The sequence below is a fragment of the Shewanella bicestrii genome (assembly GCF_002216875.1).
GTDB classification, from domain to species: Bacteria; Pseudomonadota; Gammaproteobacteria; order Enterobacterales; family Shewanellaceae; genus Shewanella; species Shewanella seohaensis.
Genome location: NZ_CP022358.1, coordinates 2,881,399 through 3,342,771 on the forward strand (window position 1 = coordinate 2,881,399; position 461,373 = coordinate 3,342,771).

The following is a 461,373-nucleotide window of genomic DNA, read 5'->3' on the forward strand; positions in this document are numbered from 1 at the left end:
AACAACTTATCGACGCCATGGTCAAAACGCCAAAATTGATTGAACGCCCAATCGTACTGGCTAATCAACAGGCAGCCGTTGGTCGTCCACCGGAAAATGTACTGAACATTCTCTAATCTTCGGCCATTTCACCATCATTCGATGCGATTAAGATAGGAACATCATGACCTCAAGCACTCTGCTGACACTGAGCCGTTTAGGCTACCTTGCCCTCGTTCTCCTGCTGGGCGGTTGGTTTATTGGTCAGGGCCTCAATGGGGAATACACCTTATTATTCAGCCTATTATGGATAGTGCCTTTATTGCTTCCCATCAAAGGCATTTTAAAAGGTAATCCTTACACCTACGCATGGGCGAGCTTTATTTTATGCTTATATATGCTGCACGCCCTCACCTTGTTGTATGTCACGACCGATGCATTGGCCTTTGCCATTATTGAGGTCCTGCTCATTGGCGCATTGTTAGTCGCGTTCCCGTTTTATGCTCGTATCCGTGGACGTGAACTCGGCCTAGGTCTGAAGAAAAAATCCGATAAGCAAGACTAATATTCCGAATATAATAAAGCGCGGTTGATTTACACCGCGCTTTTTATTGCCCGACACCCACTCTGCGTCAGTCCATCCGTTTTTAGTCAAAATGATCAACGCCCCGCCTATCTCCAATAATCACTACAAACAACCTATAACATTTAAGCTACCTTTGATCGCTTTTTGTAACTAAAAGAGCGTGCTATAGTCATTTTTTGTGCCAATAAATGACGGTGAATCGTGCCTGTCAAACAACAAAAACAAACAATAACAGCGAATTAATTGGAGTGAGTCATGATGGAAATATGGGGCCCAATTCGTCGATTCAGTATCATAGCCGCAGCAGCAACATTGAGTGCCTGTGGCGGCGGAGGTGATAGCAACAGCGATGGCGGCACCGTTACGCCTCCCACAACCAATGTGCCACGTTGTACCTCAGTCACACCATTAGTGACCACAGATACTGGTGCAATTCGGTTTAAGACGGAATCTCAATACGGTGTTGGACAATCCAGTGCCATTATTGCCAGTCTAGGTAATCGCGATTCGCAGGATCTCACCTTCCGTTGGCAACAACTCGAAGGCCCCAACATTGAACTCGTTAGTCAAAATAGTCCTGTGTTAGCGATGGAGCTCCCGGCCGCGGGCAGCTACCGCTTTCGCTTACAAATCACCGGCGCCAATACCAATGTGACGGGTGACATCAGCATTAATGCCGATAACAACACGGGCGGATTACTGAATATTCGTCAAGATCATCAAGCCGTTGAGGGTAACGATGTGAGCTTGCGCATTGGTCAGCAAGCCGGCCTCAGTGCCGCCAATATCAATTGGTGTATCGCCGAAGGCCCCGATGTCAGCCTTGACATAAGCGATCCCTTTAGACCCCTCTTTACCGCACCCGCTGTTGCTCAAGATACCTTAACCCGTCTTAGGGCATCAGCCACGATTAACGGTAATGTAGTGACAGATGAAGCCTTTGTATTAACCACGGCAGCGCCCACGATAAGCTCCAGTTACTTTGATACGCCACTTGCGCGTACTCATGCTTATCATCCAACCTCACCTTATGCCAGTGCGTTAACGAGCTGTGTGTACTCGAATCAGTTAAAAGAGGCTTGTACAATCAATCAATTGCCACTCATAGGCCAAGTTTCGGATAACCTTGATGTCGATACGATTCTTGATAGGGTATTAGTGTCCCACGATTGGATGGGGGACAATTTTGCCGCATTTTTACGGCAGATGGATCCTAATAGTGACTTTGCCCGCCTGCTACAATCGGTCACCGCAGTGGTGATTAGTTATGATGTGCGCCCATCTTTCTATTGGGTTGTTACAGGGGCGATTTATCTCGACCCCAACGACCTTTGGCTGACACCTATGCAGCGCGATACCATCAACGAAGCGCCAGATTATCGCAGTAGCTTTGGCAATGAGCTGAATTTCATCATGCCATGGCGTTACGTTAAAAATAATCAATATGCTTCACAGGGCTTCCCAATCACTACGCGCGCCACGCGCACGCTCAGCCAGATTAATCCTGATCTCGCCTCACTCTTGTACCATGAGCTCGCCCACGCCAATGACTTCTTCCCAAGAAGCATACACGCCACCCTCACAGGCCCCAGATTGTTGGACGACTATCGCCGTAGAAATGCCAATAAGAGTTTGATCTCTGATCAAGTGAGTCGCAACTATCCCCTCACCAGCACCGAAATGACAGGCCTTGCGTCGGTAAGCTTCTTAGGCGCCAAAGCCACTGCAACCCAAAAAGCCTATCAGCCTTCGGATGTGAGTACGTTTTTCTCCGGTGATATCGCCAATGACTTTTACAACTATTCCAGTACCCGTGAAGACGCGGCGATGTTATTCGAAGAAGCCATGATGAGCTATCGCTATCAAATTCAGCGCGATGTGGCCGTCACTAACCTGCCCGCCGTACTCACAGCAGATACTGTGATTGTTGACTGGGGACAAAGGGGCCGAATTGGCGACGATAGCCTAGCGAACCGCGCAGCCTTAGTGATCGATGGCATGCTACCAGAGCTTGATGGTATCGGCTTGCTCACGAGCCTGCCCGAGCCAATAGCGATGACGCAAGGCCAAAGCTGGCGTCAAACCTTGGGGATTTCGCCCAATACCACGGTGAAAGGACTACAAGGAGTTGCGGCAAGTAGCGAAACGCTTACCGAGCCAGAGCTACGCTTCAGTGGCGATCGTCACCGCCATCCACAACAGTGATTTGAACAGTGATTTGGATTGCTAAATCGGCAGATACGCTAAGCTCGAGCCTCTTAGCAGACCTAAGCTAACGATAGATGTGAGATCAATAGAGATAAAAAAGCCCGTCGTGATACGAGGGGCTTTTTGTTAACATTGAATGTTTATTAACACAGGCTTTAGATTAACAGTCAGAACGATTACAGATGCAGCATTTCTTTGGCAAAAGGAATCGTGAGCTTGCGCTGATGTACGAGGGATGCCTTATCCAGTTTATCTAACACATCAAATAAGGTACGTAGATCCCTTGCCATACGATTAAGCAAAAAACGGCCAACGTCTTCTGGCAACTGTAATCCGCGCATTGCCGCGCGGCGCTGCAGTGCCGCTAGCTTTTCATCATCGGCCATAGGTTGCAGCTGATAATTGAGTCCCCACTGCATCCGAGAGACTAAGTCAGGTAACAAGAAGCCTGCATCCGCGGGCGCCGAGCGGCCGCTAACCACCAGCGCACAACGCTTGTTCTCAGCGACACGATTGTACAAATCGAATATGGCCTCTTCCCAAATCGGGTGACCCGCAATGTCATCCACATCGTCGATGCAGATCAAATCGAGCTGCTCCAAGCCCTCCAACAGCGCTGTCGAGATACTAGCATGAATACCAAGGGGAAGGTAAAAACTGCGGCGGTCGAGTTCATTGGCATGGGCACAGGCGGCGTGCATTAAGTGAGTCCGCCCCGATTTCACCGGTCCCCACACATAAATTGCGGCTTCACCTTGGCCTTCTGCATTGGCGCGCAGCTTTTGGATAAGTTCGTCATTACCCGCTGCCGGATAATAACTGTTAAAGGTTTCATCATCCGGTAAGTAAACCGGTAACGACAATTGTAGCGGTGAGTTTAATGGCACTCGTACGTCTCAATATCAATAAATTATCGACTCCCCCACATGACTGAGCAGAGCATGCTCAGTCACAACGAGGGAAGTTTAAGGTAACCGCCATTGATAGACAGTTTTACCCGCAGGGCTGGCACCGGCAGAAAACTCCCCTGGCGCCACCACCGAAATTCGCGGCTCTAGACTCAGTAAACGCTCAAAGTCGGTCTGAGAACCAAACAAATCCAAGGAAAAGGTTGCGGTATTACCTTGGATGCGCGACAGCGTCGCATTCTTCACGGCGCTGAGTTGCTTTAAGTATTTTTCAACTTCAACTAGCTGCGCCATTTTATCAATGTTCACGAAGGTCACACTGGCACCAACTTGTTCGCCGGAATCGGCAATGGCGTACTTAGTAAAATAATAATCCCCGAGGGCGGCCATCATAGCGGTGATCGCCTGCGCGCTATTTTCTGCCGAGCCATTAAAACTAAACAGTGGCGGCGTTAACGAGTCGATCGTGGCCTTGGTGTACAAATTCAAGCGGTAACGCACTTGGTTTCCAGCTGGTTCAATAGCGACCAGGGCTAAGAAGTCGGCTTGATAACGTCCAGAGACGCTAGACACTATATCGGCAAACATGCCTTTAACATCATTCGGATTGATGCCCATTAACTCATCGAGGTCGAGGATAGGCAGCAAGACGGGAATGCCGCGCTCATCGGAGAAGGTATTGAATGCCTGACGCTCGGCTAAGGTCGATGAATCACTCAGTAAAATCGTGTCGCCTTCACTTGGCATGGCAACCCAAAAGAGTGTCAGTGGACGTTGAATGCCCCACACGGGTAATTGGGCCTGACGTAACAGGGTAATAATGCGGCGATGCTCAAAGTTGGCTTTTAACAGCAGTTGGCCATTTTGCTCCACATAACCATATTGGCTCAGCAGTGCATCGGGATTGGCCAGTTGTGATTGGATAACGCCGTTATCCAAAGAACGTGCTGTCCCGGTATTTTTAATGATCACTTTTTCCAGCGCGGCTTTAAGGGCTTTATTCCGCTCAGGCACGGCGCGGGAAGCCACGGGCACATCGGCTTCATCTAATTTACTCACTTCAACAGCTTGCAGGCTATTAACGGTAAACAGGCAGTATAAAAACGCGAGTAAGCTTGGCTTTAATAGGAATTTCAGCATCTTTGAGTAGTTGAAGTAACGTCAGATAGTGCAAATTGTACCATAGTTAGCGCCTTTAGCGAGTCTTGGGGAGATTTCGACCACGGATTAAGTGCTGTCACTCGCTTTAGCAATAAAACAGTGATCCTTACCTACAATCGGGGCATTTTATAAGGAACATATAGCAACAAACTGTTATCATCTCGCGGTTTACCCTAAATTTACGAGAACAATAAATGAAACGACTCGCTATACCACTTCAGGGCGCGCAAATGCTGTTTGTTGCATTTGGCGCCCTAGTGCTAATGCCACTACTCACAGGGCTTGATACCAGTGTCGCCCTGTTTACTGCGGGTATTGGTACCCTGCTGTTTCAGTTAATCACGAAACGCCAAGTGCCAATCTTCCTAGCCTCCTCCTTTGCGTTTATTGCCCCCATTCTCTACGGGGTGCAAACCTGGGGGATCCCATCAACCATGGGCGGCATCATTGCCGCGGGTTTTGTGTATATCCTCCTCGGCGCGTTAGTGAAAGTGCGCGGCACCGACTTTATCCATCGACTGCTTCCACCTGTGGTGGTTGGCCCAGTGATTATTATCATTGGTCTAGGTTTAGCGCCTGTGGCGGTGAATATGGCGCTGGGTAAAAGTGGAGACGGCAGCTTAACACTCGTTCCCACAAATACCGCTTTGATTATTTCCCTCGCCTCACTCTGTACCACCATAGCGGTGGCTATTTTTGCCAAAGGCTTACTTAAGGTTATGCCTATTCTGGCGGGGATTGTGGTGGGTTATGGTCTAAGCCTTGCCTTTGGGATCGTGGATTTTGCGGTGGTTACAGCGGCAAGCTGGATTGCTATTCCGAAATTTGTTGCGCCCGAATTTAACTGGCATGCCATCGCCTTTATGATCCCTGTCGCGATTGCGCCTGCGGTTGAACATATTGGTGATATCCTCGCGATTTCCAATGTCACGGGTAAAGACTTTATGAAAAAACCCGGCCTGCATCGCACCTTGACCGGCGACGGCGTTGCGACAATTGCTGCAGCGGCCTTCGGTGGCCCCCCAAATACCACCTATTCGGAAGTGACTGGCGCGGTGACCTTAACCCGTAACTTCGACCCAAGGATCATGACTTGGACGGCGATCACCGCCATTACCTTAGCCTTCGTCGGTAAGTTAGGTGCCCTGATGCAAACGATTCCAGTCCCAGTGATGGGTGGCATTATGTGTTTGCTATTCGGTTCTATCGCCGCAGTGGGCTTAAATACCCTCATCCGTAATCACGTGGATTTATCCGAGCCCCGTAACTTAAGTATTGTCGGCGTGACACTGGTTTTCGGTATTGGTGGTATGGCCTTTGGCATTGGCTCCTTCAGCCTCACGGGCATCAGCCTCTGTGGTATTGTGGCCATCACCATGAATCTGCTGTTACCTGCAAGCAAACACCATGAGCGTGATGCTGCATCACACTAAACGCGGTGAATAAGCGCTACAGATCATCACTCATCGCCGAATCCTTGTGTTAGGATTCGGCAACAAAAAAGCCGCTAAGTTATTCACTTAGCGGCTTTTTATTATTCTTTCATCACATTTACGCGTGATTACTCTGCAGTTTTGTATTTATCCGCAGTCGCTTTGATTAAAGGCTGTAATTCGCCTTTTTGGTACATATCAACCACGATATCACAACCACCAATCAGCTCGCCTTCAATCCACAATTGTGGGAAAGTTGGCCAGTTTGCATACTTAGGTAATTCAGCACGAATATCTGGGTGCTGGAGAATATCCACAAATGCAAACTGCTCACCGCAGTTAATCATGATTTGTGCTACCTGAGATGAAAAACCACAGCTTGGTAATTTAGGAGAACCCTTCATGTATACGATGATTGGGTTTTCAGCGATCTGCTGTTTAATTTTCTCTACTGTTTCCATTTTAATTCCTAAGTACGATGACATTGACTCAATGCCGCTATTGTACGACAGCTAGGCACAGAACAAAATCCCACAGTTTGTAAGGTTATGCCCTACAATTAGTTTTTCGATGACGCCTATCTAATCAATTAGCCAAACAATGATTCACATCACAAATATTATCGGTACAATAGAGCGCAGTGAGCACGTTTAAAAAACGATAACCTAAGACCATGGAGAGATACTAATGGCTTTCGAATTACCCGCATTACCATATGCAAAGAACGCACTAGAACCACACATTTCTCAAGAAACCATTGAATACCACTACGGCAAGCATCACAACACCTACGTTGTTAAGCTAAACGGTTTGATCGAAGGAACCGATTTCGCAGGTAAATCTTTAGAAGAAATCATCAAGACTTCTACTGGTGGCGTATTTAACAACGCAGCTCAAGTTTGGAACCACACTTTCTACTGGAACTGCTTAGCGCCTAACGCTGGCGGTGAGCCAACAGGTCCTGTGGCTGATGCAATCAATGCTGCATTCGGTTCATTCGACGCATTCAAAGCACAATTTACCGATTCTGCGGTAAACAACTTTGGTAGCGCTTGGACTTGGTTAGTGAAAAAAGCCGATGGCACTGTTGCTATTGTTAACACTAGCAATGCTGCAACCCCTCTGACTGACAGCACTGTAACACCAATCCTGACTGTTGACGTGTGGGAACACGCTTACTACATCGATTACCGCAACGTACGTCCTGACTACTTAGCCCACTTCTGGCAATTAGTTAACTGGGACTTCGTGAACCAAAACTTCGCTGGTTAATCGCTGCTAAATCATTTCGAAAAAGAGCCCAAGTGGCTCTTTTTTTATGACCTCACAAATCACTCACCTCGCACCTTTTGCCTAACACCGCCCAATCGCTACAAGTGCAATAATTGCAATTGCAATCATTTGTTATTGTTTTTATTTGATATTTTTTTGACACAGCTGGCAAGTTTGTGTCTAAGATTAGTGTAGGAAGCTGAAAAATCAGTTCTCCATCCATGACATCACTGGCGTTTCAGGGGGTTTATATGGGCATTTTCGAGCATTACCAAAAGCGCTACGAACAAAAACTCGATGAAGAATACACTTTGCAAGAATACCTCGATATCTGCAAAGAAGATCGCAGTGCTTATATGTCAGCGTCCGAGCGATTACTGCTTGCCATCGGCGAAGCCGAAATTATTGATACCGCGAAAAATCCAACCCTAAGCCGTATCTTTTCGAATCGTCTCATCTCACGCTATCCCGCCTTTAAAGACTTTTACGGTATGGAAGATGCGATTGAACAAATCGTTGCCTACCTAAAACACTCGGCCCAAGGCTTAGAGGAATCGAAGCAAATTTTGTACTTACTCGGCCCTGTGGGTGGTGGTAAGTCATCATTGGCGGAAAAACTCAAAGCTTTGATGCAAAAAGTGCCAATTTACATTCTAAGTGCTAATGGCGTGAGAAGCCCGGTGAATGATCACCCCTTCTGTCTCTTCGATGTCGAAGAAGACGGCCAGCTACTGCGGGATGAGTTTAATATTCCCACTCGTTATTTAAAAACCATTATGTCGCCTTGGGCGGTGAAACGCCTGCACGAGTTTGGCGGCGATATTTCAAAATTCCGTGTGGTCAAGGTCTACCCCTCTATCCTCGATCAATTGGCGATTGCCAAAACCGAGCCTGGAGATGAGAACAACCAAGATATTTCTTCCTTGGTGGGTAAGGTCGATATTCGTCAGCTAGAACATTTCTCGCAAGACGATGCCGATGCCTATGCCTATTCGGGTGCACTCTGCCGGGCAAACCAAGGGATGATGGAGTTCGTGGAAATGTTCAAGGCGCCCATTAAGGTGCTACACCCACTGCTCACCGCTACCCAAGAAGGTAACTATAACGGCACCGAAGGCTTATCCGCCCTGCCCTATAGCGGTATCATTTTAGCGCACTCTAACGAGTCAGAATGGTCAACCTTCAAAAACAACAAGAACAACGAAGCATTTCTCGACAGGGTTTATATCGTCAAAGTGCCCTATTGCCTGCGGGTATCGGAAGAATTGCAGATTTACAAAAAATTACTGCAAAACTCCGAGCTGTCCCAAGCACCTTGCGCACCTGGCACCTTAGAAACCCTAGCGCAATTTAGTGTGCTCTCGAGGATCAAAACACCTGAAAACTCCTCCATCTACTCTAAGATGCGGGTCTACGATGGTGAAAGCCTTAAAGATACCGATCCAAAGGCCAAATCCTACCAAGAGTACCGCGACTACGCCGGTGTTGATGAAGGCATGAACGGTCTTTCTACCCGTTTCGCGTTCAAGATCCTGTCGCGGGTATTTAACTTTGACCACTCAGAGATTGCCGCTAACCCTGTACATTTGTTCTATGTACTCGAGCGCCAAATCGAGCAGGAACAATTCCCCGGCGATACCGCCGAACGTTATCTGGAGTTCTTAAAAGGCTATTTAATCCCCAAATACGTCGAATTTATCGGTAAGGAAATCCAAACCGCGTACTTAGAGTCCTACTCTGAATACGGCCAAAATATCTTCGACCGTTATGTCACCTATGCCGATTTTTGGATCCAAGATCAGGAATACCGTGACCCCGAAACAGGCCAATTGTTTGACCGCTCTGCACTTAATGCCGAACTGGAGAAAATCGAAAAACCTGCGGGGATCAGCAATCCTAAAGATTTCCGTAATGAGATCGTTAACTTTGTCCTGCGCGCCCGCGCAAGCCATGAGGGCAACAATCCACTCTGGACCAGCTACGAAAAACTACGCACTGTGATTGAGAAGAAAATGTTCTCGAATACAGAGGATCTACTCCCGGTGATTTCCTTTAACGCCAAAACCTCGACTGACGATCAACGTAAACACGATGATTTTGTCAATCGAATGATGGAGAAAGGCTATACCAAAAAACAAGTCAGACTCCTGTCTGAGTGGTATTTACGGGTTCGTAAATCCTCTTAACTTGCGCTCACTAAAAACGAGGCTTTGGTGTTGCCAAAGCCTTCGCTGGGGTTTGGGAGGTGCGTATGGCGAACTTTATCGATAGACGGTTGAATGCGAAAGGAAAAAGCACAGTCAACCGCCAACGCTTTATCAACCGATATAAGCAACAAATCAAAAAAGCCGTCAGCGATGCCGTCACGCGTCGCAGTGTAACGGATGTAGATAAAGGCGAAAAAATCAGTATTCCCACACGGGATATCAGTGAACCTATGTTCCATCAAGGCAAAGGAGGCGTAAGAGACAGAGTCCACCCTGGTAATGATCAATTCACCCGCGGCGATAAAATCGACAGACCCCAAGGTGGCGCTGGCGGCGGTGCGGGTAAAGGCGATGCCTCGGATTCGGGCGAAGGGAATGACGACTTTGTGTTTGAAATCTCAAAGGATGAATACCTAGAGCTGCTCTTTGAGGATTTAGAACTGCCGAATCTGCAGAAGAATCGCTTAAACAAGCTCGTCGAGTATCAAATCTACCGTGCAGGTTTCACCAATGATGGTGTACCAGCCAATATCAATATTGTGCGCTCACTGCGTTCCTCCTTGGCGCGCCGCATTGCCATGTCGGCAAGTAAAAAGAAATTACTCAAAGAGTTAGAGCAAGAGCTGGCGGAGCTTGAAAATATTCCTGGCACTAAAGCCGAGCTGATTTTGGATTTAAAAGCCCAAATTGAGGCGCTCAAGCAGAAGATTGCTAAAGTCCCTTTTATCGATACCTTTGACTTACGTTTCAACAACTTTGCAAGGCGCGAGGTGCCCTCAAGCCAAGCGGTCATGTTCTGCTTAATGGACGTGTCAGGCTCGATGGATCAAGCGACAAAAGATATGGCGAAACGTTTCTATATCTTGCTGTACTTGTTCCTCACTCGTACCTACAAAAACCTCGAGGTGGTCTACATCCGCCACCATACCCAAGCGAAGGAAGTGGACGAACATGAGTTCTTCTACTCCCAAGAAACCGGCGGCACGATTGTCTCAAGCGCATTGAAATTAATGCACGAAATTCAGCAGGCTCGCTACCCTGCCGATGAGTGGAATATTTATGCCGCACAAGCCTCTGACGGTGATAACTGGGCCGATGACTCTCCCACCTGTCGACAATTATTGGAGCAAAAAATCCTGCCGCTAGTGCGCTATTTTAGCTATATCGAAATCACCAATCGTGCGCACCAAACCCTGTGGCGCGAATACGAATCCCTACAACAACACTACGACAACATAGCGGTGCAACATATTCGTCAAGCCGAAGATATCTACCCTGTATTTAGAGAATTATTTAAAAAGCAGGCGGTTTAAGGGGGCTCTATGGGGATAAAAGAAGCAAAAACACGTACAGCCTTGAGCGACGGTCCCGACTGGAGCTTTGAGCTGTTACAAAGTTATCTAAAAGAGATTGAGCGGGTGGCGGCCATTTACAAACTGAACGCCTATCCCAATCAAATCGAAATCATCACCGCCGAACAGATGATGGATGCCTATGCTGGCATTGGCATGCCCATTGGCTATACCCATTGGTCCTTCGGCAAACGTTTTATCGAAACCGAACAGGGCTACAAGCGTGGGCAAATGGGGCTCGCCTACGAAATTGTGATTAACTCCAACCCTTGTATCGCTTATTTAATGGAAGAAAACACCATCACCATGCAGGCATTGGTGATGGCCCATGCCTGTTTTGGCCATAATAGTTTCTTTAAAAATAATTACTTATTTAAGACATGGACGGATGCAAGTTCGATTATCGATTACTTAGTGTTTGCCAAAAACTACATCAGTGATTGCGAGCAAAAATACGGTGTCGAGCAAGTTGAAAGCATCATCGACTCTTGCCACGCTCTGATGAATTATGGTGTCGACCGCTATAAACGCCCATCGGAAATCTCCTTTAGGGAAGAACAGGCGAGGCAAAAAGATCGCGAGGCCTACCTGCAAAGCCAAGTGAACGATTTGTGGCGCACTATTCCCACCCATCAACAGCAGCAACCGTCGACCACTAAGCGCCGTTTCCCCGCCGAGCCGCAGGAAAATATTCTGTATTTTATTGAAAAAAATGCGCCATTGCTGGAGTCATGGCAGCGGGAAATTATCCGTATCGTGCGTAAGATGGCGCAGTATTTTTATCCGCAAAAACAAACACAAGTGATGAATGAAGGCTGGGCAACCTTCTGGCATTACACCATTTTGAATCATCTATATGATGATGGCGTGGTCACTGACCGCTTTATGATGGAGTTTTTGCAGAGCCATACTGGCGTTGTCGCCCAACCCGAATATAACAGCCGTTACTACAGCGGTATCAACCCTTATGCCCTCGGGTTTGCGATGTTTACCGATATTCGGCGCATGTGTGAGAATCCAACTGAGGAAGACAAAGTCTGGTTTCCGGACATAGCGGGCAGTAATTGGCTCGATACCTTACATTTTGCGATGCAAAACTTTAAGGATGAAAGTTTTATCAGCCAATATCTGTCGCCGAGGGTGATCCGTCAGTTCAAACTGTTTGGCATCCACGATGATGAGAAACGTAATTATCTGTCCGTGTCGGCCATTCACGATGAGCAGGGTTATCAAGACATTCGCAATCTACTCTCGCAGCAGTACAATTTGTCAAATATTGAGCCTAATATTCAAGTACATAACGTTGAGATAAACGGCGACCGCTCCTTAACTTTAAGGTATGTCCCCAGTAATGATATCCCGCTCGCCAGCACCTATAAGGAAGTGTTAAAGCATCTGCATCGACTCTGGGGCTTTACCGTCAGCCTTGAGCAGTTAAATGCCGATACCAGCGTGACCTTGTTAGCGTCCTGCCCTGAGCAACCCAAGGCCGACTAAATATCAGTTTGATCAAAAAACAAAAAAGCCGTTTCTCAATGAAACGGCTTTTTATTTAACCCGTGACCCGTCCTAAATAGCGTTGACACTTTTCAAACTCATTTTGGAGAGTGTAATGACTTCAACAATTAAACGAACTCAACGTGATTATTCCCTCGCTTTTAAATTGGCGGTTGTCGACCAAGTGGAAAAAGGCGAACTGACCTATAAACAGGCGCAAGACAAGTACGGTATTCAAGGTTGCTCCACCGTGTTAGTGTGGTTACGCAAGCACGGCAAACTGGATTGGTCCCAAGGGACACCGTCTACATCAATGCGAGGACAGTTGATGACTGAACCCACCGAGCTCACCCCCGAGCAAAAGATAAAAGCCCTCGAAACCGAACTGGAAGATACCCGCATGAAAGCGGCGTTCTTCGAAGCCATTGTCGAAAAACTCAGAACTGACTACGGGATATCCGTCGTAAAAAAGCCACACGCGAAACGCTCCAGGAAAAAACGGCCATAGGTTATCGCGTCACCCAATGCTGTCGCTATCTTGGCATCAGTCGTCAGGCGTATTATCAGCAATGTCAGCGGCAAACAGAATGGGAGCAAAGGGAACGACAGGTGGTGCAAACGGTGCAGTATGAGCGGTTATTTCAACCGCGAGTCGGTACGCGTAAAATGCAGTATTTATTGAACAAAATGCATCAAATAGTGATAGGACGAGACCGGTTATTTCGCTGTCTTAGGGCGCATCGTTTGTTGGTTACGCCGAAACGGGCGTACCATAAAACGACCAACAGCCATCATCGATTTAGGTGTCATCCCAACTTGCTTAAGCCCAGCGAGCAGCAAGTGGACATCAGCCGCTCAGAGCAAGTCTGGGTGGCTGATATTACCTATCTGCCACTGCAAGATAATGAAGCCTATTTAAGCTTGGTGACCGATGCCTGGTCACGAAAAATTGTGGGTTATCATGTTGATGATAATCTAAAAACAGACGGGGTGCTAACGGCCTACAAACGGGCGCTGAAGCAGCGACAAGATAAAAGTAAACCGCTGATACACCACTCAGACCGAGGGATACAGTGCTGCTCAAACGCGTATCAAGCGGTTCACGCACATCATGGCGTGACATGCTCAATGACCGATGGATATGACTGCTATCAAAATGCCTTAGCAGAGCGAGTGAATGGCATCTTGAAGCAGGAGTTTTTAACACATAAGCCCGCAACGCTGGAGGAGGCGCGACAAATGGTGACAGAAGCGGTTGCCATCTATAATCAACGGCGGCCACATTTGGCCTTAAAATACAAAACGCCCGATGAGGTTCATCGAGCGTTTTAGGTGGAAATAAGTGTCAACTTATTTCAGGACGAGACACCGACTTAAAACAGACCACTTGCCACATGTAAGCTTCGAATCAAAGCTTAAGCATTGCCGTCCTGCTGGGCAATCGAGGTTGGCATATCGTCACGCAACTGCAACCACATTTTGCCGCTGTTAATACCGTAGGTACGCATTAATGCGGGCACATCGATATAGTTTTTAGCTTTGGCTAATATTTCGAGTTCTTTATAGAAGTTTAGCGCTAACTGGCGCGCTTCAGGGCTACTGAAATAGTAACGACCGACTCGACTATACAAACCTTTAAAGCCATTTAAGATCAACACGTACAGCGGATTGCCTGAAGAAAAGGCTAAGGTGTGGTGCAACAGGTAGTCATACTCGGCGAAGGATTCGGCCGTATCTTCTAATTGGTGAATTTGTCCGAGGACTTCCACCGCTGTATCTGGGCTGTTACGCAGTGCACCGCGAAAATAAATCGCGCTCACATTGGTGCGAGCCGACAGCAATTGGTCCACCAGCACAGGGAAGCCTTCTGGGTTGAGATCCGCTATGGTCTCAAGAATGTTAAGGCCCGAGGTTTCCCAAAAATTGTTCACCCGAGTCGGTTTGCCATGTTGAATTTTTAACCAACCATCACGGGCTAAGCGTTGCAGCACTTCACGCAGGGTGGTGCGTGTTACGCCAATTAATTCAGAAAGCTCACGTTCAGCCGGTAAAATGGACCCTGGGGGAAACTTATTTTCCCAAATCGATCTTACAATATACTTCTCTGCAAAACTTGCAGGTCCTTTGGCATTGATAATCATCAGCCCACTTTTCCAGTTGTTGTGCTTTATAATGGTCACTGATCATACCAGAGCGGTAAAAAATGGAAACCATTGACTGAGGCTCACCTTAAAATCACCGTACAATTGTCACAGAAATGTTCAAAAAAACGACATTAATCAACAGCAATTGTGCCAATTTTGCCGATTAGCTCCGCTTTTTGAAATCTGGGTTTCAGTATCTCGTTACATTAGCATTCTCTTTAGGCTAGACTGATTTTCTAAAACAAATGCCAGAAACAATAACCTGTGCAATTTTAAAAGATAATTAGAAGAGAGGATGCCATGCCGATGACAATGAGTCAGGCGTTTATTGGGAACTTCTTAGGGAATTCTCCTAAGTGGTACAAGATCGCAATACTGTCGTTTTTAATAATCAATCCAATACTCTTTTTCTATGTCAGCCCCTTTGTGGCTGGTTGGGTATTAGTGCTTGAGTTTATTTTTACCTTGGCAATGGCGCTGAAATGCTACCCATTACAACCCGGTGGTTTATTAGCGATTGAAGCTGTCGCCATCGGGATGACCTCTGCCAGCCAAGTGTTGCACGAAATTGAAGCGAACCTTGAAGTATTACTACTGCTGGTGTTTATGGTGGCCGGTATTTACTTCATGAAACAGCTACTGCTGTTCGTGTTCACTAAGATGATCACTAAAGTGCGCTCGAAAATTTTAGTGTCTTTACTATTCTGTTTGGCTTCTGCCTTCTTATCCGCCTTCTTAGATGCTTTAACCGTTATCGCCGTGATTATTACCGTGGCAGTCGGTTTTTACTCTATCTATCACAAAGTTGCTTCAGGTAAAGATTTCTCGGCCGATCATGACCATACCTCCGAAGGCAAAAATGACGATGGTGAAAACCAACTCAATGAAGATGAACTGGAGTCTTTCCGTGGTTTCCTGCGTAACCTATTGATGCACGCAGGTGTCGGTACCGCATTAGGTGGCGTATGTACTATGGTGGGTGAGCCGCAAAACTTAATCATTGCAGCCCAAGCAAACTGGCAATTTGGCGAATTTGCGATCCGCATGTCACCTGTGACTGTGCCCGTATTGTTCGCGGGTATCCTCACCTGCTTTGTGGTCGAAAAATTCCGTTGGTTTGGTTATGGTGCCCAGCTACCGGATGCGGTACATAAAATTCTGTGTGATTACGCCGCCTATGAAGATGCCCGTCGTACCAATAAAGACAAGATGAAGCTCGTTATCCAAGCCTTTGTCGGTGTTTGGTTGATTGCGGGTCTGGCGCTGCACTTAGCGTCTGTGGGCTTGATTGGTCTGTCTGTGATCATCTTAACCACAGCCTTTAACGGTATTACCGATGAGCATGCGCTGGGTAAAGCCTTCGAAGAAGCCCTGCCCTTTACGGCGTTGTTAGCGGTGTTCTTTGCAGTTGTGGCCGTGATTATCGACCAACAACTTTTTGGCCCAGTGATCCAATGGGCACTGAACCATGAAGGTAACACCCAATTAGTGATCTTCTATATCGCTAACGGGTTGCTCTCTATGGTCAGTGATAACGTGTTTGTGGGCACGGTTTACATTAACGAAGTCAAAGCCGCATTGATTAACGGTCAAATTACCCGCGATCAATTCGACCTGTTAGCGGTTGCGATTAACACTGGTACTAACTTACCTTCGGTGGCGACACCAAACGGTCAAGCCGCGTTCCTGTTCTTATTGACCTCAGCCCTTGCCCCGTTGATCCGTTTATCCTACGGCAGAATGGTGTGGATGGCATTGCCTTACACTATCGTGTTATCGATTGTGGGTGTGATGGCAATCGAATCGGGCTTCTTAGAGCAGATGACCCAGTACTTCTACGACTCCCATGCGATACTGCATCACAGTGTTAAAGAAGCGTTAGCGCCTGCGACAGGTCACTAACATAAATATCGGAGTTGACTGAACTTTATGAGTTAAGTACAGTCAAAAAAACGCCCTACTTTCGAGGGCGTTTTTTTGTTGATATGGAGTTCACTTTTGACAGCACTCACTCGCTTTGCCCATTCCCGCGCATCTTGGTTCATTCTCACCGGCTCTGCGATTGCCCTCGAAGCGGCCGCCTTGTATTTCCAATACGTGATGAAGTTAGATCCCTGCGTCATGTGTATTTACCAGCGACTGGCCGTATTTGGCATTTTGGCGGCAGGACTGATAGGTATGACAGCGCCTAAGTACCGCATCGTTCGCATTTTAGGCGCCCTTGGCTGGGCCGTCAGCGCAACCTGGGGACTAAAACTGGCGTTAGCCTTAGTCGATATGCAGAATAACCCTTCGCCCTTCTCGACTTGCTCATTTTTACCCGAATTTCCAGCTTGGATGCCACTCCATGAATGGTTCCCATCCGTGATGTTGCCAACGGGAATGTGTACCGATGTGCCATGGCAGTTTATGGGCGTCACCATGGCCGAGTGGATGGTGGTAGCCTTTAGTGGTTATCTGGTCGCACTGTTACTGTTTATTGTGCCCATCTTGAGCGGCTCGAATAAACCATCGCTCTACAAATAATCTTCCTAAGGCAGACTAAGGTCTGCCTTATTTTTAGCTATAGCTGTCAATCTTTCTCGCCGAAAACACTCAGTGAACTTTGATTTAAGCCAATGGCAAATAGACCAAAAAACGCTAAACTGGCTCCATGATAACGGCATTTGGAACGCGTAGAACATGGATAAACGGCCTCTCATTGAGCCTCAAGCACCGTTAACCCACTGGCAAAAGAGCCTGCCGTTTAAACTCAGCCTGATCCAACTGCTGATCGCCAGCATACTGATCTTCAGTACGGCGTGGGTCATTCTGAACATTCAGACCCAACAGATCAGCGAGCAGCAAACCCTGCTCAATCAAAACCATGGCCAAATCATCATTGCTAAATTGCAGGAAATGACCTCCCAAGTGGAGAATCAGGTCAATGCCATCAGTCAAATCGCCATGCTATACCGTTACGAACCCGAGCAGCTCAGTAAGAGCATTCCGGTATTACTCTCGATTGAAAATCAAAAGGCGATTATTTCTGGTGGCGGGATTTGGCCCGAGCCAGGGGCATTTGACCGGCAAAAGTTTCGTGACAGCTTATTTTGGTCGCACAATATTCACGGCGAATTAGCCGCCATCAATAGCTATAACGATGATAGTTTTCCAAGCTACCACACCGAAGAATGGTATCGGCCGACCCGCTATTTTCCCGTAGGGAAAATATTTTGGTCTAAATCCTATGTCGACCCTACCACCCATGAGCCTATGGTGACCGCATCGGGTGCCATGTGGATGGATCATCAGTTTATTGGAGCCGCCACTACCGACATCAGCCTTGAAAAACTCAATCAGCTCCTACGCAATACCATGCTCGATGTCAGTGGCTACGTGATAGCCCTAGACCATCAAAACCAAATCTTGGCCTCGCCGAATAGTGACAATCTGCCACAATCTTCACACAATTCCCCCCATGCCCTACAAGACTTCGATGAGTTGGCAAAAACCGAGACGGCCTTTAGCCCCATTGCCTCGGCACTGCACTTAGCCGACCGCAGTTTTATCGAACAAGCCGTGGCTGAGCGCGTATTTACCCAAGAGCAAATGGATAACCTCACCCGTCTAAGCAACGATGGGGAACGGCAGATGCTCTCCGCCATCGTCAATGACAATGCCAAAAACCAGTTCTTAACACCTAGGCGAATCGCCTCGGTCTCCTTGACTATGGACCCTATCCTCAAGGGGCCCTCACTGGTGTCGGTGTTTTTAATGCCCCACACCTACTGGAAAATTCTGGTCGTCACGCCCATCGCCCCATTACAGGACACGGCCAAAAAACTGATCGAAAAAGTCGGCCTCTCCCTAGTGTTAATTCAGATGCTCGACCTTATCCTGCTGTTTTTATTGCAACATAGATTAATTATTGCCCCCATTATGGAGATGGTGCAGGCACTCAAACGCAATGATTCAGCCTCTATCGAATTAAAAGCCAAGGAGCGGCACGATGAGGTCGGCCTACTGGCGAAAAGCTTTTTATCCCGCACCCAACAACTTGAAGTCGCCATGGCCAGTCTAGATGCCAGTAATCTCGCCCTTGAGCAGCAATTATTGACTCAACAGCATTTTCAGCAGGAGTTAAATCAGCGCAAGGAACAATTAAGATCCTTACTCGATTTCTCATCCATCATCATTTACATCAAAGACTTAAATGGCAGATATACCTTAGTGAACAACAAATACTGCGAGGTTTTAGGGATTGAGCGGCGCAAGATCATCGGCGCCACCGACTTTGATCTGTTCCAAAACTCACTCGCCCAACAGTATCAACAGAACGACCAAAGGGTCACCCATAGCCACGATGCCCTGCATTTCGAAGAAGCCATTCCCTCCCTTCGCGGCGAGGTTATTTATCAAATGAGTAAATTCGATATTCGCGACGATGAGGATAATTCCATGGGCGTCGGCGCCATTGGCTTTAATGTGGACTTGAAAAAACGCCAAGAAAAAGAACAAGAAAAGTTGCTGCAATCACAATTAGCCCAGCTAAAAGATGAGCAGCGCAAGACCCAACTCACACAGCAAGAAAATAGCCAGCTCAGGGAACAACTCGCGGCGATTCAAGCTGAGATCAATCAGCAAATCCAACTCAACCTGAGCAAACAACAAAGTCAGAAACTGATGCAGAATTTCCTGGCCGACGTCATGAGCCAAATGATGCAAGAGCAGGACAAACTCCTCGCACAGATCTGCCAAGTGCGCACCAAGGAGGATGACAGCCACCAAGCCCAAGTTGTGCAATTGATGAGCCAACAAGCGGCCAGACTCAGGCACATATCGCAGCTGTTTACCGATCAGCATAGTGAGATACGCCCGCTGCATTTAGCTCAGTTTATCAATCAATTATTGAGCTTATTGCAGCCACAACTGTTGAAAACTCAGGTTAAAGTCAAGCTAGAGTGCGACGAGCAATTAGTAGTCGATGGCAATGCTTGGCAATATTTGCAATTTTTCTATCGACTGATTAACAACACCTTGCACCATGCCTTTAAAGAGCATAATCAAAACAGAACCTTAGCATTAACGCTTGAAAAGAAAGACGGCGAATTACAGATGCAGCTTCAGGACAATGGTGTCGGGATATCAGTCGCGCACCTTGAGCAACTAAAACAAGAAATGCAACAAAACCAATGCATTGGCACACTGACTTGCATTAACCTTTGGATAAAAGAAGAGTTACATGGCGAGCTTAAGGTAGAGAGTGAGCTCAATCGTGGCACTCTGATTGAGTGCCACTGGCCATTAGCTGCGGTATAGCCAAGGCTAAGTCAAGCCCATTGGGACAAACTAGTCGCTCGACTTATCAAGTGTCACATCCACCAGATAATGGCCCTGTAGCCAGTTACGGCCAATTAAGAGTTTATTGGACATTTGACTACGATCCTTAAGATTCACTTTGACCGGATACTCATGTACCGGTTCACCTAAGGTCAATTCGACCATATAACGCACTTCACTCCCCTGCGCGTTACGGATAAGCGAAGTATCGACAATCCGTGCCCTTAACCGCTTTTCCTCACCACGCTCATTTTCGGTAGTGAAATTAAGCCACTTGCCGATGTTGTTATCCATATTGGTAGGATCTTCATCGTCAATCTTGAGATCAACCGCATGCAGGGAATTTTCAACCGCCCCCGTATCGATGCGCGTTTTAAAGGTCAACTCGGCTTCTTTCACTTTGATTAACGCTGTCGGACCAATCAGACGTTTCTCGGCCACATCAACAACATAACGGCCCGCTAACCAATTACGGCCGATCAGTAACTTGTAATCCATATGGCTTCGGTCACGTAGGTTAACGGCAACCAGACGGTGTTGCCCCTCAAAACCAATGTCTAACTCGACCAAATAGCGGACTTCACTGCCTTGAGCGTTATTCACTGTGGTGGTCTTTAGGATTTTCGCCGCTAAGCGCCGCTGCTCGCCCGCCTCGTTTTCGGTGGTAAAATGCAATGTCTTACCAATGTTATCCTGCATCTTGTCGGACGCACCGCCTTCAACTTGCAGATCGATGGCATGTAATGAGGTGTTCGCCGCGCCCGTATCAATTCTTGCCTGAAAATCCAGTTGTGCGGCCAATAGGCGCATCTTCTCTGATTGACCAATAATCGCCTTAGTGTCAGTAGATACAGCGCTCTGCGCAGGCGTTTGCACCTCTTCACTGACTTTACCGCAACCTGCAAGGCTCAAACTTGCGATAATGGCGCCTAGCAATAATGTGGTGCAGCGACCGACACTCTGATGTTGTAACATCCTCACTCCTTATCTGAACGATGACGGACAAGCCACTTTGACCCATCACCTAGGTCGATGTAGGGGCTAGTGATAGCACAAAAGCGAAGGAAAAGAGCCGAAAAACACTAAGCAGAGGTCAAATACAGCAATTAAGCCAATGAAAAAATAAGGAATAGTCACAAGTTAACACACAATGGTTACAGCCGTTACACCTCTGCCACTTTCGCTTCGTCCAACCAAGCTTTCGCCAGCGCGCGCTCATGTTCACTAAAAACCTTCACCGGGCAGGGCAACATAAAAGCCAGTGTATTGACCATAGCCCCTAGGCTTTGCATGTCCGCAATCATCACCACCCGCGAGAAATCACTAAAATGAAACACACTGAGTAAAGCATCATCCCAGAGTGCGCCCACGGTAATGCCAATAAAGTCGGGGCTGAACTCGTACCACAAGCGAAGACTCGCATGATCCTGCAACTTGGCCTCAATCGCGGGAAGCAGTAAGGCTTCGATATCCCCATGGGTGACTTGACCCGACACCACAATGGTCAGCATATCTTCGGCATAGCTTGGACGTATGGTTAGCATTATGCATCTCCCTTGATATCGCACGAGAAAATACGGCTATAGAGTAAAGATATACCCTGTAAATGAAGATGCTTGAAAAGTGGGAATTATTTTACTCAAACTTGCGGGAAACTGATGCGATGGCGGGTGATGACGAGATGAGATTGTAAGGTTCGCAAGACTTGCGTAAGCATTGCGCGATAAGACAAGCCCCATTTACTTCACACCTTCAAAACCTACACGAAAAGCATCGACTGGTGCCCAAACAACCCACAGGGCTGGAGTTACACATTAAAAGTGAAGTAATGATGAGGGATAACGAACAAAGTAGTAACTAGCTAACAAACTAACGGATAGGACTAACCCAAGAGATGAGGTTAATCCTAAGGTTAAGCTTAAGCGAAGGTATTACACATGAACTTGGATTTTCGAGATTTCTTGATCGAATAAATTCTTAATAAGGCCAGAAAACTCGGTGATAAACAGCGTTTGCTCTGGCGTGGCTCTATGATTCGCCACTGAGGCTAAGATTTCCTCAAGATCGTACACAATCGCATCGACCTCACGGATAATAGTGTTTCGTTCGGCAAAAGAGAGGGAAGGATTTTGGCCGCAGACCATAATAATCTGTGCGGATAATTGCTCTTCGAACAACTCCATCACAGTATCGTCGGACACATTTTGGGTATCGGGCGTTTCGAACAAGCCAAGATGCTCAGTCAAATACTGGATCAAATGCATGTAACCGTCTTTATCTGTGACCATTTTTTACCCTTCACACACCAAAATCTATCGCCAAAGGCGACACTGAAAAAACAAAACCCACATCTAAAGTGGTCGATATAAAGATTTACACGTCAGCCACTCGCTAACCATATCGCGAACAGGAGAGCTGACGTATTGATCTAAACCAATCTTATCGCTGTTACTTTGTTAAGGTTAGTACAAACGACACAGGAACGGCTTGGCTAATACTAGATAAACCTGCAATATCACGCAATTTATCCACACCCGAGACCAAATCGAACTCGTTAGCATTGACTATTATCGGCTGAAAACTGCTAACCATCAGTTTATTATCAGATACTTTGGTTAAAATTACCGAAAAAGTTTTCGTTTGTTGCTTTCCATGGAGGGAAATTTTCCCATCGATGTCGGCAACTTTAGTCTCACCAACGGCTAGATCTTTCAACATCTTGGTATCCACCTGCGAGCTTAACTTCAACTCGGGATACAAGGACACTTCAAACAACAGGTTTTGCATACGCTCATCGCGCACATCGATACCGGTCGCCACACTCATCAGGGGAATGGTTAATTCAAATTGACCATTATCCTTAAGGACACCATTGAGTTGCTTAAAGTGATGAACCTCAGCGATATCACCCTTTTTTACCGACACGAAGCTGACTCGAGAGTCCTGCTCCATTACTTGCCACTGGGCCGCACAGCTAAAACTAACCAGCGTCGATAATGCTGCAATTCCTATCCATTTTTTCATCGTATCCATCCTCAATCAGTGAGAGTTAAGGCAAGGCGGTCCCCCTGTGACACAGAAGTCCCCGCCGTATCCTTAGAAAATCTGTGATAAAGATCACCTAAGTCTCGCTAAAGATACTCTTTTTCTTGTTTAGCGACTAGTTAACTATCGTTAAACTCGCACCAGCCACTTATCTAAACTATTAGCAAAAGCCTGTTTATCCGCCGCCGATAAGGCATCAGGGCCACCGGTATGCACGCCCGATGAACGTAAGTCTTCCATAAAATCGCGCATCGTCAGTTTTTGGCGAATATTGTCCGTAGTGTAGAGTTCGCCGCGGGGATTAAGCGCCAGCGCGCCCTTTTCAATCACTTGCGCCGCCAACGGGATATCGGCGGTGATCACTAAATGCGTAGCCTCAACATGGTCGACAATGTATTGATCTGCCACATCAAAACCTGAGCCGACACGCACTTGGCTGATATAAGGCGATGGTGGCACCCGCAGCATTTGGTTCGCCACCAGCACTAGCGGCAGCGACTTTCGCTCAGCCGCGCGAAATAAAATCTCTTTAATCGGGTTTGGGCAGGCATCGGCATCGACCCAAATCTTATACTGTCCCACGCTTACGCTCCTAAAGACCATTAAGGTGCTAAACGGTCAATGACCCATTCATCCGCTTGGCGAGTGTAGAGAAAACGATCGTGCAGCCTGTGCTCACCGCCCTGCCAAAACTCGATGCTCGAGGGTTTGACTAAGTAGCCGCCCCAAAAACTCGGTAAGGGCACATCACCCTTGGCAAATTTGGCTTTCATTTCAAAGAACTTACCTTCGAGCACTTGTCGCGCGCTCAGTTTGCTCGACTGCTGTGACACCCAAGCCGCAATCTGGCTATCCTTAGGACGGGTCATAAAGTATTTCAGCACTTCGGCGGTAGAGAGTGGCTGCGCCTCACCAAGAATCGATACTTGGCGTTCAATCGGATGCCAGGGAAAATGCAGACTCACCTTGTTATTGGCTGCGATCTGCTGCGCTTTTCGGCTACCTAGGTTAGTGAAGAACACAAATCCCGAGTCATCGAAGCGCTTTAATAGCACAATTCGCTGATAGGGCTGACCATGCTCATCGACGGTGGCAACACACATCGCCGTGGGATCGCTCAGCTCGGCATCGCGAGCTTGCGTCATCCATAACTCGAATAGCTGCATGGGATTTTGGGGTAAATCGGCGCGTCTTAGACCGCCTTTGGTGTATTCGCGGCGAATATCACTGAGATCTGTCATAGGTTTTCCTTTTACAAGCGCACAATGATTGCCATCGGTGCAATCCGCTGATAATGCAAGTTTACCATGCCTTACTCGCAATTCGCTGCTCTGTTATTAAGCCGTCAATAAAAAAGCCAAGACCGTTAACCTTAGCTTTTTATTGATTATCCAGCGCTTAAGCATGGTACAAGATAGTACTGAAATGGACTCAAGCAGCAATGGCGAGCTCACCAGTGTTTGCCACTACATAAACTCGGGCTGTAATACTTGGGTTTCGAGTTGTTGATAATGACTAAAAGTTATCTCCCCCCCTGATGCTGTGGTGACCATGGCTTGGCCTAGACACAGATGAGCGGGGAATCCTTCGGTAAGAATGTGCTGATCAAAACCAATCAAGTCCCAACTCGTTGGGGAGAATCCATTAACTAATCGCGCCACAACGGGATGGGGGTAAGTCGCTAAATCGAGATTAGTCTCGAAGCTCACATAGGAATGTTCCCCTTGCCCCATAGATGGGGTGATATGCAAGGTAACATAGTCAGTCCCGCGTATCGCATTCAACGAAAAACCAGCAGGCTGAAAACAATGCATATCAAACTGAAAATCGGGAAAGAGTTGCTGAAATTCAAGCCGTTGATAAATCCCCTGCTCAGTTTGTGTTGGCAGCTTGAGATAATCGGCAAGCTCGCCACGGATGTGGTACATCATCAGTTCAAGGCAAGTCTCGGTTGAGGGCATAACTTGGCTGTCTGTACAAAACAGATCGCCAGTACAAAACTGATTGTCACTACAAAACAGATAGTGATGATGTGAGTCTAAATGACCCACTCGAAAGGCTTTGCCGGGGATCAAAGTCCGCAACTTAGCAATATCGTCCGCAAAGCTCGTGCTTTGTAGCTGAGCTTGGTATTCATTCTTGCGCTGATAACAGAGCGCGGCGATGTGCTCCACGCCTACGGCGTTGATAAAATGGCAGGCGGCATCCACTAGGGTGCTATTACCACAGGTGAGCAGCAGAATCTTATCATCCCAAACGAACAGACTGGATTCACTCAGCAGATAGGCATCGCAGGCATGATTACTGATTGTGGACAGGATTTCCGCATTGGCGCAGGCCACTAAGGTTGACCAAAAGCCATACTCTCGTTGGCGTAATGACGCCAACTTGGGAGTGAGTCTGATCTCAAGCTTTTTTTCCGCGCCTTCAAAAAACATCAAACCGTTCGCCTCATCTTATCCCTGTGTGTGGGCATCTATTGGTATATCAGTCATTAATGGTTCGCTGGCAACGCTGACTTAAGTGAACGCACGCATGTTAAGACTGGTAACCCATCAATTTCGCGCGGCTATTTTTACACGACTAACGCCGCAATAAAACCACCGAGCTTGCTTTTACAAGGTGACAGCCTTGCAATCCACTAGCAAAAAAGCAACCGGCTATAAAAAACAAAAGTCAGCCTAAGTGTCCCTAGGCTGACTTTTTTAACACACTCAATATTAAGAAAAATCTTCTAAATAAGTGTAACCTTTTAGGCCCACTTGCAGTTCTTCTAAAATCTGGGCGCGTTCTTCTTCAGCAATGTGCTGATTCACTAACTCTTCGTAAGTACGCATAAAGTCAACGGCATCTAAGTTAACATAGCGCAGTACGTCAGCAACTGTATCACCGGCAAGGACCGACTCAATGTTGGTCATACCGTTCTCTTCGATGCTCACCACCGCAGAGTTGGTATCACCAAACAGGTTGTGCATATCACCTAAAATCTCTTGATAGGCACCAACCATAAAGAAGCCCATCAGATAAGGGCTTTCAGCGCTCCAAGCCGGAACGGGCAGCGTGGTTTCAATTCCTTGGCCATCTACGTATTGGTCAACAATACCGTCAGAGTCACAGGTGATGTCCAGCATCACTGCGCGGCGCTCTGGCGCTTTGTCTAAACCAGACAGTGGCAGCACAGGGAACACCTGATCGATACCCCAAGCATCCGGTAACGATTGGAATAAAGAGAAGTTAACGAAGAACTTATCGGCTAACTTTTCGTTTAACTCATCGATAATCGGTCTGTGGTAACGGTTTTTAGTGCTTAACAAACCTTGAACTTCGTGACATACACGCAGGTTCGCCTGCTCAGCCCACGCACGTTCCGCCAAGCTTAATTGACCTAAAGCAAATAGCGATTGCGCTTCTTGCAGGTCACTTTGGCTATCGTGATAAATCTCAATCAGTGCACGTTGATCAGCGCGGCCGCTGATCTCGGTCCAAGATTGCCACATGTTGTGCAGCAGCTGTGGCGACTCTTCCGCTGGCGGCTGGATTTCTTCTACCTGATAGGCTTCAGTACCAATAACATCGGTGATCAACACGGCATGGTGCGCCGTTAAGTGACGGCCAGATTCTGAAATAATACGTGGCATAGGTTGCTCGTATTCATTACAGATATCGGTAAGCACGTTCACGATGTTGTTCGCGTATTCGCTTAAGCCATAGTTCATTGAGTTGTTACTTTGGCTACGAGTGCCGTCGTAATCCACCGCTAAACCACCGCCAACGTCGAAGCAGTTAATGCTGGCGCCTAACTCACGTAATTCACAGTAGAAACGCGCCGCTTCGCTCACACCTTGACGAATATCGCGGATGTTGGCGATTTGCGAACCTAAGTGGAAATGCAATAACTGCAGCGAATCCAACATGTCGTTTTCTTTTAACTGATCTACCACAGTTAAAATCTGCGCCGCAGATAAACCGAACTTAGACTTTTCGCCACCGCTGGCTTGCCACTTGCCTTTACCTTGGAATGCCAGGCGCGCACGTAGACCTAAGCGAGGTTTTACCCCTAAACGCTTAGACTCGGCCAACACCATCTTCAGCTCAGACAGTTTTTCTAAAACGATGTAGACCTTATGGCCTAACTTTTCACCAATTAAGGCTAAACGAATGTATTCGTTATCTTTGTAACCGTTACACACGATCACTGAACTGGCTTTTTGCGCCATGGCTAATACAGCCATTAATTCTGGCTTACTGCCGGCTTCTAGGCCTAATTGTGGAACTTCTTTTGATGCTTGGCTCGCAAGGATCTCTTCTACCACAGTTTTTTGTTGGTTTACTTTAATGGGGTAAACCAGCAAATAGTCCGCCTGATACTCATATTTTTGTATCGCTTGGTCGAATGCTTGGCACAAACTGTTCACTCTGTGGTGCAGAATTTGCGGGAAACGAACTAATACAGGTAAAGCGACCCCTGCTTTAACCATGTCTTTTGCTAGCTCATTTAAGCCAATCTTGTGATCAGGATTCTTAGGATCCGGCGACACAGTCACCTCACCTTGGTCGCTGATCCCATAAAACCCTTGGCTCCAGTGGGTAACGTTGTACCCAGCACGAGCAGCATCAATAGACCAATCATTCATTTTTATTTAGCCCGTCTATAAAAAAATGGGTTAAACGGCCACGGCATTCTTGCGCGACCGCCCGTTCGACAAACCCAGGTAAAACATATGTTTACCTGACATACAATTAGGATGAATTCACCCTGTTTAATGCAGCAAAATCAACCCAGCAGAGGTGACATTGATGCGTTTTTCCTTAACGCAGCCGGGGTAAACCCCATATTCTTATTACACTGGCGATGGTAGGAGATTGCGTTCATTTCACCTTTTATCGCCAAGGTTTCTCACCAATGGTATTAACCTTAGCGCGCTTTGAGGTTAAAAAACACCCAAAACCCTAACGTTAGGCGTTGCATCACAGCCGAAGACCCCAAATTCATTAAAAAGAGGGCCAAGCATGTCTACAACAACAGGTAACACTAAAGGAACAACATTACATATTAAGCGGCCAGGCAAGACCGAGCGCACCTAATAACAGGCAAGATTATTGTAACAGGGGACTGTTGGCTTCTTCGCGGCCAGAATTGATACGGATTAACGTGAGATGTTTAAGGCTGGTATCGTCATAGGGCACAACGATTGAGCGCTGACATTGTGATGCTTTTAGGCAAAGAGCAAAAAATGGATGCTTGTGCATTAGCTAAACAATTCCTCTTAACCCCATGTAACCATTATAAATTGTACGTTACACGGTTAATGACCTGTGAACCATAAAACCATTACAACTCACGTAATATTTGTCATGTCTGTAACGAGCGAAGTCGTTAAACGGCGCAATTAAACCGCGCAATGTCACAGAATGCAAGCAAGAATCTCATTTAATATTTTTCATTAAAATATAACAAACACCCCATTAACAGGGATGGCATCCCCATGCAGGGTTAATTTCGATAAATTAATAACTTAGTGAATAATCCTACTTTTAATACGTTCAATATTTTTTAATAGCCTTGCAGAATAAATGGCTAACAATCGCAGCGTCGGCATGATTTTTAACGCTCACTAAGCCATTAATCCTAAAGTGCGAACCTAAAAGCCGAACTGGAAGCTGCCGTTTACGGATAAAGCGGTTATAATCACCGCCGAATGACATCTATAGATAGAGAGCTACATGGTACAGATAGGAAAAACCTGCAAACTTGAGGTGGTAAAACAAGTCAGCTTCGGTGTGTATTTAAATGCCCACGAATTTGGCCAAGTGTTACTGCCCAACAAAGCCACCCCAAAAGATTGCCAAGTCGGTGACTGGCTAGAGGTCTTTTTATATCTGGACTCTGAAGATATCGTCATTGCCACTACGCGCAGACCACTTGCGCAAGTCGGTGAGTTTGCCTATCTAAAAGCCGTGGCAACGGGTCCTTACGGGGCATTTTTAGACTGGGGATTAGATAAAGATCTGCTACTGCCCTTTGGTGAGCAGCATAAACCCATCGAAGAGGGTCGCTCTTACCTCGTTTACGTGCATGTTAACCGCGCGGATGAACGTATTGTCGCCTCATCAAAAATTGATAAGTTCCTCGATAAAACTCCAGCTCAGTACGAAGTGGGTCAACAGGTTGACTTATATATCGGTGGCACTACAGATTTAGGCTACAAAGCCATTATTAACCATGCCCACTGGGGCGTGATTTACCAAAATGAAGTGTTCCAAAAGCTGCGTTTTGGCCAAAGAGTGAAAGGTTTTATCAAACAAGTGCGCCGCGATGGCAAAATCGATTTGGTCTTGCAGCAAGGCAGTAAGCAAGAGCTCGATAAGCACGCACACATTATCTTAGTGAAACTTAAGCAAGCGGGTGGATTCTTACCGCTGACCGATAAAACCGATGCCGAAGTGATTTACGAGCAACTCGGCATGAGCAAAAAAGCCTTCAAGAAGAGCATCGGCGGCCTGTTTAAAGCGGGCAAGTTAAGCATCGATGATGATGGCTTACGTCTGACTGAAGCAGACTGATTGGGCAGAATAGTCAACCGAATACGGGACTTAGCACTCTCTTGCCCCCATGTTCGTGCTTTATTTGTACAAATAGTTTGCCTTAAACCTCAGTTTACCGACAAGCGCTAGGATATTAAGCATGGCTCTGTTATAACAAAGCCATGCTTTTTTCTTTGGAGCTTATATGGAACTCACGTTACACGAAGCCAGAGTTATCGGTTGTCTACTTGAAAAAGAAGTCACCACCCCAGAGCAATACCCTCTTTCGCTCAATGCCCTGACCCTCGCCTGTAATCAAAAAACCAGCCGCGATCCCGTATTGGACTTAAGCGAAGCGCAGGTTCAAGACGCCCTCGATTCATTGAATAAAAAGCGACTTATCAGCGAGCAATCCGGCTTTGGTAGCCGAGTCGTCAAATACAAGCACAGATTCTGCAACACCGAATTTAGCGAGTTACAACTTTCCAGCGCGGCGCTAGCTATTGTGTGCTTGCTGCTGCTTCGCGGCCCACAAACGCCGGGCGAGTTGCGAACCCGCAGCAACAGGCTGCATGACTTTAAAGATGTGCTCGAAGTGGAAGCCTGCATTAAGCAATTGATGGAGCGAGATAAACCCGTGCTAGCCCAACTGCCACGGGAACCAGGTAAGCGTGAATGCCGTTACACTGAGTTATTCTCCCAAGGTGCTGAGCAGGTCAGCGCCGCGTCATTCACCAGTGCCACAAATGCAGATGCCCAGCCGCTAAATGAGCAGGATAGACAACAACTGGAAGCGAGAGTTACGCAGCTTGAAGAGCAAGTAGCTGAACTTAAAGATAAGTTAGACTCGCTTATCGCTTCTTTATCCTAACCGCACTGCGGACGACTTTCGCGCATGGTCGCTCTTAATGATGACTAACGTGAAAGTTTGTCCGCCCACTCACTGACGAGACAGCGAATGACACCAAACGCTCCCAGTACATTCAACAACATGCTTTTGATCGCTGGCTTTGAATGTCGCAAATTTCTATTTAACCTTCGCGGGATTATCGCCCTGATCGCCTTTGCATTAGTGTGGGGCATGCTGTTGCTCTACCCCATCCAAGGCGCTTCGACCCTATTAATGCAGCCCAATATCAAAGATCTGATCGACGGTCTCTTAGGCAGCCAAGCACTCAATGTGCTGTTTGACTGGCCCGTGGCGGAAATGGCTATCTTCTGGTGCTTTGCGCTGTATCTGTTTCCCATGTTCAGTATTTTGATTGCCGCCGATCAGTTCTCCTCAGACAAATCCCGCGGCACATTGCGCTTTTATACCCTAAGAACCAGCAAAGACAGCCTACTCTTCGGCCGCTTTTTGGGGCAAATCTTGATCCAAGGTCTACTGATCTTATTGACCATCCTCGCCACCATAGCACTGGCACTCACTCGCGACATCGGCTTGTTATTACCCGCATTAACGTCGGGTGCCTTGGTCGGCGTCAACTTGGTTATCGTAATTTTACCCTTTACCGCGGTCATGACCCTATTGTCCCTCTATGCCAACACGGCAAGACAGGCTATGGTGCTCGCCACCATCTTGTGGACTGTCGTCTCGATTGCACTGTTGATTTTGGGTAATCAATCCAGCTTATTTGAAGGCTTACAATGGATATTGCCGGGCGCTCAACTGTCGAACATGGTCAACACCAATGGACTCCAGAGTTTTGCCTACGCACCGATCCCCCTATTACAAACCGCATTCGCCCTATTCCTTGGCCGCGTTTATATCCAAAGGAGTCAACTATGATCCTCATTCAATGCCAAGGACTGTCCAAACACTATGGCAGTAAAAAAGCGCTCAATAACGTTAACTTAACCCTCGAATCGGGAGCGCCCATCGCCTTGGTTGGCCCTAACGGTGCAGGAAAGACCACGCTATTTAGCCTACTTTGTGGTTACCTCACCCCAAGCGCGGGTACTGTGCGTATTCTGGGAGAAGCACCAAATAGTCCAGCATTATTAGGGCAAATTGCCGCCCTGCCACAGGATGCGACGCTCGATCCTAATTTGACCATTATCAGCCAGTTAAGCTTCTTTGCGCGTCTTCAAGGGATGGATAGCAAGCAGGCAAATCAAGAAGCCCTGCGAGTGCTGAATTTAGTGGACTTAGCCGAGGTGGCGCAGCAAAAGCCACCGAGCCTGAGCCATGGAATGAGTAAACGTGTGGCGATTGCCCAAGCCTTAATCGGCTCGCCTAAACTGGTATTACTCGATGAGCCAACCGCAGGACTCGATCCTGCCAATGCGAAGAAAATCCGTGAACTCGTCAGAACGCTCTCGCCCACAACCACCTTTGTGATCAGCTCACACAACTTAGACGAGCTCGAGAAGCTCTGTGACCAAGTGCTGTATCTAGATAAAGGTGAGCTGGGCCAATCGATTTCGATGCGCTCATCCAATAGCGGCAGTGATTATCTCACCCTCACTATGGAAAGCTGCGACAGTGAAGCGCTCATCCAAGCCGTCGGTCAAATAGCCGGTGTATTGAATATCACCTCAAAACAAACTCATGTATTTGTGATCCAATTGGATGACACAGCAAATCGCCATTATGAGTTTGAAACTGCCCTACTCGCCCTGTTTAAGCAACAGCATTGGCAATATAAGATGCTGCTGAAAGGACGCACATTGGAAGAAACGTTATTTTCTTAACTCCGCGATAAGTCCCTTATTATTCCTACGTTTAACCCCAACTCTGACAGCGCCCGCAAGGGCGCTTAATGGCTAATGTGTTGTTTATAAATGCGAAAGCAATGCCATCATGTCAAACATCGAACAACCGTAAATATCAGAGTTAAAAGGCTTTATCCTTTAAAGTCCACTTTAGTTCTAAACGCTACAGACCAACTTAGCCCCTAACGCTGCTTATCTGAGGCGTATTTACGTTTCAAAATAAAAGGTGAGTTGCCACCGCTAACCAATAAAGCAGCAGTTAAGCCGCTTTGGTAAACCGAGGCTTTCAATCTGATCCCGAGCTTGTTATAACTCCCCTTTCCTGCTCTTTCGCTGAATTCAGAGGTTTCAATGAACAAAGCACAACTTATCCAACGTATCGCCACTTCGCTTGAACAGTCCCAGGCCAGCACTAAACCTGTTGTCGAACAGATCCTACAACAGATCCATATCGCCTTAAGCGAAGGTGAGAAAGTCTTCCTGCCACAATTTAGCACCTTCGAATTACGTTATCATTTACCTAAATCGGGTCGAAACCCGCAAACTGGCGAGACGATTGAGATTGCAGGCTTTAACCAGCCAAGCTTTAAGGCGGCGACAGCGCTAAAACAAGCGATAAATGAGTAGTATTGCGGATGTGTAAAATTGCCTCGTGAAAACCACGGGGCTTTTTTATGGGGCAAGGTAACGACATCACTTTGGCAATAAGCCTTAGCGCTCAAACGCAGCCTACACGAGCTCAGTTTGATACTATCAAGCTCAATGTGGAGAAATAAAGTGGAGAAATAAGTAGGTTATAAGGCAGGACTAATACCTGTAACAAAAGTGGCAAGCGCGAAACTGTGCCTCAAGAGAAGAAGATAGAAACGGCCCTTTAAACCAAATCCAAAAATCAGAGCCGTAGATGCAATAAAGCCCCGACTAATGTCGAGGCTTATTTACTATTCATGTCCCGTCCTGAAATACGTTGACATAAAGAGGATTTCTTTATGACAACATTAATTAACTCAAGCCGTAAGCGCACACAACGAGATTACACCTTAGCCTTTAAATTAGGCGTTGTAGAGCGTGTTGAAAAAGGCGAAATGACGTACAAACAAGCCCAAGCCCATTTTGGTATTCAAGGCCGTTCAACGGTACTCGTCTGGCTTAGAAAACATGGTAGACTTGATTGGTCGAAACCTTTTCAGCATCCCCTTATGACTAAGTCAAAAGAAACACCTGCCGAAACGATCAAGCGCCTTGAACGTGAGTTAGCAGAAGAGAAACTGCGTAACCAAATCCTCAATGGCATGGTTGATATCATGGACAATGAATATGGAGCAGGCCTCAGAAAAAAGTACTTATCCGGTACGTCTGGCAAGCAAAAGGCAACGGAGAAATAAACCTCGCTGCCGCATGTCGTGCTGCGGGTATGTCGAGGCAAGGTATTTATCAGGCAGTTGCTCGAATGGAAAGTCGTAGAGCTGAGCTATCGGTTATCAAAGACTGGGTCCAGTACTGGCGTAAATATATGCCAAGGTTAGGGGCCCGTAAGCTCTACACGTTGATAAAATCCAAGCTGGTTGAGCACGATATTAAACTCGGGCGAGATGGGTTCTTTACCTATTTGAGAAGTGAAGGTTTACTGGTTAAACCGAAGAAAAGCTACACAAAAACCACGTTCAGCAAACACTGGATGAAGAAGCATCCTAATCTGCTGAAAGAGGAGGGACTGCACGATGCAGGGCATGTACTGGTCAGCGATATCACCTATCTTGAGTCAGACCAAGGTGTGCACTACCTGTCACTGATCACCGATGCCAGTTCTCGTAAAATAGTCGGTCATCACGTGAGTAAAGACATGAAAGCCGAGAGTGTGGTGAAAGCGTTAAAAATGGCCATCAAAGATAAGCGCTATATCGGCAACGCGGTGCATCACTCAGACAGAGGCTTACAGTACTGCTCAGCCGTTTATCAGAATGCGCTTCAGGCGAGCCAAATCCAGCCGTCAATGACGGATGGTTATGATTGCTACCAAAATGCATTAGCAGAAAGAGTAAATGGCATACTGAAGCAGGAGTTTTTACTGCACCGATGTAGGACATTTGCGGAGCTGAAGATACTTGTTAGAGAATCGATAGCAATATACAACAATATGAGACCGCATCTGAGTTTGAATATGGACTCCCCTAATCAGGTGCACAATAGAAAAGACCAGCTACTGGAGCTGGCCTAAAAACTGTCAACCTATCTTAGGACGAGACATCACTAAGAATAATGGTACCCGAGGCCAGACTTGAACTGGCACGCTGTTACCAGCGAGGGATTTTAAATCCCTTGTGTCTACCGATTCCACCACTCGGGCAAACTCTGAATATCGCAAGCACTGCTATTGATATTGTTAACTCTTTGCTTCGCTCTTCTACTTATATTTCAATTTATAGATAACGAAGTTTACCGCTTCAGCTCGCTTTGAGCTGTCACCATTACAATAATGGTACCCGAGGCCAGACTTGAACTGGCACGCTGTTACCAGCGAGGGATTTTAAATCCCTTGTGTCTACCGATTCCACCACTCGGGCAAACTCTTAATATTAACAACGGGAATCGTGTCATTAATATCTTAATTATGGAGGCGCGACCCGGAGTCGAACCGAGATCGACGGATTTGCAATCCGCAGCATAGCCATTCTGCCATCGCGCCATCTTTCCAATCCTTTTAGATTGGAGCGACATATCGGGTTCGAACCGATGACCTATACCTTGGCAAGGTATCGCTCTACCAACTGAGCTAATGTCGCATCATGTAGAGTTAAGATTTTGTTTTCACTTCGTCTCTCGTCTACGGGGAGGCATTCTACCTATTTACCATGCAGTGTCAACCGCTGTTTTATCGATAACTTACTGCTTGCACACTAAATAATCTCTTTGATCTTTTATTGCGCTATTCGGCTGTTAAATCTTTCCAGGCGGCTAAAATGTAGCTCATCATTGACCAGAAGGTTAACACGGCAGCGATATATAGCAGCACAAATGCCGCGGTGATCATTAATGGGTTGTATTGCCAGATCAGGCCAATAATCGCCACCATCTGCGCCGCCGTTTTATATTTGCCGATCCAAGAAACCGCAACCGTCCCGCGCTTACCTAATTCAGCCATCCATTCACGCAGAGCAGAAATCACAATTTCGCGACCAATCATAAACAGTGCCGGCAGCGTTAACCAAATATCGGCATATTGCTCCACCAGTAACACCAGCGCGGTGATCACCATCAGTTTATCGGCAACGGGATCGAGAAAAGCCCCAAAACGCGTGAGTTGCTTGAGTTTACGGGCGGCATAGCCATCCAAGGCATCGGTAATGGCGGCAAGCCAAAACACAAAAGCAGCAACGAAGGGAGTCCAACTGTAAGGCAGATAAAAGAGCACCACAAAGATGGGCAGTAAAAAAAGCCTAAAAAGGGTTAATGCTATAGGTAAGTTAAACGGCATGATCGAACCAGTTAGTCAAAAGCAGCGCCAATCTTGCCTTAAATTTATCACCCTCGCAATGCATCATGAATGGTTTGTGCCATTTCTATGCTAATACCAGGCACTTTCGCTAACTCGGCCACACTCGCGCCCTTCACTTCCTGTAAACCACCAAGATGTTGCAATAACGCCTTACGCCGCTTAGGACCAATGCCCGGAATGGATTCGAGCGTCGAGGTATTACGGGTTTTCTGGCGACGATTGCGATGGCCTGTAATCGCAAAGCGGTGAGACTCATCGCGAATATGTTGAATAAGGTGCAATGCGGGCGAGTCATCTTCAAGTGAAAAGCTCGTTTCAGTGTCGCCAAAGATTAAGGTTTCAAGCCCAGGTTTACGGCTCTCTCCCTTTGCCACCCCAATCAGTTGCGGCGCTTTATCTAAATTAACGAATTTCTCATCCACTATTTGCTGCGCGATACGCAGCTGACCCAAACCACCGTCGATAAATAGGATATCAGGAATTTTGCCGCTGGCATCGATTTTATCAAATCGACGACTAATGGCTTGTTTCATCGCGGCATAATCATCGCCGGGCGTAATGCCTTCGATATTGTAACGGCGGTATTCGGCCTTATGTGGCCCCTCGCGGTTAAACACCACGCAGGAGGCTACCGTGCTCTCCCCCATGGTATGGCTGATATCGAAACACTCCATCCGCTGGATTGGCGCATTGAGTTCGAGAATTTCTTCCAACAAGACAAAACGCTGTTCAACGGTATTTTTATGGGACAGACGCGTCATCACCGCATTAGTGGCATTAGTCAGCGCGAGGCGCAAAAAATTTGCCCTGTCGGCGCGCACATTGGTTTTGATGCTGAACTTTTTGTTTAACGCCTCAGAGACGGCCGACTCTAGCTCATGCAGTTCTTCAAAGTGATGACTTATCACCACTTCCTTAGGAATGGTACGTTGAATATCGGCATTTAAATAAAACTGTAGCAGGAAGGAACGTAAGACCTCTTCGATATCCGTTTGCGCAGGCACCGTTGGATAATAGCTGCGGCTACCAAAAATTTTACCTTCGCGGATAAATAGCAAGTGAAAACAGGCGATACCCGAAGCGTAGTGTACGCCGATAACATCCATATCCCCGGTATTGCCCGAGACTTCTTGCTGCTCGGCCACGCGGCGCAGCGCCATAATTTGATCGCGAAAGCGCGCGGCTTGCTCATAGGCTTGCTGCTCGGCGGCTTCTTCCATCTTAGCCACGAGCTCACTGATAACTTGCTTATCTTTTCCCTTAAGGAACAAACTGGCGAGTTTAACCTGCTCATCATACTCCGCATTACTGACCTTACCGACGCAAGGCGCGCTGCAACGGGATAACTGGTACTGCAGGCAGGGACGAGTGCGGGATTTATAATAGAGATCATCACACTGGCGGATAGGAAACAGCTTTTGCATCAAGTGCAAACTTTCGCGCACCGCGCCGCCATTCGGATAAGGCCCAAAGTAATAGCCCTTCTCCCGCTGCGGCCCGCGATGGTATGCAAGGCGTGGATGTTCGTGTTGGCTCAAGAAAATATAGGGGTATGACTTATCGTCCCGCAGTAACACATTGTATTTGGGCATGTACTGCTTGATATAGTCATTCTCAAGCAGCAGTGCATCGGTCTCGCTGTGGGTCAGCGTCACATCGATATGATGGATATGGGACACCAGCGCCTGGGTTTTCACATTCCCAAGGTTTTTACGGAAATAGGAAGATAAGCGCTTCTTGAGATCTTTGGCTTTACCCACATAGATGACGTCACCTTTGACGTCATACATGCGATAAACCCCAGCAGAGGATGAAACCGTGCGTAAAAAACTCTGGGCGTTAAAACCTGTCGACATCGTTATACACCCACTCTTTTACTCACCGTCTTCAACACAATTTGATAAATCGTCTTCACACTCACAGCTAACACTTAATTAATGCTAGAACCATTAACACAAACGGCCATTAGAAATGGCCAGCATCTAACATTTTATAGCGGATCGCTAAACGGGTCAGCTCCACATCGCCACTGATCCCAAGCTTGGCAAACAAGCGATAACGGTAACTGTTAACGGTTTTTGGGCTTAAGTTGAGCTGCTCCGAAATATCATTGACCTTTTCACCATTGGTGATCATCAACATAATTTGCAGCTCGCGCTCGGACAAGGCTTTAAACGGATTCTCATCGGCAGGGTTGAATTGGCTCAATGCCATTTGTTGGGCAATTTCTGGGGATAGATAGCGCTGCCCACGGGAAACCTGACGTATCGCTTGCAATACCTCCGGTGGCGTTGCCCCTTTGGTTAAATAACCAGACGCGCCCGCCTGCATCACTTTACTGGGGAAAGGATCTTCAGTGTGCACAGTTAATACAATAATCTTGGCATGGGGCTGATAACGTAAAATCTTACGAGTGGCTTCGAGCCCGCCCATACCAGGCATATTCATGTCCATTAAGATGACATCGGCTTCATTTTGTCTCGCCCACTGTACCGCGGTTTCGCCATCTGGCGCTTCTCCCACGACTTTGATCCCACGCTCATCTTCTAAGATGCGGCGGATCCCAGTTCTTACAAGCTCATGGTCGTCAACTAAATATATCGATATCAACTTTTATCCACCTTTAACCAATGTCGACTAACACAGTGTAGTCAAATCAGAATACCGCAACCGGAATATAGGTTATCAGGGTAATTTAGCCCAACAATGACATTTCGCAAAGCATAAAATGAATATTGTTAACTAGATGATATTTAAAGGAACAACGGACTCATTAACCCAGTTTAAATTCTGCGCTTAGGGCGCTGCTGGTTTCGGCATTCACGGCAAATAACCAAGAGTGTGCTCAATGCCGCAAGTTTTAAACACCATAGAATAGAAGCCTGAGAATCCAAAAGAACGCAAATTGCTTAACGATCTTTAGACTTAATCTGGCGGAGAAGCAGCACTTAGTATGAGGAACCCTAGGGTTCAACTTACCAAATTGCAAAAACAAAAAAGCCATCATTGCTGATGGCTTTTCCGTAGAATATGGCGGAGGAGCAGGGATTTGAACCCTGGGTGGGCTATAAACCCACGCCGGTTTTCAAGACCGGTGCATTAAACCACTCTGCCACCCCTCCGAACGAGCGAGATAATAGCTATCTCCCCTCAGGTTGTAAACCTAAATTTATTATTAATTGAATTGATTGGCGATTTGATATGCAGTCATCGATAAAATCATCGAATAACGTCTAATCTTCACCCAAAAGTCCCTGCATTCACACTTAAGGTGGCACTTATGGCCACTTAGGCGCAAACACGCTGCGTTCAATACACACGCCCCTTTAACTCGCCCCCCATTAAAGTAGCACTTTATATAGCCGAAATAGGCATTTAATAAAAAGTCGCACGAATCAAAACGCACTAAAGGCGTGTGAAGGCAAATTGCGATGTGGATGCATGCACTTATAAGTAGTTAAGAAGGTGGGAAGAAACCCTCAAGGTAAATACGAGTTTGCTTAAGTAAATGGGCGTTAACCTTAGCAAATAGGTATTCGTATAGCCCAAGCGACTCCATGTGCTCCCATCTGCCAAACAACACTGAGTTGGTAGGGCTGGCGCTGCTCAAATGACTCTCAAATGCAGTAAAAGAAGCTGACAAGCTTCGTATGCAGAACCTAGGTTCGAATTCTATAAACAAAAACACCATCACCGCTGATGGCATTAAGTGGAAGATGGTGGAGGAGCTGCGCTAAGAATGAGGAACCCAAGGGTTCAACTTCCTAAATTACAGAAACAAAAAAACCATCATCGCCGATGGCATTTCGTGAAATATGGCCGAGGAGCGGCGCTTAGAATGAGGAACCCTAGGGTTCAACTTCCTAAATTGCAGAAACAAAAAAGCCATCATTGCTGATGGCTTTTCCGTAAAATATGGCGGAGGAGCAGGGATTTGAACCCTGGGTGGGCTATAAACCCACGCCGGTTTTCAAGACCGGTGCATTAAACCACTCTGCCACCCCTCCGAATGGCGCAAATAATATAAGCATCATCGGTGCTTGTAAACAGCAATCTTTCAATATTGTGTCAAATGCTCATCTTATGTTCACCAAGATGTTTTTTCAGGCAAATAGCCAACAAATTTTCAGCAATATCTGAGTAAACCAACGCAAAAACACCTATACAGTAAGAGACTTGCCGTCTTGGTATGGTAAAATCGCGGTAACTTTTCATGGTAAATGCTTATATGAATTCACTCTTGATACCATCATCCTCACTCGCGCCTGAATTTAACCTTCCTACCCTGCCGCAATCGGCCACAGGGTTAAAAGCCCTGCTTTTAGGGCAAGAACGTGTATTGGATGCCTTTAAGTTACATAACGCCATTGCCGATCAACAGCTGTACCTCGCCGATTTCCCCGGCATCGACCGACAATTAATCATGCAAGCCCTCATGGAAACCATCGAGCCGTTATCCAGCGCATATTTAGTGGCGGCTCGTCCCGTAGAAAAAGCGATTCAATTCCAATGGCAGTATGAAGCGCCGCTCGACAACCAAGGCGCAATTGCCGAGAAAAATGTCAGTTACCGTTACCTGAGTGGCAATATCCGCCGTGCCGATCTTCTCGGCCGTATGGTGCAATCAGTAAATGGCAGCAAATATCAACCCGGTGCATTCGCCCAGTGCCACTATGTGTTTATCTGCGCCGAATCACTGTGGAAACGCGAAAGCCTATGGGATCTGGTGATGCAAATTCTGACGCAAAAAACCTATCAGATAAGCAGCCACCTGAGCCCTATTCCGCTAAATTGTAAAATCATTCTGATTGGCGCAGGCTTAATCTACAGCCAAGTCCGCTCAGAGGACTGGCAATTTCAGCGCCACTTTAGTTTGCTGGCAGAGCTAGCGAGTGAACTCGATCTGACTCGCTTTAAAGAAGTGCAATATGCCAGTTGGTTACAAGCCGTGGCTCAGAGTGTTGAGGTTGGTTTAGAGCAATCAAGCCTTGCGCCACTGTTTAGACACAGTGCTAGGTTGACAGAACATCAACGCCGTTTAAGCCTGTCGATGCTCGATTTTGCCCAATTAATGGCTCAGGCTAAGGTCTATCGCGGCAAAGCCACTATCAATGCCGCCAGTATTGAACACGCGCTCGAGCAAGCCAACTATCGCCATAACAGCTCTGAAGAGTTTTCTGGGCAAAGTTTTGATGACAATTTCATAAATCTGCCAACTGAAGGCGCTATGGTAGGACAGATTAATGGCCTGACGGTTATCGATGCGATTGACCATAGTTACGGCGAACCCGCACGGATAACCGCAACCGTGCACTATGGTGATGGCGAAGTAGCAGACATTGAAAGAAAGTCCGAGCTGGGTGGCAATATCCACGCCAAGGGCATGATGATCCTTTCTGCCTGTTTGTATCGCATCTTTGGTCGTGACGCCCCGCTACACCTTAATGCCAACATCGTATTCGAACAGTCCTATCAAGAGATCGATGGTGATAGTGCCTCGCTCGCCGAGTATTGTTGTTTGATGTCAGCCATTGCCGAGCAGCCGATTATCCAGTCGCTCGCGATTACCGGTGCCTTAGACCAATTCGGCAATGTGCAAGCCATCGGCGGTATTAATGAGAAGATTGAAGGCTTCTTCAATCTGTGTGAACGACGCGGTCTCACGGGTGAACAGGGCGTGATTATGCCTAAGTCGAACGTACTTCAGCTTAACCTCGCCCCTAAAGTGATAACAGCTGTAGGCAAAGGCCAATTCCATATCTATGCAATTGAGCATATGGACGAAGCGGTGGAGCTACTGATGCAGATGCCTGCTGGGGTTGCCAATGAAGATAATGACTTCCCGGCAGATTCCTTATACGGCCTAGTGCAAGAACGGCTCGATAAGCTGGCGGGAAACGGCGAAGAAGAGATTAGCTTAATGACGAGATTACTCGCAAAACTGGGATTATTTCGCCATTAATTAGCTGATCGGAGTTGTTTAGCTTACACGTGTTCGCTAATCTTGGCGGCTCTTATTGCTGGAGTAGTAAAACAATGAATAAAGCAAACAGTTTCAATAAAGAAGAACTCATCGCCTGTGGCCATGGGAATTTATTTGGTCCAAACTCGCCTCGTTTACCCGTTGATAATATGCTGATGATCGACCGGATCATTACCATTAACGATAACGGCGGTGAATTTGGCAAAGGTGAAATTGTTGCTGAACTCGATATTAATCCAGATCTCTGGTTCTTTGGCTGCCACTTCATCAGCGACCCAGTAATGCCAGGTTGTTTAGGCTTAGACGCTATGTGGCAATTAGTAGGTTTTTACCTTGGTTGGGAAGGCGCCGAGGGTAAAGGCCGCGCACTGGGCGTAGGTGAAGTGAAATTTACCGGACAAGTGTTACCTGGCGCGAAAAAAGTGACTTACAAACTAAACATCAAACGTACCATTCATCGTAAGTTGGTCATGGGTATTGCCGATGCCATTCTTGAAGTCGATGGTCGTCAAATTTATAGTGCGACTGATTTAAAAGTTGGCGTATTTAGCGATACGTCAACCTTCTAATCGCTGCAGTACCCTACGCGACTCGATACAAAAATGCCCTCATCTGAGGGCAATTATGCTGCATTACTCTGTCTGTTCTGGGCTATTTAATCCACGAGAAACACTCGTTATTTATTAAATAGCCCATTAACTCGGCCATCCACACCTTCACGCCAACCACCTAACCACTGTGATCGCGAATCAAGATTTGCATAAGGACAAAGCTCTTTAGATCGACCCCCAATACCCGCTTGGAATCCTTTGGAAAAAGCTCTGTCTAAACGATCTCGTTTTTGTCTTTTCATGCAAGCGTCCTCTGTTCTACGTGAAATAGAAGCAACAGCTTCATCCATAGAAATAGTGCTTTTCAGCGCCGAGATCAATCAAAAAATCGTCCATTTTATCGACTATTTATTAAACTATTGAGATCATGGTTAAAAAAAATCGAGGCAATTTGCCTCGATTTTTTGAGTCTGAATTCAAGCTGAAAAATTAGCGAACTCGACGACGTAACCAGACTAAAGGTAAGGCAAGTAACCAAGCGAGAGATGCTGCGCCCTTACGTTCATAATTACCCGTGTCAGTGCTTTCATCCACAGTACAAGCTTCACCATTAGTAGATGGCTTGAGCACCACCATACGCGGAATATAGGCTGTTACAGGGTCACCGTTACCGCTAAGTTCAAACAGGGGAAGACCATTCTCACCTACGATAACATTGCCATCCGAGTCAAACTGGTAAGAAGGTTTACGGATAAAGGCGGTACCTACTATAGTCCCATCTTCATTAATGCTTGCGGCTTCAACAACGAGAATATCGCTGTTGTAGCTTAGCACCTTGCCAGTACCGTCCTGCACTTCGATCTGATGGCGAGTCCAATTGCCATCAGAGCCTTTTTCAAAGCCTTTGGATTCGCAGGTCAGCAAGTTATTGAGGTTACTGAACTCACCAGTAGATTTCTCGTAGAGGAAGCCCGCCTTAGGACGTGGTTTTTCCTTATCGTAGGTAGTTTCAATATAACCAACAACTTGGCCTTTATTATTGATATCTTTGGGTTTGCTCGAAAGATCCGTGGTCGTTGATGCAAAATCATTCGGCGTGACATAACCAACTTCAGGCGTATTGGTATCAAAGTAGAAAAACTTATCACGTAAATAACCTTGGATATAACTGCGATAGCTACCAACAAGAATACCGTTGTCATTCACATCATAGGCGATTGAGCTTGAAATGGACTCGCCCATTGGGATCCAATGATATTGATAGTTACCCTCTGCATCTTTACTCCAGTAAGCTGCATCCTGGCGCAATCTATCGGTATTACCATTACGGTACACGTGCGAGCGTCCGGCGACCACCCCTTCATTATTTACACCCAAAGCTTGGGCCGTAAAGGTCAGGGTATTATTACTTGCTGGAGTTAATCCTAAAGGTAAAGCAGTGCCAGTTGCTACGCCATTATCCAGTTGCCACACATAGGCACGGGTTTGGTACTGAATATTGCGCGTACCTTGACTATTAGGGTATTGCTCGCGCTGAATACATACATCTAACGGTAACGTGTTATCTGTGCTTAAACAGTAAGCTACGCGATCGCCACCATATTTACTGATATCAGTACTAACATAACCAACAACTAAATTGTTATTGTTGATCGCAGTTGCCGCAGACCAACCGCCTAACTCAACGGTTTTGTCATCTTTAACATATTGAGTATAAGGAGGGGGCAATGGGATTTCGCTATCGCCTACTTTGGCAACTCCGCGATATTCATAATCACGGTAATACCAGTAATCCGCAGTATCATCCGTAGTCGCGGTATTTTCCGTTTTCTTTTCAGGTGCAGTCATACTGCCCACTTTCACGCCAGCATCGTTGATGCCATAGTAAAAGGTATCGACTGAGTTAACGACCGAAGTATCACTCGGTGGCGTAGTGCCATTGATACTGTCAAAGGTCGGTAACCATGCACCAGCGGCACCATTTTGTGCAGCGATAAAAGCAAAGTTATTGGCAATAATGGCAGACGTAATCGAATAAGTAATGGTTTCCTCAGGGGCAATACCATCTTCGACGTCAATAACCCCGCCTTCCACATCTGAAGTGCTGAGTTTTTTCTTACCTTTGGCGATACCGACCAACTCATCGTTAGCATTCACGCCTAAGGCATAACCGTTGCGAGTGCCTTCGAGCGTGCCTTGCAGATCATAATTATCAAGGTTAACAATTTCATAGACGGGTGCAGCATGGGCACTGTGTAATACACCAAGGACACCTAAGGCAACCAAGGAGAGGGCTTTATCCAACTTTGACTTCATTAATTCTATTCCCATTTTTATTATTGGTTTACTTCAGTGACTCAAGCTCTTCCCATCGCTCGAAGCAAACTTCCAATTGTTTTTCTTTATCTGCCAACAGGTTCAATATCGGATTGATTTTATCCTGTGCCTGACTATAAAAATCTGGGCGCGCCACTGTGGTTTGCAATTCGAGGATTTCAGCCTCTAATTTCTCCATTAACTCAGGCATGGCCTCTAATTCACGCTGTAACTTATAGGACAGTTTTTTCGCGGCTTTGGCGGGCTCTGCCACTTTCACCTCAGAGGTTTTTGCTGTCGCAGGAGCTTCGACCGTGTTTGGCTGACTAGGTTCCTCAGAATAAAACTTTGCCCCTTGGTCAATCGCGTCTTGATAACCACCAACATACTCGCTCCAATGCCCATTACCCGCATACCACCAGCTGCTGGTGACAGTGTTATCGATAAAGGCCCTATCATGGCTCACAAGTAACAGTGTGCCTTGATATTCAGTCAGCAGCGACTCTAGCAATTCTAGGGTCTCAATATCAAGATCGTTTGTCGGTTCGTCGAGGATAATCAGGTTAGCAGGGCGAATAAGTAACTTAGCCAGCAGTAATCGGTTTTTCTCACCGCCCGATAATGCCTTCACCGGCGTGCGGGCGCGCATCGGTGAAAACAGGAAATCCTGCAGATAACTTAAGATATGGCGATCTTGACCATTAATAGTGATGGTCTTTTTACCCTCACCCACGTTGTCTTCAACGGTTTGCTCAGGATCCAGCGCCTCACGGTATTGGTCGAAATAAGCAATCTCCAACTTAGTACCGACTTTCACCTCACCCGATTGAGGTTGTAACTTCTCAATCAACAGCTTAATAAGGGTCGATTTACCACAGCCGTTCGGGCCGATAAGCGCAATACGATCCCCTCTAAGTACTGTGGTATTAAAGTTTTTAACCAGATTTTTATCGGGCAAATTGTAGTTTAAGTCCTTCACATCGAAGACCAACTTACCCGAACGCTCGGTGTCGGCCACCGCCATCTTGGCATTGCCCTGACGATTCAAGCGCTCGCTACGTTCTTGACGCAGTGCTTTCAATGCACGCACGCGGCCTTCGTTACGGGTACGACGGGCCTTAACGCCTTGGCGGATCCAGACTTCTTCTTCGGCTAATCGCTTATCGAATAGGGCGTTTTTCTCAGCTTCAACCCTTAACCATTCCTGCTTGCCATCAAGGTATGCTTGATAATTGCCAGGCCATGAGGTCACTACGCCACGGTCTAAATCAACGATACGTGTGGCCATGCGTGCAATAAAGCCCCTGTCGTGGCTGATAAACACAATGGCGCCTTGGAAATCCAAAAGGAATTTTTCTAGCCATTCGATGGTATCGATATCTAAGTGGTTAGTAGGTTCATCGAGCAGCAATAAATCCGGCTCACTCACAAGGGCGCGGGCAAGTGCTACTTTACGCTGCCAACCACCGGATAATTCACTTAAGGATTTATCGGGATCGAGGCCTAACAACTCACAATTTTGTTTGATGCGCGAGTCAAGCTGCCAACCGTTGTGATGATCTAACGTCTCTTGCAGCTTTTGCATTTGATTGAGCATACGCTCCATCAGCTCAGGCTCGGCAAAGGCCACATCGTGGGACAGTTGATGGTACTGCTCTAAGGCTTCACCGACTTCCTTTAAGCCCGCAGCGATATAAGAATAGACCGAGCCCTGCTCTGCCTTTGGCGGATCTTGCTGCAAACGGCTGACTGTGACGCTGTTGTCGATATTGAATTCCCCTTCATCGAGCAACACATCGCCGGATAAAATCTTCAATAGACTCGACTTGCCCGCGCCGTTGCGGCCGACAATACACACTCGCTCGCCACGCTCGATGGTGAAATCGGCATTTTGCAGCAGCGGAGTGTAACCATAGGCTAACGAGCCATTATTGATACGAACCAGACTCAAACTAAGCTCCTAAAAATTCTTGTAATTGGGTAGCGTCAAAGGGCCAAAAGAGGCAACGCTCATCCGCGGCCTTCACCACGGGAATACACACGCCATAACGTTCAACTAAGGCTTCATCATCACAAATATCGATGGCCGTAAAGGGCACCTCGGCGGCATTAAGCAATGCCGCAGCCAGTTCACATAAATGACACCCTTCGGTGTGGTATAGAATGTAACCCGCTTGCAGTACATTATGCATGGGTGATAAGCCAAGTGTTATGGATATGGGGATTGCGCTTGTAATCCATCGGCAAGGTCAGATCATCGATGTTTTCCACTTTGATTTTCATCTTGGCCAAGGTTTCGGTGTCCATCTTAAACTTACGTTTGTTGTTGGAGAACACAATTTCTCCATTTGGACTTAACAGCTTGATGAGCATGCCCAGTAAATTCACATGGTCACGCTGCACATCGAAGGAATCTTCCATCCGCTTGGAGTTAGAGAAGGTCGGCGGATCGATAAAAATCAAATCATATTGCGCAGATTTATCGAGCGCACTATCGCGGATCCATTGCAAACAATCGGCCTGCACAAACTCATACTGCTTGCCACTGAGATCGTTTAAGGCAAAGTTTTCCTTTGCCCACGCCAGATAGGTGTTTGACATATCAACCGTTGTGACCGACTTAGCGCCACCTAATGCGGCATGCACAGAGGCAGAACCTGTGTAAGAGAACAGGTTCAATACCCGGCGTCCTTTCGATTTTTGTCCCACTAAACGGCGGGTTAATCTGTGGTCAAGGAACAAGCCAGTATCCAAGTAGCCCGTCAGGTTCAGCTTAAACTTAGCGCCATATTCAGTGGTGATAAGTTCAAGCTTTCGCTCATCCAGCTTTTGATATTGATTGGTGCCCTTTTGACGCTCACGGGTCTTCATAGTGATCTTGTGCGGATCGACACCAATTGCAGTAGGCAGAGCCAGTAGCACATCGCTTAAACGGCGTTTTGTCACAGCCTCTGGAATACTGGCTGGCGCCATATATTCCTGCACCACGATATGGTCTAAATAGCGGTCGACCGCGACGTTATATTCGGGAATGTCGGCATCATATAAACGGTAACTGTCGATACCTTCTTTTTTCGCCCACTTTTCTAATTGCTTAGCGTTTTTCTTAATACGGTTCGCAAACGCTGGTGCGATATCGGCAATGTCCACGCCTTCTGGCAATACGGGCGTATCACGGCGAGTGCTTTGCGCGTGCAAGGTATAAAGGTTAAAGGCACACTCTAGCGCACCGTTAAACATCTTCATCTGCTTATCGGCTTTGAGTTTCAGCGCCGAAATTAGCTCGATATCGCTACAGAGCATGGCCACTTTCCAGCCGCCAAACTCCTTTTTAAACTTGTCGCCTAATTGGTAATACAGCTGCAATAGCTCAGAGACACTGCCTAAACGCTCACCGTAGGGAGGGTTAGTAATGAGGTAACCTTCGCCAGCAGGCGGCTCGACATTGAGCGCATTAGCCACTTTAAAGTCAATCAGTTCAAGTACACCGGCGTTTTGCGCATTGCGTTTTGCCAGTGCCACTAAGCGCGAATCGATATCCGAGCCGTAGAACTTCACGTCACAACGTTTTACACCTAAGGATGCGCGCGCTTTGGCTTCTTCTAAAATCTCATGCCAGGTGGATTTATCGTGGCGGCGCCAATGCTCAAAACCAAAACGGCTGCGCTGCAACCCTGGAGCAATATCGGCAGCCATTAATGCGGCCTCAATCAGCACAGTACCACTGCCGCAGAAAGGATCGAGTAAGGTGGTTGGCGCGGCTTTCCAGCCACTGCGTACCAACATGTTGGCGGCGAGGTTTTCTTTTAACGGAGCTTCACCGGTCGTAGAGCGATAACCACGTTGATGCAAAGAAGGTCCCGAGAAGTTCATCGCAATGGTAATCACCCCATTACGGAAATGGGCGTCGATTTTAATGTCGGCATCGATACGAGCGACGTTTGGACGGGCATCACCGTCATCACGGAAACGGTCAACAATCGCATCTTTAATCTTTAACGCACCAAACTGGGTGTTGTTGATAAAGCCGCCAGTGCCGTGAAAATCGATACTAAAAGTGTTGCGATTGGAGAAATGAGCTGACCAATCAATACAATAAGCTGCGTTATATAATTGCTCCGCCGACTCACAGGGGCCCTTATAGATCACCAGCACGATACGGCTGGCCAAACGCGTCCACAGGGTAATACGGTAGGCTAAGGCAAGCGGCGCGGTAAAATAGACACCGGCAACACTCTCTTTAATCTCAGTCGCACCAAATTCTGTCAGTTCTTGGGCTAAGCTATATTCAAAGCCCTTAGGGGCGGCAGCAAAAAAATTAAGCATGGGATAATCAATACGCAGTCAAAATCAAAGCGACATTATACCTGTGAAGCGACATAAAAGATAAACAGTTATTAGCCGAAACTCGATTTAGTCAGACAGTTAGCACTCTTTTTACTGCAGATAAACGGGGCATATCGCCCAGATTGTCCGAAATTCCCCCATTACGATTCATATTTAAGCACTCGTCCACTTTTTTGAAATTCCTCCTTGCAATGCCACAGCGCTGCCGTTATAGTTCGCCCCGCTTTAAAGACGGACGCGGGATGGAGCAGCTTGGTAGCTCGTCGGGCTCATAACCCGAAGGTCGTTGGTTCAAATCCAGCTCCCGCAACCAATTTAAAGCCAAGGTAATGATATTCAAAAAGATATCGAATCTTGTAAATCCTCAATATCGGACGCGGGATGGAGCAGCTTGGTAGCTCGTCGGGCTCATAACCCGAAGGTCGTTGGTTCAAATCCAGCTCCCGCAACCAATTGACGGATAAAAATAAAGTAATAATCGGACGCGGGATGGAGCAGCTTGGTAGCTCGTCGGGCTCATAACCCGAAGGTCGTTGGTTCAAATCCAGCTCCCGCAACCAATTATCTACTTATTATCACTAGGCCAGCATTAAGCTGTTTTTTTTTGTCTAAAATTCACGTCTTGTGCCCCATAGTTGTTTCAATCAGTTGTAACTAGACGCACGTCGGGCTCAGCCCCTTTATAAACAACGGGCGAAGGTCGTTGGTGTAAATCACACTGAAGTTACAAACCTAAACTCACAAGGGTTACTTTTATCTTTTCCCCGCCCCTGTTTGACTTTATATACCTCATTTCCCAAAGCGTCGGCGATTTTCATCAAGCCTAATTAATGCCAGGATTTCAGTCATAAATGCCAACAGAGTCGTTTGCCGCCCAATACGCATTTCTGCTATGATCCATCGCTGACTAATCATAATTCCACAAATTGACAGATAATCAGCACTTAGCCTTTTATCTTGCGATACCAACCCATCGCCTGCAGGTACAAATATGATTAACCACTTTAGTGTGCTCGGTATCAAACCTAGCGCCAAAGAAGACGACATTAAAAAAGCCTATCGCCGGCTCTCAAACAAATACCATCCCGATAAGTTGTTAGGTGCCTCTGATGAAGAAAAAGAGCAAGCATCACAGCAACTTGAGCGCGTTAAAAAAGCTTATGAAGTGCTCTCAGATCCCAAGCTTAGAAATGCGTTTATCCGAGACTTCAACAATGTGATCGTGACCGATCCCAATGGCGCGATGCGCGAATTATGGGATCAGTTTTACCCTTAAGCGGGTTATTTCCAGTGCAACGCTGGGAGTGCCAAATTAATGAGCTTAGTTTGCCAAGCCCCTTAATTTGGACCTTTTATTGCAACACGGTTTATTTTGAGAAGCTGTTTGTTTGATAGCTTTTTATTTCGAGACATGCCCATGGCCAAAAAACTGAATATCTCACGCATTAATGAGCTTAAGACCAATGCCTACGACAATATCGAGTCCTATGATGACCCGGATACGCCCAAAGCATTGGAGCAATTTACCAGTCAAATCAAAAAAGTATTACAGGCCGATCCAAAAATGCTCGAGTCGGTACCCGAGTATCTGCCTGTAGCACTCTATGGCCGAGTAAAATTTCCAAGTGACGCCAAGCTCAAGTGGGCTCACTGGATTAACACCGCAACGCAACCCGAGTGGGACGAGTTCAAGGTCACTATCGGCTTTAACAATGCCGATGTTCCATTAGTGCAAGCGGTGCGCGCCTATTCAGAAGATTTATTGATTGAAAGCTGCGCCGTACTCTATTTACTGGAAAACCAAGGCAAAAGTGCACCTGCGCCTAAACGCAGCGCTGACGATGATTTTGAAGACGAAGACAGTGATTACGCCGATTATTCCGATGACGACGATGATGACGGCGAAGAGGAAGATGGCTACTACGATCACTACGATGATGAGGACCGCTAATGAACACTAGTCTCATTGAAATAACTGTTGCCGAGATTAAAGAGCTCGCCGATGTCGAGCCAAAACAGGCCAGTAAACGTTTCGAACTCATCGCCACCACAATGAACGATGAGCAATTAGTCGAAGTCATTGAAAAAATGGATATTGTGACCCTGACGCAAATCAACAGTCACCACGATATCTCCTGCCCGTCAATTATGTCGGAGCTGATGACCCCTGAGCAAATTCGCGACATCGTCTGTCAGCAACCTTTGTATTGGGAAGAAAAAATCAAGAACAACGCCGAAGAACTCATTCAGCATACCTTTGATTTTTTGACTTATTTAATTCGCATCCAAGATAGCGAAGAAAAACAAACCGCTATTTTAGAATGTATTGCCGAAGATCCCGCCGGCCTCTTCTATCTGTCTATCCCCTTTATCGAGATGATGTTGGGTGAGCGCCACGACGATGAAGACCACTTCAACGATTATTACGACGATGAAGAAGATACCGAAACCGTCGGCTATGACAGCCGTGTCGACAGTGAAGAAGCCCATAGCTTAAGCCTAGATGACCCACGTAGTCTGATGGCGTTAATCCATGAGCTGGCACCCGATGTAGAAAAAGCCATTAAAAACCTGCTGCGTAACGAAAGCTCTGGCTGGGAGATGATCATTAATAAGTTCGTCAATGAACTGGTTATCCAAGCCAAAGAGAAAAACCAAGTCACGGACGAATACGCAGAAGTGGATGATATGTTTAGCTTTTTAGATTAAGGATCCCTAGATGCAACTGGTACTGCGTGATTTAGACCAAGGCCCATACCTGAGCAAGGTGTTGGCCAAAGGCCAAGCAGACGACACCCTTAGCGGTGAGCAGCTCGCACAAATCAAATCTAAAGCCATTTTGATGAGCCTCAAATTGGCGGATAAGTTCTACAACAAGTACAAGATGCACTTACTGGAACAGGCGGCGCACGATGTCATTGGCGTCGTCAGTCTCGGATTAATGGAACTGTCTGATCAGGATCAACAGCAAGCGATACGTTTATTGCTCACCAGCGACGGCGTAGTCAAATGCTTCCAAAAGGGTTGGAGCATGCTCAGCGTCGTCAGCAAACATAAGCTGGCGAATGGTAAGTCGCTCTATGGTGATGTGGACAAATTCCTGCTGGAACAAGTCTCTACGCCGCCTGATGCCGAAGAGTGGCTGGGCTATGAGGCCTACCAGGATGCCTTGGCCGAGCACCAACGTCAGCAATCGATTGCGGCGCTAATGGCACAGTTTTATGCCCAAACCAGCTACGATCCTTTAGATTTCTTAAATCTGGAGAGCGTATTGGCCGAAGCCGTGCTGTATCGGATGTTGTTTGATAATGCCAAAGTCAGACAAGATCTGAAAAAGCGCATTGCCAAAATCAGCTTACAGGACGAATGGTTTAGCCTTGAGTATATCGAGGAGCAAACCCAAAAAGCCTTGGCGGAACTCCCCGCGGAGCTGGCCGAGACTATCGGTAAAGATTTGGGTAAAAACTTTGCGCCAGCATTGATGCGTACATTGAATTTCGCGAAAAGCTACCGCGAACTGCTGCTTAGTGATGCCTCACCTGAGCGTTTAGAAAGATTCGAGCATAAAGAAGGACTCGTCGGTCTACTCGGCTGGCCGCTTTATATCGTGCTTTAATCCTTATCGGGGCGCTAATCAATTAGCGCCCCGCTTTTTATCTGCCGTCTGAACTTGCTTACGCTTCCTTTATCGTCTCGCCACCAGGTGCAATACAAAATACCGGCATAGCCGCATCGGGGCGAAGATAGCCCCAAATCCTGATCCCTTGTGCTTCTTTACTGTAGGGGAGTCGATACTTGTACAGTTGCGCCTCGATATAGGCAGTAAAATCCGTGGTCTTTTCCGGCAGTAATCTGCCGCGGTGTTCTCTTTTGAGCGAGTCAATCTCAAGCCATTCAATCCGCTCGCAAATCGCGAGTAACTCGTTCCACCAGACTGGCGTAAAACCTGGATTTGGCCCTTCATCTTCCAGCAGCTTATAACGCACATGAGGCATAAAGTCCGGCTTTTCATGGAGTGCCAGCTCAAGTTGACGCCATTTAGTGAGGCTCATCACCGAGGTTAATTGATGCTGATTGAGGTACGCCAAGGTGTCTGCATTCATTGTGATGCGCCTGCTCCCTGTGAGTAAAAATCCTTAAGTGGCGTTATCTTAGCGCAAGCGGATAGATACTTAAATCGACTTAGCTTGAATTTCAAGCACGCTATGGTCAATTAAGTAAGTGATGAATTAAAGTAAGTGAATAAACGTAAAAAAGCCTGCAATAGCAGGCTTTTGATATTTAAAGAAAGGGGCTAACGCTTAACGGAAGGTCAGTGACGTGGTATCCGTTAATTTATCATTGTCTTTCACGGTTAACTCGACCGTATGGAGTCCGCGGCGAGCTTGACGAAACACCACAGGACCACTTGCACGGCTACCGTTATCAAACTTCCACTTATGCTGCTTGATCACACCGTCTGTGTCATAGCTGGTCGAAATAAACATATCGACTAGCCATAAATTGATGTGCTGAATTTGCGCAACGGGTGGCTTTTTCACGTTCTCAACTACGACAGACACCATTTGTGAGCTGCTATGGCTTAAGCCGTCATTATCGGTCACGGTTAACGTCACTAGATAATCACCAGTTTGCGCATAGGTGTGAGATACGGCCTCTCCCATGGCTTGAGTGTTGTCACCAAAGTCCCACTCAGTAGAGACGATTTGGCCGTCGCTATCAATGGAGGTTGACGTCAATTGCACACTCGCACCATTCACTACCTGAGTGAAACTGGCCTCAGGAGCCACTTTTTCCGCTTCGAGCAGGAGTGAAATCACCACAGGATCATGATCCGATGAGCGATAAGCATCACTGGCGTACAGATCTTGCACCTGCGCAGCCGTCTTGAACTCTTCGTTGTAATCTAACACGCGCGGCTCGTCGGTATTGATATGCCACTCGGTCACATCTAGGACTTTATCCACTAACGCGGCATTGGCCAGCGCATGGTCTAACTGCCCAGATTCACCCGAGAATACATAGGAATAAGGATTGGCTTTTTCGAGTTTTGCAAACAACTCGCTAAAGCCAGCGTTAGCCAATGCGCTTAGCGGATCTTCCTTAGCGTAGGAGTTTAAGTCGCCAATCAGCAGTACGCCTTGCTCTGGATACTGCGCGGCAATCCACTGCCCTGCTGCCGATGCTGCGCGGGTACGGGTAATATTGCAGTTACCTTGGCCATCGTTCATATCTGGATCGCCAGCACACTCACTGCCCTTAGATTTCAAGTGATTAACCGCAACGACTACACTTTCATCACTGCCGTTTAGCGCGAAGGCTTGAGTCAACATAGGGCGATTTTTGCTGTCGTCAAACAGCGGCTGCCCGGCATCATCTAAGGGAGAGTTAGCGCTCGATAAAATACGCGCATCACCCTGAGGGCTCACCTTGTCACTGCGATAAATTAAACCGACGGTAATCGCATCCGTACCAATAGCGCTTAAGTTGCTGCCATTGACCTTTGGAATAACATAGGCATAGCGATTTTCACCCACGGCGGCATTGAGGCCCGCCACGAGATCGGCAATCGCCGAGTTGGCGCCAAAGCCATCGTTCTCGATTTCCATCAGACCAAACACATCGGCACTGATCCCCACCATAGCGCTGACAATCTTCGCTTTTTGACGTTCAAACTCACTCAGGGTATTGGCACCGCGCGAAGTAGGGAAACCACCGCCCTGCCCATCGCCATTAAAGTAGTTCAGTACGTTAAAGCTAGCGACTTTCAGGTTGCCACCTTCGGCAAGCACTGGCGATTGTGGACGAGGATTTTCCGCCACAAAATTAACTGGCTCAGTCGGCATAATGCGATAGAGATTAAAGCCATAGTGCATAACGCCCGTCAGGCTCGTGGCTTTGTCACCCACACGCACAGTGTTCGACGCGCTTAAACCTGGCGCAGGGAAAATCACAGGATCAGGGTTCTGAGCCGTTAAGCCATCGTCGAGTAAAATACTGTCTTTAAGATTGGCCGCAGTGACGGCCAAGGCATCGGCACCTGGCGCAGCGACTTGTGTCCCAATAAAGTGACGGCTGCTACCGAGTGATATTTCACCATAGCGGCCCAAGTTGTAGACTTCGTTCACCACCAGATCTTGGCTAAAGCGGACGCGCATGCCTTCAAATGGTTCAAAGTCATCGCTCGAATTCACAGGTAATGTCACCACGGCGGCTGCGGGTAGGGGTTGTCCTGCGGCGCACAGTTTATGATCGGCAACGGTAGTCAGTTCCGTTAAGCCTTGATATTCAGTGACTTTAGCCTTTAAGCGTACACGGTCGCCCGCCACGTAACCCGTAGGCGCATTACCGGTATAAACAAACACCCCTTCCGAGGTTTGAGGATCGTTATCGGCTTCGTTGTCGGCCATTTGCACGAAGATGCCCTTTAGGCCAGCTTCTTGGTTACTCACCACTATGGCTTCTACCACTAAGGTTTGTCCGTTTAACGGACTGACATTGGTCGAACCTTGTAGGGCATGGATAGGCGTTGAGGCTTCACCACAAGCTAGTGAACTCGGTGGCGGCTCAACAGGATCGGTGGGGGTGCCTGCGCTGAACTTACCCAGATCCGAGATATCGTCTTTGGCAAAACCTAACCATGTATTAAAGCTAACAGCATCATCAATAATGGTATCGGCGATTAGCTGTTCGGGATTGCGGCGCAGGGTATTGTCCTGCGTCGATAAATCACCACTGCCCCACTCAGTGCCGGGATCGACACCTACTTGTCCTAAGCTATCAATCACTTGGTCTTGATAGGTCAGCACAATGGCATCGTCACCATTGAAAAAACTCGCGCTGCTTTGTTGATTCGTCACCGCCAGAATATCCGCCGATGCGTCGTTATCAGCAACCACATAAGTCGCACCTGCGGCTAAGGTACCGTTTAGGGCGATAGTCGTGCCCACATTGGTGCTGCCATTAAAATAAAAGCGCAATTGATACTGGCTTAAATCGAGAGTATTGGCAGTTGGGTTGTACAGCTCAATGGCTTTGTTATTGCTGCTGCCTTCAACATATTCAGAAATAATCAGATTATCGGCAGCATGGGCAAAACCACACACGCTACTGATGGCTAACGCCAACAGTGTTTTGTTATTAAACATAATGACCCCTAATAAGTATCTTTTTTATATTTGTATTGAAGTTAAAGACTTACGATTTTTCGAAGCGCTTAGCCTCGAAAACTGACGATACTATAGGGAATCAAGGTTACAAATTAGTTGCACGCAAGTTGCAACTTAAGATGGATATTTAGGCGACGATTTAGCGGATTGGACTAGGAAAAATAGCGAAGATGGCGAGCATGGCTCACCATCTTGTTAACGATCATCAGGGTTGCACGCTATAACGGCTGCAACTGCTCATCCAGCAGATTCACCAACAACAACTCTCCCCGTTTGCTGACTCTGAATTCTCCATACTTGGCTTGGCTGAAGTGGTCTGCTTGGCCCTCTTCGAAGAAGAAACTATTTGAGGCGAGCTTTACTCTATGATTACGCAGACGAAAATCTACCGTGAGTTGCTCAGCCGTTTTTGGTTGGTCACGGTAAATACCGACAAAGTGCGCCACCTTTTGCGAGTCGAGCGTCAACAGCAGTTGCCCCTGCGTCATCCCTTCAGGCAGTGCGGCGCGCACCTCCTGCGCAATGGCATACTCCAAGGCCATGTAATCCCCCTGCATAATCGAGCGAGGATCCACTGGCGCTAAGGCAAAACGTACCACTTGGCCATCTTGTAATAACTGCTCAAACTGGGCTATTCGCCAGTTGATGCTTATCAGCAGTACCGCGGCGGTAAACACTACTAAGACTAAGGCGCGCTTATGGAAACGGCTTAATGCTAAGGTCGCTTTATCCATTATGCTTGCTCCTTATGCTCAACCTGCACTTGTGTGATGGGAAAAAAGCGCCACATCAGTAACCTTGCGATAATCAGCACCCCGCCTAATCCCATTAAATACAGAGACTTAAGCATCAAGGTCGTCTCAAGGGAATAATAATAGCCCGCCGCAAACACTAGCCCGGAGGCGATTCCCATCCCCTTAAGCCACGCCTCATGCCCGTAGTGCCCCAACAATATCAGCAGCACTGCCGTCGATAATCCCTGCATGGGGAAAGACAGTGCAGTAATGAGCACTAATCCTAAAAGCGCAAATAATATGGCGGGATGGGTCAATGGAGTCTGCCATTGTTTACACAGACTCAGGAGTAAAAAGCTGCAGATGGCAAACACGATCAGTAAATGAACCGCGGTAATCCCCGATTGCCAATCTACAGCATACAACTGCGAAAACTCGCTATCCAGACTAAACACATGCATAAGTTGAATGGTGATCAGATTTGCACTGGTGGCAAAAATCCACATTCTCGCCCGTTGATAGTGGTGCCCAGTGCGGTGAAGATTGAGTAGCATAATGCTCGATAGTAACAGCCACAGCGTCGGCGTTAACGATAAGAGATGCCACTCGGCCAACAGGCCTGTGACGCAGACACTACAGCCAAATGCAAATACCCACTGGGCCACAGCGTGCTTGATAATCCCCCAAAGCAGTAAAAACAGTGCCGCCATGCTCAGATACCAAGCCAGATTGAAGGTGTCGCCGAGTAAATCAAACAGCCCCCAAGCTAGAGCAAGCGCGCCGCTTAAACAGGAGGCAAAGGCAAACTGCTGCAAAAAGTGCTGCTGGCGCCCGCCCCAATATAAGGCAAGCCCTAAGCCTAAATAGCTGCCACCGATAAAAAGTGCCGCGCCCCCTTCGAATCGCCCCCACAGGCTATCGAAAAGTGACACCATAAAACCTAATAAGAACCAAGCGGCTATCCAGGCCGCGCCAGCTTGCATCAGGGCGATATACCAGGGCATGTCTTGGGAATCGGGCAACTCTGGGGTATTCACTGCGCCCTTAGCATATAAACTCTGCCACAAGGTTTGTACCTCAGATACGCCGCTTATTTGCAGCGACTCATTGGGGTGCTTATTCATGGCTTAGCTCCTCATTCTCATTGGGAGTCTGCGTAGGCGAGATGCCCGCTTTAGCTTGCCGATGCAATCGCCTTAACACAGTGCTTAAGCCTGTGCTCGCTAAAATGATGTAAAGCCCAATCAACAAAAAGCCGCCAATAGGATCGCTATTGCGAAACAGCAGTTCGGTGAATAACGCCGCGCCGACGCTGATCAAGCTAAAGCCACCCAATGCCAAGGGATAAACCTGCAATCGTTTGTGCCTGAACCACCAGAATCCAAACAATAGATGGCCAAAATAACCAACCCACACCGCAACCAGCAGCGGCTTAGTGTCGCTCGGCTCAAAAATCATCCAACACACCAGTAAGGTAAAGCACCCCATGGCCGTCAATGAACTCGCATACTCTACGAATGGCGCATGCCAACGTCTGCTGGTACTGCCGAGAAACACAAAACCGTAGTAGATAGTCAGATTAAGGACCACAAAGAGACATAACCACAACTGTTCATCCAGCCAGAGCAAAGTCGTATCGGCATACAGCCCAAGGCTTAAATTAACTAGCCCCACCAGCAGTAACCATAGGCCATCAAAGCCTGCCACCCATGCGAAGGGCAAAATCGCAAGCGCCCAAATGGCGAACAACTGCCAAGGATCGGCGCCAGTTTGATAAGTTTGCCCAACTAGCGCGAGCAGCCCACCCACTAACATGCTCACCACCAGCAGCGCAGCATTGGCAAGGGTTGCTCCGAACAAACAATGAGAAGGGTCAACGAGCTGCTTCGCTGCGCTGCGATAATACAACCAGACAAAGCTGACAAGGCTAATTAATAGCGCCGCTTCAATCAGCGCAAACTTGCTCATTCGCGCGAGTGACTGCCAGTTATAGGCAAAAAAGAAAAGCACTCCGCAGGCAAAGCTTAACGCCCCCGCCCATTGTAAAAGCTGCGCTAGTAAGCTGCGCCAACTGGCGGCGTTGGGTGGCACGGATAACTGTCGATAGAGTTCATTTGCCTCGGTTGGCGTGATATGTCCCTGTTCCAGCCATTCATAGACGTGCGAGGTAAGATGGCGCAATCTGAAATCTCTCTATTATTACCTGACGATGACAGCGCAACGATCACTAAAAGCTACCACTAAGTGCTATCACTAAGTGCGCGACAAACCAGCCAAGCAAATTGCCAAAGATAGTCCCTATTGTATTGATCAATAGAGCAAATAGAGAAGTGAATCTTCAGCCTTATCCATAAATCACCTAAAGTGATATAGGTACTGTCTATTGGCAGGGGAAATCCTAGTTCAACGAACGCGTTTATAACTGCAGTGGACTGAGCACCGCAAGCAAGGCTATCAATAAAAAGACTAAGGATTGCAAACGGAGTCGCAGGCTGGCTTGAGGTGGGGATAACAACGCCACGTAAAACAGCCAAATGGCATACATACCGTAGTTAAGCCCCAAAAACAGCAATAGGCTATAACTATACATTTCAGGAAGGAGTTTGAGCGCACACACCAAAAACACCGCGGTAGTAGATACATAGAATACCGATTGGCAATAAAATAGCGCGCTGAACCACTGCTTATCTGGCTCAGATAAAGGCGCACTCATCAGCTTCGGCAGCCGCTTTTGTTTCCCCTCCAGTAAGTGGTAAACGCACACAGCTGCGCTCAGGATTGTTGCTATCGCCAAACTGATCATTGGTTATCTCTCGCCCTTATTCGCGGCCATCAGGCCCATGCTCATCTAGGGAGTAAGACCCGCCAAAGCGACACTCTATTACAACAACCGTAATCTTAATGACAAAAGCTGTACGCTATTACACATAGCATGTGCCATGACACAAGTATCGGCAGAATCACATTCATTAAGACTAAATCATGCTAAACCACAGTAAATCTAAAAATAGACTTCAGATAACACAAAGGAGCCTCAGGCTCCTTTGTTTATCACAGGCAAGACTTACATGGTGGCCATGGTCCAGTAATCGAGGCGCTTTTGCGGATCGGCTAACAGGTTTTTACACTCTTCTTTATATTTGCCCATTAGCGCACCTAAGTTACTTGAGCCGCCTAGACTCTGGATCTGGCGCGCTTTAGCGTCGGCCACCGCTTGGGTAACTTCGGCTTCTGACTGATACTTCTTCGCCAGATTTTCAGCCTCGACTTTAGAGGTTTTTAAGCGCTCACCCACTGCTTGCATTTGCGGGGCATTCATGGCGCCAATGGCCTCGGAACTGATTTGATAATAAGCAGCACATTCAATGGCTTCTTTACTAAAGGCCTTTTCTGCCTCATCGGCGACTACGCTATGGCTCACGGTTAACATTAAGCCAGCAACGGCAAACGCTTTAAACATCTTGTTGTCCTTTTTATTAGCAATTAAGCATAAACTACTTAAGCAATGAGTGGATCTCAAGCTCGTAAGTTAAAAATTTCTGATCCCGCACAAACCCTAAGGCCTCATACAATCCCTGAGCGCGGACATTCTCCTTTTGGGTCTCCAGCACTAAGGCGCGAGCGCCCTGGGCTTTGGCATATTCCGCCGCCTGTTGCACCAACGCCCGACCGATGCCAACACAACGGGCATGCTGGGTGACAAACACATCGTTTAGGATAAAAATCGGCGCTAAACGCAGTGATGAAAAACTGGGATACAACTGCACAAACCCCAGCCCCATTCCCTCGGGGGAGCGCGCCATAAACACCACGGACGAGGCATCCTGCAAACGCGCACGAATAAACTGCTCCGCCGCGAGGACATCATCCTTACAGCCGTAAAACTGCCGATACTCATTAAATAACAGGGCAACCTCATGACTATGGGATACGTCAGCGCGAGAAATAATGTTTGCCATCGGCCTTTCCAACCTCAAATCTACATGCGTGTTGCGAGTCCAAATAGCGAATGACCATCGCCATTTGAAGCAGCAATCCACCCTACTCTACTGGTCGCTGTTGTAAGCGAAATGCTAAGTTGTGTTTCACTGTGGCCCATTCGGAATCGATAATGGAATACACCACGGTATCGCGGATCGTGCCATCCTTGAGGATCTTATTGTTGCGCAGCACGCCATCTTGCTTGGCGCCGAGGCGGGCAATGGCTTGGCGAGATGCTTGATTATGCCAATGGGTGCGAAACTCGACGGCAATGGCATCGAGGGTTTCGAATGCAAAGGTCAGCAGTAATAACTTAGATTCAGTATTGATCCCCGTGCGCTGGGCGCGCTTAGCATACCAAGTGTAACCAATCTCCAAATGGCGATGCTCGCTCTCCCAATGGCAGATACGGGTGCAGCCGACAATCTCACCTGAGAGACGGTCGCGCACCGCAAACGGGAAACTCTCGCCGCGTGCTTTCTCATCCAAGGCTTTAGTCACATAGGCTTTCATCTCGCTTGGCTCTGGCACGCTGGTAAACCATAAACGCCACAACTCGCCATCTGTCACGGCTAAACTCAAGGCGGCAACATGGGATAAAGAGAGGGGTTCTAGCACTACATGTTCACCCGTTAAACAACCTAAAAGATCGCGTTCGCCCACAGTATCGCCTCCATTAGCTGACTAAAAAGTGTGTCCTTGCGCACATTTTTTACTAGCCTAACATTAATCTAAAATAAAAAAACCTCTATTTTCAATGTGATTTGATAATTTCATTCTAGGTGCTGACGCTAAGATTTCCTTAAGCTTCGCCTTAGAAAATGACATGTTAATGAATCGAATGAGGCTAGTTCTGATGCCGCTCAATAACGCAGGGATCGAAAGAGTTCGGATAGTGATGCCCCCTTTTAGCCTAGCGTCAGCGCAAACGAGCAAAAGAGACCGACTTAAGCATCGATTGGGCGGATGTCGATAACGCAGCACATTAAGATCAAAAAAGCGCAGTGTTTACTTAAAAACACTGCGCCTTGAAATCATATTAAGCATTTCAGCAGCATCAAGCCTTTACGGCCCAATACATTAAAACCCGTGCACGCTATTACTCACCCTAAACCAGCCAGCAATGCTGTTGCGCTGGGCTAAGGTTCTACTCACCTCATGGGGGAAGCGCTCGCTTAAGAAAATCACAAAGTGACCCATTTTAGGCGCGATGCGTTCAATCTCATTATCGGCTTCATCGTAAATAATCAGCTCGCCGCAATCTGCTGGCGTCCAATCGGGATTTAAGAAAAACACTGTGGTTAAGATACGGTTTTGACTACCTTTTAGTGCATCCACATGCTTCTTATAAAAAGCGCCGGGTTGGTACACGGCATAATGGCTTTCGTAGTCGAATAACCCCATAAATAATCGACGATTTAGGCCATCCTTTAACTGCGTCATCAAATCTAAATAGAGGCTATCTGGTTCACTCTGCTCCTCAAGCCACTGGATCCTATCGCGACGGATATCGGGATTAAGCTGCTGCTCAGCGCCACGTCCAATCGAGGCCGCTTTGAGCTCATGTATTTCTGTTGCTTGGATTTTTTCCAATAATACTTGGCTAATGGGGTGAGGAATTAACTCGGGTAAAAAAATATAGCCTTTGTCTACCAAGGCGTCAGCGATCACATCCAGCACTGCTTCACTTAATTGCGAAACCATTAATGCTACATCCAATAATAAAAGGCTACGCTTTAGCTGTACTCAAGGGCTCAAAGGAGGGGGAACTGAGCCTGATTTTCGAGGGGCGTCGATACGGGATAAAGAAGCTATCCCACAGTCAAATTTGGCGGGATTTTAGAGTAAAGATTATCGAAAAACAATAGCGTAAAAAAAGGCTTGATAGGTTCCCTACCAAGCCTTTGGCCCTTTTTACAATGAATCGTTTAATCGACTAAACCACGGCGCTTTAATAAGGCATCGGTCGTGGGTTTTTGACCGGTAAAGTGGATGTAATCCTGCATCAGATCTTCGCTGTTGCCTTTAGACAATACCGCATCACGGAACTTATCGCCGTTTTCGGCTTTTAAACCACCATGTTGGCCCATATAGGCAAAGGCATCGGCGGCAAACACTTCCGTCCACAGATAAGCGTAATAACCGGCAGAATAGCCACCGGAGAAGGCATGGCTAAAATAGCTCGACTTATAACGCGGTGGAATTGGCGCGAAATCGAGGCCATGTTTGGCTAACACTTGATGCTCAAACTGTTCCACATCCTTGATTTGGGTGTCGGCACCAATCGAGTGCCATTCCATATCCAGTAATGCAGCCGCTAAATACTCAACAGTATCAAAACCTTGACCAAATTTATTCGAGGCTAAGATTTTATCGAGTAAGGCTTTAGGAATAGGCTCACCAGTTTGGTAGTGCTTGGCGTAATTGGCAATGACCGCAGGGTCAATGTTCCAATCTTCGTTAACTTGAGACGGAAACTCCACAAAATCGCGCGCTGTAGAGGTACCTGCCACACTCGGGTATTTCACCTTGGAGAATAAACCGTGCACCGCATGACCAAATTCATGGAACATAGTGGTCACTTCATCGAAGGTCATCAAGGTTGGACCGTCGGCAGGTTTCGGGATATTCAGTGCGTTATACACCACAGGCTTAGTGCCTAGCAGGCCGCTTTGAGTGACAAACTCATCCATCCAAGCGCCGCCGCCCTTACCTTCACGGGCATAAGGGTCAAGATAGAACAGACCAATAGAGCTGTTGTCTTTATCGAAAACCTCAAAGGCGAGGACATCGCTATTCCATACTGGTAAATCGGTGCGCGGTTTAACGCTGATGCCATAGAGTTTGTGCATCGCGAAGAACAAGCCATCCTTCAGCACAGAGTTAAATTCAAAGTAGGGTTTGATGCTGCTCTCATCAAGGGCGTACTTTTGTTGACGAACTTTCTCGGCGTAATAAGCCCAATCCCAAGGTTGTAATTCAAAATTACCGCCGGCCTTTTTGATTTCAGCTTGGATATCCGCCGCATCGGCCTTAGCGTGAGCCAACGCCTTAGGCGCCAAGTCATCTAAAATTTCATACACGGCGCTTGGCGTTTTAGCCATTTGGTCTGCCACGGCGTAGGCTGCCCAAGTATCAAAGCCGAGTAAGTTGGCTTTCTTGGCGCGCAGCTGCGCCATCTTCACGATTAAAGGGCCATTGCTGGCAACGGCGCGGTGAGCCGAGGTTTCCCAGACTTTTTGGCGCAGTTCGCGGTTGTTTAAACTGGCCAAGATAGGCTGACGAGTCGTGTTCACTAAGGTAATCAGGTAACCCGTTTTACCCGCTGCCTGCGCTGCGGCCGCTAAGGTCGCGATTTCGCTGTCAGATAAACCGTCCAGTTGTACTTTGTCGGTCACAACAATCACATCGTCTTTAAATGACTTTAAGCTGTTTTGAGAAAACTCAGTCGCAAGGGTCGCTAACTCAGCATTAAAATCGCGCATCTTGGCTTTATCGGCATCGGATAATTTGGCCCCAGCACGTACAAACTGCTCGTAATAAAACTCGACCAAGCGCTTATCTTCGGCATTTAACTCGGCACGTTGTTGATATACGGTTTCTACACGGGCAAATAAACTTGGATCTAAGTAAATGTTATCGCGGTGAGCCGACAGCTTAGGCGCTAAGTCCGCCTCGGTTTTTTGGAAATCATCGTCGGAGATCAACCCCGCCAGATTGAAGAAGGTACGTGACACTCGAGTTAACAACTCACCCGAGGTTTCCATGGCTAAAATCGTATTCTCGAAGGTGGGCGCCTGTTTATTGGCAATAATGGCGGCAATTTCAGCTTCATGTTCTTTTATGCCCTGCGCAAACGCGGGGGCATAATCCGAACTCTTGATCAGATTAAACTGCGGAGCTTGATCCTGCAGTGGACTCTTACTCAATAGCACATTGGTTGCATCAGCTTGAGTCGATGCAGCCGCTTGCGTCGCGACCGCATTGGCGGCCTCGGTGTTGGCTGCCGGTTTTTCTGAGCAAGCGCCCAATAATAATGCCGCGGCCACGGCAGTAGTAATAACAGACTTACGCATAGGAACTCCCTAGAGTGTTACTGCCCTGTCTTTATATTTTTTAAGTGAAAGGTGCGAGTAACGGATTTTGGCTTCTCTTCCAACTGACGCATGCTTTGGGCGCCCGTTTTCGACGCACAACCTTAGCAAGTTAAGCGACCTTCGGCCAAGTTTTCGAAACCAAGGATCGAGGGGAATTTGTATCTCTTTATGTGTGACGGCCGTCAAACTACGCAATCAAGGGCATTTTGTCTGCGATTGAGCGACGAGCAGCCATAGGCAAGGCGTAAAAACAATCAAGGTTTTAAACGATGGAATTTATTTTATAAATAAAAGCTTAGGTGAAAACACTTCATAAAAATCGTCAACATTATCTCAGAGACTCATCGAATATCAGCACAGGCGAAACTCAATCAGCTAACAAATATTAATTATTCTTAATAAATAGCTGGCAACATCGAATTAACCAGCCGATGAATAAAAATACCGCAGCCATGGTGCACAAATTAATCAATCAGGCGCCTAGTCACAATTTGAAACAGCTTTTATCCAATTAATGTCACATTCAGATCATCAAATCTCTTTATAATCCCCGTCCGTTAACTGAATGACGCGACAACCTAACGGTTCTTTCGTTATGAATTAACAGGATGATGGGCATGTTCTCAAAAGAACATGTATTAGGGTCAAATAAATATAAATAGAGAAAACGATGTTAAATAAAAAACTACTCGCAGTGATGATCACTGCCGCCTTAGGCGTAAGCGCCTGTGGCTCGGATGATGAGCAAATCGTTCAAGCGGATTTACGTGTATTAGAAACCACGGATCTGCACACAAATATCATGGATTTCAACTACTACAGTGGTAAAGAAGACCCAACTATCGGTCTAGCACGTACCGCAAGCCTTATTCATGCCGCCCGTAAAGAAGCCAAAAACAGTGTACTCGTAGATAACGGCGACCTGCTTCAAGGTAGCCCTATGGGTGACTACATGGCTAAAGTCGGCCTGCAAATGGGCGATGTTCACCCCGCCTATAAAGCGATGAATCTATTAGATTACGAAGTAGGTAATATCGGTAACCACGAATTTAACTATGGTTTAGATTTTTTAAATAAATCACTTCATGGTGCAGAATTTCCTTATATTAATGCCAACGTCTATTGTGCCGACGATAATGGCTGCTGGAATGATGTGAAAAAAGGTGAACATTTATTCACCCCTTATATCATTAAAGAAAAACAAATCGTCGATAGCGAAGGAAATAACCAAACCATTAAGATTGGTTATATTGGTTTTGTGCCACCACAAATCTTATTGTGGGATAAACAAAATCTGACTGGCAAAGTAACGGTTGAAGATATTGTGGCGACAGCCAAGAAATATGTGCCTGAAATGAAAGCAAAAGGCGCTGATTTGATTATCGCGATTCCACACTCTGGTATTGGTTCGACCGAAAATCCTGGCGATCCTATGGCAGAGAACGCAACCTATGCCTTGACCTATGTCGACGGTATTAATGCCATCCTCTTTGGTCACAGCCACTCTATTTTCCCCGATGCCAAATATGCCGACTTACCTAACACAGACGTGACTAAAGGTCTGTTAAATGGTGTACCAGCCGTCATGCCTGGACGCTGGGGTGACAACTTAGGTGTGGTCGACTTTAAACTCGAGCGTAAAGACGGTAAGTGGTCTGTGCTCAGTGCCACCACTAAGGCACGTCCTATCTATGATGGTGCAACCAAAACACCATTAGTCGAAGCCGACGCCGCCATCCATGATGCTGTCGCCGCCGAACACCAAGGAACACTCGCCTTCGTGGACGAGCCAATTGGGGTTGCTGCCGCCGATATGTATAGCTTCTTGACCTTAGTGCAGGACGATCCAACCGTACAAATCGTTTCTGACGCGCAAATTGCTAACGTTAAAGCAAAACTCCCCGAGGCATTAAAAGATCTGCCAGTTTTATCGGCTTCTGCGCCATTCAAAGCCGGTGGTCGCCACGGTACAACCAGCGATGCAGACCAATATGTACAAGTGGATAAAGGCGCATTGACCTTTAAAAACGCCGCCGATCTTTACCTCTACCCCAACACTATGGTGGCGGTCAAAGCGACAGGTGCTGAACTGAAAGATTGGCTGGAGTGTTCAGCTAACCAATTCAATCAAATCGATCCAACCAAAACCACGCCGCAGGAGTTAATCAACTGGGATGGTCACCCAACCTATAACTTCGACGTGCTCGATGGCTTGACCTACAAGATTGATGTCACTCAACCAAGCAAGTTCGACCGCGACTGCGCCGTCGTTAATGCCAATGCTAACCGTATCGTCGATTTAAGCTACACAGATGCCAACGGTAAAGTCTTCACTGGCGAAGAGTTTGCGGCCAAAGAATTTATCGTGGCCTCAAATAACTACCGCGCCTTTGGTGGCAAGTTTGCCGGTACAGGCAGTGATCATGTGGTACTCGAACTGCCAGATACTAACCGTGAAGCCTTAGCGGCCTACATCACAGCGCAATCTCAGTTCAACGAAACCACTGGCAAGTATGATGGCATGGTCAACCCAAGTGCTGACTACAACTGGGATTTCAAAACCATCAGCACCAATGTTGCGTTAGATATTCGCTTCCAGACCCAAGATAGCGATAAAGCCGCTGCCTTTATCGAAGCCAATAAACAACGCGAAATGACAAAGATTAGTAAAGATGAACTCGGTTTTGCCGTGTACCGCATCAACCTAAGCCAAGATAAAGCGAAGTAATTTGCGTTATCGCGCTTAGGTTAAGCCAATATCAGGCTAAACTCAGTCTCGTACTTAGACAAGAAAAGGCTCCCAGTGAGCCTTTTCTTTATTCTAGATCCCAACCAAATATCGATGAATGTATAGTGCTTTGAGTGTCCTTTGTGATCATCGGCTTAGCTCTCCACTTTGTGTTAACGGCCATCTCACTTATCATTAGTGCGTGATATCAACCAAGAGAAAGCCTATGAAATCCCCCTCTATCCTGTGCGCATCCGCCATACTGCTTGCCAGCCTGCAACCCGTTAGTGCCGAAGTTCTCCTGCAGCTGCCAAGTGATGTCGAGCTGTTAACCGTGAATGGACAAAAGCCATTAAGCACCTCGCCAGTCACGCTGAGTGATGGATTGAACCAAATCGCATTTCGCTACAATGCCCAGTACCGCAAACAGGCTAATTCGGTACGCTACCAATCGGACGTACTGATCATCCGCTTTAATGAAACCGACCAAGCATTACAGCTCAAACTGCCCAATATCGACTCGGCTAAAGCCGCAAAGCAGTTCGATGAGTCACCGTCAATCACGCTGTTAGATAAGCACAATCAAGCGATTAGCTTTGACCAAGACAGATTAGTGAAAAACGGGCTTCAGATAGGCCGAAACTTCGAGCAGGAAATCTTTCAATACAATCAAGGCCAGCATCCCGCCTCGATAAGGTTTGCTGCGCCTCAAGTATCAGCAGCAACGAGTGCACCAACGCTGCCAGCTACCACTTCAGCACCATCAACAGCCGTAACCATCAGTACTGCCGCATCAACAGCTGCAATAACACAAGGCGCAGCGCCTGAATCGCCGACTCAAACCGAAATCAGCCATATGCTGGATTATTGGTATCACCTCGCCGATGACGCCACCAAAGCAAAATTCAAGGCGAAAATTAACGGGCAATAAGCGTATTCTTTAGTTTTTTGCAGTAACAAGTGAGCAAGACACGCTACCCCATACAAAATAGAGCAACCTAGGTTGCTCTTTTTATTGGCCTGATATTATTTCCCTAAATGGTTAGGGGAAAACCAAGCTGAACCGTGAATGAAGTGAGAATATAAAGAGTTAACAGGTGGAAATTGGAAACAGCAAAAACAAAAAAGCCAGCTTATTCAGCTGGCTTCGTTGTTTAATTAGGCGCTTGGCGATGACCTACTCTCACATGGGGGTGAAATCATAACGCTATAAATACGCAGTATTTAGCCATGATTGAACGCAAAGAAGCTAGTCTTCGTAGCTGGGGAGCTCGCTTAGCGGCGGGGCGACCACCATGGATGGTGGAAGTGTCAATATTGGAGGAACATTTATTGACCGACATCGTGGTAGCTTTCGCGGAGCGTATAAACACAAAAGCCCTAGCGGTTTAGGCTAGGGCTTTTGTGTTTATTTGGGCGCTTGGCGATGACCTACTCTCACATGGGGAGACCCCACACTACCATCGGCGCGATTGCGTTTCACTTCTGAGTTCGGGATGGGATCAGGTGGGACCACAATGCTATTGTCACCAAGCAAATTTGCTATTTACTTACCCGTCTTATCTCATGCAGGCAGTAAATTAAATTCGGAAAGCTGGATTGAGTTGCACTTCTTAAGTGTTTGTATTCGTCTAAGTACTACTGAGTAAAACCCATCTGGGTTGTATGGTTAAGCCTCTCGAGTCATTAGTATCATTTAGCTCAACGCCTCACAACGCTTACACACCTGACCTATCAACGTCCTAGTCTCGAACGGCTCTTTAGTGGACTTATAGTCCAAGGGATGACTCATCTTGGGGCTCGCTTCCCGCTTAGATGCTTTCAGCGGTTATCGATTCCGAACATAGCTACCGGGCAATGCCATTGGCATGACAACCCGAACACCAGCGGTTCGTTCACTCCGGTCCTCTCGTACTAGGAGCAACTCCCCTCAATCATCCAACGCCCACGGCAGATAGGGACCGAACTGTCTCACGACGTTCTGAACCCAGCTCGCGTACCACTTTAAATGGCGAACAGCCATACCCTTGGGACCGACTTCAGCCCCAGGATGTGATGAGCCGACATCGAGGTGCCAAACACCGCCGTCGATATGAACTCTTGGGCGGTATCAGCCTGTTATCCCCGGAGTACCTTTTATCCGTTGAGCGATGGCCCTTCCATTCAGAACCACCGGATCACTATGACCTACTTTCGTACCTGCTCGACGTGTCTGTCTCGCAGTTAAGCTGGCTTATGCCATTGCACTAACCGTACGATGTCCGACCGTACTTAGCCAACCTTCGTGCTCCTCCGTTACTCTTTGGGAGGAGACCGCCCCAGTCAAACTACCCACCAGGCACTGTCCTTAACCCCGATTAGGGGCCCAAGTTAGAACATCAACACTACAAGGGTGGTATTTCAAGGACGACTCCACGAGAACTAGCGTTCCCGCTTCAAAGTCTCCCACCTATCCTACACATGTAGGGTCAATGTTCAGTGCCAAGCTATAGTAAAGGTTCACGGGGTCTTTCCGTCTAGCCGCGGGTATACGGCATCTTCACCGCAATTTCAACTTCACTGAGTCTCGGCTGGAGACAGCGTGGCCATCATTACGCCATTCGTGCAGGTCGGAACTTACCCGACAAGGAATTTCGCTACCTTAGGACCGTTATAGTTACGGCCGCCGTTTACCGGGGCTTCGATCATGAGCTTCTCTTGCGATAACCCAATCAATTAACCTTCCGGCACCGGGCAGGCGTCACACCGTATACGTCATCTTGCGATTTTGCACAGTGCTGTGTTTTTGATAAACAGTTGCAGCCACCTGGTATCTGCGACTGCCGTCAGCTTAGGGAGCAAGTCCCATCACCAACAGCAGCGTACCTTCTCCCGAAGTTACGGTACCATTTTGCCTAGTTCCTTCAGCCGAGTTCTCTCAAGCGCCTTGGTATTCTCTACCCGACCACCTGTGTCGGTTTGGGGTACGATTCCCGCTAACCTGAAGCTTAGAAGATTTTCCTGGAAGCATGGCATCAACTACTTCATCCCCTTGGGGACTCGTCATCAGCTCTCAGTGTTAAGAACGCCCGGATTTGCCTAAGCATTCCACCTACCACCTTAAACGCGGACTACCAACGCCGCGCTAGCCTAGCCTTCTCCGTCTCTCCATCGCAGTTAGCGGAAGTACAGAAATATTAATCTGTTTCCCATCGACTACGCCTTTCGGCCTCGCCTTAGGGGTCGACTCACCCTGCCCCGATTAACGTTGGACAGGAACCCTTGGTCTTTCGGCGAGGGGGTTTTTCACCCCCTTTATCGTTACTCATGTCAGCATTCGCACTTCTGATACCTCCAGCGTGGGTTACCCCTTCACCTTCAACGGCTTACAGAACGCTCCTCTACCGCGCAACCCTAATGGATTGCACCCGTAGCTTCGGTGGTATGTTTAGCCCCGTTACATCTTCCGCGCAGGCCGACTCGACTAGTGAGCTATTACGCTTTCTTTAAATGATGGCTGCTTCTAAGCCAACATCCTAGCTGTCTAAGCCTTCCCACATCGTTTCCCACTTAACATACACTTTGGGACCTTAGCTGACGGTCTGGGTTGTTTCCCTTTTGACGACGGACGTTAGCACCCGCCGTCTGTCTCCCGGATAGCACTCTTTGGTATTCGGAGTTTGCAAAGGGTTGGTAAGTCGGGATGACCCCCTAGCCTTAACAGTGCTCTACCCCCAAAGGTGTTCGTCCGAGGCGCTACCTAAATAGCTTTCGAGGAGAACCAGATATCTCCCGGTTTGATTGGCCTTTCACCCCCAGCCACAAGTCATCCGCTAATTTTTCAACATTAGTCGGTTCGGTCCTCCAGTTGATGTTACTCAACCTTCAACCTGCCCATGGCTAGATCACCGGGTTTCGGGTCTACGCCTTGCAACTAAACGCGCAGTTAACACTCGGTTTCCCTACGGCTCCGCTATTCGCTTAACCTCGCTACAAAACGTAAGTCGCTGACCCATTATACAAAAGGTACGCAGTCACGGTCTCAAGAACCGCTCCCACTGCTTGTACGTATACGGTTTCAGGTTCTATTTCACTCCCCTCACAGGGGTTCTTTTCGCCTTTCCCTCACGGTACTGGTTCACTATCGGTCAGTCAGGAGTATTTAGCCTTGGAGGATGGTCCCCCCATATTCAAACAGGATATCACGTGTCCCGCCTTACTCGTTTTCATCAAAGGTTAGTTTTCGTGTACGGGGCTATCACCCTGTGCCGCTGGACTTTCCAGACCATTCCACTAACACCCCTCTGACTTAAGGGCTAATCCCCGTTCGCTCGCCGCTACTAGGGGAATCTCGGTTGATTTCTTTTCCTAAGGGTACTTAGATGTTTCAGTTCCCCTCGTTTGCCTCACTACACTATGTATTCATGTAGTGATAACAGCTTATGCTGCTGGGTTCCCCCATTCGGACATCGTTAGCTCAAATGCTTGTTACTAGCTCGCCAACGCTTTTCGCAAGTTACTACGTCCTTCATCGCCTCTGACTGCCAAGGCATCCACCGTATACGCTTAGTCGCTTAACCATACAACCCAAATGAGTTTCACTTGAATTGTTGCGACCAGCTGGTTTTACTTGTCTCATCTTCGACCAAGAAGATGGACTCGCCTTAGACTTGAATATTCAAGACACTTAAAAAGTGTTTTAAGAACTCAATTTTTTCGTATTAACACAACGACAGACATCATTGCATTAATTACTATCAGCTTTCCAAATTGTTAAAGAGCGGGCTTAAAAAAGCCAAAGATAATTTTTCAGTTTATCTTTGGCATCTCTAACCAGATTGCAGTAAGTGGTGGAGCTATGCGGGATCGAACCGCAGACCTCCTGCGTGCAAGGCAGGCGCTCTCCCAGCTGAGCTATAGCCCCATTTACATGCAGTGCGAGTAAATAAGATGTTCCAAACCTCTTAAAGGATTGGTTTGCCAATCATTTCTTATCAAGGCGGACAGTGGCGACGTTTAGTTCACTAAACGAGTCACTTTCCAACGCTGAGAAGGAAGGATTGGTGGGTCAGAGTGGACTTGAACCACCGACCTCACCCTTATCAGGGGTGCGCTCTAACCAGCTGAGCTACAGACCCATCTTTGATAAATCTATGTTCATCTAGAACCACCGACCTCACCCTACTCTTTATGAAGGGATTGGGGTGCTAACCAGCTGAGCTACAGACCCATCTTTTACTCTATCTTCTATCAAGCAAATCTGTGTGAACACTCAAAAGGTACACGGATGTACCGAATGTCTAAAATGCAGGAGCATTTTTAGACCAAACATCGAGTTAGTCGTATAGGTAAGGAGGTGATCCAGCCCCAGGTTCCCCTAGGGCTACCTTGTTACGACTTCACCCCAGTCATGAACCACAAAGTGGTGAGCGCCCCCCCGAAGGTTAAGCTACCCACTTCTTTTGCAGCCCACTCCCATGGTGTGACGGGCGGTGTGTACAAGGCCCGGGAACGTATTCACCGTGGCATTCTGATCCACGATTACTAGCGATTCCGACTTCATGGAGTCGAGTTGCAGACTCCAATCCGGACTACGACGAGCTTTGTGAGATTAGCTCCACCTCGCGGCTTTGCAACCCTCTGTACTCGCCATTGTAGCACGTGTGTAGCCCTACTCGTAAGGGCCATGATGACTTGACGTCGTCCCCACCTTCCTCCGGTTTATCACCGGCAGTCTCCCTAGAGTTCCCGCCATTACGCGCTGGCAAATAAGGATAGGGGTTGCGCTCGTTGCGGGACTTAACCCAACATTTCACAACACGAGCTGACGACAGCCATGCAGCACCTGTCTCAGAGTTCCCGAAGGCACTAAGCTATCTCTAGCGAATTCTCTGGATGTCAAGAGTAGGTAAGGTTCTTCGCGTTGCATCGAATTAAACCACATGCTCCACCGCTTGTGCGGGCCCCCGTCAATTCATTTGAGTTTTAACCTTGCGGCCGTACTCCCCAGGCGGTCTACTTAATGCGTTAGCTTGAGAGCCCAGTGTTCAAGACACCAAACTCCGAGTAGACATCGTTTACGGCGTGGACTACCAGGGTATCTAATCCTGTTTGCTCCCCACGCTTTCGTGCCTGAGCGTCAGTCTTTGTCCAGGGGGCCGCCTTCGCCACCGGTATTCCTCCAGATCTCTACGCATTTCACCGCTACACCTGGAATTCTACCCCCCTCTACAAGACTCTAGTTTGCCAGTTCGAAATGCAATTCCCAGGTTGAGCCCGGGGCTTTCACATCTCGCTTAACAAACCGCCTGCGCACGCTTTACGCCCAGTAATTCCGATTAACGCTTGGACCCTCCGTATTACCGCGGCTGCTGGCACGGAGTTAGCCGGTCCTTCTTCTGTAGGTAACGTCACAGCTGCAAGGTATTAACTTACAACCTTTCCTCCCTACTGAAAGTGCTTTACAACCCGAAGGCCTTCTTCACACACGCGGCATGGCTGCATCAGGGTTTCCCCCATTGTGCAATATTCCCCACTGCTGCCTCCCGTAGGAGTCTGGGCCGTGTCTCAGTCCCAGTGTGGCTGATCATCCTCTCAGAACAGCTAGGGATCGTCGCCTTGGTGAGCCATTACCTCACCAACTAGCTAATCCCACCTAGGTTCATCCAATCGCGAGAGGCCCGAAAGTCCCCCTCTTTCCCCCGTAGGGCGTATGCGGTATTAGCAGTCGTTTCCAACTGTTATCCCCCTCGACTGGGCAGATCCCTAGGCATTACTCACCCGTCCGCCGCTCGCCACCTCAGGAGTAAACTCCCTTGTGCTGCCGCTCGACTTGCATGTGTTAGGCCTGCCGCCAGCGTTCAATCTGAGCCATGATCAAACTCTTCAATTAAAAGTTTTGTGAATCCGAAGATTCGACTCAATGAATTCTGAATCGACTTAACTTAATAAGTCGTTGTACATATTGCTATGAACACTCATTCATTGATTTAATTCTTTGATTACTCGCCAAACGGCAGAGTAATTTCGATTAACTCAACACCTGTGAGTGTCCACACAGATTTGCTTGATAAATTGTTAAAGAGCATGGTTATTTGCCTTGAGCGTTTAACGCTTTTGGCTTTCACCGTTGACCCTGCTGGGCCAGTGGATGCGCATTATAGGGATGTCAGATTTTACCGCAACCCCTTTCGACAAAATAATGAGAAAAAGCGATGTGAGTGCGCATTTTTTAAACCGAACATCGGTTTTAGCGACTAATTCGCTGTAATTTCCATCACTTTGGCTATCTTTATCGCCCTAATAACGCCGTTAGCACGGGTCACACAGTAAAACGATAAAGTAAATACTGCACTTTTTGTTGTTAAGCTCTCGGTTCGAGCTCAATCTCACCGTTCAAATCAATTGATACACGCTTTAAATAGTAAGATAAGCTACTTCTTTAAAAATCCCGGCACATCGGCAATGCTATCGAGCACTACAGACGCCTCGCTATCATCAGCGATTGCTTTACCAGTACGGACGAGGATACGTGTCGGGACCCCTGCCGCTTTGGCCGCAAGCATGTCGTCTGCTTTATCGCCCACCATGACCGACTGCGACAAATCGATTTTCAGGAATTTTGCCGCATCTAGTAGCATGCCAGGTTTTGGCTTGCGGCAATCGCAATCGACTTTATATTCACCGAGACCTTTTTCATTATGGTGCGGGCAATAATAGATGCCATCGAGGTCGACACCTTTATCCGCAAAGTTCCAATCCATCCATTCGGTGAGACTGTGGAATTGATCTTCAGTATACATGCCACGGGCAATCCCCGACTGATTGGTGACCACCACCAATTTGTATCCCATTTGCTTTAAGGCGAGGCAGGCTTCAAACACACCTTCTATATATTCAAAGTCATCCACCTGATGCACATAACCATGATCTTTGTTGATCACACCATCACGGTCTAAAAATACGGCTCGATTGACTGTACCCACAGTACTACTCCACTCACTAAAAACGGCGCTTAATGCGTAATTTCCCTATTATTCCATCCATTGCAAGAAATTGCACCGCGAAGTTGTCAGCGACATGACGCAGTTTGAACAAGTTCCGGCTTATCTCGACTAACGCGGGCGTAAAACCGTATTAAATCGTACTTATCCCGATGCATTTCGCCGATAAAATCGCCCGATAATGCTTTTTTAGGCTCAAGGGATGCGGTATTCAATCGAGCTTTTCCCTTTATTTGTGCTGTTTTTAACGGTAATCTTGCACGGATAACAATAAAACACCTAAAAATAGACGGTCATAATGAGTCGAACTACGCCTATAGTCCATAAAACCCGCACCCAATTAGTTGTAGAAGTGCTGAGAGAGAGAATTCTTTCGGGTGATATAGCCGCAGGGGAACCACTCAGACAAAGCGCCTTAGCCGAAGCCTTACATGTAAGCCGTATTCCCGTGAGAGAAGCCTTATTACAGCTGGAGGCGGAGGGGCTTGTGAAGTTTGAGCCCCATAAAGGGGCGACCGCGACCGAATTATCCGTTGAACAAGTGACTGAGCTTTTTGAATTACGCGCCATGATCGAGACCGATCTGCTCGCCAAAGCCATACCACGACTTCAAGAAGACGATTTAATAAAAGCAGAACGCGTATTGGAGCAATTGGAATCGGCCTTTAAACATGAAGATGCCGTCGCCAGTTGGAGCGAGCTAAATACACAGTTTCATACCTGTTTATATCAAGCCGCCAATCGTCCACATACGCTAGAGGTTGTCCACGGCCTCAATACTAACTGCGATAGATATATCCGCTTGCAATTGCTGCTCGCAGGAGGCATTCCCGCAGCAGAGCACGAGCACCGCGAACTGCTCAACTATTGCAAACAAAGAGAAACAGAGAAAGCCACGGCGTTGCTGCGACATCATATTTTGCATGCCGCAATGACAATTCGGGATCTCGTCGCCAAACAGGTGGTCTAGATCACGGACTGTCATTCGTTATACCGATAAGCTTTGTTGTCGATTTGAGGCAGCACTTCAGGTTCTGCCTTTTTTATTTGAGAGAAAACACCATGCAGTACGCCACTATCACTGGCTGGGGAAAATGTGTTCCTCCCGCCACTTTGACTAACGATGATCTTGCTACTTTTATCGAAACTTCCGATGAATGGATTAAAAGCCGTACCGGGATCAGCCAGCGTCATATCAGCCATGTGAATACCTCTGAGTTAGCATCGGTTGCCGCTAAACGCGCCCTTGCAGCGGCGGGCATTGACGGCAGCGAAATTGATATGATCATTTTAGCCAGCGCCAGCCCAGATACCTTGATCCCTAATATTGCCTCCACAGTCCAAGCGAATATTGGCGCAAGTTGCGCAGCCTTCGATATCAACGCGGCATGCAGTGGCTTTTTGTATGGCTTAGGCTTAGCCAGCTCACAGATCAAGAGTGGTCAGTGCAAAAAAGTACTAGTAGTCGGTGCCGAACGTTTATCTTTCTACCTCGATTGGTCACGCCGTGAAACCGCAGTGCTGTTTGGTGATGGCGCGGGCGCAGTTATTGTTGAAGCAACGGATGTTCCGGGCGGTGTGTTAGGTTATGAGCTGAATAACGATCCTGAAGGTCGCGATATCCTAAAAGCCGGTTTTGGTACTGCGATGGATAGATTCTCCGCCGAGTCCTTAGATTTTTATATTCAATTCGATGGCCAAGAAATCTTTAAACGTGCCATTAATGGTATGAATAAGTTAAGCACTCAAGTGCTGGAGAAATGTGGCGTCGATAAGGATGAAGTCGATTTAGTGATCCCACACCAAGCGAACGAGCGCATTATCGACACCCTCGTTAGCCGCATGAAGATCCCTAAAGAAAAAGCCTTCGTGAACATCGCTAACTATGGCAACACCTCTGCGGCCACTATCCCTATCGCCATCTGCGATGCGTTGGAAAAAGGGTTAATTAAGCCGAACCAAACCATTCTGTCATGTGCTTTCGGTGCGGGGTTAACCTCAGCAGCGCTGCTATTGCAATGGGGCGAGCGCGTAACACCGGTTCAAGTGAGTGATGCCCAGCTGCCTCCTTGCGAGTTGAGTGGCATTGAGCTGGTTAAACGTGCTGTAGATTATTTCTGTAAGTAATTAATCCCGAACACGGATAAAAGGCCATCTTCGGATGGCCTTTTACATTTTTATCTCTTCAGGTACGCGACGCATTTCATCCCAGTAAATCCCCTGCTTAAAATAGCCCGCGAGTTTTTGATTTAATTCGTTAAAGCTTTTTATGGCAACCTCTTCACCACACAAACATGACCAGACGAATCGATGGCAGTTGTTGTCGAACAAATCATATTCTCGATATTGATAAATGGCCCGCTCGGCGCGGCTCACCATATCACTGGCAATCAGTGGTTGATGTTGATGATTACAGGCAATATAGATTTGGCTACCAGTGCGCCCCGCTAAAAAGCGCTTTACCGATACCGCCCGTATCAGCCCTGAGCCATGTAGTTCGACAAGGCAATCATCCGCCAACCAAATGCCCGTATGTTCAATGACCCCAAACACATAACAGCAGATAATGCTGCCAGGCTGCGGCGAGACTTGTTTAAAGCCCTTTTGCCACTGACTTGGCGCTACCACCATGGCTTGGTTGCCCGTCGATTGCCGTGGCGCCTTACCTAATAAACGGTCACGCTCAAGCTGCTGGCGCTTTTCACGCTCATCGGCGAGCAATAACGCCCCCATAGCCGCGCTGCCTAGCCAAAGTAACGGTAATGGCATCCTATCCCCTCATGGCATCAGTTATCTGTAAAATGCGTCATTAATAGATAGCGAGTCAAGAACGTCGGATGGCGTTTGCACCTCCTGCTTACGCTCACCTTTCTTTAAACCTAGTGTTCATTAAATCTATCCTTGTGTCAGTAGGCCTTAGCCTTTGAATTTTTGATAATAAGAGTGAAGTACAGTTCCACTGAATTGCCAAGTTTTCCGTAAAGGTCCCCAAGCATGACATGGGTAACTAACCTTTTAACGGGGCATTGAGCTTCTAGGACTGCGATGTTGCAGTGTAATGGGATGAGCGTGAATTAAAGATGAAATCGCTAGCCAGAGCTCAAACTCAGTCGGCTTGATTGTGAAAGAAAACTGAAGCCTTTGTAAAAACAGGCTTCAGCTCAAACGGTAACTCTATTTGCGACAGCAAATGCCTTCCGCCGCAGCATCACTTAGCATGACTCACGTTTGGCATCGCCCACGACATCAAGGTGCATCGGATTTCACCTTTGCACCTTGATACTAAGCCGTAAGAGTACAGCAAGATTAGAGTTTAACTAGCATTTTACCTTTGTTTTTACCTTCAAACAGGCCGATAAACGCCTCTGGTGCTTGCTCTAAACCTTGGTAAACCGTTTCTTGCGATTTCACTTTACCCGCCTGCAGCCACTGCGCCATTTGAGCGATGAATTCTTCAAACTGGTCGAAGTAATCCATCACAATAAAGCCCTGTATGGTTAACTTTTTGGTGATGATGGCTAAGAGATTGCTTGGACCAGGGACTGGCGTCTGCGCGTTATAATCGGCAATCATCCCACATACAGAAATACGGCCATATTCGTTCAGCACATTCAATGCGGCTTCAAGATGAGCGCCGCCGACATTCTCAAAATACACATCAATGCCATCGGGCGCCGCGTCACGCAAAGCCTGAGTTAAATCAGTCACTTTTTTATAGTTAATCACCGCATCCACACCCAGACTTTTAACTAATTCAGCCTTCTCATCCGAGCCAACCGAAGCAATTACTTTACAGCCGTTAAGCTTAGCGATTTGACAGACAACCATGCCCACCGCGCCCGATGCGGCTGAAACAAACACGGTATCTTTAGGGGTTAATTTCGCAATTGTCATTAGACCCACCCAAGCAGTTAATCCGGGCATACCAAGCACACCTAAAAAGTACTGCTCAGGAATATTCGCCGTAGGCAATAAGGTGAGATCCTGCCCATCACTGATAAAGGCGCTGCGCCAGCCACTGACATTGCTCACTTTTGATCCCACGGGGAATTGCGGATTGAGTGATTCAATCACTTCACCTATTGCCCCACCGTCCATAACCGCATCAATCTGGAAGGGTGGAATGTAGGAATCCTTGTCCATCATACGGCCACGCATATAGGGATCGACTGACATCCAAGTGTTTTTAACCAGTACTTCTCCGGCTTTTAAGGCGGGCAATGTCACCTCGACCTGTTTAAAATTTGCCAGAGTAGGCATACCAATAGGGCGTGATGCTAAATGAATTTGACTGCTTATCATGTACTTAACCTCTATTACGTCGGACACTCTGCAAACAGGGAGTGATATTTCGACAATGAACTAAACTTATTAGCTTGCAAATAGTTTGCGCACAAACTGTTTGCCAATAAACTACCCACAAGTGACGCGCAAATCAACTGTTACGCCTAAAAATATTTTGCACACAAACTATTTTTACAACGTAGAATTTGTTAACATCGACCTTCATTGTTCATCCTGGGTAAGCGGTATGGCTCAAAAATTATCAGACAACGTGTGCTTTGCACTCTATTCGGCGACCAACTCATTAGTGCGAGCCTTTCGTCCCATCCTTGACGAATACGATCTTACCTACCCTCAGTACATAGTGATGCACTCACTCTGGTACGTGAATGACGTCAGTCTCAAAGAGTTATCTAACGACACGCGTTTAGATCCCAGCACCTTGACCCCAATCGTTAAACGCTTGGAATCAAAGGGCTTACTCACCCGTAACTTATCCGAGTTGGATGAACGCAAAAAGGTTATTTCCCTCACAGATAAGGGCAGGCAATTACGGGAGGAAGCGACTCAGCTCACGGAGAAATTGGTGGCTCGCTCCAAGATGAATGCCGAGCGTATCGAGGAATTACGTCGCTTATGTCTTGAATTAGAAGCCGATTTATCGAAAGACTAGCCAGCCGAAATAGCATTCTTTAGCACGCTTTCTAAAGCTACCTTTTGTTAGCACTCAATTCTCACGACATGCATCAAGTTTAGATATTAAGCTCAAGAAAATCAGACAAAGGGATTTAGGCGCAGAGACAATCATTCTGCAGCGAGGGCGCTAACACATCGTTTAGCGTGAGTAAGCCAGTAATTCACCCACCTTTAACTCCTCAGCGCCGCCCATACTAGCCACCTGTGCCAACAACAGTTCGCCGCAGGCCAGTGCGTCAGTCAGGGCGCTGTGGGCGCCATAAATCGGTAATCCATATCGTTCACGGCATGCACCAAGCCTTAAGCTGCCTTCTTTAAGCACTGAGTGTTCACGTAGCAAGCGGTGTTTTTCCAGCAGCAAGGTATCAATCGCAGGCAGTACAATCGCTTGATGATAAATCGACAAGATATCTTGCTGTAAGAAACGGCAATCGAGGGGGGAATGGTGCGCAACCAACACATGACCACGGGTTTGCGCCACAAACCATGCCATCGCCTCTTCAATGGTTACCGCCTCGGTTAAATGATTATCCAGGATCCCATGAATTGTCGCACTCTGCCCCACACTGCCTTGAATTTGCACCAGTTTTTGTTGCGCACCCATCAGGGGAATCGCCCCATTTTCAATCGGCACCAGCCCAATACTTAAGATTTGGTCCTGTAAGGGATCGAGTCCTGTCATCTCCAAATCCATCGCCATCAAGGGCGCCCGACTAATGGGTAACTCCAACAGTGGCACTAAGGATTGGTAATAATCCTTAAATAGCTGATGCTGACAGCGTAACGCACGCCAGCGCAGCTTTGCGTTCACCCACCAAGGCCCCATTAAAAGCTCCGCATAAATTTCATCTTCATCCCCGACTGGGCATCATGGACCACTTTAAAAGCATCCCGAAGTTGATGCCTCACCAAAGAGGATAAATGACCGGGTAACAAATAATTACTGATCTTCAGCCCCTGTGTATGTTGGTAGCCTTGATTCGATAAACGCATATGGGCAATAAATTCATGGGCATCGGCCAAGTTAAGCGCATCCTTACGATTGAGAATATTGGCGTCCATCAGCGCTCGGATCCGTTTGGCGGTGTTCACTTCCTTAATCCCCGCCGACAGCGCATACACGCGGGCGATATCGTTGATTAACGCATTTCCTTTATGTTTTAAATCAATGCCTTTTACCTCACTGCCATCGCGCTCTAACACAAATTTTCGAAAAAAGCCTAAGGGTGGCGACTCGACGAGGGAATTGCCCGTCATCCCCGCGAGGAAAATATCATTGTCTTTGGTTTGTGCCAGCACTGTATCCTGTAGGGCGTCGAACAGGGATTGCGGGCCAAACACTGAGCGCATATCGAAAAAAATACTCGCATGCATCAATGCCTTAGGCTCAGGCGTGACCACCCACTTTTCAAAGACCTGTTGCCATGCTTTGAGCGACATCCGCCACTGAGGATTTTGCGCCATGATATTACCGGGACAAAAAGCATAACCGCATTGATCCAGCCCCGCGCAAACCGCATGGGTCAAGGCATCGAAATAGCCTTTGGCATAATCATCCATTTCCTCGGCCACCAGTAAGCCGTTATCTTGATCCGAACAAGCGGCTTGGTCTTGCCGTCCTTGCGAGCCAAAGGCTAGCCAGCAAAACGCCATCGGCGCCTCACCGAGAATTTGCTGATTGAGCACAATCAAGCGCCGCGTTAACGCATCGGTGACCGAGGTGAGTACCCGACCGATCTCCTCAGCCCTTGCATCGGCACTGATTAAATTTTGCAATAACAAGGGGATTTGTTTACTGACGCTAATGAGGCTCGCGAGATCCCGCTGCCGCTCGATTTCACCAATCAGCAGCAAGGGCTGCGAACCTTGACCGCGCAAAATGTCGGTACTGGTCACCATACCAATGGCTTTTACTTCCTCGGTATTTTGTTCATCAATGATCGGCAAGTGATGAATGTTATGCTCACTCATCAATAACATCGCCTCGAAAATCAACGCATTGGATGAAATCGAAATCGGCGATGTTGTCATAGCTTGATGCACGGCGATGCGACCATCGAGCCCAGCAGCGAGCACCCGATTACGCAGATCTTTATCCGTTAAAATCCCCACCAACTTATGATTGTCCGTGACCAATAAGGACGAAACCCGTGAGTTACGCATCAAGAGCGCGGCTTGCGTCACACTGGCATGGGCGTCGATCATAATGGGCGAAGATGACATTAAGGTACTGATTCGACTGGTGGTCGTCAGATCTTTCGCCTTAAACCGCGCCTCGTGACGTAACCGCTTGGCAAAGGCGCGGGTAAAAAATTTATCGAAGTGTCGACTCTCGCTTCGCAGTTGGTCAAACAATGCCTGCGGAAGGTGATAGACCAAACTGTCTTCGAGAATCGCGACCCGGTTAACCACCTTCTCCCCAGACAACAGCGTCGAAAAGCCAAAAAACTCCCCTTCGGCGACCCTGTCCACTAACACTCCTTCAGGATCGCGCACCTCAAAGGCACCGCTGCGCACCAGATACAATTTCGGCGCATCGGCATCAAATTTCACAAACCCCGAGGCTTTACTGTAGTAACCAACGGTCACAGCCTTAGCGCAACGTAAGATGATCTCGTTGGGTAGCGTATCGAAGGGGGCTGTGGATGTTAAAAACTGCACAACGGGTTGTAATTCGCTGGCGTTCATAGCAACACCTTATTTTAGGTGAATTTTATTCCACTATAGCGCGCACAATTGTTGGGCCATATACGACTAAAGTCAGCCTTAAGCTTGCGTTGACGCCATAAAAACAAAAGGACGCCAATGCGTCCTTTTATCTTACTTAGCTAAATCCTGCAGAGATTAATGGCTGCTAGCCTCTCCCGCCCCTTTAGGGAAACGGATAGATTCAACCATATCTTGTACATGGGCAGGTGCCGCTGCGGTTACTTTACAGACGATAGCTGCTACCGCAAAGTTCACCACCATACCGACCATACCGATACCTTCTGGCGAAATACCGAGGAACCAGTTCGCCGACACGTTAGCCGTTGGGTTTACAAACTTGAAGTAGATGATGTAAGCAGCAGTGAACAGTAGACCGATCACCATACCTGCGATTGCACCTTCTTTGTTCATCGTCTTAGAGAAAATCCCCATGATGATGGCTGGGAACAGAGAGGATGCCGCCAGACCGAAAGCGAATGCCACTACCGCAGCCACGAATCCTGGAGGGTTAATCCCGAAGTAACCCGCAATCACGATACCGATACCGGCCGCCAGTCGAGCGTACATCAGCTCTTTCTTGTCAGAGATATTTGGCATCAGGTTCTTCTTCAGTAAGTCGTGTGACACTGAAGTCGAGATAACCAGTAACAGACCCGCAGAGGTAGATAACGCAGCAGCTAAACCACCCGCTGCCACCAGTGCGATAACCCAAGCTGGGAGATTCGCGATTTCTGGCGTTGCTAATACGATGATATCGTTGTCGATCTTCATTTCGTTAGGGCTAGCAGCATCTTCCATTTTGCCTTTGGCATAGTAGATTTTGCCGTCGCCGTTTTTGTCATCCCATTTGATCAGGCCGGTTTTTTCCCAGTTTTTGATCCAATCTGGCGCAGACTCATAGGCAACACCCTTTTGATCAGGACCGTTAATGGTCTCAATCATATTAACGCGAGAGAATGCCGCTAATGCAGGAACAGTAGTGTACATGATGGCGATAAATACCAGCGCCCAACCAGCTGATACACGCGCATCTTTTACTTTAGGTACAGTGAAGAAACGCACGATAACGTGGGGTAAGCCCGCAGTACCAACCATCAAAGCACCGGTAATACAGAACACGTCGATCATGCTCTTAGAGCCATCGGTGTAAGGTGCAAAGCCTAGATCCGCAGATAAATTGTTCAGCTTCTCGAGCAGGTAAACCCCAGAGTTATTGCCGGCAGCATCGAGTAATTCAGCGCCGAAACCAATTTGAGGAATGATATGACCTGTCATCATCACAGATAAGAAAATCGCAGGCACCATAAAGGCGAAGATCAGCACGCAGTATTGGGCAACCTGAGTATAGGTAATCCCTTTCATACCACCGAGCACAGCGTAGAAGAACACCACGGCCATACCGATATACACGCCGGTGTCCACATCCACTTCGAGGAAGCGCGAGAATACCACGCCCACACCGCGCATTTGGCCAGCGATGTAAGTAAAGCAGATGAAGATAGCGCAAATAACCGCTACCGTACGCGCCGCTTGGGAGTAATAACGCTCACCCACGAAATCAGGCACAGTGAACTTACCAAATTTACGTAAATACGGCGCCATACACAGGGCTAATAATACATAACCGCCCGTCCAGCCCATCAAGTACACACTGCCGTCATAACCGACGAAAGAAACAATACCCGCTAACGAAATAAAGGACGCCGCAGACATCCAGTCCGCTGCCGTTGCCATACCGTTCACAACGGGGTGAACACCGCCACCCGCAACATAGAACTCTTTAGTCGAGCCCGCACGGGACCAAATCGCGATCCCAATGTAGAGCGCGAACGACAGCCCCACAATTAGATAAGTTAATCCTTGTACACCCATTTCCGTTCTCCTTAGTCTTCTTGTACGTTATATTTTTTATCTAAGGCGTTGGCTTTTGCCGCGTAGACAAAAATAAGCGCAACAAAGACATACATAGATCCCTGTTGGGCAAACCAGAAACCTAACTTGAAGCCCATGAAATGGATTTCATTGAGTACATCAACCAATAGAATGCCACATCCAAATGAGACTGCGGCCCAAATAGCCAATAGGCCTAAAACGAGACGTAAATTCTCATTCCAGTAACCTTTTGCTTTATCGTTGTTTTCAAATGCCATAGCGACTCCCCTGTGCTGTTTTATTTTTAAGTCTTGTTAAATCTAGCAACAGCTGGAGTGACCACAATCAAGACCTTAGTCTAATTTGAGAAGTGCCTCACACCAGAAAAAATTGAATAGTATTTAAAATCATAAAGTTAACAATGATTTTACATTTTGATGCAAAAGTTATTTTTTGAGCAGCTTAGACCAATGTCGAAGATCCTAAGGCTAGAAACGGCACAAATGCCATGCTAGTAGGACGGCAAGATGAGGTAGATGAGTAACAGTAACTGGCTGTGAAATAAATAAAATATCGTACTGCAGAGAGATGAATTTCCGTCAGAAATCTAAGGATTTCCGCTAAGAAATGTCAGTAAAAAGGCAAAAAATAACCCAGCATCGCTGGGTTATGGGAAACAAATAAATGGGCGCCAGCATAGACGCAAGTTCAAGCTTATTATTTGGCGGCTAAGAATTTTACTAGCTCGGCTAATTCTTCAGGAGTGTGTACTTTTGAGGTCACTAAATAGCGGCCATTGACTAATAAAGAAGGCACGCCTTTAATGCCCGATAATTCCGCTTGAGAGTCGTAATTCATCACGGAAAACTTCGCATCGACAGAGTTCATCGCCGCATCGACATCATCGGCCTTCGCGCCTTGCGCCACAAAGAAGGCTTTGACCTGTTCAGGGCGAGTAAATTGTTCACCCTTTTCATGGATTTGTTTAAAAATCGCTTCGTGCACTTGCTTGGTCATTTTCAGCTTTTGCGCGACAAAATAGGCTAATTGACTCAGCTCCCATGCCGGACGCCCCGCCCCCACCGGCGTACGCTCGAAGGCCACATCTTTGCCTAAGAGTTTTACCGTGGAAGCGATAAAGGGTTCCTGCTTGTAGCAATGTGGGCAGTTATAGGAGAAGAACTCACGCAGCACAGGCTTTTGTGCTTCGCTGATCCCAGCAACAGTGACGTAATCCTTCCCTTCTTCAAAACTCGCCGCCTGCAGAGCAAAGCTCGCACTTAACACCAATCCACAGGCCAGCGCTGCCAAAGGTCGAACAAAATGAGTTAGGCTTTTCATATTTTCTCTTCTTATTAGTGACTGCATCATTGAATCGTAAGTCGTTTGCAACACGCACAGGCCATTAAGATACCTCAAAAGATGGTCAAGGTTCTTAAACATTTGTTAACAATAGGCGCTAAATCACCCACTAACAGGCCGCCAGCATCGCAAGGGGCGAAGCAAACTGATACTCAAACCCAAGCTCGCGGACTATCGCATCACCTAGAATGACTTTGCTGGGTTGTAGCTGCCCATTAAATTGTGGTGCCGCTAATCCTAAGGACTCGGCGGCGGCCACATAAAATTCGCTTCGCGAAGGATGCTCTGGCGCACAAAGATTATAAATTGCGGCGACCTTTTCCCCCTTTGCCTTGGCAGCAATAATCAAGCTCACCGCCGCGACGCAGTCCTGCAAATGCACCAGATTGACCGCAACATTGCCACCCGCCACATCGGTTTTACCGGCAAAGAAGCGCCCTGGATGACGTTTGGGTCCAACCAAGCCAGCAAAACGAACGATGCAACTATTCGGTTGGCGAGTAAATAAGGCTTCGGCATCCAATAACACCTGTGATGAAGCAGATTCAGCCTGTGCGTCAGCTTCGGTCATAGATTGGTCGAGGGAAGGATAAACGCCCGTGGTGCTGATAAACACTATGCCCTGATAGTGCCAACCTTGGGTTAGCGCAATTAACTGCTGTAATTCTTGAAGATAGGCGGTATTGCCATGTTTGAGGCGCGGAGGAATATTGACGACAAGAAAGTCTGTCTGAAACAAGTCCTTTAAAGCTTGCGCGTCGGGGAGAACATCAGCGTCATCCCCAAGTTGCAGTTGGAATCCATGGATCCCCGTCTCAGTGAGAGGCGCTAACTCCTCCGTGCGACGTTTAGCGCCAGTGACTCGGTAACCCGCTTGCACTAAGTGTTTAGCAAGGGCAAAGCCAAACCAACCACAACCGACAACCGCAACACTTTTTTGATCTGCCACACTCAACTCCATTTCCTTTGACCGACACCCCAAGGTATTTCGGCCAATAGCATACGGAACTCAGGTGGCGGGATTCAAGCTTGGAACGAGCTAAAATAAAAACTAATACCTTTATCCATTTGCAAGGTGCGGATCGCGCCCTCAGTTAACTCCTCCGCGCGAATGGTTTTTTGTACTGTCACCCCTTCATCACTTAAAAAACGTAACGAGGCCTCACTACCATCTTCTTTGCAAGCCCACACCTGCGGCTGACTCACCTCTTTAGTGGTCATAATCACCTTAGCGACAGTGTCGTCGGATAGCTTGACGATAGTACCCGGCGGATAGATACCTAAAATCTTAACTAACACAGCAATTAAGGATTCGGCATGTTTACTCGCACGATTTTTAAATAAGTAACCTAATGCCACCTGCGGTGAGGACGCCTGCTGACCACTGAGCTGCTGATCGTAATCGTTTGCCAGACTCACTATTTGAGTGATAATCGGGATTTTGGCCCCCGAGAGCCCATCGGGAAAGCCTGAACCATCAATAAACTCATGGTGGTGCAGCACAATATTCAGCACTTCCTTTGGAAAGAGTCCCGAGCGATTCAGCATGTCATAGCCAAAGTTCGGGTGCATTTGCAGGTAATTGGCCTCATGGGGAGTGAGCGCGCCCCGTTTACGGCGGATCACATCGGGGACTTTGAGTTTACCTATATCGTGGAATAGGCTCCCCAAGGCAATATCGCGCAAATCCCGCGCAGGCAAATCGAGTGCCTGACCTATCATCATGGCTAATACCGCTACCGAGATGCCGTGCTGAGTCACACTGACATCTTTTTCATCCATTCCGACCAAAGTGAGGAAAGGTTTCTCGACCTCTTGCAGATGGCTGAGTAAATCTTCTACTAAGGCAGCAGATAAGCGATAAGCGCCTTCAGGATCGCTCACCACTTTGCCATACACATTGCGGCACTGGTTAACGCTCTCTAAGAAACGCTTCTGGCTTAAACGCATCGCCTTACGGGTATCGGCCTTTAAGTCACGCTCCGGTGGCGCCTCTTCAATCTCTTCGACTTCTTCCTCTTCATCCGTCGATTCGAGTTCATCACTATTGCCTGAAATTAGATACACATAAGGCACACCGAGTCCTCGGATCATCTCAATGTGAGCCGGACTACTGATATCCACACGGTTAAATAAAAAAGGGTGATTCGTCCATGACAAAGGCAACTTGACTCTCATGCCAAGTTGAAGTTCTGAAAGTAATAGTTTTCGTTGGGCAACTTTTGTCACGCAATATGACTCCTTTCATGCACGCAAGAAGCATCATCTTTTGGCTTCTTTGGCCGCACATTTAAGCTAAGTACATATAACTATAGATGATTCAACAAAATCAGTAAGCTATAAGTGAAAAAATGCTTATCAAACTGAGGGATAGTACACACAAATTATCCCTCAGTGACTAGATATTTGATAAAAAGCTGAAATTACAACGAGATGACCTTAGTCAGCTTTTACTGACGTCACAGTCTCTTTCGGCCAGTCGGCAAGGTAATAGCTGAGGCGTTTTGACTTGTAAACATACAAACACGACCAGAACAGCACTAAGGCGTCGAGGGCTAAACTCCAATGGAATAAAAATTGCCCGTGGATTAATCGCTGCGCAAGTAAGATTGCATCGAGTAACAATAAAATCCACAATCCCCATTTAAGCTGGACAAACACTGGGCGCAGCCATGAGGGCGAACGGCGCCGCTCCGCCAGTACCACAAAATACAGCGCCACGGCACCCAGCCCCGCCGCGAGTGCGAGTAAAAAGTCAGACTTTTCAGGATAGAAGAGCCGCACTAATTCAGCTCTGTCACTGGCTTGGGTCAGAGAGGCAATAAAAATACACCAGCCACGGGCGAGAAAAGCCAGAATGGCATATAAAAAAATCGGTGGTTTGATATGGCCTTTATCATCGAGCCAAGTGATGTGACTAAAATTCAATCGCAATCCATTTAGTAAAAACTAAAGCAATATAAACAAGATGGTGGCGTAACGGCTAAATTCAATGGCTAACATAAATAATTCAAATGTAACGTTTAAGACCTCGTCATAAAAAAGCCCCGCAAGGCAGGGCTTTACACACTAAGCGGCAGCGACTTAGCTATTTGCAGCCAGAAGAGCCAATAATTCATCCTCGCCAATCACTTTCACGCCAAGCTCCTGCGCTTTGGCAAGCTTAGACCCCGCCGCTTCGCCCGCGACTAAGCAATCGGTATTTTTCGACACACTGCCCGCCACTTTGGCGCCTAAGGCCTGTAACTGCGCTTTAGCATCGTTACGGTTGAGTTGATTTAAGGTGCCGGTTAACACCCAAGTCTGCCCCTTCAACGGCTGCTCATCGGCGCTTGGCGCTGCAATCGCAGGCCAGTTAACGCCAGCCGCAATCAAAGCATCGATCACCTCTAGGTTATGGGGCTGGGCAAAGAAATGCGCCACGTGCTGGGCAACCACTTCACCAATATCTTCAACTTGAATAAGTTGCTCAATGGTGGCCACACGCAGCGCCTCTAGGCTACCAAAGTGAGTAGCCAGGTTCGCCGCCGTGGCCTCCCCCACCTCACGAATGCCTAAGGCATAGAGGAAACGTGGCAAAGTCGTGGTTTTAGCCGCTTCAATCGCCTGCGCGAGATTGGTGGCGGACTTCATTCCCATACGGTCGAGCATGGTCATCATAGAGGCGGTGAGTTTAAATAAGTCAGCCGGGCTTTGAACCAGCTCCTTATCAATCAACTGCTCGACAATTTTATCGCCCATGCCGTCGATATCTAATGCCTTGCGGGAGGCAAAATGCTTGATCGCCTCTTTACGCTGCGCCTCACAGAATAAGCCGCCGCTACAACGGGCCACGGCCTCACCTTCTAATCGCTCAACTAAACTGCCGCAAACGGGGCAATGTTGCGGGAAGGCAATCGCCTTCGCATCTTCTGGGCGGCGCTCAGGCACTATGGCCACAATTTGCGGGATCACATCGCCGGCGCGGCGGATAATCACAGTATCGCCCACCATCACACCTAAACGCTCGATTTCATCGGCATTGTGCAAGGTGGCATTCGATACGGTCACGCCGCCAACAAACACAGGTTTTAAGCGCGCGACGGGAGTCACTGCGCCAGTGCGGCCGACTTGAAAATCTACGCCTTCGAGCAGGGTCATTTCTTCCTGCGCGGGGAACTTATAGGCAATCGCCCAACGGGGTGATTTAGCCACAAACCCTAAGGTTTGCTGCTGGGCGATATCGTTCACCTTCATCACCACGCCATCGATCTCAAAGGGTAAATCGCTGCGGCGAGTCAATATATCTTGATAGTAGACAAACACTTGGCTGAGTTCGTCACAGACTTTGATCTCACTACTGACTGGCAGCCCCCAAGATTTAAGTTGCAGCAATTGCTCATAATGCGTCTTAGCTAGTTCATGGGAAGTCGGCTCCACCACACCTAAGGCGTAGGCATAAAAAGACAGTGCCCGTGACGCGGTAATTTTACTGTCGAGCTGACGTAAGCTGCCCGCCGCCGCATTTCGCGGATTCACAAACAGTTTTTCATCCTTTAAGCGCGCACGCTCATTTAGTGCCTCAAACGCCGCCTTGGGCATAAAGGCTTCGCCGCGCACTTCGACCAATTCGGGATAGTTGTCACCGCGCAGTTTGAGCGGAATCGACTTAATGGTTTTAACGTTTTCAGTAATATCCTCACCCACGGTACCATCACCCCGGGTCGCGGCGCGCTCAAGCACACCATTGCGATACAAAATACTTACCGCCAAACCATCGAGTTTCGGCTCACAACAAAAACTCACTTGGCCAACTCTGTCGCTGACACGTTTATGAAACGCGCTAAAGTCCGCCTCATCGAAGGCATTATCGAGACTTAACATGGGTTTAAGGTGAGTAATTTGTTCAAACTTTGCCAGCGCCATGCCGCCCACTCTTTGGGTGGGAGAGTCGGCAGCAACAAACTGAGGATACTCGGCCTCAAGCTGTTTCAACTGCTGCATTAATCTGTCGTATTCGGAGTCGGTAATGCTTGGCGCATCATCGACATAGTAACGAATATTGTGTTCATTCAGGGATTGGCAGAGCGCCTGCATCAATGGCTGCGCATTGTGTGGCGTGACAGCTTGAGAAAGCAGTTCAGATAGGCGTTTATCGAGTTGAATGTCTTGCATATTCATTATCCAGAATTCTTAAGCATCAAAAAGTTGCAAAAAATGAGGCCGCATTTAGCGGCCCCATCTGTCTATCACCGCAGTCTCGCGGCGTTGCATTAAGCGTTTGCGCGAATGCGGTGTAAATAATCTTGCTTAGTAAACTCGCCCCAAGGCTGACGCTGACCATCGAGCACGACCGCATCGATATCATCCGCCAATTGGCGCGCCGAGTTAAGCATGATGGAGAAGTTCATTAGCGCATCACCGTAGCAAGGTAAGGTCATAAAGAACACGACGCCTTGGGTGCTGAATTGTTCCATATTGTCTGGGTCAAAAATCCCAGGTTTTACCATATTCGCAATGGAGAACAACACCTTACCATTACCAGCATTATCCACATGGCGGTGGAAAATATTCATATCGCCATATTTAAAATTAAGGGTTAAGAAGCAAGGTAACAATTCGGCGCCATTAAGCTGCTGACCTTCTTTTGCCACTACGTGCAGCACTAATACATCGCGTGGCTCGCCTAAATCATCATCTGGCTGTTCAACGGCTTGAGGTTGCTCTTCATACGCCTCTTCCTCATCGAAAAGAGCGGTTTGCGTAGGCATTTGCACCTGCGCACGTTGTTCTTCGGCGGCTTTTTGCGCCACCATGGCCGCATGGGATTGCCCTACATGGGCTTGGGCTAGATTGGCAGAATGTCCTTGTAATACTGGCTCTTGGCGTGATGCTTTAGGACCGCGGTGTTGTTCTTTGGCAGTCGGGGATTGCAGACTAAAATCAGGCTGCGCCATGCTTGGCTCTTGCTTAAACAGCGGCTTAGGTTCAACTTGCACGGGTTCCACAGGTTGCGGTTGCGCTTTGGCTTCTTGCTTTAAATAAGGGTTAAACGCAGGTGCCTCTGGGGTATGAGCTTCATTCGCTTTACGGACTCTGACGGCACCAATCCCATCGGCGTCGAAACCATCGGCATCGACACGCTTAGGCGCACCCTCACCACGTTCGGCCTGCTTTTTATAGAAATTGCCCATCGGACTATCTTTCAATGACTTAGGTTGTTGTCTTCTGATAGACCAAAATCCATGCACCAGCACAGCAACTATGGCTATGGCGCCTAAAACGAACAATACTAGTTGCAAATCTTCCATTGGTTACCCTGTCTTTCTTCTAGTTATCAAGCGTCGGCCATTGCCACCGCTTGCTCTAAATCTACTGCGACTATACGGGATACACCCGGCTCATGCATAGTCACACCGATAAGTTGATCAGCCATCTCCATCGTAATTTTGTTATGGCTGATATAGATAAACTGTACGCTCTGCGACATTTCCTTCAATAATCGACAGAATCGTTCTACGTTGGCATCGTCTAAGGGCGCATCCACTTCGTCTAACATACAGAAGGGAGCTGGATTCAACCTGAAAATCGCGAATACCAATGATAAAGCCGTTAGGGCTTTTTCACCACCGGAAAGAAGATGGATTGTACTGTTCTTCTTACCTGGCGGCTGGGCCATGATGGTCACGCCCGTTTCTAATAAATCGTCTTCCGTCAGCGCTAAATACGCGCGTCCGCCACCGAATACCTTAGGGAATAAACGCCCGAGATCTTCGTTTACCGCATCAAATGTGGCCTTAAAGCGAGTGCGGGTCTCCTTATCGATTTTCCGAATGGCTTCCTCTAGGGTGGCCAAGCCGTTATTTAGATCTTCATCTTGATGATCCAAATAGGATTTTCGCTCACTTTGTTGCTCGAATTCTTCGATCGCCGCGAGGTTTATCGCCCCTAAGCGAATAATTTTTTGGCGGATCTGATCCAAATCACGCTGCCACTTGTCGGGATGCCCATCCGCAGGCAGGGAATCGACAATCTGGGCGAGCACAATTTGTTGCTCTGACAGCGCCGCTAATTGGCTATCGGCCTGCCCTTTTAATCCCTCACGACGTAACTTTAACGTGCTGAGGCTTTGAGTCAAGCCCTCAAGCTTACCAAGCTCTTGTTTTTGCTTTAATCCTATACTGTTTAGCGTTTCAGTGAGCGAACTTTGTTGTGACCTGAGGCTTTTAAGTGCCTGTTGCTGACTCTGCTGTTGATTGAGTAATTGCGCCAGTTGTTCGCTGAGCTGCGCCGTTTGCTGATCGCCCTCTTGTGCCGCGACGTTGGCAAGTTGGGCTGACAGTGTTTCCTTTGAGTGGACTAATTCACTGACACGTACCCGCTGTAATTCAATTTGTTCTGTACTCACCGCCATCCGAGTAGCGATCGATTGCAGACTGGCATTGAGGCTCGTTAAGCGCCGCTCGGCATCGCCAATTTGAGCCTTCAGGGCTTGATGGCGGGCCATATCCCCCTGCGCATCTTGGCTTTGTTGCTGTTGCTGCTCAAGGCTTACCTCTAGCGCCTCAGCCAGCTCATCCTCTTGCTCCGCAAGCAATATTAACTGCTCGGCAAGCTCGGCTAACTCGGCGTGGGTCCGGGCAACAGTTTCTGCGAGTTGCCCGCGTTTCGCTTCGCGCTGCTTGGCCTGAGCTTCTGCGTTATTAAGCTGGGTCGATTTGGTGGCTTTATCGAGCTGCAACTGGTGTAAACGTTTAGTGCCTTGGCTTAAGCTGTCACGCACTTGGGTTAATTGCTGCGCTAATTCATCGAGCTTTGCCTGCTGTATGGCTTTTGCCTGCTCGCAATCAGCGATGGCCTCGCTCAGCTCGGTTTGCTCTTTACTCAATTGCACTAAGGATTGGCTATTGTCTTGTTTAGCAATCAAAAAACCTTTGCCGAGCAAGTAACCGTCGGCGGTCACGATTCGCTCATCGGCCGCCAAGCTCGGCAGCAGTGCTTGTGCGCTGGCCAGATTATCGGCCCATTTGAGTCCCTTAAGCCAAGGGGCAAGGTTCAATTTGGCACCTAAGATGGGAGAGCCATCGAGATGCGCATCCGCCGCCAAGGCCGCATCGGCATAAAAGCCTATTTCATTGGCGTTAACGCCCACAGGCAGCGTCATCAATCCCTGCAACGCCAGTTCGGCGGCGGCTTCCCAGCCGTTTTCCACTTGAATGCTTTGCCACAGCTGCGGCTTATCACTTAACTCTTCTTGTTTCGCAAGCCATTGTTCAACCAGTTCGAAGCGTGCCCGCATCGAGGTTAAACGCTGTGATAATTGCTCAAACTCACCGCGGGCCAAATCTAACGCATGAGTATCGGCAGCCAGAGTGGATTCAAACTCTTGATTGATTTCAACTTGTTCAGCTAATGCTTGCTCTAACTGGGCAATCTCGTCATTAAGTGATGCACTGCTATCTTCGAGGGCATGCGCATTAAGCGAGGCCAACTCCTGTTGTTGCTCTTGGTGTAGCTGGGTTTTATGGGCATTTAATTGTTGCTGATGCGCCAGTTTGCTGCGGTGTAATTCTAATTGCAGCTTATGCTGAGCAACGGCCGCCGCCAGCACTCTGGCGCTTTCACTTTGGGCCTCAGTGCGCGAAACGCTCATCTCCCACTGGGCTTGCAACTCATCGAGCATTTCTTGCTGCAACTCATGTTGCGGCGCAAGTTGGCTAAGCTCCGACTCAAGCGCTTGAAAGCTGGCTTGGTAAGCGGCTAATTTGGCTTGGTTTTGAATGATTTGCTCACTCAACTGCTCAAGCTGATGATGCAGCTGGGCGTCGCGCTGCTTTTGGCTCTGTAACTGTTGCTCAAGCTTGGCGATTTCGGTACCAGTCAGGTAATAGGCTTCGACCGCCTGCTGCTCCTGCTCGGCTAACTGCGAAAGTGTGATTTGCAACTCGGTGCTTTCTAACTCGCCGGTTTGCGCTAAGGACTGGGCCGCCGCTTGTTGCAGCTCGAGCGAGCTAATCTGCTCCGATAGACTCGCCATTTGGCTCTGCAGCTCTTGATAGCGCATCACCAGCAGCTCGGCGTGGGTTTTACGCTCAGCTTGCTTCAGCTCACGATATTGCTTCGCCGCCTTGGCCTGCTGACTGAGTTTTTCGAGTTGTTTGGCTAACTCGCTGCGAATATCCCCTAAACGCTCCAAGTTTTCACGGGTATGGCGGATACGGTTTTCCGTTTCACGCCGCCGCTCTTTATAGCGGGAAATCCCCGCGGCTTCTTCAATAAAAGTCCGTAAATCTTGGGGTTTAGATTCGATTAAACGTGAAATCGTGCCCTGTTCGATAATGGCGTAACTGCGCGGCCCAAGCCCGGTGCCCATAAACAGATCAGTGATGTCTTTACGGCGACACTTTTGGCCATTGAGAAAATACCAAGACTCGCCGTCACGGCTCACCTGACGTTTTACCGAAATTTCTTCATAACTGGCGTATTGGCCCGCAAGGCGGCCCTCTTTATTTTCAAACACCAGTTCAACGCCCGCCACAGACACAGGTTTACGGGCGCTGGAGCCGTTAAAAATCACGTCACTCATGGAGTCGCCGCGCAAATGCTTCGCCGAGCTTTCGCCCAGCACCCAACGCACGGCGTCAATCACGTTGGACTTGCCGCAGCCATTTGGGCCAATAATGGCGCTTAATGCCTGTAAAAACGGAATTTTGGTGGGATCGACAAACGACTTAAAGCCGGCAAGTTTTATTTGTTTTAATCTCATGGTGCCAGTTTGCGCGTCTCAGTATAAAAAACCATCGGAACGATGGTGAATATGGGGGCAGCTAATTGTATACAGAATTCTGAGGCCAACTTTAGCAAAGCAGGCAGTATTTTGTAACGCTTTTTATTGAATTCATATGGCTTTTAGCTTGTCATCTCGCGACGAGTTGATCACAATCGCACTTATCTGTATCTCACGCTGTATCTCAACTTTTTTGGAATGACGATATGACACAGAAATCCTCCTCCCCTTCGCAGGGTAAAAGTGGTGTGAATTATTTTCTCGATGGCTTTGGTTTAATCAAACGTAAAGGCCTGCGCACCTTTGTATTTATTCCCTTAATGATCAACCTAGTGCTGTTTGCGGCTGTTATCTATGTGGCGATTGGGCAGCTCGATGTGCTCTTCACTTGGATGAATGCCCAGCTCCCCGAATACTTAAGTTGGCTTAACTTTTTGCTCTGGCCGTTAGCGGTGACCACTATGTTGGTGATGCTGGCGTTTGTCTTTAGTTCGGTAATGAACTGGCTGGCCGCGCCCTTTAATGGCTTGCTGGCCGAAAAGGTCGAGCAGTTATTGACCGGCAAACCGATGAATACCGGCTCGGGCATGGACATAGTCAAAGACTTACCACGCATTCTTGGCCGTGAATGGATCAAACTCAAATACTATTTGCCCCGTGCGCTGGTATTTTTGTTGCTGTTTTTAGTGCCCATGGTGGGGCAAACCTTAGCGCCAATTTTGTGGTTTTTATTCAGCGCTTGGATGATGGCGATTCAATACTGCGACTATCCCTTTGATAACCACAAGGTGAGCTTCAAGGATATGCGCTTTGCCCTTAATCAAACCCGCGGCACCAGCTTTACCTTTGGTGCGACTGTGACCCTGTTTTCGATGATCCCTGTGGTGAACTTTATCGTGATGCCAGTGGCGATTTGTGGTGCCACCGCCATGTGGGTCGATAAGTACCGTGAAGCTTACCGTAATCCTGTGGTTTCTCCCGAATAATCCCCCCAACGCACTGGATGCTCGCCATCCAGTGCCGTCTTGGTTTTCAGCTATTTTTAATACAATTCTTGTAACAATTACCCACTCTTGTTAACGCGCAATTTCTGGCACACTGCGCGCCATTTCAGAATGATTTGGGCCTTGTTGTTGAAGACGTTTCTCCCCTTAGTGTTATCGACTGCGGTATTGCTCAGTTCGCCAAGCTTGGCGGGCTCTGTCAGCCAATTTCAATTAACGATCCCGACCTTAGAAGATGCCGCCAATATCGATGGCGAATTTGATGAGGCTGTGTGGCAGCTCGCGGCGCAAGTCGAGCTAGGCTATGAGACTCAGCCTAGCGAAAACACGGCGGCCCCCGTTTACACCGAGGCCAGAATCTACGCGACCCAAACCAGCCTATTTGTGGCCTTTACCGCCAAAGACAGTCAACCACAACATATTCGCGCCACGCTCAAGGACAGGGATAATCTCTGGGGCGACGATCTGGTGGGGATCAAACTCGATACCTTTAACAACGCGCGCTTGGCCTATCAGTTTTTTATCAATCCACTGGGCGTGCAACTAGACTCGATAGAGAATGAGCTCACGGGCGAAGAGAGCGAAGCTTGGGATGGCATTTGGAAAACCGCCGGAAAAATCACCGCCGAGGGTTATCAGGTGGAAGTCGAGCTGCCATTACGGCTATTTAACTTTGACGATAACAAACCTGTTCAAGAATGGGGATTTGAGCTGATCCGCTACTATCCTCGCAATGAAAATCATCGCATATCTACCCATAAAATCGATCGCAACATCAGTTGCCAGCTATGCCAGCTCGGCGTCGCCACGGGCTTAGCCTCCGCCAAGCAAGGACAAGATCTGCAAATAACCCCCTCCTTTGTCGCCAATCGCAATGAGCAAAAAAGCGCAAATGGCTGGCAAACCGAGAGTAACTATGAGCCAGGGCTCGATTTACGCTGGGGCATTAACTCGCGCACCTTGCTAAATGCCACCATAAATCCCGATTTCTCCCAGGTGGAGTCCGATGCCGGCCAGCTCGATATCAACAGCACTTTTGCGCTGTTTTTTGATGAGAAACGCCCCTTCTTCCTCGACAATAAAGACTACTTCGATACCCAAGTGAATCTGCTGCATACCCGCAATATTGTATCGCCGGACTATGGGCTAAAACTCACCAGCCAAACCGAGCAACACACTTGGGCATTGCTGGCCGCCAATGACAGCCAGACCACCTTTTTGATGCCGGGGAATTTAAGTTCTGAGGTCACCTCCTTAGCGGAAGAAAGCCTTAACCTGGCGGCGCGTTACCGCTTCGATATGGATAAAACCTTCTCCTTTGGTGGGCTTATCACGGCAAAGAGCAGTGCCGACAATCAACTAACAGAATTTGCCGAGCAAAATGATTACCACAATTATGTCATGAGCTTAGATGCGAAATACCAACCGACAGCCCAAGATATCTTTACCGCTCAAGTCGCCTATTCGCAGACACGTTACCCCACGGCCCTGTACCAACAATTTTGTGGCAATGTGGAGGGAGAACTGACCGAAGGACTACTCTGCGGCCAAACGCCGTTAAGCTGTGAGCTCGGCCAATGCCAAGTGAATGAGCAAGTATTACGTAGCCAATCGGATCGGGATTTCAGTGGCGCCCTGTATCAACTGACCTACGAACACAACGCCCGCGATTGGTTCGCCTACGGCGAGTACCACGACGTGTCCCCCGATTTTCGCGCCGATTTAGGCTTTGTGGAAAAAATTGATTACCGCACCTTGATGGCCGGTGGTGGCTTAATTTGGTATCCCGAAACCGTATTTAACAAGATTAAATTCGGTGGCGACTGGGATATCACCCACAATCAAGCCGGGGAGCAGCTCGAGCAAGAGTTTGAAATCTTTTGGGAAATGTATGGCACGCTGCAGAGTGAGTTATCTTTTGGGATAGAAACTCGTGAACGCGTCGGCCCACGCCATGACAGCGCGCAACTGGCGGTGTTAGGTAACAGCAATCAATACCAAGAAACCCAAGGCTGGCTTTACGGCGCGATTACGCCCACCTCTGCCCTCAGCCTTGAACTAGAGATCCACTATGGCGATGAGATTGATTTCCTCAACGATCGCTTAGGCACAAAAACCTTAATCAATCCGATGTTCAAATGGAAAATAGCCAACGGCCTGTCGGTGGATGTTTCCCATCAATATCAGCATATGGAAGTCGAGCAGGATAAACTCTTTACCGCAAACCTCTCGGATGTGCGCCTGCACTGGCAATTGAGTCTGCACAGTTTTATTCGCCTATCGAGCATTTACACCCAAATCGAGCGTAATCTTGCGCAGTATTTGTATTCGACGCCCGATAGCAAAGCTACACACTTAGGTAATGAAATCCTCTACGGCTACAAACTCAATCCCCAGAGCGTGTTCTATTTGGGCTATTCCGACAGTCTAACCTCGGATGATGAGCTCACGCGGCTCACTCGGGATGAGAAGACCTATTTTATGAAGTTAAGCTACGCCTGGTTGCTCTAGGCTGAAAGATTTTGCATAAAGCCCACAACAAGGCTTGTGGGCTTTAATCGGAATGCTAGCTAAGACTCATAAATATCCAAAATGCTTGGGCAGGGAAGCGCAATCCCGATTGCGGTAAGCTCCGCGCCCCAATGTCGCAGCAGCGCAATATACGCCTGCTCAAAGGGATAGCGTGGCTTAGGGAATACCCACACTGAAGGAAAACACCATTCCTCCTCGCTCTCATCAATCGCTAAATAGGCGGCAAAATCATGCTTTGTCTCACTCAGCGCGGCGATTAAATTCATTGCCATTGCCGCCCTGTGGGCAGAAGTAAATCCCTGCTGTTCACTAAGCTCATCAAACACATAAGCATCGTACAGCGCTTGCAGCTGCGCGGGATCTAAAGGATCGTAGCGATTGAGTGTTTCCCCGAGCGTTTCCTCACGGTCATAACAATTAAAGGCGCCAAGAAACCAGCCAGGATTGGGATGAAACGGAATATCCGAATCAGGGTAAAGAAGCGTCATGGTGACAGGTTCTCGCATTGCAACTGAGGCTTTAAAAAAGTGTTTTTAAGGCTGCTTACAGCCTTGTTTGATTAAAGGCATTTTCGGCTAAGGTACCGCATCAAACCGTTTAATCAATATGCTGATATAAAAGCTAAGGCCCCATTGCTGGTAATGGGGCCTGAGTCGATTTAGCGTTTTTGCAAAATCACGCTACCGATGGAGTAGCCCGCGCCAAAGGAGCTTAATAGCCCTAAATCGCCCGCATTAAAGTCAGCGGAATATTTATGGAAGGCAATCACAGAGCCGGCGGAGGCGGTATTGGCGTACTCGTCGAGCACTACGGGCGCTTGCTCTGGCGTTACCTCATCCCCTAGCAGTTTTTTCACCACGAATTGGTTCATATTGATGTTGGCTTGATGCAACCACAAACGTTTAAAGGACTGTGGTGTGAGGGATTGCTCGGCCAGATGCTCGTCTAAATGCTGATAAATCATCGGCAATAGTTCTTTAAAGACTTTACGCCCCTGTTGGTGGAATAACTTATCTGCCTGATGTGCCGAGCTTGGATCGCAGCGATTTAAAAAGCCGAAATTACTGCGAATATTGTTCGAGTAGTCAGTAAAACAACGGCTCGATACAATATTAAAACCCTTATTGGCGGCCACTAGGCTTTGCTCTTCGAGCACCATAGCAGTCGCTACATCGCCGAAGATAAAGTGACTATCACGGTCACGGTAGTTCACCTGCGCCGAACAAATTTCGGGGTTAATCACTAACACCCGTGACGCCGAGCCCGTCGCAATCGCATTGGCGGCGGCCACAATGGCAAAAGTGGCCGAAGAACAGGCAACCTGCATATCGTAGCCATAGCCACGGGTCCCCAGTGCCCGCTGGATTTCAATCGCCATCGCAGGATAAGCGCGCTGCGTATAAGCACAGGCAACGATCACTAAATCGATTTGATCGGCCTTCACATCCGCTTGCTTAAGAGCCATCACTGCCGCCTCAACCCCAATTTCGGCCTGCATAGATAACTCGTCACTGCTGCGCTCAGGAATAAGCGGCATCATGATTTCAGGATCGAGAATACCATCTTTAACCATCACATATCTGTGTTTGATGCCCGAGGCCTTCTCGATAAACTCACTGGAGGAATAAGACAGCGGCTCAACATGGCCCTGCTCAATTAATCCTGCATTCTCAAGGTTAAACATATCGACATAGGCGTTGAAGCTCTCCACCAAAGCTTCATTAGAAATACTGTGTGGCGGCGTAAATAAACCGCTGCCAGAAATAACGACCTGTTTCATAGGTGCTCCGAACGGGTGCTTGTTGTAAGGTGAGCAGACGTCGCATTATTCTGTGTTGGCACGGCGGCCAATGCGTGTTCAGCCTGCGCCTGTTGCTGCTCTAATTGTTGCTTTTTATGCATTTGCGCTAAGTCTATCACGACTGTGGAAGATATTTTATCTTGGATCCCCTGCCGATTGGCATCCCAAAATATCTGCATAAAGCCCAGTAAACCCGTCGTGAAGCCCGCCGCATAACCACCATAACGGCCAAATGCCCCCCAAAGGCTGATTTTAGCGCCATCAAGTTGGATAACGCGGATGCCTAAGAGTTTCTTACCTAAGGTCTGACCATCAAATTTGGCGGTAAACACAGTGAAGTAAAATGCAGCCCAGCCAAAACCTAAGCCCATATCGCTCATAAAGCCTTTGATCCACGCCAGCACACTGCGGGTGTCACTCTCTTCTTCATCATCGACTTCACTGTTAGGGCTTTCGGTTTGATGTGCTAGATTGAGATTGATGTCAGGAACTAAGGGAGCATTTTCCATTGCCGCTCGATTATCGGTTTGAGCGTTGGCTAATCCATCGGTTATTGGCTCAGGTGCAGAAACAGCTTCATGCGTGCCATCGGGCGACTGATTTGGCTTTGACGGCGGTGATAATGTGCTTGAATCCTTGGTTGAATTCTTAGCTAATCCCTTGGTTGAATCCAGAGTGACTTCAAACACCTTCACCTCGGGCCAGAGACTGCCCGCCATAATTTCATCGCGTAACTGCGTTTTATCGGCCTCGGATAACTCCGAGCTCGCTAAAGTATCTAATACCATATCGCGGCGCTCAACTGCCGACATTCCCTCCATAGGCACATTCTCGAGCGTCTGAATCTCGAGTGTCTGAGTGTCGAGCGTCTGCTGCAAAGCACGGATCTGTTCACGGGCACAATCGGTATTTTCACAGAGTCCGAGGGAGACAAGATCTGGAATTGCCTTAACAACAGCATTGATATCCTGTGGCGCGTTGACCTTTTCGCGGGAAGTTTTACTCGATTGATGGAAATTCCACAAATTCCCCGCCGAGCTAAAGAGCATTAATCCCAGCATGGCCGCATAGAGGCCCCATTTGAGTAAGCGGCCAAACTGACGACTGCGTTTCTCGATGTAAATAATCCCCACCACCAGCAGAACAAACAGCCAATCCATTTGTTCGGCTAAAATAGTGATAAATAAACCGTCGATTAACATCGCCAGCGCCCGCTTAAATGGCGTCGCTAACGGGGTATAAAGTACCGATTCGGCAATAGTGAATGCCTTAGGGGTGACCATAGTTCTTGGATCTTTGCCCAAGTCCGTTTGTTGTTGCTTCATAGTGTGGCAATCCGATTCCGATAGAAGTTTTATAAGTGAAACATCAAGTGGTTATTCTTATTTACAGGTTATTTTTTATTGATGTTAGCAAGAGGTTAACACAGTTAAACCCACTGCCAATTGGGCTTTGCGAATAACAGGATTATCTTTAATAACCAAATCGAATAAAGAAGAACAAACAATCACTTCTAAATGCGCCACAGGCGATTATGATTCAATAGTGCAAACATAGGAGCAAGCAATCCATGAGCAAAATTTTCGAAGACAATTCATATACTATTGGCAATACCCCGTTAGTGCGTTTAAACCGCGTAAGCCAAGGTAAAGTGCTGGCAAAGGTCGAAGCACGTAATCCAAGTTTCAGTGTCAAATGCCGTATCGGTGCCAATATGATTTGGGATGCCGAGAAAAAAGGCCTGCTCACCAAAGATCACGAACTGATTGAGCCTACCTCAGGTAATACCGGGATTGCCTTAGCCTATGTGGCGGCTGCCCGTGGTTACAAGCTGACGTTAACTATGCCAAATACTATGAGCTTAGAGCGTCGTAAACTGCTGAAAGCCTTAGGTGCGAACCTAGTGCTGACCGAAGGCGCAAAGGGCATGAAAGGTGCTATCGATAAAGCGGAAGAAATCCGTCAATCGGCGCCTGAAAAATACATTATGCTGCAGCAGTTTAATAACCCTGCAAACCCTGAAATCCACGAAAAAACCACTGGTCCAGAGATTTGGAACGATACCGATGGTGCTGTGGATGTGTTTGTTGCAGGTGTAGGTACTGGCGGTACTATCACAGGTGTAAGCCGTTACCTGAAGAAAGTCGCTGGCAAAGCCATTACTTCTGTCGCGGTAGAACCTGCTGATTCACCAGTTATCACCCAAACCTTAGCGGGATTACCAGTGCAACCTGGTCCACACAAAATTCAAGGTATTGGCGCAGGTTTTATCCCTGGTAACTTAGATCTTGAGTTAATCGATCGCGTTGAAACCGTCACCAACGATGAAGCCATCGACATGGCGCGCCGCTTAATGCAAGAAGAAGGCATTTTAGTCGGTATTTCTTCTGGCGCTGCTGTGGTTGCGGCGAACCGCATCGCGGCTCTGCCTGAATTTGCGGATAAAAACATTGTGGTTATCCTGCCTTCGGCTGCCGAGCGTTACTTATCGTCTGTACTGTTCCAAGGCCAGTTTGGCGACGAAGAGAACATTCAGTAATAAGGCAATTAGGCCTACAAAAAATACCCAGCATTGTCTGGGTATTTTTATGGCCGAAATTTATGCGCAATCACCATTAACACCACTTCCCTCTCCTCCAGATCTGCATTTATCCACTAAGTTGGAGCTAGTTCATAGTTTTCCACCGCCACTCTGACTTTTGCCGTTAACTTCGCTATAAAGATTGTATTCCTTTGTAAACTCAACCAATTTATGTCCTTCTATCATACCCCGAAAGCCTTAAGCGCCTTCGATGCCAAATTTGAGGCGCAAAAAATCGCCTTTGGCCCCATAAGTTTTCAGGTTGCCCATTGCCTGCTGAAATTTGAAGTATTAGCCACCATTGACCAAGCTGGCGAACAAGGGCTGAGCATAGCCCAACTTGCGCAAACCAGTGTGTTAAACGAGTATGCCCTTGGCGTTTTACTCGATATGGGACTGAGCATGGGGCTGGTATGGCTCAATGGCGATACCTATGTGCTCGATAAAACAGGCTATTTTTTACTGCACGATGATATGGCGGCCATTAACCTCAATTTTGTGCAGGACGTGTGTTATCAAGGACTGTTTCAACTCGATAAGGCGCTAGTCGCGGGTAAACCCTCTGGCTTGGCGGTATTTGGCGATTGGCAGACGATTTACCCTGCCCTTAAGGATTTACCTGCTGAGGCTAAGGCCAGCTGGTTTGCCTTCGATCACTATTATTCTGATCATGCTTTTCCACAGATTTTACCCTTAGTGTTTGCCCATTCTCCCAAGCACTTAGTCGATATTGGCGGAAATACGGGTAAATGGGCGCTAAGCTGCTGCGAGTTTCATCCAGAGGTTGAAGTCACCCTGATGGACTTCCCAGGCCAATTAGCCGTTGCCAAAGACAATGCCGCCAAGCATGGCTTTACCAAGCGGATCCACACCTTTGCCACCGATTTGCTCGATGAATCACGCCCCTTTGTCGAAGGCGCCGATACCTACTGGATGAGCCAGTTCCTCGACTGCTTCTCTTTGGAGCAAATCCTCAGTATCTTGCAACGCACCGCTCAGGCGATGACGCCAAACAGTCAGTTGTTCATTGTCGAAACTTTCTGGGACAGACAACCCTCAGCCGCCTCAGCCTATTGCGTCAATGCGACGAGCTTGTACTTTACTGCGATGGCCAATGGTAATAGCCGCATGTACCACTCTAAGGACTTGATAACGTTACTACATCAAGCGGGCTTATACGTCGATGAAGACACTGACAACCTTGGTCTTGGGCATACTTTGCTGCGTTGTAAACGCAAACCCTAAAGATTAATAAAATTTGAATCTCTGAATAAAATCAATCAATTTTATTTATCACACTCTCAGCCATACACTGACATTAACAGATAGACACATCGAATTAATGTCAGTGTTGAGAGGTAACAAACATGACTTCAAAACGTAAACGTTGGACAGCACAGGCAGCAAAATTACCCAGCCCTATGGGCGGACTCGCCCTTGCGATTGCAAGCTTAGGTTGGACCTGGGAGAGTGTGATGCCCTCACTCAATGGGTGGGGCCAACTGACAGGTGCTGTCATAGCCTCAGTCTTACTCATGCTGCTGGCTGCAAAATTTATACTGCATCCCACAGTGCTGAAGAACGAACTTAGCCATCCGGTTGTTGGTAGCGTGATCCCAACATTCGCCATGGCGTTAATGGTGGTCTCGAACCTGCTCGGCCACTATTTCCCCCATGCCGGCTTAACACTGTGGCTAGGGGCCATTGTTATCCATGTCCTCTTTTTAGGCGCCTTTATCTATTACCGCGCTATCGACTTCAAGCTCGAACATATGGTGCCTAGCTGGTTTGTGCCACCCATTGGCATCATAGTGGCGGCTGTATCCTTCCCCAGTAATGGCGCGCCATGGTTAGTGAACTTGATCCTAGCCTTCGGCATGCTCGCATATTTAGTCATGCTGCCATTGATGCTCTATCGATTAATCTTCTGTCAAGCTGTGCCCGATGCGGCTAAACCCACCATTGCCATCCTCGCCGCGCCAGCCAGTTTATCCTTAGCGGGCTACTTAACTGTGTGCGAGCAACCTTCAATTGCTCTGGTCGCCGTATTGGCCAGCATTGCAGTATTGATGACAGCAGTGATTTATCTCGCTTTTTTCCATCTGCTCAAATTGCCCTTTAGCCCAGGCTATGCCGCTTTCACCTTTCCCATGGTGATCGGCGCGACGGCACTGTTTAAAACCGCCCACTGGCTCGCGCAATTTAGTCAAATGAGCGACCTCACCCACTGGGTATGGTTACTTGCGGACTTCGAACTCGGTGTTGCAACCATAGTCGTTTGTTATGTCGCACTCAGGTATTTAACTCATTATCTACCTAATCCTACTCACATAACAGATAACACCACTACAGTTTAACCTACTCATAAGTATTTAAATGCTTAGCATCGGGTGTCTATAAAACATTCAAACCTCATTTCATAAAATATTTGTATGACAAAATAAGTGAATTTAAATTCACTTATTTTGTCTAGTTAAATGCATTTTGCTTAAAAATCCCCATAAAATAGTTAGCTTAAATTGAAAACACTGAATACTTAAAACTCACTGAATAAAAGATATTCAAAAACGAGTTAATAACCGTACAGCATCTACTGATTTAAGCTATTTTTAATACGACGCCAATAAAAATACAGAACTCAAAACCGTATAAACACCGAGGTTAAATAAAAATCTAAATATACAAAAAAAGTATGATTATTTTATTCTTACAAAAACTTTCAATTTTTACGAATAAATAACAACTCATTAATATACATTCAAACTTACTGCTGATTTTATTGCCAAAATTGGTTTTAAACATCTAAAAGCCGCTAACACACTCATAAATAAAACCAACAAAAAACATTTAATTAACAATTAATCGTTAAGCATTGCAACTTACGAAATTTACACTGTTGCACTTGTTATTTTCTTGTGGTTATATCTTGAGCCTAATTAAATAGGGCTCTATTTCTTACAACGTTCCGTATTTAATTAAAATAACAATTAAACAAATAACAAGTGTTAAGGGAGAATGATATGCGCGCTAATTCGACATTAGCCAAAGCGGTTCGCTTTGCGTTAATTGGTGGTGCCACAACAGCAGCTTTATCTAGTACTGTTGTTTATGCTGCAGAGGATAACGCTAAGGTAGAACGTATTGAAGTAACAGGTTCCCGTATTCAAAGAACTGATATGGAATCAGCGTTACCAGTTACTGTTTTATCGGCCGAAGATATTGCCAAAACAGGTTTAAGTGATGTTTCTGCTGTTTTAGCACAAATGCCATTTAACACTGCTGGTAGTTTTATTAGTGATGCAGGTAGCTCTGCCAGTAACCATGCCAGTTCAGGTATGCGTGGTTTAGGTTCGAACCGTACGTTAACCTTAATCAACGGTCGCCGTATTGCGCCATCTGCAACTTTTGGTGGTGATGCTACTAACCTCAATTTAATTCCAATGGATGCAATCGAGCGTATTGAAATTTTACGTGACGGTGCATCAGCAATTTATGGTTCAGATGCTATCGGTGGTGTAATCAACATCATCCTTAAGAAGACTTTTGACGGTTTAGCATTCGATGCCAAATTTGGTAGCCCGACTCAAGGTGGAAGAGACGAAAAGTCAGCTTCTGTCACTTTCGGTAATACCAGTGATAAAAGCAGCAGCTTAGTGATCATCGAGCATAAGCAATTTGATCCACTGCAAGGCGGTCAACGTCCTCATTTAACCGCGAACTGGGACAAGAAATACGGCCGTAGTGGCTTATATGCGCCAGAAGGCACATATCGTCCAGTTGAATCTCGTCCTGTGAAAGGCGCAGATGGTACCTTCGGCACCCCAGTCTACACTGGCTTACAGGTTCCAGGTAAAGATTGTCCAGCCGATCGCATTGTAACCACCAAAGACGGTTCAGCTTGTGGTTTCAACCAGTTTGATGGTACTGACTATTTACCAGATCAAACAAAAGACTCTGTATTCTCTAATATGACTTACCGTATCACTGACGAATTAGAGTGGTTTGGTCAAGCTATCGTAATGCGTGATAAATCCATCACGTCTTCTACCGCGCTGTGGACTCCTAACCTATACATGGCGGCAGATAACCCATTAAACCCAACATTCGGCACAGCGAATGCTTCAGAAGTTCAAGCTTATCATCGCTTGAAGGGCGTAGCTGATCGTAAGACTGAATTCGACTCAAACGTTGTAGACATTGTCACAGGTCTAAACCTTGAGTTAGATGCAGGCTCTCTGAGCTGGTACGTACAATACTCAGATCAAATCGTAAACATTGAAACTGACTCTTACGTATTCGAAGATAAGTTACAAGAAGCGGTTGATAAAGGTCTATACAACCCATTTGTAGAAGGTGGTAATGCGACCCAAGAAACTTTAGATACTTTCTTACATACAGCGACTCGTAAAGCAACATCTAACACTACCGGTACAGGATTATCATGGGCTGCACTGGCTCCTATCTCCTTACCAGGTGGTGACTTAGGTTACGCTCTGGGTATGGAATACCAAAAAATCGAATACAAAGATACCCGTGATGCTCAACAAGCAGCTGGTAATGTATTAGGAACTTACGGTGGTGATTCTGCTGGTGATAGAAGCTACAAAGCAGCATTCGTTGAATTAGAACTGCCAGTATTAGATCACTTAAACGTGAAACTAGCGAGCCGTTACGACCAATATAGCTTGCCAGATGTTGGTCAGCTTTCAAGCTCTGTAAACGTACGTTACGAAGCATTAGATAACCTAGTGTTACGTGCATCTTACGGCCAAGGCTTTAGAGCACCATCACTGGATGACTTGTTAGGCAAGCCAGCAACCAGTTATGACAGAATCACTGACACCACTCTGTGTCAAAGTCTGCCTGCTGATCAGAAAGACGGCAACCCAGCTTGTGAAGATAACCAATACCTACGTAAGAGTTCAGGTAACACAGAGCTAGATCCAGAGAAATCTGCTCAGTACTCTTTCGGTGCCGTATGGAATATCACTGAAAACATCGACTTAGTTGTTGATTATTACAACATCGAAATCACAGACCAAGTCAGCTACATCGATGCACAAACAATTGTGGATTTAGAAGCAATTGGTGGTTTAGGTGCTTATGACCCTAACTACATCTACGTTAAACGTAAAGCTGACGGCACCATCGATGAAATTGGCGCTGGCAACATCAACATGGATGGCGTACAAACCTCAGGTCTTGACGTGTCATTCACATCAAACTTCGATTTTGCTGAATTTGGTGCATTTAAGTTTGCGGTTGAAGGAACCTATGCGCTTGAATACACAGAACAAGCAAGCCCGATTGCTAAACGTTATGATGTGTTAGGTACTAAGGGTTATCCTGCACTACGTTTCAACACAACATTTAGCTACGCCATCGATGACTTCTCTGCATCTTTGATTGCTAAGTACATTGACTCTTATGATGGTGAAACTCCACAGCAACAAGAAGTTGGCACAAACAAGCAAGACTTCTCATCGTTCACTACATGGGACCTCACCCTAAACTATGACTTCGACAGCTATGGTAAAGTCACTGTAGGTGCACGCAACTTGTTTGATGCAATGCCAACGGTTAACTACAGCTTAGGTTACCCTGGATACGATACTGATACTCATAATATCTTAGGTCGTGTCGTGTTTGCAGGTTACAAAGTGAAATTCTAATTTCCCTTTAGGAAGATAGAAAACCACAAAAAAACGGCATCCTCGGATGCCGTTTTAACCAATTCACTGAGTTAACCCTTAGTGCCTATTTACCCGCTGCCTGAGGTTATCCCTAGCGCCTAGCTAAATCCTCGCACCTAGTTAAATCCAAGATAGTGCGCGCCAATCACTAGCACACTTGAGACCAACATCAGCAGCAACATAAAACGCCAGACAAATTTCAGCCAGTTGCCCCAATCGACGCGGCATACGCCAAGGGTCGCCATCAAAGAGGCTGAGGTGGGTACTATGATATTGGTGAGCCCGTCGCCGAGCTGAAAGGCCAATACCGCCACTTGGCGCGTCACACCAACAATGTCAGAGAGAGGTGCCATCAGTGGCATAGTCAATGCGGCCTGCCCTGATCCTGAGGTCACAAAAAAGTTGAATACCGATTGAAACAACAACATAAACCACGCCGAGAGTGCATCCGGCAAATGGCCAATTACCCCGCCTGCGCTGTTCAGTATCGAATTAAGCACACTCGGTTCAGTCGGAGCACCGCCGCCAAGGAGCAGTAAAATCCCCGAGGCACATCCCACTAAAAGAGCTGGCTCTAACATGGTTTTGGCGCCGTCCTTAAAACTCTGCGCCACCTTGTTAAGCGTTAAGCCATTGAGCTTAAACACGCAGCCAATGACGCCAGCCACCATCCCCATGGTAAAAAACTGACTAGCGATCTCGGGGATAAACCACGCCTTTGCCACAACGCCCCAAATCACCCACACCATAGTTAACACTAACAACAGCAGCACCAACACATCCCCAAGATTAAAGCGGCTCTCGAGCTGAGTATTGGCATGGTGCTCACGGAAATAAGCATCGGACTGATAACTATGGGAGAGACTAGGTTGCTGCTGAATACGATGGGCGTAACGCATGGTAAAGACGATGCCAAGCAAAGTGAATCCAAGCCACATGGGGAAACGAAACTCACTGCCTGAAAGAACCGGGATCCCCGCAATCCCTTGGGCAATCGCCACACTGAAGGGATTCATCCAAGAACTGGCAAAACCAATTTGGGTCGCCACATAGGTCACCATCACAGTGGTGATACCGTCATACCCTAAACGGATCATGAGTGGGCAGATGATAATGGCAAAGGCAATGGCCTCTTCTCCCATGCCAAACACGGCACCGCCTAAGGAAAACAGCGTAAATATCACCGGAATAAATAACTTTTCATTGCCACGGGTTTTATCGATTAGCTTTAAGATGCCGTTATCTATGGTGCCAGTGGCCATCACCACTCCAAAGGAGCCGCCAATCACTAGCATAAACATGATAACGCCAATCGCGCTGCCCCATTTAGACCCCGATGTCAGGCCCTCAAAAGCGAAGTTAAAAAAGCCAACGCCGCCCTCGCCTTTAAACAGTGCCACGGGTTGTAACTTAGGCTCGCCCGCATCATCCAATTGATAGGCAAAAGAATTAGGGTCGACGACAGTCCGCGCTTTATCGACGCCATCGGCCAGATAATGCACCTCCTGGGTTTGAAACGAGCCGATGGGGATAAAGTAAGTCATTAATCCCGCAAGTAATGCCACAAAAAAGATGATCACTAAGGTATCGGGCATTTGAAAGGCTGAGGGAGTATGTGAAGCGGATGGTGCCATAGCAGTCTGAGCTGCTTCAGTTGGCTGAGTCGTCGAGGGTGGAGTCGTCATAGATGCGCCATTTTATGTCAAACAGAAAAGGCCGCACTATAAACTAAAGCGCTGTAAATCAGTACATAAAATCTTCATTCGCTTACATGATTACGCAAAATGCTTACATCTATCACAAACAGCTAATCTGCATAAAAAAGCGTTTTACTGCGAATGCAGCACAAAAAAGCCCAGTAACACTGGGCATTTTTATAAGCCTAAGGCAAGCAGTCACTCAAGGAGCTGTTATCCCAAATCTAAGTGACTGACTCGCTTAGTTACTAACTCTCTTACTTACTTTCTTGGCTATTTTTCGCCTTTTCAGTATGCAGAGGCGATGCAAAAAAGTGCGGTTGATGGGATTTTTGCGGATCGGGTAAGGCAATTTGGCCCTGCTCAATCCACCAATAACCGAGGCCAACGATCACACCGCCGCCGACAATGTTCCCTAAGGTCACAGGAATTAAGTTATTGAATACGAAGTTTGCCACGGTTAAATCGGCAAATTGTTCTTGGGTCACGCCTAGGGATGCAAAAAACTCAGGGCTAGCGACCGACTGAATAGTGATCCCAAGCGGCACCATAAACAGGTTTGCGATACTGTGTTCAAAGCCACTGCTGACAAACATGGCTACCGGGAGGATCAGTAAAATCGCTTTAGTTAGGGATTCGCGGCTGGCGAAGGTCATCCAAATACCCAGACACACCAACATGTTACATAAAATACCTAAGCTAAATGCCTGTACCCAAGTATGGTGTAACTTATGTTGCGACACTTTTAACGCATTTAAGCCCCAGTTGCCGCCATCGAGCTCATATAAGCCCGCCGCCATGATCAAGCCAACCATTAACATGGCACCGACGAAGTTGCCGATATACACGCGGCTCCAGCATTTGAGTAATTCACTGGTTGTCACCTGCTTTTGCGCCCATGCAACGCTGCTCAGCACCGAACTGGTAAACAGCTCACCGCCGCAAATTACCACCAAAATTAAGCCTAAGCTGAAGGCAATCCCGCCCACTAGGCGCACTAAGCCCCAAGCGCTATCACCCGCACCCGTGGTGACAGTCAGATAAAACACAAAGGCTAAGGCAATAAAAGCGCCAGCAAAGACCGCTAAACCAAAGGATTGCCAAGGCGCCTTAACCACTTTGCTTTTGCCGTAAATTTCGGCTTGGTGATAACAGCTAAAGTGTGAAGAAACCTGTATTGGCTCATGGCCAGTCGAGGATGTTTGTGGAGCATTAGCGTGTGAGTCTTTCATAACTGTACTCCCAAAGCCGATAAACAAACGCGAACTTGCAACATAGGTCTCTCCTACAGCGCCCAAGCGCAGATCAAACCAATCAACATTTACATTAAGACTTGCTTAAATGATGACTCACTAAAGTCACGCTTTGTAACATACAAATCGCATTAGCCGTGAAGCAGAGTTTGCCAAAGCGTGATGTTATTCACAGGTAAAATGTAAAAGTTTTGAAGCCATAAACACAAAAGGTTAATTGGTCATACCAATTTCAATCACCTTTAGCCAATATGCCATGCTGCTTTTCAATATCATTTTTAGGCAAGATGAAGCAGATTTAACCTTACAGAAGGTGAGTGTCCGTAATCAAGATGACGGCTTGTTGACGACGCCACTGTTCGCGCTGCATTCACTTGAGGAGAAACAATCATGTTTCCTATCCCCTCAAACCAAACGCTTTCATACTGACTATTTTCCGTCAAATACCCTACCACCGCCTAGCATCCCGTATAAACGAGCCTTTTGCGACGACTGTATTATCAGGCCAAAGACCGCCTAAATCGTAAACAATTAAAATCAATCGATACGGTGATAGCTTTCGTCGGTTAAAAGCGCGACAGTCAATCAAATAAGCGATGACATTGGCAGCTAATGGGCCAGCAAAAGCGTGCTTTAAACCTTATTGTGCTAAAAAAATGCTACCTTGCTAGCAAATTTGCGATTAACCGGGCACAAACTCGCCCGTTTAAGATGCGAGAGTATAAGAGCTATGCTAATATGCTCATGGATAATTGGTCTTACCAATTTATAAAAAGAGTTATCGATAACCGATAATCCAAGTTAAACGAATATTTGTCATCTTATCGGGTATCAATAGACAGACACTTGGCGCGATAAATATCCCCAAGTTCCAGTTCCCATCATAGGGCGTCATCTTGAAGGGAGCTTTAATCAGGAAATAGCGATTGGCCTATACTCAACATGGTTTGCCCCATGAGCGCCAATGACCTTTATCTCAACCAAAAGGTATTAGTACGATGACCGACAAAACTGAACTGTTTGCCAACGCATGGGAAGGTTTTACCCCTGGCGATTGGAAATCTGAAGTCAATGTACGTGACTTTATTCAACAAAACTATGCTCCCTATGAAGGTGACGAGTCATTCCTAGCCGGTGCCACCGAAGCCACAACCCAGTTGTGGGACAAAGTGATGGAAGGCATCAAGCAAGAAAACCGTACCCACGCGCCAGTTGATTTCGATACTAAGATGGTCTCTACCATCACTTCCCATGACGCGGGTTATATCAATAAAGATTTAGAAACTATCGTTGGTTTACAAACTGATGCGCCGCTCAAGCGCGCTATGTTACCTAACGGTGGTATTCGCATGGTTGAAGGCTCATGTGCCGCTTACAACCGCGAACTCGACGCCGATGTAAAATACATCTACTCAGAACTGCGTAAAACCCACAACCAAGGCGTATTCGACGTCTACACGCCTGAAATCATGGCGTGCCGTAAATCCGGCGTATTAACTGGTTTACCCGATGCCTATGGTCGTGGCCGTATTATCGGTGACTATCGCCGCGTAGCGCTCTACGGTATCGACTTCTTAATGAAGGATAAATTTGCCCAGTTCAGCTCACTGCAAGCCCAGTTCGAAGCCGGCGAAGATTTATCTAACGTTATCCAACTGCGTGAAGAAATTGCCGAGCAGCACCGCGCTCTAGGTCAAATGAAGACCATGGCGGCTAAATACGGTTTCGATATTTCTCGCCCAGCCGCTAACGCCAAAGAAGCGATTCAATGGACATATTTTGGCTACTTAGCCGCTGTGAAGAGCCAAAACGGCGCAGCTATGTCTTTAGGCCGTACCTCATCTTTCCTCGATATCTACATCGAGCGCGATCTGAAAAACGGCACCATCACAGAGCAACAAGCTCAAGAAATGATTGACCATTTCGTGATGAAACTGCGTATGGTGCGTTTCCTACGTACTCCAGAATACGATGAGTTATTCTCAGGCGATCCTATTTGGGCAACTGAATCAATCGGCGGTATGGGCTTAGATGGCCGTACACTGGTAACCAAATCCAGCTTCCGTTTCTTAAACACCTTATACACTATGGGTCCAAGCCCAGAGCCAAACATCACTGTGCTCTGGTCTGACAAACTGCCTGTAGGCTTTAAAAAGTACTGCGCCAAAGTGTCTATCGACACCAGCTCTATCCAGTACGAAAACGATGACTTAATGCGCCCAGATTTCCAATCTGACGATTACGCTATCGCTTGCTGCGTGAGCCCAATGGTTGTGGGTAAACACATGCAGTTCTTCGGCGCCCGTGCAAACTTGGCAAAAACCATGTTGTATGCGATTAACGGCGGTGTTGACGAAAAACTGAAAATCCAAATCGCCCCTAAAGCTGACCCAATCACCGACGAAGTGTTGAACTTCGATGACGTGATGAATCGTTTAGACGGCCTGATGGATTGGTTAGCGACGCAATATGTCACTGCGCTAAACTCTATTCACTACATGCACGACAAGTACTCCTACGAAGCTGCGCTAATGGCGCTGCACGACAGAGACGTTCGTCGTACCATGGCTTGTGGTATCGCAGGGCTTTCTATCGCGGCCGACTCACTGTCTGCTATCAAGTACGCTCAAGTTAAACCTGTACGTGATGAAAACGGCATTGCCGTCGACTTTGAGATCAGCGGTGATTATCCAAAATTTGGTAACAATGACCCACGCGTCGACGATATCGCCTGTGACTTAGTGGAACGTTTTATGTCGAAGATCCGCGACCGTAAAATGTACCGCAACGCTATCCCAACTCAGTCAATTCTGACCATTACATCTAACGTGGTCTATGGTAAGAAAACCGGTAACACGCCAGACGGTCGCCGTTCAGGTGCGCCATTTGCACCGGGTGCAAACCCAATGCACGGCCGTGATGAGAAAGGCGCGATTGCCTCGTTAACCTCAGTGGCAAAACTGCCTTTTGCCCACGCACAGGACGGTATCTCTTACACCTTCTCCATCGTGCCTAATGCCTTAGGTAAAGATGAAGACGGTCGCCGTACTAACCTCGCGGCGTTGATGGACGGATATTTCGCCCACAACGAAGGACACGAAGGCGGTCAACACTTGAACGTTAACGTGATGAACCGTGAAATGCTTGAGGATGCGGTCGTTAACCCTGACAAGTATCCGCAACTGACCATCCGGGTATCGGGTTACGCAGTGCGCTTTAACTCTTTGACCCCAGAGCAGCAGCAAGACGTGATCACACGTACTTTCACAAAAGGTCTGTAAGCTAAATTAGGTAAGGCTGTAGTACAATGTGCTACAGCCTCACTTATTTCAACAGGAGTCACAATGGCAGTTACCGGTCGGATCCACTCAGTGGAATCCTTTGGCACAGTGGATGGTCCAGGCATACGGTTTATCACCTTTATGCAGGGCTGTTTAATGCGCTGTCAGTATTGTCATAACCGTGATACTTGGGATCTTGATGGTGGCAAAGAAGTACAGGTCGACGAGTTAATGAGCCAAATCATTAGCTACCGTCCCTTCCTCGATGCCAGCAACGGCGGTGTGACCGCCAGCGGTGGCGAAGCCATATTACAGGCGGAGTTTGTCGCCGAGCTTTTTAAAGCCTGTAAGAAAGAAGGCATTCATACCTGTTTAGATACCAACGGCTTTGTGCGTAAGTACACGCCAGTGATTGATGAGCTACTCGATAATACCGATCTGGTGTTGCTCGATATCAAACAAATGAATGACGATAAACACATTGAACTGACTAAGGTCAGTAACCACAGAACGCTGCAATTTGCCGAGTATCTCGCCAAACGCAATCAGCCTACCTGGATACGTTATGTGGTTGTGGGTGGATTTACCGACGATGAAGCTTCGGCATTACAACTGGCCGAATTTATCAAGCCCATGAAGAATATTGAAAAAGTTGAACTCCTGCCCTACCACGAACTGGGTAAACACAAGTGGGAAGCGATGGGAGAAAGTTATCAACTCGATGGCGTCGCCCCACCGAGTCGCGACACCATGGAAAAAATTAAAGCCGTGTTTAGCTCTCATGGCATTAATGCAGTGTATTAAGACGCCAAGGGAGGCTTAAAGCTCCTCCCAATAACTGGCATCTAAGCGCTCAAAGGCTATTTTTAAAATGAGCGCCATATCAAGGTAACACGCCTTAGCGCCCAAGGATTGGCAATGAATGCCCATGGCAGACAATTTCGCACTCAACTGATTACTCCAGTCGAACAGCGATAAAGGTAATGGATGGCGTGCACGCCAGCCTAACCACAATAAGCCCTGCAACGGCAGGCTAATAAAGAACAAAGCGATTGTGAGGGCTTGGGGTAAAAACGCCCAACCATAGGTATAAATCTGACTCACACTCGCCAAAATCGCCAGCACTGGCATCACCAGAATGGCAAGCTGAGTGGCGCGTACCACCCGATACTCAGGAAAATACAAACCCAGTTGTCTAACCATAGGCCACGTCTTCATATAACGACGACCGTCACCTAAGGTTTTGAGAATATTGATACTCAATTTTAGACACCTACAACAGAGGAACACTGCTTTTACCATAGCACAATCTGGCACTGCGCCCCAAGACTGTGATGGCAAATTACGCAAGCGTTCCCAAGATTTTGAATCGTTAACTTAAACACAATGGCAAAAGGTTTACACATGTCTAATAAACTGGTTTTAGTACTCAATTGCGGTAGCTCTTCACTCAAATTTGCCGTCATTGACGCGCAAACAGGTGACGATCAGATCTCTGGCCTAGCCGAGTGTTTTGGCTTAGAAGACTCGCGCATTAAATGGAAAATCAACGGTGAAAAGCATGAGTCCTCTTTAGGTGCATTTACCGCTCACCGCGAAGCCGTTGAATTTATCGTCAATAAAATCCTTGCTGGTCAACCTGAATTAGCCGCGCAGATCCAAGCCGTGGGTCACCGTATCGTACACGGCGGTGAGAAGTTCACTCGCTCTGTGATCATCGACGAGCATGTGATCAAAGGTATTGAAGAATGTTCTTCACTGGCGCCACTGCATAACCCAGCACACCTTATCGGCATTCGCGCGGCCATAGCGTCTTTCCCTAAACTGCCACAAGTGGCGGTATTCGATACTGCATTCCACCAAAGCATGCCTGAGCGCGCTTTTATCTACGCCCTGCCATACAAGCTGTACCGTGAGCACGGTATCCGCCGCTATGGTATGCACGGCACTAGCCACCTGTTTGTGAGTCGTGAAGCCGCTAAAGTGTTGAACAAGCCTTTAGAAGAAACCAATGTGATCTGCGCGCACTTAGGTAACGGCGCCTCTGTGACTGCGGTTAAAGGCGGTAAGAGTGTTGATACCTCAATGGGACTGACGCCGCTCGAAGGTTTAGTCATGGGCACACGCTGTGGCGACCTCGACCCCTCTATCATCTACCACTTAGTGCACCAACTGGGTTACACACTGGAAGAAGTCAACAACCTGATGAACAAGCAAAGTGGTCTGCTAGGGATTTCTGAGCTGACCAACGATTGCCGTGGCATTGAAGAAGGTTATGCCGATGGCCACAAAGGCGCGACCTTAGCACTGGAAATCTTCTGCTACCGTCTGGCGAAATATATTGCCTCATACACTGTGCCGCTCGGTCGTTTAGATGCAGTGGTCTTTACCGGTGGTATCGGCGAAAACTCCGACATCATCCGCGAGAAAGTGCTCAACATGCTGCAAATCTTCAATTTCCATGTGGATAGCGAGCGTAACAAAGCGGCCCGCTTCGGCAAGAAAGGCATCATCACCACTGACAACAGTACCGTTGCCATGGTCATCCCGACCAACGAAGAGTGGGTTATCGCCGAAGATTCGATTAAACTCATTACAAAATAATAAGATGATTCAAGCCGTTTGCTCAGCCAAACGGCTTTATTATTAGCGACCTACAGCTAAATAAACACAAGCAAAGCAGCAGAGACGACTCACTCTGCCAAAAACCATCGAACTTAGAGGTTTTTATGTCTCGAAATATCATGTTAATCCCCATAGGCACAGGAGTTGGCCTGACCTCCTTAAGCCTAGGTATGGTGCGTGCATTGGAGCGCCATGGGGTAAAAGTCCAATTCTTTAAACCCATTTCCCAGCTGCGTCCTAATGATAATGGCCCAGAGCGCTCTACCACGATTTTAAGCAAATCGCCCACGGTCAATCCGTTAGAGCCCTTCGATATGGCTCATGCCGAAGCACTGATCCGCGCCGATCAAACCGACGTGCTAATGGAGCAAATCATTGCCCGCGCCGCAGAATGCGCCAGCAATACCGAAACCCTGATTGTTGAAGGTCTAGTGCCAACCCGTAACCATCCCTTTGCCGATGATGTGAACTACGCCATCGCCAAGGCAATGGACGCGGACGTGATTTTCATTGCTACCCCCGGCAGCGACACGCCAACTGGCCTGATGAACCGCCTTGAAATTGCCTACAACTCCTGGGGCGGCAAAAACAACAAACGTCTCATTGGTGCCGTGATCAACAAGATTGGCGCTCCGGTAGACGATGAAGGTCGCGCTCGTCCAGACTTATCGGAAGTGTTCGATCATCAAGGCGTGCAACGCTCTGATGCGTCCATCATGTTCCAAATGCCAGGTAAGAGCCCACTACGCATCTTAGGTAGCGTGCCTTACAACCTCGATTTAGTCGCGCCACGCGCATCGGATCTGGCGAAACATTTACGTGCCCGCATTCTCAATGCCGGCGAGATGAACACCCGCCGCCTGCGTAAAGTCACCTTCTGCGCCCGCAGCTTGCCCAATATGGTTAACCACATTAAGACAGACTCACTGCTGGTGACCTCTGGCGATCGCTCCGATGTGATTGTGTCAGCGTGCCTTGCCGCCATGAACGGCGTGAAGATTGGTGCCCTGCTATTGACGGGTAGCTACGAGCCAGAGCCTGAAATTCTGAAACTGTGTGAACAGGCCTTCGAGACAGGTTTACCTGTATTCCTCATCGATACCAACACTTGGCAGACTTCATTAAATATCCAACGCTTCGACCACGAAGTGCCAGTGGATGATGCGGTACGTATCGATTTAGTCCAAGAATACGTCGCCAGCCATATCGATCAGAGCTGGATTGAAAGCGTGACCAAAAACTCCCCAAGGGAACATCGCTTATCACCTCCCGCGTTCCGTTATAAGCTCACCGAACTTGCGCGCGCCGCCCACAAAACCGTGGTGCTGCCAGAGGGTGATGAGCCACGTACCATCAAGGCCGCCGCGATTTGTGCCGAACGAGGTATCGCGCGTTGCGTGCTGTTAGGTAAAAAAGATGAAATTCAACGTATTGCAGCACAGCAAGACGTTGTTCTGGGCGAAGGCGTTGTGATTGTCGACCCCGATGAAGTACGCGATCGCTATGTTGAACCAATGCTCGATCTGCGTCGCAGCAAAGGCTTGACTGAAGTCGTTGCCAAAGAGCAGTTAGAAGACAACATGGTGCTCGGCACTATGATGCTGGCGCAAAATGAAGTCGATGGTATCGTCTCTGGCGCGGTAAACACCACGGCCAATACGATTCGTCCGCCGCTGCAACTGATCAAAACCGCACCGGGTTCTAGCCTGGTTTCTTCCATCTTCTTTATGTTGATGCCAGACCAAGTGCTGGTTTACGGTGACTGTGCGATTAACCCCGATCCAAACGCTGAACAACTGGCCGATATCGCCATTCAATCGGCAGAATCAGCCAAGGCCTTCGGTATCGAACCAAGAGTGGCGATGATCAGCTACTCAACGGGTAATTCAGGTACTGGTTCGGATGTGGATAAAGTGCGTGAAGCGACCCGTATCGCGAAAGAAAAACGTCCTGATCTGGTGATCGACGGTCCACTGCAATACGACGCGGCCGTTATGCCAAACGTGGCTCGCTCTAAGGCGCCTAACAGCCCTGTTGCAGGTCAAGCGACTGTATTCGTGTTCCCTGATCTCAACACGGGTAACACCACCTATAAAGCAGTACAGCGTAGTGCTGATCTCATCAGTATTGGCCCCATGCTGCAAGGCATGCGCAAGCCTGTGAACGACTTATCCCGCGGCGCCTTAGTGGACGATATTGTCTACACTATCGCACTGACGGCTATCCAAGCGTCACAAAACGATGCCAGCAAAGCCTAATGTAGGCTGCTAAAGCTACACAAAAAGCATCATCAAAAAAGCACTGACCTGTTCAGTGTTTTTTTATTTCCGAAGGGAAAGGCTCACAAAAAACGGACAGCATTAAACGCTTAAAATATCCTCAAAAGATCATAAAAATGCTGTTTGGTGAATTCACACGCTGTGAATAGACTGGGAAAATCTAAGAAAATATCCACAAGGAAATGGCTGGAGAACGGCATCATAGAAAAGCGTCACTTTTTAACCAGCGATTAAAAACATATGTAATCAGCCACTTAAAAATTATCCCTCTAGTCTTCAACATAGTTTTCCACAGATTCTGTGGATAACCTAATGAAGTCATCCTTTCAGATATGCCACAGACGGCTGATCCGAGTCAAGTCATTTTCGGCAGTGACCGCCATTATTACAAAACTTGAACATGGCCGCTAAAATCGCGATACTCATGACAAATTCCTATAACGAAAAGCCATGAGAACCTTATTTTTTCTTTCATTCCTGTTTTTGTTTGGTTGTGGTGATGCCTCGGATAAAGAGCAGCACGCGCTTACTCCCGAAGAGGTGAGTCTCGGCTTTTTTAGCGCCATTTATGTTGACCGCGATGTGGAGAAGGCCAAGTTATATGTCGATGCTCCACTCAAAGAAGTCCTAACCCACTATTACATCGCCGCCGCGGTGCAGCGCAATATGCTCGGCCTGTCGATGACCAATGTCGAAATGGAAATTGATGATATTGATATCGACTTTTTCCGCAAGTTCACCAAAGACGTCATGGTGGTCATTAAGATGAAGGGCTTAAAGGGTGGACAGCCTTGGATTGATGACAGAACCATTCGCCTGCATAAAATTGGCGGCAAATGGATTATCGTTGAGTTCATGCCCGAAAAACGTAAGGTGAATGGCTAAACGGTTTTCCCCACTCTGCTTGCACTCCTACAACGGATAAAAAAATAGCAACCCTAGGGTTGCTATTTTCATGTGCTTGTATTTGTTACTTCAGACTCAGAATCCGCACTGTAAACCTTAGGTTTACAAGACTTAGACCGCTTCTTCTTCGCTCTGTGCAGGTAAAGACGTCATCACGTCATCTTTAACTTGGTAGTAAGCGTTTTCGTATTCATGAACTTCCATAACAACTCCTGCTCGATTTTGTAAGGTCGCAAAGGCATGCCGTTCTATGCTGACATTTTGCCCATGAGGAAAGGGAATTTCCGTGGCGCAGAGTATACCAAAGTCAGATTGATAATTACAGAAAACTTTCAGTTTTGTTTCGATCTAAAAGATAAAAACGGTTTTTAACGCTTAAAAAGCCGCAAAAACGTATCTCGAAATGAAAGCCTTTCAGTTGATAGAGCCTAATGCACTAAAGGGCGCGTGCTTACAAGCAAAGAATCTAGGAAGACGGGCACAAACTGCTATCAATTAAATAATGATGCGAGTAGGAGGTCGATATGAATGCCATCATTGAGTTTGAAGCAGCAAAACTCACTACCTTATTCAGTCACGGCGATATCTTGGGGATCCATATGTTTATGGATCAAATGAATATCCCGCTCGATGTGCAGGATAAGCTCTATGCTGAAATTTCGGCGCTTAAGCACTTAGACCCACACAATGTCAGTCTTGCCATTGAACATCATGGGCAATCGCAACTCTCAGAGCGGTTAAGCTATTAACAGGCTAATTAAGTAAAGATGAAATAAGGCGCGAAGCGACATCATTCGACGCCATCATAAAGCCTCTCAAGGTCTTATGATGGCATTTCATGACGGCGTTGTATGACAGCGTTTAATGAGACCAGAGGGCTTACGCCTTTAAACGGTAACGCAGCACTTTTAATGATTTCTCCTCAGAGACATCAACAAAGGCGGCGGGATTGGGTAAGCGCTCAAGGTATTCGAGCGCAGGCGCGGCGTCTTCAACCTGCTGGCGTAAAAACTGAGTATCGAGTTCCGGCGCATTTAAACAGAGTATCACCTCGGCATTCTCGGCTAATAACTCGGGTAAATGCCTGATCAAACGCACGTAATCCTTAGTTGCCACGAAACTGCCCTTTTGATTGCTCGGCGGATCGGCAACCACTATGTCATAGGGGCCTAACTTGCGTAACTTACCCCATGACTTAAAAATATCGTGCCCTAAGAAACGTGCGCCCGCGCTAAAGCCATTGAGAAGATGGTTCTGCTTGCCTATGGCTAACGCGCCTTTACTCATGTCCATGTTCACGACTTCATCGGCGCCGCCCTGCAGTGCTGCCACCGAGAAACCACAGGTATAAGCAAACAAATTCAGCACTTTCTTATGGCGAGCATGGGCTCTAACCCATTCACGGCCATTGGCCATATCAAGGAACAAACCGTGGTTTTGTCCCCGCAATAAATGCACCTGAAACTGGGCGCCGTTTTCGATGACCACATGGGGATCGGGCACCTCACCCGCTAGCACTTGGCTAAAGGTTTCGCCTGCACTGCGGTATTGATACACCAAGTTTAACGGCCGATTAGGCTGTATCGCTTGCCAGCGCGCCGTAATCGCCTGTTGGCACTGAGCCAACTCGGCCGCATCGAGGGGAATAAAACTGGTCAATAACAACACGGGCGCGAACCAATCTAAACAAAGATGTTCGCAGCCAGGGTAATAACCACCGCGGCCATGGAATAATCGCGTGGCATCTTCACCGACTTCTATCGTCGCCAGTGCATCTATAAAACGTTGCATTATCTACTACTTATTATCTGTTGAATGGGTATCGACAGGTTCAGAAATCGGAGCGGTGCTTGTCGATTGGCTCACCAGTTTATCATCCACATCGTCGGATAATAAAATGGCTAACCAGCTACCACTCTTGCTGGATTCGAGGGCGATCTTGACGACCATGGTTAAGGGAACCGACAGCAACATGCCCACCGAGCCCAGCAACCAGCCCCAAAAAATTAATGATAAAAACACCACTAAGGTAGAAAGCCCAAGACCGCGACCCATAAATTTAGGCTCGACCAAGTTGCCCATAACCATATTGGCAGCAACGTACAGCAGCGCAGTACCGCCCGCCGCCGCAGGGCCTAATTGGATAAAGGCCAACAACACGGCGGGAATAGCCGCGATAATCGAGCCAATGTTGGGAATATAGTTGAATAAAAAGGCAATAACCGCCCAAAGCAGCGCGTAATCCACCCCAATCACCGCAAGCCCCACGCCGACAATCAAGCCTGTCGCTAAACTGACTAAAGTCTTGATCACCATATATTGATTCACCGATTGCAGAAAACGGTCAATCTGCTGCAAACGCATGTCGGGATCGTCCAGTGCCAAGTGCAGCTTTTTCGGCAAAGATTGCGCCTCAAACAACATAAAGACGATGGTCAGAATGATCAGGAACAAATTCGCCATCACATTGCCGACACCCGAGAGCATATTGGTGGTCATAGACAACGCCATGCCGGGGTCGAAATAGGCCAGCACTTGTTCCTTGGAGATTTGGATATTCAGCGCCTGCAACTTATGCAGCACCCAAGAAAACTGCTCCACCAGCTGATCGCGATACTGCGGCAACTGCTTAGAAAACTCATTAATGGAACTACCTACCAGAGAGGCGAGCCACAAGCCCATCAACACGATAAAACCCATCAGCAGGATCACGGCGAGCCATTTAGGTACGCGGTATTTGGTCATCAAGCCAATCGCCGGATTACAAATCACCGCAATAAAACTGGATAGTACAAAGGGAACAACAATCGGGCTGGCGGCCTTTATCCCTGCCAAAATAATCACCACAAAGGCCATGACGGCAAAACCTTTGTAAGCGGCAGACGGCGTATTGGAACGTGTCATGGCGTAAAATCCTTCTTGATCTTAGATAAAGTTGTTAGGCTAGCCCAAGAAAAGTCTCAAACTCAATCACCTAAGCCATAAAACTAGATTGTCATTATGAAACCAGAAACCGCGATTATACGCATTAAAAACTTAAGACTGCGCACTTTTATCGGTATAAAAGAAGACGAAATCCAAAATCGGCAGGATGTGATCGTCAATGTCGTCATTCACTACTGTGCCGACAAGGCTCGCAACAGTGATAATGTCGACGATGCGCTGAATTATCGTACCATCACAAAAAAAATCATTGAGTTGATTGAAAACAATCGCTTCTCACTGCTCGAAAACCTCACCAGCCAAACACTAGCCATCGCCAGTGAGCATCCTTGGGTCGAATTTGCCAGTGTCGAAATCGATAAGCCCCACGCTCTGCGCTTTGCCGATTCGGTGTCGATGGAGTTGTGTTACCAAAAACAGCAATAAAGTGATCCCCGCAAGCCCGTTATCGTATATTGCTTATAATCAAAGAAAACCATCAACCAAGGACTCGACGATGAAGATATTGATAACGGGAGCTAGTGGGTTTATTGGTCAGCAGTTAGTCGCCCATTTAGCCAATGAGCATGAATTGGTCTTGCTCACCCGCCACCCCGGCACCAGTCGGCAACTATTAGGCCCGCAGCACCAATATCTCAGTACCTTAGATGAAGTTGATGATTTAAATCATATCGATGCGGTGATAAATCTCGCCGGCGAGCCCATTGTGGCTAAACGTTGGAGCGCGCAGCAAAAGCAGCGCATCTGCGATAGCCGCTGGAATACCACGGCGCGACTAAGCCAACTGATTTTACACAGCTGCACCCCGCCCAAAGTGATGATAAGTGGCTCTGCCATTGGTTTTTATGGCCGCCAAGGTGCTATCCCCATCGATGAAACCGCAGCCCCACACCCCGAATTTAGCCATGATATTTGTCAGGAATGGGAGCGACTCGCGCAGCAAGCCGCCACCAAAACCCGCGTCTGCATCCTACGCACGGGTATAGTGCTTGGCCATGGCGGCGCACTCGCGAAGATGTTGCCACCGTTTAAATTGGGGCTAGGTGGACCAATAGGCCACGGCTGCCAGGGCATGAGTTGGATACACATTCAGGATATGGTGGCGCTGATAGACTTTTTACTCAACCATGACGAATGCGAGGGCATTTTCAATGCCACCGCGCCTAATCCAGTCAGTAACGCCGAGTTTGCCACCACCCTAGGTCGAGTGTTACATCGCCCGACCTTTATCACGACCCCAGCCGCGATGCTGCGACTCGCGATGGGCGAAATGGCAGAGTTACTCATCGAAGGGCAATTTGTGCTCCCCAAACATGCGCTAGATGCGGGGTTTAGCTTCCGTTTTGAGCGACTCGAACCTGCGCTAAGGGACGTACTCGCGAGTTAACAGTTTTTTCGACTCCGCCATTATCGGTAACTGGCTTGAGAATAAAATGTTACCAAGCGCAGAGTCGAGGGTTAACGCCATGCTGAATAATGGCTTGAAAATCAGAGATAAAAATCCCCTGTGGCGATTTATTTATCGACGTGATTTTTTGCAATGCAGCGCTCGCATCTGGCAACAGCCGAAAAACATAAATGCAACACAATGATTTTAAAGACAATTTAACGACATTGACGCATTTTTCTGTTACACTCCCCACCTCTTGCTTATCGCTATTGACGTGTTAGCGCCCGCACTGAAGCACAGTTAACACTCCGAGCAAGTTCATTATCTTCAGTATCCGCACCCTCTGTCGCGATGCTGATCAACTACACCAATACGGTTCATATTCGCGCTTAATACTCCTTCTCCAGCCTTGGGGATTGATAAGAATCTGTCCTTAGATCGCGCGTTTAACACTTAGCATTAGATGATGCTAAATAACGAGATGGGTCGCCCTCACTCAGCTTGAATACAGCCAGCTTGAGTACAGCGGTATTCCCACACAAACCATTTGTAAGGAACTATCATGCACACCACTTATACAATTGGCGAACTCGAGTCGTTCTTAATTGCTATCTTCGTGCTGTTTATTGGCCATTCCATCAATCGCCATGTGCGTGTTTTTAGACAATACAATATTCCCGAACCTATCGTTGGCGGACTGGTCGTCGCCGCCGTCGTGGCCTTTTTACATTTCCAAGACATCACCCTCGCCTTTAGTTTACCCATGCAAAACACCTTAATGCTGATGTTTTTCAGTACGATAGGTTTGTCGGCAAACTATAAGCTACTGCTCAGTGGCGGCAAAAAAGTGTTTATCTTCCTCGGCGTCGCTTCGGTCTATATCGTCATTCAAAATGCTGTTGGGGTGAGTCTTGCAAGCCTCCTCGGTTTAGACCCCATCTTAGGCCTTATCGCTGGCTCGATTACGCTGTCAGGCGGCCATGGGACAGGTGTTGCTTGGTCACAAACCTTTGCCGAAAACTACGGCATCAACACCTTAGAGCTTGCCATGGCGGCGGCCACCTTTGGCTTAGTCATGGGCGGCATTATCGGCGGCCCCGTCGCGCAACGATTAATTGGCAAACACAATCTGGTCTCAAGCTACGGCATGGGCCGTAAACACCACGCCACGCATCCTCAACTGGTCACCTACGATCAGCTCGAAGAAGACCAAGTGACCGCTAAGACAATCATCGAAACCCTGTTTGTACTGCTGATCTGCGTTGCTGGAGCCAAATGGTTTACTGTGTTTGTCAGCGAATATCAGCTGAATTGGCTCAAGATGCCGGACTTTGTCTATGCCCTGTTTCTTGGGGTGATCATCGCCAACATCACCGAAGTGACCCGAGGTTATAAACCCCATACTGAGAGTATCGATGTGATAGGTACTGTGGCGCTGTCGTTATTCCTGTCTATGGCCTTGATGAACCTCAAGTTGTGGGAAATTTTGGATCTGGCTATCCCACTACTGATTATCCTGCTGGTGCAAACCGCAGTGCTGGCGGTATTCGCCTATTTTGTGACCTTTAAAATCATGGGCAGCAACTATGACGCTGCGGTGATCACTGGCGGTCACTGTGGCTTTGGTATGGGCGCCACTCCTACGGCGGTGATGAATATGGGCGCACTAGTATCACGCACAGGCCCTTCTCCTCAGGCCTTTATGGTGGTACCGATTGTCGGCGCCTTCTTTATCGATATAGTCAATTTAATTGTATTGCAGGGCTACCTCAGCTTTTTGGTGTAAGTACACAACGCTTTATCATCAAGTAAAGAATCCACCTTCTGAAGAAGGTGGCTTTGTTTTAACCCCCTAAAAGGGGGCCTTTATTCAAGAGCAAGTTGACCCTGCTCTTGCCGCTCTACTTTCTCTTGATGCCTAATGTATCTACGGATTATTTCCTCGTTAATTCCAATCGAATCGACGAAGTATCCTCTCTGCCAAAAATGATTTCCCCAAAGTTTATTCTTACGTAGGTAAGGAAATTTACTGAATATTTTCAACGCTATCTTACCTTTAACGCCCCCATTAAATTCGATATAGATATCTTCGGAGGTACCTTCACCACTAAATGGACATGGTCAACTTGAACATTTAGCTCCATGACTATGCATCCCATTTGATGGCAATAAACCTGAATGCATCGATAAACCTCTTTTCCGACATTACCTTTCAATATCCGAAAGCGGTACTTTGGTGTCCAGACTATATGATATTGACATCGCCAGAACACATGCGATGCTTGCTCGTATCTACTCATGTTATTTGCCTCTTTTGACTTCGCTAAAAATCAAAGATGCATTTAACATGGGTAGGTATACAGGCAAAGCCTCAAATGATGATAACCACCTACTGAAGTAGGTGGTTTTGGGCTAAAAACAAAAATGGCGCCGATAAGGGCGCCATGTTTATATCTCGTGAAGAGTGAAATCTAAGGACAAGTTAGAACGCACGCATCATGCGATCTGGCCGCGGCAAGTAATAATCGTTGTAATCCAATGAGAAGACCACTGAGCTTGAGCGGCCAACAATCTCCTCCCTGGGTACAAAACCTATGACTCGTGAATCGGCACTGTTATCTCGATTATCCCCTAACGCCAAATACTGGTTATCAGGAACCGTAACTGGGCCAAAATTAGCCAGCTGCGAAGGCTGCGGATTAAGTCGAATACTGTGGGCTATGCCGAGGAGATCCTCCTGCCACTCGGTGACATTCGCTGGTGCATAGGCACTTAATGTTTGCTGTGTATATGCGAGTGGTTTGCCATTTAAATACAAGCGATTATCCCGCATCATCACAGTATCACCGGGTACGGCAATCACCCGCTTAATCAGCTTTTTATCGGCTTTTTGAGAGTCGAACACGATAATATCCCCACGTGTAGGGTCTGAAAGTTTAACGAGTGGGATATGGGTAAATGGCACTCTGATATCGTAAGCTATCTTATTCACCAGAATGCGGTCGCCCTCAACAATCGTCGGCAACATAGAGCCTGTCGGCACAGTATTCCAATCGGCCACCGCGCTCCTGAACACCAGCATTAGGCTAATAAACAATAAAATGGAGCGATTATCTCTAAGTAATGTTCTAAGTTTTTTAAACATTCTGTTTATCTCCCTGAGGCCAAAATCCAGCAATCTTCTCGTTTGATGACAGTGCTAAGCTATCAATTGCCTGACGTAAGCAATGCTTGCTCGTTAAATAGACTCATCAATCTCGGCTAAGTTCTTCGCGGATAACATGATGGCTTTTTCCATTTGTAAGCCAATGTGACAAATGCTCAAACTTAGCCACAAACTTTGCCTCAACCTAAAACACTCGAATAATCGCCATGAAAAAAGCACTGGTTTAGGCCAGTGCTTTTTATTTGACAAAAAATGGTTTACAAATAATGGTGTTACGGCATTTTTCTTAACCGCTAACTCGCCTTAACTTAAGCGCCCGCTTTTAATAATTCGGCGCAGGATTGATTGAGCAATTGGCGGCAGCGCCAAACACCCAGCAGCGCAACTAACAAGGCACCGCAGACAGGGGCAATCCCCCACCAGGGCCAGTGCATATACACATTAAGTTCAAACACTTGGGTCTTTAACAGATACAGCGCAAATTCGGCCACTATCACTGCAAGCACCCCAGCTATGCCCCCCAGTAACGCAAATTCAAGCCCAGTGGCGCTACGCAGTAACCAGCCAGAGGCGCCAAAGGTGCGCAGTACCGCGAGTTCACGCTGGCGTGTCGCCATTCCCGCCTCGGTTTGGGCGATAAGCACTAAAGAACTGGCCAGTAAGACGAGAACCAAGACCAACGTCAGCGACAGTGACACCTGCTCAATAATCTGCCGCAATTGCTCCACCATGGCGCCGACATCGATAATCGACACCGTTGGGAACTGCTGGATAAGTTCGAGGATCACTGTGCTCTTTGGAGCATCACTCCCTTGTACATCCGGTTTTTTGTCGTCGAGGTAGAAGCTTGCCATCGAGGTATAGGCAAAGGGCGACAGCGCTTCTTGAGTGAAGATCATAAAGAAGTTTGGCTGCATAGTTTCCCAGTGCACGGCACGGATACTGGCGACCTTGACCTTAAGCTCTTGGTTATCAATCATATAGGTCAGCGTATCGCCTAGCTTTAGCCCTAAACGCTCGGCAACACCTGACTCGACAGAAACCTCATCCGCCGCCTGATTAAAATGCCCTTCAACCAACTCGTTGTTGGCGGGCAAGGTATTGCGCCAGGTGAGATTAAGCTCGCGGGAAATTCCTACTCGCCCCTTCTCTCCCGCTTGGGCCTGCTCGTCGGAAATCAAGGTTTCACCATTGATTTGAGTCAAGCGGCCACGAATCACGGGATAGATATCCGTTGCAGCTATGCCCTTTTGCGCCATAAAGTCATTTAATGGCTTAGCATCATCGGGGGCGATATTGACCAAGAAATAGTTAGGCGCATTCTCGGGCAGCTGTTTTTGCCACTCGTTCAGTAAATCCTGCCTCAGGGCCAAAATGGTCAGTAGTAATACCAAGGCCGCACTAAAGCCCACCAATTGCACCGCATTTTGCCGCGCGCGGCGGCGTAAACCCGCGAGTGCCAGTTGCAAGGGATTGGTGGTTTTCATGCCGACACTGTGGCCAAGGCGGATCATCACAAAGCCTAAAATACTCAGCAATACGCCCAGTAGCAGCACAGCCGCGACTACCGTCAGTGTCAGCGCCCAGCTTTGGGAATACAAATATCCCAACAGTGCCATCGCCCCTAAACTTAAGAGTAAATGCAGCCACATGCCGAGCTGCAAACCTTCGAGCTGTCTTTGTAAGACCCGCAGTGGCGGAATCGCCAGCAGACGCATTAAAGGATAGGCTGAAAACATAAAGGCGCTGATAAGCCCTGTGCTGATCCCAAGCAGTAGCGGCCGCGTCAACGGCGGCGAATAGGCAGCAATTTCAGGGGGTAACAGTTGATTAATGCCTAAATCCAGCAGTGCCCCGCCGATTAACCCCAGCACAATGCCAAACAGTGTCACTAGCAGTAAATGGATGCCAAATAGCCGACGGATTTGTGTTGATGAGGCGCCAAAGGTTTTAAGCATAGCCACCACATCATAATGACGTTGGCAGTAACGCTGGGCGGCAATCCCAATCGCGGCGCAGGCCAGCGCAATACCGAGCAAGCTTGCCAGCAGTAAAAATCGCTCCGCCCGCTTCACCGCGCCCGCTATCGGTGAGTCGCCAGACTGCACATCGACCCAGCGCTGGGAATTATTCAGCAGCGGTTTAACGCTATTCTCAAAGGCGCTTAAGGCGCTTTCTTCACCCACAAATTGATAGAGATAAGTCACTCGGCTACCGGGTTGAATAACCCCAGTCTTGGCGACATCTTCAATCCGCATTAACACCACGGGGGAAGAAGCGAATGGATTAAAACCCGCATCGGGTAAGCGGCTGATTTCTTGACTTAAACGAAACTCACTGTTACCTAATTCCAATGTTTGCGGATATCCCAAGAGTCCCCCTAAGCGACTCTCAAACCACACCTCATCGGCGTGGGGCAAGCCTTGGGCTTTTTCATCTTGGCCATTGGCCGCTTTAAGTTCTATGTCGCCCTTAAGTGGATAACCAGACTCGACCGCCCGCACTGTGACTAACTGAAACTTATCCCCCGCATACACCATGGAGTTAAATTGCATATTGGTCACATGCTTAAGACCAAGTTCGTCAGCCTTGGCCAGAATGCTAGCATCAATTTGAACGGGAGAGTCGATAATGCGATCGGCGGCGATAAACTGAGTCGCTTGCCCGTTTATCGCGACCTGCAAGCGCTCGCTGACTCGCGCTAGACCACTGACCGATAGCACCGCCAAGGTAATGGCGAGGATAATCAATAACAACTGCCCCTGTTGCAGCTCGCGCTTAAACAGGCGCCATGCCAAATTAAGCTCCATGGGTTAGGCCTCCTTGGCGCTTAATTCAAGGTTGTTATTCACGCTGTGCGATTGGGCCGAATCTAACTCTTCCTGTAAGTGGCCGTTATCCATAACCAGTTGCCGCTGGCAGCGCTTTGCCAATTGCAAGTCGTGGGTGACCAGGATGAGCGTGGTGTGGCTCTCTTGGTTCAGCTCAAACAACATATCGGCAATTTTATGGCCGTTAACACTGTCCAGATTGCCAGTTGGCTCGTCGGCAAATAGCACCTTAGGTTCACAAATGAAGGCACGAGCAATGGCCACCCTTTGCTGCTCGCCGCCGGATAGCTGTTTAGGTAAATGGGTCAAACGGTGGGATAACCCCACGCGCCCCAGCATAGCCTCGGCCTTTTCCTTGGCATTTTTAACCCCAGCAAGCTCGGCAGGTAGCATCACATTTTCGAGAGCGGTTAAGGTATCAACTAACATAAAAGATTGAAAAATAAAGCTCACTTTCTGCTTACGCAGTGCGGCTTTCTGTTCTTCATTGAGCGGTGATAGGGCTTGGCCATCGAGCCAAATCTCCCCCGACGTGGGGGTATCGAGCGCGGCGAGTAAGCCAAGCAGTGTCGATTTGCCCGAACCTGAGGGGCCTAATATCGCCACACTTTCCCCCTGCTTGACATCTAAGTTAATGCCCTTGAGGATAGTGAGCGAACCTTCCTGAGTAGTCACCGATTTTTCGAGGTTAACAACATTGATGGCACTGTTTTTTGAAACGACGTTAGACATAGGATCCTTCTTATACAAATCGTTCTTGCGTCAATCGCTTAGATGCAAGCCGATGGCAAAGGCCGTGAGCGCCTGCATCCTGTTAAGTCTGTTTATAACCACGCCAGTTCAGGCGGCGAAAGTGTTGATCCTCGGCGATAGCTTAGGTGCCAGCTATGGCATGTCGGAACAAGTAGGCTGGGTGGCGCTGCTGCAAAAAAATTTACCCGAGCATGAATTTACCAATGGTTCGGTGAGCGGTGAAACCACAGCGGGCGGTTTGCGTCGTTTGCCTGCGCTGCTCGATTCCGTGGCCCCCGATTTGGTGGTGGTCGAACTCGGTGGTAACGATGGTTTACGTGGATTCCCCCCGACGCAACTCAAAAATAACCTAATCCAAATCATTACCCTAGCTAAAAATAGCGGTGCTAAAGTGCTACTGACCGAAATCATGGTACCGCCTAACTATGGCCCTCGCTATACCCAAAAGTTCACCCAAGTGTATCAAGAGATTGCTAAAGACGAGGAGATTGCATTAATTCCCTTCTTTATGCAGGACATTGCTCCCCACCCAGAGTTGATGCAAAGGGACGGAATTCATCCCAATGAAAAGGCCCAAGAGAAGATAGCCACTTGGATGCAACCTTGGATTGAAAAAGCATTAACTCAATAAAATCGCTGCAATTTTAAGCTAATAAACAGCTTGCTGATGTAAAGTTGCATTTAAGCGATAAAAACATGCTCCAACGCAACATTAACGCCTGAGATAAACAGTAAAATTCGTGTTAGCAAATGGTTAACCCAACAAGGAGTCAATATGTCCCTTAGCCATCAGCAAAAAGTGTACATACCCAAGGAAGCTCGTACCAACCAGTACATCACCGCCGAAATTAAAGTCACGGATGAATTACTGGCGCAATACCCCGATTACCATAGCTGTTATCAAACCTTAAGCCGCATTATTTTTAACTTGGCAGAACAACACGATCTCCGTAACGTTCATGTGATCACTAACGATAAACTGCCAGTCGTGCGTTACCACACCGAAGCCTATTGTTTCCAAACCGCTGAACAAATTCTGTTTTTTTACAATCCTGCCTACCACGAGGCACAAAACCTGTTTACCGAGGACAACTACCGCGCCCGCAAACTGCGTATTGTGTTTTTAGCGACAGGCGATGAGATCCGCAGCAACTCGGCCAATTTCCATACCCGAGTACGGGAACTCCTAAACGAATTAATGCCTAAGCTGCCGATTAAAGATCTCAAAGTGAAAATCCGCGACCACCAGCATTTATCCTATGATTTATTTGCTAAATCAAAAGGTAATAAAGAAACCTACGGCTATAAACTCAGAGCCATTGCCCCAAGATACAAGGCCAGAAAATGTGACCTGCCAGAAAATGTTAGCTCACTCACCTATGTCACCGTCAGCCTGCCGCTGAGTCGCAAACTCAAACAAGGTTTACTACCCGACTCCGCAACGGACTTTAGCCCGTTATATCAACATCTTGAAGATAACTTCCTCAAGGCCGCAGCTAATAAGCAATTAACGCGATTGGCTATGATCGCCAACGGCTTAACCCCCTTAGTGCGTAACAGCAAGTTTGAGAAACTCGACAGCAAGGCCGAAGTGCAAATGATCGGTTTTGACCCGAACGCAACCGAGCAACAAGTGATCCGCCGCTGGGATGCCGACAACTTAGTCGAAGCCGCGCATTTTACAATCGTCGCGGGCGCCAAGGACTGTGATGACTCCGGCTATGGCCGTTTTATGAATAACGTCGAAGCCGCGCTGAAAACCTTTGCCGCCGAGATTGGGCTAGATCCAGAGCGTGAAGATCTCGTGGTGCGCTTCCACCAGCACATTAGCTATCAGCTCTAGTCATTCGCTGTAGTACAACCTAAAACAAAGGGCGCATCTGCGCCCTTTTTATGTTTTATTCCAAAGCATTAGGCCATGCACTAAAGCGCGCTAACTTGGCTTTAGCCAACCTTTTATCAACTTGACCACTTTATCGTAATCATCGTCAAAACTGTGGCCACCGCTTAACTCCATCACAGTGACATTGGGCTGCTTAACCTCAGGGCATAAATGCAGCGGCGCATCGTCCTCTTTACCGTAGAGGCAAAGCATAGGCACAGTGGTTTGTTTGTTCACTTCGGGCAAGGTTAAGTAACGAGCCGATTGATTATCCGAGGTGACCATCTCGCTCACATGGATTTCAAAATCCGAGGATTGTGAAGGAGAGAGCAGCACAGCACCCAAGACGTTCTTTCGATACCGCGCGGGCATCTCGTTTAACACAAAGGGGATGACTTCGGCCCCAAAGGAATAACCAATCAAAATCACTTTTTGCGTGCCAAATTCCGCCTGGTACTTGTCGATTATGGCTAAGGTATCTTGGGTAACATCTTTGGGATCTTTTTGTTTCCAATAGTATTTCAGCGAGCTCCAGCCGACCACAGGCCAGCCCTGCTGCTGTAAAATGCCCCCTACGGCTTTATCAAGCGTCGCCCAACCGCCATCGCCACTCAAAAAAATCACCAGCGGTGGTTTGGTATGGGATGAGGCAGCATTTACCTGTGTTGATGGTTCGACAGGCAACAAGTTTAGCCCCAGATTATCGGCAAACTGATCGGCAAAGGCGTTAGCAGTTGAACATAAAAGTAAAACGCTCAGTATCTTGATTAAGGATTTCGTCATCTCGCACCTACTTTTTAAATACGCCAGTTGCACCACGACTCGTTAAGGTCACCAAACTACCCACCACTACGGGTAAAGAGAGCCCGCCATAACAAATCAAATACTTAGCTTCCCATCTTGGATTAAACTTATCCTTATATCTTCTAAGCCCCTGAAAGTTGTAAAATTTATTCCCCTTCTTATAAACCGTTTTCGCAAGCTTGGTCCAAAACGGCACCAAGGCTCTATCGGTTAATCCAGACATGGGCGCCATGCCAAGATTAAACTGTTGATATTCTTGCTGTTTGCCCCAAAGCAATAGCTCAGTAAACAAAAAGTCCATTATATTACTACCCGATAAATTCGGCAGATAACGCATCAAATCAACGGAGAACTCCATTTTGGCGGCACTGGCCCACACATTGGAAAAGGCCACCAGCTCGCCATTCAAATACACTAAGGCCATTGGTGTGGCGCACAGGTAACCGGCGGAGAAATAACCAACCGAAAACCCCTTTTCTCGCCCCTGCTTAGCCTTAAGCCAACTGGTTGAAATAGCCTCTAATATTGGCAATAGACTCTGCACTTCACTGGCATCGACAACCTTAAAGCTCAAGCCTTCCCTTAATGCCTTGGCATGACTCTGCCGCAAACTGCGATACTTACTCGACTGCAATTCAAATTCCGCTAAGGACACTATGGCCTCTTCGCCGAGTTTATACAGGCTCAACCCTTGCTCTAAAAAGTGGGGTAAATACTTTTGCGTCACTTGATAAAACACTGGCCAGCCATCGTAGGCGTCACACAGCTCGCGAAACTGCCACAGGAGATCATCAAATTTATCTGGATTACCGATAGGATCGCCCATCACCACCCAGCAATGTCCGGCGCGGGCATACATTAAGAAGGCATCTTTATCTTCATTAAATAACAGCGATTTATCTTGTACTAAGGCAAGATAACCGTGGCTACTTGGCGCATCGGCAACAATCTCCATGGCGCAGTTCAAGGCCGAGCTATCTAGGCGACTGGTATGGGGTTTTCGCACCGCAAGCACATAGCGAATGGCAAAGCCGAGCAGAATCGCGAGAGCTATCGCACCTCCCCGTAACGCACGGGACACATGGCTATCCTGCGAGAAGGTTAACCAGAGCGAATGGTCATAATCCACATCTTGGTAGGCAAAAAATAATACCCACACCATCAAAAATAACGCCGCGGCAAGGGATAGTAACCAGCCGAAGGAATATTTAACGCCCACAATCGAACCTTGGCGATAAAACACCTGTTCACAGGGCAGCATTAATAAATAGATAAGACCGAGTGCCAGAGAAATCTGCCACTCTGCCCCCTTAAGCACAATAAAAACAATGGCTACTAATAACAGCTTTTGGGTGAGTACAAAGGCTTTTTGATAACGCTTAAACAAGCCATGGGATAATAACAGCAACAAAATACCACTGGCACTCAATATTAAGCTCGACAATTCAACTATCGGCAGCGGCACTATCTCCCCGAGCCAATGATATTTGTGCACAATGGAAGGGTTAACCACTGACAGCAATAAAACTAAACCGACGGAAAACACACTGATGCTTAATAGTGGTGGCAATAACTGTCTGACAATATGTAAATCAATATTTACCTTAGATAATTTATCCTTATTACTTAATACTAAACCCGCCACAAAATAAATCAGGGCCAGCATAAAAGGCACAATATAATAAATGACCCGATACACTATCACCGAGCCCAGTATTTGTTCAACGGGTAAATACTGGGATAAGGTCACTGTAACCACAGATTCAAAAACACCAATCCCTCCAGGCACATGGGCAAGCACCCCGATGGCATTCGCCACAAAGAAAATACTGAGCACTTGAAGGTAACTTAAACCATCTACCGCAGGCAGCAGGGAATAGAATAATGTTCCCACCACTAACCAATCGAGTGTCGAGACCACAAACTGCTTTAACGACTGAGACAGTACGGGAGGCGCAAACTCAAACCCTCGAAAATAAATCGGTTTTTTACGCAATAGACTAAACAGAAAATAGCCTACGACACCGAGCAGCATCAGAACACCAAACACGCGGCTCAAGGAAAACAGCCAAGCTGGCAATGGCAAATCAGCCAGTTGCTGCGCCGGGAAGTTAATCAGCGCGATACCACAAATGAAGAATAACCCGAGGAAAAAAGTCACCGAGCAGGCGAGCACTATTTGAGTAATTTGATTACCGGTTAACCCTAACTCTGAATAAAACTTATAGCGTATCGAAGTGCCTGTGAGTAATGAAAACCCTATGGTATTGGAAAAGGTAAAGGCTAAAAATGAAACGGGAGCGACCTTTGGATAACTTAATGATGAGCCAAGTTGTTTAATCGCAAGATAATCATACAAGGTCAACATTAAGTAGCTTGTCACAGTCAATGCAACGGCAAGCGCAAGCTGTGAAAATGAAAATAATTTAACCTCAGCTAAAATATCATTTAATTGATAATCCTGCTCAAGGTTATACAAAAGCAATAACGAGACTGTGAATATTAGTAAGCTAATAATCACCCGAATGCGTCTCCCCATTTTCATCTCCACATATTGTTAAGGGGCAAATCAAGGTTAATGACTATTATGGATAAAGCATTAAATCTGAATTAACTTTAATTTATTATTAAGCGCTATTTTAGCGAAAGATTTTTAGCATAGTGATTTTTGAGTGGCAATCAAATTAAGCGTTAACTAGATGATGTTTTATTCATCTTGTAACAAGTATGTTTTAATTTGCATTAATAATATCCAACCGCCTTATCTGAACATAAAAACACCATTAAGGGTATTCAGTTCCCCCCAACCACTCCCCCATATTTTGGGATAAGAATGTTGAGCTTAAGTCGAGTCGCGTAAAAACATCTCCCTTTACCGCAGCGATGACTTGCACCATTTTGGCCATATTTCACATTGCCTTTTGCTGCCCCTAGCGCATTCTGTTAACGAAATAATAACAAAAAGCAGGGGCACCTATGTTCAACAAGACGACACACCCACTGGCTAAGAAGGGCGTTAAGGCGACACCACGCCACCTTTGGCCGAGTAACTCCCACAGGAATAAAGCTCAAGCTAAGGCGAATTGGCTGATGCCAACTGGGATCGCCCTACTGATGGCTTTTAATCTCACGGGTTGTTTTTCTGACGATGATCCAGCACCAGAGGTCGTCACGCCACCCGTGGTTCAGCCCCCTGAAACGGGCCCCACCTTCCCCGAAGGCGCCATCAAGATCCTACCGGGGGATAATCTCACCACCCGTATTCAAGAAGCTTTAATCAACGCGCAAAGTGGCGCTGTGATTGTGCTACCAAAGGGCACCTTTAATATCGATTCGACATTACTGTTCGATGGCGACGTGGATGGGGATGGCAGTTATGCCAAAAACGTCACTATCATGGGCTACGGGATGAAGGACACTATCCTCAATTTCGCCCAAGCCAACTCGGGGGATGGGATTTTCGTGCAAAATGCGCTGAACATTACCATTCAAGATCTGTCAGTCAATGAGGCCAAAAACAACGGCATCAAGCTTAAAAACACCAATGGCATCATACTTCGCCGCGTGGGGGCGGTGTGGGAAGGCGAACTAGACAAAGATAACGGCGCCTATGGTCTGTATCCCGTTGAGTGTGAAAACATTTTGATTGAAGACAGCTATGTCCGCGGCAGTGCCGATGCGGGGATTTATGTGGGCCAATCCCAATATATTGTGGTGCGCCGCAATATCGCCAAGGAAAACGTTGCAGGGATTGAAGTCGAAAACTCTAAGTATGCCGATGTGTATGACAACGAAGCCATGGGCAACACTGGCGGGATTTTAGTGTTCGACTTGCCAATCAATAACCACAGATACGGCTCTAGCGTGCGGATTTTCAACAACAAAGTGTATGACAACAACACGCCTAACTTCGCCAACGCCTCGGCCAACCCAGCTGGTGTGCATATAGTGCCGCCAGGCACTGGGGTGATTGTGCTGTCTACCGCCGATGTGGAAATCTTCAATAACGAAATTACCCACCACGATACCTTAGGGGTGACTGTCAGCAGCTTCTTTATTGCAGAACCCGATATGACCTCCTTTGTCGGCAACTATGGGCAACCAGGTCAAGCCATTGAAGATGGCTGGCGCCCAGTACCGCGCAATATCTACTTGCACGATAACGTGATCACTGACTATGGTAGCAAACCTAAAGGTTATTTAATTCAAGACATTATCCGTGCGTATGTCATCAGTCACGGCACCTTGCCCGGCGTGCTCTACGACGGCTTAGGGGAAATGCTTGCCAATAACGGCACCGCCGCTTACCTAGGTTTAAAAGAGGCCCCCTTTGCCACAGATGGCAGCGATAACGTCTGCGCCAGTGATAACGGTGATGTGTCCTACGGCAGACTCTATGCCAACAGCAACACCGACATCAGTATCGCCGACGTGCAATACGAGAAGACCCAGAACAACCTGCTGAAATGTACCCAGGTGAGCCTACCCGTGCACACAGTCACCTTCGCGGGCCAAGTGTTTGGCTGCGGGGTTGACGATAATACCGCGGGTTGTGATGGCGGCGTGCTCGTTGGCGGCGGGGGTACTATCGGTGAAGGCGAAGGTGGTTTAGTGGGTGATGGTGACCAAAGTCTTTGTCAGGCGACGGGTTCAAACGTCAGTTGGGATGCGCTGCTAAAAGCAAACTGCCCTAAACTGTCGGATTACAATCTGTTCAGCGATGCCAAAAACCCCACGACAGGCCCCAATTCGGGCGGTGTCCCTTACGATCTTAACACTCAGCTCTTTACCGACTACGCCAGCAAATACCGCTTTGTGTATTTGCCTTCGGGACAAAAAGCCAGTTACTCCGAAAACGAAGCGTTTGATTTCCCTGTGGGTAGCGTTATCGTCAAAACCTTTGCCTTACCAAGCGATACCAGTAAGCGCGGGATTAGTAACGAAAGTTTGATTGAAACCCGTTTGCTGATCCATCGTCCAACGGGTTGGAGCGCCCTGCCCTATGTGTGGAACGCCGATAAGACTGATGCGACGCTGGCGAAAGCCGGTGCAATTAGCAGTCAAACCTTAAGCCATAAAGGAGAAAGCCTCACCTTTAATTACATGGTCCCGAGCATGAACCAATGTAAGCAGTGCCACCAGTTTAAGGCCGATGACAACAGCAACGCCGTGTTTGTGCCTATTGGACCTAAGGCGCGCCATTTAAACCGCAATTACAGCTATCAAGATGGCACCATGAACCAACTGCTGAAATGGGAAAGCCTAGGTATTTTGCAGGGATTACCGAACCTGAGCCAAGTACCACAAGTACCCGCCTACCACGATGGTGATGAAGCCACAGTCGCAAGCTTAAGCGATACCGCATTAATGCAAACGGCAAAAGGTTATCTCGACATCAACTGCGCACATTGCCATAGACCCGAGGGTAACGCTTCTAACACAGGCCTCAAACTCGAATACTGGCGTGGCTATAGCGATGATGCGGGTTTCTCCCACGGTACCTGTAAATCGCCAGTCGCCTATGGCGGTGGAAACTTAGGTTTCGACGTAGTGCCTGGCAATGCCGCTGAGTCCATCATGCACTTTAGAATGCAAAGTACGACCCCGGGCGATCGTATGCCTGAAATCGGTCGCAGCCTATCCCATGATGAAGGCGTGGCGCTGATCAGCGAATGGATTAAACGCCTGCCTGCGGCAAGCTGCTCGCACTAGCGTTAACGGTAACAATGGGTGAAAGCAGACTTGCAATCACCCACTTGCTCACCACTCCAAGACTGAGCAACATCCAGACAGAGAAGGCCGACTTAGGCCTTCTTATTTCAAGCAACAGCTTAAAGAGCGGATAATCCAATGAAAAACCGCCTAACACTCATCGCAATCTTCAGCCTAACGACCTTAGTAACCGCCTGTGGCGGCGGTGACAGCCAAAGCAGCGATAATGGCCAAACGTCGACTCCGCCGACGACACCAACTGTACCGACAACGCCCACTAGTTTGTGTGTGAATACAACTGGGCAAGTTAACTGGCCCGCCTTAATGGCAGAGGACTGCCCGGAATTAAGTCAATATGGGCTCTTTATCGACCCCGCAAACCCCACCGCGCAGCCGCAAGCGCCGGGATTTGGTTATCAGCTCGCTACGCAGCTGTTTTCTAATTACGCCAGTAAATACCGCTTTATCTATTTACCCGCAGGCAGCAGCATGCAATACCAAGCGCAGGAGGCATTCGAGTTTCCAACTGGCGCCGTGCTAGTCAAAACCTTTGCTCTGCCACAGGATACGGCTATCACAGGCATAGCCAACGAAACCCTTATTGAAACGCGGCTATTGATAAAACGCTCCCAAGGCTGGACGAGTTTGGTTTATCAATGGCAACAAGGTGAAGCAAAGCTGCTTACCGCGGGCGCAAGCGTGCATCATACCCTGATTAATCAAGGCCAAAGCCAAAGCTTTGATTACAACATTCCGAGCCGCGCCGAGTGCAAAATTTGCCACCAGATCAATCAAGATAACAGCAGTCAAATCATTCCTATTGGCCTTAAAGCCCATCTCTTGAATCGCGATATCATCGACCAAGGGCAAAGCGTCAATCAACTCAGCCTCTGGGCCAAACAAGGCAAGCTTGAACAGTTACCCGAGTTAAACCAAGTCGCTAAAACCTATGCCATAGACAACCTCCAAGCCGATTTAACCAGCCGTGCTAAGGGCTATTTAGATGTTAACTGCGCCCATTGCCACAGCGCCAAAGGCTATGCCAGCATCTCCGGCTTACGCCTTGGGTTTTATATCGACCATACCAGTTATCAATATGGGATCTGCAAACAACCACCGGGGTGGGATGGTGGCCCTAAAGGACTCGATTACGATATCGTTCCCGGCAATGCCGACCACTCGATTTTGCTCTATCGCCAAACACTATCGGAACCTAAAGATCGCATGCCGCCCATCGGTCGCAACCTTGAGCACCAAGAAGGCGTGGAATTAATTCGTCAATGGATAGATTCACTGGCACCGAGTTTAGGGAATTGTACTTAGATGGATGACTAGCACTTATCAACGCTTAGGAAAGAGATACAGGCAATATGGCTGTATCTCTACTCAAGCACCAAATGTTTTAACTATGTCTTTAACGGCAAAATTGCGGCTTTAACTGCAAAACAGTGGCTTTAACGGCAGGTTCAGTCAATCGCCTTATTTAGTCAGCCCGTTAACCCGCATTTAGCCGGCTAAAATACCCAGGCGGATGGCCAATCCAATGCTTAAAGGATTGACGGAAATGGCTAACATCGCTGTAACCTAAGGTCTCGGCAATCGCCTCAATATCCAACTCGTTAGCTAAAATCAATTCGACCGCCCTTTGGCAACGCACCTGATCGACTAAACGTTGATAACTCGAGCCAAGCTGTGCCAGCTTACGCCGGAAGCTGCGATCGCTCATATGCAGTTGCGTCGCCATGTCATCTAAATGAAGTACTTGGGGAAAATGTTCGTTGATTGCCGCCAGTACAGTTTCAATAAAGGATGTGGTTGATACCGACGCGGTCTTTTCGGCGTAGGCAGGGAAAGGATACTGGATGGCAAGCGCGAGATGGGTGAGGGAAATGCTCCATTCATAATATTCGCAATTAAACTGCACTACAGCCCCCGTTGCCTGAGTTAAAAAACGCTCATCGCGGGTAGGTTCCGCCAAATGGATTTGCCTAAGCGTTATCGCCTCCCCCGTGAGCTCTCTCGCCAGCCCTAACAACGAACCTATGCTGTGCAGAAATTGAAATCCATATTGTGCTTTGTCGATACGGCCAGTATTGAGCCAACGAATGCAGACACAGTCTTCTTCGAGGCGCACTAAGGTATCGGTAAAACTGCCAACCAGTTGGGGATGATTGACCACAAACTGCAAGCAGGCCTGTAGAGAAGTCAACTGCGCGAGATGGGGCAAGAGCACATCTAAACTACTCACCCGATAGCTTAGGCCTAATTTAGTGCCAATATCGGGGTCGCCGCCCTGCAAACGTAAAAACTCCATCGCATATTCCACCTGCCACACAAACACAAACTGGCAATGATTGAGCTCTGTTTTGCCAACGCCGATATGCTCACAGACTTGCTGTAAGGCGTTTTCGCCTAACTGAGAGGCAATAAAATCGAGAATATTACGTAGCTCAAATGCGGGATAGGTTTGATCACCCACCATCAGGTTCGTCTTGTAGTCGACGCGCTGTAACATGGAAAATCCTTAATATGATTTGTTCAGCTTTTAATTCCCTAGGTGATTAGTTGTATAAGATCTCGCTTATTTTGAATAGTCTTAAACCAAACTTAATGTTAAAAAAATGTATTGTTTTATTTCGCGCTCGGACAAAACAAAAACGCCTGCATATTCGCAAGCGTTTTCATCAGGATTGAGTTAACTCGTCGGCTTACATGGGACGATTTTTCTCAACTAATCGATTAAAAATCGCATTTACCGATAAAGACGCACCATGGGCGATTTTATCTGCCAGTTTCTTACGGACTTGGTAGCGCAACTTGTACACGGTACGTTCGCCAGCTAACTGCATTAACACATCATCACTGGTTGAAATCGCATCGATAAGACCTAATTCAATCGCCTGTTGACCGTACCAATGTTCGCCTGTGGCCACCTTAGCCAAATCGAGCTGAGGACGATACTTGCTCACGAAAGCTTTAAACAACACATGGGTTTCTTCCAGCTCCTGTTGGAACTTCTGTCTGCCTTCGTCAGTATTTTCGCCAAACACGGTTAAGGTGCGCTTAAAATCACCGGCCGTGTGTTGCTCGTAGTCGATTTCATGTTTCTTCAATAAACGGTTGAAGTTAGGCAACTGGGCAACGACACCGATTGAACCTACGATGGCGAATGGTGCGGCATACACTTTGTTTGCCACACAGGCCATCATATAACCACCGCTGGCAGCGACCTTATCCACGCAAATCGTTAATGGGATTTCGGCCTGACGCAGACGGTCAAGCTGGCTAGAGGCCAGACCGTAGCCATGCACCATGCCACCGCCACTTTCGACATTCACCACCACTTCGTCGCCCTTTTCGGCAATGGTTAAAATCGCGCTGATTTCTTCCCGCAAAGAAGCCACTTCGGCAGCATCAATACTGCCTTTAAAATCAATAACAAAAACTTTGCCTTTGCTGTCTTCTTCGGCCGCTTTTTCCTTCGCCTTTTCGTCCGCTTTCAGCTGTTTTTCGTAGGCTTTAAACTGCTTCTTCGACAGCAGTTCTTCCTTCAAGCTGTGTTTGAGATCTTCCAGTTCTTCTGAAAGATTGGTGATCCTCAGTTCACCTTTATCCGATTTGTGCTTCACCGTGGACGCGAGCACCACAATAATCACAGCAACAAGCGCAACCACAATTGTCACGGCTTTCGCTAAAAACATGCCATATTCGTATAGAAATTCCAAAGTACTCTCCGTTGGGGCCTAAGGTGATTCGGTTTAGTGCGCGCTATTCTAACAGCCTAAAGCGCCATAAAAAAACCCAGCAAAGGCTGGGTTTTTAGGATTTTACACGCGACTAGTTAGAACAGGTCGCAATCACGCTTGGATCGGTGACGAAAATCGTCGCTTCACCTTTACCTGCGGTAGAAGCATAGGTTGCCACTTGCGTCTGCATCTCAACGGTTGCCGCAGCGGCCATACCATCCGTTGAACTCTTCTCACTTGGGTCAACAATTGAGCTATGGTGCCCCTTAGCAAAACGCACCGCACCAGAACCTTTGGTGGTTGCATCCACACAAGGCAGACCGATTGCCGAGATCAACGGCTCAGTGCCTGAGAGTGGGAAGTTATCGACGCGATTAGGTAACACTTGGTCAGCTAAGTTACCGTTACCATCACCCGCGATTTCGATTAAGTGCACGGGTAATCCCGTTGCTTTTAACATACCTGCATGGTTAACCGGATCCGCTGAATCCACCGCCGTTTGCACCGCAAAGGCAAAGGTTGGAATAAACTGCGCGTAAACCCCTTGAACTAATGCCGCATATTCTGGGCTGCCCGGCTCGTATCCCGCAGTATTGGCTTTATCCACTAATGCTTGGAACGTCGATGAGGCAGTCACATTGCTAAACAGCACTGGGCCAAAGGTCGCAGAACCGGCAAACGCGCCCGCCAAACCACCCGCTGGTGCCGCCAGAGAGACCGCATTGATGGCATAAGGGTTAGGTAGCGCTTCGCCCGTGCTTGGATTTTTCATGCCCGTGCTGGCATAAGTCGCAAAGTCGGTACCGACAATCGCACCTAAACTTAAGCCCTGCGCACTAATCTTGGAAATATCGAATACCTGTGGTTGACCCGCCTGTGCAAGCCCCTGCGCTAAACCTGTTAAGGCTAAACGCACGCCAAGGTGATCCATGGTGGCCTGACGGAAGTTATCCCGCACCGACAGCGTGCTTGAGATATTCACGAAGACGAGTGGATTACCATTTTTAAAGGCATCGGGTGTACCAATCACGTTACCGAAGGAAGGATCGGTTGCCGATACTTCGTAAATCCCATCGCCATTGGCGTCAAACGAGCGAGCACCATGTAAAGGCATATCAATGGCCACCGTTGCCACGCCCATCGCGGCATAACTGCCCGCATAGGCTAATGACATTTCCTTACCGCCGCCTAAACCATGCAGCGCAATCGTCGTTGGCCAGCCAGCAGTCGGTGGGGTAAAGGTTAACCCTTGTTGCTGATAGAAGGCCGCGAGTTTAGTTGCATTTGGCATAGAAATCAGTACAGGTACCGTTTCATAACCTTTAATCGCAGGGATGGGGTTAAATTTGGTTAAATGCTTGGTTTTATCCGCTGCGGTTCCATCATCGAGCAACCAGGTTTTACCCGCCATCAAAGAAGGATTCGCTAGGGCATCGGCAGGGTTTGCAATCCCATTTGCTACTGCCTGCATACCAAAGTTGGTTTGACTTAAGGTACCCGCTTGCAGCGCTAATAATACCGAAACAGGGCTATCACCTTGGGCTTTCCAGCGGCCATTGATCAGCGGCTGACCTGCCGATGACAAGCAGCTGACCGAAGAGCAGTCGCCATAAATCGGCAATTTAATCTTAGCGGTATAAACATCGGCTAGATTCGACACCACATACGCCGCGCCATCTGCTGGAGTTAAACCAGCAGCCTGCGCCACAGTGTAACCCGCAGGGGTCGGCATTTGCGCAAAACTTGGGGCATAAGGTGCGCCCTGCGCCATCAAGAGTTTTGTGGTTTCATAGACGTTTGCTACCGATTGAGTGGTAAACAAGCCTGAATAGGTAATGGTTGAGGTATCGACATTATGTGCCGCAGCCATGCCCTTTTCATAACTGTTGATCAAGGTTTGCAGCATCAATTGATCAGGCGTTTCTAGGGGTAAGGTGTTGATATCCATCTTCAACGTACCATAGGTCGTTGAAGGGGCAATGCCTCGTCCCTCTGAATCTTGGATTAACTTGGTTGTCGCATAAATATAAGACTGGCCGGCTTTTAGCGGTTTGAGTGGCACGATAACAACTTTGTTACCCGATGCCATCGACACAAAATCCACACCAAATTGTAATTCGTCGCCAACTTTACAGGCAGACACTGACGGTTTAGTTGTACATTCAGGATCCGATGACAATGGACCACCCACTGTGGCCTCAAACATTCTCACTGCGCCCGGTTGGGCAACCGATGCGGCCATCAGGGTCAGTTGTGTCCCATCGTGATCTTTAGCGAGTTCGAGATCGATTGAAATGGGAGATGTGGTTGACCATCCATCTAAGGCACCAAGGGCAATTTGCGGATCGACATAGTTCCCCGAACTTTCCCCCGGGATTGATAAGGTGCCGTCTGTAGTGCCGCTAAACAACAAATCATTAGGCAAAGGCACTTTAGCATTCGCGGGGTCAAACACCATATGGGATTCAGGGATGAGCGGGTCTGTCTTATCCTTGAGTTCGTTATAACTGTCCTCGCCACATCCTGTGAGGCCCAGTGCTGATGCAATCGCAACACACAAAATGAGTCTTTTCATTTTTTTTCCCCAAATCTTGTTGTAATAGTTTTGTTTTCCCCAAGAAATTAGTCACAATAGCGCAAAAGCTATGACTAATAGGGCTTATGTTAGCCCCTAACTCATTTCAAGTTAACGTAAAAATATTGAGTTAGCCACAAGTTTGTCACAAACATTTTAGCTATTTATAACAAAGTTTCATTCATTTGTTTGAAACATGCGTTTAGCAATTCGGCGACTCTAGAAGTGGCGGGCATTTTCGCCAAGAGGAATAAAAGGCTCATGTTGGAATATCAAGCAGCAAAAGATTTACTCAAAGGTAAAACCATACTGGTGACAGGCGCTGGCGCAGGTATCGGTCGCGCGGCGGCCATTGAATTTGCCAAACACGGTGCCACCGTGATTTTACTCGGTAAAACCGTCAAAAAACTCGAAGCCGTATACGACGTTATCGAACAGGCGGGTTACCCAACTCCTGCGATCGTGCCGTTGGATTTAAAAGGTGCGACCGAGCAAAACTACCGCGATATGGCCGAAACTATTGGCGAGCAGTTTGGTCACTTAGATGGTTTGCTGCACAACGCCAGTTTACTCGGCGCTTTAGGCCCGTTTGAACACATCGATATTCCATCACTCGAAGATGTACTTAAAGTCAACGTTACCTCACAGGTCATGCTGACCAAGGCTCTGTTGCCTATTATGCGCCAAGCACCCAGTGCCTCGATAATCTTTACCTCAAGCAGTGTTGGCCGTCAGGGCCGCGCCTACTGGGGTCCCTATGCCTTCTCTAAATTTGCCACCGAAGGCATGATGCAAGTACTCGCCCACGAATGTGATGGCACGTCTGTACGCGTTAATAGCATTAACCCAGGCGCGACTCGCACCGAAATGCGTGCTAAAGCATACCCTGCCGAAAATCCATTAGATTTAAAAACGGCCGAAGAAATCATGCCAACTTACCTCTATTTAATGGGGCAAGATTCAAGCGAAATTAACGGTCAGCAATTTAACGCTCAATAAGCAATGCAGAACTAACGCACTAATAGATAAGAATAAAGGGAGCCCTACGCTCCCTTTATTTTTATCAGTCGCAGAAAGCAAAAAAGGCCGCAAGCGGCCTTTTTACTGAGAGACTTAACATCACTCGAATGATATTAACTACGCTGACGTGTTGGCTTAGCCTTAGGCGTTGCTGTCACTTTATGCTTGCGTACGGCGCGGCGAATTTTAGCACTCTTCACCTGAGCACGGGCCACACTGTGTTTATCGGCGGCCAGCATAGTACGAGTTTCAGGTTCAAGGCCCGCTAATTGGCGCAGGTAGTTTACCTGCTCAATCGGCAATTCAACCCAGCCACCACGTGGCAGAGATTTAGGCAATTCCACCATACCGTAACGCACACGGATAAGACGGCTGACTTGCACCTCTTGGGATTCCCATAAACGACGCACTTCGCGGTTACGGCCTTCACGTAAACATACGTGCCACCATTGGTTCATGCCCTCGCCGCCTGCGGCTTTAATGGCATCGAACTGCGCCATACCGTCTTCCAACATCACGCCAGTACGCAGACGTTGTACCGCAGCCTCAGGCACTTCACCAAAGGTACGTACCGCGTATTCGCGTTCAACTTCGTTAGACGGGTGCATCAAGCGGTTAGCGAGTTCACCATCAGAGGTAAACAGCAATAAGCCTGAAGTGTTGATATCCAGACGGCCTACCGCAACCCAACGGGAGTCACGCACTTTCGGCAAACGGTCAAACACGGTTGGACGACCTTCAGGGTCTTTACGGCTACAAATCTCACCTTCGGGTTTGTGATAGGCGAGTACACGACAAATCACATCGTCGGCGGACTTAAGCGATACTGCTCTGCCATCGATACGAACCTTCGCATCGGCTTCGATACGGTCGCCAAGATTGGCAATCACGCCATCAATACTAACTCGGCCTGCAGCAATCCATGCCTCCATCTCACGACGGGAGCCATGGCCTGCACGGGCCAAGACTTTCTGCAATTTTTCACTCATTAGTATCTTGCTCTTCTGACTGTTCAGGCGTTACTTTCAAACCTGAAAATACCGCCTGCAATGACTCAGTATCCGTAAGCGCAGGTAAATCCGCTAGGGTATCTAAGCCAAAATAGGCTAAAAATTCTAAGGTCGTGGCGTAGAGTGCGGGTCGCCCCGGGACTTCTTTATGGCCGACGACTTTAATCCAATGTCTATCTGACAAACTTTTAATGATATGGCTACTAATGGCCACACCACGCACCTGCTCAATATCGCCACGGGTCACAGGTTGACGATACGCGATCACCGCCAAGGTCTCTAATGTTGCCCGCGAATACTTAGGTGCTTTTTCCTGCCACAGGGGCTGCAAAAAAGGACTCAGGACTTCCAAGGTCTGGAAGCGATAACCTCCAGCCACTTTCACAAGTTGAACACCCCGTTCCTGATAATCCTGCTGCAACTCTTCCAATGCGGCTTTGATTTTGTCTCTGGAAACACTGAAATCCGCCAACACGGTTTCTTTCAACATTTTCACCGACAAGGGTTTCCCCAATACAAACAGACTCGCTTCAATAAGCTGTTTTAATTGAATTGGATTTATCTGCATCAATTAATAGGCCTTTACGTAAATAGTTGAAAACGGCTCTGTTTGGTACAATTCCACTAATAGTTCTTTGACCAATTCCATCAGCGCTAAAAAGGTCACCACCACACCGGCGCGGCCTTCTTCGACGCTAAATAAACGCTCAAAGGGCGTAAACGTCTCGCTATTAAGCATGGCTAAAATTTGGCTCATGCGTTCACGGGTCGATAACTGTTCACGCTTAACATGATGATCTTCGTTGGCATCGATACGTTTGAGCACCTCGCCAAAGGCGCGGGCGATTTCAAATAACGATACATCAGGCGGGATCACCAAAGGTTTGATATTCGGTGAAGGTGCCGCGGTTGCTTGAAACACATCGCGTTCAAGCCGAGGTAAATCATCAATTTTTTGCGAGGCTTCCTTGATCACCTCATAGGCCTTCAATTGACGGATCAACTGGGCCCGTGGATCTTCCTCCACTTCATCTTCCGCCACCATACGCGGCAGCAGCAGACGGGATTTAATCTCAGCCAGTGTTGCCGCCATGACCAAATAATCCGAGGCCAGTTCGATACGCGCCTGAGTGAGCATCGCGATATATTCTAAATATTGCGCGGTGATCTGCGAAATGGGTAAATCGACAACATCTAATTTTTGTTTACGGATCAAATACAAAAGTAAGTCGAGCGGCCCTTCGAAGGACTCCAAGAACACTTCTAACGCCTCAGGTGGAATAAACAAATCCTGTGGCATTTCGGTCATCGCCTGACCGCGAACAACGGCTAAGGGTAAACTTTGTTGCGTGCCCTGCATCCGCTATCCCCATGTAAAACAATCGTTTTTAAACGGCTGTAGATGACTGACTCGAACCCGTGCTGAGCGCGGCTTAAGCTCGCTATGCAAGCGCCCCCACGCCAAACGCGCGATTATACCCGCAATTGAGCGGCGATAATACTGTCAAATGATGGTTTTATCGCCTTAATCTCTTACGGTAAATCGCGGTTAGAGAAAGGGAGTAACGTCGCCAGCGCCTTCACGCAGCACTTCGAAACCATCTTCCGACATATCGATGACTGTGGTCGGCTTTTCACCTAAATAACCGCCGTGAATAATCACATCCACTTGATGTTCTAACAGATCGCGAATGTGCTCAGGATCCGATTCAGCAAAATCACTATTTGGCATCACCAAACTGGTCGACATCAGCGGCGCATCTAACGCCTCTAGCAACGCTAAGGCAATCACATTGTCTGGCACGCGGATACCGATGGTTTTCTTCTTGTCATTTTGCAGACGACGGGGCACTTCCTTGCTCGCCTTAAAGATGAAAGTGTAAGGTCCAGGCGTGCAGCTTTTTAAGATGCGGTAAGCCTGATTATCCACCTTGGCATAGGTCGCTAACTCGGATAAGTCGCGGCACATTAACGAGAAATTATGATCATGCTCGATTTGACGAATGCGGGTAATGCGCGTCATTGCGTCTTTCTCGCCAATCATACAACCGAGGGCATAGCCCGAATCGGTTGGATATACAATCACACCGCCGGACTTAAGCACAGCCACGGCTTGACTGATCAGGCGTACCTGTGGATTTACTTCGTGTACATAAAAAAACTGACTCATGGTCGTTCCACCCAAGATCCCGACTGCCAGACCCAATCAATACCTTGGGGCTGGTAGAGATTTTTACCTAGTTCAATCCAATTGCTTGGAAAGTGAAAATCACTCCCTATCGATGCAAGCAACTGATTTTGGACACTCAGCGCCACTAAATTGGCCCTGTCATCCACCGTTTGTTGGCCGAGCACCACTTCCATGGCATCCCCGCCGGCTTCTTTAAATTCTCGCACTAAACGCTTTAACCATTTGGCCGACAGCTTATAACCGCTCGGATGGGCCAATACCGCGAGGCCGCCCGCCTTGTGGATCACCTCAATTGCGCTGGCCATATCGCCCCAATTGTTGGGTACATAGCCAGTTTTACCGCGAGCTAAATAGCGTTTGAACACACTTGGCATATCCACCGCATGGCCATTATCGGCAAGCCAGCGAGCATAGTGACCACGGCTTAAGGCAGCGCCTGCGGCGAGTTTTTTAGCTCCCTCATAGGCGCCTTCAATCCCCGCTTTAGCTAAGCGATGGCCGATTTCTTCGGCGCGCTGCTCACGCAACTCTCGCTGATGCGCTAAAAAACGTAATAACTCGGCATGGGTCTCATCAAAGTTGAGCGCCACAATGTGAATATCGTAACTATTCCAGCGGGTTGAAATCTCAACCCCAGAAATCAGTTTTAAGGGTTCGGCCTGCGCTTGATTAAAGGCACGGGCTTCACTTAAGCCTGCAACCGTATCGTGATCGGTAATTGCAAATAACTGCACGCCCTTTTCAAGGGCTCTGGCGACCAGCTCGGACGGCGTGAGATGACCGTCGGATGCGGTCGTGTGGCTGTGCAAGTCAGCCAATATGCTTTGAGTATTCATGCCGTTATTGTACGTGAATTTAAGATGAAATGTGCATTTATCTCACACTTTATCGAGCAGGAATGGCATTCGGTACAGTGATTTAGCGACGTTAATCCATCATTTTGAAAAATATTCAATTGACTTTCGCCTCAGGCTCATGTTTTCTATAGCTCAACTAACGAATTATTGAGACCCTTTTGAATGACTCAGATTAACGCTTCTTTCAACATCATTTGGTGGTGGCACTTCCCAACTTAGCGGGTGGTGTGAAGCTCTGTGCTCATTTGAAAGTAACAGAACCAACAAAAAAGCCCGCAGAAATGCGGGCTTTTTTGTTGGTGCGAAAAATGTCTGCAACGCGGTAAACGGATAAAAAGCGAGATAAGCATGACCCTAAAGACATTTAATCAGGTTACCCAAGTTGATGGCGAAAATGTTGCCTCGTCTCAACAGACATTCGCACGTTCACATACGCTCAAGGCGACGCTGGCATACCATAGCGACCCACTGCGTCTGTACCAGCACATCACTCAAGATGCGCCCCATACCATGTTGTTAGAATCGGCGGAAATCGACAGCAAGGAAAATCTTAAGAGCATGGTGATGACCCATGCGGCGCTGATGATCCGCTGCGACGGTTATCGTTTACGCTTTAGCGCACTGAGCGACAATGGCATCAGTTTACTCGTCCCCATCGAGCAATTTTTTACTGCTCGCGCAAGCCAAACTCAATGTCAACTCGATGGCAACAACCTAGTGGTCACGCTACAAAAAGATACTGAGCTTAAGGATGAGGATGCGCGCTTAAAATCCACCTCGCCCCTCGATGGTTTACGCTTGTTTGTAAAGCATATCGACTGCGGCGCTCATACTGATAGCCAATCCAAGCCAGCATTCGAAGACTTATTTTTAGGTGGCGTGCTCTCCTACGATTTGATTGATACCGTCGAGCCACTGCCTGAAGCACCAAATGGTGCAAATGATTGTCCTGATTATTTATTTTATCTCGCCGAAACCTTAATTCTTATCGATCACAAACAAAAGCAAGCCGAGATCATCACCCACAACTTCAGTGAAGGTTCAGCAAAACAGGTTGAAGTGACCCAAGCCTTAGCCGAGCGAGCAGAGAATATCCGCGCCCAATGTGAAGCCTTAGTTAAGAGTGCAATGCCTGCGCCCGCCCTCATTGGCATAACGGCCAAAGAGCAAGTGAATGTCAGTGATGAGGACTTCAAGCAAACCGTTATCGATTTAAAAGAACACATTATTGCTGGCGACATCTTCCAAGTCGTGCCTTCACGTAACTTTAGCCTGCCCTGCCCCAATACCTTGGGAGCTTACCGCGCACTGCGTTTAACCAACCCCAGCCCCTATATGTTTTATTTCAGGGGCCATGACTTCACCCTGTTTGGCGCCTCGCCCGAGAGCGCGCTGAAATATGAAGCCAGCAATAATCAGGTCGAAGTCTACCCGATTGCAGGCACCCGTAAGCGCGGCAAAACCGCCAGTGGCGAGATCGATTTCGACCTCGATAGCCGTATCGAACTCGAATTGCGTTTGGATAAAAAAGAGCTCTCCGAACATTTAATGTTGGTCGATTTAGCCCGTAACGATATCGCCCGTATCAGCCAAAGTGGCAGCCGCAAAGTGGCCGAGTTACTTAAAGTCGACCGTTATTCCCACGTGATGCACTTAGTCAGCCGCGTCACAGGTCAACTACGCCAAGACTTAGATGCGCTCCACGCCTACCAAGCCTGTATGAATATGGGCACGCTAGTTGGCGCCCCGAAAGTGCGCGCCTCGCAATTGGTGCGTCAAGCAGAAAAGACCCGCCGCGGCAGCTACGGCGGCGCCGTGGGTTACCTCAACGCCCTTGGGGATATGGACACCTGTATCGTTATCCGCTCCGCCTTTGTGAAAAACGGCGTGGCCCATATCCAAGCGGGTGCTGGCGTGGTGTTTGACTCCGATCCCCAGAGTGAAGCCGATGAAACCCGCCAAAAGGCGCAGGCAGTGATTTCGGCCATCAAGATGGGCGCTGGCTTGGATGACAGCCATCAAGCGACAACGACCACTACGACTGAACAACAAAGATAAGGAGCCCAAGATGAAACTCTATTTACTCGATAACTTCGACTCCTTTACCTACAACTTAGTCGACCAATTTAGAAGCCTTGGCTGTGAAGTGGTGATCTACCGTAACGATGTTGCCGCCGACTATATTGCCGACAAGCTGTTAGCGGAAACCGAGCCTAGCGCCTTAGTCCTATCACCAGGCCCAGGTGCGCCCCATGAAGCGGGCTCCATGATGGCGCTCATCGACAAAGTCGCGGGCAAAGTGCCTATGCTGGGGATTTGTCTGGGCCATCAAGCCATGGTGGAATATTACGGTGGTAAAGTGGAGCGCGCGCCTTTTGTGGTGCACGGTAAAGCCAGTCCCACCTTCCATAATGGTACAGGTGTGTTTGCTAACTTGCCTTCGCCCTTACCTGTCGCACGTTATCACAGCTTAGTCGCCACAAAAGTACCTGATTGTCTTGAAGTGATTGCCACCACAGAAGAAATGCCAATGGCGATTTTACACGCCGAGCACAGGGCGGTCGGTTTTCAGTTTCACCCAGAATCCATCTTAACCACCTTGGGCAGCACCTTGTTAACCCAAACCCTATGCTTTTTGACTCAAGACATCGCCCACAATACCGCAGGAGCCCAATAATGAGCGCAACATCGATTCAGCCCCTGCTCGATATCTTGTTTCAGGGTAAGGCATTAACGCGCGAGCAAACCGCCAGCCTCTTTAGCACCCTTATCCAAGGTGAAATGAATGAAGCCGTGATGGCGGGCATGTTAATGGCCCTTAAAATTCGCGGTGAAACCATTGCAGAAATCAGTGGCGCCGCCGATGCGATGCGCGCCGCCGCTAAGCCATTCCCCTACCCAGCCTCAAGCCGTAGCCAAGGGATTATCGATATCGTCGGCACGGGTGGCGATGGTTTTAATACCATCAATATTTCCACCACTGCTGCCTTTGTCGCCGCAGCCGCTGGCGCCAAGGTTGCAAAACACGGTAATCGCTCCGTCTCGAGCAAATCGGGATCTTCAGATTTACTCGCTCAATTTGGCATCGATTTAACCATGTCACCTGAGCTGGCGAGCCGCTGCCTCGAATCACTCAATCTGTGTTTCCTGTTTGCGCCCCACTACCATGGCGGTGTCAAACATGCGGTGCCTGTGCGCCAAGCGCTGAAAACTCGCACCTTATTCAATGTGTTAGGGCCATTAATTAACCCAGCGCGCCCAGAATTTATGTTGCTTGGGGTCTATAGCCCAGAGCTGGTGACGCCCATCGCCCGCGTACTGCAAGCCCTCGGCACCCAAAGAGCCATGGTGGTGCACGGCAGTGGTTTAGATGAAGTGGCGCTCCATGGCAGCACCCAAGTCGCCGAACTCAAAGACGGTGAGATTATTGAATATCAATTAACGCCGGCGGATTTTGGTGTGCCTCAGGCCCAAATGAGTGAGCTTGAAGGGGGCGAGCCTGCACAAAACGCCAAAATCACGCAATCTATTTTGCAAGGACAAGGCAGCGATGCCCACACCCATGCGGTTGCCATCAATGCAGGTTGTGCCTTATATCTGTGTGGCCTATCGGACTCAGTCAAAGCCGGCACCGCCCTTGCGCTCAATACCATAAAAAGCGGCAAAGCCTTTGAATTACTGAATCAACTCGCTAAAGTCAGCAGCGAAGCACAGGAATAATGACCATGGTACAGGTTCAACAACCCGACGCGCATCGCTCGGAAGATAATCAAGCATCGCAGGATGTAAGGGGTAGCATGCAAACCAGCACCGCAAAAGCCAACGTTTTAACCCGTATCGTCGATACTAAGGCCGCCCATATCGCCGCCCTTAAGTTGCGTTTTCCTGAAGACAGCTTAACCCCCAAGATTTCGGATCGTAGTTTATTTGCCGCCTTAAAAGCCCCGAAGGCGGGTTATATTCTAGAGTGCAAAAAAGCCAGTCCATCCAAAGGCTTAATCCGTAAAGACTTTGATGTCGAAGCCATCGCTTCTATTTATACCCAATATGCCGCGGGGATTTCGGTATTAACCGATGAGCAATTTTTCCAAGGGGACATGGACTATATCCCAAAAGTGCGAGCCAAAGTGAGCCAACCGATTCTGTGTAAAGACTTTTTTGTAGATGAGTATCAAATCAAATTAGCGGCTCATCAGGGCGCCGATGCGATTCTGTTGATGCTTTCTGTGCTCGATGATGAGCGATATCAGCAACTTGCCAGCGAGGCGGCCAAGTACCAACTCGATGTGCTGACCGAAGTCAGCAACGAGGAAGAACTGAAACGCGCCATCGTCTTAAATGCACCTATTATTGGCATTAATAACCGCAACTTACGAGATTTAAGTACCGATTTAGCCACCACAGAAGCCCTTGCGCCGCACATCGGCAGCGATCGCGTGGTGATCAGCGAATCGGGCATTTACACTAACGAGCAAGTGCGCCGCTTAAGCCCGTTAGTCGATGGTTTCTTGGTTGGTAGCTCGATTATGGCCGAAGAAGACATTGATTTAGCCTGCCGTAAATTGATCTTCGGTCACAATAAAGTCTGCGGCCTCACGCGCCTTGAAGATATTCAAGCGGCGGCCACTGCTGGCGCCGTGTATGCTGGGCTGATTTTTGCTGAAAAATCGCCACGTGCGCTCACCAAAGATGCCGCCAAACAGTTAATACAACAATACCGCGCCGCTAATTTGCCCGCCATTGAGTTTGTCGGGGTGTTTGTTAATAGCACGCCTGAGTTCATGGCGAGTATTGCCCAAGAATGTGGTTTAGCCGCGCTGCAACTGCACGGCAGCGAAACTGAGTTGGAAATTGCCGAGCTAAGCCAATTGCTGCAACAGGCCGGACTGAACACCCAAATTTGGAAGGCGGTCAGTGTCGATGCTCAAAGCAGCGAACTTGCTGCTATGCCAAGAGGGGTGCAGCGTTATCTTTTTGATAGCAAGAATGACGCAGGTTTTGGTGGCACAGGGCAAGCCTTTGATTGGCAACTCCCCATTGCCCATAAAGCCGAGGCCATGCTCGCGGGCGGCCTCAATGCTGACAATGCTGCCCGTGCCAATGCCCAAGGATTTTACGGTTTAGATTTTAACTCTGGCCTCGAAACGGCTCCTGGTATTAAGTCGGCAGAAAAAATCCAAGCGGCATTTAGTCAATTACGACTCTAGACCCACTTTTATAAAAACCTGTGCAAAGTACAGGCTAGCAAGAATTGAAACTCGATGGCGTTAACCTAAACCGTCATCGAAACAAATGAATAGGATAAGGAACAAGGTATGTCACAGTTAAAGCTTAACCCTTATTTCGGCGAATACGGCGGTATGTATGTGCCGCAGATTTTAGTCCCCGCCCTCAAGCAACTCGAAAACGCTTTTGTCGAAGCACAGGCCGATGAATCCTTTCAAGCCGAGTTTACCGACCTGCTGAAAAACTACGCGGGCCGCCCAACGGCACTGACCTTAACCCGCAATTTAAGTCCTAACCCTATGGTGAAAATCTACCTCAAGCGGGAAGATTTACTCCACGGCGGCGCCCATAAAACCAACCAAGTATTAGGCCAAGCATTACTGGCTAAACGCATGGGTAAAAAAGAAATTATTGCCGAAACCGGCGCTGGCCAGCACGGTGTTGCCACCGCCCTTGCCTGTGCGCTGCTGGGATTAAAATGCAAAGTGTATATGGGCGCGAAAGACGTTGCCCGCCAATCACCTAACGTATTTAGAATGCGTTTGATGGGCGCAGAAGTCATTCCTGTCACCTCAGGTTCGGCCACCTTAAAAGATGCCTGTAACGAGGCTATGCGCGACTGGTCTGGCAGCTACGAAAAAGCCCACTATCTCTTAGGTACAGCCGCAGGGCCGCATCCCTTCCCGACCATAGTGCGTGAGTTCCAACGTATGATCGGCGAAGAAACCAAGAAACAAATGCTGGAGCGCGAAGGTCGTCTGCCCGATGCGGTGATCGCCTGTGTCGGCGGAGGCTCTAATGCCATTGGTATGTTTGCAGACTTTATTGATGAAACCAGTGTCGAGCTGATTGGGGTCGAACCCGCCGGTAAAGGCATCGATACCCATATGCACGGCGCGCCACTCAAACATGGCAAAACCGGGATTTTCTTTGGTATGAAGGCGCCCTTGATGCAGGACAGTGAAGGCCAAATCGAAGAGTCCTATTCGATTTCGGCGGGTCTTGACTTCCCATCCGTCGGCCCACAACACGCCCATTTGAACGCGATTGGCCGTGCGCGCTACGAATCGGCCACCGATGATGAAGCCCTAGAAGCTTTCCAACTATTGGCTCGCAGCGAAGGGATTATCCCCGCGCTCGAATCGGCCCACGCCCTCGCTTACGCCCTGCGCCTAGCGAAAGAGTGCACCAAAGAGACCATTTTGGTCGTTAACCTCTCGGGCCGAGGCGATAAGGATATTTTCACTGTGTCAGACATTTTAAATGGTAAAGAGGAATAACTAAGATGAGCAGCATTTCAAATCAAACTATCCCTCATCAAGTTGGCCGTTATCACGCCGCTTTTAGCCGTTTAAAAACCGAAGGCCGCGGCGCCTTTGTGCCCTTTGTTACTTTGGGCGATCCTAGTCCTGAGCTGTCACTGAAAATTATCGACACCTTAGTGCAAAATGGTGCGGATGCACTGGAATTAGGTTTTCCCTTCTCCGATCCGCTGGCAGACGGCCCTGTTATCCAAGGCGCTAACCTCAGAGCCCTCGCCGCAGGTACGACGCCCACACAGTGCTTCAACTTATTAGCGCAAATTCGCGCTAAATACCCAGAGCTGCCAATTGGGTTATTGCTGTACGCGAACCTCGTATTCGCCAATGGCATCGATGCTTTTTATGCCAAAGCGCAGCAAGCGGGCGTGGACTCAGTGCTTATCGCCGATGTGCCAGTGGAAGAAGCTGCGCCATTTATTCAAGCCGCTAAGGCCCACGGTATCGCGCCGATTTTTATCGCGCCGCCCAATGCCAATAGCGAAACCCTTGAAAAAGTGAGCAAAAGTGGCGAAGGCTATACCTATCTGTTGTCCCGCGCCGGTGTAACAGGCACAGACACTAAGGCAGGCACACCCATTGAAGAAATTTTAGCTAAGCTGCAAACATTTAATGCGCCGCCACCGCTATTAGGTTTTGGGATTGCCGAGCCGGCTCAAGTGAGCGCCGCCATTCAAGCGGGCGCCGCGGGTGCAATTTCTGGCTCGGCCGTGGTTAAAATTATCGAAGCTCATCAACAGGATGAAGCTAAACTGCTGTCCACCTTGGGCGAATTTACCCGCGCAATGAAAGCGGCAACCTAATCGCCTCATCGGAGTGATACAATCATTCAGGGCCAAATCTGCGGATTTGGCCTTTTTTATGGTATTAAGTACCACGGCAAAAACTATGTCGAGCAGAGAACCAACTGCATCTTAAAACTGTCAAACCCAAGGCTTATATTGGGCGCTGAGTCTCATGTCTTAGCGAAAGAGATGTTAATATAACGCCGGTAACATCGGCAGTTTTGTTATGGTAAATGGACTTTTTATGCAGTATCAAATTTATATTCTCGACGTCACGCCTTGGGGCTGTGGTTTTCAAGGTGAAGTCGCCGCCCAATGTGATAATGGCGCCCCAGTATGGTTTTATTATCAGGGTAGCGATCAACAGGCTAAGCAACGTTTTCCGGTGAATCAGTGGGTTAAGGTTGAACTCTTCGGCCGCTTAGCCAAGGCAAACCTACAGACCGACATCATTGAACACCGCCAGAGTCTGCAATTCCCTAAACATAATTGTCACTTTGAGGCATCTGGGCAAATCGTTGAGATCACCCAAACGCCCGATGATACTGTGTATTTACTGCAATCGAGCCTTCCCCTGCCCTTTGACAACGAACTGGGCACCTCTCCAATTTCCCGTGGTCATTGGGTTAATGTCACCGGGGAATTATGGGTGACTAACTGGCAAGATTAAGGCTGGACTCAATATTCACGCAGTGCTCGCGTTTTCAGCGCAGACTTTCCAGAGCAATAACCAGACACTCAATCGAGGCTAAGGGCAAATGGCTTTTAGGGGATTTTGCCCCTAAAATGGCGAACCGATTGTGCTTAAGGTTGATAAGCTCAATGCCTTCGGCGCAATCCCTAACGTCTTTCGCCAAAAAATGCTTTCGCCTAATCTGCTGACCTAAGCAGCTTTTGCAAAAGCGACACCTATTGAGGTTTTAATGTCTAGCGTAAACTCAGTCCCGACTCCCAAGCCCCGCACGATTTTTGGTACGCCTAAGCTACCCGCTAAATACGCTACGGTTGTGATGCCATTTTTTCTTTCAATTTTAATGAGCTGCATAGTATCAGGGATCAGTACCTTCAACGGTGTCGGTGCATCGGCGCAATTTGTTGAGCTTTGGCTGAGTGCGTGGGGGATTTCATGGACAGTGGCCTTCCCAACCCTACTGATGGTATTACCCTTAGTGCGAAAGTTAACCGCCGCGTTTGTGCAATTACCTTAAACTCACCTCCGTGTTTAATGCCGCTAAAGCCATTTTCCCAAATGGCTTTTATGACGCCCTCCTCCGCGTTGCCCTAAATTCCGCCTAATAACCCAGTCAATGACTCGGATTTACAGTCGATTTACACTCAAGATTGACTCACACTTTCGTTGCTTAAGACTGCGTTCCACAATGCTGGCAGCCCGAAATAAATCCGACGTTAACTTAACTGTAATCCACTGTTTTTGTTTTTAATATTTCTTAAAAGACATTCTTAAAGAAGTGTTTTAGTCATTTTATGCTATAGCAGCTCCCTTGCTGACAAACCGTATTTCAGCCCTTTATTTCCCAGTCAAAAGTACGACACCTCCGACAACCCTCAAATGAGAATGGTTTGCATTTGTAATTTTTCGAATGCTAATTTATTCGCCGTTGCGCTGATGCACTCATCCTCAGCTTATGCGCAACACATGGAACCGAACCTGATCCGCAAGATAAGGGAATGACTCACTCGGCTGAGATAGAGAGAACACTCCAACTTGCCCATCAGCCGATGATGACAACCACGGTTTCGGTTGGCAGCTGAAACTTAAGGAGGCGTAAGTGACTACCCCAAAAAAGGAAAACGATCGCAGGATTTTCGATCTACTCGGTATCGGCATAGGTCCGTTCAATCTCGGATTGGCCGCCTTGAGTGAACCTATCGATGGCTTTAGCTGTTTGTTTTTAGATGCCAAAACCGAGTTTGATTGGCATCCAGGCATGCTGCTCAGCGCCTCTCGGCTGCAAACACCGTTTATGTCCGACTTAGTGACCATGGCCGATCCCACCAGTCGCTATAGTTACCTCAATTTTGCCAAGCAAACTGGCAGACTGTATCCCTTTTATATCCGCGAAAACTTTTTCCTGCCACGGAATGAGTATAACCAGTATTGTCAATGGGTTAGCAAAAAACTCTCCAATCTGAGATTCGGTTTTAAGGTCACCCAACTAGATTACAACGCCGGTGAAGGTATCTACCATGTTACGGGTGTAGATAGACGCAGCGGCCAGCCCAAAACCTATTTGTGCCGCAAACTGGTGCTCGGCACGGGCACCACGCCCTATGTGCCAGACAATTGCCCGCTACACGATCCCCGTGTGATGCATAGCGCCAGTTATATGCAGCAAAAAACCTACCTGCAGAGCCAAAGCGCCATTACCGTGATCGGCAGTGGTCAAAGCGCCGCGGAAATCTTTTACGATCTCCTACAAGATATTGATACTTATGGTTATCAATTAAATTGGATGACCCGCTCGCCACGCTTTTATCCGCTGGAATACACCAAACTCACCCTAGAAATGACTTCGCCAGATTATGTGGATTACTTCCACGAATTGACGCCAGAAAAACGCAGTCGCCTGATTGCGAATCAAAAATCTCTCTACAAGGGGATCAATGCCGAGTTAATCAACGATATTTATGACCTGCTTTACCAAAAGCGTTTAGTCAGCGATATCCAATGCCAACTGCTGACCAACGTGGCACTTGATAAGATAGAGACCTCGGGCAACAAGCTAACGCTCAAGTTCAACCACCTCGAACAGGAATATGCCCTCGAGCAACAGACGGGCGCCGTCGTCTTAGGCACTGGCTATCAATATCGTTTACCCGAATTTATTCAAGGTATTAAATCACAAATTGAATTTGATGATCGCGGCCAACTCGCCATTCAACGGGATTATGGCATCGATGTCAGGGGCGATATTTTTATCCAAAATGCGGGTCTGCATACCCATGGTATCAGCTCACCGGATCTGGGCATGGGCTGCTATCGCAATGCGACGATTCTGCAAGCAGTTTTAGGTTACGCGCCCTATTCGATTGAAGACAGTATCGCCTTCCAAACCTTCGATCCAACCAAGATCCGCGCACGGCAAAACCAGCCCACGAGCACCTATTCGGCAACAAAAGCCATACCAAGCAAGCCTGTATCTTCGGCGGCGCAACCTACACAAAATAGTAATTGTGAGCCACAGGCCGCAATGCGGATAAGTCCTTCGGGCGGCAGTGTGTCGGTATTGATGGCACCAAACAAGGAGGCGCAGTAATGGCCAGCCAATGGAGTCGCCACTGTGCGGTCTCACTCTCAAAACCCATTGTGATTGATGAGTTTGTGTTTAAACCACTCAATATCCCGCAACACCTTTTTATGTTGCAGAGCTGGTTTAATCAAGACTATGCCCGCTTTTGGGGGATGCAGGGGATGAGTCTCGATGCACTTGCTCAGGCGATGGCGCCGAGCGAGCACAAGCTCGCGCTAATCGGCGAATGGCAAGCCAAACCGCTGTTTATGGTGGAGTTATACGATCCCGCCCACGATGAAGTGGGTGAGCATTATGCTGTGGAGCGCCTCGATTGCGGTATGCACCTCATCCTCGCGCCGCTTGAGGGCAAGCCTGTTCATGGTTTGTCTGGCCAAGTGATGCAGGCTATTGCCGAGCTTATTCTCGACACACTCGCCTTTGAACGAATGGTGGTCGAGCCGGATCAGCAAAACCACAAAATCCACCGCTTAAATAGCCAAATTGGGATCCGCTACCAAAAAGCCATTCAACTGCGCAGCAAAGCCGCATTCCTCGGTTTTTGTAGCGCCGAGAGTCGCCAATTAGCGCAAAAGACCAGCACACTTTTTATGCAGCACACTGCACCCCTAGCGACTAAAGCAACTCATGCAGCACACTGCACCCCTAGCGACTAAAGCAACTCATGCGACCCACGCAACCGCTGTTAACCCTATCATTTTGCAGGTAAACCGATGAACTTAGCCACTAACCGCGCATTACTCAAGCCATTCACTCAAGCCGAATTCCCCACGCTGGAGGCCGCTGCCCACCCGCACGTCCCCGCCCACTTAATGCCGGAATATTGGCAGGCGGCCAATCGCCATTTAGTGAAGAAAATCCTCTGCGAATTTACCCATGAGAAGATCATCACCCCACAGATATACCGCCAAGCGGCAGGTGTCAATCACTATGAACTGAGGCTCAAAGACTGCACCTATTACTTCAGTGCGCGCCATTATCAGCTCGACCACCTTGAGATAGAAAGCGGGTCGATTCGAGTCAGCAGCGCGGGCCAAGACAAGCTACTCGATGCCATGAGTTTGATTATCCAACTGAAAGATGCCTTAGGTATGAGTGAAACCCTGCTGCCCACTTACCTTGAGGAAATCACTAGCACCCTCTACAGCAAGGCCTACAAGTTGGCCCATCAAGCTATCCCCGCCGCAACGCTCGCTAAGGCCGATTATCAAACTATTGAGGCGGGCATGACCGAGGGGCATCCAGTGTTTATCGCCAATAATGGCCGTATTGGTTTTGATATGCAGGACTATTACCAATTTGCCCCCGAGAGTGCCTGCGCGCTTCGGCTAGTGTGGATTGCGGTGCGTAAGGACAAAACCACCTTCTCCGCCCTCGAAGGATTAGACCATGATAACTTGTTAAAACAGGAGCTTGGCGAACAGTTCACCGAGTTTCAACAACACTTAAGCGCACAGGGGCAAACGGCCGATAGCTTTTATTTTATGCCCGTTCATCCTTGGCAGTGGCGCGAAAAAATTGCCCGCACCTTTGCCGGCGAAATCGCCCGTGGCGACATCATTTATCTCGGCGAAAGCCAAGATTGCTATCAAGTTCAACAATCGATCCGCACCTTCTTTAACTTAAGCGCGCCGCAAAAATGCTACGTCAAAACCGCGCTTTCTATCTTAAACATGGGCTTTATGCGTGGGCTTTCGCCGCTGTATATGAGCTGCACCCCGCAGATCAACGCTTGGGTGGCCGACCTTATCGAAAGCGACAGCTATTTTGCCGAACAAGGTTTTGTGATCCTAAAAGAAATTGCCGCGATTGGTTATCACCACAGGTATTACGAAGAGGCACTTACCCAAGATAGCGCCTATAAGAAAATGCTGTCGGCGCTGTGGCGCGAGAGTCCGCTGCCGCATATTGAGCCGCAGCAAACCTTGATGACCATGGCGGCGTTATTACACGTCGATCATCAGGAGCAAGCCCAGCTTGCCGCCTTAATCACGCACTCGGGCTTAAGCGCCAAGGAGTGGGTCAAGCGCTATCTCAACCTCTACTTATCGCCATTACTGCACGCCTTCTTTGCCTACGATCTGGTGTTTATGCCCCATGGCGAGAACCTGATTTTGGTGCTCGATGCTGGCATCCCGGTCAAAATATTGATGAAGGATATCGGCGAAGAAGTCGCAGTCCTCAATGGCAACGAGCCACTGCCGCAAGAAGTGCAGCGCCTTGCGGTCGAGCTTGAAGAAGAGATGAAGCTTAACTATATCTTTCTCGATATTTTTGACTGTATTTTCCGTTATTTAGCGCCAATTCTGGATAAGCACACCGAGGTCAGCGAAGCGCTGTTTTGGGCGCTTGTGGCAGACAATGTGCGCGACTATCAAGCGCAGCATCCGCACTTGGCAGACAAATTTGCACGATACGATCTCTTTAAAGACAGCTTCGTTCGCACTTGCCTGAATCGCATTCAGCTCAACAACAACCAGCAGATGATTGACCTTGCCGACAGGGAAAAAAATCTGCGGTTTGCGGGCGGAATTGATAATCCGCTGGCCGCCTTTAGGCAAAGCCATGCATTTGGCTCAGTAAATCAGAAGCTTAAACCAAAATCCTAAATCACTTTTAACCTTGAGTGGGCCTTACGCCCACTCTGGGCACGCGTCTGTGCCCAAAAACAACCTAGTCAATCAAACAGCCTAAATGGAATTTAAGATCATTATTATGAAAACCTTCCCCCTCAACCGTCTCGCGGCGCACTGCCAACTCGCCATCACACGCCCTGAGCTTATCTTCTGCTCTGCCATACTCAGCATGCCCTATGCTTATGCCGATGCCAGCGATACCCAGAAAAAATCCACCAAAGACATTGAAATCATTAATGTCGTTGGCGCTAAGGATCTCCATGATAATCGTTACAAAACTCAGGCGATGAACACGGCAACGGGCTTAGATTTGTCCTATTTAGAGACGCCGCAATCCGTCACCTCTGTCACCAGCCAAATGATGCACGACCAACAACTAAACAGCGTCATCGAAGCCATGACCAGCGTAGCAGGCATCAATGCTCGGCCGATGGACAACGACAGATACAGCATCAGCTCGCGAGGGATTGCGGTCACCAGTATTCTTTACGATGGCGTGCCCACCACCTATGACACCCGTTTTAACTACGGCGATAACCTTATCGATACCGCCATCTACGAGCGCGTGGAAATAGTCCGTGGCGCCACAGGGTTAATGACAGGTGCGGGTAATCCCTCGGCCGCGATTAACCTTATTCGTAAACGCCCGACGCAAGAATTTATGGGCAACACCTCAGTGAGTGTCGGCTCATGGAACAATCTGCGCGGTATGGTCGATTTATCCAGCGGCTTAAATGACAGTGGCAACATCCGTGGCCGGGTTGTCGCCGCCTATCAGGATAAAGAATCCTTCCAAGACAGATACGAGCAGCAACGCACCACCCTCTATGGCATTGTTGAAACCGATATTACCGACAGCACACTGCTGACCTTAGGCGTGGATTATCAAGACACCACGCCCGAAGCGACTATGTCCGGCGGGCTGCCGCTGTTCCACAGTGATGGCAGCCGTACACATTACGATCGCGCCACTTCTACCGCCCCCGATTGGGCCTCGGCGCATACCCAAGGGCTCAATACCTTCGCCAGCCTTGAACATCGTTTTGATAACGGTTGGGAGCTAAAAGGCACCTACAGTTACGGCGATAACTCGCTGAAATACGATGTGCTATGGGCTACAGGTTATCCAGATCCGGTAACGAACATAGGCGCAACTGCAGGCTCTATCGCCTATGTCGATGGTAGCCGTACCCAACATAACCTCGACTTACGGGCGCAGGGAATGTTTGCCCTGTTTGGCCAAGAACATCAGCTCACTTTTGGCTGGACGGGTCAGCGCCAAGAGTTTGCCAACCCTTACTATTATCCTACGGCCGCCGTGCCGCCCTTGGGAGATTTTCGCGATCCCAACTTCCAGTATCCAAAACCTGACTGGAAAGAGACTCACACCACGGGTTCCTTCGGAGAAACCGAGCAAAGCGCCGCCTATGTGGCCACACAGCTTAATCTAACCGATGCCTTGGCATTGCTCGCGGGCCTGCGCCTTAACCAGTGGCAAACCGACCAAGATAACTTTGGCAGCATGTATGATTTTAAGGTCGACAATGAGCTCACCACCTATTTTGGCCTGACCTACGCTCTGGGCGAGCAATACTCGCTTTACGCCAGTTATACGGATATTTTTGCGCCGCAAACCTTACAGCGCATCGATGCCAGCTACATCGACCCCGTCAAAGGCAAAAACTACGAAGCGGGCATTAAAGCCAGTTTGATGGATGAAAGCTTAGATATGTCGTTGTCGGTATTTGAAATTCGCCAAGACAATGTTGGTGAACGCACCGGAGATGTACTGCCTGGCACCACTATCCCAGTGTATCGAGAGGTTAACGGCACTAAGACCCAAGGCTTTGAGTTTGAATCCACAGGCAAAATCACCGATGACTGGAATATCTACTTCGGCTACACCCAATTCAGTACCGATGATCCTAAGGGCAATCGCATCAACACCTCATCACCTCGCCAGCAGCTAAAACTCTTTACCACTTATACCTTTAGCGGCGATTGGAACAAGTTGCAGCTTGGCGCTGGGGTAAATTGGCAAAGCCGAGTCTATCAAACCGTCAACTCGCCCTTAGGCAGAGTCGAGGTTGAGCAAGACTCCTATGCATTGGCCAGCCTAATAGCAAGTTATGCCTTTACCGAGCAGCTAAAGCTAAGCGCCAATGTGCACAACGCCTTGGATAAAACCTACTACAGCCAAGTGGGGCAATATAGCCAATTCCAATATGGCACCCCGCGCAGCGTGAGCGTGAATTTGGATTATCGCTTCTAACGGACTGTCGATAACCAGCTGTTCATCAATGAAAACTGCGGTGACTAGACTCGCCGCAGTTTAATCAATCAAGTCAAAGGAGTGATTATGGCGCGCCAAAGGGAAACGGTACCGACCTTAGTTAAGCTTTCCAGAGGAACCCAACCTGATCATACCGAGCGGTGTCATCACAACCCCTCACAGAATGTAGGCACTGTGGTCGGCGCGCAAACAACCAACCTAACAGCGCTAAGCCCTGCGGATTTAACTCAAGTCGCCAAAGCGTTTAATCAACGACTGGCGCTGCGCGCCCCATTTTATGCCCAGCACTTTGTGGCAACCACTAAACCCCAAGGACTCAGTTTTGATACTTGGAGTCAGCCAGCCGTTTATCAGCAGCTTTTACTGGATTTTGCCAAGGCCTATCCACCTTTGGGAAAAACCTCATCTTTCATCACGTTAGAAAATATTCCCGAGCAGATATTGCTCAGCCATAGCCATAATTCCAAAGCCCTTCACTCGCTCTGGGGACAGTGGTATTTCGGTCTGTTAGTCCCGCCCATGTTGGAATGGATTATTAGCGCGCCGCACTCGCTCGCGAGCACCATTGAGCAGATTGAGCAAATTGAGCAAATTGAGCAGCTTGATATAGCGCCTGAGCATTTTTATCTTCGGCCCCACGATTCGGGCAGAGTCGCAGGTTTTGAGTTTCAATTAACTCCCACTCCTCGGGATAACGTCGCCATAGTAAAAGCCGGCATAGTTAAATCCACTGTCTTAACGCCACCCCGCGAGCGACAACTTATTCAGTGGATTCAAAGCCATCTAATCCCTAGCGTTGAACGATTAACCGGTTTAAGCCCAACCCCCGCAAAGTTGTATTGGAGCCATTTAGGCTACCTTATTCACTGGTATTTGGGCGAAATGGCATTGCCAAATATTGAATTTGAACACCTTAAGGAACTTCTATTTAACACAAAAGCCTTTGAAGATGGCGAGGCGAATCCACTCTACAACAGCATTAACCTGCTGCCCGCCTCAGCTTCTCACGCTGACAATATTCGCCGCGTATGCTGCTTAAGGTATCAACTCACCAACAGTCATCGCTGCGGCGATTGCCCATTAGCCACGCGCGCCCAAGCCAAACGTGCCGCGCAAGCTTAGCCTTATTAGTTGCAGCCCACTTAGTTGTAGGGGCAACATGGATTGCAACAGCCGTTCGCGCCGCTTTCATGCAACAGTTAGCAATCGGTCACCTTTCACGGCTTTTTCCCTCTAGCCCCCCGTGCTACACTCAAGCCCACGCCTTCTTAACACGATTATTTATGAAACAACTGCTTGATTTTTTGCCACTCGTTATCTTTTTTGCCGTCTATAAATTTTTCGATATTTATATCGCCAGTGGCGCCTTAATCGCAGCCACCGCACTGCAATTAGTCGTGACCTATGCGCTGTATAAAAAATTGGAGAAGATGCACCTGATTACCTTCGCTATGGTGACAGTGTTTGGCACCCTCACCTTAGTGTTCCATGACGATGCCTTTATCAAGTGGAAAGTCACTATTATTTATGCGTTATTTGCCCTAGCCCTTGGCGTGAGCCAACTACTCGACAAGTCGATTTTAAAGTCCATGTTGGGTAAAGAGATGAAGGTGGCCGATAATATTTGGGCACATGTAACTTGGTACTGGGTAAGCTTTTTTGCCATCTGTGGCCTAGTCAATATCTATGTCGCCTTTAGTCTGCCATTAGAAACTTGGGTGAACTTTAAAGTGTTTGGCCTCACCGCCTTAACCCTGATTAATACCGTAATCACCGTCTTTTACCTTTATAAACATCTTCCCGAAGATCAACGCAAGGAACTCAAATAATGTGGTATATGATTTCAGCTCAAGATGTTGAGAACAGCTTAGAAAAACGTTTAGCGGCGCGCCCTGCGCATTTAGCACGCTTACAGGAACTGGCCGATGAAGGTCGTTTGCTGGTTGCGGGTCCACACCCTGCTATCGATAGCGAAAACCCAGGCGATGCGGGTTTTAGTGGCTCGTTAGTGGTGGCGGATTTCGATTCGTTAGCCACGGCTCAAGCCTGGGCAGATGCCGATCCTTACTTCGCGGCGGGCGTATATCAAAGCGTCGTGGTAAAACCCTTCAAACGAGTTCTCCCTTAATGAAAATCGTTTCTTTCAATATCAATGGATTGCGTTCTCGTCTGCATCAATTGCAAGCGTTAATCGACAGCCATCAGCCCGACATTATCGGCCTGCAAGAAACCAAAGTGCACGATGAAGCCTTCCCGCTCGCCGAAGTCGAGGCCATGGGCTATCACGTGCATTACCACGGTGGCAAGGCACACTATGGCGTAGCCATGCTCTCCAAAGCCGCCCCAATTAAGGTGCAAAAGGGTTTTGCAACCGATGAAGAAGATGCGCAGCGCCGCATGATTATCGGCACCTTTGCTCAGGCAAATGGCCGTCCGTTAACTGTGTTGAATGGTTATTTCCCTCAGGGCGAAAGCATTGATCATCCAACAAAGTACCCTGCTAAACGTAAGTTTTATCAGGACTTAATGGCACATTTGCACGCAAACCATAGCAACGATGAAGATATCGCCATCATTGGTGATATCAATATTTCGCCCATCGATTTGGATATCGGTATTGGTGAAGTCAACCGCAAACGTTGGCTAAAAACCGGTAAATGCAGCTTCCAACCCGAAGAGCGTGAATGGCTGAAAACCCTGCAAGATTGGGGATTGGTGGACACCTTCCGTCAATTGCACCCCGAGCGCAGCGAGCGTTATTCATGGTTCGATTACCGCAGCAAAGGCTTCGATGATAACCGCGGCCTTCGCATCGATGTGATCTTAGCCACGCCGTCACTGGCCGCACGTTTAGTCGAATCCGACGTCGATTACGATCTACGCGGCATCGATAAACCCTCAGATCACGCGCCAATTTGGAGCACCTTTAAAGAAGCCTAACTCGATTGAGTGACTACTTTAATCGATATAAAAACATCGGCCTAGGCCGATGTTTTTGTTTGAGAGACTAAAAAATTAGTAACTCTTAAATTAAAATTTATAAGGATTAATGCCTTGAATACCTGAAAAATAGGAACGAAACAAGTTTTCCTTGAACTGCAATTTGTCACGAATTTGTTAGATTGACTTTATCTAGGTGCAATAATCGTTTTTTAAAATCGTCGTCACCTAATTCTATATTCCAACGCTTTTCCATAAATCTGAGAAGTTCCAAGCCTCGCGCCAAGATTTGATTCGGCGTCCAATCTTGATTTTGCGCAACTTCATTCTCGGAAACCGAGCCATTGTAATAACCAACACCTGAGCCGTTATTAACCTTTTGAGGAAAACTGTCATTTTGTAATGCCGAGTTTTTGGAGCGTGAAAGAGGTAATAAGTTACCTAGTGAGTGAGTTAAATAGCGCTGCCCCTTCTCATTCAGGTAGCCAAATTGTTCGCTCCAATAAACGTCGTCAGGTGTTTGAGGAAAGATATGTTCTAAAGTTACATGGTCTTTTTTGCTTGTTTTCAGTACATCCCAAGACAGCTTGCTGGTCGACTGCTTACCTTTTTCTCTTAGCCAGTGTTCGTTTTCATACAAGAAGTAGCGAATACCATCCCAGTGATAAAATCCATCCCTGTCCAATTCATACTTTTCTTCGATGTGAGCCAAGAATTTTTCAGGATCATAATAGCGAACAACCCAAGCATTTATGGATTTCACAACCTCTTCGATCGACTTGTCTCCAGTCAAGAGATCTCGTGACATACTGAAGAACTCAGTATCACCTGTATTCGCACGACGTTGGCTAAGGTTAAACAGTGTGAAGTTATAGCGTTCCGCTGCTATAAGTAAGCGACTAATCATTTCAGGATGTTGCTTGGAAACGAATGCCGACAAGATCAAGGGCTTGAAAGACCTGAAGCTTAACCGTTCCAAACGGTCTAGCCATACCTTCTGTGAATCAGTCAGATGATTTTCCTGCGCATAATAGGGATTATGCATATAGAACCAATAGACAATGGACTGCTGAAGACTTTTCACATAGTCGGATATTTCTTCAATCTTCAGCTTATCTTCTAATTTTTTAGGGTGAGTAATATTTCGGGCGTTAAATTTCTCATCCAGAAGGAATTTGATGTAGTCATCACCCTTTTGACGACTATATTTGAAATACATGGTCCAGTGGTTACGAAGAAAGAGGTTATCGCTCAGGAGAACTTCAGGGTTCTTACCCAAGTACTCATACATAGTTTTCCATGCATCGTTAATATTAACTCTTAATTGTTCTCGCCCATCATTATCTTTAAATAGGGTAGAAAGGTAGATCAACCTGTTCTTAAGCAGCTCCAAACTAGTAAGCGGCTTACCTCGATTATTCATTGTTTCGAAAGTAACAAAGACATCAATTTCTTCGTCAATTTCATACAGATTGAATTTAAACTTCTGCGTTAACTTCTTATAAATTATAGCGATCTCATCAACCGACATTCTAGTTAAACGTTCCTTAAAGTAGTCTTTGGCAAAGCTAAGATTACGCGTATAGAGCGTTTCGACAAACTGATTTGAACCGGAGTGCTCACCAAATATCTTGGTTTTCATGTACTCATCACTGGGGTTATCTTTCTCATACCCAAAGATAAAGCTTTGCTGCAATTTATTGTTTGCTTCAAAAAATATAAACTGCTTGCGAATAGAAGTGATAGATTGATAATTCAGCTCTGCCCCATCCTCGACAGATTCAAGGATTGCCTGCAAAAGGATCATTGAAGTGGTTAAACGCTGTTGGCCATCCACCACATAAAATGGGCGATAACCAACACCTTCTATTAACCATAAATCCTTCTCCCAACGCTGATATAAACTTGATTTGACCGGTTCAAGTGTGATTACACCAGTATAATGAATTCGGTCAGATTCAAGCTGAAGTATATCTTCCCAAAAGTCCTCAACTTGGTGCACCTTCCATGCATAACCACGTTGATAATCGGGAATACGCAGTAAACGCCGTTCAAAAATATCACTTAAGCTATTTAGTTTCATACTCAAACTTCCATTTAGAATACATAATACTCAAAGCAGTTGAGTGCTTATTGTATTAATAAACCTAGCCACTAATTTTAAATCAATAACATAATGCACTTCAGCTTGGTCAACAATACACTCTTATTAAAATATACAGCATCAAAAGTTGAAGGACTGAGTCTGATGAAAAGTTGGTCGACTCTATTTAATAATGCTGAAAGTCTATTTTTATATTAGAGAATTAGATTGAATATCTTTAGATATAGAAACACCAGTCTGGGCCGATGTTTCTAGTTTAATCTAGTGCAATAAAGTACCCATAATCTATAAGATAGAAAACGCCTAATCCCAATACACTGTATAGACAAGATAACCATCTTGAGGTTTAGGAGAAAGGTCATGTTCACCATAGGGCCATCCAATCACGACGCCATCCGCTGCGATTGCTGCAACCCAAGTTTCAACTTCCGCCAAACACGCACTTGTAAGGATATGAATGTTCTCGGCTGCCGGCCATAGCTCATCGTCCTCAAGGGCTTCAGACCATTCATCATGTAATCCAACATAAACACCCTGCACATCAGGCCTATGTTCGATTGCTTTCAAGCTGCGATAGATTTCTTTGATGGATGGCCGACCATAGCCCCAATTATTGGGTGCGATGGACTCTTCATCTTCGTTTTCTAAAAAGTACTCATCTAATGTCACGACCGGATAATGATCTGGATCAGCCGCCGATAACACGTTTAATGTATTGATTAATTCCGTTTTCGTTATCACCGAGATATTCCATTACAAGGACTTGTTTTCAATAGAGGTTTAACCTACTTATCACTTACACAATACAACTCATTAGGCCTGATGTTGATCTGATAATACAGAGATCCTCTCTACATCTAGGCTTGGAAAGTCAGGGTCGACGTACACATACATGCGGCTAATAAGATGGTCAGTAAACTCAAATACACTGCAAAAACGGCCAGTTGAAATCTTGTTGTCAGGCCAAACGGTGCCATCACTCATGGTCCCACCTTCTTGCCCTTCAACGATAACGGTATTGCCAGAAACTGTGATGTTAAAACCGTCGATATCATGCCAAATACGACTAAGTGAACTACCGATGCGATTGCCAAACTCAACTAAACTGTCCTTGCCCGTAGTGCGTCCAAATTTGGGGAAGAAAAAGTCTACCTCTTCGCTAAATAAATCTAAGTAACTCACATCACCCGCATCGACTTTCTTAAAGTATTCAATGGCAAGCTTAACTAATGCATCCTTTTCCATCATTTTTCCTATCTATACTGATTTTTAAACAGAATTACATCTAGAGGGGCACTAAAGAGTCCATAACTATCGAGAACCAAAGCACGGGTATCCCAGACATTAACCACTTGCTTAAATCTGTTGCTCTCTGGCTTTTAAATCTTCTGCAAGTAACCCATAAAGAGCAGAGTCAGAGATAACGCTACTCACCTCCCAGCGTTGCCTTAAAAGGCCTTCTTTGATAAACCCCATACGCTCCAACACGTTGGCAGAAGAAACATTCTCAGGGTCAATCTCCGCTTCAATTCGACGCAAACCCAATGTATTAAATGCAAATTTAATTAATGCAGCCCCAGCCTCGGAAACGATACCTTTTCCCCAATATCTTTGGCTTATTCCAAATCCAATTTCAGCTCGCTTTGACTCTTTGTCATAATTAAAGAGCATCACTTTACCTAGCAGTTCGCCACTATGTTTTTTATAAACCCCTAATGTCATTCCGCGGGAATCACACATGGAGTCGGAACTATTATTTATAAATGCAGCGGCATCATCTAATGATCGCCAAGGAGGAGTATTCCAATATCTCATCACCTCTGGCTCAGAAAAAATGTCAAATAATGCTTGCGAGTCATCTTCATGAAATGCTTTAAGAACTAAACGTTCTGTTTCAATTTTTATTCCTAACATTAAAACTATCCATTCACTGTTTATTTTGAATGCAGTATGAGCCACTACATATGGACCGATTTATTTCCATTTTTATCAATAAGATAAACAGAGTCCAGATTATGCAATTACGCTATCGGACTCTTGCGGCAGCAGGCAATATTCGATTGTAGGAGACATAACTAAATCACTTTTATAAGGCAGATATTGAGCTTGGCAAATCAACCTCATTCCGCTAATTCAAAACTTGATAATCAAGACTGCCATTGTGATACAGCCGAATTTCAATTATCTCTATTTGCTGTTTTAGTAATGACAAACGTTCTATTAACCAGAGATAGCCGATTTTATAGGCCGTCTGTAATAATGTGAGCAATTCATCTTCTGGCGTATGCGCTTCATCAATGGCCAAGATACGGTACCAGTCGAACGATTTAAAATTAGCAATAGTGTCAGACTCAAGCTCGGCCGTTAATAGCCATGAACCATTCATCATAGATGCTATATCAACAAAAAAAATCGCAGTAAGCTTCCACTTGGGTATAGGAGAAATTCGCATATTCTCTGACCAAGTCATCAAATTCCTCTCGGTAGCCATCAAGTGTGTTTTTAACCACGTAGGCTGCTTTCTCAACCCTTTGCATATGTCACTCTCATCCCTTCGCCCCTAATAACAGGGGCATATAGGGCTGATAACCTACCCCAGTTTCAGCACCTCTCCAACGGTATTTTGATGATAAAACCAAAGTCACGCTTTAGACTGATTAAATTTTTACCTTTTATTAACAACAGCTTGAGTTAGAGCAAAACTGTAATTTCAGTGTAATAAGGGTAAATAAAAGTCTGTAAGGCTTTGGTTAACTTTGGGGTACCTCAGCCAAAGCAATAACGATGACGGATGTAAATCACATAAAAAATGGCGGCTGCATTAGATGCAACCGCCATTTGGATTTGGCTATTTGAATTTAGCGATAAGCCTCGCCAGTGAACCACTCTTTCGCTGTTATGCTAATGAAATCCAATCGACCTCACTCACATAAAAGCCGCGGCTTAGCTAGTGCGGTACTGTTTAAGGATCCCTTCGAGTTCAACCGAGGCATGTTGCAAATCATGTGCTAGGGTGACACTGCGCTGCGCCGTTTGTTTAATGGTATCGGATTGATGACGGATCTCATTGAGCTGGCCAGCAATATCACGGGCGGCGACGCTCTGCTCTTCCGCCGATGCAGCAATCTGGCTACTCATATCGAATACGGCATTAACCGATTGCGCCATCCCCTCAACATCGTCGCCCACGGCAATAATGGCGCTGCGGCCTTCATCGGCGCGGTCCACAATCTCAGTGGTGATATTGGATAACTGACGAGTGCCCGATTGCAATCCTTCGATCATCGCTTGGATCTCAACTGTCGCTTGTTGAGTCCGTCCCGCCAAGGTACGTACTTCATCGGCAACCACCGCAAAACCACGACCTTGCTCACCCGCACGGGCCGCTTCAATGGCCGCATTCAGCGCCAGTAAATTGGTCTGCTCGGAAATACTGTTGATGGTAGTCACCACGGCATCGATACCCGCCGCATCCTTAGATAACTGTTCTACCGATGAAAATGCCGCGCCAATCTTGGTTGAGAGTTGCCCAATACTATCGACCGTGTGGCTAATACGTCCTTGGCTGGCACTCATTTGGCTGGCGTTATCTTTGGTCTGGAGCGAGGTGTTACTGGCATTGACAGACACTTCTTCAATCGCCGAGGTCATTTGTGCCATGGCCACGGCAACCGAGTCTAAAAATTGATGCTGGGCACCAATTAACTCGCCACTGCTTTTGGCCTGCTGATTAAACTCATCGGCGGCGAGGGAGAGCGTCTGAGCATTGCTGCGGATAGCACTCACCATTTCGCTCATGTTATCGGCGCAGCGGTCAATTTCGCGGGCGATTAAACTGAAGTCATCGGTGCCGAAAAAGTTTAATCTGAAACTTAAGTCACCATCGGCTAAGCGTTTGATGGCCATGTACATATCCCACAAGCCACCACCGAGGGAGGTTGAAATCCAATAGCTGAGTTGGAATAAGGGCAATAAACCGATTAACGCGAGCCAAAACATTAAGTTAGCATCGCTTCGCCCCTCATTTTCCCATTGAGCAACATTTTGCGACAGCTCGAGTGCGCCGCCGGATCCCACGCTGGCACTGGCGGTCACATTATCTCTTTGGCGCTGAGCCTCAGTTTGGCGACTGACAACACTTAAACCATTGTCACGGGCAAACTGTGACAACGTATCCCCCGTTAACTGCTGTGCATTCGCGACTTGAGCAAAGGCATCGACCGTTGTCTGCACCCGAGCCAAAGAGGCGGCTTCGAGGTTGCGGTGGGCATGTTGGTAATTGACAAGTGCAACGGCGGCGGTGATCAGCGCCACCATAGAGCAGACAACCCAAAACTTTCCGTTGAGACTGAATTTGATCAATATGGCATCAATGGTGCGAAACTGGATTTGTTTCATCTTGATATTTCCTAAGACCTAAAGGCTATCGGGTACTAAATCAGCATTATAGCTCATCTATTCCATCACTTTTTTACCGCACAGGCATCATCTGCACATTAAAAAATGATGAATTTAATCGGCACTGGCGATTTCAGAACCTGTTGATGCTGACCATTTGTGGCGAAGGGTGACTAACTGCGCAGTCAACAAACTCATGCAAAAACCTAACAGGGCGCCCAACACTAAGGATGGCACAATATTGGCGACATCCCCTGCCATGGCAAAGGTAATACAACAGCCAATAAAGGCGCCGGGAATAAAGCTTAATTTTTGATAACTGGCCTGCAGGCACATTGCCGAGGTCGCGATACCCGTAAACAGATAACCCGCCACAGGCGATACGAAGAAACTGCTACCACTAATAATGAGCCAAGCCCAAAACACACCGGAGAGATTGGTGCACCACGCCATCATCACGCCTTGAAAACCAGCCTTCGGCTGAGCAAAGAAGGTGCTACAACCTAAAAAGCCAATCCAAGTAACGAGATGAAAGGCATCTGCGATACCACACCAAACAGCGGCTAATAGCCCCGCCGAAATAGCGACTTGCCAACGATTTTCCATGATGACCCCTTTGTATTGTTTTCACGGAAGTTAATACTCAAATGCGCTTAAGGTGCAGCTGTATTATGGTGTTATAGCGCCCTTCACTTCCGTGTCGATCAATTTTTAGTAGGGATCTGCAATCGAAAACAGACTCACAGGCCGACTAGGAACCGATTCAAATGAATGTGTACGCGAGTCCGCATACCTTAGGTCACTTGAGTAAACATATTGGTTAAATTACCTCTATTCTGGTAACAAAAACCTGATCTATTGCTAATTTTCGGCATTAATGCCCGTAAATTTGCTAACAAGCAATTTATTTGTGGTAAAAAAACGAAAAAAGCGCTTATTAGGCGCTTTTTTGCTCACTCAGGTGTCGTTTACAGCATCACACCTTTAACTGTTTATTAACCGGCAGGTCGCGGATCCTAAGGCCTGTTGCGGCAAATATCGCGTTGGTCAGGCTTGGAGCCACCGGGGGCACGCCGGGCTCACCCACACCCGCAGGCGGCGCATCCGAGTCGATAATGATGATCTCCATCTCTGGCACTTGGGGTAAACGTAGCAAGGGATAATCATGGAAGTTAGACTGCATCACCTTACCCTGCTGGTAACTGATCTCCCCCATTAACGCCAAACTTAAACCAAATACTATCGCGCCTTCGGTCTGCGCTTTCACCCTGTCGGGGTTAACCACAGTGCCGGCATCAATCGCAGCAATGGCATTCAGCACCTTAAGCTGTTTGTCCTCGCCGACTTCTACCCGCATCGCCACCGCCACCACACTCACAAAGCTGCGATGCACGGCAAAGCCCCAACCTTGATTCTTACCTGCTTTAGGCGCCTTGGCTTGGGCTTGTTCAACCGCTTCAATCACCTTGAGGTAACGGCCGACATCGACGGGATGACGGTTTAAGTCTTCACCATAGTTACCATATTTAAAGCCTTGGTTCTCAAAGGTCTCTCGCCTTGCTTGGCCCAGTAAGCTGCGCCACATATCGGGGCAAGACAATTTGGCTTTATGGGCCATTTCATCGACAAAACTGCCCACGCCAAACCCATGTTGAATGTTACATACCGAGCGCATCCAACCGATACGGCTATGAGCTGTGGCCTTAACGGCCTCGTAGCGTAAATTTGCCAGGGCAAATGGCACATCGACAAAGCCTAAATCCAGCTCTCCGCCGGATGGATACTCAACCCCCTCGGCAAAGGTGGAACTGATCGACGGGAAGCCCGTACGCGCGAGCAGCGCCGTTGGTTTGTTATTGGCATCGAACAAGGCCTGATAACACTGGGCGCTGATGGCGTGATAATAACCGTTTTGGATTTCATCCTCACGGCTCCAACTCACCTTCACTGGCCGTTTAAATTGCTTGGAGAGTAGCGCCGCCTCCACACTGAAATCTGGTTTGGACTTACGCCCAAAGCCGCCGCCCAGTAACGTCACATTCACTTTCACCGCATCCTCGGCGATACCTAAGGCCGCGGCCACATTTTGCTGGGTACTCTGCGGTGTTTGTGTCGATGCCCAAATTTCACAGCCCTTCTCGGTCACATTGGCTGTGGCCACAGGCGGTTCGATGGAGGAATGGATAAGGTAAGGCACGGTATAAATCGCCTTAAGGGTATCGTCCTTCGGCCAGGCTTTGACCTCATCACCAACTTGACGCACCACCTTGCCTGGAGCTTGTACCTTGTCCACCAGCTCTTTAAGGTAGGTTTTAGAATCGTGGCTGCTGTTGGCAGACTCAGTCCAGCTCACTTGCAAGGCTTTACGCCCCTGCAGCGCGCTCCAAGTATTTGTCGCCACCACAGCTACGCCGCCTAGGGCTTGAAAAGCGGGAGCGCCCTTGGACGTTGGCAAACGGTACACATCGACCACACCCGCTACGTTGCGCGCCGCACTATCGTCAAGACTTGCGACATCGCTCCCCAATACAGGTGGGCGCATAATACTGGCATAAAGCATGTTATCCACTTGAATATCATAGCCATAGACAGCCTTACCTGTGAGCATGGCCTGCATATCGACTATCTGACGCGATGCACCAATTTGCTTGAAATCCTTAACTGCCTTTAACCGCAGCGAATCGGCTGCGGGCAGTGGTAATCCTGCCGCGTCGAGGGCTAATTCGCCAAAGCGCGCAGCACGGCCAGATTTGGCATGCAGCACTTGATGATCTTTAGCCTGCACTTCACTCACGGGGACTTTCCAGCGAGCTGCGGCGGCTTGTTCAAGCATGGTTCGAGCCATAGCGCCCATCTCACGCATGCGATCATAGTTTTCGCGGATACTGCGGCTACCATCGGTATTTTGGCTGGCGTAACGTTTATCTGCGAGTCCTTGAATAGGCACAATTTTATCCCAATCAGCCTCCAGTTCTTCGGCCAAAATTTGTAAAATCCCCGTGCGGATCCCCTGGCCCATTTCGGAGCGGTGGCAGGTCAAATAAACCTTGTCATCCTCACCGATGGCGATAAACAGATTGAGCCGCGCCTGCTGATCCTGCGCCAATGCCATTGGACTCCAACTGAGACCACTTGCCCCGAGTGCGAGGCCGCCCCCGACGGCGCCGAAGAGTTTTAACACATCGCGGCGACTGATATTTTCAACTGCGGTGAATGTACTCATCTTAGCCCTCCTGTTTGGCATAGCTTTGCAGCGCCGCTTTTATCCGAGGATAGGTACCGCAGCGACACAAATTACCCGACATGGCAGCATCGATTTGCTCCGCCGATGGTTTTGGATGCTGAGTGACTAAAGCTGCTGCTGACATTAATTGCCCCGCCTGACAATAACCACACTGAGGTACATTGTGTTCGGCCCAAGCATTTTTAAGCTTTTGATTATCCAGCCCTTCAATCGTGGTCAGTTGTTTACCTTGCGCCTGGGATACGCTGGTTAAACAGGCGCGCACTGGCTGACCATCTAAATGCACGGTACAGGCGCCGCAGAGTCCGGCGCCGCAGCCATATTTAGTGCCCGTTAAGCCTAAAATATCCCGTAACGCCCAGAGGATAGGCATATTGGGATCCGCATTTAAGGTAAAAGATCTGCCATTAATGGTCAGGTTTTGGGAAGGCATCGCAAGACTCTGGTCCTTTGCCGCCTCCGAGGATGGTATTGCCATAACTCACTCCTTAAGTGCCAACCACGACGCAAGATCGGCTTTAGTATCAATATCAATCGCGGCATGGGGTAAGGGAACTGCCACTAACTCACCCACATTTGCCAGTTGTTTTAAGATGGATTTGGCGCCGCGATCGCCGGTCAAATCCGTTAATAAATCGAGTATTGAGGCATTAAAAATAGCAGGAGCGCCTAATTCATCCAACTTCCCAGCTGCGTGATGATAAAGCGCGGCCACAGATTGCTGACTAGTTTGCCAAGTCTCAATCAACTGCCGATAGTCTTCAAATGTCAGCGCGACCTGATCCGCTAAGGTGAGTAACATGCCATCAAACTGCTGTGCTTTTGCAAAGTCCGCCGCAGCGCGCAGCGACGATGACAAACCCGTCTGCCAGTCGGCATTATGCAGTAGCGTGAATTGATTCGCCCCAAAAGCCTCTAGTTGGGGACGAAGTTCGTGGGCATGGGCACCGAGCACCACCAGCATCGAAGCGCTGACTTGATTGGATGACTCCATTGCCAATGGTGCCGAGGTGAAGCGAGCCAAACGCTCGATATGGCGTTTTAAGATGCTCTGCCCGCTATTTGCACTCGATGACGTTGATAATGGCTGCGCCAGTTTAATCCCCTGAAATCGCCGGCTCTCCCCTGCAGCCAGCACGGCAATTAACAAGCGTTGGCGGCTCAGCATTAGGGCATGATCCCATCGAGAATCGAACATGGCGCGCCGTGTAGCACCCCATGGCATTGGGCCAAAATACTCAAGGCAATGGCGCTCGGTAACTCACCACCAAGCGCAAGCCCCGCCGGCGCCGAGAAAAAGCCATTAAACGAATCGGTACTGAGTTCAGCCATCTCCAGCACTTTATCCCGCCGATGGGCAGGCCCTAAGAGTGCAACATATTTAAGATCAAAGGGTTGAATGGCTTTGAGCGCCGCCGCATCTAAGTTCAGGTTATGGTGCATGACCACAGCACAATCTAAGGATGCAACAAGAGTGCTCGCCTCATTAGCACTTTGCTTGACGATATGGGCATGGGGAAAGTCGGCACTTCTCGCGTAGGCGGTGCGCGTATCAAACACACTCACCTGCCAACCTAAACTGTGGGCAATCGCCGCTACGGGTTTAGCATCAATGCCCCCACCAAAAATCCCTAAATGAAATCGCGGTCTGAGCGGGATGATAAGCGCCTCCCCTTCAGGCTGGCTGAGTATGCCCGCCTTTGGAAAATCCGCCGTCGGAAATGGGGCACTCTTGGCTGGATAAAACTGCGCGGCGTAACTGCGAGCATCACTGCCCGCGGGTGCAAGAGGTAATTGATAGTAGCCCGACTGCCCCTTACGAAATGCTTGCACTATGTCCACTAGGCCAAGATCATGATTTTCTTTAAGCAGAGGGATCAACATGATATCGACTTTACCGCCGCAACCGAGGCGGTAGCTGGCATCGGATTCATCGGTCGCATCGTAGGTGACACAAGCAATCTGCTGCGATTGCATGGCTTGCTGCGCATGACGGCGAAGATCCGCCTCTAAACAGCCACCACTTAATATCCCCGCCCCTTGGCCAAACTCGTGGAATAACATCATGGCGCCGGGCTTTCGGTAGGACGAGCCTTGGATATGGGTAATCACCGCCAGCACCCAGGCATCATCGGCTAAAGGCAACCAATGCTCTAACAAGTCTTCGATTTGCTGAACCATGCACAACACTCCATGCTTGCATCTGCGGCTAGATAAGTGAAGCCAATAAATAACATTCGACTTAACAAGTTAACAAAGCTGAACTCGCATTCATAGAGGAAATGATGAACAAAATATTGCGGTGAGGGATACTAAGCGTACGCAGCGAACGATAATGAGATAACCCATGGCTCGCGACGCATTTACACACGTCGCGATGAAGTATGGCCAGCTTACAACAGTAACTGATCGGCCACAAAGGGGTTATGTTCGCGCTCTTCACCGAAGGTCGACATAGGTCCGTGGCCGGGAATAAATTCTACATCCGCCCCTAAAGGCCAAAGTTTAGTGGTGATAGATTGGATTAAATCCTGATGATTCGATTGAGGGAAATCCGTACGACCAATCGAGCTTCTAAACAGAATATCGCCCACCCAAGCCAGATGTGCGTCAGCGGAATAAAATGCCACGTGGCCCGGAGTATGCCCGGGGCAATGCAACACGCTTAAACTTTGCTCACCCACGGTAACTACATCGCCATCCTGCAAATATTGCTCGGGCTCGAAGGCTTCGCAGTGGGGAAACCCAAAGTTTTGGCTCTGTTTGGGCAGGTTATCAATCCAAAATTTGTCTGCTACATGGGGGCCAATAATAGGTACATTCGTTTGTTGCGCCAACAGCTTAGCACCGCCCACATGGTCGATATGGCCGTGGGTCAGCAGGACTTTTTCAAGGGTCAGTCCCAACTTGTCCACTTCGCCTAAAATACGGTCGACATTCCCTCCCGGATCGACAACCGCGGCACGCTTCGTTTTTTCACACCAGATCAAGCTGCAATTCTGCTGGAAAGGTGTCACAGGAATAATTTGATACTTCATAGCTTCAATCTCGTGTTATCCATAGCCGATAGATTACGCTAAGAGGCTTATCATGGCTCAAATTTTTACAATAAAAATTGATCTTAACCAAAGGCTAACCAAATAATCCCAACTTGCGACAACAGGGCTTTTGTATACAATCTGCCCTAAACAACAAGCCCTACTCTTAAGGTTAATTGATGAAACCCGATATGATGCTCGCCGGTGTCCTCGCAAAAAAGCACACATTCAACCTGCCACTCAATTATCAACAGCCGATTGGTGAACAGATCAGTGTGTTCGCGCGGGAACTCTGCGCCATTGAAAATAAAGATAAAAAACTGCCATATATCGTTTTTTTTCAGGGAGGCCCCGGCTTTGCTGCCATGCGCCCCGCTAATAATAGCGGTTGGATCCGCCGCGCACTCAAAGAGTTTAGAGTATTATTGCTCGACCAACGGGGGACTGGGCTTTCTAGCCCGATAAATTACCAAAGCCTCGGTCACTTAACGCCTGAACAACAGGCCGAATATTTAAGCCATTTTAGGGCCGACAATATCGTCCGCGATGCCGAATCAATTCGCGCCCAGCTCTGCCCCGCCGACAAGTGGGCGATTCTAGGTCAAAGTTTTGGTGGTTTCTGCGTGCTGCATTATTTAAGCGCCGCCCCTCAGGGTGTGAGTGAAGCTTATATCACTGGCGGCATTCCTTCCCTCACACGCAGCAGTGATGAAGTCTATCAGGCCACCTATCAGCGCGTACTCGCTAAAAATAAGGACTTCTTCCAGCGCTTCCACGATGCGCAGCATCTAGTGACACGCCTCGCCAAACATATACTCGAGCACCCAGTGCATTTAGCCACGGGCGAGCGCCTCACGGTTGAAATGCTGCAACTGCTCGGCATTAACTTGGGCATGGAGCAAGGCCCTGAGTCGGTTTACTATTTGCTTGAACAGGCGTTGGTGCACTCGCCCCAAGGTGATTATGTCAATCCGCTGTTTTTAAATCATTTCTGTCAATTGCTCGACTATAACACCAACCCGATTTTCGCCCTGTTACACGAGGCCATCTACTGCCAACACAGGGCGTCACAGTGGTCTGCCCATAGGGTGCGTGAGCAGTATCCGGCCTTTAACTATCAAGTCGGTAAGCCTTTCCTGTTTACTGGCGAGATGATTTACCCTTGGATGTTTGAACAATTTAGCCATCTAGCCCCACTCCAAGCAGCGGCCAATCTCCTTGCCCATAAAACGGACTGGCCAGCGTTATACAATCTCGAGCAACTCAGCCAAAACCGCGTCCCAGTTGCGGCCGCGATTTACAGCGAAGATATGTATGTCGAGATGGACTACAGCCTCGAAACTGCCAAACAGGTAGCGCACCTAAAGTATTGGTTAACCTCGGAATATGAGCACAATGGCATTCGAATGGATGGCGAGCGGATCTTAGATAAGCTCATCAGTCTCAACCGCGGTGACAGCTTAAGATAAATGTTAATTTTAAGGGTTAATTAAGTAAAAGCTGTCATTGTGTGCTGGCTCCTCATCCATATGAGTGATTTTGGCTACAACATTCAACGACCAATTTTCCGTAAGAGTAATCCGTATTGGCTTACTCTTTTTTTTACCTAAAAAAATGCACTCAACCGGGTTGAGTGCATGACAAACATAGTCAAAAAAGCAGGGGAGCGAGTTTCTAACCGAGACGAAATTAACGTTTCATCTGAGGATAAGTAAATTCATGGCATTGATTGCAATAGACTTTACTTTCTTTGTGTTCCTGATGGCAGTAAGTACAAGGCAGATCAGTACCATAGTGCAGACTGTCATGGGGATTCGGCTCAACCGAATGGCCCGCATCCGCTGGGCGCTCCGTCAGCTTAGCCACCTCCTCGGGTGAACCGTGGCAGCTACTGCAAGTCGCTGCATCGGGAACGGTTTTACGTTTTGCATCACCGTGGCATGCCGCGCAATCGACTTTACCATCGGCTCCTGTCATCACCTCTTTATGGTAGTCCTTGATATTCAATGCATTAGCGGCCATTGGCGTTGCCAGCATGACACCGAGTAATAGAATAAATACGGGTTTTAACATCAGAGTCTTCCTAGGCGGGACATAGTGCCCCGCATCGTAGATTAATAGTTTGCAATAAAGTCAGTTGACGCTTGGATATCGGGTGTAAATGGACGGTCCTTGGCGACAAAAGGCACTCTTTCACGGTAGGCCTTGTACATGGCTTGTGTTGCCTTACCCAGTTGTAGATCAGGGTGAGCTTGCTTACGTAAATCAATCGCTTGAGTTGAGTGCAGCAGTTCTAAACCGTAAATGACTCGGGTGTTATCCACGATTTGGAGCAGGTTATCCGACGCCAACTTAAGATTCGTGAAGGTATCTTCAATCCCACCGGCGATAGAAATCCCATCGAAGGATACAGGCGTAGCTAACTGCTTGTTACGCACTTGCATATCCACAAAGGCCTTTTGAATCGCACCGAAGGCATGGCCTTGGTTTTCTGGCGCACTCAGGAAGCGCGTCAGCTTAGTAAAATGATCATCGGACAGATGAATCGTGCGCATCACGCTGTTATGGGACACATGGGTCAGGGCCACACTCAGGTTTTGTACTGCGAGTGCCACAGGTAGCGGCTCAAAGTTAGTGGAAGGGAACACACCGCCCTGCCCTTCGACCAAATATTTAGCCACTTGTGGAAACTCGGCATATTGGTTCGACGCGCCCACAATCACGGCTGGGTTATCGTCAGAATGGTTGATTTGGATATTGATCACTTCATCTAATGAAGCTAGGGCCTGCTCGGCGCCTGCAAAGGTGTAAGCCGTGGTTCTAAAGCTTAACGGATCCTGTAATGGACGCTCATCGTTTAGCTGCCATAAATAGCTACCATCGAGCTGCTTGAGAATGTCACTGGTGGCCGATTTAATATAAGGGAACGGACGGATGTCGTTGGTTTGCGGCAAGAATGGCGCCACGTTACCGTTTAATCCCTCAAGGCTTAAGCCAAAGACAGTGGGCGATACGGACAACAATTGCTTCGCTTCACGGTAACCTTGCATGGCATACGCGACGGCAAAGGCATTGTTAGACAGAATCGATAGCGCATCTTTTCCCATAGGCGCCAATGGTGTGATCCCCGCATCGGCCATCGCCTCTTTACTGCTCACACGTTGACCTTTGTAGAACACTTCCCATTCACCAATCATGGCCAAACCGACATGGGATGACAGCAGAATATCCGCTTCACCTACTGTACCCTTAGCTGGGATCACAGGGGTCAGCCCTTGGTTAAGATAGGCTTCATAAAGCTCGGCAACCACAGGTTGCACACCGGTTTGTCCGGCTAACATGGTATTTAACCGCACGGCTAAGGCTAGACGAGTGAGTCGAATCGGCGCAGCTTCACCGACACCAGCACTGTGGGCACGCAGAGTGCTGAGGTTAAAGCTTCGAGAGGCATCGAGCACCGCATCACTCAGCTTGCCGTTGGCATCGAACAGCTTGTGGTCTTTATTTAATCCAACCCCCACGGTTAAGCCATACACAGGTTTGCCCAGACGCGCCGCTTCCATCAGTAGCGCGTTTGCTTTCACGAGTTGGGTCTTGGCCTGCGGCGCAATCTTCACTTTAGCGCCATCGGCAATCGCCCAGGCTTGGTCTTGGGTTAAATGTTTACCGTCGAGCACCACTTGCTCCATCGCGAATGCGCTGCCTGAAAGTAGACTCAAGGTGAGTGAGGCCATCAACATGGATTTATTCATTATCATCTCCAACATTTTGTTATATTTAATAAAATCTAAGCTTGCTTGAGCGTCACAGCGTTCGCTGCGGCGCAGTTACGACCAGCATTACGCCCAGTGACCACCCCTTCGGCCACGGCACAGGCTCCTAAGCGGCTGGCGCCATGGATACCGCCTGTGGCTTCGCCTGCGGCATATAGCCCGGGGATGGCTTTATTGCTGACCAAATGCAGCACTTCGGATTGGGTATTCACCTTCACGCCACCCATGCAGTAATGCACCTTCGGCCACATGCGCACCGCATACCAAGGCCCTTTGTCCAGCACTATTGCCTCCTGCATGGGGCGGTCGAACTCTTTATCAACGCCCGTCTTCACCGCTTCGTTCCAACGCGCGACCTGCGCCTCTAATGCCTTGGCGGGCATGCCGTAAATAGCGGCCAGTTCGTCTAAGGTCTCGGCCTTGCTGATGACCTTGTATTTCAGGCCCCAATCTAAGGTCTGTGCCTTGCTGGCACCGGCGGCATTAGTAAAACCAATGGGATAGACAGGCTGCCCCTGCTCATCCCGTCTGGTCATGATGGCGTCGGCACGCGCTTTACGGTCGGCTAGTTCATTGAAGAAACGCTCGCCGGTACGCACATCCACAACAATGCCGTGTGGATAGGTAGCGATAGTGTTGAACTGGGAAGCCGTACCAAAGCCCTTCTCGTCGGGGGATGCCCATGGGCCGAGCTGAATTTGGTCTAAATGAATGGGATTGGCCCCAATGAGCATCATCTGTTTGAGCGCCTCAGAGGTGGCACCTGCATGGTTGGTTGAATCTAAATCACTATTTAACTCAGGTAATTGCATCATGCGGTATTCAATATCACGACCAAAACCACCGGTCGCCATAATCACGCCACGGCGCGCGCCGATACGACGTATTTTACCCGTGCGCTCTTTGGGAAAATAAAAACCTTCGCGAACTTCGACACCGATCACCCGTCCGGCCTCATCTTGTACAAAGCCTTCGAGCTTGGTCTGATTTTTCATGATGACGCCCTTATCACGGGCGGCTTTAATTAGGGGACGAATAATGCCAGCGCCTGAACTTTCAACCGTTTGCAACACTCGTTGTACCGAGTGGCCACCAAAATGTTGCACAAAAGGCTTCCAGTTCACGCCGTAATCAATCAACCATTGGCAGGATTCTGCGGTGCCGTTACACACCAGTTTAAGCATTTCCACATCGTTCATGCCGCGACCTGCCCGCAGCATGTCAGCCACCATGGCATCGACAGAGTCTTTAATCCCGGCCTGTTTCTGTAGCGCAGAACCGGCTACAGCCATGGCGCCGCCATTGATGGTAGAGTTACCACCAAACACGGGCATCTTATCGATAACCATCACGCTCACGCCGGCTTCTCTGGCCTGCAACGCCGCAGACATGCCAGCAAAACCGCTGCCGACCACGAGCACATCTACGATTTCATCGAAGTTGATAGGCGCAGAGTCACAACTGGCTGTAGTAGGCAGTGCAATACTCGCCCCGAGTCCCGCGGCCATGACCATGCCCCCCTTTAATAACTGGCGGCGCCCCGAATTAATACCTTGGGTTTTACTCATGCTGATTTCCTTCAATAATCATTGGAACTTGTCAGCGTGAAAGTGCAGATGCTGTGCCAAGCACCTAAAAAGAGGTATTTATGTGGGGAACTTTGATTGCAGGCACAAAATCACGAAATATAAAGATCTACAATCACGATACTTAGTGATTAACTTGAAATATCAATGGAAAAACACTTCTATTACGAATCAACGCTAAGACTCTGTAGCAGTCTGCAACTCGAAAAATCTTTGCACAGTTACTTCGAGTTTATTCGGGATGAATTGCCTATAGATGGGCTATTTGTGAATATTTTTCGCAAACAATTTAATGATATACAGTTTATCGCCCATGTTGATGATACCCATTGCTGCACCTTGGATAAACGCATCCAAATTCCTCTGAAGATGGCACAATCGCTAGAGGATCCCGAGCGGCCAAGGGTTAGAATTGTTAATGACATAGAGCATGATCCTGTCACCTCTTTAGTCGCGCCTCAGGTCATTAAGGATATTCGTTCGGTAATTATTCTGCGGATGTCGATTGAGAATACCCACCTTGGGATAGTCGGCTTTTATGCCAAAACGACTGGAGTGTTTAGGCCCCGTCATGCTGACTTGATTGCACCACATATGCAAAACCTCGCGCTCATCACGGCACTGAATTTAAGGGATCGCAACTTACTCAAAGAGAATGAAGCGCTCTCCAAACAAAACGTCAGTCTACGCCGCACCTTAGATGTTCAAAATGGCGTGGTTGGCGCTAATTCTGGCCTGAAACAGGTGATGCAACAGGTGCAATCCATCGCCAAAATTAACACCACAGTGTTAATGCTTGGGGAAACGGGCTGCGGTAAGGAGGTTATCGCCAACGCCATTCACGAACTGTCGGAGCGCTCGGGTAAGCCTTTTATCAAGGTAAACTGTGGCGCTATTCCAGATACTTTGATTGACTCCGAGCTCTTTGGTTATGAAAAAGGTGCGTTTACTGGCGCCGATTCGCGCAAAATTGGCTACTTCGAGCAGGCCAACGGCGGCACCATTTTCTTAGATGAAATTGGGGAATTACCACTTTCAGCCCAAGTTCGGCTGCTTAGAGTACTGCAAAATAGCTGTATCACCCGCGTTGGCGGCCACGATGCGGTGCAGCTCGATATTCGTATTGTGGCCGCAACCCACAGAAATCTTCAGGCCATGGTGCACCGAGAAGTGTTTCGCGAAGATCTCTGGTATCGGCTGGCGATTTTCCCCATAGAGATCCCATCACTCAGACAAAGACGCACGGATATTCCTCTGTTAGTGCAACATTTTGTCGAGCAGCTGAGTGCCAAGTTCAATTTGCCACAGCTACCAAGAATTGCCCCAGAACAACTGAATATTCTCAACCAATATGATTGGCCAGGGAATGTGCGCGAACTCATTAATGTGCTCGAGCGCGCTATCATTCAGCACCCTGCGGGTCCGCTGGATTTTAGTTTTCTGGCGCCAAAAAGCCTCGAAGCCGTTAAAACCCCGTCCAATCAAACCGTGATTATCGATCCAAGTCATGCCAGCGATAAGCTGGTGCCACTGGAGGTGATGACCAAAAAATACATCAGCCATGCCTTAAGGATCACGGGCGGTAAACTCTATGGCCCAGGCGGCGCGGCCGAATTGCTGGATATCAATGCCAATACCCTGCGCAGTAAAATGAAGAAGTTAGGGATTGTGTAATGCATTGATAAGAAATGGATAGTCATGAAAAAGGCCACAATACTGTGGCCTTTGATGAATGCACTTTTTAGCGCACTCCCTCGTCAGACTTAGAAGAAATAACGAATACCAACGGCATAGTTATTATCTTGCAGATCTTCGTAGGCTTTATCGTCCATATCGCTGAAATCGATTTTGGCTTCGGCATACATGATGGTGTCGCGGCTATAGCGATAATGCAGGCCTAGCACGGCAAACTGACGCGTCCATTTGCCTTGGATAGCGGTGTTTTCATCGGTGTCCAAATCCTGATAAGTCAGCAATAGGCTAGGTACGAATCCGTTATCATAGTGGTAAGCGACAATAAATTCGGCGCCAGTTGAGTCGTAAAGCTCCCCACCTACCAACTCGTTTTGCTCACTCTTATGGGCGTTAAAACCCACATACAGGCCGTCGGCATCACGACCTGGCGCATATTGATAGAAGCTGCCGTATTGGGCACCGATACCGATGATTTGGTTGGTATTATCGACTTCTTTGCCCGCAAGATTGCCAGTGAAGTCACCACGGTTAAAGCCCGCTAACACCTTAAATTTATCGGTGAAATAGTAAGTCGCACTCGCGCCATAGCTAGGGTCGAAGCTCAGCTCCGAACCATCGTTTAAGGCGTTACCTAAATGATCATAGAGCGCCACATCACTATTTTGCTTAGAAGCGTATTGCACCGCGATATGCAGATTACCAAAGGTATTGCGGTATTGTAGCGCCGCATCGGCACGCCCCGCTCCGGTGAGACCACCATCACCGAAGGTATAAGCACCAACAGACCAACCCGTAAAGGCATTCAGCACGTCAGTGGTGTAAGCAACATCGTAATAAGCCCCCCACTGCTTACCAAAGGTGAGCGAGCCCCATTTGTCGTGCGACATGCCGACATAACCTAAACGGTTAAAGAGGAAATCTGAGGTTTTTGAAGCCGATAACTGGCCACCACCTTGGCCTTCGGTATAGATAAGGCCATCGTCACTGGTGACCATGTTAATGCCCCATTCTGTATGGGCAAAAGAGCGCCAGCCGTTTTTCTCTTGGCGGTCGAAACGGAATCCTACGCGGGAAAAGTTATCAATTACCGAAGTTTCGTGGCCATCGTTTAACGCCGCAAAGCCAAGCCAGCCCATCATATTGACGCTATTGGTTTGATCGTTATACAGCTCAACCGCCTGAGTGGTACCAGTCAATAGTACCGCGGGGATCATCACTGCAAGCAATTTCTTTTTCATATCATCTACACCTTTTAATTCAGCTAAACCATATATAATCATATGATTTAATTGGCTTATTATATTCTCCAGCCAACACACAGCAGTTTGCATGCCACGGCGCAGAAAATCTGAATTTCAGGGTGTTTTTTAGAAGTAGATCCGCCAATCACGAAATATCGTGATTGGCGGCAATTAAATATCGCGGAATATATTAAATATCGTTACTAGATCGCGAGCATTAGCGACAGTTTGATTACATTTGTGTCATCAAGCTTGGGCGGGTACTTTACTCGCTCGACGTCTAGGCGTAGTGGGCCTACCTGATGTCGAGGCCGTCGATTTAGCCGCGGTAGTTTTAGCGGCAGAACTTCCCACTGCCGCGTTTTTAGTGCCGGATTTTTTCCATCCAGCGCCTTTACCTCCAGCTTTTCGATAGCCGGACTTTTTAGTTGCTGCACGCTTAAAGCCCTGCCCTTTTAAGCCATTGAGGGCTGACGGTAATTGAGCGCCTGCATTTTCGATTAAGTTAGTTAGCGTCCCCAGCAGAGGCTGCATAAAGCCTTGATAAGACATTTCTTTATGACAGATGCCGTTTAGACTTGCCTCCCACAGCGCCGTCATATCGGGTGTCGTGGCGCTAAGGGGTAAGCTATTAATTAAGCCCTTGCCCACCTCAGTGGCCACAATCGACTTGCCCTGACGCTGAATAAAGCCCCGTTTAAACAGCAGTTCAATAATGCCTGCACGAGTCGCTTCTGTGCCTAAGCCATCGGTTTCCTTTAAAATTTTGCGGATCTCTGGGTCAGTCACATAACGGTTAATCCCCGTCATCGCACTCAGCAAGGTCGCATCGGTAAAGGCTTTGGGAGGTTGAGTTTGCTTCTCGACCAATTCACCTTGGCGACAATGAAGAACTTGCCCTAAGGTAAGAGGCGGTAACTGACCAAGATATTCCCCTTCCTCTGCGTCCTTGTCGCCTTGCGCAAAACTCGCTGCGGATGATGCATCCTTTCGTTCGCTCTCTTCTCTGGCAAACAGTTGTTTCCAACCGAGAGACTTATCCTGTTTTGCCTTGGTTTTAAAAAGGCCACCTTCGATCGTCACCTCGACCGCGGTTTCACTGTAGCAATAGGCGGAGTAAAACTGCGCCAGATACTGGCGAGCAATATGCAGATAAAGCTGCCTTTCCCGCTGGCTTAAACCAGCTAGATTGGGCTGTTTTTCCGTTGGAATAATGGCGTGGTGAGCATCGACTTTTTTATCATCCCACGCCTTAGATTTAAGCCGAGGATTGGGCGCCTCAGCGTGTGCGACTAACTCGGGCGCACCGCCCGTAATGGCCGCTAATACCCCACTTGCAAGCCCATGCTGCTCGGTGGGCAAATAACGACTGTCTGAGCGTGGATAAGTGATTAGTTTATGGCGCTCGTATAAGCTCTGGCAGGTATCGAGCACGTCCTTCGCGCTCATACCGAAGCGCTTGGCAGCATCGATTTGCAGCGCCGATAAACTATAGGGTAAAGGCGGATTCTGCTGCTTATCCTTAGTGCTTAACTGGGTCACTTTGGCGGGTTTATCGGTGATCCGCCGCACCACATTTTGCGCTAAGCCCTTAGCAAGCACGCGCCCTTCCTCATCCATATAGGGCAAGCAGGCTTCACTGGGTTGCCACTTAGCCGTGAAAGCCTGCTCTTTGTCGGTCACTAAGTGAGCCAGAACCTCATAAAATGGCTTAGATTGAAAATTTGCGATTTCCTCATCGCGGCGCACGATAAGCCCAAGCAGCGGGGTCTGTACTCGACCGACCGATAGTACGCCCTGATAGCCGACCTTTTTCCCTTGAATAGTGTAAGCCCGTGTCATATTCATGCCATAGAGCCAATCGGCGCGGCTTCGGGCAAGCGCCGAGGTCGACAAAGGAATAAACTCACGATTACTGCGAAGTTGCGACAAGGCACGCTTCACAGCCTGCGGGTTTAAGTCGCTAATAAGGAGTCGCTGCGTTTGCTGTAATTTATCGCCCGTCACGCCCAAATAGGCGATCACTTCATCAACCAATAACTGCCCTTCTCTGTCGGGATCGCCCGCATTCACTAGCCTATCGGCCTGCTTCACCAGCTTTTTAAGTACTGTGAGTTGGCTGCGGGTCGCGGCCTTAGGTTTAAGCTGCCACTTCTCTGGCACTATGGGTAAATGCTCAAACTTCCACGATTTAAACTCGGGATTATAGGCATCGGGCTCGGCCTGTTCGAGCAAGTGCCCCACACACCAAGACACACAGTTACCATTTGCGTCTTCGATAAACCCGTCACCTTTTTTGTGGGGTTTAGGCAGCACATCGGCGATTGCACGCCCAAGGCTTGGTTTTTCAGCAATATAGAGGATCATATCTACATTAAACACTGGATATAATTACAGTGTAATTTAGCCCAAAGCGGACAAGAGTGCAAACCGCCGTTTTACCTCGAGGGCCGATTTAACTCGCTCTGCGGTAACGAAACACTAAAGCTGTGTAAATTTAATTGAGAATAGTTCTCATCTAAACCTAAAATCCCTTGTATACGTTAAGAGGAATCGAGAAAACAAATGAATATACTGACCTTGCTAGGCCCTTCAATCCCAGCCTTTAAGCCAGCACTCGCCTTAAGATTCAATCAATTGGTGATCTTCCACAGCCTGTTATTATTGGCGTTAAGTCTGCTTTGTGAAATGGGGCTAAAAAGGCTTGGGCTTGAGACGCCTCTCCTTTCTTGGGGAGTTATTCTGTATTTGCCCGTGGCCGTGAGCCTGTCTTTGCTATTAAAACATAGTGTTAGCCGCCGCAGTCTGGCATGGCTATTCGGACTATGGATGCTGCTATGGCTGGTGATGTAAGCCTCGGTTTTTAAGCCTTGTATCGATACTCACACTAATATCTGCTTAATCAAAAACAAAGAGTGTCAAGCCAGACACTTTGCCTCACCTTTCTCCTACATCCCTACAGTCAAACGCAGCTCGAAACCTAACGAATTAACGCACCGCTAAATCCCCTATCAGTAATGCCACCAAATAAAGAACGTTAAATTATCAATTATTTAACAACTTTAGCTATGAAGCGGCTTAAAAAGCCGTTATGTTGAAGCTCTTGGGCGTGCACACACGTCTTAACCTTAGGCCAAATTGGCCGTTTAGTACCCAAACTTACAAGCAAATATCTTAAAAACTCTGCAAAAACAACAGAATATTGGAGTTGAATTATATGAATGAGATTGTTAATGCGGTCAACAATATCGTTTGGAGCCCCGCGCTCGTTTATCTTTGCCTCGGTGTAGGACTCTTTTTCTCCCTGCGCTCACGTTTCTTACAGTTACGCCATTTACCCGAAATGATCCGTTTAATGTTTGATGGTAAGAGCACTGATGCCGGTGTGTCTTCCTTCCAAGCCTTAGCCATGACCTTAGCGGGTCGTGTCGGAACCGGTAACATTGCCGGTGTCGCTACTGCGATTACTTTCGGCGGCCCGGGTGCATTGTTTTGGATGTGGATGGTGGCGTTTCTTGGCGCCAGCTCCGCATTCGTCGAATCCACCTTAGGCCAAGTCTACAAAGAAAAAATCAACGGTGAGTACCGCGGCGGCCCCGCCTTTTACATTGAAAAAGGCTTAGGCATGAAGTGGTACGCTTGGACATTTGCCATTGCGACCATTTTTGCCTGCGGGATTTTACTGCCAGGCGTGCAAGCTAACTCGATAGGTTCGAGCCTAAAAACCGCCTTCGATATCGACCCTAACGTCACCGCCGCTATCCTCGCTATGCTGTTAGGTTTCATTATCTTTGGTGGCGTGAAACGTATTGCCCACTTCGCCAGTACCGTAGTGCCCTTTATGGCACTGGGTTACATCATCGTCGCCTGCGTGATTATTGCCCTTAACATTGGTCAGCTGCCCGATATTATTATGTTGATCCTAAAAAGCGCCTTCGGACTCGATGCGGGCTTTGGTGCGATTCTCGGTCTTGCGATTATGTGGGGGGTAAAACGTGGTATTTACTCAAACGAAGCAGGCCAAGGTACTGGGCCGCACGCCTCTTCTGCCGCAGCCGTAAGTCATCCAGCCAAACAAGGTTTAGTGCAAGCCTTCTCAGTATATGTCGATACCCTGTTCGTCTGTTCAGCCACCGGTTTTATGTTGCTGATCACAGGCCTATATAATGTGCAAGGCCCAGATGGTGCCGCGCTTTATACTGGGATTGCGGGCGTCGCAGCAGGCCCAGGTTATGTGCAAACCGCAATGGAAAGCATGATGCCAGGCTTTGGTAATATGTTCGTTGCCGTCGCGCTGTTCTTCTTCGCCTTCACCACCATTGTGGCCTACTACTATATTGCCGAAACCAACATCGCCTATATCAATCGCAAGGCGAATCGTCCTTGGCTCACAGTGGTGCTAAAAGTGGTGCTGATGGCGTCAACTGTCTATGGCACAGTGAAAACCGCCGATTTAGCCTGGGGCATGGGTGACATTGGTGTGGGCCTAATGGCGTGGCTAAACATTATCGCCATTATTCTGCTGCAACGTATCGCCTTTACTTGCCTTAAGGATTATGAGTCGCAACAAAAACAAGGGGTTGAGCCGTTATTCGATCCTGAAAAGCTCGGTATTCCCCATGCAGACTATTGGGTTGAGCGCAAAAATGCGCAGGATGAGCTAGCGCAGAGTCAATCCAATGAGACTCCTAAAATATCTTAAGGATTGAAACTCTGTCTCGTCCTAAGATAGGTTGACAGTTTTTAGGCCAGCTCCAGTAGCTGGTCTTTTCTATTGTGCACCTGATTAGGGGAGTCCATATTCAAACTCAGATGCGGTCTCATATTGTTGTATATTGCTATCGATTCTCTAACAAGTATCTTCAGCTCCGCAAATGTCCTACATCGGTGCAGTAAAAACTCCTGCTTCAGTATGCCATTTACTCTTTCTGCTAATGCATTTTGGTAGCAATCATAACCATCCGTCATTGACGGCTGGATTTGGCTCGCCTGAAGCGCATTCTGATAAACGGCTGAGCAGTACTGTAAGCCTCTGTCTGAGTGATGCACCGCGTTGCCGATATAGCGCTTATCTTTGATGGCCATTTTTAACGCTTTCACCACACTCTCGGCTTTCATGTCTTTACTCACGTGATGACCGACTATTTTACGAGAACTGGCATCGGTGATCAGTGACAGGTAGTGCACACCTTGGTCTGACTCAAGATAGGTGATATCGCTGACCAGTACATGCCCTGCATCGTGCAGTCCCTCCTCTTTCAGCAGATTAGGATGCTTCTTCATCCAGTGTTTGCTGAACGTGGTTTTTGTGTAGCTTTTCTTCGGTTTAACCAGTAAACCTTCACTTCTCAAATAGGTAAAGAACCCATCTCGCCCGAGTTTAATATCGTGCTCAACCAGCTTGGATTTTATCAACGTGTAGAGCTTACGGGCCCCTAACCTTGGCATATATTTACGCCAGTACTGGACCCAGTCTTTGATAACCGATAGCTCAGCTCTACGACTTTCCATTCGAGCAACTGCCTGATAAATACCTTGCCTCGACATACCCGCAGCACGACATGCGGCAGCGAGGTTTATTTCTCCGTTGCCTTTTGCTTGCCAGACGTACCGGATAAGTACTTTTTTCTGAGGCCTGCTCCATATTCATTGTCCATGATATCAACCATGCCATTGAGGATTTGGTTACGCAGTTTCTCTTCTGCTAACTCACGTTCAAGGCGCTTGATCGTTTCGGCAGGTGTTTCTTTTGACTTAGTCATAAGGGGATGCTGAAAAGGTTTCGACCAATCAAGTCTACCATGTTTTCTAAGCCAGACGAGTACCGTTGAACGGCCTTGAATACCAAAATGGGCTTGGGCTTGTTTGTACGTCATTTCGCCTTTTTCAACACGCTCTACAACGCCTAATTTAAAGGCTAAGGTGTAATCTCGTTGTGTGCGCTTACGGCTTGAGTTAATTAATGTTGTCATAAAGAAATCCTCTTTATGTCAACGTATTTCAGGACGGGACACTCCTAATAAAAAAGCCAGTGATTAATCACTGGCTTTTTTGTTGTGCTTTTTAAGATGTGCCCGCTTACCGCAAAGCACACTCTTTTATCTTAAGAATTTCGTCTTATGGATGGCAAACGTTGTGTAACTCTAAGTTAGTGCCGATATCTTTATTACGGTCGGCTTTGGCATCGTCGTTACGTAACTGAGTTAAGTGGTCGAGGTAAGATTGGTCAACATCGTTAGTGATGTAGTGACCGTCGAACACTGAGGTTTCGAAACGTTTGATCTCTGGGTTTTCCATTCTCACCGCTTCAACCAGATCCGGCAGATTTTGGAAGATAATGCCATCGGCGCCAATCAGCTTAGCAATTTCATCGGCATCACGACCGTGGGCAATCAGCTCATTCGAGGTTGGCATATCGATACCATAAACGTTCGGGAAACGGATTTCCGGTGCCGCAGAGGCAAAGTACACTTTCTTCGCACCTGCTTCACGCGCCATCTCAATGATTTGCTCTGAGGTGGTACCACGCACGATAGAGTCATCCACTAACAGAACATTCTTACCTTTAAACTCAGTGTTGATGGCATTGAGTTTACGGCGTACCGATTTTTTACGCTCCTGTTGACCAGGCATAATAAAGGTACGGCCGATATAACGGTTCTTCACAAAACCTTGGCGGTAAGGTAAGTCCATGCAGCGGGCGATTTCTAATGCGATATCACATGAAGTTTCAGGAATCGGGATCACCACGTCGATATCATGGTCATACCATTCTTTTTTGATCTTTTCACCGAGCTTGGCACCCATATTCACGCGGCTGGCATAAACAGAGACGTTGTCGATAGTCGAATCAGGACGCGCAAAATACACGAATTCGAAGATACAAGGTGAGTAACTTGGCTCTTTGGCGCATTGGCGAGTGTAAAGCTGACCATCGAGAGAGATATAAATCGCTTCGCCTGGCGCCACATCGCGCATCACTTCAAAACCCACAGCATCAAGCGCCACGCTCTCAGAGGCCACCATGTACTCAGTACCGGTTGGAGTTTCGTGCTTACCTAATACCAGTGGACGAATACCGAAAGGATCGCGGAAGGCCACCAGACCTTGGCCGATAATCATGGCCACTACCGCATAGGCGCCACGGGCTTGCTCGTGCACTTTAGCGATAGTGTCGAACACTTCGTCAGGCGTCAGCATTAAGCTCGTGGTTTTTTGCAGTTCATCAGCCAGCAGGTTTAATAATACTTCGGAGTCGGATGTGGTGTTCACATGGCGACGCTTTTTGATCAGGCCTTCAGCTAATTCAACCGTGTTGGTTAAGTTACCGTTATGGGCTAATGAAATCCCAAATGGCGAGTTAACATAGAAAGGCTGCGCTTCTGACGCGCTGGAACTGCCTGCAGTAGGATAACGTACGTGGCCAATACCTGCATTGCCCTGTAGGCGCTGCATGTGTTTGACTTCAAATACATCTTTGACCAGACCATTGGCTTTACGTAGTCTGAAAGCACCACGATCAACGGTCACAATACCTGCCGCATCCTGACCTCTGTGCTGAAGCACGGTCAGTGCGTCATAAATGGTCTGATTAACCGATGATTGGCCAACTATTCCGACGATACCACACATGGGTAAGCTTCCTCATTGTAAGATGTTCTATGCCCTTTCATGTTGAAATATAAGTAAAAGACGAAGTAAATCTCCAGCCATAAGGCTTAAGTGCTTCATCTCAGTGTTGAGTCCGAACCTTAGGGGTCGGGCTCAACCTTACTTATCCTCCATCACTTAGGATAAATTTATTGTCTTTTTTATAGTTTGGGTACAAAGCTGGAGGTGTTTTCCAAATAGTGAAAGAACCATTGGATCACAACGCCAAATTCGGGCACTAGTACAGAGTCCTTCCACCATTGGGTGTTGGGTGAGCCTGTAAAAGCATCCATAAAAAACAGCAGCGCGCTGACGATCAGAGCGCCCCTAATGGCACCGAAACACAGACCTAAGAGTCTGTCAGTGCCTGATAATCCGGTTTTAACCACTAATTGCCCAATGATGTAATTGATGAGGGCGCCGAGTATTAAGGTGGTGATAAAAAGAATAGCAATGGAGACCCCATTGCGTAGCACCTCATCGTTCATTTGCGTGAGATAAACGGCGAGGTCTTGGTAAAATTGGCTGGCAACAAAGAAAGCCGCGAACCATACCACTAACGACATGGCTTCTTTGGCAAATCCGCGGATCAGACTGATAAGAGTCGATAACCCGATAACGAAGATGATAGCGTAATCAATCCAAACCATTGAGATGGCTTTCCAGCATAGGCTTTAAGACGGCGCGATTCTACCAGAGACTGAAACGATTCTCACCCCTAGCGAGGTAAATAAATTATTTCAGCCCCTGCTGAATAGCATTAAGATTCCAAGGGATTAAAAGGCACAATTCGGCCTTTCAAACGGGTTAGACTTTCAATTTCTTCCTGCATTTTCTTGAGCTTAGCTTCGGAAACATCCGGCCCCACAAACACTTTCGTCAATACGCCATCCTTAGGCGTGTCTGGAATTGTGTACGCCTTGTAACCACTTTTACGTAACTGCGCCACCAGCGCTTTTACGTTGGCGGCATTGCTAAATGCGCCTAGTTGCAGGGTAAGTCCAGGTTTTAATGAATCGCGGCTCACCACTTTAATGCCATCGTCTTTGGCAGGTTTTGCAGATTCTGTTTTCGCGGTTTCGACTTTAGGTTTGTCCGCTTTCGCCACCACGGTTGGCTTGGTTTCAGGCTTTTTGGTCTCAGTTTTAGTTGGAGCTGGCTTTGGCGTCTCTTTCTTCGGCTCGGCCTTAGCGGTCTCGGTTTTCACCGGCTCTTTCACTTCAGGTTTGGTTTCTGCTTTTGCCGTCTGTGGTTTGGCTTGCTCCTTCACAGCTTCCGCTTTAGGCTCGACTTTTGCCGCAGGCGTGTCTTTGACGTCGTCAGCATTGACCGCCTGCGCTAACGCCGCCTCATCATTCGGCGAGGCCTCTTCGGGTAAGGCACCTTCGCCATCCACATCCTGAGTGGACAACACCTCAAACATATCATCGGCGTTTTGCTGCGCTATCGCGGCAGGACGCAGGGGAATTTCGGCAAATTGTTCCTCTTGGCGGTCCTTCTTGCCATCTAAAATATCCGGCAGAAAAATCACTCCGAGGGCGACCAGCACCACAGTGCCGACTAATCGATTATGAAACTGGCTAGACAAAACGGTTATCCTGCTTAAAGAGAGACTTAAAACCTGCCACAGTGTAAAAGGAGCCAAACACAATTACCACATCATCGGGCTGAATTTGCGCTTTTAATGCCGTCCATGCCGCGGCGATATCGTCAAACTCATGGGCCTTAGTGTCTTGTGCTAAGGTTTGGCGCAGCAGGCTTGCATTCGCGCCGCGCTCACCCTGTAAACTCACTAAGTACCAAGTATCGATTAAGGGCGAAACCACAGGCAATACGCCTGCAATGTCCTTATCCTTTAGCATGCCACACAGGGCAAACACTCGCTTCCCCGTCACCATTGGCGAGAGCTGCTTGACTAAAAAGCGCGCCGCATGGGGATTGTGCGCCACATCGAGTAAAATCAGCGGCTGTTCGTTAACTTGCTCTAAACGCCCAGTTAAGCGCGCGCTGCTGATGCCTTTGGCAATGATATCGGCGGCAATATTCGGCCAGCCATGTTCAACAATCGCAATCACAGTCGCAGCGTTCGGTAATGGCAGTGTCGGCAAACTCAGCTGCTTAAGGGTCAATACTTGGCCTTGGTAATCCCACGTCTGGCCATCTTGCTGGTAACTAAACTCCTCGCCCACACGATAGAGCTTGGCACCAACATCTTGGGCGACATCATTGACCGTATGGGGTAAGTTCGGCTCACCAACAATCGCGGGGCGACCTTGGCGAAAAATGCCAGCCTTTTCACGGCCGACCAGCTCGCGGGTATTGCCCAAATACGCCTCGTGGTCTAAATCGACGGACGTCACCACGCTGATATCGGCATCAATCATATTGGTGGCATCCAAACGGCCGCCAAGACCGACTTCTAAGATCACCACATCCAACTTGGCCGCTTTAAACAGGATCAAGCCAGCCAAGGTGGCATATTCGAAGAAAGTCAGCGAAATCTCACCGCGCGCAGCCTCAATCTGTTCAAAGGCCGCCACAAAGGCTTCATCACTGGCATCTTGACCGTTAATGCGCACCCTTTCATTATATTTGAGCATATGGGGCGAGCTGTAAACTCCCACCGTCAGCCCTGATAAACGCAGGATGTTTTCGAGCATGGCGCAGGTGGTGCCTTTGCCATTGGTGCCCCCTACTGTGACCACTTTACTGGGGCCGAGATCCAATAAATGCAGGCGCGCGGCAACCTTTGACACCCTCGTTAATCCCATATCGATTTCGGTTGGGTGAATCGATAATAAATAATCAAGCCATTGTGCCAATGGTGCATTCGCACTCGGCACAGTTAAGGCTGTCTGTTCAGTCGGGGCTGTGGTCATCTGTTCTTTCCTTCCTTCGATACGCGCTTCACTTACATCGGCAAAGCGGCGATTAATCCAGCATAAACAATGGCCCTAAAGCCAACTTAGGCAGTTGATACTGCTCGGGATATGTCACATCGACTAAATAGAGCCCATTGGGTTTGGCGGTGGCCGCCGCTTGATTGCGATCTTTAAGCGCCAGCAAATCCGCCATCCAAGTCAATGGTTGGTTGCCTAGGCCAATTTCCAGCAGGGAGCCGACAATGTTTCGCACCATATGGTGCAAGAAGGCGTTGGCAGAAATATCGACAATCACATACATGCCCTGACGGGTCACTTTAACGCTGTGCACATTGCGAAATGGGGTTTTCGATTGGCATTGAATCGCGCGAAAACTGGTAAAGTCTTGTTCACCGAGCAGCGCCTGTGCCGCAACATGCATTTTATCGGCGTCGATATCACCGTGGTAATGGCTCACGCCGTGACGCAGGATCCCGGGGCGAAAATTATGATTGTAAATCACATAGCGATAACGTCTGGCCGTGGCTGAAAAGCGGGCATGGAAACTGTCATCCACCTCTTTTGCCCAACGAACGGCGATATTGTCGGGCAAATTGGCATTCACCCCTAAGGTCCACGCGCCTTCGTTACGTATGGCATTTGTCTCGAAATGCACCACCTGCCCCGTTGCATGAACGCCGGCATCAGTTCGTCCCGCACAGAACAAGCTGATGGGTTCGTTGGCCACCTTAGATAAGGCTTGTTCTAATTGCCCTTGTACTGAATCGACTTCGGCCTGACGTTGCCAACCGAAATAACCACTGCCGTCATATTCAATACCTAATGCAATCCGCATCCACACATCCTCACAGTTAATTTAGCGGCGCATTTTATCACAGCAGTCCACAAAAAAAACGGCGCTCTGCGCGCCGTTAGTGTGAAATCAAGCCCCTTAAGGATTAGCCCATCTCTTTAAGTAAACGAGCGGCTTCTTCTTGCTGACGCTCGTTACCGTCGATTTGGACTTCCCGCAGCAATGCTTTGGCACTGTCGCTATCATCGATTTCGATATAGGCACGGGCTAAATCGAGCTTGGCATTGACTGAGTTTTCCTCATCGTCCACGTCGATCATAGCGGCATCGCCAATCAGGGCGCCCACATCGCTCATCTCCACATCCATTTCGGGATAGAGATCTGTCTCTGTGTTGTCCTGCTCGGCATCGTTAAGCAGTTTTTCGATATCGATATAGCCATGCTCATTTTGGAAGTTAGTTAAATCATGCTCTGGAACAAACTTCTTCGACTTGCGAGATTCCTGCGCATCGAGCGCCGCTAGAGCCTCATCTACGGTGAGCGTATGCTCATCATCGAGGGCAAAGCTGTCCTCAGGGGTTAATATCTCTTCCTCTTCGAGCTCGGTATTGGTGCTAAAGGCGGCAAGTACGCTGTCATCGCTTAAATCGACATCATCTGTATCGTCTTTTAAATCGAACTCGTGGCCTAAATCCAGCTCATCGTCGAGATTAAACTCAGTGCTCGAAGCTGTATTTTTGGCATCAACCTCTGGCTGATTATCTGGCGCAAACTCTAGCGGTTTACGCGACGTGCCCTGCACTGCTACCGGATCTAAAGGCAAATCGGTGTCAGGTTTGACCGGCGTTTTCGCTTCAGGCGTAGGCGCAAAATTCAGTTCGGTATCCCAATCGAGAACATGGGGATCTTTAGTCTTGTTGGCCTTTAAGTCATTGAAGAAAGATGACTCTTTTTCCTTCGCACTCGCGGCGGCCGCCACGGCAGATGCGGCAACAGCAGCACCAAGAACAGGTGCTATATCGTCACTATCTTCATCAAAACCCGTAAACTTAGGCTCTGCGGCATCGTCATCGGCACTGTTATCCGTACTGCCTTCAGCAATCTCTTCACTCAGTTCGAAGGTATCGTCCGTGCCATCAATGGCATGGGCGGCACCAATGCCCTTGAGTAAATCTTCTTCCTCGTCTTTTTCTTCTGGCTCGACATGGGTGGTTTCTAAGTCGAAGTTAAAGTCGTCGGCATCCGCCTCGGCTTGTTCAGGCACATCGAACTCGGCTAAGAGTGAATCGAGGTCGTCCTCTGCCGTTGACAAGTTTTCAGGTAATGCGGCTTCGAGTTCGGCGGCGATTTCATCGCGCTCAAGGGTGGCTTCAACTTGAGCCGTTTCGTCGATAACAGCCTCTTCGACGAGCGCTTCTTGCGTGTTAAAGCCTGCCAATAACTGGTCGAGATCTTCATCGCTCGTTGGTAAGTTTGGAGCGAGTTCATCATCCAACTCGGCGGCAATGGCCGCTGCGACTTCAGGATCGGGCTGCGCTGGAGCATCTAGGCCCGCGAGTAGCGCATCGATATCGTCGGATTCGCTTACGCCAATGTCAGTTAAGTCGGCATCAAGCTCGGCGGCAATTTCATCGCTTAAATCGGGTTCGGGCGCGGCGGGTTTATCAAAATCTGCCAGTAAAGCATCAATATCATCGGTTTGCGCGACGCCCAACTCGGCTAAGTCATCGTCCAATTCGGCGGCGATTTCATCACCGAGATCATCAGCCGTTTCAGCTGGCGCCTTGTCATAATCGGTCAATAAGGCATCGAGATCCTCATCCGCCGCTTCGACAGGTTTGTTAGCCTCTGGCTGGTTAAAGCCTGCGAGTAACGCATCGATATCGTCGTCGGCTGGCACTGCGTCGTTTTCAAGCTCAGTGTCCAGCTCTGTGGCTAAGTCAGCGCCTAGCCCAGAATCTAGCTCGGCGGCAATCGCGGCGGCTAAATCTTCATCCTCTGGATCTGGCGCAGTTTCAGCAGGTAAATCGAAACCGGCTAATTCGTCGAGTTCGTCAAGCCCTTCAGCTGTAGCTTGAGCCTCCTGCGGGGTCTCTTCTTCATCAGAGCCTAATCCGGCCAGCAATGCATCGAGGTCTTCTTCCTCAATAATATTGCCAGATGCGGCTTTTTCTTCGGCAAAGGCTTCGGCTTCCTCTTGGTCACCCATGGCCTCTGCCCAGAGATCGTCCAGAGACTGGCCTTCATCCTCTTCAAATTGAGGTTCAGGCTCAGTGCTGACACCTGGGTCAATAAACATTTCTGATGCCATGTCCATTTGTTCATGGCTATCGGTCATTTCCTGCTCGGGCTGCAGGTCAACACTGCCAACATCGAGTAAGCTGTCGATCGAATCAGCATGGTCAGTATCTAGATGCACCGCCATGTCGCTGAGATCGTCATCATCCATCGCCAGCACAGACGCACTCGCCACGCCAGCCGCACCCGCGGCCATCATCGCCGTCTGCTGCGCTTCTAGCTCGCGGCGCTCTTTATTGCGTTTACGGCGTAATAGCCAGAAAACGAGCACCAGTAGCAATAATGCGGGGATCACCGCCGCCGCAACGAGGAGCAGCGGATTACTCATCAGGTTACGCCACAGATCATCGGGCTCTGCGGGCATGGCAGGCTCGTCTGTCGTCGCGGTCTCTGGCGTTTGTGCAGCCTCAACCTCGGCTTTAAGTGCAAGGTTTTGCTTCTTACTGGCCTGTAGGGTTTCTTCTAATACCGCAATCTGTTGATTTAATTCTTCAACCTTAGCTTTGAGTGTCTCAACATCGGTATTCCTCACCGCGAGTTGATCTTGCGCTCTGGCTAACTCATCGGTCAGGGATAAATTCTTGCTCTCCGCCGCTTCGAGGCGTGCATTGACATCCGAACTCACCATCTTAGGCGCGGTTGGCGTAGCAGCCACTTCGGTATTGGTCACTTTCGCCGCTTCGGGCTTCACCTCGGCCTTAGGTGGCGTCTCCACCTTAGGTTTAGGCTGTGCAACTGTCTGAGTCGGTGCAGCGGGCTTAGTCGCAGGTTTGGTTTCTGCCTTAGGCGTGGCTTTAACACCAGAACGAGCCTGCTTGTCGCTGCGCTCGGCGCGGGCAATGGCCAGACTATTGGGGATGGCGAGCATCACTTCTTTCGAAGGGATCAGCAAAATCATGCCACGTTCGAGGCTGTTATAACTGTCGGAGTTAAACGCATGGGGGTTAGCATCAAATACTGCGGCCATCACCTGATAAACGCTGACACTGGCATCGGGACGGACTTTTTGCGCAATGCTCCAAAAAGTGTCCTTAGAGGTCGTTGGTCCATATTGATGATTGACCTGACGGATCTGTCCGTCTGGCCCCATGATTTTTAAAGGTTTTATTTTGGGAGTATCAGCAGCTATCGCAGGATCAATAAAAGAGGTCGTGGAAGAAACAGCTAAAACGGTGGCCATTAGGCCCACAAGATACGAAGTGCGAAATTTCATCAATCCTTCCCTTTGAAGCGCTATTTAAGTTATCTCGCTGATAACAGGCTTTAGGCAATTGTATTTATTGAGATTACTATAAACTAGAAATCCCAGCCCTGCTACTGTTCACAATTGTAAAACAAAAAAAGCCTGCTGGCAGCAGGCTTTTTCACTGGGCATCAATCGCCACTTAAGAGTTAGTAATAATCTCTCACTAAAATCTCGGCAATTTGCACACTGTTTAAGGCTGCGCCTTTACGAATATTGTCCGACACCACCCAAAGGTTGATACCGTGAGAATGGGAAATATCCTTACGCACACGACCCACATAAACCGGATCGGTACCCGCTGCATGGGTTACAGCCGTTGGATATTCGTCATCGGATTCGAACAATACCACTCCTTCGGCATCGCGCAGTAAAGCTTTAATATCTTCTGCATCGGCGACTTGACGCGTCTCGATATGTACGGCTTCTGAGTGACCATAGAAGACTGGCACACGCACGGCCGTTGCGTTGACGAGGATTTCGTCATCACCAAAAATCTTCTGGGTTTCCCAGACCATTTTCATTTCTTCTTTGGTGTAGCCGTTATCCATAAATTTATCGATTTGCGGCAATACGTTAAACGCGATTTGCTTTGGATAAACTTCAGCATCAGCAGGCAGACCTTGCAGCAACTTAGTGCATTGTTTTGCCAGCTCTTCAATCGCCTTTTTACCTGTACCAGAGACTGACTGATAGGTCGCGACGTTAATACGGCTGATACCGTAAGTGTCGTAAATCGGTTTTAGTGCCACCAGCATTTGGATGGTCGAGCAGTTCGGGTTAGCAATGATGTTACGGTTGCGGAAATCGGCAATCGCATGGGGGTTAACCTCAGGCACAACCAATGGAATATCAATGTCGTAGCGGAAGTGAGAGGTGTTATCGATCACCACACAACCCGCTTCAGCGGCGATAGGCGCCCACTTGGCCGAGACATCGCCACCGGCAGAGAAGAAGCCTAACTGTGCTTGACTCCAATCGAAGGTTTCGACGTCCAAAATGGTAACTTGTTTGCCATGGAAGCTGACCGTTTCACCGGCGCTACGGCTACTGGCTAAAGGATATAAGTTCGCAACCGGGAAGTTACGCTCTTCGAGGATCTCAATCATAGTTTGACCCACTGCGCCCGATGCACCTAAAACGACAACATTAAATTCCTGCGACATAATTACCGACCGACTCCTGAAAAACCTAAATTGGACAACCAATCTACCTCAGATTGGCCGTGATAAGCCAGCGCCAATGCACTAAATTCGCGTCTATGTTTGTGATTTTTTCTCATAGTGTCGAAGCCATTCGACCTTGCAAAGCCATTTCGGAATACGGCATCGTCATCACGCAGGTCGTAGACGAATCTTGCGAGCTGTAATAAGGCTTTTTCATCGGGAATTTGTTCGAGCTCGACCGCCTTAAAATGAAATGGTGGCAAGAGCTCGGATAAGCGCTTCGTGGCCGGAATGGCTAACAACTCACACAACTTTTGGTACAGCATAAAAGTGCCACGGGCCTTACCTTCTAAGCTGTAACCGGCGATGTGCGGAGTCGCAAACTCAGCAAAAGGCACCAGCTCCGGCATGGGATGCGGCTCCCCTTCCCATACATCGAGCACCAATTTAAGATCATCCCTTTGCTGCTTAATCTTAATTAAGGCTTGATTATCAATCACGTCACCACGGCAGCAGTTCACCAGCCAGGTATTGGGTTTAAGACTCATCAGGCGCGCTTCATCGAATAAATGCAGCGTCTTATGCTCGCCAGTGCGAGTGATGGGCACATGTAGACTGATGATATCCGCTTCAAGTAATAGAGTCTCAAGGCTCACAAAATGACGGGGATCGCCCTCGGTCGCTTTGATGGGGTCATTGAGTAATACCTTAATGCCGTAGGCTTCGAGGCATTTGGCCGTCGCGCTACCAGTATTGCCCGCGCCGACAATCCCCACGACTTTGCCCTTGAGCGGCGAGTTAAACCGCGCCGCCAGTTCCAACATCGCAATAAAGGCAAACTCTCCGACTGCGGTCGCATTACAGCCGGGCGCATTCGAAAAGGGAATACCACGCCCAGCAAGATAAGCCAGATCCACATGGTCCGTCCCTATGGTGGCGCTGCCGACAAACTTCAGTTTTGGATTGGCATCTAACAATGCAGCATTGACTCGAGTGACCGAACGCACCAGTAGCACATCGGCATCTTGCACCTGCTCAGGCGTTAGCGTGCGGCCATTGACTGGGATTATCTCGCCTAACGCCCCAAATAAGGGTTCGACATAGGGCATATTTTCATCGACAACAATCTTCATGGGGACCTTTCTGATAAAAATGGGCTAGAGAGTGAGTAGCCAAGGATTCTAGCAAGACTCTGATCATAAACCCAATCCCTGAGTCGCATTATACCAATCGTATTAAATATCTGTTCATTCAGCGGGAGTTCAACACGCTTTAGACAAGGCGAAGGCTTGAAGGCATAGTGGTGCTCTGTCGAAAGCCTTAAACGCAGTATAAAGCGCGTTGAAACCCGCCCTTCGGGAGCCACACAGGCATCCCATTCCTTCGTTACATTGACTTAAAAGGGAATAACCATTTCTGCATCAATTCGCCTTGGATTGAGATGCCGGAGAGGCTCTGAACTGAATTAGATATTTAATGTGATTGGTATTTCTGAATTCCAACCAATAAAAAAGGAAGCCTAAGCTTCCTTTTTTAACGAAAATAATGGCTTACTTATATTTACGCATCACTAATGTTGCGTTAGTGCCACCAAAACCAAAGCTGTTGCTCATCACAGTGTTTAGCTCTGCATCGCGGTATTCACGCACGATTGGCATGTCTTTCGCGGCTTCATCTAAGTTATCGATGTTGATGCTAGGAGCAATAAAGCTGTTTTCCATCATGATCAAGCTGTAGATGGCTTCGTGTACACCCGCCGCGCCTAAGGCATGGCCAGTCATAGACTTAGTCGATGCAACTGGTGGGCACTTGTCTTTAAAGACTTCACGCAAAGCTTCTAACTCACGTACGTCACCGACTGGGGTAGAAGTACCGTGGGTGTTGATGTAATCGATTGGCGTGTCCACATCGGCCAGAGCCATTTGCATACAACGCACCGCACCTTCACCAGACGGAGCAACCATGTCGTAACCGTCTGATGATGCGCCATAACCAATTACTTCCGCGTAAATCTTCGCGCCACGAGCCAGAGCGTGCTCTAACTCTTCAACGATTAAGATACCGCCGCCACCAGAGATCACGAAACCATCACGGTCCGCATCATAGGTACGAGAGGCTTTTTCTGGAGTCTCGTTGTATTTAGTCGACAGTGCGCCCATCGCATCGAAGCCCATAGTCAGGGTCCAATCCACTTCTTCCGAACCGCCCGCAAACACCATATCTTGCTTACCCATTTGGATAAGTTCAACGGCGTGACCGATACAGTGAGCACTGGTCGCACAGGCAGAACTGATTGAGTAGTTCATGCCTTTGATTTTGAAGGGGGTTGCCAAACACGCGCTGGCCGTGCTCGACATAATGCGTGGCACGATATAAGGACCCACGCGTTTTACGCCTTTTTCGCGCAGAATATCCGCAGCTTGAACTTGGTTAGAAGACGAAGCGCCGCCTGTGCCCACAATCAAACCTACACGAGGATTTGAATACTGCTCTTCAGTTAACTGAGCATCCTTAATGGCTTCTTGCATTGCAATGTAAGCATATGCCGCAGCATCGCCCATAAAACGCAGCGCTTTACGGTCAATCAGCTCAGAAGGATCTAATTTGATATTGCCCCATACATGACTGCGTAGTTGCATTTCTTCAAACTGAGCGGAATGTGTAATACCACTACGGCCCGCTTTAAGTGACTCAGTCACTTCTTGCTTGTTATTACCGATACTTGAAACAACACCCATTCCGGTGATCACGACTCTTTTCATTTTATTGCTATCCATTGTGTACATGTCAGTACCTACTTTTTGCTGAGCCAATAGTATCTGTTTTGCTTCAATTAAGTGGTCAGCTTTCCATAAAGGCGGGTAAAATAATGCCCAATATGAGACTGAGAGTATATTTCTTTGACTGCTAAGCCCCAAAAATCTTGCCAATTTAAGCGTGATTACCCGCAATTGATCAACCTTTATCCCCCATGCGCGTTGACTGCTGCACAGTCTCTGGACAATTTAACTCGCCTTCGACTCTCTCGCTTAACGACGCCATCAGTTCAACTCGGTCAGGGACTGTACGTCATGGGGCAATGGGGATTGGGCGATGGACTCGAGCTGCTCTCTCTACTACAACACTGGCAAACGCAGACTCAAAGCAACACACGGCTGTTAGTCAAAGTGTTTGAGCCCAATCCCATTAACGATTACGAACTTAAATTACTTTGGGATCAATCGCAAAGCTTAATTTCAACGCCTCATTTACTACCGATTGCCAATGCCTTACTTAAGGCAAAACCTGCGCGCATTATAGGGTGCCAGAGATTAATCTTTGATGACGGCCGTATCACGGTCGATTTGCATTTTGGCGACCTGCAAACCTCACTCACCAATTTGCCCCACAGCGCTGCTCATCCCATTCGGCAATGGCTGGTTTTACCGCATTTGGCATCGCATTTAAATGGCAAGCAAGTCTGGCAAATGGCCCGTTTGAGTACCGATGATGCCCAGCTGATTGGGATCAATTTGGCTGAAACCGTGCAACAGTTTGCCCAAAGCAGTGGCTTTAGCACACTTAACGTCAGCCAAGATGCCTTGAATAGTGATGCAAGTGATGCGCTGCCAAGCCAGATTATCACCGATGAGATTTTGCTCCATGAGCGCAAACTGCTGCGCCAGCAAGCCGATACCGCTCAGGCATTTACCCCAAAACCTGCAGCGCTCGCCACCAAAGATCATCCAGTTGCCATCGTCGGTGGCGGACTGGCATCAGCGAACCTAATGCTCTCCCTCGCCGAACGAGGCCAAAGTAGCATATTGTTTTGTAAGGATAATGAGTTAGGCCAAGGCGCATCCGGCAATCGCCAAGGGGCAATTTACCCCCTGCTCACGCCTGAAAATGATGAGCTGAGTCGTTTTTTCCAACAGGCATTTTTGTTCAGCCGTCGCCGTATTGAGGCGCTGAGCCATGCGTCGATGATTGAGACAGATGCCACCCCGAATATTACCGCGATTTCCCATGACTTTTGTGGGGTACTGCAAACGGGTCATGATGAGCGCAGCCAACAACGGTTGGATAAAATTATCCAAAGTCAGGACTGGCCGGCGGAAATCGCCTACGCTGTTGATGCAAATGAAGCCAACGAAATTGCTCAAATAGGGATTGATAAGGCTGGATTTTTTTATCCCCTCGGGGGCTGGGTATGCCCATTTGAATACGCCAAAGCCGCGGTAGATAAGGCCTCGCAGCTTGCCAATGTGCAGTGCCATTTCAATACCGAGATCATCGAAATCGAGTGTGATGCAAAGGCTTGGTATCTCCACCGACAAGGCCAACGTTTTGGGCCATTCCGCCAACTCGTGCTCGCCAATGGCGCGCAGCTCACCCAATTTTCGGCCAGTGAGCGATTACAGATAAGTCCGTTTCGCGGCCAAGTGAGCCACGTCCCCGCCCAATTTAAGCTGAGCCAATTGGCGACAGTGTTATGCGCGAACGGTTACCTCACGCCAAGTCATCAAGGCTTGCATTGCCTCGGCGCCAGTTATGTCAAAGCGGCGGAGCACTTCGATTTTTGCCCGCAGGAGCAACGGGAAAACCTCGGAAAAATGCAAGAAAGCTACCCCAACCAAGCCTGGGTTGACGATATCGACATCAGCGGCAATAGCGCCCGTGTCGGCGTGCGGATGGTGACGCGGGATCATTTCCCCATGATGGGCTGTGCGCCCGATGTGGCTGAAATATTGGCGCGCTATGAACAGCATCAACTCAATCAGCAGCAGGCCGAACAAAGCAAGCATTATTGGCAAACGACCTCGGCTCCGATCCTCGATGGCCTATATATCCTGGGTGGCTTAGGGTCGCGGGGATTAAGCTCTGGCCCCTTAGCGGCCGAATGTTTGGCGGCACAATTAACCGGTGAGCCACTGCCACTGGATTGGCCCACCTTAAATAAACTCAACCCCAATCGGATGTGGTTACGCAAATTACTAAAGGGTAAAGCGCTTTAGTAAAGAGCGCTTTAGCAAAGAGCGGCTTGAGTGAAAACTAGTTAATTAAAACAAAGGCTTATCATTGATATGCTAATCAGACTTGCATCTAATCGCACCAATGATTGGCAGCCCAAAACAAAAAGGATTAATCAGTGCTTAATCCTTTTTTGTATTTCGACTGAGCATTGAGCGTTAACCCTAGAGCGAAGAACCCTGCTTAGTGGTTTTTACTCTGGTGCGATTATTGTTGTCGCGGCTTTGACGGATCAAGGCATCGCCATCGAACTCGGTTTGAGCTGATAGCTGCTCGCGATGGGCTTTCGCCAATCTATCGTAAAGCAGTACGTTCACCGAGGCCGCCAGATTCATACAGCCGACCGTAGGCACATACACCACGGCATCGGCTCTATCGATAATCTCTTGGCCAATGGTGCCATCCTCTGGGCCAAACACATAAAAGGCTTTCTCGGGATGCACAAACTCAGGTAAGGGTGTCGCCCCTAGGACTAAATCCACGCACACCAGCTTAGTGTCAGAGGGGAGCGCATCGAGTAAGGAGGCCACCCCAGTTAACGGAATGCGTTCGGCGGCGCTCTGCGTATCGGCATTATATTGCTGCGGCCCACGGGCGGCATACTCATAGCGTTTGCCGGTGTAGAACACGGCATCGACACCATAACAACCCGAAGCGCGCATAATGCCGCCTACGTTCGTCGGAGTTTTCGGATTGACTAGACCGATATAAACCGCTTGCTGCCCCTCAGGTTCAGCCATGGCATCAACCGAAGTCGTCGTGGATATACTCATTAATTAGGCCGCTAAATGACTAACAATCTTGCCATGTAATTGTGTCCAAGCCGCTTCCACTAATGCAAAATCGGCATCATTTAATTCTTGGCGCGCCAGTGCTAAACAGTCGGTCATTTTTTCAAGTAAGGCTTCTAACGTGCTCTCGCCTTCGTCTTCGAGTTGCGATAACACCACCGCCACATGGCCTTGCAGATAACCGCAGGCAAATAAGGCGTCGTCATCACCATGGCTTACGACAGACTCAATCCACTGTTCTAGTGCTTCTTCATACTGCTCTAACATCGGGTCAAACTCTCCAATAACGTATTTCGCCCAAATGGCCGCTGGCCCCTCGGTGCTTGCAATCTCCGAGGAGAATAAATCTGATTAGTCGGGGTTGGCCACCTGATACATCACATAATCATGGTAACCCGTCGTCACTTTGTAATAGCCACAAAGCTCACGATCTAATTGAGGGTCGCCACTATCCACAATTAAGGGGCGTCCTTCAAGTGCTTTTAGCTTAGTTTTTGTGGCGAGGATAATAATATTGTCCTTACCGAGGCGGCGGATCAGCTCTGGCGACAACTGCTGGTTGCCACGACCGAGAATATGCCCCTGCCCGCCAATCAAGGTAATAACCAGTTTTGCCGGCTTATCTTGAGTAAAGTCGAGCAACTGCTTGGCGGTTAAATCACTCGCCACCAAGGCTTTATCTTGAATAAGATCAACCCCCAACAGGGTGTTATCGAGCCCAAGCTCTTCCATTACAAAGGCGACCGTGCTGCCCGAGCCCATAATGTACAGCTCGTCTTCCATTTGCTGGATAACATCGGCGGCAATATCGGCAAGCACGAGCTCATCGACCTCTTTTCCGCCCATCTTTACTGCTTGTACATAACGGGGTTCAGCGGGCACTAATAGCTCACCAAAGCGTTTGGCGCGCACCGTGCCTTGGCGAAAAGCTACTTCATCGATATCCATCACATCGGCACTCATCAGGCTGACTAACTCACCCTCAAGCAACATTTTGACCACCATACCCGCAGCATGGGGCGTGATGCCGTAAACACCTGAATGGATTTTTACTCCAGCAGGAACACCAAGCACGGGTAATTTATCGTCGATAACGGCTTGTTCAAACACGCTATACACATCACGCGCCGTGCCATCGCCCCCCGCAAACAGTAATAAATCCAACGGTTCGTTCAGCAAGGTACGCACTACGGCTTGCGTGTCGACGGCTTGGGTTTTATCCGGAGTTTGATACACCACACGGGTGTTAAAACCTAAGGCGTTGGCGGCATCCTCCCCCATCACACCTGAGGCGGTAATGATTTCGATATCTTTGGCAAAAGGGGCAATCACTTCTAAGGCTTGCATCATACGCTTTATCGCCTTGGGCTCGGCGCCTAAGGCAAGGGCTTCTTCTGCCACGCCATCGCTGCCCTTAAGACCCACACTGCCACCTAAACCCGCCAGTGGATTGATGACTAAGCCTAAACGAAACCGGTTCACCTTAACCTCTCTTGTTAATTATTCTAGTTTTTACAATGAGTTACTTTCAAAATCAATATAAACTTATGCAGCAACCGCTTGCGCCCTATCCTTAGGGATCAAAAATACCGCTAACATGGCCGCAAAGGCACAGGCCGCCGCAAATACCCAAGACCATACAGCGCCGCTACCATCACCCCAGATATAACCGCAAATCCAAGTGCCGAGTGCGCCGCCAACCCCAAAGCTTAAGCTGGCATACAGGGCTTGCCCTTGGCTGCGATGACTGGCATCAAAATTTCGATGCACAAATTGAATCGAGGCCGCATGGGTCAAGCCGAAGGTGAACGCATGCAGCACTTGGCTTAAGCCCAGCAATAACATGCTCTCTACGCCAAAGGCGACCAACAACCAGCGCACGGCGGTCATGGCAATACTGACGACAAGCAAGGTATTGACGCCATAACGTCCAAGCAAGCGAGGCGCAAACATAAACATCACGATTTCGGCCATTGCACCGAGGGCGACAAAAATCCCCGCGGCCGCTTCGGTATAACCCGCCTGCTTAAGATAGAGCACAAAGAAACCGTAAAAAGGCCCTGCGCTCATCTGTAATAACATCGCCGACACCATGAACCACAGAATGGGTTTAGTCCATTTAAGTGGCTGGCGCTCTTGTCCTTGTGGGCGCATAGCCCGATTGGCTGGCAATGGCAAGGCACACACCAGCATCCCTGTAAACAAAACTAAACCAATATAGGGCAACACCTCGGTGCCCCATTGACCAATGGCAAAACCGGCGCCGACCACTAAGCAGATATAGCCAATGCTGCCAAAGCTGCGGATTTGTCCATAGCGGCTGGCATTTTCACCTAAGGTTTCGAGGGTGATCACCTCAAGCTGCGCCAAAATCGCGTTCCAGAAGAAGGTATACAGCGCAAGGCTGAGCGCCATATACACAAAACCACCGTGGTAGAAAAAGCTTAAATACGCCAGCATCGCCGCGCCCGCGCCCATCTTAACCAATTCAGAGCGCATGCCTGTGCGATCGGCCACCTTCGCCCACACATTGGGAGCCACGATACGGGTCGCCATTAAAATCGCGAGCAAAAAACCGATTTCTTGAGGGTTAAATCCCCGGTTTTCGAAGAAGACCCCAAGGTAAGGGATCATAGTGCCGAGAATTGAAAAGAAGAAAAAATAACAGGCACATAGCCAGCGTAACTGCTGGCTTGTGCTAGAGATTGTAGGCATTAACGCATTCCATTTATTACACAGCCGCTATGCATCTTTATTCCATGCAGACTGTCTCATTCATCGCGCCTATCTCATGCCGAGAATCGGTGTATGACTGCGAACATCCTGATTTTGAGCTCTGTGTCTTAACAGATGATCCATCAACACAATCGCCAGCATAGCTTCGGCGATCGGTACCGCGCGGATCCCGACACAGGGGTCGTGACGACCTTTAGTCACCACTTCTGCCATTTCACCTTGGGCCGTCATGCTTTGACCCGGCACACTGATACTCGAGGTTGGTTTTAATGCGATATGAGCAATAATCGGTTGACCCGATGAGATGCCGCCGAGGATGCCGCCCGCATGATTAGATTCAAAACCCTGCGGCGACATTAAATCGCGCCCTTCTGAGCCCTTTTGCGTCACAACCCCAAAACCATCACCAATTTCCACGCCTTTTACCGCGTTTATGCCCATTAAGGCATGGGCGATGTCGGCATCGAGCCTATCGAACACAGGCTCACCCAATCCAACAGGCACGCCCGTCGCCACCACCGAAATTTTTGCACCAATGGAATCACCGGATTTTTTCAGCTCGCGCATATACTCATCCAGCGCCTCGAGCTTAGTCGCATCGGGGAAGAAAAAGGCGTTCTGCTCGATTTGACTAAAATCGAGGGTCTCGGCACTAATCGGTCCAAGTTGCGACATATAGCCTTGGATATTAATCCCATGCACTTGCTTTAAATACTTTTTCGCCACAGCGCCTGCAGCAACCCGCATAGCGGTTTCGCGTGCCGATGAACGGCCGCCACCACGGTAATCACGCAGGCCATACTTTTGCTGATAGGTGTAATCGGCATGTCCTGGACGGAATAAATCTTTGATATTGGAATAATCTTGGCTGCGCTGATCGGTGTTTTCGATCAAAAGCCCAATGGAGGTGCCCGTGGTTTTGCCCTCAAACACACCGGATAAGATCCGTACTTCATCAGGCTCACGACGCGCGGTGGTATAACGGGATGTGCCAGGACGACGGCGGTCTAAATCATGCTGCATATCGGCTTCGGTGAGTTCGAGCCCTGGTGGGCAACCATCAATAATACAACCGAGCGCCACACCGTGACTTTCACCAAAGGTAGTCACCACAAAATTTTGACCAATACTGTTTCCAGACATCCGCTTTTTACACCTTAAATGATTTGCTTATCGCTCCGCGCCCAGCAATGGCTGGACAATTCTTTTTCCCGCTGCAAGCCTAACTGGCAGCGGGAAAAGACTCAACCTAATTTATTATTGCGCGTCGCGATAAATAGCAAAAAGCGATTGATGTTCGACCAGTTGGTCGCGCGTCAACACAAACACACCATCACCGCCGTGTTCAAAGTTAACCCAGGTAAACGGCACTTCAGGGAATTGCTCCATCAGATGCACCATAGAGTTACCCACCTCAACCACTAAAATCCCTGTTGGTGTCAGGTATTGAGCCGCATTCGCTAAAATGCGTTTGGTTAAGTCAAGGCCATCACGACCGGAAGCTAACCCAATGGCTGGCTCATGGTGATATTCATCTGGCATATCGCCGATGTCTTCTTCATCAACATAAGGCGGATTAGAAACAATCAAATCGTATTGTGGACCTTCAGGAATGGCTGAAAACAGATCCGATTGCATCGGGAAAACTCTGTCCATCACGCCTAAGGTTTCAACGTTGATTTGCGCCACATCGAGGGCATCTTCGCTGATATCGAGCGCATCGACCTCTGCTTCATCAAATTCGTAGGCACAGGCAATCGCAATACAGCCACTGCCAGTGCATAAATCTAAAATACGATTAACGGGTTTGCCATATAACCAAGGACCAAAGCGATTGGCAATCATCTCGGCGATAGGTGAACGAGGTACCAATACGCGCTCATCCACATAGAATTCAAGCCCTGCAAAGCGCGCTTTATTGGTTAAATAAGGCACAGGCAAACGCTCACGTACGCGGCGAATGATCAGCTCAACGATTTTGTGTTTTTCACTGCTGGTTAAGTTACTTAAAATCACTTGTTGACCGATTTCTTCGGGCAAGTGCAGCGCATGAAACACTAATGCGATGGCCTCATCCCACGCGTTATCCGTCCCGTGGCCATAGTACACATTGGCATCATTAAAGCGGCTCACCGCCCAACGCAACATGTCACCTATGGTGCGTAACTCTGTCACAGCTTCATCTACAAAGATCTTATCCAAAACGCTCTCCCGCTTGTGTGTTCGTAAACATTGTAACTGAACTCTGTTCAGAAACCATAGGATTCAATAGAATACCCGCCATGAATAAAGACGATGATAAAGAAGGCATGGCGATGTTTTCGGCGCTGATCGAGGGGATAAAACCTATCGACCAAGATAAGCGGCATTTTCGCACGCCCCTAAAAACCAAACAGGAAATAGAACTGAAAGAGCAGCAACTGCATGCTGACAGTTATTTCTCAGATACTTATCAACCTCTGCTGCCCGTTCAGGGGCCAATGCGTTGGCTCGACGAGGGTGTCGACAGTCTCGAGCTTAAACGCTTAAGACGAGGTGATTACCAACCGGATTTATTGCTGGACTTACACGGTTACCGCCAATCCGAGGCTAAACTCGAACTCGCGGCGCTGATCCAAGCCTGCGTAAAACAGCAAAGCCAATGTTGTTGTGTGATGCACGGTTACGGCACTGGCATACTAAAACAGCAGGTGCCTATGTGGTTGGTGCAACATCCTATGGTAAAAGCCTTTCATCAGGCCCCCAAAGAATGGGGTGGCGATGCGGCGCTGCTGGTGCTTATCGATATTGGCGACCAGCCGCATCGACGTTAATGGACGAATTAATCCTCTAAAAACAAAGGGCCCACTGATGTGAGCCCTTTGTTTTATCGAAGAAATTAACTAATGCTGTGGGGCGCATGCTGCCAAACAATGCAGGCCTGCTCGGCATGTTTATCTATCAGAGTAATTCCTGAGGTGGCAAATAAGGGCGGCTCAACACCTGCGACTAACTCACTAACCAAATAGCCTAAGAGCGGCATATGGGAAATCACCAGCACTTTATCGGCCTTATACAACTCGGCATAGGCAACAATTAAGGCGGCCACATTGGCGGGATCGCCTGAAGGCACTAAATCATCCACGACCAGCCATTTGCGTGGTTCGGGGAAATGCTGACTCAATTCTTGCCACGTTTGCTGCGCACGTAAATAAGGGCTGACCAAAACAAGATCAAAATCGCTGACACTTCGGGCTAACCAGTTACTCATTAAGACAGTATGGTGTCTTCCTAAATCGGTAAGCGTTCTGTCCCTATCCGACTGAGCATTAAATCCAGCGTCACCATGTCGCATCAAAAATAGCTGCATACTTCTCTCGCTACCCACACTTGTTTTTGTTTTATCCCAATTGTAGCCCTAAAATGGATTTCAACAAACCTTGTAAGGGTTAATCTTTAGTCGATAAACACAAGAGATATTTGCCAAAAACCATTAAGACTATCAATATATAACAAGCCATCGTTACCGGAGTGTCTCTTTGCAAGCCTCTCAGTCTATTTACAAAAGTCCAAACGATCATCGTCAGTACCGTTATCTCGTGTTAGATAATGCCCTGCGGGTATTATTGGTCGAAGATTTGGACGCCAGCCAAGCCGCCGCTTCCATGGCGGTGGCCGTAGGACATTTTGATGATCCTGTGGATAGACCCGGTATGGCGCATTTTTTAGAGCATATGCTCTTTTTAGGCACGGAAAAATTCCCCGACTCCGGCGAGTATCATGCCTTTATCAATCAGCATGGCGGCAGTAACAATGCTTGGACCGGCACAGAGCACACCAATTTCTTTTTTACGATCAACGCCGACGTATTTGCCGACTCCCTAGACAGATTTAGCCAATTCTTTATCGCCCCCAAATTTGACCTCGACCTAGTCGATAGGGAGCGCCAAGCGATTCAATCTGAATTTAGTTTAAAGCTGAAGGACGATATCCGCCGCACCTATCAAGTGCTTAAAGAAACCGTCAATCAACAGCATCCGTTTTCAAAGTTTTCCGTGGGCAATTTAGTCACGCTAGGCGGAGAACAGGCGCAGGTCAGAAGCGAGCTATTAGCATTTTATCAAAGCCATTACAGCGCCAATTTAATGACGCTCTGTTTAGTCGCACCTATGCCGTTAGATGAGCTTCAGGCGCTTGCAGTGCAATATTTCAGTACAATCAGAAACTTAAACTTAGTCAAACAGTATCCCGATGTACCGCTGTTTTCTGAAAACGAACTGCTTAAGCAAATCAATATTGTCCCCTTAAAGGAACAAAAGCGTTTAAGTATCAGTTTTAACTTTCCTGGCATCGATCACTACTACAAACGCAAGCCGCTCACCTATATTAGCCATATCCTCGGCAATGAGAGTAAAGGCAGCCTGCTGTCGTATCTTAAAGAACAAGGTTTAGTGAATAACCTCTCCGCAGGCGGCGGAGTCAATGGCTATAACTTCAAGGACTACAGTATAGGCCTACAACTGACCGACAAAGGCGTGGCCAATATTGATGATATTGTGTGCAGCTGCTTTGAATACATCGAGCTGATAAAAAACCAAGGCCTTGAGGATTGGCGCTATTTAGAACGTGCGAATCTGCTCAAAATGGCGTTTCGCTATCAGGAGCAAGTGAAATCCCTCGATTTAGCCAGCCACTTAAGCATCAATATGCATCACTACGAAGTGGAAGACTTAGTCTTTGGCGACTATCGCATGGATGGCTTAGATATTGATGAAACCCTTGAGCTATTGCGCTTAATGACGCCGCAAAATATGCGCTTGCAACTCATAGCACAGTCCGTTAAGACCGACCGCAAAGCCAATTGGTATCATACGCCATACCAAGTCTTACCGATAAAACCCGAATCCCTTGCCCGTTGGCAAGTCACACACATTCGCCCTGAGCTGCAATTGCCCGCTGCCAATCCCTTTATCGTAGCCGATTCCATTGCCCGCCCCGATAAAAGTGAAGTCGCCGTACCCGTGATTGTCGCGGAATCAACGGGATACCGAATTTGGCATAAAAAAGACGATGAGTTTAATGTCCCGAAAGGCCATATGTATCTATCCCTCGATTCGGAGCAAGCGAGTAAAACCCCAAAACATGCTGCCCTCACCCGCTTATACGTTGAGATGCTGCTCGATTACTTGACTGAGCCCACTTACCAAGCGGAAGTCGCAGGGCTTAGCTATAACATTTACCCCCATCAGGGTGGGATCACCCTGCATTTGTCTGGTTTTACGGGGAATCAAGAAACGCTGTTAGCCCTGCTGATCCAAAAGGCGAGAGAACGTAATTTCACCGAAGAACGGTTTGCGTTAATTAAATCTCAGCTGCTACGTAGCTGGCAAAACCTCGCGCAAGCCAAGCCGATTTCGCAGCTATTCACTAGCCTGACCGCCACGCTGCAAAAACGCAGCTACGAGCCAGCGCGTATGGCGCAGATGCTTGAAAATATCACCTTAAATGATCTGCATAACCATGTACGCGCCTTTTACGAGAAGATTTACCTCGAAGGGCTGATTTATGGCGACTGGCTTGTGTCAGAGGCGCAAGCCTTAGGAAAACGACTGGAACATATCTTGTCCTTAGTCTCTAGCCCAAGCGCGGAGTCGACCCGTGAATTAATCAACTTAACCGGACAAGGCACCCTGCTTCGGGAATTGGCAATAGACCATCAAGACAGTGCGATTATTGTTTATTATCAATCTGCTTCAGCGACGCCAGAAAAAATGGCGCTGTTTAGCTTACTCAATCACACTATGTCTTCGACCTTCTTCCATGAACTACGCACCGAAAAACAATTGGGCTATATGGTAGGCACAGGTTATTTGCCACTCAATCGCCATCCGGGACTCATTTTCTATATTCAATCCCCGACAACGGGACCACTACATTTGTTAGAGGCAATCGATGAGTTTATCGCGGACTTTAATTATGCCGTGATGCAAATTACCAATGAAGAATGGGAAAGCACTAAACAGGGACTCATCAATCAAGTGATGGAACATGATGCTAACCTCAAAACCCGAGGCCAGCGTTATTGGGTGAGCGTGGGCAACCGTGATTACCAGTTTAATCAGCGTGAATTAGTGGTCGAGGAAATCAACAAACTCACTCGCCCAGACCTTATTAAGTTTATGATGCGAAAAATGCGCACTAAGCATAGCGACAGACTGGTGCTTTTTAGCACAGGCTCTGCCCATGCGGCGCAGTCAGAGCTTGAATCAGGCAATATGATTACCGATCTTAAACTCTTTAAACAAAACACTGAAAAGTTCAATTTTTGACAAGTTAGCACTTACGTAATGGTATTCATGTCATATGGGTAACCAACAAACAAAATCGCTAAATGCACGTAAATCTATAGTTGTATCTATTGTCAGTAAGCAAAAAACTGATGAAAAAGTTGGTAGAACAATGCCAATGCGTCAAGACAAAGTACAAAATTAGTCCATCTATATGCTATTAAAAGGATTTTTTACATTCTGGCTTTTGACAAAAGCTTCTATTTCTGGAAAAGTGATGTAACACAATTGTTTCATGGCATCCTCGGACAATACTAAGAACTACACTATGCCAAAAGCACTCTTACAAATAATCCTACTTAGTTGCTTATTTTTAAGCACTTTGATTTCATCTTTCTCTGCTTCAGCATTTTCGAGTGAAACCTCTCCCATAGTGATTTTACAGTCACAGTCATTTGGTGTCGCACAAGGTCTTTCACAAGGTACTGTAACTTCAATAGTTCAAGATAACGATGGCTATCTCTGGATAGGTACGCTTAACGGGCTTAACCGGTTTGATGGAAGAAATTTCAAACATTTTTATGCAGATGGAACAGATTCGGGCTTGCCTAGCTCATTTATTAGAAGTTTACAATTAGATAAGAATGGTGATCTTTACGTAGGTACTGATAATGGTTTAGCGATATATGATAAAAGTAAAGACTCATTCATAAAATACGGCCATCCACTTGAGAACAAACCTATTTGGAGCATAAATATATCAATAAATAGCCTAATCATTGGCACCGATAACTCAATAATAGAAATAACTGGGAAAAATAACTTTAATACATTAGCACAAGAAGGAATAGGAGAAATAAAGAAGTCCATAAAAATAGGTTATACTTACTTATTTAAAGACTATTCAGGAAAACTGTATGAGTTAAAGAACGGAAACTTAACTCTCATTAAAGAAAATGTTATAGATATTGAACAAAAAGATGCCAACACTCTCATACTATCTTCAAAGAATGGTCTTTTTGAATATGATGGAAACCTTGTAAAAAAAATAGATGACCGTGCATTTTCACAATTAGCCAAAAACAATGAGCTTATATATGGGATTTCCGAAAACAGTATCATTAACATTCTTACAAGAAAAATCATAGGATCATTATCCGAATACGCTCAAGATAAAGCAACTTACTTTTATGTGAACAAAAGTTACTTTTCGGTTGGTAGTGTTGACCAAGGATTTTCAATCATAAAAAGTCAAAGTAACTTAGTAAAACATACCACGCTCGCTAACGACAGCACTTGGCATATAACTAAAAACAAAAGTGGTTTCCTTGTATCATCAGATTCAGAATATATCTCTCTTTTCAATAATAATTTTCAAAAAGCAGTTGATTTCAATACCCATACAAAGGGATATAAATATGCGGTAATGAACGAAGGGAAACTTTTTTACGGAACTAGCTCTGGATTATTCGTTTTAGAAAACGAATCAGCTACTATGCTGAGTCAAGAAACTATCTCATCATTATCTAGTAATGATGATGGTTCAATCTTATCTGCTGGAACTCCAGATGGAAAAATATTGATAATTAAAGATTCTAATGTAATAAATACCTTTGACACACAAAGAGGGGAGCCGATTTTCGATATTGAAATAATATCTGAAAACCTGTTTTATGTGGCAAGTCAAGGTGGTTTAAGAAAATATGAGAATGGCAACGAAACTGTTGTCAGCGAACAATTAACTTACAGTATAGAAAAAGATAACAACAACATATTATTTGGAACTTCGTCAGCCATAATGCGTTACAACACATTAACTGGCACAATAGAAAAAGTATTATCAAACAATAAAGAAATATATTCAATTGTTAGTGACATAGACTTCATTACGGTATCATCACTAGGTGAAGTCATTGTTTACAACAAAAAAAACCACTCTTCATATACATTAAATACATCAAATGGAAGTCAATATGAGTATAACTCTCCTAGTGCTATAAGAGTTAACGAATTTGTTCTATTGGCAGGAATAAATGGGATAAGTATTGTTTCTCCTGAAGAAGTTAATGAATACATAAAAAACCAAAAAGTCAGCAAAACTGAGATAACAAACTTTTCAGTTTTCAATATTTCACAAGAAAAAAATGGCAAATACTTAAGCCAACCAATTGATGTTACAAACGAAATAAAACTAAAATACTCTGAATATCCATTTTCTTTCGATTTCATATCTCCAATGTCAGATGAATTTGCTACAAGCTATTACTATAGAATGCAAGGACTTTCTGACACTTGGATTTATTCAAATGGGACTAATTCTGCAACTTACACGAACTTATCACCAGGAAAATACGTTTTTCAAGTTTATGCTATGAATAAACTTTCAGGAGATAAATCCCCTGAAAAAGAAGTAAATATTATAATAACTCCACCCTGGTGGTCTTCAACTCAAGCCAAAGTAATTTATTTCATTATTTTAATGCTTTTCACCCTCTTTGTTTTCAAAGCAATCCTACGTAAACGAGAAATTCAACGCCAAATTGCATTAAGCGAAGAACGCCTAAAACTTTCTTTATGGGGGAGTGGCGATGAAATGTGGGACTGGGATATTGAGACTGGCAATATTTTCCGTTCGAATATTTGGGGAGCATTGGAATTTCCGAGGGATGGTCACCGTTCTGGCAACAGTGATGAAGAGAGTAATATTCATCCCATGGATCAAGAACGTGTAAGGGAAGCACTCAACAAACACTTCTACGGTGAAACTGATCATTTTGAAGCGGCCTATAGAGTTAAGGGCAAAGATGATAGCTGGATCTGGATCTTAGACCGAGCAAAAATTGTAGAAAGAGATGATAAAGATAATGCGCTGCGGATGACGGGCACAATAAAAAATATTAGCCAGTTCAAGCAAAAGGAAGAACAATTAAAACTGTTCGAAAAAGCCATTGAAAATATTTCCGAAGGTATGTTTATTCTCGACAGCGAATATCGATTTGTAGAGGTGAACGAAGCGTGCTGTAGAATATCTCAGCGTAATCGAACCGATTTTATTGGTAATCTGCTTACCTTCGATTTGTATCCGGAATCCTTTTCTAATCAAATTCGTACCATGTTAAAACAACAAGGCCGTTGGGCCAGCGAAGTCGAAGCCAGCCGTGGTGACAATAGTCATTTCCATATGGAGCTGACTATTGACGCCATTTACGATGAATTAGGTGAATTATCGCATTACGTAGGGGTATTTTCTGATATATCGAGACGTAAACAGCAAGAAGAAGAACTTCGTAAACTCACCAACAATGACCTATTAACGGGGCTGCCCAATCGCTCAAACTTGCAAGTCACATTAGGAAACTTGGTTAATAAAGAAATTACCCATGCCTTAATGGTACTCGACCTCGACAATTTTAAACGTATCAATGACTCCTTAGGCCATCAAATTGGCGATCAGTTACTCAAACTCGTCTCCATCAGAATTAAGTCAATTCTCCCTAAAAACACCAGTATCTATCGTCTAGGTGGCGATGAGTTTGCGATTGTACTCGATAAAACATCTGACATCAGTGCTTCTGCCGCGATTGCAGGACGAGTAATTGAAGCCTTTAAAACCATGTTTGAAATCGGTAATGAGCAGCTCGTTTTGGGCGTAAGTATTGGTATTGTTTTCTATCCTGAAGATGAACAGAGTGAGCAGGCACTTCTGAGAAAAGCCGATATTGCCATGTATCATGCTAAATCTGCTGGCGGTAATTGTTACCAATTCTACTCAGAATCCCTTAACCAACATGCGATTAAACAATTAGAAATTGAAAACCTCATTCGTGAAGGATTAAAAGAAGATTTATTTGAGGTGTATTATCAACCCAAAGTCGATCTTAAAAGTGGTCACGTCGCGGGGATGGAAGCCTTAGTCCGTTTAAATCATCCCACCCGTGGACTGATCCCACCGAATGATTTTATTCCCCTTGCGGAAGAAAATGGCCTTATTATTGAAATCGGTGAAATTGTACTTAGAAAAGCCTGTTTTGCGGCGCAGAAATGGCGTGAACAAGGGCTCTTCAAAGGAAGAGTCGCCGTCAATTTATCGTCACGTCAGTTTGCCCTACCCGATTTACAGCAACGCATAGAATCTATTTTACGCTTAACGCAATTACCGGCCTCTCACCTAGAACTCGAAATCACCGAAGGGACGGTTATTAAGCAGCCAGAAATGGCTATAACCGTTATGCAGCAATTAGCTAAGATGGGAGTGAGCCTCGCGTTGGATGACTTCGGTACGGGTTATTCTTCACTTTCTTACTTAAAACGGTTCCCAATTCATACGCTCAAAATCGATAAAGCCTTTGTCGATGATATTGATAAATCTGACCGAGATTTGAAGATGGTCGATTCAATCATTACCATCGCTCACAATATGGGTCTGTCGGTTGTCGGCGAAGGTGTAGAACAAGCCGCGCAGCTAAATATCCTTCGGGCCCTTAACTGCGAAGAAATACAAGGTTATATCTTTAGCAAAGCGATTAATGAAATTGAATTTACTCAATTGCTTCAAGATGATCGGAGTAAATTCATGCCCCACCACAAGATTATTTGATCATAAAATTATCTCTCAATCGGTAGTTTGAAACATTGGCACAACATCTGCATTAAGATGTTCAGAGTCAAAAAATAAAACATTATCAACTACCCTGAGAGATAAAATGATGAAAGGAATTCTAACTGCAGCAGCATTACTGTCTACAATCGGCTTTGTAACAACAGCCGCGGCCATTGAAACAACTGTAGAGAAAAGCCTTTCTCAAACTGTTGTATCATCCGAAGCGACTAAAGACGTTAATCCAGAAGTAGCTGGTCATCCATATGTAAAATTCAAATCACTAGAAGTCGCTGGCCATCCATATGTGAAATTCAAGCCACTTGAAGTCGCTGGCCATCCATATGTGAAATTCAAGCCACTTGAAGTTGCTGGCCATCCATATGTGAAGTTCAAGCCATTAGAAGTCGCTGGCCATCCATATGTGAAATTCAAGCCATTAGAAGTCGCTGGCCATCCATATGTGAAATTCAAGCCATTAGAAGTCGCTGGCCATCCATATGTGAAATTCAAGCCATTAGAAGTCGCTGGCCATCCATATGTGAAGTTCAAACCATTAGAAGTCGCTGGCCATCCATATGTTAAGTTCAAACCACTTGAAGTCGCTGGCCATCCATATGTGAAATTCAAGCCATTAGAAGTCGCTGGCCATCCATATGTGAAATTTGCTAATTCCAATACAGAAATCGCGTAATTAATCTTTAAATTGAGGTAATAAAATATGATTAACTCACTCAAAAAAGCACTTGGTTTCGCAAAGCCTGTTCGTAAAAAAGTGAAATTACCAGAAGGCTTAAACCACCTTGAAGTGATCCCTGCAAAGGGTTGGTGGAATTAATTTCCCCTTCAAGCGGAAATATACCGTTCACAGAGCCTAGAGCCATTTGCTAGCGCGTAGCCTAGGGCAATAAAAAAGGAGCTTTATGCTCCTTTTTTATTGCCCACATTTACGACAAATCATATCAACATTAAGCGGTTAGACTAGCGTCAGAAGTTCGGCGCATTCTGCTTAGCGCAATACGTTTATGGGAGGAAAACAGTGGAAACGCTAAGGGTCCCAGTATAAATCCCATTACAGCCCAATAGCTTACCGAAAGTCCTACTCTAAAAGCCGCAACGCCAAAACACCAGGAGCAACTCACCGACAAGGCGACAACCACATAAAACATGAATCCCACAGCAACCTCTTTATCGGCTAAGCCATTATGTGCAAATCAAAAAATAGCCGTTCTCAATATAAATAGACTCTGAGCGAGGCTATTTATCAGCACTAAGCAACATCTACACTGACGGTATCACGGCACAACTGCCGTAAATAGGGACGCCATAATACAAGATCACTCAAACAAATGTGAACATTTTTTAGGCAAAAATTAGCCTTGAGGCAATAAAAAAGCGGCATCATATTGCCGCTTTTTTAATCAACCTCTATTTGTGCACTTAGAAGAAACGAGCCTTTTCTGCCGCCATCGCCTTAAGACGTGGGCATGGCTCAAATCGGTCGCCGTATTGAGCTTGATAACGTTCCAGTATGTTGACCAAGTTATCGGCACCTAGGGTATCAATATAGTGGAATGGGCCACCTAAGAATGGTGGGAAACCAATACCGAAAATGGCGCCAATATCACCATCACGCGGGGAAGCAATAATGCCGTCATCTAAACAACGTACTGCTTCATTGAGCATTTGCACCACACAACGCTCGGCCACAGCACTTAAGTCTTTGTCCATACCTGGCTTGATGCCAAGTACTGCGTAAACACTTTCATCCACGGCTTTCTTCTTGCTCGACGCTTTATTGCCAGCAGCATATTGATAGAAACCTTTGCCATTTTTACGGCCTTTTCTATCATCGCTCAGTAACTTATCGAAGGCTGCTGGGGCTTTAAAGCGCTCGCCCAGTTCTTTTTCAAGGATTGGAGCGATTTTAGCACCGACATCGATACCCACTTCATCGAGCAAAGTGATAGGGCCAACGGGGAAACCGAACTTCACTAAGGCTTTGTCTAAGTGCTCAATACTCTGGCCTTCCAGCAGTAATTGTGCAGCTTCGTTCATATACAGCGCGAGGATACGGTTAACATAAAAACCGGCACCGTCTTGTACCACGATTGGCGTTTTACCCTGTTTGCGGGCAAAGGCCACTGTGGTGGCAATCGTCTCAGGAGACGTTTTCGCATGGGCAATCACTTCCACCAGCGGCATTTTTTCTACTGGTGAGAAATAATGTAAGCCAATCACATTTTCAGGACGGCTGGCCGCCTGTGCAATTTGGCCAATGGGTAAAGATGAGGTGTTAGATGCAAAAATCGTGTGCTCGCCGCATTCACGCTCAATATCTTTAACCATCTGATGTTTAAGCGCTAAATCCTCAAATACGGCTTCAACAACAATATCAGCGTCCTTAACGCCTTTATATTCGGTCGTCGTTGTCATCAGTGCCATTAAATTGTCGCGAACGGCCGGCGTCATATGACGACGTTTAACGCCTTTATCCAATAACTTATAGGCGTAAGAAAGCGCATTGCTTAAGCCCTTTTCGTTAATGTCTTTTACCCGCGCAGGAATTTTCGCCTTAGTCGTCGTGACCGAAGCAATACCACCGCCCATCAAACCGCCACCTAAGATCACGGCTTTTTTGACTTTACGTGGTGTCGCCCCTTCGGCGCCAGTTTCTTTCTTCATCTCTGTAGTGGCAAAGAAAATACTGCGCAGCGCCTCAGATTCTTTCGACACCACCAGCTCAGCAAAATGGCTGGCTTCCACCTCAAGCCCTTTCTGCATTCCCTTCGCCATACCTTGGCGCACGCAATCAATAATTTTTGCTGGTGCAGGATAGTTACCTTGGGTTTTCTTAACGACTTGCTTGGCAGCTTGATCGAAAATAATGTTACGACCAAACCCTGTGCCTTCGAGTAATTGATTAACCAGAGATTTTTTAACTGGTTTCGCCGTGCGCTTACCCGCGAGCGCCATCTCCACTGCGGTTTGCAGTAAAATTGTCTGTGGCACCACATCGTTAACTAAGCCCATCTTTAACGCTTGTTTAGGACGAATTTGTTTACCCGTCAACATCATATCCAGCGCAGTAGTGATCCCCACTAAACGAGGCAAACGCTGAGTACCGCCGCCACCGGGTAACAAACCGAGTTGCACTTCGGGTACGCCCAACATGGTCTTGCCGTCATCACTGCACACACGTTGATGGCAGGCAAGCGCAAGCTCAAGACCGCCCCCTAAACAGGCGCCATGTATCGCGGCAACCACAGGGATATTCAAGGCTTCTAACTCGTTAAACACCACATGCCCTTGCTGGGATAAGGCTTTCGCATCGCCCGCCGTTTGGCAAGCGTCGAGCATAGAAATATCCGCCCCAGCTACGAAGGAGTCTTTTTTACCCGAAATCAGCACTAGGCCACGGATACTGCTATCGCGTTTAATCTCAGACAGGATCTCACTGATCTCAGGGCCAAACTCTGCCTTGAGGGTATTCATGGTTTCGCCGGGTACGTCCATCATTAGAATGGCGATACCGTCTTCACGGCGGGTTAAATTAAATGTCTTTTCCATCGCCATTACTCCACTTCCACAATCATTGCAGCCCCTAAACCACCCGCAGCACAGGCCGTTGCTAGTCCCGTTCCGCCACCACGACGTTTAAGCTCACGACAAACCTGAGTGATTAAACGCGTACCTGTGGCCGCAAAAGGATGGCCGTAAGCTAAAGAGCCGCCGAGCACGTTAAATTTGCTCATATCGATTTCACCAATGGCACGATTGCGCCCTAATTTTTCTTCGGCAAATTTCTTTGAGGCAAACATCTGCATGTTCGCTAAGGTTTGTGCCGCAAAGGCTTCGTGCATTTCGATGAGGGTTAAATCTTCTAATTCCATGCCGGCGCGTTTTAATGCCAATGGCGTTGCGTAGGAAGGTCCCATCAACATGTCTTGCCAGACATCAATCGCGGTAAATGCGTAGCTCTTAATGTAACCAATAGGTTGATACCCCAAGGCTTTAGCACGGCCTTCACTCATCAAAATGATCGCCGAGGCGCCATCGGTCAGCGGTGTACTGTTCGCGGCGGTGACACTGCCATGCTTTTTATCGAAAGCGGGACGCAGTTTAGCGTAAGAGCTTAAATCGGAGTTTTCACGAATGTTATTATCGCGCTCGATAAACTGTTTGTAGGGGGGAACATGGGCCACCATCACTTCGTCACGTAGGTGACCTGAGGCCCACGTTTCACTCGCCAGCGTGTGGGAGCGGTGCGCCAGCGCATCTTGGTCAGCACGGCTGATATTATACGTTTTGGCCATTTGTTCAGCGGTTTGCCCCATGGACAATCCCGTAGAATACTCAGCAACGGCAGGTGGCACAGGCAATAAATCTTTGATGCCTAAACGACGGAAAATCTGTAGTTTTTGGCCAAAGCTGCGGGCTTTATTCAGATCGACTAAGGCATGGGCAAGTTTTTTAGATACCCCAATAGGCAATACCGAGGAAGAATCGGCGCCGCCGGCAATACCAATCTCAATATTGCCCGTCATGATTGACTCGGCCACATTCACCGCAGATTGAAAACTGGTCGCACAGGCGCGGGTCACGCTATAAGCATCGGTTGACACATCCATGCCGGTCCCTAACACGATTTCACGGGCAATGTTGGGTGCCGCTGGCATTTGTACCACCTGACCATACACCAGTTGCTCAATCAATTTAGGATCCAGTTCGCTACGGGCCAGCAGCTCGTTAACCACCATTTTGCCCATATCGAGCGCCGACACACCGTGGAATGCGGTCGCCTGTTTCGCAAATGGCGTTCTTAAGCCAGCCACAATGGCGATACGCTCACCCTTTGCGTTAGTTACCTGTTGTCTATCACTCATTTGTCACCCTCTTTATGTGCGCTATCGCTGAGAGATTTCAGGCGGCGCTATCGATTTCCATGTTTGCCCTGCTGTTTGGCACTAAAAAAGCCCAATAACAGGTCTGACCATTAAAGTGTGATCTGATTCTAACTTCTTGTCAGCAAGTTTTAAACACCTGTTTGTTTTTTTAACACTAGCCAAACCCTTAGGGAATTCTTTACCATATTCGTTGTCTATAGCCCACACACGTATTTTCAATCGATATTTTCAACCTAAAAAACGAGTAGCATCATGCCTTTGAGTCGCTTCCACGCATTACGCACTTACCTAAATAAGGTTGTTTTAGGGCAGCCAGTTTTGACCGAAAACCTGCTCATTGCCCTCATTGCCAATGGCCATTTATTAGTAGAAGGCCCACCAGGTCTTGCTAAAACCCGTGCGGTTAAAGCCCTCTGCGATGGTGTGGAAGGGGATTTTCACCGGATCCAATTTACCCCTGACCTGCTGCCCGCTGACCTTACGGGCACGGATATCTATCGCTCACAAACTGGCACCTTTGAATTTGAGGCGGGCCCGATTTTCCATAACCTGATCCTCGCCGATGAAATCAACCGTGCCCCCGCTAAAGTGCAATCGGCGTTATTAGAGGCCATGGCCGAAGGTCAAGTGACCGTTGGGAAAAACAGTTATAAGTTGCCGCCGCTCTTCCTCGTGATGGCAACACAAAACCCCTTAGAAAACGAAGGCACTTATCCGCTGCCCGAAGCCCAGCTCGACCGCTTTTTAATGCACTTGAATTTAGATTACCCAAGCGGTGACACTGAAATCGAAATTCTGCGCCAATCCCGTCAAGAAGCGCTCACCCATGAGTTGCCGACTGCGGAGCCGATTGCCCAGGCCGATATTTTTGCCGCCCGTGACGAAGCGATGGAAATTTATCTCGCCGAACCGCTAGAAAAATACATAGTCGAAATCATTATGGCGACCCGCCAACCCGCGCGTTACAGTGACGAGCTGGCAAAATGGTTAGAGTACGGTGTGAGCCCTCGCGCGACAATTTCGCTTGAGCGCTGCGCCCGTGCCAGAGCCTGGTTACACGAGCGCGATTTTGTCTCTCCCGAGGATATTCAAGCCGTTGCGCCCAATGTGTTAAGACACAGACTGCTGCTGAGTTATCAAGCGCAGGCCGAAGGTGTCAGTCGCGACCAAGTGATCAACCATATTTTGACCCAGGTGGCCGTCCCTTAATCGCATGGCAGGTCTGAATACACTGTCTGATAAATCCTAGGAAACTGAATCGCTTTGTATGAGTAGCTTTGAATGAATAACAGTGCGCTACACGCATCCCTACACAGTGACGGCAATCCACATGGCTTGCCATTGTTTGCCGACGGGCTGCATTTAACCGAGAAAGAACTGCTCGCCTGCCAGACGATTGCGCGGGCTATTCCTGAGCGTCACAGCCGGGCACGAGCCAATATGGCGGGACATCGCAGCAGTTTAATCAAAGGCCGCGGGATGGAATTTGCCGAAGTGCGTCACTATCAACAGGGCGACGATGTACGCACTATTGATTGGCGCGTTACCGCCCGCACAGGGCAAACCCACACTAAGCTATTTATTGAGGAGCGCGAGCGCCCTATTCTGCTGTTGCTCGATTTAAGCCAGAGCCTGTATTTTGGATCTAGTTTGCTGCTGCAGTCGGTACAAGCGGGGCATTTAGCGACCACGCTAGGTTGGAATGCCATCAATCATGGTGACAGACTCGGCGCCTTAATCGCCTGCGAGTCTGAGCATCTAGAGTTAAAACCCCGCAGTCGCCGCCAAGGGATTTTACAGCTCATTTCAGGCCTGCGCCGAATGCATGAGCAACAACTCAATCAGCTCGGCAGTCATCCACGAGATCCAGACCATATCCTGCGCGCCTGCCAGCGCTTGCAGCGGATCGCGAAACCGGGCTCATTGATTTGGATCATCACAGATGGCAGCCATTTTACGCCGCAATGTATCGCGCCGCTGACAGAACTTAAACGCCATTGTGATATTGGCGCTTATCTGGTGACCGACCCTCTAAGGCAGGGCAACCTCAACTTACCCAAGCAGTTTAGTTTGCCGGTTCGCGAAGGGGACCAAGATTTAGTGCTGACTCGCGACAGTTATCAAGCATGGCTTGGGCAGCAACAACAGCAGCAGAATGACTTTATCGCCATGATGCAAAAGCTGAAGGTGCGTACCCAATTTATCGACGCGGGTTTACCCCTCGCGCAGCAGTTAGCCTTACTGCAATAACAGCACGGCAAATAAGTGAGTAATAGTAGACAGTGCAACATAAAGCATAAGTGAGTCCAAAGCGTGAACCCACAAACTCTAAATCCAGCCTTGGATAAGGCTGCCACGCCAAATCCCGCTTTGGCGGATTTACAAGATATTATTCTCCCCGATCCGATTGGGGCTTGGCCATGGGCCATAGGTTATTGGTTAGCACTCGCTATCCTGTTAGTTTTGTTGATTGCCGCAATTCTGTGGCTCAAAAAACGTGCCGCCTACTTAGCGCCTAAAAAAGCCGCCCAAGGTTTATTTGCAGCACTTGATCCTCATTCGAGCCAGTATCCCTCTGACGTGAATCAGCTGTTAAAGCGCACCGCCTTAAGTTATCTGCCAAGGGAAGTGATAGCAAAACTCGACGGCCCCGCATGGGCAACCTGGTTAGATAGCCATTTGCCCGCAAAGCAGCGCGGCCGCATTGGGCCCTTATTAGAAAAACGTCATCAGGCTAAACCACTCAGCGCCGAGGAGGCCCTTGAGTTACAGGCCCTCGCCCGTAGCTGGTTTGCCTCAAAAGCCAAATTAAGCGCACCGATAATGCACACTTTATCGAGCCAGTCCTCATCTTCGTCGGCAGTATTAACACCGGCTCCAGCAAAGCCTGCGGAGGAGCAATGTTAACAGTCGCATGGCCTTTGGCATTGATTTTACTGCCTTTACCTTTTATTTTTTGGCGTCGCCAAACGGTGCAAGCTGAAGGTGGCCGCCTGCAATTGCCCGGCATTAGCCAAACGGGCAAGGCCAAGATTACTAGCCACAGCCGCCAAAGCCGCAAGCGCTATTGGTTAATGTGGAGCTTGTTATTGCTTGCTATCGCCCGCCCACAATGGCTTGGCGATCCGATTGAACTACCAAGCCAAGGGCGGGATCTGATGCTGGCGGTGGACTTATCCGGCAGTATGCAGATTGAAGATATGGTGATTAACGGCAAAGTCGTCGACCGTTTTACCCTGATCCAACACGTGGTCAGTGAGTTTATTGAGCGTCGCAAAGGCGATCGTATCGGTTTGATTTTATTTGCCGATCACGCCTATCTACAGGCACCACTCACCCAAGATAGACGCTCTGTTGCCCAGTTTTTAAAGGAGGCGCAGATTGGCCTTGTCGGTAAGCAAACGGCGATTGGCGAGTCGATTGCGCTCGCGGTCAAGCGCTTCGATAAAATGGATGAGAGTAACAGAGTCTTGATTTTATTGACTGACGGTTCAAATAACGCCGGTAATATCGATCCTGAGCAAGCGGCCCAAATCGCCGCTAATCGTAAAGTGACGATTTATACCGTTGGCGTGGGTGCCGATGTTATGGAAAGACGCACCCTGTTTGGTCGTGAGCGCGTCAATCCGTCGATGGATCTCGATGAAAACCAACTCAAGCATATTGCCGATGTTACCCATGGCCGCTATTTCCGCGCCCGTAACAGTCAAGAGCTGGAACAGATTTATCAAGAAATTGACAAACTGGAACCCGTGAGTCGCGATCAACTCAGCTATCGCCCTCAAGCGGAACTATTCTATTGGCCGCTCGCCCTCGCGCTACTCACCAGTATTTGGATAGCCTTAGGTCAGTTATCGCTGTTTTCGCGGACTAAAAACCCTGTTCCTTCAGCAACACCACGGGGGGATGTTCGTTAATGAGCCTACATTTTATTCGTCCAGAATGGTTACTCGCCCCGTTGCCACTTGCCATCATCCTGTGGGCGCTATGGCGTCAACACCAGAGTAACAGTGCTTGGAATCGTTATATTGCGCCGCACTTGGCCAAAATATTGGTCACAGAGGGCACGCAAAAATCCCGTCGACCACTGTATATCTTGGCTTTCACTTGGGTGATTGCCACCTTGGCCTTAGCGGGGCCCGCCCTCAATAAGCAAACTTTGCCGGTTTTTGCGGCCGAGCAAGGCCGGGTATTGGTGATGGATATGTCTGTCTCCATGTTTGCCACCGATCTGGCGCCCAACCGATTAACCCAAACCAAGTTTCGAGCGACGGATTTGCTCCGCGGCTTAAAAGAAGGCGAAACTGGCCTGATTGCCTTCGCCGGCGATGCCTTTACCATAAGCCCGCTCACCCGAGACACGGGCACGCTGCTTAATTTATTACCCACTTTAAGCCCTGACATTATGCCCGTGTTGGGCTCAAACCTAGCGGCCGCGCTAACCCAAGCTAAAAATCTACTGGCACAAGGCGGGCATCTACGGGGTGATATTATTGTGATGACAGATGGCATCACCCAGAGGCAATTCGATGAGGCCAACTCGGCCTTAGCCGGTAGCCAATATCGGCTCGCGATCATGGGATTTGGTAGCCCCCAAGGCGCGCCCATCCGCTTACCCGATGGCCAATTACAGCGCGACAGCAGCAATGAAGTCGTTGTCGCCAAAACCGACTTTGGCTTACTGCAAAAATTAGCCGATAACCATAATGGCATCATGATCCCCAATCGTGCCGATGGTCAGGATTTAGCACAGTTGCAACATTGGTTGAGTGACAGTGGCGATGCCAAAGCCACGGATCTCGATGGGGAAACCTGGCAGGATCTCGGCCCTTACCTCGCCTTACTCTTACTCATCCCTGCCCTGCTGAGCTTTAGGCAAGGCATGCTCGCCAGCTGGCTGCTGATGGGATTGGGCGGTCTATTGCTCAGCGCTGCGCCACAAAGCGCCCATGCCAGCGCATGGGACTCGCTCTGGCACACCCAAGAGCAACAGGCGATGCAAGCCTATCAAGCCGAGGATTACGCTAATGCCGCTCAAAAATTCGAAACGCCCCAATGGCAAGGCGCGGCGCAGTACAAGGCGGGCGAGTACGAACAGGCGCTAAAAAGCTTTGAGCAAGATAGCTCAGCCAATGGCCTTTACAACCAAGGCAACGCGCTGATGCAACTCGGTAAACCCGACAAAGCCAAGGAGCGTTATCAGGCTGCACTCGACAAGCAGCCCGAGTTCCCACAGGCCAAAGCCAACCTTGAGTTAGCTGAGAAATTGCTGAACCAGCAACAATCACAGCAAAATGCTGACAATCAAGATAAGCAGTCTCAAGGCGACCAAAACCAACAGGGACAGAACCAGAACGATCAGCAGCAGGGACAAAACCAGCAGGGAGACCAACAATCCTCGCAAAACGACCAAGCTCAAGATCAGTCTCAAGAGCAGCAGTCCCAACAGCAAAATAATCCTGAACAAGCGGGCGAAAAACCGTCGCAGGAGCAAGAGTCTTCATCCGAGCAGAGTAATCTTGAGCAAGGCGCACAGGATAAACAGCAAGCGAGTGATGATAAGGCCAAGCAAGATCAGCAAGATGCACAGCAGGAACAACAGCAGGCCGAGCAACAAGCCAATCAGCAAAACCGCGCCGATAACAATGCAGAAGATAAAGAAGAGCAAGCCAGCAACGAGGCCAAAATGCAGGCACAGGTCGAGGATGATAAGTCCAAAGCCGAGCAAGAACAGCAACAGGCCGTAGCGCAAAAAGCGGATAAAGAGAAACAGTCACAGGCGGATAAAAACCCAGATACCGCAATTGAGTCTGTTGAAGCGCCGCCGAGCAACAGCGAGCCTTTGCCCGCGGAGATGCAGCGAGCACTGCGGGGCGTGAGTGAAGATCCACAGGTGTTACTGCGTAACAAGATGCAACTCGAATATCAAAAACGCCGTCAAAATGGCCAAATATCAAGGGATAACGAACAGTGGTGATCAGACAATTTTTTATCCTCCTCACGCTTTGCATCGCGGTCATTCAGCCCGCCTTTGCCCTGAGCAAACTCGAGGCGTCGGTCGATCGCAATCCGGTGATGGAGGGAGAGTACTTTGTGCTCAATGTCAGTGCCGACGATGAGGTCGACACGGGTAAACTCGATACCTCCATCCTGCTTAAGGATTTCATCGTGGGTCGCACCAGCGTGAGCCGTAGCACCCAGATAATGAACTTCGATGCGGTTAAAGAAACTCGCTGGCAAGTACTGCTTGCCCCAAAGCAAAAGGGCCAACTCACTATTCCATCCTTTAGCATTGATGGCGTCAGCTCCGCCGAAATTCCCCTCAAGGTCGTCGAAGCGGGCGCACAACCTGAGCAGGCCAAAAATCTGTTTATCGATGCCAAAGTCTCGACCGATGAGGCCTACGTCGGCCAGCTTATCACCTACAAAGTGAAGCTCTACCTTGCGGTCGAACTGCAACGCGGTGTGCTCAATGCCCCCGTTATCGAAGGCGCGCAGATTAAGCAAATTGGCGAAGACAAGGACGGCTCGGAGATCATCGAAGGCCGTCGTTACCGCGTGATTGAACGCACCTATGGCATCATTCCCGACTTACCCGGCCAAGTGAACATCAAAGGCGCGACCTTTTCTGGCGATGTATTAGTGGAATCCCAACGCCGCGGCGGCATGTTTGGCTTTAACGAGAGCCGCCCAATGCAGGCTGGCGCGCCCTCCTTAAGCATTCAAGTCGAACCTGCGCCAACGAGCTTTCAAGGCCAATGGCTTGTGGCCGATTTAGTGGCCTTAAAAGAGAGTTTTCCTGAGGATGTAAAAGAGTTTACCGTCGGAAGCCCCATCACCCGCACGCTCACGTTATTGGCCTCCAACGCCGATGAGAATAGCCTGCCAGATATCGCCCAAAACCTGCCGCCAGAGCTCAAATCCTATCCCGAAAAACCTCAGCGTCAGAGCTTTGTGCGCGACGCGCAGATAGTGTCACAGTACAGTATTACCTCGGCTATCGTCCCCAGTAAGGCAGGCACTTTTACCTTACCCGAAGTGAAAGTACCTTGGTGGAATCCGCATCTTAAACGCCAAGAAATGGCAACCCTGCCCGCCCGTACCATTCAAGTAAAAGGTGGCGCCGTGGTCGATACGCCCATCGAACCCAACTGGCAGGCAAATACCAGCGAGAGCAGTGAAAGCCATTGGAGCGCGAATCTGTTCGCCCTGCTGTGGCTGGTGACATTAGTTGCTTGGGCCGTCACTTTTGTCGCTTGGCGACGCGCGCTTAAGCGCCAACCGACGGTCCATACACAAGTCGCCTCGCAACCGCTCGCTCTTGGCACAGGCATTAAGGGCTTAGAGCAAGCCTGCGCTAAAGGCAATGTCAGTGATATTTTGCAGCAATTGCAGCAATACTGTAGTGAGCAGGCCGCTCGCCCTATGACGCTCGATAAAATTGCGGCGCAGTCGAGCGAGTTAGCAGAGGCGATTCGTCAGCTGCAAGCCTTGGCCTACGGCGGCAAAGCCAATAGCGACGCCCAACTGGCAAGCGCTGTAAAAGCATTGTTAAGCGCGGTGAAAAGCGGCAAGCTACACCCTATGGCGCAGCAATCTACGCAATTACAACCGCTGAACCCCAATGGCTAAACAGAGACGGATAAATCAAAACGACGCACGGCTTAATCGAATGAGTAAGGTGTAATCTTTTGAATCGTAAAATAAAAAGAAAATATCGAAAAAATGTTTGCTAACTGGCGAAAGAAATCCGTCGAGCCTGCGGTCTCTTCTGACATGCTGAGCAAACAACGACGATACAATAGCCTAGTCAAGGCGCTGCACGCCGATATCTTCCGCTATGCCTTTTGGTTATGCGGCGATAAGCAGGTGGCAGAGGACATCACCCAAGAAACCTTCTTGCGGGCATGGCGCTCTTTAGATTCCCTACAGGATGATAAAGCGGCGAAGGCTTGGCTGATCACGATTCTGAGGCGCGAAAATGCCCGTCGATTCGAGCGCAAACAATTCGATTACGCCGATGTCGAGCAAGACAGCTTAGAAGATCACATCGCCTCCAGCACAGAAGAGCAAACTGAGCAATATTGGCTGAGGCGACAAATCGCTAAGCTGGATATTGAATATCGGGAACCCTTATTACTGCAATTGATTGGCGGTTTTAGTGGGGATGAAATCGCCCAACTATTGGAACTGAATCGTAATACCGTGATGACGCGTTTATTTCGGGCGAGGAACCAATTGAAAGAATTACTTGAGAAAACTGAGGTAAGAGGCCAATCCAATGGATGAGCTTAAATTTAGACGTCAAGCTTATGAAGATCCTCATAATCAAGATCCTGAGTTTGTTGCGCAAATGCAGGAAAGCGCAGAAAACCAAGCATTCGTCGCTGAGCTTAAAAGCTTAGACGCCAAACTCACCCACGCCTTAAAAGTGGATGTGCCAGAAGATTTAGCCGACAAGCTGATCCTGCGCCAACAATTGCAGCAGCACCATAAGCAGCGCCGTCAAACGGGCTTTTTGGTGGCCATGGCCGCGTCCATTGCCTTTATTGTGGGGATCAGTTTCAGCTTGTTGCGCTTAGGTCCGGTGGATTTAGCCGAGCATGCATTAGCCCATGTCTACCATGAAGGCGTGGCCTTGCAGGTGGATCAAAATGTCAACTTTAGCCAAGTGAACGCGCAGCTCGCCTCCTTAAAAAACCTCGGCCACGCTAAATTTACTGAGCAGCCCGGTAAGGTCTATTACACCTCTTACTGCGATTTTCAAGGGGTTAAGAGTCTGCACTTAGTGCTGCAAGCTGAAAAAGGCAAAGTCACTCTGTTTATTGTGCCGATTGAAAAACGCATGGTGCTGGACAACACCTTCGCCGACGGTAAATATCAAGGTATGGGCTTTGAGGCTGGTGATGCATACATTTTGCTTGTGGGTGAAGATAAGACCGACCTTAGCTTCGTAAAAGACGAAATCAAGAACACCTTTATCTAACCTATTAATATCAAATCCTTTCTTATGCCGACCTCCGATCTTTTCTCATGCTAGGAGGTCGGATTTCGGTCACATCTTTATCTACTAATGGGTTCTTGCTCAAACATCTGGTAGCATGCTTGCCACTTTTAATAATAACAAGATGGGATAAAGACAATATGACGATTGAAACCCCGATTTTAATCACATTTGTTGGCTATTTAGTATTGATGATGGGCATAGGATTTTGGGCTTACCGTGCCACCGATACTGTTGATGATTATATTTTAGGTGGCCGTAAAATGGGCCCCGCCGTAACCGCGCTCAGCGTGGGCGCCTCCGATATGTCAGGCTGGTTACTCTTAGGTTTACCCGGCGCCGTTTACTTAGGCGGCTTAGGCGAAGCTTGGATTGGTATCGGCTTAGTCGTCGGTGCTTGGCTTAACTGGTTGTTTGTGGCCAAACGTTTGCGCATTTACACTCAATTAGCGGACAACGCCCTCACCCTGCCCGACTTCTTCGAGAAACGTTTTCACGATAAACAGGGCTACCTCAAACTCGTCTCTGCGGTCACGATTCTGGTGTTTTTCACCTTCTATGCATCCTCTGGCATGGTGGGCGGCGCCATTCTGTTCGAAAAAGTCTTCGGACTCGATTACACCGTTGCCTTAGTCATTGGTTCGGCCATCATCGTGGGTTACACCTTTATTGGCGGCTTTTTTGCCGTGAGTTGGACCGACTTCTTCCAAGGCTGCTTGATGCTGATAGCCCTGCTGATCATCCCCTTTGCGGTGTTCTCGCACCCAGAGAGCCATGCGGGAATTGAGTCTATCGACCCGGCTATGCTGGCACTTATCAGTGACAAAACCACGGTAATTGGCTTGTTATCACTGCTGGCGTGGGGACTAGGTTATTTCGGCCAGCCACATATTTTGTCGCGCTTTATGGCCATTGGCACTGCCGATGCACTACCGCTGTCTCGCCGTATCGCCATGAGCTGGATGATGTTATCCCTCATCGGCGCTTTAGCCACAGGGTTAGCGGGTTCACTGTATTTTGCCAATCAACCACTCGCCAATGCCGAAACCGTGTTTATTCATTTAGCCCAAGCCGCCTTTAACCCTTGGATTGGGGGCTTGCTGATCGCCGCAATTCTATCGGCCATTATGAGTACCATTGATTCGCAGTTATTGGTGTGCTCGAGCGTCATCACCGAAGACTTTTACCGCAAGTGGTTGCGCCCTCAAGCCGACGATCGCGAGTTGATGATGGTAGGTCGTATGGGCGTGCTGGCCATTGCCGTGATCGCAGGCATCATTGCATTGAATCCTGAAAGCAGTGTATTAAGCCTTGTGAGCTATGCGTGGGCAGGTTTTGGCGCTGCCTTTGGCCCTGTGGTGCTCCTGTCACTCTTCTGGAAGCAATACAGCCGTAACGGTGCAATTGCTACCATTATTGTCGGCGCATTAACCGTGGTGATATGGAAGCAGCTCACAGGTGGCATTTTCGACCTATACGAAATCTTACCTGGATTTGTGTTTGCAATTATTGCAGGGGTTGTTGTGAGCAAGATGTCTCGCCCAGCAGAAACCATCACCGCAGAGTTTGAGCAATTTAAGTCCGCGTTGTAACAGCTGAAATAATTTCTGAGAACGTAAAAAGCGTACAAGTGTACGCTTTTTACAATTTGTATAAATTTATTAACCTTTCATCAGTTACAAAACGTTAACCTCAATTAAAACCTCGCCTTAAGATAAAAGCCAAAGATACCAAGCATCTGGCCCGACCATTCGTTCATGCTAAAGTATGACCCCGTTTTAATTAACTGTTTTTTAACAAAAATCAAATCTGGTCGGACTTGTTGAGGTTACACACAATCCCTAACATGCCGAAGATTATAAAAGGATTTGCGCGTTGTTCCGGCGACTAGGACCGAACAAAATCCAATACCAAAATAATGAGAGAATAATAATGAAATCATTCAACAAGACGCTGCTTGCCGTTGCAGTTGCACTGGCGAGCTCACAAACTTTCGCTTCGGGTTTCCAATTAAACAGCCAATCAGCTACAGGTATGGGCCGTGCTTTTGCTGGTGACGCAGTCATCGCCGATAACGCCTCTGTGTTATCGCGTAACCCAGCAGCGATGGCATTATTCGATAAAGATGCAATCTCTTTAGGCCTAACCTATGCCGATATTACTGTTGACGTTAAAGACGTTAACTTTGGCGGTGGCGCCTATGACTTAGGCAGTATCGACGATGCGGGTAGCTCTAAAGTTATCCCGAACATTTTCTACATCCACCCAATCGACGATAAATTCGCCGTGGGTTTTGCCGCATTCTCTAACTTCGGTACAGGTACTGACGCCAGCTCTTTGTCTAAGAACAAGCCTGCAGCACCTTTCGACCTACTCGGTGAAACTGAAGTCACTACAGTTAACTTCAACGCCAGCGTGTCATACCGCATCAACGATATGTTCAGCATCGGTGCGGGTTTGGATGCCGTCTACGGCGAAGGCCGCTTAACCCGTAATATGGGCACTACGCCTCTGGTTGACGTAGACGCTGATGGTTGGGCTTTCGGTGGTATCGTGGGTGCCACTGTTGAATTAAATAAAGATAACCGTTTCGGTATCAGCTACCGTTTCAGCCCAACCGTAAATGTTGAAGGCGATATCAATACTGTCTCGATGACAACCATTCCTGGTGTAGGTGCAGTACCAGTTACGACCAGTTTCGATAGCTTAGATGTACCGTTAGCGGATATTTTCCAAGTAGCCGGTTTCCATCAGATCACACCTAAGTTTGCACTGCACTACACTGCGCAGCACACCCAATGGGGCAACTTCGATCAAATCACTGCGAAAGACGGTACTGCAACGATTGCCGCTGTGGGTGTGACTCAACCCGTAGGTGACGTAGCCCTGAAAGAATACCAATGGAAAGATTCATGGTTATTCAGCGTAGGTGGTACATACACCATCAACGAACAATTCACTGTTCGTGCAGGTTATATGCATGACCAAGGCGTTGTGGACGAAATCAGCTCGATTTCATTCCCAGACTCTGACCGTAACTGGTACACAGCGGGTATGAGCTACCACATCAACCCACAAAACACCGTTGACTTAGGTATCGCGTACATTAAAGGTGAAGAAGTTCACCTGATCGAAAACAGCGCTATCACAGGCCCTGTGAACGCCGTAACTGAATCAAAAGGTATGTACTACTCAGTACAGTACAGCTACCAGTTCTAAGCTGTTTACGCCTCAAAAAAGCCGCATTTATGCGGCTTTTTTGTATCTTGCGTATTTATTGCCTAAAGTTAATCCATCCTTCCCTTGCACTGTCACCCTTATGGCAAAAGTCATTGGACTTGGTGGTATTTTTTTTAAAAGTACTGATCCCGTCGCGTTAGCCACTTGGTATCAAACCCATCTGCAAATACCGATTGAAAACTGGGGCGGCGCGGCTTTTTATCATAACGATAAACCCACGCCCGGTTACCATGTGTGGACCCCCTTCGACCATAACACTAGCTATTTTGCCCCGACTGATAAAAGCTTTATGGTCAATTTTATCGTTGACGATCTGGAGCAGGCCCTACAGCAAGTCTCTCAGGGCGGCGGTGAACAGATTGGGGAGATTGAAGACTCGGAATTTGGCCGTTTCGGTTGGTTTATCGACCCCGATGGCAATAAAGTCGAATTATGGCAGCCAAGTCCAACGCCGCCAGCCAATTAAGCCGTTCAGTTATAAGCCACTTTGCAACAACAGCTTTTCAATCCTGAATAGCAGCTGAGCATTTAGTATTAAGCGCTCAGCTTTGCGCCTTCACCTATGCCCAAAATCATCTAATTGCAGTATGGTAGCGAAAGGCATCCCATCGAGAGAATCAGTTATGCAAAAGAGTTACCTACTCCCCGCCCTCGTGCTTGGCGGTTTTTTATGTGCGGGCATGGTCTATGTAGGACAAAGCGCTAGCTCGGCGCTGTTAGAGATGAAAGCCCTAGAGCGCACAGTCACAGTTAAAGGGCTGGCCGAAAAGGAAGTGAAAGCCAATATCGCCATCTGGCCGATTAACTTCACCGAAGTCGACAATAACCTGCCTAAGCTCTACGACACAGTGCAGCAAAAAACCGACAGAGTGGTCGCCTTCCTCAAGGAACAGGGTTTTAGCGACAGCGAGATTACCGTATCGCTGCCGACGATAGAAGACAGGCAGGCCCAAGGCTACGTCGACCCGAACGTGAGGTATCGTTACTCGGCTAAGGTGAATCTTTCTGTCTATACCCCACAGATTGATTTAATGCTAAGCACGCGTAAGCAAATGATAAATTTGGTTAAAGAAGGCATTGCCATCGGTAGCCAAGATTATGAAAACCGCACCGAGTTTTTATTTACGGCGCTCAATGATGTGAAACCGACCATGGTGCAGGAAGCGACGCAAAATGCGCGGGAAGTGGCCGAAAAGTTTGCCAAGGACTCACAATCGCGTTTGGGTAAGATTAAGAGTGCCAGCCAAGGCCAGTTTACGATTTCCGATCGTGACAGCAGCACGCCTTACATAAAACAAATTCGCATTGTGTCTACGCTGACCTATTATTTAAACGACTGATATTTAAAGCAGGACAAAGACCTAAGAGTGATGACATGGCGATTGATGTAAGGGAAGATTCATTCGCCGTTTCCCTATATTAGCGAAATCGATTACATTAAATTTTTCTAATAAATATTGATTGCCTAATCAAAACAACTCCATTAGAATTTACTCATGAATTATTTTTGGGATGATTTGGTATGGCTGCAATCTCACGTACTCTATTCACATTATTCGTTTTTTCCCCCTTTGCCACCCAGGCTGCGCCCTTAGCGACCCTCGAGGTGATGAGCAAACCGTACGCGAATTGGGTGACCTTAGACGCCAGTATCGAGGCTGTCAAAGCGGCTACCGTCTCGGCGCAAACCTCAGGGCGTATCGTTAAGCTCAACTACGATGTTAATGATGTCGTGCCAGAAGGCGCGGCGTTACTCGAGATCACCAGCAAAGAGCAAGGCGCAGAACTGGCAAGCTATGAAGCCGATCTCGCCAAAGCAACAGCCCTGAATGTCGAGGCGCAGGCCCAATACAAACGCTATAAAGAACTCTTCCCCCAAGGCGCGATTTCAAAAGGCGCCATGGATGAAGCGACCGCCAATGCCAAGGCCGCCGAACAAGCCGTGAGTGCCGCCAAAGCTAGGGTTATCAAAGCCACTGAATCCCTCAAATATACTGTGGTATCGGCACCATTTAGCGGCATTGTCACCGAGCGTTTAGTCGAATTAGGCGAAACCGTCAGTGTCGGTCAGCCACTGCTATCGGGGTTTTCACCGAGCCAAATGCGCGCTATCACCCAAGTGCCACAGCGCTATATTCAGCAACTGAAAAACGCGCCTGAGTTTATGGTGCGCTTAAGTGATGGTCGTGAACTCACCTCCAAGGATCTCACCATCTTTAGCTTTGCCGACCCAGTGAGCCACAGCTATCAGGTACGGATTAACCTGCCAAAGGATGAGCCTAACCTTCAACCCGGTACTTGGGCCAAGGCGCTGTTTAAAAATGGCGAACGGGAAAAAATCCAACTGCCGACCTCGACGCTTATCACCATGAATGAGCTTAGCAGTGTCTACTTGAAAAAAGGCGAGCAATTTGTGCTCACCCAGGTGCGCGTCTCTGAGCCCGTCGGTGGTGAAGTAGAAGTCCTCGCGGGACTGCGAACCGGTGATATTGTCGCCATGGATGCTTACCAAGTGTTGCTTGAACAAAAGCAATAATTCCCTAGCGATATCAACTTGATGAGGTTGTTGAATGAAACACGCTACTGAATCTTCGACGTCACTTGGCATTTCGGGTCGGATTGCGGCCGCATTTCAAAACAGTGCCATTACGCCGCTGCTGGCACTGCTGGGTTTGTTACTCGGCTTATTTGCCATCTTAGTGACCCCAAAGGAAGAAGAACCGCAGATTGACGTCACTTTTGCCGACGTCTTTATCCCTTTCCCCGGCGCGACTCCGACCGAAGTCGAAAACTTAGTCACCCTGCCCGCAGAGCAAGTGATCTCTGAGCTCAAAGGGATAGACACGCTCTATTCTTTCTCCCAGCCCGATGGCGCGATGATCATTGTGATCTTTAAAGTCGGCGTAACCCGCAACGATGCCATTGTCAGCCTCTACAACCAGATTTATTCCAATATGGATAAACTGCCACAGGGGGCGGGTGTCGGCGAACCATTGATTAAACCCCGCGGTATCGATGATGTGCCGATTGTCAGCCTGACACTCTGGTCCAAGGACAAACAGGTCTCGGCCGAACAGTTGACCCATCTGGCGTTAGGACTTGAAACCGAAATCAAGCGGATCCCGGGTACGCGGGAGATTTACACCGTTGGCCAACATGAGATGGTGGCGAATGTGCGTATCGATCCCGCCAAGATGAACAGCTTTAATCTCACCTATGACAAGTTGAGACAGAGCCTGAATGACAATAATCACATCTCGATGCCTGCATCTTTAGTGCAAGGTAATCAAGAGATTAAGGTTCAAGCGGGTCAGTTTTTACAATCCATCGACGATGTAAAACAGCTGGTAGTGAGTATTTCTCAGGATAAGCAGGGTAAACCTATCCCCGTTTATTTGGCCGATACTGCCGACATCAGTTTAAAGAGTGATATTCCCACCCAAAGCGTTTGGCATAGCGACAAGACAGATATTTACCCCGCAGTAACCATAGCCATTGGTAAGCAGCCGGGGCAAAACGCCGTCGATATTGCCGATGCGACCCTCGCGCGCATTGCTAAGGTCAAGAATGTGTTGATCCCAAGCAATGTCGAAGTGACTGTTTCGCGCAACTATGGTGAAACGGCGGCGGATAAATCTAACACCCTTATTCTTAAGCTGATTTTTGCCACCAGCGCCGTTGTCGTATTGGTCTTTTTAACCATGGGCGCCCGCGAATCACTGGTGGTCGGTGTCGCCATTATTATCACCTTGGCGATCACCCTGTTCGCCTCCTGGGCGTGGGGATTTACCCTTAACCGAGTGTCACTATTCGCGCTGATTTTCTCCATCGGGATCTTGGTCGACGATGCCATTGTGGTGGTGGAGAATATCCACCGGCACATGGCGCTCGGTAAAAAATCCTTTAGCGAACTCATCCCCGTTGCGGTCGATGAAGTCGGCGGCCCGACGATTCTCGCCACCTTTACCGTTATCGCCGCCCTGCTGCCCATGGCATTTGTGTCGGGATTAATGGGTCCTTATATGAGCCCCATTCCCATCAACGCCAGTATGGGCATGCTGATTTCCCTTGTGGTCGCCTTTATGGTGACCCCATGGCTGAGTCGTAAGCTGCTCAAACACCACAGCGGTTCAGCCACTAATACCGCGCACAGCAGCGATGCCGATGCTCAGATGAACGAGAGCAAAATGGTGCGTCTGTTTACCCGTTTAATCGGTCCCTTTCTGCTAGGTAAAGGTGCCCGTAAAGCACGGATTGGACTTGCTGCTGGGGTCTTTGTGCTTATCGGTATCGCCGTGGCGCTGCCTGTGGGTCAGCTCGTAGTGTTAAAGATGCTGCCCTTCGATAATAAATCCGAGTTCCAAGTCATGGTGGATATGCCTGAAGGCACGCCAGTGGAGCAAACCCAGCGTGTCCTTCAGGATTTAAGTCGCTACCTGGCTACTGTGCCCGAGGTGGAACATTTGCAGCTCTATGCCGGCACCAATGCACCGATGAATTTTAACGGCTTAGTACGGCACTATTTTCTGCGCCATAGCCAAGAGCTTGGCGACATTCAGGTTAACTTAGTCGATAAAAAGCATCGCAAGCGTGATAGTCACAGCATTGCGCTGTCGGTACGTGAAGAATTACAGCATATCGGCGCTAAATATCAGGCCAATGTGAAAGTCGTCGAAGTGCCACCTGGCCCGCCAGTCTGGTCGCCGATTGTGGCCGAAGTCTATGGTCCAAGTCCTGCGATTCGCGAACAAGCGGCCTACGAGCTGCAGTCACTGTTCCGTGAGACTAAAGATGTGGTCGATATTGATATTTTCTTGCCCGCAGCGCAGCAAAAATGGCAGGTAATGATCGACCGTTCGAAAGCCAGTCTGATGGCCGTGCCCTACAGCAATATCGTTGATTTAATTGCAACTTCGGTTGGCGGTAAGGATGTAAGCTACTTGCATATCGCGCAGCAGAAGCAACCTGTGCCTATCCGCCTGCAACTGCAAGAAGGGGCTAAAATCGATTTAGAGCAAGTGCTGAATATGAAGCTACAGAGCCAAACGGGGCAATCAGTGCCCGTGTCTGAGCTGGTGACGATTAAGCGCGGTAAAATCGATGCTCCTATCATCCATAAGAATATGATCCCTATGGTGATGGTGGTTGCCGATATGGCCGGTCCGCTCGACAGTCCGCTCTATGGCATGTTCGACATGGCGGGTAAAATCGACGGCGAAGGTGGCTTAGGTTTCGATCAGCATTATATCCACCAACCAACCGGACTAGACTCAGTCGCCGTGCTTTGGGACGGAGAATGGAAGATCACCTACGAAACCTTCAGGGATATGGGCATTGCCTATGCCGTGGGGATGATTGCGATTTACTTATTGGTCGTTGCCCAATTTAGATCCTATCTGGTGCCGCTTATCATTATGGCGCCGATCCCACTGACAGTGATTGGGGTCATGCCGGGGCATGCCCTGCTCGGCGCGCAATTTACCGCGACATCTATGATTGGCATGATTGCCTTGGCGGGGATTATTGTCCGTAACTCGATATTATTAGTGGATTTTATCAATCAGGAAACCGCCTCAGGGGTTCCCTTTGAGCGGGCTGTCATCCACTCGGGCGCCGTACGGGCCAAACCCATTATGCTGACCGCTTTGGCGGCCATGATTGGCGCCCTGTTTATCCTGGACGACCCTATCTTCAACGGGCTTGCGATCAGTCTGATTTTCGGGATTTTTATCTCGACCTTACTGACCCTAATCGTTATTCCAGTGCTTTACTACGCGGCGATGAAAAATCGCATAACTTAACTCAAACAGCTGATTAACCCACAATAGGCAGCCATAGCGCTGCCTCTAGGAGCAACCTATGTCACTCGAACGCAGCATTATGGCTTTTGCCGGATTTATGGTGTTACTGTCTTTGGTGTTAACCGCTTTTGTACACCATAACTTTTTGTGGTTAACGGCCTTCGTTGGCGCTAACCTATTCCAAAGCGCTTTTACGGGTTTTTGCCCTGCGGCCATGGTATTACGCAAGCTAGGCGTCAAATCCGAGGCTGAAATCGCTAGACAAGGTTAATGCATATTTGCAAAGGAGAAAGTCAGTGTTCAACAAGTTACTGTGTCGCAGTAAAACCTTACTGGGGGTGGCCCTCTTGAGTCTGTCATCACTCGCCTTAGTCCCCAGCGCGGCAAGTGCCGCCGATCAAGAGCCCCAAGTGGCGTGGCAGAAAATCGCTGCTGGCGCTATGGTGCTCGATGTTCGCACCCCAGAGGAGTTTGCCGAAGGCCATTTAGCCAATGCGGTTAATATTCCCTTTGAGCAAGTCGCCGCTGAGTTTGCTAAGCGCGGTATCGCCAAAGATGCGCCCGTAGTGTTGTATTGCCGTAGTGGTCGACGCAGCAGTATCGCGACCGAAGCTTTAGTCGCAGCGGGTTACACTCAAACCTATAACGGTGGCGGTTATCAGACCTTAGCCGACGCTCAGCCGAAAACAGAATAATTCGCTGTTGAGATTTACGATGAAAAGCGCCCGTTGGCGCTTTTTTTGTATTTTGTTCTTTTCATTTACCCTGACACAGATATTTATCTGTCGTTTATGCTGTTAATGATATGCAAATAAGCCAATAAATTGGCAAACGACAAACTACCGACACTAAAATTCAATAAAACCGCATAATCAATCACTTGAATAAAATTCAACATCTTAACCAAACAGATAAAACTATTTTTGAAATTATTCATTCCAAAAAAATATATAAAGTAATTTCAATTAAATAACTTCACACCGTTTTAAAGATATCGCCATTTTTAGCGTAAAAATTCGCATTTGCTTATTCACCTTTTCCACATAAAAAAACATAAATATTTAAAAATATCGGTTACAACTTGTTACGCATGAGTATTTATTCATTTTAAACGCTTATCAACACAGTTGTTTTTACCAACCACCATACCATTAACATTTAATTTACAAATACTTACCTCAAAGATAAATTCACTAACCGAGTAGCATCTGAGTCGTAGTTATTCTTTAAAAGCACAAAATAATAATGATTAACACTAAATTGAACATGGAAGAAAAACATGACAATCAATCGAACCACTAAGATAGCCCTGAGTTTATCTAGCTTAGCTATTGCGATCTCGGCAGGTGTTAATGCTGCCCCAGACGCACCAGGTTTTGCCGCAGCCAAACAAGCACAGACCTCTCCACTGCCAAAGCGCTATATCGTTAAATTTAAAAATGCCGATGCGCCAGCCTTGATGTCTGAAAGCAGCCTGCAGAGCAGCGATCAGCTTGCCACCACAATGAATTATCAGCCTCAAGTAGCTGAAATTAGCGCCCAGCACAGTGTGCTAAACAAGGCGCAAGCCAAAGAAATGAAGCGTATCGGCCGCAGTAACAGCTACTCAGTTAAGCTGGATAACAATGGCATTAAGGCATTAAGAGCCCGCGCCGATGTGGAATATGTGGAAGAAGACATGCCACGCCACCTGCTAAGCGAAACAACGCCTTGGGGACAAACCTTTGTGGGTGCAACCCAATTAAGCGACAGTCAGGCCGGCAACCGTACCATCTGTATTATCGACTCTGGTTATGACCGTGGTCATAGCGACTTAAGCGGAAACAATGTCACGGGCACCAACAACTCAGGTACAGGTAACTGGTACGAGCCAGGCAATAACAACGCCCATGGTACCCACGTTGCCGGTACTATCGCGGCGATCGCCAACAACGATGGCGTGATTGGCGTAATGCCAAATCAAAATGCCAACATCCATGTGATTAAAGTCTTTAACGAGGCTGGCTGGGGTTACTCCTCATCACTGGTGTCAGCAGTCGATACCTGTGTGGCGAATGGTGCAAACGTCGTCACCATGAGCTTAGGCGGCGCAGGTTCAAGCACTACCGAGCGTAACGCGTTAGCGGCTCACTACAATAACGGCGTACTGTTGATTGCCGCTGCCGGTAACGATGGTAACAATACCCACAGTTACCCTGCTTCGTACGATGCGGTGATGTCTGTGGCATCGGTCGATAATCATAAAGACCACTCAGCTTTCTCTCAGTACACCAACCAAGTTGAGATCTCGGGTCCTGGTGAAGCCATTCTCTCTACCGTTACCCGCGGTGAGGGTCGCTTAGCCGATATTACTATCGGTGGTCAGTCTTACTTCAACTCAGGCGTTGTGCCGCACAATCGCTTTACGCCATCGGGCACCAACTACGCGCCCAATCCATACAATGGCACGGCAACCGCAACCTTAGCCGAATGTACGGTTAGCGGCTCAACCTTCAACTGCGGCAACATGGCTAACAAGGTGTGTTTAGTTGAGCGTGTGGGTAACCAAGGCACTTCATACCCAGAAATCAACGCAGTAAAAGCCTGTAAGAATGCAGGTGCCAGCGCCGTTATCGTGTACAGTAACAGCGCCTTACCTGGGTTACAAAACCCCTTCTTGGTCGATGCGAACAGCGAAATCAACATGGTGTCAGTGTCTGTTGACCGTGCAACCGGTTTAGCACTGCGTAACCAGTTAGGTGCAACAGTGACCGTAAGCAACCAAGGCAATAAGGACTACGAGTACTACAACGGTACGTCGATGGCGACCCCGCACGTTTCTGGTGTGGCAACCTTAGTGTGGAGCTACCACCCAGAATGTAGCGCAGCTCAAGTACGTAACGCGCTCAAACAAACCGCTGAAGACTTAGGCACTGCAGGCCGTGATGACTACTATGGCTATGGTCTGGTCAATGCCGTTGCAGCGAAAACCTTCTTAGATGCTTCCTGTAATGGTCCAACGGATCCGGTTGACCCTACTCCAACTGACAGCGTGTTGGTGAACGGTGTGCCAAAAACCGGTCTAAGCGGCGCCGCCAGTGAAGAACTGCATTTCTCGTTTGAAGTGCCACAGGGTGCAACTAACTTAGGCTTTGTGATGAACGGTGGCACGGGTGATGCGGATCTGTACGTACAGTACGGCGCAGCGCCAACGACCTCAAACTACGATTGCCGTCCATATAAAGGTGGTAACAGTGAATCTTGCCCAATCAGCAACGTTCAATCTGGTACTTACTACGCGATGGTGAAAGGCTATTCAGCCTTTAGCGGTGTATCGTTAACCGCAAGCTACACAGCCCAAAGCGGTGGTGGTACTCCTACCACGCCAGCAAGTTACACCAATGCTGATAACTACAATATTCCTGATAACAAAACCGCAGGTATCACTAGCCCTATCACAGTCACTCGCACGGGTAACTCAGGCACTGTGACTGCCGTGGTGAATATTGTTCACCCTTACATTGGTGATTTAAAAGTGCAGCTCATCAGCCCTACAGGCCAAACAGCAACACTGCATAACAACACTGGCGCAGGCGCAGACAACATCAACAAGAGCTACACAGTTGATATGACTGGCGTGGAGTCAAGCGGTGTGTGGAAACTCAAAGCGGTTGATAGCGGCCGTGGCGACGTAGGCTATATCGATAGCTGGGAACTCAAATTCCAATAATCTTCGTCTAAACAAAGAGCCTGCAATTGCAGGCTCTTTTTTATTGGTCATCTTTCAGCATTTCGGGCTCGATAAGCACACTGTGCTCATTATCCGATAACCAGACTTGCCCTTCACTGATGGACGCCTGCAGCGACATAGTGCGGCTCACTAAGGCCTCCATCGCCGTCACCGACTCTTCGGCAATATTCCACACTTTAAGGTTTTTATAACGCTCTAGGGCCGCTTGATTCTGTTTCCACCAAATTGGAACACTGCGTCCGCCGTAGGTAAACAACTGTACCGCTTTTGCGCGACCGCTCGCCTTACGCAGCCATTTCTCATCGGCTTGGCCAAACTCAATCCACAGGTCCACTTCACCAGAGAGACTCTTGTCCCACAGCTCAGGCTCATCGTCGACGCACAATCCCTTAGTAAAACTTAAAGTCTCGGAAGCGTTTAGGATAAAGGCCAGCAGACGCACCATCATGCGGCCATCGGTCTCGGAGGGATGCTGCGCTAACGTCAGCTGATGATCTTGATAATAACCTCGGTCCATATCGGCGATCTGAAGATTGACCTTAAACACGGTCGCTTTGAGAGCCATAGTACATCCTAAACTTAACGATAAAAAAATAACGGCGAGTCTACCTAAGACTCGCCGTCAGCTCAAACAAACTGCGATAAAGAAGACTAAATCGCGCCGGGGCGTAAATGCTTCGCCACCGGGAAATGCGCCTTAAGTTGCGCAATCTTCTGGGTATCGGCGACCAACAACATCCGCGAGCCTTGCTCATATTCCCGGCTGATATCACTCAGCGCGGGAAGCGCTGCACGATTAGCATCGCGGCGCACCAGCTCGGCCAAGTCCTCGGCTAAACCTGCTTCGCTGTAAATCCAATCGAGGCGCTGTAATAACGGCATGGCCGCCAGCGGCAATAACTCGACGGGCGTAGCATCGTCCAATAACAGGATTTCCCCGCGGCTGACGATATGGTTAAAAGCATTCTGATAATGCTCGGGGGTTCGCGCATCAAATCTATCGCCATTGGTGTCGAAAAAGCGTTCCCAGAATAATCGGCGCGTCGCGGTTTTAGTGAGTCTTTGCTGCACTTCGAGACGCTTGTCGGCCACAAAGTCAAACAAGGGCTTAAGCGATTGCGGCAGGCTGGTCTCTAAACGAGCTCGAATGGTGCGCGCAAACACAGGCGCTGCACCCGCAGTGCTGATCGCCACCACAAGACGTCCCCTATCGACAATCGATGGGGTAATAAAGCGGCAATAGGCGGGATTATCCACGGCATTGACCCAAATTCCCCGCTCGGTAGCTAAGGTGGCTAATTCAGCATTGAGCTTATCGTTCGCGGTCGCTAAATAAATGAGATCGTAATTTTGAATATCGGCCTGCACCACGGGCCGCTCAGACAATAAAATCCTGCCTGCATCGGCATAGGCCTTTACCTCGGGATTCACCTCGGGGGCAATCACATGGATATTGGCTTCGGTACGCGTCAGCAAAGCCAGCTTACGACTGGCAACATCCCCCGCCCCCACTAACAGGACATTTAAATTCACAGTATCAATAAACAGCGGGAAATATTGCATGCCACTCGCCTATAAAAAGTAAAACCAGCCTAAATTACTCTTGCACCACGGGTAACTGGCGTTGGATCCAGCCCTTGTAACCACCAATCAAGGAGGCGACCTTTTGGTAGCCCATTAGCTGCAAACTGCTTGCCGCCAGCACTGAGCGAGCACCGCCCGCGCAGTAAAGCAATAGAGGCGTATGTTTATCGGGAAAGCGCTGTTCAATGTCGCGCTCAATAATGCCGCGGCTCATGTGCTTCGCCTGCGGCAGGTGATCCTGTAGCCATTCATTATCTTCGCGGACATCTATCAACACCCAAGCGTCATCGGCTTGATAGGCTTCAATACTCACTTCAACAACATGGGGACGAATCGATTCGACAAGGGCTGAAAAAGCACTGGATGGATGCATCAGATCCTCCTTAGATAAGGGATTGAATGACTTAGCTAATATGAATTGAAGTGTAATTCGCTACGCGGGGAGACGCAATCCTTGCGGTTAACGACATGTGACAATCGCGGACTTTATGAGCCAAAGCGTGCGTGAGGTGGAATCACCTCCCGTCCCTTAGCCTTGTTCGGGTAGCAGGTGCTTAACGCTGATAGCAAGCCGCATTGCCAGCGCTGTGAATTCAACGCTTCGCAGTGCTAGCGGTTTGAGGCCAAGTGTATGGGATAAGATTAGTTATGGCTTTCGCTGCGCTCGGCGCTGCAATGCCAACACAATTCAAAGTTGCCCTCGTTCATCTCATGGCATTGCACGCATTGCCACTGGGGACTCACGACGTCCAAGGCACTTAACTGGGCCTGTGCTTTTGCCAATTGCGACTCGCGCACCCAAAGCTCAATGTTATGCAGCCCAGCGGGCAACTCACCCACACCGCCTAATAAGGCCTCGCCACGTAACTCCACATGAATACCACAGGCTTCTAACAATCCCTTCCATGTGTGGGCCTGCAATAAATTTCCACCAGCAACTAACGTCTTACGTTCTTCCATGCGACATCCTACAACAATACTCTCTAGATATGGGCAGCCGACATCCTACTGTGAAATAACCGAGCCTGTCGAGCGCTGTTTTTTGCAGCAGTTGTTAATAAAATTAACATTTAGGTTTTACAGCATTAGTCACTATAAAGTTGTGAGTTTGCTAGCAGATTATCGGAAAGGTCAAAATCCACCGAAAAAAAAGCCACCTTTAAGGTGGCTTTTTTTTGAACAGTCGTGATACACGACCTCGAGTCTCAATGCCGGATTAAGGCATCATCGAAGGCTGGTCGGCGCCTTCTTTCTCGACTTCAACTGGCATCATATGCTCACGGCAAATGCCCAGTTTGATCGCAAGGTAACTTGCTACGTAGATAGAAGAATAGGTACCGACGAAAATACCCAACAAGAGTGCTGTCGCAAAACCGTGGATCATAGTGCCGCCCTTCAGGAACAGCGCCACAACGGTCACCAACGTCGTACCCGTAGTGATAATGGTACGGCTCATGGTTTGCGTGATAGAGACGTTGACCACTTCTTCTGGCTCGCTCTTACGCATCTTGAGGAAGTTTTCACGGATACGGTCAAACACAACGATGGTATCGTTGAGTGAGTAACCCACAACGGTTAACACGCCGGCTAATACGGTCAGGTCGAATTCCAGTTGGAACACAGAGAACACACCTAAGGTCACAATCACGTCGTGGGCAAGTGCAGCCACCGAACCGAACGCTAAACGCCATTCGAAACGGAAAGACACGTAGATCATGATACAGATAAGCGCGACCAATACCGCTAAACCGCCCTGTTCGGCCAGTTCTTTACCCACTTGAGGACCAACGAATTCAACACGTTTCTGTTGAACGCCCGCATCCACTTGTTGAGCCGCAGCCATGACAGATTTGACCTGTACATCGCTGCTCACGCCTTCTTTCACCGACAGACGCACTAATACGTCACGGCTCGAACCGAAGTTTTGCACCACCGCACCGTCTAATTCAGGCGCAGACAGCTTAGTACGCAGCACGTTTAAATCGACAGGTTGAGTAAACTCCATCTCAACCACAGTACCGCCGGTAAAGTCTAAGCCCCAGTTAATGCCTTTGGTCGCCAAGGACACCAGCGAACCAAATACCAAAATGGCAGACATGATACTGATAGGCAGCGCATGACGGAGGAAGTTAACCGTACGTTTTAAAGATAAAATTTCTAACATTATCGCTTCCCCTTAGATAGACAGCGTCTTCACGCGCTTACCGCCCCAAATCGCGTTCACGATTGCGCGGGTACCCACGATAGCGGTAAACATCGATGTAGCAATACCGATCATCAGGGTCACCGCGAAGCCTTTGATCGCGCCAGTACCGACGGCGAACAGGATCAGCGCTGTCAAGAAGGTAGTGATGTTAGCGTCAGCGATGGTAGAGAATGCGTTACCGTAACCTTCGTGAATCGCCTGCTGTACGCTACGACCTGCACGTAATTCTTCACGGATACGTTCGTAAATCAGTACGTTACCGTCAACCGCCATACCCACTGTTAACACCATACCCGCAATACCAGGCAGGGTTAATACGGCGCCAGGGATCATAGACATCACCCCAACCACCATCACTAAGTTGGCCGTCAAGGCTAAGTTAGCGATCAAGCCGAAACTACGGTAATAAACCAGCATGAAGATAAGTACGACTGCCATACCCCAAATCATGGCTTGCACACCGCTTTCGATGTTTTCCGCACCCAGGCTTGGGCCGATAGTACGTTCTTCCACAATCGATACGGGCGCAATCAGGGCACCAGCACGCAGCAGCAGTGCGAGGTTTTGTGCTTCACCATGACTTAAGCCGGTGATCACAAAGTTACGGCCTAAACGCGCTTGAATGGTCGCCACAGAAATCACTTCTTGGATTTTCTGCATCTTGACGCTGCCATCGGCGTTACGCTCACCGCTGTCTTTATATTCGATGAACAAGGTCGCCATCGGTTTACCGATATTGTCCTTAGTCACGTTAGAGAAAATGGTACCGCCTTTAGCATCGAGGTTGATGCTCACCTGTGGACGGCTATATTGGTCGAAGCTAGGTTGTGCGCCAGTGATATGATCACCCGTTAGCATCACTTCCTTCTTCAGTACCACTTGACCGCCTTCACGGCGTTGATACACCTCAGAACCCGCAGGTACACGGCCAGATTGCGCCGCATTGGGGTCAGCCTTATCGTCCACCATGTGGAATTCAATCGATGCCGTCGCACCTAAGATTTCCTTGGCGCGGGCAGTGTCTTGTACACCTGGCAGCTCAACGATAATACGCTCAGCACCTTGGCGTTGAACCACCGGCTCAGCTACCCCTAACTCGTTCACACGGTTACGGATAGTGGTAATGTTTTGCTGCAGCGCTTCTTCTTTAATCTGCTTAAGATAGGTTTCGCTCATGACGGCTTGCAGGGCAAAGTCTTCACCCTTGCTCACATCGCTGAACACCATATCGTTGCTGCGAGATTTTAAGAAACGTTCTGCACTGGCTAAACTTTCGGCATCACGGAATTTAATCTCGATACCTTGCGCATTGTTGCGAATGCCCGCGTAACGGATTTTTTCTTCACGTAATTGAGAACGGAAATCGGCCACTTTGGCCTCTTCCATCTTGCGGATGGCTTCGCCCATGTCCACTTCCATTAAGAAGTGCACACCACCACGAAGGTCCAGACCGAGTTTCATTGGGCTACCGCCCATAGACTCGAGCCACTGCGGGGTGGCAGGGGCAAGGTTGAGTGCCACAGTAAACTTGTCACCTAAGTCTTCGGCGATGGTTTCCTTGGCCAGCAACTGTTGATCCGCGTTTTGTACGCGAACCAACAATTGACCTTTTTCAAGCTCAGAGCGTTTTACCGCAATGCCCTTACTGGCTAACAGCTCGTTCACTCTGGCTTGGGTAGATGCCGTGACTTCAGCACCTCGAGTCGCCACTACTTGCACCGCATGATCTTCACCGAACAGGTTAGGTACGGCATAGAAACAACCTATGGCGATGACGAGCACCACCATAATGTTTTTCCACATTGGGTATTTATTTAACACGCCTGAGCCCTCTTGGCTTACAACGACTGGATAGAGCCCTTAGGCAATACAGCTGCAATGTAATCTTTTTTAATTGTAATTTGAGTCGTGTCGTTCAAGCTCAGTAACACGTAGTCATTTTCATCGCTGATCTTTGCAATCTTACCTAAGATACCGCCGCTGGTCAGGACTTCGTCGCCCTTGGTTAAAGATGACATCAGGTTCTTGTGCTCTTTAACACGCTTAGATTGCGGACGGAAAATCATGAAATAGAAAATCAGACCGAAAATCACCAGCATGAAAATCAATTCCATGGTGCCGCCACCCTGTGGAGCGCCTGCAGCATTTGCATATGCATTTGAAATGAACATAGTTTTCTCTTCTTATTAGCAAAAAATCAATCGACTAACTCTGGTACTTCACGACCTTGACTGGTATAGAAGTCCTTTACAAAGGCGTCTAATGTACCCGTCTCAATCGCCCCGCGCAAACCTTCCATTAACATTTGATAGTATCTCAAGTTGTGAATGGTGTTTAAACGCGCACCCAGAATCTCATTACAACGATCTAAATGGTAAAGGTATGCCCGTGAATAGTTTTTACAGGTATAACAATCACACTTAGGATCGAGCGGTGAAGTGTCATCACGATGACGCGCATTGCGGATCTTAATCACACCTTCACTGGTAAACAGATGACCGTTGCGGGCGTTACGGGTTGGCATCACACAGTCAAACATGTCGATACCACGACGCACACCTTCAACTAAATCCTCTGGCTTACCGACCCCCATCAGATAGCGAGGTTTGTCCGCAGGAATTTGTGGACAGACATGCTCAAGAATGCGGTGCATGTCTTCCTTAGGCTCACCTACGGCCAAACCACCGACGGCATAACCGTCGAAACCAATTTCGACTAAGCCTTTTAAGCTCTCGTCGCGTAAATCTTCATAAACACTGCCTTGGATGATCCCGAATAATGAATTGGGGTTTTCCAGACGGTCGAACTCGTCGCGTGAACGCTTAGCCCAACGCAGTGACATCTGCATTGACTTGCGCGCTTCATCTTCTGTCGCCGGATATGGAGTACATTCGTCAAAAATCATCACCACATCACTGCCCAATGCATGTTGAATTTGCATTGATTTTTCAGGATCTAAGAAGATTTTCTCGCCGTTGATTGGCGAACGGAAATGCACACCTTCTTCGGTAATTTTACGAATGTCACCCAAACTGAACACTTGGAAACCGCCCGAATCGGTCAGAATTGGACGCTGCCAGTTCATAAAATCGTGCAAGTCACCATGCTTACGCATGATTTCTTCGCCGGGACGTAACCACAGGTGGAAAGTGTTACCGAGCAGAATGTCCGCACCAGTAGCACGCACTTCTTCAGGCGTCATGCCTTTTACCGTGCCGTAAGTACCAACAGGCATAAAGGCTGGGGTTTCCACCGTGCCGCGTTCAAAAATCAAGCGACCACGGCGCGCACGGCCGTCGGTAGTGTCGAGTTCAAATTTCATAATTCACCTCGCCAGATAAACAGTCTGACTACATTTGTAATGGCACGCGCCATTTTGATTAACAATAGAGATAGGGGCAGATCCAAAAGGTTCAACCTTTGGCTGAAAAAAATTACCGCCCAAACTCAATGTGGGCGGCTATTTTAAAACAAAATCTTGGTCTAGTGAGCTTTTTTCGTCACAAACATGGCATCGCCATAGCTAAAGAAGCGATATTTTTGCGTGATTGCGTGTTGATACGCCGCCATAACATGATCAAAACCGGCAAAGGCACTGACCAACATAATGAGGGTCGATTCCGGCAGGTGGAAGTTAGTGATCATGGCATCGACGATTTGGAACTGATACCCAGGGTAGATAAAGATATCGGTATCGCCGCTAAAGGCTTTAAGTTCGCCTTCACTTGCACGGGCCGCACTCTCCAGTGAACGCACGGACGTCGTCCCCACAGCAACCACACGCTTGCCTGCCGCCTTGGTTTGGGCAATTAAATCCACCACATCCTGCGGCACATTGGCCCACTCGGAATGCATTTTGTGCTCGAGCACGTTATCGACGCGCACAGGCTGGAAGGTGCCAGCGCCGACGTGCAAGGTCACAAACGCGATATTCACGCCCTTGGCTTTTAAGGCATCGAGCATGGCATCGTCAAAGTGCAAGCCCGCCGTTGGCGCAGCAACCGCACCGGGGTTTTGGTTATACACGGTTTGATAGCGCTCTTTATCGGCATCCTCATCGGGACGGTCGATATAAGGCGGCAGTGGCATATGCCCTACCGCTTCGAGCACTTCTAAAATCGTCAGGTCGGATAAGAGTTCGAGCTCAAATAAGGCGTCATAGCGCGCTGCCATCTTCATCTCATAACCGCCATCGAGGTGGATAATGCTGTCCACCTTCGGGGATTTAGAGCTACGCACATGGGCGAGGATGCGCTTATCGTCGAGCATACGCTCAACTAAAATCTCGAGTTTGCCACCACTGGCCTTTTGGCCAAATAGACGCGCAGGGATTACCCGGGTATTGTTAAATACCATTAAATCGCCAGGATTAATCATCCCCAGCAGATCGGTAAACTGTTTATCAGCGAGCGTGCCAGTATTGCCATCTAGGGTTAACAGACGTGACGCATTGCGTTGCGCCATGGGATAACGAGCGATAAGTTCGTCGGGAAGATCGAAGGAAAAGTCTGTTACGCGCATGCAAAGGCCTCTAGATAGCTTAGAACGGCGGCTAGTCTATGGTTAGAGGCCAATAAGATCAAGATTACTTGTTCGCGATATCCATATCGGCGTCTGACTCATTTAGCACATTTGAGGCTAACGCATCATCGACATCATATTTAGGTCGAGTCCGCGAAAAATGATCCATACGAAAGCTATGTTGCTCATAGGGAATATCGACAAGCACTTTTTTACGCTTAGGGCGCTCGTCTTTACCGAGCATTTTGGTAAACCAGTTCCACATCATCCATGATCCTTAACAGGTTAATTGATTGGTGCATTTTCAGCCCATTGTTAGCATTTACCCTCCTGTTGAAACGCTAACGTAAGCACTCCCTTAGAAAAGCACACGATTTTTGCCTATTTGCGCTTTCCTCAGCGCGCCCGCCCATGATACCGTGAACTAACGCGATTAACCAAGCACAAAAAATGAACATTCTTACACACTTACATCTGGCCGAGATCAGTAAAACCCACCTAGGCGCCAATCTGGCAGGCAATTTTATCACCGCGCCAATCGATTCTGCGCCACAAGCACTTCGCCAAGGACTGTGGTTAAACCAAGAAATCAATCAGCTCTGCGCCACCCATGAACTGACCCAAGAGCTAATGGCCCTGTTCCCTGCCCAGTTAACAAGCATAGCAGCAGATTTGATGTTCGTAAGTTTCGATCATTATTTAGCCTACTACTGGGAAGAATATCATCACCTGCCGCTGCCCGAGTTTAGCCAAAAGGCCTATCGCGAACTGGCAGAATTTGCGACGCAAAGCGATGAGTATCACCCTCAGCCCTGTCTGAACCTCATCGCCGATATGCGCAGTCAAGATTGGTTAAACGCTTACGCCACACCTAAAGGCATTCAACAGGCCTTAGCACAACGGGCCAAAGGTCATCCGCACTGTGCCTTATTTAACGGCGCGGATAAACTGCTAGCGAAAATGCAGATAGAGACAGAAACCGCCTTTCGCACCTTTTACCCTCAGTTGATGGCCTACACCCGTATTTGGAGTCGTAAAACCCCGAGTGACTATCTACCTAATGGTTCTGCCGACTAGATTCTAACTCTGCGCGTAGCTCGAACTAAGCTCGGAGGTTGGCACAGACTCGAATAAGTGAATTAAGTGTTCAAGCCTTGTTTAAGCCTAAGCGTTTACCCTAACGCCTTTGCGATAACGCCTATTTAGTGAGGTTCCCGTCACAGTGACAACTGCAAACTCAAGCGCTAAACCAGCTCAAGCACTCAATTGGCGCCAAAAACTACAAAGCCCGCGCTTTTGGCTCAAACAACTTAGGGATCTTAGCATCATGGCGCTGGTGCTTTACGGCGTCAGCCTCTATTTGCAACGGGATATGATCACTGGCCAAGCACCAGTATTAAGCGGTATCGCGATTGATGGTAGCCAGCTTGCACTTAATTCGGCCCAGACAGAGCCAACATTAGTCTATTTCTGGGGCACTTGGTGCCCTGTGTGCCGCGTCACTTCCCCTATGGTTGAGAGTATCAGCCAAGACCATAATGTCATTTCAGTGGCGGTGGCTTCTGGCAGTGATCGCGAGATCCAGCACTATATGGACGAGCATCAGTATCACTTTCCGGTGCTAAACGATAACAAAGGTGAGCGAAGCACTCAGTGGGGCGCGATGGCATTTCCAGCCATTTATATTATCGATACCCAAGGGGAGATCCGTTATATCACCTCGGGAGTCACCTCGACTTGGGGCATGAAGTTCAGATTGTGGTTGGCACAGTTCTAGTTCTAGTTCTAGTTCAAGTTCAGTTATAACAGCCTCAGCAAACGCCAGCTCGAGAATATACTGCTTAGTGACTGATATTTTGCTAGTATGACCGCGCAAATGATGAGGATACGATGCAGATATTTGATTACCAGCCCCCTTCAGTCCCTTGGTTAGATCTTCGCTATCAAGATAGGGATTTGATCATTATTAATAAACCTTCTGGATTGTTGTCTAATCCCGGCCGAGCCGCACATACCTTCGATTGCGCCCTCACCCGGCTACAACGCTTGTATCCTGACACTATTCTCGTGCATCGACTCGATTGTGCTACCTCAGGCATTATGGTGTTTGCCCGCAACAAAAAGGCCGAGTCCCAGTTAAAAACCCAGTTCCAAGATAGGCAAAACGAGAAAGTGTATATCGCCGAAGTCATGGGGGGGATAGCAAAGGATGCAGGGATAATCGATTTAGCTATCGCGCCCGATCCCGAGCACCCGCCCTATCAAAAGACGCAAACGCCGGGAACGGCTGGCGCGAAGAGTGCTCTAACCCATTACCGAGTGCTAGAAAGACGCGAAAACAGCACCTTAGTCGAGTTAACGCCACAAACGGGCCGAACCCACCAACTGAGGGTGCATATGCTCGCCCTGGGGCATCCCATTCTTGGGGATGAATTTTATGGCGATGATGAGGTGATAAAGGCCAGACCGAGACTCTGTCTTCACGCCCAAAGTTTACGTTTTACCCATCCTTACTCGGGTAAAGCCATGCATTTTTACAGTAAGCATCCCTTCTCGGCTTAGCGCAAATAGTTAACCGCTAAAAAGACACGAGGTCGCCTTAAGCGACCTCGTATCAAGCAAACCGGGTTGGTGTTTGCCGATTTATTGATTAGCGTCTTTCACGGCGACTCATTAAGCCACGCGCTGATTGAAATCAATATCCGCCATCAACTTATCGACTTGGAAATAACTGCCCTGCTCATTGCAAAACTGCAGTTGCATGGCAGGCGTCACCATAAAATATTCACCGAAGAAGTTACCGCCGACATCTTCGACTTTTTGGCCTTGCGGCGTATCGGACAGACTCACTTCATCCAAACTATGGCAGCCATCGCTAAACCAGGTTTCTAAATAATATTTGTCCGCTTCTTTATAGAGGGTAATTTTGTCACCAAGCAGTGGACGCTCATCTAACCAACGACCAATAATTTCTCGATTTTGCATATCTGACTCCCGCCAATGAAGGCGACGGCGTTTTTCAATCCCAGACATCCTGATATCCTTATGCAATACCCACTCACCTAAAGTGAACGTCAGTTGTGGTAGTACATTAAGCATAGAACCCATTTACCGCTTTACTCCCCCGAGTCGCAAATTACCCCAAATCAACCACAAAATGTAACTTTTTGGTTAAATTAAATTTGCTAAACGTTTAAAAACTAAAAGATAATTTCGCCTGATTAATTAATCGGCAGTGTAGCTTAATTAGAAAATAAAAACGCGATCTTTATCACTATTTACCTATCGCTAAAGTAAAGATAAATACCTTATTTCACATCTTGCGCATTCATCCCCACGAATGAGGTTGTTACATCTTTTATTATTCACTCGGCTTGGGATTCTGATATAACAAACGGGATATACATTGCCCTACAAATAATCAAAAAATAATGCAGGAAGTTTATGCACAATATTCATCGCCGCCATTTTCTAAAAGCTGCGGGCGCCGTTACCGCAGGTCTGGTTACGGCCAATATTGCCCTCAATGCCAACGCCAGCAGCGTTGCCCCTAAACCCCGCGTTGGAAAATCCGTGATCGGACTTATCGCCCCAAAAATGGAGCTGGTTAGAGTCGGTTTTATCGGTGTGGGAGAGCGGGGTTTTAGCCATGTCGAACAATTCTGTCACTTAGAAGGCGTGGAACTTAAAGCCATTTGTGATACCCACCAAGCCGTTATCGATAGAGCCGTTGAGCATATCGTTAAACAAAACCGGCCAAAACCTGCGGTCTACACGGGGAATGATCTCAGCTATCGCGAACTGTTAAACCGCGATGATATCGATATTGTGATTATTTCAACCCCGTGGGAATGGCACGCTCCCATGGCCATAGATACCATGGAAAGTGGTAAACACGCCTTTGTGGAAGTGCCATTGGCACTGACGGTGGAAGAATGCTGGCAACTTGTCGACACCGCCGAACGCACCCAGAAAAACTGCATGATGATGGAGAACGTCAATTACGGCCGCGAAGAATTGATGGTGCTCAACATGGTGCGCCAAGGTGTGTTTGGCGAGCTGCTCCACGGTGAGGCGGCTTATATCCATGAGCTGCGCTGGCAAATGAAGGAAATCGACCATAAAACCGGTTCGTGGCGCACCTATTGGCACACCAAACGCAACGGTAACTTATATCCGACCCACGGCTTAGGGCCGATTTCTCAATATATGAACATCAACCGCGGTGATCGTTTCGATTATCTCACCTCCATGAGTTCACCCGCGCTCGGTCGCGCGCTGTATGCCAAACGAGAATTCCCTGCCGATCATGAGCGTAATCAGCTCAAGTACATCAATGGCGATATGAGCACTAGCCTGATTAAAACCGTTAAGGGCCGAACCATTATGGTTCAGCACGATACCACTACTCCTCGGCCCTACAGCCGCCATAATCTTATTCAAGGCACCAATGGCGTTTTTGCCGGATTCCCAAATCGGATTGCCGTTGAGCACGGCGGTTTTGGTAAGAGTTACCACGAGTGGGATATGGACATGCAAAAGTGGTATGACAAATACGATCATCCACTCTGGCAACGAATTGGTAAAGAAGCCGAAATCAACGGCGGTCACGGCGGGATGGATTTTGTGATGCTCTGGCGTATGGTCTATTGCCTACGTAACGGCGAGGCGCTCGATCAGGATGTGTACGATGGCGCCGCTTGGTCTGTGGTGAATATTTTAAGTGAGCAATCGCTGAATAACCGCAGCAACTCGGTCAACTTCCCCGACTTTACCCGCGGCGCGTGGGAGCATGCCACGCCATTGGGGATTGTCGGCGCCTAAATCACTCTAAATTGAGCGATTAACGTAAAGGGATACACTTAGGGTTATCCCTTTAATAGCAACCTATCGATTTAATCTTCAACGAAAAATCACCACTTTGCTGCGCACCAATCACCAGCCCTATGCTAGTCAAACGGCTTAAATCTATCGCAGCACGCTCAATCGGCTTACCACGGCACTGGGGATGAAACGCTGTAAAAGGGATTTCGATGCGTTGCCAGTGAATAATACTGCCACCGTTAACGCCAAAGGATTGATGCTTAGCATCGGGCATTGGCGCCTGATAAACCGTGCTCTGCGGCGTATCGGCATCCTTAAGGTTCACTTTGTAGTGCTTGCTTCTGTCGCGGTCGAGTTCGAGGTAAATCCCACTAAACTCGCCGACATCAAGCGGCGAAAACTCGCAGCGCACCGAGGCAAAGCCACCCCCATTGGCGAGCGACACATGGCCGCTAAACATCCCATAACCTAAAGGTGAGATGGTGAGCTTACTGCGTGACAGGCCACCCATCACGGTATCATTGACGCCATACCAAGACTTAGCCGCATCTAAGTCCTTAAAATCGAAAAGGATCATAACTACTCCCATAAAAAAAGCAGCCACCGTGGTGACTGCTCTTATGATACTTTTTCTACACTAACAACAGCACACTTTATCCAAGTTTAGCTTTGTTTTCAGCGGCTTCACAAGCTGCGGCGGTAAAAATCACATCCGTAGAGCTATTCAGTGCGGTTTCGGCCGCATCTTGGATAACCCCGATAATAAAGCCAACGGCAACCACTTGCATGGCCACATCATTGGAAATACCAAACAGGCTACAGGCCAGTGGAATAAGTAGTAACGAACCACCGGCCACACCCGATGCGCCACAGGCCGAAATTGCCGCCACGACACTCAGCAGTAACGCCGTTAATAAATCCACCTGAATCCCTAAGGTATGCGCCGCGGCTAAGGTCAGCACGGTGATGGTAATCGCCGCGCCGCCCATGTTGATGGTTGCACCTAGAGGAATAGAGACAGAATAGGTATCTTCATGCAGCTTTAACTTTTCACACAGCGCCATATTCACCGGAATGTTCGCCGCACTCGAGCGGGTGAAAAATGCGGTTACGCCACTTTCGCGCAGACAACGGATCACTAAAGGATAGGGATTACGTTTAATTTTCACGTAAACAATCAGCGGGTTAACAATCAAAGCTATGATAGCCATCGCGCCGAGTAACACGGCCAATAGCTTGGCGTAACCGGCAATGGCGGCAAAACCGGTTTCGGCAAAGGTTGCCGCCACCAGACCAAAAATACCGATAGGCGCTAAACGAATGATAAAACGCACCATTTGCGAAATACCGTGGCTCACATCGGCAAACACTTGCTTGGTCGAGTCGCTCGCATGGTGCAGGGCTAAACCTAAACCCACACCCCAAGCCAAAATGCCAATGTAGTTGCCCGTCATTAACGCATTGACTGGGTTATCAACCAGTTTAAAGAGTAAGGTATTGATCACTTCGCCAATGCCCTGCGGCGGGCTGGTGCCCTCAACGCCAGCGACCAACACTAAATTGGTTGGGAACATCATACTTAACACCACGGCGGTTAACGCAGCAGCGAAGGTGCCAAATAAGTACAGCACCACTATCGGACGCATATTGGTTTGAGTATTTTTCTTTTGATTGGCGATGGAAGACGCCACTAGGATAAACACCAGAATAGGTGCAATGGCTTTTAATGCACCTACGAAGAGACTTCCTAAAAACGCGACTTGCTTTGCGGCTTCATGTGAAAAACTGGCTAGACTCACACCAGCGATGATCCCCACGAGAATTTGCAGCACCAAACTGCCATTAGCCAACTTGGCTAACAAAGACGATTCTTGTTTCATTACTTAACCTATCGTTATTATATTTCGGCTGAGTTTCCCCACCCCACACCTTCAAAATCGAGGCCAATAAGGTTTTTATAGGATGTGATCGAACTTGTCTAGCTTTGCAGGGAAATAAGCCGATTAAATTACCCTGCCCCTGCAAAACCCTTACAAAAATCCAACATGGGGCCTAATTCGCCCGCGTAGCCGCTAAATCGGCGCCCCGCAGCATGGCTTCCACCAGCTCATGGGCATCAAACTTTGTCAGCGCCTCATTTGCGCCAACTTGGTGGGCTTGGCTGACGCTGATCTCGCTCGAAAGTGAGGTATGCAGAATGATATAAGCTTTGGCGAGAAGAGGATTGTCACGCACTTCAAACGCCAGCTCATAACCATCGAGTCCAGGCATTTCAATATCGCTGACCAGAATATCGATAGGATGATGCTCGGCGGCGGCCTGTTCCATAATCGAGAGCGCCTCTTTACCGTCTGGGGTCACAAAATAGGGAATGTTAATGCTATCGAGCGCATCGGAAAGTTGTTTGCGCGCGACCTTAGAATCATCCACCAGCAAAATACGCATGGGTTTTAACTTCTCGCGCTGCACGTCAGTTAAAATGGCGCGATTGGCCTCGGGCGCATCGGGGAAGACCTTCGACAGCAACAACTCAACGTCGAGTAACTGCACCAGCTGATTATCGTAACGTGTCACTCCGGTTAAAAAGGCATTACGGCCTAAATTAGCCGATGGCGCTTCAATATCGCGCCAATTGCACTCGATGATCTTATCAATCGCACGCACCAAAAAGCCGATAATCATCCGCTGACAATCGGTAATGATGATATAGCAATGTTGGCGCTCTTCATCGCTGATGGGGCGATAACCAATCGCTGCCGCCATATCTACCACAGGAATGGTATGGCCGCGAATCGTTGCGGCTCCCATGATAGTCGGATGAGATTGAGGAATTTTACTTAGCGGAGTGTAAGGCACTAACTCACGGATTTTAAGCGTGCCCAGAGCAAAGACCTGTGTTTGCGACAACCGAAACAGTAATAGCCCTTGGGACTGACTTGCCTTGCTTTTCATAAACCTAAATTCTCATTAACTATTCTGTTTTTATCATAACGGTTCACAAAATGAGTTGCGATAGCTAAAACCGCTATTTAGTCACCTTAGCTTATAACTGTGACTCTATTGGCAATAGCCCGAGAAAATCGGCGACAAAGATACGCCAAAATCCCGCGTCTGGCTCACTGTCGTAGCGCTGCTGCGCCCCATCGTCCCACCAGACGAGATCGCCATCCTCCAAGGCGAGTCGATAGGTATTCGTCGCGAGCTTCTCCTCAATATTATGGCTGACATGGCCACTCAATTGTGGCTGAGTGATCAACAATCCAAGCTCGGTATTCACCGCAGCAGAACGGGGATCAAAATTAAATGAGCCCACAAATATCTGATTATTATCAAATACAAATGATTTTGCGTGCAGGCTGCTTTTTGAGCTGCCATGCCAGCTGTGGGAGCGCTCCCCTGCCTGTGCTTTCACTTCGTAGATTTCGACGCCCGCGGCCAACAAGGTTTTTCGATATTGCTTATATCCCGCATGCACCGCCAGCACATCGGTCGCCGCCAGACTATTAGTAATGACTCGTACCCGCTTACCCGACTGCGCCAAAAGTGTGAGCAGATCGGTTCCCGATTGCGTCGGCACAAAATAAGGCGAAATGATGAGTAACTCGGACTCCACCTGCGTCAGGTAAGGTAATAACTGGCTGAGCAACCAAGTGGATTTATCGCCCTGCTGCAATTTATCGGGCGGGTCAACCAGCACTAAGGCTTTGCCCCAAAACCAAGTCATGCTATCGCTCTGCAAATTTGCCAATAATTGGCTTTCGGCTAAGCGCTTCACATATTCGCTGGATTTGGACTGTTCACGCTGTTCACTCACCCGCTGCGCCAGCGCCTCAAGCTCCGCATGCGTGGGATTATGGTCACTTAAGACTTCAATTGGATGGGTCGTGTCGGCATTCCAATATCGATCAAATTCGTCGGATACCTTAGGCACGGCATCACCCATGGCTAACAGGTCAAAGTCACCAAATTCGAGGTCACGATTCGCCGCAAAATACTCATCACCAATATTACGTCCACCAACAATGGTCATCACATTGTCCACTGTGAACGATTTATTGTGCATTCTGTGGTTTAAGCGACTAAAACCAAACAACATGGCAAGGCCGCGGTAATTACGCTCTGTGCTTGGGTTAAACAGCCGAATATTGATGTTAGGGTGGCGCGCGAGGGCGATTAGCTGCTCGTCCATGTCGGCACTGGTCATATCATCCAGCAATAAACGCACTCGCACCCCGCGATCCGCGGCATCCAATAAAAACCACGTCAGCAAGCGGCCGGTTTCATCATTACGATAAATATAATATTGCAGATCGATACTACTGACGGCGGACTCAATCAGCAACAAGCGAGCGACGAAGGCATCAACCCCATCACCAAGGGGAAACACCCCAGTTTGCTCTGGATGCTGCGCGATAGCAGTTTTTACCGCCTGATACAGGGTGGAGTTTTCGGCTAAGGGATAGGCTGTTTCAATTGATTTTGCGGGTAATTCTGCCATTGAGCTACAACCGTTAATCAACAGGAGCAAAAGCCCCCAAAAGGGAAGCGAGAGACGAAATACCATTTGTTTGACGGGATAACTCTTGCGTTGTTGCCCTATCTCCTTGGCAAGATGCTGAGCGATTGTGTTGGCGAAGGTGGCGCCACAATTGCGCGATGATATCCCTAATATCGTCACTAAATGGTATTCCTTATTTTATGAATTCAGATGGTTATTCCTGTAACGCATAGAGCACATCGAAGGCAAACTGGTCCCAACCTTCGGCAGTAAACGCAATATCGCGAATACTGCGCACTTGACTAACGGCATGCAAAGGCGCGGCGCCATTGACCATCAAGTAATAGGCCATAATAAGCCCAGTACGGTCTTTGCCCGAGCGGCAATGGATTAACACGGGCAAGTTATCGGCTTCACACTGCTGAATAAACGCCAGCGCACGCGGTAACTGGGCAACACATATAGCAATATCCCCTTCCTGCGGCGGGACATTGCGGGAGAAAGGAATGCATTCATAACGCAATCCATGATGCTTAAAACTGCCCGGCTCACAGCCCTCTCCGCCATTCACGGATAACACGGCGCGGATCCCAGAGTCCTTGAGCTCGGCTAAATCCCAAGGATCCTTATTGGGGCCACTTCGACCCGCTATCTTGCCTTCAACTAACCAAAATAGATGCTGCATACTGCTCCCACAAACCAGATGCGAAGGGACATGAGATGCACTAAGCATAACTCACGTCCAAGGAATTAAGACTTTTTACCCCAAAATTCAAGGTTCGCCGCGGGTAACTGTTTACGCTTTTTCTTGCCAGTGCCTTCGGGTTTAGCCTGCGGTTTTTCCTGCGCTAACACTTCCAGTGGCATCTCAGCATTCGCTTCAAATCCCGGGATTTGTTCACGTACCAGTTTGATTTTGTTTTTCTTTTCAATTACGCCGAAGTGATGATATTCCTCATGGGAAATCAAGGTCACCGCCAAACCCGCCTCTCCCGCGCGGCCGCTACGACCAATACGGTGCATATAGTCGGCTGGACTTCTTGGCAAATCGAAGTTAATCACCACAGGGAGTTTATCAATATCAATACCGCGGGCTGCGATATCGGTCGCAATCAACACACTGATTTCGCCACTTTTAAAGCCATCGAGTACCCGAGTTCGCGCGCCTTGCGCCTTATCGCCATGGAAGACTTCGGCACTGATCCCACGTTTAGACAGCTTCTGTGCGAGGTGATTACAAGTGTTTTTAGCGCTGACAAAAATAAGCGCCTGCGACCACTGATGTTGCTTAATCAAGTGTGCTAACAACGCCGTTTTTTGTTCACGGTTGACTGTGATAACGCGCTGCTCAATGGTACTTTCTTGCTCACTTTGTAGATGATATTCAAGCGGTTGATGGAGTAATTTCGCCGTGAGTGCACGCACTTCTTCAGGGAAGGTCGCCGAAAACAACAAGGTTTGTTTCTTGGATGGCAGCGCCTCAAGCACTTGATTTAATTCATCGGTAAACCCAAGGCTTAACATGCGGTCCGCTTCATCTAGCACTAAAGCCGAGACGCGGTTTAACTTAAGCGCATTGCTGGCTAATAAATCCAATAAACGGCCTGGTGTTGCCACCAGCACATCGGCACCCGCGCGTAAACTTTGCATTTGCAGATTGGCTGACACGCCGCCGAACGCCGCAACTATCTTAAGCTGACCATTAAAATGAGAGGCATAGGATAAAAAGCTATCGGCAACTTGCTGCGCCAATTCGCGGGTTGGCACCAGTACCAAACAACGCACTTGGCCTGCCGACTTTTCCGCAGTTTTCGCCTCAAACAGGCGCTGTAATAACGGCACGGCAAAGGCAGCCGTTTTGCCTGAGCCCGTATTCGCCCCCGCTAATACGTCCCGTCCACTGAGCACGGCCGGAATAGTGGCCGCTTGTATGGGCGTAGGGGCCGCATAGGTCAGCTCAGAGAGTCGATTACACAGGGGCGCAATAATGCCAAGTTCGGCAAAGCTGGCAACGGAGGAAGAAGCTTGGGTCATAAAAAATTACATGGCTCATCAATAACAAATATGACCGCTATTCTAACGTAAAATGCGCTCCCTTGCTTGTCGATTCCAGCATTAACAGCTGTTGTTTCATCGTGAGTCCATAGGCATAACCAGTTAATTGGCCATTTTTACCAATGATACGGTGACAGGGCACAATAATCGCGATGGGATTGGCGCCATTGGCGGCACCTACCGCCCTGACGGCTTTGGGCCTGTCGATACGCTGGGCGATGTCGCCATAACTGCAACTCTGGCCATAATCGACCTGCACCAGCGCCTGCCACACCTGCTGCTGAAATTCGGTGCCCTTGGGCGCTAAGCTCAAGTGGAACTCGGTTAGCTCACCGCGAAAATAATCTTGAAGCTGCGCCTTTGCCTGCTGGATATGGCTTTTGGCTCGCGCGAGTTCATCATCAGTTGCAACCTTTAGCGGGATCTCCGTTCGGCTCGACCCAACGACCGTTAAGTGGCTTAATCCGTAGGCATTGGCATTGAGTTGTAGTACGCCGACAGAGGTACTTAAGGTATCGACAACGCAGGGCTGATAATCTTTGGCCGTTGGCGCGCTAATCAGTTGGGATAAATTCGGGCTCATAATGGTTCTCGTAAACGGCTTTAGTACAGTGTTTTCGTACTGTGTTTCAAATAGTTAATAGTGGCTCTCATATGGAGCCTCGTCACTGGTTCCTAGTCACTGGAACAATAACGAGTGGCCTGCAATGCCTTATGCATTGGACCACAGCTGGAAGGTCAAATAACTCCCCCAAGGGGCGATATCCGCACTCACCCGTTGTGCAAGCGCCGTATAATCCAGCTGTTTTACCGCTTCAATATCCAAGCCTCTTTGCTCGGCAACACTGGCTAACAATTGTTTTTTAACAATTAAATCCGTGTGTAAGAAGATATTCGGATCGCCAAGTCCACGCAATTTGGCGTAGGCAATGGTCCAAGGACCTATACCTTTTACCCCAATCCACTCATCGACTGGAGCTTCGGGCTGCTCACAGATAAACGCCGCAAGCGCATTGAGCGCCAGTTTGCGGGCACCGGGCATTTTAAGCTCATCGAGACTCGCCTCACGAATCGACTGCGGCGTGGGGAACAGGCGATATTCCCGCCCATTTAAACTAAAGCGCTCGCCATAGGCTTCGACCAATATATTCAGTAACTTAGTCGCCTGCACTACGCTCACCTGCTGACCTAAGACGGCTCGACAACCCGCCTCAAACACCGCGCCTGCGCCAGGGATCCGAAGCCCGGATTTGCTACTGAGTTTTAGATCGGTCAAGTGCTGAAGGTTGTGTTCAATCAGCTGCATATCGGCATCGAGATCTAAAATGCGTCGCACTTGGGTGATGAGCTTTTGTAGGCCCGATAAGGGCGAGTCGGGCGTTAACGTCAGCGTGATTTTAAAGCGATGCAAAGGCGCCTCATGGACGATATGCACCACAGCGCGGATATCCTCAAGTTGCAGAGTACGGCCATACTCAAGTGGTATATTTGGGTCAATCGCCTCATGGAAGTGAGGGGCTACACTCTCACTAAACCATTCCATGCCTTCGACGGCGCGCAGGCGATAAAAGGCTAATTGCGCTGACCAATCGAGTGGCGGCCGGTAATACTGATACAGACTCAAACTGTGCGCTGGCATCTCCTGCGAACAAGCGAGTTCAGTACTCTCCCCGTCGTCAATTTTAATAGTCGATTTCTGGCTGGATTTTCGTAACTGGGTGGGCGTTAATTGCAGCGCCTGCTGAAATGCCTCGTTGAAACGGCGGATGCTGTTAAAGCCTGCGGCAAGGGCGACCTGAGTGATGGGCAACTGCGTCTGATGCAACAACTGCTTTGCGAACAATAACTGACGATAGAGGGCAAATTGTTTAGGTGAAGTGCCAAATCCTGCGGTAAATAACTTATTTAAATAACGGCTGCTGATCCCCAGTTTGTCAGCCAAGGCCTCGACCGTTAATCCTTGCTCGCCAGATAAGGCGCCAGCTTCAATCAAACCTATGGCTCTGTCTAAGGTTGTGTTGGTGCCTTTCCACGGATTAGAGCCTGGAGCACTGTCGGGGCGGCAACGTAGACAAGGCCTGAGTCCCGCCTGTGCAGCTTTAATGGCCGAGTCAAAATAACGAACATTTTCTTCTTTAGGTGCAACAGCTGGGCACACTGTTCGGCAATAAATTCCTGTACTTAACACGCCCACAAAGAACTTACCGTCAAAACGTGGATCGCGGCTCATGCGCGCTTCACGGCAAATCCCGGCGGATATTTGGCAATCCTGCGCGTCGCTTGATGCCGGCTCGTATGGCGGTTTTGGGGCTGAATTTTGGTTCACGCTTGTCTGCTTCATTTGGCTATCCGACACTCTTATTCACAATTTTGTACTTGTCGGTTACTGTACGTCACCCTATGCTAGCACACTCGCGGAAAACGGAACTGGATCATCGCGTGCTTTTAAAGTGCAAGATCCTATATGCTAGACACCTCGACGTTTTCCCCATCCACTTTTCTCAATAAAATAGAGTCAATTCATGTTTAAACGATTTGAATCTTGGGTTGAAGCCCTGCCCGATGGTGAACCTACCAAGCCGCCCACTGGGGTGTATGCGTTTTGCCGGCATTACACTAAGGGCTATGAATTACCGCTTATATTAATGTCGGTGCTGACGGCATTGATCGCCATGCTCGAAGTCTCGCTCTTTGGCTTTATGGGGCAATTAGTCGATTGGTTAGTGAAAAAAAGCCCTGAGACGCTCTTTCAAGATGAAGGCACGACGCTGTTATTAATGGGGCTGATGGTCCTAGTGGTGATGCCATTATTAGTGCTATTTCATGCGCTGATCATGCATCAAACCTTGCTGGGTAATTATCCCATGTCGATTCGCTGGCTTGCGCATCGCTATCTGCTCAAGCAAAGCGTGTCCTTCTATCAAAATGATTTTGCCGGCCGCATTGCCACTAAAGTGATGCAAACTTCCCTTGCGGTCCGAGAGACCGTAATGAAGCTCCTCGATGTGCTGGTGTACATTTTAGTGTATTTCACCTCCATGCTGGTGATGGTGGCCAGTGCCGATGTGCGTCTGGTGATCCCCATGCTGATCTGGCTGGCGCTCTATATCGGTTTACAGTGGTATTTTGTGCCTAGGCTGAAAACGGTTTCGACTGAACAGGCCGATGCGCGCTCGACGATGACGGGACGCATTGTCGACAGTTACACCAATATCACCACGGTGAAACTCTTCGCCCATACGGATAAAGAAGCCGAATATGCCAAGGCGAGTATGCGCAGTTTCCTCGACACTGTGTACCGCCAGATGCGCCTTGTCACGGGGATCAGTGTCAGTGTGCAAGTGATTAACTATATGCTCGCCTTCAGTATTGCCGCTGTGTCTATCCTGCTCTGGAGTGACAATGCCATCTCTGTTGGAGCGATTGCAATTGCCGTGAGTTTAGCGCTGCGTCTCAATGGTATGTCGCAATGGATCATGTGGGAAATCAGTTCGTTATTTGAAAATATCGGTACAGTGACCGATGGGATGAATACCCTTTCCAAGACAACACTTATCCAAGATTCGCCCAATGCCAACACTTTAGTGGTTGAGCAAGGACGTATCGATTTTAATCAGGTGAGCTTCCATTACGGCGAAGAAACCGGTGTTATTGAAGATCTGAACCTCAATATCAAAGCGGGCGAAAAAGTCGGTCTCGTTGGCCGCTCGGGCGCGGGTAAGTCTACGCTAGTGAACCTGTTGATGCGTTTTTACGATGTTGAGAAAGGCCAAATTTGTATCGATGGTCAAGATATTAAAACGGTCAAGCAGGACTCACTGCGTTCACAGATTGGCATGGTGACCCAAGATACGTCTCTACTGCATCGCACGATTCGGGAGAATATTCTTTACGGTAATCCTGATGCGAGCGAAACCCAACTCGAACATGCAATAAAACAGGCTCAGGCCCATGATTTTATTAATGAACTGACCGACCCTAATGGCAACCATGGCTTAGATGCACAAGTGGGTGAACGTGGGGTTAAGCTCTCCGGCGGACAGAGACAACGTATCGCGATTGCTCGGGTACTATTGAAAAATGCGCCGATTTTACTGCTCGATGAGGCGACTTCCGCCTTGGACTCCGAAGTGGAAGCTGCGATTCAGGAAAGCTTGTACGAATTGATGCAAGGGAAGACTGTGATCGCAATTGCCCATAGATTGTCCACTATCGCGGCTATGGACAGATTAATCGTGCTAGATCAAGGTCGTATTGTCGAACAAGGCACTCATCAAGAGTTAATTGCCGCAGGCGGTATCTATGCCCAGCTTTGGGCGCATCAAACTGGTGGCTTCCTCGGGATTGAGTAGCTTTGCGTTTATTAAGCGCACTACCTTGCACTTTGATGTGAAAAATCATTGAGTTTGGATGTAAAAGGCGACCTCGAGTCGCCTTTTTATTTGGCTTTATTATTGGTCTTATTGTTTGCGTTTGCTTTATTAGCTGGGTAGTACAACACAGAGTTTGTTGCCAGCACTTATCCTCAACAATATCCGCATCCTCAAAATATCCATAAACAGGGCCCTTTAACTATGGTGATCTACTGAGAGCGGACGCCGTTTGCTCTTATATAGGTACTGCGATTTGATAAGAGGTAAATACAGCAAAAAGTACCAACTCCCCTACTACCCTCCAAGACAAATAAACTGATACGATCTCAATAGAATAGGCTTATGGCTTATGGCTTATGGCTTATGGCTTATGGCTTATGGCTTATGGCTTATGGCTTATGGCTTATGGCTTATGGCAGGGTAACGAATTTTAGATACAAAAAAACCACCTAACGGTGGCTTATTGTTCTCAACTAACATTAGTGATTAATTTTAGTTGAGGTGGTATCCCCTAGGGGATTCGAACCCCTGTTACCGCCGTGAAAGGGCGGTGTCCTAGGCCTCTAGACGAAGGGGACACAAGGACTTATGTTTAGCCTCATCACTGAGGTCTTGCTAGTTATCTCACAAATCACTCGCTAGTCATTTGTGATAGCACCCTATCTTTATGGGATAAGGTGGTATCCCCTAGGGGATTCGAACCCCTGTTACCGCCGTGAAAGGGCGGTGTCCTAGGCCTCTAGACGAAGGGGACACAAGGACCGATGTTTAGCCTCATCACTGAGGTATGACTGTTAACTCACAAATCACTCGCTAGTCATTTGTGATAGCACCCTATCTTTAAGGGATAGAGTGGTATCCCCTAGGGGATTCGAACCCCTGTTACCGCCGTGAAAGGGCGGTGTCCTAGGCCTCTAGACGAAGGGGACACAAGGACCGATGTTTAGCCTCATCACTGAGGTCTTGCTAGCTATCTCACAAATCACTCGCTAGTCATTTGTGATAGCACCCTATCTTTAAGGGATAGAGTGGTATCCCCTAGGGGATTCGAACCCCTGTTACCGCCGTGAAAGGGCGGTGTCCTAGGCCTCTAGACGAAGGGGACACAAGGACTTATGTTTTTCCTCATAACTGAGGTCTTGCTAGTTATCTCACAAATCACTCGCCAGTCATTTGTGATAGCACCCTATCTTTATGGGATAGAGTGGTATCCCCTAGGGGATTCGAACCCCTGTTACCGCCGTGAAAGGGCGGTGTCCTAGGCCTCTAGACGAAGGGGACACAAGGACTTATGTTTTTCCTCATAACTGAGGTCTTGCTAGTTATCTCACAAATCACTCGCCAGTCATTTGTGATAGCACCCTATCTTTATGGGATAGAGTGGTATCCCCTAGGGGATTCGAACCCCTGTTACCGCCGTGAAAGGGCGGTGTCCTAGGCCTCTAGACGAAGGGGACACAAGGACTGATGTTTAGCCTCATCACTGAGGTTTTGCTAGTTATCTCACAAATCACTCGCTAGTCATTTGTGATAACACCCTATCTTTTAGGGATAGAGTGGTATCCCCTAGGGGATTCGAACCCCTGTTACCGCCGTGAAAGGGCGGTGTCCTAGGCCTCTAGACGAAGGGGACACAAGGACATATTAATTTGAAAACTATTAATGACTAACAGTGCTCTCGCTTAATACGGCGAATTTGGTGGAGCTAGACGGGATCGAACCGTCGACCTCTTGCATGCCATGCAAGCGCTCTCCCAGCTGAGCTATAGCCCCAAATTCTTTCGACATACTGATATTCAGTATATATCGCAGAAACTGGATTTGTTCTTACCAAACGACTCGTTAGTCATTTGCTAGGAACCCTATGTGATAAACATAGTGGTATCCCCTAGGGGATTCGAACCCCTGTTACCGCCGTGAAAGGGCGGTGTCCTAGGCCTCTAGACGAAGGGGACACAAGGACATATTAATTTGACTCGCATTATTACTAACGCTTATCCCGCTTAATATCGGCGGTAAGTTTGGTGGAGCTAGACGGGATCGAACCGTCGACCTCTTGCATGCCATGCAAGCGCTCTCCCAGCTGAGCTATAGCCCCAAACTTATCAAGCTGTATTTAAGTGCACTACAAGCATTCGCTCGTCTGTGTCTCAACTACGGGGCGCATTCTATGCAGCGCACCTAAATGTGTCAACTCGTTTTTTAGGAATTTATTCTATCTGCTACAAATTCAATCGCTTTGGATATTCTTTGCTCAGAACGCGCCTTTCCTATTAAGAATAAGGTGATATCTAAGCCAGGAGACTGCCCTGCACCTGTCACAGCGACACGTAATGGCATACCTACTTTACCCATACCGACTTCTAATTCGGTCGCGGTGGCTTCAATCGCTTGGTGGATAGCTTCAACAGTCCACTCAGTTAATGCAGCCAGTTTTTGTTGCACTAATTGCAATGGCTCAAGCGCGACACCACGTAAGTGCTTTTTCGCTTGCTCGGCATCGAACTCTGCGAAGTCTTCATAGAAGTAGCGGCTAGAAGCGGCTAACTCTTTTAAGGTCTTAGCGCGTTCAGCCAATGCTGTCACTACCGCAGATAACGCAGGGCCATTTGAGGTATCGATCTTTTGATCGTCCATATGCCATTGTAAGTGCGACGCCACATATTCAGGATCGAGTGTCTTAATATAGTGTTGGTTTAACCAAACCAGTTTTTCGGTATTAAAGGCAGAAGGCGCTTTGTTGATGTCGTCTAACTTAAAGAGCTGCTTCATTTCTTCTAAAGAGAACACTTCTTGATCGCCATGTGACCAACCTAAGCGAACTAAGTAGTTAAGCAGTGCTTCAGGCAGATAACCATCATCACGGTATTGCATTACGCTTACCGCACCATGGCGCTTAGATAACTTGGCACCATCGTCACCTAAAATCATCGACACGTGGGCATATTCAGGAATAGGCGCGCCTAATGCTTTAAGGATGTTGATTTGACGTGGGGTGTTGTTGATATGGTCTTCACCACGCACCACACAAGTGATCCCCATATCCCAATCGTCAACCACCACACAGAAGTTATAAGTCGGAACGCCATCGGTACGGGCAATGATCAGATCATCTAATGCATCGTTTGAAAACTCGATACGACCACGAACATGGTCATCAAACACCACTGAGCCACCGATAGGATTTTTAAAACGCACAACAAAAGGCTCGTCAGTGTCACGCGCAGGCAAGTCACGGCAGCAACCATCGTATTTTTGGGCTTCGCCGTTTGCCGCTTGTGCTTCTCTTAAAGCATCGATACGTTCACGCGAGCAATAACATTTATAAGCTGTGCCCTGCTCTAACATCTGCGCGATGATTTCGTTATAACGATCAAAACGTTTAGTTTGATAGTACGGGCCCTCATCCCACGTCAGACCTAACCAATTCATGCCCTCTAAAATGGCATCACAGGCAGCCTGAGTTGAACGTTCAATATCCGTATCTTCGATACGTAAAACAAACTCACCATTATTGGCACGAGCTTGTAACCAAGAATAAAGAGCAGTACGGGCACCGCCCACGTGCAAAAAGCCTGTTGGGCTTGGGGCAAAACGCGTCTTAGTTGTCATAATGGGACACTAACCTATATAAAGTCGTCTAGATAAAGACAATCACGGTAAAAAGTGGGCTTATTCTAGCAGCCTAAGTCTGCGCTGCAAATGGCACTTAGTGCAGGTATTGCAGATCCCCTCAAAGTATCAGCCCAAAGGTGAGCGCTTTAGATGGCTCTGATAAAGATGAGAATCCAGCGCCCCATATCCGAAAACAAACACTCGAAAACCCAAGCCATGTCATCGAAACTAAATAAAGGATACGCATCTCTATTTAGAAACATGCCATCGAGATTTAGCAAAATAGATGAAGAGAATGGCGCAGTGCCCTCCTCCCTTTATCGTTCAAGCCGTATAGACAACACTCTTTAGCCTAAAAAAGCCGCTAACCCTCAAAAAAGAACGCTTAACTATGCGATAGGCTGACTTATTGGCAAGGTGAGCGCAAAAGCCTGAAAAGAAAATACCGACGAAATTGTCCAATAAAGTAACACTTTGAATGATGACGTGATTAACATTAAGTCAATCCGAGCAAAAATAGCGCGACCAATGCTTTTTTCATTAAAAAGCGTTGACACTCGATCGAACCTCCCTATAATACGGCTCCACACAGCAGAGGTCGCTTAGCTCAGCTGGGAGAGCACCTCCCTTACAAGGAGGGGGTCACTGGTTCGATCCCAGTAGCGACCACCATGTGTTAAATGCAAATTTAATCATGGTATACAAGTTGTTATATGCCCGGGTCGCTTAGCTCAGCCGGGAGAGCACCTCCCTTACAAGGAGGGGGTCACTGGTTCGATCCCAGTAGCGACCACCATATACTTCTCATTCACTGTGTCGTCATTCTCCGGTCGCTTAGCTCAGCCGGGAGAGCACCTCCCTTACAAGGAGGGGGTCACTGGTTCGATCCCAGTAGCGACCACCATATTTTTAGAATGACATTAAAATTTGTATTGAAAGAATTCCGGTCGCTTAGCTCAGCCGGGAGAGCACCTCCCTTACAAGGAGGGGGTCACTGGTTCGATCCCAGTAGCGACCACCATAATTCTTCAGTACTGATTTACCCCGGGTCGCTTAGCTCAGCCGGGAGAGCACCTCCCTTACAAGGAGGGGGTCACTGGTTCGATCCCAGTAGCGACCACCATATTCCCCCAAAAACTTTACCCCTAGCTCAACTCAACTATGCTTTATCTTAATCAGCATCTGCTTAACTGAGTCTGTTACCCAGTATTCAATCCGATTAAACGCTGCTGATTGTTGCCTTAGGCATATTCGGAGATCAGCACTATGGCCAGCGTCAGTCAATCTGCATCCCTCACCAATATTGCAGCGTATTTAAAGCATACTCATGCCTGCGATGAACAAACCGCGCTGAGGGAAGCCCGTGAAGTCATGCACAATCTCGTCAGCATGCGCCAAAAAGGTTTTATTACTGGCTGGTATTTCGATGAGCGCGGGCATTTGGAGTTACTTCCGAGTGATGAAATCCTCAAGCGAATTGGCGAAGATCACGGCTGACTGCTGCATTACTTCATCTTAGCCATCTCACCAATCCCCTGCTCTATAGTCATTTTTCAGCTAGCTTTTGATCTAAAAGCAACTTATTTTGCTCAGTTAATCATCAAGCTAAAAAACTCTGCTCATACCCCACAAAATGCAGTTTGGGTGGGTTTCCACCCATAGCCAAAATCAACGTGAGCGAGATCTCACCCACAAAACTAAAAGTGTGACAAACGTCAAATGAACTACACTTTATTAACCAAACACTTACAGAGTGCATCGTAACTTGGCGTGGTATTTGCCTTTATTAAGACAGACCTCAGGGAAATCAAGGCTGTATTCCTACTCACACTTGGTAACAAACTAACCAAGGCTGAGGACAAATCCTAACAACAGAAAAAGGAACTCAAAAATGACATTGAATCAACAAATGGGTATCACACGTCCATTAAAAACCGTAGCTAAGATGCTGGCACTGGCCTCAGTGTTCGCGACCAGCTTTAACCTGTTTGCGGCGCCCGTTGAAATCAAGTTCTCCCACGTGGTTGCAGAAAATACGCCAAAGGGTCAAATGGCGTTGAAGTTTAAAGAACTCGTTGAACAACGTTTACCTGGTGAATATACGGTCAGTGTATTCCCTAACTCACAGTTATTTGGGGATAACAACGAGTTAGCGGCACTGCTGTTAAACGATGTGCAATTTGTCGCGCCTTCTCTCTCAAAATTTGAACGTTATACCAAACGCCTACAGGTTTTCGACCTGCCATTCCTGTTTAATGACATGGATGCAGTAAACCGTTTCCAACAAGGCGAAGCTGGCCAAGCCCTGCTGAACTCAATGAGCCGTAAAGGGATTGTCGGTTTAGGTTATCTGCACAATGGTATGAAGCAGTTCTCTGCTAACACACCACTGAAACAACCTTCTGATGCTAAGGGCTTAAAATTCCGTGTAATGGCATCTGACGTATTAGCAGCTCAGTTTGATGCTGTGGGCGCTATCCCAGTGAAGAAACCTTTCTCTGAAGTGTTTACCCTACTGCAAACTCGTGCGATCGACGGTCAAGAAAACACTTGGTCTAACACCTACTCACAAAAATTCTATGAAGTTCAAAGCCAAATCACCGAAAGTAACCACGGCGTGCTGGACTACATGGTCGTAACCTCTGACGCCTTCTGGAAGAGCTTACCAGCGGATAAACGTAAAGTGATCAAAGAAGCCTTAGATGAATCTATCGCCTTAGGTAACAAGATCGCCGCTGAAAAAGATAACGAAGACAAACAATTAATCCTTGATTCTAAACGTTCGCAACTGGTGACCTTAACACCGGATGAGCGTCAAAAATGGATTGATGTAATGAAACCTGTTTGGGCGAAGTTTGAAGACCAAGTAGGTAAAGATGTGATTGAAGCCGCTGTTGCTGCAAATAAACAATAATGAAATAAACCGCTTAACCTCTTTTTGGGGTTAAGCGGTATTTGAGCGAGGGGAGTACAGCTGTGATATCGCGAATTTTTGGTTACTTCGAAGAAGGGGTGCTCAACCTCTTAATCACCTTAATGACACTCTTAGTGTTCACAGAGGTAGTGGCGCGGTTTTTCTTCAATACCGGTTTTTTATGGATCCAAGAACTGACCTTAACCCTCTGTGGTTGGTTTGTGCTTTTTGGTATGTCCTATGGGGTGAAAGTCGGTGCTCACATCGGTGTTGATGCGTTTGTTAAAAATCTGCCCCCTAAGGCTAAAAAGATCACTTCCCTAGTGACGGCATTGATTTGCTTAGCTTATTGCGGACTATTTTTAAAAGGTAGCTGGGAATATCTGTCACAGATGTACCAAATCGGCGTACCGATGGAAGATATTCACTTTCCTAAGTTCCTGTTAAACAGCTTAGATCCCGACTTTGCTTGGAACACCTTAAAGATTGATGTCGAAGACGGCGCTGTGCCCATTTGGTTATCCCAAAGCATTTTATTGATTGGTTTTAGCATGTTGACTTGGCGTTTCTTAGAACTGTTTATCGCCATCCTACGCAACCAAGTCTCTGGATTCCAATTTGCCGACGAAGCGAAAGAAAGCATGCATTTAATTGATGAAGGTGCTCAGCACGCACAACAAGAAACAGACAATAAGGAAGCGAAGTAATGGCCATTGCGACCCTCTTTACTGCCCTACTCGTCTGTATGTTTTTAGGTATGCCTATCGCGATTGCGTTAGGTTTCTCGAGCATGCTGACGATTTTATTCTTCTCCAACGACTCCCTCGCCTCTGTGGCGTTAAAACTATATGAGTCATCGTCAGAGCACTATACCCTGCTGGCGATCCCATTCTTTATTCTGTCCTCAGCCTTCCTGTCAACCGGTGGGGTGGCACGACGGATCATCGACTTTGCGATGGACAGTATCGGCCATATCCGTGGCGGTTTAGCCATGGCCTCTGTGATGGCCTGTATGTTATTTGCCGCGGTATCGGGTTCATCTCCAGCAACTGTGGCCGCCATTGGCTCGATTGTGATCGTCGGCATGGTGAAAGCAGGTTACCCCGAAAAGTTTGCCGCCGGCGTAATTACCACTTCTGGCACCCTAGGGATTTTGATCCCACCTTCAATCGTGATGCTAGTGTATGCGGCGGCGACGGAAGTGTCGGCAGCCAGAATGTTTATGGCGGGCTTAATCCCTGGTTTGATGATGGGCTTCCTGCTGATGATTGTGATTTACATCGTCGCCCGTTTTAAAAATCTGCCATCACGCCCCTTCCCCGGCTTTAAGCAGCTGGGGATTTCCAGTGCTAAAGCCTTAGGTGGTCTGGCGCTGATCATTATCGTGTTAGGTTCAATCTATGGCGGTGTAGCCAGTCCAACCGAAGCCTCTGCCGTAGCCTGTATGTATGCCTATTTCATTGCGGTATTTGGTTATCGCGATATTGGCCCATTGAAAAATGTCGCATGGCGTAACCCTAATGAGCCTATTCCCAGCGCCATTGTCCGTAACTTAGGCCATATGGCGCTCGGACTGATTAAAACCCCAATCGACAAAGAAATCCGCCATGTGGTGCGCGACGGGGCAAAGGTCAGCATCATGTTGCTGTTTATCATTGCCAACGCCATGCTATTCGCCCACGTGCTGACTACAGAGCGTATTCCCCATATCATTGCCGAACATATTGTGGGCATGGGCTTACCCGCGTGGGGCTTCTTAATCATTGTCAACTTACTGCTGTTAGCGGCGGGTAACTTTATGGAGCCATCGGCCATCGTGCTGATTATGGCGCCAATCCTGTTCCCGATTGCCACCCACTTAGGTATCGACCCTATCCACTTAGGCATCATCATGGTGGTAAACATGGAGATTGGTATGCTGACGCCGCCTGTGGGGCTTAACCTCTTCGTGACGGCGGGGATCACAGGCCGCAGTATCGGCTGGGTGATCCAATCTGTACTACCTTGGTTAGCACTGATGTTGGCCTTCTTGGCGCTTATCACCTATGTGCCACAAATCTCCCTGTTCTTGCCAGAATTTCTGGATAAGCTCAACGGATATTAATCTCAAGGAATAAGGATTATTCCTTGATTCTAGATAGTTTTTAAGCGAGCCTACTCAGGCTCGCTTTGTTTTATTTAGTGTGGACAGGATTACCTGCTATGTTGCCCATGACGCCCAAGGCCAAACAACGTCTTTTAATGACCATAGTGCTACTTGCGGGCTTATTTGCCATCTTAAAATTGACCTATTGGGTGCACTTTCATCAGGGCAAAATTGAAATACAACAACAATCCGAGCGACAACTCAAAGAGCTGGTTAGCTTCCTCGATGGCGCCCTGTCGCGTTACGAGAGTATCCCCCATGTATTGTCGACCAACCCCATGCTCGCCAATGTGCTCAACGATCAACAAAACCCCAAGAAAGTACAAGAACTTAACCTGTACTTGGAAGAGATTCAGCATGTCACTGAGGCATCCGATATCTATCTTATCGACGCCCTCGGCATTGCGATTGCCGCCAGCAACTGGCAGCAGCCTTTTTCGTTTATCGGCAAAGACTACTCCTTCAGACCCTATTACACCGATGCGATTTCGGGCAATTTAGGCCGCTACTATGCGGTGGGCACCAGTTCGGATAAACGTGGCTTTTACTTCTCTTACCCTATTTATCAGCAAGGCGCCAAAGGCATTCTGGGTGCCATTATTGTGAAAGTAGATATCGCCGATATCGAGCAGCAAAGCACCAGTATTGCGATGGCGGGGCAATATCAATTCCTCATCAGCGACCCCGACGATATCGTATTTATTTCCAGTGTCGATGAATGGCGCTTAGCCTCACTCACGCCGCTGACTCAGGCCAAACAATATGCCTTAAATGCCTCAAAACGTTACGCGGAGCGGCCGATTGGCGAATTACTGATAAAGCCACAATATCAAGAAGATAGTCTGAGTAATGGCCATATCTATCAAATTCGCTCCGGCAACAGTCAGGCGCAATATATGGACACCCATCATTTGATGACCAAAGCGGGTTGGAGAGTGCATATTTTGGCGCCGATGAAACCCCTGCTCGAATCTATGCCCGCTCTTATGCTGCTATCGGCCTCTATCTACTTACTGCTCGCCTTAGGCTTACTCTTTAGTAGCGAGCGTCGCCGCAACCTGCAACGTATGCAACTCGCCCAGAGTTTACTGGAGCAAAGGGTGGAAGAGCGCACCCAAGATCTGCAACAGGCCAATGATCGCCTCAAAGACACTCAGGATGAACTCATTCAAGCGGCTAAGTTGACCGTGATAGGTAGCCTATCCGCCAGTATCAACCACGAGCTGAATCAGCCCTTGGCCGCTCTTCGCAGCTACGCGCAAAATACCCAAACCTTCCTCGCCCGCAATATGCCGGATAAAGCCTCTGATAACCTGAAAATTATCATCGAGCTGACCGACCGCTTAGCCGATATTGTCGGTCAATTTAAGAGTTTTACCCGTAAGAGCCAAGGCACGGATAGCGCCACCGATCTTAAGGGCTGTATCAAACAAGCCCTCACCATAGTCCAGCCCGAAATCGACAAGCAAGGGGTTGAGCTCGATGTGCTGTTGCCCGAAGGCCAATATCAGGTCTGGGGTGATAAGGTGCGATTGCAGCAAGTGTTTGTGAATATTATGAGCAACGCGATTGTCGCCATGCAGCAATCTTCAAAACGGACACTGAGTATTAGGGTAAACTGTGCGGACAAGTTCTGTATCAGTATTCAGGACTCAGGCCCAGGGGTGCGCGAGAGCCAGATGGAGAAGATTTTCGAGCCCTATTTCACCACCAGCGAGCGTACAGGGCTTGGACTAGGTTTATCCATTTCCCAGCGCATTATCGAGTCTATGCAGGGGCAAATTAATGTTGCCAATGCCGAGGACGGCGGCGCAATTTTCCATATTATTTTACCGATTTATTTAGCCGAGGAACGTCAGTCATCATGAGTCTGCCCAATTCAATTCAAGACTATAGCGTACTGATCATCGACGATGAGCCCCATATTGGTACAGTGCTCGTCCAACTGTTTGAGCTGGAAGGCATTAGAGCCTTCGCCACTACCGATCCCAAAGGGATAGCCAAATTACTCGACAAGGACTGGGCGGGCGTGGTGATTTCCGATGTGAATATGCCGCAACTCGATGGCATCAGTTTGATGCAGCAAATTCGTCAGCAAGATCCCGATTTACCCGTGGTGCTGCTCACTGGCTTTGGCGATATCGCCATGGCAGTCAATGCCTTAAAACAAGGCGCCTACGATTTTCTCGAAAAACCCTTTAACAACGAACACATGCTAGATGTGGTGAAGCGCGCCTTAGATAAACGTAGCCTCACCCTAGAGAACCGTAAATTAAAGAAAGAGTTAGAAAGCCATAACGTGCCCGGGCCAAGAATATTAGGCCACAGTGTCGGCATTTTGCGCATGCGCCATATCATAGACCAAGTGATCGACACCCCCGCCGATGTGCTTATCGAAGGTGAAACGGGTACAGGTAAGGAATTGGTCGCCCGCTATCTGCACGACCACAGCAGTCGCAATCAGGCCAACTTTGTCGCCATTAACTGCGGCGCCATTCCCGAGAACTTGATTGAGAGCGAGCTATTCGGCGCCGAAGCCGGAGCCTTTACTGGTGTCGATAAACTGCGTATCGGTAAGTTTGAGTATGCCAACGGCGGCACACTCTTTTTAGATGAAATCGAAAGCACGCCACTGTCGTTACAGGTCAAACTGCTGCGGGTGCTCGAAGATCGCAAGGTCGAGCGCCTAGGCTCCAATAAGAGCATTCATTTGGATATTCGGGTCATTGCCGCCACTAAGGTGGATTTAAAGTCCCTGTGCGACACAGGAGAGTTTCGCCAAGACTTGCTCTATCGCTTAAATCTGGTGACTGTGCCGATTCCGCCACTCAGGGATCGCCGCGAAGATATTCCCTTATTATTCTTGCACTTTGCCCGTATGGCCTCGGCGCGTTATCACAAGGCACTGATTGCCCTCAATGCCGAGCAGAATGCCATCCTCACCTCCCACGACTGGCCAGGTAATGTGCGTGAGCTGCGAAATCTGGCAGAACGTTATGTGTTACTCGGTGGTGAAGCGGCCTTCGCCGGCAGCTTAGGTAATGCACCGAGCCTGCATACCAGTATGTCACTGCTGCAACGGGTCGAGTTTTTTGAGCGGGTATTGATAGAAGAAGCCTTAAGCCATAACAAGGGCAGCATTAAGCAGACCATGGAACAACTCGAACTGCCGCGTAAAACCTTGTACGACAAGATGCGTAAGTACGATTTAGACCGCAAACAATATATCAACGCTGACGAGTAGCCTGTCGGTGACAATAAAAACCCCGCAAACCGATTCACGGCTGCGGGGTTTGCTTTATCTAAGGAACCTCAAGCTAGCATTTCAATGCTGATGTATCAAAAACGCATATCGCAAAAGTGAGTCATTACTCATCCCGCACACACATGCCCTTCGAAGATTTCACATAGGGCGCGAGAATTGGCATCATGCCTTTCATCACCTGTAATGGCAGCGCCGAGGTAAAACTAAAATCGTCCGACTTACTGCCCGGCACAAACGCGGTTAAGGTGCCGAAGTAGTTATCGCCTAAGTAGAACACAAACGTCGCGGTACGGTTCATCGCAGTGGTAGCCACTTTGCGGCCCTGCTGCATCTGAGTCACGATACGGTTATCACCCGTCCCCGTTTTACCACCAATTGCCAGCATCTCACCGTTGTCGTCGGTAAAGATGCCCTTAAGACGTCGTGCAGTACCGTTTTGAACGACGTTTGCCAGCGCCGCCTTTAAGGCTTGGGCGACTTCATGACGCATCACTCGTTCACCTTGAGTATTTTGGTTTTCGAGCCGAACTTCATAGGGTGTTTCTTCGGCAAAGTGCAGTTGATTAATCCGCACCGTAGGTAAACGATAACCATCGTTTTGGATAATCCCCATCAACTCCGCCAGCGCCGCGGGTCTGTCCCCCGAACTGCCGAGCGCCGAGCCTAAAGAAGGCACCATAGATTCAAAGGGATAGCCTAAACGCGCCCAACGTTGATGAATGTCGAGGAAGGCTTCCACCTCCAGCATTACCTGTACCCGCACATCCCGCGCGTTTTTATGTCGGGTTCTAAACAACCAACGGTAAACCTCTTGACGCTCATCCTTACTGGCCTCCTTCACATCGTTGAGGTTGGCCTCGGGATGTTGATTCAAGTAATCGAGCACCCATAGCTCGAGTGGATGCACCCGCGCGATATAACCTTGGTCAGGCAGATTATATTTTTCAGGGCCGTACTTGTTATACAGCTCTTTAATGCGCTTATCCGTGTAATTGTTTTGCGGTAAACGCTGCTGTAAGAAGGCCTTAAACGAGGCCATAGACTCATTAGGCTGCAAATAACGGTAAGCCGCGGTGAGCTGCTGCTCCGCTTGGGTTTGGCCATCGAAGAATAGCTCTAAACGCTCATTGGGCGCCACTTTCTTATATTTACGGTAGAACTTATTGACGAAGGTATTGCCTTCGCGGTCAGCAAACACCCGTAAATACTCCTCACGGCGTGGATCCTTATCGTTGCGCAGCAGACGCGCCATGTTGCCTTCGTTTTGCATACTGCTGCTGTAGTTGACTATGTCACGCATCAAACGAACGAAGGGTAAGTTGATGGAGTTTTGCAACGCCTCGTACATGGTTGGCACTTTAAAATCTTCTGATTTTTTAAAGTTATTAAACACATGTAAACCGCCACCCGTGAAGAATTGCTCATTCGGTGAGGCTGAGTATTCCCGTTGCAACGCAGCATCCAGCATGCGGTCGAGGCGTCTATCCGGATTCACAATCAAGTAATCAATCGCCCAGCGCGTGAGATGGTCGCGGGGTTCAATCTCAATCGACTCCAACTCAATGCCGTGTTTCTTCGAGTATTTGTCGTGGATTTCGGCAATGATCTCAAGGTAAGTTGCCAGCACCCTGAGTTTGGCCGTCGAGCCCAGCTCTAACTTACTGCCCTCGTTAATATCGAAGGGTTGGTCAGTACTGTCGGTTTGCACCCGCACACGGTTCGCCGTCTCGGTTTTTTCATAGAGGGTAAAACTGTAGAGCACGTTTTGCAGTTGGCTGGGTTCGAGTAAGCGTTCACCTAAGAGGCCTACCTTCTCGGCCGTAGCGGCCTGCCCAAGACTGCGTAAGTAATGACTCACCTGTTGTTGTAAGTCGCTGTGCAAGCTGCTGTTTACGGTCAAATCGAGGCGGTCCAAATCATACAGACCGACATTTAACATGCCCGCGGTACGAATGCGTATCGTATTAACGCCCTTATCCGCTCCCGACTGAGTATTACGTTGAGCTTTAGCCACCTTAAACTGCAGTTGTTGAGCAAGCGCTGCGTCTCTAAGTTGGCGGTCAATCAAATAATACTGGCCGAGTAACCGAATATGGCTGTCGACCAGATTTTCTAAGTCCTCGTGTCCCTGCAACAAATAATAGGAAGGACGGCGCTGGGCAATCATCAAGGCCACCACTTGGCGGAACACTTGACCACGCTTAGCGGCATTGGCTTTGATTTGCGGCGAAGCAAGCAGTTTATTGGCGGTATCGAAATCGGTACCAAACCACGCCCACAGGCCATCGCCGATGCCATGCACTTCACCGTGGTTAGGCGCTGAGGATAAAGGCACAGTGTTTAAATAATCTTGAATAATACGCTTACGGGCTGGCTCAGTGACTTCTCCCTGCTGATAGACGCGCACTGTGGCCGAGCCAATTTGCAGCAGCTTATCCTTAATGCTTAAGGTTAAGCCTTGGGAGGAATGGCGGAACTTCTCAATTTGTGTCGCCAGAGTACTGCCACCAGCGGTAGACACATTCATCCCCACCATTTCAGCAATTTGACTCATCCCCGCCACAATAAACCTTGGCCAGTCGATCACAGGGTTAAGTTTGGGTTCTGTAGTCCACAGCTCGCGGTTTTCAATAAACAGTAAGGTATTGACGATTTCATTGGGGATTTTATCGTCATCCTGATACACACGTTTAGGATAAGCAAACTCATAGAGATCGGTATTGCGACAATCCAGCAGGGTCAAACCCGATTGCGCTTTCTCGTGATAAGGCGGGAAAAAGCCCATCTTGGCGTATTCCTGCAGCGCGGGAGAAAACTCGACTTGTTGCGTCACCTGGAAGTTACGTTGCAGCAATCTATCGATATATTGCGGCAGTTTACTGTAGCCGTGACGCTCATCGAAGGGGCCGTAACTTGGATAGATAATTGACTGAGTGGGCTGATTTTTCAGCTCATAGGTCAAGGTCTTCGCATATTGATGAACATACTTAGACTGGAAATAAGAGGTTTTAACCTCTTGGCCAATTAAAATCGCCACACAGATAATCAGAATAAAAAACAGGAACCAGACACGCCCCTTAGATCTCGGCTTGCGCTGACGCTTAGCCTTAGGTTCGGGTTGTGGCGGACGAGGACGATAATTTTCGAATTGCATTTCTTGCGTAGAATTAGGCAAAACGGCTCCCAAAAATCACTTAACAAATCCTTTCTACGTGGGAAGGTTCCCAACCTATGCTCAACACAGCCAGTATCAGGGCAAAACTCACACTTAAGTTCGTCCACTGTGCATGAGTCTGCAAATACATTCCTTTGCCTTCATTGAGCAAGATCTAACAACACAGGATCATTGCTTCTCTTGTTAGATCTCACCGTATTTTAATGAGTTGGCAGCGCGCCTCAAAGTGGTTAGCGCAAAAATACTTAGCTGCTTATCGCAAGTGCTAACCGCGCTTGAGGCTTCAATCAATCCCAAATAAATTCACGAAAATGCTTACGGCAAACCGATTCGTAACTTTCATTACCGCCGATCGCCACCTGCTCACCTTCGCGCATCACTTTACCTTCGCCATCGAGACGCACCACCATATTGGCCTTGCGTCCACAGTGACAAATGGTTTTCAGCTCGACTAATTTATCGGCCCATGCCAACAAATAATGACTGCCAGTGAAGAGTTCACCTTGGAAGTCGGTACGTAAACCATAGCACAAAACTGGGATATCAATTTTATCAACAACATAAGTAAGTTGTTTAACTTGCTCTTTGCTTAAGAATTGGCACTCGTCCACCAGCACACAGCTCAAATGATTATGTTGGTGCGCCGTGGTGATCATGTCTATCAGATTGTCGTGGCTGCTAAATACCTGGGCATCGGTTTCAATACCAATACGCGATGCCACCTTACCTTTACCGTATCTGTCGTCGATAGAGGCCGTCATCACTAGGGTATTCATGCCGCGCTCGCGGTAGTTATAGGAAGATTGTAATAGAGAGGTGGATTTACCCGCGTTCATTGCTGAATAGTAAAAGTACAATTGCGCCAAAACGAATCCCTTTTTTAAACTGAATTTATCGTTTCTCTGTTGCCAGAGCTTATGGCGTCTAGTTTACCATTGCGCCGCCCCCTAACACACTAGGCCTGTCTCAGCTTTTCTACTGAAATCCACACTCGATTTCACGAATGCGCATTTTTACCACTATCCCTCCCCTTCGACGCTTCGATTCATTGTTCGTATTTCCGTCCAAACGGTAAAAGACAACTGGAGACCCGTGGGCAAAATGGCAATTGTTACAATAAGCTTAATTTAACCTTAAATATTGTTTATATAAGAAAAAACACATTAACAAAAGTTTAAAAATGTGATCTACCTCCAAAGTAATATGACTAAATGCGGTTTGGCTCAAAAAACAAACATATCAATAACAGTATTATTTCTTCTGAGACTAAAGTACTCAATTTAAAAAATAAAAGTATTCGATGCTTGCAAATGAAATCAGCGGTTCAAAGCACTAATCTCCCCTGCAAACGTTAGTGCTGCAATCCGTGCCTTTAAATGCGTATTGGATTAAATGGAGATTATGATGAGAATATTCACATCAAAGAAACTGGCATACCTAGTCGCATTAGCCCTAACGGGTGCACTCGTAGGTTGTGGCAGTGACGGTAAAGACGGCGCACCAGGCCAACCAGGCGATCCTGGCCAACCCGGTAAACCAGGAGACCCATGGACTCCACCACCAGTCACAAGTTCAGCTGTGACTAATGTTAAAGTTCTGGGCTACAGCTTTGCCGAAGGCAGTATCACCTATGAATTTGAAGTCACCGACGAAAATGGCAACTTAATCAATGGACTGAAAAATGCTGAAGCCAAAGTTGCAGCATTAACCGATAAAGGCTTTATCAATAATAGAAATGAAGCCGACAAAACAGACGCAAGTGGCAATCCTGTCAAAGATAACGTCAATATCGGTGGCGCTGCGACTCAAGCAACTGAGGGCGCTCTGCTCACTTCATTAGGCGATGGTCACTATAGCTTTAAAGCCCCAATGAAAGGTGTTAACGCAGGTACCGAAGGTATTGTATGGCTCAGAGTCGGCGGTAATGCTGAAACTGGCATTGCTCTCTCAGCACCGCTGGTGGTGAACAAGCCAGAGGGAACTCATTCAACCACGACCGATAGTTGCTATTCCTGTCACGTAGACTATTCAACAAGCCCACGTAAACACACTAAATATGTAGCAACCGGTATGGACAGCGAAGTCACCTTCGTTGAAGGCTGTTTAGTCTGTCACGGCTCAGTTAGCTTTGCAGCAAAAAATGCCGAAGGTTTCTCTATCGGCGGTTATTCAACCAACACACTGTCTAAGATTGGCCACATTAATCACCAGAAATTTACTAAAGATTTCAGCGTGATGAACTGTAGTTCTTGCCACGTTGAAGCTCCAACCAATATTAATGTTTCAGGCCCAGGCTGTATTGACTGTCACAATACTGGTGGTGTACCAGGCGCGATTGTGCCAAGTAATGGTGCCGATGTCCGTCCGATGCATGAAGGTAAAACAGGTATTACTGAGCGCCAAGCATTACGTGCTAAGTATAAACTTGAATTATCTACCCCTGTTAAAGTTGATGATATTTCAACAAAAACAGATCATTATGCGCCAACTGGTGCAGCTTCTGCCGTTACCGCACCAGGCTGGTGTACCACTCTGACAGTAAAAGATACTGACGGTAATATCTTTAGCATTAAAGATAACTTCAACTACTCAAATCCGCTGGTATTTGATGCTAAGAAACCGATTGTTTACGCAGGTGCTTATCTGCATTCCTACGAAAAAAATAGCTTAGTCGGTCGCCCAGGTAACCGTACTAACTATTACTATGGCTACAATGCTGATGGTACTAAAAATATCTGTCATCTGCTGACCGATATCAGCCCTGTAAACGCCAACTATGTCTACTCTGCACGTGTGACCTTCAGCACCGCAGGTTGGATGGAGTACGACGGTAACCAACGCTATCAAAGCAATGGCAGCCTCAGAGCCAATGGCTATGACGGCTCAATGGGGGTCTCGTTCACCGCATACTCTGATGTAGTCGATCCTGCGACTGCAACCAAAGTATCCGCCTTTGAACGTCGCACCGTAGTCAGTGATAACAGCTGTACTACTTGTCACAATGATGCCACCGCATTCCACAAAAATGGCGCATTTGACGAAGGCGGTAAGGCTTGCGTAGCTTGCCATGATAATGGTATGGCACGGACATCAGCCACACTCGGTGCTGGTTTTGGTCCTATGGTGCACAGCTGGCACTGGGGCAACGGTGCGAATGTCGGTGAGATGAAGGCCGATGGCACTCAAGCGAAAACCGCTAACGGTGCAGGTGCAATCAACCCAGTCACTAGCTGTGTTGCCTGTCACGAAACCGCGATTGATTTAAACAAAATACCAAACCAATACATCCTTGAACCTGGTAACAAAATGACCAGCCCTGTTACCGCTAACTGCTATGCTTGCCACACAGGCGATGCAGTCAAAGCTCACATGGCTAGCAATGGTGGCGAGATCAGCGTTCCTGCCGTAGGTGATTGGTTCAAACAACCAACAGGAGAAGCATGTGCTGTTTGCCATAACACAGGTAGCAGCTCAGGTATCGACAAATACCACAACTTCACCCGTAAATAGTTAATCGTCCCGCTATTTTCCCTGCAAGAAAATAGTTCAAGCGCCCTACGGTTGTAGGGCGCTTTTTTTGTTTACTTTTACTTACAACTTCACCCCATAGGTTTTCAGTCCTATTTAAGTTAGTAACGCTAGAGTCACAAAAAACTACAATTCTAAGGAAATCACTCAACTATGCGTAAAAGTTTTATTGCCATCGCCATTGGCGCCACTTTGATGACTGGCGCACTCGCAGGCTGCAGCACTCAAGATACTAAAGCGACGAATGTGACCGCAGTTCAAGCCCAAAATCCTCTGTTCCAAGCCAGCACGCTGCAATACCAAGCGCCTGATTTCAGTGTTATTAAAGACGAGCATTTTCAGCCCGCATTAGAGCAAGGCATTAAAGAGCATTATCAAGAGATTTTGGCCATTGCCAACAATCCTGCCGCTCCGACCTTCGACAACACGATTGTCGCCATGGAAAAAAGCGGTGCCCTGCTGACCCGTGCATCGAGCGTGTTTTATAACCTCGCGGGCTCAAACAGCAATCCAGCCCTGCGTAAAATCCAAGGTGAGATGGCGCCCAAAATGGCGGCTCACTCGGATAACATCAACCTCAATCCAGCACTATTCGCCCGTATTGAAACCATTTATAACGACCGCAATAACTTAGGCTTAACGCCTGAAGCGGTACGTTTGGTTGAGGTGTATCACCAACGCTTTATCATGGCCGGCGCTAAACTGACCGATGAGCAGAAAGTGAAGATCCGCGCTCTGAACGAAGAGCAATCGACGCTGACCAACGAGTTCTCACAACGTTTACTGCGCTTAACCAAAGAAATCGCCATCGTTGTCGATAACAAAGAACAACTGGCGGGCCTGACTGACAGCGAAGTCACCTCGGCAGCAAACGATGCCAAGGCCGCTGGCCACGAAGGTAAGTACTTAATCAACATCACCAACACCACTCGCCAGCCTGTGCTCGCCTCTCTAGAGAACCGTGAACTGCGCCAACGCATTTGGGAAGCCTCGGCAAACCGTGGCTTAACGGGTGAAAACGAAACCGCATCTTTAGTGTCTCGCTTAGCACAATTACGTGCCGAGCGTGCCGCCCTATTAGGTTATGAAAACTGGGCTAGCTATCGCCTCGCACCACAAATGGCAAAAACGCCTGAAGCGGTATACAGCATGTTTGGTTCTATGGTGCCAGCCGTTGTAGCCAATACCGAGAAAGAAGCGGCCGATATCCAAGCGATGATCGACAAGACTGGCGGCAAGTTTGAACTCGCGCCATGGGACTGGGAATTCTACGCCGAGAAGGTTCGCCAAGAGAAATATGCCCTCGATGCGAGTAGCATTCGCCCTTACTTCGAATTTAACCGCGTACTCGAAGACGGCGTGTTCTACACCCTCAAGGAACTCTATGGCGTCACCTTAAAGCCACGCCCAGATTTACCCGTGTACCACCCAGATGTGAAAGCCTATGAAATGTTTGATGCCGATGGTTCAAGCATGGCGATTTTCTATGCCGACTACTTTGCCCGTGAAGGCAAACGCGGCGGCGCATGGATGAGCTCATTCGTGGGTCAATCCTTCCTCGAAGGCACTAAGCCTGTCGTAGTTAACGTGATGAACATTAAGAAGGCGCCAGAGGGACAACCGACCTTCGTCAGCTACAACGAAGTCACTACTATGTTCCACGAAATGGGCCACGGTACCCACGGTATGTTCTCTAAAGTGACTTACCCAAGCTTGGCGGGCACCTCGGTCTCACGTGACTTTGTGGAATTCCCATCAACCTTCGAAGAAGACTGGGCTGCCCACCCTAAGGTGTTAGCCAACTACGCCAAACACTATAAAACCGGTAAGCCAATTCCCGATGATTTGCTGCAAAAACTGCTGAAATCCGGCAGCTTTAACCAAGGCTTCGATACCTTAGAGTATATGGCTGCGGCGCTCGTCGACATGGAATGGCACTCATTAAGCCCAGATGCTCCACTGCAAGATGTGGCAACATTCGAAGCGAATGCGCTGAAAAAACACGGCTTAAATATCACCGCCGTGCCACCACGTTATAAGTCAACTTACTTTGCCCACGCCTTCCCGGGTGGTTACTCAGCGAGTTACTACGCTTATATGTGGAGTGAGATTTTAGCGGCCGATGCCTACGCTTACGTGCAAACTCAAGGTGGCCTAAACCGTGAAATCGGTATGAAATACCGCAAGACAATTCGCGAAGTGGGCAACAGCATTGCACCAATGGAAGCTTATAAGAACTTCCGTGGTCAAGAGCCTACCACCGAAGGGTTATTGAACCGCCGTGGACTCAACACCGCCCTGTAATTGGGGATGAGTGAACGATAAAAAATCAGCCAGCATAATTGCTGGCTGATTTGTTTTTAGCGCTAGGTAAATTCACAGAGAAGACTCGCGAATCAACCGCTCGCTGAAGTCAGGCTTATTTCGCGTTACTTTGGGATTTGAATCGCAACCACACAATGCTTAAGACAAACAGCACGCCACAGGTCAGCAGTCCCGCATTCACCGACTCAGTAAAGCCAAGCACTACGTAGCCCACCATGCTGATCAGCGCCACAATCACAGCGTAAGGCAGCTGAGTCACGACATGGTCGATATGATGACAGCTCGCGCCGGTTGACGACAGAATCGTGGTATCCGAAATCGGTGAGCAGTGGTCACCAAATACTGCGCCCGCCAACACCGAAGCCAGCATTGGTAACATCATGGCTGTGTGGCTGCCCATCGCCATATCGGCGGCAATCGGCAGCATAATGCCAAACGTGCCCCAACTGGTGCCGGTAGAAAACGCCGTCAGACCCGCTAACACAAACATCAACGCAGGTAAGAAGGCAAAGGGAATGTTCCCTGTGGCGAGGCTCGCCATAAACTTACCGGTTTCAAGCTGGCCAATCACGCCCGCGATGGTCCAAGCAAATAACAGGATATAAATCGCAGGCAGCATAGAGCGAGCGCCCTGTACCACGCCTTTAACGACCATCGACTTTTCAACGCCTTGCAATAGGTTAAGCACCAGCGCAACCGCTAAACCAATCAGCGCACCAAAGAACAGTGATGAACTCACATCGGTTTTTTGAAAAGCAGAAATAATATTAAATTCAATGCCTTCTTTCGCTAATACCTGGGCACCGCTGTCGATCATAAAATACAGGGTCGCAAATACCAGCACGGTAATAGGTAAGAATAAACCGAGGATCTTACCCGTTTCGGCTTCGGGTAAATCGGCATTCGCTCCGGGCGGTAATCCTTTATTCTCATCATATAAATTACCGCGCTGTGCATTTAATTCATGCTCACGCATAGGGCCAATATCTAAGCCCATAAATGCAACACAAAGTAATAATAATAAAGAGAAAATAGCGTAGAAATTCATAGGGATCATTTGAATAAACACACTCAAATGACCAGAATCAGCAAAACCGTGGGCGGTTAATATGCCACCGATCAGCGCAATAATATAAGCACCCCAACTGGATACCGGCGAAATAACACAAACCGGTGCCGCCGTTGAATCTAATAAATAGGCTAACTTAGCGCGGGAAATATAATAACGGTCGGTAACGGGCCTTGCGACGGAACCAACGACTAAGCTATTGAAATAATCGTCAATAAAGACAACACAGCCTAAAAACATGGTCAGTAATTTGGCATCGCGTTTATTGCGAATATGCAGGCGCGCCCAATCGGCAAATGCCCTAGCACTACCACTGACGGTAATTAATGCCGTGATCATCCCTAATACAATTAAAAAGCCGAGAATGTATAAATTCCAAGAATTTACGCCATCATCTGACCAAAAAAGTCCTTTTACACTGTTAAATAAAAACTCACCGCTGGCCACAGGTGAAAATTGATTGAGTAATAACACCCCAATCACAATACCTAAACCGAGGGAAAGGAGAACGCGGCGAGTGAAAATCGCCAACACAATTGCGACCACAGGCGGCAGCAGAGAAAGTGCCGAATCGGCGTAACTTACTACAGTCATTGATTATTTCTTCGTCAAAATACGAATGGAGGGCGACTGAACTGGTGGGAAAAGGCAATAGATACCCAAGATCACCTGTCCTATCAGTAGCGCTCCATAGTAACTATTCCTAATATCCGTATCAGAAAATACTATGGCAGTGTTGTACCTATTCGGCACAACCCCAGCAGTTGATCGTGATAAATCAAACCACTTCGGCACCAAATCCTTTCGTGAACGATCAACGGAATCACCCTACTGATCACTACTGATATTTGGTGCGCCTCTACTTCTAAGAACGCCCATGCACGGGCGTGAGGCACATAAAAACATAAGCGGCTAAGCAGTTGCCACCGCAAAGCCGCTTACTTTGACTTAGATCACGGATAAAATCAACCTAGAGTTGAAATCAACTCTGGAACGGCGTCGAACAGGTCGGCTTCGAGGCCATAATCGGCCACTTGAAAGATTGGCGCTTCAGGATCTTTGTTGATTGCCACAATCACCTTAGCGTCTTTCATCCCAGCTAAATGCTGAATCGCGCCCGAAATCCCCACTGCGATGTAGAGGTTTGGCGCCACAATCTTACCGGTTTGACCCACTTGCAGATCGTTAGGCACAAAACCTGCGTCAACCGCGGCGCGCGAAGCCCCAACAGCGGCACCGAGTTTGTCCGCCAGTTGCTCTAACATACCGAAGTTTTCACCGCTGCCCATACCACGGCCACCAGAAACGATAATGCCGGCATTACCTAACTCTGGACGCGCAGAAACGGTCAATGATTGAGACACAAACTGAGCCTTGGCTTCAAACACTTTATCTAAGGTAGTCACGGCGGCACTGTTGCCCTGCGCCGCCGCATCGAAGGCACTGGCACGGACTGTCATCACTTTAATCGCGTCATGGCTTTGTACTGTCGCTAAGGCGTTACCTGCGTAAATCGGGCGAACAAAGGTGTCGCTGCTCACCACGCCAATCACTTCAGAAATTTGCGCAACGTCTAACAAGGCGGCCACACGCGGTAGCGTATCTTTGCCAGCGCTCGATGCTGCAGCGAGGATATGGCTGTAGTTTGGTGCTAAGTCCACCAGCAATTTAGCTACGTTTTCGGCTAAATGCGCTTCATAGGCACTGTTATCGGCGACCAATACTTGAGCGACACCTTGTAGGGCTTGCGCAGCTTGCGCCACGGCGCCACATTGGTGGCCCACCACCAATACATGTACATCATCACCAATTGCACGCGCTGCGGTAACAACCTTTGCGGTATCCAGTTTCAGTGCCGCATTATCGTGTTCAGCTAATACTAAAATGGCCATTTAGATCACCTTCGCTTCATTCTTTAACTTTTCAACCAGCTCAGCTACAGACGCAACCATGATACCCGCTTTACGTTCGGCAGGCGGCGTCACCTTCACCACAGTTTGATGGGCTTTTAGCGTCACACCTAAATCCGCAACAGTGAGCACATCTAATGGCTTACGTTTAGCTTTCATGATGTTAGGTAATGAAGCGTAACGAGGTTCGTTCAAACGTAAATCGGCTGTCACCACGGCTGGTAATGGCAGACTTAGGGTTTGCATCCCGCCATCGATCTCGCGAGCCACTTGCACTGAATGACCTTCTACTTTGATCTCAGAAGCAAAAGTGGCTTGTGGCATATCCGTTAATGCCGCAAACATTTGGCCAGTTTGGTTATTATCGCCATCGATAGATTGCTTACCAAACAGCACTAATTGCGCTTGTTCTTTTTCTTGTACGGCTTTGAGTAATTTGGCAATCGATACTGGGGTTAACTCTTCTTCAGTATCAATGTGAATCGCACGGTCAGCACCTAATGCTAACGCGGTACGTAATTGTTCTTGAACGGCTTTATTGCCGATACTGACGACCACTACTTCAGTAGCACTGCCCGCTTCTTTTAAACGAACCGCTTCTTCTACTGCAATTTCACAAAAAGGGTTCAACGCCATTTTGAGGTTTGCGGTATCAACGCTGGTGTTGTCAGCTTTTACCCTGACCTTCACATTGGCATCAACTACGCGCTTAACAGGCACCAATACTTTCATAGGGTTTCCTTCCTACACTTTCATGTACATGGACAAAACATTGGTCATCACCAATGCAGGATAGAGCCACTTTACGTCCTGTTAACGTTAACGTCAACTAAACTCAAACGCCTGTTTGCATTTTTTAAGACTGTGGTATTGGCCACATTTTTGAACACTTATCTGCCATATTTAAAAAGTTCAAAAATTAAATAATATTTAATTTCTGTTTATTGCATAATTTTATTTGATTCGAGCTATATTACTTTCTATCATTTAGCTGTTGTTCACCATTATCCTGTAATAAAAATAGAGTGGGACGAAAATAGATATGAGCGAATTTTTAGAGATATTAACTCACGGTCGTCGTTTTAAAGCTGCGGTAAAAGATCTCAGCGTTGAAGAACTGCGTGATTTAGCGGCTAAGCTAGATAAAATTTTAGTTGAGCGTGAGTCAATGGCAGCAGAAGAGCAGCAAGCTATTGCTGCACGTAATGCTAAAATCGAAGAAATCCGCCAACAAATGGAAGCAGTTGGTTTATCAATCGACGACTTAGGTGGCGTAGCAGTTAAAGCTGTGGGTAAAAAACGCGCTCCACGTCCAGCCAAATATCAAATTGAAGTTAACGGCGAAGTGATCCAGTGGACTGGTCAAGGTCGTATGCCAACGGTATTTAAGAACGAAGTCAATAAAGGCCGTTCTATGGATGATTTCTTAATCTAATCCCATACCGTGCTCGTAATAGCCGTTTGCTATTACCATTGAGTAACATAAAAAAGCTCGCGCCCTGCGAGCTTTTTTATGCCTGAATGCCACTACCATTGCATTCAAGCAAATGCTTAAATTGCGTTACAATTCAGCTTTAGTATTTACATCTGCTTTAGGTTACTCTTTATTCCCCCTCCGTCTAAGTGAATAAAAAATGCAGATAAACAATAAGATAATAATAAGTTGCGGCATTATAAGTAGTTTTGTATCCCACAACATTTTTGCCGAGGCCAATCCCATCTCCCCCGTCAATAAGTTAACGGCCTTTACTAATGCTGAATTAATCATAGCGCCAGGGAAGCGACTCAAAAATGCCACCTTATTAGTTGAAAACAATCGGATCAAAGCCATTATTGAAAAAGGGGATATCCCAGAAGCGGCATTAAAGGTTGATCTCAGTGGTTATACTATCTATCCCGGTTTTATCGATCCCTTTACCGATTATGGTATCGAGTTTGAATATCCCAAATTGGGGCTGACTCGTCCGGTATATGATATTAAACGTATCGGCGGTAATGCAGAAAATGGCGCAATTCACGCTGAAAAAGAATGGTTTAATTACGTCTACCCAAATAAAGAACGCGCACGCGATTGGATCAATAACGGCTTTACCAGCGTACAAAGCAGTAAACTCGACGGTATTTTCCGCGGCACGGGTGTTAGCCTTTCATTAGCGGATAAAACCGCCAACGAGGTGATTTATCGTGCTCGCAGCCAACCTTTTATGGCCTTCGATAAAGGCACGTCTGAACAAGACTACCCCAATTCTCTGATGGGCAGTATTGCACTTATCCGACAAACCTTTGCCGATGCTAACTGGTATAACCAAAATAAGCACAAATCGGTTAATAGTTCGGCAAACCCTCAAATTGAATTTAATATTGCCTTCGAACGCTTAGATAACTTAGCCGAGAAACAAATCGTCTTTGAAACAAAAAATCTCAACGATTTGCTGCGCGCCGCGAACCTGCTCAAAGAACATCAGCAGCCCGCCAACTTACTCGCAAGTGGTCAAGAATATGCGCGCATCAATGAATTAAAGGCCCTGAATTATCCTCTGATCCTGCCGCTCAACTATCCGCAGGCACCGGATGTGGGTACCGATGATGCCGACCGTGAAGTCTCCCTTGCAGAACTCAGGCAATGGGAACGCGCCCCCACAAACCCAGCTGCAGTTGCCAATGCGGGCATCCCTTTTGCCTTTACCCAATTTGGCATTAAGACCGAAGCATTTTGGCCTCGTCTACGTCAAGCCATCGCCCAGGGACTGAGTGAGGATAATGCCCTCGCCGCGCTGACAACTCAAGCCGCCGAGATGGCAGGGACGGCCGAGTTCGCCGGTAAACTTGCCCCCGGCTATATGGCCGACTTTGTGATTACTAAGGGCAATATCTTTAAGGATGGCCAGATTTACAGCGTCTGGCTGCAAGGCGAAGAGCAGTCCATTCGCTCACTCCCACAGGCCAAACTCTTGGGCGATTATCAGCTCACGCTGAAAAATCTCACCTTAGATCTAAGCCTTGAAGAAACGGGCAAAGCGGGCAAAACCGCCTTCCAAGGTCAACTGACTAGTGGCGAGAAGAGCATTACACTCACCAATCTTCTGCTTGAAGACGATGGCCGCGTAAGCTTTAACGCCGATTTAAGCGATGCGGGCATACATGGCATCAGTCGTTTTACCCTCTGGCTCGCTAAAGATGGTATTCAAGGCCGCATGGTGGACGCCCAAAGTCGCAGTATTAATGTGGCGGGTATTGCTATCGCTTCGAGTCCAAATACAAAGCCTACCGATACGCCCAAAACCGAGGCTGCAGCGACTTTAGTGAGTCAACTCACCTACCCTAACGTCGCCTATGGTTTGAGCGAGGCGCCAAAAGCCGAGAAACTCCATATTAAAAATGCCACCCTGTGGACCTCAGATAAACAGGGCATCTTGGAACATGCGGATCTGTTAATGGCCAATGGCCGAATTGAAAAAATCGGTCAGCAACTCAGCACGCCTTCGGGTTATCAAGTTCTCGATGCAACGGGTAAGCACTTAACTGCGGGTATCGTCGATGAGCATTCCCATATTGCTATCAATGGTGGCACGAATGAAGGTACAGATGCTGTCACCTCTGAGGTGCGGATTGGCGATGTGATTAATCCCGAAGATATCTCCATCTACCGCGCACTCGCGGGCGGTGTCACCAGCGCACAATTACTCCATGGCAGCGCTAACCCAATTGGTGGCCAATCACAGTTAATCAAGATGAAATGGGGTGAGAGTGCTGAGCAGCTTAAATTTGCCAATGCCCCTGCCAGTATCAAATTCGCCCTTGGCGAAAACGTCAAACAGAGTAACTGGGGCGAGAAATTTGTTCAGCGCTTCCCGCAGACTCGCATGGGCGTAAAAGCTTTATTTGAAGAAACCTTCGATGCCGCAATCGCCTATGAGAAAGCGCTGAAGGACTATGATGACTTACGCAGCAGTGAGAAGAAGAAAACCATTGCGCCGCGCCCAAGCTATCGCCTACAGGCGGTCGCCGAAGTGTTAAAGCAGCAGCGCGATGTGCATATTCACTCCTACGTGCAGTCAGAAATCTTAATGTTCCTGCGATTAGCCGAAGCCTATCACTTTAAGGTGCAAACCTTTACCCACGTGCTGGAGGGTTACAAGGTTGCCAGTGAACTAGCCGCCCATGGCGCAGGCGCTTCGACCTTTGCCGATTGGTGGGCCTATAAGTTCGAAGTCTATGATGCGATTCCACAAAACGCGTGCCTGATGCAAAAACAAGGCGTGCTTACCAGCATCAACTCTGACGACTACGAAATGCAGCGCAGACTCAACCAAGAAGCGGCTAAGTCAATGATGTATTGCGATATGTCTAAAGAAGATGCCTGGAATATGGTGACCATCAACCCGGCGAAACAGCTCAGAGTCGATGAGTATGTTGGCTCACTCACCCCAGGCAAAATGGCCGATATCGTGCTTTGGAACGCCGAGCCGCTGTCGATTTACGCCAAGGTGACCCAGGCCTGGGTCGAAGGCAAACGCTATTTCGATCGCGACCAAGACCAGCTTGCCCAGCAGCAGGTCGTCGCAGAGCGCGCCGCCCTTATCCAAAAAATTCTCAGTAGTGATGATAGCGCCAAGGCGGGTGAGAAAGTTACACCGCTTAAGGAACCTCAATGGCACTGCGATACCAATTATCAGGCTTGGGGCCAACATCATCAGGGAGCAAAATAATGAAGCACTTACCCACAACCTTGCTGCTGTCGACACTGACCATCACCTTGTCCGTGCAGGCACATAATCTCATCCCTACGCCTAAACAAACTCACGGTGTGTTGATTAAAAACGCCACTGTGCATACGGTCAGCCAAGGGGTTTTAACCAATACCGATGTGTTGATTGAAAACGGTAAAATCAGCGCACTAGGGCCACAGTTAAGCGCCAATGAGGCTGATGGCCAGATGCAGATCATCGATGCTACGGGTAAACATTTATATCCAGGCCTTATCGCGCTCGATACCAGTCTTGGTTTAGTAGAAATCGAGATGGTGCGCCCAACAGTCGATAATGCAGAAGTCGGTGATTTTAATCCGCAAATCAGCGCGGCAACGGCTTACAACCCGGATTCAGAGCTGCTGCCAACCATTCGCTACAATGGCATCACCCATGCACAAATCGTCCCCAGTGGCGACGGACTCGCGGGCCAATCTGTAGTCGTCGACCTCGATGCTTGGACGATTGAGGACGCCCTGCAACCAAGCGAAGGCCAATTCCATGTTTACTGGCCGCAAATCAAGCGTATGCCAGAGGATGAAAAGGAAAAAGCTAAGGCCATTGAAAAAAATCAGCAGGCCATAGCGACACTGACCACAGCCTTTGAGGATGGCTATCGCTACTTTTTAAGTCATAAAGCAAAGGATTCGGCCAAGACAACCAATTTACGTTGGCAGGCCATGTTGCCCCTATACCAAGGCAAGGCCACGCTATTTGCCCATGCGGACAGCGTCAGCCAAATTGAGCAAATCATTGCCCTGACTAAAAAATATCAATTTAAATTGGTCATTGTCGGGGGCTATGATGCCTGGCGACTAGCTTCAAGCTTGAGGGAAGTGAACGCCAGTGTGATTTATCCGCACACCCTGAGTCTGCCCAAACGAAAAGATGAACCTGTGGATTTGCCGTTTAAAATCCCTTCATTGCTGGCAAGTGCAGGCATTTCCTATGCCCTTGGATTTTCATCGGATTGGAACAGTCGTAACCTTCCCTATGCCGCGGGCTACAGTGCCGCTTACGGTGTCACGCCCGAGCAAGCATTAAAATCGGTGACCTTAGATGCAGCAAAACTGCTGGGGATCACCGATTTAGGTGCCATCGCCGTCGGTTATCAGGGCAGTGTGGTGCTGAGTGACGGGGATATCCTCGACCCTATGAGCAACAAAATTAATGCGATCTGGATTGAAGGACGGCAAATAGATCTGAATAATCGCCACCAGCAGCTTTATCAAAAGTATCTTAAGCGCTAGAATTTGCTCAGATAAATCGCTCGATAACGCGCAGTCCGTTGGACTGCGCCTATTTACCCTTACTCTCAGGTCAAACCATGAAAATCATCCTCTCAAGTGCATTAGTGCTACTGCTTAGCGCCTGTGCCAGCGATTACAGTTTTAACAGCAATTTGGACGGCGAGGCGATTAATCACTACTTCAAGGCGGGCGATGTCACGCTATTTGAGGGCGATAGTTTGCCTAAAGGTCATTACGAATTAAAAGGTTTGGTACAGGGCGAATCTTGCCAAGCCGATGTGAATGCAGTGCCTGCTTCCTTAAGTGAAGCAAGAACCGAAGCCCGACGCGCGGCGGCCGACAAAGGCGCCAATGGCATCATCATCAAACAATGCGTAATGATGGAAGAAGCAGCCCAAGGCTGCGTCAGCCGCGCCCTCTGCGTTGGCCAAGCCATTAAAATGACCTCTGCTGACTAGTTCAAAGCGTGTATACTGCACGCCAATATTGATGTACTTAACAACCTAGGCCATCGGAGTTTGGGTTGTTGTCCTTGCTTTAGGTATTTTTTGCATGACATTTACCAACCAGATTACCGCTGTCGCCACTTGCCGCACTCCCTATAAACAAAAATTTGGCATTCCACGGCAGCCCGGGTTGGTGGAGGCGCGCGGTTATGTTGAGCTCGAGCCCCATGTCAATCATCTCGATGCGGTGCGTGGCATCGAGCAATATTCCCACCTTTGGTTATTGTTTTGTTTTCATGAAAATCTCGCCCAAGGGTGGAAAACGACCGTACGCCCGCCCCGTTTAGGCGGCAATGAAAAACTCGGCGTATTCGCGACTCGCTCGACCTTTCGCCCGAATGGCATAGGTCAATCCGTGGTCAAACTCCACGGGGTGGTGCAACGTAAAGGTAAAGTGTGCCTAGAGATTTCGGGCATGGATCTTGTCGATGGCACGCCCATTATCGATATTAAGCCCTATATTCCGTTCTCGGATTCGATTGAAGGTGCCGTCGGCGGTATCGCGCAAGAAGCACCAAAACTTATCCGCGTAGTGTTTTCCAATCTGGCAACTGCCCAGATTGACACTTACAGCAAGCAGGACGCCTACACCGATTTAGCCGTACTCATCCACGGCGTGCTGGGGCAAGACCCTCGCCCCGCCTATAAAAAAGCCAAGGATGACCCCAAGTTATATCAAGTGGCTTTGTATGATTTAGATATCTTTTGGAAAATGGCGGTCGATGAGGATGAACGGGAATACATTCAGGTATTAGAACTCAAACCGGGGAAATGTGGCTAAATGCAGACGCCAATCACAACGGCCTTGCCTGATTATCAAAGCCAACATAAAAAGCGTCTGTCTTGGATGCCCTGGTTGTATTTTTCACTCAAAGAAAAACACTTAGTCTGGGCCAAACCCTGGCAGGATGAAGTGCAAGCCAACCTTTGCGCCCTCGAAACCGTGACCATTGGCGAAAACTGTTTTATTGCGCCCGAGGCGCAGTTATTTGCCGAGCCGAATCGCGATATCACAATCGGTAATCGCTGCATGATTGCCGCAGAATGCTTTTTGCATGGTCCTATCACGCTCGGTAATGAAGTTGCTATCAATCACGGCTGCTCCTTCGATGGCGGCCGAGTAGGCATTCAAATTGGCTCCCAAACCCGCATTGCTAACCATGTCACTATTTATGCCTTTAATCATGGCATGGCCCCAGATACGCCCATTTATCAACAAGCCTCCCATTCTAAAGGAGTCGTGATAGGTAAAGATGTGTGGATTGGCGCACAGGCAGGGATAGTCGATGGTGTCACCATTGGCGACCATGCGGTGATCGGCATGGGCTGTATTGTCACTAAAGATGTTCCCGCATGGGCCATCGTCGCGGGCAATCCTGCTCGGGTGATTGGCGATAGGCGGGATAAATAACTCACTTAGCTTTATCTGTATGCATCGCCCGCTGTGGCGACGCGGCACACTTTGTAAATGAAAACGGCCATTTGTCTGCAGCTGATTGAATTTAACCTCAATCCATAGGTGACATCATCGAAGCAGGTGATAAAATGGCGCCCATTCAACTCAAATTTGGACATCGGTAATGCGCGTTAGCAAATACCTACTTTCTACTCAAAAAGAAACACCTGCGAATGCAGAAGTCATCAGCCATCAATTAATGCTACGTGCGGGTATGATCCGCCGTAACGCTTCAGGTCTATACAGCTATCTGCCCACGGGCCTGCGTGTATTGCGTAAAGTCGAAGCCATTGTTCGTGAAGAAATGAACAAAGCGGGCGCGATTGAAATCCTAATGCCTATGGTGCAACCGGCTGATTTATGGGTAGAAACGGGTCGCTGGGACAAGTTTGGTCCTGAACTACTGCGTTTTAAAGACCGTCATAGCCGTGACTTCGTTCTGGGACCAACCCACGAAGAAGTGATCACCGACTTAATCCGTAAAGAAGTCAGCTCTTACAAACAATTACCGCTGAATCTTTATCAAATTCAAACTAAATTCCGCGACGAAGTTCGCCCACGTTTTGGCGTGATGCGTTCTCGCGAGTTCCTGATGAAAGATGCTTATTCTTTCCATCTTGATGTGGATACCATGAATGAAACCTATGAGGCGATGTATCAAGCCTATAGCAACATTCTGTCGCGCATGGGCTTAGCCTTCCGCCCAGTTTTAGCGGACACCGGTTCTATCGGTGGCAGCATGTCACACGAGTTCCATGTATTAGCGCAAAGCGGTGAAGACTTAATCGCCTACTCTACGGGTAGCGATTATGCCGCTAACATCGAGAAAGCCGAATCGCCAATGCCAACCGAAACGCGCGGCGCGGCGACTGAAGCATTACGTTTAGTCGATACCCCAAATGCGAAAACTATTGCAGAGTTAGTTGAGCAATTCGGTTTAGATATCACTAAGACAGTGAAAACCTTGATTGTGAAAGGTGCGACGGAAGAAGCGCCACTGGTAGCGCTGATTGTACGCGGCGACCACGAGCTGAACGAAATCAAGGCTGACAAGTTAGATTTAGTGGCATCACCATTAGAATTTGCCCCAGAAGCCCTGATCCGTGATGCCATTGGCGCAGGTCCTGGCTCATTAGGCCCTGTCGGCCTGAACATGCCTATCATCATCGACCACAGTGTTAGCGTGATGAGCGACTTCGCCGCTGGCGCAAACCAAGATGATAAACACTACTTTGGCATCAACTGGGAACGCGATCTACCACTGGCACAAGCAGCCGATATCCGGAACGTGGTTGAAGGCGAGCCAACACCCGATGGTTTAGGTACTTACGCTATGGCGCGTGGTATCGAAGTGGGTCATATCTTCCAACTCGGTACTAACTATTCTAAATCGATGAATGCGACTGTTCTCGATGAGAACGGTAAATCACAAGTGCTGCTGATGGGTTGTTACGGTGTTGGCGTGAGCCGTATCGTGGCGGCTGCCATTGAGCAAAACTTCGATGATCGCGGCATTGTATGGCCAGAAGCCATTGCCCCATTCAGTGTAGGCATTCTGCCAATGAATATGCACAAGTCACACCGCGTGACCGATATCGCCGAGCAGTTATACAAAGACTTAAGTGCTGCGGGTATCGATGTGCTACTGGATGACCGTAAAGAGCGCCCAGGCGTCATGTTCGCCGATATGGAGCTGATTGGTATTCCTCACACTGTGGTGATTGGCGATCGCAATATCGACGCTGGCGTATTTGAATACAAAAACCGCCGCACCGGTGAAAAGCAAGACGTGCCATTCGACCAAATCGTCGATTTCTTAAAGAATCTGCAAGCTTAAGCACTATCTCTTGCGCTGCATGCACATTCAGCCAGTGTGAGTTAATGGTTAGCCATTAGCCTCTCAATACAGAAACGCACTTAGGTTAAACTTAAGTGCGTTTTTTATTTCCCATCGTTCGATGGCAAACTAAATCACAAACACTCCCTACTCTTCTCATCAAAAACTAAAGATATGTCATTAAGATAACTGCTCAGACTTGCTTTTTTAGATAAGGCATTGCTTTAATAAAATCATAATAACAAGTCGTTGAGTCATAAGATTGCCAACATCAACAGCATTAGTTCTCGGTGGCGGTGGCGCTCGAGCCGCCTATCAAGTGGGAGTGTTAAAAGCACTGGTCCAGCTTTATCCGCGCAACCATGGCGTGCCATTCAAAATCATTTGTGGCACCTCTGCGGGCGCGATTAACGGCACCTCCATTGCCACCCACGCCTCCTGCTTTCATTTAGGTGTCAAAAAACTCGAATGGGTTTGGCGCCATTTTGAAACCAGAAAGGTATATCGCGCCTCCATCCCCGGCGTGTTAAGTCATTTAGCCAAGATGGCACTCAAGGGCCTGCAAGATGATAAGGTGAATACCGACGCGGGCAGCCTGCTCGATAACGAACCTTTACGGCATTTACTCAATGAACTTATTGATTTTAAGAGAATCGATCGCAATATCCGCAACGGCGCATTAACCGCACTCAGTGTCGATACCTCTTGCTATAACAACTCGCGCTCGGTGACGTTTTTTCAAGCGGCCAGAGATATTGAGAACTGGACTCGCGCTAGGCGCAGCGGTGAGCGGCGGATGTTAAATACCGAACATCTTTTGGCAAGCTCGGCGATTCCCATGGTGTTTCCGTCAATTAAACTTAACCAAGCTTATTATGGTGACGGCTCAGTCCACCAACTCGCGCCACTTTCAAGCCCAATCCATTTAGGCGCCAATAAGCTATTAGTAATCAACCTAGACAGTCCCCATAAGCATTTTCCGATGGAGCTAGAATATCATCCGAAGACAGCGACCATTGCGGGTCATCTGCTGGATACTATCTTTTCCGATACCTTAAATAGCGATCTTGAGCGCTTGGAGCGGATTAACCATACACTGTCGCTTATTCCCGAAGAGAGCCGTACTCAACTGTCATTACATCCCATACAAACCTTAGTGATAAAACCCAGTGAAGACTTAAGTAAAATCGCCGCCCGTTTCTATGATGATATGCCTTGGGCAATTAAGACCTTACTGGGATTTATTGGTATCGACAGGCAGTCTGACTCGAGTATTGTGTCCTATCTCTTGTTCGAAAAGTCCTACACCAGTGCCTTGATCGAATTAGGCTATAAAGATGGCATGGCTCAAATGGACGAGATAATAGCGTTTTTTAATCTGACATGAGGATAGCTTAAGACTTGTTACAAACGGCCAAATAAATCGATTTGAAGCACCACCTTCTGCGTGGTATAAAATAGGAGTCGCCAAAGAGTTATCCCGTGAATGTGGCAAACCCATTCTAAATTAAGGATTATTTGAAGGCGAACCGGCAGCAAATCAGTCTAAAGTTTGAATAGCGAAACAGATTTAACATTGATCATTTATGTTGAATCACCTATCATGCTGTACTAGATTAGCTAAAAATTAGGTTAATTTTTTCTAAAAGGGAATCACGATGAAAAAAACTTCATTAGCACTTATTGCTGCTATTTCAATGTTAGGTTCAGTTGCTCACGCAGAAGAGACTGGCAAAGCTTCTGGCGGTAGTACCGCTGGTGCTACTGGTAGTATCACTGCTGGCGCAATTGCTGCTGGTGCTGTTATCACTGGCGTAGTTGTAGCTTCTAATGGCTCAGACGGTAATCCAATCACTAGCACTGGTACTAACACTACCACAGGTACTGGTAACTAAGCCTTTAATCGGATATTTAAACAACCGCCTAATGGCGGTTGTTTTTTTTCATGTATTGAAAGGCAATTGCCAACTCCTAATGACTTGAAATCACCTCTACATGTCTTTACATTGACAACCAATTATTATTTAAAGTAAGCAATCCGGATGCGTATATACACAAAATTATTTCCGCTAATAGCGCTATCAGCTTTTCTTATAGGTGTTTCAGGCTGCAGCCAACGAATTAGTGCGCTAAACGATACGATTAAGCTCGCCTTTATTGGTGATGATGATGTCACTCTCAATGCTGAACAAATAAAAGCCAACCCCTATGCTAGTGTCTATGTAAAAATAGAAGATACCCCTCAGGCATTTGTGGTATTAGCCTTTGCAGAACCTAAAACTAGTCTATCTCCAGTAAAAATGGAACCTGAAGCACTAGAGCTCAAATGGTTATCTGCGGATAAAGGCATGTTAGTCACAGTAAATGGCCGCTTAGTAAAAACTCATAACCTTATTGCTGGTAACTTAGCTGCAGTTGAAAGTCTCGAACCGGATCCTCTGCTATTGGGGTTACATCTTAGTTCGACGCCAAAAACTTGGACTCGAACGATAGACTGGCAACCCGGTTATCATTATGGCTATGAAGTGACATCAACATTTAATCTAGTCGCTCAAGAAAGTATTCTAATCAACGAAACTCCTACTCAAGCTTTACACTTTAATGAAAGAGTATCTGTAGAAGCACTCAATATTGAATACCAAAATGAATTTTGGCTAAATCCTCAAACTGGCAAAGTCATTAAAAGTCATCAGAAAATAGCACCGAATCTGCCATTTATTGATATCACCTTATTGAAGCCTTTCGCAATATAGTGGAGCCAGCATGAAATCCTATATATCCTCTTTAGCTCTACTGCTTAGTGCATTCTCTTTACCTACAGTCCAAGCTAACACCCAACTTTATGTCAGCACATCAGCTGCTAATGTACCGCAGCTACAAATAACCTATCCTGCAGCAATCCGCGTTGGACAAGCTGTGCAAGATGGTTTGACCCAGCTCCCCTTGTATAACCAAACTACAAGAAACGAAGCGATACCGATTTACTGGTTAGGGGCGGCTTTACTCGATATACAAAGTACCGCGGCATTAGAAACCACTCGTCAGCAAATATTGCAACAGTTGGCCAATATGGGGCAGCAAGCAGATAATAGCCAGTATATTGCTAAGCTTTCCAAATTTGCGCAGTTTCTCAGAAATTTAAAGCTTGGACAAAGAGTTAATCAGCCATTAGATCTCGATTTAATTCGCATTACCGATACCTATAACCCCATTATCGACGGTCAATTCTTATTGGTACTCCCCCCACGTCCAACAACCATTACAGTGGTTGGAGCCGTGGCACAAACAGGAGAGCAAAAATGGGTATCTCGCACAAGTAGTAAAGATTACCTGAAACAAGCAGGCTTATTGGAGAATGCTGAAAATAGCTTTGTATGGATAATTCAGCCAGACGGTAAGGCCATTCGCCAACCTATTGCCTATTGGAATCATCAGTCTATGGACATCGCACCTGGTGCCATACTCTTCGTTGAGTTTTCAGGCCTTTTTGATGACTATTCCACATTAAACAACAACCTTATTGAATTACTCAAAAATCGGGCTCTGTAATGAAAAACTCGACTCCCACTTTTCCCTCTTTCGGGCGTTTATCAGCGCTATCTTTAGCACTGCTACCATTATTACACGTTAGCGCCGATGAATTTTCTTACCCAACATTGTTGCCTTCACAATCTGACTTTGGTGGTGTAGGCCTAATGCAGATGCCGACTGGTCGCATGGCACCTGAAGGTGAGTTTAACTTTGCCACAAGTTATAACGACGAATACCAACACTTCACTGCATCAGTACAATTATTCCCTTGGTTTGAAACCACTGTTCGTTATACCCAAGTACAGGATTTACTCTACAGTAATGATCCCAACTTTAGTGGTAATACTAAATACACGGATAAAGGGATTGATTTTAAGGTTCGTCTAATTGAAGAAAGCAACTGGCTGCCCGAAACGTCCATTGGAGTACGGGACTTTGGTGGTACTGGTTTATTTGATGGTGAGTTTATTGCCGCGACCAAACGCGTCGGTCCACTCGATTTTACCTTAGGCATAGGTTGGGGCTATATCGGCAATAGCGGTAATCTCACTTCCGATAAAAAAGATCTTAATTACAACTGTGATAGAGATACTTCTTATGGTGGTAAAGGTGGCACTGTTGATTATCAACGTTGGTTTAAGGGCTGTGCCGCGCTTTTTGGTGGCGTTGAATACCAAACCCCCTGGGACCCCCTACGGTTAAAAGTGGAATACGACGGCAACGACTATCAATCCGACTTCCCCGTTGTACGTGGTGGTATCCCTATGCCACAGGACAGCAAGTTTAACTATGGAATGCTCTATCGTTTTGGCGACTGGGGAGATCTTCATTTAAGTTATGAGCGTGGTAATACTTGGACACTTGGCTTTAGTCTGCAGACCAATTTTAATACCTTGTCACAGATTAAACGCGATCCAGAGGCTGCTAAATATAAGCCACTTCCTGCCGCGCCATTAACACTTACACAATCAGAATCCTCTACACAGGTAAACACACCAAGAGCCGAACAAGCGACTGTGAGTACTGAAACTTCAACACATAAATCAGAAGTGGGAAATGCTGAAGTAGCAAATCTAGAGCCAGTCAACGCATCCAGTCAGGCTGTTACGAATCGCAAAGTAGATTGGAATAAAGTTGCACATGACTTGCAAACCATCGCAGGTTACGCTAACGCCAAAATTTACCTTGATAATGAAAGTATTACCGTTGTAGGTGAACAAAACAAATTCCGCGATAGAAATGAAGCGCATCAAAGAGCGGCAACCATCCTCGCGAATAATACTGATGCAGCCAATATCAAAGAATATCGCCTGATAGAAACCCATTATCAACAACCAATCACGGAAACTCGTATTGATAGCCAAAAATTTGCTCAAGTAGCGAGTTATGCTTATATCAATGCAAAAATGGCCGATACCAGTGAAGTAAGAGTTCCCAGCTCACCACAGGGTAAATTAGTTACCGAAACAGACAAAGATTGGTTAGATAACTTCGGTTTTGATATTTCCCCAACCATGGTGCAATCCTTCGGCGGCTCTGAAGGTTTCTATATGTTCAATATTGGTGTGACCGGCAGTGCGAGTTACCGCTTTAGCGATAATTTCGAATTTTCTAGTTCTATATATCTGAACCTCTACGACAACTACGATAAGTTTTTATACGATGTACCACCCGATGGAACAGATTTAAAACGTGTGCGCACGCTAATTCGTCAGTATGTCCATGATAATCCTGTCAGAGTGAATAACCTTCAATTGACTTGGATGGACAATCTAAGCGACAACATTTCTTATCAAGCCTATGGTGGCTATTTAGAAATGATGTACGGAGGTATAGGGACTGAAGTTCTCTATCGACCACTAAACAGTCAATGGGCTTTTGGCTTTGATGTAAACTACGTCAAACAACGCGATCCCGATAGTATGTTTGGCTTCTTTGAAGATGAACATCAATTCGATCCGATAACAAATCGCCCTTATAGAGTACAAACGGGAGTTCTAACAGGACACGCTACAGCCTATTATCAACCTGATTGGTTCCCTAACACCCTATTAAGAGTCAGTGCGGGCCAATATCTCACTGAAGATAAAGGTATAACGGTTGATTTCTCAAAACAGTTTGATAGTGGTGTGATTGTAGGAGCCTTTGCAACTAAGACTAACCTTTCATCGGAGGAATACGGCGAGGGAAGCTTTACTAAAGGCTTCTATATTTCAGTTCCATTCGATCTGATGACAATCAAATCAACCCACAGCCGCGCATTCCTCTCTTGGATGCCATTGACACGTGACGGTGGTCAAATGCTGGGGCGTAAATACAATCTATTCGATGTCACTGATGCACGCGCACCTTGGTACACTCGACCAAGTATCGAACATCACGACAAATAAACCACATGCCGTGAGTGCCTAAAACTAGGCACTCAAAGCAGCTTTTGCATCCCGATCAGAAAGTATTGGTAGTTCGTTGCGTAACGGCCAGTCAATCGCAAACTCTGCACTATTCCAGGCCAGCACATATTCATCATCTGGCGCATAATAATCAGTGCAGCGATAAATCACATCGGCATATTCACTCAGCACATAAAAACCATGGGCGAAGCCCGGCGGGATCCACATTTGCAAATGGTTATCAGCAGAAAGTACACGCCCTACCCATTTACCATAGGTTCCTGATTGCGGCCTAATATCCACTGCAACATCAAAAATACTGCCTGCACACACCCGGACTAATTTCCCCTGCGGATGCTTACATTGGTAGTGCAAGCCACGTAATACGTGTTGTTGTGATCGGCTAAAGTTATCTTGGACTAACTCCAGCACCTCTAACCCTCTATTTTTCAAACACTCGGAAAAAAACGATTGTCTAAAAGTTTCCATAAAAAAACCGCGTTCATCACCAAATACTTGCGGTTCAAACAGAAGAATCTCAGCTATCTCTGTTTCAATACATTTCATTAGAAATCTTCTTGTTCAGTAATTTAAATTTCTACCCGTTAAGTTCAATACTACGAAAAGTTAAACAGCTATTAACAGGTAAGGTGTCAACTATTCTCACAAACAAAGATTGATATATCAGCAGGTGATTCCCTCCAAGTAGAAGAACCATAATACCCGCCAACAAATGCCTTTTCTCATTGATATATCAAGGATTAGTGAGTCAAAATGAAGGGAGGATTGTAGCATATAAATGCCGATAAAGCTGAATGGCGCGAGGTCTTCAACAAGACTGAGTTATCCCCTAAGCAATATCTAAACTTATTTCTCAGGGATCTGTATTTCAACCTTCACACCTTGATCTGGGGATGAGGTTAGCAAAATGGTGCCATGTAGTTTTTGCGTCACCAGATTATAAATAATCGACATACCAAGACCTGTGCCGCCGTCTTTACGTGCGGTAGTGAAAAAAGGCTCGAAGGCTTTCAGTTTAACCTCATCGCTCATCCCTACCCCATTATCTTGATACTGCATGCAGATGTTCGAGTCTTGTTTTTGTACTCGAATAATGATGCTTTTATCCCCCGAAAAACTCTCAGGAAATCCATGGCGAAAGCTATTGGCCACTAAATTAGTGAATATCTGTGCGATGGCACCAGGGTAAGATTCGATAAAGATGTCGTCATCAAGCTCCACGTTCAAGACAATATTCTTCTTACGCATTAACGGCCTTAATGAGCTGAAAATTTGGAAAATATAGGTCTTTAAATTAAATCGCTCACGTTCTAGTACCGATTGGTCTGCGGCGGTGCGCTTAAAGTTATGAACTAACTCCGCTGCTCGCGAAAGATTGCGCTCAATCAACCCTAAACCATCCTGCATGGTATTGATAAAGAACAAGAATTTATCCTCATCGAGATCATTTTGCTTGAAAGCCGTTTTCAGCAATGCCACTTCATCTAAACAATGGGTTACGGATGTCACGGCAATCCCGAGAGGCGTATTGACCTCGTGTGCAACCCCTGCGACTAAACTCCCTAAGGCCGCCATTTTCTCGTTTTCAACTAAATGGTGTTGTATAGAACGTAAATCAGACAATGCCGTCTCTAACTCTTGGGTACGTTGGCTAACCTGAGCCTCGAGATCCGCATTAATGGCCTTTAATTGATTTTGATAATCCAAAATTTCCTTTGCACTCATGGCTCGGCCGAATAAGTCGGCCAAAGCAGAAGCAAAGGCCCTTTCATCACGCGTCCATTCTCTAGGCACACCTTGATGCTCAGAACAGATAATACCGACCATTTTTCCGCGATGACGTATGGGACTATCTAACAGAGAACTAATACGATTAGGGACTAAGTAGGCATTCACAAACTCATGGGTCACCCCGTCTGTTTGCGCATGATTCGCGACAATGGCGCGCTCATTATCTAATAGACTGAAGTAATGTGGATAATCCTGCCGAGCTAATATCAACGCCTCTTGCCTGTGCATATTATCGAGCAGGTAAAAGCAATGCATACTTCGGTGATCTTCACTCCATAACCAAATGCCTGCACGGGTGATTTTTAACCCTTGGCATACAGATGACACAATAAGTTGTGAGGCCTCAACAAGATCGCCACCATCAATAATGGATGAGCGGCTTACATCGAATAAAATCCTGTCTAACATACGTGTCATAATGCAGATTTACCCCGCGAGATACCGCCTGACTCAACAATCAGGCAATTAACTTGGTTACCCAAGCTTAAGTGATTCTCTTTAGTATAGATTCAATCTGCAAACACACTCATTGAGATGCACCCACAAGCTACAATTGGTTTTGCAGAACAATGTCTAGTGCTGCTTTACCTAAACACGCCGATAAAAAATCATGCAACACTTAGCGCTTTTTTACTGAACTCGTAATGAAGTTCAAACACATAAAGCCCCTCTTTAACATTAAGACACAGAAAGATACACCAGACATAAATAAGGTTGGAACCCGTAATGATGGCGGTTATCATCACACGACAATCAATTAATCAAACGGTTAAGATGAATATGAAACTTTCACAGATATCACTCGCCCTTCTTGCGTTAACGATTACAGCATGCAGTGAGCCCGCTAAGACTGTGGCTAATGAGCCTGTCGAAGCGCCACATCAAGATACACAAACAAACCTACCGCTTGGTGATACCAGTCAAAATGCGCTCGATTGGCCCGGTGTCTATGAAGGCGTTATCCCCTGTGCAAGTTGCGAAGGGATCCAAACCACACTCACGATACAAGCGGATAATAGCTTTGAATTGAAAAGTATTTACTTGGGTAAAGATGAGTCCATCTTTAAAGTAGCAGGAAAATTTGACTGGGATAGCAATGGCTCAAAAATCACCTTATCCGATGGCACTAAATACTTGGTAGGAGAAAACCAACTGTTTATGTTAGATATGGAAGGTAATCGGATAAGTGGCCAACTAGCAGAACATTACATTTTGAAGAAGAAAGAAATTTAGCTGTGAATGCAGTATGCTGCGATACGCCACTGCATTATGCCCCGAAGTAGGTATCCTCTGTGCTGAAAAAATCCATAATCAAAAGAGAAGCAGAAGTTGAATTCCAATATCCAGATCATCCGTTATGAAGAATGCGAATCGAGCTTATGGAAAAATGGCGGTGGCAGCACTAAACAACTGTTGATATGGCCAAAAGGGGCAGATCTCAGCAACTTTGATTTTAGGATCAGCATAGCCACCATCTCAAGTGATGGCCCATTCTCACTCTTCCACGGCATCGATAGACAGCTATGTATATTGGAAGGTGAAGGGGTAAGACTAAAGGTCAAAGGGAATGATTTAGGACAATCAGAGGAAATCATCCTTCGCCCGAATGATCCTCCATTTTGCTTTAGCGGGGAAACTCAAATCGGGAGCAAGCTATTAGTTAACCAGATCCTAGACTTTAATGTGATGACGAGGCGCGGTAACTACACTGCAAGAATTGAGCGCATCGAGTGCAATGGCAAAGTCCAGATTGAAGCCAAGGTGAACAGTGCTCACCAATCCACGAATACCCAGCCTATCCATTTTGTGCTGCCGCTCGCGCCAATCAGCTGTATTTATCAAGGAGAGAAGATAACACTGCAAAGTTACGATCTGTTGCAATTAGCAGAGGAGAAAAATACTACTGCGGGATGCTTAACATTGATAAGCCGCCAAGCAACGCAGCTGATACGCGTGTTTATTGAAGCAACTAAGCCATAGATAGCTAAAACTCCAAGCTAAAAACTAATGCCTGAAGCCTTAATCGATAAAGTAGCATTAACGACACTTCCACTGAACTCAATTAGCAGTAGATTCAATATGTTGGAGATTAAGGAATCACTGTAAAGTGAAATCACAAGCAAGTGATTTTCCCAGTATTTGCCATGGCTGAAAGCTATTTCGCTTGCTGTGAAATCATCCACTCTACCGCCCTTCTAAGACCTGATTCAAACGACTCTAGCGGTTGCCAGCCCAATTCATGTTGAATTTTACTTGCATCAATCGCATAACGAATATCGTGTCCCGGGCGATCAACAACATGCTCAATCAAAGCTGCAAAACCTTCTCCTTTCATCGCAAGTGATTGCGGATGAGTAGGTACTAACTCCTCAAGTAATAAGCAAATTTGCTGAACTACAGCGAGATTAGTTCGCTCACAGCCACCACCAATATTGTAGGTTTGTCCAAGCTGACCTCGAGTAGCCACTAAATAGAGCGCTTTTACATGGTCATCCACATACAACCAATCACGCACTTGTTGGCCATTCCCATAAATAGGCAACGATTTGCCTTGTAAGGCATGATTAACCATCAACGGGATCAGCTTCTCAGGGTATTGAAACGGACCATAGTTATTCGAGCAGTTAGTGATCACTATCGGTAAACCATAGGTTCGATGCCAAGCACGAACTAAGTGATCCGCCGAAGCTTTGCTCGCTGAATAAGGAGAGCTTGGGTCATAAGCTGAAGTTTCGCTAAACAATCCAGTATCTGCGAGCGAGCCAAAAACCTCATCGGTTGAAACATGATGGAAGCGAAACTGTACTTTTTGCGAACTATCCAGTTGTGTCCAATAGCGACGAGCCGCCTCTAACAGAGTGAAAGTCCCCAAAATATTGTTTTGGATAAATACTGCAGGGCCTTCAATAGAACGATCAACATGGGTTTCAGCGGCAAGATGCATCACTATGTTGGGCTTAAATTGCTCGAATAGGATATCTAATCTCGCACCATCACAGATATCAGCCTTCACAAATTGGTAGCGTGGATCATCGCTAATATCAATTAAGGCATCGGGGTGACTAGCATAGGTTAATTTATCAATATTGAGCACATGACAGTTTGTCGCTTGAATAAGCAGACGCACCAAAGCCGAACCGATAAACCCAGAACCACCTGTAACCAAAATTCGCATTATTTCTTCCAGACCACATTACTTAGAAAACAACAAAAATGGAGTATATCAGAAAAGTAAACAGGCTAGAGCGATTCGCTTTTAGGTGCTAGGTGCTAGGTGCTAGGTGCTAGGTGCTAGGTGCTATAGAGTCTAGATCTACTCTTTTTGTAGCCCCTAGCGTTTTAAATTATCGCCTATGCAGCTTTAACAGCCTGAGCGATATATTCAGCTTGTTGTTGAGTCAAGCTAATATCCGTTGACTCCACCATCACCCGGATTAAAGGCTCTGTTCCTGATTTTCGTAGCAATACACGACCTTGATTTCCTAATACTTCTTCAGCGGTTAGCACAGCTTGTTTAACACTGTCTTTAGCCAAAATGCTGTCGGCACTGCCTGATGATAAACGCACATTAATAAGTACTTGCGGCAGCTTGGTCATGCCCGCTTTAATGTCGGCTAAACGTTTGCCTGACTCTAAAATGGCTTTAAGTACCTGTAGAGACGCCACAATACCATCACCCGTTGAAGCGTGCTTTAAACTCAAAATATGCCCAGAACCTTCGCCGCCCAGTTGCCAACCCGTTTCATTAAGCTGCTCAACCACATAACGATCGCCCACCTTTGCACGTACAAAGGGAATGTCCATTTGCTTAAGCGCCAGTTCTAAACCAAGGTTCGACATTAAAGTTCCAACCACACCGCCGACCATTTCACCTTTTTGGAACGCGGCTTGTGCCAGAATAAATAAAATTTCATCACCATCAACCACATGGCCATTATGGTCAACAAACATCACCCTATCCGCATCGCCATCGAGTGCAATACCTAAATCGGCCTCATGCATCATCACGGCGGTTTGCAAACTATCTAAATGTGTTGCACCGCAATGGTCATTAATATTCATCCCATTCGGTTTGTCATTAATGCTAATCACCTCAGCCCCTAACTCACGGTACACATTCGGCGCGATATGGTAGGCGGCGCCATGGGCGCTATCGACGACAATCTTCAACCCCGTCAAACTTAAATGATTCGGAAAAGTGCCCTTACAAAACTCAATATAACGGCCTGCGGCATCATCAATACGGCGAACCTTACCCAATTTTTCAGAGGCCACACACTGCATCGCATTATGCTGCAGCGCCTGTTCTAATAAGGTTTCAATTTCAAGCTCCTGCGCATCATTTAATTTAGTGCCAGAGTTTGAAAAAAACTTAATCCCATTGTCATCATAAGGATTGTGTGAGGCACTGATCACCACCCCGGCATCGGCGCGAAACGTCGACGCCAAATACGCCACCGCAGGTGTTGGCATAGGTCCAATCAACGCCACATTCACACCCGCCGCCGAAAATCCCGCCTCCATTGCCGACTCCAGCATATAGCCACTAATACGGGTATCTTTACCAATCAACACTTCTTTAGTGCCAGTGGACGCCAGCACAGTGCCAGCCGCCCAACCTAACTTCATCGCAAAATCAGGCGTTATAGGGAATGTACCCACCTTGCCACGTACACCATCGGTACCAAAATACTTCCTAGACATACTGCATCCTTAAAAAGTCTTAAAAACCAAAATGCCAATTCAGTTGAATTGGCATTTAAAAATAGAATTAAATCAATTAGCTAAAAGCTAGTCCTTACGTATCCAAGTCAAAATTTGCCATACGTTCGATAAAGCCCAGTTATAGCTGACAAATATAGCCAAAAAAGCGGTAAACATTATCCATTCAGGAACTTTTACCATCTCAGCACCCACACCAATGATGGCAAGCAAAAACGAGGCTATGGAAATTCTAATCAAGGTTTGCTTACGGTTATAACCCGCACGCTCAAAAATATGGTGCAAATGGTCACGATCTGGTTTAAAAGGCGACATGCCTTTTTTAACCCTTCTGTACATAATTGCCGCCATATCCATTAATGGGATAGCGATGATATACAACGCAGTAACAGGGGAAAACACTTGCCCTTGGTGTAAATGATTACTATCAGCTTGTGTACCCAAAACTAGTAACCAAACTACCGTTAAACCAATTAGCATGCTGCCCGCATCCCCCATAAAAATCTTATCTAAGGAAGGAAAAGGCCAGCGTAAATTGAATAATAAGTATCCAATGATTGCCCCAATAAACAACAACGGCAGTAAAAACCAACTATTACCAGCCCAGTAGAATAAAAAAGCTAACGATGAAAACGTCACCAAGCTTAGCATCCCCGCTAGACCATCAATGCCATCCACCATATTAAAGGCATTAATCGCACCAATCACCGCAATGGTTGTAACAAAAATGCCAGCATAGCCTAGTTTAAACTCAAAAAAGTACAATATATGGCCAAATGTAGTGAGGTATAATCCTGCACCAAAAATTAAAATAGAGGCAGTGATAACCTGTGCCCCCATTCGAATGCGTACTGACAAATCATATTTATCGTCTAACACACCAAGGAAGAGGATTAACGCAGCAGAAATCAGATATAAGTTTAAGGTTTGACTTTGCGGAATAACAATACTGGATACCAGTAATACACTGCAATAGATAGATACCCCACCAATCAAAGGGATAGCACCTTCATGCAGCTTTCGCTCATTGGGTAAATCGACTAAACCAACACGTTGAGCGATAGGATTTAAGACTTTAATTGCAACACAAGTTAAACAAAAAACACTCAAAAGCGGTATGAGGTATTCCATCACTCTCTTCCTTTACTAGCAACTGATGCCAAACGACTTTAAAAAAAGTCTATTTCAAAAATATGACAATGGAGTATAGCAGGAGGCGATTTACTAGATAAGCAGTAAATCAACATTTTTTAACCGCCCGAAAAGTCTAAACTGAACGCATAAACTTAACATGACGATTTAGAAAAGCTGTAATACGCCAAATATTACTCAATACAGTAAAATACGCTGCAAAACTCAATAAAAATGCAAAAAACATAATATATTCATCAACTTTAGCCAGCTCAGACCAAATGCCAACTCCCGCCATCAAGATTGCCCCTGTACAAATAGTCAATAAGGATTGAAAAGGTGACAAACCTATACGTTGACAGATATGGTGTAAATGCTCTCGATCCGGCTTAAAAGGCGATTGGCCCTTACGAATTCGACGGATCATAATGCACGCCATATCCATCAGCGGTAATGCAATCAACCATAGCGCAGTCACAGGGCGGATAGCAGTTGCTCGCTCACCTTGGCTAGCCACAATTAACAACCAAATTACGGTAAAACCGATAAAAATACTCCCAGCATCGCCCATAAACACCTTAAAACGCCGCCCAAACGGGAAACCTAAATTGAGCATGATATAAGGCAACATGGCGGTGACTAACAGGGCACAAAACAAGGCAAAGTTAGCCATACCATGCCAATAAAACAGCAAACCCAAGCCGCCAAAGGTGACGGATGCTAAGCCGCCCAATAAGCCATCAATTCCATCGACCATATTAAACGCATTAATAGCACCAATAACCGCCACCACGGTTAACACATAGCTAGCAAATTCAGGTATTTGTAACGCCTCGCTCCCCATCAAATACCCAAGATTATGTAAACTACGTCCACCCTGCACTATCATTGCAATTGACACCAAGGCTTGTATCACCAAACGCAGCTTAAAACTGATGTCATAGCGGTCATCAATGGCCCCCACTATCACCAGCGCCAACGCACACCCCATATACAAATATGGCAAAGTCAACAATTCAGGTAACCACAGTAAGGCAAGCAGCATAGTCACAAAAACCGAAATCCCACCTACTAAGGGAATTTGTCCAGTGTGATGCTTACGTTCATTAGGTTTATCAACTAAGCCAGTACGTTGAGCAACCTTACGAAATACAAACAAACAGATAAAAGAAAAGAAAAAAACAAATAAAACTGCGATGCTTGCTGACATAAAACCACTAAATTAACAGATAACTAAATAAAAATGGACAGTTATGAAACTGTCCAAGGGCTGCCTAACAAATCCCAATTATCTTACATTAATCAGCCAAACCAAACTCAGCTATAACCAATATAATGACTAATTGCTTTCAATAAGAGCCGCCAAAACTAATTCAACAAGTGACAGGGCTGCTTCAACTGACTTTGACTCTGCATAACAACGTAATTCAGGCGCATTACCTGAAGGACGTAAATGTATAACATCGCCATTTGACAGTGTCATTCTTAATCCGTCAGTAGTGTCAACTGATAACACCTCAAACTGACCAAGAGATAACTTTGCTAAAAAGGATTTAGGTGATGCAATCCCCTGCTCAATCAGCGCAAGGCTTCGCGTCCTTTCGAAATTTTGTATTCGGTCACTTGCTGTAAAAATACTAGGCAGTTGAGCAACTAATTGTGAGATAGGACAATTACGAGCCATTGCTAAAACAGCAAGGGCCGGAAGCAGTGCATCACGAGTAGGTAGTGCACTCAAGTTCACACCATTTACATCAATATCAGACCCTAGCAAAAAACCACCATTTGCTTCGAAACCGGCTACACGAGAGAATTGAGTCAGTAATCTAGCAAAAGCTTCTATCACATAAGGAGAGCCAATTTTAGTGCGAAAAACTTGCTTAAAAGAACCACAAGCTTCAACCGCAGAATTACAACTCACAGGAATAGCAAGCGCCTCGATCCCTAAAAACTGAGCAGCAAGTAAACATAAAATATCCCCACGAAGGTAAGTACCAGTTTCATCAGATAACAATGGTCGATCGCCATCACCATCCGTAGAAAAAACAGCATCGAGTCTGTACTCTTTCTGCCAATTTTGTGCCATTTCAATATCATGCAAACTTACCGCTTCAGTATCTATCGGCACAAATTGATCGCTACGCCCAAGACTCACAACCTCTGCACCTAGCTTTTGAAATAACTTGGCATAAAGGTCGCGCCCAGCACTAGAATGCTCATAAATCCCGATACGTTTACCTGCTAATAAAGTAGGGCTAAATAAATCGAGATAACGAGAGATATAAGACGTTGCCGCAACATCAGAAACTTTGGGTAAATCGCAAATCTGAGCATCAACCAATCCAGCGTCAACAGCGAGAATAGCCAACTCATCAGCCTTTGTGATTTCGCCATCTGGGCGATAAAACTTAAGGCCATTACGATCAAATGGAATATGGCTTCCAGTAACCATAATTGAAGGGATGCTTTGCTGCATTGCTGTATATGCTAATGCTGGCGTAGGCACAACGCCGAAGTAAATTGGCTTTAAACCAAGTTCAATCAACGAGCTAGCACAAGCCTGTGCCATTGCATAACTACTCGGGCGATTGTCTATCGCTATAGCAACAGCATTAAATACAAAATTCTGCCGCATCACGCCAACAAAGGCTTGCGTGAAAGCCATGCAAACCTGCGGCGTAAACTGAGTAACTAACCCTCTTGCACCGCTTGTTCCAAAGGCAACACCACTTTCCGATAAAACTGAACTAGTACTTGGCATAAACTACTTCCCTTCAACTCGTCCATATCTATCTTCAAAACGAACAATATCATCTTCACCAAGGTACGAACCGGATTGAACTTCAATAAGCTCTAGATCAACTTTTCCTGGGTTTTCAAGTGCATGAATTACGCCAACAGGTATATAAGTTGACTGATTTTCGGTTAACAGAATATCTTTATCACCGTTAGTCACCTTCGCAGTGCCAGAAACCACAATCCAATGCTCGGCACGGTGATGGTGCATTTGTACCGATAACTTAGCGCCCGGTTTAACGGTAATACGCTTAACCTGAAAACGGTCGCCATTATCGATAGAGTCATACTTACCCCAAGGGCGATAAACTTCACGATGGAAAGTCACCTCTGAACGTTGTTCAGATTTCAGTTGCCCCACAATCGATTTCACATGCTGAGATTGATCTTTATGGGCAACCAACACAGCATCCTTAGTATTTACAATCACTAAGTCCTCAACACCGACTGTTGTGACCAGCTTATTACCACCAAAGACTAAGGTGTTTTTGGTATCAACAGATTTAACATCGCCATTAAACACGTTGCCATCATCGTCTTTAGCCGAAACTTCCCACAAAGCAGCAAAACCGCCAACATCGCTCCAACCAGCGTCCATTGGCACGACTACAGCGTCATTTGTATGCTCCATCACAGCATAATCGATAGAATCGTCTGGACACGCCTCAAATGCAGCTTTATCAATGCGAATAAAATCGATGTCATTATTTTGAACTTGCATAGCAAGCTCGCAAGCTGAATAAATATCGGGGCGATAGACTTTTAATTCCGCAAGATAACGACTCGCTTTAAATAAAAACATGCCGCTATTCCAGTAATAATCGCCACTCGCAATATACTCTTTCGCAGTGACTAAATTAGGTTTTTCAACAAAACTATCAACAATATAACCATGTTGACAGGCTTCACCACGCTTAATGTAACCGTAACCGGTTTCGGGCTTATTGCCGACAATACCAAAGGTGACTAACTTGCCAGCCTGCGCTAACTCAGTAGCGCTATTGATTGATTGCTGAAAAGCTTGAACATTCTCGATGACATGATCAGCTGCTAAGACCAACAGCAAAGGATCATGACCAAACTCAACAGCTTTAAAGGCCGCTAAAGCAATAGCTGGCGCAGTATTGCGACCAACTGGCTCTAAAAAAATACCGTTATGTTTAACGCCTAACTGCCTTACTTGTTCTGCTGCGATAAAACGATGTTCCTCGTTACAAATCAACATCACTGGCTCATGCTCTATACCCGCTAAGCGGCTAATAGTGTTTTGCAGCATAGTCGCATTACCAGAAAGCGATAAAAACTGTTTAGGAAAATTGCCACGAGATAGAGGCCATAAACGAGTGCCGGAACCACCGGCCATAATAATGGGTAATAACATGTCACTTCCTACTTAATAATTGTTCCAATTTAACTATAAATGGTGCTAACCGGCTATCCCAAGAAAAATTTTGTTGCACAAAAACACGTGCATTCTCGGTCATTAATCTAGTGCTTTCAGGATTTAAAATAATAGATTCAATAATATCGACATAATCTTTAACAGTATCAGCGATTAATAAATGTTGTTTATTTACTGCACCTATACCCTCAAAACCAATAGTAGATGTTATACAAGGCAATCCAAACGACATGTACTCAAGTACTTTATTTTGTATTCCTGCGCCAAGTCTCATTGGACATACAGCGATGTGGCCAGAAGCAGCACTTAAAGAAACATTATCAACACTACCAGTAACAACGACATTAGGATAACACAATAACTTCGCCTTGTTATCTTCGGATATTCGACCAATGACCTTAAAAATAAACTGCCCTTTCTCAGCTAAAATAGGCATAACATTTTTTGAAAACCACAATGCTGCATCCATATTTTGCAAAGAGCTCATATTACCAATAAAGATAATTTCAACTGGTTTAGCTCTATCAATTGGACGATAAGTATATTTTAGCTCATCAGTATCAACACCATTAGAGCAAACTAGCACTTTATCATGTTGTATAACATCAGGAAACAAGAAATCACGATCAACTGATGATACTAAAGAAGCAAAATCGAAATGCGATAATACATTACGCTCATAATGCTCCAATCTACTTTGTTCTAAACTATAAATTATAGATTTTAAACTACTGGTTCCTGATACAGACTTCACACGCTGGTAATTCAAAGATATAGCATCTGTCATTTCCAACACATGTATTCCTGATTTATTTATCAGATAATCCCCAACACGGATTAGATGAGAAACTGTCGCATCATGTTGAGACAATAGCCTTTTTAATTCCTTATCAAAAGCAGAACAACGATAATATGCAACTTGTAAAGGAGTTCGCGTTGGGATAGCAAGCAAGGTTCTTAAGTAAGATTTCCATTTTGGAAAATAAACCCGATGCACATGAGAAAATACATTGTCTGGCAGTTCCATCTCCATTTCAAATTTTGATTCACAAAGACTTAGTAAGGTTAACTCATAGTGATTTGATAAGGCTTTACATAATTGATAAATTCTAAGTCGATCACCACCAATAACAGGATAGGGAAATCTGGGCGTTAGTATTAATAATTTTTTCATCATGACCTTTCAAAAGATTCGCTAAATAGATCTAACATCGAAATAGAAGCTATATGAGGATCATTACTGACAGTACTTGGCAAACGACACGATAATGGTAGCGAGTTAGATAAATAAGCACGCACAGCGTGTTTAATGCCCTCGATAGAAGGCTCAAAAAAACAAGCGACTCCCCCACTAGCCTCTCTTAATGAAGGTATATCAGAAATCATCACTGGCGTACCACAAAGTTGAGCCTCTAACACTGGCATACCAAAACCTTCATATAAAGAAGGTAAAATAAATGTGCTCGCACAACTATAAAGCCCTCTCATATCCTCCTGTGCAACAAATCCGAGTTTTTTAATTATCCCCAGAGACTCCCCAATCGAAACAAGCTTAGGTAATGCACCATCCAACCAACCTTTACCACCTGCAATAGCTAAAAGAGGTAAATCAAAACCTTCTTCATGCAATTGCAACCAAGCAGTCACTAAGTTTACTAAATTTTTCCTTGGTTCCAACGTACCTAAAACCAACAAAAATTGCCGATTTAAATTGTACTTCTTGCTAACAGAAACTTGCTCAGCCATCGGAACAAGTCGATACACAGGATCAATTTGGGGATGAATAACTTTGTCAGGTGAGCGTTGATAAAATTGAACCATTTCAGAAGCTGTCGCTTGGCTAACCGCAACAATTTTATCAGCCAAACGAACTGATAGGGGCTGAAAAAATCGGCGCGACCAGCGACTGACCCATGGCATTGTCGAGCCAGCTTGACGATAAACCAAATCGTGTATTGTTAACACTTTACCCATATATTTTGGTAAGCCTATGGGTAGATAGCCATTCCCCCCCCAAAATACATCTACTCCATCCTTAATCAACATTGAACGTAGTTGTGTATTTTGCCATAAGGGCCCCTTCCTATAAGGAACAGAAACCTTAACATGTACGTTTTTTAAGGCAGGAAAAAAAATAGCCTGATTTGAATAAAGATAAAACTCATGTTGAGTTTGCTTTACCAACTCAATCAAAATGGCATAGATATAATTACCGACACCCGTTCTATTTTTAACCAATGCAGAAGCATCAACACCTATCAGCACGTCCACCTACCTTAACCATTGTAATAAATAATAAAAAAATCAAACCATACAAAGTATAAGCAAGCTCTTCCATAGAGCCACTTATTAGAAACTGAATTACTACATAAAAAGAAATAGGTCTACTATAGTTGGACGCTATAATAGACAAAATAATAAAAATAAAAACTAAGAGCCATATTGAGTAGACTAAAAAACACAGAAAGCTAAATGGCCCCCAATAATAAAAAAGAGATAGCTTCCCTAAAAAACCAAGATAAAAAATAACACCAGGATTAAACTCTCCTGTAACTAAATAAATATATAAAGTCTCTAAATTTTCACTACCTAAACCTAATAAAGAGCGTGGTAAAATTGCAAATAATGACTCGATAAAAAAGAATCCCTCACTGAAATAATTTGATGCCAATAATAAAAATTGCTCATGGTTTTCATAAACATATATTGCATTTGGCAAAACAGATAATCTAGAAACAAGTTTACTTAGCACTATCAAATAGTTAAAGTCATAATCGACACCATATCTAACATAGAATTTAATAGCATAAATATATGGTGCTAGTAAAAATAAAAACATCACAGAAAAAGTTACAAAAACAGTAAAGGGTATAGTTCTGTTTTTAGCATTAAACAATCTAATAAATAAAATCCAAAATAATGGAACAAAAAAACCACTCCAACCCATCGACAATTTCAATACAATATAAAATAAAAGGAGAAAAACAGAACGAAAATTCAACTTTTTGAAGCAGGCAAGATACAAGCCAAAAAAAACATCATAAGGTAAAATCCTAAAAATAAAACCAAATGATAAACTACTCTGATGCTCTGCCTTACCATAATCAAAAAGTAAGAAGCCAATCCAACCTACCAATGTTCCAACAAAAAACATTAACTCGAGATACCTATACATTCTCGACGAAACTTTATTACCTTTAATTATCAACTTATAGGCATATAAAAAAAATAAAAAATAAAATAAAAGACTTAGACAGAAAAAAAACTGTACACTAAACGCAACATCAAAATAGTTACCTATAGGATCTCCAACATAAAACCCAGTTTGATTCATAACAATCAAGGTAACTAAGTTTACAAAAAAATAAAAAAATATAATTATTTTTTCAGCACCATAATAGTTACTTGGAATAGGCATATTAAAATTAATCACTAATTTACCTTCCTAAATACTTGTGAAGCCAAAAATCTTATACAAAATGAGAATAATCCCCTAAAATTAAAAAACTCAGTTGCCAACTGAGTATCATCAAGTGCTGACACGTACAAATTAATGACATTCTTAGCTGAAAATAACTGAGCTTTTTTAAAACATTGATTGGCTATAAAGTCATATTGCTGTTGATTTAAACCAGCAAGCGTGTTTAACATTACTAAAATAGACTCTGTAGTGTAGGGCATATCGGGTTCAAAAAAACTAATCCCATCGATTTCATGAAAAAAACCATAACTAATCGCTTGATCCGCATATTCAATTGCCGGAATTACTGGCACACCACAAGCCGCAGCTTCAATAATTGCAGTGCCAGACCCTATAAACACAAAGGCATCACTCACTACTGATTTAAAATTTTTATAATCAAGTATGCCGTGCAAAAAAACCTGTTTATGTAATTGATGTTGATCTATCAAGTCGCGCATACTTTCTTCTAAAGGCCCATCCCCATACACATGCCATTCCAAAAAAAGCCCCTGAGCATTAAGCTCAAGTAAAACATTGAAGAAAGTGATATTATAAGTTTTAAAATCGACTAAACGACCGACAGATACAACTTTCTCACGCCGAACATGATTACGTTCAACAGGCAAATACTGTTCGACATCGACAATCAAAGGAACAATTTTCGCCTCAGATAAATCGTAATTTAATTTATTCTGGTGATAATTTCGGCCAGCTTCATTGGCAATAATTTTATTTTTATCTGGTACACAGTAGCAAAAAAGATCATTAATGACTTTTCGATGTAAATAACGCCAAGTGACAGGCGCACAAAACACTTCTGTTTGATATACACCAGCAACAAGGTGAGCGTTAGGATAGACCCAACGCTGTAAGATAGCTCCTAATAATAATGCATCATTAATGGTGACAAATATATGACCAAAATCTCGACCAACAGCCGCCCTAAATTTTTCAGGAGAATACAAACATACGTCAGATAAAAAAACTACATCTGCGATTTCTTTGAGCTGACTAAATAAACTATCATCATATTTCTTCCTCAATAATAATACTGTTGATTTAAAACCCTGCCGATTCAACTCTCGTATTACTCTTAACAGCAGTGTTTCTACTCCCCCAATTTCAAAATAGAGGTTAATAAATAAAATCTTTTTCAACGACTTTTTCTTAACTCATTTAATGAGTAGCAACTAAAAATTAATAAGATTAATGAAAAATATAAAGCGTAAGTTATTGCATACCCTTCTGCAACACCAATCGCTCCATTTTTCGAAATGAAATACTGAGCTATAAAATAAAATAAAACAGCCTGACTTAAATCACCAGCAATACTTAGTTTAGTCATAGCATTTGCAATTACAAGATAACCAATAACGTAAGTAGTCATTTTGAATATATCGCCAATTAGCTGATAATAAATAAATTCATAGGCTGGGATAAATTTATTAGAAAATAATAATGGTACTAAAAAATCTCTTAACAACCAGATTGAAGAAGTTAAGACAATGACAATAGGCAGCATTATCAACATTGAACGCCATACCGTTATTATTTGCTCACGTCCTTTACCAATTTCTGATAATCGCGGCATGTAGTAATTAGCCAAGACCATATTAATGAAGAGCAAATAAGCATCAGACAAACGAATTGCAGCCTGCCAATAACCTGCAACATCCCAATTAGAAACTTCTACCAAGTCATTCCTTAAAAGCATCTGCACCAAAGGCATACAAATGACAGTGGTAATAAGCATCAAAGAGAAGCGACTTAATTTAAAAAAATGGTTATTATTAAACGTAGGTTTTAACCACAAAAAAACATGAGGGTACTTTTTGTAAACATATATCAACGAGACAATAACAGGAGCAGCAGGCACAATTGCAAGACCAGCTAATAACCCTTTGGTATCAAAAAAATAACTTAAAGGCACTAATAGAAGCAAACTAAAAAAAGTACCAGATACATTAATAATATTTGTACCAATAATATCTTTGTGGCCGCTCACCCATGACAGTAAAATATTATTCAGAGCTATACCGAATTGAAGAATAAAAAGTAACCTTACTAACCAATCAAACTCATTTGTAGAAAATAAGAAAAAACCAATCTGCGGAGCAAAACACAAGCCAATAAAAAGCAATATTATCGAGGAAATAATAGCATATAAACTAACTGAACCGATAAAAACTGAAAGAGTCTTTTGTTCCTTCAAATACTCTGCAACATATTTTATGATACCAGTAGAGATCCCTCCTCCAGCGAGAAGAATCATAATATTAGACAGAGACATGAACTGTCCCATGAGCCCTAATCCATCAGGTCCTAAAATAAGTGCAATTAGTTTAATCAAAACAAAGCCAGCTATTAGCTTTGCTAAAGCACCAATAGCTGATATTACGCTGGCCTTAAACAATTAAATCACCATAAATTTATTAAAAGTTCAATAATTGTTATTGAACCAAACAAGAAAATTACAATTTAAAATTCAAAATACAATTAAAAGTATTAAGTAGTAAAATTAAGCTACTTTGCAATAAAAAATGAATTCACCAAATCACAAATATAATCTACCTGCTCATCAGTCAACTCATAGTACAACGGCAACCGCACTAAACTATCAGTGAAAAGATCAGAGTTAGACAAGTCTCTCAAAATATTTTTATCTAGATAATACTCACTTTTATTTAGTGATAAATAATGGAATACAGCATGTACCCCATTATCTTTCAAGTATTGAATTAATCCAGTGCGCTGTTCAAGGCTATTACATACTAAGTAAAACATGTGCGCGTTGTTCGTTGAGTAGTCGGCAACTATTGGTAACGCTACCCCAGTATTAGCGACTGAAACACTCAATTTATCATAATAGCGATTCCAAATTGCTTTACGTCTAGCTTGAATCTGATCTAGATTTTCGAGCTGAGCATAAAGATAAGCAGCAATAATATCTGATGGCAAAAATGAAGAACCAATGTCTACCCAACCATACTTTGCTACCTCACCACGGAAGAAAGAAGAACGATTAGTGCCCTTTTCACGAATGATTTCTGCACGATGGATATATCGTTCATCATTTATGGCCAACAAACCGCCTTCACCAGCAATAATATTTTTAGTTTCATGAAACGAGAAAGTACCAAAAGTACCAATACTACCAAGCGGTTTTCCTTTGTAATAACTATCAATTGCTTGTGCAGCATCTTCAACTACTGGAATATTATGCTGGTTTGCAATATCCATAATTGCATCCATGTCACATGCGACCCCAGCATAATGAACAACAACTATAGCTCTAGTTTTCGGTGTAATAAGTTTAGAAATTTCGATTGGGTCAATATTAGGATGATCTGGGTAACTATCTGCAAAAACGATCTTAGCACCACGTAACGCAAAAGCATTTACTGTTGAGACAAAAGTATATGACGGCGCAATTACCTCATCTCCAGGCTGAATATCGAGCAAAATCGCTGCCATTTCAAGAGCATCAGTACAAGATGTAGTTAATAAAGCCTTTTTGAATCCATAGCGCTGCTCAAAAAAATTATGACATTTCTTGGTAAAATGTCCATCACCAGAAATTTTGCCAGATGTAACAGCTTGTGAGATATATACTAGCTCTTTGCCATTTAAATATGGTTTATTAAAGTTTATCATATGCTATTCTTGTTGATTGAGTATTTTGTAAAATCGGTGATATTGATTATAAAATGATTCTTTATTTAAAAAACCTTGAACTATAGATTCTTTAATCTCTATTGAAAAACCTAACATTTTATTAAATCTAATCGCGCGCTTATTCTCTAAGAGGATTTCTGATTTTGCTGAGGATATTATATTATTTTTAAAAGCCCAGTCATACATTAAAAAAACTGCTTTCGAGGCAACCATACCATTTAGAAACTCTTCGGCACATAAAAAAACACCTCCCTCACCAACTCCTAAGTCATCAATATTTTTTATATTACAGCAACCTACTAAAATGTTTTCATATTCAATGATAAAATAATGATTTTTTTCTTTGTCAAGAGTAGAAAACCATTCAATTTGCATTTCAAGAGTTATGGAAACTTTTTGTTGCATAAAAGCTTGAACAAAATCGCTATTCCGCCAACATCTCAAAATATCCAAGTATTGATTTGATAATGGATGTAACTTTATACCAAAACCCTCGATTAACATAAATCACCCATTAGCACCATTCAACAATACACCCAGCCCAAGAATAGCCTACACCAAAGCCACAAATAAGTAGCTTTTCATTAGCATTAAGTTCGCTTTTATAAAGAGCACGTTCTATACCTAATGGTATTGTTGAAGATACAGTATTACCATACTCCTCATACGAAACTAAAAACTGTTCTGCACTAAACCCCGTTTTCTGTCTGAGTTTGTCGAGCATAAATTTATTTGCTTGGTGAAAAATAACTTTATCAACTTGTGCTTGATTCAGGTTAGTTTCATTTAAAATTTCTAGAATCGCTTTAGGTACAGTCTTTAATGTAAAGGTTAGTATCTCAGCTCCATTCATATATAAATTACATAACGAGCGTTTATTCCCACTTGAATCTACACTCTCAATAAACGATTGACTTGATATAGGATATTTTGAACCGCCATGAGGTACAATAAGATTAATGGCACCTTTTCCATCTGTACCAAATTTTACGCTATGAATAAAATCTCTATCAGCTAATTTACCTTGAATTAAGGTGGCTGTGGCAGCATCACCAAATAAGGTTCTCACACTTTTATCATTAACGTTTATATAGCGTGAATATAATTCCGACGTTAAGAGCAATACATTTTTAGCTTGTTTCGACTCAATCAATGCTTTAGCCATGCTCAAGCCATAGACATAACCTGAACAACCTAAATTAAAATCTAATGCTCCAGCTGTAGTTGGTATACCAAGTTCATTTTGTACAATACAAGCCGTAGTAGGTAACACATAGTCAGGACTTTGAGTACACAGAAGTACATAATCAACTTGGGTCGCATTTAGATTATATTTTTTAAAAAGATTTTTTGCCGCGTTTATAGCCATACTCGAACAAGTTTCATCTGTAGAAGCGATATATCGAGTACGTATGCCTGTTTTCTCATATATCTTGTCGACACTCCATTCGGGAAAATCGCTCGACAACTGTTCATTACTGAGTACATTTTTTGGTAAATATGAAGAAACCCCCAGAATATATGCTTTTATACTTTTTTTTTCATTGTGCACTATAACCACCATCCACAAATAAAGTTGTGCCAGTTATCCATTTTGATAAGTCACTACTTAAAAAGGCTGCTGAATAAGCTACATCTTCAGGCTTCCCAAGACCTAGAGGATGTTTATTAACAACCTTATTTAATTGAGCCTCTGTTAATTGCTTAGAAAAATCCATCATCATTTCTGTCTCAACTAAACCAGGCGCCAAACAATTTACTCTAATATTTGATTTAGCTAACTCCATTGCTAAAGATTTTGATAATCCCTCCAATGCAGCTTTACTTGCAGCATAAGTCGTATTTGCCGGCTCACCACAACTAGCTGCGACTGAACTTAAAAAAACAACACTAGAATTCAATGGATTAAATTTACCACGTCTTCTAAAGTTTTTAACGAGGAATTGAGCGCTTTTAACATTTATATTGAAGCAGTCATCAAAATCAATTTCTTTTAAAGCTTGTAGCGGCAATGTTTTCATGATACCAGCACAATGCACTAAACCATCTAATGGTCCGGCAACTTCGAAAACTTGATCCATGAAATTTTTTATTTCGTTTTCAGAACATAGATCAGCAGGGATTGCATAATGCCCATCTCCTGATAATAAATTCAATGTTTGAGTTAATCTTTCTTTGCTTCTTCCAGAAATAACTAATTTTGCACCTTGAGAACTAAAATACTTAGAAACTTCACGACCGATTCCTGAAGATGCTCCAGTTACTAAGATAATTTTATTTAGAAGTAAATTATTCACCATAGGGCATAACCTCAACAGGCAACAACAATGTTCTACTTAGATCACACATAACGACTCCCCATGACAAACCAACACCGAAACCAACAAGTAATGTTTTTTTGTAGTTATCTCGTTCTCGAGCACACAGTGTCAAAGGAATAGATGCACAACTCGTATTACCAAATTCATCAATACTAATCGGGACTTGGTCATGATTGAAATTAGATTTTTTCGATAAATGTTTAAGCATAAAATGATTTGCTTGATGATAAACACAAAGATCTATATCTTTAGCCTCAACATTTAAATCTTTCAAAAAATTATTAACTAATGATGGAACAGTCTTCAATGTAAAAGTAAAAACTTCTCCCCCATTCATCTCAAGATATGCATTATTAGCACCACGTATAGCATCAGATTTTATTTGCTCGCGCGAAACTATACTTTCCCAGCCAGCACCATCACTACCTAATTCAAAATAAATTACATCGTTTGACTCTTCATATTGAAGCGCAGTTGCGCTCCCCGCATCACCAAACAATAATTCAGTACTTCTATCACCTGGCTTTACTATTTTGCTTATAGTATCTCCAACTAATAGAAGTATTTTATTTATGCCAGAATTAACAAGACTAGCTGCAACTTGCAACCCATAGATATATCCAGAACAACCAAGATTAATATCGAATGCTAGTGCACTTGAAGAAAGACCTAATTTATTTTGCAATACACAAGCCGTGGCAGGCAATTGATAATCAGAGGTTTGAGATACAAATATCAAAGCACCTATATCTTTTGGACTCCAATTAAGTGAATGAATTAACTTAAATGCAGACGATAGGCACAGATCAGATGCTGTTGTCATAGAGTCAACAACATGACGAGTTTCAACACCAATGCTTGATACAAGCTTGAGGGTTTCTTTATTGCCGTAGACATTAGATAAATCTATATTTTTTACCTTTCGACTTGGTACGGTACATGATATTCCTTTAATCGAAATATTTTTTATGGCTAACATAAGAAACCCTCAAATTTTACTTTACCAAACTCAATAAATCTGCAACGGTTTTTGCCGCACTAACTTCCGCTGGAGATATAATTTTTTCAAAATTAGAGTCAACTTCTGAGATAAATGTTACTACAGCCAGTGAGTCCCATAAATCTTCATTAAGTTCTGTATTAAAAGTTAACTCCCCAATATCAACCTCTAAAATTTCAGCAATTATTTCCATTAACTTTGTTTCATTACTCATTTTTACTCTCCATTTACTTAATTTACTAGATATAACATTTAACGCACAGTGGATTTAAAAAGTGTAGATAAATAATGTCCATAGCTATTTTTGGACATTTCATTTGCAACTTTAAGTATTTGCTCATTACTTAGCCATTTATTTCGCCATGCAATTTCCTCTAAACAGGCGATCTTATAGCCTTGACGTTTTTCTATAGTTTCAACAAATGATGCAGCTTCTAATAAACTCTCATAGGTACCAGTATCTAACCAAGCAAAACCACGACCTAGCAGCTCAACATTTAACTCACCCATTTCAAGATAGGCTTGATTAATACTGGTGATTTCTAACTCACCGCGTTCTGAGGGTTTGACATTTTTAGCGATATTAACAACTCGGTTATCGTAAAAATACAGTCCTGTAACCGCAAAATTAGATTTAGGTTTTTGGGGTTTTTCTTCAATCGAAATAGCTTTTAGATCTTGATCGAATTCCACGACTCCAAAACGCTCAGGATCTTTAACTTGATAACCAAATACAGATGCACCAGTTGGTCTCGCGGCGGCTTTTTTAAGTATTGGTGAAAAACCTTGTCCCCAAAAGATATTATCACCAAGCGCTAAACACACATTATCATTGCCAATAAACTCTTCACCAATGATAAAGGCTTGCGCTAGGCCATCAGGTGTTGCTTGAACTGCATATTGCAAACTGATACCAAATTCACTACCGTCACCAAGTAGGCGCTGAAATGAAGATTGATCCTCTGGTGTAGTAATAATTAGAATATCTCGGATACCTGCCAGCATAAGCACAGAAATAGGATAGTAAATCATTGGCTTATCGTAGACAGGCAATAATTGCTTAGATACGCCTTTAGTAATGGGATATAAACGAGTGCCAGAGCCACCAGCGAGAATAATTCCTTTCATTAAAAAATAAGCTCCAAGATAAATAGGCCCTAGATTTAAAGAAAAATAAGGGTATTAAAACAAAATTGTTAAAAGGATTAAATGCCTAAACGCTCACGCTGATAAGTACCATCTTGAACATGCTTACACCATTCTTGGTTAGCTAAATACCACTCGACGGTTTTGCGTAGACCCGTTTCAAAAGTCTCTTGTGGCTGCCAATCAAGCTCTGCATTCATTTTGCTTGCATCAATGGCATAACGGCGATCATGGCCTGGTCTATCAGCGACATAGGTAATTTGCTCAGAATAAGGTGTGTTTTGGGGCACTAATGAATCTAAGATGCTGCAAATAGTTTGTACTACTTCTAAGTTCCGCTTTTCGTTATGACCACCAATATTGTAGGTTTCTCCAATTTTGCCCTCAGTAACTACTTTATAGAGTGCGCGAGCATGGTCTTCGACATATAGCCAATCACGGATCTGATCGCCCTTACCATAAATAGGTAATGGCTTACCTTCGAGCGCATTTAAGATGACCAATGGAATCAACTTTTCAGGGAAATGATAAGGACCATAGTTATTGGAGCAGTTGGTTACAATCGTAGGTAAACCATAGGTACGTGACCATGCACGTACTAGGTGATCGCTCGACGCTTTAGAGGCTGAATAAGGGCTGCTAGGCGCATAAGGTGTGCTTTCGGTGAATAAAAGCAGTTCAGAGTCTGCCGCCACTTCATCTGGATGCAGTAAATCGCCATATACTTCATCGGTGGAAATATGATGGAAACGGAATACAGCTTTACGCTCAGCATCAAGTTGCATCCAGTAATGGCGAGCAGCTTCGAGCAGCGTGTAAGTGCCAACAATATTAGTTTGAATAAAATCTGCAGGGCCGGTAATTGAGCGATCAACATGGGATTCTGCCGCCAAATGCATAACGGCATCGGGTTGATGCTTAGCAAATACTCTATCTAATTCAACTCGGTCACAAATATCTACTTGCTCAAATGCGTAACGCTCGCTTGCCGCCACGCTCACCAAGGATTCTAAATTGCCTGCATAGGTCAGTTTATCAAGGTTAATTACGCTATCGTGAGTGTTGCTGATGATATGACGAACGACTGCAGAACCAATAAAACCTGCACCACCAGTTACAAGGATTTTCACAAAAAAGACCTCGAAAAAATTAAAATTATTCGCTTATTTAAGTAAGAAGGATAATAGTGCGCTTCCGCACAATTTCTAAATTCTGGATTCTAGGTTATTTTCTTATAAAATGTCTTACCAATACCAACATCATACCCAACATGCCACCAAGTATCGTGCCTAGTACACATATTAATGCACGTTTTGGTTTGGCTTTTTCTTCAGGCGCTAATGCGGGGTCAATGGTTTTAAATACGTATTCATCACGCACTTCGGCAAACATAATGGTTTTTGCCTGTTCTTCAATGAGTTTATAAAGTACTGTTTTAATATCGGCAACATTGGTTAAAGCGATTTGCTTATTTAAAAACTCAGTACTGCGGTGCGCTTCAGCGACATCACGCTCCTTCATTACTTTATTAATATCTTGAATTAACCAAGTCACCCATTGCTGCGCGACTGTCGGGGATAAATGCTCAACCGATAAAGTCACCATTCCAGTATCTTTGGCTTTATTGACAACAATCATTTTGCTAAAGACTTTATAGGCCTCTTGCATTGATGGCTCAGGTTTAAATGGCGCTTTCACTTCGCGCACCCAAGTATTGGTTTGCTCGTTATATAGCTCAGGATCATAGATAAGTTTATCTGCATCTCTATCCCATTTTTCTGCCGCCATTAAATCGGTAAGGATATTGTGCTTTTGAATAAACTCGCTGGTAAATTGGCGAGACTTTAATACCTCAATTGCCAATTCTGTTTTATCTGTACCGCCTTTGCTACCCAGATTCACGCCCGCAAGGCTAGCTAAACCGCCAAATTGAGATGCTAAAGCGCTTAAACCACCACCTTGCTCCTCTGATGCGGGAGCAAGCAGTGCTTCGGATTTATAGATATTAGGTTGCTTTATGGCAAATATGACAGCACCTATGGTAAATACAGCGGTAATCGCCAAAATGATCCATTTGCCGCGCCAGATGACAGAAAACAGTTCGCGAAGATCGATTTCGTCGTCTTGCACTTGAGGGAATCTGGCATCGGATTGGTATGTGTTTGGATTTTGAGTAATTTGTGTATTCATTTTTTAGGTTCTAGGCCCTAGGTGCTAGGCCCTAGGAAAGCTTAAAGATATTTAAAGAAGGTGCTAGGTTCTACAGGGAATCGTCCTAGAGGGCGTAGGCAGCCCTAGTTTCTACGTACTTTTATAATCTGCGGACTCTTCTCGGACACTGCCTTTTCGTATTTTTATCAAAGAAGCAATCATTGCTGAAATTTCTTTAGCCTCTTTGATAAGAGTCATTCCGTTTTGTTTGTCTATTACGCCAATTTCAATCGCAATATATATCTGAGTTATCAGCTCCCCTGATGAGCCTTTTGCAAAATAAAGAAATCTTGCAGATTCAGCAGTTGATTCACGCTCTTCCCCCTCAGCAATATTTGAGGGAATAGAAACTGCCGCTCTGGTCATCTGATCTCTGAGCCCATAATCTCTGCAATTCTTAAGTTCCTTGTAGACATCACATGAAAGGCGGCAAGCTCGTTTCCAAACATCCAGTTGTTCGAATCGCATGAGAGCTCCTTAATTAGAGAAGGTTCTAGGGCCTAGAGGCCATAGGCCGTCCTAGATTCAAGGGCCTAAATCCTAGAGCCACGCAGTGGCGTTCTAGAGGCCGAAGGCCGTCCTAGATTCTAGGGCCTATGGCCTGCGTTCTATCTCTTAAATCCCCGATATCGCGGATACAGCCACAGCGGTGTTATAGATAATGCCGGTCACTTGCGTCCATAGCGTGAGGTTATCTTTGTATTCGGTATCTAATGGTACAACTATGGTGTCACCAGGTTCCATTGAGCTACCGCCAGTAAACCACAATGAAGATTCAGGCATTTGTACCGAGCCATCAGCTTTTAATATATAAGTGCGTGATTCGTCAGCGCGTTTACGTGCCCCACCGGATAACGCTAAATACTGTTCGTAGGTTAGACCAGTTTTAAAGCGATGAGTGCTTGGGTGTTGCACTTGGCCCATAACAGAAACCGTCTGGTTAGCAGGTGGAATGTAGAGTGCATCTGCATCTTCTAGCATTAAATCGGCACTTTCGATACCTAATTCAATCGCATTGATATCGACAACTAAACGACCAACCGTTTTAACGTTTTCCAACTGATTTAACATCATTTGTGCATCGTTATAACCAACGGTAGGCGTGTCTTTGGTTAAGGCTTTTGCTGCAATCTCACGGCGCAACTCATCGGCAAGCTTAGCAAGCTCTTGCTGTTCTTTCTCTTGAATAGATTTGCGTAAAAAGACTGCACTGCGGGGTGCAGCATCACTCGTCATCCCCCCTGCACGAGCAAGCACTTGTTTTAAGGTTTCGCCGCGCTGGATACTGTAAGTACCGGGGAATTTGACTTCACCTTTAATGGTGACCCAGCGAGTTTCTTGCCAGTCTGGCAACGTACGTACGGTTAATATGTCACGGCTTTGCAGTTTGATATTGGCAGCCGGATCATTTTGCATAACGCGGTCTAAACTAAGCTGCACATGTTCTACTGTGACACCGTTTTGCTCAGACACTTGTTGGCGAGTGAGCTCTGCAGATAAGGTATATGCACCTTCTTCTAGCCCGCCTGCAGCTATAAGTAAATCTTTAACATCGGCATTAACCGTTATTGGATACTGGCCAGGAAAACGCACATTACCATTGATATTAACTAGCTTCGCTGCATCACCAAAACGGCTTTGCTCTTTTAACTTTTTAATAATGGGCTTAAGCAGCTCCTCACGATCTGCATAGTCAAATACGATGACTGAATCTCGTGGCTTTAGCGCAAGATTATAATGCGATTTTGGTTCACCGATGGCACGCCCGAGGTTGATACGCTCAACTTCAATATCACCCCGTTGGTTGATTTCTCGAACGAGTAGACTGTAATCCAAGTCGGCGGAGATGGTTAAATCCCCCCAAATTGAAGGCAATAAATCAGCAACCGTTAGACCATTTGTCCATTGATATTTACCAGGGCGGATGACTGCACCAGAAACTGTAATAGCATTATCAATCCGGCTTGAGGCTGAGCGCACATTTAGTAGGTCGCCATTTTTAGCTAAGGTGCTCAGGCCTGAATTTTCAGTTAAATCAACGCTTACCACGGTTTTTACCGCTTCACGGCTGTAACGTTCAATGGTGCTCGCTTTAGGATAAGCACCAGGGTTTAAACCACTGGCCATATTAATTACATCGGCCATGGTTTCGTTATTTTTTAGCTCGTAAATCGCAGGGCGACGTACTTCACCAATCACACTAACGCTGCCACCTGCAGATGGGATAAACACTACGTCTCCAGATTGTAAACGCATATCCCCTGAAGCGTCACCACGAAGTAATAAGTCATACAAGTCTAAACGAGCAATGGTTTTTCCAGAGCGTTTTAATTGAATATCACGCAAACTGCCAATTTCGTTCACCCCGCCCGAGATAAATAGAGCTTGGGTGATAGTCGATAAACTCGACACTGTGTAGGAGCCTGGTTTGTAAGCGTCGCCAGCGACAAAAATCCGAATCGAGCGTAATTCACCCATGGTGATATTGGATTCGATACCAATCATGCTTTGGCTGATTTTCTGCTGTAATAGCTCGCGAGTTTCTGCAAATGTTAGCCCGACTAAGGAAATAGGGCCCAAATTTGGAAATTGCACGGCTCCATCACGCCCCACGGTTAATGTGAACTGATTGTTTTCTTTACCGAAAAATTGCACATTTAAGGTATCACCAGGGCCTATCATATATTCAGAAGGCACTGGTACATCTGAAACAGGTGCAAACGTACTTGGTGAACCAGCAAAGAGATCATAACCAAAGCGTTTTAGTTGGTCTTCTTTTTTGCTTTCAATCGCCTCAACCTTTGCTTCAGATTTAGTCGCTTGGTTAAGTTTATCATCCTCAGATTGATCAACGACTTTATTACCATTTTCTGTTCGTGGCGTAACCACAGGTGGGTTTTCAACAACAGTAGCAGTAGATGAGGCCCCCGTGATCATTGACGGATCAATACCGTATTGGCGAGCTAAACGTTCTTGCTCTGACTTAGGTAGTTGTTTGAATTGCTCTATCATCTGCGGAGAGGGCGTAATAGCTTGCGCCTGTGTGCCCATCAATATCGTGGCAGTGATGCCAACTAATATTGCGGTTTTGGGAACCGCTTTGATGTATTTTTTGAATTGTTGTAACACCAGATATCTCCGATTGGGTAAAGATGATGGAAAACATTAAAAGCTGATCGGGCTTTGCCCTGCGAGAAGATTGTACTTCTAAGGTCTAGGCTCTAAAGCTAACTTGCGAGCTTTGCAGAGCGGCGCTTTGGATTGTGCCCTAGAGGCCGAAGACCATCCAAACAACAGCGCATGGATATCGTTCATCGAAACCTGACACGCTATCGACCCCTTTGGCATCCGCTGAGCGAATAAAACCATTCATTCGATGTCATTCGGACACGCTACCGCCCATAGATTGCGGCCTCTATATTGCCCTTCGCATTGCGAAAAATTAGATTTTTTAATAGGTTAAAGCTATATCTCAAGGTATATCGAACTTTATCACTTACCCATGTTGAGACTTAAGATTTAAGTACCAGGTTCATGCTTTCGGTCTTCGAATAACAGAGAAATAATGCCTGTTAGAAACCTAAGGTCAGAACTTGCTACAGCATAAAATCAAATAAAACGTTTATTGTAAAAACTAAGTTCTAGCGGCTTAAGCAGTGGCAGATTGTACTGCTAAACCACTACGCAGTTTGTTTAATTAATGGCTACCACACCTTGCCTGGTTGCTTTTTATGCACTTTTTCTTTTAACAAACAACGTAAATTCAAAAATAGCCAGCAAAATATTGATTAAAAACAAAATTTTTATTTTAATCCTAATCTTGTTTAAATTTTATAAACTCAACTTATAGCAAATTTCTTACACGTCTCTAGGTTAAAATCCTAAACCAGCAAAGTGAAATAGTTAATAAATCACACGCGCTCAACAGATTGCATTGGAACTGTTAAGGTTTTGATTTGCCCCATGATATTAAATAAAACTTGGCAACGTTTGTTTGGGCATTTTTCTTGAAAAATGCCTTCTAAATCAATAAATGGCCCATCTTTAAAGCGAATTTTTTCCCCGGTTTTTAGTTCTAGTTCGTGGTCTAAAACCGCTTGGGAAGGCGTTAATTCTTTCATGCGAATAGCGTGAATAATACGATCGTCTATAGGCGTCATTTTTTCCTGACAATTGACGATTCGGCTCACGCCGCGAGTAGAGTTGACCTGCTTAACACTGGTTTGGCTTGGGTCGAAATTGATGAACAGATAATTTGGGAATAGAGGTACGCGACAGATCCGCTTCTGCCCGCGTTGAGATTTTTCTTCAGAAACCATCGGTAAGTATGTCTCTAAATTTTGAAGCGCTAAGTTCTGTTGTGCCCTCGCTTCACTTCGAGGTTTACAATACAAAAGGTACCATGCCTTCATCTACTAATCTCACTACCCTATGTTAAGTGACGTCCATTCACGGCTCGCAATCATAGCAAAGTTGTGAATAGGGATGGAAGCAGTTTTTTGGCGCAAAAGGATTGCCGCTCGGTATATGAACAATAACGACTTATATTAGTAAAATCAGCATTAATCGGCCTTTGCCGTAAGTTGCAGATAATCTCACCAGTTAGCAAGCCAAAATTGACTTTAGCCACTTTTAAAGGGTATATAAGGTGGGATTTTAGCGAAATCGTTCAATTTAATGCTATAAAATATTACTTTTATTATAAGAACGTAACAATAACTCATACCAAAGCCGCCGTAATTCAACAAGTTACTCTTGCTTTAAAGCTTCAGTAAACCAACGAATTCACAGTGGATAAATGAGAAGAGCAACAACCATTTTTCTGTGGTGACATCATCCTGTTACAGGGGCGCCACAGGCAATCACGAGCTTAAGGTGGAAACTTCATGAGCGTAGCAAAACCACAAGGGACGATGCTTGGTCATCCCAAGGGCCTGTTCCTTCTATTTACAACAGAACTGTGGGAACGTTTTAGTTATTACGCAATGCGCGCCATTTTGGTGCTGTATTTAGTGGACAAAGTGCAGAGTGAAGGGGGACACGGTTTAGGTTGGACGCAAGCCGATGCGATTTCACTCTATGGTACATTCACTGGCCTAGTTTACTTAACGCCGCTTATCGGTGGCTGGTTAGCAGACACCTTTTTAGGCCAACGCCGCGCGATTATGATTGGCGGTACTTTAATGGCCGCAGGTCAATTTATTCTCGGTACGCCGCACGCTTGGGTACCTGGTATGGAAACCGAAGTTTTCTATGTCGGCTTAGGAACCTTGATCTTAGGTAACGGCCTATTCAAGCCGAATATCTCTACCATGGTAGGCGATCTGTACGAAGAAGGTGATCATCGCCGTGACGGTGCATTCACCATTTTCTATATGGGGATCAACGTCGGTGCTTTCCTATCGGGTATTATCGTAGGTTCTGTGGTGGCGGCTTATGATGGCAACTTCCAAGCCGGCTTTATCTGTGCCGGTATTGGTATGATCCTGTCATTAATCATCCAACTTGTGTTTGCGCAAAAGCTACTTGGTGATATCGGTAGAACCCCAGCTGCTAAGCTTGAAAAGCAAAAAGCGGCAGAAAAAGGCGAAGTTCGCAAAGAGCCACTCACCAAAGTTGAGCGTGACCGTATTAAAGTCATCATGGTGATGGGCTTATTTACCATCATCTTCTGGGCGGGGTTTGAACAAGCTGGCGGCTTGATGAACCTGTTCACGAATGACTTTACCGACAGAATGATCGGTACTTGGGAAGTTCCAACCACTTGGTTCCAATCCTTAAACGCGATGTTTATCGTGATTTTTGCACCTGTTGTAGCTTCGATTTGGGTTCGTTTAGGTAAGAATGAACCAAACTCCCCTGTTAAGTTTGCTTTAGGCTTAGTGCTATTAGCCGTTGGCTTCTTATTCATGATCGGTGCCGTTGTTGAGATGGGTGGCGATGCTTCAGCGAAATCGAGCATGTGGTGGTTAGTCGGTGCTTATTTCTTCCACACCATGGGTGAGCTTTGCTTATCACCAATTGGTTTATCTATGGTGACTAAGCTAGCCCCATTACGTATAGCTTCATTAATGATGGGTTCTTGGTTCCTGTTCGTTGCTGCTGCTAACAAGATTGGTGGCGTAGTGGGTTCATTCATCGGCCACGGCGGTGAAAAAGAAGAACAACTCGCCAATGCAATGGCCATTTTCTCGGGTATCGCGATTACTGCAGCACTTTCTGGTGTGGTCTTATACTTCATGGCCGACAAACTTGTGGATTGGATGCATGGTGCAGAAAGCAAGCATCACAACGAAGCCGAAGCGTTAGAAGATGAAATCGCCGTCACCGGTGAGCATGAAGCGATTAAACGTTAATCTGCTTTAGGTTCAATCAATAAAAAAACGCTGCCATGGCAGCGTTTTTTATTTGTAGCTTAGATAATTAACATAAGCGTCGAGCTAATTTCCGATTACATTTTAGATTAACAGTCGATATCGCCAACCTTCAAATTCATTATCATCGATACGCACAAAGTCACTGTAGTGGCATAGTGAATTTAGCCACAGTTATAGGCTTAATTGCATAAAGCCACCCGCGGGTAACTGTGAATCATAAACAAGGCCTTTAAATTGGTTTTCTAAAAGTTGCTGCTTGTGTTCAGGCTCACTGGTGGCGATACAAAGCTGCTCCTGCGGCAATATAGTGCGAAACTGAATCCTCGGTTTCCCCCAGTCTAACATCCCCAATTGCAAGCTCTCAGAAAGCGCTAATGGACTCAAACCTTCATCATTACGCAAGTAGCACCTCAGCCCCTTACCAGCTTGCGCAATCGCGGCGCGATACCGAGTTAATTCGATAGCGACATAAATAATATCGACTGTGATATCGAGGCCAGATTTAACTAAACGCTCGTTCAAATAACTCAACATATTAAAGGGCTCGATGATCGTCTTGCTTTGGCCACTACGATAACTTTTGAGCTTTTGGTTAACAAAACTGCGCAGCAATACACAGGCAAAAGCCGCTCTATTGTCTTCGGGATAGAGATGGGCCATATACATGATGAGGTAGTCACTGCCCACCATAGTGGAATCAATAAAGTAACTGCTGATATCGCTACTCTTAAATAGACTGTAATCCACTTTGGCCGTGGGATAGCTGATGTTAGAAGCAGGAAACAGCTGCTGCTGAACTTGCTTTGCCGCTTCGACACTTTGTTCTAACAGAACCAAGTTATCCTTAAGCTCTTGATTAGATAAAGCATCAAACTCGGCTTGAGTCACATCATCGGAATGGTGTCGTTGCAACCCCTGCTTTATCGCTTGTTCGATGATAAATAAATCGGGGACGGGTTTTACGAGATAATCACAGGCACCAACACGCAGGGCTTCAACGACATCCGCCATTACGTTATTACCAGAGACCACAATTGAAGGCACCAGCGGCTCTAATTTACTCATTTCCTTGAGCATATCGAGTCCACCGAGTTTAGGCATGCTGAGATCGGCAAGAATAATATCGAAACGTTGTTGCTTAAAAATGGACAGTCCCTGCTCACCATCGCAGGCCTGCACAACTTCGGCACCGCGCCCAATCAGAAAAGTGGCGACGATTTGCCTAAAGACCGGATCGTCTTCGACCCAAAGAATAGAAACATCATTTAACGCCATAAAGATTCCCGAATAACATTCATTGCGATAGCAATAACTCAATCATGACATCGGAAGAATCATTCAATACGGCAAGGGCTTGGCTGCAAAAAAGGATTTACAGCCAAGTACAGCGCATAAGCTTACTCAAGTTCCTGCATGTACTGATCGAGCAACTCATCATCTTCTTGTTTTTGAGGAACATTGCCATCATAGACTTTATAGTCCATGTGTTGTAAGTACGCATCTTTCACAAAGGTATAGGGATCGAGCGCATTATCAACAAGCCTTTCTTGGTCAATCGCCGATGCTCTCGCATGAAGACTCTTAAGTCCCCATTTAACAATGGATTGCCACACTGTTAGCTCAGATAGTGGAAAGTATAGACCATCAACCCAATCCGACGCGAGTTCTCGCACTACATAGGGGCCGGCAAAGGGAGCCATAAAATACGGTCCGTTTGGCACGCCGTAGTAGCCTAGCACTTCGTTAAATTCATCTTGCTTGCGTGGCATCCCCATCATATCGGCCACATCAAATACCCCGAGTAACCCGATTGTGGTGTTCACCGTAAAACGGCCGCCAGCATTTGCCGCCCAGCCCCATTTACCCTGTAAGGCGTTGTTAACTAGGCTACTCGGTTCTTCCAAATTCTGTACGAAGTTGTTTATCCCCGTTTTGGCGGGCAATGGCAGATAATCGTTGTATCCATGTGCGACAGGACGATAAATATACCGGTCTAAATACAGATAGTTGAAATCCCACATTGCACGGTTAAATCCCTCAAAGGGATCACGCGGGTCATCGTAAGTAATCTTTACTGCTGAAGCCGTATCCTTTGGAGTAGTCTCAGGTACAGTCGCCTCTGCCCCATACACCTTAGGCAGTAATGCAAATCCTAAAAGTACCCCTAGCGATTTAAACTTCATATTGCTCTCTTAAATAAATGTACTGCTTAGATATCGAGTTTTGCTAAAGTGACCAAGGACAAGTGACGATAAAAGATTATTCACCTGAGTGGCATACTCTAGTATGACAGAGAAACTGTCGTTGTTTTTACAAAGCGCATAAGCATACTTGGCAAAACATTTTGGTCAATTGTTAATTTTTCAAAATAGCGTGCCGTTAGATACACCAACAAGGGCCTAACATGGAGTCTATTCCTCTAATTAATACCGCCAATGCGCAATTAATCACTTCAGCGGCCTCAATCGATGCTGCAAGCGTTAGCTCGCGCCCTATTCCTGCTGAAGTGCAGATCTCTCCCGAGGGCGATAGTATTATTCTAAACGGTACAGAATATAATTTAAAGCTTGTTAATGCACAGCAAAGACAAGCGCTCATTGTGGCAAGCCATTTTTTAGTGAATCAAATCGCTCCACAAGCCAATACCACTGTGAATGCGACTGTACCTAACGCGCAATTATTGACCCTAGGCGCAACTCTAACCCTTAAATTGCCCGACGCGATTGCACAACTTGCACAGCAAAATGGTATTTCCCTAGATAAGCTCTATACCCTAGCAGCTAGGCCACAAGGGTATCCACTACCCAATGTCACTGTTACAACGAAAGAATTTCAATTTGTGAACGGGACAGTGGTGCCACAGGATCCTGGTACTCGACTCAGCGCAGGAGAATTTCAAGCGAATATCAGCTTCTCTCAAGGCCGGCCTATTTTAGTCTTGACCCCAATACTGAGCAAACTTGAAATCCAAATTGGCGCGCCAATAAATGAAACTCAGCTTCCCATTATTGATAAACAAGCAGCCAATGTGGTGATCTCTAAAACTGAACCGGTTCAGGTAATTGCCACATTTTTGCGAAAACTTGAGGGACTGACACCTCAAGCTGAATTATTAAATACGTCAAAACCTAGTATTCAAGCCCAAGTGGCACCAGATAACAAAGCGGCTGTGGGGGTGACGACCTCTTCGGCAACAGATAATCCAACCAGCAAAAACAATGCATCGGCGCTTAGTATTCAAACCAGTCTACAAGCGAATACTGAACCTAAGTTGACTACTGTAAATCAAACGTTAAATACCACGGCGCAATCGCAAGAAACTTCCCAAAATCAGCAAAAAGCACAAGTGCTTGATGCTAAGACGTTAGAATCCAAGGCCTTTGAATCTAAGCCTTTTGAATCTAAGTCCCTTGAATCTAAACCACTAGAATTAAAACCTTTAGAAGCTAAAACTATGGCATCGGGGGCGAGCAATCTCGATAGCAGTCGCAACTCGCTTTTAGCGGCCAAGGCTCAACAGGAACTCCCCCCTACAAGTTCCACTAAAACTGGCTTAGTCGGTAACGAGTTGCCGCTGAGTCTCAAACCACAGGCAATGGAGGCTCAATTAGGCGAAAAAACAAATAAGTCCACCGAGGCACAAATCAGTGTCAATGAGGTGCTACAGAAAGCTTTTACCAAAGCTGGAGCCTTACCATTAGAACAAATGCTCGCGCGCGGCGGAGCAAATCTCGCGGCAGAGTTATTAAAGCATTTACCTCATTTGAGCCCGCCAACATTAGGACAATTGAGTGACCCTGGGGAGCTTAAAGAAACGATGTTCGGGCTTTCAGCCTTAAACCTTGCCGCGCCACAACTTAATCCAGCGACGGTTTTGATGAATGCCAATGCGATTACCTCGCTGTTTCAATTATTACTGGGATTCAGGGCCAATAATGCCAACAATAGCATCAGTCAAAAACTGGCGGATTATTTAGAGCTACTCCAGGCTAAAACGGGCTTATCGACCAATCTGCTTGGACAATTGAGTAAAGCCGGGGGACTCGAGAGCATGGGGCAATTGGCTTCAAGCTTACACCTCTACCAGCAAGCCAGCGGCGAGAACAACGGCAATCTGGTGTGGTTTTTTGCCCTGCCCTATGGCATCAACCAGCGGCACGAACAGCTTGAGGGTAAATTTGAACGAGATGCCAATGACGATGAACAGCAAAAGTATAAAGGTTGGCATTTGCAGTTGAAGTTTAATCTTGCACAGGGGCCGCTGCTGATTTCGGCACGCTTTCATCAGCAAGTGTTAGATATTCAATTTAAAGGTAATAGCCAACAACTGCTCAATCGCGTCGATAATTTTTTAGCCCCCCTAGGCCAAAAATTATCCCAGTTAGGCTTTACTCCCGGCGAGCTTTCCACGCAAATAGCACAAGTGCCGGCGACCCTACTCCCTGGCGATCATTTTTTAGTGAAAACACGCGCATAGAATCGAGAACAAATAATGGATGAAGAACCTAAAACCCAGCAAGCCGTCGCCTTAAGCTACGATGGTAAACATGCCCCTAAAGTCGTGGCATCAGGGGAAGGATTAGTTGCAGATGAAATCATTGCGCTCGCAAAAGCGTCAGGCGTTTATATTCATCAAGATCCCCACCTGAGTAATTTTTTGCGATTACTCGAATTAGGTGAGGAAATTCCGAAAGAACTGTATCTGCTGATCGCAGAACTGATTGCCTTTGTGTACATGTTGGATGGCAAATTTCCTGAGCAGTGGAATAACATGCACAAGAAAATTGTAGAGAAAGCCTAAAATAAGGACGATGCGACTTTGTCTGCTTATTTTCGATGAAGGCGAATTAACAGCTCAGCCTCGGCTTTAGGTAACTCACACTCTTTAATCAGTTCGTCTACCCCCGCGCCTAACGCGACCATTTTCATCGCTCGGGTATAGAGTTTGGCTTGAGGATCCTGCTGCGTCGACTCTTCGATACGCTCAGATTGTTGATGTAAGCGCTTCTCAAGCTCGATAACACGTCGTCCCATGCCGATAGTGCCGCTGCGAAGCTCCTGCAACTCCCGTTTAAAGGACTCACGTTGGCGATCGCCTTCTTTGACCAGCACGGTTAACGCTTCAACTTTACTGCGCAACTTACTCAATTGTTTTTGGAGATAAAGGACTAACCCTAAACACGCAATCACATAAACTAAGGCTGCGATTAAAAATTCATCGCCCATTAATCATCCTTACGCATCACAATAAACTGAAATCAACAATACAACGGGTTCACCAAACGGCAATCATAATGGTTAAACAATGGCGAAATAAACCGTTTGCATTTTGAAAAGCAAGGACGACAGATTAACTAATCTGTCGTCTGATCATGGAAGCTTAGAGCTGATTTAACTCAGCCCATTCTTCATCGGATAATAACTTGTCTAAATCGACGAGGATCAGTAGCTCGTTATCGCGATTGCTCACGCCTTGGATAAATTTGGCGCTTTCTTCAGTGCCGACATTCGGGGCATTATCAATTTCAGAGCGGCGCAGATAAACTACTTCGGCCACACTATCCACCAAAATACCGATTACTTGTTTCTCAGCTTCGATAATCACGATACGAGTCGAATCATCCACTTCCGCCGATTGCAGACCAAAACGTGATCGTGTATCGATAACGGTCACCACATTGCCGCGCAGGTTAATGATCCCTAATACGTAATGGGGGGCGCCAGGCACAGGAGCAATCTCGGTGTAACGTAACACCTCTTGCACCTGCATCACATTGATACCATAAGTTTCGTTGTCTAACTTAAAGGTAACCCATTGCAATACTGCATCATCTTTACTTGCAGCCACGGCCGCGACATTTCTTGTATCTTTCATGTTTACCTCAACCAATGGAGTCCTGACAGCCTAAACCCGCATCAAGCATTTCAACTAAGGCTTGTACGTGCAAAATGCCACACATTTGTTCTTTCACTACACCAGCTAACCAAGGACGTTTCCCGGCTTTGCTGCGCCAGTTTACTTGCGATTTATTAATTTTTACTGCATTAACGAGAGACTCACAAGCTAATCCCCAATTACTGCCTTCTAATAATACAAGATATTGATAATTTACCGATTGCGCCAGTTTATCCGTGTATTTTTCTGGCATCACCCATGCACAGGTATCAACCAGATTTAACTGCTCTTCCCTATGGGTTTGCACCCCTAAAAACCAAGAAGGGCGACCGATAATATGATTAATCCGCTCAACCTTAACGATCCCACCCAGACTCACTAAAGGCACAGCTAAGGTTAACCCTGCCACTTTAAAGAATAGTACTTGAAACTCATCATCGAGTACTTCTTGCAGGTCTTTTGTGATACTTGGAGGGGCAAACCCCACCTGAGTCTCGGGTGTTGTCTCAATGATTATCTCGTCATCTACGACAGTGGATGGCTGCTCAATGGTGACGCTAGCGTCGCATTCGGGTAGCGAAGAGATACTCTCTTGGATCTCCTCAGGCACCTTATCCATCTCGGGCGCGACTTCGCTCAACACTTCCGCAGGCTTATCCTCAATCACCACCGTTTTTAATACCGGCGCGAGGAGTTTCTCCAAAGCCTGCTTATTAACTAACGGCGCTGGCTCATCAAGATGAGGCATATTACTGACAGACTTTGCCTTCTGCGGCTGCACTTCAGCAGCAATGGTCACACTCGCGTGCACTTTAGCCTGACTGTGCTCGGCTAAAATGGCGTCATCGAGTAATTGTGCTTCATTTTTTTTGCCAACCAGTGGTGCCACAACCTCATGTTGAGGCGCACTCGGGGAATCCACAGCTTTGCAGTCTTCTTCATGCAGCAATAATTCAAAAAAATCAAAAACAGTTTCATCAACCGATTTTGACATGGCCAAACTCCCCAGCTAAAAGAAAATCTAATAATCGCTCGTAAGCTTTTACGCCACGACTGCCGCTTGCATAATGGGAAGCGGGTAAATGTGCCAAACTGGCGTCTCTAAATTTAGTATCTACTGGGATCACATCTCGCCAAAGGCTGTCGCCATATTGTTCACTCAGCACCTGCAAGGCAGCAGGTGATGCCTTGGTACGTTTATCGTACATAGTGGGTACAACAGTATAGCTATAACGGGTTTTCTTTGACCGCCCCATGATTTCCATGGTTTTGACCATGCGCTCGAGCCCTTTTATGGCCAAAAACTCGGTTTGCACTGGGATCACTATGTGTTGACTGGCCGCCAGCGCGTTCACCATTAATACTCCTAACACGGGTGGGCAATCCACAATCGCCACATCGTATTCATCCGCTACCAGTGCCAATAAATTACGCAGCACCAGTCCCATGCCTTCTTGATGTCCGAGCGCTCGGTCTAGCGTGGCTAACGCCATCGTAGCGGGCAGTAAATCTAAACCATCGACTAAGGTGGGTACTATGTGGGATTTGACTAAGTCAGTCGTCAAACTCTTATGCGCCACAAACACGTCAAATAGCGAACCAGGAACCTCTTCAGAGTCAATGCCAAGATAATAACCAAGCGATGCATGGGGATCGGTATCAATCATCAGTACACGTTTACCCCGTTTAGCGAGCGCGCCGGCTAAACTGGCTACTGAAGTGGTTTTTCCAACCCCACCTTTTTGATTCGCAATGGTCCAGACTTTCAAAGAACTGACCTCTTTAATATTGATTCTCGGCTATTCATCATGCCCGTTTCAGCAACGACCAGCACTACTCGCCTTCCCTTGTGGTCACTCTTATGCCGCCGTTAGGCAAACTAATGACTTTGACCCCATCGGCATTTTCTGAAATCACCGCGGGAACATTACTCGACTGAGGTTGTGCTTGCGTTGATGAAACCGATGAGGCTTCTGTACGCAATGACTCAGGTACGGAATCGACAGCAGTTAGCTTCTGCGACGGTTTATCTTCAACTGGCTTCTCAAGCGTCGGCGGAATTTTTGCATCGGATGCCGAGAACGCCTCTGGACCTAGGGTCACCGCCTTTTGCTCTCCCGGTGAAGCCAACTTTAACATCGCTTTAGTTTGATCCGGATGGGAAGCGAGCCAAGATGCAATCGCCTGCGCCTGTTCATCCGGCACCATGAGCAAAATCTGTGTCGACTCCAATCGCTTTACATCATCGCGTAATGCAATGATTTTTCGATGATAGTCCAGACTTAACGCGGCTAAGCATAATATAGCTATCGCCATTAACACTATGATAAGCAAAATATTTGTGCTTATCTGTGTTTTCGACTTAGCCACGCGCAGACTCTTTTAAAATCGACTCCGCCATGTTATCCAGAGAAATGGACTGTGTAGCGATACCCGCACTGGCCACCGCCTGCGGCATACCATAGACCACGCAGCTCGCCTCATCCTGTGCCCAAATGGTCGCGCCAGCCGATTTCAACATACGCGCGCCTTCGCGGCCGTCGGCTCCCATGCCCGTCAATACTACCGCCAGCACATCACCGCCATAGGCTTTAGATGCTGAGGCAAAGGTAATATCGACGCAGGGCTTGTAGTTCATCTCCGCGCTGCCAGCCAAGACTTTGACACGGCCAGTAACACCAGCGCGCTCAACCATCATTTGCATTCCACCTGGTGCAAGATAGGCGCAGCCTGGACGCAATACGTCACCATTAGCCGCTTCTTTCACTTCAATCTTACACAAACCGTTTAAACGGTTCGCAAAGGCGGGCGTAAAGGCCGCAGGCATATGCTGGATAAGCAAAATAGGATGCGGATAATTTGCTGGGAACTGAGTCAGAATCTTCTGCAAGGCGACAGGGCCGCCCGTCGATGTACCAATCAGCAATAATTTATATTGCTTACCACTTGGACGAATCGAGGTCGCAGGTGAAGAACGCACAGGCGCTGGAGCAGGTTGCGCATGGGTCGATGCACCGCCTAATACTGAACTCGCGCTCTGGCGAGGTGGCGGCGTAGGCGTCGTTGGACGCACCACTGGGCGGAAAATACGGCGGCGACCTAGTGCTTTTACTCTTTGCTGCAATAATAGAATCGCGTCATCTTTATTGGTCGCAATATCTTCAAAGCGCTTAGGTAAGAAATCGAGCGCCCCCGCATCGAGGGCATCTAGCGTGGCTTTGGCGCCATCATGGGTCAATGAAGAAAACATCAAAATCGGTGTTGGACATTTCGCCATGATCTCACGAACGGCAGTAATACCGTCCATAACTGGCATTTCAATATCCATTGTAATGACTTGAGGATTTAGCTCGGCAGCCATCTTCACCGCTTCGGCCCCGTTAGAGGCCGTCGCGATCACTTCCAGTTCAGGATCTTGATTGACTATTTCACTAACACGTCGTCTAAAAAAACTTGAGTCATCAACGACTAATACTTTAATGGCCATTCCATTCCTTATTGGAAACTAACTTTTATTCTTCGCATAATGCTTTAATAATCCAGGGACATCCAAGATTAAGGCGATGCCACCGTCGGATGTGATTGTCGCCCCCGCCATACCCGGCGTGCCATGCAACAATGCTCCCAAGGGTTTAATCACCACTTCTTCTTGTCCAATTAAAGCATCGACAACAAAACCAATTTGCATCATGCCTAGCTGTACAATGACCACATGGCCGTGTTTCTTGTCACCATGTTTAAAGCTGGTTCGATTGCGGTGTAACCACTGCTCTAGATAGAAAAGCGGTACGGCCTTGTTGCGGACAATTACAGTCAGTTGTCCATCGACAATGTTGGTCTTGGTGAGATCGAGATGGAAAATCTCATTTACGCTAGATAAAGGCAACGCAAACACCTGCTTGGCAACGTCCACCATTAAGGTCGGCATAATCGCTAAGGTCAGCGGCACTTTAATCTCGAGTATGGTGCCCTTGCCTTTCATCGAGTCGATATGTACGGTTCCGTTAAGCTGGGTAATACGGGTTTTCACCACGTCCATCCCCACACCACGGCCGGAAATATCTGAAATCTCCACTTTGGTCGAGAAGCCTGGCGCAAAAATCAGGTTATAAGCTTCACTGTCAGTCATCCGCGCCGCGGTATCCTCATCGAGTACCCCACGCTTGATGGCAATTTGCTTTAACTTTTCAGGATCCATACCCGCGCCATCGTCTTCAATTTTCAGCAGGATATGATCACCCTCTTGGCTTGCAGACAGAGTGATGGTGCCTGTTCTAGGTTTGCCGCTGGCCTCACGATCATTAGGCATCTCAATGCCATGATCTACTGAGTTACGCACTAAGTGCACTAACGGATCGGCAAGCGCCTCGACTAAGTTTTTATCGAGGTCCGTCTCTTCGCCCACGAGGACTAAATCAATTTCTTTATTCAGAGTACGAGCTAAATCGCGTACAACCCGAGGGAAGCGACCAAAGACTTTCTTGATGGGTTGCATACGCGTTTTCATCACCGCGCCCTGCAAATCCGCTGTCACCAAGTCTAAATTCGCTAGCGCCTTAGACATTTCTTCGTCATCACGACTAATACCTAAGCTCAATAAGCGGTTACGCACTAACACTAACTCGCCGACCATGTTCATGATTTGGTCGAGTCTCGCGGTATCGACGCGAACAGTTGTCTCGCCCTGAGGTACGTTAGCAGACGCTGCTGCCGCTGCTTTAGCAGGGGCTTTTTCAGCAACCGCCACATCAGTTTTGGCTTTTACCGCAGGAGGTGTTGCTGGTGTAGCAACACTGGCTTTGGGAGCGGCAGGAGTTGAAGGCGCTGCGGCACTTGGAGGCGCTTTAGCGGGCTCGGTTTTAGCTGGAGCAGATTCGGCTTTCGCAGTCACTTTTGCAGGTGCACCGCCTTTACCGTGTAACTCATCGAGGAGACGCTCGAACTCATCTTCAGTGATTTCGTCCGAATCAACCGCTGGAGCGGCAGGTTTGGGTGCCGCGGCAACTGCTTCAGCTTTTGGCTTGGCAGGCTCTTCCACTTTACCTTTAAACTTACCAGAACCGTGCAGCTCATCGAGCAGCGCTTCAAACTCGTCATCGGTGATATCATCGCTTGCGCTTGCAGATGTCGCTTGAGGCTTATTTTGCACAGCAGGGGCAGCATCGGCTTGTGGAGCAGAAACTCCGGGACCTTTTCCGGCGCCGTGCAGCGCATCGAGTAATGCTTCAAACTCCGCTTCATCGATTTCATCGATACTGGAATCTGAAAGCTCTGATTTCTCAATCGGCATGTCTTCAACAGCGGCAACTTCAAACACAGTTTCTATGACAGGTTCGGGCTCAGGTTCTGGTTCAGGCAATGGTTCAACTTCGGCACTGCTTTGACCCGATTCGGAAGGAAGCGGCTCACCGGAGCTGAGCATTTTCAATTTAGCCAATAATGCAGGATCTGCTGGGTCTTGTTGCTCGCCTTGTTGGGTTTGAGCAAACATAGTGTTAATCGCATCGACAGCCTGAAGAATGATGTCCATTAACTCGGCGGAGACACTGCGCTTGCCTGTGCGTAATAAATCGAAGGTGTTCTCTGCTTCGTGACAGACATCCACCATGGGAGTGAGACTAAGGAAACCCGCACCGCCCTTTACAGTATGAAACCCCCTGAAAATGGCATTTAGCAAGTTAGTATCATCAGGATTGTTTTCAAGCGCGACCAGCTGCTCTTGCAGCAACTCAAGAATTTCGCCCGCTTCAATTAAAAAGTCCTGGAGTATCTCTTCATCTACATCAAAGGCCATCAAATTGACTCCCAGTTAGAAACCCAGACTCGACAGCAGATCATCGACTTCATCTTGACCGGTAACGACGTCTTGACGAAGCTCGGCATTCATTATCGGTCCTTCAGCTTCAATATTATTTTTCTGAGTAATCTGACTCTCAATCACGGGTTGCTCACCAAATACTGTCAGCATAGACACCAGATTACTTTCAACTTCCATCACTAGATCGATCACCCGCCGGATCATTTGTCCAGTCAGGTCCTGAAAATCCTGCGCCATCAAAATCTGGTTGAGCAATTCGCGTAAGCGATTGGAATCCAATTCGCTACGTGACATCAAATGCTGCACATTGTGGCAAAGCGCTTTAAAATCGCTCAGAGCGATTTCACGGCGCATCAATTTGTCCCAAGAAGGCATCACTTGTTGAATATTCGCCGTTAATGCATTCGCGAGCGGCAAGCACTCTTCTACCGCATCCATGGTTTTATTCGCTGCTTGCTCGGTCATGTCAATGACATAACTTAGCCGTTCCTTAGCATCGGGAATTTCGGTATTCGCAAGTTCAACCAAACGATTATCAACTTGGAAATCCATTAATGCGCTGTGAAGTTGCCTTGTAAGTTTACCAACTTCATCAAAGAGCTCCCGTTGAAGTGGAGCCGCGAGTTCCCTAAATAAATCATCTGCTTGAGCTTGTTCATTCGCGCTTAATAGTTCAACTAAACGCTGAGCCTTCTCGAGCGTAATGAGCCCTGATGTTTGTGACTTCATAGCTCATCCCTGCTTAAGCGAGTCGTTCGAATATTTTATCTAACTTCTCTTTAAGTGTTGCTGCGGTAAAAGGTTTAACCACATAGCCGTTAACACCGGCTTGTGCGGCAGCAATAATTTGTTCACGTTTTGCTTCAGCGGTAACCATTAATACGGGTAAATGCTTAAGGGAATCGTCAGCCCGAATAGCCTTCAGCAAATCAATACCCTGCATTCCTGGCATGTTCCAGTCTGTCACGACAAAATCAAAGTCGCCCTTTTGTAACATAGGCAGCGCAGTTGAGCCGTCGTCTGCTTCTTGGGTATTGTTAAAGCCCAAGTCTCGCAACAAGTTCTTGATGATACGTCTCATTGTCGAAAAGTCATCAACGATGAGAATCTTCATATTCTTGTCCAAGGTTTCCTCCGGTGAGCCGACATTCTGTGCTCAATAAATAATTATACTTATGTCCAATGCTTGAGTTTGCCTTTGAGCCGCAACATTGCCTGACTTAATATCTGGCTAACTCGCGATTCACTTACCTCAAGAATGGCGCCAATTTCTTTTAAATTCAATGCTTCATCGTAGTATAACGATAGCACTAGCGCATCTCTTTCGGGCAATAATTTTATCGCCTCAACTAGTGCTGAATGAAACTGGGTTTCTGCTAACGCTTCATATGTACCATCACTGACATTATCGCTCGAAGTGAGTATATCCTGCGATACGCCTAAGTCTTCTATCCCTATGATTTTACCAACAGAAACATCGTTAAGAATATGATGGTACTCATCGAGCGTCATATCAAGTTTTTCTGCAATTTCTGTGTCGCGTGCATCACGACCCAACACTTGCTCTAACTCATCAATGGCTTGAGCTACTCGACGATTATTTCGATGAACAGAACGGGGAACCCAGTCGCCACGACGGATCTCATCCAACATGGCGCCACGGATCCGTATGCCGGCGAAGGTTTCAAACTTTGCACCTTTGCCACCATCAAACTTGGATGATGCTTCTAATAACCCCATCATCCCCGCTTGAAGCAAGTCATCGAGCTGCACTGAGGCAGGTAATCTGGCGAGCAAGTGATGTGCAATTCTTTTAACCAACGGTGCATACTGTTCAACGATTGACGTTTTACTGTCTAAACAAGTATACGCTGCGGCTTTATTCACTCGTTTTTTCCTCTTGAAAATCTGGTCGCTGAACTAAACGCTCAACGAAAAACTCCAAATGCCCACCAGGTTGCTGTGGTACTGGCCAGCTCATGATTTTATTCGCTAAGCCATGGTACGCAATCGCAGCAGGAGACTTAGGATAAGCCTCAACCACTAACTTTTGTTTACGCACTGATTTGCGAAGGTTTTCATCAAACGGAATGGTCGCAACCAGTTCGAGTGCCACGTCCAAGAATCTGTCGGTCACTTTACTGAGTTTAGCAAACAATTCCATACCTTCGCGCAAACTGCGCACCATATTAGCAACAATTTTAAAGCGGAAAACGCCGTGTTCACGGCTGAGAATTTTGATTAACGCATAGGCGTCAGTGATAGAAGTTGGCTCGTCACAAACAACCACCAACACATCCTGTGAGGCACGGGAGAAACTGAGTACCATGTCAGAAATCCCCGCGGCAGTATCCACGATGAGGATATCAAACTGGGTACGCATCTCACTAAAAGCACGAATTAAGCCCGCATGTTGCGCAGGGCTCAACTCTACCATGCCTTGAGTTCCTGAGGTCGCAGGGACAATGCCTATGCCCTTAGGTCCTCGGACGATAATATCATCCAGCTCAGCATCGCCAGAGAGTACGTGGGAAAGGTTACGTTCAGCACGGATCCCTAACATGACATCGACGTTTGCTAAGCCTAAGTCGGCATCAAGCACTAAGACACGCTTGCCCTTTTCGGCTAATGCTACTGCGGTATTGATAGACACGCTGGTTTTACCCACGCCACCTTTACCACCCGTAACCGCGATTACTTTCACTTTTTCGTTATAGGGTTGATTCATCATACGTAAACCACTTGCTTGATCCAGGGTCATAACTCTACTCAAATGCACAGGTCATATTATCTGACCACGCTGTGTCTGGTAACGATTGTTGTTCAGTGTTTTCTAAGGCCGCTAACGCCTGCTCTGCGAGCAATAAAGTATCGGCAACTTTCATATCTTCGGGCACTCGCTGCCCATCCGTAACATAACTTAATGGCAACCCACTTTGGATCAACACACTTAATGCACCCGCTAACGACACGGACTCATCGAGCTTGGTGAGTACAACACCAGATAATGGAATGCGTTTAAAGTGATTTACAGCATCCTGTAGCACACGGCGCTGTCCTGTGGCAGACAGTACCAGATAACTGCGGATAGGTATTCTGCTATTTGCAGTTAAATTATCAAGTTGCTGGTAAAGCCGCATATCTCGTTGGCCCATTCCTGCGGTATCTATCAATACTAGCTTGCGATTTCTGAACTGATACAGTATTTGCTCTAGCTCAGCAAGATCATGGGCTTGCTTAACTGGGCATCCCATAATTTTGCCATAGGTGGCCAATTGCTCATAAGCGCCAATACGATAATGATCTGTCGTGATCAAGGCGACTTGATCCGCACCATGATGGGCAGCGAAACGAGCCGCTAATTTGGCTAAGGAAGTGGTTTTGCCTACACCCGTTGGGCCAACCAGCGCCACAACACCACCTTGCTTAACGATATCATCACCTTGATTATCAAGCATATTCGCTAGACTTTGTGGCAAGGCACGAACTAATTCTGCCGGGGTATAGTGTTGACTAAGCGCCGCTAACTTGTTCGCGACCGCAGGCGAAAACTCCGCTTCCAGTAACTTTGACTCCAGCATGGCACCCACAGGATCGATACGCTTTTTGTGTTCAGTCATCAGCGCAGACACTTGATGAGTAAGCAAATTGCGTAAGGATGCTAACTCATCACGCATCGCTTCAATATCCGCATTTTGCTTCTGTGAAACCTGCGGCTTCTTATCGAAAGTCTGTCCCATATCTCGGCGTTCAGCTTTTGGCACTGCAGGAGCTTGTAGACCTTGTGCCCACGCAGGCAATTCGGCGTCTTGCTGTTGATGGGTGAGCTGTTGGTTTAAACGGCTTTGTTGCTTCTCGAGCAATGCTTGGAGAGAGTCTGCTGGCGCCGAGGGTTTTAACTTAGTTTCAGCGCGAATCGGCGCTTTAGCACCGAGCGACACTAAGTCATCACTCACATCCATAAAAGTCGGTGCAGCGGCAGGCGCCTTCGCTTTGGGCTCGTCATAGTCAACGGCGGCCACAATCTCAATGCCGCCATTTACCTTTTTATTCGACATAATCACGGCATCGGAGCCGAGCGTGTCCTTCACTTGGGCCAGTGCAGCACGCATGTCTTTGGCAAAAAAACGTTTAATCTTCACTTATGCGTCCTCTACTGGCCGACGGCAGACACTATGCGTATTTGCTTTTCATCGGGGATTTCTTGGTAAGAAATCACTCTGAGATTAGGAATAGTATATTTAACAAAGCGAGACAGTGTCGCACGTAACATACCTGACGTTAGCAAAATAGCGGGCTGACCAACCATTTCTTGCTTTTGAGCGGCATCCGCTAAGGATTGCTGCATACGCTCTGCAAGACCTGGTTCGATATTTGGGCCATCGCCACCGGTTGCTTGCATTGACTGATGCAACATCTGTTCCAACTCTGGCGCCAAAGTTATGACAGGTATTTCAAGTTCAGGACCCGAGATCTCTTGAACTATCATGCGCTTCAATGCGATACGCACTGCCGCCGTTAACACTTCAGTATCGTTACTCTTAGTGCCGTATTCTAACAAAGTTTGCACTATGGTACGCAAGTCTCTGACAGAAACTCCTTCATTTAATAGGTTTTGCATCACTTTTACGACATTTCCGAGCGGCATCACATCAGGAATAAAGCCATCCACCAGCTTAGGCGAATGCTTAGCAAGCATATCCATCAGTTGTTGCACTTCTTCGTAGCCTAAGAGTTTCGCCGCATTATTCGTCAATATTTGGCTAATATGGGTTGCCACCACTGTCGCGGCATCCACCACGGTATAACCTAAGGTTTGTGCATGTTCACGCAGCTCAGGGGCAATCCACACGGCTTCGAGACCAAAGGCTGGATCACGTGTTTCGATACCATCGAGCTTGCCATAAACTTGGCCAGGGTTGATGGCAAGTTCGCAGTCATGGCGAATATCCGCCTCTCCAACCACCACGCCCATTAACGAGATGCGGTAGGCATTGGGTGATAAATCGAGGTTGTCACGAATATGTACCGCAGGCACCAAGAAGCCCAGCTCTTGAGAAAGTTTTTTACGTACCCCTTTGATCCGGCTCAGTAATTCCCCACCTTGTCCCTTATCGACTAATGGGATCAAACGGTAACCTACTTCCAGACCAATAGTGTCAACATGGTGTACATCGTCCCAGCTAAGTTCTTTAGGTTCTCTTTCGGCTCTTTCCGTTGGGCCCGTTTTGACTTGCTCAAGGGCTTTAGTACGTTTGGCTTCATTACGTTTGAAGATAAAGTAAGCGGCTCCAGCTGTGATCACGGCAAAGCTTAAAAACGCCATATGTGGCATGCCAGGCACAATCCCCATGACAAAGAGTACGCCAGCCGCAATACTGAGCGACTTGTGACTGTCAAACATCTGACTGATCAGCATCTGGCCCATATCGCCAGATTCATTTTGACGGGTCACCATCAACGCCGCAGCGATTGACAGTAATAGACCAGGAATTTGCGCGACGAGACCGTCACCAATGGTTAACAGGGTATAAATTTCAACGGCTTGGGAGAATGTCAAACCGTGCTGCACAATCCCGATAATAAACCCACCGAGAATGTTGATAACTAAGATCATGATACCGGCAATCGCATCACCCTTCACAAACTTAGATGCACCGTCCATTGCGCCATAGAAATCGGCTTCGCGGGTCACCTCGGCGCGTCTGGTTCTGGCTTGATCTTGATTAATAATACCTGCGTTCAAGTCGGCATCGATGGCCATTTGCTTGCCCGGCATCGCATCTAAGGTAAAGCGAGCACTCACCTCGGCAATACGGCCAGCACCTTTAGTTACAACGGCAAAGTTGATAATAATCAAGATGATAAATACAACTAGGCCCACGGCATAGTTACCGCCAATCACCACGGAGCCGAAGGCCTCAATCACCTTACCGGCGGCGTCACCACCATTGTGACCTTCGAGTAATACCACACGGGTCGATGCCACGTTAAGCGCGAGTCGCAGCAATGTCGCGACTAATAAAACAGTTGGAAAAGCAGCAAAGTCTAAGGGTCTGTCGGTATAAATCGCGACAAGAAGAACAATCAAAGCCAAGGCAATGTTAAAAGAGAATAAAACGTCGAGTAGAAACGGCGGGATAGGCAATACAATCATAGCCAATGCCGCAAGCACTAGCATTGGCGTACCTATGCCCTTGAAAGAGCTCAGTTTCAACTGTTTTACTTGGCCTAGGGAGGCTTTAACATCCATTCACAGATACCTAAACTTTGACGTATAACAGCCTGGAAGCAAAAAACGCGCCAACCACTAGCGCTTCAAGTCGTGGTTTTATCTCTGTGAACTATCTCTTCGTTAACCTAACACTTAACTAGTGTTTCAGCTCGTCAGGGATGGGTTGATTAGCAGGGATTGGAATAGGTTTACGGCCACGACCTTTTTGGTACTGGCGTAACTGGAACACATAAGCCAGAACCTGTGCCACCGCGGTAAATAGGCCCTCAGGGATCTGCTGCTCAAGCTTAGTGGTGTGATAAATTGCCCGCGCCAGCGGTGGTGCAGAGACAATCGCAATGTTATGTGCCCTTGCCACTTCGCGGATTTTAAACGCGACTTCATCCACACCTTTAGCGATAACAAAAGGCGCTGCAGAGCGCTTCACATCGTATTTAATGGCCACCGCATAATGCTCAGGGTTCACCACAATCACATCCGCATTGGGAACTTCGGCCATCATGCGTCGCTGCGCTAACTCACGCTGCATTTGGCGTACTCGCCCTTTGACCTCAGGTTTACCTTCGGTATCTTTATACTCGTCTTTCACTTCCTGCTTAGTCATTTTCAGCTGTTTGTTGTGATTCCAGATCTGAAATGGCACATCGATCACCACGATGACTAAGACGGAGGAGCAAAGCAGAATAAACATCCACACTAACAAATCCAGCGCATGATGGACGTTACCGGGGAGATGATCGGCTGACAGGAGTAAAATATCGTTAAAATAATGACTGAGTAGTAAATAAGCCGCGATGGCTACCACAGAAAACTTAGCAATCCCTTTGGTTAATTCAACCAAGGCCTGCACACCAAACATCCGTTTAAAGCCCGCAATCGGGCTCATTTTGCTGGCCTTAGGCATCATGGCTTGGGTGGAGAAGTTCATCCCGCCAAGGGATACGTTACCGATAAATGCCACCACGACAATCAGTAACATAATCTTGAGTAACGGCCAGCCAATCTCGCTTCCCACGACGCCCCATACATTAAACATCTGGTTCGTATCGAAAATCGCAGCGCGATCCATGGTAAAAACGCGCTCAAACACATTGGACAGCGCCTTCGCAATCCCAGGCCCGAGCATATACAAGCCTGTCGCAGCCGAAAGCAACACGGTCGCAGTACCTAACTCTTTTGAACGGGCTACCTGCCCTTTTTCTCGCGCCTGTTCGAGGCGCCTCCCGGTGGGTTCCTCGCTGCGTTCGCCGCTACTTTCTTCAGCCATTACGCGTTCCTATCCGGTTAAAGTATGCCGTCGGCTTGACACTGAAGCCCTAAAATATCACAAAGCAAAAGCTGTGCCGACGCCCAAACCTCTTCGAAATGGGCCATTACGGGGGTCAAGGTTAACCACAAAATGAGCAGTCCACCAATCATAGTGATTGGGAAACCTATCGAGAAAATGTTCAGCTGCGGCGCGGCGCGAGTCATTACCCCAAAGGATAAGTTAACCAGTAGCAAGGCAATAATCGCCGAGAGCGACATGGTCAATGCCGCGCCAAACATATAGGAGCCCCATTCCGCTAGCGCGCGATAACTCGTCAAACTTAACCCTTGATTCGAAATCGGTAAGGTCTCAAAACTGGCGACTAACATTCGGATCATCAACAGGTGTCCATCGACGGCGAGAAAAATCAACGTCGCGAGCAACAAAAAGAAGTTGCCTATCACTGGCGTTTGTTGGCCAGAACCCGGATCGACCATAGAGGCAAAACCTAAGCTGGTTTGCATACCGATGATCTGGCCCGTTAACACAAAGGTTTGCATCACCATTTGAGTCACAAAGCCCATGGCGACGCCAATAATAATTTGCTGAGCGGTAATAAAAACAGCGCTTAAGGAAAAGAGCTCCGCATCCTTAACGGGCGGTAATACTGGCGCAATGGCCAGAGTGATAGCCACCGCTAAGAGTAAACGAACTCGAGTCGGGGTTGTCGTAGCACCAAACACCACCATGACCATCAACATGCTGGTCACGCGAAACAATGGCCACATGTAAGAAGCGATGGTTTGCATTAAGGTGTCGAGCAGCAGCTCCATCGGATTAGCCCACCACTTGGGGAATGCGGTTAACCATTTCGATAAAGAAATCCATGAGGGTTTGCACTAACCAGTGTCCCATAACCATCAAGGCTAGTAAGGTCACTATCAGTCGAGGCAAAAAGCTTAAAGTCTGTTCGTTAATTGAGGTCGCGGCTTGGAACACCGCCACAATGAGGCCAATACCCAAGCCCGGCAGCACGATGGCCGAAACCATCATGACAATCACGGCTAAGGCTTCACGGAAAATATCGATTAGGGCTTCTGGCGTCATCGCGAATCTCCGCTCATCTAACCAAAGCTATTGGCTAAAGTGCCCATCACTAGGCCCCAGCCATCAACAAGCACAAACAACATGATCTTGAAGGGTAAAGAAACAATCATCGGCGAGAGCATCATCATACCCATGGCCATCAAGATACTGGCAACCACAAGGTCGAGCACTAAAAATGGCACAAACAACATAAACCCAATTTGAAAGGCGGTTTTCAGTTCGCTGGTAATAAAAGCTGGCACCAACACGCTCATTGGCGCTTCTTCTGGGGAATTAATGTTTTGATACCCCGAGATATCGATAAAGGTTTTCAGATCTGTGGTACGCACCTGCCCTAACATAAATGCTCGTAATGGCTCTTTGCCCTTATCGAAGGCCTGTTGCAGCGTGAGCTGCTCATCGATATAGGGTTTTACCCCTTGGTCATAAATTTTGTCGAACACTGGCGCCATAATGAAAAAGGTCATAAACAGGCTCATACCAATCAAGACTTGGTTAGAAGGTGTCTGTTGTAAACCAATAGCTTGGCGCAAAATCGAGAGAACCACTATGATGCGGGTAAAGGAAGTCAACATAATGACCATCGCAGGAATAAAGCTCAGCGAAGTCATTAGTAATAGGATCTGCATGGTCACCGAATATTCGGTCGAACCATCGGCAGCGGTTTTTACGGTGACCGCCGGCAATACACCATCGGCCGCGCCCACCGATGCGGCAAACAACAGGGTACTAACCCCAATCAAGCTGAGTATGTACTTCATCATTGTTTTAATTTCGCCTGCCGTAGCTTGTCCGCAAAGGAAACGGACTCAATTTGAATTGGTTCAGCTAATTTATCAATTAAATTAACTTGTTGCCCGCTAACACCCAACAAATACTGCTGTTCACCGACCTGAACTAATACCAAACGCTCCTTCTGCCCAAGCGATGTGACCGCGAGGGTTTTCAGTACGCTGTGATCCGTCGGCACTAAATTAAATCGCCGCAGCAGGTACGCTAAGGCGAAGATAAGCAATAACACTAAAATAAGACCGCCTAGCATGCTCGCTGCGGCGGCCATTTGCGAAGGTTCAGCCAATTTCGTTGCTGTCGCGGCACTTTCGTTAGCAACGCCAGCAACACTCGCCTGAGTCGCTGACACTAGACTGAGTATGACCGATGTGCTCATCTCGCTCCTTCAGGCTTTGTCTTAATAGATAAATTACTTAAGCTTTTTAATCCGCTCAGTTTGACTGATCACATCCGTTAGCCGAATACCGAACTTATCGTTAACCACAACCACTTCGCCATGGGCGATAAGCGTGCCATTGACCATCACATCGAGCGGCTCACCCGCCACCCTATCCAACTCCACCACAGAACCTTGGTTCAGCTGCAGCAGGTTACGAATGCTGATATAGCTGCGGCCAACTTCCATCGAAATCGTCACAGGGATATCTAAAATAGTGTCTAGTTTGGCGGCTTCGGCCTTACTTATTGGCTGCGAGTCGTCTACCAGCTCGTCAAGGTCAATGGCATTAGCTTCTTCCAATGCCTGTTCAGCCATGGCTGCAGCCCAATCATCATCTGTACTCATCTCACTTCACCTTTATAATTCGGATATGTCTCTGGCTTTGCCTTTACGTGTCACTAATTGCAGTTCGGATTTGACCGTTTCAGGACGTGGGATTTTTTCGTAAATTTTAAGTGCTAGATTATCGCGTGAACGCCCCATTTTACAGCGATACGTCGGTAAGTCTTCGATTTTCATCATAATGTATTCAGGCAGCTCGATCGGAATAATGTCCCCTGCCTTGAAGTTCATGACATCTTTGAGTGTGAGCTCATGTTCAACCACACTGGCATCAAATCCGACTTTCACATCCATAATCTCGTCATGCAGCGCCTGTGACCAACGCATGTCGGTGTCTTGTTTATCACTCTGCACACCCGCATCGAGTAGTTCACGGATAGGTTCAATCATCGAATAAGGCATAGTGATATGGAAGTCACCGCCACCGCCATCCACTTCGATGTGGAAGGAGTTAATCACCACCACTTCAGTGGGGCTGACGATGTTGGCCATCGCGGGGTTTACTTCGGAGTCTAAATAATCAAACTCGACATCCATCACTGGCGCCCAAGCATCTTTATAATCTTCAAAGATAATCTTAAGCAATAACTGCACGATGCGACGTTCAGTTGGGGTAAATTCCCGCCCTTCAATCTTGGCATGGAAACGGCCATCGCCGCCAAAAAAGTTGTCCACCAGAATAAACACTAAACGCGCTTCCATGGTGATCAGTGCCGTGCCTTTTAAGGGATGGAAACGCACCATATTCAAGCTAGTCGGGACGAACAAGGTGTGTACGTACTCACCAAATTTCAACATTTGCACGCCGTTAATCGACACTTCGGCCGCACGACGCATCATGTTGAACATGCTGATCCGCAGGTGACGGGCAAAACGCTCATTCACAATCTCGAGCGTGGGCATACGGCCACGCACAATACGGTCTTGGGAGGAAAAGTCGTAGGAGCGAGCTTCTAGCCCCGCGGCATCAAGCTCATTATCCTCTTCGACGTCATCGACTCCGTGTAAGAGCGCATCAATTTCGTCTTGGCTTAATAAATCACTCACAGTATTGTCTTCGCCTCTTTAAGGTGCTGAAGATAAAAGGTTATTGCATAACAAAACCGGTGAAGAGCACTTTCTCAACCACTTTACGTCCGGTCACAGATTGCAAGGTATTTTGTACGCTCAGCAGTGCTAATTGCCGTAATTCATCTTTACCCGCCTGTGTACTTAACTTTTGCACATCGGCGCCACTAAAGGTGGTTAACAGCGCATCTTCAATCAACGGAATATGCTTTTGGGTCAACACATCATCGTCTTGGCCTCTGACCATCAGTTGTACTTTAATTTCAACGAGACGAGCACGGTCAGGCCCTGGGAGGTTAAATAAAAAGGGCCGTGGCATTGGCACATAGGCCGCCATAGCCGCATCGGCGGCAGGAGAGGTCGCCTCCGTTGCTGTAGCACCTTCGGCGGCGACTTCGGGTGCCTCATCACTGCTACCGAGGAAAAACCACAGGGCGCCCCCAATCAACAGGGCTGCAAACACGCCCGCACCGATAAAAATAAACTTCTTCTTACTCTTAGGCGCTTCGGTGCTTTCAAGTTCTAATGATTCTTCCTTGGCCATTTTCTATACTCTTTAATTGGCTAAATTCGGGAATGGGATCAGGGCTTGGCGCATAATCCGCTTTATTGCTATAGGTTACCTTCTTAAGCGTAATAATCTATACCTGAATTTAAACTAGTTACTTGATTTAAACCTAAATCTAGCTCTTCTGCCGAGAAATCATCCACATTTCCACCGCTCGAACCACCCGCTTCACCAAATCCCCCCTCGCGGCGTTGACCTTGGTCCCCTTGAGAAACATGACTGTCGGCCAATTGCATGCCCTGCTCCTGTAATAATTCACGTAGGCGAGGAATGGCTTGCTCTACAACATCGCGGGTTTGTGATTGTGTGACATGGAACTGCACTTGTGTCTGGTCGCCATGTACTTGTACTTTAACCAACATATGTCCAAGTTCTGGCGGATCTAAACGGATTTCCGCCTGTTGGATCCCTTGACTCACCATAGTCACTAATTGCTGCTTCATCACAGGCGAGAACCGCTGGATCATCTCCTGCATTTGGTTTTGAGTTTCTACACCTTGGCGCAAGGAAAGCTGCACTTGAGGAATATCTTGACGCTGGGTTGCCGGCGTTGCCAAAGAATGCAGTGAAGATACCGCTTTAAATTCCACAGGCTTAAACTCGCTGCCCGCCTCTTCACTGCCAGAACTTAAAGCAGCAACTTGGCTATCTTGCTGCGCATCGAGAGTAACCGCTAACTTAGCGTCTTTTAGCAAAAAGCCTGCTGAAATCTCGGCGCGGGATGGGTTGTCGGCAGTAAGATTCGGATCGATGGCTGCGGTACCTGATACATTAGCCGCCGCATTAGTGCCTAAGGTATTAAGATCGTTAGTATTCGCGGCTGTTGCCGCATTCGTCGTTAATACATCACTCGCAGAGGCATTGGCCGCTTTGATTGGTGTTTGATTATCAATGACTTGGGATCCCATACCTTGGGGTGCAAGAGCTTTATCTGCTGGCTGCGTCGACACATTTATCGCCTTAGCGCCAATTTCTGCGGTACCAAGCTCTTTTCCCCCTAATACGGGCTCACCCTCAATGGGTAAAATATTATTTTCGGGCGGTTTAACGAACTTTTCGCTGCGCAGACCTGTAAGTAACGCTGCATCATCAATCAAATGCGGCTCATCAACAGAGGTGCCTTGACTATCCGCTTCCGCAACAGTTACGGCCGCAACCAAAGCATCGACATCAGCAGCTGGAATCTGTGGCTCTACACTCTCAGTATCAGTGACATCAGCAGCTTGAATCGGTTGTTCTACACTTTCAGCATCAACGGCGTTCTGTTGTGAGGCTTGCTGTTGTAATAACTGTGCGGCGGCTTGCGCAGTATTTTGTCCGGCCACCTTTGGAGCGACAGCCCCAGAGTCTTCTGATTCAGTACTAACCTTCAGTTTGTTATCGCCAAGGCCAGTGTTAGTGGACTGAGCGAACTTAGCCATTTCATCGGAAAAAGTACCGTCAACAATAGAGCTGTCGGTCTGAGATTGATCATCGACTAATAACGAGGATGAGTCGGCATCGGCATCATCCGTTGCCGTGATATCAGCCTCAAGCGGCAAAGACTCGCCCGGCGCTGCCGCTTTCTTCATCTCATTTGCCATACCAATCTGGGCGAAAATCAAGTTGATATCGGCTTCATCATCAGTTTTGGTATCATCAGTGCTGGCTTCCGCTTTGGCAGATTTGACGGCCACATCCTGAGACACAGAGGTTTTAGTCGAGGGGGAAGATACGGATGTGACTGAAGCCAACGCTGCAGAAAAGTCTTCACTATTAGTATCTTGAGTCAATGCTTTACTTGAGCTAGCGCTATTTTTCGCGCTTGACGCTAATAGGATATTGTTCATTTGTTGCATATCAGCTCCTAAACATTCACCCGAAGACATAAAAACGTGTGGGCAAACGTCAATTTATGCGGCTATAGCCATCTCTGGTGTAAAGCAAGCAAATAAAGTGCCAATAAGTGAGGGTTACATTTAGAAGAAACAGCTTATACGCACAATGGCGAGCTTGGGTTAGGGTTTATTGCGGCGAAAAAACTGCTGAGAGGCAAATTCATCGGTCATCTTTTGCTCTTTTTTCAACTCAAGAGCTTGGCGTTTTTTCTCTTTATTATCCAAGAGCAGTTCAACCGCCTTGCGTTTCTTTTGCTTGTCAAGCCAATGTTGCTGACGATAGTTTTTCTGCTTCTCACCATCGGCGACCACACGATTTTGCTGGGCAATGGCCTCATCGATTTGCCGAATAAAACGATGGAATTGGTGATAATGGCTAGCGCTAATGGCTTGGCCCTGCTGGGACTGCATCTGCTTCATATAGTCCAAGCGATAATTGTTGAGTGCATCCAACTGATTTTGGCGCTTTTGACACTCTAGTTGCGCCGACTTTAGCAGCAGTGCGGCCTGCTCCTCTGCATCGAGGGCTAATTTCAACACAAGTAAGAGGGGATCGGCATTCGCCATAACAGTCTCGATTATTTACATTGTGCCGCGAGTTGCCCAAGCATGACTTGGCTATCGGCAAAACTAAAGGCATCACGCATGGTCTGCCGTAAAAAGGCATTCATCGCAGGTTGCAGGCGTATAGCGTTATCGATTCGCGGATCGCTGCCTTGGGCATAGGCACCAATCGAAATCAGATCCTTATTCTGTTGGTAGAGGGAATAAGTCTGCTTGACGCGGCGCATGGCTTCTAAGTGCTCGCTCGAAATCACCATTGGGGCCACACGGCTGATCGAAGCCTCAATATCGATTGCGGGATAATGCCCAGAATCCGCCAGCGAGCGTGAAAGCACAATATGTCCATCGAGGATCGCCCGAGAAGCATCGGCAATCGGATCCTGTTGATCGTCGCCCTCGGTCAGCACAGTATAAAATGCGGTGATAGAACCTTGTCCAGGCCCACCATTACCCGCCCGCTCAACCAAGCGTGGCAATTTAGCAAATACCGAAGGCGGATAACCTTTAGTTGCCGGCGGTTCACCTACGGCCAGAGCAATCTCACGCTGCGCTTGGGCGTAACGAGTCAGACTATCCATTAATAACAATACGTTATAGCCTAAATCACGAAAATACTCAGCGATACGAGTCGAAGTTTCACAGGCGCGAAGGCGCATCAAGGGTGAGGTATCGGCGGGCGCCGCCACCACAACAGAGCGTGCTCTGCCCTTTTCACCGAGGATTTCTTCAATAAATTCTTTAACTTCGCGGCCACGCTCCCCGACGAGTCCCACCACAATGATGTCAGCTGTCGTGCCCCGTGTCATCATCCCTAACAGCACACTCTTACCCACACCCGAGCCTGCAAATAGGCCCATACGTTGGCCCTTACCAACGGTGAGCATGGCATTGATGGCGCGCACACCCACATCGAGTGGTTCGGTAATCGCACGGCGAGAAAGTGGGTTGATGGCGTTACTGTGCCTTGGCGCCTGCTGTTCGGTCGATAACGCGCCAAGACCGTCTAACGGCACACCATTACCATCGAGCACGCGTCCCAATAGGGATAAGCCCACACTCAGCCCCGCTTGCTCACCGAGGGGGACGACACGGGCGCCGGGTAACACGCCGCGTAATTCCTCAATCGGCATAAGGTACAGCAGTTCATCGTCAAAACCGACGACTTCGGCAATCAACTCTCCAGCCATGGTTTCGATAGAGCACAGGCTGCCCACGGGCGCACGGCAACCACTCGCCTCTAAGGTTAAACCTACCACGCGCACAAGTTGACCACTGGCGACGGCTCGAAATGGCGGGACTTTGTCGATGCAATGATTCAATTTATTCAGCAGTTGATGGCGGCGATTTTGCATCTTGCTCTCCATCAGCTTGCGACTCTGTACTCAGGGACTCGGTGCTCTGCGCCTCGTCACCTAGCTCTGAACTCGATCCCCGTTTTGCAGCGTTTTCCTCATCGAGAACCGCTTGGCGCTGTTGCTGCTGGTGACTCAAATGGGACTGTTGATTACGTAAGGACTCAAACACCGCATCGATGCGCGAGGACAGGGTTAAGTCCACCAGCGAGCGTTGGCTGCTGATAATACAATCCCCAGAATTTAAGCTGGGATCGGCCTCTAACTGCCACTGATTACGGTTCAATTGGGTACTGGAATATAGCTGCTCCACCAAGGCAACATCATCGGGATGCATGCGAATACTGACGCTTTGCTCCTTGATTGGCAGAGATTCGACCCCTAAACGTAGCGCCGACAGGATTTGTTCTGGATGAGTTTTAAGTTCATGACCAATCACAGATTTGGCCAGCGCCATAGTGAGTGTCATTAAGGAATGTTCAATATCGCCATCGAGTAATTGCAATGGCTTTTCAAATTGGCTTAACAGTCCTTCGAAGCGGCTGACTAATGCCTTGGCTTCAGCAAGCCCAGCCTCAAGCCCTTGCTCATGACCTTGGGCTAGGCCCTCGGTATGGCCTTGCTCTAAACCTTCGAGTCTGCCCTGCTCCAGTCCTTCGGCATAACCTTGCGTCTTACCTTCGTTAAAACCTTCTTCTTCGGCTTGAGCGCGAATATCTTCAATTTCCGCCATGGTGGGTGGCGCAATGGTTTCGGCGGCCACCGCCTTCGGCGCTTGCTGCGGCGAATAACCAAAGAGGTTTGAAATACTCACCTCTTCGGTTTGGGTCACATCGGGTAATTGCCAATGGCTGAACTCGATCTCCGAGTCGCTCACCACCCGATGGGACAATTTATTGTCGCTATTGTCACTCCGATTAGAGGAACTCATCGCCGCCACCGCCGCCTAACATGATTTCACCGCTGTCACTTAATCGACGCGCAATTGACAGAATTTCTTTTTGGGCGATTTCCACTTCGCTGATCCGGATTGGGCCCATGGCCTCTAAATCGTCACGCAGCAATTCGGCGGCCCGTTTTGACATATTGCCCAATATTTTGTCTTTGAGCTGATCGTCTGCACCTTTCAGCGCCTTCATCAATACATCCTGCTGCACTTCACGCAGCAAGGTTTGGATACCACGGTCGTCCACATCGATCAGGTTTTCGAATACGAACATTAAGTCTTGGATTTGCTGCGCCATTTCCTCGTCGGTTTCGCGCATGGTTTCCATCAACTGACTTTCGACCCCCGTATCGAGGTAGTTCATAATGTTGGCCGCCGCCTTTAGACCGCCCATCTTCGCTGCTTGCGCGCCGCCTTGACCGGCGAATTGCTTCTCCATGATGTCGTTTAATTCCTGCAATGCCGCAGGTTGCACTTCTTCAAGGTTAGCAATACGCATCATTAAGTCTAAGCGGGTATTCTCTGGGAACTGGCCGAAAATTTCCGCCGCTTGATCTGGCTCTAAATACGATAAAACAATGGTTTGGATCTGTGGATGTTCGTTTTGGATAATAGTCGCAACTTGGCGCGCATCCATCCATTTAAGGGAATCCAAACCTTTGGCGCCGCTGCCCATGATAATTTGTTCAATCAAATTACCGGCTTTGTCTTCACCTAGAGCCGCGGTTAACGCCTTACGGACGAACTCTTCGCTGTTAAAGCCAATAGAAGAATACTTTTGAATATCATCGAGAAACAGCTTATGTACCCCGATGACTTTTTCCTGCCCAAAGTCTTCCATGGCCGCCATCGCCATACCGACCTTTTGCACTTGCTTAGGTTCTAAGTGCTTTAAAATGGAGGCGGCATCGGCTTCACTCAAACTTAACAGTAAAATTGCCGTTTTTTCGATACCGCTGAGATCCTTAATATTGAAACTTGAGGTTTCAGCGGCGTCTTTTGATTTATTCTCAGCCATTGTCTTGTAACCAGTTTTTCACGACTTGGGTTGAAAGCTCGGGCTCATTGGCCACAAGCGCACGGATAGCTTTAATCATATCATCATCTTTATGCAGATTAGGGATAAGAATTGAGCCATCGTCGGCATAACTATACTCTGCTTCTTTGGTATTGAGCATTCCTAAGGTGTCGGCAGCGTATTGATCCTCTATCTCGGCCAGCTCATTACCCAATCTTGAATCCTCAGGCATGTTCACACTGTCTGGGTAGATTAAGCGTTTCAGCATTGGACGCACCACAGCAAGGATCAGCACTAAGATAACTAAGGCACCGATACCTAACTTAACGGCACGCCAGAACCAAGGCTGTTCCCAAAGCTCAGGCGCAGGTACATCTTCAACCAATTGATCCATAAAGGGAACAGTGACCACCTCTAAAACATCACCACGCTGCGCGCTAAAGCCTACCGCGCCTTCCAGTAAACGGCGGATATTGGTGAGCTCTTGCTCAGTGCGGGCAACGCGCGCCACTTGACCATTTTCACCCGCAGCGCCCGGTTTAAAGTCCACCGCAACTGACACACTCACGCGGCGCACTACGCCAATTTGCTGACGGGTATGGCTGATGGTGGTGTCTAATTCAAAATTACGAGTGGCTTCGCGGTGCGAGTTACCTGCCGTAACACTTTCGGTAGCTTTATCAGCCTCCTGAGGAATATTAGATTCCATCGGAGGTTGGTTCGATAATGCGCCAGGGATCCCCCCACTCGAGCCACCAGTAGAGTTATTTTCAACCGTCATTTCACTGCGTAGTGACGGTAAATCTGGATTAAACCGTTTGGCCGTTTGTTCAACAGCGGTGAAATCCATACTCACATCCACTTGGGAGGTAAAATTATCAGGCCCGAGAATAGGCGATAAAATCGAGTCAATCTTGGTGCGGTATTCGGTTTCTTTTTGCTGTACCAACTCAAGCTCACGACGAGCTCTAGCAGAAACACCATCTTGGCTACCGGAGTTTAGTAAGCGACCATTAGAATCGGTTACCGTGACGCGAGAAGGCTCTAATCCCTGAACCGCAGAAGCGACGATATCAACGATGGCATCAACTTCACCTTGGCCTAAGCCACCACGGCGAGTGTTAATTACAACTGTTGCACTTGGCTGAGAAGTATTACGGGCAAATACGTTTTCTTTGGGGAGTGCCAAAATCACTTTAGCGCGGCTTACGCTTTGTAACTGTTCAATCGCGCGGGCAAGGTTTTCTTCTTGGCTATGCTTGAGGCGAGCCTGTTCCATTCTTTGGCTTACGCCAAAACCACTGTCTTGGGTAAGAAAGTCTTGGGTCGATGCAGCAGGACTATTAACCCCTGCACGGCTAAGCATCATTTTGACTTCTTGGTATTTATCTTCTGGCACTTTAACAACATCAACTTCGATCTGATATTTGATCTTGTTTTTATCAAGTACATCGAGTACTTGCACCATTTCCTGAGTTTCCATTTTACCCAATGGACGGTACTCAGGCTCCTGTGCCCAGATCATGACAAACACGGCTAACGCCAAACAAATGGCGAGGGCTAAAATCATGGTGATTTGACGCATCATATCGACGCCACCGAGACTCCCCAGCACGCCGGATTTATTTTCCTGTTGGACCCCTTGGTCCATTACGCCGGCATTCGATCCGACAATCATTTCTGTGCTCACGATTCGTACCTGCTAATTGCGTTATTCAAGGCCTAAACAGGCATGCTCATTATTTCTTTATAAGCTTCAACGAGCTTATTGCGCACTTGGACAGTGGCTTCAAAGGCAACACTGGCCTTTTCGCGGGCGATAACAGTATCAGAAAGGCTCACTGTCGTGTCACCCATTTCTAGCCTAGTCACGAGATTCGATGAGGTTGACTGCAAACCGCTAACATTACCAATGGCTTGAGAGAGAAGTTGCCCAAAGTCAGCACCGCTGGTGTTATTCACTTGCTGCACAATATTATTGGGTGAAATCCCAAATGAGGGTTTGATTTCACCTTGAAGTGACTGCATTTCTTGCAGTAATGAATTCGCGCCAATTTGCATGTCGTGCTCCCCATCGTCGAGTTATTGACGATTAAACTCTCAAGATAACGAGGATATGCAAAACTACGGCCAAGTTTTTACTTGGCCGAGCTAAAAAGAATTGCAGGGGTCATAGGTGTGAAATCGCCAAAGGATAACCAGTGGCGATGGTGCTAGAAAGGTTGCAAAACTCGACTTAGTTAGGCAATTGAATCCCCATATCGCGCATTCTGGCCATCTTGTATCTTAAGGTGCGCGCGCTGATCCCAAGTTTTTCGGCAACCAACTTACGGCTGCCTTGGCATTGCGCTAAGGTTTCGAGAATGATCACATGTTCCTGCGCCTTTAACTCTTCACCTAACCCCTCTGGCTCACTGCAATATTCAGCATCATCGGACGATAACGGCACATCTTGAGCATCAATAATAATGTCATTGGCAGTAATCACCGTACCTGATCGCAAAATCAAGGCTCGCTGCACAACGTTATCGAGCTCTCGCACATTACCTGGCCAGCGATGGCTAAGTAAACGGCGGCATGCGGCCTCATCAAATTCGGGTACGTCGATGATACTCAGTGCCTTTGCGTGTTTTGTGAGTAAATGCCGAGCTAAGGGTAAAATATCCGCAGGGCGTTGATTCAGTGCAGGCCAAGTCAGTGGAAACACGTTAATACGATAATAGAGATCTTCCCGGAATTGCCCTGCGGCAACCACGGCCTTTAAATCCCGATTCGAAGTGGCAAGCACTCTCACATCCAGCTTGATGGTTTTACGGCCGCCTAACCGCTCTACTTCACGCTCTTGCAATACGCGCAGCAGTTTGGCCTGTAATCCTAAATCCATCTCTGAAATTTCATCGAGTAATAAAGTTCCGCCCTGCGCTTGTTCAAATTTACCAGGGCAAGCTTGGTAAGCACCGGTAAAGGCGCCCTTTTCATAACCAAATAGGGTCGCCTCGAGCATATTCTCGGGGATGGCCGCACAGTTGATGGCCACAAATGCTTGGTCGGCACGGCTGCTATGTTGATGAATATAACGGGCTAGCACTTCTTTACCCGAGCCGCTTGGCCCAAGGATCATCACAGAAGCATCTGATGCTGCCACCCGCTGTGCTAAGGATAATAATGCAATGCTCTTTTCATCCGCCACGACGGGTTGATCGCTACTTTGTTTGAGCGGTAAATAGCGAGAAACTTGGTTGAGCAACACCTCTGGAGCGAAGGGTTTAGCCAAATAATCGACGGCGCCCAATTTAATTGCACTGACCGCACTGCCAATGGTGGCATACGCCGTCATCAATAACACTGGCAGCTTGGGGTGATGTTGCTGTAAGTAATTTAATAATCCTAAGCCGCCAATGCCCTGCATCTGCACATCGCTGATCACAAGATCAAATTGATGTTGTTTTAGTGCGATTATGGCTTCTTCACCAGATGCCACATCAATACAGTCGTATTGTGCCAACATTAAGGTGTCCAGCAACGCCTCGCGTAAGGATGCATCGTCTTCAACTAAGAGTAATTTGGCTTCAGACATAGGGTTTCTCCAGCGGCAATACAGTAGCAGATTTAGCCTGCGGGAAAGTAAGCGACACAGTACAACCCTTATTGGGCATACAGCTTAATTGCAGTTGGCCGCCATGATTACGCACCACAGACTGCACAACGGCTAAGCCAAGGCCCGTTCCTTGCGCTTTGGTGGTAAAGAAAGGCTCCAACACTTTTTGTTGCATCTTAGCATCCAACCCTTTGCCATTATCGATGACATTGAGATGTAACTGTTCATTGCTATCACTAGCAACGATTTGGATCTGCGTTGCCCCGGCTTCAAGACTGTTCATCACGAGGTTATTGACGGCTGAACTGAGCGCATTCACATTCGCCAGCATTAAGCTATTAGAAATATTGGTTACCGCCAGTTCAGCGCCATGCTTAGCAACTATTGGTTCACAGTTAGCAACAACATTCTCGATAACATCATTAAGATTAATCAGTTCGCCCAGCTCATCTTGACGTCCTTTGGCCATCAGCAGCATATCGTTCACTTGGCGTTCAAGCTCATTGAGTCTATCCACTAATTTCTGCTGAAATTTTGCCTTAGCAGATTCCGATAATTTGGGACTGGCCAGATTAGCAGCATATAACAGTGCAGCCGACAATGGCGTACGCACCTGATGCGCCAGCGTCGCCACCATTTTGCCGAGGGCTGACAGGCGCTGCAGATGGGAAAGATTCTTTTGCAGTAGACGAGTTTCGGTCAGATCCGTCAGCACAATTAATTGGCCAGGTTCCGGCGTTAATGGGGTAATCGCAAATTTGACTTGGCGGCCATTGCGTAATGAGACTTCATGGCCATCATCGTCCTGTGGCGCAAACGCCGTATGGATCACATCAATCCAGCGGGCGCCGCATAACGACTGCTCCAGCAATTCGACGGCAACGGGGTTTGCATCGGTGACAATACCATCACCGTTCAAAATCACCACGCCAGAGGGCATAGCCTGTAAAATATGCTCCATCCGATTGGACATATTGGCGGCCTCACGCAGTTGGTTCCATTGTTTGCTAGTGTGCTTGAATGTTTCAATTTGCGCTAGTGGATGAGCAGACATAGTCACTCCGTCAAAAAATTGCTTATGACGGAGTGTTTGCAGATTCTATGCCAAATTAAGAAATGAATTTAGATAGATAAAACAATAAGATAAATAACATCAAAATGACTATTCTTTCGTCATTCCGTACTTACGCATTTTCTCAACTAAGGTCGTTCGGCGAATACCGAGCATTTCGGCGGCACGCGCAACCACGTTATCCTGCAGCTCTAACGCCTGGCGAATCATATCGATTTCAAGCTCTGCCAGCAGATCCTTGAGGTTAACGCCTTCAGGTGGTAACTCACTGGGGAAACGCGTTTCAGGAATTTCTACTGGCTCTTCGCTGGTAAAAATCGAAGCGAGCGCATCACGTTCTTGCTGCTCTTCACTGAGTTCGACACTATACTCAGGCACATCAATATGACGATACTTTATCGGTAAGTCGTTCACATCGACCAAACCGCCTGGATATAAAATGGTGAGTCGTTCAACTAAGTTAGATAACTCTCGAACGTTGCCAGACCATGCATGTTCCTTTAACGATTCTATTGCGCGTTGGGTAAAACGCACTTTACCACGCCCCTCATTATATACACGGCTCACCAGCTCCTGTAGCAACAAAGGTACATCGTCTTTACGCTCGCTTAAGGCGGGCATTTCGATAGGGAAAACATTAAGGCGATAGTAAAGATCCTCACGGAATTCATTACCGCTGATCATGCTCTCTAGATCCCTATGGGTAGCCGCGACGACTCGAACATCGACGTTAATTGTCTTAGTTCCACCCACTCGTTCAAAAACTCGCTCTTGCAACACACGTAGCAATTTAACTTGCATCTGTAAGGGCATATCACCGATTTCATCAAGAAACAGTGTGCCACCTTCGGCTAATTCGAAACGTCCTTTACGGGAGCAAATGGCACCCGTAAATGAACCTTTTTCATGACCAAAAAGCTCGCTTTCTAGTAATTCAGGCGGAATCGCGCCACAGTTAACCGGAATAAAAGGACCATCTCGGCGCTCAGATAAATAATGAATGTTCCGAGCAACCACTTCCTTACCCGTCCCCGACTGACCCAGGACTAATACAGTGGCATCAGAGGTGGCGACTTGGCTAATCAAGTGACGCACATTGGCAATGCCTTCACTACGACCCACTAAGCTACGAAACAGTTTGGTTTGATTTGCACTGGTTGGGACTTGTGGACGTTTGACTTGCCCATAAACCTGACAAAAATGCAGGAGTTCGGTTAGTTGTGGGTAGTTTAGTGGCTCTTCAATCTGACCCAGCACATTAGACACTTGCAGATCATCTACATTGCCAAATAACAAAATGGGTTGCCATGGGTACTGACTCGCAAGTGACTTGAGAGCATCAGCTGGCATGTTATCAGCAGTGACCACTAAAGCGCGGAACCGGGTATCTTGCAGACAAAGACTTAACTTTTCGATGGCGACGATTTCAATCTGCTCACCCAAAAATTCAAAAATGCAACACAGGCGACTTAAGCGCTCTGATGGGGTTCCGACAAGTAAAATTCGTTGATCTGTTTGCATCATTCAGTAGGCCGTAAAGCGCTAATTAGGTATCAATTCGCATTAATTATTTATGATTAGTTGCTGTAAAAGCTTAACAAATTCAATGTAACAATCTGTGCCACCATCACTACTGTGATGAATATTGTATTATCAGCAGTCGAGAAGCAAGCTTCGAATGCGGATTATGCCAAACTGAATTGATTTTAGTTCATTTATCCCATGATTCTAGTCAATTATGTCAATAAATTGACGAAAGCCCAAAAAAAAGACGCACTCAGTGCGTCCTTTTTCCTGTTGATCTATAACACAATTAACGAGCTTATGTATGAGAAGTGATATTGTGTTTATCCGCAGGAATTGCATCCCACCCTTCTTTGATGGTTCGTAAAATATCACAAACATCATCAATGGCCTTTACATCGTTATTGAGGTTAGCTTCAGAAATCTTACGTAGCATAAAATCGTATAAATCACTCAAATTTTTAGCTATTTGCCCACCGGCATCCATGTTCAAACTATTACTTAAACCAGTAATAATACCGATAGCTTTATTAATATAAATACCTTTATTAGCCAAATCATTTTGCTCAATAGCATAACGGCTTTGTGCCAAACGTTGCAGCGCTCCAGCAAACATTAACTGAATGATTCGATGTGGTGAAGCTACAGTGATCTCACTTTCTAACGAAACCTTACGATATGATTGCAGCGATCCTCTCATAAATACCTACCTGTTTGAATCTATTGTCTCGTAAACACTAATCTGGCGCTTATTCTTACTGCCCGCATGTAATAATGCTTGCCTGTCCGCCATGATGTGATTTGCCTTAATAGTGAACTCTTTAGTGAGGTCAAGCTGACACTGAAGATAATCAGCGTCCGTCATGCTAGCATCAGCCACTAATACATTGAGTAAAAGTTGACGCTCTCCAACGAGTACCTGCAAATTTGACACCAACTCGTCAGTTTGAGGATATTCTGCGGGGATGCGAGTTAACTGATTCAATGTGTCGCTGAGCGTTATATTAAGTTCATTAAGTTCATTAAGTTGTTTCACTAGACGTTTCCTTACTTACTAACTCTTTTTAACTGCTCCAGGAAGCGAGTTTAAACTAGCAAGTAAAGCACTACTCTGCTGGTTAAGTTGTCCTACGACAAGATCCATCGCATTAAACTGCTTTGTTAAACGTGCAGTTAACTGATCCATTTTAAGGGTAAAGGCTTCTCTTTGATCTGCTAACCTACTTTGCTGATTAGTATAACTTGTCTCTCTATCTGCAATCAGGCCTCGGGATTTAACATAGCTTTCAGAAACATCGTAAAACCGATTAGCTAAGCCTTTTTCTGGTGTAGCAAAGAGAGCTTCAACACTAGACATATCCTCAGAAAGCACTTTATCAAGCTTAGTATCATCAATAGATAACTTACCATATCTATCTGTTGTGATACCTATATCATACAAAGCTATAGAACCACCATCTTCGGTAGGCACTCGTTCGCTCGCAATACTACGGAGTTGTGATTCAATCGAACGGATCATCGAGTCGCCCTGCAATGCCGCTGCAGTATTTGTATCTTGATCGTAGGATGACAGCTTATCGACCGTTGTAACTAAGCTATTGTAGGCATCAACAAATGCCTTAACGTTTGTTTTAACTGCATCGTTATCTTGTTCTATTTTGAGTGAAGTGGTTTTAGTAAGATCAGCATCTGTTAACTGTAAAGTCACACCTGTAATCGCATTCTTAACTTCATTAGTTTGCGAGGTGACTTTTTGATTATCAATGTAGAGGACAGCATTTTTTGCATCTTGAAGCGTTGTGGTATTCATTGCATCAAACATATTGCTAAGGCCAGAGCCTGTGGTATCTGTAGCCGTGATGCTGATTTGGTTATCTTCGCCAGATTTATCGGAACTAAAAACTAATCGACTTCCGGCGTCACTGGTAACTACGGTTGCGGTAACACCCACATTGTCAGAAGCTTTATTGACTTTTTTGGCTATTGCATCAAGGGAATCTGTTGCGGCTATATCAACAGAGAAATTTTTTCCATTGATGTCAAAATCTAGGCTTCCTTCACCAACACCAGATGCAGGATTCGCAACATTTGCTCCTGCAATCTTATGGTTGACAGCAAGCTGTTCAACTTTAATAGCATAACTACCTGTTTGAGCTGTTTTATCAGCAGTTGCAGTTAAATATGTACTATTACTAACGGATATTTTGCGTTGATTTAAAGCCTCACCGGTTTGTAATTTTTTTACGGCATCCTGAAATGTCGTCAGTGCGCTTTTTAAGGTTCCCATAGCAGAAACCTCAGCTTTAATGCTATCTTCTTGTGCTTTAAACATTGCTTCTTTAGGAACTTTTTCAGCATCCACTAATACTTTTACAATGTTAGCAGTATCTAACCCTGAACCGATACCTGTCGCTGTGATTGCCATACAAACCCCTTACTCATCAACTATCACTATATTTAGTAATGTCAGTATTTAAGCCTCTGTTTTCATCAAAAGCCCTGTCACTTCAGATAGCTTTTCAGCTAATGCTAGTGCTTCTTCACTCGGCATTTGTCTAATGACATCACCCGTATCTTTGTCTAAAACAGTCACAACGGCTTGACCTGACTTCTCATCAACCTTAAATGCAAGCCCCTTACGCATCATAGACATCATATCAGAAAGCTCAGTTGCGACTTGCGTTAACTTTCCTGGATCTTGTTCATTTTCTGTTGCACTTTGCTCTGTAGACTGTTCAACCGCGGATACGGCAGCATCACGTTTTAATTGAACATCTGCCGTCGGTGCTTTCAGTGGTACTTGAGCTAAATCAACTCGACTTTGAAGCAGAGCTGATGTACTGGCTATACTGATATCCATAGCTATACCTCACCATCAGGAGCATTTGTCTTATACAGCAAAACAAACACTATAACTTTAATGACTATTTATGCGGCAAAGGGAGATCCGTTTCCGAACCTCCCTTATAACCTTATACTTCAATATGTTATTAAAGCAGTGATAAGGCCACTTGGGGTAATTGGTTAGCTTGCGCCAACATTGCTGAACCTGTTTGTTGTAACACTTGGTTCTTAGTCATTTGTGAGGTTTCTTTCGCGAAGTCAACGTCTACAATACGGCTCTTAGCATCAGCAACGTTAGCTTGTGTATTAGCACTGTTGCTAATGTTGTGAGCTAAACGGTTTTGGATAGCACCTAAGTCTGCACGTTGAGAATCAATTGTTTTGATTGCAGCATCAATTTTATCTAATGCTATAGAACGATTCGCAGATGTATCGTTAGTTAAAGCACCAACTGATAAAGTGGTCTTATTAGTAGTTTTAACAGTAACTTTAATATCTTCGGCATTTTGAGCGCCTACTTGGAAACTCTTACCAGTAGAAAAACCACCCGCTAAAAGTTTGGTTTTGCCAAAAGCAGTTGTTTTACCAATTTCATCAATTTCATTGGCAAGTTGATCCATCTCAGCTTTCAGAGCTTTTAAGTCATCTGTACTGTTTGCACCGTTTTCAGACTGTACTGTCAAATCACGCATACGCTGTAACATGTTTGTCTGTTCTTGCATCGCACCTTCAGCAATTTGTGCGATAGAGATAGCATCGTTGGCATTACGCATACCGACTTCTAAACCGCGCACTTGGCTGTTTAATCGGTTAGAAATAGCTAAACCAGCGGCGTCATCTTTTGCGCTATTAATACGCAGACCACTGGATAAACGTTCCATTGAAGTGGCCAAACCGCTAGCGGAAGTGTTTAAGTTTTTCTGTGCTTTCAAAGATGTAACGTTTGTGTTTACTGTAATGGCCATGATCGTTTCCTCTTTATACCTGGCTTGTCTAAACTTGCCTGTCTACTTAAGCCAGGCGGGTCTTAGTGGTTACAATATATATAACGGCCGCATTTTTTTTATCTTTAGAGTTTTTTTAAAAAATTTTATTTGTTATTAAAACCTACTATTTTCATAATGATAGAAACTCTCCAATAATAACTTTGCCTACTTTCTAACCATGGTTAGGAAAAGTAGGCAAAAGTACACTACAAAATATTCAACCTTAAGCTTAGCCCAAAAGTGATAATGCCACTTGTGGCAACTGGTTAGCTTGAGCCAACATAGCAGACCCCGTTTGTTGCAATACTTGATTCTTAGTCATTACCGAAGTTTCTTTCGCAAAATCCACATCCACAATACGGCTCTTCGCATCGGCAACGTTTGCTTGAGTATTAGCACTGTTACTTATGTTGTGAGCTAAACGATTTTGGATAGCGCCTAAGTCTGCACGTTGAGAATCAATAGTCTTAATTGCAGCGTCAATCTTATCTAACGCTATTGAACGGTTAGCTGATGTATCATTATTTAGAGCACCAACGGATAGGGAGGTTTTATTAGACGTTTTTACAGTTATTTTAACATCTTCTGTATTTTGAGCTCCAACTTGGAAGATCTTACCTGCAGAGAACCCCCCCGCTAAAAGTTTAGTCTTCCCAAAAGCTGTACTACTCCCAATATTATCAATTTCCGTGGCAAGTTGATCCATTTCAGCTTTTAAAGCCTTCAAGTCATCAGTGCTGTTAGCACCGTTCTCTGACTGGATAGTCAAGTCACGCATACGCTGTAACATGTTAGTTTGCTCTTGCATTGCACCTTCAGCAATTTGGGCAATAGAAATTGCATCGTTTGCGTTACGCATACCGACTTCCAAGCCACGAACCTGGCTGTTTAAACGGTTTGAAATTGCTAAACCCGCAGCGTCATCTTTCGCACTGTTAATACGCAGACCGCTCGATAGACGTTCCATAGAGGTTGCTAAACCACTACTGGAGGTATTTAAATTTTTCTGTGCCTTCATCGAAGTCACGTTGGTATTAACTGTAATAGCCATGTTGAGTTCCTCTTCCTAGTTATACTGCCAAGGCTTGGAGCTTGGCTAAATTTTTAACAATTTATCTTACAGATGGATAGGTCTTTGCTTTCTGTTAAATAAAGTCAAACAGGGAAACAGAACCCACCTTACTAAACACGCTAGAGACTGCGTTCAATGCAAGCTGCTGCTTTGCAAATTCCGTAATCGCTGACGCGTAATCAAGATCCTCAAGTAGAGAAAGAGCAGATGTATTCAACACTTGTTCCTCGATGTGAGTATCTTTGTAGCTTTCAACGGCTTTCAGATTATTCCCCGCCACACTTCTGGCAGAACTGATCTGATTGACGCCACTATCGATGTCATTCAATATCTGTGCCAACTGAGATCGACCTTGAGGTGTGTTAGCTGAATTAGGATCTTCAATTAATGCGATCGCACGACTGATTGTATCGAAAATGCTGACTTCAGACTGTGGCTCCATGGTGAAACTATCGCCAGCGCTGGGTTTTCCAGAAATGTTGACTTCAATACCATTAAAACTTACAGGGGTTGCCGCATCAAAATTAGCAATGTTCGCCACTGGATTATTGGCTGAATCAAGTACTTGTAAATTGGTTCCACCAGAACCATTATCTGAAAAATTAAATGTATATGTATCAGCTAGATAAGTTGCTGGATCAGCAATCTTCGCCGTTTTAACACTAAACTCGCCCTGCTGGCTGGCCAAATAATTGACACTATAATCGCCAAGTCCATTGGGGGCTTTCATAAAAGCGGTGTCGCCAGGGACATTAGTTCCTAGTGCAACGCCAGACTGCACTAAACTATTTCGAATGCCAGAATCACCGCTATAAACTATTTTGGGTGGTGTAGAGTTATCGAAAGCAAAAGGCTCTTTATCAGTGCTGTAGCCAGAAAACATATAATTGCCAGATTCATCCTTACTATTGGCAATAGATAAGAGTTCTTCTAAGCTGCCTTTCATTTCATCGGCAATCATTTGCCGCTCAGAATCCGCGAGAGTGCCGTTTACCGCTCGCATAACTTGTTCACGTATGGAAGATGCCAGATTTTCGGCACTCCCCAACTTACTTTCAGTTACTGCTAATCGATTAGTCGCGTAGTCAATATTCTTCATAAATTGATCGACTAAGGCATTGCGTTGATTCAGGTTATCGATACCTAGCGCCGCGACAGGATCATCACCTGCAGTATTGACTTTTTTGCCACTACTGAGCTGTTCGAGGATCTTGCTAGTTGCCGTTTGCTTTTGCAGTACACTCGTAATGCTTTGATTAAAGATCTGCGCGGATGATAGTCGCATGATTAAATCTCCTAACGCACTGAAGTTAATAGGGTGTCAAAAATTTGTTGTGCCGTAGTCATGATACGGGCTGAGGCTTGATAAGCTTGTTGAAAACGCATTAAATTGGCGGCTTCTTCATCTAAGTTGACGCCCGATTCGCTTTCTACTCTGGCATAGGCTTGTTGGTAAATAGCCTCTGCAGACCCTACACGCACTTCGGCCGCTTTTGTCTTACTGCCTATGTCAATTTTTGTATTTTCAAATACATCCGCTAAGGTTGACTTCCCCCCATTCATCACTTTACTTTCACTCAATTTGGCCATAGCAACGGCGTTAGAGTTGTCGCCTTCAGCAAAGGCTAGGTTAAAGGTAAATCTGTCATTACTGGCGGCTGCGGTACTATCAACTTCAAAGGTAAAACCAAAGGCACTTATACTTGGGGGAGTATAAGGAGCGGCAGCGCCAAGGGAGGTTCCGGAGGCATCAAATGCTTCATAGGTTGGAGGTATCGCGGTGGTATCGAGCTGGATCGTCAATTCACTGCCAGTAATAGGAAAATTGGCTGCACTGCGATTCGTAATTTGCGTCAACTTAACTTGGGTATTACCTGAGTTCGCTGCATCAGCGGTTATTTTAGGCGAAGCGGCGGCAATGCCTTTTGGATCCGTCATTTCAACGGTAATGCCGTTAGCGGCGCCCGCAGTAGGGCGAATAACAAAGCGATCACCTGAAGCCATCGCCCCAGCTTTAATATCGATTGAAAATCCAGCACCACCTTCTAAGGTCGACCCATTTAAGGTCAGTGGTGTAATTACCCCGGTTTCTGTATCCCTTAATTCATAGGAGGCCGGCGCAGTAAAAGATAACTCATATGAGCCACCCGTTAATAAACGCGTATCATCAATATTCACACCTAAAGTTGCGTTACCAGTATTGTTTGAATAGCCACCAACACGACCCAATGACATTAAAGGATCATTAATATCCCTAAAGATATTCGATCCAACTTGACCATTGAGATCAAATCCTTGAGCTTGCATTTTATTGAAGTTATCAGCAATCCCTAGGGCTAACTGATCGAGCTCGTGACTTGCCGGAATTAATGTTTGATCACGGTACTCAAACAGCGCACCTAATTGCCCGCCTAATTTACTCGGATCGGCAGCAACACTTTGTGAGCCAATACTTGACGTCAATTGCAATTCATTGGGAAATGGATCTCCAGTTTTAGTATCCATCGTCATGGCGATTTCACCGGAAACCAACATCACCGAGCCGCCCAACATAATGCTTTTGGCACCATTCTCTTGAGGAATAACATTCACTTGAGCATATTGGCTTAGCTCTTGAATGAGCGCATCTTGTTTATCGAGTAACATGGCATCTTGATTTGGCGATTTCATCAGCTCGAGATTTAAATTAGCCAACTCCTTACTAATCTCGTTGATACGCTTAGTCATACCTGTGATCTGATCATTAGTTTGCGTCATCTGGCCATTTAAGCTCGATTGCATCTGATTCAAACTATTAGCCAATTGTTTAGCATCGTTTAGGGTTGAACTACGAATACCTAAGTCAGCGGGCAAATCCGCGAGACTGTTTAATCCAGTAAAAAGAGAGTTTAAGCTCTGAGGTACCATTTTACCGATTTGAGAAAACAGTTGATCGAGCTCACTGAGTTTGCCATAACTCGCTTCAGCACCACTTAGGGTTGTTTGTCCAATACGTAATTCTCTTGCCGCATAGTCGTTGTAAATACGTTTTACATCATCAACGTAAGTCCCCGTGCCATAAAAACTATTACCAAGCCGTTGTGACTCTAGCGTCGACTGGGTTGCCACCTGCCTGTGATAACCTGCGGTATTCGCGTTGGCAATGTTATTACTGGTAACCCCAAGTTGCGACTGCGAGGCTAGCACCCCAGTACGAGCAATATTTAATAGGTCAATCGCCATTAGCCGACACTCCTCAGAACTAATAACCTATGAAGATTTATCATTTGTCTTCTCCTTGCAGTATCGACTTAAGCTCTTGGCTTATTGTCTGCATCACTTTAATGACTTTCTCAGCATATTTTGGATCGGTGGCATAGCCCGCATCCTGCAATGCACGAATAAATTGGGTTGGTGAAGCGGCGACTTTTTTAGCATCTTGATAACGCTCACCCTCAGCAATAAAGGTGACAAAATCGTTAAAACTATGTTCAAAATCAGTGTAAACGCGAAAATCGGCTTTTTGTCTAACGGCAATACCCTGCTCAAATTCCAAGGTACTCACGTTAGCCTTATCCCCAAGCCAACGGCGATCAGCCTTAATGTTGAATAGGTTGTGACTAGGTGCACCATTATTGCCACGGACAATTTTTTGACCCCAGCCCGTCTCAAGAGCAGATTGGGCCAAGAGCACTTCGGGTTGAGTGCCAAGGGCTTTGGCGGCTTTTTCTGCATGAGGATAAAGCGTCGCCAAAAACTCTTCCCGACTACCAAACTTCAAGGTCTTTTGTGTTTCCCTAAATGCCGCCGTCGGCAAGATTTGGCCGCTGATCACGGGTTCGATTGGCGATAAGGGTTGCTCTGACCAAGCGGGCTTTGGCGTATCTATGGCCAGCAAACGCTCTGGTCTATCAATATCTAAGGAGGACGTCACACCATCGGCGTTATTCAAGTCAACACTTGGGCGCGCAATCGATGCTGGCACGCCTTGCGCGGCAACGACTGGCGCAGCCGCAGTTTGAGTTTCGGCAGCCGAGGTTGCTTGAGCTGGAATATTGAAGGCTTTCGCATCATGTTGCAGCTTCATACCACCGTCATTACGCAGCACGGATGCGGGCGTAAACTGGCTAGACTCAGGGGATAATTGCTGCACCATCATGTCTGCAAGTCCCAGCACACCTTTATCCGATAAATCGACGGATAACTGCTGGTCCCGCATCTGCTCATAAAACTTTGTGTATTGGCTGTTGAGTGGACTGTCGGATTCAAACACTGCGTTAGCATCACGCATGCTCTTCATCAGCATTTGCACGAACACGCCTTCAAATTGTTGGGCGACTTTTTTCAAGGCGCCCTTCTCATCTTTCTGAGCCTGGGCGCGCAGGGAATCAAGCCCGCCCAGATCAAGAAAATGTGATGAACTTGAAAGCTTTTCCATGATTTTCCCGACAGAAATTAGATGATGATAAGTTCACCATGCAAAGCACCTGCCACTTTTAACGCTTCGAGGATAGCAAGTACATCTGAAGGGGCCGCGCCCACCAAGTTTACGGCTCGCACTAACTCATCTAAGGTCGTGCCAGGATTGAACATAAACATACGGCGATCACTTTCATTGACACCTATAGTGGTGTTGGCAGTCACTACGGTTTCACCATTAGCCAATGCATTAGGTTGAGAGACTTGTGTCGCTTCAGCAATTGTCACGGTTAAACCACCATGGGTTACTGCAGCAGGCAATAATTTAACGTGTTGACCCACTACTATGGTTCCAGTTCGAGAATTAACAATCACCTTGGCCGACTCTTCTGCAGGAATAACATCCAGATTTTCTAGGGTTGCAAGGAAGGATACGCGTTGTGAGACATCTCGTGGAGCAGTCACTTGAACTGATGTTGCATCCAGTGGGCGCGCCATATCGGGACCGAGTAAATCATTAATAGCATCAGCCATCCGTTGAGCCGTTGAAAAATCGGCGCGGCGCAGATTAAACGTCAAATAATCGCCACTTGAAAATGGCGTTGCTACACTACGCTCGACTATCGCACCATTTGGAATACGGCCTACTGTAGGGGTATTTTGAATGACTTTAGAGCCATCCAAACCTTCTGCACTAAAACCACTAACCACTAAACTCCCTTGGGCAATAGCGTACACATTACCATCGACCCCTTTGAGGAACGTCTGCAATAGCGTGCCACCACGCAGGCTTTTGGCCTCGCCTAAACTAGATACAGTAACATCTAATTGTTGCCCAGGTTTAATAAACGCAGGCATATCGGCGTGAACGGCCACTACGGCTACGTTTTTGATTTTAGGTCTAAAATTATCTGGTAAATTGATCCCGAAATTTTTCAACATCGTTGTAAAGGTTTGCTCGGTATAATTGGTTTTCTCGCCAGTACCGGGTAAACCAACAACCAAGCCATAACCAATTAACTGGTTACTGCGAACCCCCTGAACATTAGCAATATCTTTAATTCTTTCGGCCTGACTAGGTAGAGAAAGCACTAACATGGCAAGTGCGACAATCAGTCTATATTTCATGATTTGACTCCTCAGAAAGGCCACCAATCGCTCATAAAGAACTGGCTCAGCCAACCTACTTTTTGAGCGTCTGCAAAAGTGCCTGTGCCACTATATTGAATACGCGCATTGGCCATACGGGTTGAATCAATGGTGTTATCTGGCTTGATATCCTGCGAGCGTACAATACCGGTCACGCGAATAAACTCATCACCATTGTTGATTGAAATCCACTTTTCACCGCGCACAACTAAGTTACCGTTATTGAGCACTTGCATAATATTGGCGGAGATACTGCCATCTAAGCTATTGCTTTGATCTGCATCGGATTCACGCTTAGTATTCATGCTGTCTTTGTAGCGTAAATCGAGGGGAATACCGCCTAAAGACACATTGCTCCCACCGGCATAAATGGGATCGAGTGTCATATCAGAACCTTTTTTGATCTGATTACCGGCACTCTTTTTCGCCTGAGTCGCTTCTTTCAACACGATAGTGATAATGTCACCGACTTTATGGGCACGAATATCCGAGTAAAGACTCGCCGCTTGGCTATCTTGGTAAATCGACCCCGTTGCAGCAATTTTAGTCGGTGGTGCTTCGGGATAAACTGGGGCATAGAAGGGATCATCCGCAATCGGCTTCTTTGGAGTTGAACTACATGCCGCCAGCAAGAGCGTACTAGCCAATAGTAGATATCTAGCCATGATCATGTGCCTCTATAGATTCTGATTCACATAAGCCAGCATCTGATCGACCGCCGAAATCACTTTGGAGTTCATCTCGTAGATCCGCTGACTTTCAATGAGGTTAACTAGCTCTTCGGTCACGTTCACGTTAGAGGTTTCTAACGCACCTTGACGAATCGCTCCCATACCATCAAGTGATGCAGTGCCTTGAATAGGCGTACCACTCGCACCAGTTTCGGTGTATAGGTTTTGTCCCATAGGATCTAAACCCGACGGGTTAATAAAGTCGGTCATACTGAGCTGCCCAACGACTTGGTTTTCCGCCGCACCTGGTGTTTTTACCGAGACTTCCCCTTCAGCAGAGACAGTAATACTGGTTGCATCCTCAGGAATAGTGATCGCAGGTTGCAACACATAACCCGAACCCGGTGTGACAATTTGCCCAGTATCATCTAAGGTAAATTGACCATTACGGGTATAAGCCGTAGTCCCATCGGGGAGCTGCACTTCGAAAAATCCTGGGCCTTCAATCATCAAATCGAGCGAGTTATCCGTGGTCAGCATATTGCCTTGGGTAAACATTTTTTGGGTGGCTACCACCTTGGTACCCGCACCAATGTTCAAACCGTTTGGCAACTTAGTGTTAGAGGCGCTGATCCCACCCGCTTGGTTAACAGTTTGATAAAGTAAGTCCTCAAATACCGCGCGGCTTTTTTTATAGCCCACAGTGCTGGCGTTAGCGACGTTGTTTGAAATCACCGCAATATCGGTTTGCTGTGCGTCTAAGCCAGTTTTACTAATCCATAACGCTGGATGCATAATTTATCTCCTAACTAATCCGCATTAATGAGGATGAAGCGCGGTCATTTTCTTCCGCGGTTTTCATCATCTTCACTTGCAATTCAAATTGTCGCTGTAGGTCGATTAAGGACACCATCTCATCCACGGGGTTGACGTTACTGCCCTCTACAGCACCACTTTCAACAAATACACTAGGATCGGCAGGCGCCGGATCACCGGATACCAAACGGAACAACCCATCCTCGCCGCGCATCATTTGTGCATTGCCGGGGTTTACCAACTTTAATCTTCCAACCTCTTCGACGACTTCTGTCGTCGCACCTTGAGGACGAACAGAGATAATCCCATCCTGTGAAATAGTGACCTTTTCAATTGGCAGCGGTAACACAATCGGTCCGGCATCACCCATCACGGGATTACCACGGTCGTTATGCAATAAACCTGTTGAGTCAAAACTGAGACTGCCAGAACGGGTATAAGCTTCACTACCATCCTGTGCTTGCACGGCAAACCAACCGTCACCTTTAATGGCAACGTCAAGATCGCGTCCAGTAGATTTAATCGGGCCCGAACGAAAATTGGCGGAGGGGGTTTCAACCATGGCAAAGACCCTTGTCGGCAATCCTTCACCAAAGGCTTGCATCGATCTGGCTTGCGCCATATCCGACTTAAATCCATCGGTATTTGCGTTGGCTAAGTTGTTGGCACGCAAAGCCAACTCATTCATATTTTGCTTAGCGCCGCTCATGGAGATATAAAGGAATTTGTCCACAGACTGCTCCGTCAAAGTTTCAACCTGATAATAGCAAAGCAAGCATCATGCCAATAAAATAAGCAGCTAGTTAACTGATAAATTAGGAGATTTTAATAAACGAATGAATGCACAACAGAAAGAGGCTAAGTGTTGCCGCTTGCGGCAACACTTAGCAGAGGCAAGATTAACTTAACGAATTTGCAGAACAGTTTGTTGCAGAGTGTTATTCACTTCCAGCGTACGTGAGTTGGCTTGGAAGTTACGTTGTGCCGAAATCAAATCCACCAGCTCAGTCGTCAAGTCAATGTTAGATTGCTCTAACGCTGAAGAACTGAGACTACCAAACGTACCACTGTTAGGCTCACCAGCCAGCGCAGGACCTGACGATAAACTGGCTTTCCACGAGGTATTACCCACTTGTGTCAACCCTTGTTCGTTTGCAAAGCGAACTAAAGCAACGCGGGCTAATGGCACTGTTGAACCATTGGAGTAACTGGCAGTGATCAAACCATCTTCACCAATTTCGACATTGGTTAAACGCCCTACTGTGGTACCGTCCTGTGACAATTCAGTGGCGGCAAAGGGAGCTGAATATTGGGTTGGTGCATTAAATTTAATAATCACGGCTTGAGTGCCATCAGCACCAGGGCCTAACACGCCAGCGCCGCCAACCCCTAACGTTTCGGTGGCGACGACTGCCGGATCACTCCCAGTATACACACCGACGGAGTTAAACTTCAGAACCGACCCCTTCCAGCCGCCAGCCGTTTGAGCTGTGCCAGAGGCATCGGGAGTGCCATCACCATTGGTGTCAGTCTGATATGTACCAGCAGGGCCAGAAATATCAACTTGTTTACCATCAATGGCATAGTATGCAACCCAGTTGTTTTCACCATTATATGAGCCATTATTTGGTTTGACGAAATAGGTCGTCATGATATGTGGCTCACCCAGAGAGTCATAAATCGTCATGGAGGTCACACTGTTGTAGGTTTTAGAGTCCAGCGGGTCAAAGGCAGCAGGATCGAGTGAACCTTCTTTCGCATTTAAGTTCATCTGCAGAGTCACGTTTTCAGTCTGAACTGGACTGCCAGCAGTATCAGGAATTTGCACAGGTTTAGCCGTCGTTAAACTGACCGATGTCGAATTACCATCTTTATCAACTGGGAAGGTTTGCAGGTAATTACCTGCAGAATCAACCATATAATTATTTTTATCGACTTTGAATGCACCTGCACGGGTAAACTGATGATCTAGGGTGCCAATCTCAGAAGCCGTTACAAAAAAGCCACCGCCTTTAATCGCTAAATCTAACGAGTTATTCGTCAGTTGCAAACTACCTTGGTGGAATTGCTGCGCCACTTGGCTCGTAGCCACACCACCACCCACAGCGGTTTTTGAGTTTGAGAAAATTGAATTAGCGTAAACATCCGCAAATTCAGCACGCGACTCTTTAAAGCCAATGGTGTTAGCATTCGCGATATTGTTCGCCGTAGTGTTCAAATCTTTCTGCGCAGCAGAAATGCCACTCAATGCAATGTTAAACGACATAATTCACCTCTACATTTGCTCAATTCAATGATGGACAAGTGTGATGTCCATTTACAATCTTGATAACGATTAAACTTCACTAATCGCAAGTACATCCGACAGCTTAAAGGCCATTCCACCCTTGAGATTCAAAATGGCGCCAGTCGCTGCAGTACCTAAAGAAACACTGGTAACATGCGCATAGGTCGATACAGCTAACGCTTGTGATTTATCATTCACCAAACCCGATGCTTTAATCGAGTAATTACCTGCAGCAACGGGTTCTCCTTTATCATTCAAACCATCCCACTTGACATCAGTGTTACCACCCTTACTACCATCAACAGTAAATGTTCTAACGACTTGCCCTTTATCATCTTCGATTCGAACATTAATGACGGGAATTTTCTCGGAAGTACTGATCACACCATTTAAGCCTGGGCTTTCTGCAGAGATATAACCCGTATCTGTCGGTAACAGCACTTTTCGCCCAACTAATCCCGATGCTTGCAAAGCTTGGCTTGATGTCATCACACTGTTTAAATTAACGATTTGATCATTTAACTTAGAAATGCCATCGACAGTAGAAAAAGATGCCATCTGTGCAATCATCTGGTCGTTATCAACGGGCTTAAAGGGATCCTGCATCGATAACTGCTGGCTGAGTAATGAGAAAAAATCCTCTTGAGTGAGCTGCTGACTCTTAGCCTCTGGAACAGCAGAACTAGTCGGCAAACGTAATCCATCCAAAAATGGATTGCCGGTAGAATTAGTCGACGTCTTGGTGTTATTGGTTGATACCGTATTCGATTGAGTGTTTGTTTGAGTCAGCTGCGATGAGGTTTGACTCAGTTGGTTAATGAGGCTCACAACGTACCTCCTAAATAACGCATATTATTTACCCATCCCAAGTGTTTGTTGCAGCATAGATTTTGCCGCCTCAGCCACTTGAACATTCATCTGATATGAGCGAGAAGCTGAAATCATGTCAGCCATTTCTTCCATGACATTCACATTTGGTTTGTAAATAAAGCCATCAGCATCCGCCATCGGATGATCCGGCGAATACTCTTTTAATAGGGGCTTATCACTCTCGACTATGCCTTTCACCGTGACACCTTGGGAAGCTTGTTGCTGACTCTGCGCCTTGGCCATTTCGGCTTCAAAAATGGGATGACGAGAACGGTAAGTTTTATCTACACTGCTGGAGACTGAATCTGCGTTAGCAATGTTACTCGCGGTAGTATTTAGCCGCAGAGACTGGGCTGACATGCCAGACCCCGCAACATCGAAGATATTAAATAAACTCATGATTAATCCCCTCTCAGCGCTTTTTTCATGCCGCTAAACTTACTGTCCAAAAATCCCAGAGACATTTGATATTCGAGCGCATTTTGCATAAATGCCGACTGTTCCTGTTGAATATCCACTGTATTGCCATCTCCAGTATCTGGCTGATTTGGCACACGGAACTTCACGTATTGTCCCGTTAACTGTGCGAGGCCAAAATGCTGCTCATCGCCTGTCATCTCAAGGCTATTGCGTTGCTGTTGCTGGGTTTTCGCAATATTTAAGGCGGCAGAAAAATCGACGTCACGGGCTTTATAATGTGGCGTATCAGCATTTGCGATATTGCTTGAAATCACTTCAGCCCGCTCAGCACGGATCCCCAACGTGAATTGGTGAACACCCAGTGCCTTATCAAAATTAATCGCCATAAAATTGCCTCCATCGTGTCACTCACGGGAACAAAGCAATTCATGTGCCAAAAAACAGAAACTATCAGAAATGTGTAGAAATGGGGTTTGGTGGGGTAAAAAATTACCGACTAATGTCGGTAATTTTTATTTAATATCATAACATTAAGTCTTTTTCTGGTAATAGATACCAGGGTTGCAACGCACCATGTCAAACTCATCTGTCAGGCCCGCAATGGATTCTGACGCGCCGAGAAAAAGTATGCCCTTCGGATTTAATGCGGCAGCGAATTGCCGCAAAATTTTTGCTTTTGCCTCTGGGGCAAAATAGATCAGCACATTTCGACAGAAGATAATGTCGAACTTGCCGAGTAAGGTGTAACTCTCAAGTAAGTTATGGGCGCGAAAATTGACTAAACGCTTAACGTTATCCTTAACTCGCATGTTGCCAGAGGGCAAAGCATCAAAAAACTGGCGCTTACGTTCCTCGGATAAACCACGCGCTAGCGCCAAACTATCGTATTCGGCATTTTTGCAACGTTCCAACATCGAAGGCGAAAGATCGGTTGCTTGGATCGAGGCGCCGCCCGGCAAAGCTCCCGGCTTCTTCTGTTGATATTCTAAGATAGTCATTGCCAACGAATAAGGCTCTTGGCCAGACGAGCAGGCAGCGGACCATATTTTTAATGGACGCCCCAACTTACTGTATTCAGGTAACAACACATTATTGAGCAACTCAAACGGATAACGGTCACGAAACCATAAGGTTTCATTGGTAGTCATGGCGTCGATCACTTCTGCCCGTAAGGCTCGCTCCGTGGGCTTCATCGAATGTTTTACCACATCGGATAACGAAGGCAGATTATATTTGCCCATCAAAGGAGCAAGACGGCTACGTACTAGGTATTGTTTATTTTCCCCCAGTACGATGCCGCTGTGTTGTTCTAGGAACAACCTAAATTGATTATATTCGGCTTCAGCGAGTGATTTGTCAGGCACATTCACGTCCTAGATCCTATAGCAAGCACCCAAATAAGTGCCAACAATCATGTAATAAGGGCTAGATTATAGCGTAAAGCGCTACTAGGCACTAACCCACACTTTCACTACAAACTTAAATGCTTGTTCACTGCTGCCGCTAATTCATCAGGATTGAATTTCGCGATAAAGTCGTTGGCGCCTACTTTTTGCACCATGGCCTGGTTGAACACGCCGCTGAGTGAGGTATGTAAAACGACCTTAATATGCTTGAGCTTTGGATCGTCGCGGATTTCTGCCGTTAAGGTATAACCATCCATTTCAGGCATTTCGATATCGGAAATAATTAATGGGATCTCTTCCGCGACATTGTTCATTTCACTAGCAATCGCCTTTAACTTGTCCAATGCTTCGCGGCCATCTTTTGCCGTATCAATTTGTAAGTTTAATGATTCCAACGCGCGAATAATCTGTTTACGAGCCACAGCCGAATCATCAATCACCATGATGTGATAATGCTGACTTCTATCGATAGTGAGCTGCTCATTGACTTCTTCACTGATCGCGGTTTTTACTGGGGAGATTTCATCAAGAATCTTTTCAACATCGAGAATTTCGACTAACTCGCCTTCAATTTCAGTTACCGCCGTCAAATAGGAATAACGGCCAGCACCTTGAGGTGGCGGCATAATGGCTTCCCAGTTCATGTTGATGATACGTTCAACTGAACTAACCAAGAAACCTTGTACGCTACGGTTATATTCAGAAATGATAATAAAGCAATTCTCGGTACTCGCGAGCGGACGCCCACCAGTTGCGGCACTTAAATCGATGACTGAAATGGTCGTTCCGCGAATATGTGCCACCCCTTTAACGTAGGGATTAAGTTTAGGCAAGGCCGTTAATGGTGGACACTGCAGAACCTCTTTTACTTTGAATACGTTAATCCCAAAACGTTGACGACCATTCAACTTAAATAGCAATAGTTCTAGTCGGTTTTGACCTACGAGTTGGGTGCGTTTGTTGACTGAATCAAGAATACTCGACATAACTCTGCCTTGTTGTTCTGTTTATGTACGGCCCTAAAACTCGTTTGAGTATAGGCATATTAATTGCTTGCGTCTTGTTATCCATAACCATAGTTGAAACTGAGTCAAACTTCTGACACGAAATTTTGGCCTTAACGACACAGGACAGTTTCACGTTTGATAAAAGTATAGGTGCATTCTGGCGTTACAAGCTAGTCTCTTCATTATGAAAGTAAATTTAGTATATTTTTTATGTGTTATCGCATTATTTCTCACCTCGGCGGCCAATGCAGCTCCCGAGGTACCTAGCGTATCGACGATATCAGAGTTAGCTAAAGCCCTTATTAATGAAAAGATTTCAGTACCGGCGAATGCCAAAGTGGAAATCGCTCCCCAACCTATCGACAACCGACTACTGCCAGCACAATGCGCATCCCCAATAAAAGTTGAACTAGCATCCGATAGGGAAATCAGCCGCAACAACACAGTAAAAGTCAGCTGTGATACACCTGATTTGGCCTACCCTTGGCAGATTTTTATGTCGGTGCGTGTTGATATTCTGTTCCCTGTGGTCGTTGCCAGCGAAACACTGGCGCCAGGGGAGTTAATCAGTCCGACTCAGGTTGAAATCCGTTATATTGATCAAAATAGTTTACGCGGAATGCAATTTAGCGATACCAGCCAACTTTCAGGCGTACGGGTTAAACGCCGTGTTGCCAAAAATTTTCCCATTTTTGCCAACAACCTTTGCTTTGTCTGTAAGAATGATTCAGTGTCGATTTATGTCCGTTCCAGTAATTTTGTGCTAAAAACCGTGGGTGAAGCACTGCAAGATGGTAATATTGGTGACCAAATTAGGGTCAAAAATAGCAGCTCAAACAAGGAACTAGATGCTATAGTCACAGCCATTGGCGAAGTCGAAGTTAGAATGTAAAATAAGCTAAAGCTTTTCGTTGGGCTGCCGATACCCCAGTTAAGAAATCCCGTATACACGACGCTGGAGCCTAAAATGGCAATTGATATTAGCAAATTTAACGCCGGAGCGGCCGCGCAAGTCCGTTCAAACAGTACTAAAAAGAGCAGTGAAAGCGAGCAATCGACTCAGGTTGCGGCCAAATCGACTCAACAAAAAGGTGACTCTGTTGTCATTACGGCTCAAGCTCAACAGCTACAAGGAGCTCAAACCAAAATGGCCAGCCTACCTGAAGTCGACCAAAAGAAAGTCGCTGAAATTAAGCAAGCGATTGCCGAAGGTCGCTATAAAATTGATCCCGAAAAGTTGGCGGCCAACATTGCCAGCTTCGAAGCTGAATTGAATGACCTCAATAAAGAGTAACTATGACAGAAATAGCTAAACTGGTAGATCAACAACACGCCCATTTGGCTGTTCTTAAACAGATTATTCTCAAGGAAAAAGGCGCTTTGGTTGACCAAAACGCCGATTTGCTTTTATCGCTTGCGGAGCAAAAATCAACATGCCTGCAAGAACTCAAGGCCAACGATGACTTACTGGCCAATCACAGCGATAAATCCTTACTCACCTCGCAAGTAGAACTATCCCATAAAATGGCCGCCGTAAAAGAGGCCCTTGCCGAATGTAAGGATCTTAACGCTCAAAATGCCAGTCTCATCGAAATGAATTTGGCGAGTCTAAACCGTTTTGCCCAAGCCTTACAGGCGAGCCGAAACGCGACTACCCTGACTTATAACGATAAAGGCAGAACCTCGACCCTTTCTAGCTTAGGCAATGATTTAAAAGCATAAGTCGAGCAATAAATAGTAAACGGGATATAAACAAAAGCCGCGCTAAAACTGAGTGCGGCTTTTGTTTATTGGTAAAGCGACGACAAAGTCACCCAGCACTAGCGCTAAAACCTACCCTAGCGCTAAAAATAGGTAACGTCTTTGATTCTTTGTGGGCGACTCTGCTGTTGGTAAATTTGCCATACCTTGGCAAAATCAAGCTCCAACTCAGTGACATAGTGATCCCCTGCCGGATAGCTTTTTACCACTCTCGCGCCACGGATCACCCCAGTAACAGAAGCTTTAACATTGTCATCTGTCAGCATCCAATCACTGACACTGCTATTGGCAGTGATCTTTTGTCCATACACTTGTTCAGCCAGTTCACGATAAGCCACAATTTTTGAGGCCTGCATCGCCATCAATACTCGTTGGGACTGCTCTTTAGCCGGTTGAGTCGCTAGCGGGGCATAACCTATGGCCGTCAGCTTAGGAAAACTGCTTGGCGGTACATCTTCCCACTGAACATATTTATCTTTGGCAGCACACCCTGTTAGTAGGAGCGCCGCAACAATGAATAGGTAGCGTTTCATTTTCCATCTCCTAGCACTCGCACTTCATTCATACCAGGGCTCGACTGGCGGTATAAAATCCCATCCTGAGAGATAACTTGCTCTGAAGGCTGCATGTAATTGCTCAACTCTTTTTGGGTCACATAGGTTTGAGAGGCTGACACCACGCGGTTATTACTCAAGGTAACAATCCGAGTGTTGATTGCCATGCCATTGGTCGTGGGGCTCATCGTCGATACCACAATATGGTCAACGGGCAAATTAGTAGACAATTTTTGCCAGTCACGCGTCAAAATAAAATCGCCCTCACCAGTAACACGCAGTCCATCAGCGAGATTTAACTCCACCACATTAAATTGAAAACTGTGCAACGATGCCATGAGTCCCTGCTGCAATTGCAGCGCAACCGCATTCGTACTCGTCATGTCGCCAACTAATACTGGTGTAGTTACAACAATAGGTTGATCAGGACGCAATGCATCATTTTGCTTGACTAGCTCAGTCACAATACGCTGCGCTAAATGATTAATCACCGCTGTCGGCGGCAAACCATTGCCATCAACTAGGCTAGGTTTGGGCGGTACAACGGGTTTCGTCGTACAACCTACCAGCACCACAAGTGCCAGAGGAATAAATGCACGCTTCAGCATTGGAATAACCTCATCGTCTAAATCAATGCGACTCACATGAAGTCGCGGTCTTTGGCGTAAATCAAGCAAATATTAGACCAAGTCAAAATATTGCGCTTAATGAACTCTTCAGATTATCGACAAATCCATTGATAACTTTATCCCTAGACCACGATAAATCAGGCATACAATTTGCTTAGAGCAATAAAGTACTGCCAGTAAACTGACTCATCCCAGCAATTTTAGTTAAGGGCTTATTGATGAACATACTAAGAAAGAACTTGCTCATAATCAGCAGCCTACTGCTATTTGCTGCACAGACAAACGCCGAATGGGTCGAGGCCAGTGGAGAAGCGGTGATCACCAATGGCAACATCGCCCAAGCACGTGAAGAAGCCATCAATCAAGCGGTGAGTTATGCCACGCTCAGTACCGGTATCCAGATCACCAGCGAACAGCAAACGACTAATGGTAACTTAACGCAAAACAGCTTTGCGATTAATCGTTATGCCCAGGCGATTAGCATTCAATTGGTGAGCGAGCGTATTCAAAGCAATAAAATCTATGTATCCCTCAGGCTCGATCTCAATGATGACCCAACCCAGCAATGCCCGGCAGGCCAATTAAAGGCCGCCATCTTAATTCCCCAAGCGCAAATAAAAGACCGAGCACAGTTGCGCTACGGACAATTATCGGGATTTGAAGAAGTCATCTCCGAGAAACTGGGTAATAGTATTGATGGCTACTCATCTACTGGTTTTAGTCATATCCATGCCAAAGAACGGCTTGATATCGCACAAGAATTGGTCGATATCCGCGGCTATCGACTCCCTAGTTGGTTGAGTGAAATCACCGATAGCCAATATATTTTATTGCCACAAATCATCGATATATCGACTGAGCCTGTGCAATCTACCTTTATGGGATGGTGGGATGAAGCGCCACTCAGACAATTCCAATTTAAACTCAGCCTCTTTCACGGCATTAGCGGCGAGGAAGTGTGGAGCAAAACCTACAGTACCTCTGCCCCGTGGGAGTTTGAAGAACAGGCCATCATAGCCCCTAATAGTGACCGATTTTGGCGTTCATCCTATGGCAGAAATATCAGCCAAATCATGCAAGAAGCAACTCGAGATATAGACAACACGCTTAATTGCAGACCACTGTTAGGGCAAGTCGTCAGCCGTCAAGGCGACAGAATTATCCTCAACTTAGGTCGTAAACATGGCATTCGAGTTGGCGATAAATTCCAGGTCGTGTTACAACAAAACTTACCCGATAGACTCAACGAAATGCGTGCTGTCGCCACCAAAAGCCGAGCAACGGTAAAAATCGAACAAGTCAGCGAAGAAAGTGCAACTGCGGTCCTCGTTGACCAAAATGCGGCTTACAATGTACAGATAAACGACATCGCGCTTAAGATTTAACCAACTAAATCATAAGCCTTTTAATCAAAGATAAAACCAGTATAATCACTGGCGTCTCTTCATAGCTCAACAGGATAGAGCAGCCGCCTCCTAAGCGGCCGATCGGGGTTCGAGTCCCTGTGGAGAGACCATAAGTCATTTCTTACCTATAAAATTCAATTGGTTACGAAAAACCCAAAAGTCCTGTGCCGCCATAGGAATGTCATTTTTTAGAATTTTTCGTAACTTTTTCAAAAATCCCCTTTTCACTCATTTCATCCGGTTACTTGACTATCACGTTCATTTCCGTTAGCTATCTTAGATTTAGAAAATTGATACGTATCGAATGGAAGCTGTAGAAGTCATCGGAACCAATACTTCTGGACATATTGCTAAATGAGTAAACTCGCCTATTGAGGTGGAGCGTGTTAACAAAGAAACCCCGTAAAATCCATACAAGAATTCAAAGTTTGGGCTTTGAACCGTACTGATAAAATTGGTATAGTGGTAACCACTCACCAACTAAGTTCTTGTAAATCAAAAGTCTAAGTTCATCAAACCCAATATCGAAAAAAAATACAACCGCTATGTAAGCTGAAATCACTTGGCTTAAACGCCAATTAGTAAAGCAAGTTGAAAATTTGAAAATCCTAAAAAAGCAGCCACCAACTTTCGAAAGGAACCAAAGTAGCCAAATTTGAGTTAATCCTCGAACATCAACACCGCTTTTCTCTTTATCCGATGGTAGCTGTGATCAGGAGTGGGAATTATGCTATGGCACTGAGTCCTAGAGCGATTCAACGTATGGCCCTTTATACGTGGATTTAGGCTCCCTTTGACGATTCAATGGAACTCTACGGCGCGGGACACATTCAGTGGGATTTAGGAAGACTATTTATGTAAGATGGGTATTAAAACCATTATGCTAGCATCTCAAACCGATAATTGTTGCCAAAGGCTGCTAAGATATTTATGGTGACAACCGACAGTAATCATAATTATCGGTTCTAGCAAATCGGCTAGAATAGAACTTTATTGCTGACGCGCAAAATTAGGAATGAGCTGCCAATATTACCTATATAAACCAGTGAGAGGATAGCCCTATCTGTTTGTAACCATTGTTCTTTACTATCGAGCCGTTTTGGATTAGTTGATGGCAAGCAGAATAACAGTGGAGCCTATTTATGAGGTATTGAAGATAGCCCGATTCCGCTGAGAATTTCCTACGGACGTGATTATTAAAAAATGCCTGAGACAGCTAATACTACGCAAATGATAACCTTACTTTACTTTAAAGGTGTCAGATTGTACAAAGTATGAGCAACAAAGGGAGCTGCAGGGATAATGTTTGTGTGGAAAGTTCCTTCCACACGTTAAAAATTAAGGCGCTACAAGACGTAACGCTCATGACTTGTCCTCAAATCAAACTAACAGTATTTGAGTACAAAGTTGATTACAATCGAACCAAACAGCATAGTGCTCCTATTTATTCAGTCCAGAAAGTTTTGAATTAAAATGCGTACTTCGCAAAGCGTCCAATATTACGGCAGTCAGATCATTAGGTCTCTATCAACTTAAAATGACAAAGAGTATTTGCCAACATCGCCATCCAAATCAGGGATTTCAGTTATCTTAAATATGCATTATTAGATTTTATCAAATCAAATGAAAGCCATCTAACTGCTTGCAACAAAGTAAAAACTTTTTCGTAGGAACGTGCTCCATGACTGATTTACTACAACAGAATATGGCTATTATCCGCCGTCGCTGGCCGGAAGTGGCTCAGACCATGGACGCAGCAAATCCCGACAGCCTGGATGCCATGTTGGTGACAGGTGCCAATCACACTATCAGCGTTAACGGTATCCAGCTCAGCAGCTGTTATAATCGCTTGGCCGAAGCGGAACTTATGATAAATCAGCTTCCAGCTTGGTGCAGCACCGTTTCTGTTTATGGGGTCGGCATGGGTGATGTACCCACCTTGCTCTCTGATAACAAACACTTGGAACATATTCGTATCTGCCCGCTCAATTTGAATCTGTTAGTTTTGTTGCTCAGCTACACAGATCAAAGCGAGTGGTTAAGCGATCTGCGGGTAGTACTGGAACCCAATCCCCGGCAAGATGAGCTGGCGCAGCATTACATTGCAATAATATCTGATCTGCAGCTCATCAGTGACCATAACGCCAGACTGCGTGATCTGTTGATGTTTCATAATAATCTTGCGTTTGCCAACAAGCGGCACAAACCTGAAGATGTGAAATTTCAGCGCAGGTTGGCAGACAATCTTGAGACCATAAAACAGGATCCCGATGCTGCATCACTAAGCTTGCTCTTTCAACCAAGCAAGACTTTGGTTATAGGTACGGGTCCGTCGCTGGAACAGCATTATGATTATTTGAGGGCACAAATGGCATTACCCTTGGCAACACGGCCCCTGATGATAGCTGTAGATACGGCATTAAAAGCCTTGGTCAACGAAAATATCATTCCGGATATTGTCATAAGCTTGGATTACAACATTTCTCTTGCTCACTTGCCCGAAGTGCTTCCGGAAAAAGTTAAATTGGTCTATTTTCCCAGGTCTCAGCCACAGGTATTGCATGCCTGGCCCGGGGAGCGCTTCGCTGCCTATTCGCTCAATGAAACCTATGATGAACTCAACAGCCGCTATCCCAAGCTGCGCTTGTTTGCCAATGGCAGTGTCATACATCCGGCCATTGACTTGGCGGTATACCTGAAGAGTAAACAAATCATCTTATTTGGTTGTGACTTCTGTTATCCCAAAAACAAGACCCATGCCTTCTGGCCCGAGGGCAAGCTCGGGCCCTCAATAACAGACTCCAAACACCACTGGGTCATCAACGGGCATGGAGATAAAGTGATTACTCACTTGAATTTCCGTGGTTATTTACTCGCACTGGAACACTATATCCGCACAAAACCAGAGGTGGCATTTTATAACTCGAGTCTGGAAGGCGCCGCCATTAAAGGAACCCTTTATCTGGAGTGTAAATGATGAAAAATGATATCAATACAGTCCTGATCCCCAAGTTGATAAGTACAGCCCATAAATTGAGATTAGGTCAGGAAGCCGATGGTTCAAGCGATTTTGGTGAATGCATTGTCTTAATCACCACCATACTGCCGGAACTGCAGAACACCAAGGCCATGATGACCTTGTTTCGACACATGCTCGCCACTCAGGAAAGGCATGATTGGCTGGCGCTGGCTGACTGCCTAGAATATGAATTACCCTTACAATTACAACAGCAGGCCACAGATCAAATCTGAAGCCTTGCTATTTGCAGAATTGCAGAGAGTCCAGTTATGAAAATTGCCATAATTCCAGCCAGAGGCGGCAGTAAAAGAATACCAGGGAAAAATATTCGTCTGTTCCATGACAAACCCATTATTGTGTGGTCCATCGAGGCGGCACTTGCCAGCGGTTGCTTTGATAAAGTCATTGTTTCTACTGATGATCCAAATATTACCGACATTGCGATTCAGGCCGGTGCAGAAGCCCCCTTTATGCGACCAGCTGAATTATCAGACGATATGACAGGAACCATGGCGGTGATCCGCCATGCCATCCACTGGCTAAATGGCACCTTGTCTCGGCAAAGTGGGGATATGGAGCTTACCCATGTGTGTTGTATATATGCCACGGCCCCCTTCATCAGCGCCGAAGACATCAAAATTGGCTTGCAGAAGCTGACTAGTGGTGAAAACGACTACGCCCTGGCCGTCACCAATTTTGAATTTCCCATTCAACGTGCAGTGATACTCAATGCACAACATCAGCTTGAAATGTTACAACCCAACCACTTCATGACCCGCTCACAGGATCTGCCAATTGCATACCACGATGCAGGACAATTTTGCTGGGGAACCACTGCAGCCTGGCTGCAACAGAAGGCCATCTTCACCAGCCCAACAGCACCGGTGTTTATTCCCAGTTATAGAGTGCAGGATGTTGATACCGAAGACGATTGGATAAGAGCTGAACTCATGTTCAAAGCCATTTATACTATGCAGGGTGTGTGAGGCCAATGGTGGATAATTTACAGGCAGCGTTATCAGACAGCCAGACCGTTGTTTTTCGCACAGACTCAAGCCGGAGCATAGGTTATGGACATGTTATGCGCTGCCTTACGCTGGCAATGGCCTTAAAACAGCAGGGTTGCCAATGCTATTTCATATGCCGTGATCTACTCAATAATCACAGCGCTTTGGTCGAACAACATGGCTTTGTGTTGGTGCTATTACCCCGGGATACATATCTGAGTCCAGAAAATGATACCTCAGAGCCACGTCACTGCAGCTTGCTGGAGACAAGTTGGCAGCATGACATCAGCCAATGTGTTTCACATTTTAATGTAATCAAACCAGATATTATTGTTGTCGATCATTATGCTCTTGATGAAAAATGGGAAACACAAGCCAAGGCATATTGCAAAAAGCTGATGGTTATCGATGACCTGGCAGACAGGATGCATAGATGCGATATATTACTCGACTACAACTTGAGCGTTAAATCCAACGCATATAAAACTTGGGTTCCTCAAAAGTGCCAATTACTACTTGGTGGAAAATATGTCTTGCTGCGAGACGAATTCAAGCAGTGGCAATATTTGAGTATCCAAAGGCGCATTTCCAAACGGCTCGAGACAATTCTCGTTACGTTCGGCGGGATAGACAGCGACAACAACAGCGAAAAGGTCTTACAGGTCATTAAAGACACACCATTGTTGGCCCTGAAACGAATAGACGTTGTAGTCAGCGCCAATGCACCCCATTTGTCATCCTTGCAATCTGCCGCACAAGCCATGCAAATCGAAACCCACATCCATACCAATGTAAATAACATGGCAGAGCTTATGGCAGTCGCTGATCTCGCCATTGGCTCGGGAGGGGGCTGCACTTACGAAAGATTGTTTATGAAATTGCCCTCGTTATTGATGCCTATTGCCGACAATCAGGTTACCCCCTTACTTTCCATGAGCCAATTAGGCCTCTTTGAGCTGTTTTTAAATTTTAATGAACTCTCAATAAAACTTGGACGCTATTGTTCACATCCCCTGCCTTTGGTTGCGGCGCCAGTGCTGTTTGGTGCACCTCTGGTGTGTCAAAACCTATTGGCCAAAGAGGTTACCTTGGCCGATGTGAAACCGCTGGATATCAGACGAACCTTCCATTGGTTGCAAGATGTAACACTAAGGGGGCAGTTTGTACAAACCAAAGCCCCTGTCAAAGCATCGCACTTTATCTATTGGCGAGCATTGCTCAAAGATCAAACCCAATATACCTTCAGCATCCTTCAACAAGGACGGCACGTGGGTAACCTAGGTATTAAACACCTAAACGTGCAACGGAGCGAAGCCGAGCTGTGGATCTACATTGGCGTACAAACCGAACAGAATAAAGGTTTGGGAACCATAGCCTTGACATTGCTGGAAAACATCATTAAACACACTCTGCTCATTAATAACATTGTGATCCATGTAGCTAAAGACAATAGCCCAGCACTGTCGTTTTACAATAAACTGGGATATGTGATCTGCGATGACAAACTGATCGCTGCGGAATTTTCCGAAAAAAATGTACTACAAATGAGAAAAGTATTATGAAATGCGCCATTATGCAACCGACTTTTTTGCCTTGGAGTGGCTACTTTAACTTAATGGCCGAGGTGGATGTGTTTGTCTTTCTCGATGATGCCCAGTTTCAAAAAAGCTCTTGGCATAACCGCAATCGTATTCCTTTGAATAATATGCCTAATTGGCTAACAGTACCGGTACGGCACCAACACTTGGATCAAACATTGCTTGCAACACGTCTTGACAATAAGACTCACTGGCGTGAAAAAATGACAAGAATGCTCGAACAGACCTATGCCAAACACGCTTTTAATTCTGAACTGTACTGTTTCATCAATCTCATATCAAACGACAACCACACCTCGCTTGCCGAATTAAATATTGCTCTCATTGAAATGATGGCTCAAAAATTAAGTATTCAATGTAAAACTATAAGATCCAGTGAACTCGATATTCCCGGTGTGAGGACGCGGAGATTATTGTCGATTCTGCATGAAATTAAAGCGACTGAGTACTTATCTCCACAGGGGGCAAGGGAGTATCTAACAGCTGATGATTTTACTGGTCAAACTGATATCCAATTATCTTTTCAGGAGTTCTTACCGCAGGTATATCCTCAAAGAAAAACTAATCACTTTATCGAAAAGCTTTCAATGCTGGATGTGGTAATGAATATCGGTTGGTCTAATTCAAAAGCTTACATAACACAAAATTATTCAGGTAATTGATCATGAAACAAGAAAACAACTTCACCCTTAAACCTCATCCGGATTATGGTTTTCTTCAAGTGACGCCGATGCCAACAACAGCGGAAATAGATCAATTTTACGCCAACGAATTTTACTCGAACGACTATAAAAATTTCAATAACTCCTCCCTTGAAGTGCAACTTATAGACAAAGAGTTTTGGGAAGGAACATGGAACGATCAAGCTAAAATAATCGAGTCACAGCTTGGAGTTTCCATGGACGAGATTGAAATTCTCGACGTCGGTTGTGGTTGGGGACAGGCATTAAGTTATTTCAAACAATTGGGAGCCAGCTGCTATGGATTTGATCCTGCCAAAGAGGCGGTTGAATATGGCATCAGCCAAGGACTAAACGTAAAGCATTGCGGGGTCGAAAGCATGAATGCCTTCAACAACAAGCAATTTGACGTTGTCATGCTTAACAACGTCTTGGAGCATCTTGCCGATCCAGTTAAGATACTTACCGAGATAAGAAGCAAGGTTCTCAAACAAGGTGGGTTACTCATAATCACTGTGCCGAATGATTTCAATACGCTGCAGGTTACAGCACAGAAATTGCTTAACATGCAACAATGGTGGGTTTCTCCCCCTGCACATCTCAACTATTTCTCACGTGCATCTTTGCAGTCATTGTTGGCAGGATGCCATTTCCAAAATGAACTAGCCATCGCGTCTTTCCCCTTGGAAATGTTTTTATTGATGGGAGACAATTACTTGAATAACAGAAACATAGGGAAAGCCTGCCACCAACGCAGGGTACAGTTTGAACTTAATTTGCGAAAACTGGGCGAAGAGCAAACGCTTCAACAGTTTTACCGATCACTGGCCGATGCTAATTTGGGTCGCCAAATCACTTGTTATGCGAAGGCCATATAACATGAAGGCGTATATTGAACATTTCCTGAATCATGGTTACGTCTTATTACCCAATATACTTACAGCGGAGGAATGCAAGCATTTCAGGGCACTGCTTGAAGCAAATTATCAAAAATATGCTCCTCAGTATGCCAATGCTTCCTCTACAGCGGGTACGCTTTCAGATAAATCCACAGAAAAAGTGGTATTTAATCTCCACAATAAATCCATGGACTGGTTCAGACTGTTTGAGCATCCCGATGTATTGGCACTGCTGGATGTGGTACTTAAACAAGGCTCATATAACAATAATGAACCCTATTACCTGAACAATATATCTGCACGTTGTCCATTGAAAGGCAATCCAGGGCAGCAGTTGCATGTCGACAGCGCTTTACCCGGAGTGAATTACTGCTTAAAAGCCAATGCAGTCTGGTTACTGGATGATTTTACACCCTCCAATGGCGCAACACGCTTGGTACCAGGCAGCCACACATGGACCGAATTCCCTGAGAATGGCAAACAACATCCCAATGAAATATTGATCACGGGCCAACAAGGTGGAGTGCTGATCTTTAACGCCAATATGTGGCATGGGGGAGGAGCAAATATGACAGATGTCAGCCGCTGGGCACTGCTGCTAGGATACGCAAGATGGTTTATCAAACCGTCATTCGACTTTATGCAAAATACTCCCGAGCATATCTACAATCGAATGAGTGACGCCCAAAGACGATTGCTGGGTTTTCATTTAGTGCCCCCAAAAGATGAATTCACGCGCCTGCGGCGAATAGGCAACACGCCAGAATGGCCAGCGCCTTATGAATTGTCCTAGCCTGATGCTCGGCATACAAGAACAGATTGACACTTATGTCTTAATTTTTTAAAGGCTTTTTATGACTCATCCAATGATTTCAATTTCAGGTCGGAAAATAGGCATAGATTATCCTCCGTATATTGTTGCCGAACTGTCGGCCAACCATAACGGTGATATTGAGCGCGCCAAACAGATTATTGCCATGGCGAAGCGCTGCAACGCCGATGCCATCAAGCTGCAAACCTACAGCGCCGATACCATCACCTTAAACTCAAAAAAAGAAGAGTTTATGATCCGCGGTGGTTTATGGGATGGAAAAAGTCTTTATGAACTCTATCAATGGGCACAAATGCCCTGGGAGTGGCATAAGCCTTTATTTGATTATGCACGCAACCTAGGTATCACTATTTTCAGCTCACCGTTCGACAACACCGCCGTTGATCTGCTGGAGGATTTGAATGCACCCGTCTATAAGGTCGCGTCATTTGAGGCCATTGATCTACCGCTGATAAAATACATTGCTGGCACCGGAAAACCTATGATTATCTCCACAGGCATGGCCAACAGAGATGAAATAGCAGAAGCCGTAGAGGCGGCCCGCAGCGGAGGTTGTAACGAACTGGCTTTACTGCATTGTGTCAGCAGCTATCCAGCACCTTCGTCCGAATACAATTTAAAAACCATTGCCGATTTAGCAAAACGCTTCAATGTCGTCGGCGGATTATCCGACCATACCATAGACAATGTCACTGCAGTAACCTCCGTGGCAGTTGGTGCAGCCATAATAGAAAAACACGTAACATTGGATCGAAACTCTGGCGGGCCGGACGACAGTTTCTCCATTGAGGAGGTGGAATTAGAGCGTCTGTGCACAGATGCCAAAATAGCCTGGCAGGCACTGGGGAAAGTGGACTATTCGCAGCAAAACAGCGAAAAAGCAACCATAAAATATCGACGTTCCCTATACATAGTTAATGACAAAAAGGCTGGAGAGCTGATACTACAAGAAGATATTCGAAGTGTGAGGCCAGGATTTGGTTTGGCACCCAAATTCTATGAGCAAATCATAGGCCGTAAACTGACAACCGATGTCAGCGTAAACTCGCCTGTCAGCTGGTCAATGTTTGAGTGACCTGCTCAGCATGGGCTAGAGGGCTTTCGACAAGGTCTCAATAACATAGGCTTGCTGCTCCTCGGTTAGCCCGGGAAACAATGGCAAACTGAGGATGCGGCTATAAAAATCTTCCGCTACTGGGAACTGTCCTTGCTTGAATCCTTTGTTCATGTAGAAAGGCTGCAGATGCACAGGAAAGTAATGAACATGCACCTGAATTCCGGCAGCCCTCATATCATCGAAAATGTGTTTTCTGTGAGACTTGTCCCGCAGGCAGATAATCAGCAAATGCCAAGCACTGTCGGAACCGGCCAAGGATTCCAAACAATGGCAAAGGCTTGACAATCCCTGACGATATCGGTTGGCCAGCTCGTTACGACGCTTAACAAAAGCATCGATGCGTTTCATCTGGGACACACCTAACGCCGCCTGCAGCTCAGTCATACGGTAGTTAAACCCCAGCTCATGCTGTTCGTAATACCAGTCCCCTTCATTTGGTCTTAGCATCTGCTGCGGCAACCTAACTATCCCGTGGCTGCGAAGCAGTCTCAACTTTTCGGCCAGCTCAGCGCTGTTGGTCATGGCCATACCACCTTCGGCACAGGTGATTATCTTGACCGGGTGAAAGCTGAATACAGTGATGTCCGAGTAATAACAACTTCCGAGTTTATGCCCTTGGAAACCGCCACCTATACCATGGGAGGCGTCCTCTATGACCCTGAAACCATATTCAGCAGCGAGCGATGCTATTGCGGCCATATCGCAGCTGTGGCCACACAGATGTACTGGAATGACAACTTTGGGCAAAGTTCCTGTCACTTTTGCTTGGGCAAGTTTGATGGCGAGAGCCTGGGAACACATGTTGCCCGTGGCAGGGTCCACATCGACAAAATCCACTTCAGCGCCACAGTACAGGGCGCAATTGGCCGAGGCGACGAAAGTGATGGGCGAGGTCCATACCAAATCGCCCTGCCCAATCCCCAATGCGAGACAGGCAATATGCAAGGCAGAGGTTGCACTGTTAACAGCGACACCGAAATTAGCACCTGTATAGTCACAGACGGCATTTTCAAATTCCGGAACCTTGGGTCCCTGGGTCAAAAAATCTGACTCAAGCACCTCAACCACAGCTGCAATATCGGTACTGTCAATATCCTGTCTGCCATAGGGGATCATGCTAAAGCGTCCATATCAAGGATCTCATTCACATTCAAAAAATGACTGTTGTTTCCGGAGTTATATTCAAAACCGGCAGCCACCAACGTGCCTTTCTCTCCAAGGGAATTGGTAGAAAAATCCGTTTCACGTCCAAAAAACTTGATGCTAGGAGTAATCACAAAATGGTCGTCAAATTCTATGGTGTGGTGCGAATCATCCCCTGGACACATTACCTCATGCATTTTTTCCCCTGGACGAATTCCTACAATCTTTTGTTCTAAACTCGGTCCATAGGCTGCAGCAAGATCGGTAATACGAATAGAAGGAATTTTTGGCACGAAGATCTCCCCCCCTTGCATACGGGAAAAATTCTTTAGCACAAAATCGACACCCTCTTGAAGGGTGATCCAGAATCGCGTCATATCTGGATGAGTAATAGGTAGCGAAGTGGCTCCATTTGCAATTAATTGCTTAAAGAAAGGAACTACTGAACCTCTCGATCCCACGACGTTACCGTAGCGGACTGCAGCGAATCGTGTTTTACCATCTCCGACGACGTTGTTTGCAGCAACAAACAGCTTATCTGACGCTAACTTTGTCGCGCCATAGAGATTAATCGGGCTTGCCGCTTTATCAGTTGATAGTGCAATAACCTTGACAACATTATTACTGATTGCAGCCCGAATGACATTTTCAGCCCCATGGATGTTAGTTTTAATACACTCCATAGGATTATATTCTGCCGCAGGTACCTGCTTAAGTGCGGCAGCGTGGATTACAAAATCCACATCTTTAAATGCTTGTTTGAGACGGTCACCATCACGCACATCGCCAATGAAATAACGCATACAAGGAGCATTAAAGACCTGCTGCATCTCATATTGCTTTAGTTCATCACGGGAGAAAATGATCAAGCGTTTTGGCTTATATCGTTCAAGAATGGTTTTGGTGTATTTTTGTCCAAATGACCCTGTGCCACCAGTAATCAAAATTGTTTTATTATCAAACATAGAGTTCCCCACTCAAGATTGTTAGCTTCAATTAACTACTTGCGACACTTATGATTAAATACATCAGTACGGTAACCATACAAGATTCTTGCCAACTCTGTGCATAAACACATGTTGACAACATGGTGTAACCAATGAAGCCTATTATAGGCAACTATATATAATATATGTAGTTTTTCATAGTTCAATTGCGATTAGGGTAACATTTGTCCGCTTTTCATTTTCGACTAGAGTTACATGAACTGCGTCAATTAACCGTTGGTATAGAGATTGCTTGCAAGCATCGCGATGACATAGTCTCATGTAGTTATAACCACTAGCTTCAATTGCTCATTAGGGTAAGAATTCCATGCAATTACAATCTAACATTTTGAATAATTTTGCTATTAGTCGCTTTAATGAGTACTACTTACCCAGTGTCAATCGCAATACATTCGAGGGAATCGACTCAAGAACCTTCTACGATAGGAAATTTGGAACACTTTTCAACCAAAAAGATAAGTTAAACATAATTATCGGTATGGACTCAGGTCTGCTGGCTAACTATATACTTGAACTAAAAGAAGGTATTCCAGATGGTAGTAAATTTGTTTTTATTGAATTATCTACTATTTTACCTTTATTACTCATTGATATTCCTAGTAAGTTGAGAAGTAAACTCGTTATCATTGATGAATCTGGCTTAGATGAACTATTTAAGCAAGATGATATCAAACTCTTCATTGCAAAAGGTGAATACTGGTTAATTCCTTCATCTTCTGTATCCTCTCGTCATATTGATGATTACAACACATTACTAAACACTGTTGAATCTAGATTACAGAATGAATATTTTGACAACAGCGTTAACTTTACACAAAAAATATTTGTAAGAACTCAATTAGAAAACATTGCAGATAATCATACGCAAGCAAAAGAACTTAGAAATACACATAGACAAATGACTTGCATTGTTATCGCGGGTGGTCCATCACTTGATGATGCCATTCAATGGATAAAGGAAAATCAAAATAGTTTATATGTAATCGCTGTATCAAGGATAGCAGGAAAGCTTGCAAGGTTTGGTATAAATGTTGATATTGTTGTCTGTGTAGACCCTCAAGATTTTAGCTTTGATGTCAGTAGAGGTATGTTTGAATTAAACGAGGAGTCACTACTTGTACACTCATATCACGTCAATCCTAAAGTATTATCTCAATGGCAAGGTGATTGTTATTATATGGGGCAACGTTTTCCTTGGAATAATGATAAAGACTTTGACAACATACCGACTGTCGGACCAACAGTCACGAATAGTGCAGTACGTTTGGCTATAGAAATGGGATTCAAGCAGGTCTTGTTAAGTGGCGTGGATTTTTGTTATTCAAAATCTGGATATAGTCACGCCAGCGGTACAGTTGAAGCAAGTTTGGGGCCGAGTTTAGGGCACGATACATTATGGGTAAGCACTTATGACGGTTACCAAGCAGAGACCTTAATCCAACTTAAGCAAGCAATGGAGTCACTTGAAAATGAAGCAAAAACCTACCCTCATGTTGATATAATCAATTTATCATCAAATGCAGCATGTATTGAGGGAATTACCCATCAACCCACAAAAGAAATAACACTTCCCCCTCTAGAGAAAAGCAAACTACTATCGGATAGTCAATTTAACACTATAAAAGAAAATGACCTAAACAAAGCTTATTTTGAGTGTAAAAAAATTAGAAATGAACTTATCAAGTTACAGTATTTAATCACTGAGGCAAAAAAACTCGCGTCAAAACTTAACTTAGACTCAAAAAAATCATCAAGCACTCTTGAAAAAATAGATAAAATTGAGTTAAAAATAAACAAAAAATATAAAAATCTATCTCAGCTAATCAAGTTTTATGGTTACTTCGAATTCTCTAAATTCTTAACAACTCGAGAGATAGAAAGCTGGACGCAACCGCAAATAAACCAAATGACAGAAAGATACTATGAGGCATTTTTGTCTAGCTGTGTTCAAGTTTTTAAACTAGTAGAAAGTGCTTGTAACAAACTGCAAGATAGAATAAACGAGCTGAAAACTACTCCATTTAATACATTAGCAGAGCAATGGAAAAGAGATAATCAACCAGGAAGGTGCTTTATATGGAAAAGGATGCATCCTGACTATTCATTCTCAGCAGATGAAAAATTACTTTGGACGAAACTAAATAATCTATACCAGCTTAGCTTAACTCAAGTGAGACAAGTCTATGTTGAAGCACTTAATACAGGCTCCGCAATGGAGCACGTTTATACTAAAATATTGCGATTGAACAAATCGAAAAGTCATCAAGGCTTAGCATTATTAACTCATAACCTTATGCCTTTAACCGAAAAAGATCCAGAAGCTAAGCGGCTATACCATCTTGCATTATCGTTTCAACTTTGTCTTGAACAGCAACCTCAACAAGCATTAGATGCATTGCTTGCATTACCCGAAGAACTCTGTACGGAAATGGAGTTAAAGCACATTATTTTACTTGCACTGAAATTAGGTAAACTTGAGCTTGCGGAAGATACCCTTGTCAAAATTTTGACCCACAGTGACGAGTACATACCGCAGTATGCGCATATCCTTAAGCTCCGGGGAAAAATCCAAGAGTCAGTCAACGTCTATCTAGACTACTTAGAAAAATATCCTTCAGATACGCAGACTTGGATAAAACTTGGTTTATTCATGGTTGAGCTAGGTCAAGCGGAGGGAGCACACACCGCGTTTTCAAATGCCTTGAATGTCGATCCGGATAATCAGGTGGCACAGCATTATGTGGCCGAACTAACCCGTATCATCACTGAAGCTCAATAGACTATGGTTCCGAGCGGCAATATCTCCGCTCGGTGGTTTTATTATTAGCACATCACATCTTATAATGAGCCCGTTTCAATTTTCCCATTTCCTAGGAGACCTTTTTTGGCTCATACCTATATACCTTTAGATACCTATCGCCGTAAGTGGATTTTTAACCACAAGGACTTGCCTGTAAGCGATGATGACAAGACTGGCATTCTGCCGCTGACGGACAAAAGCGCCATGCTGGTTTGGAATCAGTGGATTAGCAATAAAAGTAGCCGCGCCGAGCAGTTTACTAAAGGGGATTGGGCCGCTAAAGCCAACGCATGGGTCAAAACGGATCATTGGCAGAGTGCGTGGGACCGTGAAGATAATAGCCTACCCGAGATGTTGGCCGAGTTTATCCAGTGGCCAGATGATACTCAGGTCTATTTTTGCTACGAAAAATATCAAGTGATTGAGACTCGTTGGGATGTCTTTGTCCGCAACTGGAAGTGCTTTCTGTTTTTCGATGATGGCCCAATTCTGATCTCCCCTAAGCAAAAACAAGCGGTGATGTTTGAGCAAAATGGCCAATATAAATTAGGTATACGTGGCTAACCACGTCAGCCAATAAGTCGAATGACTCGAACAAAGAATTCCGACTTTTTGCTTTCTTAAGGTATCCCTCAAAAGAAAGCTGCCCAACTTGATTTACCTCCTAAGCGATAGCTTGAACAGATTAGGCTATCGCTCCTCTTTGGTTTCGATTAGTATCGCTTGGCAATCAACAGATAATCTTCGTTTGAGCCGTCAATCCCATGGATACGCTCAACGACCATAACTAAAAAAATATGAGGTGTATGATGAAGTTACTCTCAACCCTGACACTAACTACCGCTTTGCTTTTTCCACTATTCACCCAAGCTAAAGAAGTCTCTGGTGTCCAAGTCGCCGATACCATCACGCTCGACGCTCAGGCGCTGCAATTGAATGGCGTTGGTGTTCGCAGCAAGTTCTTTATGGATTTGTATGTGGGTAGTCTATATGTGCCCACCCCGAGCAAAACCATGACTGAGGTCATCAATGCCCCGGTTGCGGCGATTCGACTCAATATTACGTCAGGAATGATTACTTCCGAGAAAATGCGTGATGCGATAACCGAAGGTTTTGAGCACGCGACCGCCGATAATACGACCGACATTCAGCCACAAATTGACGCCTTTATGGCGTTATTTAAGGATGAAATCAAAGAAGGCGACCAATTCACCTTGGTCGCCAACAAAAGCCGTGGCGTTACCGCCTATAAAAATGGCCAAGAACAAGCCACGATTGAAGGGGAAATGTTCCGCCAAGCCTTACTCAAAATTTGGCTAGGGGAAAAACCAGCCCAGAAGAGCCTCAAAGAGGCCATGCTGGGCCAGTAATTAAAATCGGAACTCGAGATCCAAGGCGGCTGCGCCTTGGTTATCCATATCGAGCGCCGCTTGATGGGTGACTTCCAATTCACCATTGAAGTAGTAACCCGCGTAAAGATTCAGCGCAATAGCCGGCGTAGCTTGCCAACCGGCACGCAGATAACTCACCCACTCGTTAGTCTCTACCACGGTATCCTTATCGGCGACTAAAAATCGCTCGGTGCGACGTGAATTACCAAAGCCAACATTCCATGCAGGGCTCACTTGATAACTCAGCTCCAAACCCGCAGGGCCACTAAATCCCGCTTGGGATGGGTTCGCTAACCGCCAACGATCATTAATCTGCCAACTCACCGCCAGATAAGGCATAGTGCGTACTTCATCAATATCGTTTAAATACGCAACGCCAAAACCGAGCATATTGCCCGACTCGAAGGCATACATGGCCGACGCAACCACACCATAACTCTGCGCATGGCTCGCCGATGCGGTATCGGCATAGGCATATTGAAGTTGTGGCGACAACATAAAGGACCAATGCTTATCCATCCGATAGCTAAGGGATAGGCCCGCGCGATAACGGTCGATATTTTCCCAGGTTTCACCCGCATCACTAAACAGGCCAGCGGCGTTATTCGCCCCCGTTAAACGGATATTGCGCCAATCGTAATCAAGCCTATCGTAACCGACACGCATTCCAATAGACCACTGTTTATCTAGGGGAATATTGACGCTGGCGTTGAGTAATAAGCTGTCCCGCTGCAACTCTGTATCGCCATTGGCAACCGATGCACTCTGGGTACTAATCTGCGATACGCTCAGCTTAAATGGTTTATATTGCGCTGGTTGACGCGCCTCAGCCGCGGACACGGCATTGTCTCGTCCTGAAATAAGTTGACACTTATTTCCACCTAAAACGCTCGATGAACCTCATCGGGCGTTTTGTATTTTAAGGCCAAATGTGGCCGCCGTTGATTATAGATGGCTACCGCTTCTGTCACCATTTGTCGCGCCTCCTCCAGCGTTGCGGGCTTATGTGTTAAAAACTCCTGCTTCAAGATGCCATTCACTCGCTCTGCTAAGGCATTTTGATAGCAGTCATATCCGTCTGTCATTGAGCATGTCACGCCATGTTGTGCGTGAACCGCTTGATACGCGTTTGAGCAGTACTGTATCCCTCGGTCTGAGTGGTGTATCAGCGGTTTACTTTTATCTTGTCGCTGCTTCAGCGCCCGTTTGTAGGCCGTTAGCACCCCGTCTGTTTTAAGATTATCATCAACATGATAGCCCACGATTTTTCGTGACCAGGCATCGGTCACCAAGCTTAAATAGGCTTCATTATCTTGCAGTGGCAGATAGGTAATATCCGCCACCCAGACTTGCTCTGAGCGGCTGATGTCTACTTGCTGCTCGCTGGGCTTAAGCAAGTTGGGATGACACCTAAATCGATGATGGCTATGGGTCGTTTTATGGTACGCCCGCTTAGGCGTGACCAACAAACGATGCGCCCTAAGACAGCGAAATAACCGGTCTCGTCCTATCACTATTTGATGCATTTTGTTGAGTAAATACTGCAGTTTACGCGTACCGACTCGCGGTTGAAGTAGCCGTTCATATTGTACCATTTGCACCACCTGTTGCTCCCTTTGCTCCCATTCTGTTTGCCGCTGGCATTGTTGATAATACGCCTGGCGACTGATGCCAAGGTAACGACAGCATTGGGTGACGCCATAACCTATGGCCGTTTTTCTTGGAGCGTTTCGCGGGTGGCTTTTTTACGACGGATATCCCGTAGTCAGTTCTGAGTTTTTCGACAATGGCTTCGAAGAACGCCGCTTTCATGCGGGTATCTTCCAGTTCGGCTTCGAGGGCTTTTATCTTTTGCTCGGGGGTGAGCGTGGTGGGTTCAGTCATCAACTGTCCTCGCATTGATGTTGGCGGCGTCCCTAGGGACCAATCCAGTTTGCCATGCTTGCGTAACCACACTAACACGGTGGAGCAACCTTGAATACCGTACTTGTCTTGCGCCTGCTTATAGGTCAGCTCGCCTTTTTCCACTTGGTCGACAACCGCCAATTTAAAAGCGAGGGAATAATCGCGTTGAGTTCGTTTAATTGTTGAAGTCATTACACTCTCCAAAATGAGTTTGAAAAGTGTCAACGCTATTTAGGACGGGTCACATAACTTAAAAAAGGCGTTAATCCCAATCCTATATACATTAGGCTGGGCTTTATGCTGACTCGAGAATCAAGTGATTTAGTCACGCCTGCTCCTTGCGTTACTGTTAAGTCATTTGTTGCGGATAATACGCTCGATTTCAAACAAAAGTAAACTCTTTTCGAAGAAGATACAAACTGATACCAACCGCTTAATGTTGTTACACTCGGTAGGCTTTTAAGAACATCTCGGCACAACCCCGAATATACTGCTCACGCTCCCCCAATAAGCTCTCCGTCTCCAGTCCCAGCTCTAACCTGAGTTTCAACTCACCAAACAACATTAAACACAAACGTACCGCGCAGTGATGCGGTTGTGAAAAGCGATACACTCCAAGCGCTTCAACCGCCCCTAAATATTTTGTCAGCATCGCAAGCATATGCTGTGGCCCCGCCTCAAAAAACAACCTTGAAACTTCAGGGTGGCTCTCAGATTGCGCCACACAGGCTTTAAATACGGTAATCGCCTCAGGGCTAACAATCATCTCACCAAATTGCAGCGCAAATTCGGTGAGGGTAGCTTCGGGTTGACTTGGATTGCTGAGTAAGTCGGCATTTAGGTTGTGACCAACGCATTTGGATTCAATCGCCGCCACAAACAAATCATCTTTACTGCCGTAATGGGAGTACACCGTTTGTTTGGACACGCCCGCCTGTTTCGCCACTTCATCCATGCTGGTATGGGGAAACCCCTGGCGGCAAAACAAGTCAATGGCCGCCACCAGCACTTGCTGTTTCTTTTGTTCACTGCGGCTCATCGGAATATCGGAGGACTGAGTCATATCTTCACTCAAGGTAGCAACATAATTAATTCGTATTAGTTAAGCATAAAATAGACTAGACAGTCTAGTTCCGCACAACTAGACTAGCAAGTCTAGTTACATAAAATTAACTTTAAGCTTACAACGGAAGGATTCAAATGGATCGAGCTGCCCGACGTTCTTGGCGTGCATTTTACCTTTGCGTGATTGCCGTCTCCACCTTAACGGCCTGTCAAAAGGAAGTGACAGAGCATGCCAACGCCACGCAATTGCAAACCGTGACGACGGCGCCACTGCGCTTGTCGACTAGCTATCAGAGTGAACAAGTATTCACTGGCACGATCCGCGCCGGCAATACCACGGGTGTCGGCTTCGAACTATCGGGTAAGCTGAGTGAGCTAACTGTCGATAGCGGCGCTAAGGTGACGCAAGGGCAAGTATTGGCCAAGCTCGATACCCGTTTGCTCGATGCAGAGCATCAGGAGATCCAAGCTAGCCTTGCGCAAACCCAAGCCGATGTTGACCTTGCCACCAGCACCCTCAACCGAAATCTTGAGCTAAAAAAATCGGGTTATGTCTCAGAGCAGTTACTCGACGAGAACCGCACACAACTGGCGAGTCTCGAAGCCGCCAAAAAACGATTATTGGCCTCGCAGCGGGCAAACCAACTAAAACGCGATAAATCACAGCTACTTGCGCCCTTCGACGGCATAATCAGCCAACGACAACACAATCTAGGGGAAGTGGTCGCCGCAGGCAGCCCAGTGTTTACCTTAGTCGGCAGTGTGAATACCGAAGCCTATATCGGTGTTCCGGTCGCGGTCGCTCAGCAATTCGTCAATGGGCAGAATGTGACTGTGAGCGTGCATAATCAGCAATTTATCGCCAAGATCGCCGGGATCAGTGCCGAGGTAAACCCCATTAGTCGCACCCTGCAGCTAAGGATCAGCCTGCCGGAACATGCCAATGTGATCAACGGTGAAATCGCCTATTTGCATCAACAACAAACCGTCGAGCAAGCGGGCTATTGGGTGCCAGTATCGGCACTTATCGATGGGATCCGCGGCCGCTGGAATATCTATGTAACCACGCCGCCTTCACATTCAACAACCGATAGCATTTCAACTCAGATAGAGCGTCGCGATGTCGATATCCTCTACACCACTCAAGATATGGCCTACATTCAAGGCGCGATTAAGGCCGACGAACAGTATGTGACTCAAGGCTTACATAAGTTAGTGGTGGGCCAAGCCGTTTCTTCCATCGCATCGACGAGGTAATCATGATTAAAGCCTTCGTCGAAAATGGTCGCTTAGTCAGCCTAGTGATCGCCCTACTGCTGGTCGCGGGATTTGGCGCAATGTCCAGTTTGCCACGCACCGAAGATCCACACATCACCAACCGATTTGCGTCTGTCATCACCCCTTATCCCGGCGCCTCCGCCGAGCGGGTCGAGGCGCTTGTCACCGAAGTATTAGAGAATCAATTGCGTCGACTTGAGGAAATTAAGCTTATTCAATCCACCTCAAGACCCGGTATTTCGGTGATCCAGTTGGAGCTTAAAGATACCGTCACTGACACAGATCCTGTCTGGTCTAGGGCGCGGGATCTATTAGCCGATGCCAGAAACACCCTCCCCGATGGCATACAAACACCGACCTTAGACGATCAAGTCGGCTACGCCTACACCGCCATTTTAAGCCTAGTGTGGAACGATAGCAGTCAACCGCGGGTGGATATGCTCAACCGCTACGCCAAGGAATTACAGAGCAGGCTCAGGCTCTTATCCGGCACCGACTTCGTTAAACTTTACGGCGCGCCCGAGGAGGAAATCCTGGTTCAGCTCGATGGCTATAAGATGAGCCAATTGCAATTAACGCCGGGAACCATAGCGAAAATCTTAAGCAGCGCCGACAGTAAAATTGCCGCGGGCGAGATTAATAACAATCACTTTCGCGCCCTCGTCGAAGTCTCGGGTGAGCTCGATTCCCAAAGCCGTATTCGCCAAGTGCCACTCAAGGTGGATGCGCAGGGACAAATTATTCGTTTAGGGGATATCGCCCACATCAGCCGTCAACCTAAAACCCCCGCTGACAGTATCGCCCTAGTCGATGGCGAGCAGGGCGTGTTTGTTGCGGCGCGCATGCTCAACAATACCCGCGTCGATATCTGGCAAGGACAAGTCAAACAGCTGGTCGATGAGTTCAATCAGGAGCTGCCGGCCAATATCAAAGTGCAATGGCTTTTTGAGCAAAACAGCTACACCAGCGAACGTCTCGGCGGATTAATCGTCAACCTATTACAAGGGTTTGTGATTATTCTGGCGGTCTTACTGCTGACCTTAGGCTTAAGAAACGCGATTATCGTTGCGCTGTCACTCCCCCTGACCGCCCTCTTCACCTTGGCCTGTATGAAATATATCGGCCTACCCATTCATCAAATGTCGGTCACAGGACTAGTCGTCGCCCTTGGGATCATGGTGGACAATGCCATTGTGATCGTCGATGCTATCGCCCAGCGTCGCCAGCAGGGGATGAGTCGCTTAAGCGCGGTAAGTGAGACCTTACATCACCTCTGGCTACCCTTAGCCGGGTCAACCATTACCACAATTTTAGCCTTCGCCCCTATCGTGCTGATGCCGGGTGCGGCGGGGGAATTTGTTGGTGGCATAGCCATGTCGGTGATGTTTGCCCTGCTGGGTTCCTATGTGATTTCCCATACTTTGATCGCGGGCCTTGCGGGACGCTTTAGCCTCGAAGGTAAACATCCTGTCTGGTACCAACATGGCATCAACGTGCCTTTAGTAAGTGGTTACTTTCAAGCAAGCCTAAGATTTGCGTTAAATCGCCCATTACTGAGCGCTACGTTTATCGGGATAATTCCCCTGCTAGGGTTTTATGCTTCCGGCAAAATGACTGAGCAGTTTTTCCCGCCGTCGGATCGGGATATGTTCCAAATTGAGCTGTATCTCGCGCCCCATGTCAGCCTCGAAAACACCTTAAACCAAGTGCAGTTGATGGATAAGCAATTGCATCAAATCGAGGGCATCATCCAAGTCGATTGGGTTGTAGGCGGCAATACGCCTTCGTTTTATTACAACCTAACTCAGCGCCAACAGGGAGCCACCAACTATGCTCAGGCCATGGTGAAAGCCAGTGACTTTGAGCGCGCTAACGCCCTCATACCTGAGCTGCAGCAAACCTTAGATAAGGCCTTTCCCGAAGCACAGGTGTTAGTGCGTAAACTTGAGCAAGGCCCGCCCTTTAATGCGCCAGTCGAGTTAATGATTTTTGGCCCTAACCTTGAAACCTTACGCTCACTCGGCGATGAAGTGCGCAATATCCTAGCCGCCACGCCCGATGTACTTCATACCCGCGCAACTCTAAGCGCTGGCGCTCCTAAGGTGTGGCTACAAGTGAATGAAGATGCGAGTTTGATCAGTGGATTAACTCTGACGGATATCGCCAGACAAGTTCAAATGGCGACTACGGGCGTTATCGGCGGCAGTGTGCTCGAACAGACAGAGTCTTTGCCGATTCGAGTCCGTTTGGGCGACACCAGCCGCGAGCAAGCCAGTCGCCTCTCAGAAATTCAGCTTGTGACCCCCTCAGGCACAGCCGTGCCTTTGTCTGCGCTGTCCCACAATGAGGTGCAAGTCAGTCGCGGGGCGATCCCTAGGCGTAATGGTCAACGCGTCAACACGATTGAAGCCTATATCGTCAGCGGCGTATTGCCCGCTCAAGTATTAAACGATGTGAAAGCTAAAGTCGCGGCGATTTCGCTCCCTGCGGGTTATCGAATTGAAATCGGTGGTGAAAGCGCTAAACGTAATGAGGCGGTCGGCAATCTGCTCTCCAATCTGATTTTGGTCGTTACCCTGCTGCTGGCCACTGTCGTCTTGTCCTTTAACTCCTTTAGGCTTACAGCGATTATTTTACTGAGCGCATTACAGTCGGCGGGGCTTGGGTTACTTGCGGTGTATGTGTTTGGTTATCCCTTTGGCTTTCCAGTCATCATCGCCCTACTCGGCCTAATGGGGCTTGCGATCAACGCGGCGATTGTGATTTTGGCCGAGCTGGAAGATACCGACAATGCCCGAGCGGGTGATAAAGAGGTGATCATCACCACGGTCAGCAGCTGCGGTCGTCATATCAGTTCGACCACTATCACCACGGTCGGCGGGTTTATTCCGCTGATTATTGCAGGTGGTGGCTTCTGGCCTCCCTTTGCCATCGCAATTGCCGGCGGGACGTTACTCACGACGTTGCTGTCGCTCGTCTGGGTGCCAACCATGTATCTGTTGCTGATGAAAACGCGCCGCACGGCTCCAACACCAGCGTTATCGTCTCAAATCGCATCATGAACAAGGTATTGATATAACTTATCTTTAAGATGGAGTCGTTCTAATTTTAAGGCAACAAAGTGCTCATCATCGGTGGGCACTTTGGTTAATTCAAGGGCGCGGATTTTATGGTCTAGCTCATGGTAGCGCTCCGCCATAGTGGCAAAAACGGTATTGCTCGTTTTAAGCTTTTGAATATTTTCGACAAAATCTGGGAACTCATAAACCAATGCGTGATTTTCGCCTAGCATAGTGTCACTCCTTGTTTCTGGTATCGACTCAATCGCAGTAAACCATAGGGATACTTCCGTTTAGTCCCTCAACGCTCGCCTTACGCCACTCTTCCTACCACTCAAATGTATATTCCTATCGACTAAAATAGAGACTGGTCTACACTGGTATCTGTGAGCGAACTATTTATAAATAATAGAAAATCTTAGACCCATATCAAGACCACGACGTAAAAGTTCGGTTACATTAGCGTTAACCTTTACCCTATAGGATCGTACAATGAACTATAAAAATTGGCCTATTGCGAAACAGATTGGTGCCCTCGCTTTTATCCTTACCCTGATCATTTTCTGCATACTGAGTACCCTCTCCTACAAATCCGCGTCAAACGTGCTCGAAGATAAAGGCATCAGTGCCATGAAAGCCGAGATGCACGCCGTCTCCGACATGCTGGAACTGCAATACGATAGCTTGCTGCAACTAGCAAGACGCAATGCCGATGTCTTTAAGGAAATGTACCCCGGCCAATTTAGTCGCCCAGATAAAACCGTGAATGTACTCGGCGTCAGCACACCTGCGTTACTACATGAAAAAGAACAAATTAACTCGTCAAAGAGTAAAGTTGACCGCTTTGCCAACCTCACAGGCGGAACCGCCACTGTGTTTGTGCGCGATGGGGATGACTTTGTCCGGATTGCGACCTCGTTAAAAAAGGCCGATGGTAGCCGAGCCCTCGGTACCTTCCTCGGTAAAACCCATCCCGGTTATCCAACACTTATCAAAGGTGAAGTTTACGAAGGCTACGCCAAACTCTTCGGTAAAGACTACATGACAGTCTATCGCCCAATTAAAGATGCCCAAGGGCAAGTGATTGGGATCTTATATATCGGCTTTGAAATCACTCAATCCCTCACACAGTTACAAGCCGCGGTGAATAAAATCACCCTAGAAGAAACCGGTAGCTTCCTGCTGATGCGCAAAGCCGACAATGTGTTGGTCGCCAATCCCAAATTTAATGCGGGCGAGCCAGTAACTGAGTCCATGCTCGATGGATTAACCCTTAGCCAAGCCACACAGGATCAATCGGAGTTTCGCTACACTAACAGTAAAAACCAACCTATGTTTGCCTACACCCAAACGGTAAATGGGTGGAATTGGATGTTGATTGGTCAAGTGAATGCAAACGAATTAAATGAAGAGAGCCTACTGCTACTCACCATCAACGCCATAGTGGCGGTCACAGGTATTGTGCTTATTACCGTACTGCTATCCTTTGTGCTAATCCGCTCACTCAAGCCTTTGCATGCGCTGCAGCGCCATATGGAAATCCTCGGCACGGGGGACTTTAGTCATCCGCTTCCACCATCGGCCTACGATAGTCAAAACGAGGTCGACAAGATCACCACCAGCGTGTCGACCATGTCATCGGAATTGCGACAATTAATCAGTGCACTGCAAGCCTCAGTGCAAAGCATTGAACAACAAGCCTCCAAAGCACAGCGGATTGCTAAGCAAAACGGTGAAGAAGCCCAGGCATTGATGCAACAAACGGATCAAATCGCCACCGCGATTGAAGAAATGTCCACCTCCATCCGCGATGTCGCCAACCACGCTCAAGATGGTGCGAACCAGAGCCAACAAGTGGATCTCGCTGCCAAAGAAGGCCAACAGCAACAAACCCAAGTGGTGCAGGATCTGTTGAAACTAAGCCAACAACTCAGTAGTAGCCATCAGGCCGTCGAAAAAGTCAGCCAAGAGAGTGAGGCTATCAGTAAAGTCACCGAGGTGATTAACAGCATTGCCGAACAAACCAACCTGCTCGCACTCAACGCGGCCATTGAAGCGGCCCGCGCAGGGGAACAGGGCCGAGGCTTTGCCGTGGTCGCCGATGAGGTGCGAACCTTAGCCCAGCGGACACAATCCTCCATTCTGGAAATTTCGCAAACCATTGATAAGCTACAATCTCAAGTGAAAACGACCACCAGCCAAATGGCGCAGAGCCACCAGCTGGGTATCGCCTCGGCGAATCAAGGGGAAGAAACCGGCAAGCAGCTGGAGGAAATCACCCGCAGAATTGGCGAACTGGCGATTAGCTCACGCAATATTGCTTCGGCGACTGAGCAGCAAAGCAGCGTTGCCCAAGAGATCACTCATAATCTGCACCAGATAAGCGAACTGGCGAATGAAGGTGAGCACAGAGCAGCCGAAACAGTAAACTCGGCGAATGATCTATCCTCCCTCGCCGTCGCGCTTAAACAACAAATCAGCCAATTTAAGGCCTAAATCAAATCATTGCTTTACTAAGATACCGCCCACTTGGGCGGTATTTTTTTACTTTTCAACTTAAGTTACATCTATTCAATTAAGTCGACATTGCTAAATCCATGCAGCAAAACTGCAAGGTAAACCACGCTAAACGCCTATCGCGTTAGTGCTACTTCATGCTCGAGCAACGTGCTGGCTTTGGCTTTGGCTTTGGCTTTGGCTTTGGCTTTGGCTTTGGCTTTGGCTTTGGCTTTGGCTTTGGCAATTGAGCATAAGCTTTCAGATAAGCTTGAACTAACGCTTTAATAAGCTGTGGGGTTTATCGAGACTGTGCGGCTAAAACAAATTGAGCCCTGTTTCTTATGGAACCCCGCTGCTAACTTCTTGCTTGTTGCTTGTTGCTTGTTGCTTGTTGTGGCACAACATATTTCAGCAAATCAAGTCACCTTAGCGAATCCCTTAAACTTAATAACGTGGTAATAAAAAACCCCGCAGTTGCGGGGTTTTAAAGGGTTCAGCTATAGGAGGTTAGCTATTACTCAGCGTCATCGCTTGAGCGGTCCATGTTCTCCGTGTTTTCAAGCCACAGGGCGTTGATCACACCAAAAGAACAGGCTAACAAAACCCCTAATATCCACGTGAAATACCACATAGTAGATGCTCCTTAATTCTAATAGAGTGAGGCTTTGTTATCTTCAATATGTTTGCGGTTTAAGCGGCCAAACATCTTGAAGTAAGTCCATACAGTGTAACTTAACACGATTGGAACGAAGATAATCGCCGCCCAAGTCATTACAGTTAATGTCATTTCACTCGCAGTCGCATCCCACATGGTTAAGCTCACGTTAGGATCTAATGAAGATGGCATAACGAATGGGAACATTGCTGCACCACAAGTTAAGATCACCATAGCCACTGTCAGCGAGCTAAATAAGAACGCAAAACCTGAACGATTTAAGCGGCTCACTAGGATAACCAGCAGTGGTAATGCCACACCTAATACTGGGAACAGCATAGTAATAGGATACTTATCATAGTTGGCTAACCAAGCGCCAGACTCAACCGCAACGGTTTTCAGCGTTGGGTTAGACAGTGCATGGTGGTCAAGGGTTGAAGTGATAACATAACCATCAATACCATTGGCTAACCACACACCCGCAGCGGCAAATAATACTGCCACTAACAGTGCACATAGCTGAGTCGCATTCGCGGCACGTACACGCAGCTCACCGTCGGTCTTCATTTGTAACCAAGCAGCGCCTTGCATCATAAACATGCTCACGCTCACTAAGCCTGCCAGTAAACCGAATGGGTTCAACAGGCCAAATAAACCACCGTGATAAGTCGCACGCAGGAACTCATCGAAATTGAATGGCACACCTTGGAGTAAGTTACCGAAGGCCACACCGATGATCAGCGGTGGAATAAAGCCACCACAGAACAACGCCCAGTCCCACGACTTACGCCATTTTGGATTTTCAATCTTAGAGCGATAGTCAAATCCTACAGGACGAGTGTACAAGGCAAACAGTACTAACATCATGGCCACATAGAAGCCAGAGAAAGACACTGCATACACCATAGGCCATGCAGCAAACAAGGCACCACCTGCGGTGATTAACCATACTTGGTTACCGTCCCAATGGGGAGCAATGGTGTTGACCATAATACGACGCTCAGTATCGTCTTTACCGATAATCGGTAAAAGTGCACCCACGCCCATGTCAAAACCGTCAGTGACCGCAAATCCGATGAACAGTACGCCGATCAGAGCCCACCAGATAACTCTCAATATTTCATAATCAAACATAATGAAATCCTCTGCTTAGGCTTCTAGTTTCTCGAAGTGATAACGACCAGTCTTTAAACTGCTAGGGCCAAGACGGGCAAACTTAAGCATCAAGAATATCTCGATCACCAGCAGCACAGTGTAGAACAGTGAAATCGAAATAATACTGAACCACAGATCCCCAGTCGTTAAACTCGAAGCAGACATAAAGGTCGGCAGCACCTCAGAGATGGTCCAAGGTTGACGGCCATATTCCGCCACAAACCAACCACACTCGATCGCAATCCAAGGTAATGGCAAGCTAAAGAGTGCTGCTTTAAGTACCCATTTCTTCTCTTCGATCTGATGACGTGTGCTTTGCCAGAAGGCTGCAGCGAACACAAACAACATCACAAAGCCTAAGCCAACCATCACACGGAAGCTCCAGAAAATCGGTGCCACATTCGGGATAGAATCCTTCGCTGCCGCTTTGATTTGCTCTTCTGTCGCATCTACAACATTGTCGGTGTAACGCTTCAGCAGTAAGCCGTAACCTAAGTCAACTTTCGCCGCTTCGAACGCGTCACGTAACTCTGGAGACTTATCACCAGCGCGCAGTTTCACCAGCATCTCGTAAGCTTTCATACCGTTGCGGATACGTACTTCGTGTTCAGCCACTAAGTCACGTAGGCCTGTTACTTCTTCATCTAAAGAACGTGTTGCTACGATACCCATAGCGTAAGGGATCTTAACCGCGAAATCGGTGTGCATGGTTTCTTGATTTGGGAAACCAACTGCAGTAAAGGCTGCAGGAGCAGGTTCTGTATGCCACTCAGCTTCAATTGCCGCTAACTTAACGCGCTGCGCTTCACCCACTTTATAGCCTGATTCGTCACCCAGAACGATAACAGACAGGATAGACGCCATACCGAAGCTGGCTGCAATCGCAAATGAACGACGTGCAAAAGGTAAGTCACGTTTCTTCAGAATGTAGTAAGAGCTGATCGCTAATACGAACATTGCGCCAGTCACATAGCCAGAAGCCACAGTGTGAACAAACTTCACCTGTGCAACAGGGTTGAAGATAACATCAGCGAAGCTGGTCATTTCCATACGCATGGTTTCGTAATTGAATACGCTACCCACAGGGTTTTGCATCCAACCGTTTGCCACCAGAATCCATAATGCGGAGAAGTTGGAACCAAAGGCTACCAACCAGGTTGTCGCTAAGTGTTGACGCTTAGAGAAACGATCCCAACCGAAGAAGAACATACCCACGAAGGTCGATTCTAAGAAGAACGCCATTAATCCTTCAATGGCCAGTGGTGCACCAAAGATGTCACCCACATAGTGCGAATAATAAGACCAGTTAGTACCAAACTGGAATTCCATCGCTAAACCCGTTGAAACACCCAAGGCAAAGTTGATACCAAACAACTTACCCCAGAACTTAGTCATATCTTTATAAATTTGTTTATCAGTCATCACATAGAGTGATTCCATGATAGCCAGCAAAAATGCCAACCCCAAGGTTAAGGGAACAAACAGGAAGTGATACATGGCTGTCAGCGCAAACTGCAACCGTGATAGCTCAACAACCTCTTCAACAATCATCGGTGACTCCTTACGTGGTGCGTCCAATTGCTACGACTACTTGAGCCATTCGTAGCAAGTGCCTTTGTAGGATAGTGAGTTTTCATTTTGTGTTTATAGCTGAATTCAGTATAAACCGTTAAATTTCATCTTTTTCATTACATCGAAGCAGCAAGGCTTAAAAATCCCCTTTTCCCTCGCATACTGAGACCCTAGTCACACTATCGCTCGGCTTTGAGACTTTCACCTCACCACCCAATCCTACAAATGATCCCATCGATATAAATATCAGATAGTTAAGATATTTAATCGCTTTCATTTGTGAGTATTTTATACCACCCGCCTTTGATTCAAATCAATCAAACTCAGGGCTTTAGATGGGTTTTGCAACGGGGCACACACTTCACTTTTACCCACTGTTGACAGAGTCATAATTATGGGGTAGAGAACACGCCAAGCTAAACTAAAAAGTTAGTTTTTACCAACTTGAGCAAAAATCTAATGGATAAGCAGCAAAAATCACCAAAAACAAATTAAAAACAATATTTACACTAATAAAACATTACCAATACCATTATTATTTAAATAATTAGATATATAAAAATCATGCACTTAATTCACAAAAATCTTTAAAGCCGGAATATTTCAAAACCAAAATCAATTAGTTTTACTAATGATAAAATGTATTTTTTCTCGTTTGAGAAGACGGCTTAAGCTGGTTAATATATCTCCTGTGTTAAGGAGACGGTTTGATGTGACTGGTGAAGCGCCCCAGGCAAGCCAAACTCCGCGCACATAGGTATAACTTTGGTGTGGAGAAAGAGATATGACAAACTTATTTGAACGTCTGGTTAACAGCTATAAGCGTGTTTTTGTTGAACTTTATACAGCTCGTGAGCTGTAATCGTTCACCGCTTACTCTGAAATAATACTGATTTGATTTGAAGTTTTGTTAGCGCAAAACGAGCCCCCTTCTCGATGAGTTGGGGGCTTTTTGCTTTTATGTCTTGAGAATACGGGCAAGTACAGTGACTAAATTAAAGCAAGTCAGTTTTGTTTCACTTGTGTGAACTACTTATTAAGGGGTATTTAGTCTTTAAGATTGATATTTTTGAACTTCATTTTATTAGGTTTAACAAATATAAGACTAAGATCTTAAAATACCTTATCTTTTTTAAAGATGCGTTTTATATATAAAAAAGGAGCGAAAAATTTCGCTCCTTTTTTTACTCACTTAAGTCGTGGTTTTCTCAATAAAAACCTTAGCCTAAGTTAACTCGCGCATTGCGGAACATACGCATCCATGGGCTGTCTTCACCCCAGTTATCTGGGTGCCAAGAGTTTGCAACCGTTCTAAATACACGCTCAGGATGTGGCATCATCAGTGTCACACGGCCATCGGTAGTACAGATACCGGTTAAACCGTTTGGCGAACCGTTCGGGTTTTGTGGGTATTGGGTGGCAATTTCACCTTTACCATTCACAAAACGCAGCGCGATAGTGCCAGAAGCCTCAGCTAAGGCCAGCGCCTGCGCACTAGCAAACTCTGCATGTCCTTCACCGTGGGACACGGCGATAGGCATACGTGAACCCGCCATACCTTGGAAGAACAGTGATGGACTTTGCTGCACTTCAACTAAGCTGAAACGCGCTTCGAAACGCTCAGAGCGGTTACGCACGAAACGTGGCCAGTGCTCGCTACCAGGAATGATTTCCTTCAGGTTCGACAGCATTTGGCAACCGTTACACACACCGAGGGCAAAGCTTGAGTCGCGCTCGAAGAAGCGTGAGAACTCATCGCGAGCACGGGCGTTGAACAGGATAGACTTAGCCCAACCTTCACCCGCACCTAATACGTCACCGTAGGAGAAGCCACCACAGGCCACCAGACCTTGGAACTCTTCGAGGCTAATGCGGCCTGACAGAATGTCAGACATATGCACGTCACGGCTCTCAAAACCTGCGCGGTCAAACGCGGCCGCCATTTCCACATGGGAGTTAACGCCCTGCTCGCGCAGAATAGCCATCTTAGGTGCAGCACCTTTGAGGATGTACGGCGCAGCAACGTCTTCACTTGGATCGAAGCTTAAGTTAACCGTTAAACCTAAGTCGGTTTCATCCTGTTTGAGCTTAAACTCTTCTAATGCGCAGGCTGGGTTATCACGCAGCGCTTGCATACGGTAAGTGGTTTCAGACCATAAAGTACGCAGTGCAACACGTGTCTCGCTGAACACTTCACGCGCACCATCTTTAATGGTTACGCGTTGGTCATTCGCCAGAGTACCAATCATGTGGCAAGGTACGCCTGCTTGGGCGAATTGCGCAGCGATAAGCTCGGCATCAGCGCGGCTCACTTGCAGTACGCCACCGAGTTCTTCATTGAATAGACGTTCAACGTCAGTACCTTGCAGTGCACTTAAGTCGATAGCAAGACCCGTGTTACCCGCAAAGGCCATTTCCACTAACGTCGTGAATAAACCACCGTCACTGCGGTCGTGGTATGCAATAACCGACTTCTTCGCCACCAGCTTTTGCATGGTTTCGAAGAAACCACGTAACAGAGCTGCATCGTCTAAGTCTGGCGCGATATCGCCTAACTCACCGTAAACCTGTGCCAAACAAGAACCGCCTAAACGATTTTTGCCAGCGCCTAAGTCGACTAATAACAGCGAGGTTTCGCCTTTATCACTGCGAAGTTCAGGCGTTACCGTGTTACGGATATCCTGCACCACACCGAAGGCAGAAATGACCAACGACATAGGTGCCGTCACGGTTTTGTTCGCGCCGTCTTGCTGCCATGCGGTTTTCATCGACATGGAGTCTTTACCGACAGGAATGGTCAGGCTCAGTTCTGGACACAGCTCTTCACCCACGGCCTTAACCGCTTCATAAAGACCCGCATCTTCGCCAGGGTGGCCCGCGGCAGACATCCAGTTAGCCGACAGTTTGATACGTTTGAACGAACCAATATCCGCACCCGCGATGTTCATAATCGATTCGGCAACCGCCATACGGGCAGAGGCGCCAAAATCGAGCAGTGCCAGCGGCGTACGTTCACCCATAGACATGGCTTCACCAGCATAGGTATCAAAGCTTGCCGCCGTTACCGCGCAATCAGCCACAGGGACTTGCCATGGGCCAACCATTTGGTCACGGTTTACTAGACCCGTTACCGTGCGGTCACCAATGGTGATAAGGAAGGTTTTGTCCGCCACAGTTGGCAGGCTAAGAATGCGTTTGACCGCTTCTTTCACATCGATGTTGCTTTGCTCAAGTGCAGGTGAAACTGCCTTAGCGGATACCACATTACGGCTCATCTTAGGTGCTTTACCTAATAACACCTCGAGTGGTAAATCGATAGGATTGTTATCGAAATGGCTGTCAGCTAGGGTTAAATGCTGCTCTTGCGTTGCCTCGCCCACTACCGCAAACGGTGCGCGCTCACGCTCACAAATCGCAGTAAATAACGGCAGGTCTTCGGCAGCAACCGAAAGCACATAACGTTCCTGCGATTCGTTACACCAGATCTCCAGCGGGCTCATGCCCGGCTCGTCCGATGGCACGTTGCGCAGATTGAAGATACCACCACGGCCGCCATCGTTAACTAACTCAGGGAAAGCGTTAGATAAACCACCCGCGCCCACGTCGTGGATAAATTGGATCGGGTTTTTATCGCCTAATTGCCAGCAGCGGTCGATCACTTCTTGACAGCGGCGTTCCATTTCTGGGTTTTCACGCTGAACCGACGCAAAGTCTAAATCTTCGCTCGATTGACCCGACGCCATAGAAGAGGCAGCGCCGCCGCCAAGACCAATGTTCATCGCAGGGCCACCGAGTACGATAAGCTTAGCACCGACGGTGATTTCGCCTTTTTGTACGTGCTCTTCGCGGATGTTACCTAAACCACCGGCTAACATGATGGGCTTGTGATAACCACGGACTTCTACGCCGTTGTGGCTTGAGACTTCTTGCTCATAGGTACGGAAGTAACCTAACAGGGCTGGACGACCAAACTCGTTGTTAAACGCCGCGCCGCCAAGTGGGCCTTCGGTCATGATATCCAGCGCACTGACGATACGCTCAGGCTTACCGTAGTTGCCTTCCCATGGTTGTACAAAACCTGGGATTTTTAAATTCGATACGCTAAAGCCAGTTAAACCCGCTTTAGGTTTAGAGCCACGACCGGTTGCACCTTCGTCGCGGATCTCACCACCTGAACCCGTCGCCGCACCAGGGTATGGACTGATTGCCGTAGGATGGTTGTGGGTTTCCACTTTCATCAGTACGTGCATTGGTTCAGTGTGATAGCTGTAAACACCGTTTGGATCGGGGAAGAAACGTCCCGCAACCGAACCTTCCATCACAGCGGCGTTATCTTTATAGGCAGATAACACGTGGTCTGGTGTAGTTTCAAAGGTGTTTTTAATCATCTTGAACAGAGACTTAGGCTGCGCCTCGCCATCAATTGTCCAATCTGCGTTAAAAATCTTGTGACGGCAGTGCTCTGAGTTAGCCTGAGCAAACATCATCAGTTCAATATCGTTTGGATTACGGTTCAAACGCACAAAGTTTTCGACAAGATAATCGATTTCATCTTCGGCGAGCGCCAGACCCATTTCGACGTTGGCCACTTCAAGTGCACGGCGGCCTTCAGCCAATACGTTCACACTCTTGAAAGGCGCAGGTTCAGTGCGCTTAAACAGCACATCGGCCTTAGCAAAATCGTCCAGAACCACTTCAACCATACGGTCGTGCAATAACCCTTTGAGGGTTTGTTGCTGCTCGACAGTCAAAGTGTCTGACTCCACATAATAGGCAACACCACGCTCTAAGCGCTTCACTTTACCTAAACCACAATTGTGGGCGATATCAGTGGCTTTAGAAGACCATGGAGAAATTGTGCCGGGACGGGGAGTAACAAACAGGAGTGAACCTTGGGGGGTATGGGCTTCGATAGCAGGTCCATAGGTGAGAATTTTTTCAAGTTGCTCGCGCTCATTGGTCTCAAGCAACTCGCTCAAATCCGCTAAATGAACATACTCAGCATAGATTTGGCGTACCGGAAGCGCAGCGTTTACGCAGGCCTCCATTAGCTTTTGCACTCTAAACGTCGAGAGTGCTGGGGCTCCGCGGATGATCTCCATCACGTCAATTCACCTTATATTTATAATTGCAGGGGTCAGAGATGGCGCTATTATAAGGAAATGTCTGTCACAAATCACCTGTGACCTTACGTAAAACAGTGTTTCCTATTAAGATAAAAAGCGGCCCTTTTCCCCTCCTTCGTATTCCATGCGATACGATTTTTTTACGTAATTGGCGACAAACGGATATAATCACAGCAATGTCAGCCAGTTTATCCTTGTTACCTCACTGACCTTCTACTGTTCATCATTTTGATTTTATTTAATAAAGTGTGTTTAATGACTCGATTTCTGTTCGCGATTATCTTAGGTTTCTTACTGACGGCTTGTCAGCAAGTGACCGTGGAAGAAACAGAATATGTCCCCCATAAACTCACCGAATTAAGGGTCGGCACCCTTTATGGCCCGCAAATTTATATGACCTCGGGCCAAGGCAACAGCGGCTTCGATTACGATATGGCAGTGCTCTTTGCCGAGTATCTCGATGTGCCCTTAAAAATGGTGCCCTACACCAACCGTGCCGAACTCTATGATGCACTTAAAAAAAACGAGATTGATATTATTGCCGCGGGGATGACTGAAACCCCAGCGCGGCGCGAACAATTCCGTTTAGGCCCGCCGCTGTATCGCGTCAATCAAGTACTGGTTTACCGTGAAGGCATGCCAACACCCAAAGATATCACTGACTTAAAAGGCAAAATTACTGTAATTGCCGACTCTTCTTTTGTGGAAACCTTGACGCAATTACAGAAACGTCATCCGACGCTGGTGTGGGATCAAGTCACAGATAAAGACAGCGAAGAGCTGCTGGCGATGATCGCCAACAAGGAAATCGACTACACCATCGCCGACTCGAGCAGCGTGCAGATTAACCGCCGCTATTTACCGGATCTACGTTCGGGGCTCGTGCTAGAAGAAAAGCTCGATGTGGTTTGGTTGCTCCCCCCCACACACAGTGACGGCTTGATGAGTCAGTTATTGGCGTTTTGGCACCAAGAAAAACTCGCCGGTACCCTCGATCATCTTAATGAAAAGTACTTTGGCCACGTTAAGCGTTTCGACTATATCGATACCCGCGCCTTCCTGCGCGCCATCGAAACCGTATTGCCTCGTTATCGTCAGCTTTTCGAAACCCACGCTGGTGACTTAGATTGGCGTAAATTGGCGGCAACCAGTTATCAAGAGTCACATTGGAATCCTAATGCCCGCTCACCCACTGGGGTGCGCGGCATGATGATGTTAACGCAGCCGACCGCCAAAGAAATTGGCATTACAAATCGACTCGATGCGGAAGAAAGTATTCGCGGCGGCGCCGCTTATTTACGGGATATGATCAACCGTCTGCCCGAGTCTATCCCCGAGAGTCAACGCATGTGGTTTGCGCTGGCCTCTTACAATATCGGTTATGCCCATGTGGAAGACGCCCGTAAACTCGCTGAGTCCATGGAGCTGAATCCTAACGCCTGGCGGGATCTTAAAAAAGTATTGCCACTACTGCAAAAGCGTAAATATTACCAAAAGACTCGCTACGGCTATGCCCGTGGTAGCGAAGCCGTGCATTACGTCGACAGCATCCGCCGTTATTACGACACCTTAGTCTGGGTCGATAATCAGTCTAAACAGCAAAATAGCGATGAGGAAGAACCAAGCGACCTCGCCTCGGAAGATGGCCCAGCGCCAGTGCCCGGCACCCTCAGCCCTGATAAGCCGAAATAGCCCTAACCGCTTCCCCCTCAATAACTTGACTTGCGCCGCAGCCTTGCTTTTTTACGGCTTTCAAACCACGATTTTAATCTTAGATTAAGCCAATACAGGCTAAAGTGAGCTAGCTTTGGGCTAAAAACGCTGCTTTATAGAGCAGATGCATCGAGGGGGATTGCCGCCTGAGATCTCTGCTGATACTGTCATAGTGACAGGTCAATATAATAATCATTGCGCGTTAACCCATAGCCGTTAACCAAAGCAAAAAAGCCTTAACCTAGACAATAACAAGATACAAAACGGGGTCTATATGAGAAGAAAAACCATCAATAACAGCGCATCACGCCGTCGCACCACACTGAAAATTCGCCATCGCCGAGTGCTGAATCGCCACAAACTGTTTTTTACGTTTATCCAAGCCCAAGACTAACGCTTAGGCGAGTCCCCAAACTCCTTAGGATAGCGTCCCCTGCTGCGCCTTTTGAGCCTGTTTTAAAGCCTTCTTTTCCTCCCTGCGACGTTTAAAAAAGCGGCTCAATTGGTCAGCACAGTCCTGCGCTAACACCCCAGATGTGACCTCAACTTGATGATTAAAGGCTGGATGCTGCAAGAGATTAAGCACGGTTCCTGCGGCGCCCGTCTTCTCATCTTTCGCCCCAAATACCACGCGGGCAATCCGGCTATGCACCATGGCACCGGCGCACATCGCACAAGGCTCAAGAGTTACGTAAAGAGTGGTATCGAGGAGTCGATAGTTTTCAATCGTTTGCCCCGCTGCTCGCAAGCACTGAATTTCAGCATGGGCGCAGGGGTCGTGCTCACTGATAGACAAGTTATATCCGGCCGCGATTTGCTGACCACCTTTGACTAAAACCGCCCCCACTGGTACTTCACCCGCTGCTTCGGCCTTTTCAGCCATACTCATCGCGACACGCATCCAATGTTCATCGACTCGAGCTTGTTCAATATCCGCTTGATTGAGACTCGCTTGATTGAGACAAGGTTGCTCGCCAATTAGCACATTACCACTAGCTTCATCACAATCAAGTTCATCCGAGCTGAGCGTCTTCACATGCAAGGTTTTTGGATTCAGTTTTGTCTGCTCCACTTAAGGATTCTCATTAATCAACAATGTGGGCAATTATACCCATTACCAATAAAAAAGGCGCACTTGGCGCCTTTTCGTTAATGCATCATGTCATCAAGACAGGGAATTATTCCCACTCGATGGTTGCAGGTGGCTTACCTGAAATATCGTAAACCACACGGGAGATACCGTCGATTTCGTTGATGATACGGTTAGACACACGGCCTAAGAAATCGTATGGCAGATGTGCCCAGTGCGCGGTCATAAAGTCGATGGTTTCAACGGCGCGCAGTGACACCACCCAATCGTATTTACGGCCATCGCCCATCACACCGACAGAGCGAACGGGTAAGAACACGGTAAAGGCTTGGCTGACTTTGTTATAAAGATCAGCTTTGTGCAGCTCTTCGATGAAAATCGCATCGGCGCGGCGCAGCAAATCACAGTATTCTTTCTTCACTTCGCCAAGTACTCGTACGCCTAAACCAGGACCTGGGAACGGGTGGCGGTAAAGCATGTTGTATGGCAGACCTAGCTCAAGACCAATCTTACGCACTTCGTCTTTAAAGAGTTCGCGCAGTGGCTCAACCAGACCTAACTCCATATCGTCTGGCAGACCGCCAACGTTATGGTGCGACTTAATCACATGGGCTTTACCTGTGGCACTGCCAGCGGATTCAATCACGTCTGGGTAGATGGTGCCTTGGGCTAACCATTTAGCGTTAACGCATTTCTTGGCTTCTTCGTCGAAGATTTCAACGAATACACGACCGATGATTTTACGCTTAGCTTCTGGATCGGCTTCGCCTTTCAGCGCGTCGAGGAAGCGGTTTTCCGCATCGACGTGAACAATGTTCAGACCGAAATGATCACCAAACATTTCCATCACTTGCTTCGCTTCATTTAAACGCAGTAAGCCGTTATCAACGAATACGCAGGTCAGTTTTTTGCCAATGGCGCGGTGCAGCAGCATGGCCACTACCGATGAATCCACACCGCCAGACAGACCTAAAATCACTTCATCGTCGCCCACTTGTTTTTTCAAGCGTTCGATAGCGTCTTCGATGATTGAAGAAGGTTTCCAGTTGGCCGCACAGCCGCAGATATCCAAGGCGAAGTGCGACAGCATACGCATGCCTTGGCGGGTATGAGTGACTTCAGGGTGGAACTGCACGCCGTAGAAACGTTTGGATTCGTTAGACATGGCCGCAAATGGGCAAGTGTCAGTTTTAGCAACGGCCACGAAACCTTCTGGGATAGCCGAAACTTTATCACCATGGCTCATCCACACATCGAGCAGAGATTTGCCATCGGCACTCACTGCGTCTTCGATATCTTTAAACAGGGCCGATTGCGCTAACATTTCGATTTGAGCGTAGCCGAACTCGCCTTCGCCTACGCCTTGAATCACTTTACCGCCGAGCTGCTCAGACATGGTTTGCATGCCGTAGCAAATACCTAGAACAGGTACGCCAGCATTAAACACATATTCAGGTGCGCGGGGAGAATTGTCGGCAGTCACACTTTCAGGGCCGCCAGCGAGGATAATCCCGTTAGGGGCAAACTCGCGAATTTGGGCTTCGGTCACATCCCACGCCCATAACTCACAGTAAACACCAATTTCACGGATACGACGGGCAATCAGCTGGGTGTACTGAGATCCAAAGTCGAGGATCAGTATCTTATGCTCATGAATATCGCTCATGGATAACCTTTATCTCATCTATTGTTTTAACTTAGCTCAAGACTACGAGGTTCAATCTTGAGGGCATACAAATCTTAATAACGGGGCGGCTTATCGCCGCCCCGTTATCACAAACGTTTACGCACCTGAACGGTAGTTTGGCGCTTCTTTAGTGATAGTCACATCGTGAACGTGGGACTCGCCCATGCCAGCAGACGTCACTTTCACAAATTGCGCTTTTTCGTTCAGTTCTTGGATCGTGGCACAGCCCGTTAGGCCCATGCATGAACGCAGACCACCCATATGTTGATGGATGATTTCCTTGAGCTTGCCTTTGTAAGGTACACGGCCTTCGATGCCTTCTGGCACCAGCTTGTCGGCAGCATTGTCAGATTGGAAATAACGGTCAGAAGAACCTTGAGACATGGCACCTAAAGAACCCATACCGCGGTATGACTTATAGGCACGACCTTGGTAGAGTTCCGTTTCGCCTGGCGCTTCGTCAGTACCCGCGAACATTGAACCCGCCATGATGCACGATGCACCTGCGGCTAAGGCTTTAGCTAAGTCACCCGAGAAACGTACACCGCCGTCGGCGATAACAGGGATCCCTAAGCCTTTTACGGCTTCGGCAGCGTCAGACACTGCGGTAATTTGTGGCACGCCCACACCCGTCACGATACGTGTGGTACAGATAGAACCAGGGCCAATACCGACTTTAACCGCGTTAACACCGGCTTCAACTAGGGCTAATGCGCCTTCAGCTGTTGCCACGTTACCACCGATGATTTGTAAATCTGGGTATTTAGCGCGGGTTTCACGGATACGTTGCAACACGCCTTCAGAGTGGCCGTGAGAAGAGTCAATCAGCAGCACGTCAACACCGGCTTTCACCAGCGCATCGACACGCTCTTCGTTACCCGCACCCGCACCCACGGCGGCGCCCACACGTAAACGACCTAATTCGTCTTTACAGGCATTAGGTTTACGCTCGGCTTTTTCGAAGTCTTTTACTGTGATTAAGCCTTTCAGCTTGAAGTTATCATCGACAACTAACACTTTTTCGATACGATTTGAGTGCATTAACTTTTGCACTTCATCTAACTTAGTACCTTCCGCAACCGTGACTAAACGCGCCTTTGGCGTCATCACTTCTTCTACGGTTTTGCTCCAGTCAGTCACGAAACGTACGTCACGACCAGTGATGATCCCCACCAATTCATTGGCTTCGTTTACCACAGGGTAACCCGCAAAACCATTCTTCGCGGTCAGTACTTTCAGATCCGCCAGCGTAGTTGAAGGCGTTACAGTCACAGGTTGTTGAACCACACCCGCTTCGTAAATCTTTACTTTACGAACTTCTTCGGCCTGCTTTTCTATGCTCATGTTTTTATGAATAAAACCTAAGCCACCTTCCTGTGCCATGGCGATCGCAAGACGCGCTTCGGTCACAGTGTCCATAGCGGCGGACACAAGCGGAATATTCAGTTCAATGGTGTTAGTCAGGCGAGTTTTAAGGATGGCGGTGTTTGGGAGTACAGTCGAATGCGCAGGAACAAGTAACACATCGTCAAAGGTTAGCGCTTCTTTAATTAAACGTAGCATAGGCAACATCTCCCCAGTTGAGTAGGATTTTAGAGGTGAAATATTGCGGCGGGATTATACCTTGCATCTGGGGAGCGGTAAATGGAAAATAGTGAAAAAATCCCATTTGCACAAGAAAACACATGCAAGTCCCTAAAAATAATATTTATACCGTCTCACGCCTTAATGGTGAAGTCAGGCAAATTCTCGAGGGACAACTGGGGAAAGTCTGGCTAAATGGTGAAATATCCAACTTTTCAGCCCCCAGCTCGGGCCATTGGTATTTAACTCTTAAGGATCATTATTCACAAATTCGCTGCGCCATGTTTAAGGGGCGCAACCAAAACGTGAGCTTTAAACCTGTGAATGGCCAACAGGTGCTAGTGAAAGGCGCGATTAGCGTGTACGAGCCTAGAGGCGACTATCAACTATTGATTGAGTCTATGCTCCCCGCGGGGGATGGCTTACTGGCACAACAATTTGAAGCACTTAAGATGAAGCTCGCGGCGCAGGGGTTATTTGCCGCCGACACTAAACGTCAGTTACCGAAAAATATTCAACGCATTGGGGTCATCACCTCCCCCACGGGCGCGGCTATTCGCGATGTCTTGCATGTGCTTGCCCGCCGTGACCCTTCTATCGAAGTGATTATTTATCCCACTCAGGTACAAGGCGAGAGCGCAGATCTCAATATCTGCCAAGCCATTAATATCGCCAACCAACGGCTCGAGGTCGATGTATTACTGCTCACCCGTGGCGGCGGCTCACTCGAAGATTTATGGTGCTTTAATAGCGAAGCGCTCGCCCATACCATTTACAACAGCGCCCTACCCGTTGTCAGCGCCGTAGGCCATGAAGTCGACACCACCATCAGTGACTATGTGGCCGACGTTCGCGCCCCGACACCCTCTGCGGGCGCAGAGCTACTGTCTCAGGATAGCGACAATAAGAGCCAACGCTTAGCCACAGTACTCTCGCGCCTCAAACAGAGCGCGAGCCACTATCAACTCAAGCAGGAAAGACGCTTAAGTTTGCTCGAACACAGACTGCAACGCTTAGATCCTAAGCGCACCTTGCAGCAATTTGAGCAGCGTTTTGATGAAATGCAATTAAGACTCGAAGCCGCATTGTCTAGCAAATTGCACGGTTTAAGTCGCCGTCAGCAGCAACTGGCAAATCGCCTCGAGCAGCAGTCGCCAAAGCACAAACTCGCACTCGAGACCAATCGATTGAGCTATTTAGCGACGCGTTTGCAGGACGCTATGAAAGATACCCTCAACCAAAGCGAGCAACGGGTCAAATATGCTGCCCATCAATTGGAAACGGTCAGTCCATTAGCTACCTTAAGCCGGGGTTACAGCATCACCACAGATGCAAATCACCAAATCATAGACAATGCCGCCCAACTGAGTGTGGGCGATAAGATAAATACTCGCCTACGCCATGGACAAGTGCAGTCGACCGTGACGCAAATAACCGATGAAAGCTAAGACTCAATAGCCTTAAGACTCAACGTCTTAGCCCATAACCATAAAGTATTTTATCGAAATAAGACTTATGATTGCGCCCTAAAATACGCCAACAAAAAAGGAACCCTAGGGTTCCTTTTTATGTTCCGCTTAAGCCATTAGCGCAGATTTACTTTGTCTTGCGATCTTTAATATGGCTCAGGGCGCGCTTACGGCGACGCTCTTGGCTCATGGTCAGCTTTTCAACCTTGTTTTCAAACGGGTTATCACCCTCTTGGAAACGCAGCTGAATTGGCGTACCGACCACTTTTAATGAACGACGGAAGTAGTTCATCATGTAGCGCTTGTAAGAATCCGGTAGCTTGCTGACTTGGTTACCGTGAATAACCACGATTGGCGGGTTATAACCACCGGCGTGGGCGTATTTCAGTTTCACACGGCGACCGTTCACCAATGGTGGCTGATGGTCATCCTGCGACATTTGCATAATGCGGGTCAGCATAGAGGTGCTCACGCGGCGAGTCGCACTGTCGTAAGCTTCTTCAATCGACTCAAACAGATGGCCAACGCCCGTACCATGTAACGCCGAAATAAAGTGAATACGAGCAAAGTCGATAAAGCCTAAACGGCGGTCGAGTTCACTCTTAACCCGGTCTTTAATGCCCTGATCGATACCGTCCCACTTGTTGACGGCGATAACTAAGGCGCGGCCCGCGTTCAAGGCAAAACCTAATAGACCTAAATCCTGCTCGGCAATCCCTTCACGGGCATCGATGATCAGCAGCACAACGTTGGCATCTTCAACCGCTTTTAGGGTTTTGATCACCGAGAATTTTTCAATCACTTCATGGACTTTACTGCGGCGACGCACACCAGCAGTATCGATAATCACATATTCGCGGCCATCGCGTTCCATCGGAATGTAAATACTGTCGCGGGTGGTACCCGGCTCGTCGTAAACCACCACACGCTCTTCGCCTAAGATACGGTTAGTCAGCGTCGATTTACCTACGTTAGGCTTACCGATAATCGCAAGCTTGATCGGTAAATCCTGCAGACGCTTCTGCTCGGCTTCTGCTTCTTCTTCGGTGTATTGACGCTCGTCGACTTCTTCCTCTTCGCCTTGGCGTTCAATCCCCATCGCTTCGGCATAAGGGGTTAAGGCGTACTCAATCATGTTGGTCACGCCACGACCTTGGGCGGCAGCCATTTGGTAGACTTCACCTAAACCTAACGACCAAAACTCGGCGCAGGCAGAATCGGCATCGATACCGTCAATCTTGTTAGCCACCACGAAAGTGGTTTTTTGGCGGCTACGTAAGTGCTGAGCGATAGACAAATCCGCGGCGGTTAAGCCCGCGCGCGCATCGGTCATAAATAAGACAACATCGGCTTCTTCGATAGCGGCAAGGGACTGCTCGGCCATCTTAGTTTCGATCCCCTCTTCGGTGCCGTCGATACCGCCGGTATCCACCACGATAAACTCATAGCCGGATAGGAATGCTCGACCATATTTACGGTCACGTGTTAGGCCAGGAAAGTCAGCAACCAGCGCATCACGCGTACGCGTAAGGCGGTTAAATAAAGTGGATTTACCGACGTTCGGCCGACCAACAAGGGCCACTACAGGGATCATGATTTTGCCTCTAAAAAACTTTTCAATAAAAAGCCCCCGGAACACACTTCCAGGGGCTCTACAAGGATAACACTTTTAACTAAGGAAGTGTTACAACAGCTAACTTTCCGCTGCGACCTTGCACGTAGATTTTATCATCCACCACTAATGGTTGGCTGAATAATCCAGAGCTGTCCACTTGGATACGACCCACAATACTGCCTGTGCTGCGGTCGATAAAGTGCAGATAACCTTCAAAATCGCCTACGACCAGATAGTCGCGATACACGGCTGGTGACGTGAGTGTACGGTTCGCCAGCTCAGAGTTGCTCCACAATTCTAGGCCGTTACGTCTGTCCACAGAGTAGATACGGCTGTGATCATCCACTAGGAATAAGCTTAAACCGGCAGACGCTAGCTCATTGAAGCTGGAGTACTTACGGGTCCAAATCACACGTCCGCTACGCAGTTCCATCGACACCAAGTTACCGTTGTAGCTCACCGCATAAAGGTTGTCACCTAAGATCAGCGGCGTCATATCCACATCGGCCATACGAGTAAACTCATTGCCGCCAGTTGGATTATAAATCGCTTGTTCCCATGCGGCTTGACCGTTGTTTTTCACCACAACTGCGACTTTACCATCGGCAGTACCGATAAAGAAACCACCCGCCTCATAGGCCGCAGAACCTGTGCCACGTAAGGTTAGATTAGGCAACTGCATCTCATAGGCCCACAGCTTAGCGCCCGTATCGACGTTAAAGGCTTCGAGCGCGCCAGAGCTCGTGCTCACCACCACCACATCGTCAGCAACGGTTGGCTTAGAGAGTAACTCGCCCCCAGTCACGACATGCCACAGCACTTGACCATCTTCGGCATTCAGCGCGGCCAATAGACCACTCTCACCACCGACAAAGATTTTATTGCGCGCGGCAGTAACACCTGCGGCTAAGCGTGCGCCCTTGTTTTTGGCTAAGGCGTTATCACGAAACTCTTCACTAAAATCTTTTTTCCAAACGCGCTCACCCGTGGCTTCATCAAAGGCCACGACTTCGCCGTAACGGTCGGCTGCAAAAATTTTACCGTAACGAACTGCAGGAGTGAGGCGAGAGTAATAATCACCGACACCGTCACCTACAGAGGCGCTCCAACTTACTTCAGGAAACACTGTCGCCTGAATCGCAGTTAACTCACTTACCGGTTCTTCTTCCACATCGCTAGAAGAACAGGCGGATAACATGGCTAGGCTTAACCCAGCGGCTAGCAGGTTCTTGCACCAAGACTTCATCAAGGGATCCCTTATGCTTGATTTAGGTTATCAAGTTTGATTTTAAGTGCAGGGCTGGTCACAACACCGCCATTGTCCATTGCCGCTTGGTAAGCGGTTTTCGCTTTATCCGCTTCACCTTGGCGTACAAAGAAATCGCCTTTGAGTTCTTCACGTTGTGCTAAGAATGCTTTATCAGTCACTTGATCTAAGGTCGCCAGCGCAGTGCCGATTTGGCCTTGCTCTGCTTGAATGCGCGCTAAACGCAGTGTTGCCACTGTGTCTAATCCGGCACCTGGCTTAGCCGCAATCACCTTCTTCAGCGCTTCTTCAGCCTTAGCAAAATCTTTGGCTTCAACCGCAGTTTTCGCAACGATCAGATCCAGCAGGGCTTGATAGCCCTTTTGGTCGTGATTTTTGGAAAACTCAGCCACGCCAGCCAGCATGGCCGCTTCGTCACTTGATTTGGTGGTTAAGGTTTGGAAAGCCTGTGATGCTTCTTCGGCCTTCACGATTTTCATGTCGGAGTAATAGTTCCAACCGTACAGGCCGCCTAAACCAACGACCGCCCCGATAACAATCGAGGTTCCATAGTCTTTCCAGAACTGCTTGATAGCATCAACTTGTTGTTCTTCTGTGCTATAAATTTCCACGCGCACGTCCCCTTATTTGGTAAGTTCAGCTAAAAATGCGCTTAGTGCATTTCGAGCGACCCGTTGTTGTTCGTTGTCATTGCGTAAATATTTAACGGTAACCACACCTTCGGCGAGTTCTTCTTCACCGATGAGTAAGGCTACTTGTGCGCCGCTTTTATCGGCACGCTTAATTTGCTTCTTGAAGTTACCGCCGCCGCAGTGGCTCATAACACGCAGTGTCGGTAAGGTTGAGCGTAACTCCTGCGCCACTTTAATGGCTTCAACCAAACAGCTATCCCCCATCGCAGCGACGTAAACATCGACAGCCGGAGGGATATCTTGGGTCAGCTCTAAGGTTTCAAGCAGCAGAACGATGCGCTCTAATCCCATCGCAAAACCGACGGCAGGCGTATCTTTACCGCCCAATTGAGCGACTAAACCATCGTAGCGACCGCCCGCAAGTACAGTGCCTTGAGAGCCTAAGCTATTGGTAACCCATTCAAAAACCGTGCGATTATAGTAATCTAAACCACGGACTAAGCGCGGGTTAACTCGGTATTGGATGCCAACTGCGTCGAGGAGTTCACGCAATTGTGCAAAATGTTGTGAAGATTCTTCACCTAAGTAGTCCATCAGCGCAGGCGCATCAGCTAAAATGCTTTGCACTTGCGGGTCTTTCGAGTCCAGTACGCGCAGCGGATTGCTGTACATACGGCGCTGGCTATCTTCGTCTAATTTGTCCTTGTGTTGCTCTAAGAAGGCAATCAAGGCTTCACGGTAAGCGGCGCGCTCAGCGGGATCGCCTAAGGTGTTCAGCTCAAGCGTCACATGCTCGCTAATGCCGAGTTTTTCCCATAGACGGGCCGATAACATCAACACTTCAGCGTCGATATCGGCGCTACCAATGCCGTAGACTTCCACACCAAACTGGTGGAATTGGCGATAACGACCTTTTTGCGGACGTTCGTGGCGGAACATTGGGCCCATGTACCACAGGCGTTGTTCTTGGTTATAGAGCAGACCATGCTCATTACCCGCACGCACGGTTGAGGCGGTGCCTTCAGGACGTAGGGTTAAACTGTCACCGTTACGGTCCTCGAAGGTATACATTTCTTTTTCAACAATATCAGTCACTTCACCGATAGAGCGTTTAAAAAGATCGGTATTTTCCACTATTGGAGTGCGGATCTCACTGTAACCATAAGCAGCCACGCTCGCACGTAGTACCGCTTCCACTTTTTGCCATAGAGGACTTTGAGTTGGCAGAATGTCGTTCATTCCGCGAATCGCTTGGATCTGTTTTGCCACTGTATCGACTCGTCCGATTTTCGCTAAATTAATAAAAAATGTCAGGCATTATAGGCTGTTCAACACTAAACGTAAAATGACCCCGTCGGTTTCGGGGTCTAGCTCAAGGCTTGAGTGTTTTTATAACGCTTAACCTATGGGTTGATTCGGCTGTGTCTGTTACTCAGTCGTGTCTTTCACTTGGATACGGTTAGCCATTTGGCTCGCCTTAGCGCGAATTTTCGCTTCGAGGGAATCGACTAGGTTGTCATTGTCGAAACGCTCTTTTTGACGCTCGCCTTCATCGTAGTAACCACTCTTACGATGTCCACCGGTTAAGCCGATGTGAGACACTAAGGCTTCGCCTGGACCATTGACCACACAGCCGATGATAGACACATCCATCGCGGTCGTCACATCTTCGAGGCGGCGCTCTAATTCATTTACCGTGCTGATCACATCGAACTCTTGGCGCGAGCAAGAAGGACACGCAATAAAGTTAATGCCACGGCTACGGATACGCAGTGACTTTAGGATATCAAAGCCAACTTTGATTTCTTCCACCGGATCGGCCGCTAACGAAATACGCAGCGTATCACCAATGCCTTCGGCAAGCAGCATGCCTAAGCCAACGGCTGATTTCACAGCACCGGCACGGGCGCCACCCGCTTCGGTAATACCTAAATGCAATGGCTGGCGAATTTGTTTAGCCAATAAACGATAGGATTCTACCGCTAAGAACACATCGGAGGCTTTTACGCTGACCTTAAATTGGTCAAAATTCAAACGGTCAAGAATGTCCACATGGCGCATAGCCGATTCGAGCAAGGCTTCTGGCGTAGGCTCTTTGTATTTGTCCATCAGATCTTTTTCTAATGAACCGCCGTTCACCCCAATACGGATAGGAATGTTTTTATCGCGGGCGCACTCCACCACACTGCGGATACGCTCTTCGTTACCGATATTACCTGGGTTGATACGCAAACAGTCCACACCATATTCCGCTACTTTCAGGGCGATACGGTAATCGAAGTGGATATCGGCAACCAAGGGCACTGACACCGATTGCTTAATCACTTTAAAGGCTTCGGCGGCGTCCATCGTCGGCACAGAGACACGCACAATATCGGCACCCACTTTTTCTAGGGCACGGATTTGGGCAACTGTTGCCTCAACATCTGTGGTCTTAGTGTTAGTCATCGACTGTACGGCAATCGGCGCACCATCACCAATCGGCACATTGCCCACATAAATGCGAGTTGAAGGACGTCTCTTTATGGGTGTTTCGTTATACATACTCAATACGCTCTTTTCGGTACTCTGCGTCAGGCGCCAGACTTAAACCTGTGGGATAGTCAAACGCGCAACACGACCCTTAGGAAATTCAGCAAGGCTGATGGCTTTACCATCGACCGTAAACGTGGACACAACAGTGGGAGCGCCTAGGATCACTTTAAACGGAGGCACACCACTGGCTTGAATATTCGCACCAGCCCCACGGACACCGTCGACAATCGCTTTGCCCTTGGCATCGACTATGTTGATCCAGCAATCGCCCGTGAGCTCAATAGTAATGCTCGACTGCCCTGCGGCTACTGGCATGGCTTGCGCTGTCGACGCAGTATTGGTTGCTGGTGCATTCGATGCGGATGGGTTCTGCTCTGGGGCGGTATTGGTCGCTGCGTTTTGTGTAACGTTTGGAATCGCAACGGCATTACTCGCTGCAGAGCTCGGTGCTGTGTTAGAAGCATTGTTCGTCAGAGCGTTGTTAGATCCGCTCGGATTCACAGCCGAATTGGCAGGCGTCTGCTCTACTTCCATCGCCGCCGTATCGTTCATATTCGGGTCGATAGTGCTCTCATCGGTATCTTTTATCGGACCATCGGTCGCCATTGAGCCATTGACCGCAATCTCGCTTAAGCGCTCGCTCGCGTCAGTTTCCGTCAGCAAAACATCCCCCGGCAAGGTTTGATTCGCCGCAGCTAACTCTTCCGCCGTCGGTTGAGACACATCAACATGGGTCACTAGCGTGGTTCGTTGCATCCACCACAGGACGAACAGGCCCAATAACACGATGACAATAAAAAAGCTCAGCCACTTTAATTTAGTGTCACGAGCTTGATAGGTCGTCTTGCGGGAAAAGCTTTGCATGGCAGGCTGCGTCACTAACGGCACCTGCCGCGCTAGGCATGCCTCAATCAGGGCGTTATCCACCCCCAGCATGCGGGCATAGTTTTTGACGTATCCGCGAACATAAGTCGAAGAAGAAATATTGGAAAAATCGTCGGCTTCGAGATTTTCAACAATCCCTGGGCGCAGATGTAACTTCACCGCGGTATCCGCAATGCTTAAGCCCATCTGCTCACGAGCCGTTCTGAGTACAGTGCCGAGCGTTACATCAGGCGTCGATTCAGCTTCACTCGCGGCTACTGGTTCTACTGACGCGTTTATTTCGTTATCTTTCATTGATGCAAATTAACTCTGTATTGCTTGGCTTGAGGCGATGCTGGGAATTTGGCGAGCAATAAAATGCCAAATCGCTTCATAGCAGCATCATCATTCAACGCCTGCTCAATTTTTATTCCGAGCGTTAAACTCTCTGGAGTTTGGGCTGCCACTTGGTGATAACGCGCTAATTGGTTTTGCGCATCGACATAATCACCTTTCTCTACCCCAAGCTCAGCCAGCTCCAGTAAAGACACCGAGCGTCTCGGGTCATACTTTAACGCCATCTGAAAATACTGTCGTGCCTTTTCTGTTTGTCCCGCGTCTCGGCTGCAAATGCCTAAGTTTTCATAACTGGACGCGGTACGCGTATATTTGGGCATTTCTATCGCGGCCAAAAACATTTTTTCAGCTTTGTCGTATCGCTTTTGTTGGCACAAAAACACCCCAAAGTTGTTCATGGAATCGCCAGAGGCGTCCTTAGTATTGATAGCGTCTTGATACGCCTGTTCGGTACGTACTAAATCGCCAACGGTTTGATAGTAATAGGCCATGGCCACATGCACATCTTCGAGCTCTGGCGCATATTCAACGGCTTTATCAAGATTGTATTTGGCTTGTTCCGAGTTACCTCGATTAAGGTAGGTTAAACCGAGCTGCATACGCTCCCGTGCGGCGGCAACTTTATCGAGTTTTCGCTCCGACACGGGAATATCAGTCCCTGAATAGGTACGCTCAGTTACGCATCCTGTCACTAATAATGACAGGGCAATTGCTAATGATAACCCTGACAATCCATGCTTCATGGGCAAGCCTATAAATCTGTGCAAACAAAGAGTTAATTCATTGTGACCGAAATCTGATTTTCTTGCATGCGTTTTTTTGCTAAACGCTTGGTTCGATCGCGAATATCACCCGCTAACTGTCCACAGGCCGCGTCAATATCATCACCACGGGTTTTGCGTACAATCACGGTTAAGCCATATTCCATCAATACCTTAGAAAAACGGTCGATGCGCGAGTTTGACGAGCGACCATAGGGCGAGCCTGGGTATGGGTTGAACGGGATCAGGTTAACCTTGCAGGGCGTATCCTTCATTAATTGTGCTAATTCATGGGCTTGTTCAGTACTGTCGTTGATGTGATCGAGCATCACATACTCCACAGTCACGCGGCCACGGTTAGCGTTAGATTTAGCGATATAACGGCGAATTCCCGCGAGGAATTCCTGCAGCGGATACTTTTTATTTACGGGAACCAGAATATCGCGCAGTTCATCGTTTGGCGCATGGATACTCACGGCCAGCGCCACATCGAGGGCATCACCGAGTTTATCTAATGCTGGCACTACGCCCGAAGTTGACAGGGTCACACGGCGTTTTGACAGGCTAAAGCCGAAGTCGTCCAGCATGATATCCATCGCAGGGATCACGTTGGCAAGGTTAAGCAGCGGTTCACCCATGCCCATCATCACCACGTTGGTGATTGGGCGCTCGCCGGTTTCTTTGGCGAACCCTAAGAAGTGGGAAACACGCCAAATTTGACCGACAATTTCAGAGACAGTTAAGTTGCGGTTAAAGCCTTGCTGTGCGGTCGAGCAGAAAGTACATTCGAGGGCGCAGCCCACTTGAGACGACACACACAGGGTGGCGCGGTCATCTTCAGGAATATATACGGTTTCAACTTCTTGGCCTTCGCCGACATGGATGGCGAACTTAATTGTGCCATCGGTGGATTTTTGATAGCTAGAAATCTCAGGCGCCACAATCTCACAGCGCGCCGCCAGTTTTTGGCGTAACACTTTGTTGATGTTAGTCATCTCTTCGAAGTCACTGACACCGAAATGATAGATCCATTTCATCAGCTGATCGGCACGGAAAGGCTTCTCACCCAGATCCGCAAATAATGCGCGCATCGCCTTACGATCAAGGTCTAATAAATTGATCTTTTTTTCACTCATAGGACTAACCTCAACACCAAAACCTGCAACAGGGCGGCGAATTATACAGACGCAGAAAAATTTTAGCCAGCAACTCCACACTCCTATGCTAGAATCGGCGTGGGTCAATGTTGGCCTAAATTATGGAGTTGTAATACCACCTATATGTTAACCCTCATCATTATAGTGCTTGTCGCTGTCGGAGTTTCTTTTCTGTGCAGTGTATTCGAAGCAGTGTTGCTCTCGGTTACCCCTAGTTATATCGCCTCGCTCGAACAAACTGACAGTGCCGCGGCCGCCCGGTTGCGTAAACTAAAAGAAAACATCGAAGCGCCTCTCGTGTCTATTTTGACCCTAAACACCATTGCCCACACTGTGGGTGCCGCCGTTGCAGGTGCGCAAGCGGCCAAGGTCTTTGGTGATGACATGCTCGGCGTGTTCTCCGGAGTGTTAACTTTTATCATCCTATTCTTCTCAGAGATTATTCCGAAATCTGTGGGAGCCAATCACTGGCGCCGTTTAGCCCCGAGTGTATCGATTGCCATCACTTGGATGAAGCGTGTCACTAAGCCGCTGATTTGGATGTCGCAACAGGTGACTCGCCTGCTAGGTAAAGGGGAAGAAGGTCAGTACATTCGCCAAGAAATGAGCGCCATGGCCAAGATTGGTCACGAATCCGGTGAGTTAGACGAGCAAGAGTCTAAAATTTTGACCCAAATGCTCAAGGTGCGTGACGTGCCTGTGACGGCGATTATGACGCCGCGTACCGTGATGTTCTCGTTACCCGTTTCACTGACGCAAAATGAGTTTGTGCAAGAATATCGCGACAAACCTTTTACCCGTATTCCGGTATACGATCAGGACCACGACGACATTATCGGTTACATCACCCGTACCGATGTTTTGCTGGCTGAGCGTTACACCCCTGATGCACCGATTGGTGAACTCAAGCGCAGCCTATTTGTGGTGCCCGAGACGGCTAAAATCCTGCCGTTATTCGAGCGGATGATTAAACGCAATACCCAAATTGCGATGGTGGTTGACGAATACGGCAGTAGCCAAGGTATTGTGACCCAAGAAGACATTATCGAATCGCTACTTGGCTTAGAGATTGTCGATGTGAATGACCCTGCGACCGATATGCAGCAATTGGCCCGTAAACTCTGGACCAAACGCATGAAGCAAAAAGGCATTCGTCTCTCCGATGATGGCGACTTCGAAGCCGCCGCCGAAGATGACGAGGCGCGCTCGGGTTAATGACATTATTTAGTCATTGTTAAAGTAAAGGGAGCTTGGCTCCCTTTCTTGTTTTTGGGGAGAAGGTTATAATCTCCCGCCGTAAAAGAGGTAGGTTATGACACAGGGATACACACTCTCACTCGCGCACATCAACGATACCCATTCGAATTTTGAGCCCAGCCGCGTACAATTTTCCTTCAATCTCGGGCTTAAAGCCTTAGATATCACCAGTCACAGCGGTGGCTATGCGCGCCTGGGGTATCAGATTAGTCAGGCACGTGACCGAGCCGCACAAAGCCAAATGCCGTTTTTATTTTTGCATGGGGGTGACAGTTTCCAAGGCACGCTGTATTTCAGCCATTTTAAGGGTAAGGCCAACGCCCATTTGCTGAATTTACTCTCACCCGATGCCATGGTGATTGGTAATCACGATATTGATGAAGGCAATGCGCGGCTCGCCGAATTTGCTAAGCAAATCGATTTTCCGCTGCTGGCAGGCAATATGGACTTAAGCCAAGAGGATATCCGCAAGCCGGGTAACCTGCGTACTGTGGCGAATATTCTGGCCTATGATGAAAAAAACCAACTTGCCAGCTACCTCGAAAAGCCCTTCTACGACAAAAAGCTCGCTATCATCGGCATTACTCTGGATCAGATGAAAAACATCGCCAGACCCGATCCCGACACTCACTTTGTCGATGCGATTGCGACCACGGCGCGCACAGTCGCGCATCTGCATGCCAAAGGCATCAAGCACATTATCGTACTGAGTCACTTAGGTTTAGATCAGGACAAAAGGCTTGCAGAACAAGTCGATGGCATCAGCCTTATCGTCGGTGGCCATACCCATACATTGCAGGGCGATTTTAGTGCCTTGGGGTTAAGCAATATACCCTATGGTGAAACCATCCATGGCACTCCTATCGTTCATGCGGGGAAATACGCCGAAACCTTAGGCTTGGCCGAGATTGAATTTGATGCAGCGGGCCGCGCGATAAGCCTAAAAGGTGGCAACTATTTTATGCTCGATAAGCAGTTTATGTTGAGTTCGAGTGAGCAAGTGGATGACACTGACTATCGAGCCGTGCAGCAACGCTTTAATGAGCATCCCTATGTATTGTGGGATGATGCCGATGAAGACATTCACGGTGTGATCCAAGATATCTATCGCCCCGCGATTGCCGAGATGGAAAACAAAGTCTTAGCCCTTGTGCCTAAGAATCTAGTGCATACCAGGCTGCCTTCTAAGGCATTACCCCATGGCAGCGAAATCGCCCCTTGGGTGAGCCGCAGTATGTTCCAAGAGGCCAAACTTGAAGATCCTCGCATCCACTTTGCCCTGCATAACGCGGGCGGAGTGAGACAATCTGTCGCCCAAGGCAGGCTCACCCTCGCCGATGTGTTGGGCCAATTGCTCCCCTTCGAATTGCCATTAGTCAAATACGAAATCCAAGGCCAGTATTTATACCAAGCGCTGGAATCGGCGATTAAC

Annotated in this window: 374 protein-coding genes, 27 tRNA genes, 3 rRNA genes, 1 pseudogene, 1 riboswitch and 1 other annotated feature (2 of these 407 cut by a window edge); of the genes and pseudogenes, 154 read left to right on the forward strand and 251 right to left on the reverse strand. The window is 47.1% G+C overall.

Features of this window, described 5'->3' with window-relative positions:
• From arsC to CF168_RS12500, 3 genes are all read left to right on the forward strand, one after another.
• A protein-coding gene (gene arsC, locus CF168_RS12490; protein WP_047535240.1) for an arsenate reductase (glutaredoxin) crosses the window boundary here: on the forward strand, positions 1 to 116 show its end. The gene continues 235 nt to the left of window position 1, outside the view; the window shows 116 of its 351 coding nt (coding positions 236–351); the start codon falls outside the window, past its left edge; the stop codon is at positions 114 to 116.
• A gap of 47 nt (positions 117 to 163) precedes the next feature.
• Positions 164 to 544, forward strand: a complete 381-nt coding sequence (locus CF168_RS12495) for a DUF2069 domain-containing protein (RefSeq protein ID WP_089068029.1) — start codon at positions 164 to 166, stop codon at positions 542 to 544.
• Between the two features lie 279 nt (positions 545 to 823).
• A complete protein-coding gene (locus CF168_RS12500) occupies positions 824 to 2,770 on the forward strand; it encodes a hypothetical protein (RefSeq protein WP_167373705.1) in 1,947 nt (648 codons plus the stop codon).
• 179 nt (positions 2,771 to 2,949) lie between these two features.
• Here the strand turns inward: CF168_RS12500 and hda are convergent, their stop codons facing one another.
• Positions 2,950 to 3,660, reverse strand: coding sequence for a DnaA inactivator Hda (gene hda, locus CF168_RS12505; RefSeq protein WP_011622356.1), 711 nt, complete (start codon positions 3,658 to 3,660; stop codon positions 2,950 to 2,952).
• Between the two features lie 78 nt (positions 3,661 to 3,738).
• A complete protein-coding gene (locus tag CF168_RS12510; protein ID WP_086904485.1) occupies positions 3,739 to 4,821 on the reverse strand; it encodes a DUF2066 domain-containing protein in 1,083 nt (360 codons plus the stop codon).
• A gap of 215 nt (positions 4,822 to 5,036) precedes the next feature.
• Between CF168_RS12510 and CF168_RS12515 the strand changes: the two genes are divergently transcribed.
• The gene (locus CF168_RS12515; protein WP_086904484.1) at positions 5,037 to 6,275 is read left to right on the forward strand and encodes a uracil-xanthine permease family protein; all 1,239 of its coding nucleotides are present in this window, start codon (positions 5,037 to 5,039) and stop codon (positions 6,273 to 6,275) included.
• A gap of 128 nt (positions 6,276 to 6,403) precedes the next feature.
• Here the strand turns inward: CF168_RS12515 and CF168_RS12520 are convergent, their stop codons facing one another.
• Complete coding sequence (locus CF168_RS12520; RefSeq protein WP_011622353.1) at positions 6,404 to 6,736, reverse strand: Grx4 family monothiol glutaredoxin; 333 nt, start codon at positions 6,734 to 6,736, stop codon at positions 6,404 to 6,406.
• 226 nt (positions 6,737 to 6,962) lie between these two features.
• Between CF168_RS12520 and sodB the strand changes: the two genes are divergently transcribed.
• The 5 genes from sodB to CF168_RS12545 all read left to right on the forward strand — a co-directional run bounded on the left by sodB (position 6,963) and on the right by CF168_RS12545 (position 13,935).
• On the forward strand, positions 6,963 to 7,547 hold the full coding sequence (gene sodB / locus CF168_RS12525) for a superoxide dismutase [Fe] (protein WP_011622352.1): 585 nt from the start codon (positions 6,963 to 6,965) through the stop codon (positions 7,545 to 7,547).
• A gap of 251 nt (positions 7,548 to 7,798) precedes the next feature.
• Positions 7,799 to 9,733, forward strand: coding sequence for a PrkA family serine protein kinase (locus tag CF168_RS12530; protein WP_011716674.1), 1,935 nt, complete (start codon positions 7,799 to 7,801; stop codon positions 9,731 to 9,733).
• A gap of 65 nt (positions 9,734 to 9,798) precedes the next feature.
• Positions 9,799 to 11,067 carry a YeaH/YhbH family protein gene (locus CF168_RS12535; RefSeq protein ID WP_041408751.1) on the forward strand — a complete coding sequence of 423 codons (1,269 nt, stop codon included), beginning with the start codon at positions 9,799 to 9,801 and terminating at the stop codon, positions 11,065 to 11,067.
• Between the two features lie 9 nt (positions 11,068 to 11,076).
• Positions 11,077 to 12,603 carry a SpoVR family protein gene (locus CF168_RS12540; RefSeq protein WP_086904482.1) on the forward strand — a complete coding sequence of 509 codons (1,527 nt, stop codon included), beginning with the start codon at positions 11,077 to 11,079 and terminating at the stop codon, positions 12,601 to 12,603.
• A gap of 115 nt (positions 12,604 to 12,718) precedes the next feature.
• A protein-coding gene (locus CF168_RS12545) for an IS3 family transposase (protein WP_089068031.1) occupies positions 12,719 to 13,935 on the forward strand; the annotation gives its coding sequence in 2 pieces (ribosomal slippage) (positions 12,719 to 13,067 and positions 13,067 to 13,935; 1,218 coding nt in all).
• An 83-nt stretch (positions 13,936 to 14,018) separates the two neighbouring features.
• Here CF168_RS12545 and fadR read toward each other — a convergent pair.
• On the reverse strand, positions 14,019 to 14,744 hold the full coding sequence (gene fadR / locus CF168_RS12550; protein ID WP_086904692.1) for a fatty acid metabolism transcriptional regulator FadR: 726 nt from the start codon (positions 14,742 to 14,744) through the stop codon (positions 14,019 to 14,021).
• 303 nt (positions 14,745 to 15,047) lie between these two features.
• Between fadR and nhaB the strand changes: the two genes are divergently transcribed.
• From nhaB to CF168_RS12565, 3 genes are all read left to right on the forward strand, one after another.
• Positions 15,048 to 16,649 (forward strand): sodium/proton antiporter NhaB, encoded by a 1,602-nt coding sequence (gene nhaB, locus CF168_RS12555; protein WP_086904691.1) that lies wholly within the window; start codon positions 15,048 to 15,050, stop codon positions 16,647 to 16,649.
• 96 nt (positions 16,650 to 16,745) lie between these two features.
• Positions 16,746 to 17,273 (forward strand): disulfide bond formation protein DsbB, encoded by a 528-nt coding sequence (dsbB, locus tag CF168_RS12560; RefSeq protein ID WP_086904690.1) that lies wholly within the window; start codon positions 16,746 to 16,748, stop codon positions 17,271 to 17,273.
• A gap of 156 nt (positions 17,274 to 17,429) precedes the next feature.
• Positions 17,430 to 20,048, forward strand: a complete 2,619-nt coding sequence (locus CF168_RS12565; RefSeq protein WP_089068032.1) for a PAS domain-containing protein — start codon at positions 17,430 to 17,432, stop codon at positions 20,046 to 20,048.
• Positions 20,049 to 20,078: 30 nt separating this feature from the next.
• Here the strand turns inward: CF168_RS12565 and CF168_RS12570 are convergent, their stop codons facing one another.
• The 9 genes from CF168_RS12570 to CF168_RS12610 all read right to left on the reverse strand — a co-directional run bounded on the left by CF168_RS12570 (position 20,079) and on the right by CF168_RS12610 (position 28,364).
• Positions 20,079 to 21,044: a RimK/LysX family protein gene (locus CF168_RS12570; protein WP_086904688.1), complete on the reverse strand. Its 966-nt coding sequence runs from the start codon at positions 21,042 to 21,044 to the stop codon at positions 20,079 to 20,081.
• A gap of 188 nt (positions 21,045 to 21,232) precedes the next feature.
• Positions 21,233 to 21,613 (reverse strand): STAS/SEC14 domain-containing protein, encoded by a 381-nt coding sequence (locus tag CF168_RS12575; protein ID WP_086904687.1) that lies wholly within the window; start codon positions 21,611 to 21,613, stop codon positions 21,233 to 21,235.
• A gap of 387 nt (positions 21,614 to 22,000) precedes the next feature.
• Positions 22,001 to 22,357, reverse strand: coding sequence for a DUF3802 family protein (locus CF168_RS12580; RefSeq protein WP_086904686.1), 357 nt, complete (start codon positions 22,355 to 22,357; stop codon positions 22,001 to 22,003).
• Positions 22,358 to 22,517: 160 nt separating this feature from the next.
• Complete coding sequence (locus CF168_RS12585) at positions 22,518 to 23,093, reverse strand: YceI family protein (protein ID WP_086904685.1); 576 nt, start codon at positions 23,091 to 23,093, stop codon at positions 22,518 to 22,520.
• Positions 23,094 to 23,243: 150 nt separating this feature from the next.
• Positions 23,244 to 23,696 carry a YaiI/YqxD family protein gene (locus tag CF168_RS12590; protein WP_011622341.1) on the reverse strand — a complete coding sequence of 151 codons (453 nt, stop codon included), beginning with the start codon at positions 23,694 to 23,696 and terminating at the stop codon, positions 23,244 to 23,246.
• A gap of 20 nt (positions 23,697 to 23,716) precedes the next feature.
• On the reverse strand, positions 23,717 to 24,355 hold the full coding sequence (gene pdxH / locus CF168_RS12595) for a pyridoxamine 5'-phosphate oxidase (RefSeq protein WP_011622340.1): 639 nt from the start codon (positions 24,353 to 24,355) through the stop codon (positions 23,717 to 23,719).
• 225 nt (positions 24,356 to 24,580) lie between these two features.
• The gene (locus CF168_RS12600; protein ID WP_086904684.1) at positions 24,581 to 25,552 is read right to left on the reverse strand and encodes an adenosylmethionine decarboxylase; all 972 of its coding nucleotides are present in this window, start codon (positions 25,550 to 25,552) and stop codon (positions 24,581 to 24,583) included.
• 282 nt (positions 25,553 to 25,834) lie between these two features.
• Positions 25,835 to 27,748, reverse strand: coding sequence for a biosynthetic arginine decarboxylase (speA, locus tag CF168_RS12605; protein WP_086904683.1), 1,914 nt, complete (start codon positions 27,746 to 27,748; stop codon positions 25,835 to 25,837).
• Between the two features lie 463 nt (positions 27,749 to 28,211).
• A complete protein-coding gene (locus CF168_RS12610; RefSeq protein ID WP_011071981.1) occupies positions 28,212 to 28,364 on the reverse strand; it encodes a hypothetical protein in 153 nt (50 codons plus the stop codon).
• A gap of 474 nt (positions 28,365 to 28,838) precedes the next feature.
• Between CF168_RS12610 and CF168_RS12615 the strand changes: the two genes are divergently transcribed.
• From CF168_RS12615 to CF168_RS12640, 6 genes are all read left to right on the forward strand, one after another.
• Positions 28,839 to 29,678, forward strand: a complete 840-nt coding sequence (locus CF168_RS12615) for a CvfB family protein (protein WP_086904872.1) — start codon at positions 28,839 to 28,841, stop codon at positions 29,676 to 29,678.
• 166 nt (positions 29,679 to 29,844) lie between these two features.
• On the forward strand, positions 29,845 to 30,510 hold the full coding sequence (locus CF168_RS12620; protein WP_086904873.1) for a YceH family protein: 666 nt from the start codon (positions 29,845 to 29,847) through the stop codon (positions 30,508 to 30,510).
• A gap of 87 nt (positions 30,511 to 30,597) precedes the next feature.
• Positions 30,598 to 31,428, forward strand: coding sequence for an ABC transporter permease subunit (locus CF168_RS12625; RefSeq protein WP_089068033.1), 831 nt, complete (start codon positions 30,598 to 30,600; stop codon positions 31,426 to 31,428).
• Positions 31,425 to 32,333, forward strand: a complete 909-nt coding sequence (locus tag CF168_RS12630) for an ABC transporter ATP-binding protein (protein WP_089068034.1) — start codon at positions 31,425 to 31,427, stop codon at positions 32,331 to 32,333. The genes CF168_RS12625 and CF168_RS12630 overlap by 4 nt, the downstream gene beginning before the upstream one ends.
• A 372-nt stretch (positions 32,334 to 32,705) precedes the next feature.
• Positions 32,706 to 32,981: an HU family DNA-binding protein gene (locus CF168_RS12635; protein WP_089068035.1), complete on the forward strand. Its 276-nt coding sequence runs from the start codon at positions 32,706 to 32,708 to the stop codon at positions 32,979 to 32,981.
• A 362-nt stretch (positions 32,982 to 33,343) separates the two neighbouring features.
• Positions 33,344 to 34,572, forward strand: a protein-coding gene (locus tag CF168_RS12640) for an IS3 family transposase (RefSeq protein WP_089067141.1) whose coding sequence is annotated in 2 segments (ribosomal slippage) — positions 33,344 to 33,695 and positions 33,695 to 34,572 — 1,230 coding nt in all. Because the reading frame shifts where the segments join, the coding sequence is not laid out codon by codon here.
• Positions 34,573 to 34,614: 42 nt separating this feature from the next.
• On the opposite strand, the gene CF168_RS12645 is transcribed toward CF168_RS12640, so the two are convergent.
• The 9 genes from CF168_RS12645 to CF168_RS12685 all read right to left on the reverse strand — a co-directional run bounded on the left by CF168_RS12645 (position 34,615) and on the right by CF168_RS12685 (position 39,857).
• Positions 34,615 to 34,701, reverse strand: a tRNA-Leu gene (locus CF168_RS12645).
• Between the two features lie 130 nt (positions 34,702 to 34,831).
• Positions 34,832 to 34,918 (reverse strand) — tRNA-Leu (locus CF168_RS12650).
• 48 nt (positions 34,919 to 34,966) lie between these two features.
• Positions 34,967 to 35,040, reverse strand: a tRNA-Cys gene (locus CF168_RS12655).
• A gap of 21 nt (positions 35,041 to 35,061) precedes the next feature.
• Positions 35,062 to 35,137: transfer RNA gene (locus tag CF168_RS12660), tRNA-Gly, on the reverse strand.
• A 143-nt stretch (positions 35,138 to 35,280) separates the two neighbouring features.
• Positions 35,281 to 35,829, reverse strand: a complete 549-nt coding sequence (gene pgsA / locus CF168_RS12665; RefSeq protein WP_011625896.1) for a CDP-diacylglycerol--glycerol-3-phosphate 3-phosphatidyltransferase — start codon at positions 35,827 to 35,829, stop codon at positions 35,281 to 35,283.
• A gap of 47 nt (positions 35,830 to 35,876) precedes the next feature.
• Positions 35,877 to 37,706: an excinuclease ABC subunit UvrC gene (gene uvrC, locus CF168_RS12670; protein WP_089068036.1), complete on the reverse strand. Its 1,830-nt coding sequence runs from the start codon at positions 37,704 to 37,706 to the stop codon at positions 35,877 to 35,879.
• Positions 37,707 to 37,815: 109 nt separating this feature from the next.
• Positions 37,816 to 38,460 carry a UvrY/SirA/GacA family response regulator transcription factor gene (uvrY, locus tag CF168_RS12675; protein WP_011622328.1) on the reverse strand — a complete coding sequence of 215 codons (645 nt, stop codon included), beginning with the start codon at positions 38,458 to 38,460 and terminating at the stop codon, positions 37,816 to 37,818.
• 421 nt (positions 38,461 to 38,881) lie between these two features.
• A tRNA-Ser gene (locus CF168_RS12680) sits at positions 38,882 to 38,972 on the reverse strand.
• Positions 38,973 to 39,766: 794 nt separating this feature from the next.
• Positions 39,767 to 39,857: transfer RNA gene (locus CF168_RS12685), tRNA-Ser, on the reverse strand.
• A gap of 221 nt (positions 39,858 to 40,078) precedes the next feature.
• Between CF168_RS12685 and CF168_RS12690 the strand changes: the two genes are divergently transcribed.
• The gene (locus tag CF168_RS12690; protein ID WP_089068037.1) at positions 40,079 to 41,812 is read left to right on the forward strand and encodes an AAA family ATPase; all 1,734 of its coding nucleotides are present in this window, start codon (positions 40,079 to 40,081) and stop codon (positions 41,810 to 41,812) included.
• Positions 41,813 to 41,886: 74 nt separating this feature from the next.
• Positions 41,887 to 42,402, forward strand: a complete 516-nt coding sequence (gene fabA / locus CF168_RS12695) for a bifunctional 3-hydroxydecanoyl-ACP dehydratase/trans-2-decenoyl-ACP isomerase (protein WP_011625892.1) — start codon at positions 41,887 to 41,889, stop codon at positions 42,400 to 42,402.
• 107 nt (positions 42,403 to 42,509) lie between these two features.
• Here the strand turns inward: fabA and rmf are convergent, their stop codons facing one another.
• The 5 genes from rmf to rlmKL all read right to left on the reverse strand — a co-directional run bounded on the left by rmf (position 42,510) and on the right by rlmKL (position 49,026).
• Entirely contained in the window at positions 42,510 to 42,686 is a 177-nt protein-coding gene (rmf, locus tag CF168_RS12700) for a ribosome modulation factor (RefSeq protein ID WP_011071969.1), read from the reverse strand.
• Positions 42,687 to 42,873: 187 nt separating this feature from the next.
• A complete protein-coding gene (locus CF168_RS12705) occupies positions 42,874 to 44,700 on the reverse strand; it encodes a DUF3466 family protein (RefSeq protein ID WP_089068038.1) in 1,827 nt (608 codons plus the stop codon).
• 28 nt (positions 44,701 to 44,728) lie between these two features.
• Complete coding sequence (locus tag CF168_RS12710) at positions 44,729 to 46,651, reverse strand: ABC transporter ATP-binding protein (protein ID WP_089068039.1); 1,923 nt, start codon at positions 46,649 to 46,651, stop codon at positions 44,729 to 44,731.
• 1 nt (position 46,652) lies between these two features.
• Positions 46,653 to 46,892 carry a glutaredoxin family protein gene (locus CF168_RS12715; RefSeq protein ID WP_089068040.1) on the reverse strand — a complete coding sequence of 80 codons (240 nt, stop codon included), beginning with the start codon at positions 46,890 to 46,892 and terminating at the stop codon, positions 46,653 to 46,655.
• On the reverse strand, positions 46,885 to 49,026 hold the full coding sequence (gene rlmKL / locus CF168_RS12720; RefSeq protein ID WP_089068041.1) for a bifunctional 23S rRNA (guanine(2069)-N(7))-methyltransferase RlmK/23S rRNA (guanine(2445)-N(2))-methyltransferase RlmL: 2,142 nt from the start codon (positions 49,024 to 49,026) through the stop codon (positions 46,885 to 46,887). Before rlmKL ends, CF168_RS12715 begins: the two co-directional genes overlap by 8 nt.
• A 257-nt stretch (positions 49,027 to 49,283) precedes the next feature.
• On the opposite strand from rlmKL, the gene CF168_RS12725 reads away from it, so the two are divergent.
• The 7 genes from CF168_RS12725 (at position 49,284) to atcC (ending at position 52,663) form a co-directional block, all read left to right on the forward strand.
• Positions 49,284 to 49,360: transfer RNA gene (locus CF168_RS12725), tRNA-Met, on the forward strand.
• A gap of 62 nt (positions 49,361 to 49,422) precedes the next feature.
• Positions 49,423 to 49,499 (forward strand) — tRNA-Met (locus CF168_RS12730).
• Between the two features lie 31 nt (positions 49,500 to 49,530).
• Positions 49,531 to 49,607, forward strand: a tRNA-Met gene (locus tag CF168_RS12735).
• A 431-nt stretch (positions 49,608 to 50,038) separates the two neighbouring features.
• A complete protein-coding gene (atcJ, locus tag CF168_RS12740; RefSeq protein WP_011622321.1) occupies positions 50,039 to 50,323 on the forward strand; it encodes a cold adaptation protein ActJcold adaptation protein ActJ in 285 nt (94 codons plus the stop codon).
• Between the two features lie 141 nt (positions 50,324 to 50,464).
• A complete protein-coding gene (gene atcA, locus CF168_RS12745; RefSeq protein ID WP_041412985.1) occupies positions 50,465 to 50,998 on the forward strand; it encodes a cold adaptation protein AtcA in 534 nt (177 codons plus the stop codon).
• Positions 50,998 to 51,756 carry a cold adaptation protein AtcB gene (gene atcB / locus CF168_RS12750; RefSeq protein WP_089068042.1) on the forward strand — a complete coding sequence of 253 codons (759 nt, stop codon included), beginning with the start codon at positions 50,998 to 51,000 and terminating at the stop codon, positions 51,754 to 51,756. Before atcA ends, atcB begins: the two co-directional genes overlap by 1 nt.
• 10 nt (positions 51,757 to 51,766) lie before the next feature.
• Positions 51,767 to 52,663: a cold adaptation protein AtcC gene (gene atcC / locus CF168_RS12755; RefSeq protein WP_089068043.1), complete on the forward strand. Its 897-nt coding sequence runs from the start codon at positions 51,767 to 51,769 to the stop codon at positions 52,661 to 52,663.
• A 58-nt stretch (positions 52,664 to 52,721) separates the two neighbouring features.
• Here atcC and CF168_RS12760 read toward each other — a convergent pair whose 3' ends face one another.
• The 11 genes from CF168_RS12760 to CF168_RS12810 form a co-directional block, all read right to left on the reverse strand.
• Positions 52,722 to 53,150, reverse strand: coding sequence for a DUF6678 family protein (locus CF168_RS12760; protein WP_089068044.1), 429 nt, complete (start codon positions 53,148 to 53,150; stop codon positions 52,722 to 52,724).
• Positions 53,151 to 53,348: 198 nt separating this feature from the next.
• Complete coding sequence (locus CF168_RS12765) at positions 53,349 to 56,195, reverse strand: ExeM/NucH family extracellular endonuclease (protein ID WP_089068045.1); 2,847 nt, start codon at positions 56,193 to 56,195, stop codon at positions 53,349 to 53,351.
• Between the two features lie 239 nt (positions 56,196 to 56,434).
• A complete protein-coding gene (locus CF168_RS12770; protein ID WP_086904440.1) occupies positions 56,435 to 56,950 on the reverse strand; it encodes a GDYXXLXY domain-containing protein in 516 nt (171 codons plus the stop codon).
• The gene (locus CF168_RS12775; protein WP_089068046.1) at positions 56,950 to 58,074 is read right to left on the reverse strand and encodes a DUF4401 domain-containing protein; all 1,125 of its coding nucleotides are present in this window, start codon (positions 58,072 to 58,074) and stop codon (positions 56,950 to 56,952) included. The genes CF168_RS12770 and CF168_RS12775 overlap by 1 nt, the downstream gene beginning before the upstream one ends.
• Positions 58,067 to 59,131, reverse strand: a complete 1,065-nt coding sequence (locus tag CF168_RS12780) for a DUF2157 domain-containing protein (protein WP_089068047.1) — start codon at positions 59,129 to 59,131, stop codon at positions 58,067 to 58,069. Before CF168_RS12780 ends, CF168_RS12775 begins: the two co-directional genes overlap by 8 nt.
• A gap of 235 nt (positions 59,132 to 59,366) precedes the next feature.
• A complete protein-coding gene (locus CF168_RS12785) occupies positions 59,367 to 59,753 on the reverse strand; it encodes a hypothetical protein (protein ID WP_089068048.1) in 387 nt (128 codons plus the stop codon).
• Between the two features lie 261 nt (positions 59,754 to 60,014).
• Positions 60,015 to 60,410, reverse strand: a complete 396-nt coding sequence (locus tag CF168_RS12790; RefSeq protein WP_011625878.1) for a hypothetical protein — start codon at positions 60,408 to 60,410, stop codon at positions 60,015 to 60,017.
• 34 nt (positions 60,411 to 60,444) lie between these two features.
• Positions 60,445 to 60,909, reverse strand: coding sequence for a GNAT family N-acetyltransferase (locus CF168_RS12795; RefSeq protein ID WP_011716633.1), 465 nt, complete (start codon positions 60,907 to 60,909; stop codon positions 60,445 to 60,447).
• An 82-nt stretch (positions 60,910 to 60,991) separates the two neighbouring features.
• Positions 60,992 to 61,594: a GNAT family N-acetyltransferase gene (locus tag CF168_RS12800; protein WP_011622309.1), complete on the reverse strand. Its 603-nt coding sequence runs from the start codon at positions 61,592 to 61,594 to the stop codon at positions 60,992 to 60,994.
• 417 nt (positions 61,595 to 62,011) lie between these two features.
• Complete coding sequence (locus CF168_RS12805; RefSeq protein ID WP_011622308.1) at positions 62,012 to 62,635, reverse strand: 2OG-Fe(II) oxygenase; 624 nt, start codon at positions 62,633 to 62,635, stop codon at positions 62,012 to 62,014.
• Positions 62,636 to 62,859: 224 nt separating this feature from the next.
• A complete protein-coding gene (locus tag CF168_RS12810) occupies positions 62,860 to 65,007 on the reverse strand; it encodes a M3 family metallopeptidase (protein WP_089068049.1) in 2,148 nt (715 codons plus the stop codon).
• Positions 65,008 to 65,698: 691 nt separating this feature from the next.
• Between CF168_RS12810 and CF168_RS12815 the strand changes: the two genes are divergently transcribed.
• Both CF168_RS12815 and CF168_RS12820 read left to right on the forward strand, forming a co-directional pair.
• A complete protein-coding gene (locus CF168_RS12815; RefSeq protein WP_089068050.1) occupies positions 65,699 to 67,756 on the forward strand; it encodes a bifunctional 2',3'-cyclic-nucleotide 2'-phosphodiesterase/3'-nucleotidase in 2,058 nt (685 codons plus the stop codon).
• A 226-nt stretch (positions 67,757 to 67,982) separates the two neighbouring features.
• The gene (locus CF168_RS12820; RefSeq protein ID WP_089068051.1) at positions 67,983 to 68,687 is read left to right on the forward strand and encodes a DUF2057 domain-containing protein; all 705 of its coding nucleotides are present in this window, start codon (positions 67,983 to 67,985) and stop codon (positions 68,685 to 68,687) included.
• A 487-nt stretch (positions 68,688 to 69,174) separates the two neighbouring features.
• Here the strand turns inward: CF168_RS12820 and rrf are convergent.
• The 6 genes from rrf to gmhB all read right to left on the reverse strand — a co-directional run bounded on the left by rrf (position 69,175) and on the right by gmhB (position 75,720).
• Positions 69,175 to 69,290 (reverse strand): 5S ribosomal RNA (gene rrf / locus CF168_RS12825).
• 131 nt (positions 69,291 to 69,421) lie between these two features.
• Positions 69,422 to 72,315 (reverse strand): 23S ribosomal RNA (locus CF168_RS12830).
• Positions 72,316 to 72,583: 268 nt separating this feature from the next.
• Positions 72,584 to 72,659 (reverse strand) — tRNA-Ala (locus CF168_RS12835).
• Positions 72,660 to 72,796: 137 nt separating this feature from the next.
• Positions 72,797 to 72,873, reverse strand: a tRNA-Ile gene (locus CF168_RS12840).
• Between the two features lie 211 nt (positions 72,874 to 73,084).
• A 16S ribosomal RNA gene (locus CF168_RS12845) occupies positions 73,085 to 74,627 on the reverse strand.
• Together the 16S, 23S and 5S rRNA genes with 2 tRNA genes alongside form the textbook arrangement of a ribosomal RNA operon.
• Positions 74,628 to 75,168: 541 nt before the next feature.
• On the reverse strand, positions 75,169 to 75,720 hold the full coding sequence (gmhB, locus tag CF168_RS12850) for a D-glycero-beta-D-manno-heptose 1,7-bisphosphate 7-phosphatase (protein WP_011625872.1): 552 nt from the start codon (positions 75,718 to 75,720) through the stop codon (positions 75,169 to 75,171).
• 316 nt (positions 75,721 to 76,036) lie between these two features.
• Between gmhB and CF168_RS12855 the strand changes: the two genes are divergently transcribed.
• Entirely contained in the window at positions 76,037 to 76,708 is a 672-nt protein-coding gene (locus CF168_RS12855; RefSeq protein ID WP_089068052.1) for a GntR family transcriptional regulator, read from the forward strand.
• Between the two features lie 92 nt (positions 76,709 to 76,800).
• Positions 76,801 to 77,865 (forward strand): ketoacyl-ACP synthase III, encoded by a 1,065-nt coding sequence (locus CF168_RS12860; RefSeq protein ID WP_089068053.1) that lies wholly within the window; start codon positions 76,801 to 76,803, stop codon positions 77,863 to 77,865.
• 42 nt (positions 77,866 to 77,907) lie between these two features.
• On the opposite strand, the gene CF168_RS12865 is transcribed toward CF168_RS12860, so the two are convergent.
• Both CF168_RS12865 and CF168_RS12870 read right to left on the reverse strand, forming a co-directional pair.
• Complete coding sequence (locus CF168_RS12865; RefSeq protein ID WP_089068054.1) at positions 77,908 to 78,507, reverse strand: lecithin retinol acyltransferase family protein; 600 nt, start codon at positions 78,505 to 78,507, stop codon at positions 77,908 to 77,910.
• 537 nt (positions 78,508 to 79,044) lie between these two features.
• The gene (locus CF168_RS12870; protein ID WP_089068055.1) at positions 79,045 to 80,040 is read right to left on the reverse strand and encodes an NADP-dependent oxidoreductase; all 996 of its coding nucleotides are present in this window, start codon (positions 80,038 to 80,040) and stop codon (positions 79,045 to 79,047) included.
• A 229-nt stretch (positions 80,041 to 80,269) separates the two neighbouring features.
• Between CF168_RS12870 and CF168_RS12875 the strand changes: the two genes are divergently transcribed.
• A complete protein-coding gene (locus tag CF168_RS12875; RefSeq protein ID WP_089068056.1) occupies positions 80,270 to 80,695 on the forward strand; it encodes a MarR family winged helix-turn-helix transcriptional regulator in 426 nt (141 codons plus the stop codon).
• 162 nt (positions 80,696 to 80,857) lie between these two features.
• Here the strand turns inward: CF168_RS12875 and CF168_RS12880 are convergent, their stop codons facing one another.
• From CF168_RS12880 to smc, 11 genes are all read right to left on the reverse strand, one after another.
• Positions 80,858 to 81,544 (reverse strand): exonuclease domain-containing protein, encoded by a 687-nt coding sequence (locus CF168_RS12880; RefSeq protein ID WP_089068057.1) that lies wholly within the window; start codon positions 81,542 to 81,544, stop codon positions 80,858 to 80,860.
• Positions 81,544 to 83,406 carry a DUF294 nucleotidyltransferase-like domain-containing protein gene (locus tag CF168_RS12885; protein WP_089068058.1) on the reverse strand — a complete coding sequence of 621 codons (1,863 nt, stop codon included), beginning with the start codon at positions 83,404 to 83,406 and terminating at the stop codon, positions 81,544 to 81,546. The genes CF168_RS12880 and CF168_RS12885 overlap by 1 nt, the downstream gene beginning before the upstream one ends.
• A 156-nt stretch (positions 83,407 to 83,562) precedes the next feature.
• Positions 83,563 to 85,299, reverse strand: coding sequence for a sodium:solute symporter family protein (locus tag CF168_RS12890; RefSeq protein WP_086904649.1), 1,737 nt, complete (start codon positions 85,297 to 85,299; stop codon positions 83,563 to 83,565).
• A gap of 11 nt (positions 85,300 to 85,310) precedes the next feature.
• On the reverse strand, positions 85,311 to 85,577 hold the full coding sequence (locus CF168_RS12895; protein WP_011622295.1) for a DUF4212 domain-containing protein: 267 nt from the start codon (positions 85,575 to 85,577) through the stop codon (positions 85,311 to 85,313).
• A gap of 439 nt (positions 85,578 to 86,016) precedes the next feature.
• Positions 86,017 to 86,640, reverse strand: coding sequence for a thiol:disulfide interchange protein DsbA/DsbL (locus CF168_RS12900; RefSeq protein ID WP_089068059.1), 624 nt, complete (start codon positions 86,638 to 86,640; stop codon positions 86,017 to 86,019).
• A 130-nt stretch (positions 86,641 to 86,770) separates the two neighbouring features.
• On the reverse strand, positions 86,771 to 87,622 hold the full coding sequence (locus CF168_RS12905; protein ID WP_089068060.1) for an SDR family oxidoreductase: 852 nt from the start codon (positions 87,620 to 87,622) through the stop codon (positions 86,771 to 86,773).
• Between the two features lie 62 nt (positions 87,623 to 87,684).
• Positions 87,685 to 88,890 carry an HD-GYP domain-containing protein gene (locus CF168_RS12910; protein ID WP_089068061.1) on the reverse strand — a complete coding sequence of 402 codons (1,206 nt, stop codon included), beginning with the start codon at positions 88,888 to 88,890 and terminating at the stop codon, positions 87,685 to 87,687.
• Positions 88,891 to 89,100: 210 nt separating this feature from the next.
• Positions 89,101 to 89,589 (reverse strand): DUF2919 domain-containing protein, encoded by a 489-nt coding sequence (locus CF168_RS12915; protein WP_089068062.1) that lies wholly within the window; start codon positions 89,587 to 89,589, stop codon positions 89,101 to 89,103.
• 156 nt (positions 89,590 to 89,745) lie between these two features.
• Complete coding sequence (gene ligA, locus CF168_RS12920) at positions 89,746 to 91,815, reverse strand: NAD-dependent DNA ligase LigA (RefSeq protein WP_089068970.1); 2,070 nt, start codon at positions 91,813 to 91,815, stop codon at positions 89,746 to 89,748.
• Positions 91,816 to 91,913: 98 nt separating this feature from the next.
• Positions 91,914 to 92,951: a cell division protein ZipA gene (zipA, locus tag CF168_RS12925; RefSeq protein ID WP_089068063.1), complete on the reverse strand. Its 1,038-nt coding sequence runs from the start codon at positions 92,949 to 92,951 to the stop codon at positions 91,914 to 91,916.
• A 26-nt stretch (positions 92,952 to 92,977) separates the two neighbouring features.
• Positions 92,978 to 96,406, reverse strand: a complete 3,429-nt coding sequence (gene smc / locus CF168_RS12930; RefSeq protein ID WP_089068064.1) for a chromosome segregation protein SMC — start codon at positions 96,404 to 96,406, stop codon at positions 92,978 to 92,980.
• A 227-nt stretch (positions 96,407 to 96,633) separates the two neighbouring features.
• On the opposite strand from smc, the gene cysZ reads away from it, so the two are divergent.
• Together cysZ and CF168_RS12940 are read left to right on the forward strand one after the other, a co-directional pair.
• Positions 96,634 to 97,413, forward strand: coding sequence for a sulfate transporter CysZ (gene cysZ / locus CF168_RS12935; protein ID WP_089068065.1), 780 nt, complete (start codon positions 96,634 to 96,636; stop codon positions 97,411 to 97,413).
• Between the two features lie 129 nt (positions 97,414 to 97,542).
• Positions 97,543 to 99,942, forward strand: coding sequence for a DUF5916 domain-containing protein (locus tag CF168_RS12940; RefSeq protein ID WP_167373706.1), 2,400 nt, complete (start codon positions 97,543 to 97,545; stop codon positions 99,940 to 99,942).
• A 59-nt stretch (positions 99,943 to 100,001) separates the two neighbouring features.
• Here CF168_RS12940 and CF168_RS12945 read toward each other — a convergent pair whose 3' ends face one another.
• The 3 genes from CF168_RS12945 to CF168_RS12955 all read right to left on the reverse strand — a co-directional run bounded on the left by CF168_RS12945 (position 100,002) and on the right by CF168_RS12955 (position 103,089).
• A complete protein-coding gene (locus CF168_RS12945; RefSeq protein WP_089068972.1) occupies positions 100,002 to 100,451 on the reverse strand; it encodes a hypothetical protein in 450 nt (149 codons plus the stop codon).
• 170 nt (positions 100,452 to 100,621) lie between these two features.
• On the reverse strand, positions 100,622 to 101,743 hold the full coding sequence (locus CF168_RS12950; RefSeq protein WP_089068066.1) for a beta-ketoacyl-ACP synthase III: 1,122 nt from the start codon (positions 101,741 to 101,743) through the stop codon (positions 100,622 to 100,624).
• A complete protein-coding gene (locus CF168_RS12955) occupies positions 101,740 to 103,089 on the reverse strand; it encodes an RDD family protein (protein ID WP_089068067.1) in 1,350 nt (449 codons plus the stop codon). The genes CF168_RS12950 and CF168_RS12955 overlap by 4 nt, the downstream gene beginning before the upstream one ends.
• Positions 103,090 to 103,334: 245 nt before the next feature.
• On the opposite strand from CF168_RS12955, the gene cysK reads away from it, so the two are divergent.
• From cysK to CF168_RS12975, 4 genes are all read left to right on the forward strand, one after another.
• Complete coding sequence (gene cysK / locus CF168_RS12960; RefSeq protein WP_011622282.1) at positions 103,335 to 104,303, forward strand: cysteine synthase A; 969 nt, start codon at positions 103,335 to 103,337, stop codon at positions 104,301 to 104,303.
• A 213-nt stretch (positions 104,304 to 104,516) separates the two neighbouring features.
• A complete protein-coding gene (locus CF168_RS12965; protein ID WP_089068068.1) occupies positions 104,517 to 105,590 on the forward strand; it encodes a methyltransferase in 1,074 nt (357 codons plus the stop codon).
• A gap of 122 nt (positions 105,591 to 105,712) precedes the next feature.
• Positions 105,713 to 106,702 carry a TDT family transporter gene (locus CF168_RS12970; protein ID WP_089068069.1) on the forward strand — a complete coding sequence of 330 codons (990 nt, stop codon included), beginning with the start codon at positions 105,713 to 105,715 and terminating at the stop codon, positions 106,700 to 106,702.
• An 819-nt stretch (positions 106,703 to 107,521) separates the two neighbouring features.
• A complete protein-coding gene (locus CF168_RS12975; RefSeq protein ID WP_240520027.1) occupies positions 107,522 to 110,017 on the forward strand; it encodes a TonB-dependent receptor in 2,496 nt (831 codons plus the stop codon).
• Between the two features lie 137 nt (positions 110,018 to 110,154).
• On the opposite strand, the gene yfcC is transcribed toward CF168_RS12975, so the two are convergent.
• Together yfcC and focA are read right to left on the reverse strand one after the other, a co-directional pair.
• Positions 110,155 to 111,723: a putative basic amino acid antiporter YfcC gene (gene yfcC, locus CF168_RS12980; RefSeq protein ID WP_167373635.1), complete on the reverse strand. Its 1,569-nt coding sequence runs from the start codon at positions 111,721 to 111,723 to the stop codon at positions 110,155 to 110,157.
• Between the two features lie 269 nt (positions 111,724 to 111,992).
• The gene (gene focA / locus CF168_RS12985; protein ID WP_011716602.1) at positions 111,993 to 112,967 is read right to left on the reverse strand and encodes a formate transporter FocA; all 975 of its coding nucleotides are present in this window, start codon (positions 112,965 to 112,967) and stop codon (positions 111,993 to 111,995) included.
• 1,019 nt (positions 112,968 to 113,986) lie between these two features.
• On the opposite strand from focA, the gene pflB reads away from it, so the two are divergent.
• Both pflB and pflA read left to right on the forward strand, forming a co-directional pair.
• On the forward strand, positions 113,987 to 116,269 hold the full coding sequence (pflB, locus tag CF168_RS12995) for a formate C-acetyltransferase (protein ID WP_089068072.1): 2,283 nt from the start codon (positions 113,987 to 113,989) through the stop codon (positions 116,267 to 116,269).
• 63 nt (positions 116,270 to 116,332) lie between these two features.
• On the forward strand, positions 116,333 to 117,073 hold the full coding sequence (gene pflA, locus CF168_RS13000; protein WP_089068073.1) for a pyruvate formate lyase 1-activating protein: 741 nt from the start codon (positions 116,333 to 116,335) through the stop codon (positions 117,071 to 117,073).
• Positions 117,074 to 117,088: 15 nt separating this feature from the next.
• Here pflA and yfbV read toward each other — a convergent pair whose 3' ends face one another.
• Complete coding sequence (gene yfbV, locus CF168_RS13005) at positions 117,089 to 117,532, reverse strand: terminus macrodomain insulation protein YfbV (RefSeq protein WP_083757889.1); 444 nt, start codon at positions 117,530 to 117,532, stop codon at positions 117,089 to 117,091.
• 141 nt (positions 117,533 to 117,673) lie between these two features.
• Between yfbV and ackA the strand changes: the two genes are divergently transcribed.
• The 4 genes from ackA (at position 117,674) to CF168_RS13030 (ending at position 122,828) form a co-directional block, all read left to right on the forward strand.
• Positions 117,674 to 118,873 carry an acetate kinase gene (ackA, locus tag CF168_RS13010; protein ID WP_011622273.1) on the forward strand — a complete coding sequence of 400 codons (1,200 nt, stop codon included), beginning with the start codon at positions 117,674 to 117,676 and terminating at the stop codon, positions 118,871 to 118,873.
• A gap of 125 nt (positions 118,874 to 118,998) precedes the next feature.
• Positions 118,999 to 121,152 (forward strand): phosphate acetyltransferase, encoded by a 2,154-nt coding sequence (gene pta, locus CF168_RS13015; protein WP_088212125.1) that lies wholly within the window; start codon positions 118,999 to 119,001, stop codon positions 121,150 to 121,152.
• Between the two features lie 471 nt (positions 121,153 to 121,623).
• Positions 121,624 to 122,058 carry a hypothetical protein gene (locus CF168_RS13020; RefSeq protein WP_089068074.1) on the forward strand — a complete coding sequence of 145 codons (435 nt, stop codon included), beginning with the start codon at positions 121,624 to 121,626 and terminating at the stop codon, positions 122,056 to 122,058.
• Between the two features lie 545 nt (positions 122,059 to 122,603).
• Entirely contained in the window at positions 122,604 to 122,828 is a 225-nt protein-coding gene (locus CF168_RS13030; protein WP_011622269.1) for a hypothetical protein, read from the forward strand.
• A 130-nt stretch (positions 122,829 to 122,958) separates the two neighbouring features.
• Here the strand turns inward: CF168_RS13030 and CF168_RS13035 are convergent, their stop codons facing one another.
• Complete coding sequence (locus tag CF168_RS13035) at positions 122,959 to 123,870, reverse strand: class I SAM-dependent methyltransferase (protein ID WP_089068075.1); 912 nt, start codon at positions 123,868 to 123,870, stop codon at positions 122,959 to 122,961.
• A 6-nt stretch (positions 123,871 to 123,876) separates the two neighbouring features.
• The gene (locus CF168_RS13040; protein ID WP_011716596.1) at positions 123,877 to 124,983 is read right to left on the reverse strand and encodes an AI-2E family transporter; all 1,107 of its coding nucleotides are present in this window, start codon (positions 124,981 to 124,983) and stop codon (positions 123,877 to 123,879) included.
• Between the two features lie 96 nt (positions 124,984 to 125,079).
• Here CF168_RS13040 and folX point away from each other — a divergent pair, with 96 nt between their 5' ends.
• The 3 genes from folX to gltS all read left to right on the forward strand — a co-directional run bounded on the left by folX (position 125,080) and on the right by gltS (position 128,198).
• Positions 125,080 to 125,448, forward strand: coding sequence for a dihydroneopterin triphosphate 2'-epimerase (gene folX, locus CF168_RS13045; protein WP_011622266.1), 369 nt, complete (start codon positions 125,080 to 125,082; stop codon positions 125,446 to 125,448).
• A gap of 70 nt (positions 125,449 to 125,518) precedes the next feature.
• Positions 125,519 to 126,409 (forward strand): TIGR01777 family oxidoreductase, encoded by an 891-nt coding sequence (locus CF168_RS13050; RefSeq protein WP_089068076.1) that lies wholly within the window; start codon positions 125,519 to 125,521, stop codon positions 126,407 to 126,409.
• 565 nt (positions 126,410 to 126,974) lie between these two features.
• Positions 126,975 to 128,198 carry a sodium/glutamate symporter gene (gene gltS / locus CF168_RS13055; RefSeq protein ID WP_089068077.1) on the forward strand — a complete coding sequence of 408 codons (1,224 nt, stop codon included), beginning with the start codon at positions 126,975 to 126,977 and terminating at the stop codon, positions 128,196 to 128,198.
• 80 nt (positions 128,199 to 128,278) lie between these two features.
• Here the strand turns inward: gltS and tnpA are convergent.
• The 4 genes and pseudogenes from tnpA to CF168_RS13075 form a co-directional block, all read right to left on the reverse strand.
• Positions 128,279 to 128,712, reverse strand: a pseudogene (gene tnpA / locus CF168_RS13060) (IS200/IS605 family transposase).
• Positions 128,713 to 128,894: 182 nt separating this feature from the next.
• Positions 128,895 to 129,557, reverse strand: a complete 663-nt coding sequence (lepB, locus tag CF168_RS13065) for a signal peptidase I (protein WP_089068078.1) — start codon at positions 129,555 to 129,557, stop codon at positions 128,895 to 128,897.
• Between the two features lie 329 nt (positions 129,558 to 129,886).
• Complete coding sequence (locus CF168_RS13070; protein WP_089068079.1) at positions 129,887 to 132,388, reverse strand: ABC transporter permease; 2,502 nt, start codon at positions 132,386 to 132,388, stop codon at positions 129,887 to 129,889.
• Between the two features lie 3 nt (positions 132,389 to 132,391).
• Positions 132,392 to 133,141 carry an ABC transporter ATP-binding protein gene (locus CF168_RS13075; protein WP_089068080.1) on the reverse strand — a complete coding sequence of 250 codons (750 nt, stop codon included), beginning with the start codon at positions 133,139 to 133,141 and terminating at the stop codon, positions 132,392 to 132,394.
• 52 nt (positions 133,142 to 133,193) lie between these two features.
• Between CF168_RS13075 and CF168_RS13080 the strand changes: the two genes are divergently transcribed.
• Complete coding sequence (locus CF168_RS13080) at positions 133,194 to 133,793, forward strand: arylesterase (protein ID WP_011716589.1); 600 nt, start codon at positions 133,194 to 133,196, stop codon at positions 133,791 to 133,793.
• A 144-nt stretch (positions 133,794 to 133,937) separates the two neighbouring features.
• On the forward strand, positions 133,938 to 135,005 hold the full coding sequence (locus CF168_RS13085; protein ID WP_069455216.1) for a DUF3083 family protein: 1,068 nt from the start codon (positions 133,938 to 133,940) through the stop codon (positions 135,003 to 135,005).
• A gap of 90 nt (positions 135,006 to 135,095) precedes the next feature.
• On the opposite strand, the gene CF168_RS13090 is transcribed toward CF168_RS13085, so the two are convergent.
• Together CF168_RS13090 and mprF are read right to left on the reverse strand one after the other, a co-directional pair.
• Positions 135,096 to 135,827, reverse strand: coding sequence for an AcvB/VirJ family lysyl-phosphatidylglycerol hydrolase (locus CF168_RS13090; RefSeq protein ID WP_089068081.1), 732 nt, complete (start codon positions 135,825 to 135,827; stop codon positions 135,096 to 135,098).
• 7 nt (positions 135,828 to 135,834) lie between these two features.
• On the reverse strand, positions 135,835 to 138,387 hold the full coding sequence (gene mprF / locus CF168_RS13095) for a bifunctional lysylphosphatidylglycerol flippase/synthetase MprF (protein ID WP_089068082.1): 2,553 nt from the start codon (positions 138,385 to 138,387) through the stop codon (positions 135,835 to 135,837).
• Between the two features lie 437 nt (positions 138,388 to 138,824).
• On the opposite strand from mprF, the gene CF168_RS13100 reads away from it, so the two are divergent.
• Together CF168_RS13100 and CF168_RS13105 are read left to right on the forward strand one after the other, a co-directional pair.
• The gene (locus tag CF168_RS13100) at positions 138,825 to 141,560 is read left to right on the forward strand and encodes an SO2930 family diheme c-type cytochrome (RefSeq protein WP_089068083.1); all 2,736 of its coding nucleotides are present in this window, start codon (positions 138,825 to 138,827) and stop codon (positions 141,558 to 141,560) included.
• Between the two features lie 138 nt (positions 141,561 to 141,698).
• Entirely contained in the window at positions 141,699 to 142,883 is a 1,185-nt protein-coding gene (locus CF168_RS13105) for an SO2930 family diheme c-type cytochrome (protein ID WP_089068084.1), read from the forward strand.
• Between the two features lie 172 nt (positions 142,884 to 143,055).
• On the opposite strand, the gene CF168_RS13110 is transcribed toward CF168_RS13105, so the two are convergent.
• The 3 genes from CF168_RS13110 to CF168_RS13120 form a co-directional block, all read right to left on the reverse strand.
• On the reverse strand, positions 143,056 to 144,075 hold the full coding sequence (locus CF168_RS13110; RefSeq protein WP_089068085.1) for an AraC family transcriptional regulator: 1,020 nt from the start codon (positions 144,073 to 144,075) through the stop codon (positions 143,056 to 143,058).
• A gap of 193 nt (positions 144,076 to 144,268) precedes the next feature.
• On the reverse strand, positions 144,269 to 145,285 hold the full coding sequence (gene sohB, locus CF168_RS13115; RefSeq protein WP_089068086.1) for a protease SohB: 1,017 nt from the start codon (positions 145,283 to 145,285) through the stop codon (positions 144,269 to 144,271).
• A 112-nt stretch (positions 145,286 to 145,397) separates the two neighbouring features.
• Positions 145,398 to 147,881, reverse strand: coding sequence for a VolA/Pla-1 family phospholipase (locus tag CF168_RS13120; protein ID WP_089068087.1), 2,484 nt, complete (start codon positions 147,879 to 147,881; stop codon positions 145,398 to 145,400).
• Positions 147,882 to 148,142: 261 nt separating this feature from the next.
• On the opposite strand from CF168_RS13120, the gene CF168_RS13125 reads away from it, so the two are divergent.
• A complete protein-coding gene (locus CF168_RS13125) occupies positions 148,143 to 148,880 on the forward strand; it encodes a YciK family oxidoreductase (protein WP_011625827.1) in 738 nt (245 codons plus the stop codon).
• Between the two features lie 134 nt (positions 148,881 to 149,014).
• On the opposite strand, the gene rluB is transcribed toward CF168_RS13125, so the two are convergent.
• The 5 genes from rluB to rnm form a co-directional block, all read right to left on the reverse strand.
• Positions 149,015 to 149,890, reverse strand: a complete 876-nt coding sequence (gene rluB / locus CF168_RS13130; protein WP_011716577.1) for a 23S rRNA pseudouridine(2605) synthase RluB — start codon at positions 149,888 to 149,890, stop codon at positions 149,015 to 149,017.
• The gene (scpB, locus tag CF168_RS13135; protein WP_011622248.1) at positions 149,883 to 150,479 is read right to left on the reverse strand and encodes an SMC-Scp complex subunit ScpB; all 597 of its coding nucleotides are present in this window, start codon (positions 150,477 to 150,479) and stop codon (positions 149,883 to 149,885) included. Before scpB ends, rluB begins: the two co-directional genes overlap by 8 nt.
• A gap of 3 nt (positions 150,480 to 150,482) precedes the next feature.
• Entirely contained in the window at positions 150,483 to 151,271 is a 789-nt protein-coding gene (locus CF168_RS13140; RefSeq protein WP_011622247.1) for a segregation and condensation protein A, read from the reverse strand.
• Positions 151,272 to 151,460: 189 nt separating this feature from the next.
• Positions 151,461 to 152,081, reverse strand: coding sequence for an L-threonylcarbamoyladenylate synthase (locus tag CF168_RS13145; RefSeq protein ID WP_089068088.1), 621 nt, complete (start codon positions 152,079 to 152,081; stop codon positions 151,461 to 151,463).
• Complete coding sequence (rnm, locus tag CF168_RS13150; RefSeq protein ID WP_089068089.1) at positions 152,078 to 152,938, reverse strand: RNase RNM; 861 nt, start codon at positions 152,936 to 152,938, stop codon at positions 152,078 to 152,080. The genes CF168_RS13145 and rnm overlap by 4 nt, the downstream gene beginning before the upstream one ends.
• A 210-nt stretch (positions 152,939 to 153,148) precedes the next feature.
• Positions 153,149 to 153,256: a sequence feature (Trp leader region), on the forward strand.
• A 51-nt stretch (positions 153,257 to 153,307) separates the two neighbouring features.
• Between rnm and CF168_RS13155 the strand changes: the two genes are divergently transcribed.
• The 16 genes from CF168_RS13155 (at position 153,308) to xthA (ending at position 171,430) form a co-directional block, all read left to right on the forward strand.
• Positions 153,308 to 155,017: an anthranilate synthase component 1 gene (locus tag CF168_RS13155; RefSeq protein WP_089068090.1), complete on the forward strand. Its 1,710-nt coding sequence runs from the start codon at positions 153,308 to 153,310 to the stop codon at positions 155,015 to 155,017.
• 10 nt (positions 155,018 to 155,027) lie between these two features.
• Positions 155,028 to 155,636, forward strand: coding sequence for an aminodeoxychorismate/anthranilate synthase component II (locus CF168_RS13160; RefSeq protein WP_089068091.1), 609 nt, complete (start codon positions 155,028 to 155,030; stop codon positions 155,634 to 155,636).
• On the forward strand, positions 155,636 to 156,679 hold the full coding sequence (gene trpD / locus CF168_RS13165) for an anthranilate phosphoribosyltransferase (protein ID WP_089068092.1): 1,044 nt from the start codon (positions 155,636 to 155,638) through the stop codon (positions 156,677 to 156,679). Before CF168_RS13160 ends, trpD begins: the two co-directional genes overlap by 1 nt.
• Positions 156,680 to 156,756: 77 nt before the next feature.
• Entirely contained in the window at positions 156,757 to 158,166 is a 1,410-nt protein-coding gene (gene trpCF / locus CF168_RS13170; RefSeq protein ID WP_240520097.1) for a bifunctional indole-3-glycerol-phosphate synthase TrpC/phosphoribosylanthranilate isomerase TrpF, read from the forward strand.
• Positions 158,167 to 158,274: 108 nt separating this feature from the next.
• Complete coding sequence (trpB, locus tag CF168_RS13175; RefSeq protein ID WP_011622240.1) at positions 158,275 to 159,465, forward strand: tryptophan synthase subunit beta; 1,191 nt, start codon at positions 158,275 to 158,277, stop codon at positions 159,463 to 159,465.
• A 5-nt stretch (positions 159,466 to 159,470) separates the two neighbouring features.
• Positions 159,471 to 160,307 (forward strand): tryptophan synthase subunit alpha, encoded by an 837-nt coding sequence (gene trpA, locus CF168_RS13180; RefSeq protein ID WP_089068094.1) that lies wholly within the window; start codon positions 159,471 to 159,473, stop codon positions 160,305 to 160,307.
• 226 nt (positions 160,308 to 160,533) lie between these two features.
• Positions 160,534 to 160,959 (forward strand): hypothetical protein, encoded by a 426-nt coding sequence (locus tag CF168_RS13185; protein WP_041416795.1) that lies wholly within the window; start codon positions 160,534 to 160,536, stop codon positions 160,957 to 160,959.
• A gap of 253 nt (positions 160,960 to 161,212) precedes the next feature.
• Complete coding sequence (locus CF168_RS13190; RefSeq protein ID WP_089068095.1) at positions 161,213 to 161,497, forward strand: DUF2798 domain-containing protein; 285 nt, start codon at positions 161,213 to 161,215, stop codon at positions 161,495 to 161,497.
• A gap of 582 nt (positions 161,498 to 162,079) precedes the next feature.
• A complete protein-coding gene (locus CF168_RS13195; protein ID WP_089068096.1) occupies positions 162,080 to 163,567 on the forward strand; it encodes a lysine N(6)-hydroxylase/L-ornithine N(5)-oxygenase family protein in 1,488 nt (495 codons plus the stop codon).
• On the forward strand, positions 163,567 to 164,217 hold the full coding sequence (locus CF168_RS13200; RefSeq protein WP_089068097.1) for a GNAT family N-acetyltransferase: 651 nt from the start codon (positions 163,567 to 163,569) through the stop codon (positions 164,215 to 164,217). Before CF168_RS13195 ends, CF168_RS13200 begins: the two co-directional genes overlap by 1 nt.
• A gap of 57 nt (positions 164,218 to 164,274) precedes the next feature.
• Positions 164,275 to 166,170, forward strand: coding sequence for an IucA/IucC family protein (locus tag CF168_RS13205; protein ID WP_089068098.1), 1,896 nt, complete (start codon positions 164,275 to 164,277; stop codon positions 166,168 to 166,170).
• A gap of 85 nt (positions 166,171 to 166,255) precedes the next feature.
• Positions 166,256 to 168,469, forward strand: a complete 2,214-nt coding sequence (locus CF168_RS13210) for a TonB-dependent siderophore receptor (RefSeq protein WP_167373639.1) — start codon at positions 166,256 to 166,258, stop codon at positions 168,467 to 168,469.
• An 87-nt stretch (positions 168,470 to 168,556) separates the two neighbouring features.
• Positions 168,557 to 169,612: a siderophore-iron reductase FhuF gene (gene fhuF, locus CF168_RS13215; protein ID WP_089068099.1), complete on the forward strand. Its 1,056-nt coding sequence runs from the start codon at positions 168,557 to 168,559 to the stop codon at positions 169,610 to 169,612.
• 161 nt (positions 169,613 to 169,773) lie between these two features.
• Positions 169,774 to 170,319: a septation protein A gene (locus CF168_RS13220; protein ID WP_037420040.1), complete on the forward strand. Its 546-nt coding sequence runs from the start codon at positions 169,774 to 169,776 to the stop codon at positions 170,317 to 170,319.
• Complete coding sequence (locus CF168_RS13225; protein ID WP_011072939.1) at positions 170,319 to 170,618, forward strand: YciI family protein; 300 nt, start codon at positions 170,319 to 170,321, stop codon at positions 170,616 to 170,618. Before CF168_RS13220 ends, CF168_RS13225 begins: the two co-directional genes overlap by 1 nt.
• Positions 170,618 to 171,430 (forward strand): exodeoxyribonuclease III, encoded by an 813-nt coding sequence (gene xthA / locus CF168_RS13230; protein WP_089068100.1) that lies wholly within the window; start codon positions 170,618 to 170,620, stop codon positions 171,428 to 171,430. Before CF168_RS13225 ends, xthA begins: the two co-directional genes overlap by 1 nt.
• 166 nt (positions 171,431 to 171,596) lie before the next feature.
• On the opposite strand, the gene CF168_RS13235 is transcribed toward xthA, so the two are convergent.
• The 12 genes from CF168_RS13235 to CF168_RS13290 all read right to left on the reverse strand — a co-directional run bounded on the left by CF168_RS13235 (position 171,597) and on the right by CF168_RS13290 (position 184,214).
• Positions 171,597 to 173,513 (reverse strand): DUF262 domain-containing protein, encoded by a 1,917-nt coding sequence (locus CF168_RS13235; RefSeq protein ID WP_089068101.1) that lies wholly within the window; start codon positions 173,511 to 173,513, stop codon positions 171,597 to 171,599.
• A 324-nt stretch (positions 173,514 to 173,837) separates the two neighbouring features.
• A complete protein-coding gene (locus CF168_RS13240) occupies positions 173,838 to 174,275 on the reverse strand; it encodes a hypothetical protein (RefSeq protein WP_089068102.1) in 438 nt (145 codons plus the stop codon).
• Between the two features lie 72 nt (positions 174,276 to 174,347).
• Complete coding sequence (locus tag CF168_RS13245; protein WP_089068103.1) at positions 174,348 to 174,779, reverse strand: nuclear transport factor 2 family protein; 432 nt, start codon at positions 174,777 to 174,779, stop codon at positions 174,348 to 174,350.
• A gap of 111 nt (positions 174,780 to 174,890) precedes the next feature.
• Entirely contained in the window at positions 174,891 to 175,448 is a 558-nt protein-coding gene (locus CF168_RS13250) for a GNAT family N-acetyltransferase (protein WP_089068104.1), read from the reverse strand.
• A 214-nt stretch (positions 175,449 to 175,662) separates the two neighbouring features.
• On the reverse strand, positions 175,663 to 176,004 hold the full coding sequence (locus CF168_RS13255) for a hypothetical protein (protein ID WP_240520028.1): 342 nt from the start codon (positions 176,002 to 176,004) through the stop codon (positions 175,663 to 175,665).
• Positions 176,005 to 176,477: 473 nt separating this feature from the next.
• Positions 176,478 to 177,932, reverse strand: a complete 1,455-nt coding sequence (locus CF168_RS13260) for a methyl-accepting chemotaxis protein (RefSeq protein WP_089068105.1) — start codon at positions 177,930 to 177,932, stop codon at positions 176,478 to 176,480.
• 114 nt (positions 177,933 to 178,046) lie between these two features.
• Complete coding sequence (locus tag CF168_RS13265; protein ID WP_089068106.1) at positions 178,047 to 178,538, reverse strand: DUF1097 domain-containing protein; 492 nt, start codon at positions 178,536 to 178,538, stop codon at positions 178,047 to 178,049.
• A gap of 370 nt (positions 178,539 to 178,908) precedes the next feature.
• Positions 178,909 to 181,155, reverse strand: a complete 2,247-nt coding sequence (locus tag CF168_RS13270) for a xanthine dehydrogenase family protein molybdopterin-binding subunit (RefSeq protein ID WP_089068107.1) — start codon at positions 181,153 to 181,155, stop codon at positions 178,909 to 178,911.
• 1 nt (position 181,156) lies between these two features.
• Positions 181,157 to 181,654, reverse strand: coding sequence for a (2Fe-2S)-binding protein (locus CF168_RS13275; RefSeq protein ID WP_011625802.1), 498 nt, complete (start codon positions 181,652 to 181,654; stop codon positions 181,157 to 181,159).
• 3 nt (positions 181,655 to 181,657) lie between these two features.
• Entirely contained in the window at positions 181,658 to 182,344 is a 687-nt protein-coding gene (locus tag CF168_RS13280) for a nucleotidyltransferase family protein (RefSeq protein ID WP_089068108.1), read from the reverse strand.
• Complete coding sequence (locus tag CF168_RS13285; RefSeq protein WP_089068109.1) at positions 182,344 to 183,357, reverse strand: XdhC family protein; 1,014 nt, start codon at positions 183,355 to 183,357, stop codon at positions 182,344 to 182,346. The genes CF168_RS13280 and CF168_RS13285 overlap by 1 nt, the downstream gene beginning before the upstream one ends.
• Before the next feature lie 212 nt (positions 183,358 to 183,569).
• Positions 183,570 to 184,214: an MBL fold metallo-hydrolase gene (locus CF168_RS13290; protein ID WP_089068110.1), complete on the reverse strand. Its 645-nt coding sequence runs from the start codon at positions 184,212 to 184,214 to the stop codon at positions 183,570 to 183,572.
• Between the two features lie 179 nt (positions 184,215 to 184,393).
• Here CF168_RS13290 and CF168_RS13295 point away from each other — a divergent pair, with 179 nt between their 5' ends.
• On the forward strand, positions 184,394 to 185,683 hold the full coding sequence (locus CF168_RS13295) for an alpha/beta fold hydrolase (protein WP_089068111.1): 1,290 nt from the start codon (positions 184,394 to 184,396) through the stop codon (positions 185,681 to 185,683).
• A 220-nt stretch (positions 185,684 to 185,903) separates the two neighbouring features.
• Here the strand turns inward: CF168_RS13295 and CF168_RS13300 are convergent, their stop codons facing one another.
• From CF168_RS13300 to CF168_RS13310, 3 genes are read right to left on the reverse strand one after another with little or no spacing between them, the layout of a single operon-like run.
• Entirely contained in the window at positions 185,904 to 186,287 is a 384-nt protein-coding gene (locus CF168_RS13300) for a cytochrome c3 family protein (protein WP_089068112.1), read from the reverse strand.
• Positions 186,288 to 186,328: 41 nt separating this feature from the next.
• On the reverse strand, positions 186,329 to 187,966 hold the full coding sequence (locus CF168_RS13305; protein ID WP_089068113.1) for an HAL/PAL/TAL family ammonia-lyase: 1,638 nt from the start codon (positions 187,964 to 187,966) through the stop codon (positions 186,329 to 186,331).
• Positions 187,967 to 188,001: 35 nt separating this feature from the next.
• Positions 188,002 to 189,555 (reverse strand): flavocytochrome c, encoded by a 1,554-nt coding sequence (locus tag CF168_RS13310; protein ID WP_089068114.1) that lies wholly within the window; start codon positions 189,553 to 189,555, stop codon positions 188,002 to 188,004.
• Positions 189,556 to 189,720: 165 nt separating this feature from the next.
• Here CF168_RS13310 and CF168_RS13315 point away from each other — a divergent pair, with 165 nt between their 5' ends.
• Complete coding sequence (locus tag CF168_RS13315; RefSeq protein ID WP_089068115.1) at positions 189,721 to 191,247, forward strand: sigma-54 interaction domain-containing protein; 1,527 nt, start codon at positions 189,721 to 189,723, stop codon at positions 191,245 to 191,247.
• Positions 191,248 to 191,336: 89 nt separating this feature from the next.
• Here CF168_RS13315 and CF168_RS13320 read toward each other — a convergent pair whose 3' ends face one another.
• Both CF168_RS13320 and CF168_RS13325 read right to left on the reverse strand, forming a co-directional pair.
• Positions 191,337 to 192,506 (reverse strand): porin, encoded by a 1,170-nt coding sequence (locus CF168_RS13320; RefSeq protein ID WP_089068975.1) that lies wholly within the window; start codon positions 192,504 to 192,506, stop codon positions 191,337 to 191,339.
• Positions 192,507 to 192,755: 249 nt separating this feature from the next.
• Positions 192,756 to 194,876 carry a DNA topoisomerase III gene (locus CF168_RS13325; protein WP_089068116.1) on the reverse strand — a complete coding sequence of 707 codons (2,121 nt, stop codon included), beginning with the start codon at positions 194,874 to 194,876 and terminating at the stop codon, positions 192,756 to 192,758.
• Positions 194,877 to 195,074: 198 nt separating this feature from the next.
• Here CF168_RS13325 and CF168_RS13330 point away from each other — a divergent pair, with 198 nt between their 5' ends.
• Complete coding sequence (locus CF168_RS13330; RefSeq protein WP_089068117.1) at positions 195,075 to 195,362, forward strand: hypothetical protein; 288 nt, start codon at positions 195,075 to 195,077, stop codon at positions 195,360 to 195,362.
• 364 nt (positions 195,363 to 195,726) lie between these two features.
• Positions 195,727 to 197,211, forward strand: a complete 1,485-nt coding sequence (locus CF168_RS13335) for an alanine/glycine:cation symporter family protein (RefSeq protein ID WP_089068118.1) — start codon at positions 195,727 to 195,729, stop codon at positions 197,209 to 197,211.
• 41 nt (positions 197,212 to 197,252) lie between these two features.
• On the opposite strand, the gene CF168_RS13340 is transcribed toward CF168_RS13335, so the two are convergent.
• The 11 genes from CF168_RS13340 to fabB form a co-directional block, all read right to left on the reverse strand.
• A protein-coding gene (locus CF168_RS13340) for an IS3 family transposase (RefSeq protein WP_089067141.1) occupies positions 197,253 to 198,481 on the reverse strand; the annotation gives its coding sequence in 2 pieces (ribosomal slippage) (positions 197,253 to 198,130 and positions 198,130 to 198,481; 1,230 coding nt in all).
• A 145-nt stretch (positions 198,482 to 198,626) separates the two neighbouring features.
• A complete protein-coding gene (gene purF / locus CF168_RS13345) occupies positions 198,627 to 200,141 on the reverse strand; it encodes an amidophosphoribosyltransferase (RefSeq protein WP_011716540.1) in 1,515 nt (504 codons plus the stop codon).
• A 179-nt stretch (positions 200,142 to 200,320) separates the two neighbouring features.
• Positions 200,321 to 200,809, reverse strand: a complete 489-nt coding sequence (locus CF168_RS13350; protein ID WP_011716539.1) for a CvpA family protein — start codon at positions 200,807 to 200,809, stop codon at positions 200,321 to 200,323.
• 110 nt (positions 200,810 to 200,919) lie between these two features.
• Positions 200,920 to 201,747, reverse strand: coding sequence for a cell division protein DedD (gene dedD / locus CF168_RS13355; RefSeq protein WP_089068119.1), 828 nt, complete (start codon positions 201,745 to 201,747; stop codon positions 200,920 to 200,922).
• Entirely contained in the window at positions 201,740 to 203,038 is a 1,299-nt protein-coding gene (folC, locus tag CF168_RS13360; protein WP_089068120.1) for a bifunctional tetrahydrofolate synthase/dihydrofolate synthase, read from the reverse strand. The genes dedD and folC overlap by 8 nt, the downstream gene beginning before the upstream one ends.
• Positions 203,039 to 203,090: 52 nt before the next feature.
• Positions 203,091 to 203,876 (reverse strand): tRNA pseudouridine(38-40) synthase TruA, encoded by a 786-nt coding sequence (gene truA, locus CF168_RS13365; protein WP_011625793.1) that lies wholly within the window; start codon positions 203,874 to 203,876, stop codon positions 203,091 to 203,093.
• Positions 203,877 to 203,979: 103 nt separating this feature from the next.
• Complete coding sequence (locus CF168_RS13370) at positions 203,980 to 207,345, reverse strand: FimV/HubP family polar landmark protein (protein ID WP_089068121.1); 3,366 nt, start codon at positions 207,343 to 207,345, stop codon at positions 203,980 to 203,982.
• Positions 207,346 to 207,524: 179 nt separating this feature from the next.
• Positions 207,525 to 208,541, reverse strand: a complete 1,017-nt coding sequence (locus CF168_RS13375; protein ID WP_023267706.1) for an aspartate-semialdehyde dehydrogenase — start codon at positions 208,539 to 208,541, stop codon at positions 207,525 to 207,527.
• Positions 208,542 to 208,543: 2 nt separating this feature from the next.
• Complete coding sequence (locus CF168_RS13380; RefSeq protein ID WP_089068122.1) at positions 208,544 to 209,674, reverse strand: 4-phosphoerythronate dehydrogenase; 1,131 nt, start codon at positions 209,672 to 209,674, stop codon at positions 208,544 to 208,546.
• Positions 209,671 to 209,907, reverse strand: a complete 237-nt coding sequence (locus CF168_RS22550; RefSeq protein ID WP_089068123.1) for a hypothetical protein — start codon at positions 209,905 to 209,907, stop codon at positions 209,671 to 209,673. Before CF168_RS22550 ends, CF168_RS13380 begins: the two co-directional genes overlap by 4 nt.
• A 184-nt stretch (positions 209,908 to 210,091) precedes the next feature.
• Complete coding sequence (gene fabB, locus CF168_RS13390; RefSeq protein WP_167373641.1) at positions 210,092 to 211,303, reverse strand: beta-ketoacyl-ACP synthase I; 1,212 nt, start codon at positions 211,301 to 211,303, stop codon at positions 210,092 to 210,094.
• A gap of 138 nt (positions 211,304 to 211,441) precedes the next feature.
• Here fabB and mnmC point away from each other — a divergent pair, with 138 nt between their 5' ends.
• Positions 211,442 to 213,535, forward strand: a complete 2,094-nt coding sequence (mnmC, locus tag CF168_RS13395; RefSeq protein ID WP_089068125.1) for an FAD-dependent 5-carboxymethylaminomethyl-2-thiouridine(34) oxidoreductase MnmC — start codon at positions 211,442 to 211,444, stop codon at positions 213,533 to 213,535.
• 180 nt (positions 213,536 to 213,715) lie between these two features.
• Here the strand turns inward: mnmC and CF168_RS13400 are convergent, their stop codons facing one another.
• The 6 genes from CF168_RS13400 to prmB form a co-directional block, all read right to left on the reverse strand.
• Entirely contained in the window at positions 213,716 to 214,324 is a 609-nt protein-coding gene (locus CF168_RS13400) for an RNA methyltransferase (RefSeq protein WP_089068126.1), read from the reverse strand.
• A gap of 3 nt (positions 214,325 to 214,327) precedes the next feature.
• Positions 214,328 to 214,609, reverse strand: coding sequence for a YfcL family protein (locus CF168_RS13405; RefSeq protein WP_011622202.1), 282 nt, complete (start codon positions 214,607 to 214,609; stop codon positions 214,328 to 214,330).
• Positions 214,610 to 214,693: 84 nt separating this feature from the next.
• The gene (locus CF168_RS13410) at positions 214,694 to 215,824 is read right to left on the reverse strand and encodes an ATP-NAD kinase family protein (protein ID WP_089068127.1); all 1,131 of its coding nucleotides are present in this window, start codon (positions 215,822 to 215,824) and stop codon (positions 214,694 to 214,696) included.
• Positions 215,825 to 215,887: 63 nt separating this feature from the next.
• A complete protein-coding gene (locus tag CF168_RS13415) occupies positions 215,888 to 217,057 on the reverse strand; it encodes an MFS transporter (RefSeq protein WP_037431454.1) in 1,170 nt (389 codons plus the stop codon).
• Positions 217,058 to 217,126: 69 nt separating this feature from the next.
• Entirely contained in the window at positions 217,127 to 218,221 is a 1,095-nt protein-coding gene (aroC, locus tag CF168_RS13420) for a chorismate synthase (protein ID WP_037431452.1), read from the reverse strand.
• Between the two features lie 114 nt (positions 218,222 to 218,335).
• Positions 218,336 to 219,280, reverse strand: a complete 945-nt coding sequence (gene prmB / locus CF168_RS13425; protein ID WP_037420141.1) for a 50S ribosomal protein L3 N(5)-glutamine methyltransferase — start codon at positions 219,278 to 219,280, stop codon at positions 218,336 to 218,338.
• 80 nt (positions 219,281 to 219,360) lie between these two features.
• On the opposite strand from prmB, the gene smrB reads away from it, so the two are divergent.
• Positions 219,361 to 219,891, forward strand: coding sequence for an endonuclease SmrB (smrB, locus tag CF168_RS13430; RefSeq protein ID WP_037431201.1), 531 nt, complete (start codon positions 219,361 to 219,363; stop codon positions 219,889 to 219,891).
• 65 nt (positions 219,892 to 219,956) lie between these two features.
• Here the strand turns inward: smrB and sixA are convergent, their stop codons facing one another.
• Positions 219,957 to 220,427 (reverse strand): phosphohistidine phosphatase SixA, encoded by a 471-nt coding sequence (gene sixA, locus CF168_RS13435; RefSeq protein WP_011625784.1) that lies wholly within the window; start codon positions 220,425 to 220,427, stop codon positions 219,957 to 219,959.
• Positions 220,428 to 220,596: 169 nt separating this feature from the next.
• Between sixA and CF168_RS13440 the strand changes: the two genes are divergently transcribed.
• The 4 genes from CF168_RS13440 (at position 220,597) to CF168_RS13450 (ending at position 228,635) form a co-directional block, all read left to right on the forward strand.
• Positions 220,597 to 223,386, forward strand: a complete 2,790-nt coding sequence (locus CF168_RS13440) for an insulinase family protein (RefSeq protein ID WP_089068128.1) — start codon at positions 220,597 to 220,599, stop codon at positions 223,384 to 223,386.
• Positions 223,387 to 223,420: 34 nt separating this feature from the next.
• Entirely contained in the window at positions 223,421 to 223,549 is a 129-nt protein-coding gene (locus CF168_RS22655; RefSeq protein WP_276207209.1) for a hypothetical protein, read from the forward strand.
• Positions 223,550 to 223,672: 123 nt separating this feature from the next.
• Positions 223,673 to 227,941, forward strand: coding sequence for an EAL domain-containing protein (locus CF168_RS13445; protein WP_089068129.1), 4,269 nt, complete (start codon positions 223,673 to 223,675; stop codon positions 227,939 to 227,941).
• A 106-nt stretch (positions 227,942 to 228,047) separates the two neighbouring features.
• Positions 228,048 to 228,635, forward strand: coding sequence for a hypothetical protein (locus CF168_RS13450; protein ID WP_011716521.1), 588 nt, complete (start codon positions 228,048 to 228,050; stop codon positions 228,633 to 228,635).
• A gap of 746 nt (positions 228,636 to 229,381) precedes the next feature.
• Here CF168_RS13450 and fadJ read toward each other — a convergent pair.
• Both fadJ and fadI read right to left on the reverse strand, forming a co-directional pair.
• Complete coding sequence (fadJ, locus tag CF168_RS13465) at positions 229,382 to 231,511, reverse strand: fatty acid oxidation complex subunit alpha FadJ (protein ID WP_011716519.1); 2,130 nt, start codon at positions 231,509 to 231,511, stop codon at positions 229,382 to 229,384.
• 5 nt (positions 231,512 to 231,516) lie between these two features.
• Entirely contained in the window at positions 231,517 to 232,827 is a 1,311-nt protein-coding gene (gene fadI, locus CF168_RS13470; RefSeq protein WP_011622190.1) for an acetyl-CoA C-acyltransferase FadI, read from the reverse strand.
• 273 nt (positions 232,828 to 233,100) lie between these two features.
• Here fadI and CF168_RS13475 point away from each other — a divergent pair, with 273 nt between their 5' ends.
• The 17 genes from CF168_RS13475 (at position 233,101) to CF168_RS13555 (ending at position 254,602) form a co-directional block, all read left to right on the forward strand.
• The gene (locus tag CF168_RS13475) at positions 233,101 to 234,057 is read left to right on the forward strand and encodes an AAA family ATPase (RefSeq protein ID WP_011622189.1); all 957 of its coding nucleotides are present in this window, start codon (positions 233,101 to 233,103) and stop codon (positions 234,055 to 234,057) included.
• A gap of 72 nt (positions 234,058 to 234,129) precedes the next feature.
• Positions 234,130 to 235,098 (forward strand): DUF58 domain-containing protein, encoded by a 969-nt coding sequence (locus CF168_RS13480; RefSeq protein WP_089068130.1) that lies wholly within the window; start codon positions 234,130 to 234,132, stop codon positions 235,096 to 235,098.
• A gap of 63 nt (positions 235,099 to 235,161) precedes the next feature.
• Complete coding sequence (locus CF168_RS13485; RefSeq protein ID WP_089068131.1) at positions 235,162 to 235,755, forward strand: DUF4381 domain-containing protein; 594 nt, start codon at positions 235,162 to 235,164, stop codon at positions 235,753 to 235,755.
• Complete coding sequence (locus CF168_RS13490; RefSeq protein WP_089068132.1) at positions 235,749 to 236,765, forward strand: vWA domain-containing protein; 1,017 nt, start codon at positions 235,749 to 235,751, stop codon at positions 236,763 to 236,765. Before CF168_RS13485 ends, CF168_RS13490 begins: the two co-directional genes overlap by 7 nt.
• The gene (locus CF168_RS13495) at positions 236,765 to 238,825 is read left to right on the forward strand and encodes a vWA domain-containing protein (RefSeq protein WP_089068133.1); all 2,061 of its coding nucleotides are present in this window, start codon (positions 236,765 to 236,767) and stop codon (positions 238,823 to 238,825) included. The genes CF168_RS13490 and CF168_RS13495 overlap by 1 nt, the downstream gene beginning before the upstream one ends.
• Positions 238,819 to 240,480 (forward strand): BatD family protein, encoded by a 1,662-nt coding sequence (locus CF168_RS13500; protein ID WP_011716514.1) that lies wholly within the window; start codon positions 238,819 to 238,821, stop codon positions 240,478 to 240,480. Before CF168_RS13495 ends, CF168_RS13500 begins: the two co-directional genes overlap by 7 nt.
• 93 nt (positions 240,481 to 240,573) lie before the next feature.
• Entirely contained in the window at positions 240,574 to 241,137 is a 564-nt protein-coding gene (locus CF168_RS13505; protein WP_011716513.1) for a sigma-70 family RNA polymerase sigma factor, read from the forward strand.
• A complete protein-coding gene (locus CF168_RS13510) occupies positions 241,130 to 241,834 on the forward strand; it encodes a DUF3379 domain-containing protein (protein WP_011716512.1) in 705 nt (234 codons plus the stop codon). The genes CF168_RS13505 and CF168_RS13510 overlap by 8 nt, the downstream gene beginning before the upstream one ends.
• A 158-nt stretch (positions 241,835 to 241,992) precedes the next feature.
• Positions 241,993 to 243,444, forward strand: a complete 1,452-nt coding sequence (putP, locus tag CF168_RS13515; RefSeq protein ID WP_011716511.1) for a sodium/proline symporter PutP — start codon at positions 241,993 to 241,995, stop codon at positions 243,442 to 243,444.
• A 340-nt stretch (positions 243,445 to 243,784) separates the two neighbouring features.
• Complete coding sequence (locus tag CF168_RS13520; RefSeq protein ID WP_011716510.1) at positions 243,785 to 245,071, forward strand: OmpP1/FadL family transporter; 1,287 nt, start codon at positions 243,785 to 243,787, stop codon at positions 245,069 to 245,071.
• Positions 245,072 to 245,171: 100 nt separating this feature from the next.
• Positions 245,172 to 245,558: a VOC family protein gene (locus tag CF168_RS13525; protein ID WP_011716509.1), complete on the forward strand. Its 387-nt coding sequence runs from the start codon at positions 245,172 to 245,174 to the stop codon at positions 245,556 to 245,558.
• 157 nt (positions 245,559 to 245,715) lie between these two features.
• A complete protein-coding gene (locus CF168_RS13530) occupies positions 245,716 to 246,432 on the forward strand; it encodes an SIMPL domain-containing protein (RefSeq protein ID WP_041412588.1) in 717 nt (238 codons plus the stop codon).
• Positions 246,433 to 246,614: 182 nt separating this feature from the next.
• The gene (locus CF168_RS13535) at positions 246,615 to 247,628 is read left to right on the forward strand and encodes an efflux RND transporter periplasmic adaptor subunit (RefSeq protein ID WP_011716507.1); all 1,014 of its coding nucleotides are present in this window, start codon (positions 246,615 to 246,617) and stop codon (positions 247,626 to 247,628) included.
• 34 nt (positions 247,629 to 247,662) lie between these two features.
• A complete protein-coding gene (locus CF168_RS13540) occupies positions 247,663 to 250,893 on the forward strand; it encodes an efflux RND transporter permease subunit (protein WP_011716506.1) in 3,231 nt (1,076 codons plus the stop codon).
• Positions 250,894 to 250,951: 58 nt separating this feature from the next.
• Entirely contained in the window at positions 250,952 to 251,164 is a 213-nt protein-coding gene (locus tag CF168_RS13545; RefSeq protein WP_011716505.1) for a YgaP family membrane protein, read from the forward strand.
• Positions 251,165 to 251,189: 25 nt separating this feature from the next.
• The gene (locus CF168_RS13550) at positions 251,190 to 251,588 is read left to right on the forward strand and encodes a rhodanese-like domain-containing protein (protein ID WP_011716504.1); all 399 of its coding nucleotides are present in this window, start codon (positions 251,190 to 251,192) and stop codon (positions 251,586 to 251,588) included.
• A 584-nt stretch (positions 251,589 to 252,172) separates the two neighbouring features.
• Positions 252,173 to 254,602 carry a S8 family serine peptidase gene (locus CF168_RS13555; RefSeq protein ID WP_011716503.1) on the forward strand — a complete coding sequence of 810 codons (2,430 nt, stop codon included), beginning with the start codon at positions 252,173 to 252,175 and terminating at the stop codon, positions 254,600 to 254,602.
• Between the two features lie 40 nt (positions 254,603 to 254,642).
• Here CF168_RS13555 and CF168_RS13560 read toward each other — a convergent pair whose 3' ends face one another.
• The 10 genes from CF168_RS13560 to CF168_RS13605 form a co-directional block, all read right to left on the reverse strand.
• On the reverse strand, positions 254,643 to 255,188 hold the full coding sequence (locus CF168_RS13560; protein WP_011622172.1) for a YaeQ family protein: 546 nt from the start codon (positions 255,186 to 255,188) through the stop codon (positions 254,643 to 254,645).
• Between the two features lie 86 nt (positions 255,189 to 255,274).
• Positions 255,275 to 256,186: a precorrin-2 dehydrogenase/sirohydrochlorin ferrochelatase family protein gene (locus CF168_RS13565; RefSeq protein WP_011716502.1), complete on the reverse strand. Its 912-nt coding sequence runs from the start codon at positions 256,184 to 256,186 to the stop codon at positions 255,275 to 255,277.
• 34 nt (positions 256,187 to 256,220) lie between these two features.
• The gene (locus CF168_RS13570; RefSeq protein ID WP_011716501.1) at positions 256,221 to 256,580 is read right to left on the reverse strand and encodes a rhodanese-like domain-containing protein; all 360 of its coding nucleotides are present in this window, start codon (positions 256,578 to 256,580) and stop codon (positions 256,221 to 256,223) included.
• 269 nt (positions 256,581 to 256,849) lie between these two features.
• Entirely contained in the window at positions 256,850 to 257,167 is a 318-nt protein-coding gene (locus tag CF168_RS13575) for a DUF2007 domain-containing protein (RefSeq protein WP_011622169.1), read from the reverse strand.
• Between the two features lie 256 nt (positions 257,168 to 257,423).
• Positions 257,424 to 258,371, reverse strand: coding sequence for a protein translocase subunit SecF (secF, locus tag CF168_RS13580; RefSeq protein WP_011622168.1), 948 nt, complete (start codon positions 258,369 to 258,371; stop codon positions 257,424 to 257,426).
• Positions 258,372 to 258,383: 12 nt separating this feature from the next.
• The gene (gene secD / locus CF168_RS13585; RefSeq protein WP_011716500.1) at positions 258,384 to 260,234 is read right to left on the reverse strand and encodes a protein translocase subunit SecD; all 1,851 of its coding nucleotides are present in this window, start codon (positions 260,232 to 260,234) and stop codon (positions 258,384 to 258,386) included.
• A gap of 17 nt (positions 260,235 to 260,251) precedes the next feature.
• Positions 260,252 to 260,584, reverse strand: a complete 333-nt coding sequence (gene yajC, locus CF168_RS13590; protein ID WP_011622166.1) for a preprotein translocase subunit YajC — start codon at positions 260,582 to 260,584, stop codon at positions 260,252 to 260,254.
• 26 nt (positions 260,585 to 260,610) lie between these two features.
• A complete protein-coding gene (gene tgt / locus CF168_RS13595) occupies positions 260,611 to 261,735 on the reverse strand; it encodes a tRNA guanosine(34) transglycosylase Tgt (RefSeq protein ID WP_011622165.1) in 1,125 nt (374 codons plus the stop codon).
• A 161-nt stretch (positions 261,736 to 261,896) separates the two neighbouring features.
• Complete coding sequence (gene queA, locus CF168_RS13600) at positions 261,897 to 262,934, reverse strand: tRNA preQ1(34) S-adenosylmethionine ribosyltransferase-isomerase QueA (RefSeq protein WP_011716499.1); 1,038 nt, start codon at positions 262,932 to 262,934, stop codon at positions 261,897 to 261,899.
• A gap of 64 nt (positions 262,935 to 262,998) precedes the next feature.
• The gene (locus CF168_RS13605) at positions 262,999 to 263,202 is read right to left on the reverse strand and encodes a hypothetical protein (RefSeq protein WP_011622163.1); all 204 of its coding nucleotides are present in this window, start codon (positions 263,200 to 263,202) and stop codon (positions 262,999 to 263,001) included.
• A gap of 182 nt (positions 263,203 to 263,384) precedes the next feature.
• On the opposite strand from CF168_RS13605, the gene CF168_RS13610 reads away from it, so the two are divergent.
• The 3 genes from CF168_RS13610 (at position 263,385) to CF168_RS13620 (ending at position 265,496) form a co-directional block, all read left to right on the forward strand.
• Positions 263,385 to 264,011, forward strand: a complete 627-nt coding sequence (locus CF168_RS13610) for an ACP phosphodiesterase (RefSeq protein ID WP_011716498.1) — start codon at positions 263,385 to 263,387, stop codon at positions 264,009 to 264,011.
• Positions 264,012 to 264,156: 145 nt separating this feature from the next.
• Complete coding sequence (locus CF168_RS13615; protein WP_011716497.1) at positions 264,157 to 264,711, forward strand: protein disulfide oxidoreductase; 555 nt, start codon at positions 264,157 to 264,159, stop codon at positions 264,709 to 264,711.
• Positions 264,712 to 264,824: 113 nt separating this feature from the next.
• Positions 264,825 to 265,496, forward strand: coding sequence for an RluA family pseudouridine synthase (locus CF168_RS13620; RefSeq protein WP_011716496.1), 672 nt, complete (start codon positions 264,825 to 264,827; stop codon positions 265,494 to 265,496).
• Positions 265,497 to 265,607: 111 nt separating this feature from the next.
• Here the strand turns inward: CF168_RS13620 and CF168_RS13625 are convergent, their stop codons facing one another.
• Complete coding sequence (locus CF168_RS13625) at positions 265,608 to 266,042, reverse strand: hypothetical protein (protein WP_011625756.1); 435 nt, start codon at positions 266,040 to 266,042, stop codon at positions 265,608 to 265,610.
• Positions 266,043 to 266,378: 336 nt separating this feature from the next.
• On the opposite strand from CF168_RS13625, the gene CF168_RS13630 reads away from it, so the two are divergent.
• Positions 266,379 to 267,758 (forward strand): Gfo/Idh/MocA family oxidoreductase, encoded by a 1,380-nt coding sequence (locus CF168_RS13630; RefSeq protein WP_011716495.1) that lies wholly within the window; start codon positions 266,379 to 266,381, stop codon positions 267,756 to 267,758.
• Positions 267,759 to 267,810: 52 nt separating this feature from the next.
• Here the strand turns inward: CF168_RS13630 and CF168_RS13635 are convergent, their stop codons facing one another.
• The 8 genes from CF168_RS13635 to CF168_RS13670 all read right to left on the reverse strand — a co-directional run bounded on the left by CF168_RS13635 (position 267,811) and on the right by CF168_RS13670 (position 276,652).
• Positions 267,811 to 268,335: a CIA30 family protein gene (locus CF168_RS13635; protein WP_088213162.1), complete on the reverse strand. Its 525-nt coding sequence runs from the start codon at positions 268,333 to 268,335 to the stop codon at positions 267,811 to 267,813.
• Positions 268,336 to 268,411: 76 nt separating this feature from the next.
• Positions 268,412 to 269,638 carry a serine/threonine transporter SstT gene (sstT, locus tag CF168_RS13640; RefSeq protein ID WP_011716493.1) on the reverse strand — a complete coding sequence of 409 codons (1,227 nt, stop codon included), beginning with the start codon at positions 269,636 to 269,638 and terminating at the stop codon, positions 268,412 to 268,414.
• A gap of 172 nt (positions 269,639 to 269,810) precedes the next feature.
• Positions 269,811 to 270,710 carry a chemotaxis protein CheV gene (locus CF168_RS13645; RefSeq protein ID WP_011716492.1) on the reverse strand — a complete coding sequence of 300 codons (900 nt, stop codon included), beginning with the start codon at positions 270,708 to 270,710 and terminating at the stop codon, positions 269,811 to 269,813.
• A gap of 91 nt (positions 270,711 to 270,801) precedes the next feature.
• Complete coding sequence (locus CF168_RS13650; protein WP_430980745.1) at positions 270,802 to 272,322, reverse strand: phospholipase D family protein; 1,521 nt, start codon at positions 272,320 to 272,322, stop codon at positions 270,802 to 270,804.
• Positions 272,323 to 272,470: 148 nt separating this feature from the next.
• A complete protein-coding gene (locus tag CF168_RS13655) occupies positions 272,471 to 272,941 on the reverse strand; it encodes a dual specificity protein phosphatase family protein (RefSeq protein ID WP_089068135.1) in 471 nt (156 codons plus the stop codon).
• Positions 272,942 to 273,006: 65 nt separating this feature from the next.
• Positions 273,007 to 274,290: a DEAD/DEAH box helicase gene (locus CF168_RS13660; RefSeq protein WP_089068136.1), complete on the reverse strand. Its 1,284-nt coding sequence runs from the start codon at positions 274,288 to 274,290 to the stop codon at positions 273,007 to 273,009.
• Positions 274,291 to 274,327: 37 nt separating this feature from the next.
• Positions 274,328 to 274,894: a methylated-DNA--[protein]-cysteine S-methyltransferase gene (locus tag CF168_RS13665; RefSeq protein WP_089068137.1), complete on the reverse strand. Its 567-nt coding sequence runs from the start codon at positions 274,892 to 274,894 to the stop codon at positions 274,328 to 274,330.
• A 129-nt stretch (positions 274,895 to 275,023) separates the two neighbouring features.
• Positions 275,024 to 276,652: a DNA-3-methyladenine glycosylase 2 family protein gene (locus CF168_RS13670; protein ID WP_089068138.1), complete on the reverse strand. Its 1,629-nt coding sequence runs from the start codon at positions 276,650 to 276,652 to the stop codon at positions 275,024 to 275,026.
• A gap of 181 nt (positions 276,653 to 276,833) precedes the next feature.
• Here CF168_RS13670 and CF168_RS13675 point away from each other — a divergent pair, with 181 nt between their 5' ends.
• A complete protein-coding gene (locus CF168_RS13675; protein WP_089068139.1) occupies positions 276,834 to 278,663 on the forward strand; it encodes an ABC transporter ATP-binding protein in 1,830 nt (609 codons plus the stop codon).
• Positions 278,664 to 279,186: 523 nt separating this feature from the next.
• Here the strand turns inward: CF168_RS13675 and CF168_RS13680 are convergent.
• The 11 genes from CF168_RS13680 to gltX all read right to left on the reverse strand — a co-directional run bounded on the left by CF168_RS13680 (position 279,187) and on the right by gltX (position 282,296).
• Positions 279,187 to 279,262, reverse strand: a tRNA-Glu gene (locus tag CF168_RS13680).
• A gap of 100 nt (positions 279,263 to 279,362) precedes the next feature.
• Positions 279,363 to 279,438: transfer RNA gene (locus CF168_RS13685), tRNA-Glu, on the reverse strand.
• 99 nt (positions 279,439 to 279,537) lie between these two features.
• Positions 279,538 to 279,613, reverse strand: a tRNA-Glu gene (locus tag CF168_RS13690).
• Between the two features lie 100 nt (positions 279,614 to 279,713).
• Positions 279,714 to 279,789: transfer RNA gene (locus CF168_RS13695), tRNA-Glu, on the reverse strand.
• A gap of 100 nt (positions 279,790 to 279,889) precedes the next feature.
• Positions 279,890 to 279,965, reverse strand: a tRNA-Glu gene (locus CF168_RS13700).
• A 100-nt stretch (positions 279,966 to 280,065) separates the two neighbouring features.
• Positions 280,066 to 280,141, reverse strand: a tRNA-Glu gene (locus CF168_RS13705).
• Positions 280,142 to 280,241: 100 nt separating this feature from the next.
• Positions 280,242 to 280,317: transfer RNA gene (locus tag CF168_RS13710), tRNA-Glu, on the reverse strand.
• A 64-nt stretch (positions 280,318 to 280,381) separates the two neighbouring features.
• Positions 280,382 to 280,457 (reverse strand) — tRNA-Ala (locus CF168_RS13715).
• Positions 280,458 to 280,563: 106 nt separating this feature from the next.
• A tRNA-Glu gene (locus tag CF168_RS13720) sits at positions 280,564 to 280,639 on the reverse strand.
• Positions 280,640 to 280,706: 67 nt separating this feature from the next.
• Positions 280,707 to 280,782 (reverse strand) — tRNA-Ala (locus CF168_RS13725).
• Between the two features lie 104 nt (positions 280,783 to 280,886).
• Positions 280,887 to 282,296, reverse strand: coding sequence for a glutamate--tRNA ligase (gltX, locus tag CF168_RS13730; RefSeq protein WP_011625747.1), 1,410 nt, complete (start codon positions 282,294 to 282,296; stop codon positions 280,887 to 280,889).
• 599 nt (positions 282,297 to 282,895) lie between these two features.
• On the opposite strand from gltX, the gene CF168_RS13735 reads away from it, so the two are divergent.
• The 11 genes from CF168_RS13735 to CF168_RS13785 all read left to right on the forward strand — a co-directional run bounded on the left by CF168_RS13735 (position 282,896) and on the right by CF168_RS13785 (position 290,603).
• Positions 282,896 to 282,971: transfer RNA gene (locus CF168_RS13735), tRNA-Val, on the forward strand.
• Positions 282,972 to 283,019: 48 nt separating this feature from the next.
• Positions 283,020 to 283,095, forward strand: a tRNA-Val gene (locus tag CF168_RS13740).
• Between the two features lie 32 nt (positions 283,096 to 283,127).
• A tRNA-Val gene (locus tag CF168_RS13745) sits at positions 283,128 to 283,203 on the forward strand.
• 41 nt (positions 283,204 to 283,244) lie between these two features.
• Positions 283,245 to 283,320 (forward strand) — tRNA-Val (locus CF168_RS13750).
• A 26-nt stretch (positions 283,321 to 283,346) separates the two neighbouring features.
• A tRNA-Val gene (locus tag CF168_RS13755) sits at positions 283,347 to 283,422 on the forward strand.
• A gap of 143 nt (positions 283,423 to 283,565) precedes the next feature.
• Positions 283,566 to 283,796, forward strand: a complete 231-nt coding sequence (locus tag CF168_RS13760) for a hypothetical protein (protein ID WP_069455278.1) — start codon at positions 283,566 to 283,568, stop codon at positions 283,794 to 283,796.
• A gap of 394 nt (positions 283,797 to 284,190) precedes the next feature.
• The gene (locus tag CF168_RS13765) at positions 284,191 to 285,213 is read left to right on the forward strand and encodes a TRAP transporter substrate-binding protein (RefSeq protein ID WP_086904585.1); all 1,023 of its coding nucleotides are present in this window, start codon (positions 284,191 to 284,193) and stop codon (positions 285,211 to 285,213) included.
• A 62-nt stretch (positions 285,214 to 285,275) separates the two neighbouring features.
• Positions 285,276 to 285,920, forward strand: a complete 645-nt coding sequence (locus tag CF168_RS13770; protein ID WP_086904586.1) for a TRAP transporter small permease — start codon at positions 285,276 to 285,278, stop codon at positions 285,918 to 285,920.
• Positions 285,920 to 287,317, forward strand: a complete 1,398-nt coding sequence (locus CF168_RS13775) for a TRAP transporter large permease (protein WP_011716482.1) — start codon at positions 285,920 to 285,922, stop codon at positions 287,315 to 287,317. The genes CF168_RS13770 and CF168_RS13775 overlap by 1 nt, the downstream gene beginning before the upstream one ends.
• Before the next feature lie 98 nt (positions 287,318 to 287,415).
• Positions 287,416 to 289,227, forward strand: coding sequence for a sensor histidine kinase (locus CF168_RS13780; protein ID WP_089068140.1), 1,812 nt, complete (start codon positions 287,416 to 287,418; stop codon positions 289,225 to 289,227).
• Positions 289,224 to 290,603: a sigma-54-dependent transcriptional regulator gene (locus CF168_RS13785; RefSeq protein ID WP_089068141.1), complete on the forward strand. Its 1,380-nt coding sequence runs from the start codon at positions 289,224 to 289,226 to the stop codon at positions 290,601 to 290,603. The genes CF168_RS13780 and CF168_RS13785 overlap by 4 nt, the downstream gene beginning before the upstream one ends.
• A 124-nt stretch (positions 290,604 to 290,727) precedes the next feature.
• On the opposite strand, the gene CF168_RS13790 is transcribed toward CF168_RS13785, so the two are convergent.
• Positions 290,728 to 293,799, reverse strand: coding sequence for a transglycosylase domain-containing protein (locus CF168_RS13790; protein WP_089068142.1), 3,072 nt, complete (start codon positions 293,797 to 293,799; stop codon positions 290,728 to 290,730).
• A 287-nt stretch (positions 293,800 to 294,086) separates the two neighbouring features.
• Entirely contained in the window at positions 294,087 to 294,665 is a 579-nt protein-coding gene (locus CF168_RS13795; RefSeq protein ID WP_089068143.1) for a thymidine kinase, read from the reverse strand.
• Between the two features lie 538 nt (positions 294,666 to 295,203).
• Between CF168_RS13795 and CF168_RS13800 the strand changes: the two genes are divergently transcribed.
• Both CF168_RS13800 and CF168_RS13805 read left to right on the forward strand, forming a co-directional pair.
• Entirely contained in the window at positions 295,204 to 297,309 is a 2,106-nt protein-coding gene (locus CF168_RS13800) for a multiheme c-type cytochrome (protein WP_089068144.1), read from the forward strand.
• Positions 297,310 to 297,480: 171 nt separating this feature from the next.
• A complete protein-coding gene (locus CF168_RS13805; RefSeq protein WP_089068145.1) occupies positions 297,481 to 299,631 on the forward strand; it encodes a M3 family metallopeptidase in 2,151 nt (716 codons plus the stop codon).
• A 115-nt stretch (positions 299,632 to 299,746) separates the two neighbouring features.
• On the opposite strand, the gene CF168_RS13810 is transcribed toward CF168_RS13805, so the two are convergent.
• From CF168_RS13810 to CF168_RS13820, 3 genes are all read right to left on the reverse strand, one after another.
• Positions 299,747 to 301,315 (reverse strand): Na+/H+ antiporter NhaC family protein, encoded by a 1,569-nt coding sequence (locus CF168_RS13810; protein ID WP_089068146.1) that lies wholly within the window; start codon positions 301,313 to 301,315, stop codon positions 299,747 to 299,749.
• Between the two features lie 79 nt (positions 301,316 to 301,394).
• Positions 301,395 to 301,591: riboswitch (Lysine riboswitch) on the reverse strand.
• A gap of 95 nt (positions 301,592 to 301,686) precedes the next feature.
• A complete protein-coding gene (locus tag CF168_RS13815) occupies positions 301,687 to 302,613 on the reverse strand; it encodes an electron transfer flavoprotein subunit alpha/FixB family protein (protein ID WP_089068147.1) in 927 nt (308 codons plus the stop codon).
• Positions 302,614 to 303,363, reverse strand: coding sequence for an electron transfer flavoprotein subunit beta/FixA family protein (locus tag CF168_RS13820; RefSeq protein WP_011716473.1), 750 nt, complete (start codon positions 303,361 to 303,363; stop codon positions 302,614 to 302,616).
• A 310-nt stretch (positions 303,364 to 303,673) separates the two neighbouring features.
• On the opposite strand from CF168_RS13820, the gene CF168_RS13825 reads away from it, so the two are divergent.
• From CF168_RS13825 to CF168_RS13880, 12 genes are all read left to right on the forward strand, one after another.
• Positions 303,674 to 304,066: an H-NS family nucleoid-associated regulatory protein gene (locus CF168_RS13825; protein ID WP_011625737.1), complete on the forward strand. Its 393-nt coding sequence runs from the start codon at positions 303,674 to 303,676 to the stop codon at positions 304,064 to 304,066.
• Positions 304,067 to 304,265: 199 nt separating this feature from the next.
• Positions 304,266 to 307,340 carry an amidohydrolase family protein gene (locus CF168_RS13830; protein ID WP_089068148.1) on the forward strand — a complete coding sequence of 1,025 codons (3,075 nt, stop codon included), beginning with the start codon at positions 304,266 to 304,268 and terminating at the stop codon, positions 307,338 to 307,340.
• A complete protein-coding gene (locus CF168_RS13835; protein WP_089068149.1) occupies positions 307,340 to 308,629 on the forward strand; it encodes an amidohydrolase family protein in 1,290 nt (429 codons plus the stop codon). Before CF168_RS13830 ends, CF168_RS13835 begins: the two co-directional genes overlap by 1 nt.
• 77 nt (positions 308,630 to 308,706) lie before the next feature.
• Complete coding sequence (gene rcsF, locus CF168_RS13840) at positions 308,707 to 309,087, forward strand: Rcs stress response system protein RcsF (protein WP_089068150.1); 381 nt, start codon at positions 308,707 to 308,709, stop codon at positions 309,085 to 309,087.
• Between the two features lie 94 nt (positions 309,088 to 309,181).
• A complete protein-coding gene (gene tsaA, locus CF168_RS13845) occupies positions 309,182 to 309,916 on the forward strand; it encodes a tRNA (N6-threonylcarbamoyladenosine(37)-N6)-methyltransferase TrmO (protein ID WP_089068151.1) in 735 nt (244 codons plus the stop codon).
• On the forward strand, positions 309,917 to 310,546 hold the full coding sequence (locus tag CF168_RS13850; protein ID WP_089068152.1) for an acyltransferase: 630 nt from the start codon (positions 309,917 to 309,919) through the stop codon (positions 310,544 to 310,546).
• A gap of 169 nt (positions 310,547 to 310,715) precedes the next feature.
• A complete protein-coding gene (locus tag CF168_RS13855; RefSeq protein ID WP_089068153.1) occupies positions 310,716 to 312,428 on the forward strand; it encodes a proline--tRNA ligase in 1,713 nt (570 codons plus the stop codon).
• Between the two features lie 262 nt (positions 312,429 to 312,690).
• Positions 312,691 to 313,815: a patatin-like phospholipase family protein gene (locus CF168_RS13860; RefSeq protein WP_089068154.1), complete on the forward strand. Its 1,125-nt coding sequence runs from the start codon at positions 312,691 to 312,693 to the stop codon at positions 313,813 to 313,815.
• A gap of 271 nt (positions 313,816 to 314,086) precedes the next feature.
• Positions 314,087 to 314,323 (forward strand): hypothetical protein, encoded by a 237-nt coding sequence (locus tag CF168_RS13865; RefSeq protein ID WP_086904470.1) that lies wholly within the window; start codon positions 314,087 to 314,089, stop codon positions 314,321 to 314,323.
• Positions 314,324 to 314,470: 147 nt separating this feature from the next.
• Positions 314,471 to 315,181: a YjbF family lipoprotein gene (locus CF168_RS13870; protein ID WP_086904471.1), complete on the forward strand. Its 711-nt coding sequence runs from the start codon at positions 314,471 to 314,473 to the stop codon at positions 315,179 to 315,181.
• A gap of 10 nt (positions 315,182 to 315,191) precedes the next feature.
• Positions 315,192 to 315,977, forward strand: a complete 786-nt coding sequence (locus tag CF168_RS13875) for a capsule biosynthesis GfcC family protein (RefSeq protein WP_086904472.1) — start codon at positions 315,192 to 315,194, stop codon at positions 315,975 to 315,977.
• Positions 315,977 to 318,349: a YjbH domain-containing protein gene (locus CF168_RS13880; protein WP_089068155.1), complete on the forward strand. Its 2,373-nt coding sequence runs from the start codon at positions 315,977 to 315,979 to the stop codon at positions 318,347 to 318,349. Before CF168_RS13875 ends, CF168_RS13880 begins: the two co-directional genes overlap by 1 nt.
• A gap of 24 nt (positions 318,350 to 318,373) precedes the next feature.
• Here the strand turns inward: CF168_RS13880 and rfbC are convergent, their stop codons facing one another.
• Together rfbC and CF168_RS13890 are read right to left on the reverse strand one after the other, a co-directional pair.
• Complete coding sequence (gene rfbC / locus CF168_RS13885) at positions 318,374 to 318,916, reverse strand: dTDP-4-dehydrorhamnose 3,5-epimerase (protein WP_089068156.1); 543 nt, start codon at positions 318,914 to 318,916, stop codon at positions 318,374 to 318,376.
• A 300-nt stretch (positions 318,917 to 319,216) separates the two neighbouring features.
• A complete protein-coding gene (locus tag CF168_RS13890; RefSeq protein WP_089068157.1) occupies positions 319,217 to 320,578 on the reverse strand; it encodes a sensor histidine kinase in 1,362 nt (453 codons plus the stop codon).
• Between the two features lie 363 nt (positions 320,579 to 320,941).
• Between CF168_RS13890 and CF168_RS13895 the strand changes: the two genes are divergently transcribed.
• The gene (locus tag CF168_RS13895; protein ID WP_167373707.1) at positions 320,942 to 321,394 is read left to right on the forward strand and encodes a copper resistance protein NlpE; all 453 of its coding nucleotides are present in this window, start codon (positions 320,942 to 320,944) and stop codon (positions 321,392 to 321,394) included.
• A gap of 96 nt (positions 321,395 to 321,490) precedes the next feature.
• Positions 321,491 to 322,141 carry a HutD/Ves family protein gene (locus CF168_RS13900; RefSeq protein ID WP_089068158.1) on the forward strand — a complete coding sequence of 217 codons (651 nt, stop codon included), beginning with the start codon at positions 321,491 to 321,493 and terminating at the stop codon, positions 322,139 to 322,141.
• Positions 322,142 to 322,316: 175 nt separating this feature from the next.
• On the opposite strand, the gene rfbB (CF168_RS13905) is transcribed toward CF168_RS13900, so the two are convergent.
• The 23 genes from rfbB (CF168_RS13905) to rfaH all read right to left on the reverse strand — a co-directional run bounded on the left by rfbB (CF168_RS13905) (position 322,317) and on the right by rfaH (position 348,440).
• Complete coding sequence (gene rfbB / locus CF168_RS13905) at positions 322,317 to 323,336, reverse strand: dTDP-glucose 4,6-dehydratase (RefSeq protein WP_089068159.1); 1,020 nt, start codon at positions 323,334 to 323,336, stop codon at positions 322,317 to 322,319.
• 176 nt (positions 323,337 to 323,512) lie between these two features.
• Entirely contained in the window at positions 323,513 to 324,865 is a 1,353-nt protein-coding gene (gene glmM, locus CF168_RS13910) for a phosphoglucosamine mutase (protein ID WP_089068160.1), read from the reverse strand.
• A gap of 87 nt (positions 324,866 to 324,952) precedes the next feature.
• Positions 324,953 to 326,014 carry a UDP-N-acetylglucosamine--undecaprenyl-phosphate N-acetylglucosaminephosphotransferase gene (gene wecA, locus CF168_RS13915; protein ID WP_089068161.1) on the reverse strand — a complete coding sequence of 354 codons (1,062 nt, stop codon included), beginning with the start codon at positions 326,012 to 326,014 and terminating at the stop codon, positions 324,953 to 324,955.
• Positions 326,015 to 326,150: 136 nt separating this feature from the next.
• Positions 326,151 to 327,224 carry a UDP-N-acetylglucosamine--undecaprenyl-phosphate N-acetylglucosaminephosphotransferase gene (gene wecA / locus CF168_RS13920; RefSeq protein WP_089068162.1) on the reverse strand — a complete coding sequence of 358 codons (1,074 nt, stop codon included), beginning with the start codon at positions 327,222 to 327,224 and terminating at the stop codon, positions 326,151 to 326,153.
• Between the two features lie 129 nt (positions 327,225 to 327,353).
• On the reverse strand, positions 327,354 to 328,775 hold the full coding sequence (locus CF168_RS13925; protein WP_089068163.1) for a phosphomannomutase: 1,422 nt from the start codon (positions 328,773 to 328,775) through the stop codon (positions 327,354 to 327,356).
• A 3-nt stretch (positions 328,776 to 328,778) separates the two neighbouring features.
• Positions 328,779 to 330,191, reverse strand: coding sequence for a mannose-1-phosphate guanylyltransferase/mannose-6-phosphate isomerase (locus tag CF168_RS13930; protein ID WP_089068164.1), 1,413 nt, complete (start codon positions 330,189 to 330,191; stop codon positions 328,779 to 328,781).
• Position 330,192: 1 nt separating this feature from the next.
• Positions 330,193 to 331,389, reverse strand: coding sequence for a glycosyltransferase family 4 protein (locus CF168_RS13935; protein WP_240520029.1), 1,197 nt, complete (start codon positions 331,387 to 331,389; stop codon positions 330,193 to 330,195).
• On the reverse strand, positions 331,386 to 332,477 hold the full coding sequence (locus tag CF168_RS13940) for a glycosyltransferase family 4 protein (RefSeq protein WP_089068165.1): 1,092 nt from the start codon (positions 332,475 to 332,477) through the stop codon (positions 331,386 to 331,388). Before CF168_RS13940 ends, CF168_RS13935 begins: the two co-directional genes overlap by 4 nt.
• The gene (wzy, locus tag CF168_RS13945; RefSeq protein WP_089068166.1) at positions 332,461 to 333,645 is read right to left on the reverse strand and encodes an oligosaccharide repeat unit polymerase; all 1,185 of its coding nucleotides are present in this window, start codon (positions 333,643 to 333,645) and stop codon (positions 332,461 to 332,463) included. The genes CF168_RS13940 and wzy overlap by 17 nt, the downstream gene beginning before the upstream one ends.
• A complete protein-coding gene (locus CF168_RS13950) occupies positions 333,645 to 334,832 on the reverse strand; it encodes a glycosyltransferase (protein ID WP_089068167.1) in 1,188 nt (395 codons plus the stop codon). The genes wzy and CF168_RS13950 overlap by 1 nt, the downstream gene beginning before the upstream one ends.
• Positions 334,829 to 336,088 carry an O-antigen translocase gene (locus CF168_RS13955; protein ID WP_089068168.1) on the reverse strand — a complete coding sequence of 420 codons (1,260 nt, stop codon included), beginning with the start codon at positions 336,086 to 336,088 and terminating at the stop codon, positions 334,829 to 334,831. Before CF168_RS13955 ends, CF168_RS13950 begins: the two co-directional genes overlap by 4 nt.
• A gap of 110 nt (positions 336,089 to 336,198) precedes the next feature.
• Positions 336,199 to 337,329: a dTDP-4-amino-4,6-dideoxygalactose transaminase gene (gene rffA, locus CF168_RS13960; protein WP_089068169.1), complete on the reverse strand. Its 1,131-nt coding sequence runs from the start codon at positions 337,327 to 337,329 to the stop codon at positions 336,199 to 336,201.
• Between the two features lie 3 nt (positions 337,330 to 337,332).
• Entirely contained in the window at positions 337,333 to 337,854 is a 522-nt protein-coding gene (locus CF168_RS13965; protein WP_089068170.1) for a GNAT family N-acetyltransferase, read from the reverse strand.
• A 10-nt stretch (positions 337,855 to 337,864) separates the two neighbouring features.
• Positions 337,865 to 338,902: a 3-oxoacyl-ACP synthase III family protein gene (locus tag CF168_RS13970; RefSeq protein WP_240520030.1), complete on the reverse strand. Its 1,038-nt coding sequence runs from the start codon at positions 338,900 to 338,902 to the stop codon at positions 337,865 to 337,867.
• Positions 338,892 to 339,650 carry an SDR family NAD(P)-dependent oxidoreductase gene (locus CF168_RS13975; RefSeq protein WP_089068172.1) on the reverse strand — a complete coding sequence of 253 codons (759 nt, stop codon included), beginning with the start codon at positions 339,648 to 339,650 and terminating at the stop codon, positions 338,892 to 338,894. Before CF168_RS13975 ends, CF168_RS13970 begins: the two co-directional genes overlap by 11 nt.
• Positions 339,640 to 340,650 carry a 3-oxoacyl-ACP synthase III family protein gene (locus CF168_RS13980; RefSeq protein ID WP_089068173.1) on the reverse strand — a complete coding sequence of 337 codons (1,011 nt, stop codon included), beginning with the start codon at positions 340,648 to 340,650 and terminating at the stop codon, positions 339,640 to 339,642. Before CF168_RS13980 ends, CF168_RS13975 begins: the two co-directional genes overlap by 11 nt.
• Positions 340,651 to 340,666: 16 nt before the next feature.
• Positions 340,667 to 340,885, reverse strand: a complete 219-nt coding sequence (locus tag CF168_RS13985) for an acyl carrier protein (RefSeq protein ID WP_089068174.1) — start codon at positions 340,883 to 340,885, stop codon at positions 340,667 to 340,669.
• A 38-nt stretch (positions 340,886 to 340,923) separates the two neighbouring features.
• The gene (gene rfbA, locus CF168_RS13990; RefSeq protein WP_089068175.1) at positions 340,924 to 341,799 is read right to left on the reverse strand and encodes a glucose-1-phosphate thymidylyltransferase RfbA; all 876 of its coding nucleotides are present in this window, start codon (positions 341,797 to 341,799) and stop codon (positions 340,924 to 340,926) included.
• A gap of 77 nt (positions 341,800 to 341,876) precedes the next feature.
• Positions 341,877 to 342,947 (reverse strand): dTDP-glucose 4,6-dehydratase, encoded by a 1,071-nt coding sequence (gene rfbB / locus CF168_RS13995; RefSeq protein WP_089068176.1) that lies wholly within the window; start codon positions 342,945 to 342,947, stop codon positions 341,877 to 341,879.
• A gap of 94 nt (positions 342,948 to 343,041) precedes the next feature.
• Positions 343,042 to 344,007, reverse strand: a complete 966-nt coding sequence (locus CF168_RS14000; protein ID WP_089068177.1) for a Wzz/FepE/Etk N-terminal domain-containing protein — start codon at positions 344,005 to 344,007, stop codon at positions 343,042 to 343,044.
• 111 nt (positions 344,008 to 344,118) lie between these two features.
• Entirely contained in the window at positions 344,119 to 344,496 is a 378-nt protein-coding gene (locus CF168_RS14005; RefSeq protein WP_086904803.1) for a four helix bundle protein, read from the reverse strand.
• 147 nt (positions 344,497 to 344,643) lie between these two features.
• Positions 344,644 to 347,157, reverse strand: a complete 2,514-nt coding sequence (locus CF168_RS14010) for an SLBB domain-containing protein (RefSeq protein WP_089068178.1) — start codon at positions 347,155 to 347,157, stop codon at positions 344,644 to 344,646.
• 782 nt (positions 347,158 to 347,939) lie between these two features.
• Positions 347,940 to 348,440, reverse strand: a complete 501-nt coding sequence (gene rfaH / locus CF168_RS14015; protein WP_011622099.1) for a transcription/translation regulatory transformer protein RfaH — start codon at positions 348,438 to 348,440, stop codon at positions 347,940 to 347,942.
• 474 nt (positions 348,441 to 348,914) lie between these two features.
• Here rfaH and CF168_RS14020 point away from each other — a divergent pair, with 474 nt between their 5' ends.
• On the forward strand, positions 348,915 to 350,384 hold the full coding sequence (locus CF168_RS14020; protein WP_011716441.1) for a peptide MFS transporter: 1,470 nt from the start codon (positions 348,915 to 348,917) through the stop codon (positions 350,382 to 350,384).
• Between the two features lie 192 nt (positions 350,385 to 350,576).
• Here CF168_RS14020 and CF168_RS14025 read toward each other — a convergent pair whose 3' ends face one another.
• Together CF168_RS14025 and CF168_RS14030 are read right to left on the reverse strand one after the other, a co-directional pair.
• Entirely contained in the window at positions 350,577 to 351,680 is a 1,104-nt protein-coding gene (locus tag CF168_RS14025; protein ID WP_089068179.1) for a response regulator, read from the reverse strand.
• 122 nt (positions 351,681 to 351,802) lie between these two features.
• The gene (locus CF168_RS14030) at positions 351,803 to 352,588 is read right to left on the reverse strand and encodes an MlaA family lipoprotein (protein ID WP_089068180.1); all 786 of its coding nucleotides are present in this window, start codon (positions 352,586 to 352,588) and stop codon (positions 351,803 to 351,805) included.
• Between the two features lie 221 nt (positions 352,589 to 352,809).
• Here CF168_RS14030 and CF168_RS14035 point away from each other — a divergent pair, with 221 nt between their 5' ends.
• Together CF168_RS14035 and CF168_RS14040 are read left to right on the forward strand one after the other, a co-directional pair.
• The gene (locus CF168_RS14035; protein ID WP_089068181.1) at positions 352,810 to 354,882 is read left to right on the forward strand and encodes a flagellar hook-length control protein FliK; all 2,073 of its coding nucleotides are present in this window, start codon (positions 352,810 to 352,812) and stop codon (positions 354,880 to 354,882) included.
• A 15-nt stretch (positions 354,883 to 354,897) separates the two neighbouring features.
• Complete coding sequence (locus tag CF168_RS14040) at positions 354,898 to 355,206, forward strand: EscU/YscU/HrcU family type III secretion system export apparatus switch protein (protein WP_041417170.1); 309 nt, start codon at positions 354,898 to 354,900, stop codon at positions 355,204 to 355,206.
• 26 nt (positions 355,207 to 355,232) lie between these two features.
• Here the strand turns inward: CF168_RS14040 and CF168_RS14045 are convergent, their stop codons facing one another.
• The 50 genes from CF168_RS14045 to CF168_RS14290 form a co-directional block, all read right to left on the reverse strand.
• The gene (locus CF168_RS14045; protein WP_011622093.1) at positions 355,233 to 355,631 is read right to left on the reverse strand and encodes a DUF2802 domain-containing protein; all 399 of its coding nucleotides are present in this window, start codon (positions 355,629 to 355,631) and stop codon (positions 355,233 to 355,235) included.
• 154 nt (positions 355,632 to 355,785) lie between these two features.
• Complete coding sequence (locus tag CF168_RS14050; protein WP_011073088.1) at positions 355,786 to 356,280, reverse strand: chemotaxis protein CheW; 495 nt, start codon at positions 356,278 to 356,280, stop codon at positions 355,786 to 355,788.
• Positions 356,281 to 356,287: 7 nt separating this feature from the next.
• Positions 356,288 to 357,295, reverse strand: a complete 1,008-nt coding sequence (locus CF168_RS14055; protein ID WP_011716436.1) for a chemotaxis protein CheW — start codon at positions 357,293 to 357,295, stop codon at positions 356,288 to 356,290.
• Positions 357,279 to 358,070: a ParA family protein gene (locus CF168_RS14060; protein WP_086903718.1), complete on the reverse strand. Its 792-nt coding sequence runs from the start codon at positions 358,068 to 358,070 to the stop codon at positions 357,279 to 357,281. The genes CF168_RS14055 and CF168_RS14060 overlap by 17 nt, the downstream gene beginning before the upstream one ends.
• A 64-nt stretch (positions 358,071 to 358,134) precedes the next feature.
• Positions 358,135 to 358,650, reverse strand: coding sequence for a membrane anchored protein in chemotaxis locus (locus CF168_RS14065; RefSeq protein ID WP_167373709.1), 516 nt, complete (start codon positions 358,648 to 358,650; stop codon positions 358,135 to 358,137).
• A 13-nt stretch (positions 358,651 to 358,663) separates the two neighbouring features.
• On the reverse strand, positions 358,664 to 359,788 hold the full coding sequence (locus tag CF168_RS14070; RefSeq protein WP_089068182.1) for a protein-glutamate methylesterase/protein-glutamine glutaminase: 1,125 nt from the start codon (positions 359,786 to 359,788) through the stop codon (positions 358,664 to 358,666).
• A gap of 18 nt (positions 359,789 to 359,806) precedes the next feature.
• Positions 359,807 to 362,095 (reverse strand): chemotaxis protein CheA, encoded by a 2,289-nt coding sequence (locus CF168_RS14075; protein WP_089068183.1) that lies wholly within the window; start codon positions 362,093 to 362,095, stop codon positions 359,807 to 359,809.
• A gap of 15 nt (positions 362,096 to 362,110) precedes the next feature.
• Positions 362,111 to 362,848: a protein phosphatase CheZ gene (locus CF168_RS14080; protein ID WP_011622087.1), complete on the reverse strand. Its 738-nt coding sequence runs from the start codon at positions 362,846 to 362,848 to the stop codon at positions 362,111 to 362,113.
• Between the two features lie 13 nt (positions 362,849 to 362,861).
• A complete protein-coding gene (cheY, locus tag CF168_RS14085; protein ID WP_007649667.1) occupies positions 362,862 to 363,245 on the reverse strand; it encodes a chemotaxis response regulator CheY in 384 nt (127 codons plus the stop codon).
• Positions 363,246 to 363,292: 47 nt separating this feature from the next.
• On the reverse strand, positions 363,293 to 364,006 hold the full coding sequence (locus CF168_RS14090; RefSeq protein ID WP_011716431.1) for an RNA polymerase sigma factor FliA: 714 nt from the start codon (positions 364,004 to 364,006) through the stop codon (positions 363,293 to 363,295).
• Positions 363,999 to 364,880, reverse strand: coding sequence for a MinD/ParA family protein (locus CF168_RS14095; RefSeq protein WP_011622085.1), 882 nt, complete (start codon positions 364,878 to 364,880; stop codon positions 363,999 to 364,001). The genes CF168_RS14090 and CF168_RS14095 overlap by 8 nt, the downstream gene beginning before the upstream one ends.
• Positions 364,881 to 364,884: 4 nt before the next feature.
• Positions 364,885 to 366,261, reverse strand: coding sequence for a flagellar biosynthesis protein FlhF (gene flhF / locus CF168_RS14100; protein WP_086903721.1), 1,377 nt, complete (start codon positions 366,259 to 366,261; stop codon positions 364,885 to 364,887).
• Positions 366,262 to 366,272: 11 nt separating this feature from the next.
• The gene (gene flhA / locus CF168_RS14105; protein ID WP_089068184.1) at positions 366,273 to 368,372 is read right to left on the reverse strand and encodes a flagellar biosynthesis protein FlhA; all 2,100 of its coding nucleotides are present in this window, start codon (positions 368,370 to 368,372) and stop codon (positions 366,273 to 366,275) included.
• A gap of 118 nt (positions 368,373 to 368,490) precedes the next feature.
• Entirely contained in the window at positions 368,491 to 369,621 is a 1,131-nt protein-coding gene (gene flhB, locus CF168_RS14110; RefSeq protein WP_011622082.1) for a flagellar biosynthesis protein FlhB, read from the reverse strand.
• A gap of 17 nt (positions 369,622 to 369,638) precedes the next feature.
• Positions 369,639 to 370,436, reverse strand: coding sequence for a flagellar biosynthetic protein FliR (fliR, locus tag CF168_RS14115; protein WP_089068185.1), 798 nt, complete (start codon positions 370,434 to 370,436; stop codon positions 369,639 to 369,641).
• A 4-nt stretch (positions 370,437 to 370,440) separates the two neighbouring features.
• Entirely contained in the window at positions 370,441 to 370,710 is a 270-nt protein-coding gene (gene fliQ, locus CF168_RS14120) for a flagellar biosynthesis protein FliQ (RefSeq protein ID WP_011622080.1), read from the reverse strand.
• 17 nt (positions 370,711 to 370,727) lie between these two features.
• Positions 370,728 to 371,474 carry a flagellar type III secretion system pore protein FliP gene (gene fliP, locus CF168_RS14125; RefSeq protein WP_089068186.1) on the reverse strand — a complete coding sequence of 249 codons (747 nt, stop codon included), beginning with the start codon at positions 371,472 to 371,474 and terminating at the stop codon, positions 370,728 to 370,730.
• Positions 371,471 to 371,878 carry a flagellar biosynthetic protein FliO gene (gene fliO / locus CF168_RS14130; protein ID WP_086903724.1) on the reverse strand — a complete coding sequence of 136 codons (408 nt, stop codon included), beginning with the start codon at positions 371,876 to 371,878 and terminating at the stop codon, positions 371,471 to 371,473. Before fliO ends, fliP begins: the two co-directional genes overlap by 4 nt.
• Before the next feature lie 33 nt (positions 371,879 to 371,911).
• The gene (gene fliN / locus CF168_RS14135; RefSeq protein WP_011622077.1) at positions 371,912 to 372,286 is read right to left on the reverse strand and encodes a flagellar motor switch protein FliN; all 375 of its coding nucleotides are present in this window, start codon (positions 372,284 to 372,286) and stop codon (positions 371,912 to 371,914) included.
• 12 nt (positions 372,287 to 372,298) lie between these two features.
• On the reverse strand, positions 372,299 to 373,330 hold the full coding sequence (fliM, locus tag CF168_RS14140; RefSeq protein WP_011716423.1) for a flagellar motor switch protein FliM: 1,032 nt from the start codon (positions 373,328 to 373,330) through the stop codon (positions 372,299 to 372,301).
• Between the two features lie 40 nt (positions 373,331 to 373,370).
• Positions 373,371 to 373,895, reverse strand: a complete 525-nt coding sequence (gene fliL, locus CF168_RS14145) for a flagellar basal body-associated protein FliL (RefSeq protein WP_089068187.1) — start codon at positions 373,893 to 373,895, stop codon at positions 373,371 to 373,373.
• Between the two features lie 83 nt (positions 373,896 to 373,978).
• Positions 373,979 to 375,757, reverse strand: a complete 1,779-nt coding sequence (locus CF168_RS14150; protein ID WP_089068188.1) for a flagellar hook-length control protein FliK — start codon at positions 375,755 to 375,757, stop codon at positions 373,979 to 373,981.
• A 159-nt stretch (positions 375,758 to 375,916) separates the two neighbouring features.
• Positions 375,917 to 376,363 carry a flagellar export protein FliJ gene (gene fliJ / locus CF168_RS14155; RefSeq protein WP_055647463.1) on the reverse strand — a complete coding sequence of 149 codons (447 nt, stop codon included), beginning with the start codon at positions 376,361 to 376,363 and terminating at the stop codon, positions 375,917 to 375,919.
• Between the two features lie 11 nt (positions 376,364 to 376,374).
• Positions 376,375 to 377,712 carry a flagellar protein export ATPase FliI gene (fliI, locus tag CF168_RS14160; RefSeq protein ID WP_088585295.1) on the reverse strand — a complete coding sequence of 446 codons (1,338 nt, stop codon included), beginning with the start codon at positions 377,710 to 377,712 and terminating at the stop codon, positions 376,375 to 376,377.
• Entirely contained in the window at positions 377,681 to 378,643 is a 963-nt protein-coding gene (fliH, locus tag CF168_RS14165) for a flagellar assembly protein FliH (protein WP_011716418.1), read from the reverse strand. Before fliH ends, fliI begins: the two co-directional genes overlap by 32 nt.
• Entirely contained in the window at positions 378,630 to 379,676 is a 1,047-nt protein-coding gene (gene fliG, locus CF168_RS14170; RefSeq protein ID WP_011716417.1) for a flagellar motor switch protein FliG, read from the reverse strand. Before fliG ends, fliH begins: the two co-directional genes overlap by 14 nt.
• On the reverse strand, positions 379,669 to 381,354 hold the full coding sequence (gene fliF / locus CF168_RS14175; protein WP_167373710.1) for a flagellar basal-body MS-ring/collar protein FliF: 1,686 nt from the start codon (positions 381,352 to 381,354) through the stop codon (positions 379,669 to 379,671). Before fliF ends, fliG begins: the two co-directional genes overlap by 8 nt.
• A gap of 44 nt (positions 381,355 to 381,398) precedes the next feature.
• The gene (fliE, locus tag CF168_RS14180) at positions 381,399 to 381,737 is read right to left on the reverse strand and encodes a flagellar hook-basal body complex protein FliE (protein WP_088585293.1); all 339 of its coding nucleotides are present in this window, start codon (positions 381,735 to 381,737) and stop codon (positions 381,399 to 381,401) included.
• Positions 381,738 to 381,912: 175 nt separating this feature from the next.
• The gene (locus CF168_RS14185) at positions 381,913 to 383,253 is read right to left on the reverse strand and encodes a sigma-54-dependent transcriptional regulator (protein WP_089068190.1); all 1,341 of its coding nucleotides are present in this window, start codon (positions 383,251 to 383,253) and stop codon (positions 381,913 to 381,915) included.
• On the reverse strand, positions 383,246 to 384,328 hold the full coding sequence (locus CF168_RS14190) for a sensor histidine kinase (protein ID WP_089068191.1): 1,083 nt from the start codon (positions 384,326 to 384,328) through the stop codon (positions 383,246 to 383,248). The genes CF168_RS14185 and CF168_RS14190 overlap by 8 nt, the downstream gene beginning before the upstream one ends.
• A gap of 108 nt (positions 384,329 to 384,436) precedes the next feature.
• Positions 384,437 to 385,870 carry a sigma-54 dependent transcriptional regulator gene (locus CF168_RS14195; protein WP_089068192.1) on the reverse strand — a complete coding sequence of 478 codons (1,434 nt, stop codon included), beginning with the start codon at positions 385,868 to 385,870 and terminating at the stop codon, positions 384,437 to 384,439.
• A 298-nt stretch (positions 385,871 to 386,168) separates the two neighbouring features.
• The gene (gene fliS, locus CF168_RS14200) at positions 386,169 to 386,570 is read right to left on the reverse strand and encodes a flagellar export chaperone FliS (RefSeq protein WP_089068193.1); all 402 of its coding nucleotides are present in this window, start codon (positions 386,568 to 386,570) and stop codon (positions 386,169 to 386,171) included.
• Between the two features lie 6 nt (positions 386,571 to 386,576).
• Positions 386,577 to 386,906 carry a hypothetical protein gene (locus tag CF168_RS14205; protein WP_011716410.1) on the reverse strand — a complete coding sequence of 110 codons (330 nt, stop codon included), beginning with the start codon at positions 386,904 to 386,906 and terminating at the stop codon, positions 386,577 to 386,579.
• A gap of 18 nt (positions 386,907 to 386,924) precedes the next feature.
• On the reverse strand, positions 386,925 to 388,295 hold the full coding sequence (gene fliD, locus CF168_RS14210; protein ID WP_089068194.1) for a flagellar filament capping protein FliD: 1,371 nt from the start codon (positions 388,293 to 388,295) through the stop codon (positions 386,925 to 386,927).
• A gap of 48 nt (positions 388,296 to 388,343) precedes the next feature.
• Positions 388,344 to 388,730, reverse strand: a complete 387-nt coding sequence (locus CF168_RS14215) for a flagellar protein FlaG (protein ID WP_089068195.1) — start codon at positions 388,728 to 388,730, stop codon at positions 388,344 to 388,346.
• A 130-nt stretch (positions 388,731 to 388,860) separates the two neighbouring features.
• Positions 388,861 to 389,679 (reverse strand): flagellin, encoded by an 819-nt coding sequence (locus tag CF168_RS14220; RefSeq protein ID WP_089068196.1) that lies wholly within the window; start codon positions 389,677 to 389,679, stop codon positions 388,861 to 388,863.
• A gap of 250 nt (positions 389,680 to 389,929) precedes the next feature.
• Positions 389,930 to 390,751, reverse strand: a complete 822-nt coding sequence (locus CF168_RS14225) for a flagellin (RefSeq protein ID WP_089068197.1) — start codon at positions 390,749 to 390,751, stop codon at positions 389,930 to 389,932.
• 94 nt (positions 390,752 to 390,845) lie between these two features.
• Positions 390,846 to 392,057 (reverse strand): flagellar hook-associated protein FlgL, encoded by a 1,212-nt coding sequence (flgL, locus tag CF168_RS14230; protein ID WP_069453238.1) that lies wholly within the window; start codon positions 392,055 to 392,057, stop codon positions 390,846 to 390,848.
• Positions 392,058 to 392,068: 11 nt separating this feature from the next.
• Entirely contained in the window at positions 392,069 to 393,994 is a 1,926-nt protein-coding gene (flgK, locus tag CF168_RS14235; RefSeq protein ID WP_011716404.1) for a flagellar hook-associated protein FlgK, read from the reverse strand.
• 40 nt (positions 393,995 to 394,034) lie between these two features.
• Positions 394,035 to 395,189, reverse strand: a complete 1,155-nt coding sequence (locus CF168_RS14240; protein ID WP_089068198.1) for a flagellar assembly peptidoglycan hydrolase FlgJ — start codon at positions 395,187 to 395,189, stop codon at positions 394,035 to 394,037.
• A 17-nt stretch (positions 395,190 to 395,206) separates the two neighbouring features.
• Positions 395,207 to 396,298, reverse strand: coding sequence for a flagellar basal body P-ring protein FlgI (locus CF168_RS14245; protein ID WP_089068199.1), 1,092 nt, complete (start codon positions 396,296 to 396,298; stop codon positions 395,207 to 395,209).
• A gap of 11 nt (positions 396,299 to 396,309) precedes the next feature.
• The gene (gene flgH / locus CF168_RS14250; RefSeq protein ID WP_089068979.1) at positions 396,310 to 396,984 is read right to left on the reverse strand and encodes a flagellar basal body L-ring protein FlgH; all 675 of its coding nucleotides are present in this window, start codon (positions 396,982 to 396,984) and stop codon (positions 396,310 to 396,312) included.
• A 12-nt stretch (positions 396,985 to 396,996) separates the two neighbouring features.
• The gene (flgG, locus tag CF168_RS14255; RefSeq protein WP_011716400.1) at positions 396,997 to 397,785 is read right to left on the reverse strand and encodes a flagellar basal-body rod protein FlgG; all 789 of its coding nucleotides are present in this window, start codon (positions 397,783 to 397,785) and stop codon (positions 396,997 to 396,999) included.
• Between the two features lie 10 nt (positions 397,786 to 397,795).
• Entirely contained in the window at positions 397,796 to 398,539 is a 744-nt protein-coding gene (gene flgF / locus CF168_RS14260) for a flagellar basal-body rod protein FlgF (RefSeq protein WP_011716399.1), read from the reverse strand.
• Between the two features lie 171 nt (positions 398,540 to 398,710).
• On the reverse strand, positions 398,711 to 400,072 hold the full coding sequence (gene flgE, locus CF168_RS14265) for a flagellar hook protein FlgE (RefSeq protein WP_011716398.1): 1,362 nt from the start codon (positions 400,070 to 400,072) through the stop codon (positions 398,711 to 398,713).
• Positions 400,073 to 400,141: 69 nt separating this feature from the next.
• On the reverse strand, positions 400,142 to 400,921 hold the full coding sequence (flgD, locus tag CF168_RS14270) for a flagellar hook assembly protein FlgD (protein WP_011716397.1): 780 nt from the start codon (positions 400,919 to 400,921) through the stop codon (positions 400,142 to 400,144).
• 24 nt (positions 400,922 to 400,945) lie between these two features.
• Positions 400,946 to 401,362, reverse strand: a complete 417-nt coding sequence (gene flgC, locus CF168_RS14275; RefSeq protein ID WP_011716396.1) for a flagellar basal body rod protein FlgC — start codon at positions 401,360 to 401,362, stop codon at positions 400,946 to 400,948.
• Between the two features lie 2 nt (positions 401,363 to 401,364).
• Entirely contained in the window at positions 401,365 to 401,769 is a 405-nt protein-coding gene (gene flgB, locus CF168_RS14280) for a flagellar basal body rod protein FlgB (RefSeq protein WP_011716395.1), read from the reverse strand.
• A 144-nt stretch (positions 401,770 to 401,913) separates the two neighbouring features.
• Positions 401,914 to 402,753 carry a CheR family methyltransferase gene (locus tag CF168_RS14285; RefSeq protein WP_011716394.1) on the reverse strand — a complete coding sequence of 280 codons (840 nt, stop codon included), beginning with the start codon at positions 402,751 to 402,753 and terminating at the stop codon, positions 401,914 to 401,916.
• 101 nt (positions 402,754 to 402,854) lie between these two features.
• On the reverse strand, positions 402,855 to 403,775 hold the full coding sequence (locus tag CF168_RS14290) for a chemotaxis protein CheV (protein WP_086903738.1): 921 nt from the start codon (positions 403,773 to 403,775) through the stop codon (positions 402,855 to 402,857).
• Positions 403,776 to 403,980: 205 nt separating this feature from the next.
• Between CF168_RS14290 and flgA the strand changes: the two genes are divergently transcribed.
• From flgA to CF168_RS14305, 3 genes are all read left to right on the forward strand, one after another.
• Positions 403,981 to 404,688: a flagellar basal body P-ring formation chaperone FlgA gene (gene flgA / locus CF168_RS14295; RefSeq protein WP_089068200.1), complete on the forward strand. Its 708-nt coding sequence runs from the start codon at positions 403,981 to 403,983 to the stop codon at positions 404,686 to 404,688.
• Positions 404,689 to 404,763: 75 nt separating this feature from the next.
• Positions 404,764 to 405,090 carry a flagellar biosynthesis anti-sigma factor FlgM gene (flgM, locus tag CF168_RS14300; protein ID WP_011622043.1) on the forward strand — a complete coding sequence of 109 codons (327 nt, stop codon included), beginning with the start codon at positions 404,764 to 404,766 and terminating at the stop codon, positions 405,088 to 405,090.
• A 2-nt stretch (positions 405,091 to 405,092) separates the two neighbouring features.
• Positions 405,093 to 405,518, forward strand: coding sequence for a flagella synthesis protein FlgN (locus tag CF168_RS14305; protein WP_011622042.1), 426 nt, complete (start codon positions 405,093 to 405,095; stop codon positions 405,516 to 405,518).
• 122 nt (positions 405,519 to 405,640) lie between these two features.
• On the opposite strand, the gene CF168_RS14310 is transcribed toward CF168_RS14305, so the two are convergent.
• Both CF168_RS14310 and CF168_RS14315 read right to left on the reverse strand, forming a co-directional pair.
• Complete coding sequence (locus CF168_RS14310; RefSeq protein ID WP_011625672.1) at positions 405,641 to 406,090, reverse strand: LPP20 family lipoprotein; 450 nt, start codon at positions 406,088 to 406,090, stop codon at positions 405,641 to 405,643.
• Positions 406,087 to 406,719: a FlgO family outer membrane protein gene (locus CF168_RS14315; protein WP_089068980.1), complete on the reverse strand. Its 633-nt coding sequence runs from the start codon at positions 406,717 to 406,719 to the stop codon at positions 406,087 to 406,089. The genes CF168_RS14310 and CF168_RS14315 overlap by 4 nt, the downstream gene beginning before the upstream one ends.
• Before the next feature lie 239 nt (positions 406,720 to 406,958).
• Here CF168_RS14315 and CF168_RS14320 point away from each other — a divergent pair, with 239 nt between their 5' ends.
• The 11 genes from CF168_RS14320 (at position 406,959) to pseI (ending at position 417,256) form a co-directional block, all read left to right on the forward strand.
• Positions 406,959 to 408,125, forward strand: coding sequence for a flagellar assembly protein FlgT (locus CF168_RS14320; protein WP_089068201.1), 1,167 nt, complete (start codon positions 406,959 to 406,961; stop codon positions 408,123 to 408,125).
• Positions 408,126 to 408,180: 55 nt separating this feature from the next.
• Positions 408,181 to 408,256 (forward strand) — tRNA-Arg (locus CF168_RS14325).
• Between the two features lie 1,164 nt (positions 408,257 to 409,420).
• Positions 409,421 to 409,618, forward strand: coding sequence for a hypothetical protein (locus CF168_RS22730; RefSeq protein WP_011716388.1), 198 nt, complete (start codon positions 409,421 to 409,423; stop codon positions 409,616 to 409,618).
• 209 nt (positions 409,619 to 409,827) lie between these two features.
• The gene (locus CF168_RS14330) at positions 409,828 to 411,123 is read left to right on the forward strand and encodes a motility associated factor glycosyltransferase family protein (RefSeq protein ID WP_011716387.1); all 1,296 of its coding nucleotides are present in this window, start codon (positions 409,828 to 409,830) and stop codon (positions 411,121 to 411,123) included.
• Positions 411,120 to 411,398: a hypothetical protein gene (locus tag CF168_RS14335; protein WP_011716386.1), complete on the forward strand. Its 279-nt coding sequence runs from the start codon at positions 411,120 to 411,122 to the stop codon at positions 411,396 to 411,398. Before CF168_RS14330 ends, CF168_RS14335 begins: the two co-directional genes overlap by 4 nt.
• A gap of 36 nt (positions 411,399 to 411,434) precedes the next feature.
• Positions 411,435 to 412,151 (forward strand): pseudaminic acid cytidylyltransferase, encoded by a 717-nt coding sequence (pseF, locus tag CF168_RS14340; protein WP_011716385.1) that lies wholly within the window; start codon positions 411,435 to 411,437, stop codon positions 412,149 to 412,151.
• Between the two features lie 5 nt (positions 412,152 to 412,156).
• Positions 412,157 to 413,734 carry a UDP-2,4-diacetamido-2,4,6-trideoxy-beta-L-altropyranose hydrolase gene (gene pseG / locus CF168_RS14345; RefSeq protein WP_011716384.1) on the forward strand — a complete coding sequence of 526 codons (1,578 nt, stop codon included), beginning with the start codon at positions 412,157 to 412,159 and terminating at the stop codon, positions 413,732 to 413,734.
• Complete coding sequence (locus CF168_RS14350; RefSeq protein WP_011716383.1) at positions 413,731 to 414,432, forward strand: WbqC family protein; 702 nt, start codon at positions 413,731 to 413,733, stop codon at positions 414,430 to 414,432. The genes pseG and CF168_RS14350 overlap by 4 nt, the downstream gene beginning before the upstream one ends.
• 2 nt (positions 414,433 to 414,434) lie before the next feature.
• On the forward strand, positions 414,435 to 415,328 hold the full coding sequence (locus CF168_RS14355) for a class I SAM-dependent methyltransferase (protein WP_011716382.1): 894 nt from the start codon (positions 414,435 to 414,437) through the stop codon (positions 415,326 to 415,328).
• Position 415,329: 1 nt separating this feature from the next.
• Positions 415,330 to 416,142, forward strand: coding sequence for a phytanoyl-CoA dioxygenase family protein (locus CF168_RS14360; RefSeq protein ID WP_011716381.1), 813 nt, complete (start codon positions 415,330 to 415,332; stop codon positions 416,140 to 416,142).
• A 61-nt stretch (positions 416,143 to 416,203) separates the two neighbouring features.
• Complete coding sequence (pseI, locus tag CF168_RS14365; RefSeq protein WP_011716380.1) at positions 416,204 to 417,256, forward strand: pseudaminic acid synthase; 1,053 nt, start codon at positions 416,204 to 416,206, stop codon at positions 417,254 to 417,256.
• Between the two features lie 15 nt (positions 417,257 to 417,271).
• Here pseI and pseC read toward each other — a convergent pair whose 3' ends face one another.
• Positions 417,272 to 418,414, reverse strand: a complete 1,143-nt coding sequence (pseC, locus tag CF168_RS14370; RefSeq protein WP_011716379.1) for a UDP-4-amino-4,6-dideoxy-N-acetyl-beta-L-altrosamine transaminase — start codon at positions 418,412 to 418,414, stop codon at positions 417,272 to 417,274.
• Positions 418,411 to 419,406, reverse strand: coding sequence for a UDP-N-acetylglucosamine 4,6-dehydratase (inverting) (gene pseB / locus CF168_RS14375; RefSeq protein WP_011716378.1), 996 nt, complete (start codon positions 419,404 to 419,406; stop codon positions 418,411 to 418,413). The genes pseC and pseB overlap by 4 nt, the downstream gene beginning before the upstream one ends.
• A gap of 349 nt (positions 419,407 to 419,755) precedes the next feature.
• On the opposite strand from pseB, the gene CF168_RS14380 reads away from it, so the two are divergent.
• The 3 genes from CF168_RS14380 to CF168_RS14390 all read left to right on the forward strand — a co-directional run bounded on the left by CF168_RS14380 (position 419,756) and on the right by CF168_RS14390 (position 423,618).
• Positions 419,756 to 422,227, forward strand: coding sequence for a 6-hydroxymethylpterin diphosphokinase MptE-like protein (locus CF168_RS14380; protein WP_011716377.1), 2,472 nt, complete (start codon positions 419,756 to 419,758; stop codon positions 422,225 to 422,227).
• 105 nt (positions 422,228 to 422,332) lie between these two features.
• The gene (locus tag CF168_RS14385) at positions 422,333 to 422,812 is read left to right on the forward strand and encodes a DUF2947 domain-containing protein (RefSeq protein WP_011716376.1); all 480 of its coding nucleotides are present in this window, start codon (positions 422,333 to 422,335) and stop codon (positions 422,810 to 422,812) included.
• Positions 422,813 to 423,057: 245 nt separating this feature from the next.
• Complete coding sequence (locus CF168_RS14390; protein ID WP_011716375.1) at positions 423,058 to 423,618, forward strand: chalcone isomerase family protein; 561 nt, start codon at positions 423,058 to 423,060, stop codon at positions 423,616 to 423,618.
• Here CF168_RS14390 and CF168_RS14395 read toward each other — a convergent pair whose 3' ends face one another.
• From CF168_RS14395 to CF168_RS14405, 3 genes are all read right to left on the reverse strand, one after another.
• Complete coding sequence (locus CF168_RS14395) at positions 423,619 to 424,500, reverse strand: DUF6268 family outer membrane beta-barrel protein (RefSeq protein ID WP_089068202.1); 882 nt, start codon at positions 424,498 to 424,500, stop codon at positions 423,619 to 423,621. It lies immediately after the preceding gene.
• A 20-nt stretch (positions 424,501 to 424,520) separates the two neighbouring features.
• Positions 424,521 to 425,736, reverse strand: a protein-coding gene (locus tag CF168_RS14400; protein WP_240520031.1) for an IS3 family transposase whose coding sequence is annotated in 2 segments (ribosomal slippage) — positions 424,521 to 425,339 and positions 425,341 to 425,736 — 1,215 coding nt in all. Because the reading frame shifts where the segments join, the coding sequence is not laid out codon by codon here.
• 250 nt (positions 425,737 to 425,986) lie between these two features.
• On the reverse strand, positions 425,987 to 426,607 hold the full coding sequence (locus tag CF168_RS14405; RefSeq protein WP_011716373.1) for a TetR/AcrR family transcriptional regulator: 621 nt from the start codon (positions 426,605 to 426,607) through the stop codon (positions 425,987 to 425,989).
• A 137-nt stretch (positions 426,608 to 426,744) separates the two neighbouring features.
• Here CF168_RS14405 and CF168_RS14410 point away from each other — a divergent pair, with 137 nt between their 5' ends.
• Together CF168_RS14410 and CF168_RS14415 are read left to right on the forward strand one after the other, a co-directional pair.
• On the forward strand, positions 426,745 to 427,866 hold the full coding sequence (locus CF168_RS14410; RefSeq protein ID WP_011716372.1) for an efflux RND transporter periplasmic adaptor subunit: 1,122 nt from the start codon (positions 426,745 to 426,747) through the stop codon (positions 427,864 to 427,866).
• Positions 427,867 to 427,868: 2 nt separating this feature from the next.
• On the forward strand, positions 427,869 to 430,949 hold the full coding sequence (locus CF168_RS14415; RefSeq protein WP_011716371.1) for an efflux RND transporter permease subunit: 3,081 nt from the start codon (positions 427,869 to 427,871) through the stop codon (positions 430,947 to 430,949).
• Here the strand turns inward: CF168_RS14415 and CF168_RS14420 are convergent.
• Entirely contained in the window at positions 430,934 to 431,179 is a 246-nt protein-coding gene (locus CF168_RS14420) for a YdcH family protein (RefSeq protein ID WP_011716370.1), read from the reverse strand. The two genes, CF168_RS14415 and CF168_RS14420, sit on opposite strands and share 16 nt — an antisense overlap.
• Before the next feature lie 259 nt (positions 431,180 to 431,438).
• Between CF168_RS14420 and CF168_RS14425 the strand changes: the two genes are divergently transcribed.
• Positions 431,439 to 433,442, forward strand: coding sequence for a methyl-accepting chemotaxis protein (locus CF168_RS14425; protein ID WP_086904637.1), 2,004 nt, complete (start codon positions 431,439 to 431,441; stop codon positions 433,440 to 433,442).
• A gap of 517 nt (positions 433,443 to 433,959) precedes the next feature.
• Here the strand turns inward: CF168_RS14425 and cydX are convergent.
• The 4 genes from cydX to purL all read right to left on the reverse strand — a co-directional run bounded on the left by cydX (position 433,960) and on the right by purL (position 441,929).
• Positions 433,960 to 434,076, reverse strand: coding sequence for a cytochrome bd-I oxidase subunit CydX (cydX, locus tag CF168_RS14430; RefSeq protein WP_011622029.1), 117 nt, complete (start codon positions 434,074 to 434,076; stop codon positions 433,960 to 433,962).
• Between the two features lie 18 nt (positions 434,077 to 434,094).
• On the reverse strand, positions 434,095 to 435,234 hold the full coding sequence (gene cydB / locus CF168_RS14435) for a cytochrome d ubiquinol oxidase subunit II (RefSeq protein ID WP_011622028.1): 1,140 nt from the start codon (positions 435,232 to 435,234) through the stop codon (positions 434,095 to 434,097).
• A gap of 15 nt (positions 435,235 to 435,249) precedes the next feature.
• On the reverse strand, positions 435,250 to 436,806 hold the full coding sequence (locus CF168_RS14440) for a cytochrome ubiquinol oxidase subunit I (protein ID WP_011716322.1): 1,557 nt from the start codon (positions 436,804 to 436,806) through the stop codon (positions 435,250 to 435,252).
• Between the two features lie 1,241 nt (positions 436,807 to 438,047).
• On the reverse strand, positions 438,048 to 441,929 hold the full coding sequence (gene purL / locus CF168_RS14445) for a phosphoribosylformylglycinamidine synthase (protein ID WP_011716321.1): 3,882 nt from the start codon (positions 441,927 to 441,929) through the stop codon (positions 438,048 to 438,050).
• 279 nt (positions 441,930 to 442,208) lie between these two features.
• Between purL and mltF the strand changes: the two genes are divergently transcribed.
• Positions 442,209 to 443,645: a membrane-bound lytic murein transglycosylase MltF gene (gene mltF, locus CF168_RS14450; RefSeq protein ID WP_011716320.1), complete on the forward strand. Its 1,437-nt coding sequence runs from the start codon at positions 442,209 to 442,211 to the stop codon at positions 443,643 to 443,645.
• A 439-nt stretch (positions 443,646 to 444,084) separates the two neighbouring features.
• Here mltF and tadA read toward each other — a convergent pair whose 3' ends face one another.
• The 3 genes from tadA to guaB all read right to left on the reverse strand — a co-directional run bounded on the left by tadA (position 444,085) and on the right by guaB (position 448,006).
• Entirely contained in the window at positions 444,085 to 444,738 is a 654-nt protein-coding gene (gene tadA / locus CF168_RS14455) for a tRNA adenosine(34) deaminase TadA (RefSeq protein ID WP_089068203.1), read from the reverse strand.
• A gap of 106 nt (positions 444,739 to 444,844) precedes the next feature.
• On the reverse strand, positions 444,845 to 446,422 hold the full coding sequence (gene guaA / locus CF168_RS14460) for a glutamine-hydrolyzing GMP synthase (RefSeq protein ID WP_089068204.1): 1,578 nt from the start codon (positions 446,420 to 446,422) through the stop codon (positions 444,845 to 444,847).
• A gap of 117 nt (positions 446,423 to 446,539) precedes the next feature.
• On the reverse strand, positions 446,540 to 448,006 hold the full coding sequence (gene guaB / locus CF168_RS14465) for an IMP dehydrogenase (RefSeq protein WP_011622022.1): 1,467 nt from the start codon (positions 448,004 to 448,006) through the stop codon (positions 446,540 to 446,542).
• A 122-nt stretch (positions 448,007 to 448,128) separates the two neighbouring features.
• Between guaB and xseA the strand changes: the two genes are divergently transcribed.
• Entirely contained in the window at positions 448,129 to 449,475 is a 1,347-nt protein-coding gene (gene xseA, locus CF168_RS14470) for an exodeoxyribonuclease VII large subunit (protein ID WP_089068205.1), read from the forward strand.
• A gap of 148 nt (positions 449,476 to 449,623) precedes the next feature.
• On the opposite strand, the gene der is transcribed toward xseA, so the two are convergent.
• The 8 genes from der to CF168_RS14510 form a co-directional block, all read right to left on the reverse strand.
• Positions 449,624 to 451,090, reverse strand: coding sequence for a ribosome biogenesis GTPase Der (gene der, locus CF168_RS14475; protein WP_011622020.1), 1,467 nt, complete (start codon positions 451,088 to 451,090; stop codon positions 449,624 to 449,626).
• A 79-nt stretch (positions 451,091 to 451,169) separates the two neighbouring features.
• Entirely contained in the window at positions 451,170 to 452,357 is a 1,188-nt protein-coding gene (gene bamB / locus CF168_RS14480; RefSeq protein ID WP_089068206.1) for an outer membrane protein assembly factor BamB, read from the reverse strand.
• Positions 452,358 to 452,368: 11 nt separating this feature from the next.
• Complete coding sequence (locus CF168_RS14485) at positions 452,369 to 452,989, reverse strand: tetratricopeptide repeat protein (protein WP_011716314.1); 621 nt, start codon at positions 452,987 to 452,989, stop codon at positions 452,369 to 452,371.
• A 12-nt stretch (positions 452,990 to 453,001) separates the two neighbouring features.
• On the reverse strand, positions 453,002 to 454,279 hold the full coding sequence (gene hisS / locus CF168_RS14490) for a histidine--tRNA ligase (protein ID WP_089068207.1): 1,278 nt from the start codon (positions 454,277 to 454,279) through the stop codon (positions 453,002 to 453,004).
• Between the two features lie 159 nt (positions 454,280 to 454,438).
• Positions 454,439 to 455,554 (reverse strand): flavodoxin-dependent (E)-4-hydroxy-3-methylbut-2-enyl-diphosphate synthase, encoded by a 1,116-nt coding sequence (gene ispG / locus CF168_RS14495; RefSeq protein WP_011622016.1) that lies wholly within the window; start codon positions 455,552 to 455,554, stop codon positions 454,439 to 454,441.
• A gap of 42 nt (positions 455,555 to 455,596) precedes the next feature.
• Entirely contained in the window at positions 455,597 to 456,724 is a 1,128-nt protein-coding gene (locus tag CF168_RS14500; RefSeq protein WP_011716312.1) for a RodZ domain-containing protein, read from the reverse strand.
• A complete protein-coding gene (gene pilW, locus CF168_RS14505; protein ID WP_011716311.1) occupies positions 456,721 to 457,509 on the reverse strand; it encodes a type IV pilus biogenesis/stability protein PilW in 789 nt (262 codons plus the stop codon). Before pilW ends, CF168_RS14500 begins: the two co-directional genes overlap by 4 nt.
• A 32-nt stretch (positions 457,510 to 457,541) precedes the next feature.
• Positions 457,542 to 458,663 (reverse strand): bifunctional tRNA (adenosine(37)-C2)-methyltransferase TrmG/ribosomal RNA large subunit methyltransferase RlmN, encoded by a 1,122-nt coding sequence (locus CF168_RS14510; RefSeq protein ID WP_011716310.1) that lies wholly within the window; start codon positions 458,661 to 458,663, stop codon positions 457,542 to 457,544.
• Between the two features lie 144 nt (positions 458,664 to 458,807).
• Here CF168_RS14510 and CF168_RS14515 point away from each other — a divergent pair, with 144 nt between their 5' ends.
• Together CF168_RS14515 and CF168_RS14520 are read left to right on the forward strand one after the other, a co-directional pair.
• The gene (locus CF168_RS14515) at positions 458,808 to 459,899 is read left to right on the forward strand and encodes a CNNM domain-containing protein (RefSeq protein WP_011716309.1); all 1,092 of its coding nucleotides are present in this window, start codon (positions 458,808 to 458,810) and stop codon (positions 459,897 to 459,899) included.
• Positions 459,900 to 459,996: 97 nt separating this feature from the next.
• Positions 459,997 to 461,373 carry the 5' portion of a bifunctional metallophosphatase/5'-nucleotidase gene (locus tag CF168_RS14520; RefSeq protein ID WP_011716308.1) on the forward strand. 375 nt of this gene lie beyond the right edge of the window, so only the first 1,377 of its 1,752 coding nucleotides appear in the window; the start codon lies at positions 459,997 to 459,999; its stop codon lies off the right edge, out of view.

Bases quoted from the DNA above. Each gene is read 5' to 3' on its own strand.
- trpB (WP_011622240.1), top strand. From the start codon at position 158,275: ATGTCACAGTTAAAGCTTAACCCTTATTTCGGCGAATACGGCGGTATG.
- CF168_RS13925 (WP_089068163.1), bottom strand. From the start codon at position 328,775: ATGCCAAGTACTAGTTCAGTTTTATCGGAAAGTGGTGTTGCCTTTGGA.
- scpB (WP_011622248.1), bottom strand. From the start codon at position 150,479: ATGCAGATAAATCCAATTCAATTAAAACAGCTTATTGAAGCGAGTCTG.
- CF168_RS13450 (WP_011716521.1), top strand. From the start codon at position 228,048: ATGATGAAAGGAATTCTAACTGCAGCAGCATTACTGTCTACAATCGGC.
- CF168_RS14020 (WP_011716441.1), top strand. From the start codon at position 348,915: ATGAGCGTAGCAAAACCACAAGGGACGATGCTTGGTCATCCCAAGGGC.
- CF168_RS12855 (WP_089068052.1), top strand. From the start codon at position 76,037: ATGAGTCGAACTACGCCTATAGTCCATAAAACCCGCACCCAATTAGTT.
- fliL (WP_089068187.1), bottom strand. From the start codon at position 373,895: ATGGCCAAGGAAGAATCATTAGAACTTGAAAGCACCGAAGCGCCTAAG.
- CF168_RS14035 (WP_089068181.1), top strand. From the start codon at position 352,810: ATGGAGTCTATTCCTCTAATTAATACCGCCAATGCGCAATTAATCACT.
- sixA (WP_011625784.1), bottom strand. From the start codon at position 220,427: ATGCAGCTATTTTTGATGCGACATGGTGACGCTGGATTTAATGCTCAG.
- CF168_RS14215 (WP_089068195.1), bottom strand. From the start codon at position 388,730: ATGGATATCAGTATAGCCAGTACATCAGCTCTGCTTCAAAGTCGAGTT.
- secF (WP_011622168.1), bottom strand. From the start codon at position 258,371: ATGTTAGAAATTTTATCTTTAAAACGTACGGTTAACTTCCTCCGTCAT.
- CF168_RS13105 (WP_089068084.1), top strand. From the start codon at position 141,699: ATGAAAAACCGCCTAACACTCATCGCAATCTTCAGCCTAACGACCTTA.
- CF168_RS14005 (WP_086904803.1), bottom strand. From the start codon at position 344,496: ATGCGATTCGAACAACTGGATGTTTGGAAACGAGCTTGCCGCCTTTCA.
- trpA (WP_089068094.1), top strand. From the start codon at position 159,471: ATGAGCAGCATTTCAAATCAAACTATCCCTCATCAAGTTGGCCGTTAT.
- CF168_RS13665 (WP_089068137.1), bottom strand. From the start codon at position 274,894: ATGAGCCCGAATTTATCCCAACTGATTAGCGCGCCAACGGCCAAAGAT.
- yajC (WP_011622166.1), bottom strand. From the start codon at position 260,584: ATGTTCATTTCAAATGCATATGCAAATGCTGCAGGCGCTCCACAGGGT.
- CF168_RS14025 (WP_089068179.1), bottom strand. From the start codon at position 351,680: ATGGCGTTAAATGATGTTTCTATTCTTTGGGTCGAAGACGATCCGGTC.
- atcB (WP_089068042.1), top strand. From the start codon at position 50,998: ATGAACACTAGTCTCATTGAAATAACTGTTGCCGAGATTAAAGAGCTC.
- CF168_RS13555 (WP_011716503.1), top strand. From the start codon at position 252,173: ATGACAATCAATCGAACCACTAAGATAGCCCTGAGTTTATCTAGCTTA.
- sodB (WP_011622352.1), top strand. From the start codon at position 6,963: ATGGCTTTCGAATTACCCGCATTACCATATGCAAAGAACGCACTAGAA.
- CF168_RS13080 (WP_011716589.1), top strand. From the start codon at position 133,194: ATGGCAAAGGCCGTGAGCGCCTGCATCCTGTTAAGTCTGTTTATAACC.
- fadI (WP_011622190.1), bottom strand. From the start codon at position 232,827: ATGAGTGATAGACAACAGGTAACTAACGCAAAGGGTGAGCGTATCGCC.
- CF168_RS13140 (WP_011622247.1), bottom strand. From the start codon at position 151,271: ATGCAGGGCACGCAACAAAGTTTACCCTTAGCCGTTGTTCGCGGTCAG.
- CF168_RS12565 (WP_089068032.1), top strand. From the start codon at position 17,430: ATGGATAAACGGCCTCTCATTGAGCCTCAAGCACCGTTAACCCACTGG.
- CF168_RS12575 (WP_086904687.1), bottom strand. From the start codon at position 21,613: ATGCTAACCATACGTCCAAGCTATGCCGAAGATATGCTGACCATTGTG.
- xseA (WP_089068205.1), top strand. From the start codon at position 448,129: ATGCAAGTCCCTAAAAATAATATTTATACCGTCTCACGCCTTAATGGT.
- CF168_RS14050 (WP_011073088.1), bottom strand. From the start codon at position 356,280: ATGAAAGATACAAGAAATGTCGCGGCCGTGGCTGCAAGTAAAGATGAT.
- CF168_RS13540 (WP_011716506.1), top strand. From the start codon at position 247,663: ATGAAACACGCTACTGAATCTTCGACGTCACTTGGCATTTCGGGTCGG.
- xthA (WP_089068100.1), top strand. From the start codon at position 170,618: ATGAAAATCGTTTCTTTCAATATCAATGGATTGCGTTCTCGTCTGCAT.
- CF168_RS13880 (WP_089068155.1), top strand. From the start codon at position 315,977: ATGAAAAACTCGACTCCCACTTTTCCCTCTTTCGGGCGTTTATCAGCG.
- CF168_RS13575 (WP_011622169.1), bottom strand. From the start codon at position 257,167: ATGGAAGAACGTAAGACGTTAGTTGCTGGTGGAAATTTATTGCAGGCC.
- CF168_RS13405 (WP_011622202.1), bottom strand. From the start codon at position 214,609: ATGTTAGAGCAGTATGAAGAAGCACTAGAACAGTGGATTGAGTCTGTC.
- CF168_RS13630 (WP_011716495.1), top strand. From the start codon at position 266,379: ATGCACAATATTCATCGCCGCCATTTTCTAAAAGCTGCGGGCGCCGTT.
- lepB (WP_089068078.1), bottom strand. From the start codon at position 129,557: ATGTTTAAAAAACTTAGAACATTACTTAGAGATAATCGCTCCATTTTA.
- CF168_RS12815 (WP_089068050.1), top strand. From the start codon at position 65,699: ATGTTAAATAAAAAACTACTCGCAGTGATGATCACTGCCGCCTTAGGC.
- CF168_RS13185 (WP_041416795.1), top strand. From the start codon at position 160,534: ATGCAGTATCAAATTTATATTCTCGACGTCACGCCTTGGGGCTGTGGT.
- CF168_RS13035 (WP_089068075.1), bottom strand. From the start codon at position 123,870: ATGCAACGTTTTATAGATGCACTGGCGACGATAGAAGTCGGTGAAGAT.
- CF168_RS13335 (WP_089068118.1), top strand. From the start codon at position 195,727: ATGAATGAGATTGTTAATGCGGTCAACAATATCGTTTGGAGCCCCGCG.
- CF168_RS12870 (WP_089068055.1), bottom strand. From the start codon at position 80,040: ATGATAAGCAGTCAAATTCATTTAGCATCACGCCCTATTGGTATGCCT.
- CF168_RS13255 (WP_240520028.1), bottom strand. From the start codon at position 176,004: ATGACTTGGTCAGAGAATATGCGAATTTCTCCTATACCCAAGTGGAAG.
- CF168_RS13265 (WP_089068106.1), bottom strand. From the start codon at position 178,538: ATGGAAAATCGTTGGCAAGTCGCTATTTCGGCGGGGCTATTAGCCGCT.
- CF168_RS12600 (WP_086904684.1), bottom strand. From the start codon at position 25,552: ATGTTTTTTGAAGGCGCGGAAAAAAAGCTTGAGATCAGACTCACTCCC.
- fliJ (WP_055647463.1), bottom strand. From the start codon at position 376,363: ATGGCGAATGCCGATCCCCTCTTACTTGTGTTGAAATTAGCCCTCGAT.
- CF168_RS13890 (WP_089068157.1), bottom strand. From the start codon at position 320,578: ATGACACGTATGTTAGACAGGATTTTATTCGATGTAAGCCGCTCATCC.
- CF168_RS13445 (WP_089068129.1), top strand. From the start codon at position 223,673: ATGCCAAAAGCACTCTTACAAATAATCCTACTTAGTTGCTTATTTTTA.
- CF168_RS14055 (WP_011716436.1), bottom strand. From the start codon at position 357,295: ATGTCAAAATCGGTTGATGAAACTGTTTTTGATTTTTTTGAATTATTG.
- truA (WP_011625793.1), bottom strand. From the start codon at position 203,876: ATGCGGATTGCATTAGGTATTGAATATGACGGCAGTGGTTATTTCGGT.
- flgH (WP_089068979.1), bottom strand. From the start codon at position 396,984: ATGGCTAGATATCTACTATTGGCTAGTACGCTCTTGCTGGCGGCATGT.
- queA (WP_011716499.1), bottom strand. From the start codon at position 262,934: ATGCGCGTAACAGACTTTTCCTTCGATCTTCCCGACGAACTTATCGCT.
- CF168_RS14190 (WP_089068191.1), bottom strand. From the start codon at position 384,328: ATGTCTGCTCATCCACTAGCGCAAATTGAAACATTCAAGCACACTAGC.
- CF168_RS12620 (WP_086904873.1), top strand. From the start codon at position 29,845: ATGGAACTCACGTTACACGAAGCCAGAGTTATCGGTTGTCTACTTGAA.
- fliP (WP_089068186.1), bottom strand. From the start codon at position 371,474: ATGATGAAGTACATACTCAGCTTGATTGGGGTTAGTACCCTGTTGTTT.
- fliD (WP_089068194.1), bottom strand. From the start codon at position 388,295: ATGGCAATCACAGCGACAGGTATCGGTTCAGGGTTAGATACTGCTAAC.
- zipA (WP_089068063.1), bottom strand. From the start codon at position 92,951: ATGGAAGATTTGCAACTAGTATTGTTCGTTTTAGGCGCCATAGCCATA.
- flgA (WP_089068200.1), top strand. From the start codon at position 403,981: ATGAAAGTAAATTTAGTATATTTTTTATGTGTTATCGCATTATTTCTC.
- fabA (WP_011625892.1), top strand. From the start codon at position 41,887: ATGAATAAAGCAAACAGTTTCAATAAAGAAGAACTCATCGCCTGTGGC.
- fliQ (WP_011622080.1), bottom strand. From the start codon at position 370,710: ATGACGCCAGAAGCCCTAATCGATATTTTCCGTGAAGCCTTAGCCGTG.
- CF168_RS13865 (WP_086904470.1), top strand. From the start codon at position 314,087: ATGAAAAAAACTTCATTAGCACTTATTGCTGCTATTTCAATGTTAGGT.
- CF168_RS13610 (WP_011716498.1), top strand. From the start codon at position 263,385: ATGAACATTCTTACACACTTACATCTGGCCGAGATCAGTAAAACCCAC.
- fhuF (WP_089068099.1), top strand. From the start codon at position 168,557: ATGGCGCGCCAAAGGGAAACGGTACCGACCTTAGTTAAGCTTTCCAGA.
- focA (WP_011716602.1), bottom strand. From the start codon at position 112,967: ATGAAAGACTCACACGCTAATGCTCCACAAACATCCTCGACTGGCCAT.
- CF168_RS14335 (WP_011716386.1), top strand. From the start codon at position 411,120: ATGATGAAAAATGATATCAATACAGTCCTGATCCCCAAGTTGATAAGT.
- flgG (WP_011716400.1), bottom strand. From the start codon at position 397,785: ATGCATCCAGCGTTATGGATTAGTAAAACTGGCTTAGACGCACAGCAA.
- CF168_RS12690 (WP_089068037.1), top strand. From the start codon at position 40,079: ATGAATTCACTCTTGATACCATCATCCTCACTCGCGCCTGAATTTAAC.
- CF168_RS13400 (WP_089068126.1), bottom strand. From the start codon at position 214,324: ATGAGTATATCCACGACGACTTCGGTTGATGCCATGGCTGAACCTGAG.
- ackA (WP_011622273.1), top strand. From the start codon at position 117,674: ATGTCTAATAAACTGGTTTTAGTACTCAATTGCGGTAGCTCTTCACTC.
- CF168_RS12975 (WP_240520027.1), top strand. From the start codon at position 107,522: ATGGAATCAGCGTTACCAGTTACTGTTTTATCGGCCGAAGATATTGCC.
- CF168_RS13235 (WP_089068101.1), bottom strand. From the start codon at position 173,513: ATGAAACTAAATAGCTTAAGTGATATTTTTGAACGGCGTTTACTGCGT.
- fadJ (WP_011716519.1), bottom strand. From the start codon at position 231,511: ATGGAAAAGACATTTAATTTAACCCGCCGTGAAGACGGTATCGCCATT.
- pseI (WP_011716380.1), top strand. From the start codon at position 416,204: ATGACTCATCCAATGATTTCAATTTCAGGTCGGAAAATAGGCATAGAT.
- CF168_RS12625 (WP_089068033.1), top strand. From the start codon at position 30,598: ATGACACCAAACGCTCCCAGTACATTCAACAACATGCTTTTGATCGCT.
- CF168_RS12510 (WP_086904485.1), bottom strand. From the start codon at position 4,821: ATGCTGAAATTCCTATTAAAGCCAAGCTTACTCGCGTTTTTATACTGC.
- fliH (WP_011716418.1), bottom strand. From the start codon at position 378,643: ATGAGTTCCTCTAATCGGAGTGACAATAGCGACAATAAATTGTCCCAT.
- CF168_RS12715 (WP_089068040.1), bottom strand. From the start codon at position 46,892: ATGCATAATGTACTGCAAGCGGGTTACATTCTATACCACACCGAAGGG.
- CF168_RS13525 (WP_011716509.1), top strand. From the start codon at position 245,172: ATGGCAAAAGTCATTGGACTTGGTGGTATTTTTTTTAAAAGTACTGAT.
- flhA (WP_089068184.1), bottom strand. From the start codon at position 368,372: ATGGATGTTAAAGCCTCCCTAGGCCAAGTAAAACAGTTGAAACTGAGC.
- CF168_RS12905 (WP_089068060.1), bottom strand. From the start codon at position 87,622: ATGGAGTTGAGTGTGGCAGATCAAAAAAGTGTTGCGGTTGTCGGTTGT.
- atcA (WP_041412985.1), top strand. From the start codon at position 50,465: ATGGCCAAAAAACTGAATATCTCACGCATTAATGAGCTTAAGACCAAT.
- CF168_RS12765 (WP_089068045.1), bottom strand. From the start codon at position 56,195: ATGTTTAATAACAAAACACTGTTGGCGTTAGCCATCAGTAGCGTGTGT.
- guaA (WP_089068204.1), bottom strand. From the start codon at position 446,422: ATGAGCGATATTCATGAGCATAAGATACTGATCCTCGACTTTGGATCT.
- CF168_RS13270 (WP_089068107.1), bottom strand. From the start codon at position 181,155: ATGAGTACATTCACCGCAGTTGAAAATATCAGTCGCCGCGATGTGTTA.
- CF168_RS13895 (WP_167373707.1), top strand. From the start codon at position 320,942: ATGAAACTTTCACAGATATCACTCGCCCTTCTTGCGTTAACGATTACA.
- CF168_RS12895 (WP_011622295.1), bottom strand. From the start codon at position 85,577: ATGGCATTTGAAAACAACGATAAAGCAAAAGGTTACTGGAATGAGAAT.
- CF168_RS13835 (WP_089068149.1), top strand. From the start codon at position 307,340: ATGAAGCACTTACCCACAACCTTGCTGCTGTCGACACTGACCATCACC.
- CF168_RS12705 (WP_089068038.1), bottom strand. From the start codon at position 44,700: ATGAAGTCAAAGTTGGATAAAGCCCTCTCCTTGGTTGCCTTAGGTGTC.
- CF168_RS12635 (WP_089068035.1), top strand. From the start codon at position 32,706: ATGAACAAAGCACAACTTATCCAACGTATCGCCACTTCGCTTGAACAG.
- CF168_RS13850 (WP_089068152.1), top strand. From the start codon at position 309,917: ATGCAGACGCCAATCACAACGGCCTTGCCTGATTATCAAAGCCAACAT.
- CF168_RS14240 (WP_089068198.1), bottom strand. From the start codon at position 395,189: ATGGAAAAGCTTTCAAGTTCATCACATTTTCTTGATCTGGGCGGGCTT.
- CF168_RS14425 (WP_086904637.1), top strand. From the start codon at position 431,439: ATGAACTATAAAAATTGGCCTATTGCGAAACAGATTGGTGCCCTCGCT.
- tgt (WP_011622165.1), bottom strand. From the start codon at position 261,735: ATGAAATTTGAACTCGACACTACCGACGGCCGTGCGCGCCGTGGTCGC.
- CF168_RS13205 (WP_089068098.1), top strand. From the start codon at position 164,275: ATGAACTTAGCCACTAACCGCGCATTACTCAAGCCATTCACTCAAGCC.
- CF168_RS12775 (WP_089068046.1), bottom strand. From the start codon at position 58,074: ATGAATAAGCACCCCAATGAGTCGCTGCAAATAAGCGGCGTATCTGAG.
- rfbB (WP_089068159.1), bottom strand. From the start codon at position 323,336: ATGCGAATTTTGGTTACAGGTGGTTCTGGGTTTATCGGTTCGGCTTTG.
- cydX (WP_011622029.1), bottom strand. From the start codon at position 434,076: ATGTGGTATTTCACGTGGATATTAGGGGTTTTGTTAGCCTGTTCTTTT.
- rmf (WP_011071969.1), bottom strand. From the start codon at position 42,686: ATGAAAAGACAAAAACGAGATCGTTTAGACAGAGCTTTTTCCAAAGGA.
- CF168_RS13605 (WP_011622163.1), bottom strand. From the start codon at position 263,202: ATGATGTGGAACTGGTTTACCAAAATGCTCGGTAAAGACGAGCGCCCT.
- CF168_RS13825 (WP_011625737.1), top strand. From the start codon at position 303,674: ATGAGCGAATTTTTAGAGATATTAACTCACGGTCGTCGTTTTAAAGCT.
- cysZ (WP_089068065.1), top strand. From the start codon at position 96,634: ATGACACAGAAATCCTCCTCCCCTTCGCAGGGTAAAAGTGGTGTGAAT.
- CF168_RS13775 (WP_011716482.1), top strand. From the start codon at position 285,920: ATGGCCATTGCGACCCTCTTTACTGCCCTACTCGTCTGTATGTTTTTA.
- rcsF (WP_089068150.1), top strand. From the start codon at position 308,707: ATGAAAATCATCCTCTCAAGTGCATTAGTGCTACTGCTTAGCGCCTGT.
- CF168_RS13780 (WP_089068140.1), top strand. From the start codon at position 287,416: ATGTTGCCCATGACGCCCAAGGCCAAACAACGTCTTTTAATGACCATA.
- CF168_RS12860 (WP_089068053.1), top strand. From the start codon at position 76,801: ATGCAGTACGCCACTATCACTGGCTGGGGAAAATGTGTTCCTCCCGCC.
- CF168_RS13075 (WP_089068080.1), bottom strand. From the start codon at position 133,141: ATGTCTAACGTCGTTTCAAAAAACAGTGCCATCAATGTTGTTAACCTC.
- gltS (WP_089068077.1), top strand. From the start codon at position 126,975: ATGCACACCACTTATACAATTGGCGAACTCGAGTCGTTCTTAATTGCT.
- CF168_RS12790 (WP_011625878.1), bottom strand. From the start codon at position 60,410: ATGTTTAAAGCGTTTGCCGTTGCTGGCTTAATGTTAACCGTGAGCCAT.
- CF168_RS12940 (WP_167373706.1), top strand. From the start codon at position 97,543: ATGATTTGGGCCTTGTTGTTGAAGACGTTTCTCCCCTTAGTGTTATCG.
- CF168_RS12810 (WP_089068049.1), bottom strand. From the start codon at position 65,007: ATGCGTAAGTCTGTTATTACTACTGCCGTGGCCGCGGCATTATTATTG.
- pilW (WP_011716311.1), bottom strand. From the start codon at position 457,509: ATGAAGCATGGATTGTCAGGGTTATCATTAGCAATTGCCCTGTCATTA.
- CF168_RS14225 (WP_089068197.1), bottom strand. From the start codon at position 390,751: ATGGCTATTACAGTTAATACCAACGTGACTTCGATGAAGGCACAGAAA.
- CF168_RS14330 (WP_011716387.1), top strand. From the start codon at position 409,828: ATGACTGATTTACTACAACAGAATATGGCTATTATCCGCCGTCGCTGG.
- CF168_RS14440 (WP_011716322.1), bottom strand. From the start codon at position 436,806: ATGATTGTTGAAGAGGTTGTTGAGCTATCACGGTTGCAGTTTGCGCTG.
- CF168_RS13285 (WP_089068109.1), bottom strand. From the start codon at position 183,357: ATGGTTCAGCAAATCGAAGACTTGTTAGAGCATTGGTTGCCTTTAGCC.
- CF168_RS13855 (WP_089068153.1), top strand. From the start codon at position 310,716: ATGCGCGTTAGCAAATACCTACTTTCTACTCAAAAAGAAACACCTGCG.
- CF168_RS13225 (WP_011072939.1), top strand. From the start codon at position 170,319: ATGTGGTATATGATTTCAGCTCAAGATGTTGAGAACAGCTTAGAAAAA.
- CF168_RS12495 (WP_089068029.1), top strand. From the start codon at position 164: ATGACCTCAAGCACTCTGCTGACACTGAGCCGTTTAGGCTACCTTGCC.
- flgE (WP_011716398.1), bottom strand. From the start codon at position 400,072: ATGTCGTTTAACATTGCATTGAGTGGCATTTCTGCTGCGCAGAAAGAT.
- flhB (WP_011622082.1), bottom strand. From the start codon at position 369,621: ATGGCTGAAGAAAGTAGCGGCGAACGCAGCGAGGAACCCACCGGGAGG.
- CF168_RS13810 (WP_089068146.1), bottom strand. From the start codon at position 301,315: ATGACTGTAGTAAGTTACGCCGATTCGGCACTTTCTCTGCTGCCGCCT.
- fabB (WP_167373641.1), bottom strand. From the start codon at position 211,303: ATGAAAAGAGTCGTGATCACCGGAATGGGTGTTGTTTCAAGTATCGGT.
- CF168_RS12955 (WP_089068067.1), bottom strand. From the start codon at position 103,089: ATGAAGCAACAACAAACGGACTTGGGCAAAGATCCAAGAACTATGGTC.
- uvrC (WP_089068036.1), bottom strand. From the start codon at position 37,706: ATGTCGACAGGTTTTAACGCCCAGAGTTTTTTACGCACGGTTTCATCC.
- CF168_RS14305 (WP_011622042.1), top strand. From the start codon at position 405,093: ATGACAGAAATAGCTAAACTGGTAGATCAACAACACGCCCATTTGGCT.
- atcC (WP_089068043.1), top strand. From the start codon at position 51,767: ATGCAACTGGTACTGCGTGATTTAGACCAAGGCCCATACCTGAGCAAG.
- CF168_RS12865 (WP_089068054.1), bottom strand. From the start codon at position 78,507: ATGCCATTACCGTTACTTTGGCTAGGCAGCGCGGCTATGGGGGCGTTA.
- CF168_RS13570 (WP_011716501.1), bottom strand. From the start codon at position 256,580: ATGCATCCATCCAGTGCTTTTTCAGCCCTTGTCGAATCGATTCGTCCC.
- CF168_RS14220 (WP_089068196.1), bottom strand. From the start codon at position 389,679: ATGGCCATTACAGTAAACACAAACGTTACATCTTTGAAAGCACAGAAA.
- CF168_RS13505 (WP_011716513.1), top strand. From the start codon at position 240,574: ATGTTTGCTAACTGGCGAAAGAAATCCGTCGAGCCTGCGGTCTCTTCT.
- CF168_RS12570 (WP_086904688.1), bottom strand. From the start codon at position 21,044: ATGTTACAACATCAGAGTGTCGGTCGCTGCACCACATTATTGCTAGGC.
- CF168_RS14405 (WP_011716373.1), bottom strand. From the start codon at position 426,607: ATGACTCAGTCCTCCGATATTCCGATGAGCCGCAGTGAACAAAAGAAA.
- flgC (WP_011716396.1), bottom strand. From the start codon at position 401,362: ATGAGTTTATTTAATATCTTCGATGTTGCGGGGTCTGGCATGTCAGCC.
- CF168_RS14070 (WP_089068182.1), bottom strand. From the start codon at position 359,788: ATGGCCATTAAAGTATTAGTCGTTGATGACTCAAGTTTTTTTAGACGA.
- CF168_RS13315 (WP_089068115.1), top strand. From the start codon at position 189,721: ATGGAAAAACACTTCTATTACGAATCAACGCTAAGACTCTGTAGCAGT.
- nhaB (WP_086904691.1), top strand. From the start codon at position 15,048: ATGCCGATGACAATGAGTCAGGCGTTTATTGGGAACTTCTTAGGGAAT.
- CF168_RS12820 (WP_089068051.1), top strand. From the start codon at position 67,983: ATGAAATCCCCCTCTATCCTGTGCGCATCCGCCATACTGCTTGCCAGC.
- CF168_RS13530 (WP_041412588.1), top strand. From the start codon at position 245,716: ATGCAAAAGAGTTACCTACTCCCCGCCCTCGTGCTTGGCGGTTTTTTA.
- putP (WP_011716511.1), top strand. From the start codon at position 241,993: ATGACGATTGAAACCCCGATTTTAATCACATTTGTTGGCTATTTAGTA.
- CF168_RS13030 (WP_011622269.1), top strand. From the start codon at position 122,604: ATGAATGCCATCATTGAGTTTGAAGCAGCAAAACTCACTACCTTATTC.
- fliG (WP_011716417.1), bottom strand. From the start codon at position 379,676: ATGGCTGAGAATAAATCAAAAGACGCCGCTGAAACCTCAAGTTTCAAT.
- CF168_RS14150 (WP_089068188.1), bottom strand. From the start codon at position 375,757: ATGCAACAAATGAACAATATCCTATTAGCGTCAAGCGCGAAAAATAGC.
- CF168_RS13350 (WP_011716539.1), bottom strand. From the start codon at position 200,809: ATGGTTTGGATTGATTACGCTATCATCTTCGTTATCGGGTTATCGACT.
- CF168_RS12875 (WP_089068056.1), top strand. From the start codon at position 80,270: ATGGCTCAAAAATTATCAGACAACGTGTGCTTTGCACTCTATTCGGCG.
- CF168_RS13050 (WP_089068076.1), top strand. From the start codon at position 125,519: ATGAAGATATTGATAACGGGAGCTAGTGGGTTTATTGGTCAGCAGTTA.
- CF168_RS13280 (WP_089068108.1), bottom strand. From the start codon at position 182,344: ATGCTGAGCCGCCAACGCTTGTTAATTGCCGTGCTGGCTGCAGGGGAG.
- CF168_RS13545 (WP_011716505.1), top strand. From the start codon at position 250,952: ATGTCACTCGAACGCAGCATTATGGCTTTTGCCGGATTTATGGTGTTA.
- CF168_RS13125 (WP_011625827.1), top strand. From the start codon at position 148,143: ATGTTGGAATATCAAGCAGCAAAAGATTTACTCAAAGGTAAAACCATA.
- CF168_RS14075 (WP_089068183.1), bottom strand. From the start codon at position 362,095: ATGGCCTTTGATGTAGATGAAGAGATACTCCAGGACTTTTTAATTGAA.
- CF168_RS12805 (WP_011622308.1), bottom strand. From the start codon at position 62,635: ATGGTTTCGCAATTAAGTGAAGCAGTGCTGGATGTGATCGCTGACGCC.
- CF168_RS13870 (WP_086904471.1), top strand. From the start codon at position 314,471: ATGCGTATATACACAAAATTATTTCCGCTAATAGCGCTATCAGCTTTT.
- CF168_RS13965 (WP_089068170.1), bottom strand. From the start codon at position 337,854: ATGTTAATCGAGGGTTTTGGTATAAAGTTACATCCATTATCAAATCAA.
- rfaH (WP_011622099.1), bottom strand. From the start codon at position 348,440: ATGAAGGCATGGTACCTTTTGTATTGTAAACCTCGAAGTGAAGCGAGG.
- CF168_RS13820 (WP_011716473.1), bottom strand. From the start codon at position 303,363: ATGAAAGTATTGGTGCCTGTTAAGCGCGTAGTTGATGCCAATGTGAAG.
- fliF (WP_167373710.1), bottom strand. From the start codon at position 381,354: ATGATTGTCGGATCGAATGCCGGCGTAATGGACCAAGGGGTCCAACAG.
- CF168_RS14310 (WP_011625672.1), bottom strand. From the start codon at position 406,090: ATGAAACGCTACCTATTCATTGTTGCGGCGCTCCTACTAACAGGGTGT.
- CF168_RS13210 (WP_167373639.1), top strand. From the start codon at position 166,256: ATGGAATTTAAGATCATTATTATGAAAACCTTCCCCCTCAACCGTCTC.
- CF168_RS14410 (WP_011716372.1), top strand. From the start codon at position 426,745: ATGGATCGAGCTGCCCGACGTTCTTGGCGTGCATTTTACCTTTGCGTG.
- fliE (WP_088585293.1), bottom strand. From the start codon at position 381,737: ATGCAAATTGGCGCGAATTCATTACTGCAAGAAATGCAGTCACTTCAA.
- CF168_RS13930 (WP_089068164.1), bottom strand. From the start codon at position 330,191: ATGTTATTACCCATTATTATGGCCGGTGGTTCCGGCACTCGTTTATGG.
- CF168_RS13300 (WP_089068112.1), bottom strand. From the start codon at position 186,287: ATGTTAAAACCCGTATTTATTCTATTACTCGGTGTCATGCTGGCAACG.
- CF168_RS13805 (WP_089068145.1), top strand. From the start codon at position 297,481: ATGCGTAAAAGTTTTATTGCCATCGCCATTGGCGCCACTTTGATGACT.
- CF168_RS12515 (WP_086904484.1), top strand. From the start codon at position 5,037: ATGAAACGACTCGCTATACCACTTCAGGGCGCGCAAATGCTGTTTGTT.
- CF168_RS14195 (WP_089068192.1), bottom strand. From the start codon at position 385,870: ATGATGCAAACAGATCAACGAATTTTACTTGTCGGAACCCCATCAGAG.
- CF168_RS13495 (WP_089068133.1), top strand. From the start codon at position 236,765: ATGAGCCTACATTTTATTCGTCCAGAATGGTTACTCGCCCCGTTGCCA.
- pdxH (WP_011622340.1), bottom strand. From the start codon at position 24,355: ATGACAGATCTCAGTGATATTCGCCGCGAATACACCAAAGGCGGTCTA.
- rffA (WP_089068169.1), bottom strand. From the start codon at position 337,329: ATGATAAACTTTAATAAACCATATTTAAATGGCAAAGAGCTAGTATAT.
- CF168_RS12610 (WP_011071981.1), bottom strand. From the start codon at position 28,364: ATGCACAAGCATCCATTTTTTGCTCTTTGCCTAAAAGCATCACAATGT.
- flgL (WP_069453238.1), bottom strand. From the start codon at position 392,057: ATGCGACTATCATCCGCGCAGATCTTTAATCAAAGCATTACGAGTGTA.
- pseC (WP_011716379.1), bottom strand. From the start codon at position 418,414: ATGATCCCCTATGGCAGACAGGATATTGACAGTACCGATATTGCAGCT.
- smrB (WP_037431201.1), top strand. From the start codon at position 219,361: ATGAATAAAGACGATGATAAAGAAGGCATGGCGATGTTTTCGGCGCTG.
- CF168_RS13975 (WP_089068172.1), bottom strand. From the start codon at position 339,650: ATGGTGAATAATTTACTTCTAAATAAAATTATCTTAGTAACTGGAGCA.
- CF168_RS13245 (WP_089068103.1), bottom strand. From the start codon at position 174,779: ATGGAAAAGGATGCATTAGTTAAGCTTGCCATTGAATACTTTAAGAAA.
- CF168_RS13765 (WP_086904585.1), top strand. From the start codon at position 284,191: ATGACATTGAATCAACAAATGGGTATCACACGTCCATTAAAAACCGTA.
- rnm (WP_089068089.1), bottom strand. From the start codon at position 152,938: ATGAATACTCAAAGCATATTGGCTGACTTGCACAGCCACACGACCGCA.
- CF168_RS13090 (WP_089068081.1), bottom strand. From the start codon at position 135,827: ATGACGAAATCCTTAATCAAGATACTGAGCGTTTTACTTTTATGTTCA.
- CF168_RS13020 (WP_089068074.1), top strand. From the start codon at position 121,624: ATGAGAACCTTATTTTTTCTTTCATTCCTGTTTTTGTTTGGTTGTGGT.
- CF168_RS14500 (WP_011716312.1), bottom strand. From the start codon at position 456,724: ATGAAAGATAACGAAATAAACGCGTCAGTAGAACCAGTAGCCGCGAGT.
- CF168_RS12970 (WP_089068069.1), top strand. From the start codon at position 105,713: ATGACTTCAAAACGTAAACGTTGGACAGCACAGGCAGCAAAATTACCC.
- CF168_RS14290 (WP_086903738.1), bottom strand. From the start codon at position 403,775: ATGTCGAGTATTCTTGATTCAGTCAACAAACGCACCCAACTCGTAGGT.
- CF168_RS12945 (WP_089068972.1), bottom strand. From the start codon at position 100,451: ATGACGCTTCTTTACCCTGATTCGGATATTCCGTTTCATCCCAATCCT.
- wecA (WP_089068161.1), bottom strand. From the start codon at position 326,014: ATGGAATACCTCATACCGCTTTTGAGTGTTTTTTGTTTAACTTGTGTT.
- CF168_RS13155 (WP_089068090.1), top strand. From the start codon at position 153,308: ATGACCCTAAAGACATTTAATCAGGTTACCCAAGTTGATGGCGAAAAT.
- CF168_RS14030 (WP_089068180.1), bottom strand. From the start codon at position 352,588: ATGAAGTTTAAATCGCTAGGGGTACTTTTAGGATTTGCATTACTGCCT.
- CF168_RS14185 (WP_089068190.1), bottom strand. From the start codon at position 383,253: ATGTCTGAAGCCAAATTACTCTTAGTTGAAGACGATGCATCCTTACGC.
- CF168_RS14380 (WP_011716377.1), top strand. From the start codon at position 419,756: ATGCAATTACAATCTAACATTTTGAATAATTTTGCTATTAGTCGCTTT.
- CF168_RS13475 (WP_011622189.1), top strand. From the start codon at position 233,101: ATGCCTTTGAGTCGCTTCCACGCATTACGCACTTACCTAAATAAGGTT.
- CF168_RS12520 (WP_011622353.1), bottom strand. From the start codon at position 6,736: ATGGAAACAGTAGAGAAAATTAAACAGCAGATCGCTGAAAACCCAATC.
- trpD (WP_089068092.1), top strand. From the start codon at position 155,636: ATGAGCGCAACATCGATTCAGCCCCTGCTCGATATCTTGTTTCAGGGT.
- mltF (WP_011716320.1), top strand. From the start codon at position 442,209: ATGACTCGATTTCTGTTCGCGATTATCTTAGGTTTCTTACTGACGGCT.
- CF168_RS14245 (WP_089068199.1), bottom strand. From the start codon at position 396,298: ATGAAATATAGACTGATTGTCGCACTTGCCATGTTAGTGCTTTCTCTA.
- tsaA (WP_089068151.1), top strand. From the start codon at position 309,182: ATGACATTTACCAACCAGATTACCGCTGTCGCCACTTGCCGCACTCCC.
- speA (WP_086904683.1), bottom strand. From the start codon at position 27,748: ATGAATGATTGGTCTATTGATGCTGCTCGTGCTGGGTACAACGTTACC.
- CF168_RS14350 (WP_011716383.1), top strand. From the start codon at position 413,731: ATGAAATGCGCCATTATGCAACCGACTTTTTTGCCTTGGAGTGGCTAC.
- CF168_RS14420 (WP_011716370.1), bottom strand. From the start codon at position 431,179: ATGCTAGGCGAAAATCACGCATTGGTTTATGAGTTCCCAGATTTTGTC.
- wecA (WP_089068162.1), bottom strand. From the start codon at position 327,224: ATGTCAGCAAGCATCGCAGTTTTATTTGTTTTTTTCTTTTCTTTTATC.
- flgM (WP_011622043.1), top strand. From the start codon at position 404,764: ATGGCAATTGATATTAGCAAATTTAACGCCGGAGCGGCCGCGCAAGTC.
- trpCF (WP_240520097.1), top strand. From the start codon at position 156,757: ATGCAAACCAGCACCGCAAAAGCCAACGTTTTAACCCGTATCGTCGAT.
- fadR (WP_086904692.1), bottom strand. From the start codon at position 14,744: ATGATTATCAATGCCAAAGGACCTGCAAGTTTTGCAGAGAAGTATATT.
- CF168_RS13935 (WP_240520029.1), bottom strand. From the start codon at position 331,389: ATGATGAAAAAATTATTAATACTAACGCCCAGATTTCCCTATCCTGTT.
- pflA (WP_089068073.1), top strand. From the start codon at position 116,333: ATGGCAGTTACCGGTCGGATCCACTCAGTGGAATCCTTTGGCACAGTG.
- glmM (WP_089068160.1), bottom strand. From the start codon at position 324,865: ATGTCTAGGAAGTATTTTGGTACCGATGGTGTACGTGGCAAGGTGGGT.
- CF168_RS12585 (WP_086904685.1), bottom strand. From the start codon at position 23,093: ATGAAAAAATGGATAGGAATTGCAGCATTATCGACGCTGGTTAGTTTT.
- CF168_RS13490 (WP_089068132.1), top strand. From the start codon at position 235,749: ATGTTAACAGTCGCATGGCCTTTGGCATTGATTTTACTGCCTTTACCT.
- CF168_RS13480 (WP_089068130.1), top strand. From the start codon at position 234,130: ATGAATAACAGTGCGCTACACGCATCCCTACACAGTGACGGCAATCCA.
- CF168_RS13660 (WP_089068136.1), bottom strand. From the start codon at position 274,290: ATGACCCAAGCTTCTTCCTCCGTTGCCAGCTTTGCCGAACTTGGCATT.
- CF168_RS13650 (WP_430980745.1), bottom strand. From the start codon at position 272,322: ATGGTATTTCGTCTCTCGCTTCCCTTTTGGGGGCTTTTGCTCCTGTTG.
- CF168_RS13070 (WP_089068079.1), bottom strand. From the start codon at position 132,388: ATGGAGCTTAATTTGGCATGGCGCCTGTTTAAGCGCGAGCTGCAACAG.
- CF168_RS13380 (WP_089068122.1), bottom strand. From the start codon at position 209,674: ATGAAGATTGTTGTCGATGAAAATATGCCCTATGTCGAACCCTTATTT.
- CF168_RS12965 (WP_089068068.1), top strand. From the start codon at position 104,517: ATGTCCTTCTATCATACCCCGAAAGCCTTAAGCGCCTTCGATGCCAAA.
- CF168_RS13200 (WP_089068097.1), top strand. From the start codon at position 163,567: ATGGCCAGCCAATGGAGTCGCCACTGTGCGGTCTCACTCTCAAAACCC.
- mprF (WP_089068082.1), bottom strand. From the start codon at position 138,387: ATGGGGAGACGCATTCGGGTGATTATTAGCTTACTAATATTCACAGTC.
- CF168_RS13325 (WP_089068116.1), bottom strand. From the start codon at position 194,876: ATGATCCTCTATATTGCTGAAAAACCAAGCCTTGGGCGTGCAATCGCC.
- flgB (WP_011716395.1), bottom strand. From the start codon at position 401,769: ATGGCGATTAATTTTGATAAGGCACTGGGTGTTCACCAATTCACGTTG.
- CF168_RS14390 (WP_011716375.1), top strand. From the start codon at position 423,058: ATGAAGTTACTCTCAACCCTGACACTAACTACCGCTTTGCTTTTTCCA.
- CF168_RS14000 (WP_089068177.1), bottom strand. From the start codon at position 344,007: ATGAATACACAAATTACTCAAAATCCAAACACATACCAATCCGATGCC.
- CF168_RS12880 (WP_089068057.1), bottom strand. From the start codon at position 81,544: ATGGGGCCTTGGTGGGTGAACGCAAAGCTGCGCTGGCGTGCGTTACGC.
- CF168_RS13625 (WP_011625756.1), bottom strand. From the start codon at position 266,042: ATGGGTTCTATGCTTAATGTACTACCACAACTGACGTTCACTTTAGGT.
- ispG (WP_011622016.1), bottom strand. From the start codon at position 455,554: ATGTATAACGAAACACCCATAAAGAGACGTCCTTCAACTCGCATTTAT.
- smc (WP_089068064.1), bottom strand. From the start codon at position 96,406: ATGAGATTAAAACAAATAAAACTTGCCGGCTTTAAGTCGTTTGTCGAT.
- CF168_RS12540 (WP_086904482.1), top strand. From the start codon at position 11,077: ATGGGGATAAAAGAAGCAAAAACACGTACAGCCTTGAGCGACGGTCCC.
- CF168_RS13620 (WP_011716496.1), top strand. From the start codon at position 264,825: ATGCAGATATTTGATTACCAGCCCCCTTCAGTCCCTTGGTTAGATCTT.
- CF168_RS12580 (WP_086904686.1), bottom strand. From the start codon at position 22,357: ATGGTCACAGATAAAGACGGTTACATGCATTTGATCCAGTATTTGACT.
- CF168_RS13305 (WP_089068113.1), bottom strand. From the start codon at position 187,966: ATGAATAAATCCATGTTGATGGCCTCACTCACCTTGAGTCTACTTTCA.
- fliR (WP_089068185.1), bottom strand. From the start codon at position 370,436: ATGGAGCTGCTGCTCGACACCTTAATGCAAACCATCGCTTCTTACATG.
- CF168_RS12630 (WP_089068034.1), top strand. From the start codon at position 31,425: ATGATCCTCATTCAATGCCAAGGACTGTCCAAACACTATGGCAGTAAA.
- CF168_RS13785 (WP_089068141.1), top strand. From the start codon at position 289,224: ATGAGTCTGCCCAATTCAATTCAAGACTATAGCGTACTGATCATCGAC.
- rluB (WP_011716577.1), bottom strand. From the start codon at position 149,890: ATGAGTGAAAAATTGCAGAAAGTCTTGGCCCGTGCAGGCCATGGCTCC.
- CF168_RS14355 (WP_011716382.1), top strand. From the start codon at position 414,435: ATGAAACAAGAAAACAACTTCACCCTTAAACCTCATCCGGATTATGGT.
- CF168_RS13320 (WP_089068975.1), bottom strand. From the start codon at position 192,506: ATGAAAAAGAAATTGCTTGCAGTGATGATCCCCGCGGTACTATTGACT.
- purL (WP_011716321.1), bottom strand. From the start codon at position 441,929: ATGGAGATCATCCGCGGAGCCCCAGCACTCTCGACGTTTAGAGTGCAA.
- CF168_RS13875 (WP_086904472.1), top strand. From the start codon at position 315,192: ATGAAATCCTATATATCCTCTTTAGCTCTACTGCTTAGTGCATTCTCT.
- CF168_RS12795 (WP_011716633.1), bottom strand. From the start codon at position 60,909: ATGGCAAACATTATTTCTCGCGCTGACGTATCCCATAGTCATGAGGTT.
- CF168_RS13655 (WP_089068135.1), bottom strand. From the start codon at position 272,941: ATGCAGCATCTATTTTGGTTAGTTGAAGGCAAGATAGCGGGTCGAAGT.
- pseF (WP_011716385.1), top strand. From the start codon at position 411,435: ATGAAAATTGCCATAATTCCAGCCAGAGGCGGCAGTAAAAGAATACCA.
- CF168_RS12535 (WP_041408751.1), top strand. From the start codon at position 9,799: ATGGCGAACTTTATCGATAGACGGTTGAATGCGAAAGGAAAAAGCACA.
- folC (WP_089068120.1), bottom strand. From the start codon at position 203,038: ATGACCACAGCCCCGACTGAACAGACAGCCTTAACTGTGCCGAGTGCG.
- flgK (WP_011716404.1), bottom strand. From the start codon at position 393,994: ATGGCGATTGACCTATTAAATATTGCTCGTACTGGGGTGCTAGCCTCG.
- CF168_RS13985 (WP_089068174.1), bottom strand. From the start codon at position 340,885: ATGAGTAATGAAACAAAGTTAATGGAAATAATTGCTGAAATTTTAGAG.
- CF168_RS13375 (WP_023267706.1), bottom strand. From the start codon at position 208,541: ATGTCGCAGGAATTTAATGTTGTCGTTTTAGGTGCATCGGGCGCAGTG.
- CF168_RS14095 (WP_011622085.1), bottom strand. From the start codon at position 364,880: ATGACCCTGGATCAAGCAAGTGGTTTACGTATGATGAATCAACCCTAT.
- CF168_RS14080 (WP_011622087.1), bottom strand. From the start codon at position 362,848: ATGAAGTCACAAACATCAGGGCTCATTACGCTCGAGAAGGCTCAGCGT.
- fliI (WP_088585295.1), bottom strand. From the start codon at position 377,712: ATGCAAAATCGCCGCCATCAACTGCTGAATAAATTGAATCATTGCATC.
- CF168_RS13370 (WP_089068121.1), bottom strand. From the start codon at position 207,345: ATGAAATTTCGCACTTCGTATCTTGTGGGCCTAATGGCCACCGTTTTA.
- CF168_RS14515 (WP_011716309.1), top strand. From the start codon at position 458,808: ATGTTAACCCTCATCATTATAGTGCTTGTCGCTGTCGGAGTTTCTTTT.
- pta (WP_088212125.1), top strand. From the start codon at position 118,999: ATGTCTCGAAATATCATGTTAATCCCCATAGGCACAGGAGTTGGCCTG.
- CF168_RS12500 (WP_167373705.1), top strand. From the start codon at position 824: ATGGAAATATGGGGCCCAATTCGTCGATTCAGTATCATAGCCGCAGCA.
- CF168_RS14045 (WP_011622093.1), bottom strand. From the start codon at position 355,631: ATGGGCGATGAATTTTTAATCGCAGCCTTAGTTTATGTGATTGCGTGT.
- purF (WP_011716540.1), bottom strand. From the start codon at position 200,141: ATGTGTGGTATCGTCGGAATAGTTGGCCAATCATCGGTTAATCAGACC.
- CF168_RS13535 (WP_011716507.1), top strand. From the start codon at position 246,615: ATGGCTGCAATCTCACGTACTCTATTCACATTATTCGTTTTTTCCCCC.
- CF168_RS13295 (WP_089068111.1), top strand. From the start codon at position 184,394: ATGAAACCCGATATGATGCTCGCCGGTGTCCTCGCAAAAAAGCACACA.
- CF168_RS12900 (WP_089068059.1), bottom strand. From the start codon at position 86,640: ATGAAAAGCCTAACTCATTTTGTTCGACCTTTGGCAGCGCTGGCCTGT.
- CF168_RS13040 (WP_011716596.1), bottom strand. From the start codon at position 124,983: ATGACACGTTCCAATACGCCGTCTGCCGCTTACAAAGGTTTTGCCGTC.
- rfbA (WP_089068175.1), bottom strand. From the start codon at position 341,799: ATGAAAGGAATTATTCTCGCTGGTGGCTCTGGCACTCGTTTATATCCC.
- cysK (WP_011622282.1), top strand. From the start codon at position 103,335: ATGAGCAAAATTTTCGAAGACAATTCATATACTATTGGCAATACCCCG.
- pseB (WP_011716378.1), bottom strand. From the start codon at position 419,406: ATGTTTGATAATAAAACAATTTTGATTACTGGTGGCACAGGGTCATTT.
- CF168_RS13160 (WP_089068091.1), top strand. From the start codon at position 155,028: ATGAAACTCTATTTACTCGATAACTTCGACTCCTTTACCTACAACTTA.
- pseG (WP_011716384.1), top strand. From the start codon at position 412,157: ATGGTGGATAATTTACAGGCAGCGTTATCAGACAGCCAGACCGTTGTT.
- rfbC (WP_089068156.1), bottom strand. From the start codon at position 318,916: ATGAAATGTATTGAAACAGAGATAGCTGAGATTCTTCTGTTTGAACCG.
- fliS (WP_089068193.1), bottom strand. From the start codon at position 386,570: ATGAGAGGATCGCTGCAATCATATCGTAAGGTTTCGTTAGAAAGTGAG.
- CF168_RS12885 (WP_089068058.1), bottom strand. From the start codon at position 83,406: ATGAACGCCAGCGAATTACAACCCGTTGTGCAGTTTTTAACATCCACA.
- CF168_RS12950 (WP_089068066.1), bottom strand. From the start codon at position 101,743: ATGAAACAGGTCGTTATTTCTGGCAGCGGTTTATTTACGCCGCCACAC.
- CF168_RS13260 (WP_089068105.1), bottom strand. From the start codon at position 177,932: ATGAAACAAATCCAGTTTCGCACCATTGATGCCATATTGATCAAATTC.
- folX (WP_011622266.1), top strand. From the start codon at position 125,080: ATGAAACCAGAAACCGCGATTATACGCATTAAAAACTTAAGACTGCGC.
- CF168_RS13110 (WP_089068085.1), bottom strand. From the start codon at position 144,075: ATGTTACAGCGCGTCGACTACAAGACGAACCTGATGGTGGGTGATCAA.
- CF168_RS22730 (WP_011716388.1), top strand. From the start codon at position 409,421: ATGAGCAACAAAGGGAGCTGCAGGGATAATGTTTGTGTGGAAAGTTCC.
- yfcC (WP_167373635.1), bottom strand. From the start codon at position 111,723: ATGACGACTCCACCCTCGACGACTCAGCCAACTGAAGCAGCTCAGACT.
- CF168_RS12615 (WP_086904872.1), top strand. From the start codon at position 28,839: ATGGTACAGATAGGAAAAACCTGCAAACTTGAGGTGGTAAAACAAGTC.
- CF168_RS12760 (WP_089068044.1), bottom strand. From the start codon at position 53,150: ATGAATGCAGACACCTTGGCGTACCTCAATCAGCATCAATTAACCTCG.
- CF168_RS13645 (WP_011716492.1), bottom strand. From the start codon at position 270,710: ATGAAAAGCAAGGCAAGTCAGTCCCAAGGGCTATTACTGTTTCGGTTG.
- CF168_RS14315 (WP_089068980.1), bottom strand. From the start codon at position 406,719: ATGCTGAAGCGTGCATTTATTCCTCTGGCACTTGTGGTGCTGGTAGGT.
- bamB (WP_089068206.1), bottom strand. From the start codon at position 452,357: ATGAAGTCTTGGTGCAAGAACCTGCTAGCCGCTGGGTTAAGCCTAGCC.
- CF168_RS13120 (WP_089068087.1), bottom strand. From the start codon at position 147,881: ATGAAAAGACTCATTTTGTGTGTTGCGATTGCATCAGCACTGGGCCTC.
- CF168_RS14320 (WP_089068201.1), top strand. From the start codon at position 406,959: ATGAACATACTAAGAAAGAACTTGCTCATAATCAGCAGCCTACTGCTA.
- CF168_RS12890 (WP_086904649.1), bottom strand. From the start codon at position 85,299: ATGGGTGTACAAGGATTAACTTATCTAATTGTGGGGCTGTCGTTCGCG.
- CF168_RS13220 (WP_037420040.1), top strand. From the start codon at position 169,774: ATGAAACAACTGCTTGATTTTTTGCCACTCGTTATCTTTTTTGCCGTC.
- der (WP_011622020.1), bottom strand. From the start codon at position 451,090: ATGATCCCTGTAGTGGCCCTTGTTGGTCGGCCGAACGTCGGTAAATCC.
- CF168_RS13415 (WP_037431454.1), bottom strand. From the start codon at position 217,057: ATGCCTACAATCTCTAGCACAAGCCAGCAGTTACGCTGGCTATGTGCC.
- gltX (WP_011625747.1), bottom strand. From the start codon at position 282,296: ATGACAACTAAGACGCGTTTTGCCCCAAGCCCAACAGGCTTTTTGCAC.
- CF168_RS13980 (WP_089068173.1), bottom strand. From the start codon at position 340,650: ATGTTAGCCATAAAAAATATTTCGATTAAAGGAATATCATGTACCGTA.
- CF168_RS13100 (WP_089068083.1), top strand. From the start codon at position 138,825: ATGTTCAACAAGACGACACACCCACTGGCTAAGAAGGGCGTTAAGGCG.
- sstT (WP_011716493.1), bottom strand. From the start codon at position 269,638: ATGAAACAAGAATCGTCTTTGTTAGCCAAGTTGGCTAATGGCAGTTTG.
- CF168_RS13675 (WP_089068139.1), top strand. From the start codon at position 276,834: ATGTTTAAACGATTTGAATCTTGGGTTGAAGCCCTGCCCGATGGTGAA.
- CF168_RS14040 (WP_041417170.1), top strand. From the start codon at position 354,898: ATGGATGAAGAACCTAAAACCCAGCAAGCCGTCGCCTTAAGCTACGAT.
- fliN (WP_011622077.1), bottom strand. From the start codon at position 372,286: ATGAGTACAGATGATGATTGGGCTGCAGCCATGGCTGAACAGGCATTG.
- CF168_RS12530 (WP_011716674.1), top strand. From the start codon at position 7,799: ATGGGCATTTTCGAGCATTACCAAAAGCGCTACGAACAAAAACTCGAT.
- CF168_RS13145 (WP_089068088.1), bottom strand. From the start codon at position 152,081: ATGAGTCAGTTTTTTTATGTACACGAAGTAAATCCACAGGTACGCCTG.
- ligA (WP_089068970.1), bottom strand. From the start codon at position 91,815: ATGCAAGACATTCAACTCGATAAACGCCTATCTGAACTGCTTTCTCAA.
- fliO (WP_086903724.1), bottom strand. From the start codon at position 371,878: ATGAGCACATCGGTCATACTCAGTCTAGTGTCAGCGACTCAGGCGAGT.
- CF168_RS13560 (WP_011622172.1), bottom strand. From the start codon at position 255,188: ATGGCTCTCAAAGCGACCGTGTTTAAGGTCAATCTTCAGATCGCCGAT.
- CF168_RS14510 (WP_011716310.1), bottom strand. From the start codon at position 458,663: ATGAGTGAAAAAAAGATCAATTTATTAGACCTTGATCGTAAGGCGATG.
- CF168_RS14360 (WP_011716381.1), top strand. From the start codon at position 415,330: ATGAAGGCGTATATTGAACATTTCCTGAATCATGGTTACGTCTTATTA.
- guaB (WP_011622022.1), bottom strand. From the start codon at position 448,006: ATGCTACGTTTAATTAAAGAAGCGCTAACCTTTGACGATGTGTTACTT.
- pgsA (WP_011625896.1), bottom strand. From the start codon at position 35,829: ATGCCGTTTAACTTACCTATAGCATTAACCCTTTTTAGGCTTTTTTTA.
- aroC (WP_037431452.1), bottom strand. From the start codon at position 218,221: ATGTCTGGAAACAGTATTGGTCAAAATTTTGTGGTGACTACCTTTGGT.
- CF168_RS12785 (WP_089068048.1), bottom strand. From the start codon at position 59,753: ATGATCAGTTTGGCGATAGCAACAATCCTGAGCGCAGCTGTGTGCGTT.
- CF168_RS13760 (WP_069455278.1), top strand. From the start codon at position 283,566: ATGGCCAGCGTCAGTCAATCTGCATCCCTCACCAATATTGCAGCGTAT.
- CF168_RS13250 (WP_089068104.1), bottom strand. From the start codon at position 175,448: ATGTTAGGAATAAAAATTGAAACAGAACGTTTAGTTCTTAAAGCATTT.
- CF168_RS22655 (WP_276207209.1), top strand. From the start codon at position 223,421: ATGGGTAACCAACAAACAAAATCGCTAAATGCACGTAAATCTATAGTT.
- cydB (WP_011622028.1), bottom strand. From the start codon at position 435,234: ATGTTTGATTATGAAATATTGAGAGTTATCTGGTGGGCTCTGATCGGC.
- CF168_RS13670 (WP_089068138.1), bottom strand. From the start codon at position 276,652: ATGAAGCAGACAAGCGTGAACCAAAATTCAGCCCCAAAACCGCCATAC.
- pflB (WP_089068072.1), top strand. From the start codon at position 113,987: ATGACCGACAAAACTGAACTGTTTGCCAACGCATGGGAAGGTTTTACC.
- CF168_RS13310 (WP_089068114.1), bottom strand. From the start codon at position 189,555: ATGAGTAAAACCCAAGGTATTAATTCGGGGCGCCGCCAGTTATTAAAG.
- CF168_RS13565 (WP_011716502.1), bottom strand. From the start codon at position 256,186: ATGCAATATTTCCCGCTGTTTATTGATACTGTGAATTTAAATGTCCTG.
- CF168_RS13510 (WP_011716512.1), top strand. From the start codon at position 241,130: ATGGATGAGCTTAAATTTAGACGTCAAGCTTATGAAGATCCTCATAAT.
- atcJ (WP_011622321.1), top strand. From the start codon at position 50,039: ATGATTAACCACTTTAGTGTGCTCGGTATCAAACCTAGCGCCAAAGAA.
- CF168_RS13635 (WP_088213162.1), bottom strand. From the start codon at position 268,335: ATGATCCTTTTCGATTTTAAGGACTTAGATGCGGCTAAGTCTTGGTAT.
- CF168_RS13085 (WP_069455216.1), top strand. From the start codon at position 133,938: ATGTCCCTTAGCCATCAGCAAAAAGTGTACATACCCAAGGAAGCTCGT.
- CF168_RS12770 (WP_086904440.1), bottom strand. From the start codon at position 56,950: ATGGATAAAGCGACCTTAGCATTAAGCCGTTTCCATAAGCGCGCCTTA.
- CF168_RS13330 (WP_089068117.1), top strand. From the start codon at position 195,075: ATGAATATACTGACCTTGCTAGGCCCTTCAATCCCAGCCTTTAAGCCA.
- CF168_RS13800 (WP_089068144.1), top strand. From the start codon at position 295,204: ATGAGAATATTCACATCAAAGAAACTGGCATACCTAGTCGCATTAGCC.
- rlmKL (WP_089068041.1), bottom strand. From the start codon at position 49,026: ATGCTTAATTTTTTTGCTGCCGCCCCTAAGGGCTTTGAATATAGCTTA.
- CF168_RS14415 (WP_011716371.1), top strand. From the start codon at position 427,869: ATGATTAAAGCCTTCGTCGAAAATGGTCGCTTAGTCAGCCTAGTGATC.
- CF168_RS13815 (WP_089068147.1), bottom strand. From the start codon at position 302,613: ATGGCCATTTTAGTATTAGCTGAACACGATAATGCGGCACTGAAACTG.
- CF168_RS13290 (WP_089068110.1), bottom strand. From the start codon at position 184,214: ATGAAGTATCAAATTATTCCTGTGACACCTTTCCAGCAGAATTGCAGC.
- CF168_RS13275 (WP_011625802.1), bottom strand. From the start codon at position 181,654: ATGGCAATACCATCCTCGGAGGCGGCAAAGGACCAGAGTCTTGCGATG.
- CF168_RS13190 (WP_089068095.1), top strand. From the start codon at position 161,213: ATGTCTAGCGTAAACTCAGTCCCGACTCCCAAGCCCCGCACGATTTTT.
- CF168_RS13830 (WP_089068148.1), top strand. From the start codon at position 304,266: ATGCAGATAAACAATAAGATAATAATAAGTTGCGGCATTATAAGTAGT.
- CF168_RS13520 (WP_011716510.1), top strand. From the start codon at position 243,785: ATGAAATCATTCAACAAGACGCTGCTTGCCGTTGCAGTTGCACTGGCG.